At 71.2% G+C, this 461,373-nt stretch carries 362 protein-coding genes and 7 pseudogenes (2 of these 369 running past the window's edge); 214 read left to right on the top strand and 155 right to left on the bottom strand.

Annotated features, from left to right (window positions below):
• Positions 1 to 643: the 3' portion of a glycoside hydrolase family 19 protein gene (locus tag Pen02_RS26320; protein WP_203868789.1), read on the top strand. 437 nt of this gene lie to the left of the window's left edge; 643 of the gene's 1,080 nt are visible here — the last part of the coding sequence; its start codon lies off the left edge, out of view; the stop codon is at positions 641 to 643.
• Between the two features lie 87 nt (positions 644 to 730).
• On the opposite strand, the gene Pen02_RS26325 is transcribed toward Pen02_RS26320, so the two are convergent.
• Positions 731 to 2,503: a glycoside hydrolase family 15 protein gene (locus Pen02_RS26325; RefSeq protein ID WP_203868790.1), complete on the bottom strand. Its 1,773-nt coding sequence runs from the start codon at positions 2,501 to 2,503 to the stop codon at positions 731 to 733.
• Positions 2,504 to 2,790: 287 nt separating this feature from the next.
• Between Pen02_RS26325 and Pen02_RS26330 the strand changes: the two genes are divergently transcribed.
• The 5 genes from Pen02_RS26330 (at position 2,791) to Pen02_RS26350 (ending at position 13,307) form a co-directional block, all read left to right on the top strand.
• A complete protein-coding gene (locus Pen02_RS26330; protein WP_239141323.1) occupies positions 2,791 to 6,243 on the top strand; it encodes a galactose-binding domain-containing protein in 3,453 nt (1,150 codons plus the stop codon).
• 326 nt (positions 6,244 to 6,569) lie between these two features.
• Positions 6,570 to 8,231: a sigma-70 family RNA polymerase sigma factor gene (locus Pen02_RS26335; protein ID WP_203868791.1), complete on the top strand. Its 1,662-nt coding sequence runs from the start codon at positions 6,570 to 6,572 to the stop codon at positions 8,229 to 8,231.
• Between the two features lie 457 nt (positions 8,232 to 8,688).
• Positions 8,689 to 10,818, top strand: a complete 2,130-nt coding sequence (locus Pen02_RS26340; protein ID WP_203868792.1) for a family 43 glycosylhydrolase — start codon at positions 8,689 to 8,691, stop codon at positions 10,816 to 10,818.
• A gap of 450 nt (positions 10,819 to 11,268) precedes the next feature.
• A complete protein-coding gene (locus Pen02_RS26345; RefSeq protein WP_203868793.1) occupies positions 11,269 to 12,249 on the top strand; it encodes a helix-hairpin-helix domain-containing protein in 981 nt (326 codons plus the stop codon).
• Positions 12,249 to 13,307, top strand: a complete 1,059-nt coding sequence (locus Pen02_RS26350) for an OmpA family protein (RefSeq protein WP_203868794.1) — start codon at positions 12,249 to 12,251, stop codon at positions 13,305 to 13,307. Before Pen02_RS26345 ends, Pen02_RS26350 begins: the two co-directional genes overlap by 1 nt.
• Before the next feature lie 251 nt (positions 13,308 to 13,558).
• On the opposite strand, the gene Pen02_RS26355 is transcribed toward Pen02_RS26350, so the two are convergent.
• Positions 13,559 to 13,936 (bottom strand): RidA family protein, encoded by a 378-nt coding sequence (locus Pen02_RS26355; protein ID WP_239141324.1) that lies wholly within the window; start codon positions 13,934 to 13,936, stop codon positions 13,559 to 13,561.
• Positions 13,937 to 14,171: 235 nt separating this feature from the next.
• Between Pen02_RS26355 and Pen02_RS42015 the strand changes: the two genes are divergently transcribed.
• The 20 genes from Pen02_RS42015 (at position 14,172) to Pen02_RS26455 (ending at position 36,728) form a co-directional block, all read left to right on the top strand.
• Positions 14,172 to 14,675, top strand: coding sequence for a mycothiol transferase (locus Pen02_RS42015; RefSeq protein ID WP_239141325.1), 504 nt, complete (start codon positions 14,172 to 14,174; stop codon positions 14,673 to 14,675).
• 214 nt (positions 14,676 to 14,889) lie between these two features.
• Positions 14,890 to 16,029, top strand: coding sequence for a sensor histidine kinase (locus tag Pen02_RS26365; protein WP_239141326.1), 1,140 nt, complete (start codon positions 14,890 to 14,892; stop codon positions 16,027 to 16,029).
• Entirely contained in the window at positions 16,026 to 16,688 is a 663-nt protein-coding gene (locus Pen02_RS26370) for a response regulator (protein ID WP_203868798.1), read from the top strand. Before Pen02_RS26365 ends, Pen02_RS26370 begins: the two co-directional genes overlap by 4 nt.
• A gap of 142 nt (positions 16,689 to 16,830) precedes the next feature.
• Complete coding sequence (locus tag Pen02_RS26375; protein ID WP_203868799.1) at positions 16,831 to 17,487, top strand: DUF2306 domain-containing protein; 657 nt, start codon at positions 16,831 to 16,833, stop codon at positions 17,485 to 17,487.
• 129 nt (positions 17,488 to 17,616) lie between these two features.
• Positions 17,617 to 18,021 carry a hypothetical protein gene (locus tag Pen02_RS26380; protein WP_203868800.1) on the top strand — a complete coding sequence of 135 codons (405 nt, stop codon included), beginning with the start codon at positions 17,617 to 17,619 and terminating at the stop codon, positions 18,019 to 18,021.
• Positions 18,022 to 18,375: 354 nt separating this feature from the next.
• On the top strand, positions 18,376 to 18,837 hold the full coding sequence (locus Pen02_RS26385) for a hypothetical protein (RefSeq protein WP_203868801.1): 462 nt from the start codon (positions 18,376 to 18,378) through the stop codon (positions 18,835 to 18,837).
• Positions 18,825 to 19,862 (top strand): phosphate ABC transporter permease subunit PstC, encoded by a 1,038-nt coding sequence (gene pstC / locus Pen02_RS26390; RefSeq protein ID WP_239141327.1) that lies wholly within the window; start codon positions 18,825 to 18,827, stop codon positions 19,860 to 19,862. The genes Pen02_RS26385 and pstC overlap by 13 nt, the downstream gene beginning before the upstream one ends.
• A 117-nt stretch (positions 19,863 to 19,979) precedes the next feature.
• The gene (gene pstA, locus Pen02_RS26395) at positions 19,980 to 21,380 is read left to right on the top strand and encodes a phosphate ABC transporter permease PstA (RefSeq protein WP_203868802.1); all 1,401 of its coding nucleotides are present in this window, start codon (positions 19,980 to 19,982) and stop codon (positions 21,378 to 21,380) included.
• Positions 21,373 to 23,037: a phosphate ABC transporter substrate-binding protein PstS gene (locus Pen02_RS26400; RefSeq protein ID WP_239141328.1), complete on the top strand. Its 1,665-nt coding sequence runs from the start codon at positions 21,373 to 21,375 to the stop codon at positions 23,035 to 23,037. The genes pstA and Pen02_RS26400 overlap by 8 nt, the downstream gene beginning before the upstream one ends.
• Positions 23,034 to 25,649, top strand: coding sequence for a hypothetical protein (locus Pen02_RS26405; RefSeq protein WP_203868803.1), 2,616 nt, complete (start codon positions 23,034 to 23,036; stop codon positions 25,647 to 25,649). Before Pen02_RS26400 ends, Pen02_RS26405 begins: the two co-directional genes overlap by 4 nt.
• A gap of 197 nt (positions 25,650 to 25,846) precedes the next feature.
• Positions 25,847 to 26,893 (top strand): substrate-binding domain-containing protein, encoded by a 1,047-nt coding sequence (locus Pen02_RS26410; protein WP_203868804.1) that lies wholly within the window; start codon positions 25,847 to 25,849, stop codon positions 26,891 to 26,893.
• Between the two features lie 305 nt (positions 26,894 to 27,198).
• Positions 27,199 to 28,311: a hypothetical protein gene (locus Pen02_RS26415; RefSeq protein WP_203868805.1), complete on the top strand. Its 1,113-nt coding sequence runs from the start codon at positions 27,199 to 27,201 to the stop codon at positions 28,309 to 28,311.
• Between the two features lie 651 nt (positions 28,312 to 28,962).
• Positions 28,963 to 29,706: an Ig-like domain-containing protein gene (locus Pen02_RS26420; protein ID WP_203868806.1), complete on the top strand. Its 744-nt coding sequence runs from the start codon at positions 28,963 to 28,965 to the stop codon at positions 29,704 to 29,706.
• A gap of 94 nt (positions 29,707 to 29,800) precedes the next feature.
• A complete protein-coding gene (locus tag Pen02_RS26425; RefSeq protein WP_203868807.1) occupies positions 29,801 to 30,694 on the top strand; it encodes a hypothetical protein in 894 nt (297 codons plus the stop codon).
• A 135-nt stretch (positions 30,695 to 30,829) separates the two neighbouring features.
• Complete coding sequence (locus tag Pen02_RS26430) at positions 30,830 to 31,696, top strand: hypothetical protein (protein WP_203868808.1); 867 nt, start codon at positions 30,830 to 30,832, stop codon at positions 31,694 to 31,696.
• Positions 31,693 to 32,679 (top strand): sortase, encoded by a 987-nt coding sequence (locus Pen02_RS26435; protein WP_203868809.1) that lies wholly within the window; start codon positions 31,693 to 31,695, stop codon positions 32,677 to 32,679. The genes Pen02_RS26430 and Pen02_RS26435 overlap by 4 nt, the downstream gene beginning before the upstream one ends.
• Before the next feature lie 13 nt (positions 32,680 to 32,692).
• Positions 32,693 to 33,523, top strand: a complete 831-nt coding sequence (locus Pen02_RS26440; RefSeq protein ID WP_443678486.1) for a phosphate ABC transporter ATP-binding protein — start codon at positions 32,693 to 32,695, stop codon at positions 33,521 to 33,523.
• A 300-nt stretch (positions 33,524 to 33,823) separates the two neighbouring features.
• A complete protein-coding gene (locus Pen02_RS26445; protein ID WP_203868810.1) occupies positions 33,824 to 35,047 on the top strand; it encodes an Ig-like domain-containing protein in 1,224 nt (407 codons plus the stop codon).
• 184 nt (positions 35,048 to 35,231) lie between these two features.
• Positions 35,232 to 36,308, top strand: a complete 1,077-nt coding sequence (locus Pen02_RS26450) for a WxL protein peptidoglycan domain-containing protein (RefSeq protein WP_203868811.1) — start codon at positions 35,232 to 35,234, stop codon at positions 36,306 to 36,308.
• A 99-nt stretch (positions 36,309 to 36,407) separates the two neighbouring features.
• Entirely contained in the window at positions 36,408 to 36,728 is a 321-nt protein-coding gene (locus Pen02_RS26455; protein WP_203868812.1) for an STAS domain-containing protein, read from the top strand.
• A 161-nt stretch (positions 36,729 to 36,889) separates the two neighbouring features.
• Here Pen02_RS26455 and Pen02_RS26460 read toward each other — a convergent pair whose 3' ends face one another.
• Positions 36,890 to 37,594 (bottom strand): VOC family protein, encoded by a 705-nt coding sequence (locus tag Pen02_RS26460; protein WP_203868813.1) that lies wholly within the window; start codon positions 37,592 to 37,594, stop codon positions 36,890 to 36,892.
• Positions 37,595 to 37,679: 85 nt separating this feature from the next.
• On the opposite strand from Pen02_RS26460, the gene Pen02_RS26465 reads away from it, so the two are divergent.
• Positions 37,680 to 38,768, top strand: a complete 1,089-nt coding sequence (locus Pen02_RS26465; RefSeq protein WP_203868814.1) for a hypothetical protein — start codon at positions 37,680 to 37,682, stop codon at positions 38,766 to 38,768.
• A gap of 103 nt (positions 38,769 to 38,871) precedes the next feature.
• Here Pen02_RS26465 and Pen02_RS26470 read toward each other — a convergent pair whose 3' ends face one another.
• The gene (locus Pen02_RS26470) at positions 38,872 to 39,585 is read right to left on the bottom strand and encodes an SgcJ/EcaC family oxidoreductase (RefSeq protein ID WP_203868815.1); all 714 of its coding nucleotides are present in this window, start codon (positions 39,583 to 39,585) and stop codon (positions 38,872 to 38,874) included.
• Positions 39,586 to 39,810: 225 nt separating this feature from the next.
• On the opposite strand from Pen02_RS26470, the gene Pen02_RS26475 reads away from it, so the two are divergent.
• On the top strand, positions 39,811 to 40,995 hold the full coding sequence (locus Pen02_RS26475) for a hypothetical protein (protein WP_239141329.1): 1,185 nt from the start codon (positions 39,811 to 39,813) through the stop codon (positions 40,993 to 40,995).
• A gap of 231 nt (positions 40,996 to 41,226) precedes the next feature.
• On the opposite strand, the gene Pen02_RS26480 is transcribed toward Pen02_RS26475, so the two are convergent.
• A complete protein-coding gene (locus Pen02_RS26480; RefSeq protein ID WP_203868816.1) occupies positions 41,227 to 43,458 on the bottom strand; it encodes a penicillin acylase family protein in 2,232 nt (743 codons plus the stop codon).
• Between the two features lie 842 nt (positions 43,459 to 44,300).
• Here Pen02_RS26480 and Pen02_RS26485 point away from each other — a divergent pair.
• Together Pen02_RS26485 and Pen02_RS26490 are read left to right on the top strand one after the other, a co-directional pair.
• Positions 44,301 to 44,951, top strand: coding sequence for a SigE family RNA polymerase sigma factor (locus Pen02_RS26485; protein ID WP_203868817.1), 651 nt, complete (start codon positions 44,301 to 44,303; stop codon positions 44,949 to 44,951).
• Positions 44,951 to 46,144: a TolB-like translocation protein gene (locus Pen02_RS26490; RefSeq protein WP_203868818.1), complete on the top strand. Its 1,194-nt coding sequence runs from the start codon at positions 44,951 to 44,953 to the stop codon at positions 46,142 to 46,144. The genes Pen02_RS26485 and Pen02_RS26490 overlap by 1 nt, the downstream gene beginning before the upstream one ends.
• A 174-nt stretch (positions 46,145 to 46,318) precedes the next feature.
• Here Pen02_RS26490 and Pen02_RS26495 read toward each other — a convergent pair whose 3' ends face one another.
• Together Pen02_RS26495 and Pen02_RS26500 are read right to left on the bottom strand one after the other, a co-directional pair.
• Positions 46,319 to 47,167, bottom strand: a complete 849-nt coding sequence (locus Pen02_RS26495; protein WP_203868819.1) for an alpha/beta fold hydrolase — start codon at positions 47,165 to 47,167, stop codon at positions 46,319 to 46,321.
• A gap of 199 nt (positions 47,168 to 47,366) precedes the next feature.
• Entirely contained in the window at positions 47,367 to 48,317 is a 951-nt protein-coding gene (locus tag Pen02_RS26500) for a LysR family transcriptional regulator (RefSeq protein ID WP_239141330.1), read from the bottom strand.
• Positions 48,318 to 48,445: 128 nt separating this feature from the next.
• On the opposite strand from Pen02_RS26500, the gene Pen02_RS26505 reads away from it, so the two are divergent.
• The 12 genes and pseudogenes from Pen02_RS26505 to Pen02_RS26540 all read left to right on the top strand — a co-directional run bounded on the left by Pen02_RS26505 (position 48,446) and on the right by Pen02_RS26540 (position 63,710).
• Complete coding sequence (locus Pen02_RS26505; protein ID WP_239141331.1) at positions 48,446 to 49,771, top strand: MFS transporter; 1,326 nt, start codon at positions 48,446 to 48,448, stop codon at positions 49,769 to 49,771.
• A 422-nt stretch (positions 49,772 to 50,193) separates the two neighbouring features.
• Positions 50,194 to 50,460, top strand: coding sequence for an acyl carrier protein (locus Pen02_RS26510; protein WP_203868820.1), 267 nt, complete (start codon positions 50,194 to 50,196; stop codon positions 50,458 to 50,460).
• A 96-nt stretch (positions 50,461 to 50,556) separates the two neighbouring features.
• The gene (locus Pen02_RS26515) at positions 50,557 to 51,750 is read left to right on the top strand and encodes an LLM class flavin-dependent oxidoreductase (RefSeq protein WP_203868821.1); all 1,194 of its coding nucleotides are present in this window, start codon (positions 50,557 to 50,559) and stop codon (positions 51,748 to 51,750) included.
• 58 nt (positions 51,751 to 51,808) lie between these two features.
• Positions 51,809 to 53,047 carry a cytochrome P450 gene (locus tag Pen02_RS26520; RefSeq protein WP_203868822.1) on the top strand — a complete coding sequence of 413 codons (1,239 nt, stop codon included), beginning with the start codon at positions 51,809 to 51,811 and terminating at the stop codon, positions 53,045 to 53,047.
• Positions 53,040 to 55,079 (top strand): amino acid adenylation domain-containing protein, encoded by a 2,040-nt coding sequence (locus tag Pen02_RS26525; protein ID WP_203868823.1) that lies wholly within the window; start codon positions 53,040 to 53,042, stop codon positions 55,077 to 55,079. Before Pen02_RS26520 ends, Pen02_RS26525 begins: the two co-directional genes overlap by 8 nt.
• Positions 55,054 to 55,281: an MbtH family protein gene (locus Pen02_RS26530; protein ID WP_275413611.1), complete on the top strand. Its 228-nt coding sequence runs from the start codon at positions 55,054 to 55,056 to the stop codon at positions 55,279 to 55,281. The genes Pen02_RS26525 and Pen02_RS26530 overlap by 26 nt, the downstream gene beginning before the upstream one ends.
• Before the next feature lie 5 nt (positions 55,282 to 55,286).
• Positions 55,287 to 56,552, top strand: a pseudogene (locus Pen02_RS43050) (condensation domain-containing protein); the annotation flags it as partial.
• 93 nt (positions 56,553 to 56,645) lie between these two features.
• A pseudogene (locus Pen02_RS43055) lies at positions 56,646 to 58,046 on the top strand (amino acid adenylation domain-containing protein); the annotation flags it as partial.
• 84 nt (positions 58,047 to 58,130) lie between these two features.
• Positions 58,131 to 59,696 (top strand): annotated as a pseudogene (locus tag Pen02_RS43230) (condensation domain-containing protein); the annotation flags it as partial.
• A gap of 84 nt (positions 59,697 to 59,780) precedes the next feature.
• Positions 59,781 to 61,247: pseudogene (locus Pen02_RS43235) on the top strand (amino acid adenylation domain-containing protein); the annotation flags it as partial.
• Positions 61,248 to 61,319: 72 nt separating this feature from the next.
• Positions 61,320 to 62,246 (top strand): annotated as a pseudogene (locus Pen02_RS43240) (thioesterase domain-containing protein); the annotation flags it as partial.
• A 12-nt stretch (positions 62,247 to 62,258) separates the two neighbouring features.
• A complete protein-coding gene (locus Pen02_RS26540; protein ID WP_203868826.1) occupies positions 62,259 to 63,710 on the top strand; it encodes an MFS transporter in 1,452 nt (483 codons plus the stop codon).
• Between the two features lie 51 nt (positions 63,711 to 63,761).
• On the opposite strand, the gene Pen02_RS26545 is transcribed toward Pen02_RS26540, so the two are convergent.
• Positions 63,762 to 64,520 (bottom strand): DeoR/GlpR family DNA-binding transcription regulator, encoded by a 759-nt coding sequence (locus Pen02_RS26545; protein ID WP_203868827.1) that lies wholly within the window; start codon positions 64,518 to 64,520, stop codon positions 63,762 to 63,764.
• A gap of 74 nt (positions 64,521 to 64,594) precedes the next feature.
• Between Pen02_RS26545 and Pen02_RS26550 the strand changes: the two genes are divergently transcribed.
• Positions 64,595 to 65,884, top strand: coding sequence for an MFS transporter (locus Pen02_RS26550; RefSeq protein WP_203868828.1), 1,290 nt, complete (start codon positions 64,595 to 64,597; stop codon positions 65,882 to 65,884).
• Positions 65,885 to 65,970: 86 nt separating this feature from the next.
• On the top strand, positions 65,971 to 66,888 hold the full coding sequence (locus tag Pen02_RS26555) for a hypothetical protein (protein ID WP_203868829.1): 918 nt from the start codon (positions 65,971 to 65,973) through the stop codon (positions 66,886 to 66,888).
• A gap of 88 nt (positions 66,889 to 66,976) precedes the next feature.
• Here Pen02_RS26555 and Pen02_RS26560 read toward each other — a convergent pair whose 3' ends face one another.
• Genes Pen02_RS26560 through Pen02_RS26570 form a run of 3 tightly spaced genes read right to left on the bottom strand, consistent with a single transcriptional unit; the run spans position 66,977 to position 68,309 of the window.
• The gene (locus Pen02_RS26560; RefSeq protein WP_203868830.1) at positions 66,977 to 67,339 is read right to left on the bottom strand and encodes a transcriptional regulator; all 363 of its coding nucleotides are present in this window, start codon (positions 67,337 to 67,339) and stop codon (positions 66,977 to 66,979) included.
• Positions 67,336 to 68,013, bottom strand: a complete 678-nt coding sequence (locus Pen02_RS26565; RefSeq protein WP_203868831.1) for a hypothetical protein — start codon at positions 68,011 to 68,013, stop codon at positions 67,336 to 67,338. Before Pen02_RS26565 ends, Pen02_RS26560 begins: the two co-directional genes overlap by 4 nt.
• A 32-nt stretch (positions 68,014 to 68,045) precedes the next feature.
• A complete protein-coding gene (locus Pen02_RS26570; RefSeq protein ID WP_203868832.1) occupies positions 68,046 to 68,309 on the bottom strand; it encodes a hypothetical protein in 264 nt (87 codons plus the stop codon).
• Between the two features lie 88 nt (positions 68,310 to 68,397).
• On the opposite strand from Pen02_RS26570, the gene Pen02_RS26575 reads away from it, so the two are divergent.
• Both Pen02_RS26575 and Pen02_RS26580 read left to right on the top strand, forming a co-directional pair.
• Positions 68,398 to 68,739, top strand: a complete 342-nt coding sequence (locus tag Pen02_RS26575) for a hypothetical protein (protein WP_203868833.1) — start codon at positions 68,398 to 68,400, stop codon at positions 68,737 to 68,739.
• A gap of 135 nt (positions 68,740 to 68,874) precedes the next feature.
• Positions 68,875 to 73,047: a hypothetical protein gene (locus tag Pen02_RS26580; protein WP_203868834.1), complete on the top strand. Its 4,173-nt coding sequence runs from the start codon at positions 68,875 to 68,877 to the stop codon at positions 73,045 to 73,047.
• A gap of 210 nt (positions 73,048 to 73,257) precedes the next feature.
• Here the strand turns inward: Pen02_RS26580 and Pen02_RS26585 are convergent, their stop codons facing one another.
• The 4 genes from Pen02_RS26585 to Pen02_RS26600 all read right to left on the bottom strand — a co-directional run bounded on the left by Pen02_RS26585 (position 73,258) and on the right by Pen02_RS26600 (position 76,208).
• Positions 73,258 to 73,683, bottom strand: coding sequence for a DUF1707 SHOCT-like domain-containing protein (locus tag Pen02_RS26585; RefSeq protein WP_203868835.1), 426 nt, complete (start codon positions 73,681 to 73,683; stop codon positions 73,258 to 73,260).
• A gap of 159 nt (positions 73,684 to 73,842) precedes the next feature.
• Positions 73,843 to 74,283, bottom strand: coding sequence for a VOC family protein (locus Pen02_RS26590; protein ID WP_203868836.1), 441 nt, complete (start codon positions 74,281 to 74,283; stop codon positions 73,843 to 73,845).
• A 270-nt stretch (positions 74,284 to 74,553) separates the two neighbouring features.
• Positions 74,554 to 75,450: a glycosyltransferase family 2 protein gene (locus Pen02_RS26595; RefSeq protein WP_203868837.1), complete on the bottom strand. Its 897-nt coding sequence runs from the start codon at positions 75,448 to 75,450 to the stop codon at positions 74,554 to 74,556.
• A gap of 149 nt (positions 75,451 to 75,599) precedes the next feature.
• Entirely contained in the window at positions 75,600 to 76,208 is a 609-nt protein-coding gene (locus Pen02_RS26600; RefSeq protein ID WP_203869126.1) for a class I SAM-dependent DNA methyltransferase, read from the bottom strand.
• A gap of 387 nt (positions 76,209 to 76,595) precedes the next feature.
• Here Pen02_RS26600 and Pen02_RS26605 point away from each other — a divergent pair, with 387 nt between their 5' ends.
• Positions 76,596 to 77,471: an alpha/beta fold hydrolase gene (locus tag Pen02_RS26605; protein ID WP_203868838.1), complete on the top strand. Its 876-nt coding sequence runs from the start codon at positions 76,596 to 76,598 to the stop codon at positions 77,469 to 77,471.
• Positions 77,472 to 77,532: 61 nt separating this feature from the next.
• Here Pen02_RS26605 and Pen02_RS26610 read toward each other — a convergent pair whose 3' ends face one another.
• Positions 77,533 to 78,528, bottom strand: coding sequence for an AraC family transcriptional regulator (locus Pen02_RS26610; RefSeq protein ID WP_203868839.1), 996 nt, complete (start codon positions 78,526 to 78,528; stop codon positions 77,533 to 77,535).
• Between the two features lie 429 nt (positions 78,529 to 78,957).
• Between Pen02_RS26610 and Pen02_RS26615 the strand changes: the two genes are divergently transcribed.
• Together Pen02_RS26615 and Pen02_RS26620 are read left to right on the top strand one after the other, a co-directional pair.
• Positions 78,958 to 79,422 carry a hypothetical protein gene (locus tag Pen02_RS26615; RefSeq protein WP_203868840.1) on the top strand — a complete coding sequence of 155 codons (465 nt, stop codon included), beginning with the start codon at positions 78,958 to 78,960 and terminating at the stop codon, positions 79,420 to 79,422.
• A gap of 181 nt (positions 79,423 to 79,603) precedes the next feature.
• Positions 79,604 to 80,656 carry a right-handed parallel beta-helix repeat-containing protein gene (locus tag Pen02_RS26620; protein WP_203868841.1) on the top strand — a complete coding sequence of 351 codons (1,053 nt, stop codon included), beginning with the start codon at positions 79,604 to 79,606 and terminating at the stop codon, positions 80,654 to 80,656.
• 75 nt (positions 80,657 to 80,731) lie between these two features.
• Here Pen02_RS26620 and Pen02_RS26625 read toward each other — a convergent pair whose 3' ends face one another.
• A complete protein-coding gene (locus tag Pen02_RS26625) occupies positions 80,732 to 82,144 on the bottom strand; it encodes a class II 3-deoxy-7-phosphoheptulonate synthase (protein WP_203868842.1) in 1,413 nt (470 codons plus the stop codon).
• A 359-nt stretch (positions 82,145 to 82,503) separates the two neighbouring features.
• Here Pen02_RS26625 and Pen02_RS26630 point away from each other — a divergent pair, with 359 nt between their 5' ends.
• Positions 82,504 to 84,018 carry an anthranilate synthase component I family protein gene (locus tag Pen02_RS26630; RefSeq protein ID WP_203868843.1) on the top strand — a complete coding sequence of 505 codons (1,515 nt, stop codon included), beginning with the start codon at positions 82,504 to 82,506 and terminating at the stop codon, positions 84,016 to 84,018.
• On the top strand, positions 84,015 to 84,590 hold the full coding sequence (locus tag Pen02_RS26635) for an anthranilate synthase component II (protein WP_203868844.1): 576 nt from the start codon (positions 84,015 to 84,017) through the stop codon (positions 84,588 to 84,590). The genes Pen02_RS26630 and Pen02_RS26635 overlap by 4 nt, the downstream gene beginning before the upstream one ends.
• Positions 84,591 to 84,665: 75 nt before the next feature.
• On the opposite strand, the gene Pen02_RS26640 is transcribed toward Pen02_RS26635, so the two are convergent.
• Positions 84,666 to 86,162 carry an aminotransferase-like domain-containing protein gene (locus tag Pen02_RS26640; protein ID WP_203868845.1) on the bottom strand — a complete coding sequence of 499 codons (1,497 nt, stop codon included), beginning with the start codon at positions 86,160 to 86,162 and terminating at the stop codon, positions 84,666 to 84,668.
• A 50-nt stretch (positions 86,163 to 86,212) separates the two neighbouring features.
• On the opposite strand from Pen02_RS26640, the gene trpD reads away from it, so the two are divergent.
• Entirely contained in the window at positions 86,213 to 87,265 is a 1,053-nt protein-coding gene (trpD, locus tag Pen02_RS26645) for an anthranilate phosphoribosyltransferase (protein WP_203868846.1), read from the top strand.
• A 127-nt stretch (positions 87,266 to 87,392) separates the two neighbouring features.
• Here the strand turns inward: trpD and trpC are convergent, their stop codons facing one another.
• The 9 genes from trpC to Pen02_RS26690 all read right to left on the bottom strand — a co-directional run bounded on the left by trpC (position 87,393) and on the right by Pen02_RS26690 (position 98,656).
• Positions 87,393 to 88,214 (bottom strand): indole-3-glycerol phosphate synthase TrpC, encoded by an 822-nt coding sequence (gene trpC, locus Pen02_RS26650; protein ID WP_203868847.1) that lies wholly within the window; start codon positions 88,212 to 88,214, stop codon positions 87,393 to 87,395.
• The gene (locus Pen02_RS26655; RefSeq protein WP_203868848.1) at positions 88,211 to 88,846 is read right to left on the bottom strand and encodes a DsbA family oxidoreductase; all 636 of its coding nucleotides are present in this window, start codon (positions 88,844 to 88,846) and stop codon (positions 88,211 to 88,213) included. Before Pen02_RS26655 ends, trpC begins: the two co-directional genes overlap by 4 nt.
• The gene (locus Pen02_RS26660; RefSeq protein ID WP_203868849.1) at positions 88,843 to 90,156 is read right to left on the bottom strand and encodes a flavin-dependent oxidoreductase; all 1,314 of its coding nucleotides are present in this window, start codon (positions 90,154 to 90,156) and stop codon (positions 88,843 to 88,845) included. The genes Pen02_RS26655 and Pen02_RS26660 overlap by 4 nt, the downstream gene beginning before the upstream one ends.
• Positions 90,144 to 91,352 carry a monodechloroaminopyrrolnitrin synthase PrnB family protein gene (locus Pen02_RS26665; RefSeq protein ID WP_203868850.1) on the bottom strand — a complete coding sequence of 403 codons (1,209 nt, stop codon included), beginning with the start codon at positions 91,350 to 91,352 and terminating at the stop codon, positions 90,144 to 90,146. The genes Pen02_RS26660 and Pen02_RS26665 overlap by 13 nt, the downstream gene beginning before the upstream one ends.
• Before the next feature lie 130 nt (positions 91,353 to 91,482).
• The gene (locus Pen02_RS26670; RefSeq protein ID WP_203868851.1) at positions 91,483 to 93,198 is read right to left on the bottom strand and encodes a beta-ketoacyl synthase N-terminal-like domain-containing protein; all 1,716 of its coding nucleotides are present in this window, start codon (positions 93,196 to 93,198) and stop codon (positions 91,483 to 91,485) included.
• Between the two features lie 110 nt (positions 93,199 to 93,308).
• Positions 93,309 to 94,226 (bottom strand): SDR family oxidoreductase, encoded by a 918-nt coding sequence (locus tag Pen02_RS26675; RefSeq protein ID WP_203868852.1) that lies wholly within the window; start codon positions 94,224 to 94,226, stop codon positions 93,309 to 93,311.
• A 90-nt stretch (positions 94,227 to 94,316) separates the two neighbouring features.
• On the bottom strand, positions 94,317 to 95,738 hold the full coding sequence (locus tag Pen02_RS26680; protein WP_203868853.1) for an MFS transporter: 1,422 nt from the start codon (positions 95,736 to 95,738) through the stop codon (positions 94,317 to 94,319).
• A 79-nt stretch (positions 95,739 to 95,817) separates the two neighbouring features.
• Complete coding sequence (locus Pen02_RS26685) at positions 95,818 to 97,296, bottom strand: 4-hydroxyphenylacetate 3-hydroxylase family protein (RefSeq protein WP_203868854.1); 1,479 nt, start codon at positions 97,294 to 97,296, stop codon at positions 95,818 to 95,820.
• 43 nt (positions 97,297 to 97,339) lie between these two features.
• Complete coding sequence (locus tag Pen02_RS26690; protein WP_203868855.1) at positions 97,340 to 98,656, bottom strand: FAD-dependent monooxygenase; 1,317 nt, start codon at positions 98,654 to 98,656, stop codon at positions 97,340 to 97,342.
• Between the two features lie 203 nt (positions 98,657 to 98,859).
• On the opposite strand from Pen02_RS26690, the gene Pen02_RS26695 reads away from it, so the two are divergent.
• From Pen02_RS26695 to Pen02_RS26705, 3 genes are all read left to right on the top strand, one after another.
• Positions 98,860 to 99,930 (top strand): AraC family transcriptional regulator, encoded by a 1,071-nt coding sequence (locus Pen02_RS26695; protein ID WP_203868856.1) that lies wholly within the window; start codon positions 98,860 to 98,862, stop codon positions 99,928 to 99,930.
• 108 nt (positions 99,931 to 100,038) lie between these two features.
• Entirely contained in the window at positions 100,039 to 101,343 is a 1,305-nt protein-coding gene (locus Pen02_RS26700; RefSeq protein ID WP_203868857.1) for a low temperature requirement protein A, read from the top strand.
• 173 nt (positions 101,344 to 101,516) lie between these two features.
• On the top strand, positions 101,517 to 102,023 hold the full coding sequence (locus Pen02_RS26705) for a monooxygenase family protein (protein WP_203868858.1): 507 nt from the start codon (positions 101,517 to 101,519) through the stop codon (positions 102,021 to 102,023).
• A 181-nt stretch (positions 102,024 to 102,204) separates the two neighbouring features.
• Here Pen02_RS26705 and Pen02_RS26710 read toward each other — a convergent pair whose 3' ends face one another.
• The 7 genes from Pen02_RS26710 to Pen02_RS26740 form a co-directional block, all read right to left on the bottom strand.
• On the bottom strand, positions 102,205 to 102,996 hold the full coding sequence (locus Pen02_RS26710) for an MBL fold metallo-hydrolase (RefSeq protein WP_239141332.1): 792 nt from the start codon (positions 102,994 to 102,996) through the stop codon (positions 102,205 to 102,207).
• On the bottom strand, positions 102,993 to 103,781 hold the full coding sequence (locus tag Pen02_RS26715) for an alpha/beta hydrolase (RefSeq protein ID WP_203868859.1): 789 nt from the start codon (positions 103,779 to 103,781) through the stop codon (positions 102,993 to 102,995). The genes Pen02_RS26710 and Pen02_RS26715 overlap by 4 nt, the downstream gene beginning before the upstream one ends.
• Complete coding sequence (locus Pen02_RS26720; protein ID WP_372445672.1) at positions 103,778 to 103,930, bottom strand: hypothetical protein; 153 nt, start codon at positions 103,928 to 103,930, stop codon at positions 103,778 to 103,780. Before Pen02_RS26720 ends, Pen02_RS26715 begins: the two co-directional genes overlap by 4 nt.
• A 199-nt stretch (positions 103,931 to 104,129) precedes the next feature.
• On the bottom strand, positions 104,130 to 105,113 hold the full coding sequence (locus tag Pen02_RS26725; RefSeq protein WP_203868860.1) for a helix-turn-helix domain-containing protein: 984 nt from the start codon (positions 105,111 to 105,113) through the stop codon (positions 104,130 to 104,132).
• Between the two features lie 197 nt (positions 105,114 to 105,310).
• On the bottom strand, positions 105,311 to 106,060 hold the full coding sequence (locus tag Pen02_RS26730) for an MBL fold metallo-hydrolase (RefSeq protein WP_203868861.1): 750 nt from the start codon (positions 106,058 to 106,060) through the stop codon (positions 105,311 to 105,313).
• Between the two features lie 4 nt (positions 106,061 to 106,064).
• On the bottom strand, positions 106,065 to 106,460 hold the full coding sequence (locus tag Pen02_RS26735; RefSeq protein WP_203868862.1) for a RidA family protein: 396 nt from the start codon (positions 106,458 to 106,460) through the stop codon (positions 106,065 to 106,067).
• A complete protein-coding gene (locus Pen02_RS26740) occupies positions 106,457 to 107,179 on the bottom strand; it encodes a GntR family transcriptional regulator (RefSeq protein WP_203868863.1) in 723 nt (240 codons plus the stop codon). The genes Pen02_RS26735 and Pen02_RS26740 overlap by 4 nt, the downstream gene beginning before the upstream one ends.
• Positions 107,180 to 107,408: 229 nt before the next feature.
• On the opposite strand from Pen02_RS26740, the gene Pen02_RS26745 reads away from it, so the two are divergent.
• The 10 genes from Pen02_RS26745 (at position 107,409) to Pen02_RS26790 (ending at position 118,385) form a co-directional block, all read left to right on the top strand.
• Positions 107,409 to 108,731 carry an ABC transporter substrate-binding protein gene (locus Pen02_RS26745; RefSeq protein WP_203868864.1) on the top strand — a complete coding sequence of 441 codons (1,323 nt, stop codon included), beginning with the start codon at positions 107,409 to 107,411 and terminating at the stop codon, positions 108,729 to 108,731.
• The gene (locus Pen02_RS26750; RefSeq protein ID WP_203868865.1) at positions 108,728 to 109,693 is read left to right on the top strand and encodes a carbohydrate ABC transporter permease; all 966 of its coding nucleotides are present in this window, start codon (positions 108,728 to 108,730) and stop codon (positions 109,691 to 109,693) included. The genes Pen02_RS26745 and Pen02_RS26750 overlap by 4 nt, the downstream gene beginning before the upstream one ends.
• Entirely contained in the window at positions 109,690 to 110,520 is an 831-nt protein-coding gene (locus Pen02_RS26755) for a carbohydrate ABC transporter permease (protein WP_203868866.1), read from the top strand. The genes Pen02_RS26750 and Pen02_RS26755 overlap by 4 nt, the downstream gene beginning before the upstream one ends.
• Entirely contained in the window at positions 110,517 to 111,299 is a 783-nt protein-coding gene (locus tag Pen02_RS26760; RefSeq protein WP_203868867.1) for an SIS domain-containing protein, read from the top strand. The genes Pen02_RS26755 and Pen02_RS26760 overlap by 4 nt, the downstream gene beginning before the upstream one ends.
• Positions 111,300 to 111,367: 68 nt before the next feature.
• Positions 111,368 to 112,309, top strand: coding sequence for a sugar phosphate isomerase/epimerase family protein (locus tag Pen02_RS26765; RefSeq protein WP_203868868.1), 942 nt, complete (start codon positions 111,368 to 111,370; stop codon positions 112,307 to 112,309).
• Positions 112,310 to 112,329: 20 nt separating this feature from the next.
• Positions 112,330 to 113,898 (top strand): xylulokinase, encoded by a 1,569-nt coding sequence (locus Pen02_RS26770; protein WP_203868869.1) that lies wholly within the window; start codon positions 112,330 to 112,332, stop codon positions 113,896 to 113,898.
• The gene (locus Pen02_RS26775) at positions 113,895 to 115,175 is read left to right on the top strand and encodes a M20 family metallopeptidase (RefSeq protein WP_203868870.1); all 1,281 of its coding nucleotides are present in this window, start codon (positions 113,895 to 113,897) and stop codon (positions 115,173 to 115,175) included. Before Pen02_RS26770 ends, Pen02_RS26775 begins: the two co-directional genes overlap by 4 nt.
• On the top strand, positions 115,172 to 116,050 hold the full coding sequence (locus Pen02_RS26780) for an IclR family transcriptional regulator (protein WP_203868871.1): 879 nt from the start codon (positions 115,172 to 115,174) through the stop codon (positions 116,048 to 116,050). Before Pen02_RS26775 ends, Pen02_RS26780 begins: the two co-directional genes overlap by 4 nt.
• The gene (locus tag Pen02_RS26785; RefSeq protein ID WP_203868872.1) at positions 116,047 to 117,351 is read left to right on the top strand and encodes a pyridoxal-phosphate dependent enzyme; all 1,305 of its coding nucleotides are present in this window, start codon (positions 116,047 to 116,049) and stop codon (positions 117,349 to 117,351) included. The genes Pen02_RS26780 and Pen02_RS26785 overlap by 4 nt, the downstream gene beginning before the upstream one ends.
• Positions 117,348 to 118,385: a Gfo/Idh/MocA family oxidoreductase gene (locus Pen02_RS26790; protein ID WP_203868873.1), complete on the top strand. Its 1,038-nt coding sequence runs from the start codon at positions 117,348 to 117,350 to the stop codon at positions 118,383 to 118,385. Before Pen02_RS26785 ends, Pen02_RS26790 begins: the two co-directional genes overlap by 4 nt.
• Before the next feature lie 44 nt (positions 118,386 to 118,429).
• On the opposite strand, the gene Pen02_RS26795 is transcribed toward Pen02_RS26790, so the two are convergent.
• Entirely contained in the window at positions 118,430 to 118,873 is a 444-nt protein-coding gene (locus Pen02_RS26795) for a hypothetical protein (protein ID WP_203868874.1), read from the bottom strand.
• A gap of 108 nt (positions 118,874 to 118,981) precedes the next feature.
• Complete coding sequence (locus tag Pen02_RS26800; RefSeq protein ID WP_239141334.1) at positions 118,982 to 119,701, bottom strand: SDR family oxidoreductase; 720 nt, start codon at positions 119,699 to 119,701, stop codon at positions 118,982 to 118,984.
• 100 nt (positions 119,702 to 119,801) lie between these two features.
• Between Pen02_RS26800 and Pen02_RS26805 the strand changes: the two genes are divergently transcribed.
• Positions 119,802 to 120,650: a helix-turn-helix transcriptional regulator gene (locus Pen02_RS26805; protein ID WP_203868876.1), complete on the top strand. Its 849-nt coding sequence runs from the start codon at positions 119,802 to 119,804 to the stop codon at positions 120,648 to 120,650.
• Between the two features lie 155 nt (positions 120,651 to 120,805).
• On the opposite strand, the gene Pen02_RS26810 is transcribed toward Pen02_RS26805, so the two are convergent.
• Positions 120,806 to 122,296 carry an MFS transporter gene (locus tag Pen02_RS26810; protein WP_203868877.1) on the bottom strand — a complete coding sequence of 497 codons (1,491 nt, stop codon included), beginning with the start codon at positions 122,294 to 122,296 and terminating at the stop codon, positions 120,806 to 120,808.
• Positions 122,297 to 122,854: 558 nt separating this feature from the next.
• On the opposite strand from Pen02_RS26810, the gene Pen02_RS26815 reads away from it, so the two are divergent.
• Positions 122,855 to 123,274, top strand: a complete 420-nt coding sequence (locus tag Pen02_RS26815; RefSeq protein WP_203868878.1) for a phage holin family protein — start codon at positions 122,855 to 122,857, stop codon at positions 123,272 to 123,274.
• Positions 123,275 to 123,414: 140 nt separating this feature from the next.
• Here the strand turns inward: Pen02_RS26815 and Pen02_RS26820 are convergent, their stop codons facing one another.
• From Pen02_RS26820 to ccsA, 5 genes are all read right to left on the bottom strand, one after another.
• Complete coding sequence (locus Pen02_RS26820; RefSeq protein WP_203868879.1) at positions 123,415 to 124,353, bottom strand: cytochrome c-type biogenesis protein CcmH; 939 nt, start codon at positions 124,351 to 124,353, stop codon at positions 123,415 to 123,417.
• A complete protein-coding gene (locus tag Pen02_RS26825) occupies positions 124,350 to 124,934 on the bottom strand; it encodes a TlpA family protein disulfide reductase (RefSeq protein WP_203868880.1) in 585 nt (194 codons plus the stop codon). The genes Pen02_RS26820 and Pen02_RS26825 overlap by 4 nt, the downstream gene beginning before the upstream one ends.
• Positions 124,931 to 126,946 carry a heme lyase CcmF/NrfE family subunit gene (locus tag Pen02_RS26830; RefSeq protein ID WP_203868881.1) on the bottom strand — a complete coding sequence of 672 codons (2,016 nt, stop codon included), beginning with the start codon at positions 126,944 to 126,946 and terminating at the stop codon, positions 124,931 to 124,933. Before Pen02_RS26830 ends, Pen02_RS26825 begins: the two co-directional genes overlap by 4 nt.
• Entirely contained in the window at positions 126,943 to 127,350 is a 408-nt protein-coding gene (locus tag Pen02_RS26835; RefSeq protein WP_203868882.1) for a cytochrome c maturation protein CcmE, read from the bottom strand. Before Pen02_RS26835 ends, Pen02_RS26830 begins: the two co-directional genes overlap by 4 nt.
• Before the next feature lie 223 nt (positions 127,351 to 127,573).
• Entirely contained in the window at positions 127,574 to 128,407 is an 834-nt protein-coding gene (ccsA, locus tag Pen02_RS26840) for a cytochrome c biogenesis protein CcsA (RefSeq protein WP_203868883.1), read from the bottom strand.
• 116 nt (positions 128,408 to 128,523) lie between these two features.
• Here ccsA and coxB point away from each other — a divergent pair, with 116 nt between their 5' ends.
• Genes coxB through qcrB form a run of 9 tightly spaced genes read left to right on the top strand, consistent with a single transcriptional unit; the run spans position 128,524 to position 137,432 of the window.
• Complete coding sequence (gene coxB, locus Pen02_RS26845; protein WP_203868884.1) at positions 128,524 to 129,546, top strand: cytochrome c oxidase subunit II; 1,023 nt, start codon at positions 128,524 to 128,526, stop codon at positions 129,544 to 129,546.
• 10 nt (positions 129,547 to 129,556) lie between these two features.
• On the top strand, positions 129,557 to 131,491 hold the full coding sequence (gene ctaD, locus Pen02_RS26850; protein ID WP_203868885.1) for a cytochrome c oxidase subunit I: 1,935 nt from the start codon (positions 129,557 to 129,559) through the stop codon (positions 131,489 to 131,491).
• The gene (locus tag Pen02_RS26855) at positions 131,488 to 132,135 is read left to right on the top strand and encodes a cytochrome c oxidase subunit 3 (RefSeq protein WP_203868886.1); all 648 of its coding nucleotides are present in this window, start codon (positions 131,488 to 131,490) and stop codon (positions 132,133 to 132,135) included. Before ctaD ends, Pen02_RS26855 begins: the two co-directional genes overlap by 4 nt.
• Positions 132,135 to 132,533 (top strand): hypothetical protein, encoded by a 399-nt coding sequence (locus Pen02_RS26860; protein WP_203868887.1) that lies wholly within the window; start codon positions 132,135 to 132,137, stop codon positions 132,531 to 132,533. The genes Pen02_RS26855 and Pen02_RS26860 overlap by 1 nt, the downstream gene beginning before the upstream one ends.
• Positions 132,521 to 133,492, top strand: a complete 972-nt coding sequence (locus tag Pen02_RS26865; protein WP_203868888.1) for a cytochrome c oxidase assembly protein — start codon at positions 132,521 to 132,523, stop codon at positions 133,490 to 133,492. Before Pen02_RS26860 ends, Pen02_RS26865 begins: the two co-directional genes overlap by 13 nt.
• Positions 133,489 to 133,878: a c-type cytochrome gene (locus Pen02_RS26870; protein ID WP_203868889.1), complete on the top strand. Its 390-nt coding sequence runs from the start codon at positions 133,489 to 133,491 to the stop codon at positions 133,876 to 133,878. The genes Pen02_RS26865 and Pen02_RS26870 overlap by 4 nt, the downstream gene beginning before the upstream one ends.
• Positions 133,879 to 133,918: 40 nt before the next feature.
• Entirely contained in the window at positions 133,919 to 134,833 is a 915-nt protein-coding gene (gene qcrC / locus Pen02_RS26875) for a cytochrome bc1 complex diheme cytochrome c subunit (RefSeq protein WP_203868890.1), read from the top strand.
• Entirely contained in the window at positions 134,830 to 135,696 is an 867-nt protein-coding gene (locus Pen02_RS26880; RefSeq protein WP_203868891.1) for a QcrA and Rieske domain-containing protein, read from the top strand. The genes qcrC and Pen02_RS26880 overlap by 4 nt, the downstream gene beginning before the upstream one ends.
• Positions 135,693 to 137,432: a cytochrome bc1 complex cytochrome b subunit gene (qcrB, locus tag Pen02_RS42630; protein WP_203868892.1), complete on the top strand. Its 1,740-nt coding sequence runs from the start codon at positions 135,693 to 135,695 to the stop codon at positions 137,430 to 137,432. The genes Pen02_RS26880 and qcrB overlap by 4 nt, the downstream gene beginning before the upstream one ends.
• A 127-nt stretch (positions 137,433 to 137,559) precedes the next feature.
• Here qcrB and Pen02_RS26890 read toward each other — a convergent pair whose 3' ends face one another.
• The gene (locus tag Pen02_RS26890; RefSeq protein WP_203868893.1) at positions 137,560 to 138,798 is read right to left on the bottom strand and encodes a WD40/YVTN/BNR-like repeat-containing protein; all 1,239 of its coding nucleotides are present in this window, start codon (positions 138,796 to 138,798) and stop codon (positions 137,560 to 137,562) included.
• A complete protein-coding gene (locus tag Pen02_RS26895; RefSeq protein WP_203868894.1) occupies positions 138,785 to 139,306 on the bottom strand; it encodes an RNA polymerase sigma factor in 522 nt (173 codons plus the stop codon). Before Pen02_RS26895 ends, Pen02_RS26890 begins: the two co-directional genes overlap by 14 nt.
• A gap of 233 nt (positions 139,307 to 139,539) precedes the next feature.
• Between Pen02_RS26895 and Pen02_RS26900 the strand changes: the two genes are divergently transcribed.
• Complete coding sequence (locus Pen02_RS26900; protein ID WP_203868895.1) at positions 139,540 to 141,477, top strand: multicopper oxidase family protein; 1,938 nt, start codon at positions 139,540 to 139,542, stop codon at positions 141,475 to 141,477.
• 239 nt (positions 141,478 to 141,716) lie between these two features.
• On the opposite strand, the gene Pen02_RS26905 is transcribed toward Pen02_RS26900, so the two are convergent.
• On the bottom strand, positions 141,717 to 142,667 hold the full coding sequence (locus Pen02_RS26905; protein WP_203868896.1) for an alpha/beta fold hydrolase: 951 nt from the start codon (positions 142,665 to 142,667) through the stop codon (positions 141,717 to 141,719).
• A 172-nt stretch (positions 142,668 to 142,839) separates the two neighbouring features.
• Here Pen02_RS26905 and Pen02_RS26910 point away from each other — a divergent pair, with 172 nt between their 5' ends.
• The 7 genes from Pen02_RS26910 (at position 142,840) to Pen02_RS26940 (ending at position 151,991) form a co-directional block, all read left to right on the top strand.
• On the top strand, positions 142,840 to 143,829 hold the full coding sequence (locus tag Pen02_RS26910) for a helix-turn-helix domain-containing protein (RefSeq protein ID WP_239141336.1): 990 nt from the start codon (positions 142,840 to 142,842) through the stop codon (positions 143,827 to 143,829).
• Between the two features lie 179 nt (positions 143,830 to 144,008).
• Positions 144,009 to 144,605, top strand: a complete 597-nt coding sequence (locus Pen02_RS26915; RefSeq protein ID WP_203868897.1) for a hypothetical protein — start codon at positions 144,009 to 144,011, stop codon at positions 144,603 to 144,605.
• Between the two features lie 484 nt (positions 144,606 to 145,089).
• Positions 145,090 to 147,117, top strand: coding sequence for a galactose oxidase early set domain-containing protein (locus tag Pen02_RS26920; protein WP_239141338.1), 2,028 nt, complete (start codon positions 145,090 to 145,092; stop codon positions 147,115 to 147,117).
• Positions 147,114 to 147,662, top strand: coding sequence for a hypothetical protein (locus tag Pen02_RS26925; RefSeq protein ID WP_203868899.1), 549 nt, complete (start codon positions 147,114 to 147,116; stop codon positions 147,660 to 147,662). The genes Pen02_RS26920 and Pen02_RS26925 overlap by 4 nt, the downstream gene beginning before the upstream one ends.
• Before the next feature lie 59 nt (positions 147,663 to 147,721).
• Positions 147,722 to 149,302, top strand: a complete 1,581-nt coding sequence (locus Pen02_RS26930) for a glycosyltransferase family 39 protein (protein WP_203868900.1) — start codon at positions 147,722 to 147,724, stop codon at positions 149,300 to 149,302.
• Entirely contained in the window at positions 149,299 to 150,831 is a 1,533-nt protein-coding gene (locus tag Pen02_RS26935; RefSeq protein ID WP_203868901.1) for a glycosyltransferase family 2 protein, read from the top strand. Before Pen02_RS26930 ends, Pen02_RS26935 begins: the two co-directional genes overlap by 4 nt.
• Positions 150,832 to 150,857: 26 nt before the next feature.
• Positions 150,858 to 151,991: a glycoside hydrolase family 113 gene (locus Pen02_RS26940; protein ID WP_203868902.1), complete on the top strand. Its 1,134-nt coding sequence runs from the start codon at positions 150,858 to 150,860 to the stop codon at positions 151,989 to 151,991.
• Between the two features lie 65 nt (positions 151,992 to 152,056).
• Here the strand turns inward: Pen02_RS26940 and Pen02_RS26945 are convergent, their stop codons facing one another.
• Positions 152,057 to 152,710 (bottom strand): TetR/AcrR family transcriptional regulator, encoded by a 654-nt coding sequence (locus Pen02_RS26945; protein ID WP_203868903.1) that lies wholly within the window; start codon positions 152,708 to 152,710, stop codon positions 152,057 to 152,059.
• An 85-nt stretch (positions 152,711 to 152,795) separates the two neighbouring features.
• Here Pen02_RS26945 and Pen02_RS26950 point away from each other — a divergent pair, with 85 nt between their 5' ends.
• From Pen02_RS26950 to Pen02_RS26965, 4 genes are all read left to right on the top strand, one after another.
• Complete coding sequence (locus tag Pen02_RS26950) at positions 152,796 to 153,932, top strand: epoxide hydrolase family protein (protein WP_203868904.1); 1,137 nt, start codon at positions 152,796 to 152,798, stop codon at positions 153,930 to 153,932.
• Between the two features lie 230 nt (positions 153,933 to 154,162).
• On the top strand, positions 154,163 to 155,323 hold the full coding sequence (locus Pen02_RS26955) for an alkaline phosphatase PhoX (protein WP_203868905.1): 1,161 nt from the start codon (positions 154,163 to 154,165) through the stop codon (positions 155,321 to 155,323).
• Between the two features lie 254 nt (positions 155,324 to 155,577).
• On the top strand, positions 155,578 to 157,218 hold the full coding sequence (locus Pen02_RS26960; protein ID WP_203868906.1) for a GMC family oxidoreductase: 1,641 nt from the start codon (positions 155,578 to 155,580) through the stop codon (positions 157,216 to 157,218).
• 232 nt (positions 157,219 to 157,450) lie between these two features.
• On the top strand, positions 157,451 to 157,891 hold the full coding sequence (locus Pen02_RS26965; protein WP_203868907.1) for a hypothetical protein: 441 nt from the start codon (positions 157,451 to 157,453) through the stop codon (positions 157,889 to 157,891).
• Between the two features lie 150 nt (positions 157,892 to 158,041).
• Here the strand turns inward: Pen02_RS26965 and Pen02_RS26970 are convergent, their stop codons facing one another.
• The gene (locus Pen02_RS26970) at positions 158,042 to 159,355 is read right to left on the bottom strand and encodes a hypothetical protein (protein ID WP_203868908.1); all 1,314 of its coding nucleotides are present in this window, start codon (positions 159,353 to 159,355) and stop codon (positions 158,042 to 158,044) included.
• Between the two features lie 549 nt (positions 159,356 to 159,904).
• Between Pen02_RS26970 and Pen02_RS26975 the strand changes: the two genes are divergently transcribed.
• Together Pen02_RS26975 and Pen02_RS26980 are read left to right on the top strand one after the other, a co-directional pair.
• Complete coding sequence (locus Pen02_RS26975) at positions 159,905 to 162,265, top strand: polysaccharide lyase family protein (protein WP_203868909.1); 2,361 nt, start codon at positions 159,905 to 159,907, stop codon at positions 162,263 to 162,265.
• Positions 162,266 to 162,335: 70 nt separating this feature from the next.
• On the top strand, positions 162,336 to 164,339 hold the full coding sequence (locus tag Pen02_RS26980; RefSeq protein ID WP_203868910.1) for a glucuronyl esterase domain-containing protein: 2,004 nt from the start codon (positions 162,336 to 162,338) through the stop codon (positions 164,337 to 164,339).
• Between the two features lie 86 nt (positions 164,340 to 164,425).
• Here the strand turns inward: Pen02_RS26980 and Pen02_RS26985 are convergent, their stop codons facing one another.
• Positions 164,426 to 165,766 carry a DUF8189 domain-containing protein gene (locus Pen02_RS26985; RefSeq protein WP_239141340.1) on the bottom strand — a complete coding sequence of 447 codons (1,341 nt, stop codon included), beginning with the start codon at positions 165,764 to 165,766 and terminating at the stop codon, positions 164,426 to 164,428.
• Positions 165,767 to 165,918: 152 nt separating this feature from the next.
• Between Pen02_RS26985 and Pen02_RS26990 the strand changes: the two genes are divergently transcribed.
• Positions 165,919 to 167,271 carry a PLL family lectin gene (locus tag Pen02_RS26990; RefSeq protein WP_203868912.1) on the top strand — a complete coding sequence of 451 codons (1,353 nt, stop codon included), beginning with the start codon at positions 165,919 to 165,921 and terminating at the stop codon, positions 167,269 to 167,271.
• A gap of 17 nt (positions 167,272 to 167,288) precedes the next feature.
• Positions 167,289 to 168,662 (top strand): DUF8189 domain-containing protein, encoded by a 1,374-nt coding sequence (locus tag Pen02_RS26995; RefSeq protein WP_203868913.1) that lies wholly within the window; start codon positions 167,289 to 167,291, stop codon positions 168,660 to 168,662.
• Here Pen02_RS26995 and Pen02_RS27000 read toward each other — a convergent pair.
• Positions 168,608 to 170,347, bottom strand: coding sequence for an AfsR/SARP family transcriptional regulator (locus Pen02_RS27000; protein WP_203868914.1), 1,740 nt, complete (start codon positions 170,345 to 170,347; stop codon positions 168,608 to 168,610). The genes Pen02_RS26995 and Pen02_RS27000 overlap by 55 nt on opposite strands.
• A gap of 118 nt (positions 170,348 to 170,465) precedes the next feature.
• Between Pen02_RS27000 and Pen02_RS27005 the strand changes: the two genes are divergently transcribed.
• Together Pen02_RS27005 and Pen02_RS27010 are read left to right on the top strand one after the other, a co-directional pair.
• Positions 170,466 to 173,678, top strand: a complete 3,213-nt coding sequence (locus tag Pen02_RS27005) for a tetratricopeptide repeat protein (protein WP_203868915.1) — start codon at positions 170,466 to 170,468, stop codon at positions 173,676 to 173,678.
• Between the two features lie 221 nt (positions 173,679 to 173,899).
• The gene (locus tag Pen02_RS27010; RefSeq protein ID WP_203868916.1) at positions 173,900 to 174,475 is read left to right on the top strand and encodes a dihydrofolate reductase family protein; all 576 of its coding nucleotides are present in this window, start codon (positions 173,900 to 173,902) and stop codon (positions 174,473 to 174,475) included.
• Here Pen02_RS27010 and Pen02_RS27015 read toward each other — a convergent pair.
• Both Pen02_RS27015 and Pen02_RS27020 read right to left on the bottom strand, forming a co-directional pair.
• Positions 174,457 to 175,167, bottom strand: coding sequence for a helix-turn-helix domain-containing protein (locus Pen02_RS27015; protein ID WP_203868917.1), 711 nt, complete (start codon positions 175,165 to 175,167; stop codon positions 174,457 to 174,459). The two genes, Pen02_RS27010 and Pen02_RS27015, sit on opposite strands and share 19 nt — an antisense overlap.
• 259 nt (positions 175,168 to 175,426) lie before the next feature.
• Positions 175,427 to 176,881 carry an alkaline phosphatase PhoX gene (locus Pen02_RS27020; protein WP_203868918.1) on the bottom strand — a complete coding sequence of 485 codons (1,455 nt, stop codon included), beginning with the start codon at positions 176,879 to 176,881 and terminating at the stop codon, positions 175,427 to 175,429.
• A 598-nt stretch (positions 176,882 to 177,479) separates the two neighbouring features.
• On the opposite strand from Pen02_RS27020, the gene Pen02_RS27025 reads away from it, so the two are divergent.
• The 15 genes from Pen02_RS27025 to Pen02_RS27090 all read left to right on the top strand — a co-directional run bounded on the left by Pen02_RS27025 (position 177,480) and on the right by Pen02_RS27090 (position 195,523).
• Entirely contained in the window at positions 177,480 to 178,676 is a 1,197-nt protein-coding gene (locus Pen02_RS27025) for a ParB/RepB/Spo0J family partition protein (protein WP_203868919.1), read from the top strand.
• Entirely contained in the window at positions 178,673 to 179,446 is a 774-nt protein-coding gene (gene gntA, locus Pen02_RS27030; protein ID WP_203868920.1) for a guanitoxin biosynthesis heme-dependent pre-guanitoxin N-hydroxylase GntA, read from the top strand. Before Pen02_RS27025 ends, gntA begins: the two co-directional genes overlap by 4 nt.
• 238 nt (positions 179,447 to 179,684) lie before the next feature.
• Complete coding sequence (locus Pen02_RS27035; RefSeq protein WP_203868921.1) at positions 179,685 to 180,647, top strand: TauD/TfdA family dioxygenase; 963 nt, start codon at positions 179,685 to 179,687, stop codon at positions 180,645 to 180,647.
• Between the two features lie 13 nt (positions 180,648 to 180,660).
• Positions 180,661 to 181,944, top strand: coding sequence for an ATP-grasp domain-containing protein (locus Pen02_RS27040; protein WP_203868922.1), 1,284 nt, complete (start codon positions 180,661 to 180,663; stop codon positions 181,942 to 181,944).
• Positions 181,945 to 182,742, top strand: coding sequence for a class I SAM-dependent methyltransferase (locus tag Pen02_RS27045; RefSeq protein ID WP_203868923.1), 798 nt, complete (start codon positions 181,945 to 181,947; stop codon positions 182,740 to 182,742).
• 2 nt (positions 182,743 to 182,744) lie between these two features.
• A complete protein-coding gene (locus tag Pen02_RS27050; protein ID WP_203868924.1) occupies positions 182,745 to 184,193 on the top strand; it encodes a pyridoxal phosphate-dependent aminotransferase in 1,449 nt (482 codons plus the stop codon).
• Positions 184,186 to 186,609, top strand: coding sequence for a hypothetical protein (locus Pen02_RS27055; protein ID WP_203868925.1), 2,424 nt, complete (start codon positions 184,186 to 184,188; stop codon positions 186,607 to 186,609). The genes Pen02_RS27050 and Pen02_RS27055 overlap by 8 nt, the downstream gene beginning before the upstream one ends.
• Positions 186,610 to 187,980 (top strand): hypothetical protein, encoded by a 1,371-nt coding sequence (locus Pen02_RS27060; protein ID WP_203868926.1) that lies wholly within the window; start codon positions 186,610 to 186,612, stop codon positions 187,978 to 187,980.
• Positions 187,977 to 188,960, top strand: a complete 984-nt coding sequence (sbnA, locus tag Pen02_RS27065; RefSeq protein WP_203868927.1) for a 2,3-diaminopropionate biosynthesis protein SbnA — start codon at positions 187,977 to 187,979, stop codon at positions 188,958 to 188,960. The genes Pen02_RS27060 and sbnA overlap by 4 nt, the downstream gene beginning before the upstream one ends.
• Positions 188,953 to 190,383 carry an MFS transporter gene (locus Pen02_RS27070; RefSeq protein ID WP_203868928.1) on the top strand — a complete coding sequence of 477 codons (1,431 nt, stop codon included), beginning with the start codon at positions 188,953 to 188,955 and terminating at the stop codon, positions 190,381 to 190,383. Before sbnA ends, Pen02_RS27070 begins: the two co-directional genes overlap by 8 nt.
• The gene (locus tag Pen02_RS27075) at positions 190,377 to 191,375 is read left to right on the top strand and encodes a phosphotransferase (protein ID WP_203868929.1); all 999 of its coding nucleotides are present in this window, start codon (positions 190,377 to 190,379) and stop codon (positions 191,373 to 191,375) included. The genes Pen02_RS27070 and Pen02_RS27075 overlap by 7 nt, the downstream gene beginning before the upstream one ends.
• Before the next feature lie 19 nt (positions 191,376 to 191,394).
• Complete coding sequence (locus Pen02_RS27080) at positions 191,395 to 192,465, top strand: scyllo-inosamine-4-phosphate amidinotransferase (RefSeq protein WP_203868930.1); 1,071 nt, start codon at positions 191,395 to 191,397, stop codon at positions 192,463 to 192,465.
• Positions 192,466 to 192,757: 292 nt separating this feature from the next.
• On the top strand, positions 192,758 to 192,886 hold the full coding sequence (locus Pen02_RS42635) for a hypothetical protein (protein WP_275413612.1): 129 nt from the start codon (positions 192,758 to 192,760) through the stop codon (positions 192,884 to 192,886).
• A 71-nt stretch (positions 192,887 to 192,957) separates the two neighbouring features.
• Entirely contained in the window at positions 192,958 to 194,091 is a 1,134-nt protein-coding gene (locus tag Pen02_RS27085) for a SagB/ThcOx family dehydrogenase (protein WP_203868931.1), read from the top strand.
• A 226-nt stretch (positions 194,092 to 194,317) separates the two neighbouring features.
• Complete coding sequence (locus Pen02_RS27090) at positions 194,318 to 195,523, top strand: DUF418 domain-containing protein (RefSeq protein WP_203868932.1); 1,206 nt, start codon at positions 194,318 to 194,320, stop codon at positions 195,521 to 195,523.
• Positions 195,524 to 195,741: 218 nt separating this feature from the next.
• Here the strand turns inward: Pen02_RS27090 and Pen02_RS27095 are convergent, their stop codons facing one another.
• The 5 genes from Pen02_RS27095 to Pen02_RS27115 form a co-directional block, all read right to left on the bottom strand.
• Positions 195,742 to 196,404 (bottom strand): Type 1 glutamine amidotransferase-like domain-containing protein, encoded by a 663-nt coding sequence (locus tag Pen02_RS27095; protein WP_203868933.1) that lies wholly within the window; start codon positions 196,402 to 196,404, stop codon positions 195,742 to 195,744.
• Between the two features lie 212 nt (positions 196,405 to 196,616).
• The gene (locus Pen02_RS27100; protein WP_203868934.1) at positions 196,617 to 196,970 is read right to left on the bottom strand and encodes a VOC family protein; all 354 of its coding nucleotides are present in this window, start codon (positions 196,968 to 196,970) and stop codon (positions 196,617 to 196,619) included.
• Positions 196,971 to 197,108: 138 nt separating this feature from the next.
• Complete coding sequence (locus tag Pen02_RS27105; RefSeq protein ID WP_203868935.1) at positions 197,109 to 198,218, bottom strand: enolase C-terminal domain-like protein; 1,110 nt, start codon at positions 198,216 to 198,218, stop codon at positions 197,109 to 197,111.
• Positions 198,205 to 201,213 (bottom strand): FAD-binding and (Fe-S)-binding domain-containing protein, encoded by a 3,009-nt coding sequence (locus tag Pen02_RS27110; RefSeq protein WP_203868936.1) that lies wholly within the window; start codon positions 201,211 to 201,213, stop codon positions 198,205 to 198,207. The genes Pen02_RS27105 and Pen02_RS27110 overlap by 14 nt, the downstream gene beginning before the upstream one ends.
• 209 nt (positions 201,214 to 201,422) lie before the next feature.
• On the bottom strand, positions 201,423 to 203,492 hold the full coding sequence (locus Pen02_RS27115) for an RNA polymerase sigma factor (RefSeq protein WP_203868937.1): 2,070 nt from the start codon (positions 203,490 to 203,492) through the stop codon (positions 201,423 to 201,425).
• A gap of 129 nt (positions 203,493 to 203,621) precedes the next feature.
• Here Pen02_RS27115 and Pen02_RS42640 point away from each other — a divergent pair, with 129 nt between their 5' ends.
• Both Pen02_RS42640 and Pen02_RS27125 read left to right on the top strand, forming a co-directional pair.
• Positions 203,622 to 206,132 (top strand): S8 family peptidase, encoded by a 2,511-nt coding sequence (locus Pen02_RS42640; RefSeq protein WP_203868938.1) that lies wholly within the window; start codon positions 203,622 to 203,624, stop codon positions 206,130 to 206,132.
• 244 nt (positions 206,133 to 206,376) lie between these two features.
• Positions 206,377 to 207,270 (top strand): SGNH/GDSL hydrolase family protein, encoded by an 894-nt coding sequence (locus tag Pen02_RS27125; RefSeq protein ID WP_203868939.1) that lies wholly within the window; start codon positions 206,377 to 206,379, stop codon positions 207,268 to 207,270.
• 138 nt (positions 207,271 to 207,408) lie between these two features.
• Here the strand turns inward: Pen02_RS27125 and Pen02_RS27130 are convergent, their stop codons facing one another.
• From Pen02_RS27130 to Pen02_RS27155, 6 genes are all read right to left on the bottom strand, one after another.
• The gene (locus tag Pen02_RS27130) at positions 207,409 to 209,349 is read right to left on the bottom strand and encodes a hypothetical protein (RefSeq protein ID WP_203868940.1); all 1,941 of its coding nucleotides are present in this window, start codon (positions 209,347 to 209,349) and stop codon (positions 207,409 to 207,411) included.
• Positions 209,346 to 213,218 (bottom strand): DUF5682 family protein, encoded by a 3,873-nt coding sequence (locus Pen02_RS42030; RefSeq protein ID WP_239141342.1) that lies wholly within the window; start codon positions 213,216 to 213,218, stop codon positions 209,346 to 209,348. Before Pen02_RS42030 ends, Pen02_RS27130 begins: the two co-directional genes overlap by 4 nt.
• Positions 213,219 to 213,313: 95 nt before the next feature.
• A complete protein-coding gene (locus tag Pen02_RS27140) occupies positions 213,314 to 214,504 on the bottom strand; it encodes an ATP-binding protein (protein ID WP_203868941.1) in 1,191 nt (396 codons plus the stop codon).
• 104 nt (positions 214,505 to 214,608) lie between these two features.
• Positions 214,609 to 219,648 (bottom strand): hypothetical protein, encoded by a 5,040-nt coding sequence (locus tag Pen02_RS27145; RefSeq protein ID WP_203868942.1) that lies wholly within the window; start codon positions 219,646 to 219,648, stop codon positions 214,609 to 214,611.
• On the bottom strand, positions 219,645 to 220,502 hold the full coding sequence (locus Pen02_RS27150) for a DUF4132 domain-containing protein (protein WP_203868943.1): 858 nt from the start codon (positions 220,500 to 220,502) through the stop codon (positions 219,645 to 219,647). Before Pen02_RS27150 ends, Pen02_RS27145 begins: the two co-directional genes overlap by 4 nt.
• A gap of 320 nt (positions 220,503 to 220,822) precedes the next feature.
• The gene (locus Pen02_RS27155; protein ID WP_203868944.1) at positions 220,823 to 221,809 is read right to left on the bottom strand and encodes a helix-turn-helix transcriptional regulator; all 987 of its coding nucleotides are present in this window, start codon (positions 221,807 to 221,809) and stop codon (positions 220,823 to 220,825) included.
• Positions 221,810 to 221,872: 63 nt separating this feature from the next.
• Between Pen02_RS27155 and Pen02_RS27160 the strand changes: the two genes are divergently transcribed.
• Positions 221,873 to 223,036, top strand: a complete 1,164-nt coding sequence (locus Pen02_RS27160) for an epoxide hydrolase family protein (RefSeq protein ID WP_203868945.1) — start codon at positions 221,873 to 221,875, stop codon at positions 223,034 to 223,036.
• A 183-nt stretch (positions 223,037 to 223,219) separates the two neighbouring features.
• Here the strand turns inward: Pen02_RS27160 and Pen02_RS27165 are convergent, their stop codons facing one another.
• The 3 genes from Pen02_RS27165 to Pen02_RS27175 all read right to left on the bottom strand — a co-directional run bounded on the left by Pen02_RS27165 (position 223,220) and on the right by Pen02_RS27175 (position 225,894).
• Positions 223,220 to 223,834 (bottom strand): lytic polysaccharide monooxygenase auxiliary activity family 9 protein, encoded by a 615-nt coding sequence (locus Pen02_RS27165; RefSeq protein WP_239141344.1) that lies wholly within the window; start codon positions 223,832 to 223,834, stop codon positions 223,220 to 223,222.
• A 303-nt stretch (positions 223,835 to 224,137) separates the two neighbouring features.
• Entirely contained in the window at positions 224,138 to 224,740 is a 603-nt protein-coding gene (locus Pen02_RS27170) for a response regulator transcription factor (protein ID WP_203868947.1), read from the bottom strand.
• Positions 224,737 to 225,894, bottom strand: a complete 1,158-nt coding sequence (locus Pen02_RS27175) for a sensor histidine kinase (RefSeq protein ID WP_203868948.1) — start codon at positions 225,892 to 225,894, stop codon at positions 224,737 to 224,739. Before Pen02_RS27175 ends, Pen02_RS27170 begins: the two co-directional genes overlap by 4 nt.
• Before the next feature lie 107 nt (positions 225,895 to 226,001).
• On the opposite strand from Pen02_RS27175, the gene Pen02_RS27180 reads away from it, so the two are divergent.
• A complete protein-coding gene (locus Pen02_RS27180; RefSeq protein ID WP_203868949.1) occupies positions 226,002 to 226,883 on the top strand; it encodes an ABC transporter ATP-binding protein in 882 nt (293 codons plus the stop codon).
• A gap of 43 nt (positions 226,884 to 226,926) precedes the next feature.
• Positions 226,927 to 227,646, top strand: coding sequence for an ABC transporter permease (locus tag Pen02_RS27185; RefSeq protein ID WP_203868950.1), 720 nt, complete (start codon positions 226,927 to 226,929; stop codon positions 227,644 to 227,646).
• Positions 227,647 to 227,744: 98 nt separating this feature from the next.
• On the opposite strand, the gene Pen02_RS27190 is transcribed toward Pen02_RS27185, so the two are convergent.
• The gene (locus Pen02_RS27190) at positions 227,745 to 228,266 is read right to left on the bottom strand and encodes a MarR family winged helix-turn-helix transcriptional regulator (RefSeq protein WP_203868951.1); all 522 of its coding nucleotides are present in this window, start codon (positions 228,264 to 228,266) and stop codon (positions 227,745 to 227,747) included.
• A gap of 93 nt (positions 228,267 to 228,359) precedes the next feature.
• Here Pen02_RS27190 and Pen02_RS27195 point away from each other — a divergent pair, with 93 nt between their 5' ends.
• Together Pen02_RS27195 and Pen02_RS43065 are read left to right on the top strand one after the other, a co-directional pair.
• Positions 228,360 to 228,779, top strand: a complete 420-nt coding sequence (locus Pen02_RS27195; RefSeq protein WP_203868952.1) for a Rid family hydrolase — start codon at positions 228,360 to 228,362, stop codon at positions 228,777 to 228,779.
• 134 nt (positions 228,780 to 228,913) lie between these two features.
• Positions 228,914 to 229,165, top strand: a complete 252-nt coding sequence (locus Pen02_RS43065; RefSeq protein ID WP_372445681.1) for an NAD(P)H-binding protein — start codon at positions 228,914 to 228,916, stop codon at positions 229,163 to 229,165.
• Positions 229,166 to 229,319: 154 nt separating this feature from the next.
• Here the strand turns inward: Pen02_RS43065 and Pen02_RS27205 are convergent, their stop codons facing one another.
• Positions 229,320 to 230,291 carry an aldo/keto reductase gene (locus Pen02_RS27205; RefSeq protein WP_203868953.1) on the bottom strand — a complete coding sequence of 324 codons (972 nt, stop codon included), beginning with the start codon at positions 230,289 to 230,291 and terminating at the stop codon, positions 229,320 to 229,322.
• A 161-nt stretch (positions 230,292 to 230,452) separates the two neighbouring features.
• Here Pen02_RS27205 and Pen02_RS27210 point away from each other — a divergent pair, with 161 nt between their 5' ends.
• Entirely contained in the window at positions 230,453 to 231,058 is a 606-nt protein-coding gene (locus Pen02_RS27210; protein WP_239141345.1) for a TetR/AcrR family transcriptional regulator, read from the top strand.
• A gap of 52 nt (positions 231,059 to 231,110) precedes the next feature.
• Positions 231,111 to 232,088, top strand: a complete 978-nt coding sequence (locus tag Pen02_RS27215) for a cellulose binding domain-containing protein (protein ID WP_239141347.1) — start codon at positions 231,111 to 231,113, stop codon at positions 232,086 to 232,088.
• A gap of 226 nt (positions 232,089 to 232,314) precedes the next feature.
• Here Pen02_RS27215 and Pen02_RS27220 read toward each other — a convergent pair whose 3' ends face one another.
• From Pen02_RS27220 to Pen02_RS27240, 5 genes are all read right to left on the bottom strand, one after another.
• Positions 232,315 to 232,665, bottom strand: a complete 351-nt coding sequence (locus tag Pen02_RS27220; RefSeq protein WP_203868954.1) for a VOC family protein — start codon at positions 232,663 to 232,665, stop codon at positions 232,315 to 232,317.
• A gap of 556 nt (positions 232,666 to 233,221) precedes the next feature.
• Complete coding sequence (locus Pen02_RS27225; protein WP_239141348.1) at positions 233,222 to 234,046, bottom strand: SAM-dependent methyltransferase; 825 nt, start codon at positions 234,044 to 234,046, stop codon at positions 233,222 to 233,224.
• 366 nt (positions 234,047 to 234,412) lie between these two features.
• The gene (locus Pen02_RS27230; protein WP_203868956.1) at positions 234,413 to 235,375 is read right to left on the bottom strand and encodes a hypothetical protein; all 963 of its coding nucleotides are present in this window, start codon (positions 235,373 to 235,375) and stop codon (positions 234,413 to 234,415) included.
• Positions 235,376 to 235,383: 8 nt separating this feature from the next.
• Positions 235,384 to 235,731 (bottom strand): PadR family transcriptional regulator, encoded by a 348-nt coding sequence (locus Pen02_RS27235; RefSeq protein ID WP_203868957.1) that lies wholly within the window; start codon positions 235,729 to 235,731, stop codon positions 235,384 to 235,386.
• Between the two features lie 273 nt (positions 235,732 to 236,004).
• On the bottom strand, positions 236,005 to 237,048 hold the full coding sequence (locus Pen02_RS27240; RefSeq protein ID WP_203868958.1) for a LacI family DNA-binding transcriptional regulator: 1,044 nt from the start codon (positions 237,046 to 237,048) through the stop codon (positions 236,005 to 236,007).
• A gap of 223 nt (positions 237,049 to 237,271) precedes the next feature.
• Between Pen02_RS27240 and Pen02_RS27245 the strand changes: the two genes are divergently transcribed.
• The 6 genes from Pen02_RS27245 (at position 237,272) to Pen02_RS27270 (ending at position 247,697) form a co-directional block, all read left to right on the top strand.
• Positions 237,272 to 238,186, top strand: coding sequence for a carbohydrate ABC transporter permease (locus tag Pen02_RS27245; RefSeq protein WP_203868959.1), 915 nt, complete (start codon positions 237,272 to 237,274; stop codon positions 238,184 to 238,186).
• Positions 238,183 to 239,004, top strand: a complete 822-nt coding sequence (locus Pen02_RS27250; RefSeq protein ID WP_203868960.1) for a carbohydrate ABC transporter permease — start codon at positions 238,183 to 238,185, stop codon at positions 239,002 to 239,004. The genes Pen02_RS27245 and Pen02_RS27250 overlap by 4 nt, the downstream gene beginning before the upstream one ends.
• Positions 239,001 to 241,697, top strand: coding sequence for an alpha-L-rhamnosidase (locus Pen02_RS27255; protein WP_203868961.1), 2,697 nt, complete (start codon positions 239,001 to 239,003; stop codon positions 241,695 to 241,697). Before Pen02_RS27250 ends, Pen02_RS27255 begins: the two co-directional genes overlap by 4 nt.
• 27 nt (positions 241,698 to 241,724) lie before the next feature.
• A complete protein-coding gene (locus Pen02_RS27260) occupies positions 241,725 to 242,990 on the top strand; it encodes an ABC transporter substrate-binding protein (protein ID WP_203868962.1) in 1,266 nt (421 codons plus the stop codon).
• 228 nt (positions 242,991 to 243,218) lie between these two features.
• Entirely contained in the window at positions 243,219 to 246,413 is a 3,195-nt protein-coding gene (locus Pen02_RS27265; protein ID WP_203868963.1) for an alpha-L-rhamnosidase, read from the top strand.
• A 63-nt stretch (positions 246,414 to 246,476) separates the two neighbouring features.
• Entirely contained in the window at positions 246,477 to 247,697 is a 1,221-nt protein-coding gene (locus tag Pen02_RS27270) for a glycoside hydrolase family 1 protein (RefSeq protein ID WP_239141350.1), read from the top strand.
• Between the two features lie 49 nt (positions 247,698 to 247,746).
• Here Pen02_RS27270 and Pen02_RS27275 read toward each other — a convergent pair whose 3' ends face one another.
• On the bottom strand, positions 247,747 to 248,634 hold the full coding sequence (locus Pen02_RS27275) for a helix-turn-helix transcriptional regulator (RefSeq protein ID WP_203868964.1): 888 nt from the start codon (positions 248,632 to 248,634) through the stop codon (positions 247,747 to 247,749).
• A 149-nt stretch (positions 248,635 to 248,783) separates the two neighbouring features.
• Between Pen02_RS27275 and Pen02_RS27280 the strand changes: the two genes are divergently transcribed.
• The gene (locus Pen02_RS27280; protein ID WP_203868965.1) at positions 248,784 to 249,248 is read left to right on the top strand and encodes a cyclophilin-like fold protein; all 465 of its coding nucleotides are present in this window, start codon (positions 248,784 to 248,786) and stop codon (positions 249,246 to 249,248) included.
• Positions 249,249 to 249,398: 150 nt separating this feature from the next.
• On the opposite strand, the gene Pen02_RS27285 is transcribed toward Pen02_RS27280, so the two are convergent.
• Complete coding sequence (locus tag Pen02_RS27285; protein WP_239141352.1) at positions 249,399 to 250,694, bottom strand: CE1 family esterase; 1,296 nt, start codon at positions 250,692 to 250,694, stop codon at positions 249,399 to 249,401.
• Positions 250,695 to 251,208: 514 nt separating this feature from the next.
• Between Pen02_RS27285 and Pen02_RS27290 the strand changes: the two genes are divergently transcribed.
• Positions 251,209 to 252,570 (top strand): extracellular catalytic domain type 1 short-chain-length polyhydroxyalkanoate depolymerase, encoded by a 1,362-nt coding sequence (locus tag Pen02_RS27290; RefSeq protein ID WP_239141354.1) that lies wholly within the window; start codon positions 251,209 to 251,211, stop codon positions 252,568 to 252,570.
• A gap of 50 nt (positions 252,571 to 252,620) precedes the next feature.
• Here the strand turns inward: Pen02_RS27290 and Pen02_RS27295 are convergent, their stop codons facing one another.
• From Pen02_RS27295 to Pen02_RS27320, 6 genes are all read right to left on the bottom strand, one after another.
• Complete coding sequence (locus Pen02_RS27295; protein ID WP_203868966.1) at positions 252,621 to 253,403, bottom strand: MaoC/PaaZ C-terminal domain-containing protein; 783 nt, start codon at positions 253,401 to 253,403, stop codon at positions 252,621 to 252,623.
• Positions 253,403 to 254,581: a thiolase family protein gene (locus tag Pen02_RS27300; RefSeq protein ID WP_203868967.1), complete on the bottom strand. Its 1,179-nt coding sequence runs from the start codon at positions 254,579 to 254,581 to the stop codon at positions 253,403 to 253,405. Before Pen02_RS27300 ends, Pen02_RS27295 begins: the two co-directional genes overlap by 1 nt.
• A 45-nt stretch (positions 254,582 to 254,626) precedes the next feature.
• Complete coding sequence (locus Pen02_RS27305; protein ID WP_203868968.1) at positions 254,627 to 255,454, bottom strand: SDR family NAD(P)-dependent oxidoreductase; 828 nt, start codon at positions 255,452 to 255,454, stop codon at positions 254,627 to 254,629.
• Between the two features lie 147 nt (positions 255,455 to 255,601).
• Positions 255,602 to 257,239, bottom strand: a complete 1,638-nt coding sequence (locus Pen02_RS27310) for a long-chain-fatty-acid--CoA ligase (protein ID WP_203868969.1) — start codon at positions 257,237 to 257,239, stop codon at positions 255,602 to 255,604.
• Between the two features lie 3 nt (positions 257,240 to 257,242).
• A complete protein-coding gene (locus Pen02_RS27315; RefSeq protein ID WP_203868970.1) occupies positions 257,243 to 257,653 on the bottom strand; it encodes an acyl-CoA thioesterase in 411 nt (136 codons plus the stop codon).
• 116 nt (positions 257,654 to 257,769) lie between these two features.
• On the bottom strand, positions 257,770 to 258,684 hold the full coding sequence (locus tag Pen02_RS27320) for a PaaX family transcriptional regulator (protein ID WP_203868971.1): 915 nt from the start codon (positions 258,682 to 258,684) through the stop codon (positions 257,770 to 257,772).
• A gap of 293 nt (positions 258,685 to 258,977) precedes the next feature.
• Here Pen02_RS27320 and Pen02_RS27325 point away from each other — a divergent pair, with 293 nt between their 5' ends.
• The 5 genes from Pen02_RS27325 (at position 258,978) to Pen02_RS27345 (ending at position 263,536) form a co-directional block, all read left to right on the top strand.
• Entirely contained in the window at positions 258,978 to 260,168 is a 1,191-nt protein-coding gene (locus Pen02_RS27325) for an ABC transporter substrate-binding protein (RefSeq protein ID WP_203868972.1), read from the top strand.
• A gap of 86 nt (positions 260,169 to 260,254) precedes the next feature.
• Complete coding sequence (locus Pen02_RS27330; protein WP_239141356.1) at positions 260,255 to 261,031, top strand: ABC transporter ATP-binding protein; 777 nt, start codon at positions 260,255 to 260,257, stop codon at positions 261,029 to 261,031.
• Entirely contained in the window at positions 261,028 to 261,684 is a 657-nt protein-coding gene (locus Pen02_RS27335) for an ABC transporter ATP-binding protein (RefSeq protein ID WP_203868973.1), read from the top strand. The genes Pen02_RS27330 and Pen02_RS27335 overlap by 4 nt, the downstream gene beginning before the upstream one ends.
• Positions 261,681 to 262,541 carry a branched-chain amino acid ABC transporter permease gene (locus Pen02_RS27340; protein ID WP_203868974.1) on the top strand — a complete coding sequence of 287 codons (861 nt, stop codon included), beginning with the start codon at positions 261,681 to 261,683 and terminating at the stop codon, positions 262,539 to 262,541. Before Pen02_RS27335 ends, Pen02_RS27340 begins: the two co-directional genes overlap by 4 nt.
• Positions 262,541 to 263,536, top strand: coding sequence for a branched-chain amino acid ABC transporter permease (locus tag Pen02_RS27345; RefSeq protein WP_203868975.1), 996 nt, complete (start codon positions 262,541 to 262,543; stop codon positions 263,534 to 263,536). The genes Pen02_RS27340 and Pen02_RS27345 overlap by 1 nt, the downstream gene beginning before the upstream one ends.
• Positions 263,537 to 263,582: 46 nt before the next feature.
• Here the strand turns inward: Pen02_RS27345 and Pen02_RS27350 are convergent, their stop codons facing one another.
• The gene (locus tag Pen02_RS27350; RefSeq protein WP_203868976.1) at positions 263,583 to 265,232 is read right to left on the bottom strand and encodes a glycoside hydrolase family 27 protein; all 1,650 of its coding nucleotides are present in this window, start codon (positions 265,230 to 265,232) and stop codon (positions 263,583 to 263,585) included.
• Between the two features lie 715 nt (positions 265,233 to 265,947).
• Between Pen02_RS27350 and Pen02_RS27355 the strand changes: the two genes are divergently transcribed.
• Positions 265,948 to 267,489, top strand: coding sequence for an alpha/beta hydrolase-fold protein (locus tag Pen02_RS27355; RefSeq protein ID WP_203868977.1), 1,542 nt, complete (start codon positions 265,948 to 265,950; stop codon positions 267,487 to 267,489).
• Between the two features lie 194 nt (positions 267,490 to 267,683).
• Here the strand turns inward: Pen02_RS27355 and Pen02_RS27360 are convergent, their stop codons facing one another.
• Positions 267,684 to 268,460, bottom strand: a complete 777-nt coding sequence (locus Pen02_RS27360) for an IclR family transcriptional regulator (RefSeq protein ID WP_203868978.1) — start codon at positions 268,458 to 268,460, stop codon at positions 267,684 to 267,686.
• Positions 268,461 to 268,600: 140 nt separating this feature from the next.
• Between Pen02_RS27360 and Pen02_RS27365 the strand changes: the two genes are divergently transcribed.
• The 6 genes from Pen02_RS27365 to Pen02_RS27390 all read left to right on the top strand — a co-directional run bounded on the left by Pen02_RS27365 (position 268,601) and on the right by Pen02_RS27390 (position 275,619).
• Entirely contained in the window at positions 268,601 to 269,848 is a 1,248-nt protein-coding gene (locus tag Pen02_RS27365) for an ABC transporter substrate-binding protein (RefSeq protein WP_203868979.1), read from the top strand.
• A gap of 66 nt (positions 269,849 to 269,914) precedes the next feature.
• Positions 269,915 to 270,853 carry a carbohydrate ABC transporter permease gene (locus tag Pen02_RS27370; RefSeq protein WP_203868980.1) on the top strand — a complete coding sequence of 313 codons (939 nt, stop codon included), beginning with the start codon at positions 269,915 to 269,917 and terminating at the stop codon, positions 270,851 to 270,853.
• The gene (locus Pen02_RS27375) at positions 270,853 to 271,683 is read left to right on the top strand and encodes a carbohydrate ABC transporter permease (protein ID WP_203868981.1); all 831 of its coding nucleotides are present in this window, start codon (positions 270,853 to 270,855) and stop codon (positions 271,681 to 271,683) included. The genes Pen02_RS27370 and Pen02_RS27375 overlap by 1 nt, the downstream gene beginning before the upstream one ends.
• An 8-nt stretch (positions 271,684 to 271,691) precedes the next feature.
• Entirely contained in the window at positions 271,692 to 272,873 is a 1,182-nt protein-coding gene (locus tag Pen02_RS27380; RefSeq protein ID WP_203868982.1) for a mandelate racemase/muconate lactonizing enzyme family protein, read from the top strand.
• Entirely contained in the window at positions 272,870 to 274,066 is a 1,197-nt protein-coding gene (locus Pen02_RS27385; RefSeq protein WP_203868983.1) for a fumarylacetoacetate hydrolase family protein, read from the top strand. The genes Pen02_RS27380 and Pen02_RS27385 overlap by 4 nt, the downstream gene beginning before the upstream one ends.
• Positions 274,063 to 275,619, top strand: a complete 1,557-nt coding sequence (locus Pen02_RS27390) for an aldehyde dehydrogenase (NADP(+)) (RefSeq protein ID WP_203868984.1) — start codon at positions 274,063 to 274,065, stop codon at positions 275,617 to 275,619. Before Pen02_RS27385 ends, Pen02_RS27390 begins: the two co-directional genes overlap by 4 nt.
• 84 nt (positions 275,620 to 275,703) lie before the next feature.
• Here the strand turns inward: Pen02_RS27390 and Pen02_RS27395 are convergent, their stop codons facing one another.
• The gene (locus Pen02_RS27395) at positions 275,704 to 276,669 is read right to left on the bottom strand and encodes a glycoside hydrolase family 68 protein (RefSeq protein ID WP_203868985.1); all 966 of its coding nucleotides are present in this window, start codon (positions 276,667 to 276,669) and stop codon (positions 275,704 to 275,706) included.
• A gap of 67 nt (positions 276,670 to 276,736) precedes the next feature.
• Positions 276,737 to 277,759, bottom strand: coding sequence for a LacI family DNA-binding transcriptional regulator (locus Pen02_RS27400; RefSeq protein WP_203868986.1), 1,023 nt, complete (start codon positions 277,757 to 277,759; stop codon positions 276,737 to 276,739).
• A 385-nt stretch (positions 277,760 to 278,144) separates the two neighbouring features.
• Between Pen02_RS27400 and Pen02_RS27405 the strand changes: the two genes are divergently transcribed.
• From Pen02_RS27405 to Pen02_RS27420, 4 genes are all read left to right on the top strand, one after another.
• The gene (locus Pen02_RS27405; protein WP_239141397.1) at positions 278,145 to 279,467 is read left to right on the top strand and encodes an ABC transporter substrate-binding protein; all 1,323 of its coding nucleotides are present in this window, start codon (positions 278,145 to 278,147) and stop codon (positions 279,465 to 279,467) included.
• On the top strand, positions 279,464 to 280,372 hold the full coding sequence (locus Pen02_RS27410) for a carbohydrate ABC transporter permease (protein ID WP_203868988.1): 909 nt from the start codon (positions 279,464 to 279,466) through the stop codon (positions 280,370 to 280,372). Before Pen02_RS27405 ends, Pen02_RS27410 begins: the two co-directional genes overlap by 4 nt.
• A complete protein-coding gene (locus Pen02_RS27415; RefSeq protein ID WP_203868989.1) occupies positions 280,369 to 281,193 on the top strand; it encodes a carbohydrate ABC transporter permease in 825 nt (274 codons plus the stop codon). Before Pen02_RS27410 ends, Pen02_RS27415 begins: the two co-directional genes overlap by 4 nt.
• Positions 281,194 to 281,642: 449 nt before the next feature.
• The gene (locus tag Pen02_RS27420; protein ID WP_203868990.1) at positions 281,643 to 283,025 is read left to right on the top strand and encodes an RICIN domain-containing protein; all 1,383 of its coding nucleotides are present in this window, start codon (positions 281,643 to 281,645) and stop codon (positions 283,023 to 283,025) included.
• An 83-nt stretch (positions 283,026 to 283,108) separates the two neighbouring features.
• On the opposite strand, the gene Pen02_RS27425 is transcribed toward Pen02_RS27420, so the two are convergent.
• The gene (locus tag Pen02_RS27425) at positions 283,109 to 283,855 is read right to left on the bottom strand and encodes a FadR/GntR family transcriptional regulator (protein ID WP_239141358.1); all 747 of its coding nucleotides are present in this window, start codon (positions 283,853 to 283,855) and stop codon (positions 283,109 to 283,111) included.
• Between the two features lie 180 nt (positions 283,856 to 284,035).
• Here Pen02_RS27425 and Pen02_RS27430 point away from each other — a divergent pair, with 180 nt between their 5' ends.
• The 12 genes from Pen02_RS27430 to Pen02_RS27485 all read left to right on the top strand — a co-directional run bounded on the left by Pen02_RS27430 (position 284,036) and on the right by Pen02_RS27485 (position 304,791).
• Positions 284,036 to 285,301, top strand: a complete 1,266-nt coding sequence (locus tag Pen02_RS27430; RefSeq protein WP_203868992.1) for an ABC transporter substrate-binding protein — start codon at positions 284,036 to 284,038, stop codon at positions 285,299 to 285,301.
• 118 nt (positions 285,302 to 285,419) lie between these two features.
• Positions 285,420 to 286,280: a carbohydrate ABC transporter permease gene (locus tag Pen02_RS27435; RefSeq protein ID WP_239141360.1), complete on the top strand. Its 861-nt coding sequence runs from the start codon at positions 285,420 to 285,422 to the stop codon at positions 286,278 to 286,280.
• The gene (locus tag Pen02_RS27440; RefSeq protein ID WP_203868994.1) at positions 286,280 to 287,107 is read left to right on the top strand and encodes a carbohydrate ABC transporter permease; all 828 of its coding nucleotides are present in this window, start codon (positions 286,280 to 286,282) and stop codon (positions 287,105 to 287,107) included. The genes Pen02_RS27435 and Pen02_RS27440 overlap by 1 nt, the downstream gene beginning before the upstream one ends.
• 1 nt (position 287,108) lies before the next feature.
• Complete coding sequence (locus Pen02_RS27445) at positions 287,109 to 288,332, top strand: mandelate racemase/muconate lactonizing enzyme family protein (protein WP_203868995.1); 1,224 nt, start codon at positions 287,109 to 287,111, stop codon at positions 288,330 to 288,332.
• A 415-nt stretch (positions 288,333 to 288,747) separates the two neighbouring features.
• Entirely contained in the window at positions 288,748 to 291,138 is a 2,391-nt protein-coding gene (locus tag Pen02_RS27450; RefSeq protein ID WP_203868996.1) for an RICIN domain-containing protein, read from the top strand.
• Between the two features lie 429 nt (positions 291,139 to 291,567).
• Complete coding sequence (locus Pen02_RS27455; RefSeq protein ID WP_203868997.1) at positions 291,568 to 293,052, top strand: endo-1,4-beta-xylanase; 1,485 nt, start codon at positions 291,568 to 291,570, stop codon at positions 293,050 to 293,052.
• Between the two features lie 222 nt (positions 293,053 to 293,274).
• Positions 293,275 to 294,663, top strand: a complete 1,389-nt coding sequence (locus Pen02_RS27460) for a glycoside hydrolase family 43 protein (RefSeq protein ID WP_239141362.1) — start codon at positions 293,275 to 293,277, stop codon at positions 294,661 to 294,663.
• Between the two features lie 82 nt (positions 294,664 to 294,745).
• Positions 294,746 to 297,064, top strand: coding sequence for a beta-L-arabinofuranosidase domain-containing protein (locus tag Pen02_RS27465; protein ID WP_203868998.1), 2,319 nt, complete (start codon positions 294,746 to 294,748; stop codon positions 297,062 to 297,064).
• Positions 297,065 to 297,181: 117 nt separating this feature from the next.
• Positions 297,182 to 298,105, top strand: coding sequence for an ABC transporter ATP-binding protein (locus Pen02_RS27470; RefSeq protein ID WP_372445682.1), 924 nt, complete (start codon positions 297,182 to 297,184; stop codon positions 298,103 to 298,105).
• Positions 298,102 to 298,806, top strand: a complete 705-nt coding sequence (locus Pen02_RS27475; protein ID WP_203868999.1) for an ABC transporter ATP-binding protein — start codon at positions 298,102 to 298,104, stop codon at positions 298,804 to 298,806. The genes Pen02_RS27470 and Pen02_RS27475 overlap by 4 nt, the downstream gene beginning before the upstream one ends.
• 16 nt (positions 298,807 to 298,822) lie before the next feature.
• A complete protein-coding gene (locus Pen02_RS27480) occupies positions 298,823 to 302,017 on the top strand; it encodes an FtsX-like permease family protein (RefSeq protein WP_203869000.1) in 3,195 nt (1,064 codons plus the stop codon).
• Positions 302,014 to 304,791 carry an ABC transporter permease gene (locus Pen02_RS27485; protein ID WP_203869001.1) on the top strand — a complete coding sequence of 926 codons (2,778 nt, stop codon included), beginning with the start codon at positions 302,014 to 302,016 and terminating at the stop codon, positions 304,789 to 304,791. Before Pen02_RS27480 ends, Pen02_RS27485 begins: the two co-directional genes overlap by 4 nt.
• A gap of 305 nt (positions 304,792 to 305,096) precedes the next feature.
• On the opposite strand, the gene Pen02_RS27490 is transcribed toward Pen02_RS27485, so the two are convergent.
• The 8 genes from Pen02_RS27490 to Pen02_RS27525 form a co-directional block, all read right to left on the bottom strand.
• Entirely contained in the window at positions 305,097 to 305,978 is an 882-nt protein-coding gene (locus Pen02_RS27490; RefSeq protein WP_203869002.1) for a carbohydrate ABC transporter permease, read from the bottom strand.
• Complete coding sequence (locus Pen02_RS27495; RefSeq protein ID WP_203869003.1) at positions 305,978 to 306,919, bottom strand: carbohydrate ABC transporter permease; 942 nt, start codon at positions 306,917 to 306,919, stop codon at positions 305,978 to 305,980. Before Pen02_RS27495 ends, Pen02_RS27490 begins: the two co-directional genes overlap by 1 nt.
• A 77-nt stretch (positions 306,920 to 306,996) precedes the next feature.
• Positions 306,997 to 308,343: an ABC transporter substrate-binding protein gene (locus Pen02_RS27500; RefSeq protein ID WP_203869004.1), complete on the bottom strand. Its 1,347-nt coding sequence runs from the start codon at positions 308,341 to 308,343 to the stop codon at positions 306,997 to 306,999.
• A gap of 93 nt (positions 308,344 to 308,436) precedes the next feature.
• Positions 308,437 to 310,617: an alpha/beta hydrolase gene (locus Pen02_RS27505; protein ID WP_239141364.1), complete on the bottom strand. Its 2,181-nt coding sequence runs from the start codon at positions 310,615 to 310,617 to the stop codon at positions 308,437 to 308,439.
• A 129-nt stretch (positions 310,618 to 310,746) separates the two neighbouring features.
• The gene (locus Pen02_RS27510; protein ID WP_239141365.1) at positions 310,747 to 311,769 is read right to left on the bottom strand and encodes a LacI family DNA-binding transcriptional regulator; all 1,023 of its coding nucleotides are present in this window, start codon (positions 311,767 to 311,769) and stop codon (positions 310,747 to 310,749) included.
• A 493-nt stretch (positions 311,770 to 312,262) separates the two neighbouring features.
• Positions 312,263 to 313,063 carry a carbohydrate ABC transporter permease gene (locus Pen02_RS27515; protein ID WP_203869005.1) on the bottom strand — a complete coding sequence of 267 codons (801 nt, stop codon included), beginning with the start codon at positions 313,061 to 313,063 and terminating at the stop codon, positions 312,263 to 312,265.
• 71 nt (positions 313,064 to 313,134) lie between these two features.
• Positions 313,135 to 314,097 (bottom strand): carbohydrate ABC transporter permease, encoded by a 963-nt coding sequence (locus Pen02_RS27520; protein WP_239141367.1) that lies wholly within the window; start codon positions 314,095 to 314,097, stop codon positions 313,135 to 313,137.
• A 64-nt stretch (positions 314,098 to 314,161) separates the two neighbouring features.
• The gene (locus Pen02_RS27525; protein WP_203869006.1) at positions 314,162 to 315,424 is read right to left on the bottom strand and encodes an ABC transporter substrate-binding protein; all 1,263 of its coding nucleotides are present in this window, start codon (positions 315,422 to 315,424) and stop codon (positions 314,162 to 314,164) included.
• A gap of 564 nt (positions 315,425 to 315,988) precedes the next feature.
• Between Pen02_RS27525 and Pen02_RS27530 the strand changes: the two genes are divergently transcribed.
• The 4 genes from Pen02_RS27530 to Pen02_RS27545 all read left to right on the top strand — a co-directional run bounded on the left by Pen02_RS27530 (position 315,989) and on the right by Pen02_RS27545 (position 321,974).
• Complete coding sequence (locus Pen02_RS27530; protein ID WP_203869007.1) at positions 315,989 to 316,948, top strand: RNA polymerase subunit sigma-70; 960 nt, start codon at positions 315,989 to 315,991, stop codon at positions 316,946 to 316,948.
• 77 nt (positions 316,949 to 317,025) lie between these two features.
• Positions 317,026 to 317,481 (top strand): DUF6632 domain-containing protein, encoded by a 456-nt coding sequence (locus Pen02_RS27535; RefSeq protein WP_203869008.1) that lies wholly within the window; start codon positions 317,026 to 317,028, stop codon positions 317,479 to 317,481.
• A gap of 394 nt (positions 317,482 to 317,875) precedes the next feature.
• Positions 317,876 to 320,752, top strand: coding sequence for an ATP-binding protein (locus Pen02_RS27540; protein WP_203869009.1), 2,877 nt, complete (start codon positions 317,876 to 317,878; stop codon positions 320,750 to 320,752).
• A 403-nt stretch (positions 320,753 to 321,155) separates the two neighbouring features.
• The gene (locus Pen02_RS27545; protein ID WP_203869010.1) at positions 321,156 to 321,974 is read left to right on the top strand and encodes an AfsR/SARP family transcriptional regulator; all 819 of its coding nucleotides are present in this window, start codon (positions 321,156 to 321,158) and stop codon (positions 321,972 to 321,974) included.
• 16 nt (positions 321,975 to 321,990) lie between these two features.
• On the opposite strand, the gene Pen02_RS27550 is transcribed toward Pen02_RS27545, so the two are convergent.
• The 9 genes from Pen02_RS27550 to Pen02_RS27590 form a co-directional block, all read right to left on the bottom strand.
• Positions 321,991 to 322,815, bottom strand: coding sequence for an NADase-type glycan-binding domain-containing protein (locus Pen02_RS27550; protein WP_203869011.1), 825 nt, complete (start codon positions 322,813 to 322,815; stop codon positions 321,991 to 321,993).
• A 286-nt stretch (positions 322,816 to 323,101) separates the two neighbouring features.
• Positions 323,102 to 323,680 (bottom strand): phage tail protein, encoded by a 579-nt coding sequence (locus tag Pen02_RS27555; RefSeq protein WP_203869012.1) that lies wholly within the window; start codon positions 323,678 to 323,680, stop codon positions 323,102 to 323,104.
• A 31-nt stretch (positions 323,681 to 323,711) separates the two neighbouring features.
• Complete coding sequence (locus Pen02_RS27560; protein WP_203869013.1) at positions 323,712 to 325,661, bottom strand: putative baseplate assembly protein; 1,950 nt, start codon at positions 325,659 to 325,661, stop codon at positions 323,712 to 323,714.
• On the bottom strand, positions 325,661 to 326,083 hold the full coding sequence (locus tag Pen02_RS27565; RefSeq protein ID WP_203869014.1) for a GPW/gp25 family protein: 423 nt from the start codon (positions 326,081 to 326,083) through the stop codon (positions 325,661 to 325,663). The genes Pen02_RS27560 and Pen02_RS27565 overlap by 1 nt, the downstream gene beginning before the upstream one ends.
• A 5-nt stretch (positions 326,084 to 326,088) precedes the next feature.
• A complete protein-coding gene (locus Pen02_RS27570; RefSeq protein ID WP_203869015.1) occupies positions 326,089 to 326,433 on the bottom strand; it encodes a PAAR domain-containing protein in 345 nt (114 codons plus the stop codon).
• A gap of 85 nt (positions 326,434 to 326,518) precedes the next feature.
• On the bottom strand, positions 326,519 to 328,336 hold the full coding sequence (locus tag Pen02_RS27575; protein WP_203869016.1) for a VgrG-related protein: 1,818 nt from the start codon (positions 328,334 to 328,336) through the stop codon (positions 326,519 to 326,521).
• Positions 328,337 to 328,341: 5 nt separating this feature from the next.
• On the bottom strand, positions 328,342 to 329,109 hold the full coding sequence (locus Pen02_RS27580) for a CIS tube protein (RefSeq protein WP_203869017.1): 768 nt from the start codon (positions 329,107 to 329,109) through the stop codon (positions 328,342 to 328,344).
• Positions 329,110 to 329,150: 41 nt separating this feature from the next.
• On the bottom strand, positions 329,151 to 329,579 hold the full coding sequence (locus tag Pen02_RS27585) for a phage tail protein (protein WP_203869018.1): 429 nt from the start codon (positions 329,577 to 329,579) through the stop codon (positions 329,151 to 329,153).
• A complete protein-coding gene (locus tag Pen02_RS27590) occupies positions 329,576 to 329,785 on the bottom strand; it encodes a hypothetical protein (protein WP_203869019.1) in 210 nt (69 codons plus the stop codon). Before Pen02_RS27590 ends, Pen02_RS27585 begins: the two co-directional genes overlap by 4 nt.
• A 409-nt stretch (positions 329,786 to 330,194) precedes the next feature.
• Here Pen02_RS27590 and Pen02_RS27595 point away from each other — a divergent pair, with 409 nt between their 5' ends.
• Complete coding sequence (locus tag Pen02_RS27595; RefSeq protein ID WP_203869020.1) at positions 330,195 to 331,916, top strand: hypothetical protein; 1,722 nt, start codon at positions 330,195 to 330,197, stop codon at positions 331,914 to 331,916.
• A gap of 575 nt (positions 331,917 to 332,491) precedes the next feature.
• Here the strand turns inward: Pen02_RS27595 and Pen02_RS27600 are convergent.
• The 4 genes from Pen02_RS27600 to Pen02_RS27615 all read right to left on the bottom strand — a co-directional run bounded on the left by Pen02_RS27600 (position 332,492) and on the right by Pen02_RS27615 (position 335,281).
• Positions 332,492 to 332,650, bottom strand: coding sequence for a DUF6760 family protein (locus Pen02_RS27600; RefSeq protein WP_203869021.1), 159 nt, complete (start codon positions 332,648 to 332,650; stop codon positions 332,492 to 332,494).
• Positions 332,647 to 333,117, bottom strand: a complete 471-nt coding sequence (locus Pen02_RS27605) for a zinc-ribbon domain-containing protein (protein ID WP_203869022.1) — start codon at positions 333,115 to 333,117, stop codon at positions 332,647 to 332,649. The genes Pen02_RS27600 and Pen02_RS27605 overlap by 4 nt, the downstream gene beginning before the upstream one ends.
• A 110-nt stretch (positions 333,118 to 333,227) precedes the next feature.
• Complete coding sequence (locus Pen02_RS27610; RefSeq protein WP_203869023.1) at positions 333,228 to 333,671, bottom strand: phage tail protein; 444 nt, start codon at positions 333,669 to 333,671, stop codon at positions 333,228 to 333,230.
• Positions 333,672 to 333,733: 62 nt separating this feature from the next.
• Positions 333,734 to 335,281, bottom strand: coding sequence for a phage tail sheath family protein (locus tag Pen02_RS27615; protein ID WP_203869024.1), 1,548 nt, complete (start codon positions 335,279 to 335,281; stop codon positions 333,734 to 333,736).
• 238 nt (positions 335,282 to 335,519) lie between these two features.
• Here Pen02_RS27615 and Pen02_RS27620 point away from each other — a divergent pair, with 238 nt between their 5' ends.
• Positions 335,520 to 336,464, top strand: coding sequence for an alpha/beta hydrolase (locus Pen02_RS27620; RefSeq protein ID WP_203869025.1), 945 nt, complete (start codon positions 335,520 to 335,522; stop codon positions 336,462 to 336,464).
• 135 nt (positions 336,465 to 336,599) lie between these two features.
• Here the strand turns inward: Pen02_RS27620 and Pen02_RS27625 are convergent, their stop codons facing one another.
• The 5 genes from Pen02_RS27625 to Pen02_RS27645 form a co-directional block, all read right to left on the bottom strand.
• A complete protein-coding gene (locus Pen02_RS27625; protein WP_203869026.1) occupies positions 336,600 to 338,450 on the bottom strand; it encodes an eCIS core domain-containing protein in 1,851 nt (616 codons plus the stop codon).
• Positions 338,422 to 340,617 carry an ATP-binding protein gene (locus tag Pen02_RS27630; RefSeq protein ID WP_239141369.1) on the bottom strand — a complete coding sequence of 732 codons (2,196 nt, stop codon included), beginning with the start codon at positions 340,615 to 340,617 and terminating at the stop codon, positions 338,422 to 338,424. Before Pen02_RS27630 ends, Pen02_RS27625 begins: the two co-directional genes overlap by 29 nt.
• Positions 340,614 to 341,306, bottom strand: a complete 693-nt coding sequence (locus tag Pen02_RS27635) for a Pvc16 family protein (RefSeq protein WP_203869027.1) — start codon at positions 341,304 to 341,306, stop codon at positions 340,614 to 340,616. Before Pen02_RS27635 ends, Pen02_RS27630 begins: the two co-directional genes overlap by 4 nt.
• Positions 341,307 to 341,326: 20 nt before the next feature.
• Positions 341,327 to 344,359 carry a DUF11 domain-containing protein gene (locus Pen02_RS27640; RefSeq protein ID WP_203869028.1) on the bottom strand — a complete coding sequence of 1,011 codons (3,033 nt, stop codon included), beginning with the start codon at positions 344,357 to 344,359 and terminating at the stop codon, positions 341,327 to 341,329.
• Positions 344,360 to 344,548: 189 nt separating this feature from the next.
• Complete coding sequence (locus Pen02_RS27645) at positions 344,549 to 345,172, bottom strand: helix-turn-helix transcriptional regulator (RefSeq protein ID WP_203869029.1); 624 nt, start codon at positions 345,170 to 345,172, stop codon at positions 344,549 to 344,551.
• 238 nt (positions 345,173 to 345,410) lie between these two features.
• Here Pen02_RS27645 and Pen02_RS27650 point away from each other — a divergent pair, with 238 nt between their 5' ends.
• Positions 345,411 to 346,703 carry a COG1470 family protein gene (locus tag Pen02_RS27650; RefSeq protein WP_203869030.1) on the top strand — a complete coding sequence of 431 codons (1,293 nt, stop codon included), beginning with the start codon at positions 345,411 to 345,413 and terminating at the stop codon, positions 346,701 to 346,703.
• A gap of 306 nt (positions 346,704 to 347,009) precedes the next feature.
• Complete coding sequence (locus Pen02_RS27655; RefSeq protein ID WP_203869031.1) at positions 347,010 to 348,416, top strand: amidase; 1,407 nt, start codon at positions 347,010 to 347,012, stop codon at positions 348,414 to 348,416.
• Between the two features lie 79 nt (positions 348,417 to 348,495).
• On the opposite strand, the gene Pen02_RS27660 is transcribed toward Pen02_RS27655, so the two are convergent.
• Positions 348,496 to 349,326: a tautomerase family protein gene (locus Pen02_RS27660; protein ID WP_203869032.1), complete on the bottom strand. Its 831-nt coding sequence runs from the start codon at positions 349,324 to 349,326 to the stop codon at positions 348,496 to 348,498.
• 128 nt (positions 349,327 to 349,454) lie between these two features.
• On the opposite strand from Pen02_RS27660, the pseudogene Pen02_RS27665 reads away from it, so the two are divergent.
• A pseudogene (locus Pen02_RS27665) lies at positions 349,455 to 349,670 on the top strand (ABC transporter ATP-binding protein); the annotation flags it as partial.
• A gap of 169 nt (positions 349,671 to 349,839) precedes the next feature.
• Here the strand turns inward: Pen02_RS27665 and Pen02_RS27670 are convergent.
• Entirely contained in the window at positions 349,840 to 350,505 is a 666-nt protein-coding gene (locus Pen02_RS27670) for a hypothetical protein (protein ID WP_203869033.1), read from the bottom strand.
• 144 nt (positions 350,506 to 350,649) lie between these two features.
• Positions 350,650 to 352,158: a carboxylesterase/lipase family protein gene (locus tag Pen02_RS27675; RefSeq protein WP_203869034.1), complete on the bottom strand. Its 1,509-nt coding sequence runs from the start codon at positions 352,156 to 352,158 to the stop codon at positions 350,650 to 350,652.
• 588 nt (positions 352,159 to 352,746) lie between these two features.
• Here Pen02_RS27675 and Pen02_RS27680 point away from each other — a divergent pair.
• A complete protein-coding gene (locus tag Pen02_RS27680; RefSeq protein ID WP_275413613.1) occupies positions 352,747 to 353,502 on the top strand; it encodes an alpha/beta fold hydrolase in 756 nt (251 codons plus the stop codon).
• Between the two features lie 82 nt (positions 353,503 to 353,584).
• On the opposite strand, the gene Pen02_RS27685 is transcribed toward Pen02_RS27680, so the two are convergent.
• From Pen02_RS27685 to Pen02_RS27695, 3 genes are all read right to left on the bottom strand, one after another.
• Entirely contained in the window at positions 353,585 to 354,301 is a 717-nt protein-coding gene (locus Pen02_RS27685; protein ID WP_203869036.1) for a DUF305 domain-containing protein, read from the bottom strand.
• A 132-nt stretch (positions 354,302 to 354,433) separates the two neighbouring features.
• Positions 354,434 to 355,693: a copper amine oxidase gene (locus Pen02_RS27690; RefSeq protein ID WP_239141371.1), complete on the bottom strand. Its 1,260-nt coding sequence runs from the start codon at positions 355,691 to 355,693 to the stop codon at positions 354,434 to 354,436.
• Positions 355,694 to 355,711: 18 nt separating this feature from the next.
• Positions 355,712 to 356,419, bottom strand: coding sequence for a hypothetical protein (locus tag Pen02_RS27695; protein ID WP_203869037.1), 708 nt, complete (start codon positions 356,417 to 356,419; stop codon positions 355,712 to 355,714).
• Between the two features lie 418 nt (positions 356,420 to 356,837).
• Here Pen02_RS27695 and Pen02_RS27700 point away from each other — a divergent pair, with 418 nt between their 5' ends.
• Together Pen02_RS27700 and Pen02_RS27705 are read left to right on the top strand one after the other, a co-directional pair.
• Entirely contained in the window at positions 356,838 to 358,328 is a 1,491-nt protein-coding gene (locus Pen02_RS27700; RefSeq protein WP_203869038.1) for an APC family permease, read from the top strand.
• A 9-nt stretch (positions 358,329 to 358,337) separates the two neighbouring features.
• Entirely contained in the window at positions 358,338 to 359,105 is a 768-nt protein-coding gene (locus Pen02_RS27705; RefSeq protein WP_203869039.1) for an IclR family transcriptional regulator, read from the top strand.
• A gap of 262 nt (positions 359,106 to 359,367) precedes the next feature.
• Here the strand turns inward: Pen02_RS27705 and Pen02_RS27710 are convergent, their stop codons facing one another.
• The 5 genes from Pen02_RS27710 to Pen02_RS27730 form a co-directional block, all read right to left on the bottom strand.
• Positions 359,368 to 359,883, bottom strand: a complete 516-nt coding sequence (locus Pen02_RS27710; protein ID WP_203869040.1) for a flavin reductase family protein — start codon at positions 359,881 to 359,883, stop codon at positions 359,368 to 359,370.
• 18 nt (positions 359,884 to 359,901) lie between these two features.
• Positions 359,902 to 360,486: a mycothiol-dependent nitroreductase Rv2466c family protein gene (locus Pen02_RS27715; protein ID WP_203869041.1), complete on the bottom strand. Its 585-nt coding sequence runs from the start codon at positions 360,484 to 360,486 to the stop codon at positions 359,902 to 359,904.
• 11 nt (positions 360,487 to 360,497) lie between these two features.
• Entirely contained in the window at positions 360,498 to 361,625 is a 1,128-nt protein-coding gene (locus tag Pen02_RS27720) for an LLM class flavin-dependent oxidoreductase (RefSeq protein ID WP_203869042.1), read from the bottom strand.
• Positions 361,626 to 361,705: 80 nt separating this feature from the next.
• Positions 361,706 to 362,392 carry a hypothetical protein gene (locus Pen02_RS27725; protein WP_203869043.1) on the bottom strand — a complete coding sequence of 229 codons (687 nt, stop codon included), beginning with the start codon at positions 362,390 to 362,392 and terminating at the stop codon, positions 361,706 to 361,708.
• Positions 362,393 to 362,395: 3 nt separating this feature from the next.
• On the bottom strand, positions 362,396 to 363,667 hold the full coding sequence (locus Pen02_RS27730) for an aminotransferase class V-fold PLP-dependent enzyme (protein WP_203869044.1): 1,272 nt from the start codon (positions 363,665 to 363,667) through the stop codon (positions 362,396 to 362,398).
• Positions 363,668 to 363,788: 121 nt separating this feature from the next.
• On the opposite strand from Pen02_RS27730, the gene Pen02_RS27735 reads away from it, so the two are divergent.
• The 6 genes from Pen02_RS27735 to Pen02_RS27760 all read left to right on the top strand — a co-directional run bounded on the left by Pen02_RS27735 (position 363,789) and on the right by Pen02_RS27760 (position 371,060).
• The gene (locus Pen02_RS27735; protein WP_203869045.1) at positions 363,789 to 364,139 is read left to right on the top strand and encodes an ArsR/SmtB family transcription factor; all 351 of its coding nucleotides are present in this window, start codon (positions 363,789 to 363,791) and stop codon (positions 364,137 to 364,139) included.
• Between the two features lie 160 nt (positions 364,140 to 364,299).
• Complete coding sequence (locus Pen02_RS27740; RefSeq protein WP_203869046.1) at positions 364,300 to 364,677, top strand: hypothetical protein; 378 nt, start codon at positions 364,300 to 364,302, stop codon at positions 364,675 to 364,677.
• Positions 364,678 to 364,778: 101 nt separating this feature from the next.
• Positions 364,779 to 366,815 (top strand): molybdopterin-containing oxidoreductase family protein, encoded by a 2,037-nt coding sequence (locus tag Pen02_RS27745; protein ID WP_203869047.1) that lies wholly within the window; start codon positions 364,779 to 364,781, stop codon positions 366,813 to 366,815.
• A gap of 254 nt (positions 366,816 to 367,069) precedes the next feature.
• A complete protein-coding gene (locus Pen02_RS27750) occupies positions 367,070 to 368,836 on the top strand; it encodes a sensor histidine kinase (protein ID WP_203869048.1) in 1,767 nt (588 codons plus the stop codon).
• Positions 368,837 to 369,520 (top strand): response regulator transcription factor, encoded by a 684-nt coding sequence (locus Pen02_RS27755; protein WP_203869049.1) that lies wholly within the window; start codon positions 368,837 to 368,839, stop codon positions 369,518 to 369,520.
• Between the two features lie 220 nt (positions 369,521 to 369,740).
• Positions 369,741 to 371,060, top strand: coding sequence for a calcium-binding protein (locus Pen02_RS27760; RefSeq protein WP_203869050.1), 1,320 nt, complete (start codon positions 369,741 to 369,743; stop codon positions 371,058 to 371,060).
• Positions 371,061 to 371,285: 225 nt separating this feature from the next.
• Here Pen02_RS27760 and Pen02_RS27765 read toward each other — a convergent pair whose 3' ends face one another.
• From Pen02_RS27765 to Pen02_RS27785, 5 genes are all read right to left on the bottom strand, one after another.
• Entirely contained in the window at positions 371,286 to 372,344 is a 1,059-nt protein-coding gene (locus Pen02_RS27765) for an inorganic phosphate transporter (protein ID WP_203869051.1), read from the bottom strand.
• Positions 372,345 to 372,636: 292 nt separating this feature from the next.
• On the bottom strand, positions 372,637 to 372,984 hold the full coding sequence (locus Pen02_RS27770) for an ArsR/SmtB family transcription factor (RefSeq protein ID WP_203869052.1): 348 nt from the start codon (positions 372,982 to 372,984) through the stop codon (positions 372,637 to 372,639).
• Between the two features lie 55 nt (positions 372,985 to 373,039).
• A complete protein-coding gene (locus Pen02_RS27775; protein ID WP_203869053.1) occupies positions 373,040 to 374,401 on the bottom strand; it encodes an FAD-dependent oxidoreductase in 1,362 nt (453 codons plus the stop codon).
• A gap of 233 nt (positions 374,402 to 374,634) precedes the next feature.
• Positions 374,635 to 374,988, bottom strand: a complete 354-nt coding sequence (locus Pen02_RS27780) for an ArsR/SmtB family transcription factor (RefSeq protein WP_239141373.1) — start codon at positions 374,986 to 374,988, stop codon at positions 374,635 to 374,637.
• Positions 374,985 to 377,351, bottom strand: a complete 2,367-nt coding sequence (locus Pen02_RS27785; protein WP_203869054.1) for a molybdopterin-containing oxidoreductase family protein — start codon at positions 377,349 to 377,351, stop codon at positions 374,985 to 374,987. The genes Pen02_RS27780 and Pen02_RS27785 overlap by 4 nt, the downstream gene beginning before the upstream one ends.
• 769 nt (positions 377,352 to 378,120) lie before the next feature.
• Here Pen02_RS27785 and Pen02_RS27790 point away from each other — a divergent pair.
• The 5 genes from Pen02_RS27790 (at position 378,121) to Pen02_RS27810 (ending at position 383,359) form a co-directional block, all read left to right on the top strand.
• Positions 378,121 to 379,179, top strand: a complete 1,059-nt coding sequence (locus Pen02_RS27790) for an arsenic metallochaperone ArsD family protein (RefSeq protein WP_203869055.1) — start codon at positions 378,121 to 378,123, stop codon at positions 379,177 to 379,179.
• Positions 379,180 to 379,284: 105 nt separating this feature from the next.
• Positions 379,285 to 380,076: an ArsI/CadI family heavy metal resistance metalloenzyme gene (locus Pen02_RS27795; protein ID WP_203869056.1), complete on the top strand. Its 792-nt coding sequence runs from the start codon at positions 379,285 to 379,287 to the stop codon at positions 380,074 to 380,076.
• A 28-nt stretch (positions 380,077 to 380,104) separates the two neighbouring features.
• Positions 380,105 to 380,989, top strand: coding sequence for an arsenite methyltransferase (gene arsM / locus Pen02_RS27800; RefSeq protein ID WP_203869057.1), 885 nt, complete (start codon positions 380,105 to 380,107; stop codon positions 380,987 to 380,989).
• A gap of 27 nt (positions 380,990 to 381,016) precedes the next feature.
• A complete protein-coding gene (locus Pen02_RS27805) occupies positions 381,017 to 382,135 on the top strand; it encodes a GTP-binding protein (RefSeq protein WP_203869058.1) in 1,119 nt (372 codons plus the stop codon).
• 63 nt (positions 382,136 to 382,198) lie between these two features.
• Positions 382,199 to 383,359: a methyltransferase domain-containing protein gene (locus Pen02_RS27810; protein WP_203869059.1), complete on the top strand. Its 1,161-nt coding sequence runs from the start codon at positions 382,199 to 382,201 to the stop codon at positions 383,357 to 383,359.
• A 186-nt stretch (positions 383,360 to 383,545) separates the two neighbouring features.
• On the opposite strand, the gene Pen02_RS27815 is transcribed toward Pen02_RS27810, so the two are convergent.
• Complete coding sequence (locus tag Pen02_RS27815; RefSeq protein ID WP_203869060.1) at positions 383,546 to 384,004, bottom strand: hypothetical protein; 459 nt, start codon at positions 384,002 to 384,004, stop codon at positions 383,546 to 383,548.
• A 150-nt stretch (positions 384,005 to 384,154) separates the two neighbouring features.
• Here Pen02_RS27815 and Pen02_RS27820 point away from each other — a divergent pair, with 150 nt between their 5' ends.
• Positions 384,155 to 385,216 carry a winged helix-turn-helix domain-containing protein gene (locus tag Pen02_RS27820; protein ID WP_203869061.1) on the top strand — a complete coding sequence of 354 codons (1,062 nt, stop codon included), beginning with the start codon at positions 384,155 to 384,157 and terminating at the stop codon, positions 385,214 to 385,216.
• 70 nt (positions 385,217 to 385,286) lie between these two features.
• On the opposite strand, the gene phnD (Pen02_RS27825) is transcribed toward Pen02_RS27820, so the two are convergent.
• From phnD (Pen02_RS27825) to Pen02_RS27875, 11 genes and pseudogenes are all read right to left on the bottom strand, one after another.
• Complete coding sequence (gene phnD, locus Pen02_RS27825) at positions 385,287 to 386,225, bottom strand: phosphate/phosphite/phosphonate ABC transporter substrate-binding protein (RefSeq protein WP_203869062.1); 939 nt, start codon at positions 386,223 to 386,225, stop codon at positions 385,287 to 385,289.
• Positions 386,226 to 386,317: 92 nt separating this feature from the next.
• Positions 386,318 to 387,190: a phosphonate ABC transporter ATP-binding protein gene (gene phnC / locus Pen02_RS27830; RefSeq protein ID WP_203869063.1), complete on the bottom strand. Its 873-nt coding sequence runs from the start codon at positions 387,188 to 387,190 to the stop codon at positions 386,318 to 386,320.
• Entirely contained in the window at positions 387,187 to 388,911 is a 1,725-nt protein-coding gene (gene phnE, locus Pen02_RS27835; RefSeq protein WP_203869064.1) for a phosphonate ABC transporter, permease protein PhnE, read from the bottom strand. Before phnE ends, phnC begins: the two co-directional genes overlap by 4 nt.
• Positions 388,912 to 388,924: 13 nt before the next feature.
• Entirely contained in the window at positions 388,925 to 389,875 is a 951-nt protein-coding gene (gene phnD / locus Pen02_RS27840; RefSeq protein ID WP_203869065.1) for a phosphate/phosphite/phosphonate ABC transporter substrate-binding protein, read from the bottom strand.
• A gap of 186 nt (positions 389,876 to 390,061) precedes the next feature.
• The gene (locus tag Pen02_RS27845; RefSeq protein ID WP_203869066.1) at positions 390,062 to 391,045 is read right to left on the bottom strand and encodes a hypothetical protein; all 984 of its coding nucleotides are present in this window, start codon (positions 391,043 to 391,045) and stop codon (positions 390,062 to 390,064) included.
• 463 nt (positions 391,046 to 391,508) lie between these two features.
• Positions 391,509 to 391,913 carry a hypothetical protein gene (locus tag Pen02_RS27850; protein ID WP_203869067.1) on the bottom strand — a complete coding sequence of 135 codons (405 nt, stop codon included), beginning with the start codon at positions 391,911 to 391,913 and terminating at the stop codon, positions 391,509 to 391,511.
• Entirely contained in the window at positions 391,883 to 392,374 is a 492-nt protein-coding gene (locus Pen02_RS27855) for an MFS transporter (RefSeq protein WP_203869068.1), read from the bottom strand. The genes Pen02_RS27850 and Pen02_RS27855 overlap by 31 nt, the downstream gene beginning before the upstream one ends.
• A gap of 302 nt (positions 392,375 to 392,676) precedes the next feature.
• Positions 392,677 to 393,888 (bottom strand): annotated as a pseudogene (locus Pen02_RS27860) (FAD-dependent oxidoreductase); the annotation flags it as partial.
• Positions 393,889 to 393,971: 83 nt separating this feature from the next.
• A complete protein-coding gene (locus tag Pen02_RS27865; RefSeq protein WP_239141375.1) occupies positions 393,972 to 394,460 on the bottom strand; it encodes a GNAT family N-acetyltransferase in 489 nt (162 codons plus the stop codon).
• Between the two features lie 31 nt (positions 394,461 to 394,491).
• Positions 394,492 to 395,793: a M28 family metallopeptidase gene (locus tag Pen02_RS27870; protein ID WP_203869069.1), complete on the bottom strand. Its 1,302-nt coding sequence runs from the start codon at positions 395,791 to 395,793 to the stop codon at positions 394,492 to 394,494.
• On the bottom strand, positions 395,790 to 396,035 hold the full coding sequence (locus Pen02_RS27875) for a hypothetical protein (protein ID WP_203869070.1): 246 nt from the start codon (positions 396,033 to 396,035) through the stop codon (positions 395,790 to 395,792). The genes Pen02_RS27870 and Pen02_RS27875 overlap by 4 nt, the downstream gene beginning before the upstream one ends.
• Positions 396,036 to 396,183: 148 nt before the next feature.
• Between Pen02_RS27875 and Pen02_RS27880 the strand changes: the two genes are divergently transcribed.
• From Pen02_RS27880 to Pen02_RS27895, 4 genes are all read left to right on the top strand, one after another.
• Positions 396,184 to 396,495, top strand: coding sequence for an ArsR/SmtB family transcription factor (locus Pen02_RS27880; protein WP_372445683.1), 312 nt, complete (start codon positions 396,184 to 396,186; stop codon positions 396,493 to 396,495).
• Between the two features lie 192 nt (positions 396,496 to 396,687).
• Complete coding sequence (locus Pen02_RS27885; protein WP_203869072.1) at positions 396,688 to 397,377, top strand: metalloregulator ArsR/SmtB family transcription factor; 690 nt, start codon at positions 396,688 to 396,690, stop codon at positions 397,375 to 397,377.
• The gene (locus tag Pen02_RS27890) at positions 397,370 to 398,128 is read left to right on the top strand and encodes an aquaporin (RefSeq protein ID WP_203869073.1); all 759 of its coding nucleotides are present in this window, start codon (positions 397,370 to 397,372) and stop codon (positions 398,126 to 398,128) included. The genes Pen02_RS27885 and Pen02_RS27890 overlap by 8 nt, the downstream gene beginning before the upstream one ends.
• A gap of 18 nt (positions 398,129 to 398,146) precedes the next feature.
• A complete protein-coding gene (locus Pen02_RS27895; RefSeq protein ID WP_203869074.1) occupies positions 398,147 to 398,587 on the top strand; it encodes an arsenate reductase ArsC in 441 nt (146 codons plus the stop codon).
• A gap of 209 nt (positions 398,588 to 398,796) precedes the next feature.
• Here the strand turns inward: Pen02_RS27895 and Pen02_RS42645 are convergent, their stop codons facing one another.
• Genes Pen02_RS42645 through Pen02_RS27905 form a run of 3 tightly spaced genes read right to left on the bottom strand, consistent with a single transcriptional unit; the run spans position 398,797 to position 401,329 of the window.
• Positions 398,797 to 398,919, bottom strand: coding sequence for a hypothetical protein (locus Pen02_RS42645; protein WP_275413614.1), 123 nt, complete (start codon positions 398,917 to 398,919; stop codon positions 398,797 to 398,799).
• A 5-nt stretch (positions 398,920 to 398,924) separates the two neighbouring features.
• Positions 398,925 to 401,165, bottom strand: a complete 2,241-nt coding sequence (locus Pen02_RS27900) for a peptidase domain-containing ABC transporter (RefSeq protein ID WP_203869075.1) — start codon at positions 401,163 to 401,165, stop codon at positions 398,925 to 398,927.
• Positions 401,162 to 401,329: a hypothetical protein gene (locus Pen02_RS27905; RefSeq protein ID WP_203869076.1), complete on the bottom strand. Its 168-nt coding sequence runs from the start codon at positions 401,327 to 401,329 to the stop codon at positions 401,162 to 401,164. Before Pen02_RS27905 ends, Pen02_RS27900 begins: the two co-directional genes overlap by 4 nt.
• Before the next feature lie 278 nt (positions 401,330 to 401,607).
• Between Pen02_RS27905 and Pen02_RS27910 the strand changes: the two genes are divergently transcribed.
• The 3 genes from Pen02_RS27910 (at position 401,608) to Pen02_RS27920 (ending at position 404,897) form a co-directional block, all read left to right on the top strand.
• Positions 401,608 to 402,393 carry an AfsR/SARP family transcriptional regulator gene (locus Pen02_RS27910; RefSeq protein ID WP_203869077.1) on the top strand — a complete coding sequence of 262 codons (786 nt, stop codon included), beginning with the start codon at positions 401,608 to 401,610 and terminating at the stop codon, positions 402,391 to 402,393.
• Complete coding sequence (locus Pen02_RS27915; RefSeq protein ID WP_203869078.1) at positions 402,390 to 402,776, top strand: ArsR/SmtB family transcription factor; 387 nt, start codon at positions 402,390 to 402,392, stop codon at positions 402,774 to 402,776. The genes Pen02_RS27910 and Pen02_RS27915 overlap by 4 nt, the downstream gene beginning before the upstream one ends.
• 75 nt (positions 402,777 to 402,851) lie before the next feature.
• Entirely contained in the window at positions 402,852 to 404,897 is a 2,046-nt protein-coding gene (locus Pen02_RS27920) for a molybdopterin-containing oxidoreductase family protein (protein WP_203869079.1), read from the top strand.
• A gap of 310 nt (positions 404,898 to 405,207) precedes the next feature.
• Here the strand turns inward: Pen02_RS27920 and Pen02_RS27925 are convergent, their stop codons facing one another.
• Positions 405,208 to 405,648, bottom strand: coding sequence for a nuclear transport factor 2 family protein (locus Pen02_RS27925; protein ID WP_203869080.1), 441 nt, complete (start codon positions 405,646 to 405,648; stop codon positions 405,208 to 405,210).
• Between the two features lie 48 nt (positions 405,649 to 405,696).
• A complete protein-coding gene (locus Pen02_RS27930; RefSeq protein WP_203869081.1) occupies positions 405,697 to 406,077 on the bottom strand; it encodes a DoxX family protein in 381 nt (126 codons plus the stop codon).
• Positions 406,078 to 406,227: 150 nt separating this feature from the next.
• On the opposite strand from Pen02_RS27930, the gene sigJ reads away from it, so the two are divergent.
• On the top strand, positions 406,228 to 407,172 hold the full coding sequence (gene sigJ, locus Pen02_RS27935; protein ID WP_239141377.1) for an RNA polymerase sigma factor SigJ: 945 nt from the start codon (positions 406,228 to 406,230) through the stop codon (positions 407,170 to 407,172).
• Positions 407,173 to 407,175: 3 nt separating this feature from the next.
• Here the strand turns inward: sigJ and Pen02_RS27940 are convergent, their stop codons facing one another.
• Positions 407,176 to 408,228 carry a hypothetical protein gene (locus Pen02_RS27940; RefSeq protein WP_203869082.1) on the bottom strand — a complete coding sequence of 351 codons (1,053 nt, stop codon included), beginning with the start codon at positions 408,226 to 408,228 and terminating at the stop codon, positions 407,176 to 407,178.
• Positions 408,225 to 408,716: a SigE family RNA polymerase sigma factor gene (locus Pen02_RS27945; RefSeq protein ID WP_203869083.1), complete on the bottom strand. Its 492-nt coding sequence runs from the start codon at positions 408,714 to 408,716 to the stop codon at positions 408,225 to 408,227. Before Pen02_RS27945 ends, Pen02_RS27940 begins: the two co-directional genes overlap by 4 nt.
• A gap of 706 nt (positions 408,717 to 409,422) precedes the next feature.
• Between Pen02_RS27945 and Pen02_RS27950 the strand changes: the two genes are divergently transcribed.
• The gene (locus Pen02_RS27950; protein WP_203869084.1) at positions 409,423 to 410,853 is read left to right on the top strand and encodes an extracellular solute-binding protein; all 1,431 of its coding nucleotides are present in this window, start codon (positions 409,423 to 409,425) and stop codon (positions 410,851 to 410,853) included.
• A gap of 131 nt (positions 410,854 to 410,984) precedes the next feature.
• Entirely contained in the window at positions 410,985 to 412,871 is a 1,887-nt protein-coding gene (locus Pen02_RS27955; protein WP_239141379.1) for an ABC transporter permease, read from the top strand.
• Positions 412,872 to 412,978: 107 nt separating this feature from the next.
• Here the strand turns inward: Pen02_RS27955 and Pen02_RS27960 are convergent, their stop codons facing one another.
• Positions 412,979 to 413,119, bottom strand: coding sequence for a hypothetical protein (locus Pen02_RS27960; RefSeq protein WP_203869086.1), 141 nt, complete (start codon positions 413,117 to 413,119; stop codon positions 412,979 to 412,981).
• Between the two features lie 268 nt (positions 413,120 to 413,387).
• Between Pen02_RS27960 and Pen02_RS27965 the strand changes: the two genes are divergently transcribed.
• The 4 genes from Pen02_RS27965 (at position 413,388) to Pen02_RS27980 (ending at position 418,494) form a co-directional block, all read left to right on the top strand.
• A complete protein-coding gene (locus tag Pen02_RS27965) occupies positions 413,388 to 415,763 on the top strand; it encodes a non-reducing end alpha-L-arabinofuranosidase family hydrolase (protein WP_239141411.1) in 2,376 nt (791 codons plus the stop codon).
• A gap of 139 nt (positions 415,764 to 415,902) precedes the next feature.
• Positions 415,903 to 417,267 carry a poly(ethylene terephthalate) hydrolase family protein gene (locus Pen02_RS27970; RefSeq protein WP_239141381.1) on the top strand — a complete coding sequence of 455 codons (1,365 nt, stop codon included), beginning with the start codon at positions 415,903 to 415,905 and terminating at the stop codon, positions 417,265 to 417,267.
• Between the two features lie 169 nt (positions 417,268 to 417,436).
• Positions 417,437 to 417,586: a hypothetical protein gene (locus tag Pen02_RS27975; protein ID WP_203869089.1), complete on the top strand. Its 150-nt coding sequence runs from the start codon at positions 417,437 to 417,439 to the stop codon at positions 417,584 to 417,586.
• Between the two features lie 221 nt (positions 417,587 to 417,807).
• Positions 417,808 to 418,494 carry a hypothetical protein gene (locus tag Pen02_RS27980; RefSeq protein WP_203869090.1) on the top strand — a complete coding sequence of 229 codons (687 nt, stop codon included), beginning with the start codon at positions 417,808 to 417,810 and terminating at the stop codon, positions 418,492 to 418,494.
• Between the two features lie 109 nt (positions 418,495 to 418,603).
• Here Pen02_RS27980 and Pen02_RS27985 read toward each other — a convergent pair whose 3' ends face one another.
• A complete protein-coding gene (locus Pen02_RS27985) occupies positions 418,604 to 420,097 on the bottom strand; it encodes a family 43 glycosylhydrolase (protein WP_239141383.1) in 1,494 nt (497 codons plus the stop codon).
• Positions 420,098 to 420,352: 255 nt separating this feature from the next.
• Entirely contained in the window at positions 420,353 to 421,327 is a 975-nt protein-coding gene (locus tag Pen02_RS27990) for a glycoside hydrolase family 6 protein (RefSeq protein WP_203869091.1), read from the bottom strand.
• 578 nt (positions 421,328 to 421,905) lie between these two features.
• Here Pen02_RS27990 and Pen02_RS27995 point away from each other — a divergent pair.
• Positions 421,906 to 422,919, top strand: coding sequence for a LacI family DNA-binding transcriptional regulator (locus tag Pen02_RS27995; protein WP_203869092.1), 1,014 nt, complete (start codon positions 421,906 to 421,908; stop codon positions 422,917 to 422,919).
• Positions 422,920 to 422,928: 9 nt separating this feature from the next.
• On the opposite strand, the gene Pen02_RS28000 is transcribed toward Pen02_RS27995, so the two are convergent.
• Positions 422,929 to 424,674, bottom strand: a complete 1,746-nt coding sequence (locus Pen02_RS28000; protein WP_203869093.1) for a carboxylesterase/lipase family protein — start codon at positions 424,672 to 424,674, stop codon at positions 422,929 to 422,931.
• A 342-nt stretch (positions 424,675 to 425,016) separates the two neighbouring features.
• On the opposite strand from Pen02_RS28000, the gene Pen02_RS28005 reads away from it, so the two are divergent.
• The 19 genes from Pen02_RS28005 to Pen02_RS28095 all read left to right on the top strand — a co-directional run bounded on the left by Pen02_RS28005 (position 425,017) and on the right by Pen02_RS28095 (position 449,106).
• Entirely contained in the window at positions 425,017 to 426,678 is a 1,662-nt protein-coding gene (locus tag Pen02_RS28005; RefSeq protein ID WP_203869094.1) for a tannase/feruloyl esterase family alpha/beta hydrolase, read from the top strand.
• A gap of 107 nt (positions 426,679 to 426,785) precedes the next feature.
• The gene (locus tag Pen02_RS28010) at positions 426,786 to 427,532 is read left to right on the top strand and encodes an ABC transporter ATP-binding protein (protein ID WP_203869148.1); all 747 of its coding nucleotides are present in this window, start codon (positions 426,786 to 426,788) and stop codon (positions 427,530 to 427,532) included.
• Entirely contained in the window at positions 427,525 to 428,217 is a 693-nt protein-coding gene (locus Pen02_RS28015) for an ABC transporter ATP-binding protein (protein WP_203869095.1), read from the top strand. Before Pen02_RS28010 ends, Pen02_RS28015 begins: the two co-directional genes overlap by 8 nt.
• A 49-nt stretch (positions 428,218 to 428,266) precedes the next feature.
• Positions 428,267 to 429,511 carry an ABC transporter substrate-binding protein gene (locus Pen02_RS28020; protein ID WP_203869096.1) on the top strand — a complete coding sequence of 415 codons (1,245 nt, stop codon included), beginning with the start codon at positions 428,267 to 428,269 and terminating at the stop codon, positions 429,509 to 429,511.
• A 69-nt stretch (positions 429,512 to 429,580) separates the two neighbouring features.
• Positions 429,581 to 430,453 carry a branched-chain amino acid ABC transporter permease gene (locus Pen02_RS28025; protein ID WP_203869097.1) on the top strand — a complete coding sequence of 291 codons (873 nt, stop codon included), beginning with the start codon at positions 429,581 to 429,583 and terminating at the stop codon, positions 430,451 to 430,453.
• Positions 430,450 to 431,502: a branched-chain amino acid ABC transporter permease gene (locus tag Pen02_RS28030; protein ID WP_203869098.1), complete on the top strand. Its 1,053-nt coding sequence runs from the start codon at positions 430,450 to 430,452 to the stop codon at positions 431,500 to 431,502. The genes Pen02_RS28025 and Pen02_RS28030 overlap by 4 nt, the downstream gene beginning before the upstream one ends.
• A gap of 151 nt (positions 431,503 to 431,653) precedes the next feature.
• Positions 431,654 to 432,283 carry a TetR/AcrR family transcriptional regulator gene (locus Pen02_RS28035; protein ID WP_203869099.1) on the top strand — a complete coding sequence of 210 codons (630 nt, stop codon included), beginning with the start codon at positions 431,654 to 431,656 and terminating at the stop codon, positions 432,281 to 432,283.
• 36 nt (positions 432,284 to 432,319) lie between these two features.
• Entirely contained in the window at positions 432,320 to 433,057 is a 738-nt protein-coding gene (locus Pen02_RS28040) for an SDR family oxidoreductase (protein WP_203869100.1), read from the top strand.
• A gap of 258 nt (positions 433,058 to 433,315) precedes the next feature.
• Positions 433,316 to 434,587: a serine hydrolase domain-containing protein gene (locus tag Pen02_RS28045; protein ID WP_239141385.1), complete on the top strand. Its 1,272-nt coding sequence runs from the start codon at positions 433,316 to 433,318 to the stop codon at positions 434,585 to 434,587.
• Positions 434,588 to 434,740: 153 nt separating this feature from the next.
• Positions 434,741 to 436,552 carry an MBL fold metallo-hydrolase gene (locus Pen02_RS28050; protein ID WP_203869101.1) on the top strand — a complete coding sequence of 604 codons (1,812 nt, stop codon included), beginning with the start codon at positions 434,741 to 434,743 and terminating at the stop codon, positions 436,550 to 436,552.
• Positions 436,549 to 438,369 carry an alpha-amylase family protein gene (locus tag Pen02_RS28055; RefSeq protein WP_203869102.1) on the top strand — a complete coding sequence of 607 codons (1,821 nt, stop codon included), beginning with the start codon at positions 436,549 to 436,551 and terminating at the stop codon, positions 438,367 to 438,369. The genes Pen02_RS28050 and Pen02_RS28055 overlap by 4 nt, the downstream gene beginning before the upstream one ends.
• Positions 438,353 to 439,504 (top strand): LacI family DNA-binding transcriptional regulator, encoded by a 1,152-nt coding sequence (locus Pen02_RS28060; RefSeq protein WP_203869103.1) that lies wholly within the window; start codon positions 438,353 to 438,355, stop codon positions 439,502 to 439,504. The genes Pen02_RS28055 and Pen02_RS28060 overlap by 17 nt, the downstream gene beginning before the upstream one ends.
• A 196-nt stretch (positions 439,505 to 439,700) precedes the next feature.
• Positions 439,701 to 441,062: an ABC transporter substrate-binding protein gene (locus tag Pen02_RS28065; protein WP_203869104.1), complete on the top strand. Its 1,362-nt coding sequence runs from the start codon at positions 439,701 to 439,703 to the stop codon at positions 441,060 to 441,062.
• A 5-nt stretch (positions 441,063 to 441,067) separates the two neighbouring features.
• Complete coding sequence (locus Pen02_RS28070) at positions 441,068 to 442,015, top strand: carbohydrate ABC transporter permease (RefSeq protein ID WP_203869105.1); 948 nt, start codon at positions 441,068 to 441,070, stop codon at positions 442,013 to 442,015.
• 1 nt (position 442,016) lies between these two features.
• Positions 442,017 to 442,931 carry a carbohydrate ABC transporter permease gene (locus tag Pen02_RS28075; protein ID WP_203869106.1) on the top strand — a complete coding sequence of 305 codons (915 nt, stop codon included), beginning with the start codon at positions 442,017 to 442,019 and terminating at the stop codon, positions 442,929 to 442,931.
• Positions 442,932 to 442,937: 6 nt separating this feature from the next.
• Entirely contained in the window at positions 442,938 to 443,909 is a 972-nt protein-coding gene (locus Pen02_RS28080) for an ROK family protein (protein WP_203869107.1), read from the top strand.
• The gene (locus Pen02_RS28085) at positions 443,906 to 444,565 is read left to right on the top strand and encodes a D-sedoheptulose-7-phosphate isomerase (protein WP_203869108.1); all 660 of its coding nucleotides are present in this window, start codon (positions 443,906 to 443,908) and stop codon (positions 444,563 to 444,565) included. Before Pen02_RS28080 ends, Pen02_RS28085 begins: the two co-directional genes overlap by 4 nt.
• Positions 444,566 to 444,574: 9 nt before the next feature.
• Positions 444,575 to 447,187, top strand: coding sequence for an alpha-mannosidase (locus Pen02_RS28090; protein ID WP_203869109.1), 2,613 nt, complete (start codon positions 444,575 to 444,577; stop codon positions 447,185 to 447,187).
• The gene (locus tag Pen02_RS28095) at positions 447,187 to 449,106 is read left to right on the top strand and encodes a YyaL domain-containing protein (protein ID WP_203869110.1); all 1,920 of its coding nucleotides are present in this window, start codon (positions 447,187 to 447,189) and stop codon (positions 449,104 to 449,106) included. The genes Pen02_RS28090 and Pen02_RS28095 overlap by 1 nt, the downstream gene beginning before the upstream one ends.
• A 340-nt stretch (positions 449,107 to 449,446) precedes the next feature.
• On the opposite strand, the gene Pen02_RS28100 is transcribed toward Pen02_RS28095, so the two are convergent.
• On the bottom strand, positions 449,447 to 451,006 hold the full coding sequence (locus Pen02_RS28100) for an FAD-binding oxidoreductase (RefSeq protein WP_203869111.1): 1,560 nt from the start codon (positions 451,004 to 451,006) through the stop codon (positions 449,447 to 449,449).
• A 539-nt stretch (positions 451,007 to 451,545) separates the two neighbouring features.
• On the opposite strand from Pen02_RS28100, the gene Pen02_RS28105 reads away from it, so the two are divergent.
• On the top strand, positions 451,546 to 452,511 hold the full coding sequence (locus Pen02_RS28105; RefSeq protein WP_239141387.1) for an alpha/beta fold hydrolase: 966 nt from the start codon (positions 451,546 to 451,548) through the stop codon (positions 452,509 to 452,511).
• Between the two features lie 374 nt (positions 452,512 to 452,885).
• On the opposite strand, the gene Pen02_RS28110 is transcribed toward Pen02_RS28105, so the two are convergent.
• From Pen02_RS28110 to Pen02_RS28125, 4 genes are all read right to left on the bottom strand, one after another.
• Complete coding sequence (locus Pen02_RS28110; protein WP_203869112.1) at positions 452,886 to 455,321, bottom strand: family 20 glycosylhydrolase; 2,436 nt, start codon at positions 455,319 to 455,321, stop codon at positions 452,886 to 452,888.
• Positions 455,322 to 455,340: 19 nt separating this feature from the next.
• Complete coding sequence (locus Pen02_RS28115) at positions 455,341 to 455,601, bottom strand: transposase (RefSeq protein ID WP_275413615.1); 261 nt, start codon at positions 455,599 to 455,601, stop codon at positions 455,341 to 455,343.
• 84 nt (positions 455,602 to 455,685) lie between these two features.
• A complete protein-coding gene (locus Pen02_RS28120) occupies positions 455,686 to 457,281 on the bottom strand; it encodes a PLL family lectin (protein WP_203869113.1) in 1,596 nt (531 codons plus the stop codon).
• A 138-nt stretch (positions 457,282 to 457,419) separates the two neighbouring features.
• A complete protein-coding gene (locus tag Pen02_RS28125; RefSeq protein ID WP_239141389.1) occupies positions 457,420 to 459,366 on the bottom strand; it encodes a DUF8189 domain-containing protein in 1,947 nt (648 codons plus the stop codon).
• A 143-nt stretch (positions 459,367 to 459,509) separates the two neighbouring features.
• Between Pen02_RS28125 and Pen02_RS28130 the strand changes: the two genes are divergently transcribed.
• Positions 459,510 to 461,373 carry the 5' portion of an AfsR/SARP family transcriptional regulator gene (locus Pen02_RS28130; protein WP_275413616.1) on the top strand. The gene runs 1,004 nt beyond the window's last position, so the window shows 1,864 of its 2,868 coding nt (coding positions 1-1,864); it begins with the start codon at positions 459,510 to 459,512; its stop codon lies beyond the right edge, outside the window.

Raw genomic sequence — 461,373 nt, forward strand, 5'->3', positions numbered from 1 at the left:
GACCAACCCGCCCACCAATCCCGGCAGCTTCGTGGTGAGCGAGGCCCAGTTCAACCAGATGTTCCCGGGCCGCAACTCGTTCTACACGTACTCCGGGCTCGTCGCCGCGCTCAGCGCGTACCCGGCGTTCAGCAAGACCGGCAGCGCCACCGTGCAGCGGCAGGAGGCGGCGGCCTTCCTGGCGAACGTCTACCACGAGACCGGCGGGCTCGTGCACATCGTGGAGCAGAACACCGCCAACTACCCGCACTACTGCGACCCCGGCCAGTCCTTCGGCTGTCCCGCCGGACAGGCCGCGTACTACGGGCGCGGGCCGATCCAGCTCAGTTGGAACTTCAACTACAACGCCGCCGGGAACGCCCTCGGGCTGCCCCTGCTGACCAACCCGTGGCTGGTGCAGAACGACGCCGCGGTGGCCTGGAAGACCGCCATCTGGTACTGGATGACCCAGAACGGCCCGGGCACCATGACCGCGCACAACGCCATGGTCACCGGTGCCGGGTTCGGCCAGACCATCCGCAGCATCAACGGCTCGATCGAGTGCAACGGCGGCAACCCCGCGCAGGTGCAGAGCCGCGTCACCAGGTACCAGCAGTTCGTCGGCATCCTCGGCGTGTCGGCCGGAGCCAACCTCTACTGCTGACCGGCGTCCGGGCCTCGGCACCCACGGCGGAGGGTGCCGGGGCCCGGCAGGTGGACGGACCCGACGGGGGATCCTGTCGGGCGGTACTCAGCCGAAGTCGGGTCTGGTGAGCCGCCAGGCGGCGCCGATCAGCCCGACGTGGGAGAGTGCCAGCGGAGTGTTGCCGAGATGGGCGCCGGTACGAGGGTCGATCTGCTCGGCGAACAGCCCGAGGTCGTTCGCGCGCGCGGCGGTGCGTTCGAACAGTGCCGCGGCCCGCTCGGTCTCGCCGGCCATGGCCAGGCACTCGACGAGCCAGAACGTGCACGCCACGAAGCCGGCCGTCTCGTCCGGCCAGCGTCGGACCAGGCCGTCGGTCGACAGCTCCGTCGCGATGGCCTCGATGGTGGCCCGCATCCGTGGATCGGTGGCCGGCATCATCCCGGTGGCCGGCAGCACCAGCACGGACGCGTCCAGTTCCGCCGACCCGATCGCCCCGGTGTAGGCACCGACGCGGTCGTTCCAACCGTCCCGCAGCACCGTTTCCCGGACCTCGTCGCGAGCGGCGGCCCACCGCTGCGGGTCGGCCCGGGCACCGAGCCTCGGCGCGAGCTTCACCGCACTGTCCAGCGCGCCCCAGCACAGTGCCTTCGACGCGAGGTAGTGCCGGCCGGGGCCGCGTTCCTCCCACATCCCGGCGTCCGGTTCCCGCCAGTGGGTGGCCTGCTCGGCCAGGCCGACGAGCAGCGCCTTCGACTCCTCCGACAGGTCACCGAGTTCGTCGCGGAGCAGGTGCGCGCCGATCAGTACGCCGGGCACGTCGTGCTGCCGCTGCCCCCAGGCGTCGTTGCCAACCCGGACCGGCCGGCTGTCGGCGTACCCGCGCAGGTGGTCGAGGGAGTACTCGGAGAGGTCGCGTTCCCCGGTCACCCCGTACATGATGGGCACCGGCTCGTCGCCGGAACGTCCGGCGGAGCGGGCCGCCCAGCCGAAGAGCTGTCCCGTCTCCTCCGGACACGTGGTCACCCAGAGCGCCCGCATGGTCAGGATGAAGTCCCGCAGCCAGGCGTACCGGTAGTCGTAGTTGTCGGTACCGCCGAGCCGCTCCGGCAGCGACGTGGTGGCGGCGGCGACCACCGCACCGCTGGGCCGGTAGGTCAGCCCCTGCACGACCAGCGCGCTGCGTCGGACGAGTTCGGGGTAGCGGCCGTGGTACGGGTGCAGGTCCCGGATCGTCCGCCACGCCTCGACGGTCTCGGCCAGTGCCGGTACCGGGTCCAGCCGCCGGGGCGGCGGGCCGTAGGCCGGTGCGGAGGCGAGGTCGAAGCCGAGCACCTGACCGGCGCCGACGTCGAACTCGGCGTACGCCCGTCCGTGCGTGCAGGTCAGCGGAACCGGGCTGTGCAGGGCCAGGATCAGCGGGCCGGCCTCGGCCATGATCTCGCCGTCGCGGCAGTGCAGGTACGGGACGATCAGCCCGTACTCCGGTCGGGGGAGGTATTCGCAGCGCATCCGTACCGTGCCGGCGAGTCCCTCGACGACCCGGGCCAGCACCATCTGCGAGTTCTGTCCCAGCTCGTGCCCGCGTGCCCCGGGCTCGGCCAGCAACCCGTCGGTGACCGCGACCTCGCCGTCCCCGGTCCGGTGGACGGTCCGCAGCACCAGCGAGTCGTCGACGTACTCCCGCTCGGTCCGCCGGACCGACCCGGCCACCGGGCCGAGCAGCCAGTGTCCGGCCTCGGCGTCCAGCAGGCGGCCGAAGACCGACGGCGCGTCGAACCGGTCCGGGCACCACCAGTCGACCGAGCCGTTCCGGCTGACCAGCGCCGCCGAGGCGGAGTCGGACAGCAGGCCGTAGTCGGCGATCGGGGAGGCGGACACCCGGCGCGATTACCCCGGTCCGCCCGGGCTAGTACTGCCGGCCCGGAAAGCCTCTGGATCTTGCACTTTTGTCCAGTGTTCCGAAAGTTAGAGCGACCGCGACGAAACATCTAGACATCCAAACGTAACGATCGTAGGGTTTGCCTCGCCAGGCAACGGCGTGCCGGGCCAGCTACCTGACGTAACGGCGTCGTGTCGTCGTCCCGTCGGTCACCACGGCGCGCCGTCGAGCGGTCCGTCGTGCCCGTGGCGGCGCGGCGTCGTCCCGCTCACCCCTGGGAGGAAACGTGTTCCGACCATCCCGACGAGCGCGTACGCCGATACTGGGCGTGGTCGTCACCGCGCTCGCCGTCTCGGCCGTCTGCCTGCCGGCCGGCGGCGCCACCGCCGCACCGCCGCCGCAGGAGCCCGGCGTCACCCTGCGGGTGTTCGACCTACAGGTGCCGCTGAACAACCTCTGCACCCTCAAGGCCGCGCAGACGCCCAACGTCGACAAGCTGATGCCGGTGGTCAACTGGACCAGCGCGGCCGACTTCGGCTTCGAGAACTACTTCCACGCCCAGGTCCTCGGCAACATCAACATAGCCCAGGCCGGCAGCTACACCTTCCGGCTGCTCAGCGACGACGGCTCCCGGCTGCTGATCGACGACGCGGTCGTGGTCGACCACGACGGACTGCACGGACCGGACCCGAAGGACGGTACGGTCACGCTCACCACCGGCTACCACTCGCTGCGGATCGAGCACTTCGAGCGCGACGGCGGCCAGCAGTTGACGCTCCAGTGGCGTACCCCCGGCTCGACGTCGTTCGTGACCGTGCCCAACTCGGTGCTCAGCACCGACGCCGGGGTCGTCCGGGTCACCGCACCCGGCCGCAAGGAGTGCGAGGCCAGCGGTGACGGGCCCGGTGACGGGCTGCCGCTGACCGCCGTACATCCCGACTACACGCTGACGAACCTGCGGCCCAGCGGCTTCGAGCCGCAGGTCACCGGCTTCGACTGGCTGCCGGACGGGCGCCTCGCGGTGCTCACCTGGGGCGGTACGCTGACCACCGCCGGCGAGGTCTGGCTGCTGGGCAACGTCACCGGCAGCACCAGCCCGGCCCAGGTCACCCGGACCCGGATCGCCACCGGCCTCCAGGAACCGATGGGCATCAAGTACGTCGACGGCAAGCTGTACGTGTCGGAGAAGCACCGGCTGACGGAACTGAACGACACCAACGGCGACTGGGTCACCGACAACTACCGCACCGTCGCCACCTGGCCGTTCGGCCAGAACTTCCACGAGTTCGGCTTCGGGCTGCTCTACGCCGACGGGTTCTTCTACCTCAACCTCTCGGTGTCGATCAACTACGGCGGCAACACCACCAACCCGCAGCCGGCCGGCAACCGGGGCACCACCATCCGGGTCAACCGGACCACCGGCGCGGTGTCGTACGTCGCGGGCGGGCTGCGTACCCCGCACGGCATCGGCTGGGGGCCGGAGGGCGGCCTCTTCGTCACCGACAACCAGGGCGGCTACCAGCCGGCGTCCAAGCTGCTGCACATCAAGCAGGACCGGTTCTTCCACCACTACCTCAACCCGCCCGGGCCGTTCGACAACAACCCGGTGACCCAGCCTGTGCTCTGGTTCCCGCAGAACGAGATCGGCAACTCGCCGAGCACCCCGGTGATGATCACCCAGGGCACCTTCGCCGGGCAGATGGCGATCGGCGACGTGACGTACGGCGGGCTACAGCGGGCGTACCTGGAGAAGGTCAACGGGGAGTACCAGGGCGCGCTGTTCCGGATGACGCAGGGCCTCGAGGCCGGTGTCTCGGAGGTCACTGTCGGTCCGGACGGCGCCCTCTACACCGGTGGGCTGCACGGCGGCGGCAACTGGGGCCAGGAGGGCAAGCTCAGCCACGGTCTACAGAAGATCGCCACGAACGGCAGCACCAACTTCGACATGCTGGCGATGCGGGCCCGGTCGGACGGGTTCGAGATCGAGTACACCAAGCCGCTCTCGGCGGCCACCGCGACCGCACTGGCCTCGAAGTACCGCGTCAAGCAGTGGCGGTACGTCCCGACCGCCGCGTACGGCGGGCCGAAGGTGGACGAGGAGACGTTGTCGGTCGCCTCGGCCACGCTCTCCGCCGACGGTAGGAAGGTCACCCTGGTCGTCAACGGGCTCAAGGCCGGCCGGGTCGTGCACGTCCGCTCGCCGCGCCCGTTCAGCGCGACCGACGGCCAGACACTGTGGAGCACCGAGGTCTGGTACACCCTCAACGCCATCCCCGGCCAGGTGCCGCCGGTCAACCTCGCCCTTGGCAAGCCGGCCACGGCCGACAGCTCCTGCTCGGCGACCGAGAACCCGGCGAAGGCCGTCAACGGCACCACCACCTCGGGCAACCTCGACAAGTGGTGCTCGTCGGGCACCAACCGCTGGTTGCAGGTCGACCTCGGCTCGGCGCAGAGCGTGAACCGGGTCGTCGTCGCGCACGCCGGCGCCGGTGGGGAGAACACCGCCTGGAACACCCGGGACTTCACCGTCCAGGTCAGCACCAACGGCACCGCGTGGAGTACGGTCGCGACCGTCACCGGCAACACCGCCAACACCACCACGCACCAGTTCACGGCGACCCAGGCCCGGTACGTCCGGCTCGCCGTCACCGCGCCGGGCGGCGACAACGCGGCCCGGATCTACGAGTTCGAGGTCTACGGCGGCACCGCACCGCCGTCGACCAACCTCGCCCTGGGCCGACCGGCGACGGCGGACAGCTCCTGCTCCGCCAGCGAGGGACCGGCGCAGGCGGTCAACGGCAGCGTGACCGGCGGCAACAGCGACAAGTGGTGCTCGCTCGGCGGCAGCAAGTGGTTGCAGGTCGACCTCGGCACCACCCAGAGCGTGCAGCGGTTCGTGGTCCGGCACGCGGGCGCCGGTGGGGAGAACACCGCCTGGAACACCCGCGACTTCACCATCCAGGCCAGCACCAACGGCACCGCCTGGAGCACGGCCGCGACCGTCACCGGCAACACCGCGAACGTCACCACCCACGACATCGCGGCCACCCAGGCCAGATACCTGCGGCTGAACGTGACCGCGCCGACCAGCACCACCGACAACGCGGCCCGGATCTACGAGTTCGAGGCGTACGGCTCCGCCGGCAACCCCGGCCGGATCACCCTCTTCGACGGCACCAACATGAACAACTTCCAGCAGGCCAACGGGGCCAACCCGACCTGGCCGCTGGGCAACGGCGGGGTGGAGGTGCTCGGCGGCGACATCCGGAGCCGGCAGAGCTTCGGCGACTTCCGGCTGCACATCGAGTTCTGGCTGCCGAACCTGCCGTCGGACGTCACCGGGCAGGCCCGGGCCAACAGCGGCATCTACCTCCAGGACCGGTACGAGTTGCAGGTGCTCGACTCGTACGGGGACACCACTCCGGCCACCAACGAGTGCGGCGCGATCTACGAGAAACTGGCGCCGAGGGTGAACGCGGCGACCGCACCGCAGACCTGGCAGACGTACCACGTGACGTTCCGGGCAGCCCGGTTCAACGCCTCCGGGGTCAAGACGGAGAACGCCCGCGTCACCGTCGTCTGGAACGGCGTCACCGTGCACGACAACGCCGAGATCAACGGGCCGACCGGCGGCGGGGCGGCCGAGGGGCCGTCGGTGGGCCCGATCCGGCTCCAGGACCACGGCGACCCCGGACCCAACCTCTACTACCGCAACATCTGGGTCGAGCCGATCGGCTGACCGGTTCCCGGTGCACCGTCCGTCGTCCCGTGACGGGCGGTGCACCGTCCACCTGAGAGGTGGACACCGCGGCAGGCGTTGGATGCGCCGTCCGTCCGACCGCCACGGGCGGTGCACCGCCGTGCCGTCGCCGGGAATCCACGGCCGCTTATTGACTCGGCCGCCGCTGTCCAGCACAGTCAACCACCACACCACGGGCGGCTCGGCCCAGGCAAGCTCGGCGTGCACCGGATCCGCCCCCGGTCACGCCGCTCGCCGGGTCGTCCCGTGGCCGGTGATGCCGGCCCGGTCCACCACCGTCCGGGCACCTGCGACAGCGATGGGACATGCGAACTACCCGTTTGAACGAGACGGCTCTGGTCGTCGCCGCACAGGCCGGTGACCGGCCGGCGCTCGACGAGCTGACCAGGGCGTACCTGCCGCTCGTCTACACCGTCGTGCGCCGGGCGCTGGACGGCCATCCGGACGTCGACGACGTCGTGCAGGAGACCATGCTCCGGGCCCTGCGGGAGCTGGCGACGCTGCGTACCCCGGAGAGCTTCCGGCCCTGGCTGGTGGCGATCGCGTTGCGCCAGATCAGCACGCAACTGCACCGACAGCAGGTTGCCGCCGACCGCGCCGTACCCCTCGACGAGGTGGCCGCGGAGCCGGACGCCGACGCCGACTTCGAGGATCTGACGGCGTTGCGGCTGGACCTGTCCGACCAACGTCGGCAGGTGGTGCGGGCCGGTCGTTGGCTCGACCCGCAGGACCGGACGCTGCTCTCGCTGTGGTGGTTGGAGACGGCCGGCCGGCTGACCCGGGCGGAGCTGGCGGCGTCGCTGGGCGTCGGGACGGCGCACGCCGGGGTACGCGTCCAGCGGATGCGCGACCAGCTCGAAGCCAGCCGGGCGATCGTGGCCGCGCTGGACGCCGAGCCCGGCTGCGACCGCCTCGCGGCCGTGCTGACGGACTGGGACGGCCGACCGAATCCGCTCTGGCGCAAGCGCGTCACGCGGCACGTCCGGTCCTGCCCGGTCTGCCGCCGGCACGCCGACGGGCTGGTCGCGCCGGAGCGACTACTCGTCGGCGTCGCGCTGATCCCCGTTCCGACGGCGTTGGTGGCGGCACTGACCGGCAAGACCACGGTGGGCGGAACCCTCCTCGGTGCCGTGTCGACGTCGGCGGTCTCCGGTGCGGGCGGGCTCGGCGGTTCGGCGACCGTGGCCGGTTCGGCGACCGTGGGCGGTTCGGCGGCCGTCGGCGCGGGCGTCAAGGCCGGGTTGATCAGTCAGCTCGGCCAGCTCGTCGGCGCGCATCCCATCGTGACGGTGGTCGCCGCCGGTACGGTCGTCGCCGGTGCGACGGTCACCACGGCGACCTTGCCGGCGCCGGAACCACGGCCACCCGTCCGGATCGTCGCGCCGACGACGGCACGTACGCCAATTCTCCCGCCGACGTCGGCGCCGGTGGTCGTCGTACCGCCGACGTCGGCGCCCCTGGCGAGCAGGCCGGCGACGAGGCGCCCGACCCCGGCCAGGGCCACGCCGTCGGGCAGCGGTGACCGTCCGATCACGTCCGGGGCGGTGTCGATGGAGTCGGTCAACCAGGTGGGGCTGTTCGTCACGACGGCCGACGGCCTGGGCACGCTGGCCCGGGTCGGCGCGGGCAGCGACGGGGCCGTCCGGGCACGGGCGACGTTCGAGGCGGTACCGGGGCTGGCAGACGCCGAGTGTGTCTCCTTCCGGGCCGAGGACGGCCGTTACCTGCGCCATTCGTCCTGGCGGGTACGGCTGAGCGAGGATGTGGAGACCCCGCTGTTCCGTGGCGACGCGACGTTCTGCGTACGGCCGGGTGCGGCGGCGGATTCGGTGTCCCTGGAGTCGTCCAACTACCCCGGCTGGTTCCTGCGCCACCGCAACCTCGAGCTGTGGGTGGACCAGGCGACCGACGACCCGGGGTTCCGGGCTGACGCGTCCTTCCGTACCCGGCCTCCGCTGGGCGGATAGCACCCGCCCGGTCCGCCGCTGGCCCCGTCCGGGTCTCGTCCCGGCCGTCCACCCAGCAGCGCCCCGGCGTCGGGCCGGCGGTCGGACGGTTACCGCCCGGCTGGCCCGGTTCCCGGCTCAGCCAGTGTGCCGACCGTCCGGCGCCGGTGCTGATAACAAAAGACGAGGTGACGCTTCCGGCCGCCGGTTCGTGGTCTCTGTCGGGAGAAAGTGTTATCCGCCGCGACTATTCGGAGTCGGAATAAGGGCGGGCCCGGTTACGGTCGCCCGCGTGGTCGAGCCGGACACATACATTGACGAACCCCCTTGAGGATGCCGAAACACTCTGGCAATATTCCGTACATCCGCCTGAACGGCGCCACTCCGTGTCCAAACTGATCGGTGGGACGCCGGTGTCGGTTGATGTGAGCGCTCACACTCATGATTCCCGCATTTCCGAGACCAGAGGAGCTACGCCATGAATGTCGTGGCGCACACGCCACCACCCGTACCGGTTCCGCCGCCGACCCGGCCCGCCCCGGTCCGCGCCCGGCGGCGCCGACGGCGGTTCGCTCTCGTCACCGCCGTGGTGACCGCACTCGCCGCCGCCAGCGCCGCCGTCGGGCTCGATCCGGTACCGGCGTCGGCGGCGTCGGTGGACACCTCCGCCTGGTACGTGTTGGTCAACCGGAACAGTGGCAAAGCGTTGGACGTGTACAACCTGGCGACGAACGACGGCGCTCGGATCACCCAGTGGACGCGCGGTGACGGCGCGTGGCAGCAGTGGCAGTTCGTCGATTCCGGTGGCGGGTACTACCGGTTGCGGTCGCGGCATTCGGGAAAGGTGTTGGACGTCTACAACCGGTCGACGGCCGACGGTGCGGCGGTCGTGCAGTGGAGTGACGGCAACGGGACGAACCAGCAGTTCCGGTTGGCGGACTCGTCCGACGGCCATGTGCGGCTGATCAATCGGAACAGTGGCAAGGCGGTCGAGGTGCAGAACGCGTCGACCGCGGACGGGGCCAACGTGGTGCAGTATTCGGACTGGGGCGGGAACAACCAGCAGTGGCAGCTCGTCCGGGTCGACGGCGGTGGCAACCCGCCCACCAACCCGCCCGGCGGCACCTTCACCAACCCGGTGGTGTGGCAGGACTTCGCCGACGTCGACATCATCCGGGTCGGCGAGGTCTACTACATGTCCGCGTCGACCATGCACTACTCGCCGGGCGCACCGATCCTGCGCTCGTACGACCTGGTCAACTGGGAGTTCGCCGGGCACTCGGTACCCCGGCTGGAGTTCGGGTCGAAGTACGACCTCTCCGGCGGCCGGGCGTACGTCGACGGGATCTGGGCGTCCACCCTCAACTACCGGCCGAGCAACCGGACCTACTACTGGGCCGGATGCGTCGACTTCGCCCAGACCCACATCTACACCGCGTCCGCCGTCGACGGCACCTGGAGCCGGCACACCACCATCCCCAACTGCTACTACGACGCCGGCCTGCTGGTCGACGACAACGACACCATGTACGTCGCGTACGGCAACGGCGCCATCAGCGTCGCCCAACTCTCCGCCGACGGCCGCAGCCAGGTACGCAACCAGCAGGTGTTCACCACCCCGTCGAGTATCGGCACCCTGGAGGGGGCCCGCTTCTACAAGCGCAACGGCAGCTACTACATCTGGCTCACCCGCCCGGCCAACGGCCAGTACGTCCTCAAGGCGAGCAACCCGTTCGGCCCGTACGAGATCCGTCAGGTCCTGCTCGACCTGCCCGGGCCGATCGCCGGCGGTGGCGTGCCGCACCAGGGCGGTCTGGTCCAGACCCAGAACGGCCAGTGGTACTACATGGCGTTCACCGACGCGTACCCGGGCGGCCGGATGCCGACGCTGGCCCCGATCAGTTGGACCAGCGACGGCTGGCCGGTACTCCAGACGGTCAACGGCGTCTGGGGCAGCACGTACCCCAATCCGCTGCCGCTGCGGTCGGTCAGGCCGCTCACCGGCGCGGACACCTTCACCGGCACCACCCTCGGGCCGCAGTGGGAGTGGAACCACAACCCCGACAACACGAGATGGTCGGTCGGCAACGGCCTGCGGTTGCAGACCGCGACCGTCACCGGCGACCTCTACGCGGCCCGCAACACCGTCACCCACCGCATCCAGGGACCGACCTCGACGGCGACGATCGAGCTCGACTACTCCACCATGCGCGACGGTGACCGCAGCGGCCTGGCCATGCTGCGCCAGTCCTCGGCCTGGATCGGTGTCCGGCGCGACAACGGGACGACCCGGGTGGTCATGACCAACAACCTGACCATGGACAGCAACTGGAACACCACCGGCACCGGCACCGAGGCCGCCGGCGCCGCCGTCTCCGGTGGCCGGATCTGGCTGCGGGCCAGTGCGGACATCCGGCCGGGCAGCGGTCGGCAGGCCCGCTTCTCCTACAGTACGGACGGCGTCAGCTTCACCACCCTCGGCCCGGCCTTCACGCTGAACAACGCCTGGCAGTTCTTCATGGGATACCGGTTCGGGATATTCAACTACGCCACCCAAACGCTCGGCGGCGCGGTGACGGTACGCCGGTTCGACCTGTCCACACCCTGACAAAGATCGGCAGTTCACCTGCGGACGGCGGATCGGCGCCCGGGCGAGTACCGGTGAAACGTCCGCCGTCCGAAGGGCGGGCCGCACGCCGACGTCAATTCCGTTGCATCGGCGGATATGTATGACACATATGACGAGTCTCTTCGGGAGACAATCCTCCTGTCGACCGAGCGACCGAGCGAGCGCTTCGGCGGACGACGTCGGACTCACTGTCACGCCTGACGGCAGGGCGCGGCATCCGCTCCACGCCCTGCGGTGGCGGAGGCGGACGTCGCGCCCACTGGTCGCATATAGACATTGCCCGATACCGGGGCGTGCGTGCGCCCGAATCAACCTCACGCTGATCTGTCGATTTCCCAACGTGATCAAGGCATCACAAATTGCGATTTCAGTCTCGGCGCGCGGGCTGCGTGAGAACTTCGCCGACGCATCGCAACATAATCAGAAATCGTGATCTTATCGGGATGTCCCGGCGTTGTCCCGGCGTCATCTGTCTACATAGGATCTCCGGCGGTCCGCGTCTTCGGACTTCGGCAGAGCATCCGTTCACGTTCACTTTGGGAGCCTCGCGTGGCCTGGTTTGTCAGCCAGTCTCTTCTCGTTATCCTGGCGGCTTTTCTGCTGGGAATGGTCGTCGGTTGGCTGGTCTGGGGCAAGCGGAGATCGCCACTGCCGCAGGCTGGCGAGGCCTCGGTCGTCCGGCCGGCCGACGCCGAGGGATTCAAGGTCGCGGTGACATCGACGGCGCACGCCGAACCCCGTCCCGCGAACCCCGCGACGATGGTGCGCGGCGAACGGGTCGCGGGCGGCCAGGACACCCTTACGGCGGCGAAGGACGCCGCCACCCGAACGACCGAGAGCCCGTCGACGACCACGCCCGCCACGACGACGGTCGAGCCGGCCGCGCCGGCGGTCGCGTCCGTGGCAACAACGGTTGAGCCCGCCACGGCGACCGTCGTGTCTACGGCAACGACGGCCGAGCCTGCCACGGCGACGGGCGTGTCACCGGCAACGACGGCCAAGCCCGCCATTACGACGGCCGAGGCGTCGAAGGTCGAGCCTGCCACCACCACGGCCGAGACGGCGAAGGTCGAGTCGGCGGCGACGGCCGAGCCCGTGGCGACGACGGTCGAGTCGGCGACACCGGCGGTCGGGTCCGCTGACACGCCGGGCGACGAGCTGGAACGCATCGAAGGGATCGGCCCGAAGATGGCGACCGCACTACGCGCCGCCGGTATCCACACCTTCCGGCAGCTCGCCGACGCGGACGACGACACGCGGCGGGCAGCCATCGAGGCGGCCGGCCTCACCTTCGCCCCCAGCCTGGTCACCTGGGGACGGCAGGCCCGACTGCTCGCCAACGGCGACGAGGCCGGCTTCGCCAAACTCACCGAGCTGCTGACCGCCGGCCGGGACACGGGGCGGTCCTGATGACGAGGAAGCTTCTGACGAACGACGGATCCCGTCGGTTCCACCCGCTGGTCGGGTTGATCGTGGCCGTACTCGGTCTGGCCGTCCTGTTGGCGGTACAGCAACTGCCGAACCGGCACCGGATGGAGGACGATCTGACCCGACGTTCGACGGTGGCGCTGCACTCGGCCGGGCTGTCCGACGTACGGGTCACCTTCACCGGACGCGACGGTCGACTGACGGCGGACTCCTCCGCCGAGGCCGAACGCGCCCTCGACATCGTCCAGGCCGTCCGGGGGGTACGGGTCGCCGAGGCCGAGGTGCCGGCCGCGTCCGTACCGCCCTCCGTGTTGGTCGCCCGCGACTCCGGTACGACCTCGGTCAGTGGCACCGTGCCCAGCGAGAGTGCCCGTAGTGCACTGGTCGGGGCGGCGGCCGGCCTCGGTACCGGAAGCGTGCAGGACCGCCTGACGGTCGACGGCGCGGTGACCGACACGGCACTGACCGGCGTCACGGACGTGCTGCGGGCCCTCGGTCGGACCTCCGACGGTACGACGGTGAAACTCGACGGCGGCGCGCTGACCGTGGTCGGCCGGGTCTCCTCCGAGGTGCACCGGAACGCGGTGCTGGCGGCGGCCCGGAACACCGGCGCTCCGGTGACCGAGCAGGTCGAGGTTCCGGACGTCGCGCGACAGTTGGCGGACCTGCCTCGGCTCACCTTCACCTCCGGCGGCGACGCACTCACCGCCACCTCCCGGGCGAGCCTCGCCACGGTGGCGCAGATCCTCCAGGCCAATCCGAGCACCCGGCTTCGCATCGAGGGTCATACCGACACCACCGGTACGGCCGAGTCGAACCTCGTCCTCAGCCGGGACCGGGCCGCCGCGGTGCGGCACTTCCTCACCGGTCAGGGCGTAGCCCCCGACCGGCTGACCGCACAGGGATTCGGGGAGACGCGTCCAAAGGTGACCGAGACCACCACCGACGACCGGGCCGAGAATCGACGAGTGGAACTCGTCGCCAGCACCGTTGCGTCGCCACCGGGCTCGCAGCCGACGAGCGGCGGGCCGGCCGGGTGACCCGGACGAGCGGCGGGTGACCCGGACGAGCGGACGGCGCCCCGGCCGCCGCCGCCCGCGCGACCTCCGATCCCGTCCTGTCGGGTCGTCAGCGTCGCAGGGCGGCGGGCGAGTCCGGTACGGCCCGACCGCAGGCGTACGTCGCCGGCCTGGCCGGGGTGACCGGGGCGCTGACCGGTGACCCGGACCTTGTCACGGCGCTGCGGATCGTCGCACCGTGCAGTCCGGGTCACCGGTCGGTCGTGAGCCGCTCAGCCGACGTAGGCGATCGCCTCGACCTCGACCCGCACGTCGGGGTGGCCGAAGGCGACCACCACGGTGGTACGGGCCGGCGGAGCCTCCGGGAAGCGGCGGCGGTAGATCTCGTTGAACGGCGCGAACAGCGTCGCGTTGGACAGGAACGCGCCGATCTTGACGATCTGGTCGGGGCGGGCGCCCGCCGAGGCCAGTGCCGCCTCCACGTTGTCCAGGGTGCTCTCCACCTCGCGGGCGAAGTCGCCGATGAAGATCTTGTTGTCGGCGTCGGTGGCGACCTGGCCGGAGACGAAGACGAAACCGCCCGCCCGGGTGGCGTGGGACAGCGGTACGGCGGGCACGGGGAACCCCTCGGGGTGGAACCTCTCAATCATCCGCACATGGAAGCACATTCCACGCGAGCTGCTCATACGTGGTGACCCGCTGCCCTGGGCGGGCCCCGCCCGGCGGCTGGTTCGGCCTCCGGGACGGTCCCCGCTGGCACGTGACCAGCGCCGCCCCGAGGGCGACCGGAGCGGGGACACGCCTCGGTCGTTTCGGCGCGCGTCGGACCGGCTGGCGTGGTTGAGTGAATCTGCCGGGGCCCGCCACGCGAAGGGATCGGAAGACGTGAACGGTGCGCAGCTACTCGTCGACGGGTTCGGCCGGGTACGCGAGGAACTGCACGCGACGGTCGAAGGGCTCAGCGCCGAGCAGCTCGGCTACCGCCCCACGCCGGACGCCAACTCGATCGGCTGGTTGGTCTGGCACCTGACCCGGATCCAGGACGACCACGTCGCCGACGTCGCCGGCACCGAGCAGGTCTGGACGGCGGCCGGCTGGGCCGACGAGTTCGCGCTCCCATTCGACGCCTCGGCGACCGGCTGGCAGCACACCAGCGCGGACGTCGGCGCGGTTCGGCCCCGGGCGCAACTGTTGCACGGCTACCACGACGCGGTGCACGACCGCACCGTCGAGTTCCTGTCCGGCGTCGCCGACGGCGACTTCGACGCGATCGTCGACACCTCCTGGGATCCGCCGGTGAGCCTGGGCGCCCGCCTGGTCAGCGTGCTCGCCGACGACCTGCAGCACATCGGCCAGGCGGCGTACGTACGCGGCATACTGCCCCGCTGACCCCCGTCCCGCCGCACCACCCGGCCCGCGCCGTCACGTGAGCGGGGCGGACCGATTCGGAATGCCCAGGAGCCCCGGCCCGGATCGCCAGGCCGGGGCTCGGGTCCCGCCCGGAGACGATCAGGCAGCCGTAACCCAGCACGTGTCCCGGGGGACGAATCGGTCGTACTTTGGGCCGATCTGGAAGTGGCACCGCCGTTCGTACGATGGGCTCGTGCATCCTCGTCTGCGCGCCGTGCTGGTCGAGCCGCCTGCCCCGCACGCCCCGGCCCTGGTGTGGCGGGACTGGGTGCTGCTCGCCGTCCTCGCACCGGCGATCGTGCTGGAGGGGATCCTCCGGCCCGACCTGCCGTGGCGGGTCGGCTGCGTCGTCGTCGCGCTCGCGCTGTTGCCGACCCTGCTGTGGCGGCGGACCCAGCCGCTCGCGGTGGTGGTGGGGGTGTTCGGCTTCACTGCGGTCGCCCCGTTCGTGCTGCCCGGCGACCCCTGCCGGATGTACACGACGAGTTTTCTGCCCCTGCTCTGCTACGCGCTGTTCCGCTGGGGCTCCGGCCGCGACGTGGTGGTCGGCGCGGTGTTCGTGGCGGCCAAGGTGGGCGTCGCCGGCCTGGCCGGTTCGATCGGCGGCGGCGAGGTGGTCGCCGGCTTCGCGGTGATGTTCGCCGTCGCCACGCTCGGCGTCGCGGTCCGGTTCCGCGCCTCCGCCCGGCTGCGCGAACTCGACCGGGTCAAGCTGCTGGAGCGCGAACGGCTCGCCCGCGACCTGCACGACACCGTGGCACACCACGTCTCGGCGATGGCGATCCGCGCCCAGGCCGGCATCGCCGCCTCGGCCAGCCAGCCGGGAGCCGCCGTCGAGGCGCTCCGGGTGATCGAGGCCGAGGCGTCCCGCGCGCTCGCCGAGATGCGCGCGATGGTCCGCGTCCTGCGCCGCGACCAGCCCGCCGACCTGGCGCCGAACCCGCAGGTCGCCGACATCGGGCAACTCGCCGGCCGGTTCCGCGCCGGCCCGGCCGTCGACGTGGAGATCCGCGGCGACCTCGACGACATTCCGCCGACGGTCGGCTCCGCGCTCTACCGCCTGGCGCAGGAGTCGGTCACCAACGCCCGCCGGCACGCCCGGCACGCCACCCGGATCGAGGTCAGCGTCGCGGCCGACGACACCTTCGTGCGCCTGCGGGTCAGCGACGACGGCGAGGCCGGTGCCGCCCGCCCCGGCGCCGCGCCCGGGTTCGGCCTGCTCGGCATGATGGAGCGCGCCGGCCTGCTCGGCGGCACCTGCGAGGCCGGCCCGAACCCCGACCGTGGCTGGACCGTGACGGCCGTGTTGCCGCGTGCCGGGGCCGGCGCGTGACGGTGCGCGTGCTGGTCGCGGACGACCAGGAGATCGTCCGTACCGGCCTCACCATGATCCTGAACGCGCAGCCCGGCATCGAGGTCGTCGGCGAGGCCGGCGATGGTCGCCGGGCCGTCGACCTCGCCCGGCGGCTCCGCCCCGACGTGTGCCTCTTCGACATCCGCATGCCCGGCATGGACGGCATCGAGGCCACCCGGGCGCTCGCCGGGCCGGCGGTCGCGGAGCCGCTCGCGGTGGTCGTCATCACGACCTTCGACCTCGACGAGTACGTCTACGCCGCACTGCGCGCCGGCGCCCGTGGCTTCCTGCTCAAGGAGGCCGGCCCCGACCTGCTCGCCCAGGCTGTGCACGCCGCTGCCAACGGGGACGCGCTGATCGCGCCGAGCGTCACCACCCGACTGCTGAAGGCGTTCGCCGACGCGGGTCCCACCGCCCCGCCGAGGCAGCCGGTGGAGGCGCTCACCGACCGGGAGGAGCAGGTGCTGGTGGCGGTCGCGCGGGGGCGTACCAACCGGGAGATCGCCGACGAGCTGTACATCACGCTGAGCACGGTCAAGTCGCACATCACCAGCCTGATGACCAAGCTCGGGCTGCGTAACCGGGTCGAGATCGCCATGTGGGCGTACGAGACCAACCGCAACCGCACGCGCGGCTGACGACACCCCGGCAGGGTCGGTGAGCGGTGGCTGCCGACCGGCGACCGCCGAAAGTACGACGACGGCGTACGACCATGGACCGGCCCGATCGCGGCCCATGTGCCGATGAGTCGGGGCGGGTGCCCCGGCCACCATCATTGGCATGACGAGGCGAGAATGGCGGCTGCCGGCCGCGTTGATCCTGCTGGGCCTGGTACCGGTGATCGCCGGAGTGGCCCGGGTGACCGAGCTGGGCTCCGGTCCGGAGGTTACTCCGGCGAACGCCCGTTTCGTCGCCGACCCGCTGCCGGTGCTGCTGCACATCGTCGGCGCGGTGACCTACACGCTGCTCGGCGCCTTCCAGTTCGTACCCAGCCTGCGGCGGTTCCGGTGGCACCGGATCGCCGGCCGGGTACTCGTCCCCTGTGGACTGACGGTTGCCCTCACCGGCGTGTGGATGGCGTTCGCGTACGACCTGCCGGCGCACGACAACGACGTACTCGCCGGTTTTCGGCTCGTCTTCGGATCGGCGATGGCCGCCTCGATCGTGCTCGGCCTCGCCGCCGCGCTGCGCCGTGACTTCACCCGGCACCGGCCGTGGATGGTGCGTGGCTACGCGATCGGTCTCGGCGCCGGCACGCAGGCGTTCACCCACGCGCCGTACTTCGCGGCGACCGGCGAGCAGCCCGACGGGAACGTCCGGGCCGCACTGGTACTCGCCGGTTGGCTGATCAACCTGGCCGTCGCCGAGTGGTACCTGCGCCGCCCGGCCCGCACCGCGCGTTCCCGGTCGACGCGTCGGCCGGCCGCCGCCCGATGACGGCTCTGCTCGGCGGGAGCCGCGACGGGAGCGGCCACCGACCGGCTGCCCGCTCTTAACCTGCCCCATGTCCGGCGTGCGTGTCGGCGTGCGCCGCCCGCCACGGTGCCTCCGTAGCGTGCACACCCTGTGACGATCGATAACGGCGAGTTCGACCAGGCAGGACCCCGGCACCGGGTGCCGGGGCGCAGCCGCTGGCGGGTGGTGCCGACCGTACTGGTGGGGCTGGCCGTGCTCGGGCTGCCGGCGTACGCGGTCGCGGCGCCGAGCCCCGGACCGGGCGGTGCGGGGCTGGACGTCACGGTCGAGGTGGCGCCCTCCGGCAGTCCGAGTCCCACGGTCGGCCCGACTCCGACGGAGAGCCCGGGACCGACGGCGAGTCCGACGCCGACGCGTACCCCGGCGGGTGGGTCCGGCGGGAACCTGCCGCGTACCGGTTGGTCGCTGGTGTCGTTCTTCCTGGGCGGCGCGCTTCTGCTGGCGGCCGGGATCGGTCTGCGGATCCTGGCGCGTCGACGGCCGGCGTCGCCATGAGCCGGAATTCCCGTGTTCGCGCCGATCGAGGACCGGAACGGTGCCCTGGGCAGATCATCGGAATAAGGGGTGGCAAGTCGGCTACCGGCGTTATCTAGTGAATGCAGAATACGTCCGGTTTCGGGACTCCGGGTGAACTGATGTTTACCCCGTGCACGTCTGGCGTGAGCATTCGGCTTCGCGGTGCGTCATTGGTCGTGCAGAACATGATCGCGGTTGCCCGATCGGGACCATACAAATGGGCGTGTGAAGCCCTCACGGGAGGATCCGGTGCACCAGCCGAGCTTTGTCTTCCTGGCCATGTCCGCGGGGTCGGGTGCCCGGGCGGACGAAGCCGCTGAGGAGGTCATCTGGATGCTCATCTCGCCGAACAACCGGAAGCTCGGTCGGGGCGAGGTGGGCTACCGGACGTACGTGGAATGTCGGGCGGCCGTCAAGCGGTTGCGCGAGCAGCACCACCGGACCAGTGCGCTGGCCCTGACCGACGAGTTCACCGGCCAGTGGGCGTGGCGGCTGGATCTCGACGGCGAGACGGTGGCCATTTCCAGCCGGTCCTACCTGCGGGCCCGCGAGTGCAACTACAACCTCGAACGGTTCCTCGCCGCCGTCCCGCTGGCCGAGATCGTCGAGGGCACCCGCCTGGTACGCAAGGGGCGGCGGGTGGCGTCGCAGGGTGACCGGGCGGCCGGGCGTGCCGCGCCGCGGGTCCTGCCGCCCCGGTTGGGCGACGGTCCGGTCGACCTGCGGCGGCCACCGGCGACCGAGGTCGGCCGCCGGGCCGGCGCCGAGCTGCGGGCACAGCGATGGCCCCGGTAGACACGCCCCGGACCACGATCCCGGGCGCCGCGACCGGGCCGGCGGACGCGCCCCGCCGGGTGCGGGAGCGGCGGGGCGGTGCCGACCTGCTGTTCCGGGCCCTGGCCCGAGGCGGCGGTGTCGTGGTGCTGTGCGTGATGCTGCTGGTCGGCGGCTTCCTGCTGTACCGGGCCCAGGACGCGCTCGGTGTCGCCGGGTGGTCGTTCCTGACCACCCAGGAGTGGGACCCGGACGCGGGCGCCGGACGGTTCGGGATCGCCGCCGTGCTGACCGGCACCGTGCTGATCGCCATGGTGGCGATCGTGGTCGCGGTACCGCTGGCGACCGGAGCGGCGCTCTACATCTCCGAGTACGCGCCGAGGCGGATCAGGCAGACGCTGATCAGCCTGGTCGACCTGATGGCCGCCGTACCGAGTGTGGTGTACGGGCTGTGGGGATTCTTCCTGCTTCAGGACAACGTGCTCGGGTTGAGCAATTGGATCACCACCTATTTCGGGTGGATTCCGATTTTCGACGTGAAGGACTCCGATCCGCGCGATCCGCTCTCGACGATGACGGTCTACACCTCGTCGACATTTGTCGCCGGTCTGGTCGTGGGCATGATGATCACGCCTATCGTCTGCTCGATCATGCGGGAGGTCTTCTCCCAGGCGCCGCCCGGGGAACGGGAGGGCGCGTACGCGCTCGGCGCGACGAAGTGGGGCATGATCCGGGCCGTCGTCCTGCCGTTCGGCCGGGGCGGCATGATCGGCGGCACGATGCTGGGGCTGGGCCGGGCGCTCGGCGAGACGATCGCCATCGTCATGATCATTTCTCCGGTCTTCAAGATCCAGCCGCACATCCTGGAGAACGGGGCCAGCTCGGTCGCGGCGTTGATCGCGCTGCGCTACGGCGACTCCACCGAGGCCGGCATCTCGGCGCTCTTCGCCGCCGGGCTGGCCCTCTTCGTCATGACCCTGATCGTGAACTTCCTCGCCTCGATGATCATCGCTCGCAGCCGCTCCGGCGCGGCGAGCGAGGTCTGACGGGCACCGACGATGAACAGCACGACACGCAGCACGACAGCCAGCACGAGCAGCACGACCGGCACGACGACCGGCACAGGCAGCACGACCAGCACGACGAACAAGGGGCGCCCGACGATGAGCCCGAAGCACCCGGTGGACGTCCCGACCGGGACACCGACCGACGCACCGGCCGATTCGGCGGTCCGGGTCGCGCGGGCGCGGTCGGGAGGTGGCGGCAGCACCATCCTGCCGGTACGCCGGGAGCAGCCGGACGCGGTCGAGGTGCGCCGGGTCACCGCCACGGTACGGCGCACCGACGTCTTCGCAGCGGTCGGCGCGACGGTCGCCGCGCTGAGCGTGACCACGCTGCTCTACACCCAACTCGCCCCGTTCGACGGCGTACTCGGCTTCGTCGTGCTCGGCTACCTGGCGTTCCTCGGCTTCTACGGCCTGCTGGTGTCGCTGGACGAGGACGGCCCCGCCGTACGCGACCGGCTGGTCGGTGCCGTCGTGCACAGCCTCGGCTTCCTGGTCCTCGCCGTACTGGCGCTGGTGGTCCTCTACACCTTCGCCGAGGGCTGGCGACCGTTGACGCACCTGAACTTCCTCACCGAGGACATGTCGGTCACCGGTCCGCTCGAACCGCTGACCCAGGGCGGCGCCCTGCACGCCATCGTCGGCACCCTCCAGCAGATCGGCCTGGCGCTGCTGTTCACCGTGCCGCTCGCGATGATCTGCGCGGTCTTCCTCAGCGAGATCCCGGGCCGGCTGAGCCGGCTGGTCCGGACGATCGCGGAGGCGATGACCGCGCTGCCGTCCATCGTGGCCGGCCTGTTCGTCTACGCGACAGTGATCCTCGCGCTCGGCTACCGCCACTCCAGCTTTGCCACGTCGCTGGCGATCAGCGTGATGATGCTGCCGATCATCATCCGCGCCGCCGACGTGGTGATCCGGCTGGTACCCGGAAGCCTGCGCGAGGCCGCGCTGGCGCTGGGCGCCTCGCAGTGGCGGACGGTCTGGCACGTGGTACTGCCGACCGCGCGGTCCGGGCTGACCACCGCAGTGATCCTGGGCACCGCGCGGGGCATCGGCGAGACCTCCCCGGTACTGCTGACCGCAGGCGGCGCGACAAGCGTCAACCTGAACCCGTTCGACGGCTGGAACAACTCGCTGCCGCTGGTCACCTACGCGCTCACCCGGTCGCCCGAGGAGAGCTTCATCGTCCGGGGCTTCGGCACCGCCGCGACCCTGATGGTGCTGGTACTGCTGCTTTTCGTGCTGGCCCGGCTGGTCGGCGGACGCGGCCCGGGACAGTTGAGCCGGCGGCAACTGCGACGCCGGGCCCGCGAGTCGGCCCGGGACGTGACCCGGTACGCCCGACGCGCCGGACCGCCTCCCGCCGTCCGCGCCGTCGGACCCGCGCCCGCCGTCCGCTCCGCCGGACCTCCGCCCGCGCCGCGCCCCGGGACGGCCGGCGCCGACCGGCACGGTGTGCCCGCCGTGTCCCCACCCGAAAAGGAGAACCGTGATGGCTGAGACCGCAACCCGGATGCGTCGGGGGGTGGCCCGGCTGCTCGCGCTCGCCCTGGTCGCGGCGTCGGTGCTGCTCGGCACGCCGGCCACCGCCGCGCCCCGGCTCGTCTCGATCACCGGCTCCGGTTCGACCTGGAGCCAGAACGCGCTCGACCAGTGGCGGGCCGACGTCCGGCAGAACAACATCACCGTGCACTACAGCGGCGTCGGCTCGACGGCGGGTCGCAACGCCTTCGCGCAGGGCACCGTCGACTTCGCGGTCTCCGAGATCGAGTTCGGTGCGGAGGCGAACGAGGCCATCCCGCGCCGCAGGTTCGCGTACATGCCGATCGTGGCCGGTGGCACCTCGTTCATGTACAACCTGAAGATCGGCGGTCGGCGGGTGACGAACCTGCGGCTCTCCGGGGACGTGATCGCCAAGATCTTCACCGGTTCGATCCGGATGTGGAACGACGCCGCGATCCGGGCCGACAATCCCGGGCTCAACCTGCCGGCCCGGCGGATCGTGCCGGTGGTCCGCTCCGACGGCTCCGGCACCACCGCCCAGTTCGTCAAGTGGATGAACAACCAGTACCCGTCGATCTGGCGCCCCTGGTGCCGGTCCAAGGGTCGGACCGAGGCGCAGTGCAACGTGCTGTCGTTCTACCCGCCCGGGTTCACCGCGCAGGCCGGGTCGAGCCAGATCGCCGGGTACGTCGCGGGCAGCAACGCCGAGGGCGCCATCACCTACGTCGAGTACTCGTACGCCAAGGAGAACGGGTTTCCGGTGGTGAAGGTGCTCAACAAGGCCGGGTACTACGTGGAGCCGACCGCCAACAGTGTCGCGGTGGCGCTGACCAGGGCGCAGATCGAGACCGGCAACCCGAACGCGCAGAACTACCTGACCCAGAAGCTGGAAGGCGTCTACAACGACCGGGACAAGCGCACCTATCCGCTCTCCTCCTACTCGTACATGGTCATCCCGTTGGCGCACGAGAACGGCGTGACCGAGGGCAAGGCGTACACGCTGGGCCGGTTCGCCTACTACTTCCTCTGTCAGGGCCAGCAGAAGGTCGACCTGCTCGGCTACTCGCCGCTGCCGATCAACCTGGTGGAGGCGGGTTTCAACCAGGTGAAGCGGATTCCCGGCGTGGTGCAGGAGGCGCGGCCGATCCGGAGCTGCAACAACCCGACGTTCTCCACCGACGGCACCAACACCCTCGCCCGGACCGCCGTCAACCCGCCGGAGTGCGACAAGAAAGGGAACGGTCAACAGTGCACGGCCGGTACCGGTGGCGCCGCCGGCACCCCGACCGAGAACAGCAACAACAACTCCGGCGGCAGCGGCACCGGCAACGGCAGCGCCGGTACTCCCGGCGGAACCGGCAACCCGGGCGGCACCGGTACCAGCCCCAGCGTCGCACCGACCGCCAGCCAGTCGGCCGGACCGGGGCTGGTCGACCCGGCCACCGGAGAGGTGATCGGCAACGGCAACGGCGGCGGGGGTGAGCAGTTCGTCGCGGGCGTACCCGTCTCGCTCGCCGGCGAGGGCGGCTGGCGACTGCGGCACACCATGATGGTGCTGGCCGGGATCGTGCTGCTCGCCCTGGTGGTCGGCCCACCGTTGATCTTCCGGCGGTCCGGGGTCACCCGCACCGGCACCGAAGGACCGAAGCGATGAGGCTCCGGACGCGTGCCGCCGGGCCGGCACCGGTCCCGTCGCCAGGTCGCCCGTCACCGTTGCGGCGTTGGGTGGCGGCGGTGGCGGCGGTGCTGGTCGCGCCGACGGCGCTGCTGGCCGTCGGCGGCGCGGACCTGCGGCAACCGGCGCAGGCAGCCGTACCGGGGGACCGGCTCACCGAGTCGGCCCTGACGCAGCACGGCCGGCGCGGCCAGTACGAGGACTTCTCCGGGCTGCGGGTCACCGTCTCGCAGACCCGCAACCTCGTCACCCAGGGCATCGAGGTCAGCTGGACCGGCGGCCGGGCGACCGCCCCGGAGAGCGCGTACGGCACCAGTTACCTCCAGGTCATGCAGTGCTGGGGGCCCGATCCCGACGCCCCGGACTTCCGGGAGACCTGCCAGTTCGGCGGCCTGACCGCCAAGGGCGAGGTCAGCGAGGAACTCGAACTCCAGGTGGGCGTCTCGGCCTCCAGCCGCTCGGTCGACTTCAACCTCGACGCCAACGGGAATCCGGCCGGACGCGACCCGGCCGAACGGCTGCCGGCCGACGCGCAGGTCATCCCGTTCCGCTCCTCGGACGGCGAACGCACCCGGATGAAGGACTTCCCGCCGGCCGGGGCGCCCGACGACGGTGTCCCGGACGTGGAGGACTTCTTCCGGCGGGACGAGACCAACGAGGTGGTGGCCGCCCGGACCAGCTCGGACGGGGCCGGCCGGATCATCTTCGAGGTGCAGCGCGGATCGGACGCCAAGGGACTCAACTGCGGCGAGGTGCTCGCCGACGCCCCCGCCGGCCGGCGCTGCTGGCTGGTGGTCGTACCCCGGGGCGATCGGGACTTCCACGGCGACGTCTACCAGAGCACGCGACGGGCCAGCGGTTCCCCGCTGCTGCCCAGCTACTTCGCCAACCGGATCGTCTTCCCGCTGGACTTCGAGCCGGTCCGCCCGCCGTGCCCGTTGGGCGGGGAGGTCTTCGACACCGTCGGCTCCGAGATGGTGGCACCGGCCGCGGTGAGCTGGCAGGCCAGCCTGTGCGCGGGTGGCCGGGCCGCCTTCTCGCACACCGTCACCACCGAGTCGACGGCGGGCGCGGCCGTACTCTCGCCCGGCGCCCAGGGCCGGGGCGTCGCGTACGTCGACGAACCGGTGCTGCGCGCGGAGACCGATCCGATGGTGCTGCACGCCCCGATCACGGTGAACGCGGCGGTGATCGCCTTCCAGGTGGAGGCCCGGACGTCGAAGTCGGAGGTGCCGGGCTCGACCCCGGACGCGCAGCGGCTCAACGGCCAGCCGCTGCCGGAGCTGAAACTGACGCCTCGACTGGTGGCCAAGCTGCTGACCCAGTCGTACCAGCAGGACGTGCCCGACCCCAGCGACAACCCGGACATCGCGAAGAATCCACGGTCGATCCGGGTCGACGACGAGTTCGTCAGGCTGAACCCGGTATTCGACAGCTTCTTCCCGACCTCGCGGCACTATCCGATCCAGTTGCCGGACGGCGAGTCGGTGCTGGCCCGCCGGGTGTGGCAGTGGGTACTGGCGGACGAGGCGGCCCGACGGTGGCTGTCCGGGGTACCCGACGAGAAGGGGATGCGGGTGAACCCCGCGTACGTGCCGCTGGTGTTCGGCGACGGCCAGGGCCTGCCACGGTTCCCGAAGGAGGATCCGAGCTGCCGCACGGGGGAGCCCACGAACGGGGTACCGAAGTTCGAGTACTGCATGCCGGGCTTCGCGCCTTGGGCGGAGAGCCTGGAGGTCGCCGCGCGGCAGACGCTGCGCAGTGACGCCCGGCAGCGGATCGTCTGGGACGAGACCGCCGGTGGCATCGACCCGGAGAATCCCCAGGCACGACTGGGCGACTACAAGGCGGCCCCACCGCCGTTGCCCGGTCGCAAGTTCGGCCTCGGGATCACCGACGCGGCATCGGCGGCCCGGTACGGGCTGGCCACCGCGAGCCTGTGCGACGCCGCCGGCCAGGGGTGCGTCACGGCGAACGGCGCCGGTCTGCTGGCCGGGGTCGGCGCGATGGAACCCAGTCCCGTCGACGGGGTTCTGCAAGCCAACCCGACCCGGTCCGTGCCCGGTGCCTATCCGCTCACCATGCTGACCTACGCCGCCGCCAACCTCGACCGGGCCGAGCCGGCCCGCCGCGAGTACGCCCGGCTGTTGCGCTTCATCGCCACCGACGGGCAGACGATCGGGTCCAAGCCCGGACAGCTACCACCCGGGTACGCGCCCCTGCCGCAGTCGCTGCGGAACCAGACCCTCGCGGTGGCCACCGAACTCGCGAAGGTCGTCCCCTCGTCGCCCACGCCGACCGGTTCCGCCCCGGGGTCCTCGTCGGACCCGCCGCCCTCGACGTCGCCGTCGCCGTCCACCCCGGCGGGCGGGGCGACGCCGAGCCCGGCCGGCACCCCGTCGGCCACCCCGACGCCGCCGGCCGCCGTGGTTCCGGTCGCCGCCACGACGCCGACCCCGGGCGAGCCGGTCGGCTGGCTGCGGTTCCTGCTGCTCGGCGTGCTCGGGGCCGGGATGGCGAGCGGCATCGCGGGTCCGGTCATGCTGACGCTCGGGTACCGCCGCTCCACTTCGGACGGAACCGGGACGTGAAGATCGGCGATTCCGAACTGCGGTCGTTGAATATATATCGCCGACGATTCATTCGGCCTACATGTTGGCGAAATTTTGCGCACTGAACGTTCCCACGATCCAGGTATCGCGTCCCCGGCCCGGCGATCGATGCTCCAGTCGGCTCAGAAAGAGCAACGAGCCAAACCTCTTTCTGGAGGAAAGGGAGAACCATGCAGGTGAGGATAATTGTCGCGACGGTGGGCGCGGCCCTCGTCGCGGCCGTCGGTGCCGTGGCGGTGGCCGGCCCGGCCGCCGCCGACCCGAGTCCGGTGACCGACTACCGGACGCTGGCGGGGGTCGGTTCGGACACCACCCAGGACGTGCTCAACGGGCTGGGCGAGGCGATCACCGTCGGCGGCCAGAAGGCGATCGCGTCCTGGGACGCGCGGGGCACCGCGACCGTCAAGACCAAGGCGACGGGCTGCGAGCTGGCCCGGCCGAACGGCTCGTCGGCGGGTCGCACGGCGCTGCGGGACTCGGAGCTGCCCGGCAGCCCCACCGCCGGCTGCGTCGACTTCGCCCGGTCGTCGAGCGGTACCACGAACGTCCCGTCCGGCACCGGAACCTGGGTACCGTTCGCCGTGGACGCGGTCAGCTTCGCGATCAACCGGAACAGCGACCTGCCGATCAACATGTCGGTGGCGCTGCTGCAGAACATCTACAAGTGCGTGATCAGCCACATCGGCGGCATCCCGATCCAGCCGCTGCTGCTACAGGCCGGCTCCGGCACCCGGCAGTTCTGGAACGGGCAGATGTCCATCACCGACCAGGAGATCGCCCTCGGCGACTACCCGTGCCTGGTGCCGGCGTCGCCGACGGTGCCGGACGGTAGCGGACTTCCGGAGGTGCAGGAGCACGACGCCCGGGTACTCGAGGGGCACACCGACTACCTCATGCCGTACTCGATCGCCCAGCACATCGCCCAGGGCAACAGCCTGGCCGGGGTCGAGGACCGGCGTGGCCCGTCGGAACTCGGCCGGATCAACACCGTGTCGCCGTACGCGGCCGGGACGGCTCCGCCGAACGAGGTACTGAACGTCAACTTCCCGCTGCGCCGGACGGTGTACAACATCGTTCCGACCGCCGACCTGAACAACAGCGTGATCGACCAGGTGTTCACCGGCGCCGACTCGCTGATCTGTCAGCGGGCCGCCCTCATCCAGCAGTACGGCTTCGGCGTCGCCGCCGACTGTGGTTCCGTCGCGCTGCGCGGCAACCTCTGACAACCGGCAACCAACCCGCACCGAACCGCTCGTGCTCGTGGCCGACGTCCGTCGGTCACGAGCACGACCGTATTCGGGCGTACTCCCGGACACCCCGTTCCGCTGCTCCTCGTGCCAGTGGCCGCAAGGGTGCGCCGGCGCTGTCCGCCGAAGCGATTCATCTGGCCTTCATGCGGGCGAAGGATTGGGCACGGAACGTTTTCTGAATACCGGTGTCGATGTCTGCGGGAATCAGGGAATGCTGATTGCAGCCCATTCATACAGGGGAATGGGTCGACCTCCTGTCTGGCGTGAAAGGGAGAACGATGCAGGTTAAGTCCCTCGGGAAGGCGGTGGGGACGGCGCTCGCGGCCGTACTCGCCGTCACGGCGGTGGCCACCCCGGCCTCGGCCGACCCGTTCACCGGGTTCCCCCCGTACCCGACCGACCCTGCCGCCTACCGGATCCTGGCCGGCACCGGCTCGGACACCACCCAGGACGTGCTGAACGGTCTCGGCGCGGCGATCGGCGGCGGCACCGTGCTGGCCTCCTGGGACGCGCGCGGCACCTCGCCCATCAAGACCAAGGCCACCAACTGCGTGTTCCAGCGGCCGAACGGCTCCACGGAGGGCAACCGCTCGCTGTGGGCCTCGAAGGTGCAGGCCCCGGCGGCCAGCACCATCGAGGAGTGCGTCGACTTCGCCCGCTCGTCCAGCGGTACGACCCTGGTCGCCGGGGGCAACGGGACCTGGATCCCGTTCGCCCTGGACGCGGTGACGTACGCGATCAACGAGAACAGCGACCTGCCGACCAACATGTCGCTGTCGCTGCTGCAGAACATCTACAAGTGCGTCACCAGGACCGTCGGCTCCTTCCCGGTCCAGCCGCTGCTGATCCAGCCCGGCTCGGGTACCCGGCAGTTCTGGAACCAGCAGATGGGCATCACCGACGCGGAGATTGCCGCCGGTGACTACCCCTGCCTGGTGCCGGCGTCGGCGACCGTGCCGGACGGTACCGGCGTCGCGCCGGTGCAGGAGCACGACGGTCGGGAACTGACCGGACACAACTCCTACGTCATGCCGTTCTCGATCGCCCAGCACATCGCCCAGGGCAACAGCATGGCGGGGGTCGAGGACCGGCGCGGTCCGGCACTGCTCGGCAGCATCAACACCGTCTCGCCGTACGCCGCCGGCAGCAACCCGCCGAACGAGGTGCTCAACCCCGCCTTCCCGCTGAACCGGCGCGTCTACAACATCGTCGCGTCCAGTGAGCTGACCGAGGAGTGGATCGACCGGGTCTTCACCGCCGGTGGGTCCTTCGGTTCGCTGCTCTGCGCGCAGAGCGGGGTCATCACCAGCTACGGGTTCGCGACCATCGGCGACTGCGGGTCGACCGCACTGACCGGCAACCTGAACACCACCGGCTGGCCGCCGGCCTGACCTCCGGGTGGCCGGCGGTCTCGGTGTAGACGGTTGCCAGCCGGGGCAGCGGGAAACGGCCGGCGCTCACGCCCCATCGATTCCAACCCGCACTCGTGGCCGGCGTTCCGCGCCGGTCGCGAGTGCGACCTCGGGCGCTCCGCTGCTCCGCCGAACACCCGTCGACGGAACGGCCGTTTCGGCGGTCCGCCGGGCACCGGTCGACGGGACGGACGGATCGCGGTGACTGTCCGGTCTCGACGGTCGGTCGAATGGCCGATCGCGAATTCCGCCCCTCGTCGGAAAGCGCTTCGGGTTCATCTGGCCTTCATGTTGGCGAAGCATTGGGCACGAAACGTTTCCGGAGCGCGGGTGTCGACGTACCCGATGGGCAGGGAATGCTGGTCGCGGTCCATTCGGCGAAGGTCGGACGGACCGGTCTTGGCACTTCGCTCCATCGACCCGGCGTAATTGGTCCGGCGCAATTGTCCGGATCGCGGGTCGACGCAGAGAACCTCAGTGGAGTCCGGCCGGTGGAAACCACACCGGATTCAGCGTTTTTCCGACGTTTGCGCACCATCACGGCGGCGCTTCCGGCCGCCGGACCGAGGCCCCGGGTAACGACCCGGGAACGGCGAACCCGCGAAACCGCACCGAGAGAGGAAGTGCTTCGTGAGCAAGGCCAAGTCTCTGTTCGTCCGGACGGCGGCGGTGCTGTCGACCGTCACGGTCGCGACGCTGGCGCTGCTGACCGCCCCCGCGCAGGCGGAGAGCCCGATCCTGGGCACCGTCGCGCTGGCGCCCGGCGGCGGCGGCGTCAACGACAACCCGTTCGTGACCGGGGCCACCACCTCGGCGGCCTGCCCGAGCGGCTTCGGCGAGAACGCCGCGCTGAAGGTCGGCCCCGTCGGCGGCCCGTACAGCCCGCTGGCCCGGATCGGCGGCCTGGCGAACTACGACCAGGCGCCGTTCACCCTCGCGGCGAACCGTTCGCTCGCCACCGCCCTCGGGGCGGCCCCGGCGGACGGCACCTACGAGGTGGCGATCTCCTGCTCCGGTACGACCGGGGCGGCCGCCAAGGACTTCTCGACCCTGATCACCGTCACCGGCGACACCTGGGCGGTGAAGAACGCGGCGGCCACCACCACCCGGCTGAACGCCAAGCCGGTGCTGTTCGCCTTCGAGGGCCAGCGGGTGACGCTGACCGCGACGGTGCGGCGCAACGCCGCCGGCAGCGTCGAGTTCTTCGCCGATTCCAGCAGCGTCGGCACCGCGCCCGTGGTCGACGGCAGCGCCGTACTCGCCACCACCACCCTGCCGAGCGGCCTGCTCCGGCTCACGGCCACCTTCACCCCCGAGGACCCGCGGCTGTTCGCGCCCTCCACGTCGCAGATCTGCTACCTCGTGATCGGTTGAGTCAGCGCGTCCGAGACGCGTGCCACCCGGGTGGCCGGAGGTCCTCTGTGGACGTCCGGCCACACGCCCGTGTTGTCGACAGGAAAGGAACACTGTGCAGACGCCACCCCGCCGGCTCGGCCGGACCGGCGCGACGCTCCTCGCGGTCGCGCTGACCTTCGGTGCCGGCATGACCGCCGCGGCGATGGTCGCCCTCACCCCGCCGGCCCAGGCGGCACCCTCGCTCGGCACCCTCACCATCTCGCCGACCAGCGGCAGCGTGACCGAGGGTACGCGGGACGCGCCCGCCTTCACCGCTGGCACCTCGGCGGCCTGCCCGGCCGGCTCGGGCGCCCAGGCACAGCTCAGGATCAGCCCGGCCGGTCAGCCGGGCCGGCCGGCGGGCGGCAACCTCGCCCGGATCGCCAGCGACACCAACTACGACCGCGCGCCGTTCACCCTCCGCACCGACCGGTCGATCGCCAGGGCGCTGGACCCGACTCCCGACGACGGCAACCATCCGGCGCCGGCGGACGGCGACTACCGGATCACCGTCGAGTGCATGACCGAGCTGGCCGAGGTGCACGAACACTGGTTCCAGGCGCTGGTCACGATCAGCGGACCGACCTGGCAGGTCAAGCAGGCCCCGAGCGGCTCGCCCACCCCGACCGGTTCGGCCGACCCGACCCCGACCGCCAGCCCGACGGCGACGCCGACCGCGAGCCCGACGGCCAGTCCCACGCCGACGCCGACGGAGCCGGCCAGCCCGACGCCGACTCCCACGGAGACGGCCAGCCCCACACCCACCCCGACGGAGACGGCCAGCCCCACGCCGACCCCGACCGAGTCGGAGAGCCCGAGTCCGAGCCCCAGCCAGACCGAGGGAGGCGGTGGCGGCAACCTCGCGCTGACCGGTACCTCACTGCCGACCCTGCTGACCGGCGGTCTCGTCCTCGTCGTCGTCGGCGTGGCCGCGATGCTGCTGGCCCGGCGCCGCGACCACCCGTAAGCCATGGCAGGAGCGCGGACCGGCACGGAAAGGCCGGCAGCCGGAGGTCGACGTGACCGGTCGGGAGCCGCGCCCGTCGGGCGACAACCCAAACCGGAGCGGCCGTCGGTCCGCCGGGGCGCGAGGAAGGAAACCATGTCCGTACTGGGACCAGTGCAGTACCGAGGACCGGCGCTGCTGCTCTCGGCGTTGCTGCTCGCCGCAGCCGGGTCGGCGGTACCGGCGTCGGGCGCCCCCGCCCTGCCGACCGGCCGCGACGCGGCCCTCGGCACACTCACCGTCACCCCGAGCAGCGGGACCGTCGACGGCAATCCGATGCTCGCCTCGGCGACCACGTCGGCACCGTGCCCGGCCCGGTACGGCTCCGCCGCGCTGCTGCGGGTCGGGCCGGTCGGCGGCCCGTACAGCAACATCGCCCGACCGGGCGGGGCCGGCGGCTACGACACGGCGCCGGTCACCATGAACCCGAACCGGTCGATGGCGATGTCCCAGGGCCGGCCGCCCGTCGACGGCGAGTACGCGATCGTCGTCGAGTGCGTCAGCGACACCCTGGGCACCCATCCGGACCGCTTCGAGTTCCGGATCGTCGTGACCGGCGGCACCTGGCGGGTCGACACCCGCGCCGCCGGCCGGCCCGCACCGTCGGGCACCGCCGCCCGGGGCACGACCGACCCGACCGACGGCTCCGACGGTGGCGCGACGGGCCCGGCCAGCGACTCCGACGGCGCGACGGGCCCGGCCAGCGACTCCGACGGCGCGACGGGCACGGCGGGCGGTTCCGACGGCGACACGACCGGCACGGCACCGCCCGCGCCGGCCGACGCGCCCGGGGAGCGGGCCGCCGCGACCAGCCCGCCATCGGCTCCGGCCCCGGCCGACCTGGCCGGTAGACCGGAGCAGACCGGCTCGCCGCTGCCCTGGCTGCTCGGTGGCGCCGCCCTGCTGGCGTGCGTGGCGGTCGTGGTCCCACTGGTCCGCAGGCGGGGGAGGAGACAGCCGTGACCGCCACCGTCCAACCGCCGACCGTGTCACCGACCGATCTCGGTCCGCCACCACCGGCCGGCCCACCCCGCTCGGCATCCGCGTCCGGCGGTTCGCCGTCCCGACCCGCTCCGACCCGGCCGCCCCGATCGGTCGAGATCCCGGCCGTACGCGTCACCGGCACCGTGCTGACCCTGCTCGGGGTGCTGCTGCTGGCCTTCGTCGTACACCTGACGCTGATCTCCCAGCTCCGCTACGAGCGGGCCCAGCAGACGGCGTACGCCGACTTCCGCAAGGAACTGGCCGAGGGGATCGCACCGGTCGGCCAGACCGACCTCGACGGCGAACTGCTGCGTCCGGGCGCCTCGGTGGCGGTACTCCGGATCCCCGCGCTCGGCACCCGGCAGGTGGTCTTCGAGGGGACCGGCGCAGGCGTGTTGCAGAACGGTCCTGGGCACCGCCGCGACACGGTACTGCCCGGCCAGCCCGGCACGAGCGTGCTGCTGGGCCGGCATGCGGGGTACGGCGGTCCGTTCGCCGGGCTGGCACTGCTGAACCCCGGCGACGAGATCGTGGTGGTGACCGGGCAGGGCGAGCACCGGTACCGGATCACCGGCCTGCGCCGCCCCGGCGATCCGCTGCCGTCCCGGCTGGCCGAGGGGGCGGGCCGGCTCACCCTGGTCACCGCCGACGGCCGGCCGTACCTGCCAAACGACGTCCTGTACGCCGACGCCGACCTCGTCTCGCCGGCCCAACCCGCGCCGCAGCGGCGGTTCGGGGCGCAGTCGCTGACCCCGGCCGAGCAGGCGATGGCCGGCGACCCGGACGCCTGGGTGCCGCTGGTGCTGTGGGGCCAGGCGCTGCTGATCGCCGCCTACGCGGTGAGCTGGGCCTGGGCCCGCTGGGGCGGTTGGCAGGCGTGGGTGTCCGGCATGCCGCTGCTCGCCGTCCTCGGCCTCACCGTGGCGGACCAGGCCGTCCGACTCCTGCCCAACCTCTACTGACGACGGAGCCGAGATGAGCCTCGACAGCACCTCCCTGATGCCCACCGCCCCGCCCGGCCCGTACGGCGGCCTGGCAGCCCTGGAAGCCAGCGCGATATCCGCGTGGTTCGGCCAGCACAAGGTGCTCGACCGGGTGTCGCTGACCATGGCGGCCGGCGAGGTCACCGCCCTGATCGGGCCGTCGGGCTGCGGGAAGTCCACCTTCCTGCGGATCCTCAACCGGATGCACGAACTGATCCCCGGGGCGTCGCTGGCCGGCGAGGTGATGCTCGACGGCCAGGACCTGTACGCGCCGGTCCGCCGGATCACCGACGCCCGCCGGCAGGTCGGGATGGTCTTCCAGAAGCCCAACCCGTTCCCGACGATGTCCATCTACGACAACGTCGTCGCCGGACTGCGGCTCACCGGTACCCGGATCAACCGTGCCGACCGGGACGCCCTGGTCGAGGAGTGCCTGACCAAGGCCGGCCTCTGGAAGGAGGTACGGGATCGGCTCCGCTCGCCGGGCGGTGCGCTCTCCGGCGGGCAGCAACAGCGGCTCTGCATCGCCCGCTCGCTGGCGGTACGGCCCCGGGTGCTGCTGATGGACGAGCCCTGCTCCGCGCTCGACCCGACCTCGACCCGGCGGATCGAGGAGACCATCGCCGAACTGGTGGCCGAGGTGACGATCGTGATCGTCACGCACAACATGCAGCAGGCAGCGCGGGTTTCCGACCAGTGCGCGTTCTTCCTCGCCGAACACGGTACGCCCGGCGCCATCGTCGAGCACGGGCCGACCGAGGTGATGTTCGACAGCCCGCAGGACTCTCGTACCTACGACTATGTGCACGGACGGTTCGGATAGGCCGATCCGCCGACCGGTCGATGGCGTTCACCGGGTCGGCGACGGCAACGAAAAGGTGAACCGGCTGCTCGCGCCGGCTCTGACATCTGCCATTCATGCGGTGGATCAACTCGATTCTTTCCGCTGTCGATCCCGTGTCAGTTCGGCCGTAACCCGCAATTTTCCTGCTGCATGTCCGGCCTTGGCGTTGGCCTGCACGACGGGTCACGGCCCGTGTGCAGCCTGATCGAGGTCGCGGCAGGTGACTGCTCCCGACGGGGGAGAGCCGCCGCACCGCATTCCTCGCGAAGGAAGTGATTCATGAAGGCAACGAAGACCCTGCTCGGTCGGGCGGCCGCCCTGGCCGGCGCGGTCGCGCTGACCACGGTCGGCCTGGTCGGCGTCGCGGCGCCGGCCCAGGCCGCCGCAGCGGGCACCATTACCCTCAACCCCACCAGCGGCAGCGTCACCGACAACCCGATGCTGTCCCAGGCCACCACCTCGGCGGCCTGCCCCACCGGCTTCGGCGACCAGGCCGCCCTGCGGGTCGGCCCGGTCGGCGGTCAGGTGGCCAACCTCAACCGGATCGCCAGCGACACCGGCTACGACACGGCTCCGTTCACCCTGGCGGCCAACCGGTCGATGGCGACGGCGCTGGCCGGCACTCCGGCCAACGGCGACTACGTCGTCGTGATCGAGTGCCTCAGCGAACTCAACGGGGTCCACCCGGACCGCTTCGAGACCGTGATCACGGTCAACGGAGGTAACTGGCGGGCCAAGGGCGCGGTCGACCCGGTCGTCCCGACCACCACCGTGCTGGGCGCCAGCCCGGCCGGACCGGTCGAGGCCGGCACCGCCGTGACCCTCACCGCCACCGTGGACCCGGCCGCTGCGGCCGGTACGGTCTCCTTCCGCAACGGCAGCACGGCGGTCGGCACCGCGCCGGTGTCGGGTGGTACGGCCGCGATCACCATCTCCACCCTTCCGGTGGGGAGCAACTCGCTCACCGCCCAGTTCACCCCGGCTGACCCGGCGGCCTTCGGGCCGTCGACGTCGACCGAGGTGAACGTCCAGGTGACCGCACCGGGTGCCGTCAACAAGGGGCAGGAGATCACGGCCGAGATCGTCGGCGGTGGCCTCTCGCTGGAGGTGGCGGGTACCGCTGTCGCCCTCTCCGGCGGTGTGGTCGGCGGTACGGCCACCGGCACGCTGAACACGGCGACGGTGACCGACCTGCGCGGCACCAGCGCCGGGTGGAACCTCACCGGGCAGGTGGAGGACTTCGTCGGCCCGGCCGGCGCCACCATCGACGGCAACCAGCTCGGCTGGACGCCGAACGCCGGCAAGGTCAGCGGCAGCGGCACCGCCACCGCGGGCGCCGCCGCGGCGCCGGGTACCGGCCTGGGGGAGACCAGGACCCTCTGCCGGGCCGACGAGGGCAGCAGCGCCGGCACCTTCGAGTGCGGCGCCGGTCTGGGCCTCGGCATCCCGGACACCACCACGCCGGGCAGCTACGCCGGCACCCTCACCCTGACGCTGGTCTGACCGGCCGACGGTCGAGGCGACGGCGGGGGTACCACGGGCATCCGGTCCGTGGCGCCCCCGCCGTACCACCGTTTGAAGAACCAACCACGACGCAGTGCTGCCGGACAAGCCGTGACCGAGCACAGCGCGGACCTCGGCCCGCTCGGCCGCCCAGGTCGTCGCGCTGAGGAGCGAGGAGCCAACAATGACCGTCATCCGATTCCGCCGCGTCTTCGCCGCCTCGGTCGTCGCCGTCGCCCTGCTGGCCGCGCCGGCCGGCCCGGCCGCTGCCGCCCCCGGCGACGAGTTCCGGTGGACCGTGGAGCCGGCCGACGCGACCGGCGCCGCTCCACCCGGCCAGTTCGGTTACGACCTCGCCCCCGGGCAGCAGCGCGACGACCGGGTGGCGGTGACCAACCGGTCGGTCCGGCCGCTCACCGTGACCGTGTACGCCACCGACGCGTCCACCTCGGGCGACGGCGCGTTCGCGCTGCCGCCGGCCAGCCAGCCCGCGCGCGAGGCCGGTGCCTGGATCGGCCTGGAGCGCCAGGTCCGGACCCTGCGCCCCGGGGAGCGGGCCGTCCTGCCGTTCCGGGTGACCGTCCCCCGTGACGCGACGCCGGGCGATCACGCGGCCGGGATCGTCGCCTCGGTCGCCGAGCAGCGTACCGACGCCGAGGGGCAGCGGGTCAACGTGGAGCGTCGGGTCGGCGCGCGGATCTACCTGCGGGTGAACGGGCCGCTCGCGCCGATGGTCGACGTCGAGTCGGTGCAGGTCGGGTACGCGAACTCGGCGGTGCCGTTCGCCCGTGGCCCGGCGACGGTCACCTACCGGCTGCGCAACCCCGGCAATGTCCGGGTCGGCGGCACCGCCAAACTGCGCACCACCGGCCTGTTCGGCGTACCGCTCGCCAGCGGTCAGGACGTCACCCTGCCGGAGTTGCTGCCCGGTGCCCGGGTGACGCTGGTCCGCCGGATCGACGGGGTACCGTCGGCCGGCATGGTCACCGCCACGGTACGGGTCGAGGCCACCAGCAGCGAGGGACCGCTGCCCGTCGTGACCCGTACCGGAACGGTCTGGACCTTTCCCTGGACGATGCTCTATCTCCTCGTGGTGATCGGCGCGGTGCTGGCCCTGCTCTGGTGGCGTCGACGTCGGCGGCGTGCGGCCGGAGTCGACGCCACGCCGGCCGACGATCCGGTCGAGCCGGCCGAGGTCGCCGACCCGGACACCGGCCGGGCGGACGACGGAGAGGCCGTCCCGCTGGCCGCCCCGCGCTGATATCGATATGGGCGCCAATCGCCGCGCTCTCCTCGACACCTGTTCTGCACCTTCGTAGGGTGGGCCGCACACAGGAGGCGGTGCAGGAGGGCTGGTCCGATGCCCAACACCCTGGTGGACGTGTCGACGGTCGTGGACGGCACGCTCGTGGTGCAGCCGCACGGGCAGGTCGGCATCGACTGTGCCGCCGAGTTGCGGCACATTCTCGTACGCGTGGTGCGTAAGGTCCGGCCGTGGCGGGTGATGGTGGACCTGTCCGACGTGTCCACCGTCGATCCGATCGGTGTCGGGACGCTCGCCGCCGCGTGCCACGTCGGCGACGACGACAACGTCGTGGTCTCGTTCCGGACCAACTCCGCGACGTTGGCCCGCCGGCTCACCGCCGCAGGGGTGCCGCCGCAGCGACTGCGGAGCTGTTAGCCGGCGCGGGCCGGCTGTCGCCCGGCCCCTGGCCCTGCGACCCGACGTGACCGTCGGCGCTGCGGCCAGCCTCCCTGCACGGAGAACTCGTTGCCGTATCGTCGGCGCTGCGGTCAGCTTTCCTGCACAGAGAACTCGTTGCCCTACCGTCGGCGCTGCGGTCAGCTTTCCTGCACGGAGAACTCGTTGCCGTCCGGATCGGCCAGCTCGACGGTGCCGTCCGCGCCGGGTTCGAGCCGGGTGGCTCCGAGGGCGACCAGCCGATCGACCTCCGCCTGCCGGTCGCCAGCGACGGGGACGAGGTGGAAGCGCTGCCGGTTCCGCGCCTTCTTCGGGGCCACGGGCGGTCCGCCCCAGGCGACCTTCGTGCCGCCGGCCGGCGACTGGACGGCGGTCTCCTGGTCCTGGTCCCACACCAGCGGCCAGCCCAGCGTTTCGCTCCAGAACAGGCCGACCGCCCGGGTACCGTCGCAGGCGAGTTCGCCGAGCAGGCCGCATCCGGCGAGGAAGTTGTTGCCCGGCTCGGTCACGCAGAACTCGTTGCCCTCGGGGTCGGCCAGAACGATGTGTCCCTCCTCGGGGCGTTGCCCGACGTCGAGGTGGCTGGCGCCGAGTTCCAGCGCCGTCGCCACCCGGTGCTGCTGGTCGGCGGGGCTGTCGCTGGTCAGGTGCAGGTGCACGCGGTTGGGCCCCTCCTTCTCCGTGTCGCTCGCGACGAATTCGAGGCCGAGCTGGGTGTCGTCGCCGGGCAGGAACAGGGCTCCGGCATGCTCGACGACCTGCCGGCCGAGCATGCCGGCCCAGAACGTCGCCAGCCGGGTCGGGGCGTGCGCGTCGAAGGTCACCGCCACCAGTCGCGAGAGCATCGTCGCAGAGTAGACACGGGCCGCCGGGACGACAAGCCAGTTTGCGAGCCGATATCTGTCGTACTCGTACGGCATGGTGTCGGGCATGATCGAGCGGCTTGACGAGGTCGACTGGTCCGGGCTCACGCACGCGTACGGGGCAGCCGACGACGTGCCGGAGTTGATCCGTGGGCTGTTGTCGCCGGATGCCGGCCAACGCGAGGAGATCCGGCACGAGCTGTATTCGTGCATCGCCCACCAGGGCACCCGTTATCCGGCCAGCGCGCGGGCCGTGCCGTTCCTGCTCGCGCTCGTCGCCGACCCGGCCACGCCGGACCGTGGTGACCTCGTCGACTTCCTGGAGTTCGTCGCCACCGGGACGGGGCAGCGGTACTGGAAACGGTATCCGATCGCCGAGGAGCGGGCGGCGGGGTCGTCACCCGCGCTGGACGCCTACGACGCGGTCGCCGACGCTGTCCCGTTGTTCGTGACGCTGCTCGGCGACACCGACGCGGAGGTCGCCGGCCCGGCGGCGCAGGCGCTCGCGGTCTTCCCGGAGCACGCGGACCGCACCGCGCCGGCGCTCGCCGCCGTCGCGGCCGACGACGACTCACCCGTCGCGCTGGTCACCACGGCACTGCTGGCCCTCGGCGCGATCGTGCCGATCGGCACGCCCGAGCACGACGCACTGCTGCGTCGGCGAGCGCGCGACGACGACGAGAACGTCCGGTGGGCCGCCTCGCTGACCGTATGCCGGCTGCGTCGACCGGGCCTGCTGCCGGCAGCCACCGCCGAGCTACGCCGCTGGGCCGTCCGACTGGCCGCGCGGGACGACCACAGTGCGCCCTGGTACGGGCTCCGTGAAGAGCTCGCACTCGACGAACTGGCCGCCCTCGACCCCGACGGACACCACGCGCGGCTCCAGCCGATCCTGGACCGGATGCTCGGCGAGACCCCGTCGTCCAACTGGCACAACCACCTGCTGTCCATCCTCGACCGGGCCGGCCTGCTGGTCAGGGCGGATCCTGACCGCGCACCGGTACCGGTGGAGGCCCTGCACCCTGCCCAGCGCCAGCTCGTCGAGCGGCTCTGCGAGCGGCCCGACATTTTCGCCGCCGATCGCGTCCTGATGCCGCTGGCCTGGGCCGGACTGCCGGACACGCTGGCCGGACTGCGGCAGTACGCGGGCCGGTAACCTCACCCTGCCAGGCGCCGGCAGGGTGTCCGGGACCTTGCCGCCGGGGTCACGCCGGCCCGGCAGGGCGGTCGGCTACCGCGCCGGATCCGTTCCCGCGTACTCATCTGGCCTCGGGCATCTTCGAGGAGTGGTGGTTGACGATCAGGCACTTCTTGTCGATCACCTGGTAGACGAAGGTGTAGCGGGCCATCACCGTCGCGGGCTGCTGGCCGTCGCCGAAGGTGAACGTGTAGAGGCCGGTGTCGAGCGCCGAGGTCTTGTCCAGGATGACGACCTTCCGGTCCGTGACGCTCGCCTGCGGCTTGCGCTTGAGGAAGTCGACGAAGTAGCCACGGATCTCGGCACGGCCCTTGAACACCTTGTCCTTGAGTGTCGACAGCAGGACGGCGTCCGTCGTGTAGCGCTCCGCGACCTTGTCGGCGTCGTTGGCCAGCGCGTCGTTCCAACCCGTGAAGACCGCCTCGATCTCGGCCACCGTCGGGGGTTCGCTGCAGTTCGGCGGTGCCGGTACGGGCCGAGGGGGTGGCGCGGTCTCGATCGGTGTGGCGGTCGGCGGCGGGGTCGACGGGGTACCCGATGGGGTCCAGGTCGGCGGGCAGGTGGGAGTCGGCGTACCCGTCGGGGACGGCCAGGTGGGCGACGGCGGAGTCGGAACCGTGCTGTACGTCCGCAGTGGTGCGCTCCAGGTGACCGTCTCGCACGGCAGCGGATCCCCGGTGCGGGCGGGAAGGCCGGTGGCCAGGCTCACACCGCCCCAGGCGACCAGCGTGGCGCTGACCGCACCGGCGACGACGGATCGGATTGTCGCTCGCATCGTGCTCCCTCCCAGGGTTCCCGTTGGCGCTATCAACCTAGCGTCGAACGTGAATGCGAGGGGATCTTGCGACTGGGTGCGGGTCGACTCGGCAACGGGCGCAGCTGTCCGGTGAGACATTTACAGTCGTCACTACATGGCCTAGTGTTAACGCTCACATATCCGACTCCTCCTCGTGCGGTCACCGACCACCACCAGACCCGTCCCGACACCCAGGAGAGCACCATGACCAGTACCACCAAGGGCTTACCCGGCCGATGGGCCGGCAGGTGCCGGCGGGCGGCCGTCATGACCGTGGCCGTCACGCTGATCGCAGGCGCCGCCGTCGGTCTCGGCTCCTCGCCGGCCTCCGCCGCCTGCGGTGACGGCTCCTTCAACGCCGACGCGACGCTCAGCGGAAGCACCTGGACCTCCCGCAACGGGAGCCGCACCGTCTACACCGGCAGCGACATGCGCGCCGCCGTACAGGCCGCGCTCGACAGCCTCACGGCCGGGCGGACCTCGAAGCAGTCGGTCGTGGTACGCGGCTCGGGCACGGTCAGCGCCGGGTCCCGGATCTCCGTACCCAGTCAGACGATCCTCGACGTCTGCGGCACCATCACGGTGAGCGGCAGCGGCTCCGGGGACCAGGCCCCGATCTACTCCCGTGGCACCAGCAACATCGAGGTGCGCTACCTGACCCTGCGCGGCGCACCCCTCTACGGCATCTTCATGCGCAACGTCAACAACCTCGTCCTCGGCCAGATCAACATGCAACTGACCGGCGGCCTCGGGGTACGCATCGACAACCACGGTGGAGACCGGGCCGTGAAGGTGCGCAACATCCGCATCGACAACGTGTACGTCTCCGGCGCGACCAGCCAGGGCGTGGAGACGTACGGCGTCGACGGGATCACCGTCGGGACGGTGACCGCCCGCAACGTCGGCAACTCCGGACTCCTGCTCAACGACACCATCAACGCCACGGTCGGCACCGTCGACGCCGAGAACACCGGCACCGGTACCGGCTATGCCGCCTTCCGGATGGCCAACCGCAACGGCCGGGTCGGCAGCAGCTACCCGGCGAACATCCGGGTGGGCACCGTCCGGGCCCGGGGCGGCGGTCGGGGGATCTTCTGCGTCTCCGAGAGTGGTGGCGCCGTCATCGACCGGGTCGACATCGCGAACACCGGCAACAACTCGGTACTGATCGAGAACTGCTACAACGTTACCCTTGCCGGCGCCTCCGGCACGATCAGCGGCGGGGGAGAGATGCGGATCGCCGCTCGGACCGAGTTCCCGCCCTCGTCCGGTATCCGCTTCCAGAACCTGACGGTCAGCAACACCAACATCAGATGGAGCCCGTGCACCGGCAGCAACAACACGGTCAGCAACGTCACCCGCTCCAACTCCACACTCACCTGGTGCTGACCGCCAGCCCGGTGGCCACCCGGACGCGGGCGGCCACCGGGGCCACGGCGACCGGACGGCCGAGGCGTGCCGCCGACGTGTCTGCCGGGGCACCGACGGCGGCAACCCGGAGACCTGGGGCCGCGTCCGGGCGGACGCGTCGGCGTGGTCCTGACGTACCGGACGTCAGTCGCGCGACCTCGCGGTAAACAGTCTTGTCCTTCTGCCCGGTCTCAGTCGTCCTGCCCGGTCTCAGTCGCCCGGCCGGTAGCGCCGTTCGATGTGTCCCCTGAGGTCCTCGGGGTAGAAGTAGACGGGCCGAAGGTTGCCGCTCGCGTACCGCTCGGCCTGGTCGTTGAAGTGCGGCGAGTCGGGGTGTCCGCTCGCGCCCCCGGCGGTCACCGCCCAGGCGCGCAGCTTCGGCCCGAACTCCACCACCGCCACGAAGCTGTTGCCGCTGGTGCCGTAGTAGCGCCTGGTCCCGGGCCAACGCCTCGCGCCGAAGGAGGCGAGGGAGCCGAACGTCGCGGAGGTGAAGGGTACCGGGACGCTCGGCTTGGCGTCGTCGAAAGTCTGGACGATCGCGCCGTCGTTGCGTTGGAAGCGGTTGATCTCGCCCCAGGGTACCTGCCAGGTGCCGAAGTCCTGGACGAGGCGCCTCGTCGCCTCGGTGAGCGCCGTGAGCCGCTGCGAATCGGTGACCCGCTCTGCCAGGAAGTCCCACATGGACATCCCGGACTCCCGTGCCGCCTGGGCCACTGCCGCCCAGAGCGCCTCGCCCCAGAACACGGCCAGGGAGGTCGGGATCGAATCCGTAGCCCAGCAATGGTCCCAGCCGCGCAGCCGGTCGACCGGCCCGCCGAGCTCCGCCTTCGACCGGTCGCCTTCTGGCAGTGCGTCCCAGGCCGCGACGAGCTGTGGCACGAGCCGGGCGAAGACGTTGAGGTGCGGGTCGAAGGCGGCTGCGATCAGCGCCTCCGGGGTGAACGGGCGCTGCGCGGTGAGTACCGCCGTCGCCTGTGGCCCGCGCGGGTTCTCGCCGGCCTGGTCGAAGTAGCGCGGGTAGTCGGCGGCGTCGGGGCTGTCGGCGCCGGCCGCGGTCCAGGGCCAGTTGTTCGTGTTGAACGCCCAGCCGGTCGTCGGGTTCACCGCCTGTGGCAGGCTGGCGAGGCTGTGCAGCCCACGCCAGTCGGTCGCCGGGTCGCTGCCGTCGATGGGCCGGCGGTAGTCGAAGCGGTCGTCGCGGATCGGCATGAACTGCGGCACGAGGAAGGCGATCGCGCCCTTCGAGTCGGCGAAGAGGGTGTTGTTCGAGCTGTTGGCCCGAAGGTCCGCCACCTCGATGTAGTCCGCGTAGTCCCGCGTCTTGGTACGCAGGAAGCTCTGCCGCAGCGCCTCGACGGGCCGGTTCATCAGCGCGAACGCGATCCACTTCCCGTCCGCCTCGCGCACGATCGGACCGTGGTGCGTGGCGAGGGTACGGAAGCTGCGTTTCGCCTGCCCACCGTCTGGCGTGCGGTACGAGAGCGTGACCGTCCTGGTCGTCACCGGGCGCAGCGCGTTGCCGTAGCGGTAGGAGTGTCTGCCGTCCGCTCCGGTCACGATCGTTTCGGCGAACTCGTCGACGTTGTCGACGCCGCTCGACGTGTGCATCCAGCCGGTGTCGGCGTTGAAGCCCTGGTAGACGAAGAACTGGCCCCAGGTGGCCGCGCCGTACACGTTCAGCCCTTCACCGCTGGTCACGTGCTGCTCGGAGCGGAAGAAGAAGCTGGTGTGCGGGTTGATCAGCAGCAGTGCGTGCCCGTCCCGGGTGTGGCTCGGCGCGATCGCCATCCCGTTGGAGCCGCTGGGCTCGCGGAACAGCAGCCCGCGTTCGTCGTCGGTCATCGGCAGCGTGCGGCTGGTGTAGAAGGCTTCGAGCTGGGTGAGGGGTACCCGCTCGATGTCGCCGCCGATGCTGCCCTCGGAGAAGCTCAGCGGCATCCACGGCTCGAACCGCGTTATCACTCGCGGTCGCACCTCGGGGTGGGTAGCGAGGAAGTAGTTCAACCCGTCCGCCCAGGCCCGCATCAGCTTGCGCAACCAGGCCGGACTCTTCGCGTACTCCCTCTTCAGCACCTCGGGATCGACGAACAGCCGCTGGCGCAGGTCCTGCCAGATCGCACTCTCGCCCTCGGCCTCGGCGAGCCGGCCGAGGCTTACCAGGTAGTTGCGTTCGATCCGGTTGAAGTCGTCCTCGGCCTGGGCGTACATCATCCCGAACACCGCGTCCGCGTCGGTCCTGCCCCACACGTGCGGGATTCCCCAGTCGTCCCGGGTGATCGTCACCCGGGACGACTGTCGCCGCCAGCGGACGAGGTCGGATCCGGTCCGCGCGGCAGCGGCGGACACGCCGTACGGCATGCCCACCGCGACGGCCGCGGCTCCGGCGGCCAGCCCGACCGCACCGCCCAGAACCCGACGCCGTTGCAGCCCTCGGCTCATAGCTGGTTCACCTTTCTCGCGGATCGAGGAATCGGGTGCGTGCCTTTCCGGAGGACCTCGTCGGCCCCGGAGCTGTGATTACTGCGGCCGGCAATGGCCCGGCCAGGCGACCGGACGGTCGGGTTCGGCTACCGCTCCGGTCGATGCGGCCGGAAGGCGGACCCGACACGACGGTGCGGCAGGGTGTGGCTCCGCCATTCGCAGGTCGCTGTCCGGGATGCCGCACGGCGGCCGACCGGCAGCGTGCGGTCGCGGGAGGCCGCGCACGCCAGGAGAGCAGGGCTGCGACGCGCGAAACGAAGTGAGGTGGTCTGCGGTCGCGCGCTCTTGATCTGCCTCCTGCGAACTCGTGGTGCGAGGAATTCGAGGGTAGGCAACCTGACTACACCTGGGATACACGGCGAGGTTCGCACGGGCGGATCAGCCAAACCTCGGCCGGCAGGCCCGGATCGGCGCGCTACCGACCCACTCACCGTGACGCGAGCCGTCGATCAGGCGAGCGCCTTGCTGAACCCCGACTCCGAGCCGTAGACGGTGAATCCCGACCGCTCGGCCAGGAAAGCGCTTCCCAGGCGTTGCCGCCCGGATGCGAACCCTGGCACTCGTGCGAGGCGACCCCGCTGGGCCCGCCCGTGGACATGGATCGGGTCAGGGCCGACACGATGAAGCACACGAGCTGGGTCGTGGCGCGCGCGGTGTTGCCTCTGCTCTGAGCTGGTCGGATCGTCGGTGCTGCCGGACGACGGTGGTCGTCCGGCGTAGCGCACGTAATGATCCCGTCGGATGAGCAGCAGCCGCCGATGACCCGGCGTTGTACTGGTTATGACCGATGGGAACCCCGGATGAACTCTGAGCAGCAGCAGGAGTTCACCGATTTCGTCGAGGCCCGTTCCGCCTCGCTGTTCCGTACCGCACTGGCGCTGACCGGGCACCGGCAGCAGGCCGAGGACCTGTTGCAGACGGTGCTGGCCCGCGCGGCGCGGCACTGGGGGCGGATCCGGACCGGCCAGCCGGAGGCGTACGTCCGTACCGCCCTGTACCGGGAGCGGACGAGTTGGTGGCGTAGCCTTCGGCGCCGGCCCGAGACGAGCCTCGACCCGGTGCCGGAACGCAGTAGCGGTACCGACGAGATGGCGCTGGTGGACCTGAACCTGGCCCTACGGCAGGCGCTCGGCCAACTCGCCCCGAAGCACCGTGCCGTCCTGGTACTGCGTTACCTGGAGGACCTTCCGGACAGCGAGATCGCCGAGATTCTCCGCTGCACCGAGTCGACGGTACGCAGCCAGGCCGCCCGGGCCCTGGCCCGGCTCCGCGACCTCTGTCCCGGGCTCGACCTCGTCGCCGGGCCAACCCGGCCGACCGAGGAGCGCCGGCCCGGCGGCGCGGGTACGCACCGGGTCGGTGCCGTCGTGCGCGGCAACGGCGTACGGCGGGTCGGCGACGCGGCACCGGCCAGGAGTGGTCACCGGATCGGCAGAGAGGCGGCACAGTGATGAGTACCCAGATCAGCGATGTCCTGCGGGTCGCGCTCGACGAGGGCGCCGAGGCCGTCCCGCCGACGGGCCTGGCCGCAGCGGCGCTGCACCGGGCCCGGCGGCAGCGGCTCGCCCGACGCGCCGCGAGCGGTTTCCTCGCCGTGGTCGCCGTGCTGGTCGGCGGCACCGTCCACCTCGGCAGTTCCGGCACCGGCGATCTCGCCGACGACGTCGCCGCGCTCCGGCCGCCGGGCGGGATGCGACCGATGGTGGTCACCGCGTACAGCGGCATCCGGGATCCGAAGGTCGCCGACGGCAGTCCCGCCTTCAACTACTCGCTGCTGCTCGACCGGAAGACCGGGAACTACGACCGGATGCCGTACCGGTCGGTGATCCCGGCACCGGACGGCACCCGGGCGCTGGTCCGCACCGGCGACAACAGCGAGATGCAGCCGAGCCGGTTCGGCATCCTGGAGATCGGCAGCGGCGAGGTCCGCTGGATCCCCGGCTTCGGCACCGGTTCCGCCGGCTTCCCCGGCGCGAGCAACGGCGGACACTGGTCTCCGGACGGCCGCACACTGCTCTTCGACTACTCGCCCCGCACCGGGGCGGAGCCCGGGTTCGTGCTGGTCGACGCCGAGACCCTGCACCCCACCAAGGTCACCGTGCCGGGCCTGCCCGGGCTGGACAGCCAGGGAATCGGACCGGTCTGGGCTCCCGACGGCCGGCAGGTGGTGGTGAACCTCTCCCACTCCGAACGGGAGGACCAGCCGGACGTGGTGACCGGGCTCCGCTTCTACGACCTCGCCGGCCGGCGCGTCCGCGACCTGCCGGTCACCGCCACCCTGCGGTCCGGGTCCGCCTACGCACCGGACGGCAGCCGGATGGCCCTGTCCGCAGCCGGCCAGGGTACGCCGCTCCGGCTGCTGCTGACCGAGGTGACCAGTGGGAAGGTCCTGCGGACGATCGAACTGGACCGCCCGGCGACGCTGCTCGGCTGGCACGACGACGAGCACCTGGTGCTGCGGTTCTCGCCGGGACCGGGCGATGCGGGTCGGCCAGCCGGTCACGACGAACTGGCCGTCGTCGACCTGACCGGCCGGGTGACGGAACGGCTGACGTTCCCGGCGGAGACGGCACTCGGCGTCGCCGAGGTCCACCTCGGCTCCTCGGCCGACCTGCCCGGCGGGGCCGCCCGGATCACCTTCTGACCGACCACCGGCCCGGCGGATCGTCCGCCGGGCCCCGACCCCTCCGGGTGCCGGCGCGTCACGCGTCGGCACCCGGACCCTTGGGGTACCGACAACGCCCCGGACCGCCACCAACAGGGCGAACGTGCGTGCGAGGCGGGGTCAGCCGACCGGGAGACATCCGTCCGGCTGGAGTCACGCGGTGCTGATGAGCCGACCGACCCGTTCGGGCTCGTCCACCTGTACGTAGTGCCGGGCATCGGGCAGTAGGTGCAGGTCCGCATTCGGGAACAGCGCGGTGAAGCGCCGGGCCACCCGGGCGTTGAGATACCGGTCCCGCGCGCCGAACACCACCCGCACGGGTGGGTTGAAGCGGCGCATGTCCGCGATCCGGCGGCGCCGCCGCAGCAGCGTGCCGAGCAGGTCCTGGTTGAGCCGGAAGAACGCGGGCTGCGCCGGTGGGAAGTCCCGTAACAGTTGCGGGACCACCTCGCCGCGTACCGTGGGGTCGCTGATGAACTCGCCGACCTGCCAGGCGTAGAGACGCCCCTGCACGGCAGGGCGACGGCGGGCCAGGGTACGGGCGACGGCGCCGATCCCCGGGGTGGAGAAGATCGCGATCACCGGTGGACGCCGGATGCCGGGCAGCCAGTGGTAGTACGTGTTGAGCAGCACCAGCGCCGCGACCCGCTCGGGATTGCGCATCGCCCAGTCGATGGCGGGCGGCCCGGACGCGTCGTGCGCCACGAGCACCGCCCGGGTCTGGCCCAGGTGGTCCGACACCGCGTCCAGTACCGCGGCCACGTCGCGGGTCTGGTTGTCGGCCGTGTACGGGTAGCCTGCCGGCTTGTCGGAGCGACCCCAGCCGAGGAAGTCGAACCGCACCACCGGCCGCACCGGGTCCAGATGCGGCAGCAGCCGGTCGTACAGGTGGAGGTTGTCGGGAAAGCCGTGCATCAACACGATGGGCACCCCGGTGCCCGGCCTCACCTCGGCGTGCAGCCGATGCCCGCCGCGCACCACCGGCAGCGGGTTCGCGGTCACCAGGCGACCGTAACAGCGGCGACTCGCCTGCTCAGGGCGGTCGCCGCAGGTCCGCCGATCGTGTCCGGGCCGGCCGCCCGGCACACCACGAACGGGTGACCCTGAACGTGCGACGGTGCCCGAGGTGGGACCTGCACCGGCCGGCGGTCGAACACGAGGGCGATGCCGCTGGCCGGTCGGACCGTGCGCGACATCGGGATCATGACGTCGGGGCCGGCGGCTGTGCCCAGTTCGGCAGCCACACCTGCTCGCCCGGCGTCTCCACCCGACTGGAGCCGAGGTGGTCGCGCAGGCTGCCGAGCGCGGGGTGCGGGTTGTCGTCGCGCCAGATCAGTGAGATCGGGTATACCGGCGCCGGGTCCCGTACCGGTATGCGCCGCAGGTCGTAGCTGTCCGGCCACAGGTACCGCGAGTGTTCGCCGACCAACGTCGCCAGTTCTGCGGAGTCGGCGATCTCGGCCATCAGCACCTCGTTCCCGAAGACCGGCCCGACCAGGTCGATGGTGAGACCGAACGCGGCGGCGAGTTCGTCGTAGTAGGCGGCCCATTCCGTACCGGTGGCCATGCCGGGCATCCAGATCCGGTGTTCGGCGAGTTGTGTGGGCGTGACGGTGCGGGCGTCGGCGAGCGCGTGACGTGGCCCGACGAGGATCTCGTGGTGTTCGTCGATCACCCGGGCGGTCCTGATCGCGTCCGGCAGTTGGCGCGCGGGGACGGTGACGGCGTGGAAGGTGGCGTCGACCGACCCCGCCTCGACGGCGGCGGTCGCGGCGTGCGCGTCGGCATCGAGGGTGACGACGTCCAGCTCGATCCGCGGATGCGCACGGTGGAAGTCCTGTAGCAGTACCGCCGAGGCGATTCGTCGACTGTGGACGTCGACGCGGAGCGCGCGCCGCCCGGGGCGTACGGAGGCGTCGGCCCGCGCCTCGACCCGGAGCAGTTCCCGGGCGTGGGGCAGGAACGCCTGACCGTCGATCGTGAGTCGGGCACCGCGAGCGGTGCGGGTGAACAGCCGTACCTCCAGGTCTTTCTCCAGGCCGGCGATGCGCTTGGACACGGCCTGCTGGGTGATCGACAGCGCGGAGGCGGCGTCCTGGAACTGGCCGGCGTCGGCGGCGGCGACGAAGGTACGGACGGCGTCGAGATCCACGGACCGGATCCTACGCACACAACGATTGGTTGTGGCTCGCGGTCGTTTTAGTTGTTTGATCCGTCCTCTCACCTCCTGCTTTGATCGCGGCGGTCAACGGCAGGTTGTCCGAACGGGAGGTGTGGGACGTGGCGGCGAGACGCTCCCTGGGGCGGCGGTTCGGCTGGTTGTGGGCGGCGTACGCGGTCAGTGCCTACGGCTCCGGGCTGGGGTTCGGTGCCCTGCCGCTGATCGCCGTGCTGGTGCTGGACGCCAGCCCCACCCAGGTCTCCGCGCTGTCCGCCGTGGGGCCGGCGGTCGGCGCACTGATCGCCGTGCCGCTCGGACCGTGGGTGGAGTTACACCGCAAGCGGCCCGTGATGATCGTGACGGACCTGGCCCGGTTCGCGGTCCTGCTGACGATCCCCGTCGCGTACGCCCTCGGCCGGCTCACCTTCGTCCAGTTGCTCGTCATCTCGGCGGTGCTCGCCGCCGCCAAGATCACCTTCGCCGCGGCCGGCGGCGCCTACCTCAGGGCCCTCGTCCGGCCGGACGACCTGCTCGTGGCCAACACGCGGTTCGAGTCGACGACGTGGAGTTCGATCGCGGTCGGGCCGCCGCTGGGCGGGGCGGCGGTCGGCCTGTTCGGACCGGTCGCCACCGTCCTGGCCGACGCACTCAGCTACCTGCTCTCCGCGCTGGGCATCACGGCGATTCGCGGCCGGGAGGAACACCCGCAGCGCACCGCCAGGCGCCGGCTCCGGGCCGGCGACCTGTTCGACGGCTGGCGGCACCTGCTGACCCATCCCGGCCTGCGGCCGCTCTACCTCAACCAGTTGCTAGTCAACGGACTGATCATGGCCACCGAGCCGCTGCTGGCCGTACTGCTGCTCGGCGAACTCGGCTTCGCACCCTGGCAGTACGGCCTCGCCTTCGCCGCCCCCTGCGTCGGCGGACTCCTCGGCTCACGCCTGGCCCCCCGTGTCGTGGCCCGGTACGGCCAGCGCCGCGTCCTCGGTACCGTCGGCACACTCCGCGCGATCTGGCTGATCGGCCTCGCCTCCGTCCAGCCCGGCGTCACCGGTCTCGTTACGGTGATCGCGGTCGAACTCGCGATCGTCGTCAGCATGAGCCTCTACAACCCGGTGCTCGCCACGTATCGGCTCGAACACACCCCCGAGGACCGCATCGCCCGTACGCTGTCGGCCTGGTCGATCAGTAGCAGCGCGGTCATCGCCATCTTCACCGCGCTGGGCGGACTACTCGCCGCAGCCACCAGTCCACGCACGGCCCTCACGGTCGCGGGACTGCTCATCCTGACCAGCCCACTGCTGCTACCCCGTTGCCCGGACCACCACCGAGACGGTCGGGCGGGTCCTGCGCGAGCGGGGCGTGCCGCGACGCCCGTGGCCGGGCCGGTTGGGCGCGCGGCGATCCTGCCCATCGCTGAAAGCGATGTGAAAGGCGTCAGGTGATTAGCTCGGCGCGATGTCGCGGCGTTGGCTGCCTGCGGAAACGCCTGATCGGTCTGCGGGTTCCGGGCGCCATTGTCGCATGTGGACCGAGGATGCCAGACATAGGCGCGTGCCGACGGCACGGAACCCGACACTGGCGGATCAAAACGCCGTCGTGTAATACTGGCCAACGAACGGGGGTTCAGCATTCCGCACCGCGCCAGGCGACGATCATTCGGCCGTTGGTTCCGGTGCTGGTCGCAACCGGGCGGATGCCACGGGTCCTGGTTCTGGATCATTAGTTACGGTGTGTCCGGCAATGTTGCCCGCAATGCAAGATTCGTTTAGGACAGTCCAGCACGGAGCGGCGCGCCGACGGAAACGTACGAAAGACCGACCACGGGGGTGTTTCGGATGAGCGATCCGACGAATGACAGTGCCAAATGACGGGGGAAGCCGCGCGTGACGCGCTGCGTCAGCAGATTTTCGCACTGCTGTCCGATGTGACCGGTGGCGCTCTGGGCAGTGACCACATCGATGCCGATGCGGATTTCGCCGAGACCGGCATGAGTTCCATCGAGTATCTCGAGCTCGTCGAGCGGATCGAGACCGAGTTCGACGTGGTCATCGACCTGTCGGCGGGCGACGGGTCACTGACCAGCGTCGACAGGTTCCTGGACGTCCTGCTCGACCAAGGCGTGTCGGTGTAGTCGACGGCAGTTGTCATCCAGTCCGGTCGCGTACGGCGGTCCGGAAATGGCGGAGTGCCCTGGCGGCGGTGATCGCCGTACCCATGACTGCTGCCGGTGACGGTACTGCACGGAGTCGTCTGTCCGCAGAGCCGTCGACCTAGAGTCGTTAGGTGTCGAATCATGTATTCAACCGAGTTCGGCTGCTTCCTGCCGCCACTCCACGATCCGACCGTCAGTCCCTACGCGGCACTGCAACACGACATCGAACTCTGCGGCCTGGTCGACGACCTCGGGTTCGACGAGATCTGGCTGGGCGAGCACCATTCCAGCGGCTGGAGTACGCTGAGTGCTCCCGATCTGCTCATCGCGGCGCTGGCGCGCGAAACGCGTCGGATTCGGTTCGCGACCGGTGTGATTCCGCTTCCTTACCACCATCCGGTGCACATTGCGGAGCGGATTCTTCTGCTGGACCATCTCACGGCGGGTCGGGTGATTCTGGGCTGCGGTACGGGCACCTACGTCCACGACATGGAGATGATCGGGGTGGATGCCGGTTCTCTCCGCGCCCACTTCCGTGCGGCGCTGGAGGTCGTGCAGGCGCTGCTCGACGGGCAGGTCGTCGACGTCACGACACCGTGGTTCACCGCGAAGAGGGCGGTACTGCAACTCCGGCCGGTGAGGCGCCCGATCGAGACCGTTGTCGCGTCCTCGCTCGGCGAGGAGGCGATCGACCTTCTGACGGCCACCGGGACGACTCCGACCGTCCACGTCGTGCCGCCCTGGGGCGCCGTTCGGCCGGGGCTGGACGCGGATCCACTCTCCTCGCTGGTCCAGCGCGTCGCGACGTACCGGAACAAGGCGGGTGGTACCGCGGCGAGGATTCGGTGCAACGTCTTCGTCCACCTCGCGGACTCGGCGGCCAGGGGTGTCGACGAACTGTTGCCGGGCTGGAGCGCGCAGCGCCGCGACCTTTACCGCAACATCCTGGGCATGCCGATCCCGGACTCCCCGGCCGCGCACCGCAGGACGCTGGAGAGCCTCGTCGACTCGGGCGCGTTCGTCGTCGGGGACACCGCCGCATGTGCCCGGCAGATCCGGGAGCTCGTCGGTTCCCTGGGTGGCCCGGTCACGTTGGTGTTCCTCGTCCCGGGCTGGCTGACGCACCGGGCAACGCTCGACCAGGTGACCGCGATCGCCAACGAGGTCATCCCGACCGTCCTCGGAGGATTCGAGGGTACGGCCGAATCCATCAGGCTCACCTCGGCGGAGGCGGGTCGGCAGATGAAGCGTAGGGCCGCGCTCCGATAGGCGCGAGCTCCAGGAAATTTCCGGTCGCCGGCGTACCGCCGGCAGAGGGAGTGCATCCATGAGCACCGCCGAGACGGTTACCAGGCTGGACTTCAGCTCCGACGAGTTCCTCGCCGATCCCTGGCCCATCTACAAGGAGCTGCGGAAGTCGGATCCGGTGCACTGGTCGAGGGCGTTCAAAGCCTTCCTGATCACGAAGAACGAGGATGTCGTCGCCGCGCTGGCCGACCGGCGCGTCGTCAGCGGGTTTCCCATGCGCAGCAGTCGCCGGCTGTTCGGCCCGACGTTGTTGGACGCCGACGGGCCGAGCCATCGCGAGCTGCGGGCGATGTTCATGCCGCTGTTCAAGGGTGCCGCGGTACGGCGGCTGCGCACCGAGGTACTCGTTCCGGCGGTGGACCAGGTGCTCGACTCGATCTCGGCGGAGCTGGGGTCCGCCGGCCAGGTGGAGATCGACTTCATGGAGCGGGTCGCGGTCGGGGTTCCGTACGCGATGGTCACGCGGCTGTTCGGCCTGCCACCCGAGGACGCGGCCTGGCTGCGGCCCAGGGTCCTTCCGCTCGCCGGGGCGATCGAGTTCCCGCCGACCTCGTTGGACACGGCCCTGGCGGCCAAGGCCGAGCTGATCGACTACCTGGTGGTGGCGCTCGCCGATCGCCGGCCGAGCGACCGGCTGACCCTGCTCGACCTCCTCTTTCCGCCGGACCGGCCGGTCGACCGGTCCCTGCTGGGCACGGCGACGCTGTTCCTGCTGGCCGGTACCGAGACGAGCGTGGCCACCATCGGCAAGATCATGTATGCCGTCCTCGCCCACGGTGTGGAACTCGCGGCGCTGGCGGACGACGAGTTCCGCCAACAGGTGATCCGGGAGACCCTGCGGTGGGAGCCGCCGAGCCACACCATCCTCAGGTACGCCGCCAGTGACATCACCATTCGTGGCGTCGACATCCCGCGCCGGTCCGCGCTTCTGCTGTCGCTGGGCAGTGCCAGCCGCGACGAGGATGTCTTCGTCGACCCGGACAGCTGGCGTCCGGGCCGTCCGGAACAGCGCATGTTGGCCTTCTCGGCCGGCCCGCACACCTGCCTCGGGATCCAGCTCGCCCTGGCGGAGTTCGACACGCTGTTCGAGCGGATGTCGCTCCGGTTCGGCGGGGTGCGGCGCAGCGGCGCGCTGGACGGCATCCGGCCCGGCTTCTGGCGGCTGCGCGAACGAGGTCACGTCTTCCGCCGGCCGGACCGCCTTCCCGTGGTGTTGGAGCGCCGGGGCGATGCGGAGGGAATCGGGAGCGATGTCTGACGCGCCCGCCGCGCCCTACGACCTGACGGCCGAGCTGACGGTTGGCGCCGCCGATGCCGACGACGTGCCGGCGCTGGTGCTGGCGGCGTTCGCGGTGACCATGTGCCGGTGGACGGCGGCCAGCGAGGTCGCGATCGCGGTCACCGGCAGCAGTCAGCGCGCCGCTGCGACGCGGGTGATCCGGCTCCGGGTCGACGACCAGGCGGACATCGGCGACTTCGTGAGATCGGCCGCGACGGCGCGGGACGCCGGAGCCGGCGGTGACCCGGTGGACCTCGTCATCGCGTCCGACCATCCGGAGCTGCGGTCCGGAGAGCTCCGCTTCGTCACCGAGGTGCCGGATGCCGCGTACGGGTTCCTCGCCGATGTCGCCACCGCGCTGCACGAGCTGACGTCCCTGGACGGCGCCCTGCACCGGGTGCGCTGCATCGGGCCGGAACGCCGCGAACTACTCGACTCCCTCACCGGCGCCGACGTGCCCGTGGTCGACATCGAGACCCTGTTCCTGGAGCAGGTGCGTCGCCGTCCGGGCCGGATCGCGGTACGGGACGCGACCGCCGAGTTGACCTACGAGCAGCTCGCACACGCGTCCGACCAGCATGCCGAGGCGCTGCGGAGCGCCGGTGTCCGGCCCGGCGACACCGTCCTCGTCGCGACCCGGCGCTCGGTCGGCGAGGTGGTGGCGCTGGTCGCGATCGTGCGGATGGGCGCCGCCTACGCGGGCTTCGACGACGACGCACCGCAGGCCCGGGCAGAACGGATCATCAGCCGGCTGGCCCCGGCCGCCGTGGTGGCCGACGCGGCCACGGCCGGTCATCCTGCGCTGCGCCGCCTCACCCACGTCGGCGCCTGGACCCCCGGACGGCATCCCGACCCCGGCACCGGGCCGCCCACCAGGCGACTCGGGTCGGACGATCCACGGCGTGCGGCGTACGTCGCGTTCACCTCCGGGTCTACCGGAGAGCCGAAGGGCGTCGTCGTCCCGCACCGGGCGGTCGCCCGACTCGCGCTCACGCCCGAGCTGCGGATCCGCCCAGACGACCGGGTACTGCGGATGGCGCCGCTGGCCTTCGACGCATCGACGTTCGAGGTCTGGGTGACCCTGGTCGCCGGCGCGACGCTGGAGGTGTTCCCGGCGAAGCTTCCGTCGGTCGGCATGCTCGGCGCGTTCCTCGCCGAGCGTGCCGTCTCGGTCGCCTGGCTGCCGGCCAGCGTGTTCCGGCTGGTCGCCACATCCCGGCCGGCGGCGCTCGCCGGACTCCGCTGGATCGTCAGCGGTGGCGAGGTCGTCCCGCACGACTCCGTGGCGCGCATGCTCGACCTGCACCCGGGGATGGTGATCACGAACGGGTACGGGCCCACCGAGAACACCACCTTCACCACCACCCACACCGTGCGAAACAGCGGGGAGGTCGACGGGCCCCTTCCGATCGGCCGGCCGATCGCCGGTACCCGAATCTGCGTGCTGGACCGGTACGGCCGCCTCGTCCCGCCCGGCGCGGTCGGCGAGCTGTACGTGACCGGACTCGGGCTGGCCGACGGGTACCTCGGTGACGAGGCGGGCACGGCGAGCCGGTTCGGCCACTTCTGTCCCGACGTCGACGAGCGCCTGTACCGGACGGGTGACCTGGTCCGCGTCGACCCCCGGGGCCGCCTGCTGTTCCTCGGCCGGGCGGACAGCCAGGTCAAGATCAACGGGCACCGCATCGAAACCGAGGAGATCAGCGGCGCCCTCGCCGGTCATCCCGACGTCCGCGACGCCGTGATCGTCATCGCGCCGCGCGAGCGCAGGGACACCCAACTCGTCGCGGCCGTCGCCCTGCGACCCGGGGCCGAGGCCGACCCGCGATCCCTCCGGGCGTACCTGGCGCGGCTGCTGCCGAGCTACGCGATACCCGCCCGGTGGGTCGTGGTGGACGAGATCCCCCTGACCCGCAACGGAAAGGTCGACGCGGAATCCCTGATCAGGTCCGCCTCGCCGCTGGCACCCGCTGGAGGGAGTCGTGATGTCGTCGCCGCTCGACGACCCTGACCTCGACTATCTGACGCTCGTGAACGCCGAACAGCAGCACAGCCTGTGGCCCGCGTCGGTCGCCGTGCCGGCGGGGTGGACGGTCGTCCACGGCCCGGCCGCCCGGGACGCGTGTCTCGGCTACGTGCGGGAGAACTGGACCGACATCCGCCCGGTGAGTGCCCGGACCATCCACCACGACCACCGGGTCCGAGGGAGCTGAGCACGATGCGATTGTCGTTCGGGCAGGAGCGGTTGTGGCTGGTGCAGGAACTCGACCGGAGCAGCAACGCGTACAACATCCCGATCGCGCTGCGGTTCGACGACGGTGTCGACGCCGGGGCACTCGACCGGGCACTGGACGCGCTCCTGGACCGCCACCCCGTGCTCCGCTGGGCGTTCGCCGTGGACGCGTCGGGCACGCCGGCCGCCGTACCGGTGCCGGACTTCCACGTCCCGGTGTCGTGGCGGACCGCGGACACCGGCGGAAAGGACTGGCAGGCGTACGCGGACGAGCTGGCCGCCGAACCGTTCGACCTCGCGGCGGCACCGCCGGTACGCGCACTGGCGGTCGAGTGCCCCGACGGATCGGCAGTGCTGTGCCTGGTGATCCACCACATCGTGATCGACGGCCGCTCCATCCTGGTCCTGATCGAAGACCTCCGCACCCTGTACCGGTCGGCGACACCGGTCCCGCTCGACGCGACGTACCAGGACTTCATCGCCGCGCAACGTGCCGACGCCGACGAGGAGGCCGCTGCGGCACACCTTGAGTACTGGCGCCGGGAGCTCGACGGATTCGAACCGCTGCGGCTGCCGACGGACCTTCCGAGAACGGCCGATCCGGGCTTCGCCGGCGACGACCTCGACTTCACGCTACCCGCCGCGCTCACCGCGACGCTGCGTACCTTCGCCCTGCGGCACCGTTGCGCGCTCTCCAGTGCGGTGGCGGCGCTGTTCCAGGCGCTGCTGTCGATCCACTCCGGACAGCAGGACGTCACGATCGGGTCCGCGCTGTCCGGGCGGGACGGTGGCCGGTTCGCCAACGTCGTCGGCTTCTTCGTGAACACCGTGGTGCTGCGTACCTCGATCGGCCGTTCGATGTCGCCGCGCGAGCTGCTCCGGGCGGTACATCGCAAGGTGGGGGCGGCGCACGCGCACCAGCAGGCACCGTTCGAGCAGGTGGTCGCGGCGGTCCAGCCGGAGCGGGAGGCCGGCCGCAACGCGATCTTCGATGTCGTCGTCGTGCACCACGGGGAGACGGCCGCGCCGGACGCGGGCGGTATCTCGCGGGTGCGGTGGACGCTCCCGGCCACCCGGTTCGACCTGGAGCTGGGCACGAGCGTGCAGCAGGGGAGCCTGCACGGCACGCTGACGTACCGCACGAGCCTGTTCCACCGCAGCACCGCCGAACGGCTCGTCGCCCAGTTCGTCCGGCTCGTCGAAGAGGCGCTCGCGCATCCCGACGAGCCGATCTCGCGGATCGACCTGGTCTGCGCGGACGAGGTGGCGCTCCGCGAGGCGCGGTGGCGCGCGGTCGCCCGGCCGGTCGCCGCGACGCCCCTCGGCAGGCTCTTCGAGGCACAGGCCGCCCGCACGCCGGACGAGACCGCCGTCGTCGCACCGGGCATCCGGCTGACCTACGCGCAACTCGACGCCCGCGCGAACCGACTCGCACACCGGCTGATCGAGGCGGGCGCCGGCGCCGAGGACGTCGTCGGGATACTGGCAGAGCGTGGACCGGACGTCCTCACGGCGATCCTGGCGATCGTCAAGGCGGGTGCGGCGTACCTGCCGCTGTCGGTCGACGATCCGGTCGCCCGGCAGCGGTCCCTGCTGCGCGACGCGCACGCCCGGCTGCTGCTGTCCGACCGTACGCAGGAGCTCGACGGCCACGCCGTCATCGGCTTCGACGCGGCCGGGTTTCCGGCACACTCCCCGGACCTAGCCGTCTGCCCCGACCAGTTGGCGTACGTGATGTACACCTCGGGTTCGACCGGCGAGCCGAAGGGCGTCTCGATCACCCACCGGCAGGTGGCGGAGCTGGCCCTGGATCGCGGCTGGACCGAGGCCACCGCCTGCGTACTGCACCACTCGCCGCACACCTTCGACGCGTCGACGTTCGAGATCTGGGTGCCGCTGCTCTCCGGAGGCCGGGTCGTGCTCGCGCCACCCGGGCGGCTCGAGGCCGCCGTCCTCGAACGCCTCGTGCGCGAGGAGTCCGTCACGTGCGCGTGGTTGACCGCAGGACTGTTCCGGGTCTTCGCCGAGGAGCGGCCCCGTGCCTTCACCGGGCTGCGCGAGGTCTGGACCGGCGGCGACGTCGTCCCACCCGGCGCGGTCGCCACCGTACTCGCACACTGCCAGGGGCTCGTCGTCGTGAACGGGTACGGCCCGACCGAGACGACGACGTTCGCGACGACGTACCGGATTCGTGACCTGGACGGCGCCGTCGGCAGCGTCCCGATCGGGACACCGCTCGACAACACGCGCTGTCACGTGCTCGATCGCGAGCTGCGACCGGTCCCGGACGGCGTGGTCGGCGAGCTGTTCATCGCGGGCACCGGCGTCGGGCGCGGCTACCTGCACCGTCCCGACCTCACCGCCACCCGCTTCGTCGCCGACCCGTTCGGCCCGCCGGGCAGCCGGATGTACCGCACTGGTGACCTCGCGAGGTGGCGTGCCGACGGCGTGCTGGAGTTCTTCGGCCGCGCGGACGACCAGGTGAAGATCCGGGGATACCGGGTGGAGACCGGCGAGATCGAACACGCGCTCGCCGGGCTTCCCGGCGTCGGCCAGGCCGCCGTGCTGGCGTACGGCAGGGGCGACAAGGCGCTCGTCGCCTACCTGGTGCCCACCCCGCCCGCCCGTCTCGACGAGCGGGAACTGCGCAGGGCACTCGCCGAGATCCTGCCCGGCTACCTGGTGCCGTCCGCGTTCGTCGTCCTGGACGCGCTGCCGGTGACGGCGAACGGCAAGGTCGACCGTCGCGCGCTTCCGGCGCCGGTACCGCGGGCCGCCCGCACCACCGGCCGCGCCCCGACGTCGGTCCGGGAAGAGGTGCTGTGCGCGGTCTTCGCCGAACTGCTCGAAGCGGCGGCCGTCGGCGTCGACGACGACTTCTTCGCGCTGGGCGGGCACTCACTGCTCGCCGCCAGGGTGGTCAGCCGGGTGCGGACCCTCTTCGACGTCGACCTCACCGTACGGGACGTCTTCGAGAACCCGACCGCGTCGAGGCTGGCCGCAGTACTCGACCATGCCGCACTGGCCCGTCCCGCACTGACCGCGCGGCCCCGGCCGGCGCGGGTGCCGTTGTCGTCGGCGCAGCGCCGCCTGTGGTTCGTCGACCAGGCCCACGGCGGGCCCAACGCCACCTACAACATCCCGGTCGTGCTGCGACTCCGTGGCCGGCTGGACGCCGAGGCGCTGCGGGCGGCGCTGCGCGACGTCGTCGGCCGGCACGAGTCCCTGCGCACCGTGTTCCCGGCGGAGGACGGCACACCGCACCAGGTCGTGCTCCCCGAGCCCGAGGCGGACGGGAACCTCCGCTGGCACGTCACCGACGTGGCGGAGGCCGGCCTGCAGCGGGCGGTCGACACGGCGTCGCGGACCCCTTTCGACCTGCGCGTCGACCTGCCGGTCCGCGGCTGGCTGTTCCGGGTCGCACCGGACGACCACGCACTGCTCGTCCTCGTCCACCACATCGCGGGTGACGGCCTGTCGATGGGCCCGCTGCACCGCGACCTGGCGACGGCGTACCGGGCCAGGTCGGCGGGTGCGGCTCCGGACTGGCGCCCGCTGCCGGTGCAGTACGCCGACTACAGCCTGTGGGAGGGTGACGTGCTCGGCGACGAGGACGACCCGGGCAGCCTCGCCGCGACGCAGGCGCGGTACTGGCGGACGGCGCTCGACTCGCTGCCGGTCGAGCTTCCGCTGCCCGTCGACCGTCCGCGTCCCCCGGCGGTCACCGGGGACGGTGGCCGGGTCGCCGTCGAGATCGACCCCGGCCTGCACGAGACACTGCGCGAACTCGCCGTGAGCCGGCAGGCGAGCCTGGTCATGGTGCTCCAGGCAGGTCTCGCGGTACTGCTGTCCAAGCTCGGCTGCGGCAACGACATTCCGCTCGGCGGGGTGGTGGCGGGGCGATCGGACGAGGCACTGGCCGACCTGGTCGGCTTCTTCGTCAACACCCAGGTGTTGCGCTACGACCTCGGCGGCGACCCGACGTTCGGCGACGTGGTCACGCGGGTACGCCGGACCGACCTCGCGGCCTACCAGCACCAGGACCTGGCCTTCGAACGTGTCGTCGAGATCGTTTCGCCGCCGCGTGTGCTGGCCCGGCACCCGCTCTTCCAGGTGATGCTCACGTTCCAGCCGGGCGCGGACGGCACTTTCGCGGTGCACGGCATCGAGGCCGAGCCGATGCGGGCGAACATGGGCACCGCAAAGTTCGACCTGCACTTCGACTTCACCGAGAGGACCGCCCCGGACGGCAGCGCGCTCGGCGTGGACGGCATGCTCGAATACCACCGCAGCCTGTTCGACCGGTCGACCGCCGAGCGGCTGTCCCGGGCCTTGACCGGGCTGCTGGGCGCGCTCGCCGGCAACCCGGACGTGCCGCTTCGGCAGGTCAACACGGTGGCCGAGTACGACGCACCGTCGCTGGGGGAGTGGAACGACACCGCTGTCGACGTGCCACCCGCGACGCTTGCGGAGTTGATCGAACGGCAGGTGGCCCGGACGCCGTACGCGGATGCGGTGCTCTTCGAGGGCGAGCGGCTCTCGTACGCGGAACTCGACGCCCGAGCCACCCGGCTCGCCGCCCTGCTGCTCGACCACGGGGCGGGGCCCGAGCGGTTCGTCGGGGTCGCACTGCCGCGCTCGGCCGATCTCGTGGTGGCGTTGGTGGCGGTGCTCAAGTCCGGTGCGGCGTACCTGCCCGTCGACGCCGACCAGCCCGCCGACCGCATCGCGCTGATGCTGGCCGAAGCCGCCCCCGTCGTCGTACTCGCCGACCGGGACACCGAGGCGGCGCTGCCCGCGGGTGCGGCCCGGGTGCTGCTCGACGACGAGGCGGTCGTCGCCGGCCTCGCCGGGCGGTCGCCGTCCAGCGGAGACCTTCGGCGGGCCCCGCTGCTGCCTCGACACCCGGCCTACCTCATCTACACGTCCGGGTCGACCGGGCGGCCCAAGGGCGTGGTCGTGCCGCACGACGCGATCGTGAACCGGCTCGCCTGGATGCAGGCGACGTTCGGCCTGGCCGCCGACGACCGCGTACTACAGAAGACGCCGTTCGGCTTCGACGTGTCGGTGTGGGAGTTCTTCTGGCCGCTGCTGACGGGCGCCACGCTCGTCGTCGCACGTCCCGGCGGGCACCGCGACCCGGACTACCTCGCCGAGGTGATCCAGGCCGAGGAGGTGACCGTCGTCCACTTCGTACCGTCGATGTTGCAGGTCTTCCTGTCGAGCCCGGGGGCGGCGAAGTGCACCGGGCTCCGGCGGGTCGTGTGCAGCGGTGAGGCATTGCCCGTACCGCTGGTGGAGAGGTTCTTCGACACGCTGCCGGTGCCACTGCACAACCTCTACGGGCCGACCGAGGCGGCGGTCGACGTGACCTGCTGGGACTGCGTGCCGACCGTGGACACCACGTCGGTCCCGATCGGCGCTCCGGTGTGGAACACCCGGCTGTACGTGCTCGACCCGCTGCTGCGTCCGGTCCCGGTCGGGGTGCGGGGCGAACTGTTCATCGCAGGCGTGCAACTGGCCCGGGGGTACGTCGGACGGCCGGACCTGACCGCGGAACGGTTCGTGGCCGATCCGTTCGGCCCGGCCGGTGCCCGGATGTACCGCACCGGGGACATCGCCCGCTGGACGTCCGGCGGTGTCCTGGAGTTCCTCGGCCGCGCCGACGACCAGGTGAAGATCCGGGGGGTACGGATCGAGCCCGGCGAGATCGTCACGGTGCTCGGCGACCAGGAGACCGTCGAACAGGCCGCGGTGGTGGCGCGGGAGGACCGGCTGGTCGCCTACGTCGTACCGAACGAGCCGCCTGCGGACGCCGCTACGCTCACGACCGAACTACGTGCGGCGCTGCGGGCCCGGCTTCCGGAGTACATGGTGCCGAACGACGTCGTGTTCCTGGATTCGATGCCGGTCACCCGCAACGGCAAGCTGGACCGCGCGGCGCTGCCCGCCCCGGCCCGCGCGCCGTTGCCGTCCGGGCGCGGGCCGGCGAACCGGGTGGAGGCGGTTCTCTGCGGCCTGTTCGCCGAGGCGGTCGGACTCGACCGGGTCGGGGTGGACGACGACTTCTTCGCCGTCGGCGGGCACTCGCTGTCCGCCGCACGCCTGGTCGGCGCGATCAGGTCCGCGCTCGGCGCGGCGCTCTCCGTCGGCCACCTCTTCCAGGCGCCGACCGTCGCGCGGCTCGGCGAGCTGATCGACACCGACGCCGTACCGGCCACCGAGGACGTGCTGCTGCCGATCCAGCCGTACGGCGACCGGCCGCCGGTCTTCTTCGTCCATCCCGGCATCGGACTGGGCTGGTGCTACGCGGGATTCGCCCGACACCTGCCGGGGGTGCCGATCTACGGGTTGCAGGCGAGGGCGGTCTCGGACCCGACCCGGCTCGCGCCGGCGCTGCGGGACATGGCGCGGGACTACCTGGAGCGGATCCGGGACGTACGCCCCGAGGGCCCGTACCTGCTCGCCGGTTGGTCGTTCGGCGGGAACGTGGCGCACACCATGGCGGCGATGCTGGCCGAGGCGGGTGAGCGGGTCGAGCTGCTCGCCCTGATCGACAGCTACCCGTACGCCGGCAGGTCGCCGGGCTCGCCCGCCGGCACACCCGCACCGGACCTCGCAACCGTACGCCGCCTGCACGTCGACGGCACCGCGCTGTCCGAGGTGGACGACGCCCGGGTCGCCGAGCTGGCCACCGTGCTCGCGCACCACACGGAACTCGCCGAGCAGCACGAGCCGCCCCGGTTCGACGGGGACGTGCTGTTCTTCAGCGCGACCGGGCACCCCGACACCGCCGAGCTGAGACCCGCCGCCTGGCGACCCTTCGTCACGGGATCGCTGCACACGCACGTCGTCGCCGCGCCGCACCACGAGATGATGCGGCCGGAGCCGCTGGCCCGGATCGCCGAGGCGCTGCGCGACGAGCTGCGCCGCGTCGAGGCATAGCAGAGGGAACGCATGCTGCACACGCAGGAGGTCGAGGCGCCGGCATCCGCCCACCGGACGATCGTCTCCGCCTGCGCCCTGATGTTCCTGATCTCACTCGACGTCACCATCGTCAACGTCGCCCTACCGGTCATCCAGCGCGGACTGGACGTGCCGACCGCGTCACTCGGCTGGACGGCCGTGGCGTACACGATTCCGTTCGCCACGTTGATGCTCTCCGGCGGCGCGCTCTCTGACCGGTTCGGCCCGGCGCGGGTCTACCTCGGCGGCGTCGTCGTCTTCGGAGTCGGCTCGCTGATCGACGCGGCCGCCCCGAACTTCGCACTCCTGCTGGTCGGGCGCGTCGTCCAGGGTGTCGGCGCCGCCCTGTGCATGCCGTCGGCGATGGCGGTGCTGCGCTCCAGCGTCCCGGCGAGACAACTGGGGCAGGCGATCGCCCTGTGGACCTTCTCCGCATCGGTGGCCATCTCGGCGGGGCCGATCGTGAGCGGTGCCCTCGTGGAGTTCCTGAGCTGGCGCAGCGTCTTCATGATCAATATTCCGGTCGTCGCGCTGGCCGCCTGGCTGATCCTGCCGGAGGTACAGCGCGGCGAGCGGCGGCCACCCGTCCCGAAGCGGGCGATGGACGTTCTCGGGCAGTCCCTCTACGTCGTGTCGTCCGGCCTGCTGATCGGCGGCCTGATCTTCCTGCGCGACGGGGTCGACGCCGCCCGATGGCACCTTCCGGTGACCCTGCTGGCACTGTCCGCGGGCGGACTCGTCGCCTTCTTCCTGTTCGAACGACGGGCGGCCGATCCGGTGCTGCCGACGTCCCTGCTGCGGCACCGGGTGTTCCAGTCCGCCGCGATCGCCGGAGTGGCGATCAGCGTGGTGAACTTCGGCCTGGTCTACTGCCTCGGCCTGTACTACGGCGGCGCCCACCGATTCACCCCCCTCCAGGCGGGGGCGCTGTTCCTGCCGATGATGGTCGCCTGCGGCGTCTCGTCCGCCATCGTGGAGCGGACCCGGCGGGCACTGGGCGACCGGGCGACGGTCACCGCCGGCCTCGCCGTGCAGCTCGCCGGCACCCTCCTCATCTGCGTCCGGCCCGACCACGTCGGCTGGGTCTCCGCCAACGCGGCGTTCCTCGGGTTCGGGGTCGGGCTCTGCGTCCCGCCGATCACCGCCGGGCTGCTCGGCGCGGTGGACGCGAAGATCTCCGGCGTGGCCGGCGGGGCACTCAGCTCGGTACGCCAGTTCGGTAGCGCACTCGGGGTCGCCGTACTGGGGCTCATGGTGCAGGGAACCAGCGGCTCGATCCGGGTGGACCTCCGCCTGATCGGCGCGGTCTGCACGGTCGTACTGCTCGTCGCGCTCGTCGCGTACCTGTCGAACTCCAAGCTGACCGGGCGGGCCGGCGAGGCGGAGCGGGCCACGGTCGGGTCCGGGCGGACCGGAGGGCGTCCGCGAGCGGGCGCCGGGTGACGGCGAGGGCGGGGTTGACGAACAGGTCGAGGAGCACGTGTCCGCGATCGGTCACACCCTCCGTACGACGACGCCGGCCGCGCCCAGCGCGTCGGTCTCGTCGTCCGGGGCGTCGTCGCCGGTCACCACGCCGTGCAGCGCGGATGCCGGTGCGACGAAGGCGAGGGCGGTGCGGGAGAACTTGGCCGCCTCGGTGACGGCGATGACGCGCCGGGCCGAGGCGATCGCGGCACGCTTGATCGCGGCGTCGGCCAGGTCGTACGCGGTCAGGCCGTCCGAGGCGGTCAGGCCGCAACAGCCGATGATCGCGGTGTCGAAGCGCAGTGCGGCGAGCGACGCCTCCGCCAGGGGGCCGGTGAGTGCCAGCTCGCCGGGGCGTGGTTCCCCGCCGGGCAGCAGAAGTTTCAGTTGGGGCGCACCGACCAGCGCGTTGGCCGCGTGCAGGGACAGCGGCATGACGGTCAGGCGGCGGTGGGTCAGGGCGCGGGCCACTTCGAGACAGGTGGTGCCGCTGTCGACGACGACCGCCTCGCCGTCGGCGATCATGTCGGCCACCGCCGCGGCGATGCGCTGCTTGATCTCCAGGCCGTCGTGCTCACGGAGCGCGAACGGCGGCTCCTCGCCGCGCAGCAGCAAGCTTCTGGCCCCGCCACGGTAACGCTCCAGGAGGCCCTGTTCGGCCAGGATCTCCAGGTCCCGCCGGACGGTCATCTCCGAGGTGCCGGTCAGTTCCGCCAGCTCCGTCACGCTGCGCTGCCCGGTCTGCCGTACGGCATCGGTGATCTGTCGGTGTCGGTCCGCGCTCGCCATGCCGTCGATTGAACACCAGCAACGTTCGAAGGACAACTATTCAAACAAGAAACACGTTTGATACGTTCGGAGCCATGACGAGATCCTTGCAGAGCGCTCGACTGGCCACCTTCGCCTACTTCGCCCTCAATGGTTTCGTCCTGGGTGTCTGGATCGTCCATATCCCTGCCATCGAACACCGGGTCGGGATCAGCCATGCCGTACTCGGCTGGCTCCTGCTGCTGCTCGGCGCCGGTGCCTTCGTGGGCATGCAACTGGTCGGGCCGCTCACCGACCGGTTCGGTGCCCGCCGGGTCGTACCGCTGAGCGCGGCACTGTGCTCCGCGGCGCTCGTCCTGCCGGCGCTCGCCGGGAACGCGTGGACGCTGGGCGTGGCCCTACTGGTGTTCGGCGTCGGCAACGGCAGCCTGGACGTCAGCATGAACGCCCACGCCGTACAGGTCGAAGCCGGGTACCGGCGCCCGATCATGTCCGCGTTCCACGCCGTGTTCTCCATCGGCGGGGTCCTCGCCGCGCTGGTCGGCGCGCGGACCCTCGGCTGGGGCTGGAGCACCACAGCCACCCTCGGCGTCGTCAGCCTGCTCGCCCTCGCCGTGGCCACGGTCGCGGCACCCGCACTCCTGTCCGGGCGCGCAGCCGCCAGCACACCGGACCGCGTCACCGGCAGGGCCGGCACCTGGCGGACCACGCCGCTGCGGATCTGGGCACTCGCCGCCCTCGCCCTCATGCTGATGCTCAGCGAAGGCGTCGCCAACGACTGGAGCGTGCTGGCGATGCGCGACGTACTCGACGCACCCGCCGCCACCGCAGCCCTGGCCTACGGCACCTTCGCCACCGCCATGACGATCGGGCGGCTCCTCACCGATCGCGTCGCCGCACGCTTCGGCCCCGTCGCCATCGTCCGCTACGGATCGGCACTGGCCGCACTCGCCCTCGTAGCGGTCGCGGTCGCACCGTCGATCCCGCTGGCCATCGCCGGATGGACACTGTTCGGTATCGGACTGTCGGGCACCATTCCGCAACTCTTCAGCGCGGCCGGCCACGCCGATCCCACCGCCGCCGGAGCCAACGTCTCCCGCGTCGCCGGCCTCGGTTACCTCGGCGTGCTCGCCGGGCCCGCCGTCATCGGACCCCTCACCCACTTCATGCCGCTGAACCACACGTTCTTCCTGCCCGCGGCCTTCTGCGTGGTCGCCGCCCTCAGCGCCCACATCCTCCGACCCGCCACCGCAGAGCTACGACCGCCAAGTGACGAACGTCCGGCGGCCAGCGTCCGCACCGGTCCCGTCGAAAGCGCCCGCACGGGATCGGCCGGGCGGGTGGGTGACCGGCCTCGGCGGATCGACCACAATATGGTCGAGTGACAACGGGCCCAGTCCGACGGCGGCCCAACGGGGGAGGCGTCTTGCGCGGCGGATGGGACCGGCTCGGTCGAATGGCCGAGTCGGGGATGAGGGGCGCGAAGGCTCTCGGAGACAAAGCCCGGGAACTGCGCGAGGAGCTCGCGGAGGCGCAGCGCGACGACCCCGAGCGGGTCCTGGTCGAGCCGCTGCTGCCCGGCCAGAACCTCCGGTACGTCGGTCTCTCGACCTTCCGGCTGCCCGAGCTGCACAAGGCGGGCAGCCAGTTCGTCGACGGCATGACCAAGGAGCTTGCCGAGACGTTCGACCCCCGGGTGCTGTTCGGTCTGCTCAACATCGTCAACCCGGTGCTCTGGGTCGAGGCGGTGATCTGGCCGGTTCGGCGGGCGGCCGAGTTCGTGATGCTCCCGATCGGACTCGCCACGACGGCGACCCAGCAGGCGGTGCAGGGTACGGGCGACGCCGGCACGCCGGAGCGGCCCGAGTCCGAGGCGGACGAGGAGCGGCAGGTGCCGTTGACGCTGACCGCCGAGCAGGAGGCGTTCCGGGCGATGTTCCGGCTCAGTCGTCACCGACCGCTCGCCGAGCAGTTGGCCGAAATCGCCTACAAATGGCGGTACGTCTTCAGCGGCGAACTCGCCAGCTCGGCCGGAAGCCTGCTGCTGTTCCTCGTCCGCCACGCCCAGGAGGAGCGTGGAGTGGGTGCCGGCGCGTTCGCGGTCACCGACACCCACCTGCACCTGCTGCTGGACATGGGGCAGCGTCCCGTCGACGGAGGGCCCGACACGCGCAGGCCGCGTCTGTCGTGGAGCCTGGACCGGCGGCACATCGTCCGGATCGACGCACACCACGGCGCGACCCGGCTGGTGGTCTTCCCGTTCACCATCACCTTCGACGACGGCTCCTGGATCCGGCTGGGCAACTTCGCGGGCCGGAAGGACCAGTGGCGCTTCTACGCCGCCTTCAACGATATCCCCGGTAACCGCCCCCGACCCGGGCCGGCGTAGCCCGGCAACCCGTCACGGCCCGGCCGGGACCGGCCTGCGGCGGGGGAGACCGCCGTCGACGGAACGATCGGCGTGTGCTCGGCGCCCGTCATCCGTCTTCCGGGAGATCTGTGGTCTCGACGCGGGCGATGAGCTGCTTGAGTCGCCTGATCTCGTCCGAGAGTGCGGTGCCGCCGGCGGCGGTGAGGGTGATCCAGGTCCGGCCGCGCTTGCCGGCGTACCCCTTCTCGACGTCGATCAGCCCGGCCGCCTCCAGCACGCTCAGGTGCTTGGAGAGGTTTCCGGCGGTCAGGTCCAGTTGGCTGCGCAGGTAGCCGAACTCCGCCCGGCGGGCCTCGTGGGCGATGGTGAGGATGCCCAGTCGTACCCGCTGGTGCACCACCTCGTCCAGCCCGGTGACCGGGTGGTCGGTCGCCACCTGGGGGTCCGGTGCCCCCGTCTCGGCGGTCACCGGCGCCGCCGGCCGGCCAGCGCGAAGCCGATCGCGCCCAGCAGCAGTACGGTGCCGTTGACGATCTGCTGCGGCAGGAACGCCGTGTCGTCCCGGCCCTGCCAGTGCCAGCCGAAGTCGATCGGTACCAGCGCCACCGTCAGGTATCCGAGGGTGAACACCAGCAGCCCGACGTTGCGTTCGAGCCGGGCCAGCACCAGCAGCGCCACCCCGATCGTGCCCCACGGTGCGATCAGCCGGTCCAGCACGAGAACCCACTCCGGGAACTGTTGCGGGTGGGTCGGGAAGTACATCCGGGCCGCGATCCAGGCGGCGGTGAACAGGACGGTGAGCCCGACCCCGGTGAGCGCGTACGGCAGCACCCGGGCGCCCACACCTCGGGCGCGGGCGACGCGCAGGTAGCAGACGGCGATCGCCGCGTACGCCAGCAGCAGCGCCGGGGGCCAGTAGTACAGCACGCCCTGACGCGAGAACTGGCAACCGGTGCCGTCGCCCACGCAGCGGAGGACGAGGAAGTAGTAATCGAACGGGATCCCCACGAACGTCACCGCGGCCAGCACCAGCAGTGCGAACCAGGTCACCCGCTGGTCGACCCGTACGCGGTGGGCGAGGGTGCGTACGTCGGACAGTAACCGGCGGGGGTCCGCGCCGGCAGGTACCGGATCAGTGGTCATGCCAATAGGTTTCCATCACAAACCAGTTTCCGCTAGTACCAGTTTCCTGGTTGATCGAACAATCCACCCCAAAGTGGTACCAGTCCGCCCGACACCTCGTCGGCGAGCATCGTCGGCATCGGCATCGGCATCGGCATCTGGTAGCGGCTCGGACGGTGCGACCCGTTGGCGCAGCCGCCGGCTCCGTGCCGGCGCGGCCGGCGCACCAGATTCCTCGCCGATCCGTCGAACACCTGCCGGTCGACCGATTTTCCCGCACGGACGGCCAATGAGTCGATCTCTCTTTCCTCATACAATTTGATCGCCCTTGGGGAAACCCCGCCCTTTCGACGGAGGAGGCACGTAATGCCTCGTCGTAGTTCCTTGTGGATTTGGGCCGGTCGCGTGATCTTCGCCGCGATGATTCTGATGTTGGTGGGCTACCTCGCGCGGGTCGGATTGGACAGGGCCGACAAGGTCGGGAGTGCGGCGGGTATGGTGCTGGCTCTCACCGCCCTGTTCGCGCCCCACCTGTTGCCGATCCGGGATAGCCCGGTCACCGGTCCCGACCGGGCCGAGCACACCGGTCCGGCCGTCGCGTCAGCCGGAGGCAATGCCAACACCGGATTGCGCTCCGGTGGCAACGGCCGGCCCGCGCGGGTGAGTGACACCGGGTCGGCAACCGCTCGGGGACCGGGATCGAGAGCAAACACCGGCATCGTGCGCGGAGTGGACCCGCAACGGTGACCGGATCGACCGGGATCGAGTTGACGAGGTCTCTGCGGCGACCATTGTCGGACTGCCGTGACTTTCCCAGCTGAGGGGCCGGCCCCGGGCCGACGTACCGGCCTGGGGTGGTTCAGGCGACCGGGTCGTGACGATGTGGCCTCGGCCGGGCACACCGGGACCGCGACAGCTCGCGGGTCGGGAGCGATCGCCGTCAGCGGGATAGCCGTCATCTCCGAGCAGGCATCGCAGAGCACCGCCGCCGGCCAGGTGGTGGCTCCGTCGGAGTACTCCTGGTCGGTGGCGGTCTACCGCCCGGGTGGCGACGAGCGGCCCCGGGGCGCGGGAGTGGTGACGGACGCATGGCACGTGCTGACCTGCCGTCAGATCGTCCCGCAGCCCGGCCGTGGTGGCCGGGTGCGTCTGCGGGTCGCCTTTCCGACGTCCGAACCGATGACCATGGAGTGGCGCGAGGTCGCAGCGGTGATATACGGCGACGGACCGGAGGACATTTTCAACACCGCGTTACTGCGGCTCGCCGAACCCGTCCCCGACGGCGTGAAACCCGCGACGCTGCGCCGACCGCCGGGTGCCGCGCTGCGGGGAAGGCGATGGTGGACTTTCGGCTTCCCGGACGCCGAGTACGTCGGCGGAGACGCCCACGGCACGATCGGCGCGGCGCTGGGCTGGGGTCTGGTACGTCTGCACAGCGATTCGATGTCCCCGCTCGACCCCGGCTTCAGCGGTGCCGGTCTGTGGCTGCCCGACTACGGCGCCGTGGCTGGAATCGTGACACCCGGTGCGGTCGATCAACCGGGTGGGCGCGCGGCAACCCTCCACCAGATTGCCGTACATCTGCCCCGACCCCTCGTCCACGCGCGTACGACGTGGTCACTTTCTGTGATCGCTCCTCAGCGAACTTCACGACAGCGGCACAGGGAGAGGTACTGGGTGATGGACTCGACCGTCCGGGAACACTGGCTTCCCCGGGCTCGTGGCGTCTCGGCCGGCGGCGAACGCGGCCACCGGTTCCGGGGCCGTCGAGCCGCGCTCACGACCATCACCAACTGGCTCGACCGTCCGGTACCCGACCGGCGAGTGCTGATCGTCACCGGCGCACCGGGCGCGGGCAAGTCGGCCGTACTCGGACGGGTCGTCGTCACCGCCGACCCCGGAATCGGCCCCACACTTCCGGCTGACGCGGAGGTACGGGCCACCCAGGGCTCGGTCGACTGCGCGGTACACGCCAAGGGCAAGACTGCCCTGGACGTGGCGTCCGAGATAGCGCGCGCCCAGTCGTTGGCGCTGCCGGATCGGCTGGAGGATCTGGCTCCGACCCTGCACAAGGCCCTGGACAGCCAGCCGAACCCTCGACTCAACCTGGTGGTCGACGCCCTGGACGAGGCCGCCACCCCGGACGAGGCCCGGTTGATCGCCATCGGCCTGATCCAGCCGCTGGTCGAAACCTGCGCCGACGTCGGCGTCCAGGTCGTGGTGGGAACTCGGCGGCGGGACGACAACGGTGACCTCATCTCGTCCTTCGCCGACGGCGCGGAGGTCGTCGACCTTGACGACGTCGCGTTCTTCGATCCTCGTGACCTCGTCGACTACGCCCTGGCGACCCTGCAGTTGTCGGGGGAGGAACGGCCCGGCAGCCCGTACTCCGAAGACGCCGTCGCCCGGCCGGTAGCGGCTCGGATCGGCGCGCTGGCCCAGGGCAATTTCCTGATAGCCGGTCTGATAGCCCGCGCGCACGGGATGTTCGACGCCGAGGCGCTCGCTCCGGCCGAGGTGATGTTCACGCCCACGGTCGACGACGCGCTGAGCCGCTATCTCGACCGGTTGGAACCGGTCGGCGGCATCTCGGCGAAGAGCGTCCTGACCGTACTGGCATACGTGGAGGCCCCGGGCCTGACGGTCGAGCTGTGGGAACTCGGCCTGCGCGCCCTGGAGACCGTGGTCACCGCCAGCCAGCTCGCGGAGTTCGCCCGCTCGTCCGCCGCGAACTTCCTGCTGGAGACGCGCACCCCCGGCGACGGACTCGTATACCGGCTCTTTCACCAGGCGCTCAACGACGCACTGCTGCGACGGCGCCGGAATGTCAACCGCGACACCGACGACGAACAACGCATCGTGCGGTCCTGGCTCGGCCACGGCCGGCAGCTGGGATGGGCCGACGCGCCCGCCTACCTCCTCCGCTCGCTACCACTGCATCTGGCCCGCTCCGGTCGTATCGACGACCTCCTCACCGACGACGAGTATCTGCTCCATGCCGACCTGCGCCGACTTGCCGCAGTCGCGGACGCGGCGACGACACCGGACGGCAGGAGGCGAGCGCGGTTGGTGGAGTTGACCCTGCACGCCGCTCGCGCGGTCCCGGCCGAGCGAGCCGCCATGTTCAGCGTCACGGATGCGCTCGAACGGCTCGACGCACCGCTGGCGGTGGGCATCACGCCGCCGTACCGGGCGTCGTGGGCCGCCAGCCTCGCGGATGACGGTGACGTCACCAACGAAGGACACACCGATTCCGTCTGGGGCGTATGCCCGCTCTATCTCGACGGACGGACCCTGCTGGCCTCGGCGAGCGCCGACTACACCATCCGACTGTGGGACCTACAGGACGACCGGGCGGCAACGACACTCAGGGCCCACACCAGTGGCGTGGCGAAGGTGTGCACCACGGTGGTCGGCGGCCGGACCCATCTGGTGTCGGCGGCCGACGATCACACCGTACGCATGTGGAACCCGTCGACAGGCACCGTCACGAAGGTGTTCGAGGGCCACGAGAATCTGGTCCTGGCCGTCTGCGACGTACCGGTCGGCGATCGGCACCTCGTCGCCTCCGGCAGCGCCGACGGCACCGTGCGGCTCTGGGATCCGGAAACCGGCGAGCCGGTTCATGTTCTCGGTGGCCACCGTGGTCAAGTCCGGACCGTCCGCGCCGTACCGGTCGGCGACCGCAACCTGCTGGCCTCAGCCGGCCGTGATCGGGTGATCCGGCTCTGGGATCCCGACCTGGGCGTCGCGCTACGCACCCTCGAGGGGCACGACGGGTCGATCCGTGCCATGAGGACCATCGTGGTGGCAGGGCGAACCCTGTTGGCATCGGGATCAGCCGACCGGAGCGTTCGGCTGTGGGATCCCCTGACCGGTGAACTCGTCCGTACCCTGCGTGGGCAACGGGGTGGCATCTGGGCGGTCTGCCCCGTGCGGGTCGGCGAGAACCAGCTTCTCGCCTCTGCGGCCGACGACCGCTCGGTGTGGCTCTGGGACCCGACGACCGGTCAACCCCTGCGCGCCCTGGCCGGAGTCGAAAGCTGGGTGTGGGATCTGACAGTCGTTGACGTCGCCGGCGTGCAACTGCTGGCCAGCGGCGACAGCCGTGGAACCGTCGCGCTCTGGGATCCGGCAACGGGAGCCAGAACCAGAACCTTTGCCGGTCGCAGCGTCACGAGCCGGGGCATGACCACGCTCGATATCGGCGGATCGCCGGCCCTGGTCACTGCGGACAGCGATCACCGAGTCCGGATGCGACACCTGCGGACCGGTGCGACGGTACGCGTCCTGGCAGGTCACGGCGGAACGGTGCGATCTGTCTGCGCCGTACCGCTGCCCGATCGGACGCTGTTGGCGTCCGGCGGCGACGATCGCACCGTCCGGTTGTGGGAGTCCCACGCCGGCGAACCGGTGCGGATCCTGAACGGTCATGACGGCCCGGTGCACTCGGTGTGCGCCGTACCGCTGTCCGATCGGACGCTGTTGGCGTCCGCCGGGGACGATCGCACCGTTCGGTTGTGGGAGCCCCGCACCGGCGAACCGGTGTGGGTCCTGCGGGGTCATGACGGCCCGGTGCGATCCGTGTGCGCCGTACTGCTGCCCGACCACACGCTGCTGGCCTCCGCCGGGGACGATCGTACGGTCCGGCTCTGGGATCCCCGCACCGGCCACGCGGTGCGGGTATGGGAGGGCCACCACAGCCTGGTGCTGGGAATCTGCACGGTGCTGGTGGCCGACCGAACCCTGCTGGCGTCCGCCAGCGCGGACAACACCGTCCGGCTGTGGGATCCCGACTCCGGTTCCGACAGCCCGGTGCAGGTCTTCGACGGTCACGACAACTGGGTGTTCTGCGTTTCGGAGATCCGCACCGCGGCGGGCGTGCGGATCGCTTCGGGCGGGAGCGATCGCTGCATCAGGATCTGGGATCCGGTCACTGGTCGGCAGGAGATGGAGATCCCGGTACACCGGAAGGTGTGGGTGCTGCTGTCCACGCCGGGAAGGCTCGTGACGACGGTCAGTTCCGCCGTCCTCGCCCTGGAAATCAAAGCCTGACCCGGCGAGGTGTGGGCCCGGCGGCACGACGAGATCACGATCGCCGTCGTACCGGACGGCGGCGACCGCTGCCGTCGCTGCGCGAACTCACCAGCCCTCCCGGATCGCGGCACACCGCTGACCGGTGCCGTCGCTGCGCCAACTCACCAGTCCTGCCCGGATCGCGGCACGCGGCTGAGCCGTCGGGTCTGCCCGACCGGGATGCCCCGGTCAGCGGGTTCGCAGGTGTTCGGCGTAGACCAGCGCCACGGAGAGGGCGACCGGCACGGCCAGGGTCCACCAGATGCCGTACGCGAAGCCGAGGACGACCGTCACCGGCAGCCCCAGCAGCAGCGCGAGGCAGATCGCCACGGCGATGAGCGGCATGTCTTCGTTGTCGTCCGACGGCGGGCCCGGCGGTTCGGGAAGGTCGGGATGGGGTGCGGGCAGGTCGACGAAGACCTGCCGCAGTTCGGCCTGGGAGCGCGCTGTCCGGCACGCCGCCCACCGCTGCTCGTACTCGGCGTGGTCGAGCCGATCGGCGGCGAGATGTTCCTCGAGGGCCTCGCGGGCGGCCTCCCGCTCCGGCGTGCCGATCCGCAGGTCGGGGAGAGCGGCTCCGTCCTGATGCATGTCGAGGTCCTCGGCGCTGGTCACCGGCTGAGGGTAGGGCAGAGTCCCGACCAGTTTCGAAGTATTTCCACGACCGCCGAGCCGACCGGTCCAATCGGGAGCAGGGCCCCCGGCAACCCGGATCTGCCGCCGCCGGCCGGATCTCGGGGCGCGATCGGGTGGTGTGCGATCCCTCGGCGGCGGTCAGCCGAGCTGTTGGGCCAGTCCGACGATGATGCCCTCGGGACCGCGGACATAGCAGAGCCGATAGCTGTTCTCGTACTGCGCCAGCTCGCCGACGAGTTCGGCGCCGTGCGCGCGCAGGCGGGCCACGACGTCCTCGATGTCGTCGACAGCGAACATGACACGACGAATGCCCAACGTGTTCGCTGGCGCGTCCCTCGGCTCGGCGCGGATCGCCTTCGGCGTGTGGAACATCGCCAGCTCGATTCGGCCGTGGCCGTCGGGGGTGCGCAGCATCGCGACCTCCTGCCGGACGTCGTCGATCCCGATGACACGCTCCACCCAATCCCCCTCGATCGGCCCCTTGCCCTCCAGTTCCATACCGAGTTCGACGAAGAACGAGATGACAGCGTCGAGGTCGTCGACGACGATGAGGACGTTGTCCATCCGCTGGATCGGCATGCCGGATCTCCTTGGCGTTGTACGGCCACGGTGGCCGCATCCGCTCCTGAGACGGAGCAGCCGGACCGTTCTCGACATCCTTTGCGACATCTTCTTCGGGGAACCTTCCGACGCGGCATGCCCGTCGCCGGCAAGGCATATCGTTTCAGGTGAAAGCACCGCAAATCAGATATTCCCCCGCCATCCTACAGAAGTAACACCCCAGCTCAGCCGGGGCAGCCCGACACCGACCGGGACCGGGCGACTTCGGAGCAGGTGATCCCGGAGGTCTCAGCCCGGCCCGGGCGACGGCTCCGCCGCCATCGGGTTCTTCCGGGGCGGGGCGGCGGTGTAGGCCGGGTGGGCCCGGTGCAGCGCCCGGAACGGCGGGTAGCAGAGCATGATCAGTCGGGTGGTCAGCCAGGCCCGCCAGTAGCGGGCACCACCGACCCGCCCCGAGTGGCTGGCGTAGCAGCCGTCGGTCATCCTCAGGTACGCCCAGAAGTCGGCCGGGCGGCTCCGGAAGCGGCGCGCGGAGGTCCCTGCCCACAGCCTGCTGGCGAAGAGCACCCGGTGGCCGGCCCGGTGCAGGTGGATGCCGAGGTCGAGGTCCTCGTGGTAGCGGCGGTCGTCGCAGAGGTCGGCGCGGACGGCGTGCCAGGCCCGGGCCCGGACCGCCATGTTCGCGCCGAAGACCCAGTCGAGCCGCTGCCGGTTCGGAAGCGTCCACGCCCGGCGCAACACCAGGTCCACCGTGTTGAGGGCCGCCGGAAGGCGGATGTCGTAGTAGGTCACCGGACCGGTCACCGCCGCCACGGTGTCGTCCGCGAAGAGCCGGCGGACCTCTTCGACCCAGTACGGCGGCAGCCGGGTATCCGCGTCGATCCGGCCGATGACGTCACCGGTGGCCGCCATGAAACCGCGATCGCGGGCGGCCAGCACACCCAGCCGGGGTTCGGTCAGCAGCACGATCCGATCGGCGTACCCGGCCAGTCGGTCCCGGGTGGCGTCCGTGGACGCGTTGTCCACCACGATGACCTCGTCGGCCGGTGTCGTCTGCCGAAGGATTGTGTCGAGGCACGGCCCGATGGCCTCCTCCTCGTTGTGCACCGGCACGACGATCGAGACCCTCGGTGCCCGGGCCGGTCCCGCTCCGGCGCTGTCGGATGGTCGAGCCGCACCGGTCACGTTCCGCTCCCGCCCTCGGGGGTCGATGGATCGTCGCGCCGGAAGCGTGCCACGCGGGGCCCGTACCGGTGCCATCGCCGCAACGGTCCGCGAGGCTCGGCGCGACGGTCGGCGTCCTCCCGGTGTGCACGGAGACCCGCCGACTCGGCTCAGCTTTCGGTCGCGGTTGCCGCGACGGCGGCGTGTGGCCGCGCAGCGCCTTCGGCGGGCCGTTGCAGGCGCTCGACTTCGGTGAAGCCGGCTCGTGCCAGTCGCTCGGAGAACTCGTCGACCGGCCAGCGGTAGGCGGTGACGACCTTGTGGTCGAAGGCGGCGACCTCGTCACCCACGAAGAGCGCAAGCACCAACGTTCCGGCCGGGGCCATTGCCCGCCGGAACTCGGCGAGTACGCCGTCGAGAGCCTGCGGCGGCAGATGGATCAACGAACCCCAGGCCAGGATGCCGGCGACGGAGTGGTTGGCAACGCCGAGGTTCTCCATCGAGCCGAGCTGGTGGCTGCCGTTCGGATGGGTTGCCCGCGCGTGGGCGATGAACTCGGGGACCAGGTCGATTCCGGTCGCGTCGACGCCGAACGAGCGGAGGTAGTCGGTCAGGTGCCCGGGCCCGCAGCCCAGGTCGAGCACGGTACCGGGTTGACCCGTCAGGTGTCGCCGGATGAAGGCGAGGTCGTCGGCGTGTACCTGCTCGCGTGTGCCGAACAGCTCGATGTAGAGGTCCGCGACGGACGCGTACGCCTGCCGAACCTGGTCCGTGTCCACCGCGCGACTATACGGGTCGTCGGGCTGGCGGAGCCGCCGCCGTTCGTACACCGGATCGAACGTCACCTCAGCGCGTTCCGACAACCCGAACCGTGGACGGACGCGCCCGGTGGCACCGACGGCGGGCCGTGACGCGGGCGGGGAGCGGCGACCCGTGCGACCATGGCGGCGATGGGATCCTCACCCGACGAACTCGTCGCGGGAGCCACGCGACGACGACAGGTACGCCGAAGACGCGGTGTGGTCGGCGCTCGTGCCGCTCGGCCATGCACAACTCACCGCTCCGGCGAGGCTCTGCGACGGCCGGTCGGCATCGCGCGCATCGCGCCCTGAGCCGTCACCGCCGATGACCTCGCCACCCGACGTAGGAGGAGGACGGAGGACGCGATGCAGGCAATCCAGAAGGTCCGCCATCGACAGGTCGACGTCGACGGTCTGGAGGTGTTCTACCGCGAGGCCGGGCATCCCGATCAGCCGACAGTACTGCTGCTGCACGGGTTCCCGAGTTCGTCGCACACCTTCCGCGAGGTCATGCCGACATTGGCGGACGTAGGCTACGTGATCGCGCCCGATCTTCCCGGCTTCGGCATGTCCTCGTCACCGACCGTCGACAAGTACGAGTACACCTTCGAGAACCTTTCGTGGACGGTCGAGAACCTCCTCGACCGGCTCGGGATCGAGCGCTTCTTCGTCTACCTGCACGACTTCGGCGCGCCGGTGGGATACCACCTGGCCACCCGCGCCCCGGACCGTGTCCGCGGCCTGATCGTGCAGAGCGGCAACGCGCACGAGGACGGCCTCGGCGAGCAGTGGAGCAGCGCGAAGGCGTACTGGGCCGACCCGACCGAGGACAGCCGGGCCGAGCTGCCCGACTGGTTGAACTTCGCCGGCACCCGTGACCAGTACCTCGCCGGGCTGCCCGAACGCCTGCGCGTGCTGCAACCACCCGAGTCGTGGCATCTCGACTGGGCGCGCATGAGTCGGCCCGGCAACATCGACGCGCAGTTCGCGCTGTTCACCGACTACGCCAACCACGTCGCCCGGTTCGGGAAGATCGCCGAGTACCACCGGGCACACCAGCCGCCCGCGCTCGTGCTGTGGGGACGCCGCGACCCGTACTTCGACGTCGACGAGGTTCTCGCCTACCACCGCGCCCTGGAGCGTATGGACGCGCACATCTACGACGGCGGGCACTTCCTGTTGGAGACGCACGGGGCCGAATGTGCCGAGCTGATGCGGGCGTTCGTGCTCGACAACGCGTGACCCCCGCACCATCACCTGCTGACGCCGACACCGACTCCGGCATCCGAGGAGTCAGGAGCTGTTACGGCGACTGCAACGTCGTCGGTCCAGGCTGGAACTGCTTCCGGCGGTAGACCGTCGGTGAGACGCCGTGGACGGAGCGGAAGGTGCGGCTGAAGGCCGCCGGATGGGCGAAACCCCACCGACGTCCGATCTCGTGGATCGGCGTGGTGCGCAGTACGGGGTCGACGAGATCGCGCCGTGCCCGCTCCAGGCGCTGCTCGCGGATCCAGGCCGCAACGGTGACGTCCTCCGTCTCGAACAGGCGGTGCAGGTAGCTCACCGAGATGTGGTGCGCAGCGGCGACCGCGCTGACGGTCAATTGCGGATCATGGAGATGCTGTTGGACGAACGCCCGGATCCGCAGCGTCAGACTCCGCCGATGGGTACCCGGAGGAAGCTCGTGCTCGGCGTCGAGCGCGTGGGCGAACAGCGCCGAGATCAGGTCGACCAACACCGTTCCCAGTCGGGGGCCGTCGGCCGGACGGTAACCGTCGGCGTTCGCGCTGAGCCGGGTGAGGAATCCCGCGAGTAGGGCGCCGAATCCGTCCCTGCCTGGCAGCCGCCGCGCCAGGAGCTTCTCCACCTTGCTCTCCGGCAGGGGCAGCAGGGCTTTGGGGATCTCCATCCCGATCCCGGCCAGCCGGTGGCCACCGACGAGGCCACAGTCGAAGGGCCGGGACATGTCGACGACGTACAGGTCGTGTCGGCGATGTACGCCGTGTTCGCCGTTCTGGTGGATGTCGAAGGTCCCGTTCAGGACGAGCGAGAGGTGGTACAGCTCGGGAGCGGATCGGCGGACCAGTCCCGGTGTCCGGCGGCAGCGGATCGGCTGCAGCGCCGTGGGCCACACCTGCGCGGCACCGAGTTGCAGGATCCGCGCCTTCGCCCGGTAGTCGGCGGCGTGGTCGCTCGTCATCACCATGGGTGCCGTCAGGTCGGCCAGGCGCTCGCACCAGACGCCGAACCGGTCCGCGACCGGCAGATCCTCGGTCCGGAACGCGGCGGCCTCGATCATCCCGTCTCCCGTCGCAGTGTGTGCCCTGGTCGATCCGTCCACAACCATCCTGGCGAGCCGCTTCAAGTAATTTCGTGACGCCGGCCATGGCCGACACCCGATTCGTCGGGCGCGGCGAGGTGGGCGGTCCGCTACGGCGCGGCGACCCTGCGTCGAAGGTACCCAATGTGGATGGTGGCGGCGAACGTGACCGACGGGTGGACGCATTGCCAAGAGGTTGTGTAGCGCTCGCCAACGACGGTCCCGCGAACCGATGACACGCTGGTGATCGCCGGTCGAATTCCGTCGATGCGGCAGTGATGGGTGCCGGTTTGGCATCCGGGTGAGGCAATAGGAGGGCAAGTGGGAGCGGCAATTCATGGTCAGGCGATCCGCGAGGCAGGGCGGCGTACGCGGACTCGATCGGCAGGCGGCAGGATCGGTGCGGCGATGGTGTCCGTGGCCGTCGCGCTCGGGCTGTTCGTCGCCTCGCCGCAAGCGGCCCAGGCCGAATCGGCGTGCAATCCGTCGTCCAAGACCTTCAACATCCCGAATGCCCTCGACGTGGAGGTGACCGTCCTGCTGTGCGTGCGGACGGCCAGTGGCGGGATGGTCTACGCCACCGGACTCGTCGAGTGGAACCGGGGCAACATCGGCAACATCTCCGACAACACGTTCGAGAACTTCATCCTCAACCTGCGGCTGGAGCGGGACGACGCGGACATCAGGGAGACCGCGTGCAACGTCCGTACCGCCATCAACAACTACCGCGACGGCCAACTGGGGTGCACGACGGCGCAGGCCGCGAAGGGCAAGACGACGACCTGGACGGCGGACGGCAACGTCGTTGCCAACATCGACAACGACGGTAACGGCAACTCGACCTGGAGCCTGGGGGGCAGCCCCCGGATCTGACCCCGGCGGCTGCACCACACCACGGGGCCAGGGCTCGGCCGGCAGGTCATACATACATGCATGCATACATGTCGGCCGAGATCGGGTGCGATCGCCTTGTCGGGCGGGTGCATCGGTGGTCATCGTGGTCTCGCCGACCCGTCGGGGTCGGCGATCGAAAGTGGTTCCAAAGGAGTTGGACATGCGCAGAATCTCCCTCGCGGCCGCCGGCATGGTGTGCGTCGCACTCGCGGGCGTACCGTCGGCGCTGCCCGCGACAGCCGCGCCCGTCGACCACGTCACCGTGTACGTGGACCCGGCGGCTGCCACCGGCGCCGGAGCGGCGGAGCGGCGTACCGGCCGGACAGCCGGCACCGCCGTGGCCTCGATCGAGGAGGCGCAGGACGTCCTGCGTACCCGGAACGTGAAGAACGCGAAGGTGCTCGTGCCCGGTGGCACCTACCAGGCGGCGTCGACCATCCAGGTGACCTGGTCGCCACCGGGTGGCCGGCTCACCCTCGGCACGATCGGCGCGGCGGCGGTGACCGTCGACTGCAGCACCTTCGACGACGGCAACGCCAACACCGAGTACGGGATGACGGTCACCGCCGACAACGTCACCGTCTCCAACTACGTCTTCCAGAACTGCCGCAACGGCGGGATCCGGGCCGCGGGTAGCTCGGGGAACCGGCTGATCGGGCTGGACGTCACCGGCAACACGTTCCGGCGGCTCGGCGGCAAGTTCCAGAGCGGACCCGGCAACGGGTACGGCGGGGTGCACGCCACGTACACCACCGGGCTCAACGTCGAGAACAACCTCTTCCAGAACCTGGAGAACAGCGAGAGTCCCGCCGCGATGCACGGGGTCTACGTCGCCAACTACGCGCAGGACACCGTGATCTACAACAACCGGTTCGAGCTGATCTCGGGCGACCCGGTGCGTACCCGGAACCGGTCGGACAACACCACCGTCGACCTCAACAAGTTCTGGCGGACCGGCTCCTACGCGATCTTCAGCGACTGGCGGTTCGACAGCGAGGGATGCAGCACCAACGGCCTGTTCGACCGGAACCAGGTCGGCACCACCTCGTACAACAGCGACAGGTGGAACGAGGACGCGCAGGGCAGCATCAACCCGGTCCGGGTCCGCCTCTGGGGGCACGACGCGGCGACCAACGCCAACCTCTACGGCTGCTCCAGCGACCCGATCGTCTTCGGCGGGAACAACGTCTACGTGACCAGCAAGCCCTGGTAGGACGACGCTGCTCCGGGCCGTGCGAGACCTGCGCGGCCCGGACGGGCGTCTACCGGGCGGCGACCCGGGGACCGGTCAGGCGGTGCCGGCCGGGTCGGACCGTCGGGCGGTGCCCCGGGGCCCACGGAACAGTTCGGCGGCCCGGAACGCGAGGTCGAGCGACTGCCCCCGGTTGAGCCTCGGGTCGCACGCCGACTCGTAGCGCCGGCCCAGGTCGTCCAGGGCCACCGCCGAGCCGCCACCGAGGCACTCCGCCACGTCGTCGCCGGTCAGTTCCACGTGCACACCGCCGGGATGGGTGCCCAGGCCGTGGTGCACCTCGAAGAACCCGGCGACCTCGTCCAGGATGTCGTCGAACTGCCGGGTCTTGTGCCCGCTCGGCGCCGTGATGGTGTTGCCGTGCATCGGGTCGCTCACCCACACCACCTCGGCCCCGGCGGCGGTGACCGCCTGCACCAGGCCGGGCAGCCGGTCCCGGATCCGTTTCGCACCCATCCGGACCACCAGGGTCAGCCGGCCGGGGACACGGTCCGGATCGAGCCGCTCGACGTACCCGAGGACCTCGTCGGCGCCGACCGAGGGGCCGAGCTTGACGGCCACCGGGTTGCGGACTCCGGCCAGGTACGCCACGTGCGCCCCGTCCAGCGCCCGGGTGCGTTCGCCGACCCACAGCAGGTGGCCGCTGCCGGCGTACCGCCCGCCGGTGCGCGGGTCGGTGCGGGTCAGCGCCGACTCGTAGTCCAGCAGCAGCCCCTCGTGACTGGTGAACAGTTCGACGGTGCGCAGGTCGGACAGGTCGACGTGGCAGACGTCCAGGAAACGCAGCGCCCGGTCGATCTCGTCGGCCAGCCGCTCGTACCGCTGACCGACCGGCGAGCGGGCGACGAAGTCCTGGTTCCAGGCGTGCACCTGCCGCAGGTCGGCGTACCCTCCGGCAACGAACGCCCGGATCAGCGCCAGCGTCGCCGCCGACGCCTGGTACGCCTGGTGCAGCCGCCCCGGGTCCGGTCGGCGTGCCTCCGGGGTGAACTCGACGCCGTTGACCGCGTCGCCCCGGTACACCGGCAGGGTCAGCCCGTCCCGGGTCTCCGTCGGCGCCGACCGGGGCTTGGCGAACTGTCCGGCCATCCGGCCGACCTTCACCACCGGCATCGACGCCGCGTAGCTGAAGACCACCGCCATCTGCAGCAGCGTCTCCAGTTTGCGGCGGACCGCCGCCGCCGAGGTGCCGGCGAAGGTCTCCGCACAGTCCCCGCCCTGGAGCAGGAACGCCCGCCCCCGGGCGACCTGCCCGAGCCGGTCGGTCAGCGTGTCGCATTCCTCGGGTGTCACCAGCGGAGGCAGCCCGGCCAACTGCCGGACCACCGCCCGCAACGCGGACGGGTCCGGCCAGTCGGGCTGCTGCGCCGCCGGTCGGTCCCGCCATTCGTCGCCGGCCCGCTCGTCGGGCGCACCGACGGCGGGTGGGGCAAGGAGGGCCTTGGTCATGGCAACCTTCCGTCTCTGCGAGCCGAGCCGCAGCGTCGGCGTGACTGTCTGGCGCCGGCGCACGCGACGTCGGTGGGCGTACCGCCGGGCGAAGATCGCGGCGTCGGTGTGCCTGTCCGGGAACCGGCCCGGGGGTCGGCATCGCTTCCGCCGCCGGCAGCGTAGGCGGCTCTCGGCGGGCTCCGTCAACCGCCGACCGAACCGGACGGTCGTCCGGGGTACCCGTGCTGAGCTGCTGGAACTTCGCTCCGGGCCGGGCAAGTGGACCGACCCGGCGGCGGTCAAGTGGTCTGCTGGATCGCCGGACCGGCCTGCTTTCCTGACACCGGTGTGCGAAACGACCCGACGCAGGGGGCCAGATGCTGACCGATGAGTCCTTCCACCCGTACGTCGTACCGCCGGACCCGGTGGACGAGGCGCCGACCATACCGGTCCGGGTGGTCAGCCGGGCTCTGCGCGGCCACGAACCGGTCCGGCTCTACGCCGAACTGGTCGACCGGTTCGGCCCGGACGAGGTGTTCCTGGTGGAGAGCCTGGCCGGCCCGGAGCGGGAGCGGCGCGGCGCGACCGTCGGCTGGGGCCGGCTCGCCGCCGTCCGGCTGTACGCCGACCGGGTGGAGCTGGACGGCGTACCCGCACTCCGCCCACGACTTGCCCGGCTCGCGGCCGACGCCGGTCTACGTCCCGCCGCCGGGCTGTGGTGGTTCGACCGGCCGGAGTCGGTGTGGGAACTGCTGCGCGGAGTACAGCGCCTCTTCGACGTCCGGACCGACCTGCCCGGAACCGGGTACGCGTTCGGCTTCCTGCTCACCGTCGGCTACGAGGCGGCCTGGCACATGGAGCGGTTGCCGGACCGCCGGGTCGGCGACGACTCCGGACCGGACCTCGAACTGGTGCTGTTCCAGCACGCGGCGGTCTTCGACGCCGGGGGAGGAGCCCGGCACCAGCATGCCGAGAGCGACCTCTTCCCGCCCGCCGAGCGGCTGCCCGACGGCACGGCCCCGGGGACCGGGGTGGACGCCGTGCCGGCGGCACCGGATCCGCTGGAGGTGACCGACAACGTCGACCGTGCCACCTTCCTGAACTGGGTGCGGCGGTGCCTGCGGCACATCGGGGTGGGTGACGTCTACCAGATCCAGGTGGGCCACCGGATCGACGTGCGGAGCGCGCTGACCCCGCTGGACGTGTACCGCCGACTCCGCTGGCGCAACCCCTCCCCGCACATGTACCTGGTCCCGCACGGCGGCCGTACGTTGATCGGGGCCAGCCCGGAGCTGCTGTTCCGGATCGAGGGAGAGACGGTGCTGATGCGGCCGATCGCCGGCACCACCCGGCGGGACGGCAGCCCGGCCGACGAGGAGCGGGTGCGGGCCCTGCGCGACAGCACCAAGGAGCAGGCCGAGCACATCATGCTGGTGGACCTCTGCCGCAACGACGTCAGCCGGGTCGCCAGCCCGCACAGCCTCGCCGTCGACCGGCTGATGACCGTGGAGACGTTCTCCCACGTCTTCCACCTTGTCTCCACCGTCTCGGCCCGGCTGGCTCCGGAGGCCGACGTCTGGAGCACCCTGCGGGCGACCTTCCCCGCCGGCACCATGACCGGCGCCCCGAAGGTCCGGGCGATGGAACTCATCGCCGAGACCGAGCACGACGAGCGCGGCATGTACGCCGGCGCGGTCGGCCTGGTCGACGCCCGGGGCTGGAGCGAACTCGCGCTCTGCATCCGGACGGTGATCTTCGACGGTGTCCGGTACTCCGCACAGAGTTCCGCCGGGGTGGTGGCGCTCTCCGAACCGGACGGGGAGTGGGCGGAGACGCTGGCGAAACTTGGTTCTGCCTACTGGGCCCTGACCGACCGGGAGCTTGTGCCGTGAACGTCCTGCTGGTCGACGCGTACGACAGCTTCGTGCACATCATCCGCCAGTACCTGCGCGACCTCGGGGTGGCGGTGGAGACCGTCCGGTCCGGTACGGTGCCGGCGCCGGACCTGCTGGCCCGGGCACCCGACGCGGTGGTGCTCGGCCCCGGGCCGGGCCATCCGGCCGAGTCCGGGCACATCGAGCTGGTCCGGCTCTTCGCCGGTCGGGCGCCGATCCTCGGCGTCTGCCTCGGCCACCAGGCGGTCGCCCTCGCCTTCGGCGGGCAGATCCGGATCGCCGACCGGCTCATGCACGGCCGCACCAGCCCGGTCCGGCACGACGGCCGGGGCGTCTTCCGGGGGCTGGCGCCGGAACTGGTGGCGACCCGGTACCACTCGCTGGTGGTCGAGGAGCCGGTGCCGGACCCGCTGGAGGTGACCGCGCACTCGGCCGACGACGGCTACGTGATGGGCCTGCGCCACCGGCACCTGCCGATCGAGGGAGTGCAGTTCCATCCGGAGAGCATCACCACGGCCGGTGGAATGCGGCTGCTGGCCAACTTCCTCGACGCGCCGGTACCGGTCTGAGCCGACCGGCGGTGGGCCGACCCTCGCCGCCCGGCGACAGCGGAGTGCCGGCCCGGCGGGACGGGGCGGCGTGGTTCACGCGGTACGTCGCAGCGGCGCTGCCCCGGGCTGCTCCCGCAGCGCCTCCTCGATGGCGCGCATGGCCTCGAAGAGACCGGACCGGGGCAGCCCGGCGTAGCCGACGACCAGCGCCGGGGCCTCCGGCGGTCGCCGGAAGGCGAAGTGCCGGGCGCCGAGGACGGAGACTCCCCGCCACCGGGCGGCGGTGACCAGACTGGCCTCGTCGACATGCCCGGGCAGCCGCAGGTACACGTTCGGGCCGGCGGTGCCGAGCAGCCGTGCCTGCGGGAGGTGCCGGTGCACCGCCTGGCGCAGCGCGGTGCGCCGGGCCCGCCACCGGTCGCGGGTCCGTCGGGTGTGCCGGTCGAACAGGCCGCTGCCGAGGAACTCGGCGAACGCCAACTGGGTCAGGTTGTCGGCGGCGAAATCCCACTCGGCCCCGACCTGGCGTACCGCCGGAAGCAGCCCGGGAGGTACGCACATCCAGCCCAGTCGCAGACTCGGTCCGAGTACGCCGCTGGCGGTGCCGGCGTAGGCCACCCGCAGCGGGTCGGCCCGTTGCAGGGCCAGGGGACGCCGTCCCGTCTCCAGCCACAGGTCGCCGTCGCGGTCGAGTTCGATCACCCAACCGTCGGTCTCCTGTGCCCACCGCAGCAGTCGGGCGCGTCGCTCCTCGCTCATCGTCACGCCGGTCGGGAAGTGGTGCCCGGGGTTGACCAGTACCGCCCGGACGTCGCTGCCGGCCAGTGCCCGGGCATCGGCGCCGTACCGGTCCACCGGCAGGGCGTACGTCCGCAGTCCGGCCCCGGCGAGGATCCGGCGGTGCCACGGGTCGCAGGGATCCTCCACCGCGACGGTGCCGTGGCCGAGCCGGCGCAGCGCGGTGGCCAGCAGCCGCAACGCCGCAGGATAGCCGGCGGTGACGACCGTACCCGCCGGCTCGACCCGGGCACCTGCCGTCCGCCCCAGGTAGCTGGCGAGTTCGGCGCGCAGCCCCGGCGCGCCGACCAGCAGCGGCCGGTCCAGGTCGGTCCGGCCGACGGCCCGGACGGCGCGCTGGTAGGCGGTCAGCCAGTCGCGGTGCGGAAAGTCGACCCCGATACCCGCGCACGGGCGGAGGTCCAGTCGGACGCCGCCGTCGAGCGGCGGATCGGTCGGGATGTCGGGGGGCGGGGAGACCGTCGGGGCCTGCGGCAGGTGCCGGGCCACCCGGGTGCCGGAGCCGCGTACCGCGTCCAGGTAGCCCTCCGCGATCAGCCGGTCGTACGCCTCCACCACCACGCTGCGCGAGACGCCGAGGTCGGTGGCGAGCTGGCGGCTCGACGGCAGCCGGGCGCCCGGGTGCAGGACACCCTCGACGACGTCCCGGCGGATCGCGTCGTGGATCTGCACGGTCAGCGGTCCGCCGCGCAGCCGGTCGACCCGGATGGAGAGCCACCAGGCCATCGGGTCACCCGCCGCCGGACCGGGGGCGAAGTGGACCGTTCCGGTGCGGCCCGGGTGGTCTGGCACCCCGGGTCCGCACCGTCGACAGTGGGCTACGGGACCTGAGGAGGAGCCGGATGGACACTGTGGACCGGAACTGGCCGGAACTGTTGACCACGCTGCTGCGCCGGGAGGATCTGGGCGCCGACGACACCGCCTGGGTGATGGACCAGGTGATGCGGGGCCGCGCGACGGACGCCTGCCTGGCCGGTTTCCTCGTCGCGCTGCGGGCCAAGGGCGTCACCGTACCCGAACTGACCGGCCTGCTGCGGGCGATGCGGGAGCACGCGCTGACCGTCGAGGTACCCGGCGACGCCGTCGACATCGTCGGCACCGGTGGGGACGGGGCGCACACCGTCAACATCTCGACGATGGCGGCGATCGTGGCGGCTGCCGCCGGGGTACGGGTGGTCAAGCACGGCAACCGCTCGGTCTCGTCCCGGTCCGGCTCGGCGGACCTGCTGGAACGTCTCGGCCTGCCGCTGCGGCTGACCCCGGCGCAGATCGCCGAGCTGGTCCAGGAGGTGGGCATCGCGTTCTGCTTCGCGCCGGTCTTCCATCCCGCGATGCGGCACGCCGCGCCGGTACGGCGGGAGCTGGGTACGCCGACCGTGTTCAACCTGCTCGGACCGCTGGCGAACCCCGCCGCGCCCAGCGGGTACGCGATCGGTGTGGCCGACCCCGAGGCGGCACCGCTGGTCGCCGGGGTGCTCGCCGAGCGGGGCGTGCCGGCCCTGGTGTTCCGGGGCGACGACGGGCTCGACGAGCTGACCGTCACCACCACCTCCCGGGTCTGGTCCGTGCACGCCGGACAGGTCCGGCAGGAGGTCTTCGACCCGCGCGACCTCGGCCTGCCGTACTCCCCGCTGGCGGCGTTGCGCACCGACGGGCCGGAGCACAGTGCCGAGGTGGCCCGCGAGGTGCTGGCCGGCGTGCGGGGCCCGGTACGGGACGCCGTCCTGCTCTCCGCCGCCGCCGGCATCGCGGTACGGCACCGGCCGGAGTTGCCGGTCACCGAGCGGCTGGCCGACGGGCTGGGCCGGGCGGCGGAGGCGATCGACTCCGGCCGGGGCGAGGCGCTGCTCCAGCGCTGGGTCGAGATCGCGGGCAAGCTCACCGCCGAGGAGTGAGCGGGCCGGCTCTCCCCGCCGCCGTGGCGGGACCGGGCCGGGGCGGACCGGCTCGGGGCCGGCGGCGTGCCGACCGGGGTGGCCCGGCCGGCACCGCGCCCGGCGAGTTTCCGGTGCAGCGGCGTCATCAGCGAGCCTCCGTCGCTGCGGCGGCGGCCAGTGCGGCCACCGCCGCCGCCGGGTCCGGGCTGGTCACCACGGCCTCGCCGACCAGCACCGCGTCCGCCCCGGCCGCCCGGTACGCCGCCGCGTCGGCCGGCCCGCGTATCCCCGACTCGGCGACCCGGACGACGTCCGGCGGTATCCCGGCCGCCAGGGCGGCGAACGCCGCCATGTCGATGCGCAGGGTCCGCAGGTCCCGGGCGTTGACGCCGACCAGCCGGGCGCCGGCCTCCACCGCCCGAGTCACCTCGGCCTGGTCGTGCGCCTCGACCAGCGCCGTCATGCCGAGCGAGTGCACCTGGCCGAGCAACGAGCGCAGGGTCGGCGCGTCCAGCGCGGCGACGATCAGCAGTACCAGGTCGGCGCCCAGCGCCCGGGCCTCCCACACCTGGTAGGGGTCGACCACGAAGTCCTTGCGCAGCACCGGAACCTCCACCGCCGTCCGGACCGCCGTCAGGTCGGCCGGGGAGCCGGCGAACCAGTTCGGCTCGGTCAGCACGCTGATCGCGGCGGCGCCACCGGCGACGTACCGGCCGGCGAGCGCCCCCGGATCCGGGATCGGGGCCAGCGGGCCCTTCGCCGGGCTGCGCCGCTTCACCTCCGCGATCACCCGCAACCCGTCGCCGCGCAGCGCGGGTAGCGCGTCCCGGGGTGGTGGCGCGGCGGCGGCCCGCGCCTCGACCTGGGAGAACGGTACGGTCGTCATCCGCAGGGCCAGCTCCCGCCGGACGTCGGCGACGATCCTGGCCAGCACGCTCTCCCCGCCGGGACGGGTGGTCACGGTCATCCCCGGTTCCCTTCCGACACCTGCCGCAGGGCCGTCAGCAGGCGGTCCCGGTCGTGTACGTCGGTCAGCCGCACCGTCCCGTCGAGGACGAAGTACGGCACCCGGGAGGTCTCCTCGCGGCCCCGGCGTACCAGTTCGCGGACCTCGGCCACCCCCTCGTCCCCATCGAGGAACCGGGACACCCGGGCCGGGTCCAGCCCGGCCCGCTCCGCCCGCTCGACCAGCACCTTCGGCGCGGAGATGTCGACGGCGTCGGTGAAGTAGCCGGCGAAGAGCAGCTCTTCCAACTCGCCCTGCACCGCACCGTCCGCCTCCCGCCCGGCCAGCCAGAGCAGGCGGTGCGCGGCCAGGGTGTTGACCGCGTACCCGGCGTCGTTGGCGAAGCGCATGCCGAGCCGCTCGCCGTGCCGGGTCACCTCGTCGCTCATCCGGCGCGCCACGTCGGCGCCGTACTTGCCGGCCAGCCAGTGCAGCATTGGCATCGGTTCGGCCGGCAGCTCCCCGTCGATCTGGTACGGGTGGCGGACGACCCGCACCCGTGGATCGGCGAGGTCGGTCAGAGCCGCCTCGAACTGCCGCTTGGCGATGTAGCACCAGGGGCAGGACACGTCCAGGTAGACGTCCACTCTCACCGGGGCACCTCCTCGCTCGGTGCCGGCACCCCGTACGAGGGCCGGCCGTTCACCGTCTGCACGTCGAAACCGGCGGTCCGGGCGTACCGCTGGGAGATCTCCGCCAGCTCCTCGGCCGGGACGACGTCGTGGATGTGCCGGAAGCCGTCCGGCGCCCGCTCTGCCGCCAGGTTGATCACAACCTCCGGGCCCATCTGCCGGTTATTGCGCTGCAATTCGGTGGTGACCGGCCGGCGGTCCCGCTCGTACGCCGCCAGCGCGGCGTCCAGCTCGTCCCCGACCCCGCCGGCCGGGGCCCGCCGGGCCAGCCCCGCCAGGTGGTACGCCAACACCCGTGCGTCCACGATGGACTGGGTGGCGCCGTTGGAGCCCATCGGGTACATCGCGTGCGCCGCGTCGCCGAGCAGGGTCACCGCGCCGAACGTCCAGCGGGGCAACGGTTCCCGGTCCACCATCGGGTACACCAGCGCCTCGTCGCCGCCGCGCACCAGCCCGGGCACGTCCAGCCAGTCGAACCGCAGGTCCGCGAAGTCCGGCAGGAACGTCTCCGGGTCCACCGGGCGGTTCCAGTCCGCCCGGTCCAGCCGCTCGTCGGTCCGGGCCGGCCGGGCCACCGCCCAGTTCACCAGGACCCGGCCGTCCGGACGCGGCGGGGTCATCGGGTACGCGACCACCCGGCGACCCAGGTCACCAGCGATGATCATCGTCCGTCCGTCGAGGAACGGTGGCGACCAGGTGGCGCCCCGCCAGACCAGCAGCCCGTTCCACGGCGGTGGCCCCTCCTCCGGATAGAGCGCGGCGCGGACCGCCGAGTGGATGCCGTCCGCCCCCACCACCAGGTCCGCGTCGCACCGGCTGCCGCCACCGGCCGCCGGATGCTCCAGCAGCACCTCGACCCGCCGGTCGGGGCGGGTCTGCGCGTCCCGGACCCGGGCGTCGGTCACCACCGCCGCCGGGCCGAGTCGTTCCCGCACCGCGTCGAGCAGCACCTGCTGGAGGCGGCCCCGGTGGATCGAGAACTGCGGCCAGCGGTAGCCGGCGCCCAACCCGCGCGGCTCGTTCCAGACCAGCGAGCCGAACCGGTCGTAGTACGACAACTCGCCGGTCGGTACGCAGAGGTCGGCCAGCCGGTCGGCCAGGCCCAGTTCGGCCAGTTCCCGTACGGCGTTGGGCAGGATGTTCAGCCCGACGCCGAGCGGCTCGATCCGGGGCGCCGCCTCCAGCACCCGGATCCGCTCGAAGCCCACCGTCCGCAGGCTCAGCGCCAGGGTCAGCCCGCCGATCCCGGCGCCGGCGATCAGGATATCCACGGCGTCCGCCCGTGCGTGCCGCGCTGGCGGGGCACCGTGGGGAACTCGCTGCCGTCCCCGCCGGTCCGGGGCCGGTTACCGGAGTGCGCGCCGGACCGCGACGGTGCCCGGTTCGGCGCGACCAGGCTGGCGTTGTGCCGGGTCAGGTCGATGATCTGGCGCAACAGGTCGACGCTGGCACCGCCGCTGCCGACCGGGTACAGCCGCACGTCGACCTCGTACGCCTGCCGGGCGATGCCGAGGTGCCGGCCACGGAACACGATCACCGTACGCAGTACCCGGGCCAACGCCTCCGCCGAGCGGCGCAGTGCCGGGCTCTCCTGCCCCGGCCTGGCCCCGGCCGACCCGCCGTACGCCTCGACCAGCCGGCTCACCAGTGAGCGTCGCCCGGTCCAGCGGTCGTAGTAGTCACGCCACCGGGGCAGGCTGTACGGGACCGAGTGCCGGATGAACTCCGTGTAGTCGCGGTCGCCCCGGTCGGAGGCCCAGACGACCTGGTCGGCCAACCAGAGCGGGACCTGTGCTGCGGCCGGCCCGAGCAGCACCCGGCCGTCGACGGTGATCTCCTCGAAGTACGGTCGCAGGTCGCGGGCGAAGAAGAGCGGGCTGACGTGCCGGACCACGAGGTCGATCGACTCCACCATCGCGCCGAGCCGGTCGTTGAGCCGGTCCGCGAGGTCCGCGAAGCGTGGCTCGGTCGGTTCGGTGTCGGAGAGGACGTCGCAGAGGTCCAGCGCGCCGCGCAGGTCGGGGAAGACGATCCGGACCGACTCCTGGAGGAAGTTCTCCTGGGGGTCGCCGAGGTACATCCGCTGCCGGTGCCCCGGTGGGTTCCACACCGTGTAGTGGTGCACGGTGTCCCGGGGCACCATGTCGGTGCGGCGGCCCAGTTCGTGCAGTACCGGTACCACGTCCGGCACCACGGTCGCCGGCTCGACCCCGTGCCGCTTCAGCGAGCCGAGGAACATGCCGAGGTCGCGCATGGCGGCGACACACTCGTCCATGGAGTACGTCGCCACCTCGTCGGTGCCGGGCACCAGGGCCCGTAGGGCGGCGGTGATCGCCGGTACGTCGGCATGCCGGTTCATGGCACGCAGGTGCTGGCAGGCCGCGTCGGCGGTCAACGGGTCGAGGGTGCGCACGTTCTCGATGCGCGCCAGGCTGGACAGGTCGGACAACAGGCTCGCAGACATCATCTCTTCCTCGTCGTTGTCGACGTACGGACGCAGGGCGGACGGACGCACGCCGTCGTTGGCGTGCGCCGTGGGTGCGTTCAGGGAAGTGCTGCCCTGTCGGGAAGGGGCGCGGTGGGAGGTCGGGCGGTGGTCAGGAAACGGGCACCGGGGTCGGAGGTGCGGCCACGTCGAGCCAGTGGGAACTCGTCCGCCAGGGGCGCAGCGGCAGGGACACCAGCCGGGCGGCGGGATCGACGCTCGGCCGGGCCGGCGGCGGGGCGCCGACGCCGGTCGGCCGCTCGCCGCGCAGGTGGTCGCGGAGCCGCCCGCCCAACTCGGCATGGCTGGTGCCGGAGACGGCGAGCTGGTGGGGATGGCGGACCCGCCGGTCGTTGGTGCTGTGGCAGATGTCCCGCAGTGCGGCCGTCCGGCCCGCGCCGCCCGGCTCGAGGAACACCGCGTACGCCTCGGCCAGTGCGCGCAGCCCGACCGGGTCGCGTGCGCTGAGCACCAGGGTGTGGGTCTGGCCCGGGACGGGCGCCGGGGTAGGCGGCCGGGGTGATGCCGAGGCCAGCACCAGGTGGGTGTTCGTGCCGGAGATGCTCTGCCCGTTGACCGCCGCGAGATGCCGGCCGTCCCGCCCGGGCAGCGGCCGGGAGGTGTCGGGCACCAGCAGCGGAACCCGGGCCCAGTCGACGTCGGGATGCGGGACGCGGTGGTGCAGGCTCGGCGGCACCGTGGCGTGTTCGAGGCAGAGCACGGTCTTGACGAGCCCGGCCAGCCCGGCCGCCGCCTCCGTGTGCCCGATGTTCGTCTTGATCGAGCCGACCAGGCAGGGGCGGCCGGCGGGACGGTCGGTGCCGAGTACCTCGGTGAGGGCGGCCAGCTCGACCTGGTCGATCCGGGTACCGGTACCGTGCGCCTCGACGTAGTCCACCTCGGAGGGTGCGATCCCGGCGGCCCGGTACGCGGCCCGCATCGCGGCGACCTGCCCGGTGACCGACGGCGCGGTGAGGCTGGGCTTGGCCCGACCGTCGTTGCTCACCCCGCTGCCCAGCAGCACCGCCCGGACCCGGTCACCGTCGGCCAGCGCCGCCGACAGCGGCTTGAGCACCGCCACCACGATCCCGTCGCTGCGGACGAAGCCGTCCGCGCCGGCGTCGCCGAACTTGCACCGCCCGTCGGCCGCCAGCACGCCGGCCTGGCCGAAGAGCACCGCCGGGGTGGGGCTGAGCACCAGGTTGACCCCGGCGACCAGGGCCAGGTCGGCGTCGCCCGCGCGCAGGCCCTGGGCGGCGAGGTGCACGGCGACCCCGGCGGAGGACTGGGCGCTGTCCACGGTCACGCTCGCGCCGCGCAGGTCGAAGGCGTACGACAGCCGCCCGGCCGTCATCGCGCGCTGCTGGCTGCCGGTCAGGGTCGGTAGGCCCAGTCCGGCCAGCCGGCCGGCCTGTAGGTCCCAGTAGTCGGTGTGGCTCTGTCCTACGTAGACGGCGGTGCGGCTGCCGGCGAGCCGGTCCGGCAGTTGACCGGCGTCCTCCAGCGCCTCCCAGGCGGTCATCAGCAGCAACCGCTGCTGTGGGTCGAGATGCGCCGCCTCGTCCGCCGGTACGCCGAAGAACTCGGCGTCGAACTCGGCGACCTGGTCGACGAAGCCACCCCAGCGGCTGTCCGTACGCCCCGGCGGCGCGGGCCGGGGTGCGTAGTACGCGTCGATGTCGAACCGGTCGGCGGGAACCTCGCGTACCGCGTCGATCGCCTCGGTCAGAAGTCGCCACAGCCGATCGGGCCCGTGTGCACCGGGAAGCCGACAGCCCAGGCCGATCACGGCGACGGGCTCTCCGGCGGGTGCCTCTGCTGAGCGCACGTGCTTTCCCCCCATGGTTGTCGTTCCAGTCGAACCGTCCGCCCGTCGCGGGTGCGCTGGCGGGCGGCGGCACCACCGCCCGCCAGCGACCGCCGGGGGAGCGGAAAGCCTCAGCCGGGTTCGCCGGCAGGCACCGTCGACCACCGGTGCCACGGTTGGGCCTCGACCCAGCGGGCGATCGGCGTCGGTGCCGCCCCGAAGGTCCCGGACAGGACCGTCGGGTCGAGGTCGAACAGGTTCCGCCCGGCGTCGGTGCCGGCGAATCGGTAGATGCCGGAGACCCCGGCCGCCGCCTCGGCACCGAGTGCCTGGCCCAGGCCCTGTTCGAAGAGTTCGACGTCGAGCCGGACGTACCGGACCTCCCGGCCCAGCGTCCGGGCGAAGATCGAGGCCAGTTCCGGGCCGGTGACCACCTCGGGCCCGCCGACGTCGACGGTCGAGCCGGCCAGCTCCGGGCGGTCCAGGGCGGCCACCATCGCCGCGCCCAGGTCGTCGTGGGTCAGCCAGGCCACCGGGCGGTCCTCCGGCAGCGGGTACGCCAGCACGCCCTGGTCCATCAACGCTCCGCCGACACCCGGGTTGAACAGGTTCTCCAGGTAGACCGGCGGGCGCAGCACCACCAGCGGTACCCCGCTGTCCCGGAGGATCTCCTCGGCGGCCCGGCGGGTCTCGAAGGCCGCGTACCCGGTGGTGACCGCCGGCAGCGAGGTGTTGGTGTTGTAGACGAGTCGTCGTACGCCGGCCGTCCGGGCCGCCTCGGCGATGGTCCGGGCGAACTCGGTCACCCGCTTCGGGTCGTAGACCAGCGGCAGTGTCACCGCGACGTGCGTGACCCCGTCGAAGGCCCGGCGTACCGCGTCCGGGTCGCCGAGGTCCCCGGTGACCAGCGGTACGGGCGGCTCGGCCACCGCCCGGCGGGCGAACCCCCGGACGGGCCTGCCCCGGTCGGCCAGGGCCCGGGCGACCGCCCCGCCCTGCCCGCCGGTCGCCCCCAGCACCAGGTACTGGTTACGTTCTGCGTCGGTCATCTGCTTTCTTTCCCTCTCTCGCTGGATGCTCCCGGCATGCCACCGGGTGGTCTCGGCGGCGGGCGGCCCGCCAGGTGCGGTCGGTACGGGTCACCGGGCCGACGCCACCGGCTGCTCGGCGGCCGGGGCGGGTGCCCGGCGCAGCCGTACCGCGGCTATCGCGGCCAGCAGGGCGACCACCGCGCCGACCAGGAACGCCGTCCGGATGCCGGCGGTGAGCGCCACCGGGTCCGCCGTGCCGCCGTCGGCCGGAGCACCGCCCCGGGCGGCCACCACACCGGCCATCACCGCCAGGCCGAGTACCGCACCGAACTGCTGACTCGTGTTGATCAGGCCGGAGGCCAGCCCCGCCTCCTCCGGGCCGGCCTCGGCGGTGGCCGCCACGTTGGTGGTGATGGAGACCAGTGGCAGCCCGACCGCGAGTACCAGGCTCGGCCCCAGTACGCCGGTGACGAACCCGCCGTCGACGTCCAGTGCGGCGGACAGCCAGGTCATCCCCGCCGTGACCAGGGCGAACCCGGCGACCATGACGGTGCGCAGGCCGAACCGGGCGATGACCCGGTCGGCCGCACCGGCGACCACGATGACCAGCAGGGAGAGCGGGAGCAGTCCGAGGCCGCCGCCCAGCGGTGAGTGCCCGACCACGTCCTGCAGATAGATGCTGACGAAGAAGAACATCGGGAAGAGCGTCAACTGGCCGAGCGCGGCGAGCAGGTTGGCGGTGCGCAGGGTACGCCGACGGAGCACGCCGAGCGGCACCAGCGGACCGCTGGCCCGGCGTTCCACGAGCGCGAACCCGACCAGCGCCAGCACCGCCAGCCCACCGGCGACCAGCACGCGTGGCGCCAGCCAGCCGACCTCCCCGGCGCTGACCAGCCCGTACGCCAGCAGCCCGAGGCCGGTGGTGACGGTGACCGCCCCGGCCACGTCGAACCCGCCGCCGGGGCGGGTCCGCCGGACGTCCGGCACGAAGCGCAGGCTGACCACGACGAGCAGCACACCGGCGACGACGTTGAGCACGAAGGTGCTGCGCCAGCCGAACCAGTCGGTCAACACCCCGCCCAGCACGGTGCCGACCGCCCCGCCGGCCCCGGCCATCGCGGCGAAGACGCCGAGCGCCCGGTGCCGTTCCGGGCCGTCCGGGAAGATGCCCAGGACCAGGGCGAGCGCCGCGGCGGCGGCCAGCGCGGCGGCCACGCCCTGCACCGCGCGTCCGGCGACCAGCCACCCGGTCGAGCCGGCCACCGCGCCGAGCGCCGAGCCGGCGATCAGCACCACGAGTCCGGCGAGGAAGATCCGGCGTCGACCGAGGTGGTCGGCGGCCCGGCCGCCGAGCAACAGCAGACCGCCGAAGGCGATCAGGTAGGCGTTGGCCACCCAGGACAGCCCGGCGGGGGATATACCCAGGTCCGTGCCGATCGACGGGACCGCGACGTTGATGATCGCGGTGTCCAGGATCAGCAGGAACTGTGTGCAGGCGAGGACCGCGAGGGCTCTCCATCGATCGGGCATGCCAGTCATCTCCATCGGTTCGGTCGGGCCGGTCGGCGCTCCGGCGGTGCGGCGTGTCCGGCCGCACCGCCGGACCCGGTCACCAGCTGTCGTACGGCGACTGGTCCAGCTCGTAGCCGTCGAGGCAGTGCTGGGCGAGCCGCTCGCAGAGGTCGGGTCGGCCGTCGCGCACGATCGCCGGCAGGTAGACGTGCGGCGCACCGTGATAGAACCGCTCGTACTGCTCGTGCCGGGAGGCGAACTCGGAACCCAGCGCGTCCCAGGCGAGCTTGAGCAGTTTGATCCGGGCCTCCGCCGGGTGGCCGGGCGAGCGGACGTACTTGGCGAGGACCGGGCCGAGGTCCGGGTGGCGCAGGTCGTAGCCGGAGGCCGGTAGCTGGATCAGCCCGCCGCCGGCGAGCAGCTTCACCTCGGCCAGTGCCTTCGGGTAGATGTCGCCGGCCATCGCCCGGTGTGCGGAGGCGATCTCCGGGTTGATCATCACGCCGCCGACTCCGCCGTCGACCTGCTCGTACTCCGTCTCGGCGGCGATCAGCATGGACCGGGCGACGTTCACCCAGCCCAGCAGCCGGCCGAGCTGCGTCTGCACCGGCGGGAGCTGGTAGGTGTTGTTCGACTTGGCGATCAGGATCGCCAGCCCGGCGAGGAACTCCAGCTTCGTCCAGAACCGCGTCGCCGCCTGGTGGACGAAGTTGTTGTACGCCGGCGTGGCCCACCACTGGCGCAGGCTGGCCTCCACGTCCCGGTAGACCAGCACCCGCTCCCAGGGCACGAAGACGTCGTGGCAGACCAGCAGCGCGTCGTTCTCGTCGAACCGGGACGACAGCGGATTGTCGAAGACGCTGCGCGCCCCCGCCTCGTACGACGTCCGGGAGACGAATCTGACCCCGGGAGTGTCCAGCGGTACGGAGAAGCTCAGCGCGTACTCGACGTCCTGCGGCGCCAGCGGCTCGATGGTGCCGACGATGACCTCGTCGCCGAAGATCGCGGCGGTACCGATCATCTTCGCGCCGCGTACCACGATGCCGCCGTCCTGTTCCTTGACCACCCGCAGGTAGAGGTCGTTCTCCTCCTGTTCCGAGGCGGTCCGGGTACGGTCGATCTGCGGGTTGGTGATGGTGAACGCCTGGTAGAGGTCGCCGGTCGACATCCGCCGGTGGTACGCGGCGAGGTTGTCCCGGCCGTCGAAGGCCGTGCCGGCGAAGACCTGGGGCAGCGCCGTGAAGCCGGCGATCCCGGCCGCCATGTAGTCCGGCGACCGGCCGAGGAAGCCGTAGCTCGCCTCCGACCAGAGCTTGAAGGCCCGGCGCCGGGCCACCAGGTCGTCGTGGTCGCGCGGGATCTGGAAGGCGCGGTGGATCCGGGTCCCGTCCTCGGTCTGCACGGTCAGCGTGTCGAGGTGCGCCGGGTCGTGGGTCAGGTCGTAGAGGTGCGCGATGGACCGGGCGGTGTTGCGGAACGCGCGGTGCCGGGTGACGTTCTTGACCGGCTCGCCGTCGAGCCAGACCTCCCGTCCGTCACGCAGCGCGTCCAGATACTGCTCACCGGTGCGAGTCATGCCTCTCCTCAGGGATGGATGGGTGTCTCGGCGGAAATCAAGATCAGGAGGTGGCGGCGGCGTGCCGCCACGGCTGCGGACCCGCGCCGTCGTCCGGTCCGGGCACGGCGTACGGCGAGGCGGCGTTGGCGGCTCCGGTGTCCGAGCCGGCCAGCGTCGCGTAGCGCCGGGATATCTCGGCCAGCTCGGCCGGGGACGCGACCTCGGACCGGTCCTGCACGGACGGCTCCGGCGTCGCACCGTCGGCGAGCGCCACCACCACCTCGGGGCCGAGCGCGCGGTTGGCCTGCTGGAGGAGGGTCGTGCGTCGGCGCCGCTCCGCCTCGTACGCCAGGAACGCCTCGCCCGGACCGGCGTGGGTGGCGAGGGCGTGAGCCAGCGCCCGGGCGTCCAGCACGGACTGGGTGGTGCCGTTCGACCCCATCGGACACATCGGATGCGCCGCGTCGCCGACCAGGGTGACCGGGCCGAAACTCCAGCGCGGCAGGGGATCCCGGTCGTTCATCGGCTGCTCGAACGGTGCCGGCGTCGCCGCGACCAGCGCTGCGACGTCGAGGTCGGCGAAGCGCCAACCGTCCAGCACCGCGAGCAGTTTGCCGGAATCCACCGATCGGTCCCAGGTCGACCGGTCCGCCCGCTCGTCCGGCCCGAGGGCGCGGGCCATCGCCCAGTTCGTCTCCACCAGACCGTCGTCGCCCGGCTCCGGGCTGATCGGATAGGCGACCACCTTCCAGGTCCGGTCGCCGCCGATCACCATCGAGCGGCCGTCGGCGAAGGCGGGTATCCGGGCGATGCCCCGCCAGACGACCTGCCGTTGCCAGACCGGCGGGCCCTCGGCCGGGAAGAGGGTCCGCCGCACCGCCGAATGGATGCCGTCGGCGCCCACCAGGGCGTCACCGTCGGTGGTGGACGCCGCGCCGTCCCGGGAGGCCAGCGCGAGCCGGAGCCGCCCGGTGGGAAGTTCGACGAAGTCGGTCACCCGGGCGTCGGTGCGCACCGCGGCGCGACCCAGCCGGGCCAGTACGGCGGCGAGCAGGACCATCTGCGCCCGCCCCCGGTGTACGGCGAGCTGCGGCCAGCGATGCCCGGCGGCCCGGCCGCGCGGCTCCCGCCAGATCACCTCGCCGTGCCGGGTGTAGTAGACGAGTTCGTGGATCGGTACGGCGACCCGGGCCAGCTCGGCGGCGACCCCGAGCGCGGCGAGTTCGCGTACCCCGTTGGGCAGGAGATTCACCCCGGCGCCGAGCGGTCGTATCTCGGGAGCGGTTTCCAGGACGGTGACCTCACCCAGCCCGGCCGCGTGCAGACTCAACGCCGTACTCAGTCCTCCGATGCCCGCACCAGCGATCATCGTTCGCATTCAGGTTTTCCCCCGTGTTCGCCGGATCGACCTGTCCGTCGTCCGTCCGCGTGCTGCGGCCACCCCGCCCGTGTCACGCGTCCCCCGCGCCCCGCCCGCCGCGTTGCCGGCTGTAGGCGCTCGGTTACCGCTCTCCAGCCAGAATGCCGGGGAGGTCCTGTACGATCAATGAAGAGAAAGCCAATCTTGGTTAAGGATTGTCCATGACCGAGGACGACGACCTGCTCAGCGAGCTTCTCAAGCCACTGCGGCTGGTCAGCCTCTTCTACAGCCGGTGGGACGTTCGTGGCCCGTGGCACGTCCAGGGCGACGACGACGAGTGCGCCGTGCTGCACTACATGCTGCGCAACCAGTGCTACGTGACGCTCGACGGGCGCATGCCGATCCTGCTCCGCCCCGGCGACCTCGCCGTCTTCCCGTACGGCACCGCGCACACCCTCGGCGACGGTTCGGCCGAGCCGGCCCAGCCCCTCGGGACGCTGCTCCGCAACCGGCAGCTCGGCACCTCGACGACCGTACGCATCGGCGAGCAGGGGGAGCGGACCGAGCTGCTCTGCGCCAGCCTGCACTTCGATCCCACCGCCGAGCCTCCGCTCTACCGGTCACTTCCCTCGGTCATCGTGCTGAGCCGGGACATGCTGGCCCGGGAGCCGCTGCTGATGCGTACCCTCGAATGCCTGTTGCCGGAGACGGAACGTCGCGGCCCCGGCAGCCAGTTGGTCACCCTCCGGGCGTTCGAGATGGTCTTCGTGCTCGCCCTCCGGGTCGCGCTGCAACACTCCAGCCAGGACTCCCGGGCGCTGCGCGCGCTCGACCACCCCGGCATCAGCCGTACCCTGATGGCGATCTACACCGAATACCAGCAGCCGTGGACGCTCGACACGCTGGCCCGGCACGCCGGGATGTCCCGGTCCAACCTCGCCAAGACGTTCCGGGAACTGGTCGGCGAGGGGCCGGCCAAGCATCTCACCCGCCGCCGGCTCCAGAAGGCCACCGAGATGCTGACCGAGACCAACACGCCGTTGGCGGCGATTCCGCAACTCATCGGCTACCAGAGCACCGTCGGTTTCCACCTCGCCTTCCGCAAGGTGCTGGGCGAGACGCCCGGCAGCTACCGGCAGCGACGGGTCGGCCCGGAAACGCTCCACCGGGGCCGGTCCCGCCGACGCCCGGCGGCGACCCGGGGCGGGCACGACGAGCCGGCGGTACCGGTGCTCGCGCACCTTCCGACCGCGACGCAGGGAGGCAGGAAGCGGTCCGGGCGTACGACCTGACCGGTGGCGCGACCGGCGCTGTCGGGTTGGTGGTTCGAGGGCGCGGCGAACCTCGTCGGCGTTGGGGTAGCGCCGAAAGATACCGGCATTTCCTGCCAAAATCGACACGTGGGCGATACGCGCAGACCGAAACTGCCATGGCGACTCCGGCCGGTGGCCGAGGGCATGCGGGTCACCCGGTTGGAGATCTTCTTCGATCTGGTCTTCGTGTACGCCCTCTTCAACGTGTCTCGGTCGACCTATGCCGACCTCAGTCCTGACGGGCTGCTGCGTGGCTTGCTCGTGCTGTCCCTGCTGTGGTGGTGCTGGACCTCGTACGCCTGGGTGGGCAACAGCGTCCGGGCCGGCGAGGGTGCGATGCCGGCCGTGCTGGTCGGGGTCATGGCGGCTGTCTTCGTGGTGGCGTTGGCACTGCCCGAAGCCTTCGCCGACATACCGGGTGGACTGCCCGGGCCCCTGGTGTTCGCCGGTTGCTACCTGGTCATCCGGGCGATGAGCCTGGTCGTCTTCTGGCACGTCAACCGGCACCAGTCCGGGCTGCACCGCCGGACGGTGCACCTCGCCCTGCCGATCCTCGCCGCGACCGCACTCCTGGTCGTCGCCGCCGTCCTACCGCGCCAACTCGCCGGTGTCGTGAACCCGTTCGCGGTGCAGGTCGTGCTCTGGGTACTCGCCGTCGCCGTCGAGTACGTCGCCGGCGTCGTGCTGGCGCGGAGAGGCTGGCGGATCATCTCGGCGGCGCACTGGACCGAGCGGTACGAACTGGTCGTGATCATCGCCATCGGCGAACTGATCATCTCGGTTGGTACCGGTACCAGCCCGCTCAGCCGGCCGATCACCCTGCCCGTCGCCGGAGCCGCGATCCTTGCGATCGTGGTGACCGCCACCCTCTGGTGGGCCTACTTCGACATCATCGCCCTCGCCGCCCAGCAGGTGCTGAACGACGCGCGTGCCGCCGCCCGCCTCGCGCTCGCCCGGGACGCCTACGTGTACCTCCACCTACCGATGATCATCGGCCTGCTGACGCTCGCCCTCGGCGCGGAGGAGGTGCTCCAGCAGGTCGCCGACCGACGCGTCCCACTGGGCGAACCGTTACGGTCCCCTGGCGCCTACCTGCTGTTCGGCGGGGTGTTCCTGTTCCTGCTCGCCCACCTCGCGTTCCAACTACGTATCCTCGGCACGCTCACCTGGATCCGGCTCGGCACCGTCGTGGCGCTCGCCGCGCTGACCCCGGTCGCCGCCGCCGTGCCGGCCCTGGCGGCGCTGGCCATCCTCACCGCCGTCTGCGTGGGCCTCGTCTCGACCGAACTCGTCGTACTGGCCGGCTCACGCCGGGCCGTCCGCGAGGCGGTGCTGGAGGAACATCTGGCCCACGAGGAGCGCGAGACAACCTGGCGGAGACGACACCGCTGACGACGACAGCGGCAGTTGGCGCCGGTTGGGACCGGAAGTCGCCGTTCACTGTTCGTCCAGTGCTGGTCAAGTGCGTACCCGTAGGTTGAGGCCGCTGGGCGCGGACCCCGAACATGGAGGGCACACCTGCCACCATCCAGCCCACGCGTGGTTCGAGCCAGGAGGAGCGTTGGATGCCAACTCGAGTGAACCGGCAAACCGTCGACCTGTCCGCCTATCCGGATCTCATCGTCCTGTACCTCGGCATGCGGGTGAACCGGCTGTACGGGATCCGGACCTTCTTCAGCTTCGGCCGGAAGATCAGTGAGTCGGTCGCGGGCAAGCCGGACGGGCTGCTGCTGCACGAGCCCGTGTACTACTCGTTCTTCCCGATGAACATGGGCATGCGCCAGTACTGGCGCGATCTGCCCTCGCTGCTCGACTTCGCCCGGTCGGAGCCGCACCGGCAGTGGTGGCTGGACTTCCTGCGCGACTCCGGTGGCACCGGCTTCTGGCACGAGACGTACTCGGTCAGGGGTGGCATGGAGGCGGTCTACGACGACGTGCCCAAGCCGCTCGGGTTCGGGCGGTTCGCCGGCATCCAGCGAGCCCGGGGACCGATGTTCGGCTCTGCGGCCCGGCTCGGACGCTCCGACGACGGCAACCCGGTGCTCAGCGAAACGGATCTCTACGAGTCCTAGGACCGCTTCGCCCATCGGCGCGACATCGGCGTGTCCGCCGACGTGACAGAGGAGGGCGCCGGCCGAGCCGCCGCGCGGTGGTGTCCAGAGTGGTCCCTTCGCGCTCTCCCTGTCGGGCAGGGCAGGCCGCGACCGAGCTGCCGGTGGTGGCGGCGAGGACACCGCCACCACCGGATCCCGGTCAGACCGCGAGCGGCGTCGGCGTGCCCGGGGTGAGCCAGTGCAGGCTCTCGCGGACCGCGGTCGGCGCCGTGGCGAAGGCGGCCTCGACCGCTCGCCGCCCCTCGCTGAAGTGACTCCAGCCCTCGTAGTGCACCGGCAGCACCGTACGGGCCCCGACCAGCCCGCACAGTTCGACGGCGTCGGCCGCGGTCATCGTGTAGCGGAGTGGACCGGTGAGGCCGAACCGCACCGCTCCGAGGTGCAGCACCGTGGTACCGACGGTGAACCGCTCGGCGACCTGACGGACCCCGTCGTAGAGCACCGTGTCACCGGTGATCCACAGCGGCCCGTACCGCTGGTCGGCCCAGCGCAGCACGAACCCGGTCACCTCGCCCACCACCGGCCGGCTCAGCGGCGGCCCGTGCCGGCACGGGGTCGCGGTGACCTCGATGGTCGGCCGGTCCGGCGCCGTGAGCTCGGTGCGCTGCCAGGGTGCCAGCCCGGTGGTGGTACCGCCGAGACGCCGGCTGCCGGCCACGGTGGTGACGACCCGGCCCGCCACCGGTAGCAGCACCCGGCCGACGTCGTCGAGATTGTCGGCGTGGTGGTCGTGGGTCAGCAACACCGTGTCGATCTCGCCGAGCGACTCCGCCGGTAACGCCGGGCCGGTCAACTTGCGCGACGCGGTGCCCCAGCCGAACCGGTACCTCCGGCCGGGGGCGTCGAACGTCGGATCGGTGATGATCCGCCAGCCGCCCACCTCGATCAGCACTGTCGGACCGCCGATGTGGGTGATCCGCAGCTCTGTCACCGCGCGTGCCGCAGCGCCCAGTCGAGCACCTCGTCCGCGATCCGCTCCCAGCCCTTCTGGGCGGGCAGCAGGTGAGCGTAGCCCTCGTACTCGCGGCGTTCGGTGATGGTGGCGGACTTGTAGTGCTTGGCGTTCGACTCCTGTACGGCCGGCGGCATGATGTGGTCCTCGGAGCCGGAGACGAACAGCAGCGGCGCCCGGTCGTCGTTGTGGTAGTCGACCCAGGTGTCCTGGTGACCGGGCTGGAAGTTGGCCAGCACGCTGCCCCAGAGGATGCCGCCGTTGGCGGGGATGTGGTAGCGCTCGTACAGCGCGCGGGCCTCCTCGTCGGTGAACGTGTTGGTGAAGGCGTACTTCCACTCCTCGAACGTGAGGCCGATCGCCCGGTGCCGGTTGGCGGGGCTCTTGAGCACCGGGAACGTGGACTTCACCTGCGACAGCGGCACCACCCGTACGCCCTCCGTGGGTGCCGAGTTCATCGCCACGCCCACGGCGCCGTACCCGTGGTCGAGCAGGATCTGGGTGAACGCGCCGCCGGCCGAGTGACCGATGATGATCGGCGGTTCCGGCAGCGACCGGACCACCTCTTCCAGGTGAGCAATGATCTTGGGTACGGTCACCTCGACGATCGGGGTGGGGTCGGCGTTGAGCGCCTCCACCTCGACCTCGAAGCCGGGATACCCGGGCGCCACGACCTGGTGGCCCCGGCTCTCGTAGTGGGTGATCCAGTTCTCCCAGCTCCGGGGCGTCACCCAGAAGCCGTGGACGAGGACGATCGGTCTCATGGCTGGTACTCCTCGAGGAAGGCGAGCAGGTCGTCGCCGAGCTGCTGCTTGTGGGTGTCGGTGATGCCGTGCGGGGCACCCGGGTACACCTTCAACCGGGCACCCTTGATCCGTGCGACGGAGGCGTTGCCGCCCACCTCGAACGGCACTACCTGTGTCCGCCGAACTCAGGGCAATCTCGCATCCCGGCAACGGCGGAAGTGTGCTGGAGACGCAGAGTTCTGACGCCTGCGCGCAGCACTCCAGGACCGCTTGACGCGGCGGGAACGGTGTCGGGTCGGCAGCCCACCGGCTCGGGCACCGACCCACCCGGAGCGACACGACGAACCGCCGGCCGGATCGCCGTGGTCAGCGCGACGGCGGTGACGGGAGGTTGTCGTGCCTGGCCGTGGTCTGCTTCGTGGCGATCTGTCGCGGCGTGACGCCGAACACCTCCCGGAACTTGCTGGAGAAGAAGCTCGGGTTGGAAAAGCCCCAGGCGCGGGCGGTCGCCGCGATCGAGGCGTAGCGCGGGCGGGCGGCGGTCAGGTCGGCCCGGGCGCCGTGCAGGCGTTGCTCGATGATCGACCGCTCCAGGCTCTGCCCCATCGTCTCGTAGAGCTTGTAGAGCGCACGCAGGGAGATGGCGTTGGCCGCCGCGATGCGGGCCGGGGTCAGGTCGGGATCCCGCAGGTTGTTGCGGACGTACGCCTGGACGCGCGCCTGCATCGAGGAGTGCATCGCGTCGCGCAGCCGTCGGTCGTCACCGGCGGCGGAAACCACCAGCGCCCGCATCAGCTCGGCGGAGGCGGCGCCGAGTTCGGGTGCCGCACCGCTGTCGACCAACTGGTCCGCCTGGGCCGTGACACGGGCGACGTGGTCGCGTACGAGTTCGTAGAGCGGGCTGCCCCGCAGCTCACGGGCGGCCCGGTGGATCGCGTCCCGAGGCACCCCCAGGTTCTCCACGTCGACGTGCAGGGCGTAGGAGGCGCCACCGCCGCTCCAGCCGTAGACGTAGGGCAGGGACAGGTCGACCAGCATGAGGTCGCGCGGCCCGAACACGCGCCCCTCGCGCGCCCACGCCAGGTGGTTGTCGGTACGCATCGGCAGCGCCAGGACGATGGAGGACTCGTTCATCGCCCTGGCCATCCGGGGGGTTCGCCGCAGCGTGGTGCCGGACGCCTCGATGTTGAAGACCTTCGCCCTACCGAAGTCGAAGACGGTCATTTTCGCGTGGATCGAGGCCGGATCCTCGAACGACGCCATGCTCGAGGAACAGTTGGCGCTGACCGTGACCTGGAATGCCTCGGCGCGCTCCCCGGCGGGAAGCGACCGCGTGTCGAGAACGAGCATGGCTCCCCTATTCGTCCCTGAGCAGGTAGGCCGACGTCACGCAACACACCCGCGCCGTTGCGGTCGACAGTTGACTGCCGAAGCCTCGCCGGCCTCGGACCGCAGGACGTACGACGCCGGGCCCGACGACGAGGCGACCTCAGTATGCGTCCCGGCCGCGTCTTCACCAACGGGCGCGAGGAGCGGCAGCCGGCTCGTCAGGTGTGCAGGACGTTCGGCGGCGGGATGAGCTGGCGGAAGGAGTCGGCCGCTCTGCCGATGTCCACGTGCGCCCCGTGCAGCACCGGCTCCCCGTGCCCGGGCAGCAGTACGTCGACCTCGCGCTCGGCGAGGCCGATGACCGTCTCGGCGTACCGGTCGAGTCGGCAGTCGTGGATCGCCTGGAGGCTCACCCGCCCGTCGGCGAAGAGGCAGTCGCCGCTGAACAGGACGGTCCGGCCGGCGGTGCGGACCAGCACGACGAGGTGGCCGTCGCAGTGGCCGGGCGCGTCGACGACCTCGATCTCCAGGTTGCCCGCCCGGACGACGTCGCCGCCGCTCACCACCTGGTCGACGGTGGTGGGGGCGAGCCGGTAGTCGGCCGGGTACACCCCGGCGGCGCGGGCCACGGCCAGCGAGGTGCGCGACTCGTCGGCGGTGCGCAGGGCCGCCGCGGTCTCGGCGCTGGCCAGCACGGACAGCCCGGCCGCCCGGGCCGCGCCGGCACCACCGGCGTGGTCGGCGTGGTAGTGCGTCACGATGGCGCCGCGCAGCGCGGCCGGGTCGCAGACCTCGCCGACGGCGGCGAGCCACGACCGCGCGCCCAGGCCGGTGCCGGTGTCGACGAGTACTCCGCCGGTGCCGTCCCAGACCAGGTAGCAGTGGCAGTCGTGCGGGTCGGTGCGGGCGGCCGGGTGGGTTCCGCTGCCGACCAGCCAGACGGAGGCCAGCAGGGGTACGGCGCCCACGCGTTCAGCCCGCCGTCGTCGGGTCGGGGCGTACGGCCACCACGTCGACCTCGACCAGGATTCCGGCGAGGGTGCTGCCGACGGTGGTGCGTACCGGGTAGGGCGGCCGGAAGCGCCGTGCGTACACCTCGTTGTAGCCGGCGAAGTCGCGGTCGAGGTGTTGCAGGTGCACGGTGGCCTTCACGACGTCACCGAGGCCCAGCCCGACGGTACGCAGCGCGCCCTCGACGTTGTCGAGCACCTGCTCGGTCTGCGCGGTGATGCCCTCCGGGACGACACCGCTGGCCGGGTCCTTCGGCCCGAAACCGGCAGTCCAGACCAACCTGCCCGCGTCGACGACGTGGCTGTACGGCCCGGCCGGTTCGGGCAGGTCGGGGCTGGTGTGCGCGGTCCAGGTCACCGGTCGGTCTCCCTCGGTTCGGCGGGGCGGTGCAGGTCGGACTTGACCTCGTAGCGGTCGTGGCGGTAGCGGGATCGGGACCGCTGTGCCGGACGGCGGTTGCCGTCGTAGAAGACGTCGACGATCTCCAGCGCCGGGGCGTGCTCCGGCAGGCCGAGCAGTTGGGCGTCGCGGGACGGCGCGGGCACGGCGCGTACCCGGCGGCGGGCCGCCGCGACCACGACGCCCGCCTGCGCCAGCACCTCGTGCAGCGATCCCTCCAGGTCGGCGCCGTCGAGGATGCGCTGGAACCGGGCCGGCAGGTGGGCGTCCTCCAGGCACATCGGCTCGTCGTCGGCGAACCGCAGTCGCTCCAGCCGGATGACCGGGGTGTCGGCCTCGACGCCGAGGTCGAGGGCGACCTCGGGGGAGGCGGCGACCTCCTCGATCGCGACGAGTCGACTGCTCGGGCGGAGCCCTCGGGAGCGCATGTCCTCGGTGAACGAGGTCAGGTTGGGGCCCATCGCCACGGTGGGTCGGCGGACGAACGTGCCGGAGCCGGGGATGCGTTCCAGCCGGCCGTCGCCGGCCAACGCGTCGAGTGCCTGCCGGACCGTCATCCGGCTGACCTCGAACCGCGCGGCGAGGTCCTTCTCCGAGGGCAGCCGGGAGCCCACCGGCAGGCTGCGGCACTGCTCGCGGAGCGCGTTCGTGATCGCGACGTGTTTCGGCGTTGACATGTAGTGAGCATCCCGTATCTCCGGCTGGCGGCCGTACCCGGCCAGGTACCGGTCCAGAACCCGGGGCTCCTCTCGCTCTTGACTGGTCTAGACCGCCTCTGTATGGTCCGGAACATTATTCCAACGCCCCTCGGTTCGTCTAGTCCGCAGCGTCATCGTCAGTCGCACGAAGAGTCGTGACTCCGGAAGCACGCGGAACGCCCGGCGGCCGTGAGAGGAGTACCACCTCATGAGGTACGGAAAGGTCAAGCGGCTGACCGCCGCGGCCGTCGCTGCGGTGGCCGGCCTGTCGGTCGCCGCCTGCGGCGGGTCGAGCGGGCCGGCCGGCGACGACAAGACACTGATCCTGTGGCACATGGAACAGCCACCGAACCGGGTCGCGGAGTTCCAGAAGCTGATCGACGGCTACAACTCGACGAACCCGGAATACAAAGTCCAGGCGCAGGTCCAGGACTGGAACCAGATCTACACGAAGATCTCCGGTGCGGTGCAGTCCAAGACGCAGCCGGACATACTTTTCACCATCCCGGACTTCACCACCTACGTCCGCCCGCTCGGCGCGGTCCGGCCGGTCACCGCACTGGTCGAGGAACTCGACAAGGCGCACACCTTCGGCGAGGCGGCCAAGGCGCCGTACCGCGACGACGACCAGTACTGGGCCGTCCCGCTGTACGGCATGGTGCAGATGCTCTGGTACCGCAAGGACCTGATGGCCAAGGCCGGCATCGCCGAGCCGCCGAAGACCACCGCCGAACTGCTGGCCGCCGCGCAGAGGCTGACCAGCGGCAACCAGAAGGGGATCGCGCTGCCGGCCGGCAAGAACCTCGCCACCGACCAGGTGCTCTACAGCCTGATGCTGACCGGCGGGGCCGGGAACTTCTTCACCCCGTCCGGCGAGGTCAACTTCGACACCCCGGAGACCGTCCGGGCCATCACTCTCTACCGGGACCTGCTCAAGCAGTCGCCGAGCGACAGCGGCAACTACTCCTGGGGTGAGCCGCAGGCGGCGTTCAACAGCGGCGCGGCGGCGATGGCGATCGAGAAGGGGCAGTATCTGGCCCCGTTCGAGCAGGAGTCCGGGCGTCCGGCGAGCGACCTGGGCTGCGCCCCCATCCCGGTCGCGGAGACCGGCGGCAAGCCGGGCAGCATCTACTACTCCAACGCCGCGATGGTGATGTCCGGCGACGACGCCAAGGCCGCCGGTGCGGAGGCGTTCCTGAAGTACGTCCTCCAGCCGGAGAACTACGGCACCCTGCTCAACGCCGAGCCGGGCCTGTTCCTGCCGCTGACCGCCGACGGCGCCACGGCCGAGTCATGGACCAGCAACCAGGTCGTGCAGAAGTACCGGGGCTGCGTCGACGCCATGCTCGAACAGTCGAAGACGGGCGGCCTGTTCGGTTTCCTCGACGGGCAGTACGTCGACTCCATCGGCAAGATCTCCGGCCAGAACGTGCTGGCCCAGGTCGTGCAGCGGGTCTACAGCGGCGACGAGTCACCGGAGGCGGCGGTCAAGTGGGGTGACGAGCAGATGCGTACGGCGGTCGCCAAGTGACCAGCCGCAGCGCGGCGGCGCCGGGTACCGGGGAGGTCGTCCCCGGTACCCGGCCCACCGGGCGCCCGGCGACGGCGAGTGGCCGTCGCCGGCCCTGGCGCACCCACCTCCTCGGGTACGGCCTCGTCGCGCCGCTCGTGCTGGTGATGCTCGGCGTGATCGGCTACCCGCTGCTGAACACCGTGCTGCTCAGCCTCCAGAACCAGGGCGTCGTCGGCAGCGCCTCGACCTTCGTCGGCCTCGACAACTACACCCGGGCGTTCGGCGACGGCGCGTTCTGGGCCTCGATCGGGCGGTCCGCCATCTGGCTGCTCGGCAACCTGGTGGTGCAGACGATCATCGCCTTCGGTACCGCGCTGCTGATCGGCCGCAACGGCCGCTGGGCCCGGGCGTCCCGGACCTGGGTGCTCATCCCCTGGGTGATCCCCACCGTCGCGGTCGCGGTCATCTGGCAGTGGCTGAGCAACAGCAACTACGGCATCGTGCCGAAACTCGGCGCGGCCGTCGGCGTCGACGGGCTGGGCAGCCCGTTCGGCGACAGCGCCCTGGCGATGCCGGCGCTGATCCTGATGAACAGTTGGCACTGGTTCCCGCTCGGCGCGGTCGTCATCTTCGGCGCGCTGCGGACGATCCCCGGCGAGATCTACGAGGCCGCCCGGGTCGACGGCGCCGACAGTTGGCGGATCTTCTGGCGGATCACCTTCCCGCTGCTCCAGCCGGTGCTCTTCGCGCTCGGCCTGGTCGGGTCGCTCTGGTCGTTCAACATCGTCGACTCGATCTACCTGGTCACCAAGGGTGGGCCGGCCGACGCGACGACGACCGCCCCGGTCTTCATCTACGGCAAGGCGTTCAACCAGTTCCAGGCCAGCGACGCCGCCACCGTCAGCGTGATCACGATCATCCTGCTGGCCGCCGTCGCCTTCTTCTACATCCGCGTCGCCAAGCCGAAGGAGGACGCGTGACGTTCCGGCTGCCCTGGGCGCGACTGCCGCGCCTCGCCACCTGGGCCGTACTCACCGCCATCGTGCTCGGCCCGCTCTACTGGATCACGATCTCGGCGTTCAAGGACCGCGAGGAGATCCTGCGTACGACGCCGACGCTGGTTCCGACACATCCGACGCTGGAGAACTTCCGGCAGCTCTTCACCGCCACGGACTACCCGAGCTACCTGGCCAACAGCTTCGTCGTCGCGTTGTGCACGGCGTTCTTCACCGTGCTGGTGTCGTTCGCGGCGGCGTACGGGCTCTACCGGTTGCGGGTGCCGGGCGGCGACAAGCTGGCCGGGGTCATCCTGGTGGCGTACATGATTCCCGGCACCCTGCTGCTGGTGCCGCTCTACCAGGCGTTCGCGGCGGTGGAACTGATCGACACCAGGAACGCGCTGGTGATCGTGAACGTCGCCTTCACCGCACCGTTCTGCACCTGGCTGCTGCGCGGCTTCTTCCTGGCGATCCCCCGGGACATCGACGAGGCGGCGGCCGTCGACGGCGCCGGCCCGATCCGGATGATGCTGCGGATCGTCCTGCCGCTGCTCGCGCCGGGGATCTCCACGGTCGCCGTCTACGCCTTCGTCTTCTCCTGGACCGAGTTCGTCTTCGCCTCGCAGCTCGTCGTCAGCGACCAGCTCAAGACCCTGCCGATCGGACTGAGCGCGATCATGGGTCAGTACACCGTGAACTGGGGGTTGTTGATGGCCGGCACGGTCTGCACAGTCATTCCCGCCATCGTCCCGTTCCTCTTCGCCGGCCGGTACTTCGTCGGCGGCCTGACGGCGGGAGCGGTCAAGTGAACGTACCCGAATCGGCGCCCGCCGTACCCACGGCCTGGTCGCCGCTTGACGTGACCGCCACCCGGTACGCCACGCGCGTCCAGGACCTCCTCGGCCGGGCCCTGACCGAGGAACTGCCGGCGGTACGCCGGGCCGCCGAACTGGTCGCCCGGTCGTTCGCCGCCGACGGCATCTTCTACGTCTTCGGCAGCGGCCACTCGCACATCTTCGGCGAGGAGGCGTTCTACCGGGCCGGCGGTGCGGTCCGGGTCTGCCCGATCCTCAAACCGGCGCACATGCTGCACGAGGGCGCGGTACGCAGCACCGTGCTGGAACGGGAACACGGCCACGCCGAGTCGGTGCTGGCCGACTACCGGCTCGACGGCGACCGCGACGTCCTGCTGGTCGCGTCCAACTCGGGCGCGAACCCGCTGCCGGTCGAGGTCGCCCAGGCGGCGAAGGCGCGTGGGCTGCCGCTGATCGCCATCACCTCCCGCAGCTACGCGTCGTCGATCGAGCGGCCCGGCCCACGGCTGCACGACATCGCCGACGTGGTCGTCGACAACCACTGCCCGCCCGGGGACGCGCTGGTGGAGCTGGGCCCCGGTCTGCCGTCGGCCGGGCCGTCGTCCAGCGTGGTCGGCCTCGCCCTGCTCGACGCGATCATCGTCGAGGCGCTCGGCATCCAGATCCGGCGCGGCGAGACGCCGGAGGTGTTCATGAGCGCCAACATGCCCGGCGCCGCCGAACACAACGGCGAGTCGGCACGACGGATGTCCGACCTCGTCCCGCACCTGTAGCCCGTCCCGCCGCTGTAGCTCGTCCCGCACCTGTAGCTCGTCGTACACCTGTCGAATGGAGACCCACGGTGAAGATCAGTTTCGAGGTCTGGCCGAACATGCCCTGGGGCCGGCTGGAAGCCGCCGGCCCGGCCTGGAACTCCTGGGGGGACAAGCCGGCGACCTGGTGCGTCGAGCAGACGGCGAAGTACGGCTACGACGGCGTCGACTTCATCTTCGCGAAACTGCTGGAGGTGCCGAAGGCCGAGTACGACCAGCAGCTCCTGGACGTCCGGGCCACGGCGGAGCGGGTCGGCATCGACATCGGCTACCTCGGCCACCACACCACCTTCGTCAGTCCGAGGGAGTTCGACCGGGAGCGCGGCATCGAGTCGTTCAAGAAGGCCCTCGACGCGGCGGCCGTACTCGGCGCGAAGTCGGTCTGCACGCTGATCGGCGACGGCTACTACGACCCGCCGCTGAACGTACTGCTCAGTCGCAAGGACGCCTGGCGGCAGTGCCGGGAGGCGATCACCGAGGTGGCCGCGCACGCCTCCGGGCTCGGGCTCAACGTCAGCATCGAGCTGTTGCAGGGCACCATCCTCAACCGCGTCGAGCTGATCGAGCGGATGTTCGACGAGGTCGGCGCGAGCAACCTGCGGATGACGATGGACACCGGTGCGTTCTACGTCGCGGTGAAGCCGTTCATGAACGTCAAGCAGGCGATCAAGCGGCTCGGGCCGTACATCGACATCGTGCAGATCAAGGACGAGGTGGGGCTGCCGACGATCGTGCACTGCAACCACATCTGGTTCGGCGGCGGACTAGTCGACTTCCGGGAGACGTACGAGGCGCTCGCCGAGATCAATTTCGACGGGTACGTCAGCGTCGAGTGGGAGGGCTGGCAGGTCGGCGGCAACATCGGCGTCGGCGAGCCGGCGGGGGTGGGACTCGCCGACTTCGACCGGGTCGCCGAGGAGTCCCTCGAATACCTGACGGAGTTCGGCTTCGTCCCCCGGCGCAGCCGTTGACGGCCACCGGACCGCAGCCGTTGACGGCCACCGAACCGCAGTCGTTGGCGGCCACCGGACTGCCGCCGTCGCGCGTCGCCGTACCCGGGGACACCCTGCTGGTCGGGATTGACCTGGGTACCACCGGGGTGAAGGTCGTGGTGGTCGACGCCGCGACCGGCGCCACGGTGGCCCGCTCCTACCGGGACTACCCGTCGGACACCAGCCGGCCCGGCCGGCACGAACAGGACCCGGCCGACTGGTGGCGGGCGACGACCGGCGCGGTGCGGGAGGCGCTCACCGGCCTCGACCCCGGCGCGGTGGCCGGGGTCGGGCTGAGCGGGCACATGCACGCCGTGGCGCTCTACGACGACCGGAACCGCCCGGTACGCCCGGCGATGACCTGGGCGGACCGGCGGGCCGTCACCGAGGTACGGGAACTGCGCGGACGGGGTGACCTGTTCGGTGGGCTGACCGGCAACCCGGTGGTGGAGGCGTTCAGCGCAGCCAAACTCGCCTGGCTGGTCCGGCACGAACCCGAGGCGGTACGCCGGGCCGCGCGGCTGGTCCAGCCCAAGGACGTGCTGCGGCACCGGCTCACCGGCGACTGGGGTACCGATCCCACCGACGCCGCCGGCACCCTGCTCTACGACGTCGGCCGACAGCGGTGGGAGCCCAGGCTCTGGGCCGCCTGCGGTGCCGACGAACGGCTCGCGCCCCCGGTGCAGGGCTCGGCGGAGATCGTCGGCGTGGTCCGCCCCGAGGCGGCCGAGGCGACCGGGCTGCGCGCCGGTACCCCGGTGGTGGCCGGCGGCGGCGACGTCTCCTGCGCCGCACTCGGCGCCGGGGCGGTCGCCGACGGCCGGGTGTACGTCAACGTCGGCACCGCCGCGCAGATCGTCACCCCGGTATCCGAACCGCGTGCCGCCGTCGACCGGTTCGTCTTCGCCCGGGCCGGCGAGGCCGGCTTCCTCGGCATGGTCTCCTCGTACGCGGCCGGTCTGGCGATCCGCTGGGCCGAGCGGAACCTGCTCGCCGGCGGCGCCCCGGACACGCCGGACGGGACTGCCGACCGGCTGGCCCGCGACTCCGTACCCGGGGCGGGCGGCCTGACGTTCCTGCCGTACCTGCTCGGCGCGAGTGCCCCGATCCACGACCCGGCGGTCCGGGCCGCGCTGCTCGGCGCCGCACCGGAACACGGACCCGCCGACATCGCCCGCGCGGCGCTCGAAGGCGTCGCGTACGCCTGCGCGGCGGCCGTCGACCAACTCCTCGACGGTGCCGGTGCCGCGACCGAGATCCGGGTCGGCGGCGGGGTGACCCGCTCGGCTGTCTGGTGCGAGACCTTCGCCGCCGTCTCCGACGCGCCCGTGCGACGGCTGCGCCAGGACGCGTCGCCCCGGGGCGCCGTCGCGCTGGCCGGGATCGGCGCCGGGATCTGGCCGGACGTCGCCGCCGCCTGCGCCGTCCTCGACGACAGCGAGCCGTTGACCGCCCGGGACGAGCACCGGGCCGGCTACCGACAGGCCCGCCGCCGGCACGTCGCCGCCACGGCGGCCATCGCCGAACTGCACCGCGATCCCGCCCGCTCCGCCGCAGGTGCGCGATGAACCGCTCCCGACCCGGACAGCACGCCGCAGGCGCCCCGAACCCACGCACGGGCGACGACGGATCGCGGGGCGAGGTGCCGACCGGTGCGACTGTCGGGCGGATCGACTCCGACGCGGTGCTGGCGGAGGCCGCCCGGCTGATCGCGATCGAGGGACACCAGGACCATCCCGGGCAGGAGCGCGCGGTCGCCGACCACGTCGCCGACCGGCTGCGCGGCTGCGGCGCCGAGGTCGAGATCCAGCCGGTGGCGGACGGCCGGGCCAACGTGATCGCCCGGCTGCGCGGCTCGCGGCCCGGACCGACGCTGATGCTCAACGCGCACCTGGACACCGTGCCGCCGTACGCCATGCCGGACGCGTTGCTGCCCAGGGTCGCCGACGGACGACTCTGGGGCCGGGGCGCCGTCGACATGAAGGGCGCCCTCGCGGCGATGATCGCCGTCGTCGAGCTCCTCGCCGCACCCGACGTCACCTTCGACGGCGAACTGCTGCTGACCGGGGTCGCCGGGGAGGAGAACGGCAGCCCCGGTATGCGGGCGCTGGTCGAGGCCGGGATCGGCGCCGACTTCGCCGTCGTGGGGGAGCCGACGATGCTGCGCGTCGGCCGGGCGCACAAGGGCGCGATGTGGGCGCAGGCGACGTTCCGGGGTGTCGCGACGCACGGCAGCGTGCCGCAGGACGGGGTCAACGCCGTCTACCACGCGGCCCGGTTCGTCAACGCGGTCGAGCAGGACCTCGTACCCGCGCTCGACCGGCGCCGCCATCCGCTGCTCGGGCCGGCGACCGTCAACGTCGGGGTGGTGGCCGGCGGTGACCGTCCACCGATGGTCCCGGCATCCTGCACCGTCCAGCTCGACCGACGGTGGCTGCCGTCGGAACGGCACGACGAGGTACTGGCCGAACTGCGGGCGGTCGTGGCGAAGCTGAACCGGGCCGACCCGCAGGTCGACGCGACGGTCGAGGAGATGGCCGGTACGGCGACGTTCGTGCACGCCCCGCTCGACTGCCCGCCCGACGACCCGTACCTGCGGATGCTCTGCTCCGTCGCCGCGGACCCGGAGCCCGTCGGGTTGCAGTTCTGGACGGACGCCGCGCTGCTCGCCGCCACCGGCACCCCGGCGGCGGTGTGCGGACCGGGCGACATCGCCCAGGCGCACTCCCTCGCGGAGTGGGTGCTCGTCGACCAGTTGCGGGACGCGGCCGAGGTCTATCGTGCTATGGCGGAGCGGATGCTGTCGGTGCGCCTGCGGGGTACCGGGACCGAGGTGGGGGCGTGAAGGTGGCCAACAACGAACGGGGACCGGACGGCCTGCGGGCGGTCGAGCGGACCGTCGGGGTGCTCCGGGCGCTCGCCGGAAGTCCGGCGGGCGCGTCGCTTACCGAACTCGTCACGGCGACCGAGATCCCGGCGACCACCCTGCACCGGATGCTCGGCGTGCTGCGCGGCACCGCGCTGGTCCGCGAGACGGCCGACGGCCGGTACGCGCTGGCGGCCGGCACGATGACGCTCGCCCGCTCCTACCTCGACGGCCTCGACCTGCGCCAGGAAGCGCTCACCGTCATGCGGCCGCTGTCGGCGCAGACGGGCGAGACCTGCCACCTCGGCGTACTCGCCTTGGCGCACGTCGTCTACATCGAGAAGATCGACAGTCCGTCCCGGGTACGGATGTACAGCCGTGTCGGCCAGACCAACCCGGCGCTGACCACCGCCATCGGTCGGGCCATCCTCGCGCACGCGCCGGCACACGTCGTCGACGAGGTGATCGAGGCGTACGGGCGGCTCTCCGACGAACCCGTCGACCGTGGCGACGTCGACGCGCTCCTCGCCCGGGTCCGGACCGACGGCTACGCCCGCGATCTCCAGGAGAGCGAACTCGGCATCTGCTGCGTCGCGGCCCCGGTGTTCGACCACACCGGCCACGTCGTCGCCGGACTGAGCATCTCGGCACCGGCCACCCGGTTCGACGCCGAGGCGGCCGACCGGCTCGGCCCGCAGGTCCGCGCCGCCGCCACGGAGCTGTCCGGCGCGCTCGGCTGGAGCGGTGCGTCCGGTCGGGACGACACCGACCCGCAGTCCGATCCCGGCGGCCGGGCGCCGGCACCGCGCTCCGTACCGAAGGCGGGGCGGTCCACGGCGACGGTGCCGCGATGAGGGACTTCACCGTCCACTGCGTACGCTGCCGGCGGAGCACGGACTTTCCCGCTTACCGCTGCCCGAACTGCGGGTCGCCGCTCGTGCTCGACCTGGTTCCGGCCTCCGCCGACGACTGCCGGCACACCTCGGGGCGTGGCCTGTGGCGGTACGCCGGGATGCTGCCCCGGACCCGGCACGCCGTCACCCTCGGCGAGGGTGCGACCCCGCTGCTGCCGCTGCGGCTCGACGGCCGCGACGCGCACGTCAAGCTGGAGTCGCTCAACCCGTCGCTGTCCTTCAAGGACCGGGCGATGGCGCTGGCCGTCTCCGCCGCACTCGACCGGGGACTCGACGGGCTCGTCCTGGCGTCGACCGGCAACGCCGCCGTCTCGGCCGCCACCTACGCGGCAGCGGCGGGTCTGCGCTGCCGGATCTTCTGCGCCACCGGCTCCAACGCGGGTACGAAGCTGGACACCGCCCGTGCCCACGGTGCGCGGGTGGAGTTGGTCGACGGCCACTACAGCGACGCGTACGCCGCCGCGACGCGCGCCGAGGGGGAGGGCTGGCTCAACGTCACCACCACCTACCGGAACCCGCTGCTGACCGAGGCGTACCGCCCGATCGCGGCCGAACTCGTCGCAGAGCTCGGCGCCGTACCCGACGTCGTGGTCGTACCGGTCGGGGCAGGGCCGCTGCTGCGCGGCATCTGGCTCGGCTTCACCGACCTGCGCGACGCGGGCCTGACGACCACCGTGCCCCGGATGGTCGGCGTGCAGGCCGACGCCTGTGCGCCGCTCGTCCGCGCCTGGGGCGCGGCGGACTGGGAGTCGTCGCTGCGTGAACCCGTCGTGGTCGCCCCGACCGCCGCGACGGCGATCGCCGACGCACTGCGCGGCTACGAGGTGGAGGGCCTGCTGACCCTGGCCGCCGCCCGGGACAGCGGCGGCGCGCTCGTCGCCGTCGACGAGCCGGCCATCGCCGAGGCCGGTCGGGAACTGGCCCGCCGAGGGCTGTTCGTGGAGCCTGCGGCTGCCGCCGCCGTGGCGGCCCTGGCCACCTCCGCCGTCCCGGCCCGGTCGAGGGCCGTCGCCGTGCTCACCGGTCACGGCGCCAAGGAACCGTCCGTCCTCGCCGGCCTCATCGGCGGCGATCCGGCCGAACCGTCGGTCTTCAGCGTGCTCAGCGGCGGCGACCCGGCCGGACGGTCGACCCTCGGCGCGCTCGCCCGCGAAGACCGGGCCGGACCGTCGGCCCTCAGCGCGCACAGCGGCGACTACCCGGCCGAACCGTCCGCTCTCAGCGCCGGGAGGAATGTATGACCGTGCCGACCGTGGTCGTCGCCGGAGTGGGCCGGTTCGGCGCCCTGCACGCCCGCGTCTGGGCCGAGGCAGGCGCCCGGCTCGTCGGCCTGGTGGACCCGGACACGGCCAGGCTCACCGAGATGGCGCAGGCCCACCGCGTCGACGAGACGGACAACGCCCTCGCCCCGCTGCTCGACCGGGTCCGCCCGGATGTCGTGGTGATCGCTTCCGACGAGGCGTCACACGTCGGACTGGCCGTCACCGCGCTGGAGTCGGGCTGCCATGTCTTCGTCGAGAAGCCGCTGGCCCTGTCGAGCACCGACGCGTGGCGGATCGCCGACACCGCCGCCGCGCACCGGCGGCAGGTGGTGGCGGGCCACATCTCCCGGTTCACCGCTCCGATGGCCCGGATGCGGGCCGGCATCGAAGGCGGTGCGGTCGGCACACTCTGTGCGCTGCGGCTGCGCCGGGACTTCAGCCGTGCCTGGTACCTCAGCTTCGGTGACCGGGTACATCCGGTCTGGGAGTCCTGCATCCACGACATCGATCTGGCGATCTCGTTCGTCCGCACCCCGGTACGCCGGGTCGTGGCGATGTGCAGCGGCGCCGCCGGGGCAGCGGCACCCAGCGTGGTCAGCGCACTCCTCGAATTCGACAACGGGGTGACCGCCACCGTGGAGTCCGCCTGGCTCGTACCCGCGACGGCGCCCGGCACCCTGGACGACGGTCCGTTGACCCTGGACGGCGCCATCGTGGGGGAGGTCGAGGTGCTGGGCCTGGCCGGGATGTTCAAGCAGCGGCTGGTCAGCGACGCGTTGGTGGAGTGGACCGGGGCCGGGGTCCAGGTCCCGGACATGTCGCTGTGGCCGGAGGAGGACGGAGTGGTCGGCGGGGCGTTGCGCCGCGAGGTGGGGTACGCCCTCGCGGTTTTCGCCGGCCGGCGCGACCCCGACCTGATGCCGGTCGAGGAGGCGTGCTGGGGCGTCGCGGCGGCCGAGGCCGTCGTCGAGTCGCTGCGGACCGGGCTACCGGTGGAGCCCGCACGGCGCTGACGGTAGGGCAGGGGTCGGGACGAACTGCCGCCCCTGCTCCTGCGTCAGTCCGCCGAGGTCGGTGACGTCCCAGGGGATGATCCCGGATCGGCCGGTCGTACCCATCGTCGGAGGGCGTCGACGGTGTTCTCCGGTGACGTGTTGAAGCAGAACTTGATCCCGGCGTCCGTCTCGTTGAGTACGTTCACCAGACGTTCGAACAGCAGGGTGTGCTCGGGCGCCATCCGTACGCCCGCCCCGATCATCACGGCCCGGAACGACCCGGTGGCGGTGATCTTCCGCACCTGCGCCTCAGCCTCGTCCGGCGCCGCCGACACCTGACACGAGACGACGTCGAATCCGGCCGTACGCAGCGCAGCCTCGCCCGCCTCGATCCGCGCGGCCAGGGTCGCCTCGTCAAGGCCGGGATGCCGGCTGTAGTCGACGGCGCTCGGATGCAACCCGATCGACAGGACGGTGCTCGCCGGGCCCGAATCACGTTCTGCCACAGCGCTCTCCCCTCTGGCCGTGGACTGGCGGCAGCGCCATCCCGACCGCAATGTCGCGCCCCATCCTGCCTCCATTCGACAGCGACGCCGGGACGGGCCGGGCAGAGGTCACCACGGAACGGGCCCGATGCGGTCGAAGAACTGACCGGTTGGCCCGTCGGGGCCGATGCGGGCCAGTCGTACGATCGCATCCGTTCCCTCCGTCACCGTCTGGAAACCCGAGTGGTCGGTCATGTCGGTGGCGGTGTAGCCGGGATCGACCGCATTGATCTTGATCTCGACCAGTGCTCGGGCGTATTGGGTGGTCATCATGTTCAACGCCGCCTTCGACGCCGGATAGCCGAGCGCCGGGGGCACCAATCCGCTCAGGTTCGGGTCGGTGATCGTGGCGACCGATCCCATCCCGCTGGACACCATCACGATCCGTGGATGTTCGGCGGCGCGGAGCAGCGGTAGGAAGGCGTGGGTCACCCGGACCGGGCCGAACACGTTCACCTCGAACACCTCCCGCAGGTCGGAGGGCCGGGTGTCGGCCGGTTCGCGGTGCGGTCCGCCGGTGCCGGCGTTGTTCACCAGCACGTCCAGCCGCCCCGCACGCGCCTTCACCGCACTGGCGGCTGCGGCGGCCGACTCGTCGGAGGTCACGTCGAGCGGTACGAACTCCACGTCCCAGCCGTCCCCGGCCAGTTCCGCCACCGCCGCCATGCCGCGCGTCGCGTCCCGCGCGGCGAGGAACACCTGCCAACCCAGCTCGGCGAGCCGACGTGCGGTCTCGCGTCCCAACCCCTTGTTCGCCCCGGTGACCAGGGCCGTCGTCGTCGCTGCCACGCCTGTAGCGTCCCGGCCGCGCCCGCCGCCGACCAGGGAGGTCCACGCATGGGACCGGCGGTACCACCCCGGGGCTCCGGTCCTGCGGCACCATCGAGTCATGGACAGAGCCGAACTGGCCACGGTGCTGCGCACCGCACGCGCACGCGTGAAACCCGTCGATGTCGGCCTGCCACCCGGACCGCGCAGACAGGTGCCGGGGCTGCGCCGCGAAGAGGTCGCCCAACTGGCGGGCCTCAGCATCGACTACGTGGTCCGGCTCGAACAGGGCCGTGGCCCCAAACCCTCCAGCCAGGTGCTCGGCGCCCTGACCAGGGCACTGCGACTCGGCGACAGCGACCGTGACCTGGTGTTCCGACTCGCCGGATCCGAGCCGCCACAGGCCGGACGCGTCCCGATGCTGGTCCGGCCGAGTGTGCTGCGGCTCCTCGATCGGATGTCGGACCTGCCCGCCCTGGTGTTGTCGGCCAAGTCCGACGTCCTCGCCTGGAATCCCCTTGCCGCCGCGCTCCTGGGCGACTTCTCGGAATGGCCACCGGCGCGACGCAATCTCGTCTGGCAGCGATTCCTCGGCACCGGCGAGGGCCGGGTGGTACTGACACCGGAAGAGGACGCGGCGACGGCCGCCCACTGCGTCGGATGCCTGCGCACCGCCCAGGCCCGCTACCCTGACGACCCGGCCCTCGGCCGCCTCGTCGCCGAACTGCGTTCCGGCAGCGACCGCTTCGAACAACTGTGGCGAGCCGGGCGCTCAGGACTGTTACGCGCGACCACCAAGACCATCCAGCACCCCGAACTCGGCCCGCTCACGCTCGACTGCGACACCCTCCTCGTACCGGAGGCCGACCAGATGCTCGTCGCCTACTCGGCCGCGCCCGGCACGCCCGACGCCTCCGCGATCGACCTGCTCCGGGTCACCGGCACCGAACGCTTCCACGCGATCGACTGAGACGCGTCCGGCCGTTCCAGGTCACCGGCACCGGACGCTTCCACGCGATCGACTGAGACGCGTCCGGCCGCGCTGGATCACCGGCATCAGACGCTTCCAACGGTCGACTGGGACGGAACCGCACAGTTGTGGAGGTTCGACGTATCCGCCGCGCGTCAGTGTGACCGACGGTCCGAGGCGGCGGCCGTGGCGACGTCGACGGGGTAGCTGTTTCTGGCCAGCAGCAGGAGCAGCCCGTTGGCCAGCAGCGGGACGAGCATGACGAGGAAGGCGTCGCGCAGCCCACCGGCCCGGCCGGCCGTGCCGTCCTCGGCGAGGACGTCGGCGAGCAGGCCGAAGGCCGCCGGAGCGACCGCCTCGGCGACGAGGCGCAGCAGCGTACGCAGGCTCTCCGCCCGTCCCCACATCCGGGCCGGCACGATGTCGAGCCGGGCCGCGTCCAGCGGTGGGTTGGCGGCGGCGAGCGCTGCGGTGCCGAGGGCGATGACCGGCAGCGCGGGCCCGATCGAGGAGATGAGGAAACCGGGCAGTAGCAGGAGCGCGGCGGTGGTGTAGCCGGCGGCGGCGACCAGGACGCGGGCGTTGGTACGGCCCCGGTGCAGGATCCGGTCGGTGAACCGGCCACCGGCCACCGCGCCGGCGAGCGCGGCCGTGCCGACGATCAGGGCGAGCGCCCCCAGCATGGCCTGCGAGACGTGGAAGTGCTGGGTGACGAAGACGACCGCGAAGGTACGCAGCCCGGCGAAGAAGAAGTAGCCGCTCGCCGAGGCGATGATCAGCAGTCGGTTGGTGGGGATGCGGAGCAGGTAGACCATGGTGCGCCACAGCGGCATTCCGTCCGCGTCCTCGAACAGAATTCGCTCGGGCGCCGGTGCGACACCCCGGGCCGTGATCACCTCCTGCACCTCGCCGCCTCCCGTGCCGTGCGCGTGCCCGTCATCGCCTCGGTCGTCGCCGTCCCCCGCCCGTCGCCGGTCGCCGCACAGCCAGCCCGCACCGCCCCGATCCGGTTCGGGTAGCTGCCGTAACAGCGTCACGGCCAGCGCCAGGCTGGCGGCGGCCAGCAGGAAGAAGGAGTACCGCCAGGAGAGCGCGGCGGCGATCTCACCACCGGCGAGTAGCCCCACCCCGGCGCCGACGATCTCGCCGGTGAGGATCCAGCCCAGCACCGCCGCCCGGTCGGCGGGCGGGATGAAGTCGCCGGTCAACGAGACCACCACCGGACCGGCGGCGGTGACGGCGGCACCGAGCAGCAGTCGGGAGCCGAGCAGCCAGCCGTAGTCGGGGGCGAAGCCGCCGGCGACCATGGCGACGGCCCAGACGGCGACCGAGACCGCGAGCAGGCGTACCCGGTGGACCCGGTCGGCGAGGATCCCCATGGGTATCGCCGCGAGGGCTCCGACGCCGGAGGAGGCGGAGGCCAGCAGACCGAGCTGGGCGTGGCTGATCCCCAGGTCGGCCTCGAGTTGCGCGGCGGCGGCGCCGATCGTGCCGGTGTCGGCCGTGTTGAGCGCGAGGACCGCGCCGAGCAGCAGGACGACGCGCAGGCGTCCCCGGCCGCCGAGGACCCGACGGCTCCGGGCGCCTAACCACGTGGCGGGCGACGAACGGCTCCCGCCCCGGTCAGCGGAGTGCCGGCGCACCATCGCCCCGGACCGGCGCGACCGGCGTCACCGTGGTCTCCGGCGCAATCGCGGCTGCGGCGTCGGCAGGTGGGTGCCGAGGTGGTAGGCGGTGCCCCGGCCGTGCCGCCGCGAAGGCCGGGGACAGGGGGTCGCGCCGCTGTCGCCGCTGGACGTCGTGCTTCTGGTCCGTGGCCGGCGGCGGGCGCGATCGGCCACCGGTCCACCGCGCTCCGGTACCGCCGCATCGCCCGCGCTGTTCACGGCCGCCGCCCACCGCCCCCGACTCGGATCGAACTGTCCAGGCACACCCGCCCGCTCGTGCCTGGGCCGGCCCCGACTACCCGGCTCGCCCGACCTGACACCTCAGCGTGGCTCTCTGGGTGGGGGTGGCGCTCCGGGCGGGGATGGGCTGCCGGGTGGGGTGCCTCTCCGGGCGGGGGCGGCTTGCCGGGTGGGGGTGGCTTCCCGGGCGGGGGGTGGCTTCCCGGGCGGGGATGGCTTTCCTCGTGGGACTGCTGCGGCTGGGGCCGGCATGAACGCCGATGGGCGGGGTAGCCAGCGACCCGGGAGGTGGTGCGGGTGTCCTCGATCAACTCGGGCGACGGCGACGCGGGGCGGGGTACGGCCGGGCCGGCACCCGGGGACCGGCTCGCCCGGGATCTCGCGGACCTCACCCGTCAGGAGGTGACGCGGCTGCGGGGTGAACTGTTCGGATCGGCCCGCCGGGCGGGGCTGGGAGCGGCGCTGTTGGCGGTGGCCGGACTCGTGACCCTCCTCGGGCTCGGTGCCGTGTCGGCGATGGTGCGTCGGACGCTGGAGGCGAGGATGTCGCCCGGCCGGGCTGCTGCGGTACTGGCCGCCGGGTACCTCGGTTCCGCCGTGCTGCTGGCCGGTGCCGGACTGCTCCGACTGCACGCGGCAGCCGGCTGGTCGAGCCGGCTGACCGGTGACCTGCGCCGGACCGTCGCGGCGGTCCGTGCCGGCGGCCGCTCTTCCTGACCAAAGTGTTCCGCGTCTGAGCCGGTCTTCCCGACCGGAGTGCTCCGCGTCGGCGACTCGTTGCGACAAGGCGCTGGCCCGTTGTGGCAAGGCGGTGGCACGTTGTGAGACGGCGGTGGCCGGTCCGCCGGTGTCGCCGTTCAGCCGGATCCGACCAGGTGCCGGATCTCGGCGGCGGCAGGATGACCGGGCGCCCGGTCGAGGAACCGGCGCAGGGTGCGCGTGGAGGCCGTCGGGTCGTTGCCGCGCTGCGCGAGGCCGAGCATCAGTAGGGCGTCCGGTGTGTCGGGCCGGCTGGCGAGGACCGCCTCGGCGAGCCGGGTCGCCTCGGCCGCCTGCCCGATGCGGATCAGGGTGAAGGCCAGGCGGAGGCGGATCTCGTCGGCCGGCTGCTGGTGCAGCGCCGTCCGGTAGATCTCCGCGGCGACCTCGTACCGATTCTGTTCCTCCATGGTGCGGGCCAACGCGAGCAGGTCGGGCACCGGATCGGCGGAAGCGGCCGGGTCCGGTGGCCGGGCCGGGCGCGAGGTGTCGGCCAGGCGCGGGGCGGCCACGGCGACGCCGCCGACCAGCACCAGCACGGTGACCGCGCCGGCGGTCCAGACCCGCCCGGCGCTGACCGCCGGCCGGGACGGTCCGGCCGGGCGAACAACCGCATCGGCGGCCCGGGGTCGGGACCCGGCTGCGGCCGGACGGCGGTGCCGGCGGTACGCGTGCACGGCCGGGAACGCCCCGGCCCCGAGTGCGAGCACGGGGACCAGCCAGAGCGCGAGCCCCCAGCCGCGGGCGGGCGGCGCGGACAGCACCTCCGCCCCGTAGCGCCGGACCAGGTAGGTCCGGATCTCGTCCGGGCTGCGGCCCTGCCCGAGTTGGGCGGTGATCACGTCGCGCATGGCGGCGGCGATCGGTGACCGGGAGTCGGCCACCGACTCGCCCTGGCAGGCGGGGCAGCGCAGTTCGGCGGCGAGCCGCCGTGCCGGGTCGTCGTCGACGGGCCGGACGGAGCGGTACGTCCCCACCACCGCGCCCAGCAGCAGGACCAGCAGCAGGAGCGTACCGGCGATCCGGCGGCCCCTCACGGTATGCCCAGCAGCGGCGTCAGGTGCCGGTCGAGCCACTTCGCGGTCACCGGGCCGGTCGCCCGGTCCGCGATCCGGCCCTCCCGGTCCACCAGGAACGTCTCTGGTACTCCGAACGCCCCCCAGTTCACGGCGGTGGCGCCGGCCGGATCGGGCAGCACGGTCAGCTCTTCCGCCCCCGTCTCGGCGAGCAGCGCCCGCACCGCCGTCGTGCTGTCGCGGACGGCCACCGCGATCACCTGGAGATCCCGCGACGTCCAGCGGCGGCGCGTCTCGGCGAGCAGCGGCAGCTCGTCCCGGCACGGCCCGCACCAGGACGCGAACAGGTTGACCACTACGACCCGTCCGCGCAGTCCGGCGAGGTCGACCGGCGTACCGCTAAGACTATGACCGGTCAGCGGCGGTGGTGGTGCCCCCGGCGCGCTCACCGGCGACCCGTCCGTACCGGATTCGGGGTCGGCGACCCGGACCGCCATCGTCGCCCCGAGCGCGCCGATCCCGAGCAGCGCCAACAGCGGTACCCACCGGCGGCGGAGGGCCAGCCTCCCGGGCAGCCGCCGGCGGTGCGACGTTCCGGTCATCCGACCGCTCCCGGGGCGGCCGGTACGGCTGGCCGTGCGGATTCCCCTGATACCCCTCCCGACCGGACGCGTGCACGTCGTCGCGTCGTCGGCAGGGCGAGCAGCCCGCCCAGGGCGGTGAGGGCTCCGCCGGCCCAGACCAGCGACACCATCGGGTTCACCGCGAGCCGGACGGTGGCGGTACGGCCGTCGGCCGAGACGGCGAGCAGGGTGGTGTAGGTGTCCCGGAGCAGGCCGGTACGGATCGCGGGGCTGCTCACCGTCAGGTCGTGCCGGGGATCGTAGGTCAGCTCGGGTACGGCGGTGGCCGTCGGCCGGTCCGTCGTGCCGAGGGCGAGGCGGGCCCGGACGGTCATGCCGGTGTCGCCGCCCGCCCGGTCGATCGCGGTCAGCCGGGCGGTAGCCCCGGATACCGCCAGCGACTCCCCGACGGCCAGTTCCCGTTGCACGGAGCCGGTGTAGCCGGCGGAGGCGGCGGCGCCGACGGCGACCAGCGCGATCCCGGCGTGCGCGAGCGGCCCGCCCAGCCGGCCGGACCGTGCGGCGGCCCGCCACCCGCCGTCGCCGGAGAGCCGGCGGCGCAGGTCCACGGCCGTGGCGGTGAGGGCGAAGCCGGCGCAGCCGAAGGCGGCCAGGACCGTCGGCCCGGGCCGGCTGAGCAGGCCGGGCACGGCCATGCCGGCGAGTGCGACACCGGCCGGTACGGCGGCTCTGCGGGCCAGCTCACCCGGCGCCGATCCGGCCGGGGACAGCAGCGGGGCCAGGCCGACCAGCACGAGTACGCCGATCGCGAGCGGTACGACGGTGCGGTTGAAGTAGGCCGGGCCGACCGCGGCGGTACTGCCGGAGAGCGCCTCGGCGAGCAGCGGGGCGAGCGTGCCGGCGAGTACCACGGCGGCGATCGTGGTGAGCATGATCCGGTTGCCGAGCAGGGCCGCGTCGGTCGGGCCGAACGTTCGGGCAGCCGACCGGGACAGCGGTGCTGTGCCGTCCGACGGTCCCGGGTCGGCCGGTACCCGCAGGCGCCAGCCGATCAACAGCACCGTGCCGACGGCCGTCAGCAGCAGGAAGCCGAGCAGTATCGGTCCGAGCGGCGACTCGGTGAAGGCGTGCACGCTGGCCACCACGCCGGAGCGGGTGAGGAACGTGCCGAGCAGGACCAGCAGGAAGCTGGCGCAGGCCAGGCCGACCGGCCAGCCGGTACGTTCGGCGGCGTGCGGGCGCCGGATCGAGTGCAGGAACGCGGTGGCGGTCAGCCACGGCAGCAGGGACGCGTTCTCGACCGGGTCCCAGGCCCAGTAGCCGCCCCAGCCGAGGACCGCGTACGACCACCAGGCGCCGAGCAGGATGCCGGTGGTGAGCAGGGTCCAGGCCAGCAGCGCCCAGCGCCGGGCGGGGATCGTCCAGCGCCGACCGGCGGGTCCGGCCAGCAGCCCGGCCAGCGCGTACCCGAACGGGACGACCAGACCGACGTAGCCGGCGTACAGCAGGGGTGGGTGCAGCCCCATCGCCGGATGTTCCCGGAGCAGGGGGTTGGGTCCCGGGCCGTCAGCCGGCACCGGCGAGACCGGGTGGAACGGGTTGGCGGCGAAGTACGACAGGGCGAAGAAGAAGACCACGACGACGCCGACCGTCGTCATCGCCCACGGCTGTAGTCGGCGGTCTCCGGCGGGCACGGTACGGGCGAGCAGGGCGGCGTAGCCGGTGAGGATCAGCAGCCAGAGCAGCAGCGAGCCGTCCAGCGCCGACCACAGGCCGGTGACGGTGTAGTAGAGCGGCACGTGGCGGCCGCCGTTCTCGGCGACGAACCGGAGGCTGAAGTCGTGGCGCAGCAGTGCCCATTCCAGCGCGCCGCACGCCACGACGGCGGCCGTCAGCGCGGTGACGGTGGCCAGCCGGGCGGACCGGACGGGTGCGGCCGGGGACAGCGCGTGGCGTAGCCACAGCAGCGTCGCGGCCACCGAGGCGGCGAGGCCGACGCCGAGCGCCCCGGTGCCGACCTGACCGGTCACCGGGCCGTCCCCGGCGACCCGTCGTACGCCGGTCGGTAGTCGTTGCCGTGCCTGACCACCACCTGGTCGGAGTCGAACACGCCGTCGGGACCCAGCACGCCCTCCACCACGGCGTCCTGGCCGGCCCGGAAGGTGTCCGGGGGCGCTCCGCGCTGCCGAACGGTGACCTCGTGCCCCTCGGCGGCGAGCCGGAAGACGGTCTGTCGACCGTCGTGGCGGACCGAGCCCGGCACCACCATCCCGGTCAACCTGGTCCGGGTGGCCGGGGCGGCCGGATCGGCGTCAAGCTCGGCCGGCGTGCGGTAGTAGCTGAGGGTGTCCCGCAGGCCAGCCTGGACGAGCAGCCCGGTGCCGGCGAGCAGCACGGCGGCCAGGGTGACACCGGCGCGGGTCGGCCGGATCACCGGGGACTCCGTGGCGGTGGCGGGCGCCGTGCCGCCGCACCGCTGGACCCCGGCGACCGTGGTACGGGGCGGCCCGACGATCCGCCGGTGCCCCGGCCCGCCGGAGCGGCAACGGTACCGAGGGCCGCCGGGGGCGGTACGGGGCGGACGGCGCTCCACCGGACGGCCCAGGCGGTGGTGGCGGCGGTGAGCCCGACGCCGGTCAGCACCGCAGCCCAGCCGTTCACCGGCTCTCCACCGATGCCCGCGCCATCGAACGCAGCGGTGCGGTAGGCGGGGTGTCGCGTTCGAGCGCGGCGAGCCGGCGCAGGAAGATCCACGCGGCGGCGGTGGTGAACGCGGCCACGCTGAGCAGCAGCGCCGCCGCCATCAGCGGGTCGATCGGCGGCCGGTGCGGAGCGAGGATCGTCGCCGGCTGGTGCAGGGACCGCCACCAGACGACCGAGAAGTGCACAAGCGGTACCAGCGCGAACCCGGCGATGCCGACGATCGCGGCCGGGCCGCCGACAGGGCGTGCCGGCGGGGTGGTACGGCCCTCGCCGAGGGTGCGTCGGACGGCCAGGTAGCCGGTGTAGACGAGCAGCAGCAGGGTGGTGCTGACCAGTCTCGGGTCCCACGCCCACCAGGTACCCCAGACCGCCCGTCCCCAGAGGGCGCCGAGCGCGATGGTCAGTGCGGTCAGCCCGACCCCGAGTTCCGCGGCGACCCGGGCGCGACGGTCCCAGCGGGGGTCCCGGGTGGCGAGGAAGCCGAGGCTGGTGGCGAGGACGGCGGCGAACGCGAGGTAGGCGGTCCAGGCGGCCGGGACGTGCAGGTACATCAGTCGCTGGGCGTCGCCCTGTAGCGCGTCGGGCGGCGCGATCAGCAGGCCGGCGGTCGCGGCGGCGGTGGTCAGCCCGGCGGTCAGCCAGCCCAGGGTCCGCCGATCCGCCGCCGCGTGCCTGTTCGACGAGGTACCCGGGTGGCCGTGCCGAGCGTCGGCGTCCGGAGTCCGGGCGGTGTCGGGCCGAGATCGGCGGGTCGCCGTTCCGGTTGATCGCGGTCGAGGAAATGCCACCCTGCCGATGATGCAGGAGTGAAGAGTGGTTTGGGAGTTAAACGGCAAAAGGACTACCTGTCTCGTTTGTCCGGTTAACCTGGGTCGACGGCCCGAGGAGCGGAGGTGGTGGCCCGGTGGCCGGCAGGGGACCGCAGATCCGCCGTCGGCGGAGCGTACCGATTCCACGGGCCGTCGGCTGCGGGTTGCTGCTCCTGCTCTGCGGCTGCGCCGGCGGTGCACCCTCCACCCTGGACCCCGGCGGGGTGGGCGCCCGACGGGTGGCGGACTTCTGGTGGCTGCTGTTCTGGATCTCGGTGGCGGTCTTCGTGGAGGTCATGGCGCTACTGGTCTGGGCGCTGGTGTTCCGCCGCCACCCGCGCCGCCGGCTCGACCGGTCCGACCCGGTCCGCTTCGTGGTCGTCGCCGGTGCCGGCCTGCCCTTCGTCGTCCTGCTCGCCGTGTACGGCCTCGGTCTGCGCGACCTGGCCGCACTGGCGCAGCCCGAGACGCCGCCTGCGGTGACCGTCGAGGTGACCGGGCACAAGTGGTGGTGGGAGGTGCGCTACGCCGGGGTGGACGGCGCGACCGCCAACGAGATCCGGATCCCCGTCGGCGAGCCGGTGCGGGTGCGGCTGCGCACCGCCGACGTCCTGCACAGCTTCTGGGTGCCGCAGTTGATGCCCAAGACCGACCTGATCGCCGGCAAGATCCGCGAGACGTGGCTGCACGCGGAGCGACCGGGGGAGTACCGCGGCCAGTGCGCCGAGTACTGCGGCCTCCAGCACGCCCACATGGCGTTCCTGGTGGTGGCGCGGCCCCGGGCCGAGTTCGACGCCTGGCTGGCCCGGCTCGCCGAGCCGGCGCCGGCGCCGGACAGCGACGCCGAGCGCCGAGGCCGGCAGGCGTTCCTCCAGTCCGCCTGCGTCGCCTGCCACACCGTCCGGGGCACCTCCGCCACCGGCACGGTCGGGCCGGACCTCTCCATGCTCGGTGCCAGGTGGAGCCTCGGCGCCGGCGCGGTGCCGAACGACGGCGGGCACCTGGGCGGCTGGATCGCCAACTCGCAGACGGTCAAGCCGGGCAACGCCATGCCGCCGCAGCCGGTCGACGCGGCGGCCCTGCCCGACCTGATCGCGTACCTGGAATCGCTGCGGTAGGCGCGGGTCGATGTCGTCCAGCACCGCCGCCGAGCGCGGCACCGGTCCCGACCCGGCGGCGATGGCGGCCCTGGACAGCCACTGGGCGGCGGCGCCGACCCTGCGCAACTGGTTCGCCACCGTGGACCACAAGCGGATCGGGCGGCGGTACCTGGTCACCGCCGCGCTGTTCTTCGGCTTCGCCGGGGCCAGCGCGCTGGCGATGCGTACCCAACTGGCCGGTCCGGAGGCCGGGGTCCTGTCGGCGCGTGAGTACAACCAGCTCTTCACCATGCACGGCACGGCGATGATCTTCCTGTTCTCGACGCCGATGCTGTTCGGGTTCGGCAACTTCCTCGTTCCGCTGATGATCGGCACCCGGGACATGGCGTTTCCCCGGCTGAACGCGTTCGGCTACTGGGTGTTCCTCTTCGCCGGACTGTTCATGTGGGCCAGCGTGCCGGCCGGTGCCGCGCCCAACGGCGGCTGGTTCGCGTACGTGCCGCTGACCGACGAGCGGCACACTCCCGGCCTGCACCTCGACGTCTACACCCTGGGGCTGCTCTTCCTCGGCATCTCGACCACGGCCGGCGCGATCAACTTCATCGTCACCGCGCTCAAGCTGCGCGCCCCGGGCATGTCGCTCAACCGGGTGCCGATCTTCGTCTGGGCCATCGTCGCCACCGCGTTCATGGTGCTCTTCGCGCTGCCGGTGCTGAATCTCGACAACGCCCTGCTCTTCCTCGACCGGCGGTTCGACACGCGGTTCTTCGAACCGGAGCGGGGCGGCAACGTCCTGCTCTGGCAGCACCTGTTCTGGATCTTCGGCCATCCGGACGTCTACATCATCGTGATGCCCGCGCTCGGCATCGTCTCGGCGGTACTGCCGGTCTTCTGCCGGCGCGGCATCGTCGGGTACCCGCTGGTGGTGTTCTCGATCGTGGCGATCGCGATCATCTCGTTCGGGGTCTGGGTGCACCACATGTTCGCCACCGGCCTCCCACAACTGTCGTACGGGTTCTTCAGCGCGGCGAGCACCGTCATCACCATCCCGTCCGGCCTGCAGATCTTCGCCTGGCTCGCCACGATGCTGTTCGGCCGGATCGTGCTGAGCGTGCCGTTCCTCTTCGTCGTCGGATTCCTCGTCACCTTCGTCATCGGCGGCTTCACCGGTGTGATGTTCGCGCTGACCGCCTTCGACCAGCAGACCACCGACACCTACTTCGTGGTGGCCCACTTCCACTACGTCCTCTTCGGTGGCGCGGTCTTCCCGATCCTGGCCGGGATCTACTACTGGCTGCCGAAGATCACCGGGCGGATGTTCGACGCCCGGCTCGGCCGGTGGGCGTTCTGGCTGGTCTTCCTGGGCATGAACCTGACCTTCTTCCCGATGCACGTCTCGGGGCTGCTCGGCATGCCGCGCCGGGTCTACACGTACTCCGGAGGACTCGGCTGGGACGCGTTGAACGTGCTCGCCACCGTCGGCGCGTACGTGCTGGCCGTCGGGCTGCTGCTGGTGGCGATCGGGGTGGTGCACGCGCTGCGGCGCGGCGACCCGGCGCCGGACGACCCGTGGGGCGGCGACAGCCTGGAGTGGGCCACCAGTTCACCGCCGAAGCCCTACAACTTCGCGGTCATTCCCCGGGTGCGCAGCCTGCACCCGGTCTGGGACCCGGCGACCGCCGAGTCCACCGGTCCGGGGGCCGACGAGGACCGGATCCTGGCCGAGGGACGCAGGACGTTGTTCACGAGTGAGTTCGACGGCCGCCCCGAGCGGGCGGTGGAGATGCCCGAGGAGACGCTGAAGCCACTGGTGGCCGCCGTCGGGCTGCTGGTGCTCTTCCTCGGCCTGCTCTTCGCCTGGTACTGGATCGCCGCCGGGAGTGGTGCGCTCGTCGCCGGTACCCTCGCCACCTGGCTCTGGCCCCCGCACCGGGCGCCGGAGGAGGCGGGGATGACGACATGAGCGGGCGCCCGGACCGGCTCGGCACGACCGCCGGAGACCTTCGTACGGCGACCGGCCCCGTCGGGCTGGTCACCGAGGAACCGGTCGGCCGGTCGACCGCGTGGTGGGGGATGACACTGTTCATCACCACCGAGGGCACCCTCTTCGCCGCCCTCTTCGGCAGCTACTTCTACCTGCGGTTCCAGCACGGCGCCCCGTGGCCGCCGGACGGGATCGCCGAGCCGGAACTCCTGCTGCCGTTGATCATGACGGCGGTGCTGGTGCCCAGCAGCCTGCCGGTGCTCTGGGCCGAGGCGGGCATCCGGCGCGGGCGACGCTGGCAATTGCGGGCCGGACTGCTCGGCACCCTCGTCATGGGCGGGACCTTCCTCGGCCTCCAGGGCATCGAGTACAGCGAGATCCTCCGGGAGTACACCTTCACCACGAACGTCTACGGGTCGCTGTTCTACGCCATCACCACCTTCCACGGCGCGCACGTCACCGTCGGCCTACTGATGGTCTGCTGGCTGCTCGCCGCATCCCTGCACGGCAGTTTCGGTACCCGTCGACACGAGCGGGTCCGCGTCGTCGGCTACTACTGGCACTTCGTCGACGCGGTCTGGGTGGCGATCCTGTTCACCGTCTACCTCTCGCCGAGGCTGTGATGAGCGAGCGACTGTCGCCCCGGGCCGCGTTGGTCGGCGGGCTGCTGCTCTGGTTCGCCGTACTCGGCGGGGTCTCCGCCTGGGCCGTCCACGCGCTGGCCGCCTGGAGCATCGACGAACTCGCCTGCGAGGCCGGGCACGACAACCTCGCGGGCTTCCCGCTGACCGGCGCCATCGCCCTCGCGGTGCTGCTCCCGGCGGCCGGCGCCGCCGCCGCGCTCGCCGCCTCGGTGCTCGCCTGGCGGCGCGTCCGGCCGAACCACGGCGACGGCGACGAGCGGTCGACGGGGCGGGCGCACCTGCTCGCCTTCGTCGGGCTCTGGCTGAACACGCTGGCCCTGGCCATGATCGCGCTCGGCGGCGTGGCCGCCCTGGTGCTACCGCCATGTCAACGGTGAGCGGCTGGTCCGCCGCCGCCGGACCGCTGGCGCACGGCGGTCCGGCGGAGCAGGCCTGGACCAATCTGGGCCTGGTCACCGTGCTCGCGCTGCTCTGCGCGGCGTACGGACGCGGCGTGCACGAACTGTGGAGCCGGCGCGGCCCCGGCGCAGTCGTCGCCCGCTGGCGGGTCGCGGCGTTCGTCCTCGGCGTCGCCGCGATAGTGGTCGCCTCGACCGGACCGGTGCACGAGCGGGCGGAGCTGTCGTTCGCGGGTCACATGACCCAGCACATGATCCTGGTGGTGGTGGCCGGTCCGGCGCTGGCCGCCGCAGCGGTCGGCCTGCCGATGGCCCTGGCGGCGCCGAAGCGGCTGCGTCGGCTCTGGGCCCGGTGGCGGGCCTCGGCGGTCGGTTCCCGAATCCGCCGGCCGGCCGGTCTCGCCGTGCTGGCCGGCAGCCTGCACGCGGTCGTGCTCTGGGCGTGGCACCTGCCCACGCCCTACCGGCTGGCCGCCGAGAACGGCCTCGTGCACGTGATCGAGCACGCCTCGTTCGTCGGCGCGGCGGCGTTGCTCTGGTCCCTGCTGCTCGGCGCCGACCGGCAGCGGGTGTCCGGGCCGGTCGCGGTATTCCTGCTGGTCGCCACGATGCTCGCCGCCTCCGCGCTCGGCGCCGCCCTGACCCTCGCACCCGATCCGGTCTACCCGGCCGGAGTCCTCGCCCCGTACGGCGGCGACCCGCGTACCGACCAGCAGCTTGCCGGGTTGCTGATGTGGATTCCGATGGACGTCGTCGTGCTGGCGGCGGCCTCGGTCGTGTTCCTGCGCTGGTTGTCCGGACTCGACCGGACACTGCCGCGCGGAGTCGGGCTGCCGCCCGACGACCGACCCGCCGGTCCGGAAGCCGGCGGACCCGGCCGGGTCGACGTGCTCGACGGTCCACCGGTTCGCCCGGGGGCCGGGAAGGAGGTTCGATGACCGTGGAACTCCGCGTACTGCCGCCGCTGCTGGTGTCGCTGGCCGTCACGGTCGTGCTCGCCGCCTGTACCCGGGTGCCACCGCCGCCGCCTCCGGAGAGCCGCGAGGGCTTTCCGGAGCGCGGGGCGCGGCTGATCCAGCAGTACGGCTGCGGCGGCTGCCACACCGTACCGAGGGTGCCACGGGCGGAGGGCCTCGTCGGCCCGCCGCTGACCCGGTTCGGTGCCCGGTCGTACATCGCCGGGGAACTGCCGAACAACGCGGAGAACCTGCGCCGCTGGATCCAGGATCCGCAGTCGGTGGAGCCGGGCACCGCCATGCCCGACCTCGGGGTCAGCGAGACGGATGCCCGGGACATCGCCGCGTACCTGTTCACTCTCGAGTGAACCGGACCGACGGTTGTCCCGGCGAGCGGAGGGAGTGGTGATGACCGGGACGGACACCTTGCCGGCCCGGCGGATCGCGGTGGTCCTCGCCGTGCTCGGCCTCGCCACCGGTCCGGTACCGCTGCCGGCGCACGCCGCCGGCCCGGCACCGCTGTCCGCGCGGGTCGGCGGAGCACCTGACCGCCCTCAGACGCGTGCCGCCCCGGCACCGCCCCCACCGACCGTCCCGACGCCCACGGCGGGCGCCTCGGTGCCGCCGACCGATCCGGGGGGTGGCTCCGCCGCGCCGGCGATTCCGCCGACGACCGGCCCGGTCTCGCCGCTGGGTGCCGACCTCTACCTGCGCAGTTGCGCGAGCTGCCACGGCCCGGCCGGTCAGGGGAGCCAGCGGGCGCCGTCCCTGGTCGGGGTCGGCCCGGCGTCGGTGGACTTCCAGCTCGGCACCGGGCGGATGCCGATCGACCAGGAGGCCGCCCAGCCACCGCACCGCCGTCCGGCCTTCTCCGCGGCGGAGATCCGGGCCATCGTCGCGCACGTGAGCAGCTTCGGCGGCGGAGGGCCGCAGATCCCGGCCGTGGGTCCCGGCGATCTGCGCGACGGCCGGGAGCTGTTCCTCGCCAACTGCGCGGCGTGCCACTCCGCCGCCGGGGTCGGGGCGACGCTGACCAACGGGTTCGTCGCCCCGTCGCTGGACCAGTCCACACCGGTCCAGGTGGCCGAGGCGGTCCGGGTCGGGCCGGGGTTGATGCCCGCCTTTCCGGAGAGCGTGCTCAGCCCGCCGCAGGTCGACGCCGTGACCAGCTACGTCCAGGAGCTGCGCGGGAACCGGCTCGACCGGGGCGGGGCGTCGCTGGGGCGGCTGGGCCCGACCACGGAAGGGTTGGTGGCGTGGGGAATCGGCCTCGTGCTGCTGGTCGCGGTCGCCCGGTGGCTCGGAAGCAGGGCCGGGGAATGACCGGCGGCGACGGGCCGGGACGGCGGGAGCGGGCGGCGTCGGGCCTCGTCGTCGGCGCGTTCGGCGTCAGCGCGCTCGGCGGCGCCGGCTTCGCCACCGTGTACGCCACCGGCGGGCAGACCCAACTGGAAGGGCTCGCCCTGGCGGTCGCCTTCGCCGGGCTCGCGGTCGGACTCGCCGTCTGGTCCCGTCACCTGCTGCCGAACGGCGGGTACGTCGAGGAGCACGAGCCGTTCGATTCGCCCCCCGCCGACCTGCGGCTCGCCGCCGAGGCGCTGGCCGGACCGGAGAGCCCGGTACGTCGACGGGGGCTGCTGGCGATGCTCGCCGTGGCGCTCGGCACGCTGGGCGGGGCGGCGCTGTTCCCGCTGCGCTCACTGCTGCCGTTCGACCGGGAGCGGCCGGTGCACGCGCTGCGGACCACCCCCTGGGCAGCCGGCGTACGGCTGGTCCGCGCCGACGGCGTCCCGGTGCGGCCCACCGACGTGCCCGACGGCACGGTGCTGACCGTCTTCCCCGAGGGTCACCGGGGCCGGGGTGACGTACCGGCCTTCGCCGTCCGGCTGGATCCGGCCCGGTTCGTCGTGCCGCCGCCCGGCGGGAACGTCGCCGGAGTCGTCGTCTACTCGCTGCTCTGCACCCACGCCGGCTGCCCGGTCGCCCTCTACCTGAAGGAGACCGGCCGGGTGCTCTGCCCCTGCCACCAGTCGAACTTCGACCTGCTCGCCGGCGCCCGGCCGATCGCCGGCCCGGCGGCCCGACCACTGCCCGGGCTGCCGATCAGCCTCGACGCCGACGGCTTCCTCACCGCGATCGGCGACTTCACCGCCCCGCCCGGGCCCGGCTTCTGGAGCCTCAAGTGATCACCCGCTGGCTGCTCCGCCGGCTGGGCCGCAGTCTCGACGACCGGTTGCGGACCGCGCCGGTGCTGCGCAGGGCGTTCGCCAAGGTCTTTCCCGACCACTGGTCTTTCATGCTCGGGGAACTCGCCCTCTACTCGTTCGTCGTACTCGTGCTGACCGGGATCTTCCTGACCCTGTTCTTCGAGCCGAGCACCGCCGACACCGTCTACTCCGGTTCGTACGCGCCGCTGGACGGTTCCCGCACCTCCGCCGCGTACGCCTCGACGGTGCGGCTCAGCTTCGACGTCCGGGCCGGACTGCTGATGCGGCAGACCCACCACTGGGCAGCGCTGCTCTTCGTCGCCGCGATCGTGCTGCACCTGCTGCGGATCTTCTTCACCGGCGCCTTCCGCAAACCCCGGGAGATCAACTGGCTGATCGGCGTCACCATGCTCGCCCTCGCCCTGTTCAACGGCTTCACCGGGTACTCCGTCCCCGACGACCTGCTCTCCGGCACCGGCCTGCGGATCCTGTACTCGGTGACCCAGTCGATCCCCGTGCTGGGGGAGTGGCTGGTCTTCGTCGCCGCCGGGGGCGAGTTCCCGACCGAGGAGATGGTGCCCCGGATGTTCGTCAGCCACGTACTGCTCGTCCCGGCGGCGCTGGCCGCGCTGATCGCGGCGCACCTGGGCATCCTGGTCCGGCAGAAGCACAGCCAGTTCCCCGGCCCGGGGCGTACCGAGAACAACGTCGTCGGCTCCCTGTTCTGGCCCAGCTACACCATGCGTACGCTGGCGCTGTTCGCCTGGGTTCTGGCGGTGACGTTCGCCCTCGGCGGGCTGGCGCAGATCAACCCCGTCTGGATCTACGGTCCGTTCGACCCGGCCCAGGCGACCTCACCCGCCCAACCCGACTGGTACGTCGCCTGGGGCGACGGGGCGCTCCGGCTCTTCCCCGCCGTCGAGTTCCGGATCTTCGGTCATCTCGTGGCGTCCCCGTTCCTTCCCGGGGTCGTCTTCGGCGGGCTGACCTTCGCCGGCCTCTACCTCTGGCCGTTCCTGGACCGGCGGCACCGGCGCGGCCAGCTCTCCCACCAACTGCTCGATCCGCCCCGCGAGCATCCGGCCCGGCTCGGATTCGGGGTGGCCGTGCTGACCCTGTTCGCCGTCCTGCTCGCCGCGGCGGCCGACGACATCGTCGCGAAGATCTTCCGGATTCCGGTGTTGGACGTGCTCTCCATCCTCCGGGTGCTGGCGCTGGCCCTACCGATCCCGGCCGGCGTCCTCGCGTACCTGGTGGCGCGGGTGTTGCAGGCCAGTGGTGGCCGGGGTGTCGGCGACCTGACCCGACAGGACGTCCGGTCCGTGCGGCGCGCGGTCCGGGCCCGCGTCGGGGCGGGGGTCGGCGCGGTGACAGCCGGCTCCGGAACCCCGCCGCCGCAGGACTGGGCGGCGCCGGCCGACGCCGACCGGATCGAGCTGTGGCGGGACCGGGCCGGGCGGTGGCGGTGGCGGTGCCGGGGCGCCGGGGTCCTGCTCACCGCGAACCAGCTCTACCTGTCCCGGGACGAGGCGGAGCGGGCGGCGCGGACGGCGTACGGCGACCTACCGCTGCGGGAGGTGGAGCCGCCCGGAGGTGCGGTGGGCGTGCCGGCCGCGATGGTGGAGCGGGCCGGGCGGGTCGCCGGCCGCACCGGCGGGTACCTCACGCTGGCGGCGGTCGCGTACTGGCGAAGTCGCCGTTCCCGACGCCGCTGAACCGGTGACCTCCTCGGGGGCCTTCGTCGCCCCGGACACCCGCCCTGGCCGGATGCGCCCTCGGCGGTCGAGGGTCCGTTCCGTTGATCTCGCGGCAGGCGAGGACACCGACGCCGGGGGACCAGGTTCAGTCGGGCAGCGCGAACCGGGTCCACGCGGAACCGTCTCTCGTGATCGAGACGTGGTCCGGCCCGAGTACCGACATGTCGTCCCGGCCGTACAGCCAGGCATGCCCGGGGGCGACCCCGACCGGTCCGGCCCCGCCGGGGCCGCGCTCGGTGCTGAAGTGCCGGCCCCCGTCCCGGCTCACCAGCAGGTACGGGGTGAGGTTCGGTGTCACGTCGCCGGACTCGGCGACCAGCAGCGACCCGTCCGAGGCGATCGTGAACGGCCTGCTCGTCGGGGATGCGGGCAGGTCGGTGCCGACGTCCGTCCAGGTCGCTCCGCCGTCCGTGGTGTGCAGCAGTTGGGCGGGACCGCTCCGCTCCATCGGCTCGGCGCCGGGCAGCGGTGGAGGCTCGATCAGGAGGTACGCCTGCCGGTCGTCGACTCCGGCGACGGCGATCACGTTCGCCCCCCTGGCCGGCCGCCAGGTGTTCCAGGTGGCGCCCCGGTCGGTGCTCCGGGCGACGACCATGACGTCGATGTCACCCGGCCAGTAGGTGGCCCAGATCGTTCCGTCCTCGCCCGGATAGATGCTGAACGGCGGATAGGGCGACGGTGGTGCTCCGGTGAGCCGGTAAACGGTGCCGGTCGGCGGATCCACCGCGAGTGGCTGGTCGAGGGCACCGCAGCCCCCTTGGCAGAAGACGGTACGGGCGCTCGGTGGAAACGCGGCCACGGCCACGATCGCCTGTGCGGCGTCCTGCCAGGTCCGGCCGTGGTCGGTGGACAGCCGGAACCTGCCGGCGTCGCGGACCAGGTAGGAGCGCTCGCCGAGGACGGAGAACCGCAGGTCGTGGTTGCTCGGGGTGGCTCCGGGCGGGCAGTCCGCCGCCCGGTAGCTGGCCTGGTCCCAGCCGCTCCAGTTCCGTCCGCCATCCGTGGTGTGTGCGAAGCGCAGCGTGCAGCCGTCGTCGATGTTCTCGACTCCGACGCCGGAGTCCGGGCCGGTCAGGAAGAGCTGGGTGGCGCGGTCCCGGGCCGGTGGCGGCGGGCTGGGTTCGCCCCACCCGACGGCACGTTGGCCGGCGACCACGGGCAGGGCCGCCATGCCGGCGAAGACCACCACGAGGGCCAGCGCCAGTCCGCCGGTACGGCGTCGTCGACGAGCCTGGGCCGCCGACCGTACCTCGGCCAGGGGCGCCGGCCGGACGGCCTCCGCGACGGTGTCGACGTCGAATCCGGCGAATTCACGAATGGGCACTGATCCTCCCCGTACTCGTGCTGTCGTCGACGCCGGAGTCGTCGAGCAGCAACGCCAACGCCTGCCGCCCTCGGGCGAGCCGGGACTTGACCGTGCCGACCGAGACCCCGAGCGTCGCCGCCACCTCGTCCACCGGCAGGTCGACCAGATAGTGCAGGGCCAACGCGTGCCGCTGTCCCTGCGGCAACTGCCGCAGCGCGGCGAGCAGGGCGAGATGTTCCGGCGAGCGGTCGGCGACCACCGGCGGCGGACCGATCCGGTGCAGCAGTCCGGCCAGCAGGCGGTGCCGGCGATGCCGGGTACGGGCGATGTTCACCGCCACCCGCCGCAACCACGCCTCCGGGTTGTCCAGCCGGGCGAACCGTCGGGGCGTGGTCAGCGCCCTCGTGAAAGCCTCCTGGACCGCCTCCTGCGCCTCTTGCAGGTCGCCGGTCACGGCGTAGAGCTGGACGATCAGCCGCCGTGAACAGCCGGCGTACAACTCGGAGATCCAATCACCGTCGGACACCTTCACCTCCCTGCCCCACTGATTCCACTAACGGGCGGCGGGAAAGGTTCCCCGGAACGTCAGGCCCGGGCCGGGAAGGTGACCGTGGACCTCGGCGACGCCGCCGCGAGTCGGTGGGAGCAGATTCCACCCTCCGTGATGATTCTTCCGTGAATCCGCCATAAATCGCTGATCACAGCGGAAAGGTGAGTTCCGTTCGACCAGCGTGACCGCGTCGAGGGATGGGAAGCAGGATGGTTTCACGCAGGAACCTGATCGCCGCGAGCGCCGCCGGGGGAGCCGGCCTGCTGCTGCCCCGGCGGGCCGACGCCGATGCGTCCGGTCCGTCGATCTCGCCGGCCGCGATCCCGAAGTACGTCACGGAACTGCGGATCCCGGCGTCGATGCCGGGACTGGCGGCCGGCCCGCAGCGCCCGTTCGACGAGTACGTGATCAGCGTCCGGCAGTTCCGCCAGCAGGTACTCCCGCCCGGGCTGCCCGCCACCACGGTCTGGGGCTACGGCGCCCCCGACCACCCGGCGACGTTCGGCTACCCGGCCTGCACGGTCGAGGCCCGGGTCGACCGTCCCGTCCGGGTCACCTGGGTCAACGAACTCCTCGACGGGCAGGGCAGGTTCCTTCCCCATCTGCTGCCGGTCGACCCCACCGTGAGCTGGGCAAACCCGGGCGGTGGCGACGTCGGGCGGGACAGTCGCCCGCACTTCGACACCGCGCCCGACTGGTACGCCGGACCGGTTCCGATCGTCACCCACCTGCACGGCGCGCACACCCAGGACGACAGCGACGGCTATCCCGAGGCGTGGTACCTGCCGAACGCCCGGGACATCCCGGACGGCTTCGCCCGGTACGGCTCCGCGTACGCGTCGTTCGCCAGGTCCTTCCAGGAGCGGCAGGCGGTGGTTTGGCAGCCGGGCAGCGCCGTCTTCCAGTACCCGAACGACCAGCGGGCGACGACGCTGTGGTATCACGACCACACCATGGGGATGACCCGGCTCAACGTGTACGCCGGACCGGCCGGGTTCTACCTGTTGCGGGGTGGGCCGGCCGATCTGCCGCCCGGGGTGCTGCCCGGCCCTGCCCCGGACTCCGACGACCCGGCCGGCACCGGTCCGTACGAGATCCCGCTCCTCATCCAGGACCGCTCATTCACACCGGACGGTGAACTGCGGTACCCGGCGCAGGCGGAGGGGTTCGGCCACGCCGGGATGCCGGGGCCGGCGTCAGACGGGTCCTCGTTCGACCATCTGGTCTTCGGCGACACCATGGTGGTCAACGGCCGCACCTGGCCGCTGCTCACCGTCGAGCCGCGCCGGTACCGGCTGCGGCTGCTCAACGGCTGCAACTCGCGTTTCCTGCTGCTCCGGATCGCGTCGAGCCCGACCGCCCGGCCGGCCTCGTCGGTGCTGCCGTTCTGGCAGGTCGGCAGCGACGGTGGATTCCTGCCCCGACCGGTGCCGCAGGAGCGGTTGCTGCTCGGCAGCGCCGAGCGGATCGACGTGGTCGTCGACTTCACAGGTGTTCCCGAGGGCACCGCGCTCTATCTGGTCAACGAGGGGCCGGACCGCGGCTACACCGGTGGCGAGCCGGGAGTCGACTTCGAGGTGGCCGATCCGCAGACCACCGGGCAGGTGCTGAAGTTCCTCGTCGGCAGGCGTACCGGGGCGGACCACAGCGTCCCGCCGGAGCAGCTTCGGCTGCCCGAGGTCACGCCGCTCGGTCCGGCGTCCCGGACCCGTCAACTGTCGCTGAACATCCGCCGGGCCGACCTGGCCGGCCGGGCGGCGGTGGTCCAGTTGCTCGGCACGGTGGCCCCGGACGGCTCCGGGCTACCGCACGAGTTCCACAGCCCGATCACCGAGAACCCGATGCTCGGCGCGACGGAGATCTGGGAGTTCCACAACTTCACCCCGGACGCCCACCTGGTGCACATCCACCAGGTCCAGTTCCAGGTTGTCGGGCGGGGCCGGGACGGCGGACGCCCACCGGAGGATCCGGAGCGCGGCTTCAAGGACACCGTGGTCGTGCTGCCCGGGCACGTCACCCGGGTGAAGGCCCGGTTCGACACCGCCGGCCGGTTCACCTGGCACTGTCACATCCTGGAACACGAGGACAACGAGATGATGCTGCCGTACCACGTCGGCCCGATGCCCGCCGAGCCGCTCGGCCATTGAGACCACGGCGTGCCCCCGGTCGTGCGGCCGTCGGCCGGGCAGGCCGGAGGCGGCGGTGACCGCCGCCCGGCAGCGCCCGAACGGTACCCGACGCCCGGTCCTTGGGCGGCTTCGCGCGATAGGAATGCTCAACCGGCCGGCGGGTGCCCTGCCGGACCCGCCGCTCGCCGGCCGGGACGGTCGACGCCATCGACGCCATCGCCGTCGAGTACGGCCTGCGCAACGCCTCGTCGCCGTGGTCAGCCCGTCTTCCCGGCGTGTCGCCCGGCGAAGGCCAGCAGGGAGGCGGCGGTCCGCGCCGGGTCCTCGATCATCGGGGAGTGCCCGACGCCGGACATCAACTCGACGGTCGCGCCCGGCACGGCGCGGTACTCGGCGGCGGACGAGGACCGCCACCTTCGGTCCTGTACGCCGAAGAGCACCAGCAGTGGCTTGCCGAGCGCGGTCAGCCGGTCGGGTAGCGGGCGCTGCTCCAGGTAGTCGTCGGCGGCCCGGGAGGTGGTGGTGAAGGCGTGGTAGGTCGTGCCGCGCGCGTCGTCCACGAGCTGTTGCGGGATCGGATGGTCGGGGCGGCCGAAGCCGGTGCTCAGCGCCTGCCGGAGCAGGCCGTCGGTGCGGAGTCGCCACAGCAGGTGCCCGACGACGGGGGTCGGCATGAGCTGGCCGACAGGCCCCTCGGAGATCAGTGCGTCCAGCCGGGGGCCGGTGTTGACCAGGGCGAGCGCGGTGACCAGCTCGGGTCGTTGCTCGGCGGCGGCGGTGGCGACGGAGCCGCCGGTGGAGTGGCCGACCACGACGGCGTGCCGGACGCCGAGCCGGTCCAGGACCGCGCCGACCCGCCGCCCCTGGTCCGGGATTCCGTAGCCCTCGCCGGCCGGTTTCGCCGACCGGCCGTGCCCGAGCAGGTCGATCCGGATCACGCGGTAGGACTCCGCCAGCGTCGGCACCAGCGGATCCCACCACCGGGTCGAGCCGGCGAGCCCGTGGACCAGTACGAGTGCCGGGGCCTCCGGCGGCCCGTCCTGCTGCACGTGGACGTCCCCGCCGTCGAGTGCCAGGACCGAGCTTCCGGTGGCCCCGGCAGCCTGCCGGGCCACCGCCACCGCGTTCGCCAGGAGCAGCCCGACGACGGTCGCCAGGACGGCCAGCACGATCATGCGGCGCCGCAGGCGACCTCCCGCCCGGGTCACCTCGGACCACCGGTCGGCACGTCGCGGACGGGGCTGGTCGGCCTGACGGGTCCGACCGCACGGATGCGGGTGTCGAGCCACGGAAGAGTCGTCATCCGCCCACTGTCGCCGTCCGGACCGGCGGCCGGATTGGACGAATGTTCCCGTGTCGCGGCTCGCCTACCATGGGGCGATGCGGTCCACGGTGCCCGGACGGGCCGACCCGGCGGTGTGGGACGCCACGCGTCCGAGGTCGCCGAGCCGGATGCCCGGGGTCACAATGGCGGGGTTCCGGGCCCGTGATCCCGGTACGGCCGCCGTCGGTCACCGGCTGGTCCCGTACCCGGCCGTGACGCTGGCGTTGGAGTTCGGTGCCGGTACGCCCGTCGTGGCCGACGCCGCCGGGCAGCAGCGGCGGGGGAGTCTCGTCGCCGGGCTCGGCTTCGGGGTCGGCGGCGCGGTGTGGGTACGCGGGGAGGACGTCGAGTGCGTGCAGGTGCGGCTCTCCCCGGTGGTCGCGCACGCGGTACTCGGCGTGGCGCCGGGAGAGCTGGACGGCGTCGTGCTGGCCCTGGACGAGTTGTGGGGCCGGGAAGCGTCGCGGATCCGTGCGCGACTGGCCGAGGTCTCGTCCTGGGAGCAGCGGTTCGCGCTGACGGAGACCCTGCTCGCCCGCCGACGCGCGGCGGGTTCGTCCGTGGCGCCGGAGGTGGCCTGGGCCTGGCACCGGATCCTCGTCGGCCGTGGCCTGGTCCGGGTCGACGGACTCGCGGCCGAGGTCGGCTGGAGCCGTAAGCGGCTCTGGTCCCGCTTCCGGGCACAGATCGGCCTGTCGCCCAAGCGTGCCGCGCGGCTGGTCCGATTCGACCGTGCCGCCCACCGTCTGGTTGCGGGTGTGGGCGCGGCCCGGGTCGCCGCGGAGGGCGGCTACGCCGACCAGTCCCACCTGCACCGGGACGTCGTGGCGTTTGCCGGGGTGACCCCGGCGACCGTGGTCGGCGAACCGTGGCTGGCCGTCGACGACGTCGCCTGGCCCGGTGCTCAGCTCCGCTCGCCCGACGAGTTCCGGTGCAGGTGTCCGAACCCGGTGTGGCCGAGCGGCGGCGTCGGCGCCCGGTCGACGGCACTGCCCGCAGTGGCGACCGGGCGGCGGAGGTGTGACCTGTGCGGGCGTGGCGTGTGAGGTCGGGACGACAGTACTCCGCCGGCCGTGCCGACCTGCGACACGACGGTGGCCGGTCGCTCCGGGGTCCGACCGGCCACCCGGTCGGAATCGGTGCTGGCGAATCAGAACACGATGTCGCGGGCCGGGCTTCGCCGTCCTGATAGGACATTGGCGGGAGCGGACCCTAAGCTGCCGTCATGACGATGGGCCCCGATGTCATCGACCTGGATGTGCCCGGCGATGGGCCACGCGCCGGGGAGGGATCGGCCGGGGCCTGGGGTGGGCGGAGGGCGGCCCTGCATCTGGTCGCCGTGTTCGTGTTCGGAGTGGCGCTCGGTGGTGTGGGCGGCGACGAACTGTGGAAGTCGCGCCAGGAGCGGGCCGGCGCGACGCTGGTGGCCATGCCGGGTGCGTACAACGGCGGGGTGGGTTCCGTCGGCGACGGGACGGTGCGGCTGGACGCGCAGTTGGTGCTGGTCAACGCCGGTTCGGCGCCGATCACGGTGTGGGTGGACGGGGCACGGGGGTCCGGCGTCGTGATCGGCGGCACCGACCGGTCCTGGTTGGTGCGTCCGGGTGGGATGGGCTGGGTCGACGTCGAGGTCACGCTCGAATGCGCGACCGCGTTCGCGCCGGAGCCGCTGGACGTCAGCTTCTCGGTGGAGACCGCCGACCGTCGCCGTCGGCAGGTGAGTTATCCGATCGCGCTGTTGGGCAGCCCGTGGCAGCAGATGGTGCAGCCGGTATGTGAGCATTTGTCCCCCGCACGCGTCCGAGGAGGGCCGGGGGACTGAGCGCTCGCGTCGTCGGTACGGTGCCCGACCGGCTGCCGTCGCGGACGTTGCCCGCCCGACACCGGCCACACCAGGGCTCTCACCGCCGGACAGTCGTTCGACGCGGTCTCCGGAGCCGTCCCAGCCGGGGCCGGTGGAGGTGTCGACGGTCGAGCGCCGGGTGTCGACGTTGCCGGTCATGGTGTTGAGGATGCCGGGTAGTGCCTCGTCCCCGGTCCGCAGCCTGCTGCCCGGCAAGGCGATCGGGCTGCCGGTCCCGTCCCGCCTCCGCTCTGCTCGGTGCCGGTCCTCCGCTTGCCGAACCGTGGATCGCGCCATCCGGAGAGTGCCGGAAGCCCAGATTGGCCGGGACGACGATGGCCGGTACGCTGCGGGGCGGCCCAGGTGTAGACGAGGATCGACAGGAGACGCCGTGCCTCCCGCAGAAGCCGTTCCGATGTTCAGTCCGGAGCTCCGCCGCGGACTTGGCCGGCTACTCGCCCTTGTGCTCCTGCTGACCGTCGGTCTGGTCGCCACACCGGCCGAGGCGGCGACCAACCTGGTGCGGAATCCGGGGCTGGAGACGTTGGGCCCCAACGGGTTCCCGACCTGCTGGGAGCGGTCCGGGCTCGGCGACCACTCGTACACGTTCGGCCTGACGGCCGACGCGCGTAGCGGTCGGCGGGCCATGCGGATCGCCATCACCGAGCTGACCTCGGGCGACCGCAAGGCGATGATGGCGGAGAACGCGCAGTGCGCTCCCCGTGTCACCGTCGGTAACCAGTACGACCTCTCGGTCTGGTACAAGTCGACCACCGCCGCCAACGCGATCACGCTGTTCCGGCACGACACCCGGGACGGCTGGCAGTACTGGCTGGACTCGGCGACCCTCGCGGCGACCAGCACCTGGCAGCGCAAGGTGGTGCGGACGCCCCCGATCCCGGCGAACACCGACCAGATCACCTGGGGTGTCAGCCTCTACAGCACCGGCACGCTGATCACCGACGACTACTCGATGGTCGACGCGAACGCGCCGATGCCCACCCCCAGCGGCTGCACCGACGCCGCCGGATGCACCAGGGGCAAGTGGCAGGTGATGCCGTACGAGTCGACGGTGCGGGGCATCCACGCGGTGATGCTGCACAACGGCAAGGTGCTGCTCGTCGCGGGCTCCGGCAACGACCCCAGCGCCTTCGAGGCCGGCACGTTCAAGACCGCCGTGTACGACCCGGCGACCGGCGCCTTCACCGACGTCGCCACACCGGTCGACCTGTTCTGCGCCGGGCACGTGCAGTTACGCGACGGCCGGGTGCTGGTGATGGGCGGCAACAAGGACTATCCGACCGCCGACGGCACCGTGGGTTACAAGGGGCTCAAGGACTCCTACATCTTCGACCCGGCCACCAACAGGTACAGCCGGACGAACGACATGCTCGCCGGCCACTGGTACCCGTCGGCGACGATGCTCGGCAACGGCGACATCCTCTCCCTCGGCGGCCTCGGCGAGGACTCCACCGGCACCACCACCACCGACTACTTCAGCTCCGCCCAGCAGCGCTGGCTGCCGATGAACGAGGTGAAGCAGACCTGGGCCTGGTGGGGCCTGTACCCGGCGATGGTGCTGATGCAGGACGGCCGGCTCTTCTACACCGGCAGCCACACCTTCGGCGTCGCCCTGCCGGGCAGCGGGGCGTCGATCTACGACGTGGGCAAGGGCACCATCACCGACGTGCCCGGCCTCCAGCGCAAGGACGAGCGCGACCAGTCGATGAGCGTGCTGCTCCCGCCGGCCCAGGCGCAGCGGGTGCTGACGGTGGGCGGCGGCAACGGCGACGCGGGCGCGACCGCGCACCGGCTGACCGACGTCATCGACCTCAAGGCCGCCAGCCCACGGTACGTGCCGGGTCCGCCGCTCCCGCAGGGCACGCTGACCGGTGGCGTGCCGCAGAGCGGCGACCAGGGCAAGATGTACGTCTCCCTGGTACTGCTGCCGGACGGCACGGTCTTCGAGACCGGCGGCGCGCTGCACAACCGGGCCGACCCGGTCTTCGAGGCGTCGATCTTCGACCCGCAGACCAACCAGTTCCGTCAGGACATGGCGACCGACCCGGTGCCGCGCACATACCATTCGTCGGCGTTCCTGCTGCCCGACGGGCGGGTCATGGCGGTCGGTGACAACCCCGGCAACGGTTCGTTCGACAACCGCATCTCGGTCTACTCGCCGCCCTACCTCTTCAAGGGGGCCCGGCCGGCGATCCAGACCCTGGCCCGGACCAACTGGGCGTACGGCAGCACCCAGCGGATCACCGTCGACTCGGCGGTGACCCGGGCGTCGCTGATCCGGCCGGCTGCCGTGACGCACTCGTCCGACCCCAACCAGCGGTTCGTCGAGCTGCCGATGACGGTCAGCGGCAACACCATCGACCTGAACGTGACGACCAACCCCAACCTGGCGCCGCCCGGCTGGTACATGCTGTTCGTGCACAACGCCAACGGCGTACCGTCGATCGCCAAGTGGGTCAAGCTCGGATGAGTCGCTGGTTCCGTGCCGTCGCCGGCTGGGTCAGGGCCAGCGGTCGCCGTGGACAGCTCGCCGTCGCGGCAGGGCTGGTGCTGCTCGTGCTCGTGGTCGGCGTCGTCGGTGTGCTGGTGGCCGGCGGCGGTGATTCCGACATCCTCTGGGGCGGTGGCACCTCGGCGACGCCGGCCGACGAGCCGGCGGAGGAGAGCGGCGGTGAGTCGGAGCCGGGGCAGCGCCCCGACGCTCCGGACCCGACCGGCCCGGTGGGGGCACCACCGCCGTACGTGCAGCCGTTCGCCCAGCAGCCGGGTGCCAAGCCGCGCGGCGCCGGGCCGTCGCCGACCGCCGGGGTCGAGATCGCCGAGGGTACGGACGGCTGTGACCACGCGTACGGCGACCGCGACGTCTGCGTACCGTGGAAGTTTCCGGACGGTGTGACCGACAGGTGCGGTTGGCTGCGAGAGCGCGGATTCGAGCCGCTTAAGATCACTGGTGGGCGCGACCGGCACGGTCTGGATCGCAACGACGACGGGACCGCGTGTGGCGCCGGGGATTGACACGACTGCGCGCCCGACAAGGGGATCTGGATGTTCCGGCACTGCTATGTCCTGCTCCGATGAATAGGGCCGCTCGCTCGCAGCTTCCGGTGGCGACGCCCAACGGTGAGGTACACATCCCGCTGCCGCGCCGGGTGGGTCAGGTGGAGACACCGGAGCCCGCGTCGGACGCGACCATCCTGCTGCCGAGGTCGCCGACCGAGGAGGAGGCCGAGCGCCTTCAGCGGCGGGCGGCCTGGCAGCGCCGGATCGCCTGGGGCGCACCGGCCCTGCTGACCCTGGTGCTGTGCGCGATCGGCCTGGGCGGGCCCGGGCTGTGGGCCGACGAGCTGGCCACCTGGGGCATCACCACGGTGTCGTGGTCGGAGCTGTGGCGGCAGCTCGACGGGACCGACGCGACCATCGGGCCGTACTACGTGCTGATCCGGATCTGGACGGTCGTCTTCGGGGACTCCGACGTGTCGTTGCGGCTGCCGTCGGTGCTCGCGATGGCCGGTGCCGCCGCGGTCGTCGGTCGGATCGGCACCCGGCTCGGCTCGCACCAGATCGGCCTGCTCGCCGGGCTCACCTTCGCGATCCTGCCGATAACCACCCGCTTCGGGCAGGAGGCCCGGCCGTACGCGCTGGCCACCCTCGCGGCGGCGGTGGCCACGCTGCTGCTGCTCCGGATGCTGGAGCGGTTCACCCTCGGCATCGCGCTCATGTACGGCGCCGCCGTCGCCGCGCTCGGCCTGATGCACCTGGTCGCGCTGCTGCTGCTCGCCGCGCACGGCCTCGCCGTGCTGCTCACGAAGCCGAAGCTGCTGTGGCGGTGGACGCCGAGTGCGTTCGCCGGGCTGATCCCGCTGCTGCCGATCATCCTGATCGGCCGCCGCCAGCAGGGCACCCAGATCGGCTGGATCCCCTTCACCGACCTGCACCAGATCGAGGCATACGGCCTGGAGTTCTTCGGCGGCTCGTTGATCGGCGGCGCGGTGATCGCTCTCGGCGTGGCCGCGATCTCCCGCGAGCGGGGCGCCGTGGTGGCGATCACCCTCGGCGTCGTACCGGTCGGGCTGCTGATGGCGCTCGGTGCGGTCACGCACATCTGGCAGCAGCGGTACGTGCTCTACACGATCGTCGGCTGGACCGTGCTGGTCGGCCTGCTGCTCGCCAGGCGCGGGCTGCTCGCGGCGATCTCGGCGATGGTCGCACTCGCCGTACTCGCCCTGCCCGGGCACGTCGAGGTGCGCAAGTCCTCGTTCCGGTACCAGGACACGAAGGCGGTGGTGGCCCTGATCGAGCGCGACTTCCGCCCCGGCGACGGCATCGTCTACGGGCTCAAGGACCGGGGTCCCGGCGTACTCAACCGGGACGTCGTCGCGCACTACCTGCCGGCGGAGCGCCGCCCGACCGACCTGCTGATGGACCGCCCGATGCGTACCGACGGGTGGATGGTGTCCAGCGAGCACCAGGACGTGGCGGCCCGGCTCGGCGAGACGCAGCGGATCTGGGTGCTGCGGCTGGGCGAGTACGGCGACCCGCTGGACGACCTCGACGGAGCGAAGAAGGACGTCCTGAAGGAACGTTATGATGTCACGCAAAGTTGGTGGACAACCGGCTACACCGTCGCGTTGCTGACCCGGAAGGACCCCGTGTGACGACGCACGTCGCGCCCTCGCGCCGCGACGAGCCGGGTGAGCGGACCCAGATCATCCCGCAACAGCGCTCCGGCGAGACGCACGTTATGCCGGCCGTACGCATCCCGATCACCACCCGTGCCACCACGATGGCGCAGCGTCATGCGAGCTGGCTGCCCCGGATGTGGCCGCTCGTCGCGTGGTTCGTCGTCGTGCTCGCGGTCACGCTCTTCCTGAGCGTCAAGTCGACCGGGCCGCTCGGTGCCGTGGTGACCGTGCTGTGGACGTATCCGGTGATCGGGACGATCCTCGGGCTGGCCGGCGCGGTCGTGACCCGGCGCCGGCTGCGCCGCGACCGGCTCACCGCCGCCGACGACCAGATCATCCGGTGCCGGGACCGGCTCGTGGTGGTGGTGCCGACCATCGGCCGGCACGACACCTACCCGGCGCTCGACCGCGTGGTGCACTCGTACATCACGTACCTGCCGGAGTGCTTCCCGAAGCTGCGGGTCGACGTCGTAATCGAGGAGGGCTGCGAGGCGGCGGAGAAGATCTACAAGCTGGGCGAGATCAGCCGGTACATCCGGGTCGTCACCGTGCCCCGGAGCTACCACACCGTCAACGGCACCAAGTTCAAGTCCCGGGCCAACAACTACGTCCACGAGCTGCGCATCGCCCAGCACGAGGACCGGGACGACGTCTGGGTGCTGCACATGGACGACGACACCGGCGTGGGGCTGGACACGGCGATCGCGCTGGCCCGGCTCATCGAGCAGCAGCGCGGCCTCGGCGACGAGGCGTGCCACCTGGCCCAGGGCATCCTCACCTACCCGCGCGAGCACGCCCGCAACCGGCTCACCTGGCTGGCCGACGCGAGCCGGCCGATCGCGGACGTCACCATCTACTCGGCGTTCACCGGCGGCGGCCACCCGCTGGCCGGGGTGCACGGCGAGCTGCTGCTCGTCCGCGCCTCGGTGGAGGCCGAGATCGGCTGGGACTTCGGACCCGAGGCGATCGTCGAGGACGCCCAGTTCGCGCTGGTCTTCAGCCGGCGGTACCCCGGGCGGAGTGCCTGGTTCGCGGGCCGCTGCTACGGCGCCTCGCCGGCCACCGTCCGCGACTTCTTCCGGCAGCGGGAACGGTGGGCGTGGGGCCTGATCGGGCTGGCCCTCGACGACCGGATCCCGCTGCGCGACCGGCTCTACATCGGGTACTCGACGTTCACCTGGGTGATCAGCCCGCTACAGCACCTCGGCACCATCCTGCTGGTGGGCTGGGTGCTCGGGTCGTACGACACGGTGCCGATCACCCTCCTGGTGCTGCCGATCTGGGCCCTCAACATGGCGTACGCGATCTGGCTCTACACGGAGGGGCTGCGGATCAACGTGAGCGTCTCCCGCCGGGCGAAGTACCGGTGGTGGGAGGGGATAGCGGTGATCCTGCTCGTACCGATCTTCTCGCTGATGGAGGGGGTCGGGGCGATCCGTGGGCTGATCCGGCACCTGCGCGGCGGCCAGCAGCAGTTCGTAGTGATCGCAAAGCCGATATGAGGACCGCCGGCATCCGGGGAAGGGCCGTGGCGTGCGGTGCCACGGTGCTGGCGGTGCTGCTGGCGGCCGGCTGCTCGTCCAGCGAGGGCGACCCGCTGGACCGCCTCTCCAAGGCACCGCCGGGGAGCACCGCCGGCCCCAGCGCGTCGGCCGAGCCGCAGGTGACCAGGGTGAGCCAGCCGTGGCAGCCCGGTATGCGCCAGCACGGCATCGCGATCTACTGGGAGAACAACGAGGACGACACCGACCAGATCGTGCGCGCCAAGGCGCAGAAGGTGCTCGACCACGTGGTCGCGCTCGGCGCCAACTCGATCTCCGTCTCGTTCTCGTTCGTGATGGACTCGGCGTACGCCAGCGCGGTGCGGATGGACCATCCGATCACCCCGTCGCCCGCCCGGCTGGAGGTCGTGCTGGACGAGGCCAACAAACGCGGTCTGCGTACCGCCGTCCGGCCGATGCTCAACGAGCGCAACCTGACCACGGACGACCCGGACATGTGGCGGGGTTCGATCCGCCCGGAGAGCCGCACGAAGTGGTTCGCGTCGTACCGGGACATGCTTGTCGAGTACGCGAAGGTGGCCGAGGCGGCGAAGGTCGCCACGTTCGTCGTCGGCACCGAGCTGAACTCGCTGGAGAGCAGCACCACCGGCTGGCGTACGGTCGCGACCGGCGTGAAGGCGGTCTACAAGGGGGAACTCGACTACAGCGCCAACCACGACCGGCTCCGGAAGACCGGGCCGGCGTCGGGAATCACCCTCTCCGTCGACGCGTACCCGCCGCTGAAGGTGCCGGACAGCGCCCCGGTGAGCCGGCTCGTGGACGGCTGGAACGAGTGGCTCGACAAGAACCGTGGCGAGGGGTCGATCCGCAACCTGACGCTGGCCGAGGTGGCGATCGGTGCGCGCTCCGGGGCGTACGAGGAGCCGTGGTCACCGCGCGCCAAGGGCTCGATCAAGCCGGAGATCCAGCAGCGCTGGTTCGACGCGGCCTGCCAGGTGATGCGCGAGCGGGACCTCGCCGGCATCTACTTCTGGATGATCAACTTCGACGCCGACCCGAAGGCAAAGCCGTCGAGCAAGTCCCCGATGGACTTCCTGGGCCGGCCGGGCGAGCAGAACATCGCACGCTGCTTCACCAAGGACGCCAAGCGGGCCGGCTGACGGGGCGGCGAGTCCGCTACCTGTATTCGGTCGCGTATCCCCGCCCGAATCCACCGCTGTGGCGCTCATCCCTCCCGGCGTCGCCACCGCCAGTCGAACTCCCCGGCCGAGGGTGCCGGGCCGGGCAGCGGGTCCGCGTCCGGCGCCGTCGACAGGCCGGCCAGCAGCACCGCGAGTTGGCGGCGGCGTAGTTGCCCGGTCCGCTCCGGATCGGGTACCCGCACCGCGGCGCATGCCTCCAGTAACAGCCCCAGGTCTTCCACGACCGCGTCGGGGCGCAGCCGTCCGCTGGCGTGGGCCCGTGCGACCAGCGCGGTCGCCAGTTCGGCGGCGCGTACCGCGTCCCGGCGCATCTCCTCGGTCGGGGTGAAGGTGCCGGCCAGGTGGACGGTGAGCGAGTGCACGTCGGCGTCGACCACCCGGGCCAGGAACCCGGTGAAGGCGGTCCAGTCGTCCCGTTCGGCGAGGGCCGCTTCGGCCTCGGCGACGTACCGGCGCAGCCCGTCGTGGCAGAGCTGGCGCAGCAGGTCCTCCTTGCTCGCGTACCGGCGGTAGAGGGCGCTGATGCCGACGCCGGCGCGTTCGGCGACGGCCGCGATCGGCGCCTTGGGGTCGTCGAGGAAGACCGCGCGGGCGGCTTCGAGGATCGCCTCGTCGTTGCGGGCGGCCTGGGCGCGGCGGCCGGCCAGCGGCGCTGAGGGTGCGGGGGGATTCGGCATGACCTCAGTCTAACAGTGGAACGGATCGTTCCGGTCTGCTACGCTGATTGCAGAACGAAACATTCCGTTCCGAAGGAGTTCCGAGATGACCGGCACCGCGATCCGCCCGTTCCGCGTCGAGATCCCGCAGACCGCCCTCGACGACCTCGCCGCCCGGCTGGCCCGGACGAACTGGCCGGCCGAGCTGCCCGGCGCCGGCGACGCGTACGGGATGAGCACCGACCGGGTGCGGGCTCTCGTCGAGAGGTGGCGGGACGGGTTCGACTGGCGGGCCGTCGAGGCCCGGCTCAACGCCCACCCGCAGTTCGTCACCGAGATCGACGGCGAGCAGATCCACTTCCTGCACGTCCGGTCGTCCCGCCCCGACGCCACCGCGCTGGTGCTCACCCACGGCTGGCCCGGCTCGGTACTGGAATTCCTCGACGTGATCGCCCCGCTCACCGAGCCGACCGATCCGGACGCGCCGGCCTTCCACGTGGTCGTCCCGTCGCTGCCCGGCTTCGGCTTCTCCGGCCCGACCCGCAGCACCGGCTGGAACCGGTTCCGCACCGCCCGCGCCTGGACCGAGCTGATGAACCGACTCGGGTACGACAGCTACGGCGCGGTCGGCAACGACGCCGGCTCGATGGTCGCACCGGAGTTGGGCCGGATCGAGCCGACACACGTGCTCGGCGTGCACGTCACCCAACTCTTCTCGTTCCCGTCCGGCGACCCGGCCGAGTTCGCCGGGCTCTCCGAGGCGGACCAGGCGGCGCTCAAGCACCTCCAGTGGTTCTACGAGAACAAGTTCTCCTTCAACCAGGTGCACAGCCAGCAGCCGCAGACCCTCGCATTCGCGCTGACCGACTCACCGGTCGGGCTGCTGGCCTGGAACGCCCAACTGTTCGACGAAAGCCTCGACGACGACTTCGTCCTGGCCAACGTGGCGATCTACTGGTTCACCGGCACCGCCGCCTCGGCGATCCGGTTCTACTGGGAGGACGCCCACGCCGGGCCGGCGCCGGAGGCCCCGACCACCGCACCGACCGCGCTCGCCATGTTCCCCGGCGACTTCCAGTCCATCCGCCGCTTCGCCGAGCGGGACCACTCCAACATCGTCCGCTGGACCGCGTACGACACCGACGTCGAGGGGCGGGGCGACGTCGGCGGTCACTACGCCGCCCACCAGGCCACCGACGTACTGGTCGCCGACATCCAGCAGTTCTTCGCCAGCCTCCGCTGACCAGCACGTACGCCGGTGCCCGCCCTGCCTCCCGCCGGGGCGGGCACCGGCGTGGCACCGGCCGGGCCGCACCTGCCTGTTGCCCACGGGTCACCGGCGTCGTCCGCCGGCCGAATCGCCGTAACGCCGGCTGGTCGGTGTATCGATGGCGGCCGTTCACTCGGGCAGCGGGTTCTCGAAAGCACGGATAGCTAGATTTCCGGGACTCTGCCTTACAAAGGGGGTCCACGTTGGATCGACGGAACATGCTCCGGGCCACGGTGCTCGGAGCGAGCGCGGTGGCGCTGCCGTTCACCGCCTGGTCGGCGGCGTACGCGGCGCCGGCGCAGCCGGCTACCGGGCCGTACGGCCCGCTGCAAGCCGCCAACAGCCACGGCATCCAGCTTCCGGCCGGCTTCACCAGCCAGATCGTGGCCCGATCCGGCCAGGCCGTGTCCGGTACCTCGTACGTCTGGCACCAGGCTCCCGACGGCGGTGCGGTGTTCGCCAACGGCAGCGGCTGGATCTACGTCTCGAACTCCGAGGTCAGCTCCGGCTCCGGTGGCGGCGCGTCCAGGATCCTGTTCGACTCCAGCGGCGCAGTCGTCGGGGCGTCCCGGATCCTGTCCGGCACCAACAACAACTGCGCGGGCGGCAAGACACCGTGGAACACCTGGCTGTCCTGTGAAGAGGTCAGCCTCGGACGGGTCTGGGAGACCTATCCGCTCGGCGGCACCGCCGTGGTCCGCCCGGCGATGGGCCGGTTCAAGCACGAAGCCGCCGCGGCCGACCCGGACCGTCGGGTCGTCTACCTGACCGAGGACGAGACCAACGGCAAGTTCTATCGGTTCATCCCGAACACCTGGGGCGACCTGTCCGCCGGCACACTACAGGTGCTGGTCGCCGGCAGTGCCACCTCGGGCTCGTTCAGTTGGGCCGCCGTGCCCGATCCGGACGGTTCGCCGACCGCGACCCGGTCGCAGGTGTCCGGGGCCAAGTCGTTCAACGGCGGCGAGGGCTGCCACTACTCGAACGACACCGTGTGGTTCACCACCAAGGGGGACAACCGGGTCTGGCAGCTCAACCTCGCCAACAACACCTACGAACTCGCGTACGACGACAACCTCGTCACTTCCGGTTCGGCACCGCTGACCGGCGTCGACAACATCACCGGCTCGTCGTTCGGTGACCTCTACGTTGCCGAGGACGGCGGCAACATGGAGATCTGCATGATCACGCCGGACGACAAGATCTCGGTGTTCCTGCGGATCACCGGCCAGAGCTCGTCGGAGATCTGCGGCCCGGCGTTCACCCCGGCGGGGAACCGGCTGTACTTCTCGTCGCAGCGCGGCACCTCGGGTTCGTCTTCCGGCGGCATCACGTACTGCGTCACCGGACCGTTCCGTACCTGAGTCCGCCGTCACCCGATCCCGGCATCCGCTCCCGGCCCCGCCGGCCGGGAGCGGACCGGGACGAACGGCGTTCTCGCCGCCACCGTACCGATGGGGCCGTCCTGGACCGGGTCGCTGGAACGGCAGACCGGGGCGGGCCCGGATGAGACCTGGTCGGTGAATCCCTTCGCCATAGTGTTACTCGACGAGATGTTCCGCCACCGCAGTCGCTGGCGGCCATCTGAGACGTGACCCTCCAGCTCGAAGGGACGCTGATGTCCAGGACGGATCAGAACACCTGGCAAGATCCGGAGGAGATCGCTCGCCGGGTACGGGACGGAAGTCTCACTCGACGGACCCTGCTCACGTTGTTCGGTGTGTCGGCGGTGTCGGTCGGACTCGGCTCGACCCCGAGGGCCGCGAGTGCGGCCTCGCGCCGCTACGACTACGTCATCGTCGGAGCGGGCTCGGCAGGGTGCACGCTGGCCGCACGGTTGCTGGCCGACTCGCGGGCGAGTGTGCTGCTGATCGAGGCGGGTGGCACGAACGACCTGCCGGAGGTCCGGGACTTCACGAAGGCGGGCACGCTGACGGCGCCGGGTTCGAGGCTCGTCTGGCCGTACCAGTCGGTGCCGCAGCGGGAGCTGTTGGACCAGCCGCAGTCGTTCGTGTGCGGGAAGCTCGAAGGCGGCACCAGCTCGGTGAACGGGATGGTGTGGGTTCGGGGCAATCCGGCCGACTACGACAACTGGGCCGCCCAGGGCGCTGTCGGCTGGGACTACGCGAGCGTGCGGCCCTCGCTGGACGCGCTGACCGGACCGATCAGGCCGTCGGACGAGCTGACCCGGCGCAACCTGCTCTCCCAGGCCACGGTGGACGCGGCCGTCGACTCCGGCTACCGGTTCAACCCCGACTACAACGGCGCCACCCAGTTCGGTGTCGGCTACACCCAGCTCAACGTGGTGGACACGATTCGCCAGGATGCGTTCACCTCGTTCCTGGTCCCGTACCTCACCGACCCGCGTCTGACGATCATGACGGATGCGGAGGTCGCGCGGCTGACGTTCGACCGCCGGAAAGCGATCGACGGTGTCGTCGTCGATGCCGGTGGTCGCCAGTTCACCGTCCGGGCCGACCGGGAGGTCATCGTCAGCACGGGCACGGTCAACACCCCTCGGCTGCTTCAGTTGTCCGGCATCGGCGCGGCGTGCGATCTGGAACGACTCGGCATTCCGGTGGTCGCCGACCTGCCCGGCGTCGGCGCCAACCTGCACGACCACCTGATCTCCGTGACGTTGAAGACGCTCCGCGCACCCGAGCCCGCGTCGCACCTCACCGCGATGGACGTCAGCGTCTTTACCGGCAGGGGGCGAGTGCCAGGGGCGCCCGCGTACCAGTTCCAGGTCTACTACACGCGCGACGGGTATCCGCCCTATCCCGGAAACTCGACGTCGGTCGGCGTGATCAACCTGCACCCGACCAGCCGAGGGTACGTCAAGCTGCGGTCGGCCGATCCCGCCGTACCGCCGATCATCCAGCCGAACTTCCTACGGACCAGGGAAGATCTCGACACGCAGGTCGAGGGCTACGAGCTGGCCCTCGAACTGATCAACTCCCGAGGACTGCGCGACTGGGTGACCGACGACGGCGCCATCCCCGGCCCGGACGTCAACACCAGGAAAGAGCTGATCCAGGCGGTGCGTACCTATTCCCAGGCCGACTTCCACCCGGTCGGCACCTGCCGGATGGGCACCGACGCGTACGCCGTCGTGGACCCCCGACTGCGCGTGCGTGGCGTCACCGGCCTGCGGCTGGCGAGCGCCGCGATCATGCCCAGCATCACGTCGGGCAACACCAACGCCCCGTCGATGATGATCGGTGACCGGTGCGGCCGGCTCATCCTGGGCCGCGCCTGACGCCGCGATCCACAACCGACCACACCGACCCGTACCTGGCGCTCGACACGTGTCTCTTCGCCACGGTCGGCCAATCCGGCGACCGTGGTGAAACAGCGTGGTCGAGCATCGGTGCGGTCCGGTGTGGCGCGGGGCGCGAAACCCGACCATTGACCACAGTAGATCGACTGTCACAATCAATAGGAAAGCGCTTTCCGAGCCCGCTCCGCCCTGACCGACGAGAGGGGACCATGTGAGACGTAAACTGTTGTCGATCGTGACCGCAGCGCTGATCGGCGTCCTGGCCACGGTTTCCGGTGCCGTAAGTCCGGCATCGGCCGGCACCGGAGCGGCCGGCGCCTACGACTGGGTCAACCAGCTTCCGTGGCCCGCCGTACCCCCGCCCGGCTACGTCGCTCCCGACGGATTCACCACGGTCACGCCCACCAACTGCTACTTCAGCTATGTGGGGACCAGAGACTACCTCACGGGCGGATACACCGAGTGTATGCGGCAGGTCGGCGTACACCGGGCGGCGGCACTCTGCGCCGACGGCACGATCGAGTACAGCCTGGCCGAGGAGATGGACTACTGGCTGCAGTCCCGTGTCGAGTGCGGCAGGCCCTGGCCATGGCCTCCCGTGTACGAGCGGGCCGTCGCGGCGTGGGGTGAGTACATCCTCGCGGATTGGTGACGTCCTCCATCAGATCCTTCAGGCCCGTACCGGAACCGGCGAGTGGTGCGAGCGTCCAGACCGGACACTCGCACCACCGTCGCCGCAGTTCAGGGGTACGCGGCGGTCACCCGTGGGTGGCGGCCCGGCTCCGTCCGGAGGTCCGGGCGACTACCGGGGCCACGCGCAGTGGATGTGCGTGCCATGGTCCGCGTCGTCGCCCGGCCCCAGCACCTCCGTCGCCCCGTACGCCCGGCAGGCGTCCTTGAACGCCTGGTTGAACGGATTGCTGGCGTTCACCCGGGCGCCGTTGACGGTGTCGACATCGAACGCCTTCCCGACGTAGTGCCGGGACGTCCCACCGTGCCTGCTTCCGGCGATCGCGGTCACCCGGAAGTTGAAGCCGTTCTGCAGGTGCAGGCTGAGGATGCCGCGCAACATGTCGAGGTCGAGGTTCACGCTGGTCCGGCCCACGTGGCTGAAGTCGCTGGTCTGGGCGGGCAGCCCGGCCGCGGTGTCCACGATGTTCTGCCGGGCCGTCGAGGCCGGGTCGTTCTGCCCGCCGACGTGGGAGGTGAGCAGGTCGATGGCGGGGATGTCCCGGATCGCCGCTGCCGGGTTGTACGCCGGCAGGCCGGTGCTGAACACTCCCGACCCGATCGAGACGGACAGGTACGAGGTGCCCAGGCCGTAGCACGGGGTCAGGTACCGCTGCGGGGCGGGAAGTGCGAAGCAGCCGCCCCACGGCGTCCCGTTCAGGGTCTGCAACGCCAGGTCGAACCCGATCTCCAACTGGCGACCGCCGTCGTAGATCCGACCGTCGATCAGCACCGCTCCGATGCTGTACCCGTAGTAGTAGGAGGAGAAGTAGAAGGGTGCGGCGGCGGCGATGACGGCACCGTTGTACCGGGCGCCGCTCGTCCGCTCGATCAGGTACGCCTGGCCGGCGCCCGCGAGGTAGAAGTTGCACACGATCTCGGCCAGATAGTCGACCCGGGCCAGGGCGGTACCGTTCCGGGTCACCTGACCGCTGATGTACGGCACGCAGGTCGGCGGATTGTTCGGGTCCGGGTCCTCGACCATCCGGGGCGCCGGCCCGGCCTTCGGCTTGCCCAACGTGATCCCGGTGCCCGGCGGCACGGACGCCGTCCGGCGGCCGGCGGAGGACCGCAGACCGGCGTCCGGTGTCAGCCCGGACACGCCGGGCGCGGCCTGGGCCGCGCGGCTGGGCAGACTCGGCGCGGGGTCCTTCGACACGTCGGCCTGGGCCGGCACCGCCTGTCCCAGCAGCCCGACCAGGGTGAGCGCCGAGGCCAGCATCCCGGCCATCCACCGCCGACGGCGTGATCCCACCGATCCCCGCCCGGCACGGTCGATCCCGTACCCCGGACCGGCGGGCGCGGCCGGCCCGGTCGGCGCCGGGACGACCGCCGGCATGCCCTGCGGTATCGGCAGTTCGTCGCGTTCTCTGCCTGTTCCTGTCATGTTCCCCTCCATCGGCGAGGCAGCAGTGCGGCCACGCTTTCAATCCGGACTGAACGGCGACTGGACGGTGGCTGGAGACGGCTCCCGGGTGGTCGGCCCTCTTGACAAGCCGCTCCTGCTGCCGCAAGACTCTTGATCCTGAATCGATTCAAGCAAGCGCTTTCCTCGGCGGTACCTGCCCACCGCCGGCACCTCCACCTGCCGCTGTTTTTCCCAGCCTGACACGGCCGTTCGAATCCCTCCGGCGGACATTGGTCGCCCCGGCGGCCGTAGCTGAATCGTTTGCACGACGGGAGCGGCCACATGGCCAACAACCAGGCCCGGTTCACCTGCCGGACGCCGTCGGTCGTCCCCGGCCGCAATACCCGCCGGTCGCCGCCGCCGGTCGTGGCAAGCGCTCCATCCGGAGCCACGGCCACCCGCAGGTGACCGTGCACCGTCACCGACGCACCGTACTTCTCCGCACCCGACACGAGGATCTCGTTCAGCGCCGACGGCGGTCGGTCCCGCACCACCGCCAGCCGGCATCGAGACAGGAGGACCAGTCACATGGCCGCAGAAGTGTCCCGACGAACCGCCCTCGGACTGGTGGGTGCCGCTGCGACAGCACCCGTACTGCTGGGCCAGGGCTCCGCCGCCGCAGCGCCCAAGCCGCGTGGCGTACAGGTCACGATCAACGGCGTGCCGGCGGCTCCCGGCAGTTACCCGTTCCCCGGTGACGTCGACGACCTGGTGCTCGACAACGGGCTGATCCGGTTCACGTTCGGTCGGGACGACGCGGCCGGCGGGATCCTCACCGGCTGGAGCGACGTCTCCATCACCGCGACCTCGATCGTGGTGGAGGGCGTGGAACTGGCGCACAACCTCAACGGCACGGCGCCGTTCGACCCGGACCGCGCGCACTCGTTCTACGTCGACGCGGGCGGCGGGAGCAGTCGGCTGGTCTGCACCGAGGTACGGGTGCTGCGCGTCGGCGCCGAGCTCGTCGAGGTGGCGTTCGTGGACGACACCAGCCCCCGGCTGCGCCACGAGCACCACCTGGTCATGCGGCGCGGCAAGCGGGGCCTCTACGGGTACGACATCGTCACCGCAGTGGTCGCGCAGTCCATCAACGAGATCCGGATGAACGCGCGCTGGGACCGGTCCATCCTCGACCACGCGTTCAACTGGGAACGAGGCAAGGGCCAGCAGCCGACGTACGCATACCTGGCCACCCAGGGCGGCGAGACCCGGCCGATCGACGGCGTCAACAACCCGAACCTGCCGTCGCCGGAGAGCAACTCCGGCAACCTGCCGCCGGGCAGCCGCTACACGAAGTACGACTGGAGCCTGTACCACCACGAGAACCCGATGTTCGGCCACTACGGACACGGGTTCGGGGCCTGGTTCACCCCGCTCGGTGGGGTCACCGACCAGACGCTCTGCGCGTTCTACGGCGTCGGCCCCAACCACCAGGACCTGGCCATCCACCAGGACGCCATCATCTGCAACTACTTCGGCGCCAACCACTACGGGCTGCCGGCGTATCCGCTGTTCGCCGGCTACCAGCGGCTGTACGGGCCGTGGTACACGTTCGTCAACACCGGTGACCCCGACGACCCGGACGCGATGATCACCGAGGCGGCCGAGATCGCCAGGGCGGAGATCAAGGAGAACCGGCGCGGCTCGGACTGGATCGCCGACCCGTTCTATCCACCGCCCGCCCGGCGCAGCACGGTCACCGGCCGGCTGCGCATCGCCGACGGCCGGCCTGCCGGCGGGTACTGGGTGCTGCTGTCCACCCAGGACGCGATCGACGTCTACACCATCCACGAGCCGACCTACTTCGTGAAGACGGCCGAGGACGGCACCTTCAGCCTGCCCGGAATCCCGCCGGCCTGGCAGCCGGGCACCCGCACGCCCGGCACGTACAACCTCTACGTCTTCGCCGCCACGGGATCGGTGACCGACCAGCTCAAGCTGACCGGGATCACCGTCGGCGGAGCGAAGCAGGACCTCGGCGACATCGAGTGGACGCCGACCGACCACAGCACGTTCCTCTGGCAGATCGGCTCCGCCGACCGGATGGGCGGCGAGTTCGCGCTCGCCACCGACCCGGAGACCTTCACCAACCCGCGCAACTTCGTCAAGCCGGGCCTGATACCGGGCAACCTGACGTACACGGTCGGGCAGAGCTGGGAACCGCAGGACTGGTACTACGCCCAGACGAACGCGGGCACCTGGACGATCACCTTCGACCTGGACCGCGCGTACGCCGGCACCGCGTACCTCACGGTCTCCACGTCGATGCAGCGCAGTGGCCGACCCACCGTGGCCGTCAACGGTTCCACGGCGGACATCACCGGCTCGTTGCCGAACAACAACGACTCGACGATCGCCCGCCAGGCCGACCGCAGCGGGTACCCCCGGCTCGCCACGCTGTCGTTCCCGGCGTCGATGCTGGTGGTCGGCACCAACACGATCACGTTCACCCGGGGCGCCGGCACCGCCGAGGGTACCGGGTTGGGGTGGGACACCCTGCTGCTGGAGGTGGCCGAGCCGTCGGCGCCCGGCCCGGCGGGGCTGAAAGGCCGGGTGACCGGGGTGGAGCGCGTCCACGGCGGCCGGCCGGGCGCGACGGTCTGGACAGTCGAGGTGACCAACACCGGTCGCGGCGCCGCCAACGACGTGCGGCTGGACGGCTTCGCGCCGACCGGGCCGGGGCGGGTCGGCCGGTCCGGCCACGTCGTCACGAGCCGGGACCCGGAGCGGTTCCCGGTGCCCGTCGCGGCCAGCATCCCGCCCGGCGGGACCGCGACGTTCGAGGTACGGGTCGACTTCACCCGGGCCCCGAACCTGCATCGAAGCAGGTTCGAAGTGCGGGTCAGCGCGAACGGCGGACGGGCCCGGGCCGTGTTCACCGGGCGCTGACGGTCGCGCCGGGTGCCAGATCTTGTCGCTGTCGCTTGACAGTCAAGTGCCGATTCAGCAGGAGAAACCAATGGAGAAACCGGAACTACAGGACCCGGAACGCGCCTCAGACGCGGGTGCCGGTGGTGGGCGGGGCACGTCGAGGCGAACTCTGCTCCGTGTCGTAGGTGTCTCACCGCTGGGCCTGGCGGTCGCCGCCGCACCTGGCTCGGCCCTCGCCGCGCCGAGCCCCGCCGCCCGGACCGGGGCCGTGGTCGACGAGTGCGTGCAGAAGTTCGGGGCGTTTCCGACGCTGCCGATCAGCACCGTCCAGGATCGCGACCAGATGCTCTGCCAGCTCGGTATCAAGTTGCCGAACCTGGGCTCGTGGCTCGACGACCCGAACCGCCCGCCGAACCTGGCCGGAGACCCCGCCGCCCGGCTCTGGTTCGACGCCTTCGGCCACCCGGTGCGCAGGGGAGCGCTGGGTGGACTCTGGGCCAGCTACGACGACGCGACCAGTTCCGGCGCGATCGGGTACGGCACCGGGGACAATCCGGAGGTCGACGGTTGGGGGTACACCCCGATCGAGCTGTTGGAGACGAAGAACGGGCGGCCGGTGCGGACGCCCGAGGACTGGTGGGACAAGCGCCGCCCGGAGATCTTCGAGGCGGTCCAGGAAGAGTTGTACGGCAGGATTCCGGACCGCAGACTGTGGCCGAAGATCACCTGGGAGCTCGGAGAGGTCTCGTTCGGCACGGCGGACGGTGTCGACTACGCCCAGCGTACGGTGACCGGGATCATCGACACGTCCAGGTACCCGGAGGTGCGCAACGCGCCGCGGATCTTCGGCACGCTGCGGATCCCCCGGCAGGCGTACGACGCCCGGACCGAGGTCCCGGTGGTGGTGGTGTTCGGCGGAACGACGAGATGGTCGCTGCTGGGGCCCCAGGGGTGGGGGATCTTCGGCTTCGCCAACGCCCAGTTGCAGCCCGACAGCGGCGGGGCCAACATGTCCAGCTACATCATCGGCCTGATCAACAAGGGCAACTGGCGGAAGCCCGGCGACTGGGGTGCACTGGCCGCCTGGAGCTGGGGGATCAGCCGACTGATCGACTTCTTCGACGCGCCGGGGGAGTACGTCGGCGTCGATGCCAACCGGATCGGGGTGCAGGGCCACTCGCGGTACGGCAAGGCCACGATCGTCGCCGCCGCCTACGATCCCCGGATCAAGGCGGCCTACGCGAGTTCGTCCGGATCGCTCGGGGCGAGAATGAACCGCCGGCACTGGGGACAGGATCTCGAGAACGACGGCGACTACGCCAACAACACCGGCGAGAGCCTGGAGTACCACTGGATGGCGGGCAACTACTTCAAGTGGATGGGTCCGCTGGTCAACGACCCGGAGAACCCCGGGGTCGGCCTGGCGAGGAACGGTACCTACAAGCCGCGCCGGCTCGAACTGATGAGCGTGGACGGGCACTCGATGGTGGCGCTGGCCGCACCGCGCGTCGTGTACATCACCGGTGGCAACAACAACGACTCGTGGGCCGACCCGCGCGGCATGTACCTGGCCGGCGCCCATGCCACGGAGGTCTACAACCTGGTCGGTGTCGACGGTCTGGTCGTGCCGCCCGGCACGGAGTTCACCTCGGGACCCGGCGAGCCGATCGGTGGGACGCCGCCGTTCGACGAGGCGTTCATCGACGGGTACGTCGGCTACCGGCGGCAGAACGCCGGTCATGTCGACTCGCCGGGGTGGCCCGCGTTCGTCGAGATGTGCCGGAAGGTCTTCGACCGCGCGCCGTTCCCCGATGCGACCGACGTCAGGGCGGGCAGGAAGGTGAGCAGCCGGAAGTGGAAGGTCGAGGGCCTGACCGGTCGGGCCCGGGTCAGTGTCGTCAACGGGGAGTACCAGACCCGAGGGGGCTGGAGCAGTAAGCCGGGCGTGGTCGAGAACGGGCAGCAGATCCGGGTTCGGCACACCAGTTCCCGCCTGGACGGAGCGCCGGTGGTCACCACCCTGAAGATCGGTGACGACACCTACACCTTCACCAGCATCACCGCCGACGACCGAGGGCACGGTCGCTCCTGACCCAACCGTGCGGTGTCATCCCGGCCGTTGCGCAGGTAGGCGGGGAGGGCCTGGTTCCGCCCTCCCCGCCGGTCACCGGACCGCTCTCAGCTGATGCCGCCGCCGAGGTCCTGCCACGTCCACTCGCCGCCCGTCCAGTAGTTCTGCCACAGCGCGCCGTCCGCGCCTCGGGCGAAGACCCGCAACACCGACCCGTGCAGCACCGCGCCCGGCGCGCTGGTGATCGCGCCGCCGAGGTCCTGCCAGGTCCACTCGCCGCCGCTGTAGTAGTCCTGCCAGAGCGAGCCGTCGTTGGCCCGGGCGAAGACCCGCAGCACCGCACCGTCCAGTACCGCCGAGGGCGCGCTGGTGATCCCGCCGCCCAGGTCCTGCCACGTCCACTTGTTGTTGGCCCAGTAGTTCTGCCAGAGCGAGCCGTCGTTGGCCCGGGCGAAGACCCGCAGTACCGAGCCGTGCAGCACCGCCGACGGCGCGCTGGTGATTCCGCCGCCCAGGTCCTGCCACGTCCACTTGCCGCCGACAAGGTAGTTCTGCCACAGCGCGCCGTCGTTGCCCCGGGCGAACACCCGCAGCGTCTCGCCGTGTACGACCGCGCCCGGCGCGCTGGTGATGCCGCCGCCGAGGTCCTGCGTCTTCCAGTCGGTGCCGTTCCAGTAGTACTGCCAGAGCGAGTTGTCCTTGCCCCGGGCGAAGACCCGCAGCAGGCCGTCGTAGTTCACCGCGGTCGGTGCGCCGACGATCTCGCCGCCGATCTTCTGCCAGGTCCACGTGCCGTTGGCCCAGTAGTTCTGCCACAGCGCCCCGTCGTTGCCCCGGGCGAACGCGCGCAACACGTTGCCGTACACGATGGCGCTGACCCCGCGTTGCAGCGACGCCGGCTGGGCCTCCGCGCAGTTGTTGCTGGTCCGGACCACCGGCTGCGAGGTGTCGTCGCTGGTGATGCCGGACGGTACGCCGTTGAACCAGGACTCCACCTTCTGCCCGTCCCGGCGCTGTTCGTGGTGCATGTGCGGGGCGCTGGACCGGCCGGTGCTGCCGACCCGGCCGAGTAGCTGGCCCTGCACCACCCGCTGGCCGGTGCTGACGACCGGCGGCGCGATCATGTGCAGGTACATGGTCTGCCAACCGCTGCCGTGGTTGAGCTTGACGTAGTTGCCCGCGCCGTCGTCCCAGCCGGCGAACTCGACCGTGCCGCCGTAGGACGCGAGGATGTCCGAGCCCTCGGTCTGGCCGCCGACCCGGAACATGTCGATGTCGTAGTCGTCGTGGCCCGGATAGGTCTGCAGCCGCCACTGCTGTCCGCAATGGAACGGAAGCTGGAACAACGGACGCGGTCCCGCCGCCTGCGCGGGCTGCACGGTCACCGCCACGCCACCCAGGGCGCAGGTGAGCGCGGCGAGCACGGCCAGCAGTGGCCTCTTCCCCATGACTTTCCCTTCGAGTCGGGCGGTCGTGCTGACCGCCGCCCGCAACATTCCGGGTCGCACCGGAGTTCCGCTGCACCCGGGCTGCAGCGGAACTACAGCGACGCCGCGCAGCCTCTCGGCGGAGCATCGACCGAGCTGGGGAAGGAACACTGATGGGACGAATTCGGGCGGGGTGGCTCGCCCTGCTCACCGTCGCGGCGGCGACCGCCACGGTGCTGGTGGCGCCCGCCGCGAACGCGGCCGTGGTGCCCAACTGCACGGCCGGGCCACCGACCGCGGCCGACACCGCGTTCGCGGCGCGGATGAACGGGGTGCTGACCGAGAAACTGGAGGGCGCCTTCAACGGGACCCGGGCCGCGTGCACCCGCGTCATCGTCAACGTCGTCCGGCAGCGGAACCTGCCCCAGCGCGCCGCCGAGATCGCGCTCGCCACGGCGATCGTCGAGAGCGGGATCACCAACCTCGACTACGGCGACCGGGACAGCCTCGGCCTCTACCAGCAGCGGCCGAGCCAGGGCTGGGGTACGCCGGCGGAACTGCTGAACCCGGTGTACGCCACCAACGCGTTCCTCGACGCGATGCTGCGCAAGTATCCGAACAACTCCTGGATGACCGGGGCGATCGGCCCGATCTGCCAGGAGATCCAGATATCCGGGTTCCCGGCGCGGTACGGCGAGGAGGCACCCGACGCGGTACGCATCGCCGCAGCCATCTGGGGTGCTCCGGAGGCCGGAGTCAGCGGTGTCGTGTACGACAACCTGCTCCGCGTCTTCGCCCGGGGCACGGACGGCGCGCTGTGGCAGTACTACTGGACCGGCACCGAGTGGAAGACGCAGGACCTCGGTGGCGGCTTCCTCGGCGCACCGGCCGCCGTGGTGCACGGCAACGTGCTCCGTGTCTTCGTCCGGGGCAACGACGGGGCGCTCTGGCAGAACTACCTGGTCGACGGCCGCTGGACCTGGCAGCGGATCGGTGGCGGCATCACCAGCGCGCCCAGTGCGGTGCTGCACGGTGCGGTGCTGCGGGTCTTCGCCCGGGCCAACGACGGCGCGCTCTGGCAGGCGTACTGGGCGAACGGCGAGTGGAGCTGGCAGGACCTGGGCGGCGGCATCAGCAGCCCGCCCAGTGCGGTGGTGCACGGTGCGGTGCTGCGGGTCTTCGCCCGGGGCAACGACGGCGCGCTCTGGCAGAACTACTGGACCGGCGGCGAGTGGACGTGGCAGGACCTCGGCGGCGGCCTCACCAGCGCGCCGTCGGCGGTGCTGCACGGCTCGGTGCTGCGGGTCTTCGCCCGGGCCAACGACGGGGCGCTGTGGCAGAACTACTGGGCCAACAACAAGTGGACGTGGCAGGACCTGGGCGGCGGAATCACCAGTGCCCCGTCCGCGATGATGCACGGCGATATCCTCCGCGCGTTCGCTCGCGGCAACGACGGGGCGCTGTGGCAGAACTACTGGGCCAACGGGACGTGGACCTGGCAGCGGATCGGCGGAGCGATCACCTGATGAACGGAGACGGGACCATGAGGCGAAGATCATTCCTGGGTACGGCCGGACTTCTGACAGCGGTCACGACGGCGGTGGCCACCCTGCCGGTGCTGACCGGACCTGCGGCCGCAGCCGATCCGAAGCCCGCGCCGACGGCCGACCCGAGCACCGGAGCGGCCCCACAGGGCGGTGCCCGGTTCTCGGTGCTGGCCGTCGAGCCGGGGCCGGCGATCACCCGCAGCGAGATACTGGCCCGGGCGCGTACCTGGGACGCCGTGTCGTACAGCCAGGAGAGATACCACAACGGCTACCGCACCGACTGCTCCGGTTACGTTTCGATGGCATGGAACCTGCCGGAGAGCCTGAACACCGGCAACCTCGACGAGGTGTCCAACCGGCTGTCGTCGTACAACGACCTGCGGCCCGGCGACATCCTGATGTACCACATCGACAACCCGTGGGAGGGGCACGTCGTCATCTTCGCCGGCTGGGTCGGCGCGGTCGGCGGCGACTTCCACATCCACGAGCAGACCCCGCCGCACACCAAGCACCGGACCTGGTCGGCCGCCGGTTACAGCCGCAGCCTATACAAGCCGTACCGCTACAAGAACGTGATCGACGACGTCGTCAACTCCGGCGTCGGCGCGGTCGTCCACGACAACCTGCTGCGGACGTTCGCGCGTGGCGCCGACGGTGCCCTCTGGCAGTACTACTGGGACGGCACCGGGTGGAAGACCCAGGATCTCGGCCGGGCCATCACCAGCGGGCCGTCCGCGCTGGTCGACGGCGGGACCCTGCGGGTCTTCGCCCGGGGCAGCGACGGCGCGCTCTGGCAGAACTACCTGGTCGACGGCCGCTGGACCTGGCAGCGGATCGGCGGCGCGATCGTCGGCCAGCCGGCTGCCGTGGCGTACGGCGGCGTGCTGCGGGTGTTCGCCCGTGGCGCCGACGGCGCGCTGTGGCAGTACTACTGGAGCGGCGGCGAGTGGAGGACCCAGGATCTCGGCGGCGGCATCACCAGCGGACCCACCGCCGTCGTCCAGGGTGACGTGCTGCGCGTCTTCGCCCGTGGCGAGGACGGCGCGCTGTGGCAGAACTACTGGGCCAACGGCAAGTGGACGTGGCAGGACCTCGGCGGCGGGATCACCAGCGCGCCGTCCGCGGTGCTGCACGGCCAGGTCCTCCGGGTGTTCGCCCGGGGTAACGACGGCGCGCTCTGGCAGAACTACTACAGCAACGGCGCCTGGGCCTGGCAGGATCTCGGCGGCACCATCACCAGCGCACCCTCCGGAGTGATGCACGGCAGCGTGCTGCGGGTCTTCGCCCGGGGCAAGGACACCTCGCTCTGGCAGAACTACTGGGCCAACGGCGAGTGGACCTGGCAGGACCTGGGCGGCGCGATCACCTGATCGGCGGGACGCCCGGTGCGGTCTCCGGCCGCCCGTTCCAGTGCGACCAGCCGGACCAGCCCGTGCAGCCGATAGCTGACGCCGCCGGGGGTTCGTCCCCCGGCGGCGTCCAGCAACCTCGCGTCGAGCAGCCGGTCGGCCAGCCGTTCCGCAACCGCCACCGGCAGACCCATCAGCCCGGCGAGCACCCCCGGGGTGAACTCGTGACGGCCCGCCGCCGCCAGCCGGGTCATCGCCTGGCGCTCGGCGTCGCCGAGGCCGGTGAAACTCGAGGCCAGCGCGGTACGCACGTCCAGCCCGCCGGCCGCCAGCCAGTCGAGGCGGCCGTTGCCGTTCCGGAGCCGGGCCGCGCAGGCCGCCAGCGGCCAGTTACGACGAGCCGCCAGCCAGCCGCCCGCCGCCCGCAGCGCGAGCGGCAGCCCGCCACAGTGCAGCGCGATCTCCGCAGCCGCCTCCGGCTCGGCTCTCACCCGGGCGTGACCGGCCACCCGGGCCAGCACCGCCACCGCCGCCGTGGACGGCAGCACGTCGAGGTCGACGCGGGCGTGACAGTCCAGGCCGGTGAGCATCCGCCGGCCGGTCACCAGGACGGCACCCCGGAAGCGTGGCGGCAGCGCGGCGCGTACCTGCTCCTCGTCGGCGACGTTGTCGAGCACCAGCAGCGCCCGCCGGTCGGCGAGCATCTCGCGCAACCCGGGAACCGGCAGCGAGCTGGGGTGCAGCGGATCCCGGTCGGGCAGTTGGACGAAGTGCATGCCGTCCGGGTAGCCGGCGACGACCGCCCGGGCGACCGCCACGGCCAACGCGGTCTTGCCGACACCCGCCATGCCGGAGATCGCGGCGACCACCGGCTCGTCCGGCACCGCGCCCAGGACCCGGCGCAGCCGTCGGATCTCCGTGTCCCGCCCGGCCAACGGACGGAACGCGGGCGACAGGGCGAGGGTCGGCGCCGGTGTCTCGTCGGCCGCCAGTACCTCCCGGTGCAGCCGCTGCAATGCCGGGCCGGGTTCGATGCCCAGTTCGGTGCGTAACGCCTCCCGCCCCTTCCGGAAGACGGCCAGCGCGTCCGCCCGCCGCCCCACCCGCCACAGCGTACGGATGAGGTGCTCGCGGAGCTGCTCCCGCAGCGGGTGCGCGTCGACGAGTTGGAACAGCTCGCCGACCAGCTCGTGCAGCCGGCCCAGGCGCAGGTCGGCGGCGATCCGCTCCTCCAGCGCGGAAAGCCGCAACTCGTCGAGCTGGATGGCGTACGCCCGCAGATAGGGACTGTGCAGCCCGTCCAGCGCCGGCCCGCGCCACTGCTCCAGCGCCCGGCGCAGCCGGTCGGCGGCAGCCTCGTCGTTCCCGTCCACGGCCGCGGCCCGGCCCTGCGCCAACAGCGCCTCGAAGCGGTGCACGTCGCAGTGCTCGGCCGCCAGCGCCAGCCGGTAGCCGGGCGCCTGCGTGACGATCCTGTCCGGGTGCCCGATCTTCCGGCGCAGCGCCGACACGTACGTCTGCACCAGCGCCTCCGCGGTCGACGGCGGCTCCTCGCCCCACACCGCGTCCACGAGTCGCGCGGTGCTCACCACCCGGTCCACGTTGAGCGCGCAGGCCGCCAGCAACGCCCGTTGCTTGGCTGCGGTCAGGGACACCGGCCGGCCGGCCAGCGTCACCTCGACCGGACCCAGTACCCGTACCTCCATGTCCGCTCCCCAGCGTCTCCCCGTCGTCGGGACAGCTTGCGGTGATCACCTGGCTCCACGCTGGAGGGCCGCTACCCGCAGCGGACCCGTACCAGGAGATTCACTAAGGTCCACATCCGTGGACTTCGCCGCGTTGCTGAAGGCATACCGGGAAAAGGCCGGACTGACCCAGAGCGAACTCGCCGACCGTACCGGCCTGAGTGCCGCCGCGATCCGCGATCTGGAGCAGCGGCGCAGCCGTGGGCCGCGCACCGGGTCGGTCCGCGCGCTGGCCGTCGCGCTCGGCCTGAACCCGGCCGAGACCAGGACCTTCCGTGCCGCCGTCGGCCCGGCCCGGCCGGAGACCCGGGTGGCCGAGCCGGACGCGACGGTTCGGGTGGGCGTACTCGGACCGCTGGTGGTGTACCGGGGTACGACCGAGATGGCGCTCGGCACGGGACGGCATCGGGTGGTACTCGCCCGGCTGGCGCTCACCCCGCGCGTCGCCGTACACCGCGACGAGCTGATCGACCTGCTCTGGGGCGACCGGGTGCCTCCGTCGGCGGTCAACCTGGTGCAGACCCACGTGAGCCGGCTACGTCGGCTGCTCTCGCCGGGCGCCGTCGTGCTGACCGCCGGCGGCTACCGGCTGGAGTTGGGCGCCGACGAGGTGGACCAGGCCACCTTCCGGGCGCTGACCGGCTCCGCGCGGACCGCCGACCGGCCCGACGCCGCGCTCGACCTGCTCGACCAGGCGCTGGGCCTGTGGCGCGGCGAGCCGTGCGCGGACGTCGAGGAGGTACGGGGGCATCCGGCGGCAGCGGCGTTGCAGGAGGAACGCGCGACGGCCACGATGCGGCACGCCGACCTGGCCGACGCGCTGTCCCGCAACGACCTGGCGCCGCCGAGGCTGATCGCGGTGGCCACCGTGCGCCCGCTGGACGAGCCGCTGCACGCCCGGCTTATCACCGCGCTGGGCGCGACCGGCAGGCGGGCGGCGGCGCTCTCGGCCTACCACGACATCCGGCGGCGGCTCCGCGAGGAGCTCGGCGTCGACCCGGGGACCGAGCTGGCCGAGGCGTACCGGGCGGTGCTCCGACAGGAACCGGCCGAGGACGCGGCGGTGGACAGTACGCCCCGGCCGTGGCAGGCGCCCGCGCCGCCCGGGGACTTCACCGGCCGGACCGAGGAGGTCGGCACGCTGCTCGGCCTGCTGTCCCGGCAGCCGACGCCGGTCTGCCTGGTCTCCGGGGTGGCCGGGGTCGGCAAGACCACGCTCGCGCTGCGGGCGGCGCAACTGGTCCGCTCCGCGTACCCGGACGGCCAGCTCTACATCGACCTGGCCGGCGCCGGCGCACGGCCGCTTTCCCCGGCCGAGGCGCTGGCACGGTTCCTGCGCGCGCTCGCCGTGGAGGACCGCCGCATTCCCAAGCACCACGAGGAACGCGCGGCGCTCTTCCGCAGCATCACCGCCGAGCGACGGGTGCTGGTGATCCTGGACAACGCGCGGGACGCGGCCCAGGTCCGCCCGCTGCTGCCCGGTCCCGGGGGCAGCGTCGCGCTGATCACCAGCCGGTGGCGGCTGCCCGACCTGGCCGGGGTGGCCGTGGTCGACCTGGCGCCGTTCTCGCCGGACGAGGCGGTCGGGCTGCTCGCCGCCACCGCCGGCGCCGCTCGGGTGGCCGTCGAGCCGGAGGCGGTGGCCGAGCTGGCCACGGCCTGCGCCGGGCTGCCGATCGCGCTCCGGGTGGCCGGTGCGCGCCTCGCCAACCGTCCGGGCTGGACGGTGCGGGACCTGGTCGACCGGCTGGACGACCAGCGTGACCGGTTGGCCGAGCTCCAGGTCGGCGACGTCGGGGTCGCGGCCAGCTTCGCGCTGAGCTACCTGGAGCTTCCGGTACGCACGGCTCGCGCGTTCCGGCTGCTCGCGCTGCTGCCCGGCACCGACTTCGTGGCCCCGATCGCCGCCGCCACCCTCGACCTCACCGTGGCGAACACGGTGCGGGAACTCGAGGACCTGATCGACGGCAACCTGCTGCAACCGGCCGGCGACGGCCGCTACCGCTACCACGACCTGCTCCGGATCTTCGCCCTCGGGCGGCTGGATGCCGAGGAGCCCGCCGACCGGCGTGCCGAGGCGCTGCGGAACATGCTCGACGGCTATCTCGCCCGGGTGGCCGCAGCGGCAGAGCTGATCTATCCGAGCATGGTCCGGCTGCCGGTGCCGAACGTGGACACCGGCGCCTTCCGGGACGCCGCCGAGGCAACCGTGTGGCTGGACGCCGAGCTGCCCGCACTGGTCGCGGCGGTGGAGGAGGCAGCCGAACGGGACGACCACCGTGCGTACGCGTGGCAGCTCGCCGACCAGCTACGCGGCTACTTCTTCGTCCGCCGGCACTCCGCCGCGTGGCTGGCCACCGGACGGGCCGGACTCACCGCCGCCGAGACGGCCGGCGAGGGGCGGGGCCGGGCGGCGATGCACCAGACCATCGGACAGGCGCTGTGGTCGCTCGGGCAGGCCGTCGAGGCGCTGGCCGAGTACGAGCAGGCCCTGGCCCTCGCCGAGCGGCATGGGTGGCCGGAAGGGGAGGCGTACCTGCTGCACAACATCGGCCTGGTGCAGAAGTTGCTGGGCCGGCTCCCGGAGGCCCGGTCCTGGTACCGGCGGGCGCTCACCGTCAGCCGGGCGTGCGGCTGCATCCACGTGGAGGCGGTCACCCTCAACGACCTCGGCGCGATGCTCGTGGACGAGGGCCGGGCCGAGGACGCCGCTGCGCACTTCGCCGCGGCCCTGCGGCTCAACGAGGGCCGGGCGGCCGGGCGGCAGTCGGCGGCGGGCAACCGGTCCAACCTGGGCATGGCGCTACGGATGCTCGGGCGGATGGCGGAGGCCCGCGAGCACCTGGAGGAGGCGTTGGCCTACTTCGTCGAGACCCGGTCGCCCACCGGTCAACTGTGCGTGCTGGACGAGCTGAGCCAGATGTACGCGGCGCTGGGCGAGCACGACGCCGCGGTGGACACGGCCCGCCGTGCGCTGGCGCTCACCAGGACGACCGGGGACCAGCGGGCCCAGGCGGAGCTGCTGTTCACGCTCGGGGACGCCCTGCTCAGTGCCCACTCCCTCGCCGAGGCGGAGCGCTGCTTCGGCGAGGCGTACGCGCTGGGCGAGCGGCTGGGCTATCCGTTGCTGCGGATCCGGGCCGGTCTCGGGTTGGCCCGCGCCGAGCTGGCCGCCGGACGCGGGGTCGAGGCCCTGCTGCGGGCGCGGGCCATGCGCGCCGAGGCGGTGACCGCCGACTTCACGAACCTGGCCGAGGAGGCCGACCAGATCCTCGGCAGTGCCGTCCGCTGACGAAGTGACAGGGTGTGGTTCTGCCGTGCCTTCTGCCCCGATGGCGGGATGGAGGCCGGCGACCGCGCCGACCCCGCAGGCGGCGGCGAGCCGGAGGTCGGCCGCCGATGGCGGTTGTTCGGGTACGTTCTGGAGCTGTTGTCGTTTCCGTCCATGACGGCCGCCCCCGCCGCGATCTAGCGTGGACCCGGCAACTCGCCCGAGCATGAGGAGACAGCACGATGCGTAAGTTGGTATACACCGGTTTCATGTCGCTCGACGGCGTCGTGGACTCGCCCGGCGGGCCGGCGGAGGGGCACCGCAGCGGCGGTTGGGTGGTCAAGGACCTCGAGTTCGTCCCGGAAGCCTGGTCGCTGAAGGGCGAGGAACTCGCCGACACGACGGCGCTGATGTTCGGCCGTTCCAGCTACGAGGCGTTCGCACCGGTCTGGCCCGGCTCGGAGGACCACGCCAGCTACAAGGACCTGCCCAAGTACGTGGTGTCGACCACGCTGTCCGACGACGCCCTCGTCGACGGGTGGGGGCCGACGACGATTCTGCGTTCGACCGAAGACGTCGCCGCGCTCAAGGAGGGCGAGGGCGGCGCAATCTTCATCCACGGGAGCGCGGAGCTGGCTCGGCGGCTGTCGGACGCGGGCCTGATCGACCAGTACAACCTGCTCGTCTTCCCGGTGCTGCTCGGTGCCGGGAAGAGCCTGTTCGGCCGGGCCGACCGGGACAAGCACATGCTGAGGCTGCGGGAGTCGGAGAGCTACTCGAACGGGATCCTGAAGCTGGTCTACGACGTCGCGCGCTGATCCAGGTCGAGGGCGATCGGGCCGCCGACGCCGTCGCGCAGTTGCCTGACGGTGCGTCCGACGTAGCAGCGCAGTGCCCGGGCCAGGTGCGGCTCGTCGAAGTAGTCGAGCTTGGCGACGACGTCGGCGGCCGGGGCGCCGGCAGCCAGCAGCTCCGCCGCCGTACGGGCCCGTTCGATCTGCCGGACCGCGCCCCGGGTCAGTCCGGTCGCGGCGCGGAACCGGCGTTCGACGGTGCGTCCCGAGACGGCCGGGCGGTGCCCCCGCAGCAGGTCGGCGACGAGCAGGTCGCGGACCACGGCCCCGGCCCGGACGAGACGGTCGACCAGGGCCTCGGCGTCGTCGGGGCCGGGCGTCTCCCAGCGCGCGCCGTCGAGCCGGAACGTCCCGCGGGTGGTGTCGGGCAGCCCGATGCCGCCGTCGACCAGGGCCGGCGCGGGTATGGCCCGCAACGAGGTGCCCAGGGCGAACTCGATGCCCGTGAAGGTCGCGCCCTCCGGCACCGGCGCCGTGCTGGTCCGGGTCTCGGGACCGGTGATCCCCGCGTACGTCCGGCCAGCCTGCTCCCAGAACACCAGGCCCCAACGCACCCCCGCGACGGACGTCATCGAGGTGACCTGTTCGCTGGTGCAGGTCCAGACGCTGTCGACCCAGGGCGAGTCGGACCGACGCGTCTCGAACCGCAGTTCCACGGGCGAAGGATACGCCGTTTCGCGTCCTGGACGCCTGCCTGACCGCGCGGGTTGTGCGGGGCCGAGTTCCGTCGCGACAGCGCCAGGACAACACGTGCGCCGGCCACCACTCCGGTGATGGCCGGCGCACGCTTTCGTAGCCGCCGAACTCGTTCGGACGGCCGGGCTCCAGGTCCCCCCGGTGGAGCGCTCCGGCTACGGAAGCCGGCCGCGTGCGGAGGGCGGCCCGTCGAGGAGCCCGGCCGCCAGGAGCGAGCTGCTAGCCCAGGTACTTCTCCCACGGGCCGGTGATGGCCAGGGTGAGGCCGGGGTCCTGCATGTTGACGAACAGCACCTTGCCGTCGGCGGTGAAGGTCGGCCCGCAGAACTCCGAGTCGTTGAGCTGGTTGCGGGCGATCGCGTACGTCGGGCCGCCCGGGACCGCGCTGAGCACGTGCGAGGCGCCCGAGCCGTCCTCGGCGAGCACGAGGCTTCCCCACGGGGTGACGGTCACGTTGTCCGGGCCGTCGAAGGTGATGTCGGTGTACTTGACCGGCGTCCCCTCCTCGGAGGCGGTCTGGTGCGGGAAGTACGTCACCAGCTCGATGGTCTGGGCCTTGTAGTTGTAGAACCAGACCATGCCGTCGTGCGGAGCCGCGTCCGCCGGCAGGTCACCCTCCTCCCAGGCGTAGGAGTTGACCACGTACACGCCCTCGTCGGTGCCCCACACGCCCTCGAACTTGCGTCCGCGGGTGACCTGGCCGTCGGCGAACTGCTCGCGTACGGGCTCGTTCCGCGCGTCGCGGTCGGGCACCTCGATCCACCGCACCGGGAACGGCCGGCCGAGCTGGGCGGAGGTCAGGTAGGCGACGTCCGGCAGCACCGAGCCGTCGTCCATGATGATCTGCATCGCGGCGAGGACGCCGGCGTTCGGTGCGAGGCGGGTGAGCACACCGGGACCCAGTTTGACTCCGCGCGGCGCCGACCAGCGGTAGAAGAGGCCGTTGGGCCCGTCGGCGTCCTCGGAGAGGTAGATCGCGGTGCGGTCCTTGTCGACCGCCAGGGCCTCGTGGGAGTAGCGGCCCAGGCACTTGACCGGCCTCGGGTCCGCGCTCCCGTCGGCCCAGACTTCGAAGACGTAGCCGTGGTCCTTCTGGAAGACGCCGGACCGGCCGTCCTCCTCCCACTCGTCTCCGGCCCGGTCCTCGGTCTCCTCGCAGGTGAGCCAGGTCCCCCAGGGGGTCGGCCCGCCGGCGCAGTTGGAGATGGTGCCGGAGAGGGCGACGAACTCACCGAGGTTCCGGCCCGCACGGTCAGTCTTGATCACGGTGCAACCACCGGCGTCGACGGCGCCTGGGTCGTAGACCGTGCCCTTGACGTGCGGTACGCCGAACTCGGCGCCCGGGTCGATCTCGTGGTTCTGGATCAGGTGGTACCGGCCGTGGCCGGCGTCGTAGACGGCCATGCCGTCGTGGTCGGCCGGGGTGACACCCTGGCCGCGGTCGAGCCGGGTGACGCCGGTCCGGGTGACGACGGTGTAACTGAAGCCCTCGGGCAGGGCCAGGATGCCGTCGGGGTCGTCGACGAGTGGCGGGAAGGGCACGTGGCCGGACTTGACCGGCGGGTGAGGGCGGCCCGGGCTGGCCTGAGCCAGGGACGGCAGGCCCCCGGCGACGGCAAGGCCCACACCGGCGGCGGCACCGCCGGCGAGAAAGGTACGACGAGAGGAAGGCACGTGGGATCAGCTCCTGGTCAGGACTGGGACGACTGACACCCAACTCCTGTGGGCGAACACCGACACGTCAGCCATGGGATGGGTTGGTGACATCGGAGTAAAGAATCAGGGTCGCGCACGTCCCGCCAGGCGCCTCGTACCTCCTCGTCCCGTTCGGCACCCGGTGCGTTCCCACGGACAGCCGTTCCAAGATCAGCCTGCTACGTGACCAGCGGCTGAGGGGTTTGCGGTATCCGCCGTACTCACGGATCACCCGGAAGCCGAGCCGCTCGTACAGCAACCGCGTGCGACTCGGATGAAGCCGATCTGAAGCCGCCGTTCGGTTGACTGTCAGCAGTCGTCGGCGGGGGAGGACGACGAGTCGTCGCGGCGGCGGGGTTCGGCCGGTCCGGACCGCGCCGAGGTGCCGGCGCGTGGCACCGGGTGACCGGTCCGAGGTGCGTCGTGGGTTCGATCCGGCCGTGCTCGCCGGGCACCGGCCGGGGTCGGCCGCTGGTCCACCCGGCGTGTGCCCGCCCCCGCCTGGTGAGGCCCGGCGCGACCGACCGGCAGCAACTCCGCCGGTACGGGCGTCGGTCCACGAAGGGAGGGCGCCGGTATGACCGAGTCCATGGGTACGCGCGCGATCACCACGTTGCCGCCGTGCCACCACCCCGGGCGCCCGGTGCTCGTACCGGTCGCCGCGCCGCGCGGAGCGGAGCGGGAACTTCCCCGTACCGCGACGGTGAACCGCCCGGCCGCCTGGGCTCGTCCGCCTGGTCCGGGCGGCGCGCTCTCGACGCACCAACCGTCCGTCGATCACCGGCCGACGGTGCTGGTGGAGGTGGCCAGGCTCGGCATCGCCGACTCGCCCCGGCTGGCGGGGGAGGATCCGGACCACGTGCGGCTGCTCGCCGGCATCGAGGCGTCGTTGCCGCCGATCCTGGTGCATCGGCCGACGATGCGGGTGATCGACGGGGTGCACCGGCTGCGGGCCGCCCAGTTCCGCGGTGACGAGCGGATCGCGGCCGTCTTCTTCGAGGGTGACGCGGCGGCGGCGTTCGTCCGGGCGGTCGAGGAGAACACCGCGCACGGCCTGCCACTGTCGCTGTCCGACCGGGAGGCGGCTGCCACGCGAATCGTAGGGTCCCATCCGCACTGGTCGGACCGGGCCATCGCGACGGCCACCGGGCTGGCCGCCAGAACGGTCGCCGGGATCCGGAGCCGTGCAACTGCGGCGGATCCGCAGTTGCACGTCCGACTGGGCCGGGACGGTCGGGTGCGGCCGGTCGACATCGGCACCGGCAGGCGGCGTGCGGCCGAGTTCATCAGAGCCAACCCGGACGCATCACTGCGCCAGGTCGCGAAGGTGGTCGGCGTCTCGCCGGGCACCGTACGCGACGTCCGGGAACGGCTCCGCAAGGGACTCGATCCGGTCCCGGCCGGCGCCCGGAACCCGAGCGGGTCGGCGCGGGCAGTCGGCCCGCCCCGTCGGTTGCCGGACCGGGTCGCGCCGGAGTCGCAGCGGGAGCGGTTGCGCAACCTCGCCCGGGACCCGGCGCTGCGGCACACCACCGTGGGCCGGGAGGTGATCCGTTGGCTCGACGTGCACCTGATCGGCACCGAGGACTGGGCGGACCTGCTGGACGCGGTGCCGCCGCACTGCGCGTACCTCATCGCGGAGATGGCGCTGGACTGCGCGGCTGCGTGGCGCGAGCTGGCCGGCGGGCTCGAACGTCGGATCCAGGCCACGGGCGAACTTGATCCGGGCGGTGCCGACGGCGTACCGGAGGCTGCGACGAGGGTGGGCAGGTGAAGCCGCTGTCCGGGGAAACATCGTTGCCCGGCTCGGCAGCGGACGCCGGACCGGTGCCGGACGGTGTGCGGCGCCTGGTCGAGGCGCAGCTTCGAGCCCTCGTGCTGGACGGTCCGTTTCCCTGCCTGGGCGCGCGGTCGGCGTTCCGGGTGGGCAGCTATCTGTTCAACGTCCACCACGAGCTGGGCGCGGCGGGAAGCACCCGGAGCCTCGCTGCCGACCTCCGCCACTTCCGAGAGGTGCGGCGCCGGATGGGCGACCTCTACACGTACGTGGGGAGCTTCCTGGAGCCCCGCGTGGTCGGCGACGAGCGGGACTGGGACCGACTGGTGTGGGGCGTGCTCCAGGACCTGCACGACCTGGACGACGAGCCGTGGGATGTCCGGTACTCGACCGATCCCGGTCGCGCCGACTTCGCGTTCTCGTTCGCCGGGCTCGGGCATCTGGTGGTGACGCTCTATCCCGGCGCGTCCCGGTACGCCCGCCGCTTCGCGTGGCCGACGCTGATATTCAATCCGCCGGAGCAGGACCGGGCGAAGTTTCCCTCCGACGAGGAGTTCCTGCGGTTCCAGGACAAGATCCGCGAGCGTGATGCCCGGTTGCAGGGATCCGTCAACCCGTCCCTGCCGGACACGCTGGACGATCCGCAGGCGCCGGGATTCTCCGGTGCGCCGGTCGACCCGGACTGGAACTGTCCATTGCAGATCCGCGACGGGGGCGTCCCGGCGCGGCGAGAGACAGCGCCGGGTCCGATTCCGTCCGACCGCTGATCGCTCGACGGAGAATGTGCCCCGCCGCACGGCGGGCGCCCGGACCGGTGTGGGACCGCAATTTCCTACCATTCTGATGGGTTGTGCCGTGCCTGCTCGTGAACCAGCGACAATCCGCACCCGGACAGTTCGGGCCGGAAATTGTGCGGCCGTTCGTGTGCGACCACGTCACCGACCTTGACCGACGCCGATCCGGCTGAGTTACATAACAGCGTCGACGTGAAACGGGGGAGTTACATTGACGACGTTGCCAACGGCTGCGGGCCACGTGGTGAGTCTGCGCCCCGCCGAGTCCGCCCCGATGTGGCGGGCCGGCGACGAGGTCCTGCGGGCGACCGATCTCGCCCGGTCCGACCCGGACGAGTTGACGGCCGCCGCCACGGCCGTGGCCGCCGCGATCCCGTCGGCGCTGGTCCGGGCGGTACACAGCTATCGGAGCCGGGCCGAGCACGGTGACGTACTGCTGATCCGGGGGACGTTGCCGGAGACGGACTTCGGTGCCAACCCGTCGGCGTCGGCGGCGCCGCTGGCGGGCCACGGCGTCCAGCACGCCGCCCTCCAGCTCCTCGGGATCATGATGCTGCTCGGCGAGCCGTTCAATTTCCGGACGCTCTACGAGGGAAAGCTCGTGCAGCACGTCGTACCGGCGCCGAACATGGAGTTCACCCAGACCAGCGAGAGCAGCAGCGGAATGCTCGACTGGCACGTGGAGGACGGCTTCAGTCCCGACCGCTGCGACTATTTCGGCCTGCTGTGCCTGCGCGGATCCGAGGCGGCGGTGACCCGTTACGCCGCCGCACGCGACGTCGTACTCGACGAGCGGACCCGAAGGATTCTCGGCGAGCCGCGCTTCGAGATGGCGCCCGATTCGGCGCACGTTCTCGACGATGATTCCCCCTGCCGTACGCCGGTGCTTTCCGGTGCGCCCCATGCCCCGGAGATCTGTTACGACGACCACTACCTCACCCCGCTGGACGGGGAGGCAGCGGAGGCACTGCGCGAACTGCGTACGCAACTCGACGCCGTGCACCAGGGACACGTACTGCGTACCGGCGATCTCCTGGTCGTCGACAACCGCCGGGTCGTGCATTCCCGTACCCCGTTCACCGCCCGGCACGACGGCACCGACCGGTGGCTGCTGCGCACGATGGTCTGCGCCTCGCTGCCCCGGTTCCGGGCCCGTGGCCGGCGCATCATCTAGAAGGAATCCGCTGGTGTCGAAGGTTGTGCTTCTCGTCGGCGCGGTCGAGCACCGCGAACTGGCCCTGCGTACCGGGCTGGAGCGGGGCCACCGGATCGTCCTGGTGGAGGAGGCCACCTCGCCGTTGCTGCCCTGGGCGCACCTCGCGGTACCGGTGCCGGACATCCTGGACGCCCGAGGCGTGCGGGCCGGGATCGACCGGGCGGTCCGGCTGGCCCGCCCCGACGGGATCCTCACGCTCTACGACGAGCTGTTCCCGCTCGTCGCGGAGGTGGCTGCCGACCTCGGGCTGCCGTTCGTCGATCCGGGCGCGGCGCTGCGCAACGCCAACAAGATCGAACAGCGCACGGCGCTGGAGAAGGCGGGTGTGCCCATCCCCGAGTGGGCGACCTGCACGGACCTGGCATCGGCGCGGGAGGCTGCGGCACGCGTCGGCTATCCGGCCATTCTCAAGGCGGCCGACCAGACCGGGTCCGGCAAGATCCGGATCCCCGGCCCGGGTGAGCTGGCGGCGGGCCACGCCCGGCTCGCCGGCGCCCGGTCGGCCGACGCGCCGCCGCTGTTGGTCGAGGAACTGGTGCACGGCCAGGAGTACAGCGTCGAGGCGTTCGTGTGGCACGGCCGGCCGACCCCGATCTGCGTCACCCACAAGACCACCACCGGGGGCGAATATCCCGTCGAGCTCGGACACGCGCTGCCGTACCGGGGTCGGGACGTCGACGCGGTGGTGACGGCGGCGCTCGACGCGGTCCGCGCGGTCGGTGTCGACCACACCCTCGTGCACGTCGAGGTCTTCCGCACCCTGACCGGTCCCCGGGTGGTCGAGGTGAACGCGCGCTCCGGCGGCGACTACATCATGGACCTGGTCGCCCGGTGCGGCGGCGCCAACCCGTACGACATCGTCTACGACCTGAGCCTGGGCCGGGCGCCGAGCTGGCATCCGACCTGGCGCGGGGCGGCGGCGATCCGGTTCCTCGTGGCCGACCGCGCGGGCCGGTTCGCCGGCATCACGGGGGTCGACGCCGCCCTCGCCCTCCCGGGGTTCCACCAGGTCGGCGTCGACCGGCAATCCGGTACGCCCGTCCGGCGTCCCCGGGGCGGCGAGGACCGGCTCGGCTGGGTCGTCGCCGACGGGGCGGACTGGCGGCAGGCGCGGGACCGGGCCGAGCGCATCGCCGCCGGCCTGACGCCACGGATCATCCATCAACTGGGGCCACGGATCAGCACCGAGCTGGCGGCGCAGGCCGAGCCGACCGACGGCACCGGCGTCGACGACGACTGGGAAGCGGGGATCTGAGTGCACGGATACACCTCGTCGACGTACGGCAACCGCATCGCGGACATCTACGACCAGCCGGGGCAGACGCCGGTGGACGCCGATCGGGCCGCGGCGTTCCTGCACGACCTCGCGGCCCGGGCGGCGGCGACCGGGGGCGGCGAGCCACCCCGGGTACTGGAATGGGGCGTCGGCACCGGTCGGGTGGCGATTCCACTGGCCGCGCTCGGCTGCGACGTCGCCGGGGTGGACACCTCGGAGGCCATGCTGGCCCGCTGCCGTGCCGCCATGCTGACGCGCCGCCGAACCACCGAGGCGGGCGGTCGGCTGCGGCTGTCGATCGGCGACATGACCGGGATACGGGTCGACGGGGCGCCGTTCCACGTCGTCTACGCGGCCTTCAACACGCTGCTGCACCTGCTGACCCAGGAGGAGCAGGTGGCCGCGTTCGCCAACTCGGCGGCGCAGCTCGGCCCCGGTGGCGCGGTCGTGGTGCAGGTGAACGTGCCGGACGTCGGGCGCCTCCGGGACGGCCAGCAGGTACGGGTCTTCGAGGTGGAGACGGCGTACGTGGACCTGAACATCACCCTGCACGACCCGGTCCGGCAACAGCTCCGAACCCAGCAGATGATCATCAAGGAGGGCGGAGCGGAACTACGCCCGCTGATGCAGCGGTACGTCTGGCCGAGCGAACTGGACCTGATGGCCCGGCTCGCCGGGCTACGGCTCACGGCCCGGTACGCCGACTGGACCGGCACCCCGTTCACCGCCGAGAGCACCGAACACGTCTCGGTCTACCGTCCGGCCGAGGAGCGCTAGCCATGCCGACCCTGGAGATCCCGTTCGCGCCGTGGCGGTTCATGCTGGCCGTCGACGCCGTGAACTACGCCCTCGGCGAGCAGGTCGACTACCGGACGCGCCACGCGGCTGACCCGGTCGTCAACCTCTCCTCCGGGGTCAACCTCACCGAGCCGCCGTGGGAACTGGTCGACTTCGCGCTCGGCGCGGCCCGCGATCCGCTGTTCTGGCACGACTACGACGGGCCCGACGGCCATCTCGTGGGCCGGGCCGCCGTGGCGGCGTACGAGGCAACCTGGGCCGGGGTGCCGGTCGGGGTGGAGAACGTGCTGGTCACCGCAGGCGCCAGCGCGGCGCTCGCGCTCGTCGCCCGAGGACTGCATCCCGGTACCGGTGCCGGGGCGCACGCCGTGCTGCCGGCGCCGACGTTCCCGCTCGCCGGCGCGGCCCTCGCCGACGCGGGTTTCCGGATCGGCGAGGTGACCTCCGAGGAGCCGGACCGGTGGCTGCCGACGGTCGACGAGCTGATCGCCGCCGCCACCGGCGACACCCGGGTGGTGTACGTCAACACGTTCAACAACCCGACCGGCGAGCGGTACGACGAGGCCGAACTGCGCAAGCTGGTCGGCTGGGCGCGTGAGCACCGGGTGACGGTGCTGCACGACACCGTCTCGTCCGACGTGGCCTCGGTCGGCGGGCTGCCGCACCTGCTGTCGATCGCCGCCGAGGAGGACTACCCCGGCGGCGTCGTCACCGTCGGCAGCCTCTCCAAGTCGCGGGCCGTACCCGGCTTCCGGATCGGCTGGCTGGTCGCCGACGCCGACCTGATCGCCCGGCTGGCCGGCTTCAACGAGCTGATCGCGCCCTCGTCGCCAGGGCTGGCCGCGCCGGCTCTGCTGATGGACCGGATGCTGGCGGCGGTACCGCATCACGGGCGTGGGTCCGCGACGGTCGACGACGGTGATCGCGGTCCGGCGGTCCTGACCGACGGCAAGCTGTCCACTTCGGACGAGCTCTGGCACCGCGTCGAGGAGCTGCTGCGGCCGTACCACGCCGGGCTGCCCGGGCTCCGGGGATTCCTCGACCGGGCCGGGGCACTGCTGGGTACGCCAGCAACCGCGAACGGCCTCGCCGGATGGCGGGACTCGCTGCGGCAGACCCTGGCCGGGAACGTGGCCTCGCTGGCCGGCTGGGGGGAGACGATCGTGGCGGGGCCGCCGTGGCGGGGAGACTTCAACACCTTCGTACGGCTTCCGGCGCTGGACGGATGCGACGCCCTGGCCACGACCCACCGGCTGTTCCGCGAGTACGGCGTGCAGACCCTGCCCGCTCCGGCCTTCGGGCACTCGGCCTCCTGGTGGCGCCGGCACGGATACTTCCTCCGGCTCTCGTTCGCGCTTCCGCCCGCCCGGTGGCAGGAAGGGCTCGCCCGGCTCTCCGCCGCCTGCGAGAGGCTGTCCGCCGATGGCTAGCCGCACGCCGTGGCAGCTCTTTCCGGTCGGGCTGCTGCGCTCGGCGGGGTTGCCGTTCGAGTGGCTCGACGACCTCGGACGGCCGGAGCTGGACTCCCGGGCGGACGCGGCGGCGGCCAGCGCGGCGGAACTGGGCCGGGTGCGTACCGAGGTGATCGCCGGGTTGAAGCGGGCGCAGGCGGAGTGCGGACCCGAGCAGCGGCCGGCCCTGAACCGCACCCTCAAGGCCGTGATCCACTATCGACCCGCCCCCGCCGTCCCACCGGTCGCCGCCCCGGTCACGCAGCGGTGGCAGACTGCCGTGGCGGCACACCACGCGGCCGAGGCCGCCCTGACCGCGTCGCTCGCCACCGCCCTGGCCACCGAACGTGAGCTGCTGCGCAAACGCGCGTACGACGAGGCGTTCCTCGAGGGCGTGCTGATGTCCAGCCCGCACGCCCACGACGAGCTGGTCCGGTCGGTGGAACGCGGCCGGATGAGCACGCGGATCGAAACCACCGCCTACCGCTACCTCCAGCGCTTCTGCGCCAAGGCGGAGACGACCGGACACGTCGGACCGCTCAGCCTGGTCCGGGTCGGCGACGCGTACCCGACTCCGGCCGGCTCGGGCGTCCGTGCCGTGTACCGCGATCCCGTACTGGGCGAACTCGCCTACTGGTGCCTGGGCGACGGTCGCCGGGGGCGACGCCGTACCTCGATCAGCTTCTGGGCGGCGGAGGCGCTGGCGGAGGCGGTGCTGAGTGATTCCGTACTCGGGATTCGGCTGCGCCGGCCGCGCCGGGTAATCGGCGTCGGGTACGCCGGGCTGAGCCCCGCCGAGCGCGCGGTGCTGGACCGGGCCGACGGCAGCCGGACGCTGGCCGGCATCGCGGCCGAGCCCGGCCTGGGCGAGACCGTCGAGATCGCCACCGCACTCGCCGGACGCGGTCTCCTACGACTCGACCGGCATTTCCGCGACCACACCGCCGATCCCGGAGCCGACCTGCGCGGACTGCTCGCCGGCACGGACGCGCCCGCAACCGCCGAGGTGGCAGCCCTGCTCGACGACATCACCCGGTTCGCCGACCTCCGGTATCCGCGTCGCCCCGCCGCGCTGTCGGCGCTCGCCGACCGGTTCACCACGCTGACCGGCCGGGCCGCCTGGCGCGGCGGCGGACGCATCTCGGCCGACCGCGCGATCCTCTACGAGGACGCCCTCGACAACGTCCGCGGACTGCGCATCGGCGGCGCCGGGGCGGGGCGGCTGGCCGACCGGCTCGGCACCGTGCTGGACCTGCTCGCCTCGTTGGCGATCGACGAGCGCGTCGCGGGGCAGCGGGAGCTGGACCAACTGCTGCGCGGGCGGGGCTGCGCCGACCTGCCCGCCACGGAGGTACGGCGGTGGTCCCCGTCCCTTCCGGCCGGCGCGACCGAGCTGCTGGCCCGACTCGTCGACCCGGCGGTGGCGACGGTCCGGCTGACCCGTGCCGACCTGGCGGCCGGCGGCCTCATCCGCCCGGACCTCGACCGTTGGCCCCTCTTCGGTGCCGCCGACCTCATGCTCGTCGGCGAGCCTGGGGCCGGCCCGCAGACGGTCGGCGGCCGGGGACCGGACGACGGCGGTGAGCCGCTCGTCGTGCTCAGCGAACTGCACCACATCTGGCCGCTGTTGGCCCGACCGGTGCGCGGCCTCTACCCCGACGAGCAGCTCGGCGTACCGCAGCTCGGGCGGCTGCTCGCCGAACAGCTCGCCCCCGCCCAGCCGACGGTGCAGGAGATCCGGCGTGCGCAGAAGGGGACCGACAACTCGCCGGCCGGACACCGGCTGCTCTGCCTCGACACCACGTCGCCAGAGCCGGGCGCGGTGTCAGTGGACGACCTGCGGGTACGGCGCTGGGCGAACGGGTTCATCGGACTCCACGACCCGCACACCCGTCGGGACCTGTGGCTGCTGCCCGAGTACGACGACACCGACGTACCGGTCGGCGGGCTGGTGCACTGCACGACGCCCGCCCTCGAACTTCCCCGGATCAGCGTCGGCGAACACACCCCGCGCATCGTGGTGGACGGGGTGGTGCTGCAACGCCGCCGCTGGGATCCGCGACCCACCGACGTGCCGACGTTCGGCGGGCCGGAGCCGACCGCCCGGGACTGGCGCCGGCTGCACGACTGGCGGCGCCGGCTCGGCCTGCCCCGGCACGCCTTCTACCTGGCCGACGCCGAGGCCAAGCCGATGTTCCTGGACTTCGGGTCGGTGCTGTCGGTGCGCAGCTTCGTCCGCACTGTCGGTACGGCGACCGCCATCACCCTGACCGAGATGCTCCCCGAGCCGCCGCGACTGTGGCTGGGTACGCCGGACGGCACCCTGACCTCCGAGCTGCGCACGCTGTGGTGGCGGGGCCGGGCACCCGTACCGGCCCGTCCCGAAGGAGGCTGAATGCGGCTGCACGCCGAGTTCGTCGCCCACCTCGACCGACACCGCGACCGGGCGGCGGTCGCACTCCGTACCCTGGCCGGTGGGCTCGCCGACAACCAGGTGATGCAGTGGTCGCCGAAGCTGCGGGCCCCGCTCGGCGCGGTGCCGCTGCTGCTCGACGCCCCGGACCACCGCGTCCTCACCGAGGTGGGACGGGTCGTCGGCGACCTGCTGCCCCGGCTGCCCCGGATGCTCTTCGGCGATCTCGACGGGGCGATGGACGCCTTCGGCGTACCGGCCGACATGCGGCCGTTCATCCGGGCCGAGGTGCCCCGGGAGATACCCGTGGCGCGGACCGACTACCTGCTCGGCGACGAGGGCTGGCGGCTCCTCGAGGTCAACAACGGCGCCTCGGTCGGTGGCCTGCTGGTGGGCGACTACGACCGGCACGTACGCGCCGAACCCTTCCTCGCCGAGTTCCTCGACGCGCACCGGGCCGGTAACGTCGCGCCGGTCGACGTACTGGTCGCCGAGGTGCTGGCGCACTGCGCCGACCTGCCGGTCGAGGAGCGGCCCCGGGTCGCGATCGTCGACTGGGCCGGGTACCTCGACGACTTCCCCCTCGAATACCCGCAACTCGCCGCCCGGTACCGGGCCGGCGGCCTGGACCCGGTGGTGTGCGCCCAGACCGAGCTGCGGTACGCGCACGGGCGGCTGTGGCACGGAGGGCTTCCGGTACACGCGGTCCACCGGGACTTCGTCATCGAGGACCTGACCGAGGACGCCGAGTCGGCCCACCCGGTCCTCGCTGCGGCCGAGAACGGCGACGTCGTGCTGGTGTCCGGATTCCGCCACGAGTGGCTGGCGCACAAGGGCTCGTTCGCCATGCTGCACGAGGCCGCCGGTCGCGGTCTGCTCACGGCGGCGGAACGGGACGTGGTCGACCGGTACGTCCCGCAGACCTGGATGCTGACCGGAGGCGGTCCGGAGCCCTGGCGGTTCGCCGGGCTGGGCGGCGCCGACCCGCTGCCCCTCGCCCCGGAGCGGCTCATCGTCAAACCGTGCGTCGGCAGCCTCGGCGCGGGCGTGGTGATCGGGGCGCTGCGGGCGGCCGAGGAGTTCCGGAACGCGGTCCGGGAGGCGGCCACGGCGACGCCGTCCGTACTGCAACGGCTGGTCGCACCGGTGCCGGTGCCGTTCCCGTGGCTGCGGCCGGCCGGAGCCGGCGAGGACGTCGACATCGACGTCGCCCAGATCCAACCCGGCCTGTTCACCGTGGCCGGTCGCCCGTCCGGGTGGTGGTGCCGGCTGCTGCCCGATTCGACGCCGGCCGTCGCGAACGCCCTGCACGGGGCGGCGCGCGGCAGTACCTGGTGCGAGGCGCCACGATGATCTACCAGGCCGCTCACGCGATCGTCACCGACGACGTCTTCCTGGCGCTGCCCCGCTTCGCCGACCGGGCGGACGTCGAGCTGTACCTGAAGATCGAGGCGCTGAATCCGGCGGGCTCGATCAAGCTCAAACCGGCGGTATGCATGATCGAGGACGCCGAACGCGACGGGCTGCTCGTCCCGGGGTCCCGGATCATCGAGTCCTCCTCCGGCAACCTCGGAACTGCACTCGCCATGGTCTGCGCGGCGAAGGGCTACCGGCTCACCATCGTGACGGACCTCAACGCCAACCGGGCCGCCGTGGACACGATGCGCTGCCTCGGCGCCACGGTCACCGTGATCGCCACCCCGGACGCCGGCGGCGGGTTCCTCAGTGGTCGGATCGCGCACATCCACCGGGCGCTCGCCGCCGATCCGGGCCTGGTCTGGCTCAACCAGTACGCGAACCCGGCCAACCCACGGGCACACCGTACCCACACCGCGAGCAGCATCCACAAGGAGTTCGGCACCGTCGACGTGCTGTTCGTCGGCGCCGGCACCACCGGAACCCTGGTCGGCTGCGTGGACTACTTCCGCGAGCACTGTCCGCAGACCCGGATCGTCGCGGTGGACGCCGAGGGCTCCGTCACCTTCGGCGCGCCGCCGGGCGTACGGCACCTTCCGGGTCTGGGCACCAGCGTCCGGCCCGCCATCCTGGGGGACGGTCGCGGCGACTTCGACACCTGCCAGGTCAGCGAGGTGGACAGCATCGCCACCTGTCGGGAGGTCGCCCGACGGTACGGCCTGCTGGTCGGTGCCTCCACCGGCAGCGTCCTCGCCGCCGTCCGCAGCCTGATCCCCACCATCGTGCCGGGCTCCCGGATCGTCGCGATCAGCCCGGATCTCGGCGACCGGTACCTGGAAACGGTCTACGACGACTGCTGGACCGCCTCCCGGTACCCGTCGTCCGGGTTGCCGCCGACCGGAGGCATCGTTGCCTGAGCGTCAGGTGGTGTCGACGACGGTGGCCGGGGACAGGCTGGGCGGTGCCTACTGGCGGTACTGGGCTGCCACCACCTCGACCAACCTCGCCGACGGTATCCGGGCCGGCGCGTTTCCGCTGCTCGCGGCGGCGCTCTCCGGAGAGCCCGTCGGGGTGGCCGCCGTGTTCGCCGCGCAGCACGGCGCGTGGCTGGTCTTCGGGCTCTACGCCGGGGTGCTCACCGACCGCCATCCGCCGGCCCGGATCCTGCTGGTCGCCGACGTGTGCCGGGTGGCCGTGCTGGTGCTGCTGCTCGGCTGCGTCGCCGTCGAGGTGGCCACCATCGGGCTGCTGGTCGCCGTCGCCTTCGTGATCGGCACGGCCGAGACCTTCCGGGACACGGCGGCACCGAGCCTGCTGCCTCGGCTGGTCGGCGACCGGCTGCTCGAACGGGCGGCCGGCCGCCTGCTCAGCAGCGAGGTTCTCGGCAACGAGTTCCTGGGACCGCTGCTGGGCGCGGCGCTGTTCGCGGTCGCGACGGCGCTGCCCCTGGCCACGGACGGCCTGGTGCTCGCCCTCGCCGTGGCACTGGTGTTCTCCCTGCCCCGCACCATCCGATCGGCAGCACCGCAACCCCCCAGGACGGTGCCGGCCGCGCCGCAACCCGCTCCGACGGCACCGGCCGTGCCGGAACCCGCTCCGACAGTGCCGGCGGCACCGACACCCGCTCCGATGGTGCGGGCGGTGCCGGAACCCGCCCCGACGGTGCCGGCCGCGCCGGAGCCGGGGATGCCGAATCCGGTGGTGGCCGGGTCGCGGCTGCGTGCCGAGCTCGGGGTGGGGATCCGGTGGCTGGCCCGGCACCGGCAGCTCCGTACCGTCACCGCCTCCGGCACTCTGCTCGCGTTCGCCGACGCGGCGTGGTGGGCGGTCCTGGTCGTCTTCGCGACCGACGTCCTGCACCTTCCGCCGGCCGGCTACGGCCTGCTGCTCGCCGCCGGGGCGGCCGGCGGAGCCGGCGGGGGACTGGCCGCCGAGCGACTCGCCCGGTACGCCGGGCCGGTGCCGTTGCTGACCGGGGCGGTACTCGTCGCCGGCCTGCCCGCGCTGGCGCTGGCCGTCGCGCCACCGCTGCCGATCGTGCTACCGGTGCTGGCGCTCAGCAGCGCCGGCTTCGCGGTGTGGAACGTGATCGCGTTCTCCAACCGGCAGCGTCGCACCCCGGCCCACCTGTTCGGTCGGGTCACCTCGGTGCACCGGGTGGCCCTGTGCGGCGGCTCGACGCTCGGCGCGCTGGCCGGAGGCTGGGTCACCAGCGCGATCTCCCTGACCGCGATGTTCGCCCTCGCCGGTGCCGTCACGGTCGTCGCCGCCGCAGTGCAGGCGAGCGCCTGGGGCGCCGACGGTGCCGGCTCCCCGTCGAGAACCGGGCCGCCATGCTGATCGACAACGATCCGGACCCGCTGCGGCGTATCCACCGGCCCGAGTTCCTGCCCGGCCTCGTGTCGTGGGCGGCGGCCCGCTGCGACCTCGGCCCGGTGTACCGGTACCGCGTCTGCACGGTCGGCTACGACGACTGCAATCTCCTGGTGGAAACCGGCACCGGACGGTACGTGTTCAAGGTCTTCACGATCCACCGGCCGGAGCCCCTGACCACCCGGTACGTCGAGGTGATCCGTACCGTGCTCGCGGCCGGGGTGCGGCACCCCCGCCTGCACCCCAGCACCGGCGAGGCACTGCTGTGCCACCCACCGTCCGGTAACCGCCTGATCGTGATGGACCACCTGGCCGGCGGCACGTTCCTCGACCGCGACGGACATCCCAACGCCGACCAGCTCACCGACCTGATGGCGCAGGTGGGCCGGATCCATCGGATCGAGCGGGACTTCGCGCCGGTGCCGGACTGGTGGGCGGTGCACGAGATCGACACGCTCGCCCGCGAGATGCTGCCGCTGCTGCCGGCCGACGACCGGGTCGAGGTGGAGCGGGCGGTGGCGTCGTTCGGCGAGGTCGACCGGGCGGTCCTGCCGCACGTGCTGGTGCACGGCGACCTCACCAAGGCCAACGTGCTGCCCACCTCGCCGCACCAGGTGGCGATCCTCGACTTCGCGGTCGCCAACCGCTGTCCACGGGTGCATGAGCTGGCGATGGTCGTGGTCAACCTCATGCACGGCGATCCCCGGTCGCTCGGGGAGCGGGTCGACGCCCTGCTCGGGATGTACCCCGCCGCGCCGCTCACCCCCGCCGAACACCACGCGCTGCCCCGGTACGTGCACGCGACCGCCGCGATGGAGCTGCTCGGTGCGGCCCGGGAGTGGGTGCTCAAGGGCAACCGCAGCGACGAGACCCGCTACCTCATCGGACTCGGGCGGGCCGGCCTGCGCGCCGCCCGCCGGTACCTGGAGGACGGCGCTTCCGTCCGGAGGCGTCGGTGACCCGTCGGAAGGATCAGAGATGTCCCGTACCACCGCCGTGAACTCGTGGGACGAGTTCACCCAGCTCCGTGAGATCGTCGTGGGCGACGCCACACATGCCCGGGTACCCCGGATGACCGACCCCTCCGCGTGGCTCGCCTGCTATCCGACCCTCACCCCGACCGAACTCGGGGCCGTGCACCAGGGCGAGTTCCCCCGCCAGGTGGTCGAGGAGTCGAACGAGGACCTGGCCGAACTGGTGGAGACGCTCCGCGAGTTGGGGGTGAAGACGCACCGCCCGCCCGCCGTCGACCACCGCCGGGAGTTCACCAGCCCGGACTGGTCCGCCGACGGCTACATCTCCTACTGCCCGCGAGACCTCACGCTCATCGTGGGATCCACGATCATCGAGGTACCCAGCCCGATGCGCTCCCGCTACTTCGAGGTCTTCAACCTCCGACCATTGTTCCAGGACTACCTGCGGGAGGGAGCCGGCTGGATCGCCGGGCCCCGCCCGCAGCTCCGCGACGACCTGTTCGAGTGGGACGACCTCGGCCGTCCGCTGCTCGGTGAGGCGGAACCGGTGTTCGACGCCGCGAACGTGCTCCGGCTCGGCCGGGACCTGTTCTACCAGGTCTCCCGCAGCGGCAACGAGCTGGGCATGCGGTGGCTCGCCTCGACGCTGCGCCTGATCGATCCCGAGCTGCGGCTGCATCCGCTGCGCGGGGTATACGGCTACACGCACATCGACAGCACCATCGCCCTGCTGCGTCCCGGTCTGGTCCTGCTGAACCCGGAACGGATCACGCCGGACGCCGTTCCGGAGCCGTTCGACACGTGGGACATCCTGTGGTGCCCGGAGATCGCCACCGCACCGACCGCGTTGCCGCACACCCTCAGTGAGCGGTGGATCAGCATGAACCTCCTGATGGTCAACCCCGAGACCGCGATCGTCGACGCGGACCAGCCGGCGCTGCTCCGGGCTCTGGAGAGCAAGGGGATCACGGTGATCCCACGGCGGCTGCGGCACGCGCGGGTGCTCGGCGGCGGGTTCCACTGCGTCACCCTCGACATCGTCCGCGACGGCGGAAAGGAGGACTACCTGACCTGAGTCCGCTCTCCCGCCCAACCGACCTTTCGCGCGCCTTCTTCGCGCCTTCTCAAGCGCACACTTCCGCGCGCTTTCTCCGTGCCTTCTCGGGCGCACACTCCCGTGTTTTTCCCAGGCGCGCGCGATGTTGACCGCCGCCCAAGATCCGGGCTGTTTGCCGTGCGGCGCTGCGGCCTGCCGCCGATCGTTCACGGCGCAATTTGCCGGACCTTGACGGTCATTCGCCCGGCGATTGTACTAACGAGCAATTCCAGGGCGACGAGTCCCTGGACGGCAGATGGAGGTGTCTGATTTGAAGAGGAAGCTCCAGGCCACGGTGACGGCGGTGGCGAAGTCCCGGGTGGACGTCGCGTACTCGCCGGCCGCGAGCGTCGCCTACGCCCCGTCGGTCAGCGTCGCGTACGCCCCGTCGGCGAAGTAGGACGCGTAACGGTGCGCCGGTGTGTGCCCTGCACGGGCACGCACCGGCGCGACGGGAAAGGTCGGCACGCGATGGAGTTCGTCACCAAGTCAACCCTCACGATTTCCTGGTACGACGGCAGGGCGACCGCGTTGGACGCGATGACCGGTCAGGTCTGCGAGGTCAGCCGGGACACCCTCCTGATCCTCGACCGGTGCGCCGGTGGGGCGACGGTGCGGCAGCTCACCGAGGACCTGCGGGCCGACGGTTACGACGTCGACCCCGCCGAGGTGCACGCCACGCTGACCGAACTCCAAGCCGCCGGTCTGGTGCGCAGCGCCGCAGCCGGCGACGAAGACCCGGACGCGCACGGTGCGTGGCGGCGCTGGGGACCGGAGGCGATGCTGTTCCACTTCGGTACCAAGGACGTTCCGTTCGTCGCCTCTGTGGAGGAGGCCGAGCGGGTCTACGCCGATGTCTCCGCCCACGCGCAGCCGCCGCTGTTCAAGCGCTATCCGAAAGCGCCGACCGTCGTGCTGCCCCGGCCCCGCCCCGTTGACTCGCGACGATTCGTCGACGTCCTGTTGGGTCGCCGGACGGTGCGCGAATTCGACGAGCGGGCGGTCGAGGTCGAGCAACTCTCCGCCGTACTGTTCTATTCCTTCGCCCCGCAGTCCTTCGTCGACATCGACGGGCTCGGCGCGCTGCCCCTGCGGCCGTACGCCAACGGGGGAGCCCGGTCGGAACTCGAGGTCTACGTGAACGTCCGAGGCGTCGCCGGACTGGACGACGGCCTGTACCACTACGAGCCGGTCGCGCACTGCCTCGAATTCCTCGGCGAGCGGCTGGACCAGGCCCAGCTCACGCACCTGTCGCACCAGCAGGTGATGTGCGCGCACGCACCGGTGACACTCTTCGTCACCGCAGTGGTGGGTCGGCTGGCGCACAAGTACCACAACGCCCGGGCGCTGCGGGTGATGTACCTCGACGCCGGGCACCTCGGCCAGACCTTCGCGCTCGTCGCGACGGCCCACGGCCTCGGGCCGTACCAGACCGCAGCCTTCCGGGACAGCGACGTCGAGCGGGCGCTCGGCGTCGACGGGACCGACGAGACCGTTCTCTACCTGCTCGGATTCGGCGTGCCCGCAGCCGCTCCGGAGAACCCGCTCCGGCCGGCGGGACTCGGCGCGGCGGCTCTCACCCGCCTCTACGACGACCAGCCCTGAACCGACCGGACCCGGCCGGGGACCGGCGACGGTGGTGGTGCCGCGCTGCCGACGGGGCAGCGGGTCGGGGCGTGGCAGACGGCGTACTGCTTCCTTGTGACGGCCCTGGGGTAGGGCCTGCCCCACCGGTCATTGTCCCGTTCACTGGCTGTCGTCCGGACAGACCGCTTCATAGGGTCGCAGGAAAGTCGTCGAACACGATTCCTGTCCGGTCGGAGGTAGTTCCGTGAATTCTTCCATCCAAGACCCGCCTGTCGGGAATCGGGCGTCGTCCGGGACGCTTCCCCGGATCGTCGACGTCGACGCGTTGCGCGCGGTGGCGCTGCTCCTCATCCTGGTCGTCAACATCGCGTTCTTCGCCTCCGGCTATTCCTTCCAACTGGTTCCGGATCCCGCGCACGACTCGTGGGGCGACAGGGCGGTCGTGTGGCTGGTCGAGCTGCTTCTCGTGATGAAGGCGTACCTGCTCTTCTCCTTTCTGTTCGGTTACAGCTTCACGCTCCAGCTCGATTCCGCCGCGCGGCGCGGCGTCGACCCCGCCCCACGGTTCCGGCGACGGCTGGCCGGGCTCTTCGTGCTCGGCATCCTGCACGCGGTGCTGCTGTTCCAGGGCGACATCCTGACCACGTACGCACTGCTCGGTCTGGTCCTGCTCGCTCTGCGGAAAGTCGGCGTCGGGACCGCGCTGCGCGCCGCCGTACTGCTGACCGCCGGGATCGGCTTCGTCCTCGCGCTCGCCGCCACGGGCGGCGCCGAACTGGTCACCGATCCGGCGTCGGCACTCGCGGCGGGGCAGCGGTCCACCGAGGCACTACAGGGCGGGATCGGCTCGGTGATCACCGAGCACGTACGCCAGCTACCGGCGATGTTCGGCGCGCTCCTCGTGCAGGGGCCGCTCGCCCTCTCGGCCTTCCTCTTCGGTTACGCGGCCGGGCGGCGCCGGCTACTCACCGACGTCGTCGGGAACCGCCAGTTCCTGCGCCGGGTGCAGAAGCTGGGCTATCCGATCGGGCTGGCCGGTGCGGTGGTCTTCGCGTCGGGCGGGGGCACCGCCAACCTGACCGGGCTGACGGCGGGCGTACTCACCGCGCCGCTGCTCGCGGCCGCGTACGCCGCCACGTTGCTCCAGTTCTTCCAGACCGACCGGGGGCGGCGGGTCGTCGCCGTACTCGCGCCGGCCGGCCGGATGTCCCTGTCGAACTACCTGGGTCAGTCGCTGCTCTGCGTGCTGGTCTTCACCGGCGTCGGGCTGGGCCTCGCCGGTGCCGTCGCACCCCCGGTCGTCATACTCGTCGCGGTCGCGATCTACGGTGTGCAGCTCGCCGTCAGCGCGGCGTGGCTGACCCGGTTCCGGTACGGGCCGATGGAGTGGCTGTTGCGGGCCTGGACCGAGCAGCGGTGGCCACGGCTGCGGGCCACGGACCCGGCCTGACGGACGCCGCCCGAGGTCCCTCGTCACCGGGGCGGAGCATCCTGTACGGCCGGCAGGACCGGCGCCTGTGGCTGGCAGGACCGGCGAGGTTTAGTGGTCACCGCGATGATGGAAGCGACCGGTACGCCTGCTGGTCGTGAAGCGGTCAGCGCAGGCGCTCTCGGAACTGCTGCGAAGAGTCACGTCCAAGGATGCGACAGTTACGGAAAGCCGGGCGGCTATGACCCGAGTTTCGTCCACTTCCCTTCGGAGATCACCTCGACGGAGCCGTCGACCACCTTGATGGCCGTCTGTTCGTCGATGGCGTAGGCCGGGACGCCGATGTCGGCGGCCCACCGCTCCGCGTGAGTCAGGGTGTTCGTCGGGAAGGCGTCCAGGTGCGGGAAGATCGAGAAGTCGACGACTCCCAGGGTGCGGTCGTCAGGGGCGGACTGCCACTCGACGAAGTACTCCCCGATCCGGGGCGTCATCACCATGCTTCCGGCACTCACCCCGACCCAGACCATGTCGGGCAGCGAAGGCAGCAGATCGGCCAGCCCGGACTCCCGCAGCCAGTGGTACAGGTACGTCGCGTCGCCGCCGTCGACCAGGAGCACGTCGGCCTCCCGGACCCAGGGGACCCATCGCTCCGCGCCGATGCTGGGCAGTGCGGTCAGTTCGAGGACACCGAGCGACGCCCAGCCCAGGCCGGACAGGTGCTGCCACAGGGGCTCGGCCGCTACGAGGCCCCGTACCGAGGCCGGACCGCACATCGGGTGGCCCCACTGCGCCGTCGGGACAAGGAGGGCGTTGCACTCGGCGATCGGCTTGCCGAGAAGCTGCACGAGCGCCGAGTGGATGCTCGGGTTCGTGACGCCGCCTGAGGTGAGCAAGAGCTTCAAGGTGCTTCCATATCCGTGCGCGGAGGGTGGACGTGTCGAGGCCAGGGACCGTGCCGGGACTCATCGTATTCCGGCAACCTCTTCGAAAGTTCCGCAGGTCGCCGGGGTGATCACCCGCTGATCCTCCGCCCGACCCTACCCTGCACCACACGCGCGCACGTTCGGGTGCGTGACCGTCGCTGAACCGCCGATCCGAGCGCTGCGCCGCTGGTTCAGGCTCGGTGGTACGCGATATTGATCACGTTGCCGTCCGGTGCGCGGACGAAGAACCGGCGCACACCCCACGGCTCCGTCGTCAGCGGGTGCACGATCTCGTAGCCGAGCCTCTGCGCCTCTTGGTACGCGCCCTCCACGTCATCCACCTGGACGGAAATGACCGGGTCTTCGGGTGCGGTCGCGTCGCGCGTCACGAGCTGGACATTTGCCCCACTGTCGGGGGCGGTGTAGCGGGCTACCCATCCCATGTTGAACTCCTCGGTCACCAGTCCGAGATAGTCGGTGTAGAAGCTCTTCGCCGCCTCGACGTCAGGCACTCGAAGGTCGGCGATAACGCGTACGACGCGCACGTGGTCCTCCTGCTCGTGAACTGGGCGCTCTCGGCGGCGGGGTCTCCGGCTGCGGGACAGACCCGTGCACGGGCCGGAACCGATGCCGTCTTTCGGCTACAGTGCCGCAATCCGACCGGTGATAGTTCAACCGGGTCGTCAGGCTACGCGGTACTGGGCCGCGTCGGCGTCGCGGAACACGAGGCCGTTACCGGGCAGGGACAGATCCGGCCGTAGTGTCCCGCCCTCCGGCGTCAGGGCGCCCTCGAAGAGCATCGACTCGATGCGCGCGTGGTCGTGGAACCATTCCAGGTGCCGCAGGTTGGCGGTGGCGACGGCCGCGTCGAGGTGCAGGTGTGGAGCGCAGTGCCCGGAGACTTGCAGGTTGTGGGCGGCTGCGACGGCGGCGACCCGCTGCCACTCGGTGATGCCACCGCAGCGGCTCACGTCGACCTGTAGGCAGTCCACGGCTCCGGTCGCGCACATCCGCCGGAAGTAGTCGAGGTCGTACCCGTACTCGCCCGCGGTGACGTCCGCCGCGATGGCGTCGCGGACCCGTCGTAGGCCGTCGAGGTCGTCGGAGGAGACCGGCTCCTCGAACCACCGCAGGTCCAGGTCCGTCGCCGCGTGCGCGACCCGGATGGCCTGTTTGTGGGTGTAGCCGCCGTTGGCGTCGACGTAGAGTTCGGCGTCGGCGCCGACAACCTGCCGGGTGTGCCGGATCCGGGCCAGGTCACGGTCGACGGCGGTTCCCCACGACTCCGCAATCTTGATCTTCACCCGGGGAATCCGGAGCTGGTGCACCCAGTGCTCCAGTTGTCGGGTCAACCGCGAGTCGTCGTAGCTGGTGAAGCCGCCGCTGCCGTAGATGGGGGCCTCGTCGCGTACGGTGCCGATCAGCCGGGCGAGGCGCACCTGGAGGAGTCGGGCTTTCAGATCCCACAGCGCCGTGTCGACGGCGGAGATGGCGGTGGCGGCGATTCCGGGGCGCCCGGCGTTGCGTACCGCCCGCTGCATGGCGTGGTACGCGCCCGGGACGTCGAGGGCGCACCGGCCCGTCACCACGGCGGCGAGCATCTCCCCGACCAGTGTCCCGGCCGAGGACGGCGCGTAGGTCCAGCCGGTGCCGACGGCCGCGCCGGCCCGGGCCCGTACCAGCACCATCGTGGTGGCGTTCCAGGTGATGGTGCCATCGGCCTCGGCCCCCTCGGTGGGCATCCGGTAGGCCGCCCACGAGACGTCGTCGACGGGTACGTCAACTCCGGGCATGCCGTCCTTCGGGGCGCCAGGTCACGGACCGCTCCGGATAGTCGCCGATCGGCGTACCCCGGACAGCGCCGTTGAGCACTTCGGCCAGGTGGACCGCTCGGCGGCCGGTGTCGCCGTCATCGATCTGGGTACGGCAGGAGAAGCCGTCGGCGAGGACGAGCGTGGCCGGGTCGGCGTCGCGGACGGCCGGCAGCAGTACCCGTTCGGCGCAGCCGAGCGAGACCTCGCGGTGTTCCGGTGTCATCCCGAAGTTGCCGGCCAGCCCGCAGCATCCGGAGTCGAGGACCTCGGCGTCGATGCCGACCCGGCCCATCAGGTCGGTGTCTGCGTCGAAGCCGAGCACGGCGTGCTGGTGGCAGTGGGTCTGCACGATCGCCCGGGGCCGACGGCCGTCCGGCGCCGGCAGGTGCGGGGTGAACTCCGGGGCCCGCTCGGTGAGCAGTTCCGCGAGCGTCTTGGTCTGGCCGGCCAGGCGTTCGACGTCGAGACTGTGGCCGAGCAGGTCGTGCGCGTCGGACCGGAAGACCGCGGTGCAGCTCGGTTCCAGGCCCAGCACCGGCACGCCGTCGCGCAGATACGGTGCGAGCACGTCCAGGGTACGGCGCAGCACCCTGCGGGCGACGCCGAGCTGACCGGTGGAGATCCAGGTCAGCCCGCAGCAGACCTGCTGACGAGGCAGCACCACCCGGAAGCCCGCCGCCTCCAGTACGCCGATCGCCGCCGCACCGATGCCGGGGGACAGGTACGTGGTGAAGGTGTCCGGCCACAGCAGGACCGGGCCGCGCTCACCGGAACCGCCCGGGGTACGGCGGTGGAACCAGCGTTTGAAGCTGGCCCTGCTCAGGCGTGGGAGATCCCGCCGGGGATCCAGGTTGCCGAGTCGCTTGACCAGGGTGCCGATGCCGGGGGTGTGGGCGACGGCGTTGACCGTGCCCGGGGCGAGCGTGGCGAGCCGGGCCCAGACCGGCAGCCAGCCGAGGCTGTAGTGGTCGCGGGGGCGGATCCGGCCGGCGTAGTGGTGGGCGAGGAACTCGGCCTTGTAGGTGGCCATGTCGACGTTGACCGGGCAGTCGCGTTTGCAGCCCTTGCAGGCGAGGCAGAGGTCGAGCGCGTCGGCGACCGACGGGTCGTGCCATCCGGCGGTGACGGTCTCACCGCGTACCATCTCGAACAGCAGCCGGGCCCGGCCCCGGGTGGAGTGCTGCTCGTCGCCGGTGACCATGTAGCTGGGGCACATCACCCCGTCACCACCGGGCCGGCGGCACTTGCCGACGCCGACACACCGGTTGGCCGCCCGGGCGAAGCTGTTCTTGTCGGCCGGATACTGGAAGTGCGTGGCCGGTTCGGCCGGGGCGTACCCGGGGCCGAGCCGGAGCTGCTCGTCGAGTGGGTCGGCGTGCACGATCTTGCCGGGGTTCATCCGGTTGTCCGGGTCGAAGATCCGTTTGAACTCCTCGAACACGGACACCATCTCCGGGCCGTACATCCTGGCCAACAGCTCGCCGCGCGACTGGCCGTCGCCGTGCTCGCCGGAGAGGGAGCCGCCGTGCGACACGCACAGGTCCGCCGCCCGTTCGACGAACGCCCGGTACGCGGCGACGCCGTCGACGGTGATCAGGTCGAACGGCAGGCTGGTGTGCAGACAGCCGTCGCCGAAGTGCCCGTAGAGGCTCGCGTCGCCGTAGCCGAACTCGTCGAGCAGGGCGATGAAGCCGGCCAGGTAGTCGCCGAGCTGCTCCGGTGGCACGGCGGAGTCCTCCCAACCCGGCCAGGTGTCGGCCTCGCCGGGCACCCGGGCGGTCGCCGCCAGCGCGGCCTCGCGTACCGCCCAGATCTGTTCCTCGTGGGCCACGTCGGCGAAGACCTTGGCCACCGGCGGGTGCCCGGCCCGGGCCAGCGCGCCGAGCAGGTCGTCGACCCTGCCGGTGGCCTCGTCCGCAGTGGCACCGCCGAACTGCACCAGCAGCCACGCGCCGCTGCGGGGCAACAGGTGCAGCGCCTGCGGATGCATGTGCTTGCGGGTCTCGAAGGTGATGAGCTTGTCGTCGATGCCTTCCAGCACGAACGGCTGGAACCGGTTGACCTCCGGCACGGCCCGGGCGGCGGCGACGATGTCCGGGTAGCCGAGCAGCACCATCGCCTTGTGGGCCGGCTCGGGCAGCAGCGCAAGTTCGGCGCGGAGCACGGTGACACAGGTCGACTCGCTGCCCACGAGCGCTTGGGCGAGATGGAAGCCGTTCTCGGGCAGCAACGCCGGGAGGTTGTATCCGGAGATCCGCCGGGGCAGTCGGGGGAACCGGCGGATCTGCTCGGCGCACCGGTCGCGCAGGTCGCGGACGCGTCGGTAGAGGTCCGCCGGCCGGCCGCCGCCAGCCACGATCCGCTGGTACTCGTCCTCCGAGGTGGCGCCGACCCACATCCGGGTGCCGTCGTAGGTGAGGATCTCCAGCCGTCGGACGTTGCCGGCCGTGGTGCCGCTCCACTGCGCCGTCGAGCCGCACGAGTCGTTCCCGATCATCCCGCCGATCGTGCAGTGTGAGTGGGTCGCGGGCTTGGGCCCGAAGATCAGGTTGTCGTGGCGTCTGGTCTGCGCGTTGAGGGTGTCCAGCACGATGCCCGGCTGCACCACCACGGTACGGGCGTCGGGGTCGAACGACTCGATCTGGTTGACGTACTTGGAAAAGTCCATCACCACCGCGACGTTGCAGGACTGGCCGGCCAGGCTCGTACCGCCGCCCCGGGAGAGGACGGGCACACCGTACTCCTGGCAGGTCGCGACGGTCGCCGCCACGTCGTCGGGGTCACGGGGTACGACGACTCCGATCGGCACCTGCCGGTAGTTCGATCCGTCGGTGGCGTAGAGGGCCCGGCTGCCCGGATCGAAGCGCACTTCGCCGGCGACCCGCTCCGACAGCGACATGGCCAGGTCACCGGCCTGCCCGTCGCGGCCGGTCGCCGTCCGCACCGTCGGGTCGGGTAGCCTGACGGCACCCATCAGCCCCGCCACCGTCGCCGACGGTCGAGCAGGCGGCAGACCGGCACATCCGACGCGGACCTCTTCACCGTGCGGGCATACCCACCAGACCAACGGCAAACCTCGACGGCGGCAACCTGTCTCCACCGCCAGAACCGCACGTCAGCACCGTTACCGCAGAACGGCTACCAGCGGTGACGCCACCACCTGCCGGGGACGGCCGACATTCGCTAGCCCGGCCGTACGCACGGGTTGGTGAGCCGGTACGTGGGGGTCTGCGCGGTACGGCCGTCGCTGGCCGTCGCCCGTACCGTCCAGGTCAGCGTCGACGCGCGCAACTGTCCCACGGTCACCCGGGCGGCGGACCCGTCCACCGTCATGGCCCGGCTGGACGCGGCGGCCCCGGCGGGCGTCCAGCGCAGCTCTGCGGCCCTGATCGCGGCACTGGCGGTGGCCTGCACGACCAGGCTGTACGTGTCCTGACCACACCGGACGTGCGCGCTCGCCGTAACCGTGAACGCGATGGCCAACTGCGGCCCGGCGGTCGGCCGTGGCGCGGTTGGTCGTGGCGCGGTCGGCCGGGGTGCCGTCGGCCGGGACGCGGCCGGTTTCGGCGCGGCCGGCATTTCGGGCGGTGCAACCGACCCGGCCGAATCGGCAGCCGGGCCGGCGCTGCCAGCCACGACGCCCGGCGTGCCGGGGGCGACGGACGGGCCGTCGGTGCCGACCGGGTCGGCCGTCGACGCCGGTCGGGCTGCCGGACCGGCGGCGGGGGTGGCGGGCGGCGGCAGCGACGGCCCGCCGGCCGGTGGACCGGACCTCTCGACCGGTACGCCGGAGGTCGCCGCCGCCTCCTCGGCGGTTGGTCGGTCAGGCCCGAACGCCCAGATTCCCACGGCGAGGACCACCAGCAGGCCGGCGGTCGCGGCCAACCGCCGTCGGCGCCGGCCACGGCTCGCCACACCGGAGGTCGCACGCACGGGATGCGGCGCGGCTGTCGACGCCGCCGCGCCGAGCGCCGGCCGCGCAGTCGATCGGTCGGCCGATCCTGGGCTCGACCCATCGCCGGACCTCGCGCCCGCCCCCTGCGGCCCTGCGCTCGCCCCTTCCCTGGACGCCTTGCCAGGCGCATCCAGGGATTCCTGGCCCGACTCGTTTCCGGATTCCTGGCTCGGCCCGTCTCCGGATTCCTTGCCCGGTTCGTCTCCGGACTCCTTGCCCGGCTTGTCTTCGGATTTCTGGCTCGGCTCGTGGCCAGAGCCTGGGGCCGGTTCGAGGGCTACCGCGACATCCGCCGGGCTGGTCGACCCGGCCGGCGGCGCGGCGGTAGACGGACCGGGTCCGGCCCCGCCGCCGGTCGCGCCGTCGCCGGTCGCGTGGCCGGTGCCGTCCGGCCGGCCGGCCGGGACATCGATCGCGTCCGCCGGATCGTCGACCGCGTCGGCCGTACCACCGTCGGCGTCCGCCGGATCGTCGACCGCGTCTGCCGTACCGCCGTCGGCGTCCACCACGGCGTCGGTCGCGCCGGCCTCGGCCAGTCTCGACCACACCGGCTCGGCGACGACGAGGAACGCAGGCGCCGTGTACGCGGAGAGCAGTGCCGCCGGGTTGAGCTGTTCGCGTCGGAGCAGGCCACAACTGGCGCAGCCGTCGATGTGCCGGGAGACCCGCTTGCGCAGGGTCGGGGTGAGCCGGCCCTGCCAGCCGTCCAGCACGTCGGCCAGCTCCGGGCAGTCCTGCGCGCCGCTGCGGGCGACGAGCAGCGCGCCGAGTGCCCGTTCGAGCTGTGACCGGGCCCGGGACAGCCGCGCGTGCGCGTGATTGGTGGGCACTCCGAGCGCCGCGCCGATGTCGACGGCGGACAGGTCGTGCCGGATCGCCAGGTGGACCACCTCGCGGTCGCCGGGGTTGAGGGCGGCGGTCGCGAGGTGCACGAGGTCGCGTACCTGGTCGGCGTTGACGCCGGTACCCGGGTCGGCGGTGTCGGCCACCGGCTCGTCGGCCTCGTCCAGCGGCGAGGAACGGGACCGTTCCCGAAGTTGCCGGAGGCATTCGGCGCGCACGATCGCGTAGAGCCAGGGGCGCAACCGGTCGGGATCGCGGAGCTGGTCGATGCGCTGGCCGGCGAGGAGGAACGCGTCGTGCAGCGCGTCCGCCGCCGCCTCCTGATCACGCAGCATCGCTCGGGCGTACGTGTAGAGCCGGTCGGCGTACCGCCGGTACAGCCCTTCCAGACCGGCCCGGTCGCCTCGACGCATCGCCTCGACCAGCGTTCGGTCGTCCGGTGCCGCCGTATCCATCAGTGCTCCCATGCTCGTCGACCGGTCCAGTAGAACGAAGAAAAACTTTTCTGGAGTGTTTCTGTTGGCATGCCGACCCGCTCGCGCTCCTACCGGTGTCACCGCACCGACCAGATCGAGGAGACGCGCATGACTGTGACACGTTCCGCCCGCCATCCGGGCACCGGTCCACACCGCCTGCTGGCCGCCGCCGTGGTGGCGGTGCTCGCCGGTGGGCTCCTCGCCAACACCACAGTGGACACCGCCGCCGCCGCGACGGTACCCGGCGCCCCGGCCGGCACGACCAGCGAGGAACCGTTGGCCTTCCGGGTCGACCAGCGGCTGTCCGCACCGAGGCTGCCGCTCGACCCGGTCGGTCGGCTCGGCACCGGCCGGGAGATCGGGGTGGTGGCCGGACCGGACGGCGCGCCGGCCGGCCTGGTGTTGGACGAGGTGATGGTGCGGACGGCCGACCAGACGGCGCTGGACGCCTTCCTGGCCCGGTGGGACGGGCAGGTGCTCGACTCGTTCGCGCCGGACGCGCAGGGTCAGGACCATCTGGTACGGGTCGACGCCGGCCTCGCCGATCCGGCGGGACTGGTCGGCGACCTGCTCGCCGCCGAGCCGGGCCAGTCCGGGACGTACCGGGTCGGCGACGAGCGGGCACTGCGGCTTCTCGCGCTGGCTGCGGCCGAGTGGCGGGCCGGGACCGAGCTGGTGCTCGACTGGCTGGTGGAGCCGTCCGGCATCGCCGACGGGGAGGTGTTCGAGGCCCCCGACATCGCGAAGAACGTCTTCGACTGGTCGTACATGCGTGCCGGCGGGGCGATGGACATCGGGGTCGCGCCGGCCTGGCAGCTGCTCCAGTCCAAGGGCAAGCTGACCAAGCAGGTGAAGTACCTGGTGCTCGACGGCGGGTTCAGGTCCAACGCCGACTTCCCGACCAAGGTGACGCTGCACGGGGCGGAGTGGGGCGAGCCCAACGTCAACGAGTGCACCGGCGGCACGGCCTGCCCGTGGCACGCCACCGACGTGACGCTCGCCGGGATGGGGCGGGTCGACAACGACTACGGCACCGCCGGACCGGCCGGGCCGGTGGTCGAGGAACTCGTCGCCGTCCGCAACGGTATCGACTACTGGACGGTCCTGCGCCGGTTGGAGAAGGCCGCCGAGGCGACCCATCCGGACGTGGTCAACCTCAGCTTCAGCCGCCAGGTGAACATCGGTAAGGCGTGGGCCAGCCACTTCACGGACCGGCGGATGAAGCGGGTCCGGGACACCGGGGCGCTGATCGTCGCCTCCGCCGGCAACGACAGCCTGAACATCGACGCCGCCACGCTGCACGTACCGTGCGAGAGCGCCCAGGTGATGTGTGTGGGCGGCATGAACCCGGACGCGACGGTGTCGGGCGGATCGAACTTCGGCACCGCCGATCTCGACACCTCGGTCGAGATCTACGGCCCGATGTGCGTCCGGACCCTCGCCGACTCCGGCAACCCGGCGAACAACGCGACGAAGAACACCTGCGGCACCAGCGTGGCCGCGCCGTTCGTGGCCGGTGTCGCCGCACTGGTGCGGGCCGCCGACCCGACCCTGACCGCCGCCGAGGTCCGCGACATCCTCAACAGCACCGCCCACGTCGGCGGGCTCGGTGCCAAGGTGACCGGCAGCCAGCGCCGGGTCGACGCCCTGTCCGCCGTCGCCAAGGCGCTGGGGGTCAAGGTCGAGAAGCCCACGGTGAGCATCACCACGCCGAAGACCAAGCAGCAGTTCGGCGTGCACCAGTCGGTGGACCTGTGGGGTACGGCGACCGACTTCCTCGGCAAGGAAATCCCGCTCAGCTGGACCAGCAACCTCGACGGCAAGCTGGGCGACGGCTCGATGACGTTCGTGCCGTCGCTCTCCGCCGGCACCCACGTCATCACGGCCAGTGCCACCGACAGCCTGGGCCGCACCGGGTCGGCGGCGGTCACCGTCACGGTGCTGGACAGCCCGACCAAGGCGGCGATCGTCTCGCCACCGGCCGGGCTGACGCTCGCCGCCGGTCAGCCGGTCAGCCTGGTCGGCACCACCGTCGACCCCGACACCTTCAACCCGGTGCCCGACGCGGAGACGTCCTGGACCGTCCGCCGGGGCGACACGGTGGTACTCCAGAAGACCGGCCACCAGGCCAGCCTGCCGGCCAACCTGGTGACCCCGGGGACGTACACCGTGACGTTCACGGCGGGCGGGCCCAGTGCGCAGCGCGTCTTCATGGTCACGGCGGTACCGGCCGGGCAGTCCCGACCGACCGCCACGATCGCCCAGCCGGCGTCGGCGCTGAAGCTGACCAGCGCCGGCGAACCGGAGTCGATCGCGTTCGCCGGTACCGGCACCGACGCCGAGGACGGGGCGATCGCCGGGACCCGCTACCGGTGGACCGCGTACGGCAACGGCGGGGTGAAGAAGGTGCTCTGCCAGGGCAGCGCGGTGCCGACCGGTGGGCCGCTCGACAACGACGTGGTGTTGCCGAAGAGTTGCGCGAACTTCACCGCCGAACTCGTGCTGCTGGAGAGCGGAAGCACCACCACCACCTGGTCGGTGTGGCTGGAGGTCTTCGACTCGACCGGGCTGGTCGGCGTCGACTCCGTACCGGTGGAGATCCTGGCGGTCGTGGGCTGACCGCAGCTTCGTCCACCACCGTACGTCCCGACGGCACCCGGAAGCTGTCCGGGTACCCCGCCTGGGCGACCTGACCGACCGTACGGCCCGTGGTTCCACGCCGGTGATCCGGTGCGGGACCACGGGCCCGGCGTACCGGTCGTACCCGTATTCCCGACAGTGAGGTTCATCCATATTGACGTGTGGCGCCGGTGACGACAGGATCTCGACACCACCATCGACGTGATCCCCTTTGGGAGGCGCCATGAACCGTCCCCGCCTGTGGTTCCTGCGGGCAGTCGCCCGGGGGGCCGCACTCGCCGTGGCCACCGTCGGCGTGCTGCTCACCGTCGGCACACCTGCCAGCGCAGCCGTACCCGCCGGCCGCTACGTCGCGTTGGGCGACTCGTACACCGCCGGTCCGCTCATTCCCACTCAGGTCGACCTGAACTGCCTACGGTCCAACCGCAACTACCCGTCGTTGGTGGCCGCCTCCGCCGGCTCGTCGCCCCTTGTCGACGTGAGCTGCTCCGGCGCCACCACCGACGACATCCTGCACAGTGGCAGCGGTCAGTTGGGCATCACGGTGCCACCGCAGCTCAGCGCGGTCACCTCGGACACGGCGCTGGTGACGGTGCAGATCGGCGGCAACGACATCGGCTTCTCCGGCATCATCACCACCTGCGCGGAGGCGAGCCTCAGCAGTCCGCTCGGATCGCCGTGCAAGAACCGCTACACCGCTGGCGGCACCGACCAGTTGCAGGCCCGGATCGCCGCTACCGCGCCGAAGGTGACCGCCGTGCTACAGGCGGTCCGGCAGGCCGCGCCGGGCGCCCGGGTGGTGGTGCTCGGGTATCCCGCGATCGTGCCGGACACCGGAAACGGCTGCTGGCCCGTGGTCCCGATCGCCTATCAGGACGTGCCGTACCTGCGCGGCATCGCCAAGTCGCTCAACGCGATGCTGGCCAACACCGCGACCGCGAACGGCGCCACCTACGCCGACGTCTACACCCCGTCGATCGGCCGCGACACCTGCAAGAGCAGCGGTACCCGGTGGGTCGAAGGACTCGTGCCACAGAACTCGGCGGCTCCCTTCCATCCGAACGCCCGTGGCGAGCAGGGCATGGCCACCGCCCTGATCGCCACCCTGAACGGCTGACCGGTCCCGCAACCGGTTACCGGACCGGCGCCCGCCCGGGTTCGAGCGGGCGCCGGGGCGCGGCCGGTCCGGTCACGTTCGCCCCCGCCTGTTGACGACCAACCGCAGGGCTCGGCCGGCTCCGGAAGTCGGAACAGTTCACCCGACGGGTGGGACGGTCCAGGAGGAGCGGATCAGCTCCCGCTCGGTGGCGGCGAGGTGCGCGGTCGCGGCGAGCCAGGCCCAGGCGTACCGGTCCGGGTCGGGATCGGCGAGTCGGCCGAACACGTCCCGGCCACGCCGGCCGGACTCGTGGGCAAGCGCGGCGGCCACCGTGGCGGCGGTGGTGAAGCCGGCCCGGCGCAGCGGACCGGCCAACTCGGCGCCCTCGCTGCGGGCCGCCTCGCCGACGGCGCGCCGACCGCCGGAGACGGCCAGCTCCACCAGCCGGCGGACCCGCCACAGCGGGGACTCCGCAACCGCGTCGACGCCGGCGTCGAGTACCGGTTGGGCCATCGCCGCCGGGTCGCGCGGCGGAAGGTGGCCGCCCTGGAGTTGGTCGTAGCCGAGGTCGGCCCGACCGTGCCAGTCCGGCGGCAGCCGCAACGTCGTGACGGCACCGGGCACCGGGCCGACCGCGAGCGGGTGCAGCGTGCTGGGCCGGGCCGGGTCCAGCCGGCCGACCACCCGGATCCGCAGGCCCGGCCAGGAGGCGAGTCGTCGCAGGTTGGCCACGTGGGCGAGCACCGGGTGCGGGTCGACCGGCACCAACCGGATCACCGGCCCGTCCGGCACCGGCGTGCGGTCCGGCCCGTCCTCGGTGCCGGGGGCCAGTTCGCGGGCCAGCACCTGGTCACCGACGGCACCGACCACCATCAGGTCACAGCCGACCAGCGCCGTTCCGGCCCGGGCCGGATCCTCCGGGTCGTCGGCGGCGAGTTGGGCGGTCACCACCTCGGCGAGCGGGCGGGCGAACAGCTCCGCCAGCGGTCCGACGGACCAGTCGGTCTTGCCGAGCGGGGTGGCCCGGACTCCCTTGCCGGCACCGAGCCGGCCGTCGGGGGAGACGGTGGTGCCGGTGATCCGCAGACCGCCGCGGGCCAGCACCGCGTGGTTGACCGCGACCGCGCCCATCTCGGTGACCGCCCGGGCGCAGTCCCGCGCCCGGTCCGGGCCGCCCGGTTTCACGTCGTTGAAGGAGAGCTGGCGCCCGTCGGCCGCGATCAGGTGGGTGACCACCCCGGCGTATCCGGTGGTGCTGATCACCGGCTCCCGGCAGACGCCGTACACCTCCAGTGTGCCGTCCGGCTGGTAGGCCCGGCGGAGGATGCCGACCAGTGCCGGATCGGGGTCGCCGGCGGCGAGCCGACCGGTCACGTACAACAGGTCGTGCAGCACCTCGACCAGCTCGGCCAGCCGGTGACCGGCCTGTCGTTCCCGGTGGGCGCGCAGGCCACGTACCGCTTGCAGCGTGGCGCTCTCGGCTCGGGGCAGTCCGGCCAGCCGGGCACTGTGCGCGGCGCGCAGCAGTTCGGCCTGGGGAACCGCGCCGACGGCCGGCGCGCCGGCCGCGAGCACTGCTGCGGCGGCCCGCCACAGCGCGGCGGCGGCAGCCCGTTGCGCCTTCGTCGGCGCCGTGCTGCTCCGGCCGACGGACGCCCCGTCCGCGCCAGCCGACTTTCCGGTACGCCCGGACCTGCCCCTACGCCCGGCCGCCGCGCCCGTGTCGTCTGATGTGGACGAGGCGGCGGTGCGGGCCGCCGGATCGGGGTGCGCGGTCGGGTCGGCGACCGGACAGGCGGCCAGGACGGCGGTCCGGTGCAGGCAGCGGGGCGCCAGCAGGCAGCTACACCGCGCCTGCTCCGGGTCGGTGACCGCGCCGGTCGGTCCGGGCGTCAGCGTGACCAGGGCCTCGGGACCACAGTGGACCGACACGCCGCCGTCGACCCGGTCGGCCGGTACCCCGGCCAGCCGTTCGATGGTGGCGTCCAGCCGCCTGTGCAGCCGCGATGGCAGGGCCGCCACCGCCATGGCGGCGACCCTCGGCAGCACCGGCGGCAGCCGGTCGGTGTCCGCGATGGTGGGCGTGCGTTGCGTCAACGTGATCCTCCGCGTACGCGGTCGCCCACCCAGCGGGCGAGTTCGAGCGGGCTGAGAGCGGCGACCGGCATCCCGGCCGCGACGAGTTGCCGGGCGACCGGTACCGAATAGCAGGGCACTCCGCTGTCGTTCAACGCGGCACAGCCGAGCAGGTGTACGCCGGAACCGGCCAGCGAGCGCACCTCGCCGAGCAGCCCGGCCAGCGGGTACCCCTCCTCGAAGTCGCTGACCACCGCGACGATGGTGCGGCTCGGCACGGTCACCAGGGCGCGGGCGGCGGCCAGCCCGGCGGCGATGTGCGTACCGCCGCCGACGCGTACCTCCAGCAGCAGCGACAGCGGGTCGTCGACCCGGTCGGTCAGGTCGGCCACCATGGTGGAGAAGGCGAGGAAGTGGGTGGAGAGTGTGGGCACCCCGGCCAGTACGGCGGCGGTCAACGCCGACCACACCACGGACGCCTCCATCGAGCCGGACACGTCGACCACCAGCACCAGCCGCCAGTCGGCCTCCTTGCGGACCCGGGTGTTGAAGACCGGGCGTTCCGGCACCACCACCGTCCGGCCGTCGCCGAGCCGCTGGGTGTGCGCCAGGTTCGCCCGCAGCGTCCGGGCGAGGTTGATCCGGCCGCCCGGACGGCGGGACGGGCGCGGGTTGGTCAACCCGGTCAACGCCGGACGCATCTGGGTGGCCAACTGCTTGGTCAGCTCCTCGACGAGTCGCCGGACCAGCGGCCGTAGCTTCGCCAAATGCCCCTCGGGCAGGCCACCGGCCAGCGACAGCACCGAGGTCAGTAGCTCCATCGAGGGGCGTACCGCAGCCGGGTCGAGTTCGGTGAGCACGTCGGTACGCCCGTTCTCGGCCGCCCGGGCGATCACCTCCTCACGTACCGAGGTGCCGAACAGCGCCTCGAGTTCGTCGGCCCACTCGCGGGCGGTCGGGAAGGAGGCTTCCTGGCCACCGCCGGCCGCCTGACCGAGGTCGATGACGCCCTCGCCCTGGCCCGCCCCGTACAGCTCGTCGAGGGCGCGGGCGTAGCGGCGGGCGTCGGTCGGCAGCCGGTCGGACTGACGGCCGAGCAGCAGCCGCCACCGATGGGTGGGGGTGAGCTGGGCGGCCGACGTGTCGTCCGAGCGGGGTTCGACATCGGTGCTGGCCGGAGCGTCGGTGCTGGCCGGAGCATCGGCGGAGTCGGTCGGGGTTCCCGGGATCGGGATGTTGCGGGCGACCAGCGCGGCCCAGCCAACCCCGTCGGCGGCGGCCCAGCGGGCCAGCAGTTCGGGCGAGGCGGGCAGGGTCAGGTCGAGCCGGTCGGCCAGTCGATCGGAGACGGTGTGCAGCAGTCGGTCCCGGGCCGCCGGGGTGAGCACGTCGAACCCGCCGCGCAGCGCCGGCAGCCGGTCCAGGAACTCGGTGTCGGAAAGCCGCTCGATCCGTTCCAGCAGCGGGTCCAGCGCGGTCGGGGCGGACTGCAACAGCGGGTGCGCTGCGGTGAGCAGCCCGCCGAGCAGCCCGCGCAGGTGGCGTCGGGTGTCCGGTCCGATCGCCGCGTCGACCCAACCGGCCACCCGGGTGCCCAGGGTCTCCAGGTCGGTCAGGTCGAGCAGCACCCGGGCGGCCAGGGCGGCGCCCTGGATCAGCGACGAACCGGTCCGGGCCAGGTGGTCGAGCGCCTCGTCCAGGCGCAGACCGATCCGATCCTCGCCGGCCCGGACCGCCAGGTCGACCAGGGCGGCGGCATCGGCCGGCACGTCGCTGCCGGCCAGGCCGGGCAGCCCGCGTACGGCGGCGTCCAGCAGCACCACGGTCAGCTCGGCCGCCCGGGCCCGACCGGCGGAGGTGGTGCCGGGCAGGTGTTCCCGACGCAGCGCCTCCAGCAGGTCCAGCGCGGCCAGCAACTCGGGCAGGGTACCGGTGTCCGGCAGCACGGTGGCGGCCAGTTCGAGCCGGTCGGTGACCATCTCGGGCAGGTCGCACCGGGCGGCGTCGCGCAGCCCGGTGAGCAGTTGCGCGGCGGTGGGGCCACCCTCGGCGGCCTCCCGGCGGAACCGTTCCCGCAGCGTACCGGCCGCGGCCAGCGCCGCCGTCACCCCGCGTACGCCGACCAGGTCCAGTCGGGCCGCCACGGACGGCGTCCAGGCGAGCTGCCAGCGAGTGGTCAGGGCGGCACCGTCGCCGGTGCCGGAGACCGCGATCGGCTCGCCGTAGCCGACGCCGCAGAGCTGGAGGCGTTGCAGCAGGATCTCCCGCCGCCCGTCCAGCTCGGTGCGCAGCGGGTCCAGCCGGAACTCGCGGGACTTCGGGTTGTCCGGGTCGGGCAGCCGCAGCGCGGCGAGTTCCGCCTCGACCGCCGGGCCGAGCCCGGACCGGGGCGTACCGGGGGCGATGCGGCCCCGCTCGGCACCGACCAGCACGGTCTCCAGCGCGGTGGCCAGCGCGCGACCTCGGCCGAGCAGTTCACCCTGGCCGAGCACGGTGGTCACCGCTTCGAGTACCTCGCCACGGCCGGGGGCGGGCAGGTTCCGCAGCCGGGCCAGGTCGTCGGCCAGCCGTACCGTCTCGGCGGCCTCGCCGGTGCCGGCGGGGTGGCCGGCCGAGCGGAGTTCCCGGCACAGGTCGGTGACCGCCCGGGCAGCGGCGGCCCGGATCCGTTCCGGGTCGCCGGCCGCGCTGAAGACGGACTGCTGCCAGCGTGGGTCGCGGATCCCGGCCGGATAGCCGGAGCGGGAGTCGAGCAGGTCGAACGCGTACGGCACCAGCGAGGTGATCGCCGTACCCTCGGCGCTGCCGTCGGTGCTGACCGGCCGGGGCTGGGTCGTCACGGACCGGACCGGCCCGGACGGGGTGGCGCCGCTCCGGGTGGACGCGGCGGTCACCTCGGCGGTCCCCGCCGGATCGCCGCCGACCGCGCCGGGCCTCGGGTTCCCGCCGTCGTCCACGATGTACTCCGCAGTGGTGCCGCCGACCGTGCCGGCGCCCCGCGTCGGGTGGCCGTCGGCACCGCCGTCGGTCGACGCGGCAGCGAGCAGCGCCGGGGCATGGAAGGCGCCGACGACGGCGGCGACCCGTCGACCGGTCGAACCGGCCTCGGCCAGCACCCGACGCATGTGCCGCTCGCGCGCCAGGTCGCGGGCCGGCACGCCGTCGCCGCTGGCACTGTCGGTACGCATCGCCCAGCCGACGCCGAGCGCCGCCCGGCGGACCGCCTCGGGCGGGCAGCCCGGGGCACGCACCTCGACCACCCGGTCCCACAGGTCGTCGCCGTCCCGGCCGGTGCTGCTGGCGCCCAGCGCGGCGGCGTAGCCGGACCGGCGCGGGCCGGACACCTGCGCACCGGCGCCCGGGACGGGAGCGCCGCCGGTGGCCGGCTCGGACCCGGCGGTCGGCTCGAACCCGGCCGTCGGATCGGTGTCGGCGTCGATGGTCGGGTCGACGGCGGGATCGGTGTCGGTGTCGGTGCCTTCCGCAGTCCAGCCGGGGTCGGTCAGCGGCAGGTCGCAGCAGACCACCTCGACGCCGCGCTGTCGGGCCCAGCGGATCGCGGCCAGTTCCGGCGAGAAGTCGGCGAACGGGTAGAAGCCCATCGCCCCGTCCGTGCCGTGGCTGCCGACCAGGGCCAGCGGGGCCCGGGCGGCGGGATCGGACAGGTACGGCAGCCAGCGCTGGAAGTCGGCCGGCAGTTCGATGCAGACCACCTCCGCCCCGGCGGCGTCCAGCAGGGCCGGGACCATCGCCGCGAGGGCCGGGCTGTGGTGCCGCACCCCGATCAGGTACGGCCGGACCGAGCCGGCGAGCGTGTCGACCACGGCTCGCGGATCGCCCGGCATCGGTGCGACTGCCGGCGGTGTGACTGCCGTCGGTGCGACTGCCATCGGTTGGACTGTCGTCGGTTGGACTGCCATCGGTTGGACTGTCGTCGGTGCGGCGGTCGGGGCAGCCGCACCGGTCGACGTGTGGGAAAGGGTCGTCACCGCAGGCTCTCCCGCAGGTCCCAGAGCCGGCGCCACATCGCCGAGCCGTCCTCGGCGCGCCGGCGTACCGGGCCGTCCCAGTAGCCGAGCAGCCGGGCGTGGTCGTTCTCGTCGTCCTTGCGGACCACGCCGAGCAGGTGCCCCGGGACCAGGTCGAGCGCGTCCCCGCCGGGCAGGTACGCGGCGGCCAGTCCGAGCGACACCGCCACCTGCACGGCTTCGGCGGTCGACATCACCGTGCCGGGCCGCTCCACGTCCCAGTTCTCGCCCGAGCGGCCGGAACGCAGGTCGCGGAACACGGTGACCAGCGCGTCCAGCACCGCGTCGTCCACCGTGTACGCCGCGCCGGCGCGCTGCACGGCGGCGGTGGCCTGCCGGCGGACCAGGTCGGTCTCGGTCTCCGCGTCGGAGATCGGGTGGATCGTCTCGAAGTTGAACCGGCGCTTGAGTGCCGAGGACATCTCCGACACGCCCCGGTCCCGCAGGTTCGCGGTGGCGATCACGGTGAACCCGGGCATCGCGCGGATCAGGCCGTCCCCGGTGCCGACCAGCTCCGGTACGTTCATCCGCCGGTCGGACAGGATGGACACCAGCGCGTCCTGGACCTCGGGCAGGCAGCGGGTCACCTCCTCGATCCGGACCACCCGACCGGTACGCATAGCGGTCAGCACCGGCGAGTCGACCAGCGCCTGCGGGGTCGGGCCCTGGGCGAGCAGCAGGGCGTAGTTCCAGCCGTACCGGAAGGCGTCCTCGGTGGTGCCGGCGGTGCCCTGCACGGTCAGCGCGCTGGTACCGCAGACTGCGGCGGCCAGCAGCTCGGACAGCATCGACTTGGCGGTACCGGGCTCGCCGACCAGCAGCAGCCCCCGCTCACCGGCGAGGGTGATCACACACCGCTCGACCAGGCTCCGCTCACCGACGAACTTCGCCGGGATGGTCATGCTGGCCGGCAGCTCGGTGCCGTCCGGACCGGTACGCCGGTCGGCGGGCAGCTTCAACGCCTCGCCGTCGCTGCCCTGGACGAAGGTGACCACGGCGCGCGGGGTCAGCGCCCAGCCCGGTGGCCGGGCCCCGTCGTCGTACGCGGCCAGGAAGGCCAGTTCGTCGGCGTACCGCTGTTCGGCGGAAAGAACCTGGGCGGCGGTCTCCGGCACCGCGCTGGGGCGGACGTGTTCCGTCACGGTCACGGGGTTTCCTCGATCTCTCTACGGTTCGGATGGGACGTGTGCACAGGGACGGTGCCGCGACGGCCGGGTCGGTCGCCGCGGATGCACCGCCTGCGGGGTTGACGTCAGCGGCGGGTGCGGCCGGTGGGCAGGTTGTCGAGGCGGGGCCGCTCGCCGTCACGGATGCGTTGCCAGGCCCGCCGGTAGAGTTCGGCGGCCGGTTCGAGCGGCACGGTCACGCCGAGCGCGGCCGTACCGTCGGGTGCGAGGTCGAACAGGGCGACCTTCCAGCCCTCGATCGGCACCTGCCCGCCGCCGCGCTCCAGCCATCGACCGGGCAGGAACAGCGACCGGCCGGCCCGGGACCGGGTGGCCGAGATGACCAGGTCGGTGCCGGCCAGCTCGGCGCGAGCCGCCTTCAGCCGAGCCGGCTTCCAACCGGTCCACTTCGCCGTGTTGCGGTCGGTCGGGTCCGGCATGGCCAGCAGCATCAGGTACACCGCCGCCGCGTCGACGCCGAGGCCGTGTTCCGTGGCCACCTCGGCGACCAGGTCGGGCACCGAGCGGGTCGGATCCTGCGGCCACCACGTCCCGGCCTCCGCCCGCGCGCCGCCGTCCGGCTCGCCCGGGTCGCCGAGCAGCGCCGCGAACCGTGGGTCGCGGACCAGCCGCAGCGCCACCTCCGTCGGGTACGGCTTGGCCGCGTCGCCGCGCAGTGCGGGCAGGTACGGGTCCGTCCCGTCGGCGTCGAGCAGGTCCGGCCGCAGCGCCGGGGACGGCTGGTCGTCGTAGGTGGCCAGCACGATGGCGCCGTACCGTTCCCAGCCCGGGCCGGTCTCCGACGGGGTGCCCGCCACCTGCCGGAACTTGGACAGCCCGACGTACCGGTCGAGGTCGAGCAGCAGCTCCCGGTTGGCCAGCCGGGCCCGGATCGTGGCCAGCACGGCCGGCAGCGCGGCCCGGCACGGGTCGCCGGCCGGCGTGTGGTGGGCCAGCCAGGCGGCCAGGGAGACCGTGGAGCGCAGCACCTCACCGGTGAAGCCCACCGCCCGGTCGTCGACCTGCTGGGCCCGGTCGCCGTCGATCCGGAAGACCAGGTCGGTGCTCAGCTCGGCCGAGCGGGCCGGGTCGAGCAGCGCCGGCAACGCCTTCGCGGGTCCCCAACCGGACCGGACCGCCCGGACCGCCTCTGCGAGTAGCTGTTCGGGCACCATCACCCGGCGTCCGAGGGCGGTGTTCCAGACCGCTGCGGCGGCGGCCACCTCCGGACCGTCGGTCCACAACCGGGCCGGGTCGTCCGGCAGCAGCGCCGAGACGACGGCACGCCGCAGCTCCGGCCCGGCCTCGTTCAGCATGCCGAAGGCCAGCTTGACCTCGCCGACCTGCTTGATCCCGAGGGCCTTGCGCAGCTCGACCGGTACGGTGTTCGCCGAGTCCGCGTACGGCAGGCCGGCCAGCACCAGCTTCGCGGCGGTCGGGGTGACACCGGTCAGTTCGGCGAACGACTCGGCCGCCTCCGGCCGCCAGGGTAGCGGCCCGCGCGCGGTCCACTCGGTCAGGAAGGCGTCCAGCCAGCCGGCCGGCCGGTCGTCACCGACCGACGCCGAGGACTGCACCGTGTACGGCTCGGGCACCGCGAAGACACCGGTCGGATCGTGGTACAGCGCGCCGAGGGTGTAGCCGGTGGGCGTGCCGCCGGAGGTGAGGACGGCGATGAACGCCCCGTCGGACACCGGCAGGAGGCCCGGCCTGGGGAACCGGGCCGTCCCGTCGGGCACGGTCAAATCCTCGTCCAGCAGGTGCAGCGCGAACCGGCGCCACCGGGACGGTTCGGCCGCGCTCAGGTCGAGCCGACCGAGCTCGGTCAGCAGGGCACGCAGCGGCTCCCGGTGTTCGTCCGGGGTGACCGCCGCGACGGCCCGGTAGGCGACTGCCGCGACGCCGTCGAGCAGGCGCGACCAGTCCAGGGCGTCCGGCAGCGACGGTCCGTCGATGTGCAGCCGTACGGCGGGTCCGCGTCCGATGGTGGCGGCCCGCTGGGTGGCCAGCGCCTGGAACTGGGTGAAGACCTGGGGCGAGCTGCTCGCCCCGTAGACCGGGCCACGAAGTCCGTCCAGCGCCGTCGCGAGCTGCTCGTCGGTGGGTCCGGTCGCGGTGACCACCGGCGGCGCTGCCTTCGGGGCGGACAACGAGGTGTTGAGCCGCTCGGTCACCGCTTCCAGGTCGGTGCACACCCGGGCGGCGAGTCGCAGCATTCCGGCCACCCCGGCCAGCATCGCGTCGTGGCCGACCGCCGGCAACGTCGAGCGGACCAGCTCGACCAGCGCGTCCTTGTCGTCCTCGTCAGCGGTGGCGGCGCTGGTGGCTGGTCCGGAGCCGCCGACCGGTGCGCCGACCCCGGATGCCGGGACGGCGGTGCGAGGGCCGGTGCCGGTGTGCGGGAGTCTGGTCGGCCCGGTGCGGGTCGTGGCTTGGGCTGCGGCTCGCGCGGCCGCTTCGGCCAGGGCGGCGCGGCGTTCGTCGAGGGCGACCTTGAGCAGCGCGGCGGCGGTGTCCCGGTCCATCCGGCGCAGGGCGGCGGAGCCGGCCGGGTCCCGAGGCAGCATGTTGCCGAGGAACGAGTGTGCCGGCAGCGGAACCGTGCTGGAGGTGTAGGCCCGGCTCAACGGCGGTCCGGCGGCGGCCGTCACCACCCCGTCCGGGTCGACCAGGACGAAACCCTTGAGGACGGCCCGCGGTCGGTCGTCGCCGGGCAGCACCAGCGCCGCGATCGGCTCCTGGCCCGCAGCCACGGTGACGGTACGACCGGCCAGGTCCTCGCCGCGTACCGAGCCGTCCGGCAGGGTGACGACCCGCCAGCCGAGCAGACCGTCCACCGGGACGGCGGCCGGGGTGGCCCGGTCGGACAGGGCCGGTCGCAGCCAGCTACCCGACTTCCGGAGTTGGCTGCCGTCGACCGGAAGATCGGCCAGGAACCGGGGCAGGCTGCGCCGGCCGTGGGTGTTGCCGGCCGGGTCGTACTCACGCCAGCCGTAGCCGCCGTCGTCCACGCCATGGTCCTGGACCCAGTACGAGGTGCCGTCGGTGATGACCGGCCGCTGCGCCGGGACAACGGTGTCGCCGACGTGCAGCACCCCGTTGCCGGTGGTCCGTCCGCCACCGGGCAGCGGCAGGGTGATCTCGTTCGCGCGCCGCTGGCCGTCCTGGATGGGCTGTGGCTCGTCCGGCGAGGAGTGCCAGTAGCCGCGCGGGTCGTAGCCGAGCGCCTTGGAGCGCCAGTAGACCAGGAGTTGGCCGTCGACGTAGTGGAAGTCGGGCTTACCCCACATGTCGCCGGCCGGGATGCGCAGGTCGTGGCGGAGCACGATGCCCTCCGCACCGAGCACGCGTACGGTGGTCGGCCCGGCCAGGATCACGTACGGCCAGGCTTCCTGCCAGGTCCGCTCGACCCGGTGGTCGCCGCCGGTCACCTCCTGCCACGCCAGCTCCCACTCCGGCCAGCCCAACTCGTCGATGATCCCGCCACGCAGGCTCCGGGCGACGTGCTCGGCGAGGTCGACCCGGACGGCCTGCCCGGGGTCGTCGTCCGCACCGGGTTCACCGGACCGGGGGAGGTCGTCGGAGACCAGCCGCACCGCCTCGACCGGGAGCCTGCCCAGCCAGTCCACCGACTCCACCAGGTACGGCAGGCCGGTGCTGAACCGGTGGCGGATCCGGGCCCGCAACCAGTCGGTGAGCATCGGTTGGATGCCGGGCGTCTGGGCCACCCGGCGCAGGGCGTCCGACTGGCCGTCGAGCTTGTCGAGGCCCCGGCGCAGAGCTCCGACGAAGCGGTCGTCGCCGACCATGGCCAGCAGGTCCCGTTCTCCGTCGGTCTTGACCCAGTGCGCCAGGTCCACGGAGTCGTCCTTCGGCGGCGCCACCGGCACGGCGAGGGCGAGCAGCAGGTCGCACAGGTCCAGGTCGCCGTCTGCGACGAGGGTCTCGCCGCTGTCGGTCAGTTCGGCGCGGAGCCGGTCGGCCATCCGCTCGACGAGCGGGTACAGCTCCGGCATTCGGCGGCGGTAGTGCCCGGAGTTGACCCGGCTCACGAAGCGGCGCAGCCAGCCGACGGAGCCGTCCTGCGGTCGGGCCGTGTCCGGCACGTCCGGGTCGGTGAGTCCGGCGAGTGCACCGGTGTCGGACAACAGGGCCAGCCAGCCGACCAGGTTGTCCCGGTCGGCGGGCATCAGGTCGAGCAGGCTGCCCCGGATCGCGGGGTCGCCGCCGGCCAGCGCCTGCACCGCCGGCAGGTGTGCCTTCCACCAGCCGGCCGGCGCCTCGGCGGCCACCGGGAGCCGGAGTACCTCGGTCAGGTAGGCCGCCTCACGACCGGCGCCGGCACCGGCCTTACCGGTGGCCCGGACCAGCCGCTTCACCGCGTTGGCCGACTGCGCGGACGGAACCACGCCGGCGGCCGAGGCCCGCAACGCCAGCCGGCAGAACCGGTCCAGCGCCTCGTCGGCCGGCAACTGGGCGGAGAGTTCCTTCGCGTACCCGGCCAACCCGGTCGCGGAGACCACCTTGGCCGACGCGAACTCCAGGTAGACCTCGTCCAGCCGGTCCAGGTCGACCGGTAGGCCGTGCTGCGCCTCCGCCTTGCGCGCCTTGTTCAGCAACTGCGTCGCGTAGGTGTCCTGCCCGGCGGCGAGGAACACCCGCGCCGCCTGCTCGAAGAAGGTCGGCAGGAGGTGCGGCAGCGTACGGGCGAACCGGTCGGCGATGGCCTGGTGCCCGTCCAGGGCGGCCTTCGGCCGCGACCGGGCCTGTTTGGCCAGCTTCTGCAACTCCGGCACCACCGCCAACGCGTGCCGGCCGTCCGTCGGGTGGTGTACCAGCACCCACTCCGGAAACGCCAGCGATCGGCGCGGGCCCAGCCCGACGACGGCGGGATCGGCAGCCGTTTCCAGGCCCAGGAACCCGACGGCGAGGTCCTCGCCCTCCCCGAGTACGGCGTCGACCACGCGGACCACCAGCCGGTCGCCGAGGGCCGGATGCCGGTAGGTGCGGGCGGTGAGCGGTACCGCCCGGTCGCCGGCCTCGGCGGTGTCGGTCGGCAGTACCGCACCGGCGGCCAGCAGGCTCTCGGCCGTCTGCTCGCCGGACATGGTCGTCATCCCGGTCACGCCTCTTTCTCCGTCTTCGTCGCGGCGCCGGACAGGACCGTCGCCATCCGCATTCCTTCCGACCACGCCACCGGCCCGACCTCGGCCAACCGCAGCGTCGGTCCGTCCACCACCGACCAGGAGAGGGTGCCCAGGGTCGCCTCGGAATCCCAGTAGTCCTCGTCGAACCACATGCCGGCCTCGACCGTGCGGCCGGCCTCCCAGACCCGGCAGGTGACCTGCGAGCCGGAGACCCGGAAGCCGAGCGTGGCGGCCCGGGCGGCCAGCCGGTTGGGAACCGTGGTACCACGGAAGTCGGCGATCGTGGTGTCGCGGTCCTTCAGACCGGTCGGCTTGCTCCAGGTGGCCCGGTGCAGTTGCTCGATCCGCTGGGTGATGTCCAGTTCGTCGGCGAACTCGCGCAGCTCGGTCAGGTCGGCCAAGCGCACCGGGTGGGGGAGGGTGGCACTGGCCGGCGAGAGCCGGACGGTCTCTCCGTCGAGGTTGACCATGCGCAGGTCACCGGTGTCGGTGACGTCCCGCAGGAAGCCCGGCTCGGCCGGGTCGTCGCCGAGCACCACGAGGTCGCGCAGTGCGTCCTGCCAGCTCGGGTCCGGCCAGATCCGGGCCAGCAGCCCGGTCGGCACCGGCAGCGAGGACACCACCCAGGCGTCGATCCGGGCCAGGCATTCGGCGGTGTGCCGGTCCAGCCACTGGGCGAGCTGGCGTAGCCGGTCCACCTCGGGGTCGTCGCGCAACACCTTCGGCAGGGTCTTCAGTGGGCGGCCGGTGGCCCGTAGACCGGTGGACCGAGCCGTCACCTTTCCGTCCACGAGGGAGATCTCGTACGAGTCTCCCACCGCTAGCCAGCCCATCAGGAATACCCTCCGTAGTGGAGAATCAGCCAAATTTCAGGAGATATCGCCCGCGATCGACGATGTAGGGGACGCTAACAGTAGTGACCGACAGGGCAGGGGGCGGTCGGCGGGCGGAGGTCGGCGTACCGGGGTCGAGTGTGGCCCGGAAGAAGGTCCGGATCTGCGGGAGTCGGCAGGTCCGGCCGGTTCGGGAGCACCGCGGACGGTCGAGCGGGGGCCGGGCGAGAGGCTGGAAAGTGGCCTAGGTCACATCGCGACGACGTCGGAGTCCCAACAGACGACACAGTGCCGAAGGGCCGTCGCGGGGTGTGCGTCGGTCATGTGGTTTTCTGCCTCGCCGGAGTCGTTTCTTGTGGCGCGTGTTGGTAGCGCTCGGCAAGTTTGCGCAGGTGTTCGGCGAGTTCGGGGGCGTCCTGCGCGTCGAAGTGGAAATCGGCGTCGAGCATGCCGAGGTACGTGGCGAGCAGGTGGGGTGTGTCGGAGCCGACGGCGACGACGCAGGTGTGTTCGTCGACCGGTTCGACCTGTATGCCCGGTGGCAGTCGCGCCGTGATCTGTTCGGCGGGCGCGTGCACCGTGACCCGGGCGTGGTATCGCCAGGTGGCGGTGCTGAGGCCGCGGGCGACGTAGCCGGTGAGGTCGCCGCCCGGCGGGTTCCGGGGAGCGAACCGGGGACCGGTGGGCGTGCGTGGTGTCAGGCGGTCGACGCGGAACGTGCGCCAGTCGGACCGGTCGAGGTCCCAGGCGACGAGATACCACCGTCGACCGGTGTGGACCAGCCGGTGCGGTTCGGTCACGCGGATACCGGCCGTGCCGTCGTGGCTGCGGTAGTCGAAGCGCAGACGCTGGTGGTCGCGGCAGGCGGCGGCGACGGCAGACAGGACGTCCACCGCGACGGTGGGGCCCGATCCGGGCATCGGCACGGTGACGGCCGCCAGGGTGTTGACCCGGTGCCGCAGCCGGGTGGGGAGGACCTGTTCGAGCTTGGCGAGCGCGCGTACGGATGTCTCCTCGATGCCGGCGACGGTGCCGCCGGCGGCGGTGCGCAGACCGACGGCGACGGCGACGGCTTCGTCGTCGTCGAGCAGCAGGGGCGGGAGGTTGGCGCCGGCGCCGAGGCGGTAGCCGCCGGCCGCGCCGGGGGTGGCGTGCACGGGATAGCCGAGGCTGCGCAGCCGTTCGACGTCGTTGCGGATGGTGCGGGTGGTGACGCCGAGCCGGTCGGCCAGGTGCGGCCCGGTCCAGTCCCGCTGCGTCTGTAGGAGTGACAGCAGGCGCAGCAGACGTGCTGAGGTGTCGATCACGTTCTGAAGTCTGTCACCTAACGCGGAACGATCCCTTCCGCAATTGGTCCTACGGTTCCGGGCATGACACCGTTCCGCATCGATATCCCGCAGACTGCGCTGGACGACCTGCGCTACCGGCTCGACAACGCCCGCTGGCCCGGCGAGCTGCCCGGCATCGGATGGAGCCGCGGGGTGCCGCTGGACTACCTCAAGGACCTGGCCGAGTACTGGGCCAACGGCTACGACTGGCGCGCCCGGGAGGCTCGGCTCAACCAGATCCCGCAGTTCACCACCGAGATCGACGGGCAGCAGATCCACTTTCTGCACGTACGCTCGCCCGAGCCGGACGCGCTGCCGCTGCTGGTCACGCACGGTTGGCCCAGCTCGTTCGTCGAGTTCGAGAAGGTGATCGGGCCGCTGACCGATCCCCGCCGCCACGGCGGCGACCCCGCCGACGCGTTCCACCTCGTGGTGCCGTCACTGCCCGGGTACGGGTTCTCCACGCCGCTGAATGAAGTCGGCTGGGGCAACCTGTTCCGGGTGGCCAGCGCGTTCGCCGAACTGATGGGCCGGCTCGGCTACGACCGGTTCGCCGCGCACGGCGGGGACGTCGGCGCCGGCGTGACCGGGATGATGCCGATGGTGGCGCCCGGGAAGGTCGTCGGTACGCACGTCAACGGACCGGGCCCGTTCCCCTTCGGCCCTCCGGTCGACGTAGCCGGGTTGTCCGAGGTGGACCGGATGCGGGCGGAGCGGTTCAACGAGTTCCAACGCGACGGCATGGGCTACCTGCACCTGCAGGCGACCCGACCACAGACCCTCGGGTACTCCCTCGCCGACTCCCCGGTCGGGCAGTTGGCCTGGATCGTCGAGAAGTTCCAGGCGTGGACCGATCCGGCGGCTAAGCTGCCCGAAGACGCGGTCGACCGCGACCAGTTGCTCACCAACGTCAGCGTCTACTGGTTTACCGGCAGCGGTGCCTCCTCGGCGAACTTCACCTACGAGGGCATGCAGGCGTTCCGCGCGTACGCCGGGCAGGCCGGGGCAACCGGCTCGGGCGCGTCCGCCGGTCCACCGATGGGTGTGGCCGTGTTCGCTGCGGACAACAGCATCCGCAGTCTGGTCGACCCTGTCGGCGCCATCCGACACTGGTCCGAGTTCGACCGGGGCGGCCACTTCCCGGCCATGGAGACTCCCGACCTGCTCACCGACGACCTGCGGACCTTCCTGCGCCCACTGCGCTAGCCGACCAAGAGGGCCCGGCGGCCGGCCTGTCCAGGCTGGCTGCCGGACCCTCAACTGGCGGCTGCGGTCTCGGCTTGACCCGCGTCGCCGAACAGTTCGCTGCCGACGAGGGTTCCGTGATCCCTTACTCCGGCCCAGGAACATCGTCCTGAGCCGGAGTAAGGCGGTGGCTGGTCCTGCGGATCAGACGATGTTGATGTCGCTGCACCACATGTAGGTCTGGTCCATGTGCGACGCCTTCCACACCACGAAGAGCACGTGGTTTCCGGTGCGTCCGGAGGTCGAGACGTTGAACGAGATGTTCTGGGTCGGCGCGTAGCGCCCGGTCGTCGTGATCAGGTCGATGTTTCCCCATCCGACGCGCTGGGTGCTCGGGTTGAACCCCTGCCTGGTGAGGTAGACCCGGAAGTAGTCGGCGCCGTGGCTGGCCTGGTCGTAGAAGCGGAGTGTGAAGCTGCGGCTGACGGTGGTCGCCTTCCACGCGCCCGGCTGGTTCAGGGAGTCGTTCCTGGAGAGGGCGTTGCTGCACAGTTGCCCGTCGGGCGTACGGGCCTGGAACTGCCCGGCGAGGCCGTCCCGCAACTGGCTCATCCAGTTCCACATGGTGTCGGGGTTGGCCTGGAACGCCCGGTAGCACATCGGGTCCTGCGTCTGCATCGCTGGGTCCATGTGCTTGCTACCCCAGGTCTGCCAGCACTGGTAGGCGCGGGTTGCCGGGTTGATGACGGTGCCGTGGGCCTGGGCGGCGCCGGCCCAGGGCAGCATGCCGACCACCATGGTGAGTGCCAGGGCAAGCACCCGAAGGAGCGGGCGGCCGACCGACCGGGATTGCCGGCCGGATTGATGGGGCTGGTGTGAACGCACTGTGCATCCTCCGTTCTGAGGCACCCTGGGACGAGGGTGGGAGCGCTTCCAGTGAGTATCACACCCATCGAGCAACATATCAACGAACATCTATCAATATGGCGTTGATCGGATTAGTTGGAGTCGTGGGGTCCGGTTCGCGAGCCACGTCGCGTCAATTTTCAGAACCAGCACGTTGCCGGGGACGTGATCGGCGACCGTCGGGACCCGTACCGGCCGGAAGACCCCGACCGCCGCTCACAGCCAGTCGTGTTCGCGGGCGTAGCGCGCCGCTTCGTGGCGGGTCCGGGTCTGGGTCTTGCGCATCGCGTTCGAGAGGTAGTTGCGTACGGTGCCCGGCGCCAGGTGGAGGCGGGCGGCGATGTCGGCGACCGAGTAGCCCTCGCCGGTGACCCGCAGTACGTCGGCCTCGCGGTCGGTGAGGGGGCAGTCCTCGGTGACGGCGAGCGCGGACACGTCCGGGTCGATCCAGCGTTTGCCGCTGCGCAGGGTGGCGATGACGGACGTGATGTGAGCCGGTTCGGCGGATTTGCTGACGAAGCCCTGGACGCCGAGTTTCAGCGCCTTGCGCAGCACGCCGGGTCGGGCGTGCCGGGTCAGCATGAGGACCACCTGCTCCGGTCGCGTACGCCGGATCTCCGCGACGGCGTCGAGTCCGTCCACACCCGGCATTTCCAGGTCGATGACCAGTACGTCGGGCCGGTGCCGCAGGGTGGCTGCGACGGCCGTCCGACCGTCCTGCGCCTCCGCCAGTACGGTGATGTCGCCCTCCATCGGCAGCAGTGCGGCCAGGGCTGTACGGAGCAGCACCTCGTCGTCGGCGAGCACGATGGTCGTCATCGGGCATCCTTACCCGGGGCCGTCGCGCCCGCGTGGGCACGAGCGGGCGGGAAGACCGCAGCGGTCAGGAAGCGCTCGTCCTGCTGGTCCACGGTCAGCTCGCCTCCGTCGCCCGCCACCCGTTGGCGCAGCGTCGACAGCCCTCTGAGCTCGGGAAGCGTGTCGGCGGTCACCCCGTCGTTGACGATGGTGATGGCCGACTCGGAGAGCGTGATCTGCACCTGGCTGGCCTGCGCGTGCCGCAGGATGTTGGTGGTCGTCTCACGCAGCACCTGGCCGAGCAGTTCGCTGGCGGGGGCGTCGACCTCTGCCTCCCGGGTCACCCGTACGCGGATGCCGGCGGCCTCGAACAGGTTCTTCGCGTTCTCGATCTCTGCGGAGAGGTTGAGCCGCCGCTGCGCGTACGCGAGTTCCTTGGTCTGCGCGATGGTGTCGCTGACCAGGGCGTACGTCTCGCGCAGCTCCTTCTCCGCCCGTCCTGCGTCGCGGAGCAGAAGTCTCTGCGCCAGCGCGATCTTCAGCTTCACCACGTGCAGGGTGTGACCCTGGATGTCGTGCAGGTCGCTGGCGAACCGGACGCGTTCCCGGACGACGGCCAGCTCCGCCTCGCGCTCCCGGGTCTGTTCGAGTTCCCGGATGAGGTCGTAGAACCGCTCGCCCACCATCGTCATCACCGTCACCAGGACGGTGAGGGCGGTCGGGATGAGGACGTAGCTGACCACGACCTCGCGGACGTCGTCCCGTTCCACCAGCAGCCGCGCCGCGCCGACGACGGCGACGTAGCAGAACAGTCCGGCCACCGCCAGAGCCCGCCGACGCCGCCGCACCTCACGCAGGGCGAGGGAACCCACGGCGCAGAATCCCCAGTACGCGTTGGGGCTGCCCGTCACCAGCACTCCCAGCGGCCACACCGCTCCCGCGACGATCGCGCAGGGCAGCGCGACCCGGGCGAGGTCGTTGGCCGTCCACCGCTCGAAGGCCACCAGGCCCGCGGCGACACCCGGCGCCAGGACGACGACATGCCACCAGGTACGCGTGTCGACGTAGAGCAGGACCACCCCGGCGATCGCGATCGGTGGCAGCGACGTCGCCAGGTTGAGCCGGCGCAGCCGTCCCTGCGTCGTCTCGGTGAAGCGCGGCGATCTTGCGGTCACCATTCCAGTATCCGGCGCCGGCCGGCCACGACCAGTGACACCACGTCACATGCGGTCGTGACACGGCGCCACTGACGGGTCGACGGCGCCCGCGCTGTCATGGACGCATGTCCAGCACACCAGTCATCGAAGTCGAACACCTGAACCTCACCTATGGCGACTTCCACGCCGTGCGGGATCTCTCCTTCGAGGTGCGCCGGGGCGAGCTCTACGCGCTGCTCGGCACGAACGGGGCCGGGAAGACCTCGACCCTGGAGACCATCGAGGGACACCGGACGCCGACCTCCGGCACCGTACGCGTCTTCGGGCACAGCCCGGGCGACCGGCGCGCGGTACGTCCCCGGATGGGCGTGATGCTCCAGGAGAGCGGATTCTCCCCGGACCTCACCGTCCGCGAGTCCGTCGGTCTGGTCGGTCGACTCACCCGGCGTACCGACGACGTCGACCGGGTGCTCGACCTCGTCGACCTCACCGGCCGGGCCGGCCGGAGAGTCTCGCAGCTCTCCGGCGGGGAGAAACGGCGACTGGACTTCGCCACCGCCGTCTACGGCACCCCGGAGCTGATCTTCCTGGACGAGCCGACCACCGGCCTGGACATCCAGTCCCGCGACGCTCTCTGGGCGACGGTGGACCGGCTGCGCGAGAACGGGTCCACCATCGTGCTCACCACGCACTACCTGGAGGAGGCGCAGCAGCGTGCCGACCGCATCGGGCTCATGCACCAGGGCGCCTTCCACCGCGAGGGTACCGTCTCCGAACTGACCCGCACCCTGCCGGCGGTCATCCGCTTCTCCCTTCCGGCGTCGGCACCGGCGCTGCCGTTGCAGGCCGTCGTCGACGGCGACGGCACGGTCGTGATCGAGACCTTCGGACTTCAGCAGGACCTGCACGTCCTGCTCGGATGGGCGCACGACCACGCCGTGGCGTTGCCGGACCTGCAGGCCGGGCCGACCCGGCTCGACGACGTCTTCCGCGCCATCAAGAGCTGACCCGCCCCGCCAGCCGACCCGTTCCCCGAGAGGAGTACCGCCCGTGTTTCCCATCGCCGCAAGCGAGCTGATCCAGATCTTCCGCAACCGGCTGGTGCTGGTCACCAGCTTCGTCATCCCGGTGGCGGTCAGCGCGTTCTTCGTCCGCCAGCACGAGACCTTCGCCGCCATCGGAAGCCTCGGCTACATCGCGGCCATCGTGATGTTCACCGTGGCCGCGTTCGGGCTGTACGCCACGGTCGTCACCACGCTGGCCTCCCGCCGGCAGAACCTCTTCCTCAAGCGGCTGCGCTCCACCGCCGCCGGAGACGCCGGCATCATCGCCGGCCTGCTGCTGCCCGCCACCGTCCTCGCCGTGGTGCAGGTCGCCGCGATCCTGACCGCGCTCGCCGCGGTCGCCGGAGAGCCGGCCAACGTCGTACTGCTGGTGGTGGCGGTCCTCACCACCCTGGCCATGATGGTCGGCCTGGGGCTGGCCACGGCCGGTGTGACGAACTCTCCCGAGCACGCCCAGGTGACCACCCTGCCCGTCACCCTCGGCGTGATCGCCGTCGCCTCCTGGGTCGGCATCACCGGTACCGAGGACCTCACCCTGCTCAAGCGACTGCTGCCGGGCGGCGCGGCCACCGAGCTGACCGTGAACGCCTGGAACGGCGGAGTTGCGGTGACCGACTCCCTCCTCCTGCTCGCGCCGACGCTGGGCTGGGTCGTCGTCGCGGTCGCCCTCGCCACCCGACTCTTCCGCTGGGATCCGCGCCACTGACCACGGACCCGACCGGGTCGGCCCGGACGCCACCGGCGGCATCCGGGAGTTCGCCGAACGCCACCCGATGTCATGACAGGCTCGGTGCGGCCGGGCGCCTACTGAGGACCGGTCATCCCTTGGGACAGGTCGCTCGGCCGCACCCGCAACTTGGCGGCGATACGCGTCAACGCGCGCTGGTCGGCGGCGCTGAGCGGATCAAGGACGAACTGCCGCACCGAGCGCACGTGTGTGGGCGCGGCAGCGACGACGACGCCGTAGCCGGTGTCCGTGAGAGCGGCGATCGTGTAGCGACCGTCCACCGGGTCGGGGAAGCGCTCCACCCACCCACGCTGTTCGAACCGCTTGACGACGTTGGACAGGCGGGACAGCGAGCCGTTGGCCAGGTAGGCCAGTTCGCTCATCCGCAGGCGGCGCTCCGGGGCCTCCGACATGTGGCTGAGCGTCAGGTATTCGAAGAGGGTCAGGCCGGCCGCCTGTTGCAGTGGCGCCTCCAGTCGGCCGGGCAGCAGCAGGACCAGCGAGACCAGCCCGGTCCAGGCGTCCTTCTCGTCCGGCGTCAGCCAGGGCGTCTGGTCAGAGGCGTCCCCACCGGGTTCCGGGGTCGCGGTGATGGCCATGGTGCCACCATACCGAGGCGCGAAGGCTTCATGCGTGAAGTCATGCGTGCTACTGTTGACTTCAAGCGTGAAGCGGAATCAGAGGAGACGGGCATGAGCGCACCGGAGTTCTTCGTCACCCCGGGCTACGGCGTGACACAGTTGGCCAACATGCACTACCACCAGGCCGTCCGGCTCGGCGACCGGATCGAGATCTCGGGCCAGGGCGGATGGGACGACGACTGGAACTTCCCCGAGGATCTTGAGGAGGAAATCGTCCAAGCCTTCGACAACGTCGGCCGTACCCTGGCCACGGCCGGAGCGACCTGGCGCGACGTCGTCGCCGTTGACTCCTACCACATTCCCGACTCCCCAGACTTCATCGGCGAGGTCCACAACCGCGTCATGGTGGAACAGTTCCGCAAGCACATGGGCGACCGCGCGCCCATCTGGACCGAAATCGGTGTCGCGGCCCTCGGCGCGCCGAAGATGCGTGTCGAGATCCGTGTCACCGCGACCGTCGACCGCGGCTGACCGGCGTACGTGGTCATCGGGCATCCCCGTCTCGGGGCGCTGGTGCAACCCGGCCGGCATCCCGAGACGGGCTCTGCCGACCAGGTGGTGGCCCGGCGTGGAACGCGACCGGCATCGCGGGCGCCCACGGAGGCATCCGGGGCGGAACCGCCGTTCGTAGCGATCTCGACTGGCTTGTTCTCCGGCCGTCACTGCTGGTCGACGATTCCGCAGTCGGCACCGTGTCACTCGGACCAGCCGAATTCCACGGCCGGATAGCCCGCGCCGATGTCGCCGAAACTCTCGCCGAGTTGCTGCACGAGCCCCGCATCGGCCGGCAGATCCTCGAGCTCGACAACGGTTCCACGCCGATCCGGGATGCTGTCAGCTCCAACGTTCGTCGGTGAGGGAACAGATCCGGCACGGCCAGGTGTGACGGATCGGGCGGTCCCTGCGTTGCTGGACCGATCCGGCGGCGAGAACCCGCTCTGGCGAGTACGCCGCCGGACCGGTCGAGCACTCCGGCCACCACTGCCGAACGGCAGGCTCTCGCCGCTTCGGTCAGCGGTCGATGGCGGCCATGTTGTCCTCGTCGAAGCGGTCGCCGGAGGCCGGAGGCAGGCTGTTCAGCCGGGCGATCTGGTCGGGAGTGAGCGTGAGGCCGGCTGAGGCGGTGTTCTCCGCCAACCGGGCGATCCGCGTGGTGCCCGGGATGGGGGCGATGTCCTCGCCCTGGGCGAGCAGCCAGGCCAGGGCGACCTGCGCGGGTGTCGCCTCGACCTCGGCGGCGACGGCACGGACCTCGTCGACGATGCGGAGGTTGCGGGCGAGGTTGTCGCCGGTGAAGCGCGGGTTGGTGCGACGCCAGTCGTCGGCGTCGAGGCCGTCGAGGGAGCGGATGTTCCCGGTGAGGAAGCCGTGCCCGAGCGGGGAGTACGGCACGAAGCCGATCCCCAGTTCGCGCGTGGCGGGCAGGATCTCGGCCTCGGGGTCGCGGGTCCACAGCGAGTACTCGGTCTGGACCGCAGCCACCGGGTGTACGGCGTGCGCCCGCCGGATCGTCGCGGAGGCCGCCTCCGACAGACCGATGTGCCGGACCTTGCCCTCGGCCACCAACCCGGCCAGCGCCCCCACGGTCTCCTCGATGGGCGTGTCAGGGTCCACCCGATGCTGGTAGTAGAGATCGACGTAGTCGGTCCCCAGACGCTTCAGCGACCCCTCCACGGCGAGTCGGATGTTGGCCGGGGTGCTGTCCGGACCGGAGCGGCCGGTGTGGGAGATGAGGCCGAACTTGGTGGCCAGCACGACCTCGTCCCGGCGCCCTCGCACGGCACGACCCACCAGTTCCTCGTTGGTGAAGGGGCCGTACACCTCGGCGGTGTCGATGTGGGTGACCCCGAGATCCAGTGCACGCCGGATCGTGCGGATCGACTCGTCGTCGGATCGGCCGGCGCCGGTGTAGAACGCCGACATTCCCATGGCGCCGAAGCCGATGCGAGAGACCTCGAGGCCGCCGAGCGATGTGATCTTCATGTGCGAACTTCCCTCACTGGCTAGTTCTGTTCTGGCCGGTACAGAACCCTAACACTTCTGAACTGGTCGGTACTCAATGGCTCTCGTCACAGCTCAGCAGAGGGTCATTTGCGCAGGCCACCGGCGCGTACGGGTTCTGTACCGAGGAGTACGCTGGCGCCATGGGTGGGTTCCGGAAGGCCGCCGTCGGCCGCCCTCGGGGGTTCGACATCGACGAGGCGCTGGAGCGCGCCATGCAGGTGTTCTGGGCGCGAGGCTACGAAGGCGCAAGCCTCACCGACCTGACCGGTGCCATGGGAATCAACAAGACGAGCATGTACGCGGCCTTCGGCAACAAGGAGCAGCTTTTCCGCAAGGCCCTCCAGCGCTACGGGCAGGGGCCAGCCTCCTACGCGACGCACGCCCTGGCGGAGCCGACCGCGCGAGCGGTGGCCGAGGCGTTCCTCCGAGGATCGGTCCGGACCACGACCCGTTCCGACGCCCCCTCGGGATGCCTGACCGTGCAGGGCGCGCTGGCGTCCGGCGACGACGGTCGACCCGCACGCGAGGTGCTCGTCGACTGGCGCAACGACGCCGGCGCCCGACTCGAGGAGCGCTTCCGGCGCGCCGTCGACGAGGGCGACCTCCCGCGTGACGCCAGCCCGGCGCGACTCGCCCGCTACATCATGACGGTGGGGTTCGGCATCGCCGTGCAGGCAGCCAGTGGCCGGGGCCCCGACGAACTCCAGGAGATCGCCGACACGGCCATGCTCGGTTGGCCACGGTAGCGGCGCATCGCCTGCCGGCAGGGCCGCCGGCAAGTTGACTCCGGCCACCGGCGTGCGTACCAGCTTCCTCGAACGCGACCGGATGGTCGAACGGTCTCGGGCCAACGACTCCGGGCCGTTCGACGGCGGAGCGGGCATCGGGTTCACCACCCCTGGGTGTACCGCCGGTTTTGGCGTACGCGACGCGGACACCGACGCCGGTTACGTTCTCACCGCCGAACACTGCGGAGCCATCGGCTCGCCCTGGCACGTCGGCTGGAACACGAACACCGGCACCGGCACGCTGGTCGGCTACGCGGTCGACAGCAACGACGACCACGACACAATGATCATTTCGACGTCGGTACCCGATGACCACCTCTACGTCGGCGGTCAGCACGACGAGGTCCGCGCCCAGGTCGTCGGCTGGACCGAGGTCTTCCCCGGCCAGTTGCTGTGCCAGTCCGGGTACACCTCTGCCGGTGAGATCGGCGGTCCTGTCTGCAACCTGCGGGTCGATTTCCACTACGACGACATCGAGGACCTCGTCGAGGCCACCCAACTCGACGGCGACGAGGCCGCCCGGGGCGGCGACAGTGGCGGCCCGGTCTACGCCGTCAATCCCGACGGCACCGTGCTCGCCGCCGGCACCACCACCCGGTCGGCCGGACCGGGCTTCGGGTTCCAGGACTTCGCGACCGCACGCGACGACTACGGCAACCTCGTGCCGGCGACGGCGATCGCCAGCACGTGCCGGGTCTCCTTCGTCGTCAGCGACTCGTGGGGCACCGGCTACGCCGCCATCGTCACCGTCTACAACGACGGCCCGGCCATCAACGGCTGGTCGCTGGGCTGGGCGTTCCCCGGCGGGCAACTCGTCCAGGGTCACTGGAACGGCGTCTTCCAGCAGGCCGGCCCGGCGGTGACCGTCACCAACGAAAACGACAACGCCAGCATCCCGACCGGCGGCGCCGTCAACTTCGGCTTCACCGCGAACGGTTCCCCCGGCACGCCGGCACCGTTCACCCTCAACGGCACCATCTGCAACTGACCCCTGTCCCTCGGCACACCGGGCCTCGCCGCATCGCCGGCGGGGCCCGGTGCATGTCGGGTCAGGACCCGGCCAGTTCATGCGGATGGTGTCTCTCGTCGGCCCGGAGAACCGGCGTTCCCAGCGCGCGCTGGAGAAAGTCGCGAAGGCGTACTCGTCGCAGCAGCGGAGCGGCGCCGCCGGCCAGCCGGGTGCGCGCCGGTTGGCCGGTGCGTCGCGTACGGGCTCAGGCGTCTTGGACGAAGCCGAGCACGTTGCCCTCGGCGTCGACGACTGCGGCGACACGGCGTCCGTTGCCGACCTCGTGGATCTCCTGTTGCGTCGTGCCACCGGCGTCGAGCACCATCTTGACGCTCGCTTCGATGTCGTCGACATGCCAGAAGGCCGTGGCACCGGTCATGTTCTGAGCGTCGTGACCGTTCGGGACGAGGCCGATGTGCTGCCCGTCGAGGTCGTAGCCGACGTAGTAGGGGCTGTCGGCCACGGGCCCGCGCCCAGCGAGGCGGGTGAACAGTTCCTTGGCCTCCGCCAGATTCCGGACCGGGTAAAGGATCGTGCGTACGCCAGTGGTTGCCATGGTTTGCTCCTTCGATGTCACGGTCTCGTGGTGCTGTCGCCACAGGTCACGCTACGTGCTTGTCGCCGCTCCGGCTTCTTCGTTCCTGACCGAACGTCGAGACACGCGCTGCCTCCGTACCAGGCGCTCGTCGGCTCATCTCGATGTCGACCGACACCGGAAGAGTTCGCAGAGCGTGACGACTCAGGCTCCTTGTGGCACGCCGCTTTTGGCTGTGCCACCTGCGGCATGTGTGACAGCAGTTTCGACCTCGCCGAGCGGAGTTCGAGGCCGAAACGGCCCCGGTCAGCCCATCGACCCGGTCGTCCCCCGAACCGACCGCTCGACCTGACCCGGCGACGACTCCTGACAACCAACGTTGGTGGTCAAAGCACCAGGGCGCCGCGCCACGGGCAGCGGCAGGATCCGGGCATCTGATCGGGGCCGGGTGGAACCGACGCTACCGGTGGACGTAGCCGGGTTCCTCATGCCTGTTGCGACGACAGTCGGCCTTTGGGCTGGTCGGACAGTGGCACTGGCTGCGTGGACATGGTCAAGCCGCCGAACATCTGAGCACCTAGCGTTTGCGGACGATCCCGCACCACTGGTCGACCTCGGCCGGAAGACTGCCGTCGTCCTGTGGTTCCGGACGCCATCGTGAGCACGAGACCCAGCCCGGCTCCACGACCTCAAGGCCGGTGAAGAACCGGGCGATCCGCTCCGGGGTCCGCAGCTTCAGTTTCGGCTGTGCATCGATGTTCCACACCCGGACCGCCTCGGCGGTGGCCGCACCGTTGACCGCCGTGGTGGTGTTGGCCACGGCCACGTAGCTTCCGGACGGCACGGCGGCAAGCAGCCGGTCGATGATCTGCTGCAACTCGTCGTCGTCGCTGATGAAGTGCATGACGCCGAGCAGCATGATCGCCACCGGCTCGCCGAAGTTCAGCGTGTCGGCCGCCCTCCGCAGGATGGCGTCCGGGTCGTGCAGGTCGGCGTCGATGTAGTCGGTGGCACCCTGCGGGGAACTGGTAAGCAGGGCACGCGCGTGTACCAGCACCAGCGGATCGTTGTCGACGTAGACGATCCGCGCCTCGGGTGCCACCCGCTGCGCGACCTCGTGAGTGTTGTCCTGACTAGGCAGTCCGGTGCCGATGTCGAGAAACTGGCGGATCCCCGCCTCGGTGACCAGGTGGCGGACGGCCCGCCCCAGAAAGAGCCGGTCGGCGCGTGCCAGCTCGATCACGACAGGAAAGATGCCCTTGACCCGGTCCCCGACCTCTCGATCCACGGCGAAGTTGTCCTTGCCGCCAAGCCAGTAGTTCCAGATCCGGGCCGTGTGCGGCACGTCGGTGTTGAGCCTGGAGGTCACCGGCTCCCGGTCGGCCGCGGGCGGTTCGGACACATGCGCTCCATCGGGCTGGCCAGGCGCGGGCGAGGACAAATGCATGTGCAGCATAGTGGGGCAACGCCTCCTCGGCCGACCCAGCCCGACTCGGCTCAGTCGTGAAGGGGCGCGATGATCCCGCGTCTTCTGAGGGTTCTGGGCGGACCTGGTGGGGCGCGGCTGGATTGATTCGTGGCGAGCCCGCCGCAGCCCCGGTCGAGGCGCTGTGGAAGACCGCCTACCAGCGGTTCCGTCGATGGGCGGCGGTTGGCACCTGGCGTTGCGGCCGCCCCTGAAATCGCTGGAGAAGGCGACCACGGCGGAAGGTTGATCCCGCTCTGCCGTGGTCGCCGCTCGTCTCACCCGAAGCGCGCGCGCTGGTGTTCAGCGCATCAGGGGTTCGTCGGGTGGTAGCGACCGCACTTCGGGCTTGTGGCGGCGGGCGAGGTGATCGATGCCAGTCATGGTGGCGGCGATCAGCGTGATGAGGATTGCCAGTGGTAGCGGCTGACCGTCGAAGTGCCGCATCGCCGTGTTGGAGAGTAGCGGGTCGGGGATGAGCCATCCGGCGACGAAGCCGGTGAGTCCGACGCCGACGATGACGGCGGGCCGGTGGCGGCGTACTGCGAAGGCGGCTCCGACAGCGGCGGTGGCGGCGGTGAGGATCCCGATGACCGTCGGCACGGCGTCGAGAACGTACACGCCGTGGCGTCCCCATTCTCCGGTGCCTTTCCAGGCGAGGATCCCGAGCGGGACGAGGGCCCACCAGAACAGGCGTGGCCGGGGCGCGGTCCACCGCTCGCGGTCGGCGATCGCGAGCAGGGCGAAGATCAGGACCGGTGCGGCGTACGCGAACAGTTGTTGGCCGGGGTTGATTCCCATGCCGGCACCGCTGAACACGTCGATGACGGACCAACCGACGGTGACCGTCAGGAATATTGCTTGCAGGGTGAAAGCGGTCCGGGTCGCGCCGCACAGCCAGGCGATCAGCGGTGCGAGGGGCAGCAGGCCGAGAACGACTATCTGCGGCCAACTGGAGATGACGGCCGGCATGTCGGTGGCGAGGACGGCGCCGGTGAACAGGTCCAGGGTGTCACCGGCGGGCTGGGTGCCGGCGGCGACGAGCAGGGCACTGAGTGCGGTGGTGAGGGCCGCGGTGGTGACGGGCGTCGTGAGTCGCAGCCGGATCGCCAGGGCGATGATGTTCAGTGTCTCGTGCCGGCTCGGGTGTCGGCGGCCGTGGTCGAGGTCCAGCAGCAGTCCGAGCAGTTCCTCGCCGCGGGCGTCGCGGTGCGTGGCTGGCAGTAGGCGCAGCAGCCGTCGATATCGTCGTTCCAGGGGGCTCATGTCCGGGCTCATCCGCTGGTCCCGAGGCGCGGGGCGTTGTGGCCGGCCCGCTTGTTGAGGCGTTCCTCGGCGAGCCGGATCGCGCTGGCCATCCGCCGGCTCTCGGCGCGGATGGCGTCTGCGCCCGTGTCGGTAAGTCTGTAGAAACGGCGTAGCCGGCCGTTCTCCACTTCGTCGTGGTCGGGGGCGATGAGCCCTTGGGTGACGAGGCGGTCGAGGGCTCCGTAGAGGGTGCCAGCGCGTAACCGGATCCTGCCGTCGGTCATCTGGGCGACCTCTGTCACCAGGGCGTAGCCGTGGCGGGGTTGGTCGGCGAGGGCGGAGAGGATCAGGAACGTCTGCTCGCTGATTTCCATGCGCTATATGTATCGCACCACGATATATATAGCAACGATGTGGCGTGTTGGAGTGGCGGGACCGTCAGGCGGTCCCAAGAAGTGGATAACGTTACCTACGGTCGCTCGCATCGGAGGTCTCGCTTCCGCCGTCGCCGGGTCGTCAGCGAGGCAAGCCCCAGGACGGTGTTTGCGGCGACAACCGGTCGACGGGGCGATTCCGCAGCACCGGTGGCTCCGACCACGTTCCCACGGCAACCCGTCGCGCCTCGGCCGCCGGGTCAGGTGACGCTGTCACGACGTGGGTGGCGGGGCGGTCGTGCGGCGGGTGACGAGGGTGGGGGAGAGCTTGACCTGTGCGGCGGGCCGTTGCCGGTCGGCGATGCGGTCGAGCAGTAGCCGGGCGGCGTTGGCACCGATCTGGTGACCGGCCTGGTCGACGCTGGTCAGGGAGATCGGGCGGAAGGCGGCGAAGGTGGTGTTGTCGTAGCCGGCGACGGAGATGTCTTCGGGCACGCGCAGACCGGCTTCGGCGATGGCGTCGAGAGCGCCCATGGCGACGATGTCCGCGCCGGCGAAGATGGCTGTCGGCCGGACCGGCCGGGCGAGCAGTTGCTGGGTGCCGAGGTAGCCACCTTCCTGGCTGTAGCTGGTGGAGGCGATGTCGATCTCGTCGGCGAGCCCCTGTGCGCGCATCGCCTGTTGGTAGCCGGCGGCGCGGATGGCGTTGGGCATCTCGGCGAGGCAGTCCCGGTCGGTCTCGTGGTGCTCGATGTGCGCGATCCGGGTGTGACCGAGTTCGACGAGGTGGTCCACGACCAGCGCGGCGCCGGCGAAGTCGTCGTCGGCGACGCTGTCGTAGGCCCGCGACCGGCCGTGCCGACCGACGACGACGGTGGGCACGGTGGCGGCGACGTGGTCGAGGTGGGCGCGGGTCGAGATGGGCGCGATGAGGATCAGGCCGTCCATGCTGCGGTCGATCATGGCGTGGGTGACCTTCGCCTCGGCGTCCCGGCCGTTGCAGCCGGGTCCGAGTAGGACCTGGTAGTCGGTGTCGGCGAGGTGGTCGGTGAGGCCGTCGAGGATCTCGGCGAAGAACGGGTTGCGGATGTTGGGCAGCATCACCCCGATGGTGTAGGTCTGGCCCCGCATGCCCCGCGCGCCGGCATTGGGGCGGTAGCCGAGTTCGGCGATCGCCTGCCGCACCCGGTCGCGCATCTTCGGGCTCACGCCGTACGCGTTGCGAAGCACCTTGGAGACCGCGGTCGTGGAGACCTGTGCGTGTTGGGCGACGTCGACGATGGTGATCCGCCGGGACGGCGCCACTGGGGTATCCATGCGGGTTCCTCCGGGCGGCCAGGGGTGGGGAACGTTGTCCCGGGAGTTTAATCGGTTCATCTCGCGGCCGACAGGGCGGTCTCTTGACGTCCAACCGATGAACTTCTAGGGTCAGGCGCAACATCTTGGAAAACGTTGCCCACTCACTCTCCGTGTTGTCGCGCTGTCGAGATCCTTGGCGGTGCGACCCGGATGAAACGTTCCAAGGAAGTAGATCCGATACATGACGACTTCCCCCGACAGACATGGACGGGAACGCCGCCCGGGCTCGGGCAGCACGCCCCCGTGGTGGTTCGCGGCTCCGGCGATGCTGCTGTTCGCCTTCGTGGTGCTGGTACCGAGCGCACGCGGCGTGTACTACGCCTTCACCGACTGGGACGGCCTGAGCCCGGACTTCTCCTGGGTCGGGTTCGGCAACTTCACCGACATGGCCGTCGATCCGAACGCCCGGCAGGCGATCTGGCACACCCTGGTCCTCGCGGTGGCGATCACCATCATCCAGAACGGGGTCGGTCTGCTGCTCGCGCTGGGCGTCAACACGATGATCAAGTCGCGGAACGTGCTGCGGGTGTTCCTGTTCGCCCCGGCGGTGATCACCCCGATCGTGACCGCGTACCTGTGGCGCAACCTGCTGGGACCGGACGGTGCGGTGAACAGCCTGCTCGGCACGGTCGGCCTGGGGTCGTGGCGGCAGGACTGGCTGGGTGACCCGCAACTGGCACTCTGGGCGATCGTCGGGGTGATCGTCTGGCAGTTCGCCGGCTACTCGATGGTGATCTTCCTAGCCGGGCTGCAGTCGGTGCCGAAGGAGATCTACGAGGCTGCCGCGATCGACGGCACCGGGCCGGTACGCCGGTTCTGGTGGGTGGTCCGCCCACTGCTCGCACCGGCGTTCACGATCAACCTGATGCTCTCCATCATCGGCGGGATCAAGCTGTTCGACCAGGTGTACGCGCTGACCGGAGGCGGCCCCGGGCACGCCACCGACACGATCTCGACGCTGATCTACAAGGAGGCGTTCACCCTCGGCGAGTTCGGCTACAGCATCGCCCTCGCGGTCGTGTTGACGGTCATCGTCGCGGTCGCCTCGACCAGCCAGTACTTCGTGCTGTCCCGCAACGAGAGGGCGGCGTCGTGAACCGATACCGCTGGCGCACCTTCGCGCTGGAGATGGTGATGATCGCCGTCGCGCTGGTCGTCGCCTTCCCGATATACGTCCTGGTCAACCTGGCGATCCGGCCCACCTCCGACACGGGTTCGCCGATCCGGCCGACCAGCAGCCCGACGCTTACCAACCTGACCCAGGCGTGGCAGGAGGGCGGGCTCGGCGGCGCGTTGGCCAACAGCGTACTGGTGACCACCGCCAGCGTGCTGATCGTCCTCGCGGTCTCGTCGCTGGCCGCGTACCCGCTGGCCCGGGCGACCGCCAGGTGGTCACGCGGGATGTTCCTGCTGATCATGCTCGGGCTGATCCTGCCGTTCCAGCTCGCCGCGCTGCCGCTCTACCAGACGATGCGGGACCTCGGCCTGCTCGGCAGCGTCTGGGCGCTGGTCCTGTTCTACGCCGGACTCCAGGTGCCGTTCACCACCTTCCTCTACGTCGGCTTCATGCGGGCGCTGCCGCGTGACTTCGAGGACGCCGCGATGATCGACGGCTGCCGGCCGCTGGAGGTCTTCCGGTACGTCGTCTTCCCGATGCTCAAGCCGATCACGGTGACCGCCCTGGTGCTCAACGCGATCGCGGTGTGGAACGACTTCTTCACCCCGCTGCTGTACCTGTCCGGCAGCGACCAGCAGACCGTACCCGTGGCGCTGGCCGGCTTCGTCGGGCAGTTCGTTTCGGACTGGAACCTCATCTTCGCCGCGCTCGTGATCAGCATCGTGCCGATCCTGGCCGTCTACTTCGCGTTGCAGCGCAGCATCATCAACGGCTTCGCCGGAGGACTCAAGGGATGACACCGTACGACCTGACGACGGAGCAGCGACGCGAGCCGCTCGGCCTGGGGGAGCCACGCCCACGGCTGTCCTGGAAGCTGGCGTCGACCCGGCGGGGCGCGGCGCAGACCGCGTACCGGATCACCGCCGCCGAACGCGCGGCCGACCTGGACGACCCGGAACGCCTGGTCTGGGACAGCGGGCGGCGCGACTGCGTGGACAGCATCGGCGTGCAGTGGGACGGCCCGGTACTGCGGTCGGCGACCCGGTACCACTGGCGGGTCGAGGTCTGGGACGAGTCCGGCGCCCCGGCCGGGGCGGCCCGGACCTGGTTCGAGACGGGCCTGCTGCACCGCGACGAGTGGACCGCCGGGTGGGTGGGGCGGGACCCGCTGGCGCTGCCGTACGCCGACCCGCCCGGCGACGACGTGCAGACCGAGTCCTCCCTGGTGGCGCCGCCGCTGTATCTGCGCCACGAGTTCCACCTGCCCCGGCCGCCGGTGCGCGCCCGGCTCTACGCGACCGCCCGCGGCGTCTACCAGCCACGGCTCAACGGCGTACGCGTCGGCGACCTGGAACTCGCGCCCGGTTGGACGGAGTACCACCACCGGCAGCAGTACCAGACCTACGACGTCACCGGTCAGGTGGGCGAGGGCGCCAACGTGCTGGCCGCGATCGTGGCGGACGGCTGGTGGTGCGGGTTCGTCGGCTTCGACGCCCGCCGTCCGGCCCGGCACTACGGCGAGCAGCCGGCCTTCCTGGCCCAGTTGGTCGTCGACTTCGCCGACGGCTCCCGGCAGGTGGTCGCCACCGGTTCCGGCTGGACCGAGCGTCCGGGTGCGATCCGCGTCGCGGACCTGCTGATGGGCGAGCAGGTCGACGCCCGCCAGCACGTCCCGGGCTGGGATACCGTCGGCCGGCCCGAGGGGTTCGTGCCGGCGGGGGTGCTCGACACCGTGCCCGGTCCGCTGGTCGCCGAGCCGGACGAGCCGATCCGGGTCACCCGGGAGCTGCCCGCCGTCGACGTGCGGCGGACCGGACCGGGCCGCTTCGTTGTCGACTTCGGTCAGAACCTGGTCGGCCGTGTCCGCCTCACCCTGCGCGACACGGTGCCGGGCCGGCGGATCGTGCTGCGCCACGCCGAGGTCCTCGACGGCGGCGAACCGTACCTGGACAACCTGCGCCGGGCCCGGGCCACCGACGTCTACGTCACGGCCGGCGAGCCGGTGGAGGTGTTCGAGCCGCAGTTCACCTTCCACGGCTTCCGCTACCTGGAGGTCGACAACCACCCGGGCGAACTGCGGGCCGCCGACGTGACCGCCCGGGTACTGCACAACGACATGCCGTTCACCGGCCGGTTCGAGTGCTCCGACCCGCTGGTCGACCAGTTGCAGTCGAACATCACCTGGGGCCAGCGGGGCAACTTCCTGGCGGTACCGACCGACTGCCCGCAGCGGGACGAGCGGCTGGGCTGGCTCGCCGACGCGCAGATCTTCGCGCCCACCGCCAGCCGTAACGCCGACGTGTCCGCGTTCTTCGCCCGCTGGCTGCGCGACGTGGTCGACGGGCAGGACGCCGACGGCGCGTTCCGCGACGTCGCGCCGGTCGTCTCCGTCACCCGAGAGGCCGCGCCCGCCTGGGGCGACGCGGGCGTGATCATCCCCTGGCACCTGTGGCGCACGTACGGCGACCGCCGCGCTCTCGAACGCAGCTTCGGCGCGATGCTCGGCTGGGTCCGCTACGTGCACCGGCACAACCCGGACCTGCGGTGGCGGCACCGCACCGGCAACTCCTACGGCGACTGGCTCCAGGTCGACGCGACCACACCTCGGGACCTGCTGGCGACCGCCTACTTCGCGCACAGCGCCCACCTCGTCGCGCAGGCGGCGCAGGTACTGGGCCGGCACGACGAGGCGACCGAGATGCGGGCCCTGCACAGCGGAATCCGAGCGGCGTTCGTCGACGCGTACGTCCACGACGACGGCTCGGTCGAGGGCGGCACCCAGACCGGTTACCTGCTCGCACTGGCGTTCGGGCTACTGCCGCAGCGGCTGGTACCGGCGGCGGTGGAGCACCTGGCCGCCGACGTCGAGAAGCGGAACTACCGGCTCAGTACCGGATTCGTCGGCGTAGCGCTGCTCTGCCCGGTACTCGCCGAACACGGCCGGGCCGATCTCGCCTACGCCCTGCTGCACCAGGACGAGTACCCGTCCTGGGGGTACTCGATCCGGCACGGCGCGACCACGATCTGGGAGCGCTGGGACGGCTGGACCGACCATGCCGGGTTCCAGTCGCCGGCGATGAACTCGTTCAACCACTACAGCCTCGGCAGCGTCGGCGACTGGCTCTTCGGCCGGGTCGCCGGCATCGACCAGACCGCGTCGTCGGTGGCGTACCGCGAACTGCTGCTCCGGCCACTGCCCGGCGGCCGGCTGACCTGGGCCCGCGCCGAACAGGAGACCGTACGAGGACGGGTCGCCTGCGGCTGGTCGATCGAAGACGGCCGGATCACCGTGACCGCCACGGTGCCGCCCGGCAGCACCGCACTGCTGGAGATCCCGACCTCCGACCCGGACAGCGTCCGTGAAGACGGCGCACCGGTGGCCGGTCGGCCGGGAGTGCTCAGGGTCGAGCCGGCAGCCGTTGGGGTCGCCCTGCGGCTGGCGTCCGGCCGCTACACCGTCAGCGCCACCGCACCCGGCGCGACCACCTAACCGCTCCTTCCCCCCATGGGAGTCACCATGAAGATACGCACCCTTGCGGCCGTGGCAGCCGCCGTCACCGTGGCGAGCCTGCTCGCCGCGTGCAGCAGCGGCACCAACGCCGGCTCCGGCGGCGGCGACGGCAAGACCCTCACCCTCGCCTCGGTCGACCAGGGCTCGATCGAGGACGTCGTCAAGGCATTCGAGGCCGCCAACCCGGGCGTGAAGGTCAACTTCACCACCAGTGGGGCCGACCAGTACCAGCAGCAGATCCGTACCCAACTCGCCTCCGGTACCGCGCCGGACGTGATGACGGTCTGGCCGGGCAACGGCAACCCCGGCGCCACGTACGTGCTGGCCAAGCCCGGCTACCTGCTGGATCTGTCCGACCAGCCGTGGGCGGCCAAGCTGCCGGACGCGGTCCGCCGCGTCGCCCAGTACGAGGGCAGGACCTACAACGCGCTCTTCGGCCTCAACGGCATCGGCGCCCTCTACAACGAACAGGCCATGCAGAAGGTCGGCCTACAGCCGCCGGGCACCTGGACCGACCTGCTGGCGTTCTGCAAGGCGGCCACCGCCAAGGGCACCCCCGCGTTCGCCCTAGGCATCCAGGACAACTGGGTCACCCAACTGGTGCTGTACGCGCTGGTCGCCACCACCGTCCACGCCGCCGACCGGGACTTCGACACCAAGATGCAGGCCGGCCAGGCCAGCTTCGCCAACTCGCCCTGGACGACAGCGATGGCGAAATACCAGGAGATGAACGCCAGCGGCTGCTTCCAGCGCAACCCGCTCGGCACCAGCTACGAGGCCAGCCAGGAACTCGCCGCCACCGGCAAGACCCTCGGCATCATCCAGGGCAACTGGGTCGTCGCCCTACTCAAGGGCAAGAACCCGGCCAGCACCTACGTCCTCAAGCCGCTGCCCGCCACCGACGACCCCGCGTCGTTCTTCATGCCCGCCGCAGCCGGCGCCGGCTACGGCGTCAACGCCAAGGCGAAGAACAAGGACCTCGCGCTGAAGTTCGTCAACTTCGTCATGTCGCCGGAGGGCATGAAGGTGTTCAACGGCAAGCAGGGCAGCCTGCCGTCGCTGCCCGACAGCGGCTCCGCCGTCGATCCGGGCATCGCGGAACTGAACACCTTCATCCAGGGCAACCGGACGGTGCCGTTCATGGACCAGCTCTGGCCCAACGCCAAGGTGCAGCAGACCATGCTCTCCGGCCTACAGGAGATCTTCAGCAACCAGTCCACCGCGGACAAGGTCCTCGCGGCGATGGACGCCGACTACAGGTCCGGCAGCTAGCCCCGACGTCCTCCGGACCGCACCGGCTCCGTCGGCGGCGCCACCGCCGACGGGGTCACCTCCACGGCACCGACCGGGCAGCCCGCACTCCACCCGTACCGGTCTGGTGCGGCCCGCCGCACAGCACCACCAGGACGACCGATCAGACGTACGACGGCACTCGCCGGCGCCTGAGGTGGCCGGCGACAAGGGAGGGCACCAGTGTCAACAGCCAGGAATCGTCGGCGCGTGCTGGCGGGCGTAGGGGTCTGCGTGACCCTGCTCGCGTCGCAGGCGCTCCACCCGGCCCCGGCCGCCGGGCACAGCAGCGACCAACCCCAGGTCCAAGCCGTCAACCTACAGGTCGACGGCCGCCACGACGAACCGCTCGGCATCGACAACCCCGCGCCGACCCTCGGCTGGCAGATCGCCGAGACCCGGGCCGCCACGAGCCACCCGTGCCACCGACGACACTCCCGGGCGGCATGCCCCGGCGACCGGCAGACCGCCTACCAGATCCGGGTTGCGGGCAGCGAGCGTGACCTCCGGCGCGGCCGACTGCTCTGGGACTCCGGCAAGGTGGCCTCCGACCGGCAGACAAGCGTCGCCTACGCTGGCCGGCCGCTCGCCTCCCGGCAGCAGGTGGTGTGGCAGGTCCGGGTCTGGGACGCCGACCGACGGGCCTCCGACTGGAGCCGGACGTCCGGCTGGGAGATGGGTCTGCTCGCGCCGGCCGACTGGGGTTCGGCGCGCTGGATCGAGTACCCCGGCCGCACCGAGAACCAGCCGATGCCGATCCTCGCCCGCCAGTTCACCGTCGACCACCGCCGCACGGTCACCGCTGCCCGCCTCTACCTGTCCGGCGTCGGCCTGCACAAGCCCACCCTCAACGGCCGCACCCTCACCGACGAGGTCCTCGCGCCCGGCAACTCCAACTACCAGCTCTCCAGCGAGTACCGTGGCTACGACGTCACCGAGCAGCTACGCAGGGGCGGCAACACCCTCGGCGTACAGCTCGGCAACGGACCCGCGTACGTGCGCCGCAGTGTCACCAACCCGGCGGTCGGGCGCACCGCGCCGTACTCGTGGTGGCAGAGCCAGCTCAAGGGCAGCGGCATTCTGGTCGCCGACGCCGAGGCCGGCACCACCACCGTCAAACTCGACAACGTCGCCAACTACCACGTCGGCGGGACGATCAACGTCGACACCGGCGAGGGCGGCGACCGCCTCGAATCCCGGGTCATCACCGCGATCGGCACCGCCGGTCCGGACGGCACCGGCGTCACCCTCACCCCGCCGCTGACCAAATCACACCTGGCCGGTGTGCTGGTGACCGGATCGGGCAACAACATCGCGGCCAGCGACGCGAGCGCGGGTGCGGCCGTCACCCCGCGCCTGATCGCCCGGCTGGAAATCTCCTACACCAACGGCAGCAGCGACGTCATCGTCTCCGACCGGCGCTGGCGGGCCGCCCTCGGACCGCTGGTCACCGACGCCTGGTACTCCGGCGCCGACTACGACGCCCGCCGCGAGCAGCCCGGCTGGGACCAGCCCGGCTCCGACCTGTCGGCTACCGGGAAACGGCGCGACGGCACCGCCACCGGCTGGATCGACGCGGGTATCGCCCCGCCGCCGAACCTGGCCACCAGGCTCGTCGCCCGCGCCGCCGAACCGATCAAGGTCGTCGAGACGTTCACCCCGGTCGCGATGACCAATCCCGCCCCCGGCACCTGGGTCTTCGACTTCGGGCAGAACATCGTCGGCTGGCCCGAGCTGCGCCTGCGGGGCGTGCCGGCCGGCACCACCGTGCGGATGTCACCGGCCGAGTCACTCGCCCCGGACGGCACGGTCGACCAGGCGTCACTGCGCGGCGGCGGTGGAAGCCGGGGCGTCGACCTGTTCAACACGTACACCAGCGCCGGGCTGCCGGGCGGCGAGACCTGGCATCCGGACTTCAACTACTTCGGCATGCAGTGGGTCCAGGTCACCGGCCTGCCCGAGGGGTACGTACCGACGAAGGACACGATCAGGGGACTGCGGCTGCAGGCGGCCACCCCGGTCGCCGGTGCGGTGGTCACCTCGAACGCCCGGATCAACCGGATCAACACGATGGCCCGCTACTCGTTCGCCGGCAACGTCATGTCGGTCTTCACCGACTGCCCCGGCCGGGAGAAGCTCTCCTATCCGGCGGACTACACCATGCCGATGGGGGCGATCCACCGCAACCATCAGCTCGCCGCGTACCTGCGCACGACCATGCACCACCTGGTCGAGGGACAGTCCCGGGCGGACACCCCGATGTTCGGCAACGTGGCCCTCAAGACCCCGGTCTACGACTGGGGCTACAGCGGGCGCTTCGGAGACGAGATCAACTGGGGCAACGCGATAATCCTCGTCCCGGCGATGCTCTACGAGCTCTACGGCGACACCCAGACCATGACCCGCTACTACGACCACATGACCACGTTCGCCGACTACATCCAGCGGCAGAAGGTCGGCACCGGTGCCGACGCGCACATCGTCGACGCCGCCCTCGCCGACTGGGTCTCGGCCGAGCAGACCTCCGGCCGGATCACCGGTACCTGGGGGTACTACGTGATGATCAGCAAGCTCGCCATGATGGCGAAGCTGACCGGACACACCGCCGACGCCGAGAAGTACGCGGCGCTGGCCGGGGAGATCAAGGCAGCGTTCAACGCCCACTTCTACAACAGCACGCTGCGCCGCTACACCTCGGCCGGCAACGCCGGCACCACCGGCGCCACCCAGTCGGCGCAGGCCCTCGCCCTCGATGCCGGGCTGGTCCCGGACAGCGAGCGCGGCGCCGTCCTGGACGCGCTGGTCGAACTGGTCTACGCCTTCCATCCCAGCGGAGACGGGCCGCACTTCAGCGGCGGCACGATCGGCATGGCGCCGACCGTGCGGGCGCTGGCCGCGGCCGGGCGCGACGACGTGCTGTGGGACCTGCTCCAGGAGGACGATCAGCCCAGCTACGGCTACTTCATGGAGTCCACCACCGCCAACCCGGGCGGCATGACGACGATGGGGGAGCGGTGGAACCGCGGCGACTCGAAGAACCACATGATCCTCGCCCAGATCGAGGAGTGGTTCCACAGCGGAATCGTCGGCATCCGGGAGGCCGCCGGCTCGACCGCGTACCGGAAGCTGGTCTTCCAGCCGAAGGTCGTCGGTGACCTGACCTACGCCAAGGGGAGCTACCACACCCCGGCCGGCGAGGCCCGCGCCGAGTGGCGCAAGGACGCGCGCTTCCTGCGGCTCACGGTCACCGTGCCCACCAACACCAGCGCCGAGGTCTGGGTACCGACCCAGGGCGGCCGGATCGCCGGCACGCCGGACCGGGCCGCCTTCGTCCGCGTCGACGGCGCGTACGCCGTCTACCGGGTCGCCTCGGGCACCTACACCTTCACCACCGTCAACGCATAACAGCGCGCGGTCTGGCCCGCCGTTTGGCGGGCCAGACCACGCCGTTTCCCGGATCGGAGCATCGTGGGCGTCGAATTTCCCGCCGACTTCCTGTGGGGTACCGCCACCTCCGCACACCAGGTCGAGGGCGGCAACGTCAACAGCGACTGGTGGGACTTCGAACACGCCCCGGGCACCGCCGCCCGGGAGTCCTCCGGCGACGCCGTCGACCACTACCACCGGTACGCCGACGACTTCGCCCTGCTGGCCTCCCTCGGCCACAACACCCACCGCCTCTCCGTCGAGTGGGCCCGCGTCGAACCGGCCCCCGGCGAGTTCAGCCGCGCCGCCGTCGGCCACTACCGGCGGGTGCTGACCGCGCTCGCCGACACCGGCATGACCGCGTTCGTGACCCTGCACCACTTCACGCTGCCGCGCTGGTTCGCCGCCGCCGGTGGGTGGCTCGCCCCCGACGCCGTCGAGCGCTTCACCCACTACTGCCGGTACGTCGCCACCGAACTCGGCGACCTGATGCCGTACGTCTGCACCATCAACGAGCCGCAGATGGTGGCCCTACACGGCTACCTGGAGGGCTACCACCCGCCCGGGATCACCAACCCCGTCCTCTGGAAACGGGTCGGGCGTACCCTGCTGGCCGCGCACCACGCCGCCGTCCGCGCGGTCCGCGACGGCTCACCGCACTCCCGGGTCGGCCTCGCCGTGAACCTTCCCCTGCTGGCGCCGGTCCGGGACGACGAGACCTGCCACGCCTTCTGCCGCCTGATGCGGCACGAGATCGTCGACCTGTACCTGGACGGCCTCACCGGCCCCGACCGAGGCGACTGGCTCGGCGTGCAGTACTACCGCAAGCAGTGGGTCGACGCCGCCGCACCCACCCTCTTCGCCGACCCACCAGAGGGCTTCAGCCGGACCCAGATGGGCTGGGCCAGCTACCCGGACGGGCTGCGCCAGATGCTGCACCGCGCCGCCCGAACCGGTCTTCCCCTCTACGTCACCGAGAACGGCATCGCCACCGAGGACGACGCCGAGCGGGTCGACTACCTGCACACCCACCTCGCCGCGCTCGCCCAGGCCCGCGCCGAGGGCGTCGACGTACGCGGCTACCTGCACTGGTCCGCCTTCGACAACTTCGAGTGGAGCGAAGGATTCCGGCCGAAGTTCGGTCTCGTCACCGTCGACCGCGAGAACGGCTTCGCCCGGATTCCCAAGCCCAGCGCTCACGCCTTCGCCGAGATCGCGGCCACCGGCCGCCTCCGGCGGGAGTGTGTCACCCGCGAGCGGTGACGGGCGGGGACGCACGACGTACCTGCTGGACGTACAGCGGTCGGACGGGTTACGGGATGGGTACTCCTTTCGCGGTGCCGTCGTCGTGTTGCACGGCGGCCCAGGAGGCGAGCAGTTGTAGGGCGTCTTCGGTCGGGGAGCCGGGTTCGGCCGTGTAGAGGGTCATGGTGAGGTCGGGTTCGGCGCGTAGATCCATGCTCTCGTAGGCGAGTTCGAGGTTGCCGACGATGTGGTGGTGGAAGCGTTTGACGCCGGTACCGTGGCTGCGGACGTTGTGGGCGCCCCAGCGGCGGCGGAAATCGTCGCTGCGAGTGCACAGCTCCCCGACGAGGTCGTGCAGGCCCTTGTCATGCGGGTCTTTGCCGGCTGCGGTGCGTAGATTCGCCACACACATATCCGCGGCCAGGTCGAAGTCGGGGTAGAAGCGACGGGCTGCGCTGTCGAGGAAGGTGAACCGGGCGAAGTTCGGCGGGCCGGTCGGGGCGGTGTAGTGGTCGGAGTACATGGCGCGGCCGAGGTGGTTGGCGGCGAGCAGGTCCAGCCGGTTGTTGCCGATGATGGCCGGGGCGGTGGTGATGGCCTCGAGCGACCGTTGCAGGCTGGGCCGGACCGGCCACTGCCTCGATCGGCGGCGCGGACGGAGGACGGCGTTGCTGCCGTCGGCCTCGTGGGCGAGGCGCAACAGGTGGGCGCGTTCGGCGTCGTCGAGTTGCAGGGCGCGGGCGATCGCGTCGAGGACCCCGGCCGAGACACCGGCGAGGGTGCCGCGTTCGAGCTTCGCGTAGTACTCCACGCTCATCCCGGCCAGAGCGGCGACCTCACTGCGCCGTAGCCCGGGAACGCGGCGCTGCCCGGACACGGGAAGGCCGGCCCGCCCGGGTGTGATCCTGGCGCGGCGTGAGGTGAGGAACTCGCGTACCTCGGTTCGGTTGTCCACGTCACCGACGGTACGACGCGCGCCGGGGACCTGCGATGTACTGCGAGTACACCCATCGCCAGTGACTTCTCCACGCCGGGCCCGCCGGGTGTGCTGGATGGATGACCGCATACGCCGCTCCATCGATCCGCCGCCGAGCAACAGCCCTCGTGGCATCCGCACTTGTCGTCGTCCTGGCCGGATGCACGGTCACCGCCGGCCCCGGCGGGACGAGGTTCGGTTCGCCGCTGGCCACGCTGAACGCCTCGGCGGGCGTGCCGGTGGTGCTGCGGCTTGACGACCGGGGCGCCACCGCGACGCTTGTCGACACGCCACAGGCACGGCAGCTGACCGCGATGTTGCCGGTGACGGTGCGGCTGCAGGACGTGTGGGCGCAGGCGAAGTCGGGCCGGCTGCCGCACGGGCTCACGGTCGAGGGCGGCCCCACGGTCCATCGTCCCGTACCCGGAGAGATCTACTTCTGGCCGCAGACAGAGGTGATCGCCATCTACTACGCCGACCGTGACCAGCCGGTGCCCGGCCCCGGCCTGGTCCGCCTCGGCGTGGTCGATACCGGCCTGGAGATCCTGGCCGAGGCGGGTAGGCGGTTCACCGTCCGGATCGACGTGGCCTGAATTGCCGAGCAGGCACCGCTGAACCCGATCGCCTCCTCGAACTCGGTCGTGCGGCCGGCGGGAGGGTGGCCGGGCTCTGCCGCCGCGAGGAGGTCGCGGGTCTGGGGGTGGAGCTGGTCCGAGCTCCACCCCCAGAATCTCTGCGTACGGTCAGGCGAGAGCGCAGGCCGCACCGTTGAGCGTGTACGAGGTCGGCTTGGCGGTGTTGCCGGTGTGGGTGGCTTGGAAGCCGATGTTGACCGATGCGTTGGGTGCGATGGTGGCGTTGTAGGAGGCGTTCCTGGCGGTGACCTGTCCGGAGGCGGGGGAGTAGCTGGCGTTCCAGCCTGAGGTGATGGTCTGGCCGCTCGGCAGGGCGAAGACGAGGGACCAGCCGTTGACCGTGGTGGTGCCGGTGTTGGTGATGGTGATGCTCTCGGTCAGGCCCGTGTTCCAAGCGTTCACGGTGCTGGTGACCCGGCACGCGCCACCGGTGGGCGGTGGTGTGGTGGTGGGTCCTGGCGTCGGGGTCGTCGGTCCTGGTGTCGGGGTGGTCGGGCCCGGTGTCGGCGTGCTCTGGAACTGTGTGAAGAACGTCCATGTCTCCTGGGGGAGCCATGGCGTGTTCGATCCGGCGTCCAGTGGTGTGGGGGTGTGGCCGCCGTCGAACGCGTACCAGGCGACCGGGTATCCGGCCGAGCATCCCGAGTAGTGGAACTCGGTGTGTCGGCCGCTGCCCTGCGCCGGCTCGGGCGGGCTTGCCGCGGTGCAGCCGTTGTTCCGGACGAACCTGTCGCGCATGGATCGTCCGCCGGAGATGCTGAGCACGTTGTCGGTGAGGCCGTGTGCCTGGAGGTACGCGATGGGTTGGGTGCCGCCGTTGCATCCGCTGATCACGCCACCGGCGTAGATCGCCACGGCGCGGAAGACGGTCGCCCGGGCACAGGCGAGCGCGTAGCTCATGCCACCGCCGTAGCTGAAGCCCAGGGAGAACAACTGCGCCGTGTCGACGCAGAGGGCGTTCCCGATGGTACGGATCATGTCGTCGGTGAAGGTCACGTCCTCGCCGCCGGAGTTGGCCCAGCCGTTGTTGAGGCCCTCCGGTGCGACGAAGATCGTGCTGTTGTTCGCCAACGGCAGGAGCCCGTAGTAGCTCTGGCTCACCACCGAGTTGGCGTTGCCCCCCAACCAGTGGAATCCGAAGACCAGTCGGTAGAGGCGGCTGTTGTCGTAGTTGTCGGGGATTCTCAGCACGAAGCTTCGGGTCTTTCCACCGCTCTGTATCGAATGTGTGCCGCTCGTCAGCGTCGGTGCCCGGCCGCAGCCGGCGGTGGCCGCCAGGACGCCTGCTCCGACACGCGGCGTGCCGGCGTCGGCCTCCTCGGGTGTGGCCGCACCGGACGGTAGTGCGGTCGCCACCAACATCGCGATGCCGGTGGCGGCCGCGACGGCCGACAACGTCAGCATCGTCGGGCGATGCCGGCGACCTGCTCTCCCAATCAACTTTCCTCCTCCGGGTTGCGCGATCGTGGCAGCGCGTTGCTCGGGGGATCGATCGCGGCCGGTGTCGGCCACGCATCGGTGGCGGTGTCCGCCGGGCGGGCGTCACCGATGCGTCCGACCGCTTCGTCGGCCGCGAGCCGCCGGACGGATGATCCTGCGGTGTCCCGGGTGGGACAAGGCGCTGTCCGTACCAACCGTGCTGTCGGCCGCCCCCGGTTCCGTCGACATCGGTCAGTGTCAATATAAGAGTACCTGTGACGGCCGTCAATGGAAGTGCCCGACGTCTGTGATCGGGTCCCCGGTCGACGGTGCGGCTCGGGACTTGGGTGCCCGGATGCCACCGATCGTCGTCGTCGACCTGCGGAACGTCGAGGGGCTCGGAAGCCGTCGGTCCGCCGGTGAAGGGCCCGGGGCGGTGCTGGGAGCTGCTTCTAGACACTATATTGACGACCGTCAGGCAAGTTGCTAGCTTGCTGCAATGATGACTATCGATGGATTGGGTAGGCGCCGACTCCGGGTGGCAGTCGTCGCGTTGGCTTCGACCGTGCTCGCGGCGACCGTTGGGATCGTGCTCGCCCCGCCGGCCACGGCGGCCTCCCTGGTCGAGGTGACCAGCTTCGGTGACAACCCGGGCGGCATGCGGATGCACGTCTACGTACCGGACTCCCGGCCCGGCAACCCGGCGATCGTGGTGGCCATGCACGGCTGCGGCGGGTCGGGTCCCGGCTTCTACTCCGGCAGCGAGTTCGCCTCGCAGGCCGATCGGTACGGCTTCATCGTGATCTATCCGACCGCCACCCAGCAGGCGGGCTTCGGCAACTGTTTCGACGTCTGGTCGGCGGCGTCCAAGCGCCGGGGCGGCGGGAGCGATCCCGTGTCGATCATGTCCATGGTGACGTACGTCCAACGGGAGTACGGCGGTGACCCGAACCGGGTCTACGCAACGGGCAGTTCGTCCGGCGGCATGATGACCAACGCCATGCTCGCCCTCTATCCGGACGTCTTCAAAGCGGGCGCGGCGTTCATGGGAGTGCCGTTCAACTGCTTCGCCAACGCGGCCGACTTCCCGCCGCAGAACAGCCAGTGCGTCAACGGGCGGATGGACCGGACGCCGCAGCAGTGGGGCGACGCCGTCCGACAGGCATATCCCGGCTACAGCGGCGCCCGTCCGCGCATCCAGCTCTGGCACGGCACCAACGACACGCTCGTGCCGTACCAGTTGCTTCAGGAGGCGGTCGACCAGTGGACCAACGTGCACGGCCTCAGCCTGACGCCCACCTCCACGGACACGCCTCAGGCGAACTGGAACCGGCGGCGCTGGACCAGCGGCGGCACCACGCCGCTCGAGGCGATCAGCGTCAACGGCGCCGGCCACAGCCTGCCGATGAGCGGCATGGCCCAGGCGGCGGTGCAGTTCTTCGGTCTCACCGGCGGCTCACCGACCCCGAACCCGACCACGGGTACGCCCACCAACCCGCCCACCAACCCGCCGACCGTGCCGCCGACCACCACCCCGCCGCCGTCCACGGGTGCCTGCCGGGTCGGCTACTCGGCCAACACCTGGACCGGCGGCTTCACCGCCAACGTGACGGTGACCAACACTTCGACCAGCGCCGTCAACGGCTGGACCGTGCAGTGGAGCTGGCCGGGCAACCAGCAGGTGACGAACGCCTGGAACGCCACGGTCAGCCAGTCCGGCGCGCAGGTGACGGCCCGCAACGTCTCCTACAACGCCGCGATCGCGGCCGGGGCGAGCGTCACCTTCGGCTTCCAGGGCACCTACAGCGGAGCGAACCAGGCGCCGACCCAGTTCACGCTGAACGGCACGGTGTGCGGTTGATGACCGCACGAGTGGAGTTGGCGGAAACGTCCGCTGTCACATGACGGAGTTCAGGCGATGACGACCAGGCCGGCGCCGAGCACCACCGCGCCGGCCTCGTCCACGCTCTCGAACCGGTATCCGGGACCGTCCACCCAGACCCGCGTGGTGAGGGCGTCCCCCGGCGCGACCGGCCGGGTGAAGCGGCAGCTCAGCCGTACCGGCTCCGCCCGGTCGGCGAGCACGGTGTGTCCGGCGACGGCGAGACTGGCCAGACCGTGCACGATGACGCCGGGCAGCCCGGCATTGCGGGCGAACTCGTCGTCGAGGTGGATCGGGTTGCGGTCGCCGGAGGCGTCGGCGTAGCGACGTGGCAGGTCGAGCGGCAGGGGTACGGTCGCGGTGCGCAGCGGCGGGCCGCCGGGCGCGTCGGTCGGCAGGGCGGGGGAGGGGGTACCCAGCCGCAGGTCGGTCGGCACGCCCCGGTAGAACTCGGTGACGTACTGCTCGTTGCGCAGCGCTCCGTCTGCGTCGTACGTCCGCACCCCGATCGTGGCGACCGTGCCGCTGCGCTTGCCGTGCAGCCCGAGCACGGCGGCCCGGACGGTGATCGTCTCGCCGACCGGCAGACTGCGGTGGAAGAAGATGTCCTGCTGGCCGTGCACGACCCGGGCGCGCAGCTCGGCCGGCGCGGCGGTGCCGGCGACGGCGAAGACCAGGTCCATCGCGGGGACGACGGCGTAGACCGGGGAAGGCCCGCCGACGGCGTCGGCGTACGCCGCGATACTGGCCGGGGTGACGTCGAACGGGCGCGGCTCGCTCCAGCGGCCGACGACGGATGCGTCGAACGACATCAGTCGGTCACCTCCACGAGTACGGCGCCAGCGGTGTCGCCGGCCGCACAACCGGTGAACAGGCCACGTCCACCGCCCCGCGCGTGCAGCGCGGCGACGAGCTCGGCGAGCGCACGCAGGCCGGTCGGCCCCTGCGGGTGCCCGTAGACCAGGCTGCACCCGTACGGGTTCATCCGGTCCAGCGCGAAGCCGGTCTGTCTGGCGAAGTAGAGATCGTTGACGGCGAACGGGTTGTGGGTGGTCACCACGTCGACGTCGGTGATGTCGAGGCCGGCTGCGGTGAGCGCGGCGCGGGCGGCCGGCAGTGGGGCTCGGGGCATCCGGGCCCGGTCGGTGCGGGCGAACCCGACCGCGAGCAGTCGGGCGACGCCGCTGCCACCGTTGAGTTCGCGGGCCCGGTCGACCGTGCTGAGCACCGCTCCGGCGGTGCCGTCCCCGGGATGGGTCTGCGACCCGTACGTCACCACGCCGTCCGGTCGGACGGGGGAGAGCGCGGCGAGCCCGTCCGCCGTCGTGTCGTGTACGCCGTGGTCGTCGTCGACCACCACGTTGCCGCGCCGGCCCGGCACATGCACCTCCACCAGGTGCCCGGAGCGCCGGGCGGCGGATGCCTGGTACTGCTCGTGGCGCAGCAGCGTGACGGCGTCGATCTCGGCGCGGGAGTAGCCCTCCTCGGCGGCGACGTGTTCGGCGGTGTCGAGCATGGACTGGCCGGTGTTCGGGTCGTTGCGCATCGGGTCGAGTACCCAGTGCTCGGTCCGCGGCGCCGCCCCGGGGCTGCGCTGGGCCGACCAGACCAGCAGCGGGCCGTTGCTGGTGCGATCGGCGGCCAGCGCGAGCACCGTACGGTGGGCGCCGAGCTCGACCTGGACGGCGGCGGCCTGCACCACCGCCACCGAGGTGGCGCACGCCTGGGCGATGGTCGGACCGGTGACGGTGTCGAGCCCGAGCCGTGGGGCGATGGTGGTGACGCCGTAGAAGGAGGTCGGCTGCGGCACGGTGGTGCCGAAGGCGACCTGGCTGATCTCGGCGGCCGGCAGCCCGGTCCTGGCCAGCGCCCGGGCGGTCACGTCGACCGCGAGGTCCACGCTGGACATCTCGGCGAGCGGCCCCTGCCAGCGGCAGAACGGCGAGGACCAGACCAGGTCGACCGGCATGGCCACGTCGGAGAAGCGCATCACCGCCCCCCGGCGGAGTCGACGGGCTGCCCGGTGGGTCGCATCTCAGCTCATCCCCTCGGCCTGCCCACCGGCGACGGTGAGCACCTGTCCGTGGACGAAGTTCGACCACGGCGAACAGAGCAGGAAGATGCCGCCGGCCGCCTCGGCCGGGGTGGCGGGCCGGCCCAGCGGGATGCTCGCCGCCGCCCGTTCCCGGACGGCGCCAGGGATGCCCAGCCGGATGCGGTGCTCGCCGTGCTCGAAGGTGCCGGCCTCGGTGGCGTCGGCGGTCAGCCGGGTCTGCACGAATCCGAACGCCACCGCGTTGACGTTGATCCGCAACGGGCCCCACTCCTTGGCGAGGGTCCGGGTGAGGCCGGTCAGGGCTGCCTTGGCGGCGGCGTAGTTGGCCTGGCCGACGTTGCCCATCGTGCCGGCGATCGAGGTCACGTTGACCACCTTGCGGAAGATCTCGCGGCCCTCGGCGGCGTCGCGCTTGGCGGCCTCGCGCAGTACCGGCGCGGCGGCGCGCAGCAGCCGGAACGGCGCCGTGAGGTGGATGTCGAGCATGGCGGTGAGCTGCTCGTCGGTCATCTTGTGGAAAATGCCGTCCCAGGTGTAGCCGGCGTTGTTGACCACGATGTCGAGCCGCCCGTACTCGTCGACCGCGCGGGCGACGACCTCAGCCGGCGCGCTCGGCACGGTCAGGTCGGCGGCGACCGCGACGCCGCGACCGCCGAGCGCCCCGACGGTGCCGGCGAGGGCGTCGCCGTCCAGGTCGGCGCAGACCACCCGGGCGCCGTGCTCGGCGAGCAGTTCGGCGGTCGCCCGACCGATCCCGCGCGCCGCTCCGGTGACCACCGCGACCCGGCCCGCCAACAGTTCGCTCATGCCGGCACTCCGCTTCGCTGCGTGCCGTCATGAGGCACATTGGCCCTGAGCTGGCTGATTCGCTCGCTCCGCTCGCTCATGCCGGCACTCCGCTTCGCTCCGTGCCGTCATGAGGCACCGTCGCACTGGGCTGGCTGATTCGCTCGCTCATGCTTGTCCTTCGGTCGTCGGAACGAACTCCGCCGCCAGGACGTCCTGCCAGGTTCGGCGGGCCGTCAACTTGTCGAACTTGCCGGTCGCCGTCGTCGGCAGCGCGTCGACGAACCGGATGATGTCGGGCAGCCACCAGCTCGCCACCCGGGGGCGCAGGTACGCGACGAGCGCGTCGGCGGAAACCTCGGCGCACGCGACGACGAGCGCGGCGGGTCGTTCGCCCCAGGTCGGATGCGGTACGGCGATGACCATGGCCTGGGCCACCGCCGGGTGGTCCATCAGGTGGTTCTCCAGCTCGATCGAGCTGATCCATTCGCCGCCCGACTTGACCAGGTCCTTGGCCCGGTCGAGCAGGTGCAGGTAGCCGTCGCCGTCGACGTTGCCGATGTCGCCGGTGCGCAGCCAGCCGTCCCGGAACCGGGCGGTGTTGGCGTCGTCGTCCGGCTGGTGGTAGGACTCGGTGACCCACGGCCCACGTACCTCGATCTCACCGGCGGACCGCCCGTCGTGCGGCAGCACCACGCCGTTCGGGTCGACCACCCGCAGCTCCACCCCGGCGGTCGGCACCCCCTGGGTGGCGTGCAGCGCCTGCCGGGACTGTTCCGGCCGGTCCTCCAGATGCCGGCGCACCATGGTCAGGTTGCCGGACGGTGACATCTCGGTCATGCCCCAGCCCTGCCGCATCGCGACGCCGCGCCGCCGGTAGCGATCGATCAGCTCCAGCGGGACCGCCGAACCTCCACAGAGGATCCGGTCCAGGCTGGCCAGCTCGTCCGCGCCCGGCGCGAGCTGGTCGACGGCGAGCCAGAAGGTGGGCACTCCGGCGGCGACCGTGACCCGCTCGTCCCGGACGAGGCGTACCACGGTGGCCGGGCTGGTGTCGGCGCCGGCGAGGACCAGGCCGGCCCCGGCCAGCGCCGCCGAGTACGGCATGCCCCAGGACAGCGCGTGGAAGAGCGGGGTGAGCGGGAGTACGACGTCGCGCTCCCGGATGGCGAACGAGTCGACGAACAGGCCGCTCATCGCGTGCAGGGTCAGGGACCGGTGCGAGTACACCACGCCCTTCGGGCGTCCGGTGGTGCCACCGGTGTAGCAGAGGCAGGCCGGGCTCCACTCGTCCACCTCTGCCGGTTCGTCCTCCGGCGCGCTGGCCAGGAGTTGCTCGTAGTCGATCGCGTCGGCGAAGTCCGGGTGCGGCGCGCCGCCGTCGGGCAGCACGACGTAGTGCCGGACGCCGGGCAGCCGATCCCGGATCGGCGCGAGTTGTGCGGTCAGGGAGGCCGCCACGAAGATCGTCTGGTCCTGGGCGTGCGCGGCGATCGCCGCCACCTGGTCCAGATGCAGCCGGGTGTTCAGCGGTTGCAGCACCGCTCCGGCCAGCGGCACGCCGTAGCACAGTTCCAGGTGGGGCAGCCCGTTACAGGCGTACGTACCGACCCGGTCACCCGGGCGGACACCGAGCGCCGTCAGTGCGTTCGCCAGCCGGTGCGCCCGGCTGGCCAGCTCGGGCCAGCCGCACTCCGTCCGACCTGCGGCGGTGTAGCCGACGAGCCGGGCGTGCGGGCCCATCGCGGCGGCCCGGCGCAGCACCATCCCGACCGACAGCGGCATCGAGCCCATCGTGCTCCGCACGCCTCAGCTCTCCGCCGCCCCGGAGCCGGTCAGCAGCGCGCGTAGCCGGTCGGGCCACGGACTGCTGCGGCCCGTGCCGGAATCGATCCAGACCACGGTCAGCGTCCCCCGGGCCAGCGTCGTACCGTCCCGGGCCACGGTGAAGGCGTAACGCAGCGAGGCGCGCCCGACGTGCTCCACCGCCAGGGTGGTCTCGGCGACCTCGCCGAAGTGCAGCGCGCCCAGGTAGTCGACGGTGAGGTTCACCCGGGGCATCCAGCGGGCGTCCGCCGCCGTCACGCCGAGCTGGTCCTGCAACTCCTTCTCGGCGCTCTCCACGAACCGCAGGACCACGCCGTAGTGCCACCGGTCCGCCGGGTCGGTGTCCGACCATTCGAGACGACGGCGCACGACGAGTGATGCTGGTTCGGCCATTCCGGTCTCCCCGTTGGGTCCCTGTGGCTGGTGTCGCCCGACGCAAAACCTCCGGCCCGCATCTGGCGGACCTGGACCGAGTCTGACTACCTACGTGCCTAGCGTCAAGGCTAGTGTCATACGTTGCCCGTCCGACTGGTGTGCGTGCGTACCAGTGCGGCGAGGTCGGGGTCGAATCCGGAGACCACCTGGACCACGCGCTGTTCGGCCAGACCGGTCAGCCCGTCGTAGAGCTCGACGAAGAGTGCCCTGGCCGCCGCTCGGGGCCAGTGCGCCGGCAGCAGCTCGGTCGGCAACTCCGGGTCGAGGCTCGGCATGGTGCGCCATTCGTCCATCAGCGCGGTCCGCACCACGAGCGCCTCGGCGGTGCCGATCCGACCGCCGTGCCACCGTCGCCGGACCGGCTCGTACGCGGCGAGGATCCGCTCGTACTCGGCCCGGAGGGCGGCCAGGTCCCAGGCCTTGATCGGGTGGCCGCCGGTCGGCCCGCCGTCGGCCAACTCGGCGGTGAAGACGGTGGCCCGGTCGATGTCGAGTTCGGACAGGATGCTGGCCACCTCGACCACCCGTTCGTGCGGCGAGACCCAGAGCCCGTCGTAGAGCGGGGCGAAGCCGTGCCAGCCCAGTCGGGTACGCAGGACGTGCCGCCGGGACCGGTCGTCCTCGGGTACCGAGAACGCGGCCACGGTCCACCGGCCGGTCCACGGTGTCCGTTCGGCCCCGAACGACAGGATGTGACCGCGACCCTCGGCGAGCACCTGCGCGGCCCGCTCGCTGAGCGCGTACGAGGTGCGCCGGCCGGACTTGGACTGCTCCAGCAGCCCACGCCGGGCCAGCCGGCTCAGCGCGGCACGGGCGCTGACCTCGGTGATGTCGAACTCGCCGAGCAGTGCGACCAGGGCGCCCGACAGGAGTGGGGCGCGCTGGCCGTACCAGTAGTCGCCGAGCAACGTCAGCAGCAGGTGTTGCGGGCTGCCGCCGGCCTGCACACGCGGCAGGTCGGCCGGGGGCGACGTGGGCTGGATCGACATGCCGCAGACTCTACAGATTTCGTGTCGCCCGCCAGCCGGCCAGTAGGCTCCGGTCGGAGCCGCGCGTCCGGTCGACCGGGGCGCCCCCACTGCGGCAACGCCTCCGCCGTCCGTGTTGCGCGCCGAGGGCTCGCGGACGCCCTTCCGGCGCTGTGGATCAACGGGTGAGCCGACCGGCGAACTCGGGAGCGGTGCCGTCTCGACACCCGAACGTTAGGCATCAATATTGACCGACGTGCAATAAGTGTCTAGCGTCTGCGTGGCAGAGCTTTCCCTCGCGGTGGGAGGCAACCATGCGACGTACCGCCGTATCCGCCGTCGCGCTCGTCGTGGCGGTCGCCACGGCCGGCTGTGCCGAGCAAGCGTCCACCGGGGACGGCGCCGGCCCGATCCGGGTCGGCCAGATCGTCTCCCTGACCGGCAACTACGCACCGCTCGGCACGGAGAACGAGAAGTCCGTGGCGCTCGCGGTCGAGCAGGTCAACGCGGCCGGCGGAGTGCTCGGCCGCCCGGTGGAGCTGATCGTCCGCGACGACAAGAGCCAACCCGACCAGTCGGTGCTGGCCTTCAACGACCTCAAGAGCCGCGACGTGGCCGCCGTGATCGGCTCGCCCTTCTCCAACTCCGCCCTGGCCACCATCCCGCTGGTCGACCGGGAGAAGATCCCGTACATCTCGCTCACCCCGGCCGACGAGCAGGTCGACCCGGTGCATCCGTACGTCTTCGTCGTGCCGGCCACCTCGGCGACGTACGCGGACCGGATCCTGCAGTACCTCAAGGCGCAGAACGTCACCAGGATCGCCGTCGCGTACGACGGCCGCAGTTCGTACGCGAAGGCCGGCTTCGAGGGCACCCGGGCGAAAGCCCCCGGCCACGGCATCACCCTCACCGCCAGCCCGGAGTTCCAGACCACCACCACCGAGTTCTCGGCGATCTTCAACCAGGTGCGCTCCTCGGGGGCGCAGGCGCTCGTCGTCTGGGCCACCGGCGCTCCCGGCGTGGCGTTGGCCAAGCAGTACGCCACCGCCGGGCTCGACCTGCCGGTGGTCTTCACCGGGGCGCAGGCCAGCAAGCTCTGGCTGGACCCGGTCGGCCCGGCCGCCGAGGGCGCGGTGGTGGCCAGCTCGATCGGCGTCGTCGGCGACACCCTTCCCGACGGTGCGCAGAAGAAGGCGATCGACGAGTTGGCCGGTGCGTTCCGGGCCAAGCACGGCTACCCACCACCCCAGTTCGCCCAGGACGGCTACAGCGGGGTACGGCTGCTCGTGGCCGCGATCGAGAAGGCCGGCGGCACCGACCCGGAGAAGATCCGGGACGCGCTGGAAGGGCTGACGGCGATTACCCCGAACGGCACCTACACCTACAGCGCCACCGACCACGCCGGCCTCAAGGCCGACTACATCTCCGTCAACGTGGTGCGGGGTGGCGCGTTCGTTCCCACCGACTGGGCGCGGGAGCAACTCGCTGCGGTGGCGGGCAGGTGACCGAGCCGCTGAACCCTTTCCCACCTGAACCGCGCGGCGCTCACCCACCGCGTCCGACCTCGCGATCCGACGAACCCCAAGGGGAGGTGGGAATAGGTCCACTGTTGCGGGTCGCCGGTGTCTCGCACACCTTCGGTGGGGTGTACGCGCTGCGCGACGTCGACGTCGACGTCGCGCCGGGTGAACTGCGGGCCGTCATCGGGCCGAACGGCGCCGGCAAGTCCACCCTGTTCAACCTGGTCGGCGGCCAGTTGGCGGTGCGTACCGGAACGGTCGTGCTGGCCGGCGCCCGCGTCGACCGGCTCCCGGCGCACCGCCGGGCCCGGCTCGGGATCGGCGTCGTCTTCCAGGGCGCCCGGATCTTCGGCGGCATGACGGCGCTGGAGAACGCGATGGTCGGCGCGCACGCCGTAACCGGAGGAGGATTCACCGCCGCCGTGTTCCGGCTGCCGACCCACCGCCGGGAGGAACGCGAGATCCGCCGGACCGCGCGGGAGGCGCTCGCCCGGGTCGGCCTCGCCGACTGGGCCGACCGGCCGGCGGAGTCGCTGCCGCTGGGGCAACAGCGCGCACTCCAGGTGGCCCGCGCACTCTGCGGCCGGCCCCGTCTGCTCCTGCTCGACGAGCCCGCGGCCGGCCTGCGCGCCGCCGAACGGGACGCACTGGCCCGACTCTTCGAGGAGCTGAAGGCGGGCGGCCTGACGATGGTGGTCATCGAGCACGATGTCGCCTTCGTGACCCGGCTGGCCGACCGGGTCACCGTGCTCGACCTCGGTCGCGTGATCGCCGAGGGCACTCCCGCCGCGATCCGGGCCGACCCGGCGGTCGTCGCCGCGTACCTCGGGTCGGAGGTTTCCGCGTGATCGACGTCGTCGACCTCACCGTCCGGTACGGCGTTGCGGTGGCGTTGCACGCGGTCAACCTCACGGTGGCGGACGGCGAGATGGTGGCGTTGATCGGCCCGAACGGCGCGGGGAAGTCCACACTTGTCGACACGCTCTCCGGGATCCGGCGGCCGGCCGGCGGAACGGTGCGGATCACCGGCCGGCTGGCCCACGTGCCGGAGGGACGCCAGGTCTTTCCCGACCTGACCGTCGACGACAACCTCCGGCTCGGCGGCTGGCGCATCCGCAACCGCGACACCGGCCCGATCTACCAGATCCTTCCCGGCCTGGCTCCGCTGCGTCGCCGCCGCGCCGGTCAGCTCTCCGGCGGGGAACAGCAGATGGTGGCCGTCGGCCGGGCGTTGATGGCCCGGCCGGACGTGCTCGCGGTCGACGAACTGTCCCTCGGCCTCGCCCCGCTCGTCGTCGCCGACCTGGTCCGGCACCTGCGGGAGCTGAACGCCGAACACGGTCTCGCCGTACTCCTCATCGAGCAGAACGCCCGCCTCGCCCTCGACCTGTGCAGCCGTGGATACGTGCTGGAGGCCGGCCAGATCGTCGCCAGCGGAAGCGCGGCGGAACTGGCCGCCAGCCCACGGGTCGCCGACGCCTACCTGGGAGCGTCCGGGTGAGCGACTTCCTCCAATACCTGATCACCGGTATCGGCGGCGGATGCGCGTTCGCGCTCGTCGGCAGCGGTCTCGTCGTCGTCCACCGGGTCACCCGGGTGGTCAACTTCGCCCAGGGCTCGTTTGCCGTGATCGCCGCGATGACCGCGTCGACCCTGCTGGCCAGCGGGTTCCCGCACGGCCTGGCCGAGGCGTCCGCCGTGGCGGTCGGTGCCGGTGCCGGGCTGCTGGTCGGGCTGGTCGCGATCGGCCGGCCGGGTACGCCACCCGGCGCGTCGCTGATCATCACGCTCGGGATGGCCGTCTTCGCGTACGCGGTCGAGGTCCTGATCTGGGGCGACCAGCCTCGGTCGTTCGCCGGGGTACCGGGCGCGGTCGAGTTCGGAGGCGCCCGCTTCCAGGCGCACTACCTGCTCATCATCGGCGCGACGGCGGTCGTCTTCGCCGGCACGGGCCTGTTGTTCGCGCGTACCGACGTGGGCCGGGCGCTGTCGGCCTGCGCCTCCAACCCGTACGCCGCGAAGGTCGTCGGTATCGACGTCGTCCGGATGGGGCTGCTGGCCTTCGGCATCGGCGGTGCGCTCGGCGGGCTCGCCGGGGTGCTCGTCACGCCGATCCAGCTCGTCACCTTCGACTACGACGTGACCCTGATCGTCGGTGGCTTCGCCGCCGCCGTCTTCGGTGGGCTGACGCGACCGATGCACACCCTCGTCGGCGGACTGCTGCTCGGCGTGGCCCAGTCCCTCGTCGCCGGTTACGGCAACGCCGCGTACCAGATGGAGGTGGCGCTGATGCTGCTGCTCGTCGTGATGATGAGGCAGGCCGCGCGCACGCCGGCGGCCCAGCAGGAGCCGGTCTGATGTTGCGGCGCGTGCCGGCGGTGGCGGTGGCGGTGACCACGCTCGCCCTGCCGCCGCTGCTGTCCGGGAGCCACCTGACGGTCTACATCCTGCTCGGCCTCGCCGTGCTGGTCACCGTCGGGCTGTCGCTGCTGATGGGGTACGCCGGCCAGATCTCGCTCGGGCAGGCGTCCTTCTACGCGATCGGCGGCTACACGGCCGGCCTGCTCTGCGTGCACGGCCTGCCGACGGTGCTCGGGCTGCTCGCCGCGCCGCTGGTCTCCGCCGTGTTCGCCGTCGTGGTGGGGGTACCGCTGTTGCGGTTGCGCGGCCATCATCTCGCCTTCGCCACCCTCGCCATGCAACTGATCCTGCTGTCCCTGGTCGCCCGGGCGGACTGGGCGGGCGGCGCCATCGGCCTGCAGGGCATCCCACGGCTGTCGGTCGGCGGCTACGAGTTCGCCGACGACCTCTCCTACGCCTACCTGGTCTGGGCCGCCGTCGCGGTGACCCTGGTGGTGGCCCGCAACATCGTCGGATCCCGGCCCGGCCGTGGCCTGCGGGCGCTGGCCGGCAGCGAGACCGCCGCGGCGGCCAGCGGTGTGCCGGTGGGACGCTATCGGCTCACCGTCTTCGCGCTGTCCGCCGCCTTCGCCGGCCTGGCCGGCGGTATCTACGCGTTCTACCTCGGCTATCTCGCGCCGGGCTCGTTCCCGGTGCTGCTGTCGATCGAGTACGTGGTGATGGCCGTCGTCGGCGGGCTCGGCACCCTGTGGGGCGCCCTGGTCGGCGCGACCGCGATCATCCTGCTGGTCCAGGTGCTCAACACGCTCGGCACGCAGCCCGGGATGCCCGACTACGCGCCGAGCGTGTTGTCCTACGCCGTCTACGCGGTCCTGCTCGTGCTGGTCGTGATCTTCCTGCCGCACGGCATCGTGCCGGCGGTCCGCGACCGGCTGATCCGCCGGACATCGGTGGCACCCGAGGGCGCGGTGGTCGGACGACCGGTGCCGTGACCTCCGAACCCGTCGGGCACGGCCGATCCTGCCCGGCTGATCGACCTCATGCCCGGCTCCAGCGTTGGTTGGCGGCGGCGTGACAGGTCCAGACGAGCACGGTGGTGCCGTTCGTCGTACCGGCGTTGTTCACGTCGAGGCAGAGCGAGGGGAACCGGGCGTTGCTGATGGTGCCGTTCCCGTTGAAGGTCCACTGCTGGTGGGTGCCGCCGTTGCAGTCCCAGATCTGGACTCGCGTACCGGCGGTGGCGTTGGTGGGGATGTCCAGGCACTTGCCCAGCACCTGTAGCGACTGGCCGGACTGGCTGAATCGCTGGTTGGCGTCGGTGTGGCAGTCCCAGATCAACGTCCCGGTGCCGTTGGCGGTGCCGCTGTTGTCCACGTCCAGGCACCGGCCGCTGGACTCGCTGCGCAGTCGGAAGGCGGACGAGGGCGGGGGTGTGGTGGTGCCACCGCCGCTGACCCGGAAGACGGCGGTGCCGTGCGCCGGCACGCTGGCCGAGATCGTGCCGGTGGTGGTGGAGGTGCTGTCGGTCCAGGCGTCGCGGAGGGTGAACGAGCTGCCCGACTTGCCGACGGCGGCGGCACTGGTGGAGATGGTGGTGGTCGAACCGCCCTGGTTGAACAGGGCGACGGCGACGTCGCCGTTGGCGAGGCGTTTGGCGAGGACCCGGCGGGTGCCGTCGAAGGAGACCTGGCTGGCCTGGAGGCCGAGGGTGTCCTGGTTGATGGCGACGAGCTGCGGGTTCTTCAGGATGGTCTGGGTGGCGGTGGACATGTCGCGCAGGTCGTTGCCGGCGATGAGCGGAGCGGCCATGATCGCCCAGAGGGCGAAGTGGCTGCGCATCTCCGTGTCGGTCATGCCGCCGTTGCCGACCTCCATCATGTCGGGGTCGTTGAACGAGCCCGGGCCGGCGTACCCGGCGAGTGGGACGTTGACGTCGACGATGTTCTGGATGCCCATCGGATAGCCGTTGGTCTGGCCGGTGTTCCAGGCGTTGGTGATGTCCTCGGTGCTGCGCCACATGTTGGCCACGTCGCCCCAGTTGCGCATCGGCCCGGTCTTCTCGTGGATGCTGTTGGGGTTGATGCTGTACACGATCGGTCGGCCCGTCGAGGCCAGCGCGTCGCGCATCAGGGCGAACCGGGCCACCTGGTCGTTGATCGTTCCGGTGGGCGAGCACCAGTCGTACTTGAGGAAGTCGACACCCCAGGCGGCGAACTGCCGGGCATCCTGGTACTCGTGCCCCTGGGCGCCGGTAGCGCCGGGGTACGCACCGAAGTACTGGGCGCAGGTCCGGTCCAGCGGTGCCTGGTAGATGCCGAAGAGCAGGCCGCGCGAGTGCAGGTAGTCGCCCAACGCCTTCATGCCGCTCGGGAACCGGGTCGAGTTGGCCTGGAGATTGCCCTGGGCGTCCCGGGTCGAGTTCATCCAGCAGTCGTCGACGACGACGTAGCGGTAGCCCAGGTCCCGCATGCCGGAGCTGACCATGGCATCGGCCATCTGGCGGATCAACGTCTCGTTGATGTTGCAGCCGAAGGTGTTCCAGCTGTTCCAACCCATCGGCGGGGTCCTGGCAACCCCGTTGTTCAGGGCCTGTGCCGGTCGTGGCGAGCCGACGGGCCCGACAAGGGCCAGTCCCACCGCCAGCAGAGCCGCGGTCGGCACTGCCAACCATCTTGTACGTGCGCGCATCGAGCCTCCAGCGTTCTGCGGGGACGGGCCTGGCGTGGCCGCAATCTATGGGCTAACATCGATGTTAGCGGTAACATACGCGCCGTGGGATGGAAGTGCAAGACGAGGTTCTCGGCGAATTGAATGACGCGTCGACTCCAGGGTCGACGGGATCGAGGATGCTCGGCGACCATGCGTCACCGGTCCTCATAACAAGAAGTCGCTGTGAGGTTCTTCTCCCCGAAAGTTGCGTCAGCGATCTCCAGAAGCTGTTATCTGTACTGCTCGTCGAAGGTCTCTGGCCGAAAGGGACTCGACGTTGGGCGGGCTTCGCGTACCTGTGCCCGCCCGTCCCTTGAGGGCCGCGAAACAATCTGGCAATGTCTCATGCGCCGATGTGAACGCTGCTTCCCTGTCTTCTGGTGGAGTCAGGATCTGTGCGGGCAGCGATGTTAGCGGTCACAGAACGTATCGAGTGCCGGCGGTGAGGGGCGGTGGGCGCGTACTCGGCTACTCGGCGCCACGCATCGATCTGTTGCTTATGGTGCAACGCTACTGATTACATGTGCAATAGAATCTTGACAGCGTTGCATATGCCCCTACGATCGTTGCAAGCAGGCCAACGATCTTGTGGGCTCGACTGGTGCCTATCACTTGCTCAGTGGAGGAACAGCAGATGCGTGCCGCACATCCCCACCACCCCTTGCCGACGTCGGGTAGACGTCCGAGCAGGTCATTGCCAGCTCTTCTGACCGTCGCCGCCGTGCTGTCGGCCAGCGTGCCCGGGACTCCGGCGGCGGCCGCGCCGGCCGGTCCCGCCGTACGCCCCGGCCCGGAGGTGGTCCGGACCGACCAGGCCCCGACGGGATACTCGGTGACGTTCAGGTACCGGGCGCCGGCGGAGGTCGGAGCCGTCCACATCTACGGCGACTGGTTCTACTCCCGCCCCGAGAACGTCACCTGCCAGGACTGCGGCGACGGTCGCCCACCCTCGGAGTGGCAGCCGGGTGACATCCCGGCCACCCCGTGGCGCATCCTGCCGCTGTCGAAGGGCGCCGACGGAGTCTGGGCGATCACCCTGCCGCTACCCTCCGGCACCTTCCGGTACGCCTTCACCCACGACTGCGCCAGCCCGCTGGCGACCGGCTGCACCCTGCACGACGACCCGGCGAACCCGTGGGAGATGCAGCCGCAGTACCCGGGTGCCCCCGGCGCGGTGCGCAGCCGGGTCTACGTGCCGAACAGCAGGAAGTTCCCCACCTACGACAACGCGTACCAGGCACCGGTCGGCGCGGCCAGGGCCGGCACGCTGGAGTCGCGGCGGTACGCCTCGCCGCTGTCGACCAACCCGGCCGGGGTGCACGACATCGTGGTCTACCTGCCGCGTGGCTACGATCCCGACCGGGCCACCCCGTACCCGACGCTCTACCTGAGCCACGGTTCGGGCGACAACTCGATCGCCTGGACGATGCAGGGGGTGGCGCAGCACATCCTGGAGAACGCGGTCCGGGACCGCGCGGCGCAGTCGATGGTCATCGTCTCCACCGACTTCAACGGCCTGCCCGGCGGCAACCAGGGCTACGCCGACGAGCTGCGGAACAACGTCATCCCGTTCGTGGAACGGAACTACCACGTCTCGCCCCGGCCGCAGGACCGCGCGTTCGGCGGATTCTCGGCAGGTGGAAGCCGGGCTTTCACCATCCTGTACGACAACACCGACCTTTTCGCCTACCACGCGGCGTGGAGCTGGGGAGGACCGGCGGCGACGCAGGCGCAGGTCGACCGGATGAAGGCGGTGCCCGGCGGGATCCACATCGGCACCGGACTACAGGACCGCCTCGGCAACATCGCGCAGAACTCGCTGCTGCGGGTCGCCGCCCTGCGGGCGGCCGGGGTCGAGGTCGCGGAGCACAACGTCGACGGCGTGCACACCTGGGACGTCTGGCGCCAGATGCTGGACGACTACCTGCGCCAGGTGGCGTTCCGCGCCACCACGACCGGGCTCTCGGTGCAGACCGTACCGGTGGGCAGCTCGTCCGGGGTCAGGCTCACCGCGACCGCGACGGTGGGAAGCGTGACCACCGGTGGTGCCCGGCCGGCCGGTGAGGTCGACTTCTACGTCGGTGACCTGCACCTCGGATCGGCGCCGGTCCGCAACGGTGTCGCCCGGCTGCACAAGACCGTCCGTGGCGGACCCGACGGTCCGGTGGTCGCCCGCTACGCAGGCGACGGGCTGTTCAACGGGTCGCGGAGCCTTCCGGTGGCGATGGTCGGTTGACCTGGTCCGCCCTGTCCGGAGCGGACAGGTCTGCGGAGCCCTCCCCGGAGCGGGAGGTACCGCCGCAGACCTGTCCGCCGCTTCCGACTGCTGCCGGCGGCGTCCACCCGGGCCTGGAGTGTGGTCAGCCCGCGCGGGCCTGGACCTGTCGCTGCGGGTCGGTGCGGCCACGCGGGGGACCGCGCGGGTCCGACTCAGCCGGCCGGCGGTTCCGCCGGGGTCCCGGGGGTGTGTCCGAGTTCCTTCGAGATCAGGGTCGCGGTCTCGAGCAGCAGCGGGAGGTTGTCCTTCAGTTGCTCCAGCGTCGCGATGATCTCGATCGCGGTGAGCGAGAGCGCGGCGATGACCCGCCCGCGCGAGTCCCTGATCGGCGCCGCGACACACATGACGTACGCGTCGTGTTCGCCGTTGTCGGTGGCCCAGCCGCGCTCGGCGACGTCGACGAGTTCGGCTTCGAGACGGTCGCGGTCGGCGAACGTGGTGCCGGTGTACTGCTCGAAGACGACGTGCGACAGGATGCGGTCGCGTTCCTCGCGGGGGAGGTACGCCAGGATCACCTTGCCGACGGCGCTGGCGTAGATCGAGACCGCTCGCCCGACCCGGGATGGCAACTGCACGGCGTCGAACGCCGGACTGTCCACCTTGTCGATGTAGATGATCTCGTTTCCGGTCAGTTGTGCCAGGTGGACGGTGTGGCCGGTCTGCCGTTGGAGTCGGCGGAGGTGCGTGGTCGCGAACTGACGCACGTCCATCGACTCGAGCGCGAGTTCCGAGAGTTCGATGAGACCGCTGCCGAACACGTACGTCCCGGCGCCGGTCTTGCGGACGAATCGCGCGGCCTCGAGCGTCTGGAGGATTCGCAGGGCGGTCGACTTGTGGACTCCGAGTACCTCCGAGGCTTCTGTGAGTGTCAGCGGGTGCTCCGCCGACCGACGGATGAGGTCGATCGCGCGCTGGATCGACTGCGCCATGCCACACCTCCGGGATTGCAGTATGTGCAATGTAGCCTACGGCTTGCGCAATCGCCACTTGACAGCGTTGCATATGTCCCTACGATCGTTGCAGCTAGCGCCCAGAGGGCCCTGGGCTGCGACGTGTACAAGGAGTGATGATGAAGAAACACCGCGTGCGCCGCAGCATCGTGGCGACGAGCAGCATTATTGGAGTGGCCGCCCTTCTCCTGGGCGGCTGTACCGCCGACGGCGGCGCGGACGGTGGCGTCGCAAAGATCACCTTCGCCGCTTCGACCTTCGGTGACCCGGGGCGCGGGCCGCTGCTGACCCAGTGGCTCGAGGAGTTCAACAAGAGCCAGAGCGAGGTGCAGGTAACTGCTGCGGCGGTGCCGTACCCGACCTTCGGCCAGACCGTCCTCACCCAGATGGGCAGCGGGCAGGGTCCCGACCTGATCCGCTTCGACATGCCCGAGTTCGAGGCCGCCTCGGACGCCGGTCTCGTGGCGCCGCTCGACGACCTGGTCGACGTCGGCAAGTACACCCTGCTCAAGCAGCCGGACCAGTTCCTCGTGCACGACGGCGTACGCCACGGGATCATCTTCGAGGCGTCCAACTACGCGATGTTCTACAACGCGGACCTGATTCCGAAGCCGCCGACGACCTACGAGGAGTTCACCGCCACCGCGAAGTCGCTGACCAAGGGCGACGTCTTCGGCCTGGCATTCCGGCAGACCGAGGCCGAAGAGGCCGGCGTGTGGCAGGACATCTTCAACTACGTCTACGGCTTCGGCGGCAAGTGGTCGGACGGCAAGAACCTGACCATCAACTCGCCCGACAACCTCAAGGGGCTACAGGCGTACAAGGACCTGTACGACGCGAAGGTGATCCCGAGGGGTGCGGACGCGGCGACCTTCCGGCGGATGTTCGCCGAGGGCAAGGTCGGGATGGAACTCAACAACGGCGGCTACGTCACGGCGACCCGTGGCCAGAACCCCAACCTGAAGTTCAGCGTCGCCCCGATCCCGTTCCCGGTCCGCAGCCAGGGTGCCATCCTCGCGCCGATCGTCGTCAACGAGGCGAGCGAGGAGAAGGAGGCGGCGGCCACCTTCATCCGTTGGGCTCTCGAACCGGCGAACCAGGTCAAGTTGCAGGAGATCCTCGGCGCGAGCAGTGTCGCGACCGTCACCGAGCGCAGCGCCGCGTCGCTCACGAAGACCCCTTTCCTGCCGGTCTTCGACGGACTGACCGAGTCGAGCCTTCCCCAGATCGTGCTGGGCTTCGAGGCCAAGACGCCGGACATCCGCAAGGTCGTCGTGCAGAACGTGATCGCCGCCCTCCAAGGCCAGGTCGATCTCAAGACCGCACTGGATCGCGCCCAGCAGCAGGCGACCGAGCTGGTCAAGTGACCAGCGACGCCGCCGGCGCGGAGGTTTCCGCGCCGGCGGCGTCCTATGTGAAAAGGACCGAACCCGATGACCCTGCTGGAGCAGACGAAAGTGCCCCGATCCGCGACCCGGCGGCGCCGTAGCCCGCTGGGAAGCAGATGGACGCCCTATCTCTTCCTGGCACCCGCCGCCCTCTTCGTCCTCGTCTTCCAGGCGATACCGCTCGCCCAGGAGATCTTCCTGAGCTTCACACGGACGACGCTGCTGAACCCCACGCGTGGCCGTTGGGTGGGGCTCGACAACTTCGTCCGCATCTTCGGCGACGAGGACTTCCACCGGACGCTCGTCACCACCTTCGTCTACGTGATCGTCTGCGTCGTGGGCGCGGTCGGCTCCGGCCTCGCCGTCGCCCTCCTCCTCAACCGGGGCTTCCGGGGCCGGGGGATCGCCCGCGCCCTGATCACCGTGCCCTGGGCCGCGCCCGGCATCGCGGTCGCGCTCATCGCGACCTGGATGCTCAACGCGCAGTACGGGATCGTGAACCGGTTTCTGAACGCGGTCGGGCTCGGCGTCCCGGGCGGCGCGATTCTCGACAGCCCGAAGTACGCCCTTCCGGCGGTGCTCGCGACGACCATCTGGCAGTTGTTCCCGTTCACCTCGGTGGTACTGCTCTCCGCGCTGCAGTCCGTCCCGCACGACCTGACCGAGGCCGCGACGATGGACGGGGCGGGGAGGTGGGCCACCTTCCGGGTCGTCACCTGGCAGGTCATCAAGCCGGTCGTCGGGCTGCTCGCCCTGCTGATGACCATCTGGTCGCTGCGGCGCTTCGAGCTGATCTGGCTGATGACGAAGGGCGGCCCGGTCGGCAGGACCGAGACGCTCGTCATCGACCTCTACGCGCAGGCCTTCGAATCGAAGGAACTCGGCTCGGCGGCCGCGATCGGCATGGTCGGCGTCGTCATCTCGCTCATCGTCATCACGGGCAGCCGGCTCGTCGCCCGCGCGGTCGCGAAGGAGAACCCCTGATGAGGCGGCTCCGCATCGGTCTCACTCTGCGTATCGTCGCGGTCCTCGTGGTGCTGGGTGTCGCGGCCTTCCCGCTGTACTGGATGCTCGTCACGGCGCTGTCCAGCAACGCGGACCTCTTCGCCGAGCGGCCCCGACTGCTGCCGGACTTCTCCCAGCTCGGGGTCTTCGTCGAGGGGCTGGGAGACGGCAAGGTGGCGGGCTGGCTGCTCAACAGCCTGCTGATCGCCGCCGGTACCACGGTGCTGTCGATCGGGCTCGGCATTCCGCTCGGGTACGCGCTGTCGCGGTTCTCGTTCCGGGGCAAGGCGCTGCTCACCCTCGTGCTGCTGTTCACCCAGATGCTTCCCGAGGCGCTCATGGTGGTGCCGCTCTTCTCGCTGTTCCGCCGCTTCAACCTGCTCGACTCGCTCGGCGGCCTCATCCTGGCCAACGTCGCCTTCGTGCTGCCGATCGTCGCGCTCATCCTCAAGGGCGCCATCGACGGGATCCCGCGCGAACTGGAGGAGGCGGCGCGGGTCGACGGGGCACGACCGTTGGCGGTGCTGACCCGGGTCAACGTGCCGTTGATCGCCCCGTCGATCGCGGCCACCGCGGTCATCTCGTTCTTCCACGCCTGGAACGAGTACGTCTTCGCGGTGACGTTCATCTTCACCCCGGAGAAGCAGCCGGCGTCCGTGGGCATCGCCAACTTCATCGGTGAGCTGGGGACACCGATCCAGACGGTGATGGCGGTCGCCTTCATGTTCACCCTGCCCGCCGTCGCCTTCTACCTGTTCGCGCAGAAGTACGTGGTGGCCGGCATGACCGCCGGCGCCGTGAAGGGCTGATCCATACGATGAAGATCACCTCGGTCGACGCGCTCGTCGTCGACTTCTACCGCACCAACCTCGTACTCGTCCGGGTCACCACCGACGAGGGCATAACCGGGCTCGGCGAGGCGACGCTGGAAGGCAAGGAACGCGCCGTCCAGGGAGCGGTCGCCGAACTCGCCGAAGCCGTCACCGGGCTCGACCCGACCCGAATCTCGGGCACCCTCTACGAGCTGGCCCGGGACTGGTACTGGCGGGGCGGCCCGGTCATCATGACCGCGCTGAGCGCGCTGGAGATGGCGCTCTGGGACATCTCGGCCCGGGAACTCGGTGTCCCGGTCTCCCGCCTGCTCGGCGGCGCCACCCGGGACCGGGTACGCGCCTACGCGAACGGCTGGTTCTCCGGCGCCGTCACGCCCGAGGACTACGGAGCCGCCGCACGCAGCACGGTCGAGAGCGGCTTCCGGGGCCTGAAGTGGGACCCGTTCGAGAACTACGACCTGACGATCACCTCCCGGCAGCTCGACCGCGCGCTCGCCCAGATCGACGCCGTTCGCTCCGCCGTCGGGCGGGACGTCGAGTTGTTCATCGAGGGCCACGGCCGGTTCGACGTACGGCACGCTGTCAAGATCGCCAAAGAGATCGCGCAGTTCGACCCGGTGTGGTTCGAGGAGCCGTGCCCGCCGGACAACCTCGACGCCCTGGTCGACATCCGTCGCGCCTCGCCGGTGCCGATCGCCGCCGGCGAGCGGTGGTTCGGCCGGCAGGGCTTCGCACCGGCGCTCGCCCGGCAGGCGGTCGACTTCGTCCAGCCCGACGTGACGCACGCCGGGGGGATCGCGGAACTGGCCTTCATCTCGACGCTGGCCGCGACCAGCTACGTCGGCTTCGCGCCGCACAATCCCAGCGGCCCGTTGAGCACCGCGGCGACGCTGCAACTCGGCGCGACCCTGCCCAACTTCCGGTACCTGGAGATCATGGCCACGGACGTGCCCTGGCGTCCCGAGATCACCAACGAACGGCTCGTGCTGACACCGGAGGGTGACGTCCTGGTTCCGACGGGTCCCGGGCTCGGCATCGAGCTCGACCTCGAGGCGATCGCCCGGCACCCCTTCACGCCACACCCCATGCGCCTGTTCCAGGACGCCGTCTACGACATCCGCCCCGGGAACGAGCGCTCCTTCTTCAACCTGGGAGACGCGCTGTGACGCTGCCACCGTCCGGGCCCGACTGGTTCGGGACCGCTGCCGACGCGCTGCCGGACGATGCCGAGGAGAGCGTACTTATCGGCCGGATCTGGGATCCGCTCCTCGGTGGCCCCTCGCCGGTGGTGGTACGCGGCGGCGAGGTCTTCGACGTGAGTACGGACTTCCCGACCGTGCGGGACATCTGCGAGTTGCCCGAGCCCGCCGCCGTGGTGGCCGGGCTGGCCGGCCGATGGGTGGGCACCCTGGCGGAGGTGCTGGCCAACACCGGTGTCGCGAGTCGGGATCCCGGCCGACCGTGGCTGCTCGCTCCGGTGGACCTACAGGCGGTGAAGGCGGCCGGGGTGACGTTCGCGGTCTCGATGATCGAGCGGGTGATCGAGGAGCGGGCCCGGGGTGACCTGGGGCTCGCGGCGGACATCCGGCAGCGCACGCTCGCCGGTGTCGGGGGTGACCTGCAGGATCTGTCGCCGGGCTCGGCGGAGGCGGCGCGGCTGAAGAGCCTGTTGGTCGCCGAGGGAATCTGGAGTCAGTACCTGGAGGTGGGGATCGGGCCGGATGCGGAGATCTTCACCAAGGGGCAGGTTCTCTCCGCCGTCGGGACCGCTGTCGCGGTCGGGGTGCTGGCGGCGTCGACGTGGAACAACCCGGAGCCCGAGGTGGCGTTGGTGGTGCAGTCGAGCGGGCGGGCGGTGGGTGCCACGCTCGGCAACGACGTGAACCTGCGGGATGTCGAGGGACGGTCGGCGCTGTTGCTGCCGAAGGCCAAGGACAACAACGCGTCGTGCGCGCTGGGGCCGTTGGTCCGGCTCTTCGACGACCGGTTCGACCTGGACCGGGTACGTCGGCTGGAGGTGTTGTTGGAGATCGAGGGTGAGGACGGTTTCCGGCTGGAGTCGGTGTCGGACATGACGTTGATGTCGCGGGATCCGGAGTCGTTGGTGGCGCAGTTGGTCGGTCCGCACCATCAGTACCCGGACGGTGCGGTGTTGATGCTCGGCACGATGTTCGCGCCGATCCAGGACCGGGACCGTCCGACGGAGGGGTTCACCCACAAGGTCGGCGACGTTGTCAGGATCAGTTCGCCGCCGTTGGGCACCCTGGTCAACCGGGTGCAGCACGCGGAGGAGTGCGAACCCTGGGACTTCGGCGTCCGGGACCTGATGGGCAACCTGGCCAGGAGGGGACTGCTGTGAACGTCGTCAGCACCGTCGACCCGAGGGACGGTCGGCGCCGCGAGACCGACCTCAGGGAGACCAGCCGACAGGAGCTGGCGGCGCACATCAGCCGCGCCTCCGAAGCGGCGGAGTGGCTCGCCGGGATCGGACGGGTCGGTCGCGCCGCCTTGCTCGACGAGATCGCCGCCTCGATCGAGTCCCGCCGCGCGGACCTCGTCGCCACCGCCGAGGGCGAGACCGGCCTGGGCCACGCGCGACTCGACTTCGAACTCACCCGGGCGGTCGTCCAGTTCCGGATGTTCGGCGACGTGCTGCGGGACGGCGGGTACGTCGAAGCCGCGATCGACCATGCCGCCGAGACACCGCTCGGACCGGCTCCGGACGTACGGCGGATGCTCGTGCCGTTGGGGCCGGTCGCCGTGTTCGGGGCGAGCAACTTCCCGTTCGCCTTCTCGGTCGCCGGTGGCGACACCGCTTCGGCGCTCGCTGCCGGCTGTCCGGTCGTCGTGAAGGCGCACCCGTCCCATCCGTTGACGTCGCAGGCGTCCGGGGACGCGATCGCGGCGGCCGTCCGTCGACAGGGCGGCCCCGAGGGGGTGGTCGCGATCGTGCACGGCCAGGACGCGGGCCTGGCGCTGGTACGTCATCCGGCCGTCCGCGCCGCCGCGCTGACCGGCTCCCTCGCCGCGGCCCGGGCCATCCAGGCGGCCATCGACGAGCGCCCACAGCCCATCCCGTTCTACGGCGAACTCAGCAGTGTGAACCCGATCGTCGTCCTGCCGGCGGCGGCCACCGAGCGGGCCGGACAGATCGCCGACGGACTCTTCGCCTCCTTCACCGGATCGGGGGGTCAGCTCTGCACCAAGCCGGGCCTGGCGTTCGTCCCGTCCGGACCGGCCGGCGACGAGCTGCTCGGGTCGCTCCGGGACCAGGTCGCCTCGGCCGGCGGGGCAGTTCTGCTCAACGAGCGGATCCGGGACGCCTTCGTCGAGGGGGAAGCCAGGCTGGAGCGGGCGGGGGCGCAGGTGTCGGCGCGACCCGACATCGGATCGGCGACCGGCTTCACCGTGGCTCCGGTACTCCTGGAGATCGACATCTCCCGGTTCTCCGCCGAGATCGCCGACGAGTGCTTCGGCCCGTTGATGGTCGCGGTCCGCTACGACGAGGTCGCCGACCTCGACGCCGTCCTCGCGGCCGTTCCGCCGTCGCTCACCGGGTCGATCCACGCCGGCACGGACGACGACCGGGCAGCGGTTCGACGGGTGGCGGACCGGTTCGCCGCGACCACCGGTCGGATCGTCTTCGACGGTTATCCGACCGGGGTCCGGGTCTCCTGGGCCCAGCACCACGGCGGCCCCTGGCCGTCGACCAACTCCCTGCACACGTCGGTCGGCGCGACGTCGATCCGTCGGTTCCTGCGCCCGCTTGCCTGGCAGGGCGTCCCGGACTGGCTGCTGCCGGAGGAACTCGGGGACGGCTTCCGCGAGATCCCCAGACGGGTCGACGGAAGGCTCGAGCCGGGCGAGCCCGCCGCCGGGCACGATCCCGGTGGTGACGCTGCCCCGGGCTGACGGAACGAGGTGTCCCGCCGCGTGTTCCGGTGGACACCTCGTCGGCGAGTCCGGCGGCGCGTCACCGGTCGGAAGCGCCCCCGTTCATGGTCGTGCCGTCCGGCCGAGGACGACCGGTACACCGTCTTCGGGCGCGCGGGCGACCAGGCCGGTCGCCGGGTCGTAGCGCACCGGGATCGGATCGGTGAGTTCGCCGACGAACACGTCGTCGACCTGGTCGAGGAAACCGATGAGTGCCCAGCCGCCGTCGTCGTCCGGCACGAGGCGCGGCGCGTACAGGTGCGGATGCGGGAACGGGCGCGCGGCGGCGACGTTCCACCGTCCGTCGACGGACAGCCCCGGCACCGCCCAGACGCGGTGCGGGACGGCGCCGGTGTTGGTGCAGAAGAGCAGCAGCGGTTGCCCGTCCACCACCGCGACCTGTGGCACCTCGAGGTGGCCGAATCCGGCCGGAGCGGACAGCGGCGGTCGGACGGTCCAGTGGAGCAGGTCGGGTGAGGTGGCATGGCCGACGACACCGCGACCGGCCGCCGGCCCCGTGTTCGCGCGGGCGGTGATCAGCATGTGCCAGCCGTCGCCGTCCGGGTCCGGAAACACCCACGGGTCGCGCCAGGCCTGCTCGTACCAGGCGGTCGGGTCGAGCAGTTCGTACCAGGTCGGGTCGGCCTCGACCAGCGGGCCGTCGCCGTACCGGTGCCAGTTGACCAGGTCGACGGAGACCGCCACGCCGATGCGCTGGACCAGACCCTGTTCGGCCCGGCTGACCCCGGTGTAGAACAGGTACCACCGTCCGTCCGGGCCGCGTAGCGTGCAGCCGGTCCAGGTGGCCAGGTCGTCCCAGGCCGGTGCGTCGGCGGCGACGAGCGCGTCGGGCAGCGGACGCCAGGAGCGCAGGTCGGTGGAGACGGCATGGCCGATCACGGCGCGGTGGTGCCGCTGCCCCGGATCGCGCAGGGCGCGGGGGGCGCGCAGGAAGAACACGTGCCAGTCGCCGTCGTCGTCGCGGACGTACCAGCTGTCCCACACCCAGTGGTCGGGCAGTCGAAGCATGCTCGGAAGGTACTCGATAAATCGGTTTAGCGCGACGTGCTGGACCGACGGCGGCGGCTGGCGGCCGTCAGGCCGGCGGGGCGACGGAGCTTCGGCGCCGCAGCGACATCGGCACCAGGCGCCGCCCGGCGGTGTTGCCGTCGAGGAGCAGTTCCACGGCGCGGCGACCCATCGGCTCGTGTGGGATGGCGACGGTGGACAGCGCCGGGCGTAGCCAGGCGGCGATCGGATCGTCGTCGAACGAGATCACCGAGACGTCGCCGGGCACGCCGAGCCCGGCGTCCGCGAGCGCCTGGTAGACGCCGAACGCCAGCCGGTCGTTCATGCAGATGACGGCGGTCGGTCGCGGCGACCTGTGCAGCAGGGACCTCATCGCGGAGAACCCGTACTCCGGCAGCCAGTCGCGGCAGAACACCTCGTGGCCCAGGCTCGTGCCGGCCTCGGACAGGGCGCGCTGGATGCCGCGCATCCGTGCGTCTGCGGCGAGGGAGACCTCGGGATCGTGCTCCTTGAGGCGGTTGCGGCCGACGACCGCGATGCGGTCCCGATGGCCGTGGTCGAGCAAGGTCCTGGCGGCGGTGTGCCCGGCCTGCTCGTCGTCGGGCAGCACGCAGGGCAGGCCGTCCGGGCTGGTGGCGTTGAGCAGGACCACGGGATTGGCCAGGAGTGCCGGTGGCACGGTCAGCCGGCGGGTGGCCATGGCGGCGTAGATGACACCGTCGACCTGGCGGTCGATCATGGCGTCGATGGCGTGCTGCTCGAACGACGTGTCGCCCTGCGTCTCGGCGATGAGCAGTACGTGGTTGCGTTCCCGGGCGGCGTCCAGGGCGCCCCGGATCAGGCCACCGGCGAAGCGCGTGGTGGCGACGACGTCGGAGACGAACGCGATGGTGGCGGTCTTGCGGGTACGCAGGCTCCGGGCGGCGATGTTGGGCCGGTAGCCGAGTTCCTCGGCGGCGGCGAAGACCCGCTGGTGTGCCTCGGCGGAGAGTCGGGTGCCCTCCCGTCCGTTCAGCACCAGCGATACGGCGGTCTTCGACAGACCGGCCCGGCGCGCCACATCCGCCAGCGTGACCCTGTTGTTTCCCATCGATCCTCCGAATCAGGCAGCCGTCCCGCCCCATCATGCTGTGGCGCCCGCCCCGGCGGACAGCCGCGCCACCCCGGCCAACCTGGTCGGCTGCCGAGGCGGGACGGGCGCCGGGTCGGTGCCGGATGGTTCTTGACACCGGTGACCTTGGCGACCATGCTCTTGCTAAATCAGTTTAGCGGCTTGTTTTGTTGATATTGGCGACGCCGGGCCGGGACACCAGCGGTTCCGGCGCCGCAGAAGGATCGCGCACGGAGTCGTTCCGCCGTCCTGCGGAGTCGACACGGGAGCCGCCGCGCCGTGCGCGGGCACCGGCGGGTGCGGTACGAGCAGGGAGCCATAGATGTCCGGATATACAGCAAGACGGTTTTCGCGGCGTGGCATGATGCTGGTCGTGCCACTGACGGCTGCGGCGGTGGTGGCGACGGCGTGCAGCGCGCCCGGTGCGGACCAGCCGTCGTCGGGAGCCACAAGTGGTTCGGTCAGTACCCAACTCGGCAGCGAGCAGATCACCCTGGAGATGTACGCCGAGACCGGCTTCCCGCTGGCGAAGGCGCTCACGGAGGAGTTCACCAAGCAGTACCCGAACGTGCGGTTCAACGTCCGGGAGGACCAGTTCACCGTCATCGTGGAGAACGCGCCCCGGGTACTCGCCTCGGACAGCGCGCCGGACATCATCCGGCTGCCCACCATGGTCGACCTGGTCAAGGACGGGCTGCTGAAGAACCTCGACCCCTACTTCACGGCGTACGGGTGGGAGAAGTTCCCGGCGTCGCAGCTTGTGCAGTTGCGGGTGGCCGAGGGCGGTCGGCCGCGCGGCAGCGGCTCGCTGTACGGGATGGGTCTCGGCTACAGCGTCACCGGCGTCTTCTACAACAAGCAACTGGCCCAGAAGGTCGGCATGACCCAGCCGCCGGCCACGGTCGCCGAGTTCGAGGAACTGTTGGCGAAGGCGAAGGCCGCCCAGGTGCAGCCGATCATGCAGTTCAACAAGAACACGGCGGGGATCAACTTCCCGCACCAGGCGTTGCAGAACCAGTTCGGCGACCCGGCCCAGATCGCCGACTGGATCTTCCAGAAGCCGGGTGCCACGTTCGACACCCCGGCCGCGCTCAAGGCCACCCAGACGATCCAGCGGTGGGCCCAGGCCGGTTACTTCCCGAAGGACGCGAACGCGATCGACTACACCGCGATGAACGGCCAGTTCCAGCAGGGCGGCGGCCTGTTCATGTTCAACGGCGACTGGGAGTCGGCCAACCTGGACAAGGCCATGGCGGGCAACGTCGGCTTCTTCCTCTTCCCGGGTGAGGCGCCCGGCGCCAAGCACGTGGCGATGTCCGCCCCGAACACGTTCGGCGTCGGCGCCAAGGCCAAGCACCCGGACGCGGCGGCGTTCTTCCTCAACTGGGTGCACACCAACGACAAGGCCCGGGAGATCTGTGTGAAGGTGGGTGGCTCCAGCCCGGGCGGCCCGCCGGACCTGACCCTGCCGCCGGTCACCGAGGGCACGGTGCTGGCCGAGACGCTCAGGGCCGCCGCGCAACTGGGCGCGGAGAACGGCGCGGTCGACTTCACCGCCAACGCCACCGGTGCCATCTTCGCCTCTGCGATCACCCCGGAGATGCAGAAGCTCGTCGCCGGACAGCAGAACCCCGAGGGGTACGTGAAGGCGGTCCAGGCGGAGTACGAGAAGGAACTGTCCCGGTGATCCCACCCGCGGTGCGGGCCCGCCGAACCCGGTGGGCCCGCACGGCCCGGTGGAGCGGCTGGCTCTACGTGCTGCCAGCCCTGCTCTTCTACGCCGTGTTCGTGCTGCGCCCGCTCGCGCTGACCTTCCAGTACTCGCTCTACCACTGGAACGGCATCGGCGTGGCCCGCTGGGCCGGGTTGCAGAACTACGTCACGGTCTTCACCGACAGCGACCTGCTGAGGATCATCGGGAACGCGTTCGTCCTGATCGTCTTCTTCAGCTTCATTCCGGTGGGTCTCGGCCTGCTCGTCGCGACCGTGGTCCGACGGATCGCCGGCGGTCCGTTCGGCACCGTGGTGCGTACCGTGCTCTTCCTCCCGCAGGTCATCCCGCTCGTCGCGGCGGGCATCGCCTGGAGCTGGCTGCTCTCCTCCACGGGACTGGTCAACCAGGTGCTCCGGGGGGTCGGACTCGGCGGCCTGGCGCGGGCCTGGCTCGGCGAGTTCGACACCGCCCTTCCCGCCGTCGGCGTGATCGGCGCCTGGGTACTGCTCGGTCTCTGCACGATCCTGCTGGTCACCGGGATGAGCAAGATCGATCCCGCGCTGTACGAGGCGGCCCGCATCGACGGTGCCGGCCCGGTCCGGGAGTTCCTCGCCGTGACCCTGCCCGGCCTGCGCCAGGAGATCGGCGTGTGTCTCACGGTCACCGTCATCGCCGCGCTGGCCAGCTTCGACATCGTCTACATCTCCACCGGCGGCGGCCCCGGTCTACAGACCACCGTGCCCGGCCTGGAGATCTACCGCCTCGCGTTCGCCCAGCGCCAGGTCGGCCTCGCCTCCGCCCTCGGCGTGGTGCTGATGGCGCTGGTACTGCTCTGCGTCCTGCCGATCCAGCGACTCACCCGGGAGGACAGGGGATGAAGCTGAGCCGCCGCGAACAGCTCACCGGCCGGCTGTTCCTCGTCGCCCTCGTCCTGGTGACGCTGCTGCCGTTCGTCAGCATGCTCTCCGCCGCGCTCCAGCCCCGCGGCTCCGTCCCCGCCGGCCTGGCCTGGCCGTCGGATCCGCAGTGGGGCAACTTCGTCGACGCGTTCACCGTCGCCAACATGTCCGCGCTGCTCCGGTCCAGCCTGCTCATCGTCGCCGGCGTCGTACCCGTCTCGGTCCTCGTCGCCACCATGGCCGGCTTCGGGCTCGGCCACCTGCGGGTACCCGGTGGCCGGTTCGTCTTCCTGCTCTTCCTGCTCGGCCTCACCCTTCCGTTCGAGGCCGTGATCACGCCCATCTACTACCAGGTACGCGATCTCGGCCTGCTGAACACCCGGTGGGCGATCATCCTGCCGCTGATCGGCCTGTACATGCCGTTCGCCGTCTTCTGGATGCGCGCCCACTTCGTCAACGTGCCCCAGGAGATCGCCGATGCCGCCCGCGTCGACGGCAGCACCACCTGGCAGCTCTTCTGGCGGGTCCAGGTGCCGCTCGCCCGGCCGGCGATCGCGTCGCTGACGATTCTGCTGTTCCTCTGGACCTGGAACCAGTTCCTGCTCGCCATCGTGCTCGTCGACGATCCCGGCAAACGTACGATGGCCGGCGCGCTCGGTGCCTTCCAGGGCCAGTGGGGCACCGACCAGGTACTGCTCTGTGCCGGTTCGCTGCTCATCCTCACGCCGGTCCTGGTGGTGTTCCTCGTCTTCCAGCGCCACTTCATCAAGGCCCTGCTCCAGGGCTCCGTGAAGGGATAGCGCGCGGGCGCGGTCGGCCCGGACGACGCGCCGAGTCGCGGCGGCCGACCGGCACGGCGATCGGCCGCCGCTGTTGCCCCGACCCGGGCTCCGGGTCGGGGCCGGACGCTCGTTGGGGCTCCGCGCTGGGATTGGGCTCTACTATCTCAGCCGCCGCCGGCCGCCGGTACGACCAGCCATTGACATGAGTCGTTTGACGTATGACGATGTGAGCGCTAACTTTTCATCGCGGGTCAGCAGGCTGCCGGGAGCCCTGACGCGCCCGGCGCGACACGCGCGGCCTCGCCACGACCGTTCGGCCACGGCACCGCCGGCGCTCCGTCGCGGTGGGCACGTCGACGCCCGGACCAATCCACCGTGCCCTCGCCACCACCACCGGAGCGCGGCACACATCCCCGGGCGCACGCGTCCGTTCTGCCCGTGTGCGACCCCGATCGAAGGAGCGGATCATGAAGGCCACCGGTGAGGCTCGTCCCGCCTCAGCTCGGAGACGTCGCTGGCGGTCGGGGCTGGCCGTCGCGACGGCGTCGGTCGTCGCGGCCGGCACGCTCGTCGCGGTGAACGCCGCGCCCGCCTCGGCGGCCACTGTGGACACCGCCGCCTGGTACGTCCTGGTGAACCGGAACAGCGGCAAGGCGTTGGACCTGTACGCCTCGGCGACCAACGACGGCGCGCGGATCAGCCAGTGGACGCGGAACAACGGCGCGAACCAGCAGTGGCAGTTCGTGGACTCGGGGGGCGGCTACTACCGGCTGAAGTCCCGGCACTCCGGCAAGGTCCTCGACGTGCACAACTGGTCGACCGCCGACGGCGGTGCGATCGTGCAGTGGTCTGACCTCAACGCGACGAACCAGCAGTTCCGGCTGGCCGACTCCGACGGAGGGTACGTCCGGCTGGTCAGCCGGCACAGCGGAAAGGTCGTCGAGGTGCAGGGCGCCTCCTCGGCGGACGGCGGAAACATCGTGCAGTACGCCGACTGGAACGGCGCGAACCAGCAGTGGCAGCTCGCCCGCGTCGACGGCGGCAATCCGCCGACGGGGGGCAGCGGCTGCGGCAGGGCCCCGACGCTGTCGAGCGGCACGCACACGATCCAGAGCAACGGGAAGAGCCGTTCCTTCATCCTGCGGATGCCGGCCAACTACAACAACGGCAACCCGTACCGGTTGATTTTCGCTTTCCACTGGCGGGGCGGCACCATGCAGGAGATCTCCTCGGGCGGCACCAGTGGGGCGGCCTGGTCCTACTACGGCCAGCAGGAGCAGTCGAACAACTCGGCGATCCTGGTCGCGCCACAGGGGCTGGGCAACGGCTGGGGCAATTCCGGCGGCGAGGACGTGACCTTCGTCGACGACATGCTCCGACGGATCGAGAGCGACCTCTGCGTCAACCCGAGGCAGCGTTTCGCGCTCGGCTTCAGCTGGGGCGGCGGCATGAGCTACGCCCTCGCCTGCGCCCGGGCGAGCGTGTTCCGGGCCGTCGCGGTCATCGCCGGGGCACAGATCAGCGGGTGTAGCGGCGGTACCCAGCCGATCGCGTACTTCGGGCTGCACGGCATCTCGGACAACGTCCTGAACATCTCCCAGGGGCGGTCGCTGCGGGACACCTTCGTCCGGAACAACGGCTGCGCCGCCCAGAACCCACCGGAGCCGGCGGCGGGCAGTCGGACGCACGTCACCACCGCGTACTCGGGCTGCCGGTCCGGCTACCCGGTGCAGTGGGCGGCGTTCGACAACGGTCACATGCCCGGCCCGGTGGAGGGGAGCTACGCCGAGAGCGGCATCACCACCTGGACCAAGGGGGAGATCTGGCGGTTCTTCGCGCAGTTCTCGTGACAGGTGTCGGAGACCGGACGGGTGGGTTCGCGGCGAGCAGGGGTGCCGGCACCGCTGTGGCCGCGAGCCCGCCGGGCCGGCGATCAGCGTTGGAGTCGGCTGGGGCTGCCCGGTCCGCTGCGGCGGACGAGCCACGCCTCGGTGATGTGGGTGAACATCGCCTCGGCGGCGCCGTCCGGGTCGTGGGCGGCGATGCGCTCGTAGATGCGTCGGTGTCCACGGTTGGACGCCTCGCACAGGGAACGTTCGGTCCGGCCCATGTACCGGGCGGTGTTGACCACCTGGCTCTCCAGCGCGCGTACGACACCACGGGCGATGCGGTTGCCGGACGCCTGCATGATCGTGTCGTGGAAGGCGCGATCGTGCTCGTGGTAGGTGACGTGGTCGGCCACGACCTCGTCCATCCGCTGCACCAGAGCGTGCAACCGCTCGATGGTCTCCTGGTCGGCCAGCCGGGCGGCGACGTTCGCCATGTCGGACTCCAGCACCCGCCGGGTGACCACGAGGTCGTCGAGGATGGCGAGGCTGTCGTCCTCGGCGATGGTGGCCGCGAGCACGAGTTCGTCGAGCATGTCCCACGACGACGGCGGGGTGACCATGGTGCCGGCGCCCTGGCGGACCTGCACCAGCCCCTTCTCCTGAAGGATCTTGACCGCTTCCCGGACGACGGTCCGGCTCACCGAGAAGGTTTCGCAGAGCACCGGCTCGGGCGGCAGTGAGGTCCCGGACGGGTGCGTCCCCCGGACGATGCGCTCCACCAGCTCGGCGGTGACCGCCCGGGCGAGGTTGGCCGGTCGTCGTGTCCAGGCCGGGGACACTGGAGCATTCAAGGCGGCCTCCTGCGACGGCGTCGTTATCCCCTTCGGGTGGCCCACCGCGCCGGTAGCCCGGTGTCCGTGATCAGTGTACGACCGACCGTTGACGCTAGACATCATACGAGTTACGTTTCCGCGTAACGATGACACCTCACGGTCGGGCCACCGGCCACCCCACGTTCGAAGGTGACAGCGATGAAACAGCGAGCAATGTGGTCGGCGGTCCTCGTTGCGGGACTGGCGCTGGCGGGCTGCGGAAGTGCCACCGGGTCGGACTCGTCGCCGAGCGGGTCGGAGGGCAAGCTGGTGGTGTGGGACTGGAAGTCCGGCGAGGCTTCCGCCGCACCCTACCTGGAGAAGGCGAAGGCGGACTTCGCGAAGAAGCATCCGGACGTGACGGTCGAGTTCGTCGCGCAGCCCTTCGACCAGTACTACACGCTGCTCGGTGCGGCGATCCAGTCCGGCAAGGGCCCGGACGTCATGCTGTTCAACGGCGGCGGTCAGATCCGCGACCGGGTCGACGCGTTGGTGCCGCTGGACGAGTACGTGGCCGAGGACAGGCAGCGGTTGGCCGGCTGGGACGCGTTCACCAAGGAAGGCAAGGTCTACGCGAGCCCGGTGACCCTGCAGGGCCACCCCATCTACTACAACAAGGCGATCTACGAGAAGGCCGGGCTCGATCCGGCCGGCCCGGCCACGACGTGGAGCAAACTCCTCGCCGACTGCGCCGCGATCGCCAAGGTCGGCGCGAAGTGCTTCGCCCTCGGCAACAAGGAGGGTGCCGGCATCCAGTTCTGGCTCTCGGGCCTGGCATCGGGCGTGCTCACCGCCACGGAGTACGACGACTGGATCGCCGGCAGGCGGGACTGGACCTCGCCCAACGTCAAGCGGATCTTCCAGCTCTGGAAGGAGGCCGGCGACGCGGGCCTGAACAACGAGGGCGCGAACTCGACCGCGATGTTCAACGACTCCTTCGCGCTCTTCCAGTCCGGTAAGGCCGCCCACGTCATCGGGCTGATGTCGGACGTGGGGCACTGGAAGGACTTCGGCGAGTTCCTCACGCCGGACAAGCTCGGCGTGATGGACGCCCCGGTCGTCACCGCCGGCACCACCCCGAGCCTCCCGTACGACGGCGGGATCGGTTACGGGGTCGCCAGGTGGACGAAGGACCCGAAGGTGGCGGCCGACCTGGTGCGGGCGCTGACCTCGACCGACGCGTTGAAGGCCTTCTACGCCGACGCCGGCGCGATCGCCGCCGACACCACGGTCGACGTGTCGCAGGGCGGCCCGGCCGTCGCCGCGATCGTCTCCGAGATCAAGGGCGGGAAACCCGCCCTGCACGTGGCGCTCTCCTCGAAGACCCTGGACCTGATGGGTCGGCTCTCCCAACAGTTGCTCGGCGGCTCGATCACCGTCGACGAGGTGGTGAAGCAGTTGGCCGCTTCCGACCGAGCGGGCTGAGCCCGTGCCGATCGGAGAGGTACAGCCGTCGGTCCGTCCGGCCCGGGTCGGACGGACCGACGGGGCGGCCGGGGCCGCCACCCGCCGTGGCGTGGCCCGTTCCCGGCGCGGCCGTGGCATGCGGTCCGAGCGCCTCGCCCCCTACGTCCTGCTGGCGCCGGCCGTCCTGATCATCGTGCTGCTGCGGCTCTACCCGTTGCTGCTCGGCGTCAACTTCTCCTTCACCGGCGACGGCGAGCGGAACGGGGTGGCGGTCGGTCTCGACAACTACCTGGAACTCCTCCGGGACCCGCTGTTCCGCACGGCGCTGGGCAACGTGGGACTGCTGGTACTGCTGCTTCCGGTGGCGGTGGCGATCCCCGGGCTGCTGGCGACGTTCATCTACCTCCGGGTGCCCGGCCACCGGCTCTACCGCAGCGTCTACTTCTTCCCGGCGGTGCTCTCCCCGGTCATCGTCGGCGCGATCTTCAACCTCCTGCTCGCCTTCGACGGCCCGGTCAACGCCGTCCTCGGATCGGTCGGCGTCGGTGCCGTGGACTGGCTCGGGGACCCGGACGTCGCGATGTTCGTCGTGGTCGGCGTGCACGTCTGGGCGACCTTCGGGATGGGCCTGGTGGTGTTCCTCGCCGGTTTCGCCACCCTGGACTCCGCGCTCCTGGACGCGGCCCGGGTGGACGGGGCGTCGCTGCCCCAGGTCATCTGGCACGTGATCGTCCCGGGCCTGTCGCGCACCATCCAGTTCGTCTTCGTGACCACGATGATCGGAATGCTGACCTCGATGTTCGGTCTGCTCTACGTCATGACCAGCGGTGGTCCGGAGGGGTCGACGTACCTGCCGGAGTACTACATCTGGATCCAGCAGGGACAGATGAACCGGCCGGCCCTCGCGTCGGCCGCCTCGACGGTGCTCTTCGTGATCATGCTCGTCGTGGGGCTGCTCCAGATCAAGCTGCTCAAGCGGGCGGCGAGGGAGGTCTGATGTCCCGCATCCGTCCGGGCCGGTGGCTGGTCGCCATCCCGATGGCGCTGCTCGCGCTGGCGACGGTCTACCCCCTGCTGTTCACCGCCAACGTCGCGATGAAGACCCGGCGCGACTACATCCTCGACCGGTTCTCCCTGACCGACGCGCTGCGCTGGGAGAACATCAGCACCGCGTGGACCAGCGTCGGCATGGGCCGGTACTTCGTTAACTCCCTGCTCGTGGTGACCGTCTCGGTGGGTCTGCTGCTGCTGTTCGGGTCGATGGCCGGCTTCGCCCTGAGCCAACTGCGGTTCCGTGGTTCGACGGCGATCTTCCTGGGCTGCCTCGCGGGCCTGTTCGTCCCGTTCCAGGTGATCATGGTGCCGCTCGCGCGGATCATGGCGGACACCGGCCTCGTCGACACGTACCCCGGGCTGGTCCTCGTCTACGTGGCCCAGTTCCTGCCCTTCACCGTCTTCCTCATGACGAGCTACTACAGAACCATCCCGCCGGAGATCGTCGACGCGGCCAGGATCGACGGCAACAGCGTGTACGGCGTGTACCGCCGGATCATGCTGCCCCTGGGCATCCCTGCGCTGCTCTCGGTCGGCATCCTCAACGCCCTGTTCTGCTGGAACGACGTCCTCATGTCGCTGGTGATGATGCCCTCGGCCGAGCACCGGACGCTCATGGTCGGCGTCACCTCGTTGCGCGGGCAGTACTCCGACGACATCCCCACCTTCGCCTCCGGAGTGCTGATCGCCGCGATACCGGTGCTGGTGGTCTACCTGTTCCTCCAGCGCCAGATCGCCGACGGCGTCGCCGCCGGTGCCACGAAGGGCTGACATGCGGATCACCGGATATCGGACAGTCAGCACGGTCCAGGAATGGGGGCGGCCGGTCGGCGACGCCAACGGAGTCTTCTCCGACGGGGTGGTCCCGGTGTCGATCGTCATCGTCGAGACCGACGAGGGCATCTCGGGGGTCGGCCTCGGGCCGCACGTGGAGATCGAGAGGATCTTCGCCGCCATCGACGGCGAGGACCCCCGCGCCGTGACGACACTCTACGACCGCATGCTGCGGCACACCTTCAAGGCGGGCCATGCGGGCCCGGTGTTCGGCACCATCGGCGCGCTCGACACCGCCCTCTGGGACATCAAGGCACAGGCGGCCGGCGAGCCACTGTGGCGGCTGCTGGGCGGACGCGACCGACGGGTACCCGCGTACGCGTCCGGTCTGGACATCGGGTTGACCGACGACGAACTCGTCTCGGCGTACGAGGTCTACGCCCGCCACGGCCTGCGGGCCGCCAAGCTCAAGGGCGGGCTCGACATCGACCGCGACCGGCACCGCCTCTGCCTGGTCAGGGACGTGTTGACCGAGGCCGGGCACGGACGGCGGCCAGGGCTGATGCTCGACGTGAACGAGGTCTGGACCCGCAAACAGGCGGTCCGGCACGTCTGCGAACTCGAGCGCACCCTCGACCTCATCTGGATCGAGGAGCCCGTCCGGCGCTGGGACGCCGAGGGCCTTGCCGCCGTCGGCCGGGGAATCCGGGCGTCGGTGGCCACCGGGGAGAACCTCACCGGGCTCGAACAGTACCGTCCGCTGATCTCCGGCGGGGCGGTCGACATCGTGCAGATGGCCGCCGTCTGGGGAGTCACCCACTTCCTGCGGGCGTCCGCCCTGGCGCACGCCCATGACCTGCCGGTCAGCCCGATCGGCAACAGTCCGGTCGGGCTGCTGCACGCCGCCACCTCGGTGCCGAACCACCTGACCAGCGAGTTGCAGGAGCTGGTCCCGCCGGTCGGCATCTCCGTCGACCTGTACGTCGAGGACGGTGCCTACGTGCTCGGTGACTCGCCCGGCCTGGGCGTCCGGGTCGACGAAGAGCGGATCCGGGCGACCACCCGCCGTCCGGAGGCGCAGGTGTCCGAGGGTCCCCACGTCCGGCCGGAGCGGGCCGGACGGCGACTACTGGCCGGAGTCGACGGCGTCGTCTCCGCGCGGCGGCTGCCGAACGCGCCGCTGCACTCCCACAACGACGTTTGGCCCAGCACCCCGCACTGACCGCAGGGACGCCACCGGTTATCGGGGCGCGGTCTGCATCGCGTCGTTCACCGTCGAGAACGAGAGCATCGCCACCGCCGCGTCGATCTGGCGTCCGCTCGCCCCGGCACAGGATCGGCTCGCCCGGGATGGTCCGGACCATCTCCGGCGCATCCTCCGCTGACCCGGAGGGCTTTCGTTCCTGCGATGGCGATCGATGTCTTGCGGAGACGTAATTCGTATGATGAACTCTCCACAGTCGAGTTCACCGGTGCCGGGCTCAGCGGCGCCACGGATCGATGCCGGCGTGGTCCCCGGCCGCGCCTGCTGCCGGCGGCGACTCGTGCTCAGCGCCGACGACCGCGCAGCGTCCACCAGGCACCGCTGGACCATCGGCCACACCACACCACCCCCATCCCCGGTAAGGAGACCTCCCGTGTCCGTACCCTCAGAGCCCGCTGCCCGGCGGTGGGCGCTGGCCGGAGCCGCGGCGGCGGCCGTGACCACCGTGGCCGCCGCCGTTGTCACCGTTACGGCCGCTCCCGCACTCGCGGCCACCACCACCCTCTACGCCGCCCCCGCCGGCAGCGGCACCGCGTGCACCGCCGCCGCCCCGTGTTCCCTGACCGGTGCGCAGAGCGCGGTCCGATCCCGTACCGGCGGGATGTCCGGCGACATCGTCGTCCAACTCGCCGACGGGGTGTACCGGCTCACCTCGCCGCTGCGGTTGACGGCCGCCGATTCGGGAACGAACGGCTACCGGGTGAGCTGGCAGGCGGCGCCGTCCGCCCGGCCGGTGATCACTGGTGCGCGGGCGGTCACCGGCTGGTCCCTCGCCGACGCCGGGCGGAACATCTGGCGGGCCAACGTCGGCGCCGGCCTCGACAGCCGGCAGCTCTACGTCGGCGGCGCCATCGCCACCCGGGCCCGTACCCAGGTCAACCGGGCCGACTTCACCGCTGACAGCACCGGCATGAGGTTCACCAACAGCGCCCTGGGTTACCTGAACAATCTGGCGAACGAGAACCGGATCCAGATGGAGAGCGTGAACTCGTTCACCGACCGGTACGTCTCGGTGCAGAGCATCAACGGAAACCTGATCACGATGCAACAGCCCGGCTGGAGCAACAACAACTTCGGGTACGACACCTTCACCAGCCCGCACCGGGCGGGTCCGCTCTACCTCAGCAACGCCTACGAGTTCCTGGACGCGCCCGGAGAGTGGTATCTCGATCCGGCGACCGGCGCGCTCTCCTACATCCCGCTCAGCGGCCAGAACATGAGCAACGTCAGTGTCGAGCTGCCGACGCTCCAGTCCCTGGTCAGCCTCGGCGGAAGCTACGACGCGCCCGCGCACCACATGACGTTCAGCGGGATCACCTTCACCGGCACGAGCTGGCTCGGACCCAGCAGCAACCAGGGCTACGCGGACCAGCAGACCGGCGCCTACATCGCCGGCAACTGGAGCTGGCCCAGCTTCAGCTCCTGCCACAACGGTTGTCCGCAGTTCGAGGCCGCCCGACCGAACTGGCTCCAGTCGCCCGCCGCGGTGCAGATCTCCGCCGCCAACAACATCACCTTCACCGACTCGCAGTTCGTCAACCTGGGGCAGACGGCGATCGGCATCGGCAACGACGTCAGCGCCCACGGCAGCGGGGTCGGGCTCGGTGCCAGCAACATCACCATCACCAGGTCCGAGATCGCCCGCAACTCGGCCGGCGGCATCGTCGTCGGCGGCGTACGTGCGGACGCGCACCATCCCGGCGACCAGCGCATGGTCAACCGGGACATCACGATCAGCAACAACCGGCTGCACGACCTCGGTGTGGAGCACCGGGGCATCGTGTCGGTGCTGACCACCTACGTCACCAACGCCACCGTCTCGTACAACGAGGTGTACAACCTGCCGTACACCGGCATGTCGATGGGGTACGGGTGGGGCGCCAACGACGCCGGCGGAAGCAACCACTACGCCGACCGGGGCCTGTACAACTACCAGCCGCGCTACTCGACCCCGACCACGGCGTCGAACAACCGGCTCGTCGGCAACTACGTGCACGACGTGATGCAGCAGATGAACGACGGTGGGTGCATCTACACGCTGTCGGCGAACCAGGGCGGGTTGGTCAGCGACAACTACTGCCTGCGGACCAACGGCTACTTCGGGATCTACTTCGACGAGGGCTCACGGTACTGGACCGCCCGGAACAACGTCTTCTCGAACACCGGTACCTGGGCCACCGCCAACTACTGGTTCGCCGAGAACATGGGCAACTTCACCGTCACCAACAACTGGTCGACCAACGGCAGCACCAACGTCACCAACGGCGACCGGGGCAACGTCGTCTCCGGCAACGTCACGGTGACGGGCGGGAACTGGCCGTCCGGCGCCCAGGCCGTGATGGCGGCCGCCGGGCCGCAGACCGGCGGTGGGCAGCAGAACGTGCAGCTCGTCGGTGGTCAGTCCGGCCGCTGCCTCGAGATCGGCGGGTCGAGTACCACCAACGGCACCCAGGCGCAGCTCTGGGACTGCACCGGCGGGACGAACCAGCGGTGGACGTACACCACAGGCCGGCAACTGACCGTGTACGGCAACAAGTGCCTGGACGCCTCCGGTCAGGGGACGGCCAACGGCACCCTGGCGATCATCTGGGACTGCAACGGTCAGGCCAACCAGCAGTGGATCGTCAACGCGAACGGCACCATCACCGGGGTGCAGTCCGGCCTCTGCCTCGACGCGAGTGGCCAGGGCACCGCGAACGGCACGAAGGTGCACCTCTGGGCCTGCCACGGCGGCACGAACCAGCAGTGGAACCCGCGTAACTGACCGTACGGCAGGAGGTGGGGCCGGGCCCGGCGGCGCGGTCCCACTCCTCCCGACCACCCGGGGCGACGGCCGCCGCGGGCGACGGATCCAGGCCGGATACCGCCCACCCGGCAAGCCGGCTGCTACGCCTCCGGCTTTCGTTTCAAGAATCGGTTGGAACGTTTCGCGCTTCAGTCCTCCTCGTCGCCGTGCGAAAAGTGTTATCGACCGCGCCTATCGAAGGTCCACGGTCGAGTTGACGTTTGTGGCGGTCCGGTTCAACGTATCCACTTCCATCTACCTCTTGAAGGCTGCGAAACATTGTGGCAATCTCCCATACATCGATGTGAGCGCTCGCCGGAGACCTCTCCGTGCAGCCGCCCATCTGGGCATCTACTTACGTGAGCGCTAACACTGCGCCTGATAACGGCAATGGTTAGGGAGGGATCGATGGACGACTTCGGATGCTCGACCAGACCTCCTGGGCAACGGTGGCGGACGAGGGTGGTCTCGTCGCTGCTGATGACCGGAGTGCTCGTGGCCGCTATGGCGATGCAGTTCGCGGCGCCCGCCAACGCCGGCACCACCCTGGGCACCTCGGCGGCGGAGAAGGGTCGCTACTTCGGCGCGGCCATTGCGGCCGGCAGGATGGGTGACAACACGTACCTGACGATCCTGAACCGCGAGTTCAACAGCGTCACCGCGGAAAACGAGATGAAGTGGGACGCGACCGAGCCGCAGCAGGGCCGGTTCACCTACACGAACGCGGATCGGATCGTCAACCACGCCCGGTCGCGCGGAATGACGGTGCGGGGTCACACCCTGCTGTGGCACGCCCAGCAGCCGAGCTGGGCCCAGGGCATGTCCGGCAGCGCGCTGCGCAACGCGGCGATCAACCACGTCACGCAGGTCGCCAGCTACTACCGAGGCAAGATCCACTCGTGGGACGTGGTGAACGAGGCGTTCGCCGACGGTGGCGGCGGCGGGCGGCGGGACTCCAACCTGCAACGTACCGGCAACGACTGGATCGAGGCCGCGTTCCGGGCTGCGGACGCCGCCGACCCGGCCGCCCGGCTCTGCTACAACGACTACAACACCGACGGGATCAACGCGAAGTCCACCGGGATCTACAACATGGTGCGCGACTTCAGGGCCCGTGGCGTACCGATCGACTGCGTCGGCTTCCAGTCCCACCTGAGCAACTCGGTGCCCGGCGACTACCAGGCCAACCTGCAACGCTTCGCCGACCTCGGCGTCGACGTACAGATCACCGAGCTGGACATCTCCGGCGCCAACCAGGCCGCCGTGTACGGCACCGTCACCCGGGCCTGTCTGGCGGTTGCCCGCTGCACCGGCATCACGGTGTGGGGCATCCGCGACACCGACTCCTGGCGCACCGGGCAGAATCCGCTGCTCTTCGACGGCAACGGCAACAAGAAGCCCGCCTACGACGCGGTGCTCGGCGCCCTCAACGGGGGCAGCACCCCCAACCCCGGACAGGTCGACCCGAACGCGTGGTACGTGCTGGTCAACCGGAACAGCGGTAAGGCGCTGGACGTGTACAACCGGGCCACCAACGACGGGGCGCGGATCACCCAGTGGGCGCGCGGCGACGGCGCGTGGCAACAGTGGCAGTTCGTCGATTCCGGCGGCGGCTACTACCGGCTCAGGTCGCGGCACTCCGGCAAGGTGCTGGACGTGCAGAACGCCTCCACCGCCGACGGCGCCGCGATCGTGCAGTGGACCGACCACAACGGAGCGAACCAGCAGTTCCGGCTTGCCGACTCGGCCGGCGGCTACGTCCGGCTGGTCAACCGCAACAGCAACAAGGTCCTGGAGGTCCAGGGCGCGGCCACCAACGACGGCGCCAACATCGTGCAGTACGCCGACTGGGGCGGCAACAACCAGCAGTGGCAGCTGGCCCGCGTCGGCTGACCCGGTACCGACCCCGCCGGCCAGCCGGTCGGCGCGGGGCGACCGGCGGAGCGCAGGTTTCAGGCACGCATCCGGCAGCGGCATTCACGCCGACATGTTCGCTGCCCGCGTGACCTGGGAGGGCCGGCGCGGAGAGGGCAAGCTCCGCGCCGGCCCGGCCGGCGACCACCACCACGACGAGGAATCCGGCCGCGACCGGGCCGGTGCCCTGAGGAGGAAACCATGAGATCCGCAATGTTCGACCGAGCCGCGGCCCGGCGGGGCCTCGCCTGGATGTCCGCGCTGCTCTGTCTCGTGGTGTTGATGCCCGCCGGAGCGGCCCGGGCGGACAACCCCATCGTGCAGACCATCTACACGGCCGACCCGGCCCCACTGGTGCACAACGGCCGGGTGTACCTCTACACCGGTCACGACGAGGACGGCTCGACCTACTTCACCATGCGGGAGTGGCGGGTCTGGTCCTCGGCGGACATGGTGAACTGGACCGACCACGGCTCGCCGATGAGTCTGGCCACCTTCAGTTGGGCCAGCGCCGACGCCTGGGCCGGGCACACCATCTACCGCAACGGCAGGTTCTACTGGTACGTGCCGGTCAAGAACCGGGCGACCGGCAGGATGGCCATCGGGGTCGGGGTGTCGGAGAGCCCCACCGGGCCGTTCCGGGACGCGCTCGGCCGCCCGCTTGTGGAGAACGGCGAGATCGACCCGGCCGCCTTCATCGACGACAACGGGCAGGCGTACCTCTACTGGGGCAACCCGAACCTGTGGTACGTGCGGTTGAACGCCGACATGATCTCGTTCTCCGGCGGTCCGACCCAGATCCCGTTGACCACTGCGGGGTTCGGCGCCCGGAGCGGGAACACGAGCCGGCCGACCCTGTACGAGGAGGGTCCCTGGGTCTTCAAGCGCAACGGCGTCTACTACAACGTGTTCGCGGCGGAATGCTGCTCGGAGTTCATCGGCTACTCGACGGCGTCCGGGCCGACCGGACCGTGGACCTACCGAGGGACGATCATGCCCCGGCAGGGCGGCAGCTTCACCAACCACGCCGGCATCGTCGACTTCAACGGCGGGTCGTACTTCTTCTACCACAACGGCGCTCTGCCCGGCGGCGGCGGCTTCACCCGGTCCGTGGCGGTGGAGAAGTTCAGCTACAACGCCGACGGCTCGTTCCCGACGATCAACATGACCTCGGCCGGAGCCCCGCAGGTCGGCACCCTGAACCCGTACGTCCGCCAGGAGGGCGAGACGATCGCCTGGGGGAGCGGGGTGGAGACCGAGCCGTCCAGTGCCGGCGGGATGAACGTCGGCTGGATCGAGAACGGCGACTCGATCAAGGTCAAGGGCGTGGCCTTCGGCGCCGGTGCGGCCTCGTTCAGCGCCCGGGTGGCCTCGGCGACCAGCGGTGGTCGCGTCGAGGTCCGGCTCGGCAGCGCGACCGGAACCCTGGTGGGCACCTGCACCGTCTCGGGTACCGGCGGTTGGCAGACCTGGGCGACCGTCACCTGCCCGGTCAACGGCGTCAGCGGCACCCAGGACCTGTACCTGCGGTTCGGCGGCGGCAGCGGTTATCTGCTGAACCTCGACTGGTGGCAGTTCACCGCACGCTAGTCACCCAGCCCTCGACCCGGTGCCGACCGGCCGGTTCACGCAACGCCCGCGCAGCACCCCGACAACGGAATGGAGTTCCAGGATGTCATCCTTCGTCAGCCGGCGGCGGCTGCTACAGGGCGCCGGTGCCGTGGTGGCCGTCTCCGCCGCCGGTGCCGTTCTCGGACGCCAACCCGCCCAGGCGGCGATAGCACCGGCCAGGCCCGACATCGGAGTCTCCGCGTACGCCTTCGATCTCGGCCAGGTACGGCTCTCCGCGAGCCGGTGGCTGGACAACCAGAACCGTACGGTGACCTACCTGCGGTTCGTCGACGTGAACCGGCTGCTGTACAACTTCCGGGCCAACCACCGGCTGTCCACCAACGGGGCCGCCGCCAACGGTGGCTGGGACGCGCCGACGTTTCCGTTCCGCACGCACGTCCAGGGGCACTTCCTGACCGCCTGGGCGCAGGTCCACGCGGTGACCGGTGACACCGTCTGCCGGGACAAGGCGAACAGCATGGTGGCGGAGCTGGCGAAGTGCCAGGCCAACAACGGCGCCGCCGGCTTCAACACCGGCTACCTCTCCGGCTTTCCGGAGTCGGAGTTCACCGCGCTTGAGGCGCGGACCCTCAGCAACGGCAACGTGCCCTACTACGCCATCCACAAGACCCTGACCGGCCTGCTCGACGTCTGGCGCTACCTCGGCAGCACGCAGGCCCGCGACGTGCTGTTGCGCCTGGCGGGCTGGGTCGACTGGCGGACCGCTCGACTCAGCGGCCAGCAGATGCAGGCCATGCTCGGCACGGAGTTCGGCGGCATGACCGCCGTGCTGACCGACCTGTACCAGTACACCGGGGACGCGCGGTGGCTCACCGCCGCCCAGCGGTTCGACCACGCCGCGGTGCTGGATCCGCTGGCGGCCAACCAGGACCGGCTCAACGGGCTGCACGCCAACACGCAGGTGCCGAAGTGGATCGGCGCGGTACGGGAGTACAAGGCCACCGGCTCGACCCGCTACCGGGACATCGCCAGCAACGCCTGGAACATCTGCGTCAACGCGCACACGTACGTCATCGGCGGCAACAGCCAGGCCGAGCACTTCCGGCCAGCCAACGCCATCGCCGGCTACCTCAACCGGGACACCTGCGAGAGCTGCAACACCTTCAACATGCTCCGGCTCACCCGGGAGCTGATCATGCTGGACCCGAACCGGGTGGCGCTGGCCGACTACTACGAGCAGGCCTGGCTCAACCACATGATCGGCCAGCAGAATCCCGCCGACGGGCACGGGCACGTCACGTACTTCACCCCGCTCAACCCGGGCGGCCGGCGCGGCGTGGGGCCGGCCTGGGGCGGCGGAACCTGGAGCACCGACTACAACAGCTTCTGGTGCTGCCAGGGCACCGGGCTGGAGATGCACACCCAGCTGATGGACTCGATCTATTTCCACAGCGGCAGCACGCTGATCGTCAACATGTTCCTGCCCTCGGTGCTCGACTGGGCACAACGCGGCATCACGGTCACCCAGACCACCTCGTACCCGGTCGGCGACACCACGACCTTGCAGGTCACCGGCAACGTCAGCGGTAGCTGGTCGATGCGTGTCCGGGTGCCGAGCTGGACCAGCGGGGCCACCGTCAGCGTCAACGGGGTGGTGCAGAACGTCGGCGCCACCCCCGGCAGCTACGCCACCCTGACCCGCTCGTGGACCTCCGGCGACACCGTCACCGTCCGCCTGCCGATGCGGGTCGTGACGAGAGCGGCGAACGACAACGCGAACGTCGCCGCGGTCACCTACGGCCCGGTGGTGCTCTCCGGGAACTACGGCAACAGCTCACTGAGCGCCCTGCCCGCGCTGAACCCCTCGTCGATCACCCGTACCGGCAGCGGCTCACTCGCGTTCACCGCCACCTCCGGCGGCAGCACCGTCAACCTCGGTCCCTTCTACGACGCGCACGGGCACAACTACACGGTCTACTGGAACGTCGGGGGTGGCCAGAGCGGCGGTACGGTCCGGCTGGCCAACGCGGCGAGCGGTCTCGTCCTCGGCATCGAGAACATGTCGACGGCCGACGGCGGTCGCGCCCTCCAGTGGCACGACTCGGGTACCGCGGACCACAACTGGGAGATGGTCGCCGACGGCAACGCGGTCCGGTTCCGCAACGCCAACAGTGGCAAGGTGCTCGGGGTGCAGGACATGTCCACCGCCGACAACGCCACCGTCCTGCAGTGGTCCGACAATGGCACCGCCGACCACCGCTGGACGCTGCTCGACCAGGGCGACGGTACGTACAAGATCCGTAACGTGCACAGCGGGAAGCTGCTCGGCATCCAGAACAACTCCACCGCCGTCGGCGCCTTCGCCGTGCAGGACTCGGAGAACGGCACCGCCGACAACCGCTGGCGCATCGTGCGCTGACGATCGGAGAGTCGACGATCCGGCCGACGGCCGGCACCGGACCGGGTGCCGGCCGTTGACGGTCCAGATCACGCTTACTAAAGTCTGCGCGACGCGGGCCGAAGGAGAGGTACCACCATCACACCGCTGACTCTCCCGCCGCCACGGCGAGCACCGGAGTTCGGCCGGGACGCGTTGATCGTCTGCGAGAGCCTGGTCCGGATCTACCAGACCGGGTCGATCGAGGTGCAGGCGCTACAGGGGTTGGACCTGGTCGTGGAGAGTGGCGAGATGCTCGCCGTCGTCGGGGCGTCCGGGTCGGGCAAGTCGACGCTGCTCGGCATCCTCGCCGGAATCGACGCCCCCACCGCCGGGCGGGCCCGCGTCGACCGGTGGGACCTGCTGGCGATGTCCCGGGCCGACCGCGTCCGGTACCGTCGGCACACCGTCGGGTTCGTCCGGCAGCAGAGCACGAGCAATCTCGTGCCGTACCTGACCGCGCGGCAGATGGTCGACCTGCCGATGACCGCGGCCCGCACCCCGGCCCGTACCCGCCGGACCCGTGTCGCCGAACTGCTGGACGCCCTGGGCGTCGCCGACTGCGCCGACCGGCGGCCCGGGCAGATGTCGGGCGGGCAGCAGATGCGGGTGGCGGTCGCGGTGGCCCTCGCCAACGAGCCCCGGGTGCTGCTGGCCGACGAGCCGACCGGCGAGCTGGACACCGCCACCTCGGCGGAGCTCTTCGGTGCGCTGCGGGACGTAAACCGGCAGCTCGGCGTCACCGTCGTCGTGGTCACCCACGACCCGGAGGTCAGCGGCAAGGTCGAGCGCACGGTGGCGATCCGGGACGGGCGTACCAGCAGCGAGGTACTGCGCCGGGCGGGAACCGGTGCCGACGGCGACACGGCGGTGGTCGCCGAGGAGTACGCCGTGATGGACCGCGCCGGGCGGGTCCAGGTGCCCCGCGAGTACCGCGAGGCGCTGGCGCTGACCAGACGGGTCCGGCTGGCACTGGAAGCCGACCACGTCACGATCCGGCCGGACCTCGGAGACCGCGGGTGAGCACCGTCCCACTGCTCTCGGTACGCGGCGTCGAGCGACGCTTCGGCGTCGGGCCGACGGCGGTGCACGCACTGCGGGACGTGTCGTTCGACGTCCAGGGCGGCACGATGGTCGCCCTGGTCGGCCGCTCCGGCTCCGGCAAGACCACCCTGCTCAACGTCGTCGGCGGTCTGGACCGGCCGGACGCCGGCACCGTCGTCGTCGACGGCACCGACGTCACGGCCCTCGACGAGGACGGGCTCTCCCGGCTCCGACGGGCGACGGTCGGCTACGTGTTCCAGACGTTCGGGCTGATCCCGGTGTTGTCGGCGGCGGAGAACGTCGGCGCGCCGCTGCGGCTGGCCCGTACCCCGGCAGCGGAGCGCGAACGCCGGGTCGAGCTGCTGTTGGAGCTGGTGGGGCTGGCCGACCATGCCCAGCAGCGTCCCGCCGAACTCTCCGGCGGCCAGCAGCAGCGGGTGGCGATCGCCCGCGCCCTGGCCGCCTCCCCCCGGCTGTTGATCGCCGACGAGCCGACCGGGCAGCTCGACGCCGAGACGGGGCTGTCGGTGATGTCGTTGCTGCGCGGAGTGGTGGAGTCCGAGGGCGTCACGGTGCTGGTCGCCACGCACGACCCGGTGATGATGGCGCTGGCGGAGCGGGTGATCCGGATCCAGGACGGCCGGCTCGACGCCGAGCCTGCCGGGTCGGCGCCCGGATGACCGGCCGGAGCGGCGGGTGCTGAGACTGCTCGGTCGTCGCGCACGCGCGCAGTGGCCGCTGCTCGGGGCGCTGCTGGCGGTCGTCGCGCTCGGTGCGACCCTGCTCGGCACCTGCGCCCTGCTGGTGACCAGCACCGCCGACCGGGCGTACGAGGTCGCCGCCGCCCGGGCCGCCCCCGACGACGTCAGGGTCACCGCCTACACCGTCACGGTGCCCAGCGCCCACGCCAGGTCGGTGGCGGCCGACACCCGCGAACTGCTGACCTCGACCCTCGCCCCGTTTCCGACGACGACGGCCACCCGGGCGTCGTCCGCGCTGCGTACGCTGCCCGAGGAGCTGGCCGGCCGGACCGGGATGCCGACCGAGACGTACCTGTCGGCAATGGACGACCTGCCGACCCGTGCCGCACTGGTCGACGGGCGCTGGCCACGGGCGGCGGCCGGGGGCGGGGACGCGCCGCTGGAGGCCGTCCTGCTCGAACCCACCGCGCGGCTGCTCCGGCTCACCCTCGGCAGCCGGGTCCGGCTCGGCGCGGAGCTGCACAGCGATCCGGCTCCGGCGGTCGAGGTGACCGTCGTCGGCGTCGTACGCCCGCTGCCCGGCACCGGCTGGGACCGCGACCCGCTCGGCGGCGCCGGCTACGACCTCGCCTTCAGCGACGGGCGCCAGCCGCAGCTGGTGCACGCCTACGGTCCGGTCGTCGTCGACCTCGCCGACCTGCTCTCCGGCCGGCACACCGTCGACCGGATGGAACTCACCGCCCAGCCCGACCTCTCCGCCGCCGGCCGTGCCGACCTGGAGGCGGTCGCCGGGAGCGTCCAGGGTGCCGACCGCCGGCTGGCCGGGATCCTCGGTGACCGGGTGCGGATCGAGAACCTGGACTCGCCGCTGCCGCAGACCCTGCGCACCGCCCGCGACCAGCAGCGGGTCACCGCCGCCACGGTGCTCGCCGTCGCGTTGCTCGGCGGTGTCCTCACCGCGACCGCCCTGGCGCTGGCCAGCCGGCTCACCGCCGGGGTACGGGCCGACGAGACCGGTCTGCTGGCGGCGCTGGGCTTCAGCCGTAACCGGCTCGCCGCCGGGGCGGCCGTCGAGGCCGGTACGCTCGCGCTGCTCGCCGCCGCGCTCGCGGTACCCGCCTCGTCCCTGCTGCATGCCGGCCTGACCCGGATACCGCCGCTGTCGGCCGCCGGGCTGGCCGGCCCACCGGCGGTGACCACCACCCAGGTGCTCGTCGTGATCGGCGCGGTGCTGGTGCTCGCCGTGGTGCTGGTACTCCTCGCGGCACGACCCGTCGCCCCGGCCACCGACCGACGCGACCCGCGCGCCCTGCTCGCCCGGTCCGGCGCCGACGTGCTGCTCGTGGCGTTCGCCGGGGTCGGCCTCTGGCAGTTGCACGCCCAGGCCAGCGGTGCCGACGCCCGGGTCGACGTCGTCCGGGTGCTCGCGCCCACGCTGCTGCTGGTCGCCGGGGTCGCGCTGGTGCTGCGCATGGTGCCGCTGGCGCTGCACGGCGCCGAGCGGCTCGTCCGCCGCGCCCGGGGACTGGCGCTGCCGCTGGCCGTCTTCGAGGCCGCCCGCCGCCCCCGGGCGGTCGCCGCGGGCCTGCTGGTCGGGCTGGCCTGTAGTGCCGCCACCTTCGGGATCGCCTTCGGCGCCACCTGGGAACGTTCGCAGCACGACCAGGCCGGCCTGTCGGTCGGCACCGACCTGGCGATCGTGCTGACCACCCCGCCGGTCGCCGGGCAGGGCGTGACGGTCGGTGCGGCGACCGGCGGGACGGTGAGCCCGGCCGCCGGGCGCGGCATCGCCATCGGCCAGTGGCTCGGCACCGCCGGTGACGCGCCCCGGCTGGTGGCGCTGGACACCAGCCGGGCAGAGGCGCTGTTGCGGGGGCGGCTGGACGGCGACCGGAGCTGGGCGGAGGTGGGCGGCGCGTTGGCGCCGTCGTCCCGGGTCGTCGGGGTCGCCGTTCCGGCCCGAAGTGCGCTCACCCTCTCCGGTACGGCGACCGGCGAAACTCCGCTGGTGGTGACGCCGAGGGTACTGGTGCAGGACGCCACGGGGCTGAGGACGACCTGCACCGCCCCGCCCGTGCCACTGGACGGAGCGGTGCACCGGCTGCCGGAGTGCGTACCGGCCGAGGGGTTGGAGATCGTCGCGGTCTCGCTGCCGATCGCGGCCGACCCGGCGGCCGGACCGCCCGGTCCCGGTCGCAGCGAGGTCGCCGTGACGCTGGACGCGCCGGGGGCGGTGCTGCCCGCCGGTGCGCCGCCGTGGACGGCCACCTCCGCTCCGCCGGCACCCGGGCAGCTCACCGGCTCGGCGGTCGCGCTGGCCGGCACCGCCTCCGGTGCCCGGCTGAACATGACGACGACCGTGCAGCTCGCCGGTCCCGAGGCCGCCGCCCGCAACCTCGTCGCGACCGCGTTCCCCGTCCCCGAGGCGGTGCCGGTGGCGGTCTCGGCCCGCCTCCTCGACGAACTCGGGACGCGGCGCGGCGCCAACCTCAGCATCTCGGTCGGCGCCACCGCCGTTCCCGTCGTCGTGGCCGAGGTGGTGCCGGAGGTTCCGTCCGCACCCGGCTCGGTCGCCGTCCTGGCCGACCTGGACGCCATCTCCCGCGCGCTGGTGGTCGCCGGCAACCTGGAGTACCCCGTCGACGGCTGGTGGGTCGGCCGTCCCGCCCGGTCGGACGCCGTCGCACGGGTCGCCGCCCTGCACGTCGGCACGACCACCACCCGGGCCGGCGAGGCCGAGCGGCTGCGCGGCGGGCCGCTGCGCGCCGGCCTGCCGGCCGCGCTCCGGCTGCTCGTTCCGGCCGCCGTACTGCTGCTGGTCGCCGGCACCGTCCTGCACGTCCTGGTGGACCTGCGGGCCCGTGCCGTCGAGGTGGCCCGGCTGCGCGGGTTGGGGATGACCCGGCGGGAGGTCCGGCAGGTGCTCTTCGGCCAGTACGCCGGCCTGCTGCTGTCGCTGGTCCTCGCGGGTACGGCCGTCGGCGCGCTCGCCACCGGCGTCGTCGCGCCGCCGCTGATCCGGTCGGACCTCGGCGCCGCGCCGGTCCCGCCCGTCGTACCGCACTGGCCGTGGGCGGCCGAGGCGGCGCTCTGTGCCCTGCTGGTGGCCGGTTGCCTGCTGGCGGTGGCGGTCGTGGTCACCGTCCGGACCCGCCGCGCCGACGCCGGGTACCTGCGGGTGAGCGGATGATCCGGCTGCCGTGGCCGGCGGTGCACTGGCCGACCGTCCGCGCCCGCCCCCGGGCCGATGCCGGTCCGCTGCTGCTGACCGCCGTCGTCGTCGCCGTCGTGGTGCTCTTCGCCGGTGCCGTACCGCCGCTGATGCGGGCCACCGCCGACCAGGCCGTGCGGGACGCGGTACGCCAGGCGGCCGAGGACGCCACGGTCCGGGTACACGCCCGCTGGGAGCCGGACGACGGGCCGTACGGCGGTCGGGTGCGTGACCCGTATCTCGCCGAGACCGTCAGCGACCTGCGGGGGATGGCCGGGGACGAACTCGATCCGGACCTGCGGGCGGTGCTGCGCCCACCCATCGCCACCGTCACCAGCAGCACACTCAAGATCACCGACGGCGGCATCCAGCGCACCTTCCAGCTCGGCTACCTCGGCAACGATCCGGCGGCCGGTGGGGGACCGGGGGTGACCTGGCTCGCGGGTGGCGCCCCCCGTCCAGCCGTACCGGAGGCGGAGAGCCGGATTGAGGTGCCGTACGGCGCTCCGCCCTGGCCGGTGCAGGTCGGGCTCGCCAAGCCGGTGGCGGACACGCTCAATCTCGGTCCGGGGGACCGCATCCCCCTGGTGGACCAGCGCAGGCGAACGAAACACGTCGTGGTCAGTGGCGTCTTCGCGCCGACGGACCGCGACGATCCGGCCTGGCGGCTCGCGCCCTGGCTGCTGGAGCCCGTCGCCGGTGTGGACGGGGTGGGCAGTACCCGGTTCGCCGGGCTGCTCTCCGCGGACTCCCTGCCGGACGCCCGGCTCGCCTTCGCCGACGAGGAGTTGGACCGGACCGTCTGGTTCGCGCTCGACCCCGAGGTGCTCACCCGGGACTCCGCGGAGTCCGTCGCCGCGAACGTGGTCGCCCTGAAAGCGGCCTCGGCCTCATCCGGCGTCCGGGACAGCTCCCTGCGCTGGGAGACCCGGCTCGACGCCGTGCTCCGGGACGTGCGGACCCGGATCGCTGCCGCGAACGCGCAGGCGTCCGTGCTGCTCGTCGGGGTGCTGACCGTCGCGATCCTGGTGCTGCTGCTCGCCGCCGACCTGTTGGTCCGGCGCCGGGCAATGGCGTTGACGGCCGCCCGGCAGCGCGGCGCCACCCTGCCGGACCTCGCCACGGAACTGCTGGTCGAGTCCGTGGCGCTGGCGCTGCTGGCCGGCGCGGCCGGGCTCGGGCTGGTGGTCGCGGTCGCATCCGGCATCTCCTGGCGCTGGGCGGCGCCGGTGATCCTCGCCGCGGCCGTCGCCACTCCGGTGCTCGGCACGCTCACCGCCGCCCGGGCCACCCGGGACCGCCGGGTTCCGGCCAACCGGACCGCACGTCGGTGGGTCCGCCGCACCGGGCAGCTACGCCGGGCCACCCTGGAGGTCGCGGTCCTGGCCGGGGCGGTGGCCGCCTTCACCACGCTGCACCAGCGCGGAATCCTGCCGCCCGCGTCCACCGCGCCGACCGGTCCGGGACCGGGCGAGGACGGCGGCGCGACCCTGCCGGCGAGCGCCCCCGCCCTCGGCGCGCTCGTCGGCGCGCTGCTCCTGCTGCGGCTGCTGCCGCTCGGCACCGGCCTGGTGCTGCGGCGATCGCTGCGCTCCCGCCGCCCGCTCGCGGTCTTCGGCGCGGCCCGGGCGGCCGTGACGTCGGCGCGGGTGCTGCCAGTGCTCGTCCTGGTGACCTCCGTCGCGCTGGCCTCGTTCGCGTTCACGCTGCGGGCCACCGCCGTGCAGGGCCTCGCCGAGGGCGCCTGGCGTACGGTCGGCGCCGACGCCCGGCTCGACGTCAACCTCGCCGACGCCGCTGCCACCACCGCCCTCGCCGAACGCGTCGCCGCCGCACCGGGGGTGCGGCAGGTGGTCACCGCCCAGGTGACCGACAACGCGCGGCTCGTCGCCGATTCGACGCTGGTCACCCCCCGCCTGGTGATCGTGGACGCGAGGGCGTTCGCGCGGCTGCTGGCCGCCACGCCACTGCCGGACGGGCCGCAGTTCGACCGGCTCGCGGTGACCGGCGGTGCCGGCGGCGCGGTCCCGGCACTGGTGCGCTCCGCCGACGGCGGGCTCCGGCCCGGTACCCGGTTGGAGCTGCGCCGGGCGGACGGCCCGGCCGTCCAGCTCGCGGTGGTCGGTACGGCGCCTCCGGTCGGCGACGCGGACGACGTGGTCGTGGTCGACGCCGCCGCCGTCGCCGCCGCCGGGGTGCCGGTCGTGCCGAACACGGTCTGGGTGACGGGTCCCGGCGCGGGGCGGGCCGTCGCCGACCGCACGCTCGGGGCCGACGTCCTGGACCGCGAGGAGGTACTGGCGCAGCGCCGCACCGCGCCGCTCTCCCTGGGGCTGCTGCGGCTCTGGTGGGCCTCGATCACGATGCTGCTGGCCATGGGTCTGCTCGGCCTGGCGCTCGGCGCGGCGGCGAGCGCGGCGCAGCGCTGGCAGACGCTGACCCGGCTGCGCACGCTCGGCCTGCGTCCGGTGGACGCCCGCCGGGTGGCTGTCGGCGAACTGCTGCCGCCGGTGCTCGTCGCCGCGGTGGGCGGTCCGCTGCTCGGCGTGCTGCTCGCGGCCCTGACCCTCGGCCCGCTCGCGTTGCGGCTGCTCACCGGGCAGGCCGTCGACCCCACTGCGGTGCTGCCGTGGTGGCAGCTCGGAGTGCTTGCCGTCGCCCCGCTGGCGGCGGTCGTCGTCGTGGTACGGGTCGAGCTCGCGGCACGGCGGCACCGGCGGCTGGGCGAGGTGCTCCGGGCGGGGGAGGGATAGCCGCCCGAGCCGCCCTGGGTAGGCGAGTCCGGCCCCCGGGCGGTCCCTCGGCAGATTCCGGCCCGGGACGACCGCCGCCGTGCCGGACGGCCAGGGGGCTGCCGGGATCAGCGCCCACCCTGGCCGTACGGTCGACGACGGCCGTGCGTCGGCTACCGGGGCGGTCGGTTCCGTCGGGGCGCCGGTCAGGCTATCGGGGTCACGGCGGTGGCGGGTACGACCGGCACCTCCCGCCATCGGAGTTGCTGCCGCACCCGCAACTGCCTGGCCGCCCACCTCGGACGCGGATCGACGGCGGCGCCGTCCTACCGGAGGCCGCCGACGGACAACCCGCCCCGCCAGTACCGCTGGAGGCCGAAGAACGCGACGATGAGCGGGATCACCGACACCAGCGCGCCCAGGATGATGAGGCTCCAGAGTGACGTGCTGCCCGAGTTGTTCGCGGAGGCGACTCCCTGCCAGAGGCCGAGTCCGACCGTGACCGGAAAGAGGCGGTTGTCGGAGAGCATGGCCAGCGGCAGGAAGTAGTTGTTCCACGACGCCACCGCCGACAGCAGCAACACGGTCACCACCGCAGGCCGCATCAGCGGCAGGGCGACCTGGAGGAACGTACGCACCTCTCCGGCGCCGTCGACCCGGGCGGCGTCCAGGATCTCGTCCGGGACCGCGTCGCGCGCGTAGACGTGCATCAGGTAGACCCCGAACGGATTGAGCAGGGAGGGGAGGATGACCGCCCAGATCGTGTTCGTCAGGCCGAGCCGGGAGAACATGATGAAGGTCGGGATGACCAGGGCGGTGGCGGGCACCATCAACGCGCCGAGTACGACCGCGAAGCTGAAGCGCCTGGCGGCGAAGCGGTACTTGGCGAATCCGTAGCCGGCCATCACGGCCAGGACGGTGGCACCGACCCCACCGGCGAGGGCGTACAGCGTGGAGTTGAGAATCCACCTGGCGTAGATGCCGCCGTCGTAGGTGAAGAGTTGCTGGAGGTTGCCCAGGTAGTCGACCTGGTCTCCGAACCAGAGGGTGTTGCCGCCGCCGAACAGGCCCGGGGCGTCCTTGGAGCTGTTGACGACGACCCACCAGAACGGGACGAGGAAGTAGACCACCAGGAAACCGAGGAGGATCTGTAGCGGAAGGTGGCGCTGCGGCCGGCGGTGGGCGTGGGCGTGGGTACGGTCGGCCATCAGAGGAAGCTCCTCCGCTTGCGGGTGAAGAACAGGAAGGCGTACACGCAGACGAAGACGACTCCGCCGAGCGCGAAGGAGATCGCCGACCCGTAGTTGAAGTTGGCGAGTGAGAACGCCTGCTGGTAGGCGTACATGTTGGGGGTGAAGTCCGCACCGATCGTCCCGGCGGCGAGGTAGCGCAGGATCTGCGGTTCGTTGAAGAACTGCAGGGTGCCGATGAGTGAGAAGACCAGGATCAGGATCAGCGCCGGGGTGATCAGCGGGATCTTGATCCGGACCGCGACCTGCCACCGTCCGGCGCCGTCCATCCGGGCGGCCTCGTAGAGCGTCGGATCGATGCCCTGTAGCGCCGCGTACAGGATGATCATGTAATAGCCGGCCCACTGCCAGGTGACGATGTTGAGCAGGCCGTAGAAGATCAGGTTGCTGCCGAGGAAGTCGGGCGCGGTCGCGCCGAACAGGCCGAAGACGTCGGTGAGCGGCCCGAAGCTCCTGCTGTAGAGGAAGCCCCACATCACCGCCCCGATCACGGTCGGGATCGCGTAGGGGAGGAAGATCATGAGGCGGGAGAAGCGGGTGAACAGGGATGTCACCGCGTCCAGGATGAGGGCCATCGCGAGCGCGACGACGATCTGCAGCGGAATGGCGACGAGCGCGAAGCGGATGACGAACCACGATCCGGACAGGAAGCTCGGGTCGGTGAACGCCTTCGTGTAGTTGTCGAGGAAGACGAAGCTGGTGCCGCCGACCAGCTTCTTCTGGAAGAGACTGAGGTAGAGCGCGTACCCCAGGGGTGCGACGAGGAACGCGAGGAAGACGATCCCGAACGGCCCGACGAAGAGCCACCCCATCCGGTGCTCGCGGCGGTTCCTCTTGCTGCGGATCTGGTGCGTCTTCTTCTCGGCGCGCGGTGCGGGCGCCTCGGTAAGCAGGGTCATCTTGGGCTCCGGGACGTGGGCACTGGGAAGTGGGGGGCGGGCCGGCCGGGGGAGGACGGCGCGGCCCACCCGGCCGGTCACTGAACGGTGAATCCTTGTTCCTTGGCGTACTTCGCCACGTCCTCCTGGAGCCGGTCGGCAGCCTGCGAGCCGGTGATCGAACCCGCGCTGATCTCACTGACCTGCTTCGTCATCGCATCGAAGTAGTACTGGCCGAAGGGGCTGTAGACCATGCCCTTGTAGGCGTTCGCCGCAGGGACGTAGACCTCCTTGTTCGCCTGCTGGCCGTTGAAGAACGCCACCTTCAGGTCCACGAACGCGGGGTCGTTGAGCGCCGTGAGGTTCAGCGGGAAGATGATCTGGTTGGTCCAGCCGTCGGTGAGTGACTCCTTGTCGGCGTAGAGGCCGTACGCGGCCTTCGCCGCCAGCTCCTGCTTCTTCGACTGGCTCGTCACCGAGAAGGCCGAACCGCCCCAGTTCACCTGCACCGGGTTGTTCGGGTCCCACTGCGGCAGCGGGGCCACCGCGAACTTGCCGGTGTCCTGGCCCTTGCCGACGCCGGCTCCGGTGAGATAGCCGGGTGCCCAGGCCGCCGAGACGTACGTCGCGTACTGCCCGTTGATCACCCCGGAGATGTACTCCGGGGTGAACTGGTCCTGCTTCCCGACCAGGCCCTTCCGAACGAGGCCGCCCCAGTAGTCGAGCACGTCCTTGGATGCCTGGTCGTTCAGCTTCACCCCGATCGAGGTCGGGCTGGCCGAGTCGTAGGCGAAGGGGGAGGCGCCCTTCTGGATCTGTAGTGCCATCGTCAGCGCCGGCACGTTCGCGCCGAAGTCGCCGAACAGCGGGCCGCCGGCGTCCTTCACCTTCTGCGCCGCCTGTTCGTACTCGGCCCACGTCTTCGGCGGCGTGATGCCGTACTTGTCGAAGATGTCCTTCCGGTAGATCATCGCGAGCGGTCCGCCGTCGACGGGGACGCCGTAGACCGCGTCACCGACCGACACGTCCTTCCACGCCCCCTCGCCGTAGTTCGCCTTGACGGCGTCGAAGCCGTACTTCTTGATGTCCACGATCGCCTTCTGGATCTGGAAGGTCGGGATCCGGTCCATCTCGATCATGATCACGTCGGGCGCGCCGGTACCGGCCGAGATGGCCGTCTGGAACTTGTCGTACTCGTCGCCGCCCTGTCCGACGTTGGTCCAGCAGACCTGGACCTCGTTGCTCTGCTTGTTGAAGTTGTCGACGACGAGTTGCATGTTGGGGTACCAGCCCCACATCGTGACGGCCGGCAGGTCCTTCTTGGTGATCGTGTTGGTGCAGTTGCTCGCGTCACTTCCGCCCCCGCCGTCGTCCGAGGAGCAGGCGACGAGGCCGCTCGCGGCGGCGAGCATGGCGGCGGTGGCGAGTATTCGCTTCGTCTTCATTGACGTGACTTCCCTTCGGGGTCGCAACTCCGGCGGCGCGTCACCGGGGTAGCACGGCTGCTACCCCGGTGACGTCGCCGTCGGCGGGCCTTCCTAGCGCTTGAAGAGGCGCGGCGCCAGGTCGATGAGGTTCTTCTGCCACACGTCCCAGCCGTGTGGCCCGGGGGTGACCCCGTCGAACTCGTAACGGATACCGAGGTTGTCCAACGTGGTCAGGGAGGCCATGAAGGACGGGTACACGAAGTCGGTCCGGTCCCCGACGTAGAGGCGCAGCAGCTTCGTACCGGCGTTGATCGCCGCGGCGTCGACCCCGGTACCGCTGCCGAAGCCGGCCGAGAACGCCGCGACGTACCCGAACTCGCCCGGATACGCCTTGAGCACTCCGAAGGCGTGGCCACCACCCATCGACAGTCCCGCAACGGCCTGCTGCGCCGGGTCGGTCGAGATGTTGTAGCCGGCGCGGGCCGCCGGAACGATGTTCCCGAGCAGCTCCTGGTTGAAGTTGGAAACGTTGCCGTTGCCCATCACGACCACCATGGGAACCAGGTCGCCGTCGAGGAACTGGTGGTCGAGGATCTGTTTGGCACGGCCCATCTCCAGCCAGTCCGTGTAACTCTGCCCACTACCGTGCTGGAGGTAGAGGACGGGGTACGGCCGCTCGCGGTCCGGGTCGTACCCGGGCGGGGTCCACACCAGAGCGGTCCGGTCCTGGTTGGCCACGCTGCTCCGGTAGGTAAGGCTCGTCACCTCTCCGCCTCTGCCGGCCGGTACGTCCGAGAGCAGGCGAGCCTCCCGGCCCGGAACGAGGAAGGTGCTCCACGCCGGCTCGGAGGTCACCCTCGTCGGACTCGACGGGTCCTTGACCGCGACCCGGTCCACGATGAACCGGTAGTAGTAGAACCACGGGTCCAACGGCCCCACGGTCGCCCGCCACCGGTCGCCGTCCCGGGCGAGCGGAACCCGTAGCCAACTCCCGCCGGGCGCGATGTTCGCCCACACCGTGACGTGCTGGGCGTCCGTGAAGTCCGTCGTGGTCTCGAAGGTGACGAAGCCGTCCCGGGTCACCCAGGGAGTCGGAGTGGTGCCTGCCGGCGGCGGGGCGAATTCTCCCTTCAACGGCTGGTGACCAGCGCTGGGGCCGTGATCCGAGACCTTGCGGAACAGTCGCGGCACGAAGTCGACGAGATTGTCCTGCCAGCTCGTCCAGTTGGCGCCGCCGTCCGGGTCGACCCCGTCGAACTCGAACCGGACCCCGGCCCGGCCCAGCACCTTCGTGAGTCGATGGGTGGCGTTGTACGCGGGGTCGGTGACGTTCCCGGTGTACAGACGCAGCAACCTGAGGTTGCGGCCGAGCGCTCTGGCGCTCTCCCCGCCGACGCCCTCGGTCAGCAGGCCCGAGAACGAGCCGACGTAGCCGAACTGCGCCGGTTCGGTGAGAGCGGCTCGTAGCGCCTGCGTCGCACCCTCGGAGACGCCGGCGATCGCCTGGTGCGTCGGGCCACCCAGCACCCGGTAGGTGTCGGTGACCGCCTTCCGAAGGCTGCGCAGATCGTCGTCGTTCGATCCGGCGCCGTCGCCGAGCACGACGACCATCGGCTCCATGGCGCCTGCGGCCGACAGGTTGTCGAAGATCTGCCCGGCCCGACCGAGGTCGAGCCAGTCGGTGGCGACTCCGTCGGCGCCCGACCGCAGGAAGAGCACCGGGTAGCGTCTGGCGCCCTTGGCCGAATACCCCGGTGGTGTCCACACCAGGGCGGTTCGCGCTGCCTGCCCGGTCCGGTAGGGCAGGGTCGAGACCTTACCGCCCGTTCCCTGCGGTGCGTCCGCCAGCCAACGCGCCGACTCGCCGGGGACGAGGAAGGTGCTCCAGAGCGGCTTGGACGCGACGCTGGTGCCGTTCGTCGGATCCTTGAGAGTCTTGGTGTCGTCGCCCGTGATCTGGTAGTGGTACAGGCCCGGCTCCAGCGGGCCGAGAACTCCCGACCACACGTCACCACGACGGGTCAGACCGAACTCCGCCCAGGCGGCGGAGGGGCCGAAGTTCCCCTCGACGACGACCTGCGACACCTGGCCCACGTGTTCCTGGAGGTAGGCCGCCGGAACGGTGAAGGACGCGTAGCGGTCCTCCGAGACGTCCAGCCACGGCGTGTCCGCCGCCGCTGGTTGCTGCGGTGCGAGGACCGCCACCGCGAATGCCATGAGGCCGGCGGCGAAGGCCGCCGGGAGTCGGCGTACGCCCGTACGGCGAAAACGCCCGTGGTACGGTGTTGTCACGCTCCACTCCTCTCGTGCGCCGGCAGCGGATGCGACCCGAGTTCGCCGGCTCAACTCATCGGTGGACACCGCCGCGGTTCTGCGACTGCCTCTCCCTTCCGGTTCGCCACTCCTGGTCCTGCTGACGCGTCACCGTCCTGGTCTGCTCCGCGGTGCGGCGGTGGTACCGCGGACCACGAGGGTGGTCGGCAGAACTATCTGGCGAGGCCCGTCCCAGTCACCGGTCACCAGTGACTTGAGCATTCGCGCGGCCTCGTATCCGAGCTGGTGGATGGACTGGTCCACCGTGGTGAGACCGGACTCGGCCAACGCCGACTCCGGGATGTTGTCGAATCCGACGACCGACAGGTCATCGGGTACGGCCAGCCCCAGCTTCCTCGCGACCTCCAGGACCTTCAGGGCCATCCCGTCGCTCGCCGCGAAGATCGCCGTCGGTGGGTCGTCCCGTTCCAGCAGGTCGCGCGCCAACGGAGCTGCGGACTCGGGGTTGAAGTCACCCCTGCCGACCAATGTCGGGTCGACAGCTATGCCCGCTCCGGCCAGTGCCGTCCGGTAGCCCTCCTCGCGGAACCACGCGGCGGCGAGGCTGGAGCGGCCCGCGATGAACCCGATGCGCCGATGGCCCAGGTGCAGCAGGTGCTCGACTGCGGTGACGGCGCCCGTGAGGTTGTCCGCCGTGACCGACGGCGTCGTCGAATCCCGTGCCGGATCGATGGCCACGACCGGAGTCCGACTCTGTACGTCCTCCCACGGCGTGACCACGATGCATCCGTCGGTGAGCGTGCCCGACAGACGGTTCAGATGCCGCTGCTCCCAACCCTGCGAGTACGTCCCGTAGAGGTCGCTGTTGGCATAGATGATCAAGTCGAAGCCGGAGCGGCTGAGCGCCTGCATCACGCCCTTGAGCACCTCTGCCGTATAGGACTGGAAGCTGTGGGTCACCAGGCCCAGGACGTTGGTGCGGCTGCGCCGCAGACTGGTGGCCACCAGGCTCGACTCGTAGCCGAGCCGTTCGATCGCCGCTCGCACCTGGGCCGTGGTGTTGGCGCTGACGCCGTAGTGCCCGTTGACCACCCGCGACACGGTGGCGGTCGAGACGCCCGCCGCACGGGCGACATCACTCATGGTGATCGGCGCCCTGTCCCCGGCCATGTCGACCCCTCTGGATTGCAATCGTTATCGGTTACGTTTCCAAGGTGTTGCCAAGGTAATCGACGGCGATGATGAAGACAAGAGATCATCGACCGCCCGACGCTCGTGACCTCAGGGCCGGGAGGGACGTAACCGCAGGCCGTACCCGGGGAGGCGGCCGACCGCCGGTTGGGATCTTGCGGCTCGGCGGGTGCCCTGGGGGACCGGCCACCGGGCATCGTCGGCGGTGCGCCGCGACCCGGCATCGTCTCCGGCGCTCGGCCCGTACGCGGCGCCGCGCCGATACTGACGGTGGCCGTCGCCGGGCGGCGCTGGGTCTCGGCGGCGGGTACCTGGGGCGGCTCGCGTCTGAGGTCCGGCGGGTACCTGGGGCGGCGCGTGTCTGAGGTCCGGCAGCAGTTCGGCGACGGCGGCGGCCCGGCGCCACACGCGGGCAGCGGCTCGTCGACGCCGCCGGGACAGACCGCCTGCCGCGAGGCGGGAGTGGCGCTCGTCAGCCCTTGAACGCACCCTCCATGATCCCTTGTACGAGCCGCCGTCCGACGAAGACGAAGAGCACCAGCAGCGGCAGCGTGGCCAGGAACGAGCCCGACATGGCCAGGCCCAGATCGATGTCCCGGCTGTTCTGCAACGCCTTGATCGCGATCTGCACGGTGTACCGCTCGGGCGACTTCAGCACGATGAACGGCCACAGGAAGTCGTTCCAGGCGTTGACGAATCCGAACAGTCCCAGGACGAAAGCCGCCGGACGGACCAGCGGAAATGCGATTCGCCAGAAGATCTGCCAGGTCGTGGCGCCGTCCACCCGGGCAGCGTGCAACAGGTCGTCGTCGATGGTGGCGCTCATGTGTTGTCGCATCCAGAAGATGCCGAAGGCGCTTACCAGCCCGGGAAGAATCAGGGCTTGCAGGGTGTCCACCCAGCCGAGCTTCGACATGACGAGGTACTGCGGGATGATAGCCAGCTGGGCCGGTACGGTCATGGTCAGCACGACGACGAGAAACAGCGTGTTGCGGCCCCGGAAGTGCAGCTTGGCGAAGGCGAAACCGGCCAGCGCGCACAACACCGCCTGGCCCACGCCGATCGCGGTGGAGACGACGAGGCTGTTGCCGAGCGCCTGCACGAACGGCACGGTGTCGAAGACCAGGTTCGCCAGGTACAGGAAGTTGTCGCCGGGCAGTACGTGCGGTGGAAGACTCGTCGCGGTGGCCGAGTCCGTCGTGGACACCACGAACATCCAGTAGAGCGGGAACACGCTCAGGAACACCATGACCCCGAGCGCTGCGTACGCCACGAGCGGGACCCGGTTGACCCGGCGCCGGCGGCGCGGTGTCGGCCTGGCGGTCGAGAATGCTGATGCGGGGTTCATCGACGCTCCGAGCGGATCCTGGTGACCAACAGGTAGTTGATCGTGGCGACAATCACGACCATGACGAACAGCACGACGGCGATCGCGGCGCCGTAGCCGAAGTGGAACCGGCCGAATCCCTGCTCGTAGAGGAAGAGGGTGAGGGTCTGGCACTGCCGCGCCGCGCCGCAGGTGAGTCCACCCACCGGGTTGACCAGTAGCGGCTCGGTGAAGATCTGCAAGCCGCCGATCGTCGACGTCACCACGGTGAAGACGATGATCGGTCGTAGGGCCGGGACGGTGATGTGCCGGAACTGTTGCCAGCCGTTGGCACCGTCCACGGCGGCGGCCTCGAACAGCGCCCGGGGAACCGCCTGGAGCGAGGCGAGATACAGCAGGGTGTTGTACCCGGTCCAGCGCCAGGCCACCATCGTGGCGATCATGAAGTGGCTGCCCCAGACGGACGCCGTGAAATCGACGTGCGAGAAGCCGAGCAGTTCGAGGAACCAGTTGAGCATGCCGTAGTCGCGGTCGAAGAGTTGGGCGAAGACGATGGTCGTCGCCGCCACCGAGGTGACGTAGGGAACGAGCACCGACATCCGGAACAACGTGGCCGCCCGCAGCCGTACGTGGTTGAGCAGGTGCGCCACGCCGAGCGCGATCAGCAACTGCGGAACCGTCGACAGCAGCCAGATGCTGAACGTGTTCCTCATCGCGCCCCAGAACCGGGGATCGTGGACGAGTTGGGCGAAGTTGGCCAGCCCGACGAAGTGCCGCTCGCCGATCGGGTCCCAGTCGAACAGCGCGACGTAGAACGTGAACAGCAGGGGGAAGAGGCCGAAGACGAAGAAGAGCAGGAAGAACGGCGCCACGTAGGCGTAGGGCGCGAGCCGCTCGCGCCAGCCCTGCTGTGTGTGCCGGTACCGGCCCGGCCGCGAGGTGGCCTCTGCGGCCGGGGCCGGGCTGAGTGTGATGGTCACGACGGTCACCTTCCCGACGCGCGGCGCCCGGCTCGACGCCGACCGCCGTGCACCAGTCGTCCGATCAGCCGCGAAGGGCGTTCCTGACGTTGGTCAGCGCGGTGTCCCACGCGTTGGCCGGGTCGACCTTGCCCTGCTCGACGCTGGTGAGGGTGTTGAGCAGTTCGGATCCGATGGTGGCGTCGTCGGGACCGATGTAGAACGGTTTGATGTTCACCACGGACTGGGTGTAGATCCTGCCGATCGGTGCGTCGGAGAAGAACGGATCGGTCCTACCGACGAGCTGCGGGTCGGTGTACACGGACGGGGTCGTGGGCAGGGACCCCTGGGACAGGAAGTGGGCGAGCTGCCCGGCCGGTGACTGCATCTCGGTGATGTAGGCCCACGCCGCCCTGGGGTTCTTCGCGCGCTTCGGGATGGCGAGATAGCTGCCTCCCCAGTTGCCCGAGCCGCCGGGAATGGTGGCGATATCCCACTTGCCGGCGGTGCCGGGGGCGTTGGTACGGATCGAGTTGAGCATCCACGACGGCGCGGACACCACCGCGAAGTCACCCTTGCTCATGCCTGCGGTCCACCCGGTCGAGAACGAACTCTGCTTGGCGGAGATGCCTGTCCCGAACACCTTCAGCGTCAGGTCGAATGCCGCCTTGACCTGGGGGTTCCGGTCGTACGACAACTTGTGGTCCGCGTCGTGGTAGCGTTCCGTGCCCTGGTTGACCGCCTGGAAGAAGATGCTCGTCGGGGTGTTGTCCAGGAACGGCTTGCCGGTCGCCCGGACGTACTGCTTTCCGACCTCCGCGAACGCGTCCCAGGTCGGCCACAGCTTGGATACCTGGTCCCGGTCGGTGGGCAGCCCGGCTGCCTGGAACAGGTCTTTACGGTACGCGACCGCCATGCCGCCGACATCTGTCGGTATCCCTATCACTTTTCCGTCTGCGGTCGTCGACTGCTTGAGTACCCAGTCGAGGTAGTCGCCTTTCATCTTGTCGGCGCCGAGCGTGGAAAGGTCCACGAAATTCTCCGGTGACCGCATGAATTTCGGCAGGTCGTCGCCCTGGATCAGCACCAGGTCGGGCACCTTGCCGCCGGCCAGTGCCGCAGTGAGCGCCTGGGCCGTCTCGGTCGTGCTGCCGACCTCGGTGAGTTTGACGGGTACGTCCGGGTGCGCCTTCCGGTAGACCTCGACATCGGCCTTCTGGTTGATCCCGGTGAACGACCAGAACTCGAATCCGGACGATCCGGAGTCCCCGCCCGATCCGGCTGAGCAGGCGGATGCGAGGAGCATGGCCGTGGCGACGACGGCTGCGGTGTTGATGAGGCGCTTCACGCGGTCCTCCATACGGTGTGCGGTCCGTCGCCCGGAAAAGGTCCGTCGGTGAGTCGACGTGAATCGGGCGACGGCGGCTACGGCAGGTGGCGGAGGCGGAAAGTTTGCCCCGCTGTGCCTCGGAGCGTGCCATGGCCCCGTCGGCATGGCGCGGCGGAAATGGAATCGGGATCTCGATCGACGTCGATGTCTTTCGTGTGACGTATGAGATTAGCCATCACCCCACAGGTCGTCAATGATCTGTCTTCGACGAGGTCGGGTTCGGGTTCGTGGACGGCCTGTTGGCGCCGTGATAACACTTTTTCGACAGGTCTTCTTTGCTGATCGGGCGAAAGGCTGCGGTGACGAGCGCGGAGGCGTGTCCCGCTGGCGGGCACTCCGGGACCACCCACCGGCGCTTCCGACCCCGCCAAGGCCCGGCTCTCTGGTGTTGGTCGGCCCCGGTGCGCGGGCGCGGGTGCCGGAAGGTGTGGGCGAGGGCACAGTGGGGTGGCGACGAGTTCCCGGTGGTTCTGGGCTCTCAATCTGTGGTCGGGTCTGCGCGATTGGGTCAGGGAGTTGCCGATGTCGGAAGTGGTGGCCGTACCGAACGGCGAGGACTTCGTGCGCCAGGCGGAGCCGCTACGGCGGGAACTGCTGGTGCACTGCTACCGGATGCTCGGTTCGATCGATGACGCCGAGGACGTGGTCCAGGAGACGTTCGTCCTGGGCTGGCGGGCGTACGGCAGGTTCGAGGGGCGCTCGTCGTTGCGGACCTGGCTGTACCAGATCGCGACCAACGCGTGCCTGCGGGCCCTGGAGCGAGGCGGTCGGCGCGCGCTGCCGTCCGGCCTGGGCGCGCCGAGTCGGGTGCCGCACCCGTTGGAGGTCGGCGGACCGGACGTGACCTGGCTTCAGCCGTTGCCCACCGACCCGGCCGACGTCGTGACGGCGCGGGAGCACGTCCGGCTGGCGTTCGTCGCGGCCTTGCAGCACCTGCCGGCACGCCAGCGCGCGGTGCTGCTCCTGCGCGACGTGCTGAGGCTGCGGGCGGCCGAGGTGGCCGCCATGCTCGGCACCAGTGTCGTGGCCGTGAACAGCGCGCTACGGCGCGCCCGGGCGCACCTCGAACAGGTCGGTCCCGACGCGGATGCTCTCTACGAGCCCGGCGATCCGGGGGTGCGGGCGCTGCTCGACCGGTACGTGACGGCGTTCCAGGACGCCAACCTCGGTGCGCTGGAGCAGGTCCTGCGGGACGACGTCGCGCTGGAGATGCCGCCGTACGCGACGTGGTTCGTCGGCCGGGTGGCCGTGGTGGGCCTGCTTCGAGCCCGGGTCCTCGACCGGCCCGGCCGGGTGCGGCTGGTACCGACCATCGCGAACGGCCAGCCCGCCTTCGGCGCCTACCTGGCAGGCGATGACGACGGGTACCGCGCGCACGCGCTGCATGTCCTGGCCGTCACACCGACCGGGATCAGCAGCATCCATGTGTTCATGAGCCCACACCTGTTTCGCGCCTTCTCGCTGCCGCCGGTCCGACGGTAGGCGCCGCGACGACTTTCGAAGCCCGCCCGTATCTCCATTTGTGATTGCTCGCTCCCGCAACCACATGGAGGAAGTGGATGGACACCCAACCGAGCCGCGCCGCGAACGTACCCGCGCTCACCGTCTTTCTGCGCGTCTACGGCGTGTTGACGCTGCTGATCTTCGCGCCGTTGTTCGTGGGGTTCGTCGTGCGGTCACCCCTGCTGGCCGAGAATGGCGGCGTGCTGAACTGGCTCATCTGGAACGATGTCACCGCCGGTCACGACCACGCACACGTGCCGCCGATGCTCTTCCTCATCTACGTCGTGTGGGGAGTGTTCCTGCTGCGGGCGGCCCGACGGCAGGCGGCGTACCTCTCGTTCTTCGACTTCACCATATGGGCCAACCTCGCGCACGGCGTGCTCATGGCCATCCAGGCTTTTGCGGACATCGACCGGTACTGGAGCAAGTTCCTCACCGACATCCCCTTCGTACTGATCTTGGCGCTCGGGATCTACCTGTGGCGGCCGGATCGACGCTCGGGAGCGCGGTGACGCAACCTCTCGTCGGCGTGGCCGTGCGCCACCCGCCTGCGGGGGTCGTCGCGCTGGCGGTAGCTCGCGGACGACCTGGTGACACGCACGCTCCCCGGCAGCTCTGGTCGTATGACCAAGGCGCATCGGCCTCCAACCGGTTGCGGTGGCGCCCGGTCGAGCCGCTGTGCTGATGGCGAGCAACCCGGTGGGCGAACTCGATCGGTTTCATGACGTGTCGCTCGTCGATCGGTGCTCGGCGCCGCTCCGGATTCTTTGGCGCGGAACGAATCCGAAATAATTGTCTGTTACATCATCGGACATCAATAGCGGTTGATGGATGTGCCGGGAGCCGTCGGCTAACATGTGCCCGTGGTGGTCGCCTCCTCTTCCATTCCGGACGTGTGTCGTCGTCATGTTCCCAGTTGAGCTGCCCACCGTCTGGGCCGGCCGGGAGAAGGAACTGGCGGCACTGCACACGGCCGTCGAGGCCACCCGACAGGGCCGAGGATCGGTGCTCTGGGTGGAGGGCGAGGCCGGCATCGGCAAGTCCTCCCTGGTGGCCGCCGGGCTCACCAGCGGCGGGTTTCGGCCCCGCGAGCTGTTGTGGGGCACCGCGGACCAGTTGTCCCACCGCTTTCCGCTGCGGGTGATGCTGGACTGCCTCCAGGTGCGACCGCGCTCACCGGACCCCCGTCGGGCGCGGATCGCCGAGTTCCTCCAGGACCGCCGACCGGGGCTGTTCGCCGCGGACGACATCGAATCCGCCGCCACCGAGATGCTCGTGTCACTGGTCGACGAACTCTCCACCGACACGCCTACCGTGCTGGTTCTCGACGATCTGCAATGGGCGGACGAAGCGTCGTTGATGCTGTGGCACCGGCTCGCCCTCGCCGCCGAGGAGCTTCCACTCCTGCTGGTCAGCGCGACCCGTCCGGTACCGGCCCGTCAGGACGTGCAGACGCTGCGGGCGGCGACGCTGCGCCGTGGCGGCACCCTGCTTCCGCTCGGTGCGCTCGATGCGGACGACGTCCGTACCCTGGTCACCGGAATGCTCGGGGTGCCGCCGGGGCCCGCGCTCAACCGCCTGCTCGGGCGGGCCATGGGCAACCCGCTGTACCTGCGTGAACTGCTCGACGCCCTGGCCCGGGAGCAGACGGCCGGCACCGCGCTGGCCGAGGGCGAAATCTCCGACGACGCGTTCGAGCGGGTCCCGGCCTCGTTCACGGCCGCGCTGAGCGACCGGCTCAGCGTGGTCTCGGTGGCGACCGCCCAGATGCTGCGCACCGCTTCGCTGCTCGGCGGCGAGTTCGCGGTCACCGACCTCGCCGCGCTGCTGCGTCGCACGGCCTCCGACCTGGCCGAGGGCTTGCAGGACGCGGTCGCGGCCGGCATCGTCGTCGGAGTCGGCGACCATCTCGCCTTCCGGCACCCGTTGATCCGGCAGGCCCTCTACGACAGCGTGCCGGCCGCGCTGCGGGCGGCGCTGCACTGCGAGGCGGCGAAGGCGCTGGTGTCCGCCGGTGCCGAGCCGCTGCGGGTGGCCCAGCAACTGCTGGCGGCCGGCCGCCCGGGTGACGAGTGGACCCGTACCTGGGTGGTCGAGGCGGCACCGGCACTCGCCGCCCGGGCCCCGGACATCGCGACGGAACTCCTGCAACGGGAACTGGAGGCGAGCCAACTCGACCGGACCGACCGGGCCGCCCTGACCGTCGAACTCGCCCGGGTACTGCTCGGTGTCGGACGCCATCCGGAGGCCGCCGACCGGGCCAGGCAGGCGCTCGCCGTGGCGACCCGGCCCGAGCACCGGGTCGAGATGTCCTCGATACTGGCCCGCACACTGTTCCACCAGGGCCGCAACGAGGAGGCCGTGGACGTCGTCCGAAGCGCGCTCGGGCGCCCGGACGTACCGGCGGTGTGGCGGGCCCGCCTGTTGGCCTCGCTTTCGATGTTCGAGCGGGCCAGCACCGGCGACCTGGACACCGCCGACGGCACCGCGCGTCAGGCGCTGCGGGTGGGAGAGGACGCCGGGGACGCCTTCGCCACCGCGTACGCGTTGACCGACCTGTGGCTGACGCACTCGATCCGGCGGGACCACGACGCCGCTCTCGGCTACGTCGACCGGGCGCTGATGGTGTTGGGCGACGCACCGGAACACACCGACCTGCGGACCTTCGCCTTCGACGGCCGGATCTTCAGCCTGCAGAATCTCGATCGGTGGCCGGAGGCGGAGGCGACCCTGCGTCGGGCCCGCGACCTCGGTCAGCAGGCTGCCGGATCCGGCCAGGGCGTCTCGGCGCTCACCGCCGCCGTGTTGCTGTACTGGCTGGGTCGGTGGGACGACGCCCTGGCCGAACTCGACACCGTCGACCGCGACACCACGGGTATCACGTACTCCGGGCTCCGCGAGCGGGGACCGGCGTTGCTCTGGCACGGCGTCGCCGCGTTCATCGCCGGACACCGGGGTGAGAACGGCGCCGCTGCCGAACACCTCCGGGCGGGTCTCGCGCTTCCCGTCCGGACCGTCGCCGACCGGGAGAACCGCGACTTCCTGCTCGCCGCCCGCGCGCTCGCGGCCGAGCAGGAGGGGGAGCCCGCACGGGCGCTGTCGCTGCTGTCGGCGCTGCTGGAGCGCGCACCCGGCGAGATGACCCTGCTCCACCAGTGGATGCCCGAGCTGGTGCGACTCGCGGTGACGGTGGACGACCGGTCGGCGGCGCGGGCGGCGTTGCAGGCATGCCAGGCGGAGGCTGCGGCGGAGTCCCGGCCGGGTCGGGCCGCCGCAGCGCTGCGCCGGTGTCGGGGCCTGCTCGACGAGGATCCGGAACCGCTGCGCGAGGCGGTCGCGTACTACCGGTCGGTCGGTTCACCAGTGGAGTTGACCGGGACGCTGGAGGACCTGGCCACCGTGCTCGCCGGAGGCGGCCAGCAGGCCGAGGCGAGGACGCTGCTGGGCGAGGCGGTCGATCGGTACGACGCCCTCGGTGCGCTCTGGGACATCCGTCGGGCCGAGGGACGGCTCCGGCGCGTCGGCGTCCGTCGGGGTGTCCGTGGCCGACGGCCGGCGCGTGCGCAGATCGGCTGGGAGGCGCTCACCCCGACCGAGACCCGGGTGGCCGCCCTGGTCGCCGAAGGACGGTCCACACCGGACATCGCCCGGGAGATGTACCTCTCCCGGCGCACCGTACAGACCCACATCTCGCACGTCCTGGGCAAGCTCGGCGTACGGAGCCGGGTGGAGATCGCCCGTGAGGCGTTACGCCGGGAGACCGTCGCCGACGCGGGAGCCTGACGCCGGACACCATCGGCCCGGCGGGAGCCACGGCGCACGGCTCCGCCGGGGACATCCGTCATCTGACGTGGAGTTGGTGGCGCTGGACCGGCGGTCCGACCGATGTCCTCGGGCTCGGGCACACGTGCCGGCACGTCCGTCGGTCAGGTTGCCGACACGGGCCCGCGACCGGCCCGAGGCAGCCGCTCGATGCCGTCAGACGCGCCGCCGGTCACCGTCAACGACAGCGGGACGTGACGGGCAGCGGTCGGGGTCGGTGGTTCCCGCTGTCGCCGGCGCCGGACCGGTCCACGTCGACCAACCCGGATCGGTCCACGTCAACTTACCGATGTCCGCAAGGGCCCGCTGAGCCAGGCTGTGTCTACGCGAGAGCGACCGACGCCAGGACGGAGGAGTTCCGAACATGGGATTTTCGAGTCACCAGAAGATCCGGAGCCGGGCGGCCGAGCAGCCGGGGCCGGAGGTCGGGCCGCTGTCCGCGTACGCCGGTCCGGCGCTCGTGGTGCGCTGCCTCGGCGGGTTCCAGTTGACGATCCCCGGACGGCAGTTGGACTGGACCACGGTACGGCCCAGGGTCCGGGCCTTGCTGCGCTTCCTGGCCGCCCACGGGGGCAGGCCGGTGCACCGCGAGATCATCCTGGCGGCGCTCTGGCCGGAACTACCGATCGGGTCCGGCATTCGTAATCTGCACGTCGGCATCTCCACACTTCGGGCGTTCCTCGAACCCGGCGTGCGGCGCGGTGAGTCCACGCTCGTACGGCGGGACGGCGAGTCCTACCGGCTGGCGTTGCCGCGCGCCGCGCTCTGCGACGTGCGTTCGTTCGAGGAGGCGGTCGCGGCCTGGCGCCGGACCGTCGGTACGGGGCAGCGGTCCGTCGAGGCGGCTGCCCTGCGGGAGGCCCTCGCCCAGTACGCGGGCGACCTGCTGCCGGAGGACGGGCCGGCCGAGTGGGTGGTGGCCGAACGCGACCGCTACCGCACGTTGGCGGCCGAGTCGGCGGCGACGCTCGCCACGCTCGAACTGGAGGCGGGGCACCTCGCCGCAGCGGTCGCGGCGGCGCGGCGCGGGCTGGAGATCGACGGCTTCCGCGACGACGCCTGGCGGGTACTGGCCGAGGCGCATCAGCGTTCCGGTGATGCGGCGGCGGCCGCGCGGACCCGCAGCGCGTACGGCCGGGTGTTGCGGACGCTCGGGGTGTCCGGACCGGCCTGGGCCGCGTGAGACCGGTCCAGCGTCGTCAGGAGGGACGGCGGAAGATCTCCACCTCGGCGATCGCGGTACGGCGGTCGGCGGCGCCACCGTAGCTCTGCCGGACGGTCAACCGGATCCGCAGCACGTCGGGGAAGACCCGGCGGAAGGTCTGCGGACCGGCCTGGTCGGCAAGTCGCAACGTGCTGCTTTCCGAGCCGCCCTGACCGGTCCAGACGGTCAGTTCCAGTTCCGCCGGGCGGGCCTGTCGCAGGAACACGTCACGCTGGGCCGACACACCGGGATGGACGATCAGGTCGAGCAGCCGGAACGGCGTGCCGAAGGTCAGTTCCACGTACTCGCCGCGCCCCGCGCCGTTTTCCGCCGGTGCCCAGTAACTGTTGCTGAGTCCGTCCACGACCAACCCTGCGGAGTGGTTCCGTGCCTGGCTCGACGCGCGTACCGACACCGGACTCACCGGCTCCGGATCGGCGAGCCGGTCACGTACGGCGTCGTCGGCCCGGGCGCCGAGCCGGACCACGCCGTAGCCGAGGCCGGCGAGCAGGGCGACGACGAGCAGCAGGATGCCGATCCGGTGGACCAGACCCCAGCCGCCCGAGCGGGGCCGGACCAGCCACCGTGCCCCACGGACCAGGGCCCGGCAGAGTCGACGCCACCAGGAGACCGGGGCCGCCGGTCCGGGCCGGACTGTGCCGAGGGCCGCGCCGCACCGTCGGCAGAACCTCCGGTCCCGTGGGTTGCCGGTCGCGCAGGCCGGGCAGACGACGTCGCCGGAACCCTCGTCCGGAGCCGGCGGACGTTGCCGTACGACGGGTCGGCGGACCTGCGGTCGAGCGGGCTGGACAGCCTCCACGGCCGCCCCCGCGACACCGTCCGCCGCTGTTCCGCCCTCTGCCGCTGTTCCGCCCTCTGCCGCAGATCCGGCCTCCGCCGCAGTCCCGGCCTCCGCCGCAGTCCTGACCTCCGGCGCGGTTCCGACCTCCGGCGCGGGCGGAGGCACCGTCGTGGCCGAGGGCCGGACGGCAGGGGTCGGAGTCGACGGCCGGACCGGAGGCGGCGCATCCTCGGCCTGCTCCCACTCCAGGAAGGATCCGCAGACCGCGCAGAAGGCGCCACCGGGTTCGGCCGGCGCGCACCGCTCACACCGCTCCATCGTCGTCGCTCCCAGGTACCCCGTCGTTATCGACGACGACCCGTACCGTGCACGGCACATGCGCGGGTCGATTGGCCTCCACCAGGGCCCGCAGCCGGGCCAACGGAACCAGGTCGGGGTCGGGCACCCGTACCGTCACCGTCAGGGCGGGCGCCGCCGTGCCCGGAAGCGGCCCGCCCGGCGTCGACGACCAGACCGTACCGCCGTTCTCGGTCACCTCCGGGCGTACCCCGAACACCGTCCGTATCTGCTCGGCCAGACCCTGAGCCGTGCCGCGTACCCGGTGCAGCGCCACCGCGCTGGCGACCGCCTCCCGACGCTGCCGCAGCGTCCACCCCGGCGCCGTCTCGGCCGCCACCCAGCCGGCAAGCCAGTCGACGAAGTCGGCCGGGGCCAGCCGGGGGTCCAGATAGGCGGCGAGGTTGTCCAGCGTCGAGTGCACCGGCGCCAGCACCTCGTCGAAGGCGGCGAGCAGCCGTCCGGCCAGCTCGTCGGCGCCGTAGATCGTCGGCAGCCGGCTGCCGAACGGATGTGGTGTGCCGAGGCCCGGCACCGCGCCACGCATCGGACGCTCCTCTCTCCGGCCGGGGCCGGTCTCAGCGTTCCTCCACCCGGACCTGGTGCTCGTAGGAGAAGACCAACGCGTGCGGGTCGATCACCACCCGGGGCGTCGCCGCTCCGCGCCGGCCGGTGACCGGGTCGGCGGGGAAGAGCAGCACCTCCTCCACCAACGCGACGCCGGGCAACTGCTGGAGCACTCCGAAGAGTTCGCCGGACTGCACCGGCCGACCGAACGGCCAGCCCGACCCGTCCGGCCCGCCCCGCAGCGGGTGGAGATAGCCGTAGAGCGCGTCGAGCGCGGCGGTCCGGAGCCGCTCGACGGCCGCCCCGGGCCGGGCGGTCACCCGGGCCGCCACGGTGACGCCCTGGTAGAACGGGGGCTCCACGGCCAGGCGTACCCCGATGGGCCGGCGGGCGTCCAGATGCTCGGCGACGGTCGCCAGCATGTCGTCGGGCGGGATCAGTTGCTCGAAGCGCAGTCGGTCACCCGCGTCCGCGACCGCCTCGGGTACGACGAGGACGCGTACCCCGCCGGCGTCGGCGCCGTCCCCGGCGGGCAGGCAGCGGATCCGGGCCGCGGCCGGTACCGCCTGTCCGGCGATCAGCTCGTAGTCGCGCGCGGTCACCGCCCGGTCCTGGGCCCGCAACTGCACCGGACCCCGCTGGCGGGCACTCTGTACCGACTCGCCGTCCACCCCGCCGGCGGCGGCCTCCCGGTTCTCCACCCGGCTCACGTACGGCACCGAGCTGCGCAGCATCGAGATCGCGCCCCGGGCCACGTTCCCGCGTCGCCCGCCGCCGGTGCGGTACCGGCGAACCCGCAACCGGGCACCGTTGGGCGGGACCGCGCCGTACCGGCGGAGCGTTCCGTCGGGTTCGCGGACGGCGGGGCCGAACGCCACCTCGCCGGTGGTCCGGTCCACCGTCACGCACCGCTCGTCCGGACCCGTGCCGCCGAACGCGTCCACCTCGACCCACTCCTGCCAGCCGGTACCGTCGGAGACCTCGACCACGAACGGCTCGTCGTCGGGGATCACCGGCGGCCGGAGCACCCGGAAGCGTTGCCCCGGCACCCCCTCGGATTCGCCGAGGAACTCGCCGACCACCGTTTCGGCGTGCAGCGCCGCGACCGTGCCGCCGATGGTGAAGGCCGACGCGGCCCGGATCGTCGGCGACGCCGAGTAGAACGGCTGGCCGGGCTCGGCGGCCACCAGCCGGCACCGCAGCCAGCCGGCCCGCTGTCCGCCGACGGTGGAGGTGGTGTGGCCGGCCGGCACGTGCAGCACCACGTCGCCGGGCCGGTTGAGTCCACCGGTGGAGTCGCTGTCGACCTCGCACTCCACCCAGTCGGCGCCGTCCCACGCCTCCCAGCGCAGTGGCGGCTGCCGGGGGTCGACCCCGATGCCCTGGACCCGGCTCTCCAGGCGCAGCACCACCGCGCAGGACGGGACCGCCGAGTCCAGGCCGAGCAGCAGGGCGTCGCCGACCGTGGGCGTGGCGGCGAAACAGGACACGTCCCGGCCGTCCCACACCTGGTCGGTACGGTCGACCGCCGGACCGTCGGCGGGATGGACGCGCAGTCCGACCAGCTCGCACGGCACGATCGCCAGGTCGGTGCCGGTGGCGAAGACGATGGCCTCCTCCGTCTCGGTACGCACCGTGCCGGCCTCGGTGCCGGCCCGCAGCAGCACCGCCTCGGCCTGCGGAGCGGCGAGCCAGAACGTGAGATCGGCCCGGGCGGCGGTCGGCGGGAATAGCCGGACGCCGATCAGGTCGAGGAAGGCGAGGTAGTTCTTCTCCGGCACCCGGTTCAACCGGTACAGCAGTTCGTCCGTCATCTGCGCGAACGCCTCGATCAGCGTGACACCCGGGTCGGAGACGTTGTGGTCCGTCCACTCCGGACAGCGTTGCTGGACGAAGCGCTTGGCGTCGTCGACGAGATGCTGGAAGCGGCGGTCGTCGAGGTTCGGCGCGGGCAGGGCCATCAGTTCGTCGCCTCCGTCTCGGGTCCGTCGTGCGACGGGATCACGTAGAACGGGAAGACCAGGTTGCGTGGATCGTTGGTGCCCCGGACCAGGTACCGGATGTCGATGTAGAGGGTGCCGACGTGCACCTCGTCGAAGCCCACGAGTACGTCGGTGACCTCGATCCGCGGCTCCCAGCGGTCCAGCGCGGCCCGCACCTCGAAGGCGATCTGCCCGGCGGTGTTCTCGTCCGCCGGTGCGAAGACGTAGTCGTGCACCCCGCAGCCGAACTCGGGACGCATCGGCCGCTCACCGGGGGCGGTACCGAGGATCAGCCGGATCGCCTCGACGATCTCCCGCTCCCGGTTCACCAGGGCGATACCGCCGCCGGCGTCCAGCCGGAGCGGGAACGCCCAACCGGCGCCGATGAACTGCTCCGCCACCTCGCTCAGCCCCCGATGATCACGTTGACGGCGCCGGTCAGGATCGTCGCCGAGCAGGTGGTCCGGTCGCCCATCCGGGCGGCCGGGAAGCCGCCGATCAGCACCTGTCCCCGTACCGGCGGCGGGCCGGGCATTACGACGTTGCCCGGGCCGAGCGCCAGGTGCGGCGGCGGGATCGGGCAGGTGCAGAGCGTGCCGACCACCGCGGCCGGCAGGCCACCGATCAGCACGCTGGACACGCCGAGCGTGGGTCCGCCGGTCGGTACCGGGGCGCCGGCGCCGGGCGGTCCGACGGTACCGGTGGGTGCGCCGTGGCCGACCCTGTCCCCGATCCGGGCTGCTGGTGGCATCGCCACTCTCCTTCCTCGTGTCGCCTGGCTGCGGCGTCCATCCGGCGTGCGGTGCCGTCCGGGGTACGTCCGGCGGCCCTCGTGCTCAGTTGATCCGTACGACCCGGCCGGCAACGGAGACGCTGGCCCCGGTCAGCTTCAGCTCGCCGGCTCCGGCGTCCACCGACACGCCTCGGCCCTTGACCGAGACCGGCCCGCCCGACTCGACCGACACCCCCTGCGTTCCCTGGACGGTGACCTCGGTCTTGGCCTCGATCACCACGCTGCCGTCGCTGCGGACCACCACCGAGGTACCGGCCCGGTCCAGATGCAGCAGCAGGTTGTCGGTGCCGCTGCGGGTGCGTAACCGCACCCCCTGCGGGGCGGCGACGGTGGGCCCGTCGAGCAGTTCCACCCAGTTGCCGGTGCTCCGGCGGCCGGCCGCCCTGCCCTGTCGGGAGGCGAACGAGAGCCGGTTCACCGCTCCGCTCGTCGGGTCGACCAGCGGCATGTCGTGCGGCGACGGCTGGTCGAGGCCGTTGTACAACCCGCCGACCACGTACGGCCGGTCGAGCAGCCCCTGCTCGAATCCGACCAGTACCTCGTCGCCGACCTCGGGGCAGTAGACCCCGCCGCCGCCGAAGCCGCCGAGCTGCACCGTCCGGACCCAGTCGGTCTCGTACTTGTCGTCCAGCCACGGGAACCGGAGCCTGACCCAGCCCCGGTCCCGGCGTTCCGGATGGTTACGGTCCAGCGCGGCGTTGACGTCGGTGACCACGCCGATGGCCAGTCCCGGCATCCGGGCCGACCGGGCCGGGGCCCGATCGCCGGCGGTCAGCCCGGCCAGCGACCGGTCCCGGCCGCTGCTGACCGTCAGCCAGGTCTGGTAGAACCGCGCCGGGCCGAACACGTGCCGGCTGGTGGTCACCGTGTACTTGCCGGCGAACGGCTCGCCCACCCCGGTCAGCGCGAACGGCACGCCGGCGCGCAGCCGAGGGTTGCCCCGGACGGCCACCTCGATTTCGGCGACGCCGGCCGCCACCTGGGCGGCCACGGCGCGGGACACCGTACCGACCTCGGCCAGGGTCTCGTACGGCACGTCGGCGACCAGCATCTCGGCGGTGCCGAACCGGGCCGCCACCTCCCCGGCGGTCACCGGAATGCCCACCTCGTCGCTGTCCTGCACCGGGGCACGCCCGATCACCGGCTCGCGGGTACGGCGATCCCAGCCGCGTACCTCCACGTCGGTGAACTGGCCGACCGAGGTGACGGCGGCGCGCATGGTGAGCACGTTCCCGTCCACCTCCGCCACGAAGTCGCTGCGTTCGGCGGTCGTCTGCGGGCCCGGGGCGGAGGCGGCGCGGACCGGTCGACGGAACTCGAACCGGCCGTCCACCACCGCCACCTCGGCGTCGTTGTCGGCCGCCAGCATGGTGAGGAACTCCCAGTCGCTGACGTTCGGTTGCGACACCATCTCGTAGACCACGGTGGTGGGATCTATCCGGCCGATCGGCAGGCCGGCAGACCGGGCGAGGTCCCCGGCGACGTCGGAGGCCTTCTGGTTGAGATACCTGGCGACCCGTCGGCCGCGCATCAGCCGGTGCGACAGGTCCATGGCCCGGATGGTGGTGTAGGTGCCGGTACCGTCGAACTCCGTCTCGACGGTGACCACCTCTCCGGTGAACAGCGCCGTCTCGCCTTTGCCGTCCCCGGCCCGCACCGCCACGGTCACCTTCCGGCCTATCTCGATCCTGGCCTTCTCCAGCAGCAGCGATCCGGGGTCGCGGTAGCGCAGGGTCGCCACCGCCGGCATGCCGGCACCGTCGTCGACGGAGCCGTACACCAACTCGTCCGGCCACGGATCGGGGAGCTCGTTCATCGGCAGGCCGACCTTGAGCAGGTTGGTGAGGTTCCCCTCGGACACGCGATCTACCTACCTTCGCCAGCGGGGGCGACCGTCCCGGCCGGCGGGCCGGAGTCGCGGGACAGCACGGGCGGGAACTCGTCGGCGGCGGGCAGCAACAGCTCGGTGCCGGGGCGGAGCCGACTCGGGTCGTCGAGATCGTTCGCCTCGGCGATCACCCGCCACACCGTCGGGTCGCCGTACTCGCGGTGGGCCAGCAGGGGCAGCGAGTCGCCGTCCACGACCCGGTGCACCCGTCGGGCGGAGCGACCGCCGGAGGTGGGGTTCTGGCCGGGCTTGCTGCCGCTGATCTCGGTCAGGTTCAGCTCGCAGGTCGCCCGCAACGGCGTACCGGAGCTGTTGAACAGGGTGTACGTCGCGGTGACCTGGCTGGCGTACGAGTAGAACGAGACGGTCTGGAACTGGCCCCAGGTGAACTTCACCCACGGCGGCGACGGCGCCTTGGCCGCGATGCTGCCCGTGGTCGGCGTGCAGCAGGACAACAGGGTCTCGACCCGTTGCTGCACGGTGCGGCCGTGCGTGTCGGTCACGTCGAGGAAGACCGTCAGGGCGAGCGTGCGCGGCTCGGAGCCGCTGAACTCCGGGACCCCGACCTGCTCCGCGCCCCGGACCACGTGCGGGATCCAGGCCGCCGACTTGGTCAGGGTCAACTGGTTCGGGTTGAACATGAACGCGATCGGGCCGCCGAGCGGGCCGCCGGGACGGTTGCCGCCGCCCGGTGGTGGGTGGTAGCGCTGGAGGAACGCGGAGACCTTGCCGGTCGGTCTCGTCATGGCGCCACCGCCGCGCCGGTCCGGCACCCTGGTCGCGGCACCTAGCCCACCTCCAGGAAACCGTTGTACGCGAGTTCGATGCTCTCGGTCGCCGCCTGGGAGAGATCGGGCCCGAAGGACGGTCCGGTCCAGCGGACGAGTACGACGTCGGCCAGGCCCCACTGCACCAGCAGCGCCCGGTCGGGCCGCAGCGCCGCGATCTGGGCGGTGCCCCGGGTGACTCCCTGCGGGAGGGTGGAGAGCATTCGGGCCACCTTGGCCGTGTCCGGAATCAGCGGCCGGGTGAGGGTGACGTTGGTGTAGCGCACCCGGGACGGCAGTTGCCAGACGAAGCCGTTGTTGCCGCCCTCCTGGTGCTGCTCCACCTCGACCTCACAGCCGAGCCCGTCGCACGAGTTCCAGTCGCCGAGGTCGATCCCGTCGATGCGGAGTCTGAAGTGGACGCTGGTGCCCGGATCGGTACCGGTCATCGTGCACCGTCCAGCCATCGACCGGTACGCTCGCGACCCAGCCGGAGTTCGGCCCGCAGCAGCCGGGAGATCGGCTCGACGAGGCGGTGCGCGAGTTCGTCCAGAGCCCGGCGGTCGAGATGGTGGAACCGTTCGGCACTGTCCCGCTCGTCGCGCCCCGGCCCCGAGGAGGCGCGCGGACGACCGCCCGTCGAGTCGGGCCCCACCGTCCCACCGCCGCCCCCGCCGGTTGCCGTACGACCGGCGGTTGGGTGGTTGGCCGGCGCCGATCGCCTCTGGACGGTCGGTCCGGACCGGGGGTTCGGTGCCGTCGGTGCCGTGCTGCCGACGGTGGCAGTGCGGGAGGTTCGCTGCACCGGCAGCGCGGCGGGCGCCGTTGGGGAGGAGGCGGCACCCCGAGGACCCGTTCCGCCCCTGGCGCCGGCGGTGTCGGCCAGGGCCGGCCGGACCCCGGCAGCCGGAACCGGAACGGGCGGCGGAGACACCGACACGGCGACGGCGGAGGCCGGCCGCGCCGGTCCGGCGACGTGCCGGGGGAGTGGTCGCGCCGGCGTCGGACGAGGGGCCGGGGCGGTCCGGGTCCCGACATCGGAGGAATTTGCTGTCGGCCCCACCATGGCGGGCACCTTCCTGCTGGTCGGCGGAGTTCGGCCGGTCGTGGTGGCGGTGCTGGCCGAGGGGTCCGAGCCGCTGCCGGAGGGTCTGGTCCAGCGGATCGGCACGGCGGGTCCGGCCGGGCTGCGGGTGCTGGCGGGCATCGTGGTTCCGGAGTCCACCCGGGATGTCGCCGGGATCGTGGCGGTCTGGCGCAGGATCGGCAGCCCAGGCCGTCCGCCGAGCAGCGGGACGAGGTCCGACCGTCCGCCGGCAGGTTCGCCCCCGTCACCGTCCCGGGGCGGCTCCGCGCGCCCCGACCGCGTCATGCCCGGACCGGCGCCACCCGGTGGCGAAGCGGTGCTCGGCGGTCGCGGAGCGGTGCCCGCCCGCGCCGGGGCGGTGCTCAGCGGCGGCGGCGCGGTGCCCGGCCGCGCCGGGATGGTGCTCAGCGGCGGCGGCGCGGTGCCCGGCCGCGCCGGGATGGTGCTCGGCGCCGGCGGCGCAGTGGCCGGCCGCGCCGGGATGGTGCTCAGCGGCGGCGGCGCAATGGTCGGCGGCGCCGGGACGGTGCTCGGCGGCGCAGACTGCGGCCGGGGGGCCGGTAGCCGGGTGTGGGGTTGCCCGGCGGGCGTCTCGGGGCGCGGCTGGCCGAGCGGCATCCGGGGCTGCGGCTCGACGGACCGTTGCACCGACCGGGCCGCTCGGCCCGGAGCGTCGGACCCTGCCGTGGCCGCGTCGTCCCTCGGCGCCGGACGCGTCCCTGGCAGCGAGGGCAGCGCCGACGGCTCGGACAGCTCGGACGCGGCGGCGGAGCGGGTGGGCAGCTCGGTCGGCGGTCGGGGCGGGTCGGTCGGGGCGGCCTCGGAGGCGGCCGGCGGTCGGGGGCGGATCACGAGCCGGGGCCGGGCCTCCGGGCCGAGCGGGGCACCGAGGCCGACGGGCGGTCCGGCCGGCGGGCCTGCCCGGTGGGCCGGCGGACCGCCCGGGCCCGCCGGGACGCCTCGGGACGGTTCGCCGCCAGGGCCGGGAAGTCCCGCTCCGGCGGCGGGGTCGGCGGCGGTCGGGCCGGGGCGCGGCGTCGCACCGCCGGGACCGGGTGGGCCGGGACGGGCCGGTGGGACCAGGCCGGTTGCGGGGATGGTGGGACCACCCGGGGCCGCAGCGACGCCGGGCCGGTCGACCGGCGCGATCCCGCTCCGTCCCGACGTGCCGGGCGCGTTGGCGGCCGACGGGCTGCGGCCGTGTTGCACAGCGGACCGCTGTAGCGGTACCCCGGCGCTGCCGCTCGTACCGGACGTTCCCGTACCGGGCTCCGGACGCGTCGACCGGGGCACGGAGCGATTCGAGGCCGGCCGGAGCGCCGTCGGTACCGTGGCCGGAGCGGCCGGGTCGGGGGCCGGCAACACGATGGGTTCGCCGAGACCGAGTCGGGGCGCCGAGCCGGTCCGGTGGGTCCGGGACACCGGCGTGGCCGGTGCGTCGGGCGCCGCGTCATGCCCGGTCGGCCGGAGCGGAGCCGCGACGACCGGCGGCGGGGTGGCCGTGGCGGACCCGAGTGGGGGCGGCGCGGCGGGCGGGAACCGATCCGTGGCGGAGGAGTCCGGCGCGACGGGCGACGTGCTGCGCCGCGACGTGACCCGGGACGGTGCCGACGAGGTGTTGCCGGCACCGCCGGAGTTCGCGCGGGAGCCGCCCGGGCCCGCCCCGGTCCGGGCGGCGGCCGGCGGCCGGGAGAGATGACCGGTGGAGTCGGGCAGGGCGACGGACAGTGGCCGAGGTGCGGCGGCGACCCGGGCGACCGTCAACGGCGTACCGGTCCGACGAGCGGGGGAGGGGCGTACCGGCGTCGCCCCGGCAGGTGGCGTCGTGGCCGCACCGGTCGGGAGCGGACCTCCGGGTTCGGCTGTCGGACGGCTGTCGGAGCCGGGCGGTGCACCGAGGGGCGGGGAGGTCGGTGCTTCCGGGTCGGGCCGGTGGCGCATCGGCAGGCCGGGCCGGGCCATCGCAGCCGGTGCCGGTGGCAGCGGACGGAGCAGGTCGTACGCCAACCCGCTGGGCGCGTCCGGGCTGACCAGGTGCGCCAGTGGGCTCCGGAAGGCGGGGTTCTGCCAGGTGGCCAGCCGGCCCCGGAACCCGACCGGGTCGCTGAGTGACACCTCGGCACCGGTGACCAGATCGGCCATCGGTGGCACACTCCGCCAGCCCGGATCGGCGGTGTCCCGGCCCGCTCCGGTGGCCGGCTCCGGGGACGGGTCCACGGTGGACGGATCCGGTCCACGCCACCGCCGGAGCAGGTCGCGTACGCCCATCGCCGGTCACCGCCCTTCGTTGACGCGGTTGTTGATGGCGGCGATCTCTGTGACGTAGCGCCGTCGTTCGTCGTGACGCAGGTCGAGGATCTCGTCCCGGGACCAGTGGAAGTGGTAGGCGACGTACGCGACCTCCTCGTAGAGCCGGTCGGCCGCGTACGTCACGATTCCCCCGGGCGACCACCGGCGAGGTCCACCTCGAAGCCCGATGCGCAGTGCGGGCAGGTGACCGCCGCGCGACTGTGCCCCTCCGCGTTGATCCGCCGGTAGAAGTCCTGTAGGAAGGCCAGATCCGAGGCGAACAGCCGTTCCACCTGCTCGGCCCGTACGTCGGTGACCGTGCCCAGCCGGGTGATGACCATGCTGAGCAGCACGACCGACAGGTACGCGGGATTGTCCTTGACCCTCAGGTCGACCAGCGGGGCGAGTTCGTCCCGGGCGGTGGCCAGCCGCATGCTGCCGTCCCGGTGCACGGTGCCCGCCTCGTCGACGTAGCCCCGGGGAAGCTCGAAGGAGAACTCGGTCTGGAGCCTCGGCGGCCCGGCCGGGGCGCTGGGAACGGCTGCCGGGACGGAGTCCGTCCCGTCCGGCGGCTCGTCCAGGGCGGTGTGCGAAACGGTACGTCGCCTCATCGACCTCGCGGCGTGCGGACCCGGCCGTCCGGGCCCGGGAGGAACGCCGCTGCCTCCCTTCACAGAATCGGTACGGGTGCATCGGGACGTCAGGAACCCGCCGTCGCACCTCAGGAGCTGGTGATCCCCTCGAAGACGATCGTGATCTTCTCGGTGGCCGGGGACGTGTCGCCGGCCCGCAGGCTGGGGCCCTCCCACCGGCTCACCCAGGCGTTTGTCAGGTCCCACCGCCGCTGCTCCGCGTTCTCCGCGTCGACGATGATGACGCTGATGTTCTGCCGGGCCGTGTTGATCGCGCCCTTCTCGTACGTGTCCTTGATCCATTCGGTGAACGCGCTGCTCTTGTCCAGGCCGCGGGTGATGGTCACCTCGCCGCCCTTCCGCGCCCCGGGAATCTTGCGGATGATGTACTCCCCGGTCGGGGTGACCTGGGTGACCTCGATCGCGTCGAGTTCCACGGTGAGGCCGCTGACCTCCTGGACCGACTCGACCCGGGCCTTGCCCAGCTCCACCTGGAACCGGTGGGTGACGAAGGTGTCGCCCGTCTCGGCCATCGCTGGTTACCGTCCTCTCCCTGTCGCCACGCTGCTGTCCACTGTGGAAAACCTGTCCGGGGTCATTCCGAGACGAGGCTGCTGCTGTCGGAGTACTGGGACAGCCGGAAGACGACGAACTCGGCCGGTTTCACCGGGGAGACCCCGACCTCGCAGACCACCCGGCCACGGTCGACGGACTCCGGCGGGTTGGTCTCCCGGTCGCACTTGACGTAGAAGGCCTCGGCGGCCGTGCTGCCGAACAGCGCCCCGCCGCGCCACTCCTCGAGAAGGAACGCGGCGATGTTGCGCCGGACAGTGCCCCAGAGCCGCTCGTCGTTCGGCTCGAAGACCGCCCACTGGGTGCCGAGCAGGATCGACTCCTCGATGTAGTTGAACAGCCGGCGGACGTTGATGTAGCGCCAGGAGGGGTCGGAGGAGAGGGTCCGGGCGCCCCACACCCGGATCCCCCGGCCCGGGAACGCGCGGATGCAGTTCACCCCGACCGGGTTGAGCAGGTCCTGCTCGCCCTTGGTCACCGCGTTCTGCACCTCGATCACGCCCCGGAGCACGTCGTTCGCGGGTGCCTTGTGCACCCCGCGCTCCGCGTCGGTACGCGACCACAGCCCGGCGACGTGTCCGCTCGGCGGCAGGAACCGGTGCTGGCCGCTGGCCGGGTCGAACACCTTGACCCACGGGTAGTAGAGGGCGGCGAACCGGGAGTCGTACCCCGCCTCGTCCTGCCGCCAGGTCAGCACCTGGCGGGCGGTCAGCTCCGGCGGCGGGTCGAGGATCGCCATCCGGTCGCCCATCTGCTCGCAGTGCGAGATGACCGCCAACTGGACCGCCTTGACGTCGTCGAGGCCGATCCGCCCCTGCTGGTACGCGCTCATCAGGTCGGGCACCGCGACCATGGTGATCTCGTCGATCGCCTCCAGGCCGCCGAAGCCGGTCCGGGCGTCCGCGTCGCCGACGTAGTCGTCGGCGGAGACCCGGGCGGGCAGGCCGGCCCCGTCGGCCGGCGCCGGTGGTACGGCCACCGACTGCTTCGCGGGCCGGGCCAGCGCGTTCGCCGGCGCCGCCTCCTCGACCGCGATCAGCCTCGACCGCTCCCGTACCTGGTTGACCACGTACGCCTTGGTGTTCCGCTTCGCCGAGACCTCGAACGACTCCCGCTCCGCGCCGTCCTGCCGGACCACCAGTCTGAACCGGTCCTCCGGCACCGACTCACCCTCGACGTCGACCACCTCCACGGTCAGCTCACCGGCGTCGCCGGGGCCGGCCAGCGCGGTGACCGTGAAGGTGCCGAGCGGCACCGGCGGACCGGTGACCGCCGTGCCCGCCGTGCTCCCGCCGGTGGACGTCTCCGGGGCGCCGACCCGGACCACGTAGCAGGCGCCGCCGCCGTTGGCGAAGTAGGCGTACACCGCGTGGGCCAGGTAGGCGTCCTCGACCATCTCCCCGAACGTCTGGACGAACTGGCTCCAGTTCGTCACCAGGGTCGCGGTGTTGAACGGCCCCCTGGCGGCGAAGCCCACGAAGGCGGCGACGGCGGTACCCACCCCCTCGATCGGGCGCGAGCCGCTCGGCACCTCCTCCACGTACACCCCGGGTGACAGGTACGACGGCATGGCAGCTCCCTCGGGCACGACGGCGATCCGTGGGGAAAGTCTCGGTCGACGCGGGACCGGGAACCACGACCCGACGGGCGGGCGTCGGGGAAGCCGTTGCGACCCGATCGGGCAGTTCCGGGCGGGCACCGTCAAATGGCGGATGTCTGCCCGGACGGGTGTCGGGAGACTCCGCGTACCCGAGGGTCACCTCGGCCGTTCCCGCCGCGCTCGCGGCCCGGATTCCCGGAGTGCTCGGATGATCGTGCTGGAGCCCGCCGCCCGGCGGTTCGTCGAGGCGACCGCGAGCCCGCCGTACCTGCACCAGTTGGGCCCGGAGCGGGGTCGGCGGCTCCTTGCCGAACTCCAGTCCGGCAACCTCGCCAGGCCCGACGCGGACCTGGAGGACCGGACGGTACCTGCGGATCCGGCCCGGGCGGTGCCGATCCGGATCGTCCGGCCGGCGGGCGCCATCGGCCGGTTGCCGGTGATCCTCTACCTGCACGGCGCCGGCTGGGTCTTCGGCGACTGCCACACCCACGACCGGCTGATCCGGGAGCTGGCCGTCGGTACCGGCGCGGCGGTGGTCTTCCCGCACTACAGCCTCTCGCCCGAGGCGCGTTATCCGCTGGCGGTGCAGGAGTGCTACGCGGTGCTGTGCTGGCTCGCCGGTTCCGGGGCGGCCGACCTCGACGGTCAACTGGTGGCGGTGGTCGGCGACTCGGTGGGTGCCAACCTGGCCACTGCGGTGACGCTGCTGGCGAAGCGGCACGCCGGCCCGAGACCGGTCGGGCAGGTGCTCTTCTACCCGGTCACCGACGCCGGGTTCGAGACCCCGTCGTACCGGGCCTTTGCCGAGGGCTTCCACCTGCGCCGCGACGCGATGCGCTGGTACTGGGACCAGTACGCGCCGGACGAGGCGGTCCGGGCCGAGGTGACCGCCTCGCCACTGCGGGCGGATCTCGGGCAGCTCGCCGGGCTGCCGCCGGCACTGGTGATCACGGCCGAGGCCGACGTGCTGCGCGACGAGGGCGAGGCGTACGCCCACCGGTTGCGAGCGGCCGGGGTTCCGGTCTCGGCGACCCGGTACCAGGGCATCGTCCACGACTTCGTGATGCTCGACGCGCTGCGCGGCACCGAGGCGGCGGAGGCGGCCATCACCCAGGCCGTCATCTTCCTCAAGCGGGCGCTGCGGGTGGCCTGATCCGCGTCCTGCCGGGGCGGCGCCTGATCCGGGCTCCGCCGGCCGGGACGCGAGCCCGCCCCGGCCGCTGCCCCGTCTGGGGGGGAGGGCAGCGACCGGGGCGGGCCGTTTCGGCCGACCGGGCGTGCCGTCGGCTCAGATCGGGCGGAGCACCTTGGCGGCGGGGGCGACGTTCGGGTCGTCGGCGAGGCGTACGGCGGGGACCTCGAGCAACTCGTTGATGCCCGGGAAGTGGTTGGGCAGATTCACTCCGCCCACGGAGACCGCACCCGGCTGGGCGTTGTTGTGCGTGGTTGCGTGCGACGCGCCGGCCTGCACCAGGTATTTGCCGGGGGCCGTACCGTGGGCGACCGACTGCGCCCGGTCCCGGCGGATCACCTGCTCACCGTAGGTGTTCTGCATGACCGCACGCCGGTGCATGTTCGTCCCGACGCTGCGCGCCGGACGTCCGCCGGTCCCCTTGATCCGCATGCCCGTGCTGTGCGCCTCCGTGAGGAACTCGGCGAGGTCGACGGCGTGCTGCGCCCGGTAGCGGTCGCAGAAGTTGGTCAGCTCCGGGCTCATCACGCCGCTGGCCAGGTACGCGTCGATCAGCCGCTGGTGCGCGTCCTCCCGGACCGATTCGAGGTAGAGGGTCCGTACCCCGTTCTGGTGCAGCCGCGCCATGTGGTTGGCGGCCCAGGCGAAGAACGGCTCCTGGTGGTGCGGCCCGCCGATGACCAGACCGTCGTTGGCCAGCAGGAGCATGTCGGTGGCATCGGCCGCCGGCATCGGGACCCCGCGCAGCATCGCGGCCGTCACGTCCGCCACGGCGCTCGCGTTGTCGTCGCCGGACTCCTGCTGGTACTGCGTGGCCCGGGCCACCGCGTCGTTGGCGAGTTGCTGGTCCCGGGCGTCCTGGGCCTGCCAGTAGGCGAGGGACACCGGATCCCGGCGGCCCAGCTCCTCCATCATCTCGGCGTTGCTGCGGGTGTGGCCGCCGACGGTCGCAGGAATCCTCTCCTGCGTCGCCACCTGCCGCAGAGCGTTGCCGAGCTGGTATGCGGGCACTGGCGGGCTCGTCTCGTTCACCGAGACGAAATCCGTGTCGAGACTGATCCGGTCCTTGACCGGCGCCTGCCCGGTGGCCGCCTGGTAGGCGGCGCTCAGTTGGTTCCAGTCGTCCTGGTTCCGCACCTTGGCGGTGGGTTTGTGGGTGGACGCCGACCGGCGGGGGCCGCGGACCCGGACCGACGGGCCGGGCGGCTCCCGGTGCAGCTCGTCCTGGGTCACCCGCTGGACCGCCGGGGTGTCCGACGACGCACCGGCCGGCTCGGTCGCGGTGTGGGCCTCCCGCCGCGCGGGCGGCGCACCGAGGACACCGTGCGGGTGCGCCGCCGCAGGTGGGGCGCCCAGGGCACGCTGCGCGTTGGCCTCCGCAGCCCGTTCGAAGCTGTCACCCGGGTCGGAGACCCGGTGGCCGAGGCCGTCGTCGGTCCCGCTGACCGGGCCGGAGCGCTGCTGGATGACGTGGGTGAGCTCGTGCAGCAGAGTACGCCGGTCGGCCCCGCCCTGACCGAGCACCACGTGCTGTCCCGAGGTGTACGCCCGGGCGCCGACCTCGTCCGCCGAGCGCTGGGCGAGGCTGCCGGTGTGCAGCCGTACGTCGGAGAAGTCGGCGCCGAGCCGGGCCTCCGCGTCCTGCCGTACCGGCTCGGCGAGTGGGGTGCCGGCCGAGCGGAGCACCTCGTGCACCGCCGACCGCTGCACCGGCTCCGGCCCTGGCGCGGGTTCGCTGCCGTGTTCGTCGTGGGTGTGCCCGTGCTCCGGGCCGGATTCGGCGTGTAGCCGCTGTATCGCCCAGGTCACCGCGGCGTTGCCGGCCTGCTGTTGCAGGGCCAGTATCGCGGCCGTCGAACCCGTCGGCGCGGCGCCGCCGGCCCCGGCCCGGGTCTGCCGGCCGCGCCGGGTCGGGGCGTCACGGTCCGGTGGATCGTGTGCGCGCATGGCTGTCCTCCCGTGGTCGGTCCACCCGCGCGGGCTCCCCGCGCGGTCGGTGCTCGCCGAACTCGCTCTCCAGCAGCAGCCGGCCGAGCTTGCGGTACTCCCGCTGCACCGCGCCGATCAGGTCCGCCATCCGTACCGGTCGACCCGCCTCCGCCGCCAGGTACGCCGCGGTGACCACGCAGGCCCGGATGCTGCCGCCGGACAGCTCGAAGTTGCGGGCACAGAAGTCCAGGTCCAGGTCGTCGTCGCGGGGCAGTTCGGTGCCGAGACAGCGGTCCCAGAGCGCGCGCCGCTGCGCCACGTCCGGCAGCGCGAAGTCGACGATCAGGTCGAGCCGCCGGGTGAACGCCTCGTCCAGGTTGGCCCGCAGGTTCGTGGTCAGCACCGCGACGCCGTCGAAGGACTCCATCCGTTGCAGCAGGTAGGCGCTCTCCAGGTTGGCGTAACGGTCGTGGGCGTCCTTGACCTCGGAGCGCTTGCCGAATATCGCGTCCGCCTCGTCGAACAGGAGCAGGCCGTTGACCCCGGCCGCCTCGGTGAAGATCCGCTCCAGGTTCTTCTCCGTCTGGCCGACGTACTTGTCCACCACGGTGGAGAGGTCCACGACGTACAGGTCCAGGCCGAGGTCGGCGGCGACCACCTCCGCGGACATGGTCTTGCCGGTGCCGGAGTCGCCGGCGAACAGCGCCAGCACGCCCCGCCCCCGCCCGCCGCCGGGGCGCATCCGCCACCGGCCCAGCACCCGGTCCCGGTACCGCACCCGGAGCGCCAGCTCGCGGAGTTGGTCGTGCACCGGACCGGGGAGCACCAGGTCGGTCCAGCCGACGCCGGGTTCGATCCGCCGGGCCAGCCGGGCGAGGCCGCCGGCGTTCTGCCCGCGTACCCCGGCGTGCAGGTGGTCGGCGCCGACCTGGTCGGCGCCGGCGAGGAGTGCGAGCTGGTCGGCGGCCTGCGCGGCCCGTCGTATCTGGTCGGAGCCGAGCAGGTACGGCGCCAACTCGCGCGCCGGGTCCACGCCGTCGGCCCATCCGGCGGGGCGGTCCGCGTCCCGGGTGCCGCCGGCGGCCCGCCACAGCCTGGCCCGGCCCTGCTCGTCCAGTGGCGGGGCGGTGACCAGCAGCGGTGCCCGGCGCGTCCAGTGTGGATCCCACTCGTCCGATCCGGTGAGCAGCACCGGCACCGGCTGGTCGGCGAGTCGGCGCAGCAGCCGGGCCTGCTCCGGCCGGCCGACCGGGTCGAGTGCCTGGACCGGGCCGGCGACCAGGCCGGCAGCGCGCAGCCGGGCCTCCCGTACCGCCGCCGCCAGCAACTCGGCGGGAGCGGGGTCGGCGGCCAGCGCGTCGAGGTCGAGCCGCAGCACCGCCCGGCCGGCCCGGACCAGCGCCGCGACGGCCAGATCGTCGGCGGCGCCGCCGGGACGCTCCCGCAGGTAGCCGAGGCTCACCCCGGAGCGCAGCGCGTCGCCGAGCCGCTCGGCGATCCGGGTCCGCTCCGACCCGTCGGACACCTCGCCGGGCGGTTCGGCGGCGAGGTGGTCCTCCGTCGCCCAGGCCGCCCCGACCAGCCGGGGGTCCGGCGTGTCGGTGCCGAGCAGGTGCGCGGCCACCCGGTCGGGCACCCGCAAGGAGCGGGAAAGGTACGGCTGGTCCGGCTGCTCGACCATCAGCAGCCCGCCGGCGACCAGCGGCGCCGATCCGGTGAACCGGGACCGGCCGATGGCGTCGCCCGGCGTCGCCCCGCACAGTTCCAGGGCCAGCCCCACGGTCGCCCGGCGCCGGCTCACGTCGTCGTTGAGGTAGCCGTAGAGCCGCTCGTACCGGGACTCGACGTCGGGAAGCAGCGCGACGAGCAGCACCTCCACGTCCAGTGCGGTGAGTCCGAAGACGTGGGCCAGTTGCCGGAGCCGGGGCTCGGTACCGGCCTCGGCCGCCCGGTCCGCCCGCTCCTCCGCCGCCGCCCGCGCCCGCTGCTCGGCCGGATCCACCGGCTCCGGTACGGGGGACGGGGCCACCAGCCGGTCGGCGTCGTCCGCGGCGAGGTACAGGCCCCGGAACGGGTCGTCCGGCCGGGGATCGTCCCGGCGCCGTTCGGCGACCAGTCGAGCCACCCGGATTCCCACCAGCCCGAGCCGCTCCCACAGGTACCCGATGCCGTCCGCGCCGCTCACCGGTCGTCCCGGTGGCCGTCCGGCTCGGCGCGCGAACCGACCTCGACCCGCTCCGCCCCGTCCCGGCCGTCGTCCCGGCGGCGGGGCGCGGCGGCGCGGGTGCGGAGACTCGCCAGGCGCCCGGCAGTGTCGCTGACCAGGACCATCCGTTCCCGCACCGGCGGCGCCGCCACGATCCGGCGGGTCGACACCGGCGCGACGACCACCAGGTCCAACGAGGGCTTGAGTTCTCCACCGAGCGCGGTCCACACGTCGGCCAGCGCCCGGCCCTCGCCGGGTGGTGCGGCGACCGCCATCGGCACCGCCAGGCGCAGCGCCGCCAGCGAGCCGGTCAGCCGGGCGGCCGGCAGTTCGTCGTACCTGACCAGACCGGCCAGCAGCGCGGCCAGCAGCCGGTGTTCGTCGGTGGGTCGGTTGGTCCACGCAGTGACCAGGTAGGACAGCGCGAAGAAGTGCGGCGCGTCGTGCCAGGCCACCGTGCGGTCGGTGGCGTCGCGCTCGGCGACCCGACCCTGGAAGTGCCGTGACCGGTCCTCCCGGATGTCGTAGAGGAACAGGTTCACCGTCGGTGCGTTGCGCCGGGTCGCCCACTGCCGGGTGGGCGGGTCGAACGACACGTCCACCCCGGTGTCCGCCAGCATCTCGTCCACGACCAGACCGCGCAGTCCCTCGTCGATCTCGTGTATCACGCGTCCGTCCCCATCTCTCGTCACCAACGCCGGTGCAGCAGTCCGGGTGGTTGCTGGGCCGGCAACACCACCAGGAACGGTGTGTGCGCCGGACGGAACCCGGTGCCGGTGGCCACCGCCTGCCGGCCGCCCAGCCGGTCCTTCGGCAGCACCGGCAACTGGGCGGTGAAGCTGCCGTCGGCCGCCGGTCGTACCGGCGGGGCGGCGGCGGTGATCCCGAGGTCCCAGGAGAGTTGCACCGGCCGACCGGGCGGGAAGTCCACGCCCCGGATCGAGGCGACGAACCCGGGTGGCCCGATCGGCGGTACCGCCACGATCCGTGGCGCGAGCACCCGCAGCGGCCCGCGCGCGGTGTCGTTGTCCGGGTCGGCGTTGCCGCCGGTGGTGCTGACGGTGCCCCGGACGGTGCTGCGCAGTGCCGCGCCGGGGGAGAGCGTGCCGGCCACGGTGGCGGCGGCGCCCGGGGCGAGGTCCGGCACGGGGCAGCCGTCGGCCGGACAGTTGGCCAGGGGCCCGCCGACCGGTACGCCGGCGGGCAGGCCGGGCCGGACCCGTAGACCGGTCGCGGTCGTCCCACCGGCGTTGCGCACCGTGTACCTGACGGTGACGGTGCCGCCGACGTACCCCGGCTGCGGGTCGAGGGAGAGGGTCAGCGCCGGGTCGGCCGGACTGCCCGGCGGCGCGGGGACCACCCGTACCGTGGTCGCCACCCGGTTGTCCGACGGGTCCGTGTCGATCGGGTCGGCCTCGACCGTCCAGGTCAGTGCGAAGTCGCCCGGGGCGGTGCCCACCAGGTCGACCCCGATCTCGACGGTGCGTCCCACACCGATGCGGCCCAACGCGCAGTTCAGGGTGGCGGGTACGCACTCGCCGACCGGGGTGTCGAGGCCGGTCACGGTCAGCCCCGGTGGCACGTCGAGGCTGCCCCGGACGTCGTCGGCGGCGGTCGGCCCCTGGTCGGTGACGGCGAGCCGCAGCCTGGTCCGGCCGCCCACCGTGGTGGCGGGTGCGGGCGCCGACACGGCGGTGGCGACGTCGAAGCGGCGTTGCCAACTCGGTTCCTTCTGCCGTCCCGGCAGGTGCCCGGTCAGCGGCCGGACTCTGCCGTCGCCGAGGTCGTAGCTCCACAGCGCCTCGGGCGAGTTGTTGTCCTCGGCTCGTCGCGCCGAGAAGGCGAGCTGTTCGCCGTCCGGCGACCAGGCGACGTCCCGTGGCTGGTGCGGAGCGTCTTCGCGGTCCGGCACCGCAACGGCGCAGGACCCGCCGCCGGGCAGCAGCAGCCGGCACCGGTTGTCGGCCAGGTCGACCAGGACCAGGCCGTCGGCCTCCCGGTTGAAGACCAGCCGGGTACCGTCCGGGGAGAAGCCGGCGCTGTCGTCGACGACCGGGCAGCCGGTGCCGCAGATCTCCGCGGTCAGGTCCGTCTGGTCGAGTCCGTCCGTGGCGTTGGCGGTCCAGATGTGCGTCGACACGTCGCCCCGGTAGGTGCCCCGGGTGAAGGCGAGCCGGCTGCCGTCGGGCGACCAGGCCGGCTGGGTGTCGTCGAGTCCGGCCAGGGCGTCCGGGACCGGCAGTTCCAGCAGCAGCCGCCCGGTGTCGGCGTCGACCACCTCGATCCGGGACGGCGTGCGCGGCGCCTCGGCCCCGTCCCCGGGCGAGTTGCGGACCAGGGCGAGCCGGGTGCCGTCCGGCGACCAGGCCGGGTCCGTCTCCCGGTCACCGCGCCCCCGCCCGACGATCGGCAGCAGCCGTGGCCGGCCGCCGTCGGCGTCCACGAGCCAGATCCGTTCGGTCCGGACGCCGTCGACCGTCTCGAACCGGCTGACCGCGATCCTCTCCCCGTCGGGCGAGTACGCCTGCCGCTCGAACCACGGATCGCCGTCGACCGGCTCCCAGAGCAGTCGGGAGTCGGTGGCCGCCCCGGGATCCTCGCGCAGCACCGGTACCCGCAGGTCGCGCGGATCCACCCCGTCCGGACGGATGTCCTGGAGGGTGGCGGTGGTCCGGTCCGGGGCGCTGGTCCGGGCGACCAGCAGCGATTCGGTGTCGGCACCCGGGGCGGCGTACCAGGTGGGATGGCTGACGTCCCGGTCCTCGGCGAGCCGTGGCACCACGACGCACTCGCACGGATCGTCCCGGACCAGCACCGAGTAGAGCCGGTCGACGGTCCCGGTCGTCTCGCCGTCCGGCAGGGTACGGCTCACGAACGCCACGGTCGCCCCGTCGGCCGTCCACGCCGGCTGCCGGGCCTGCCAGCCGGGCAGCAGCATCCGGACCCGGCCGGTACCGTCCGGCGCGACCAGCCACACCTCGGGATCCGAGCTGGCCGGCCCGACCGTGTAGGCGAGGCGTGCGTGTGTCGGGTTCGGGTCCCAGGCCGGCTCGGCGGCCCCGGTCGGTTCGGCGGTGACCCGGGTGACCGACCCGCCGCCGACGGGCACCCGGTAGATCTGGGGGAGGGTGTCGGTGCCGCGTCGCCCCGCGAAGGCCAGCGTGCCACCGTCCGGCGACCAGGTCGGCCAGGTGTTGTCGCCGGTCCCGTCGGTCACCCGTCGGGTGTTGCCGCCGTCGACGTCGACGACGTAGATGTCCTGCCCGCCGTCGGCCCGGCCGGCGGCCGAGCTGTACGCGATCCGGGTGCCGTCCGGGGAGAGCACCGGCCGGCAGTCGTCGGCCGAGTTCCGGGTGACCCGACGCACCGGGCCGGCGCCCCGGCGCAGGTACACCTCGGTGGTGCGTTCGTCGCGTCGACTCACCCAGGTCGTCGCCGACCCGCGGGCCGAGATCTCGTCGTCGAAGTGGTCGGGTCCGGACTCGAAGAACGGGGCCGCGGTGGCCGCCGATCCCTCGCCCCGGACGATCCCGAGGCTGCGGTGCCCGGTGCCGGCGTACGCGATCCGCTGGCCCACCTCGGGGTTCGGCGCCGGGCCGGGCGCTGCCGTCGGGACTGGTGCGGGCGCGGCCCGGCCCTGGCCGACGAACCCGGCGGTGGGCGGCAGCGCGCCGACGAACAGTAGGGCCAGTACGGCGGGGATTCCGATTGAACGTCGCAAGTGGACCTCAACGGGCGTGCGGTGGATGGAGGTGACCGGCGGCCAGCCACCATCGTCCGGCGGTCTCCGGTCGGCCGGTGCGGACCGGAAGGCACCGTCGGGGGCAACGGTGCCGGCCCGTTCAGGCAGCCTGCCCGCGACGGGGCAGGTTCAACGTCGACGTGAAGGCCGACGGCGAGGCCCCGGTGGTCAGATCAACCCGTTGCGCAGGGCGTACGCGACGGCGTGCGCCCGGTTGCGCAGTTGCAGCCGGCTCGTGATGCCGTGCAGTACGTTCTTCACGGTCCGCTCGGAATAGGAGAGTTTGCTGGCGATCTCCCGGGTGTCGAACCCGTCCGCGACCAGCCGCAGCACGTCCACCTCCCGCGTGCTCAACCCGAGCAGGGTGAGACCGCGCGGTTCGAGTATCTGCCGCTGGAGTCGGCCCACCTGGGCCATCAGCCGACCGAGCAGGTCGGCGGGTAGCGCGCCCTCGCCACGGGCGACGGCCAGGACGATGTGGCTGAGCCGTTCCGCGCTCGCCTCGGCGCGCCGGACCACTCCCACCACGCCGTGTTCCACCGCGAGAGACAGCCCGGCATCGTCGATCCTGGCCGGTACCAGCACCAGTTTGGCCCGGCCGGCCCGGTGCAGTCGGCGTAGCAGCCGGGCCGCCGACTCGTCGAGGGCGTCGACGACCACCAGCGCGACACTCTCGGATGTCTCCTGGCCCGGCTCGACCACCCACAGGTCCGGCCGGGAACGGAGCTGACTCTCCACGCCCAACCGCGAGATCGGGTCCTCGGCGTGGACGCTTACCGTGACACGGTGCACAACAACCTCCCAGCACGGGTCGACGCCTCTGTCCGGGGCGTCCGGTCCGAACGGTGCCGCCGCGCCGCTGCGTACGGCGATACGGCGATACGGCGATACGGCGATACGGCGATACGGCAGAGGGTGCCGGACCGGACTTCGCGGGCACCTAACGCGGACCTAACGGGCAGCGGTTCTGCCCGCGCCGGTACCCCGGCGGCCGGTCCCGGCCGGTCCCGCCCCGCCTACGGTCGGGGACATGAGCATCTCGTTGGGCCTGGTGGAGACTCCGGCGGTGGTCGTGCCGGGCGAAAGCGTCGACATCCCGGTGACGGTCCGGAACTCGGGTGACGTCGTCGAGGGGTACGACCTCGACGTGGTCGGCATGCCGAGCACCTGGGCGACGTTCGACCCACCGAGGGTCTCCCTCTATCCCGGCGCGAGCCAGACCGTCACGCTCACCGTCCGGCCGCCCCGGTCCTCCGAGGTCCGCGCGGGTGAGCTGCCGTACGGCGTCCGGGTGGTGCCGTCCGAGGCGCCGCAGACCGCCACGGTCGAGGAAGCCGTGCTGACCATCGCGCCGTTCTCCGAGGTGACCGGGGAACTACGGCCGCAGGTGCGCCGGGCGCGGCTCGGCGCCCGCTACCGCCTCGTCGGACTCAACGGCGGCAACGTCGAGGAGACGCTGAGCGTCACCGCCGTCGACGGTGCCGAACAGCTACGCTTCGCGCCCCGGCCGAGGACGACGACCCTGGCGGCGGGCGAACGGTACGCGGCCGTGCTCGGCGTACGGGCCCGGCGGCTGCTCTGGCGGGGCACGCCGAGACATCTGCCGTTCCGGGCCGTGCTGGGCGATGCGACGGGCCGGGCCGTCACCCTGGACGGCACCCTGGTGCAGCAGCCTGTCCTCTCCGCCTGGCTGCTCAAACTGCTGGCGTTGCTGCTGGCGTTGCTGCTGCTTCTGCTCGCACTCTGGTTCGGGCTGCTGCGTCCGGCGGTGACGTCGGCGGCCCGGGAGGCCGTCGACGAGGGCGTGGCGCAGGTCGCGACCGAGGCTGAGGAGGCGGCGAGCGAGGCTGCCGGCGCGGCGGCGCGAGACGCCATCGAACAGGAACGCGCCGTGGCTCCCGCCGCACCGACGCCGCCGCCGGCGACCGGTGGTGGTGGCGACGGCGCCAGCCGGGGCGGGCAGTTCGCCACCGCGCTGGTACTGCGGACCAACCCCGGGGGTTCGGCGTCGCGCAGCTACACCGTGCCTCGCGGCCGGGTGCTCCTGATCACCGATTTCCTGGTCGACAACCCGCAGGGAGACACCGGGACGCTGACCGTCACCGCCGACGACGTCCGGGTGGTCACCTACGGGCTGGAGAACTTCCGTAACCAGGACTACCACTCGGTCACCCCGATCAGGGTGCCGGCCGGAGCCCGGGTGACCCTCACCGTCGTCTGCCGGCGACCGGGCACCCCAGTCGGCGCTCCCGCGCCGAGCACCTGCCAGGAGGGACTCTACCTCAACGGCACCCTCGCACGGTCCGCCGGGACGGGCTCCTGACGAGGCGTACCGGCCGCTGCGCTGGTCGGGAGGCCTGGCACCAGGGCGCGGCATCCATGCGCCTACCGGACATGTGGTCGAGCAGGTGCTCGACGAGTTGCGCGGCCGGGTCGGTGGCGACGTCCGGCGCGATTGTCGGGCGAATGCTCCTCGTCCGAGCGGGTGAGGGCTTCCGCACCGACGCTTCCGAGCAGGCGAGAGCTTCCGCACCGCCGCTCAGGAAATCGGCAGCGACGCGGTGTCCCGCGACGAGCCCTGGGTATACCGCCGCGTCGCGGAGACAGAGTGGGGTGGGAGGAGCCTGTCATGAGCACTGATCTCCACCACTGCGACGCGACCGAACTCGCCGACCTGATCCGTACGAAGAGAGTCTCCTCGGTGGAGGTGGTTCAGGCGCACCTGGACCGCATCGCGGCCGTCGATTCGAGGATCAACGCGGTCGTCACGCTCGCCGACGGCGCGCTCGACGCCGCGCGGGCGGCGGACGAGGCGGTCGCGGCGGGCGCGGAGGTGGGCCTCCTGCACGGCGTGCCGTTCACGGTCAAGGACTCGTTCGACACCGCCGGGGTGCTCACCCAGCGCGGTTCACCGATCTTCGCGGGGCGTATCCCGGACACGGACGCCACCAGCGTGGCACGCATGAAGCACGCCGGGGCGATCCTGCTGGCGAAGACAAACCTTCCCGAATTCGCGTACTGGATCGAGTCGGACAACCTTCTGACCGGCCGGACGAACAACCCCTGGGACCTCGACCGCAGTTCCGGCGGTTCGAGCGGCGGGGAGTCCGCGGCGATCGCGGCTGGGATGTCGCCGCTCGGAATCGCGAGCGACCTGTCCATCTCGGTACGCGGACCGGCGGCCGACACCGGTATCGCGGCTCTCAAGCCGACGCGCGGACGCATCCCGATGACGGGTGTCTGGCCGCGCGAGCCGCGTCGTGACTGGCACGTCGGTCCCATGGCCCGGACCGTCCGCGACCTCGCACTGGCGTACTCGTTGCTGGCCGGTCCTGACGGCGCCGACGGCCTCGCCACCGTCCCGCGCGACTTCGACGCCGGCCTGGGCAGCTCGCCGGACCGGCCCGTCCGTGTCGGCTGGCTCGTCGACTCGGGACTCGGTCCGATCGACGCGGAGGTTGCCGCGACGGTGCAGGCGGCCGCCAACGCGCTCCAGGGAGCGGGGCTGCGGGTCGACGCCGTGAGCATCCCGGCTCTCGAACGCGACAACCCACTCGAACTCTTCACCCGGCAACACGTGATGGAGATGAAACCCGCGATGCAGAAGGTCACCGCGGGGCACGAGGACCAGATGTTCACGTACTCGAAGACCATGGTCGGCACACCCGACACGTCCGTGCAGGACTACGTCCAGGCCGAGCAGGGCATCGAACGGCTCCGGGACGGCTTCGTCGAGTACTTCCAGCAGTACGACGCGCTGCTGCTCCCGGTGACGACGATCCCCGCGCACGCGCACGGGCTGAAGCAGATCACCCTCGACGGCCAGACGATGGACGCCTTCCACGTCATGTCGACAACCGTCCCGTTCAACCTGACCGGACTACCGGCCCTGTCCCTGCGGTTCGGCACGACCAGCGACGGCATGCCGATCGGTGTCCAGCTCGCGGCCAACTGGCACGCGGAGTCGACGATCCTCTACCTTGCCTCGCTGCTGGAATCGCTGAGCCCGGTCCGCAACCAGCACCCCGCCCTCTGACGTCCCGGCGGGCGCCTCCGCGTCGATGGCCGCCCCTCTTCCTGCTGTGACGTAGCGTCTTGCCGTGCGGGAACCTCGATCAACCGGGTGACCCGCCGGTCGTGGCGGCGGTGTCGGCGTAAAGCTGAGCGGTGGTGATGCGGCCGGCCGCGACCCCGAAGAGCCAGAGGTTCTGGAAGACGACCGTCCTGCCGGTCGCCTTCAGTACGGCCGTATTGGTGAGTCGGGCGATGACGTGGTCGTCGGCGGCGAGGACGTCGTCGACGGCGGTGTCGAACGACTTCCAGACGGCGCCACCGCCCGGGATCTTCGCGAAGAAGTCGTCGAAGGCTGCGGGGCCGGTGAACTCGCCGCCGTAGGGCAGCGTCGTGGGCAGGGTGAGGACGACGTCGTCGCGCAGCATCGGGAGGATGGGGCCACGATCGCGGTTCCGGAAGAGCTGTGTGACGGCGTACACCATTTCGGCGCGGGTGTACGTGTCACGCGTGCCCGGAGCCTTTGCTGTCGCTTCGAGCGATTCGGCGGCCGCGACGTCGGTGCCGATCACGCCGCCAGCGAAGGAGAAGTTTTCCGGGGGAACCACGGTCATGATGACGAACACGTCGGCGGGACGGACGCCCGCACGCTCTTCGAGCAGACGGACCAGCGTCTGGTAGAACCCGCGCTTGGCCCGCTCACCACGGTCCAGATCGTCGTCGATCGTGAACACGATCCAGTCATCGGAGCGTGGGCCGCCGCGGAAACCGCGGTTGAAGACCATCTCGCCCGGGTCGTGCTGGTGGATGAGCTGGAAGTTGTCATCGGGTTTCATGTTCAGCTCGGCGACCAGCGCGTCGTGCACGGACTGCGAGACGGCGGCGAGATACTGATCCGACTTGCCGCGGGCCAGCGAGATGTTGACGAAGGGCATCCGCGCTCCTCTCCGTGCCGGCGGTCTGGGCGGCGTCCCTTCAATCATGTCGAGCCGAGGCGCATTCCAGGTGGCAGTCCGGAAAGTAGATGAGTTGTCGAGTACTGGCTGGTATCCAGACAGATCGGCTCCTCACCCACCGGCTGGCCAACGTCCGCCACGCCGATCGCATCTACGTCCTACACCACGGCCGCCTCGTCGAGGCCGGTACCCACGACCACCTCATGACCGCGCGCGGCCGGTACGCCGAACTGTTCACTCTCCAAGCCGCCGGCTACGACACCACCGCGCCCGTCACGCCGTTGCCCCGACAGAGCACAACCGCCGGAGAGAGCACCCGATGACGACGTCGAATCCCACCACACCCGTTCCGCCCACTCTGGTGATCATCCGGGGAAACTCCGGCAGCGGAAAGTCCACGGCCGCCCGCGAGGCCCGGCGCCGCTTCGGACGCGGGGCTGCGGCGATTCGTTGAGCGCGTCCTGCCGGAGTTGCATCGTCGCGAACCTGGGACTACGTGGCCCAGAGGTCCAGGAGGAACCCGGCCGTCGTGAGGGCGAAGGCGATCGAGTAGAAAGCGGCCTTCCGTAGTCGGGTCAACAGGAAGGTCAGCAGCCGGGTCGCCGGAAGGGCGAGCAGGGTGATCAGGGCTGCCAGGACGAGCGCGACGATGACGAGCGAGCCGAGGAGCACCACGACGACCGGGCCGAGCAGGATTCCCCCGAGCACGATCCGTGGTCGTTCGGCGGGAGTGGCGGTCGGGCTGGTGGCCGCCAGGACGGTGACCACCAGCGAGAGAGCGATGAACAGCGGCCATCCCCATGGCTGGTCGGTCGCCCAGATGGTTGGCATCAGGACCGTTGCGTAGGTGCGGTACACCTCCCAGGGCAGGCCCAGCAGGCTGGCGACGAGGCCCAGGATGAGTAGGGCGAACCACCACTTGGCGGCGGTGACCACGGTCCGCTCCCACCAGGAACGCCACGGGATGCCGACAAGCCGGTCGCCGAAGGATCGGAACCGTTCGGGGCCGACGAGTTCGATGACGACCGTCAGGCCACCGATGTACTGCATCGCCTTGCCGATGCGACCCCAGACGACGATCGGCAGGCCGAACATGGACAGGCCCTGGATTGACTGGCCGGACCACCATTTGGACCACAGGTCCCAGAGATGCTCCACCGCGCGATGATAGTCACCACGCTGGCCGATGCCTTCGTCGTACCGGTCGGCGAGTGTCGGCCCGCCGCCACGCTGTCGGCGCGTACGACACCGACAGCGCGGGGGCGGGCCACAGGACCGTATCCGTACGGCCGCTGAGGCGGGTCAGATCCCATCCCAGAAGGTCAACCGGTGCGCGGCGGTCCGGTCGAATGGGCCTATCCTGTCGAGGTCCAGGCCCTGGACGTACGGGTGGTGCCGCCATGCCGGTAGTCCGTGGCCGTTCGGGTTACCCGTGGCGGCGAACCGTGCCCAGTAGCCGATCATCAGGTCGCCGAGTCGACGCTGCTGGTTGGTGAGCGGGGCGGACTCCCACGACGGGTCGAAGAGGAACGGCAGCTCCGAGCCGTGCGAAGCCAAGGGTTCCACCTGGTCGTCGGGGTACGGGAACAGTTGCGGCGCGGTCCGGTCGAGGAATTCGTAGGAGTAGACCGGTACGTGCCGGGCCAGCAGTTGATCGGTGTCCCGCGCCTGCCTCGCCCAGTCGAGGTCGCTCATCACGGCGGCAGCGGTCTGGATGGGTACGTCGCCGGGCGGGTAGGCGGCCAGGACGGCTGGTGCCCGTTCCCCGAAAATCTGGGTGAGGCCATCGACGTACTGCGCGGCGGTGAGGTTCGGGAACACCATCGATGCGAACATGGTGCCCTCGTCCCGGGTGATGCCGGACAGGATCGGCACCCGGTGGAAGCGTCCTTCGGCGAAGACATTTGCCGGGTTTTCCGGTAGCACGGTGTTGCCGTATCCGGGGAGCGGAAGTGCGGGCTGGGCGAGGAGTTCCAGAACCGACTTACCCCTGAGGCAGGAGACATCAGGGCATGACACCCGGTCGGCGATCATCTGCCCGTACCCCTCGTGAGCCGAGGCAGGGACCCAGAATGGTACGCCCAGGACCGGCGGCAGGTCGCCCTGGCTCCAACACGGGGCACTCTGCGTGATCGCGCGGTGGAACAGGCCGGCCGAGGCCGGGGAGGCGAGCTGGGCGCATACCGAGTGCGCGCCCGCTGACTCGCCAGCGAGCGTGACGTTGTTCGGATCACCGCCGAACGCGGACACGTTGCGCCGTACCCACCGCAGCGCCGCCTGCTGGTCCTCCACGCCGAACGCGCCGCCGTTCGACAGCTCAGGATGACCGAAGAAGCCGAAGATCCCGAGCCGGTAGTTGAGGGTAACCACGACGACGTCGCCGCGCGTGGCGAGGCGGATGGCGTCGTAGTCGCTGCCGGCACCCTTCGTCAGGCTGCCGCCGTGCAGCCAGACCAGCACCGGCTTGCGGCGGTGGGACGAGGCGCCACGCGGAGCGGTCACGTTGAGGTAGAGACAATCCTCGCTGTCGCTGGCCGGCAGGCCCCAGCCGTCAGCCGTCTGGGCGCACCGGTTGCCGGGCCGTGTCGCATCGCGGACGCCCGCCCACGGTTCGACGGGTTGCGGCGAGCGCCAGCGCAGCTCGCCGACAGGTGCGGCGGCGTAGGGAATGCCCTGGAAGAGCCGATGATCATGACGTACCGTGCCGGCTATCCAGCCCGCGTCGGTGTGCACATTGCCGGGCCCGGCGGCCGCGGGCGCGGGCAGCGCCAGGAGCGCGGCGACGGTCACGATCGTCGTCAGGATTCGCATGCGCTCAAGGTGTCATCCGACCAGCCACGGCCGGAACGAGGTTTCCTACCCAGCGAGGTGTACCTACCTCCACCCCCTGACGTCGTTGTCACGGCCAAGACGTGAGAAACGCACCACCACCGAGACGAGAGCTCGCATCAATGATCACCACCCCGGGTCTCCCGGCTGACCGAGTAGCGGCAGCCTGCCGATCCCAGGCCGGCGGCTGACCCGGTTCGCCGACCTGGTCGCTCCACGGCCTACACCGGGCGCACGCGGTCGAGGGCGTGGCGAGGGGATTCTGCGGTTCGACGGGGGTGTTCGAAAGTGTGTTGGTAGGGCTGTCCCCCTGCGCATCCGGGGGATGGTCGGATGTTCTTGTGTCGGGACCGCCGGCAGGCTTGACGCATGTCGATCTCCACCTCTCGTCGTGGTTTTGTCAGACTGGCCGGGGCTGCGCTCGCCGGTACGGCCGCTGTCGGCGTCGCCGGTGCCGCGCGTGCCGCCGACGCGACCGCCATCGGGCATCGGCGCATCTCCAGGGTCCGGATCCGGACCGCTGCCGGCACTTTCGGCGCTGTCGCTGCGGGACCACGGCACGGCAGGCCGGTGTTGCTGCTCCACGGGTTCCCGGAGTTCGGCATCGAATGGGAACGCCAGCTGATAGGACTCGCCGCAGCCGGCTACCGGGCGGTCGCGCCCGACCAACGTGGCTACTCCCCGGGCGTCCGGCCGGTCGGCGTCGGCAGGTACCGGCTCGATCACGCGGTCACGGATGTCGCCGCGATTGCCGACTCCCTCGGATGGCGACGGTTCGACCTGGTCGGACACGACTGGGGGGCAGCAGTCGGTTGGATCGCGGCAGCGCGGTACGCCCACCGGGTGCGTAGTTTCACCGCAGTCTCCGTACCGCATCTCGGCGCGTTCGCGGAGGCGTTGCGTGGAGACCCGGTACAGCGGGAGGCGTCGAAGTACATGGACCGATTCCGTCAGCCATCCCCGATCCCGGAGGACATGATCCTCGCGTCTGGCCCACCGCCGCTGCCCGGCGTTCCACCGGAGAAGTGTGCCGAGTACTTCCGGAGGCTCTCCGAACCGGGCGCCCTCACGGCGGCACTGAACTGGTACCGGGCCAACGACTTCGAGGGCTACCCGGAACCGGTGACAGTGCCCACCCTGTTCGTCGCAAGCACGCTCGATCCGTTCGTCGCCCCGTCCGGCGTGCACGCGACACACCGTTGGGTCACCGGACCGTACCGACTGGTCAACCTCGACGGCATCGGTCACCACATCCCGGAAGAGGTCCCCGAGACCATGACCACCCTGCTCCTGACCCACCTGGCCGGCGCCGGTTCGGCCCGTTGACGCCTTCCGACCCAGATCAACTTGCCCCCGGCCGCAGCTCTGGCTCCGACTCTGCCGTTTCTGACGGCCCCGGCTGCCAGCCTCAGGCGTCGATCAACCGGCGCATGGCCTCGTTCTCCGCACCCTGCTCGTTGACGACGTGTTTGGCCAGGTTGCGCACGTACGCGTTCCGCCCGGCGGAGACCGCACCCTTCGCCATCGCGATCGCGCCGAGATGGTGCTCGATCATCCGGGTCAGGTAGAGCCGGTCGGCGGCCGGTCCCTGTGCCGAGGCCAGTTCGGCGAGCTGTGCCTCGGTGAGCATGCCGTGTCCCTCGCGGGTGTGCACCCTGGCCGCCGCCGGATCGGCCGGGTCGACCCGAGGCTGGTCCCAGCTTTCCAACCAGGCGTTCATCTCGTCGATCTCACGCTGCTGGTCGCGGGCGATGAATTCGGCGATAGCGACCACCCTCGGCGACACCCCGGACTTGGTCAGCAGGTTCCGGCTCATCCGCACGGCCTGCGCGTGGTGCGGGATCATCATCCGGGCGAAGAGCAGATCCACCCCGTTGGGCGGGTTCGCCGACGACCCGCTTCCGGCGCCCCCCGGAGTACCGTCGGCCGCCGGCGCGTCGGACGGAGCCAGCGCCGGGCCGGACGCCGGCGCAGACGGGCCGGACGGGGACACCGACGGATCGGGCGGCGCCACCGCCGCCGGAGCCGGCGCGACCCGCTCCGGATCCGCGCCCCGACCACAACCGCCGCCCATCATGACCAGACCAGCCAGGGCGAGGGCCAGCATCCCGGTTGCCTTGCGCATGCTTCCTCCACAGTCTGCTCGGTTCGGAGATCGTCCCGATGGGTTGGCGGCCACCTCGGCGGAGCGGCCGGTGGTCCCGCCCACGCGGATCAGCGCGAGCGGGGCCACCGGGTCACTCGGTTCCGGGTACGGTCAGGGCCGGCCGTTGACGTCCAGACGGGACGCCGGCCCGATCGGGTTCGTCGCGGTGTAGTCGCGTGGCAGCAGGTCGAAGCCCTGCCAGTGCACCGGCATCGGGCTCTGGTCCTCGTCACGCGGCACATGGTGGTAGCCGACCCGGACCCACATCACCGGGTCGGTCAGCGACTCGCCGTTCGAGTAGTCGAGGATGCCCCGACCAGCACACTCAGGGTCGAGGTTGAACGTGGCGAACTTCTCGCACGGCTTGTACTGGGTGAACGTGACGTCCGGTTGGGTCTCCGGGTGCGCCTCGTACGCGTCGCTGGCACCCAGCTCCAACTCGTACGACCGGTTGTGGCCGTCGGAGTTCTTGCTGGTCGGGCTGACCACCCGCCACCAGCGGCGCAACGCGGTGTTGAGCGGGGCCTCGGTGGTGACGGCGGTCTTGGTGGTGCGGTAGATCGCCGCGCGGGTGCCGTTCTCACCGGTCGGTGCGGTGTCGTACTGCTCGACCTTCTCCTGGCCCCGTCCGCCGATGTTGAAATCGACCTTCCAGAAGGCGCTGTGGTAGTGGTTGGTGGCGAAGTCGGTCTGCCCCGCCCCGAGCGGCCAGCCGTCGTCGACCGTCGTGTAGTCGCGGGGCGCCAGGTCGCCGGTCGCACCGAGCCGGACCGCGATCGCACCGTCGTCCTGCAACCGGTACTCGGTGATGTACTCGTACCAGCCGACCTTGGCGATGGTCCGCAGGACCACGTCCTGGCCCTGCTGGGCGATCGGCTGCTCGGGCGTCTCGCCCTCCAACCGGTACGCCAGCCCGGTGTCCTCGACCTTCACGCACATCACCTTGGTCTCGGACTGGCCGTCGTCGGTCCAGACGCCTCGGCGGGAGCCGCCCTTGCAGTCCACCGCGGACATCTGCTGCAGGTAACGCCCGCCGAACCCGTACGAGGTGATGTCGTTCCACTCGTTCGCGCCCGAGTCGTACGGGACGTTGAGCTGGGCGATGGTGACCTGGTTGAGCACAGTGATCGGGTTGGCGTCCCGCTTGCCCTGGTAGGCCACCCGTTCCAGCACCAGACCGGTACGGTCGTCCATCCGCCAGCAGAGCTGCCACAGCGAACCGTTCGGCAGCTTCTGCTTGACCATCGCGTCGGCGTCGCAGTACGTCCAGCGTTCGTCGGCTCGTGCCGCCGGTGCCGCCGCGGCGGGTGCGCCGAGCAGGGTGACCGTGGTCACGGCGCCGAGCAGCGCCGTCAGCTTCCTGTTTCGCATCTGGGAACAGCCCTCCACTTACTTCAGGCGGGCGACGACGCGCCCGGAGAGGTCGACGACGATGTCGGAGATGTCGATGAACACGCCACCGGGCACCTGGGGCACGAGTTGCAGGCAGCGGTGCTTGCCGCACTGCTGCGCACCCTGGTCCGCCGGTGCGGCGACGTAGCTGGGCGTACTGAGCAGGACCTGCGTGACGTCGGTGATGTCGGCGCCGGTGGCCTTGCGGTACCGGGACTTGAAGTCGGCGCTCAGGTCGCTGGCCAGGAAGAGACGGAAGGCCTCGGTGCTTTCCCGAGCGCTCGCCGGGGGTTGGATTCCCGGTGCGGCGAAACTGTTCTCCAGCTTGCCGGTCTTCAGGTTGACCACCTGCTTGACCAGAGTGTTGTCGGTGTAGTTGTAGAAGTAGAAGGCGGCCCGTCGGGCACCGTCGGAGCGCTCGTCGACCAGTTCGGTGGAGAGGTATTCCGGACCTGCCGCACCGGTCACACCGGTGCCGGCGGCCAGCGCGCCTGCGGCGACCTGGCGGGCGGCGGCGCGTTCGTCCGGGGTGATGGGATCGCGACCGGTGCCCTTCGCCGGTGCCGGTCCGGGGGTGGGGTCGTCGATGGTGACCGGGCCGCTCTCCGTCTCGACCTGGGTCTGTCCGCTGGTCGGCCCGGTGGTTGCCGGTGGGGGAGTCGGTGCGGTCGCGGCGGCGCTGAGGGAGACTGCGGCGGTGGCCACCACCGCGGTCGTGACGGCGATGCCCAGGCCCCATCTGAGCCGTTGTGCTCGGTCTCGCCAGGGCGATCCGGGCTTCGCCGGATTCGCGGGTTCAACACGCTGCATAGACACTCCTGCGGGAAGCGTGGTTTCGATCTGCTGCGCCGGGGTCGGGCTCCGCGTCGAGCCGGCCTCCGTGACCAGGCGATCGCCGACCTGGTACGTCGTTCACCCTGCGGGGATCGAGCCGGGTACGGGTTGCGCGTCCATCAATTTCCGGCAATATGCCGCGACCTGGTGAACGCGAACGGGGCCGAGGCCTTTCTCATTCGATTCGCTCAGGCCGGTACAGCCCGGTAACAACGAAGAAACGAGTCGTACCTACTTTCAAGATCTCTGTAGGGGCGGCCGAGCCCACCGGCTTGTGAACGGGGATACGGTGAGCGCTCTCGACGACGCCATTGCCGGCGCGCTGGCCCGGCCGGCCCGCCCGCTCGGCCCGCCGCCGTCGGGCACCGGGCTGGACCGGCGTCGCCTGTCGGCGCTGCCGGTGGCCGCCCAGGCCGTGGCGAACGTCGCCCCCTCACCGGGCATGATGGCGGCCAGCGGGATGGTCGCCTGGCTCGGTGTGGCGGCTGTCCCGGTGTATCTGCTGGCCACGCTCGCCATGGTGCTGGTCGGGTCCTGTGTCGCCCAGTTCGCCCGACGGATGGCGGCGGCCGGTTCGCTCTACACCTTCGTCGCCAAGGGACTGACGCCCCGTACGGCGTTCCTCACCGGCTGCGCGCTGCTGCTGGCGTACCTGTCGCTGGTCGGTATGTGCCTGCTGGGAGCCTCCCGGCGGCTGGCGATGCTGCTTGCCGACGCGGGCCTGGTCTCCGTCGCCGAGCGGGAGCGGACGGTGTTGCTGCTGACGGTGCTGCTCGGCACGATCCTGACCACCTGCGTGGTACGCGGCATCCAGATCTCGGCGATGGTGACGCTCGCCCTGGAGGCCGCCTCGGTCTGCGTGGTACTCACGGCGCTCGCGGTCACCGCCTACTCGGGGGTGGGCATCGACGACACCCTGGCCGCCCCGGACCTGACCGCCAGCGCGGTCACCGGGGCGCTGATGATCGCGATCACCGGGTTGGTCGGTTTCGAGAGCGGTTGTGCGTTGAGCGTCGAGACCCGGCGGCCGTACGCGGTTGTTCCCCGGGTGATGTTCTGGACCCCGGCCGTCTGCGGTGCGCTCATGTTGGCCGCCGCCGGCCTGCACATCTACGGATTCAGCCGGCACCACGGCGGGTCCGCCGTGGACGGTTCGGCGCTGGCCGGGCCGGCGGTCGCGGAGGTCACGCCGCTGCTGCCGGTCCTGCTGCAACTGGGGCTGGTCTCGTCGCTGTTCGCCTGCGCGATGGCGTCGGCGAACGCGGGGGTCCGGGTGCTCTTCTCGATGGGCCGCGAGCAGGTCACGCCGCCGGTCTTCGGGCGTACCCACCCGCGCTACCGGACGCCGTACGTCGCGGCCGTGACGGTGATCCCGGCCGCCGTGCTCACGCCGGCCGCGCTCTGGCTGGCCGGTCTGCCGATCCGGTCCATCTCGACCGCCCTGTCCGTCCTCGCCACCCAGGGTTTCCTGCTCACGTACGTCCTGGTCTGCCTGGCCATGCCGGTGTTCCTACGCCGGATCGGTGAGCACACCCGATGGGCGAGCGTCGCCGGACTACTCGGTGCGGTGCTGCTCGCAGCCGTCTTCACCGGGTTCTGGATGGAGACCGTACGGGACGGCAGAGCCGTGCTGGTCGCCGTCTTCGCCGGTCTGCTCGCGCTCGGCCTGCTCTGGTTCGGTCGGGTACGCCGGCGGGTGCCGGACGTCGCCATCGGTTTCTTCGACGAGGCCACCGTCGAGGACATCCTGCCCGGCGCCTCGCCGGTCCGCCGGGGCTAGGCCGGCCCGATGACCAAGCCGCCGCGCCATCCACCGGCCGAGTTGGCGGGACGCCAACCGGCCGCCGTGGTCTCCGCGCTGACTGTGCTGGAGGAGGTTGCGCGGGCGGGCCCCGGAGTGACCGCGAAGGAGATCTCCACCGCGCTGGGCCTGCCACCCGCCACCACCTACCGGTTGGTGAACCTGTTGGTCGCGGAGGAGTACCTGGTCCGGCTCGCCGACCTGCGCGGGTTCGCGCTCGGCCGGAAGGTGGTCGAGTTGGCCGGCGCAGCCGCCCGGGAGGCGCTGCCGCCGGGGGTGCCGGAGGCGGTGACCGCCCTGCGTACCCGCGTACGCCTCGCCGTGCACCTGGTCCGCTACCGCGACGGGCGGCTGCGGCTGGTCGACCCGGATCCGGACCATCCGCCCTCGGCGGAGGCGCTGCTGGCCCGGCACCTGCACGCCTCGGCCGTGGGCAAGCTGCTGCTCGCCGAGCGGCGGGACCTGTTGCCGGTGTCGCTGGCCCGGTTCACCCCGGCCACCATCACCCGCCCGGACCTGCTCGACCTGGAATTGGCCGGGGTACGCAGCGAGCAGGCGGCCCGTCAGCTCGGCGAGTTGCGCCGGGACCGGGGTTGTCTGGCGTTCCCGGTCCGTGGCCGGGCCGGTGGCCTGCTCGCCGGTCTGGCCGTGAGCACCAGCCCGGACCGGGTCGGCCGGTTGGACCGGGCGGTCCTGCGACTGGTCGGCCGGTGTGTCGACGAGTTGGCCGACCTGCTGGCGCCCGACCCGACCTGATTCGGTCCATCCCAGTCGCGGTGGCGGGGATCGGGAATGCCGGGATGTGCTCGTCGAGGTGCCAGGGCGTGACGATCAGATCCCACGCGTCATCGGTGCTGTGTTCAGCCACGAGGTGTCTCTCTCGTCCCGGTGGGCGAGCAGGTAAGTCGGTACGCAAGGTCGGACCACAAGTCGGTATTCCCAGCCGTGCGCCGCTCGGTGATCCTTGATTCGGAACGGGCTGAGCGCCAGGTCTGGCAGCCGACCTCGCGCTATCGCCTCACGCGCGGTGTCTGGATCCAGGAGTGCTGCTCAACGACCAGTACTCGCGTCGGTAGAACACGAGTGGTGCGGCGCTGCGGAGATGGTGGAAGCAATGGACGAGGCCGATGATCAATTGGTGGTCGCCGGCGTTGTGGCTGGTGTGGAGGTCGCAGTCGAGGTAGGCGAGGGCGCCGTCGATGACAGGGGAGCCGGCTTCGGAGGTGTGCCAGCGGAGGTTGGCGAACTTGTCCGGGCCGGCGGTGGCCAGTGCGCGGCTGACGTCATCCTGGTCGGCGGCGAGGACGTTGACGCAGAAGGTGTGTCCGGCGCTGATGAGAGGCCAGCTGCTGGAGGTGTTGTTGACGCCGAACCCGATGAGGGGTGGGCGTAGTGAGATGGAGAAGAAGGAACCGACGACCAGGCCGACGGGGCGGTTGTCGCGGGTGGCGGTGACGGCGACGACGCCGGTGGGGATGTGCCCGAGCAGCAGGCGGAAGTCGTCCGTGGTCGCCGGTCCTTCATCATGTGGCACGGGTGGCACCTCCTCGGATCAGCTCGGACGGCCGCGCTTGATCTCGTAGAAGTACGGGGCCTTGGCGAGTCGGCTGATGGCGTCGTAAAGGTCGCCGGCTTCGTCGGCCGGAGGGATCGTTTCGAAGACCGGGCCGTGGATTCCCCGGGGTGTGTCGGGGAGCGCGATGACAGGGCTGCCGACGTCGGGTCCGGCGGAGGCGATTGCCGCGTGGGTGTCGGCGGTGATCTGCTCGTCCCACTTCGGGTCGTGGTAGGCGTCGAAGAGGTCGTCGACGCCGGTGGACTTGGCGGCCTGTCGGACGAGGTCTTCGGTGAACGCCTCACCGTTGTCGTGGGCGGCGGTGCCGACGGCGGTGTAGAAGCGGGCGGCGTCGGCGGGACGGCCGGCGGCGCGGAGTGCCTCGCCGAGGCGCAGGGCGGCGTGGGAGGTGCCGAGCATGGCGGCCCAGTCGGGGTTCATCTCCGCGCCGTAGAGGACCTTGAGGCTGAACGGCCGCCAGTCGATGTCGAAGGTCCGCTGCTCGGCGGCGGCGGACAGCCAGCGGCCGGTACGCCAGGACCAGTAGCAGGCGGGGTCGGACCAGAACTTGACCAGGGTCACGAGTGCTCCTTCTAGATGGCGGCTGGTTGGGCGGGGGTGGTGTCGGTGGCGAGTGCGGCCTTGACCGCGGGGGCGACGTGTTCGCCGAACAGGCGCATCGATCGGTTGCTGGCCTCGAAGTCGAGGCCGCCGAACTGGAACCAGCCTTGGAACATGTCGACGCCGGCCTCGGCCTTGTCGAGCAGTTGCGTCACGCACTGGTCGGGGGTGCCGAAGATGATCCGTCGGTTGTCGACGGCTTCCTGGAACGGCAGGCTGGTGATCTTGTTGAACCAGGCTTTGTGGTCCTCGTAGCCCTTGTCGACGGTGGTGCTCTGGCTGATCATGACGGAGGCTTCGTGGCCGGCACCGAGCCAGGCCGCCAGGTGGGGTTGGGCGAGTTCGCGGGCTTCGGATTCGGTTTCGGCGACGAAGATGTGCTGCATGGTGCCGTAGCTGCCGGTCGGGGTGCCGGGGTGCGCGGTCTGCCATTCGTCGCGGTAGATCGCGGCGGTGCGGGCGGTGTCGTCGGCGTCGAGGAACGCGGTGCAGAGGTTGACGCCGAGGCGGGCGGCTTTGCGGATCGACTTCTCGCTGATGCCGGCCATCCAGATCGGCGGGTGCGGCGTCTGGGTGGGTTCGGGTACGAGAGCGACGCCTTCGCCGTGCCACGGGCCGGTGGAGTAGGACTCCACGCCGCCTTCGGTGAGGAGCTGCTTGATGAGCGGGAACGCGGCGTCGAACAGGGTTTCGCTGTCGGCGCGTTGGACACCGAATCCGGCCTGTTCGTGGCCGGCGAGGCCGCGGCCGAGGCCGATCTCGAGGCGTCCGTTGGTGAGCAGGTCGAGCATGCGGATCTCTTCGGCTGCCCGGACGGGGTGGTAGAGCGGCAGGTTGAGGGTCATGGCGCCGAGTCGGACGCGGCTGGTGGTCTGCGACAGGGCGGCGATCAGGAGGTGGGGGGAGGGGACGATCTGGAAGCCGGCGTTGGAGTGGTGTTCGGTGAAGAAGTAGGCGTCGATGCCGACCTCGTCGGCGATGCGGGCCTGTTCGATGGAGTGCTGGTAGGCGGCGGCGTGGGGGAACTTGTTCTCGACGGGCCGCCAGGCGGACGCCCCGTCGGAGGTGGACGAGGTGATGTCGTAGACGCTGAATCGCACGAGCTGCTCCAGGGCAGGGCTGTTACCGGTGACGCGTGCGCGTCACCGGTGGTGGCCGATGGATGGGTGCCGGGGGGCGGTTAGCGGGGTGAGATGGTGACCGTCTGCGGTGCGCGGGTCTGGTTGACCTTCGGCACGAGGCGGGCCAGGGGATGTTGCGGGTCGATGGGCCGGTAGTCGCAGCTGGTGTCGGCGCTGGAGAGCAGTTCCAGCTCGCCGAACGCGAATTCGATGGGCCGGCCGTGTCCGTCGGGCGGGTAGACCCAGCTCTTCTCGGGGACCTCGCACTGGCAGCCGCGTACCGGAGCCTGCGGGCCGCCCTGGCGGACGTGTCGCCAGCCGGCGGCGAGTGCCCGCTCGGCGAGGTCGGCGTAGACGGCGCGGCTGTCGGGGCTGTCCTCGCGCAGGTCGATGCCGAGGTGGTCGACGAACGGCAGCGGGCGGGTCACCGCGCCGGGGATGAGGTCTTCCTCGGCGATGGGGCCGCTGGTGAAGATCACCGCGACGCCGTTGGGGAAGCCGTACTTGCGGAAGTTCGGCGCCTCGCGTTGGGCGGTCACGCCCTGGGCGAGGATCTTGTCGTGAGGCAGGGTGCCGATGTCGGCGACCTTCACCTGGACGTGGACCGACTCGGCGATGCCCATCGCCGCGGCGAACGGGAAGTCGGGGGTGAACAGCTCACTGACGAGGGTCGCCTCGTCGTCGCTGATCAGCCCCTGTTCGGTGAAGAACCGTAGGGTGGCGGAGGCGGAGGACTGGTCGGGCATCGGTCACGCTCCCTGGGCGGCGATGTCGGCGACAGCGGCGATGAGCCGGTCGACCTCGTCGGCGGTGTTGTACAGGTAGAGGCTGGCGCGCACGTTGCCGGCGCGGCTGTCCTCCTCGTGCAGTTCGTTGAAGAAGTAGTTGAGGGCGCAGTGTTGTCCGGCGCGCACGGCGACGCCGTAGCGGTCGTTGAGGAGTTGTCCGACCTCGGTGAAGTCGCGGCCGGCGATGTTGAACGAGACGACGGCGACCCGGTCGGCGGGGTTCGGCGGCCCGTACAGTTCCACGCCGTCGATCGCGGACAGGCCGTCGCAGAGTTGGTGCATGAGCTGCTCCTCGTGGGCGGCGAGGTTGTCCAGGCCCAGGTCGGTCAGGTAGTCGATCGCTGCGGCCAGGCCGAGCGCTTCGGCGATCGGCGGGGTGCCCGCCTGCCACTTGTCCGGCAGGGAGGTGAAGGAGCAGTCCGACAGGACGCAGCCGTCCAGGGTCGGGGCGGCGCAGGCGGTGGTGTCGATGGTGCCGCCGCCGAGGACGCCGGGGATGAGGGAGACGGCGTACTGGCGGCGGATGTAGAGCACGCCGATGCCGGTCGGGCCGAGCATCTTGTGGCCGGAGAACGCGAGGAAGTCGCAGTTGAGCTTGCTGACGTCCAGCGGCAGGTGCGGGGCGGACTGGGCGGCGTCGATCAGGAACAGGATGTCGCGTTCGCGGCAGATCGCGCCGATCTCCTCCACCGGCAGCCGGTTGCCGAGGATGTTGGTGACGTGTGCCAGCGTGACGAGTTTCGTGCGGTCGCTGAGCAGTCCGCGGAAGGTGTCGAGGTCGAAGCCGCCGTCACGGTCGGCGTTGTACCACCGCACGTTGACGCCCTGCTTGTTCGCGATCCGCATCCACGGGGCCATGTTCGAGGTGTGCTCGAGGTTCGACAGCACGATCTCGTCGCCCGGCTCGAAGTCCAGGGTGGCGGCGACCAGGTTGATCGCGGTGGTGGTGTTGCTGGTGAGCACGATCTCCTCGGTCGAGGCGTTGAGGAACCGGGCGATCGTGGTCAGCGCGTCGTCGAAGCGTTGCGAGGCGCGCATCGACAGGTCGTAGGAGCCGCGGTGCACGTTGGCGCGGTAACTGGTGTAGTACTCGGTCATCGCGTCGATAACCGGTCGCGGCGTCAGGGACGAGGCGACGCTGTCGAAGTAGGCCAGCGAGTCCCCCAGCGTCGGGAAGTCCCGGCGGACCGCGGTGACGTCGAAGGTCGAGGCGAGCTTCTGCGGAGTGCCCATACCGCCATCCTGGCACTCGCGACCCCCGCTTTCAATAGCAATGCCCGATGCCATCACCAGATATCGCTATCATCAACAAACACTGTTGTTAGCTGTCTGTGGGATCTGGTTGAATGGTCTCATGACGCAGTCGCTGCAGGTGGCACCCCTAGAGTCCCCGTCGGAGACGGCAGAGCAGTGGGCTCCGGTGTTCAAGGCCCTCGGCGACCCGGTCCGACTCGAGATCACCCTCCTCCTCGCCGCGCGTCCCCGCACCGTCAAGGAGCTCCAGAACGCTCTCGGGCACAACCAGGCCCTGGTCAGCCATCACCTGCGGATGCTGCGCGACCAGGGCGTCGTCACCTGCAACCCGCGCGGTCGCAGCAACGTCTACGAGATCCAGATCGACCCCCTGGCGTGCCTCGCGCAGTGCCTGACCTCGATGGTCAACCCCACCGATCCGGACTGCGTCTGCCCGCCGTCGGCCTCCTGACCGCCGGAAATCCGACACCCCGCATCGGCCGCCATCGCTATGCGAGTCTTGCTCGCGTGGCGGCGTCACCGCTAGCCTGACGCTTGTTCCTATCATCAGCCGATCCTGATGATGTAGGGGTCTGTCATTGGGTGGCTGCTCACACGGGGGGAGTACGACCATGTCGGCCGACCGGATCACCCTGCCGCAAGCGCCCACCTCGTCGACCTGCGGAGGCGCCCCGCAAGACGAAAGCAAGGGCCTCATCGTCTACGTACGCGACGAGACCGAGAGTCGCGAGGTCCTCGAGGTGTTCGACCGACTCGACAACCCGCCGGACTGCTGCCGGTTGCGCACTCGCCAACTCGCCAAGGACATTCCGGCCGACCACCCGCAGCTCGTCACCGATGTCGCCGCCCACACCGGCGGCTGGCCGCTGCCGCTGACCGTGGTCGACGGCAACGCGGTCGTCGCCCGTCGCCTGCCGACATTCGACGAACTCGTCCGCTTCACCTCCGGCAAGACGCTCGGACACGCCCCGGGCCTGCTCCCCGACTAGCACGTCGCACCGCCGAACCGGGCCCAGCCCGGCCGGCGACCACAGCAGACGGACACACCGGCACCGCACCGGTGCCGGGTGCATCCCGGGGAGGCAACGCGGTGTCGACCACGGTCCGGGGCGCCTGCCCACACGACTGCCCCGACCGATGTAGCTGGGAAGTCACCGTCAACAGCACCGGTGAGGCGGTGGCGCTGCGCGGATCCACCGCCCACCCGCTCACCGCCGGAAGACTGTGCGGAAAACTGTCCGGGTACCTCGACGACCGGGTCTACCACCCCGACAGGCTGACCCGGGCCCTGCGGCGTACCGGCCGCAAAGGCGAAGGGCGCTTCACCGAGATCGGCCTCGACGAAGCCCTGGACGAGATCGCCGACCGATTCCGCGACATCACCGACGCCTACGGACCCGCCGCCATCGTCCCGTTCAGCTACGAAGGCACCCAGGGGCTGCTCCAGTCCAAGTCGATGAGCGAACGGTTCTTCGCCCGGCTCGGCGCCACCGAAGTCCTGCACACCATCTGCGGCGCCACCGCCGGCGCCGGCGTGTCAGCGGTCAACGGCACGACCAACGGCGTCCTACCCGAAGACGCCCGCCACGCCGAGCTGGTGCTGGTGTGGGGAGCCAACCCAATCGTCACCAACCAGCACCTCTGGCCCGCCATCCTCGCCGCCCGCGCCGCCGGAGGGCGCATCGTCGTCATCGACCCGGTCCGCACCCGCACCGCGGCTGCCGCCGACTGGCACCTACAACCACGCCCCGGAACCGACGCCTTCCTGGCCCTGGCCATGGCACACGTCATCGTCCGCAGCGGCCACACCGACCAGGCCTGGCTCACCACCCACGCCACCGGCCTCGACGAGCTCACCGCACACCTCGACCGGTTCGCCCCGGACCGCGTCGCACCGATCGTGGGTATCCCCGCCGACGAGATCGTCCGCCTGGCGCACGCCTACGCCACGGCGAAACCGGCGCTCATCCGCCTCATGATCGGCATGGAGCATCACCCCGGCGGCGCCGCCGCCTACACCGCGATCGCGGCCCTCCCGATACTCACCGGCGCCTGGGCACACCACGGCGGCGGGCTGTCGTTCCACACCGCCGCCCATTTCATGGCCGCGCTCAACATGGCCGGGCTCAAGATGCCACACCTGGCCACCTCGCCCCGCCGGCTCATCAACATGGTGCAGCTCGGCCAGGCACTCACCGACCCGGACCAGGACCCGCCCGTCCACGCACTGCTCCTGCACGGCAGCAACCCCGCCGTCACCGTCCCCGCGGCAGGTCTCGTCCGCACCGGCCTCGCCCGGGAGGACCTGTTCGCCGTCGTGCACGACCACATGCTCACCGACACCGCCCGCTTCGCCGACATCGTCCTCCCGGCCACCACCCAACTCGAACACCTCGACCTCATGTGGTCGTGGGGACACACCGACCTGATGCTCAACATCCCCGCGCTCACCCCGCCCGGCGACGCCATCAGCGTCACCGACCTGTTCCGGTCCCTCGCCGCCCGCTTGGCCTTCACCGACCGATGCTTCGCCGACACCGACGCCGACCTCGTCACGACCGCCCTCGACAGCGACCACGCCTGGCTGGCCGGAGTCAGCGAGCACGACCTGCGCACCAACGGCTGGCAGCGGCTCGCCCTGCCGGTGCCGTACCTGCCATTCGCCGACGGATTCCCGACTCCCGACGGCAGGGCGCGACTGGCCTCCGTCGCCACGGTCGCCGCCACTCTGCACGACGATCTCGCGACGGCCCGACCCCCGGCGCGGCCACTACAACTGCTCACCACCAAGGGGCTGCGGTCGATGAACTCGACCTACGCGGACACCCCTCGCGCCGCCCGAGGCGACGGGCCATGGCTCGACATCCACCCCGACGACGCCGCCCAGCGCGGCATCGGTGACAGCGCGGTCGTACGCGTGCACAACGATCAGGGCGAGATCGAACTCCTCGCCCGAATCAGCCGGCGGGTACGACCCGGTGTCGTCGCGACCGAGTTCGGGCAATGGGCGACGGACGGCGCCGGAAAGTCGGCCGGGCCGGTCAACGCGTTGACCGACGACACGCTCACCGATGCCGGAGGCGCGGCCTTCCACCACACCTTCGTCGAGGTCGACCTCTCGGATTGACCGGAGGCAGGCTGCTTCCCGCGACGCCGATCCTGCCCGCGGAGATCAGTCCCGTCAGCAGCCTTCGCGGGCCGCGACGGCACCCCTACCGCCGGGCCGGTGGCAACGGCCGCCTGCGGGCCGAGCGGCGGGCGGCGTCAGTTGCGGTTGTACGCGGAGCTGCCCAAGCCGGAGCAGACTGGTCGGAAACCTGGGTGGCTGTCGCGCCAGCAGGCGAGACGATCAATCTGCTGCGACAGGGAGGTGGTCGGCCAGTGCGCTCCGACGGGCCACGCCGGTGGCCGGCGGCGGCGCTCGCTGCCGGTACGGTGATGCTGTTCGCGCTCGCGGCGACGGTCCTCTCCCGGCAGACGGCCACCGGTCGGTGGTTTATCGACTGGCCGCTGCGGCTGTGGGGAGTGGCGGCCGTGGGGCCGGGGGTGGTGGTGTGGCTGCGGGCCGCCAGCCCGCGCCTGGGCCAACTGATGGTGGCCGCCGCCGGGACGTACTACCTGAACTATCTGCGGGGCAGTGAGCAGCCTGTGGTCTTCGCCGTCGGCTTCTGCCTGGCGTACCTGTGGGTCGGCCTCGTGGCCCACCTGGTGTTGACCTGGCCGGTCGGCCGGATCACCGACCGGGCTCAGCGGGTGATGGTGCCGCTCTGCTACGCGGCCCCGGTGGGTAGCCAGGTGGTGCGCTATCTGGTCGATCGTCCCCGGCCGCCGTGGGGCTTCGGCATCCCACAGCCGAACACGCTGGCGGCCCAGGCCGGCAGTGCCTTGTTCGCTCTGCTGGCCCTGATCACGGTCGTCATCCTCGTCCGGCGCTGGGCCGTCGCGAGCCGGCTGCGTCGGCGTCCGGGCGCCCCGGTGTGGGGTGCGGTGGTGCTGGCCTGCCTGCTCGGGGTCGGTGTCAGCCTGGCCAGCATGCTGTCGCCCACGCTGTGGCTGGAGATTCCGTTGCTGGTCGTCGCCCTCTGCGCCGGGCTGTTTCTGGTACCGGCGGTGTACGGGCTCCAGCGGCAGCGGGCTGGCTGGGCTCGGCGCGGACTGGCCGACGTCGCCCTGGGGCTGTGGGTGCACGGCGACCCGACCACCGTCGATCCGCCCCGGCTACAGCAGGCGCTCGCCGATGCCGTCGGCGATCCGACGCTGCGGTTGATCTACCACCTGGCCGACGAGAGCTACGTCGACATCGCCGGCCGGGTTGTCGCGCCGCCGCAGCCGTCGGCCGGGCGTGCGTTGAGCAGTGTCTTCCGACGCGGCCGGCTCTTCGCGCTGATCGAACACGACGAGGCGCTCGGCGACGAGGGTGGTGTCGCCGAGGCCACCATCGCCGCCGCAGGTCTGGCCATCGAGAATGCCCACCTCTACGCGACCCTGCAGGCGCACATCGAGCAGATCCGCAACTCCCGGCTTCGGCTGGCCACTGCCGCCTTCGAGGAGCGTCGTCGGATTCAGCGTGACCTGCACGACGGTGCGCAGCAGCGGCTGTTCGCCGTACTCGTGCTGTTGGACATGGCCCGGCACCAGCTCGGCGGCGACGGCGAGTCGATCGACCTGCCCCGACGTACGCTGCAACGTGCCCACGAGGGTTTGCAGGACGCGATCCAGGCGCTCCGGGAGCTGACCGAGAACATCTATCCGGTGGCGCTCGCCGAGCATGGCCTGGCACATGCCGTCGAGAGCATGGCCGATCTGTCCGCGGTGCCGCTGACGGTCGACATCGATCGGCGCCGGTGGCGACCCGAGGTCGAGAACGCCGCCTACTTCGTCATCGCGGAGGGGCTGACCAACGTGGCGAGGCACGCCGGTGCGACCCGGGCCGGGGTGACCGTGAGCGCCGCCGCCGGGTACCTCACGGTAGAGGTGGTGGACGACGGCCGGGGCAACGCGCGGCCACTGGCCGGGCACGGCCTGAGCGGTCTGCAGGACCGGGTCGCGGTGGTGGGCGGCACGCTGTCCGTCGGGCCCGCTACCGGTACCGACTCCGGGCCGGTCCGGGGTACCCGGCTCGTCGCGCGACTTCCCTTGGAGGAGTGAATGAGAGTCGTGATAGTCGAGGACCAGGGTCTGCTGCTCGACGCCCTGGCTGACGGGCTCACAGCCCGGGATGTCGAGGTGGTGGGCCGGGCGCGGGACCGGGACGAGGCGCTAGGGGTGATCGACGCGAGCGCTCCGGACGTTGCGCTGCTCGACATCCGGCTCCCGCCGACGTACACCGACGAGGGGCTGGGCATCGCCGAGCAGGTACGCGCCCGATATCCGGACATCGGGCTGCTGGTCCTCTCCTCGTACGCCGAGGTGGCGTATGCCGAGCGTCTGCTCAGCCTGGAGGAGGAGTCGCGTGCGGTCGGCTATCTGCTCAAGGAGCGGGTGGGCGAGCTGGCCGAGCTCGTCGGGGCGTTGCGCCGGGTCGCGTCGGGTGAGGTGCTGATCGACTCGTACATCATCGATCGGCTGATGAAACGTCGCCGGACCCGGGATCCGCTGGCGACGCTCACCCCGCACGAGCGGCGTATCCTCGCCCTCGTCGCCGAGGGGCGCTCCAATCTCGGCATTGCGCAGGTCCTCGGCTGCCAGATCAGCACCGTGGAGAAGCACCTCACGGTCGTCACCGAGAAACTGGGCCTGCCCGCGTCGGGAGACCGGCACCGACGGCAGCTCAACGTCCGGGTACTGGCGGTGCTCGCCTTCCTGCGGGGGACTCCACCCGTACAGACCTGACCTGCCCGACCGCGCCGCGCGTCGGCGCCGGATCGACGCCCGACCCGGCGGCGGCACCATCGGGTTTTCCCGCCGCCTGTGACCGGGATTGCCGGGCGTCGAGCCTACGGATCGCCCCGATGTGCCGCACTTCTGTCCGCCGGACGATGGCCCTGTCGACGAGCCTCGCGGTGGGGCGCCGCCTCGTGACCGCAGGCCGGGTCCAAGAAGGGCAGAGAAGATGGACAACAAGAGTTCAGGCCGGTCACGTCCAGCAGGGCGGTCGCCGGGGCGGCGACTGGCGCGGCTTCTGGTCGGCGTCGCGGTCGCCTCGACGACCGCCGGGGTGCTGACCGTGGTGGCCACGAGCCCCGCGCACGCGGCGGTCTGCTTCGGCGCCGGATCGACCATCACGGGTACGCCCGGCGACGACGTACTGGCCGGGGGCAGCGGTGACGACGTCATCGACGGAGGCGGCGGCAACGACCTGATCATCGGCAACGGCGGCAACGACCGGCTGTGCGGGGGTGACGGCGCCGATGTGATCGAGGGGTACCACGGCGACGACTCGCTCTCCGGCGGACCCGGCGCGGACACCCTGGACGGTGGCCGGGGTGGCTGTTGCGACCCGGTGCTGGACACCGGCACGGACACGCTGTTCGGCGACGATGGTGACGACGTGCTCTGGGCTGCCGACTTCGGCCGACTGGTCGGCCACGGCGGTACCGGCAACGACCGACTGCACGGCCTGAACGCCGCCGACCAGCTCGCCGGCGGCGGCGGCAACGACATCGTCACCGGCGGCAGTGGGGCCGACACCCTGGACGGCGGCAGCGGAGGCTGCTGCGACCCGATCCAGGACACCGGCGACGACGAGTTGCGCGGCGGTCCCGGCAACGACACCCTCTGGGCGGCCGACCTGGGCCGACTGACCGGCTTCGGCGAGGACGGCGACGACCTGGTCTTCGGATTGGGTGGGGCCGACCGGCTGGAGGGCGGCGCCGGCAACGACGAGATCCGGGGCGGCGATGGCAACGACACTCTCGACGGCGGAGTCGGCGGCGACCGACTCTACGCCGCAGGCGGCAACGACACCGTCAACGGCGGTCATGACAACGACACCATCCTCGGTGACGGCGGCGACGACCGGATCGACGGCTCGTACGGCAACGACTGGGTCGACGCCGGTCAAGGCAACAACGATGTCAGCGGTGGGTACGAGAACGACATCCTGATAGCCGGCGACGGCGTGGACCGATTCGACGGCGGCTACGGCGACGACACCGTGTGGGCCCAGGGCGGCGACGACTACGCCGTCGGCGGGTACGACCACGACGTGCTGCACGGAGGGTTCGGCAACGACCGGCTGATCGGCGGCCCACACAACGACCGGCTCTACGGCGACGAGGGCGACGACAACGTGGACGTGTTCGACGGTACGGCCGGTAACGACGTGGCCGAGGGCGGTGCCAACGGTGACGTGTGCCGGATCGACGTCAGCCCGGCGCCGACGAACCAGCGAGACACGGCGGTGCTCTGCGAGAGCCTCCGGACGAGCTGAGCGATGTCTGGTGTGGTAGCGGACAACGATTGCCGCTACCACACCACGTCGGGCGGCTCACCGGGTCCGCGCCGGTGCTGCCGCTCGCGATGTCGCGTTGACCGGTGGACCGAGCCCTGGTCGGGCACTCTTCTCCGCCCCCAGGCGCAGACTCGGCTCCGTGCTTGTGCAGCTACGCCGACAGGCTCGTACGGATGGCCGCACGAGCCTGGGCGAACTGGCCCGTCAGCCGGCGATGCCGAAGACGATCGCGGCCACGAGCCCGGCGCAGATCGGTGTGGCCGTCCACGCGATCGCGAAGTCCCGGAGGGTCTTGCCGGAGATGCGGCTCAACTGCCCGCCGGCAGAGCCGACGATGGCTCCGGTGGACACCTGTGTGGTGGACATCGGCAGGGCCAGGACCGCGCCGGCTCCGACCAGGCATGCGGTGGTCGCGTTGGCGGTGAACCCCTCGGTGTGGCTCATCCGGACGACCTTCTCACCGAGGGTCCGGGCTACCCGGACACCGAACAGGGAGCCTCCGGCCATCGCGGCGGCCACCATCAGACTCACCGACGTGGCGGAGAACCCGGCGGGTAGCAGCGCGAACCCGCCGATGGCGGCGATCTTCGGTGTGTCGTTGAGGCCGCGGGCGCAGCCCGTGGCGCCGCTGGAGACCCAGTGCAGGACGGTGATGACCCTGGCCCGCCGCGCGGTGTCGGACGCCGTGGCCGTAGTCGATTCAGTCCGCCGCTCCATGCTCGGCGCCCCGGCCTCGTCGCCTGGCCTCGTGCCCACGGGGACGAGTTCGGGGTTCCTGCTGCGGCGTAGCCGTCCGGCGAACTGCACGCCGATGGCGAGCGCGGCCGAGATGGTGTACGCCACGACGATGCTCAGCAGCAGCGGCAGCACGAATCTCTGCAGGACGCCGGACCATTGCACACTCGACGGTGCCAGTACGAGCCCGGCACCGACCAGTGAGCCGACGATCGCGTGCGTCGTGGATACCGGAAGCTTGGCGATGCTCGCGAATGTCACCCAACTAGTGGTGCCGAGCAGCACCGCGAGGGCGAACGCGGCCGTCGGAGTTCCGTCGACAATTCCCTTCGAAAACAGCTTCCCCATGCTGCGCCCGATTTCGATGGAAAGCAGGGCGCCGATCAGCGTGGTCGCGGTTCCCCAAAGAATGGCGGTTCGGTAGGCGGTGACGCCGGCTCCGGCCAGGGTCGCCACGCCTTTGGAGACATCGTTTGCGCCGTTGGCGGCAGCGAGGAAGATTAGTACGACAAGGATGGCAAACGTCATTCCCGCCCCCGATGCTCGTCGTCGGACCTCCCTCAAGTCTCTAATGCAATTTACTGTCCGTCAATGCTGTATTCACCTGTTGTTTGCCATGGTGTCCGGCGCGAGGAATGGACCTGCCTGTATAGAAAAAATTGAAGACTGATGGCGCGAGATGTCGACCTCGTGCGCTTAGGGAATTGTCGGTGTCGTCCGTTTTTCGTCGCTGACGGAGATGCTGCGCCGCGCGCCGGGGCATGGCTACCTGACTCCGGTGAGGTCGCGGAGGGCCGGACGGGCCGTGCCGACGCGTCCGTCAGGCCGGTGAGAAGACTCGGCTCAGCCGGGTCAGGGTCTGCGGATAGACCCAGTAGTAGACCCAGGTGCCGCGCCGTTGGGAACCCACCAGGCCGGCCTCGCGGAGGACCTTCAGGTGGTGGGAGATGGTGGGTCCGGTGACGTCGAACTGGTCGGTCAGCTCGCAGACGCACACCTCCCCGCCGGCGCGTGAGGCGATCAGCGAGAACAGCCGTAGCCGCACCGGATCGCTGAGTGCCTTGAACACCTGCGCGTAGTCGGCGGCGTCGTCGGCGTCGATCGGCTCGGAGAGCAGGGGTACCCAGCGGGAGATCGTGATCGGCGGAGTCGGACTCTGCTTGGCCACGCTCCATCGTTGCCTGTGGCTGTCGGTAACCGCAAGGCGATGAGCCGGGGCACCTTCAGGCCCGTGTCACCCGCGCCGACGTCGGCGTCTCGGCCGCGTCCGGTGTCTGCGGCGGCCCGGCGCACGGGGAGGCTTGCGCGGCTCTTGCCGGCTGGGCCGGCGCGCAGATGCTCGCGAGACCGGGGGCCGTCGGGCTGCGGGACAGGTCCCGGGCGGCGGCCCAGTCGCCGGCGAGGGCCGCGACGACGGAGCGGACCTGTTCGTAGCCGGTGGCCAGGAGGAAGGTGGGGGCGCGGCCGTAGCTCTTCACGCCGGCGATGTAGTAGCCGACCTCGTCGTGCGCGAGTTGGTCGACGCCGTGTGCTGGGACGCTGCCGCAGAAGTGCTCGTTCGGATCGATCAGCGGTGCGATCGCGCGGGGACAGCCGAGCGTGCTGTCGAGAGTGAGCCGCAGTTCGGCGGCGAGGTGATGATCTGGTCGGAAGCCGGTCGCGTTGACGACGAGGTCGCCGACGAGGTGTCGCTCGACACCGTCCGGGTTTCGGCCGGTCACCTCGATACCGGTGGGGGAGGTTTCCAGGCGGTGGGTGAAGAAGTCGGTGACGAGTTGGACGGCGTCCGCCTCGACAAGGTCCCGCAGGCGGGCTCCGATCGCGCCCCGGGCGGGGAGCTCGTCCGTGGTGTCGCCGTATGCCCTGGTCGGTGACGGGCCCCGGATCGCCCAGGTGACGGCGGTGGCCGGCGAGGAGGTGCGTAGTTCGCCGAGGGCGAGCAGGGTGGTGGTGGCCGAGTGGCCGGCTCCCACGACGATCGTGTGGCGCCCGGCGAACCGGTCCCGGTCGACGCCCAGCACGTCGGGCAGGCCGGTGACGAGGTGCCTGACGCCGGGTCGTTCGCCGTAGGCGGGTAGCCCGTCGGCGCCGAGGTGGTTGGGTGTGCGCCAGGTGCCGGAGGCGTCGACGACCGCCCGGGCCGCTATCTCCGAAGTGGTGCCGCTGCGATTGACGATCCGTACCCGAAACGGTGCGCTCTCCCGGCCGGGGGTTCGTATCCGGTCGTAGCCGACACGGCTGATCGCCTCGACCCGGCTGTCGAGGCGAAGCGATGCGGCGATGTCGGGCAGCGCGGCCAGCGGGGCGAGGTAGTCGGTGAGGAGTTGTCGACCGGTGGGTAGCGTGTCGCCGTCGGGTTCCTGCCAACCGGTCGGTGCCAGGAGACGGCGGGCGGCAGTGTCGATGTTGTACCGCCAGGGCGTGAAGAGGCGGACGTGTTTCCACTCCCGTACTGACGCGGCTGGACCGGGGCCGGCTTCCAGGAGGACGAACGTGACGCCCCGTTCGGTGAGGTGTGCCGCTGCCGCCAGTCCGACCGGGCCGGCGCCGATGACGACGACAGGCAGTTTCTCCAGGTCCATCATGTCGTCTCCACGGGCGTCGTCGAAGGTGCCGGGCCACTGGTGTCGCCCGGCAGGTTGCCCCCCGCTGTTGCCGCCTGGCCGGTGTCGGCGGTCCGAACCGCCGCGACCGCACCTCAGGTAGGACTCATAATGCACCATCTCTGCCTGGTTTGATGGATTCGTCGCTGGTTCGCGCCCAATTGGGGAACTGGCGGTTGCGCCCCTGCCCGTGAGTCGGCCTGTGCCGTTCGGGGCTACCTGGCGCGGCGGGCCGAAACGGCGGCGAGGCACTGGGCGAGTTGGTCCACCGCGGTGGGCATGAGCCAGTAGTACACCCAGGTGCCGCGACGCTGGCAGTTGACGAGCCCCGCCTCACGCAGCACCTTCAGGTGGTAGGAGATCGTGGGTCCGCTCAGGTCGGAGGCGTTGACAAGGTCGCATACGCAGACCTGGCCGCGGGTTGCCATGGTGGTGAGCATCCGCAGGCGGACCGGATCCCCGAGCGCTTTGCACATCGAGGCGATGCGCACCGCGTCCGTGTCGTCTGTGGCGTCCCACCGCGCTGCTGCGTTCGGCCCGGCCTCGGCGGGACTGGTCAGTCTGCTCATGCGGGCGCCTTCCGTAGCCGGCAGGCGAAGCACTTGTAGGCCTGCTGGCCGGAGAGGTTGTCGTGGTAGCGGTCGTCGAGGAGGTGGTTGACGGCCTGATAGCGGGGATCGCCGAATTGGTAGCCGACGAGTTGGGCGGGGCCGAACGTGTTCGGGACGAAGATGGTGTCGGCACGGATGCCGGGGTCGAGCAGGGCGGTGCCGGTGACCGCGCCGCGCGGGCTCTCGACGATGACGTCGTCGTAGGCGGCGATGCCGTGGGCGCGTGCGGTGTCCGGATGGATCTGGATGAGACGTACGCCGTTGAGCCGCTTCCCGGTCGGTGTCCAGTGGGTGACGGTGGCGAAGTGGGCCACGCTGGGCCGGCCGGTCATGCCCATCAGTGGATAGCGGCGGTGGATCGCCTTGGAGCCGGGCACGGCCAGCCGGACCGGGTGGGTGAGAGCCTGTGGCTTGAGCGGGTTGGTGATGAACCCTGGCTCGTAGGCGATGGTCGGGTGGCCGCCGGTCACCTCGGGATGGGTGTAGAAGAACGGCAGCGCGGTGTGCCCGCTTGGCGCGAGTAGCCGTTCCTGCGCCGGGGTGACGATCTCGATCTTGCCGCTGGGGGTGAGGAACCGTTTGCCGCGGTTGGCCGGATCCAGGGATTCGGCGGCCCGGTACCAGGACGGGTGATCGTGGTAGAGGGTGCTCACGCCGGGGTGGTCCAGGTCGGGGCAGGGCCAGCGCAACGGCTCGGACCGCGACCGGAGCCGCTCGCGGGTCATGCCACCCATCCCGGGGGTGTGCGCGACGAACTCGGCCCACAGGTGCCGGTAGTCACGCCATCGGCTGGGGAAGGCGTCCGTCCAGTAACTGCGGGAGTGGCGGCGGTCGTTGCGGGCCAGCGCCTGGGCGAGGTCGACCCAGATCTCGATGTCGCTGCGGGACTGGCCGACCCGTGGCACGGCGGCGTCCTGCCAGCGGATCGCGCGGTCGTCGCGCCGCATGTACACGCCCTCGAACTCCAGCCCGCTGCACACGGGCAGGATGACGTCGGCGTAGTACGCCGCCTCCTCCATGAACAGGCCGGTGTAGACGTAGAAGTCGAGCTGCCGGTACGCCTCGCGGACCTTGCTCGTGTTGGCGGAGCTGACCAGCGGGTTGCCTTCGGTGATGACCGCCCGAAGGCGGTAGGGGCGACCGGACAGGATCGACTCGGCGAACGCATCGGGGCCAACCGGCAGGGCCGGTCCCCGCTGCGGTACCGGGCCCGGCAGGGGTGGCAGGCAGAGTCCTCCGGGCCAGGTGTTGTGCATGAAGTTGCAGCCGCCGCCGGGAACGCCGACGTTGCCGGTGATCGTGGCGAGCATGGCGATCGCCCGGTAGGTGTCGAACGCGCCGAGCTGGTGGGAGATGCCGGCGTTGCAGAAGATCGCGGCGGGTCGGGCGGCAGCGTACTCCTCCGCGATCTGTTCGATGACCGCCGCCGGCACGCCCGTGATCTCGGCAGCCCACGACGGCCGGTAGCCACGGCCGTGCAGGTGGCGGACCAGTTCGTCGAATCCGACCGTCCACCGGCCGACGAACTCGTGGTCGTAGCGGCCGGTGGCCACGATGTGGCCGAGCATGCCGAGGATCAGCGCGAGGTCGGTGTGCGGCTTCGGCGCGACCCACGTGTCGGCGAGCGCAGCGGTCGGCGTGCGACGCGGGTCGACCACGACCAGTCGGGCGCCGGTGCGTTCCCGGCTGCGCAGCAGGTGGGCGAAGGTGACCGGATGCGTCTCGGCCTGGTTGGTGCCGAGCATCAGCAGGTAGCGGGTGGAGCCGAGGTCCTCCTGTCCGGTCGCCGGGTCGACGCCGTAGCCGTTGGTGAAGTTCGGCAGCCCGAACGTCATCGCCAGGGCGTCGCCGCCGGCGTCGTTGCAGACCGGGCCGACGTCGGTGTCGTTGGGGCTGCCCAGCATCGCGAACAGCCGAGCGACCAGCGAGCCGACGCCGCGGGGCAGCCGGCCGCTCGTGCGGTTGGCGATGGCTCTGGCCTCACCGTCGTCGCGCAGCCGCAGCAGCCGCTTGGCGATCAGGTCGAGGGCCTCGTCCCAGGAGACCGGTGCGAAGACCGACGTCGAACTGCCTTTGGTACCCGACACCCGGCGCAGGGGAGTGGTCAGCCGATGCCTGTTGTAGACGAGTTCGGTCATGGCCGGCCCTTTGACGCACAGGTTGCCGGCCTGGACCGGGTCGTCCGGCTCGCCGCGGACCTCGATGATCCGGCCGACTTTCAGGCCGATCCGCAGCCGGCAGTTGCTGTTGCAGAACTGGCAGGCCGAGGCGACCACCCGGTCCGGATCGAGGGCTGCGGAGCCGCTGCTGAAGTCGGGCATGGGTGAGCAGTCGTCCGGTGTCGCGCTGCCGTCGGCTCCTGGTGAGGGTCTCGGACTGGCAGCGGCGGGCGTCGTCCCGACGACGAGGGTGCCTGCCGTGCCGACCGCCGCGGTCTGGATCAGCCCGCGGCGGGAGACGTGCCCGGCGGGCAGGTCGGAGGACTCCGATTCCGGATCACCGGATCGCGACATGAGGCAGCTCCCGTTGTCGTTGGGCTCCACGGGCCGATGGCGGCTCCGGATCGCGGTGGAATCCGCTAATAGTCGGCTTTCGTTGCCGCAATCCGCTGCGTGATGCGACAGGACAGGGCACGGGCAGGCTCTTGGGCTGCTCCTCGATGGCGTCAGCGCGACGAGGAGCAGTTCTGGACCAGTGCGAGGCGAAAGGGTGATCGAGGCGGTTGGCCCGGCCTTGGTCGCCAAGTCTTCCCAATGTCAATCACCGGGGTCAATGGGGTGAGTGGCATGCGGCGGTGTGCTTGTTTGTTCACATCGTGAAACATCTTCATTGATCTTCTGCAACAAAACTTGATCCTGTCGGCTGTGGGGGAAGTGCCAGGTGGAGCGGGCCGCGCCGTCGTCGACTGGGCGTGTCGATCTTAGGTGTGGGCGGGCGGCCCCTCCTTGACAGCGGTGGGGGCTGGTTAGACGATGGCGAAAGTCGACGGACATCTAATCAGCTCTGCGGCCACCCCTTCGGCTGCGCCATTTTCCGACGGCATTCGGATACCCCGATCTCGCACGGCCATCATCGCCAGGAGGTATCGGCATGGCCTTCCACGCCCCGACGGTCCAAGACGATCTTCGTCTGTTCACCGAGGCCGGTCTACTCGCTGCACAAGAGGCCGAGCAGGTTCTCGAGGTAATCAGCGACGCTTTCCCATTCGCCGAGGCGATGGACAACGCCGAGTCCATTCACGTACACGTGAACGCCGACGACGTGGCGAGCCTGCCGGTGGGAGCGCGGCTGACGGACGCATGCCAGGAGACCTCGAACTCCGCCCAGGAGCGGAAGTTCTCCTTCCCGAGCGGCCTCAACGTCATCTTCGCCTCCGAGCCGACCGCCCAGGACGAGTTCATCCCCGGCGCAGCCCCGCAGGCGAAGCCCTACGTCGACCACCTGGGTGTGGACCTGCGCGAGGAGAACACGGCGACGCAGCGGATCTTCGACGCGATCCCGGACGCCGCGACCCGGGCCGGGTGGCGGCACGTGTACCAGGCCGGACCGGTGCGCTGCTGCCACACGATGATGGGCCCCAAGCACTGGGTCTACCCGCCGGAAGGGGCCGAGGGATCCCGCCGGCCGATCGAGTTCGCGTTCGGGGACCTGCACTCGTCTGACGAGTACCTCGGCTGCGACTACCGACCGATCGACCCGGCGCACCCGCTGGCCGCCAGGGCGGGCGAGCTGGTTCCGGACTGTGCACCGTCGGCGGCGCCGGCCGTGACCGCCGTCGCGGGCCGCCCGGCGGTGTCGACCCCGGCGAAGATCTACGTCTTCGAGGAGTGCTCCTGCAACACCACGCCCTCACAGCCGCTCCTCGACGCGTTGCAGGAACGGTACTCCTCAGCCGACGTCAAGGCGTTCGACATGGCCAAGCCGACCGGGATCGTCCCCCTGCCGCCGGCGTTGTTCCTGGCCTTGGAGGCCGAGGGTTCGCGGTGCCTGCCCGCGCTGGTGGTCGACGGGAAGGTGCGGACCCAGGGCTGGCTGCCCACGCCGGCCGCCGCCGTGGCCCTCGTCGACGACCCCGACCAGGCATCTGCACCACTGCGGCGCCCGGCGAACGCCGCCGACGCCTGCTGCACCACCGACGCCTGCTGCTGACCACGCTCGCCCACCGATCCCACTGCGGCGGCCTTCCGTAGCCGTCACGTTCGCCGTCCGTACCCGGTTCGGCGCCGCACGGCACCACTGATGACAGGAGCAGCCATGAAGATCGACGTATTCGTCAGCAGCGACGACGACCAGGTCGCCGCCCAGCGGATCCTGGACGCCGTACCGAACGTGCCCGACACCGTGACACTCGTCGCCACGAACCTCTACGGCTCGACCCTCGACGGGGTTCCGGCGGTCGTCCTGCAGGTGATGCGGATCAAGCGGTCCGGCACCATGCCGCTGACCGTCGTCGACGACAAGCCCGTGCTCTCCGGCGAGTTGCCGACCGTCGAGCAGCTCACCGACTACATCACCAACGGCGTCGAGGCCGCCGCCGGCCTCGTCGACCGCGCCGACTCGGCGGTCGAGTTCGCCACCGCCAGCCGGATGCACATCAGCATGTTCGTCAACAGCCTCGCGGAGAGCGTCAAGTTCTACGAGGTGTTCTTCGGCCAGCCCCCGACGAAGCACCTCGACGACTACGCCAAGTTCGAGGTCGCCGAGCCGCCCCTGGTGATCTCGTTCAACCCGGACCGCAAACCCACCTCCGGCGGCGCCGTCAACCACCTCGGCGTGCAGGTCAAGAGCACCGACATCGTCATGGCGATGAAGGAGCGGTTCGCCGCCGCCGGATTCCTCACCGACGAGGAGGTCGCCACCCCCTGCTGCTACGCCGTGCAGACCAAGGTGTGGGTCGGCGACCCCGACGGCAACCGGTGGGAGGTCTACGTCGTCACCGAGGCCGACGCCGACGAGGGCTGCGGACCGGACTGCGCCTGCTACGCCGAGATCGCCCCGAACAGGGTGAGCAGCGACGTGTCGTCGAAGATGCCGGTCTCGGCGTGAACCGGGCCACAGAAGCGGGGAACTGCCGATGACCAGCACCACGCCGCACAGCGCGGACGCGATCCAGGAGACGATCCGGCAACGGTACGGCGGCCGTGCCGCCGCACAGGTGAACCTTGGCGTCACCGCCGCCGCCTCCTGCTGCGGCACCGACTCCAGTTGCTGCGGAGACACCCCGACCGTCGGCGTCAACGAGTTCTCCGCCGACATCTACGCCCTCGACGAGATGGACGAGGTGCCACTACGCGCGGCGCTGGCCCGGCTCGGCTGCGCGAACCCGACCGCCGTCGCGGCGCTGCGCCCCGGCGACGTCGTACTCGACCTCGGCTCCGGCGGCGGCCTCGACGCGATCCTCGCCGCCCGGCGGGTCGGCGCGGCCGGCCAGGTCTACGGCATCGACATGACCGACGAGATGCTCGGACTCGCCTGGCAGAACGCCGCCGACGCCGGAATCGGCAACGTGTCGTTCCTCAAGGGCGACATCGCGAACCTGCCACTGCCGGACGCCAGCGTCGACGTGGTCATCTCCAACTGCGTGATCAACCTCGCGGTCGACAAGCGGCAGGTCGTCGCCGAGACGTGGCGGGTGCTGCGACCTGGCGGCCGGCTCGCCGTCGCCGATGTCGTGATCCAGGGCGGACTGCCGGCCGGATCCGCGTTCGCCGAGGCGCTGCGCGCCGACCTGTACGCCTGGGGCAGCTGCGTCGGCGGCGCACTCAGCGACGACGAGTACCTGGCGCTGCTGCGCGAGCAGGGCTTCACCGACGCGCGGATCGACATCCTGCGGCAACACGACGCCACCGAACTGTTCCCGAGCGGACTGCCGGAGTACGCCGCCCTGGAACCCGCGCACGTCGTCGAGGCGATCCTGGCCCGCTTCGCCAGCGCGATCGTCCGCGCCGAAAGGTCCTGACCACGCCCGCAACCGGGGGAGAAGTCGATGAGTACCAGATTCGTTGTGCTGAGCGGGTTCCTCGGCGCGGGCAAGACGACGACGATGACCGCAGCGGCGGACCAACTGCGTACCGCAGGTCAACGCGTCGCCGTGGTCACCAACGACCAGGGCGTCGACCTGGTCGACACCGCTTTCGCCGCCAAGGGGTCCGGCAACGTCGGCGAGGTCACCGGCGGCTGCTTCTGCTGCCGGTTCGAGGACCTGCTCACCGTCATGTCACAGCTGATCCGCCGTACCAGCCCGGACGTCATCATCGCCGAGTCCGTCGGTAGCTGCACCGACCTCACCGCCACCGTCGTGCGTCCCCTGACCGCGCTGTACGGCGACGAGTTCGTCACCGCCCCGATGACGACCGTCGTCGACCCGATCCGGTACCTGCGCCTGCTGCCCGACCTCGACCGGGGCGAGCACGGCACCGACATCGCCTACCTGTACCGCAAGCAGCTCGAGGACGCCGCCGTGATCGCGGTCAACAAGACCGACCTACTGGCACCCGACGAGATCCACACCGTCGTCGAGTCGCTCACCCACCGGTTCCCGCACGCCGAGGTCGTCACCTACTCGGCCGCCACCGGGCAGCTCACCCCGCTGCTCGACACCTGGACCCGCCAGCACACCGCCGACGACGCCGACCTCGACATCGACTACCAGCGGTACGGGACGGCCGAGGCCCGGCTCGCCTGGCTCGACCGGACCCTCGATCTGCAGGCCGCGCACCGCCCGTTCGATCCGACCGCGTGGATCCGGACGTTCCTGGCGGCGATGGCCCGTGGTAGCCGCGAGGAAGGTCACCTCGTCGGTCACGTCAAACTGATGTTCCAGGACGCGACCTCCGGCGCAATGACGAAAGCGAGCCTCATCGACAGCGGCCAACCCTGTGCCGTCGACCTCGCCGGTACCCCGACCAGCAGCGGCGGGCGGGCGGTCCTCAACGCCCGCGTCGCCTGCGAACCGGAACAGCTCGAACGGCTCGCCGACACGGCGGCGCAGGAGGCGGACCAGGACCAGGGCGTACGGTCCCGGCCGGCCAGCCAACGCTCGTTCAAGCCGGGTCAGCCACGCCCGACGCACCGCATGCTCGTCGGCAACGCCACCGGCCAGTAGCACCCTCCTGGCCCTCCACCGTCGTATCGGCCGTCACGGGCCGGGAAAAGGTCGGGTAGCACCGTGAGCATCGATCGTGCCGTCCAGCAGAGATACAGCGCCGCCTCCGAGGTGGCCGAACCGGGCCTGTGCTGCCCGGTCGACTACGACCCCCAATATCTCAAGGTCATCCCCGCCGACGTGCTGGAGAAGGACTACGGGTGCGGGGATCCGGTCAGCTACCTACAACCCGGAGAGCGAGCCCTGGACCTCGGCAGCGGCGCCGGCAAGGTCTGTTTCATCGCCGCGCAGATCGTCGGCCCCTCCGGTACGGTCATCGGCGTCGACCTCAACGACGACATGCTGGCCGTGGCCAGGCGCGCGCAACCCGAGGTGACCCGGCGCCTCGGCTACGGCAACGTCTCCTTCGCCAAGGCTCGGATCGAGGACCTCGCGCTCGACCTCGAGTTCCTCGACCGTCACCTGGACCGGCACCCGGTCCGCTGCCACGACGACCTCGTACGTCTCGACGAGCTGGCCGACCGGCTGCGCCGCGACTCGCCGCTCATTCCCGACGGCAGCGTAGACGTCGTCATCTCCAACTGCGTCCTCAACCTGGTGGCGCCGCAACGTAAGCAGGACATGTTCGCCGAGATCGCCCGCGTGCTGCGGCCGGGCGGCCGGGCGGTGATCAGCGACATCGTCAGCGATATCGACGTGCCGACCGCCATGCAGGCCGACCCGCACCTCTGGTCGGGCTGCTACAGCGGCGCCCTGCAGGAGGAGCGGTTCCTCGACGGATTCACCCGCGCCGGCCTGACCGGCCTGACCATCCTCAAGCGCGAGGCCCGTCCCTGGGAAACCGTCGGCGACGTCGAGTTCCGCAGCGTCACCGTCGCCGCCTACAAACCACCGACCCGCGAGGACACGCCGACGCGGCACGCGGTCGTGTACCGGGGACCCTTCGCCGCAGTCACCATCGACACCGGCCTGCAGATGATCCGGGGCCGGGTCGTACCGATCAGTCCAGACGATCTCCGGGCAATCCTCGCCGGCCCGTACGTGGAACACACCTACATCCTCGAGGCCGAACTCGCCGACCCCGAGCCGCAGCAGCCGTCCAGCACACTACCGTTCGGCCTGTCCGCACTGTCGGTGCGGGCCAGTACGCCTGGGCGGATCCGTTACCGGCCGTCGACCGAATCGGCGGCCTGCGTCCAACCAAGCGGAACGTGCGGCTGCTGACGCATGCCGGCAGCACCGAGGTGCACGTGTGGTCCTTGGTGGACGCAGAACCCCAGCTGAAGGTGATCTTCGAAAGGACGACCTTCATCCGGGGTCCCGCGTCTCTGCCGCGCCACACCGATGCGGTGCGGCGCCGCACTTCCAACGGTCAGCTACCCAGTGTCACCCGCCCCTACCCGGGACGGTTCAGTGGGCGACCTGACCGTAGGTGTATCCGTCGCTGGTGAACTCCACGAAGAACGTCGTGTTGTCCCGCACGTCGGTGGCGATGACCCGCCAGGTGCCGAGAGAACCTGGCACGTTGATGTCGAACGTCTTCCAGCCGTTGCACCAGCCGCCACCGGAGGAGGGCCGGAAACAGACGCGCGCCGACATGACGGAGCCACTGATGTGGGTCACCTTCAGGTTGATATCGGCGCATCGCGTCGAACTGCGGTAATAGGGGCGCGCGCCCCACCAGTCGTACGTGTCATCAACATCCGGTATGTACAAGGTGTCGCCGTCGTCGCCCACCCCGGCGTCCCAGTTGTACGCTCCTCCGTAGCAGCTGGTCGCGGCGCTCGCGGCGGTGGCGGGAACGAAGATGAGCGTGGCTGCACCGAGGACGACGAGCACGATCGCGGTCTTTGCGATCCTTCCCAACATGACGATTCCTCCCTCGAAAGGCGTTGCTTGTTACGCCAGAGAGTCGGTCCGCCGACCGGGGGAGGCTACGTGTTTCGGGCACCGTCGAATATTCGGGCTACGCGTGTACCTTTGTCGTACCTACGGCTTGGCGATTTCGGGGGGATGGCCATGCTCAGGATCTATTTCACCAGTGACGACATCGCCCGCACCCGTGTCGCGTCGGGGCCAGATCCGCTGTGGGAGTTGGTGCTGGCGCTACAGATGCTCCGGCCCCAGCGCGGCGATCTGTTGTTCACGAGCTGGCGGCAGGAGGCCACCGCGGCGCTGCGCCGCGCCGCCCTGGGCCCACCCCTGCGGCTCCTGCTCACGCTCACGCCGAACGTCGGCTACTTTCCCGACTTCCTCAACCCGGTCGAGGCGGCCCACGGGCTCGCGTACGGCCTGGAGGCGATCCGTCGTACGCCGAAGCACCTGCTGACCAGGGACGTACGCCGGCTGGCCCGCTCCCGGCCGCTGCCACCTCCCGTCCACGAGGTGGCGGCCGGGAGCCCGCAGATGCTCGTGGAGCTGACCGACACGATGCGCGCGTGCCACGAGATGATGGTGGAGCCGTACCGACGTCAGGTGGAGACGGCGGTCGACCGGGACCGTACGGTCCGCGTCAACGCCTTCCTCCGCGGGGGCGTCGAGGGCCTGCTGCAGAGCCTCTGGCCGTTCGCCCTGTGGTCTGCTGGCGAGCTACGGGTGCCGACCCACCGCCACCAGGAGATCCACCTGGGCGGCCGAGGGCTGCTGCTGATTCCGTCGTACTTCTGCGTCAGCGGACCGCTGACCTTGCTCGACCCCGCGCTGCCGCCGGTGCTCAGCTATCCCGTCGAGCGTCACCCGGACGTCCTGCCGAGGCGGCAGCCCTTCAGACCTGAGGCTCTCAGCGCGCTCGTCGGCAACACCCGCGCCGCCGTCCTGGAGGCCATCGGCGCGAACCCCCGGACCACCGAGGAACTCGCCCGCCGGGTCGGCATCTCGCCCGGCTCCGCGAGCGAGCACGCTGGCGTCCTTCGCCGCGCCGGGCTGGTTCTCAGCCACCGCGACCGCCATCGGATGCAGCATCACCTCACCCCGTTGGGCCGTGCCCTGTTCGAGCACGGCACCGGCGGACCGTCCGCGACGTCGAAACATCCTCCTCCGGCAGCCACGCCGCCCGATCAGCGGAGCCGTGCCAGCCCGTGATCGGGTCCGTCGAGCTTGGCCGACAACCGCCGGCCGACGCAGCACGGTCGAGGATCGACGTGGCGTCGGTTCAACTGCCGATCGGTCCGCACGCCTCGATCCGGGTGGCCTTACAGGCGTCCCAGATGACCTGGTAGTAGGAGTGCTCGACCGGGAGATAGCCGTAGTCACGGTTGGAACTGACCAGGCAGGCGTCGCCCTTGCACCAGCCGCGCCCCTCCAGGTACTCGGAATTGATCTTCAAGGTGGCGGCGCGGATCTTGGTTCGTAGGTCGTCGGGCAGCGCGGACCGGGTGACCACGGGGGAGTGCGGTGCCCGGACCTGCCAGATCGACTTGAGTTCCCCCTCGGCGACGTCACCGGTCCGGATCGCGTTCTCCAGTTGAGCGTCCGCGACCAGCCCGATCTCGCAGTCGCCTCGCTTGACCGCACGCGGGATGGTGTTGCCGGCGGGGACGACGAGCCGCTTGAAGTCCTTGTCGGGGGCCAGGTTGGCCTTGGAGAACTCGAACAGCGGCAGCAGGGTGGAGGTCGAGGCGGGGTCGGGGAAGCAGACGGTCCTGCCCCGGAAGTCGTCCAGTGACGACAGCGTGCCCGACGCCTTGGTCACTCCGAGGACCACGTAGCCGGGCTGGTCGCCCTTGCGGTGCTGGAGCAGTCCGGTCGGCTCGATCTTCGCCCCGTTCTGCACGGCGAGGGCGTAGGAGAACGCGCCGAGTTGCGCCATGTCGACGGTCCCGGCGATGAGGGCCTCGATGACTCCCGCGTAGTCGGCGGCCTGGAACGTCTCCACCTTGACGCCGACCTCCTCGGACAGGGCCTTGATGAACAGCCCGTAGTGGTCCTGGAAGGTGCTCGCCTCACCGGCGGGTACGGCCGCGAACACGATCTTGTCGGGCCAGCCGGTCTGCGATTGACCCGACTCGTCATCGCCGCCGCCGCAGCCGCTGGTGGCGGTTACCAGCAGGACCGCCATCGCGGCCGTCACGATCCGACAAATTCGTGTCATCACTGCTCCTCACACAAGGCATGGTCAATCGGTCTGCGATCGCGCCGAGATCGCGGTGACGCGGCGCCTGGATAGGTCGGTCGTGCGGTGACCTATTGGATGAGCTGTTGCGGGGTCGGGGACAGTGCGGCGAGGCCGTGGTCGTCCGGCTCGTCGGGCTGTGGGGTCTCGGGTGCGACGGGCACACCGTCGCGTTGGTAGACCTGCATCAGCTGCGGTCTGGTCAGGTCCCCGGTCGGCCGGTCCAGTACGGTGCGGCCCGCGCGCAGGCCGATGACCCGGTGCGCCCAGCCGAGCGCCATGTCGACCTGGTGGAGGCTGCAGATGACGGTGAGGTGTTCCTCGACGCAGATGCGGCGCAGGACGTCCATCACCTGGCCGGACGACTCCGGGTCGAGGGAGGCGACGGGTTCGTCGGCAAGTAGCAGCTGCGGTTGCTGCATGAGACTTCGCGCGATCGCGACCCGCTGCTGTTCGCCGCCGGAGAGGGTGTCGGCGCGTTGGAACGCCTTGTGGCCGAGGCCGACGCGGTCGAGGTGGTCGAGCGCGGTCTGGCGCAGGGTCTTGGAGTAGGTCGACACGCCGAGGCGGGGACCACGCAGCCGGCCGAGCGCGCCCGACAGGACGTTCTCCATGCAGCTGAGCCGGCCGACGAGGTTGAACTGCTGGAAGATGAAGCCGACCTGGCAGCGCAGGTGCCGGATCGCGCGGGCGCGGGCGTGCACGACGTCGACGCCGAGTACCTCGACCGCGCCGTCGCTGGGCGTGTGCAGTCCGTTGAGCAACCTGAGCAGGGTCGACTTACCCGACCCGGACAGTCCGATGACGGCGAGGAACTGGCCACGAGGCAGGTCGAAGGACACGTCGTCGAGTGCGGTGTGGTCGCCGAATCGTTTGGTGAGGTGCGCGACCCGGACGACAGGCACCGCCGTGCCGTCCGGTTGCGCGGCTGTCGGCCGGGTCACAGGATCCTCTTCCTGATCATGTCGGAGAAGCGTTCGACGACGAAGACGGTGACGAAGATGACGATGAGTACCGCGGCGGTGGTGTGGAACTGCAGCGTGTGCACGGACTGGTAGGTGATGAAGCCGATCCCGCCGGCACCGACGATCCCGACGATCGTCGACGAGCGGATGGTGCTGTCGAGGGTGAACAGCGTGGTGGCCACGAACGACGGCGCGACCTGCGGTACGACGCCGGTGGTCGCTTGTTGGACGCGGGTCGCGCCGACCGACCGGAGTGCGGCCCGGGGCCCTGGGTCGAGGTGCTCGATCGCGTCGGCCATCAGTTTCGCGGTAAGCCCGATCGACCCGAGGCCGAGCGCGATCACGCCGGCGAACGGTCCGAGACCGAACGCGGAGACGAAGATCAGCGCGAGAACCAGTGGTGGCAGCCCTCGGGACAGGACGATGACCAGCCGGGCCGCGTGGTAGACGACCGGGTGCGGGGCGACGGGGCGGGCGGCGAGGAACGCGATCGGCAGGCTCAGCGCGGTCGCCAGCGCGGTGGCGCAGACGGCGATGGTGAGTGTCTCGACGATTGCCGGTCCCAGGTCGTCGCGGACGGAGGCGAAGTCCGGCGGCAGGAATGTCCCGATGCTGGCGACGAGTTCGGGGATGGCCCGGAGCAGAGCGCCTGGGCTGATGCCGAGACCGGCGAAGCTGACCAGGGCCAGCCCGGCGGCCGACAGGACGGCGATCTGCCGGGTCAGCCGGGCCCGGGTCCACGGGGGACTGAGCCGGGGACGCCCGGTCGCTGGCGGTCGGTCGCGGGCTGGCCGGCGGGAGCGACGTCGTTCCCGGGCGGAGTGCTCGTGGGCGAGGATGCTGGCCCGGATCGCGGCGGAGATCCGTTCGACGATCACGACCAGGGCGATGATGATCAGTGCGAGGCCGAGGCCGCGCTGGTACTGGAGGGTGCGCAGGGTGTTGTAGAGCTCGAAGCCGATCCCGCCGGCGCCGACGAAGCCGAGCACGGCGGAGGCGGCGACGTTCATGTCCAGCCGGTACAGGGTGGTGGACACGAACGACGGCAGCACCTGGGGGACGACGCCGGTCATGATCGCCTGGAGGCGGGTCGCACCGACGGTCGCCACGGCGTGGTGGACGTCGTCGTCGACCTCCTCGATGGCGTCGGCGAACAGTTTGCCGATCATGCCGGTGGAGTAGATGGCGACGGCGAGTACGCCGGGCAGCACGCCGACACCGAGGACCCGGACGAAGATCAGGGCATATACGAGATCGGGGATCGACCGGGCGCCGAGGATGATCGCCCGGGCGACGGCCCGTACGGCGGGGGACGGGGCCGTGTTGGCGGCGGCGAGGAACGACAGCGGCAGGGACAGCAGCAGCGCGAGGGCGGTCCCGGCGACCGCCATCATCAGCGTGTCGAGGATCGGGCCGACGACGCGGGACGGCTGCGGCATCTCGACCGGCAGCATTCGGCCGAGCAGGTTGCCCAGGTCCGCCCAGCCGTCGATCAGACGCTGCGGGTCGACACCCACCTGACGGGTGCTGACCACGATCGCGAGTACGGCTCCGGCAGCAGCGGCGAGGCCCACGATCCGGTTGCGGGTCCACGGCGGTCGTAGCGCACGTTTGTCGGTCGCCGCGCCTGCCGGTGTCGGCTCGGCTTGGGCGGTGGTGGCGAGGTCGGGGCGTTCGGCGCTGTTCGTCGGTGTGGTCATCGAACAGGTTCGCCTAGCTGCCGATCGGGCCGCAGGCATCGATCCGGGTGGCCTCGCACGCGTCCCAGATGACCTGGTAATAGGTGCCGTCGATCGGGATGAAGCCATAGTCGCCGCTGGCGCTGATCAGACAGGCGTCCCCGGTGCAGAAGCCCTGCTGCTCGAGGTATTCGGCGTTGATCCGGTTGGTCGCTTCTCGGACCTTGTTCCGCAGGTCCTGCGGAAGTTCGGTCCGGGTCGCCAGCGGGGATCCCGGGGCCCGGACCTCCCAGACGACCTTGAGGTCGTTCTGCTTGACGTCACCCTGGCGGATCGCGGACTCGAGTTGGGCCTGTGAGGCGAGGCCGACCTGACAGTCGCCGCGCTTGACGGTGCGGGGGATGGTGGCGCCGGCCGGCACGGTCAGCCGTTTGAAGTCCTTGTCGACGGTCATGCCCGCCTTGTGGAACTCGAACAGCGGAATGAGGGTGGTGGTGGAGGCCGGGTCGGGGAAGCAGACGGTCTTGCCGCGGAAGTCGGCGAAACCCTTGATGGCGCTCGAGGTCGGCACCATGCCGTAGATGACGTAGCCGGCCTGGTCACCCTTGGCATGGATACGGACACCAGACGGTTCGATCTTCGCCCCGTTCTGCACCGCGAGGGCGTACGAGAACGCGCCGAGCTGTGCGACGTCAACGGTTCCGGCGATCATCCCCTCGATGACGCCGGCGTAGTCCGCGGCCTGGAACGTCTCGATCTTGATGCCGACGTCCCGGGACAGCGCCTTGACGAAGGGCCCGTAGTCGTCGTCGAAGGTGCGGGCCTCACCGCTCGGCGTCGCCGCGAAGACGATCTTGTCGGGCCAGTCGTTCGCGTTCGTGCCGTTGGCCGGCTCCTCGGAGTCTCCGCCGCAGCCGGCAGTGGCGAGCGCTATCGCGGTCATGACGGCCAGCAGTCGCAGTTTCCTGGTGCGCGGTGTCGTCACTGTGGAACCCCCTGTGTCGTGGCGACGCCGGGCCGTGGCCGGGCAGCGCGCTGCTCTGGTCGATCAATGCGATGGTGCGCCGGGCCACGGCGACGGCCGATCCGATCCTGGACCGCAGGTGCCGACCCGATCGGACCCAGCGATCGGGTGGTGCCTCCCCGGCGCGGCGGGCGCCTGGTCCGCGATCTACTGGAAGACGCCGGGCGCTGGCGCGATGGTTTCCTCGGTCGTGATCCGGACGGCTTCGGCCCTCGTCGGCGCCCGCTGGGTGACGACCGGATAGCCGTCGACCACCGTCAACGGCAGCGGGCAGGACTCCTTGAGTCGCCACAGGGCCACGACGACGTCCGGGAACTCGTCCGGACGGTCGTTGGACAGCACGCGGATCTGAAGCCGGTCCTGCGGTGGCTCGTCGAGTTCGTCGAAGACCGCCCGGGCCGCCCGCGCCTCGTCGTCGGACTTGACGTAGACGACGATGCCCTTCATGTCGTCGCCGAGACTGGCGCGGCGACTCTCCTCCCACGGCAGCGCCATCGTCGCCATCGGATGGGCGGGGTCGATGGGCCGGTGATCGCAGCCCAGGTACTGCTCGTCGATGAGCAGTTGGCCGTAGGCGAACTCGGTCGGTCGCAGCCAGTCGTCGGCCCCACCCGGCCCGTACACCCAGTACTTCTCGGCCACCTGCGTGTGCGCCCCGTAGACAGGTCGTCCGGGTCCGCCCTGCCGGACGCTGCGCCACTGGGCGTGTGCGGCGATCGTGGGTATCTCGTCGAAGCTGCGCCGGGTCCGGGTGTCCTCAGTGCGCATGTCGACCCCGAAGTGGTCGACGAAGGGCCTCGGTAGGGTGGCCGCGCCCTTGATCAGGTCGTCCTGGGCGATGGGGAACGACGAGAAGATGACGTTCAGATCACCAGGCAGTCGGTACTTGACGTAGCCGGGGGCCTTCCACCGTTCCAACTGTCCCCGGGTGCGCAGTTCCTGATGCGGCAGGTCGGACAGGTCGTCGAGCTTGACGTGGATGTGGACGGACTCGGCGCTGGACACGGCACCGGTGAACTCGAAGTCGTCGCCGACGAGCATCAGCAACTGCTCGGGTTCACGGCGGGAGAGGAGTTGACGGCGTACGAGGTACTCCAACTCCGGTTCGAGAACCGCCTGGTCGAAAGGCATGGCCCGACCTCCCCGTCTCCATCGCCCACAACACACTGACGATCACCACCTTCATCAAAAGTTACTGATGTTAATGGCGTCTGCGATGCTATCGGTGGGCGTGAGGCCGGGCAAGGGGCCGTCAATCGACGGTCTGCTCCGTCGGCTGCCGCGCGGTGCGGATGTGAAGGTCCGACCTGGCGGAAGCCGATTCACCGCCCGGTTTTGTTCTGACATATCGGTCGGTCGACGGCATGAATCTCGGCAGTCGTTCCGCGACACCGACGCGCCTGGGCCGACAGTCACGCATCCGACATGATTGCGCCTACCTCATGCGATGCTGGGCCTCCCCAGGGTCGTGATCGGTGGCCAAGGTGGCGACATGGCACCCCCTGGGCCATCGCTCACACACCGCTATAGCTACCTCGAGCTCGAACGGCGCGAAAGCCCGATTCGGCATTGACTACCTGAAATCAATGTGCAGTCAGGCGGGCGTCGGGTTCAACGAAAGCTCGGTCGACGAGGACGTGCTCGTGGTCGACGGCACCGTCGAGTTCGACGACGCGCTGTGCGTGTGCAGGTCAAATGCACCGGCAAGTTCCGCATCCGAGGCGCCTCGACCGTCAGTTGGCCGGCGGAGACCCGGTGATGGCGCAAATGGCCCCGCTCGCAGGTTCCGGTGTATTTCGTCCTGCTGGTCGTCGACCCCGAACCCGATGACGGCACCGACTGCCACCGCGGTGACGCCACCGGTGATGGGCAGCAGCGATGCCGCCGCGGTCCGCACTGCGAAGACGACGGCGACGACGACGGGCGTGCGGAGGTGCCGTTGCAGCCCGGTGACGACGATCCGGCCGGCTACCGACAGGACACCGAGCAGCCCGGCCATCGTGGCGGCGACGCCGGCGGATGGCCCCAGGAGACGAGGGCGGCGACAAGGTGCACGGTCAGGGCGCTGATCGCGGCCGTGTGCGCGGTGAACCCGGCGGCGAGGAGCCAGAAGCCGCGGTCGGCGAGGACCGCCCGAACGACCGGCCGGAACCGGTCGACTGCCTGCGGACTGCCGTCCGGGCCGACGGTCGGCGGCGCGGGCCGGCGGACGAGGGCAGCGTGCATCGGCACGGTCGCCGCCTGCACGGCGGCCAGCACCAGCAGAGCGGCCCGCCACCCGTGCTGACCGACGAGCCAGCCGGTCAGCGGCATGAAGGTCGTGCTGGCGAACCCCGCGACGACGGTGATGGCGAGCAGGGTGACCGCGAGAGCGGCGATCATGCCTGTGCCCTGCCGTCGGCGGCGCTGGTCCCCGCCGGCCACTGCGGCGGCGGGGACCAGCGGACGAGTGCCGCTCAACCGCAACAGCCGCCCCCGGAACCACCGACGGCGACCAGATTCAGCCCACTATGCGCACTGCCCGCAGCCTGGACGTCGTCGGTGTCATCGAACCGGTCCCCGGCCAGGGCGGCCAACTGCACCGCGACGTCCGGGTCGATGCCGAGTTCTTCGGCGGCGGCTCGGGTGGCGGCGGCGACGCTGCCGGCGGCCGGCAGATGCCGCAGCGCCGCCGACACCAGGCGTGCCGGGACGTCGGGGGCGAGACCGTAGCGGGCCGCCGTGTCGTCGAGCATCGCCTGCGCCCCGGCGCTCGATGAGCAGACCCCGGTCTCGGGCAGGTACAGCTGGACGTCCCGGGCCGCGGCCCAGTCCCCGGCCAGCGCGGCGGCGACGGACCGCACCTGCTCGTAGCCGGTGGCCATCAGGAACGTCGGCGCGCGGCCGTAGGACTTCATCCCGACCGCGTAGTAGCCCGGCTCGGGCTGCGTGAGCTCGTCGACGCCGTGTGGACGCACCGAACCGCACGAGTGGTGGTTGGGGTCGATCAGCGGAGCGAGCGCCCGGGTGCAGCCGAGGGCCGGATCGAGGTCGAGGCGCAGTTCGTCGCCGATGGTGTGGTCCGGCCGGAAGCCGGTGGCCGAGACGATCCGGTCGCCGGACAGGGTACGACCGTCGACCGCCACCAGCCGCGGACGGCCGTCGACGATCTCGACCTGCCGGACGGCGAAGCCGGTGACGAGGTCGACGCGGCCGGTGTCGACAAGGAGTCTGATGCCGGTGCCCAGCGCTCCGCGCCCGGGAAGCGCGTCGGCGTCGCCGCCGCCGACGGCCCGGTCGATGGAGCGGCCCCGGGTGGCCCAGGTGATCCGGGTGCCCGGTTCCCGCTCGGCGAGTTCGGCGAGCGACAGCAGGGTGTTGGCGGCGGAGTGACCCGCGCCGACGACGATGGTGTGCTGGCCGGCGTGGTCGGCGCGGTCGACGCCGAGGACGTCCGGCATCGCCGGGCTGACCAGAGCGGCGGCCTGCTGCTCGCCGTGCGCCGGTAGGCCGTTGGCGCCGAGTACGTTCGGGGTGGCCCAGGTGCCGGAGGCGTCGATCACGGCCGAGGCGAGTATCTCCGTACCGGTGTGCAACCGGACCACGAACGGCTGGTCCTGCCGGCCGGCGGTGGTGACCCGGTCGACGCCGACGCGTCCCAGCGCGGTGACCCGGGCGTCGTAGCGGACGTGCGGGGACAGGTCGGGTAGCCCGGCCAGCGGTACCAGGTACTTCTCGACGAGTTCGCCGCCGGTGGGCAGTACCTCGGGGTCGGGTTCGGTCCAGCCGGTGGCCCGGAGCAGCCGGGCGGCGGCGTGGTCGATGTTGTACCGCCAAGGCGAGAACAGCCGGACATGCGCCCACCCGGCGACGGCGGCGCCGGGGCCGGCACCGGCTTCCACGACCGTGAACGCCAGGCCACGTTCGTGCAGATGGGCGGCGGCTGCCAGGCCGACCGGACCGGCTCCGATCACGACCACAGGCAGGTCTGTCAGACGATCGTTCACCACAAGCTCCCTATCTTCAAAATTCTCGAAACAGAAGGCCGTGTACGACCCCCGGGGTGCCGGGGGTGGTTTCAGCGGATGATGGGGCTTCGCCGTTCGATCAGGACGACGTCGCGCCAGGTGTGATGGTGGCGGCCGACCCGCTCGCGGGTCCCGATGACCCGGAATCCGGCACGCCGGTGCAGCGCCAGGCTGGCCACGTTCTCGGGGAAGACACCGGACTGGATCGTCCAGATGCCCGCCGCCTCGGTCGACCGGATCAGCGCGTCGAGCAGTGCCGTCGCCGCGCCGTGACCCCGCGCGGCGGAATCGACGTAGACGGAGTGTTCGACGACGCCGGCGTAGACGGGCCGGGCCGACACCGGTGAGACGGCGACCCAGCCCAGTACCCGGTCGGTGGGGTCGACGGCGACAAGGCGGTGCGCGGAGAGCTTGCCGGCGTCGAACGCCGCCCAGGTCGGGGCGATCGTTTCGAAACTGGCGTGACCGCCGTCGAGGCCGGCCTGGTAGATGGCCAGCACGGCGTCGGCGTCCCCGGGCCGCATCTGACGGATCCGCATCAGCGGCCCGCCTGCACTCGCGGGCCTGGGTCTACCCATCTGCACGTCGGTTCCACTCTCGTCCACCTGCATCGTCAATCGGCGATCGAACGGTAGTCGGGGTGCCGGCGGCGATCCACACGGCCGCGACGACCAGCCTGGTGATTGCGGCCAGGGTGGCCGGCTCCACCCGCTGCGGTGTGTCGCCCGGGCTGTGGTACCCGGCCATCCCCGCGCCGATTCCGACGGCCGCGAACCCGGCGCCTGCGTAACGGCGGTTGTCGGAGGCGACCGGGCCCGCCGCCAGCGGCACACCGGTGTGCCGCCCGGCCTGGTCCAGCGCGGCGAGCAGACGGTGCGCGGGACCGCCTGCTTCCACTGCGGCGGCCTCGTGCAGCCGACCGGCCCCGTCCACGTTGATCACGACCGGGTTCGCGCCGGTCTGGACGAGTCGGGCCGCGTGGTGGGCGGAGCCGAGCGCGCCCATCTCCTCGCCGTCGAGCAACGCCACCGACAGGCCCACACGGCGGGGCAGGGACGCGGCGAGGACGCGGGCCGCCTCCACGACCACCGCGACCCCGCTGGCGTTGTCGGCCGCGCCCGGCTGCCGCAGCCCAGGATGGTCGCCGACGCCGTCGAAGTGCGCGGTCAGCAGCATCTCGGCGTGCCCAGCCGTCGCGTGACGCAGCCGGGCGTGCAGGTTGGCGCCCGAGACGTCCACGCGGCGGATCGGAGTGTTCGCCGACATCCAGCCGTCGCCGGTCCGCGCGGCGTCGCTGACCCGGCCGTGGGCGGCGGGGGACAGCGTGAGGATCGGCAGCGGCCCGGCGTTCGGACCGGCCAGCATGGTGAACTGCCACCCGTCCGCGTCGACGTTGCGGGCCACGAGCAGGCCGGCAGCCCGGTCCGCGTGGCCGTAGGCGTCGAACAGGCTCATCCCGGCGGGCACCAGGAGCCAGCGTCCGGTCGGGTCGCCCGCGCCCGCGAATGCCAAAGGCGCGCGCCGAGGCGTCCCGAGGTCGGTCGAGGCGAGGTGCAGCGACACCTCGCTGCCGAACGACAGACTCGCCGCCGAGGCCCCGGTGCCGAACCGTGCGGTCGGCGCGGCGTGGATGTCCGGCACCGCCCGGACCGGGAACGGGTCCGTGTGCACCGCCGTGCCGCTGTCCGCGAGCCGGGCGGCGAGCCAACCGCGGGCGGCGTCGTTGCCCGGCGTGCCGACGCGCCGTCCGGCGAACGCGTCGCCGGCCAGCATGGTGACGCTCGATGTCAGCCGGTCGGCTGACACGCCCGCCAGCGCCTGGTCGAGCGCGCCGGCGGTGACGGGGCCAAGTGCCCGGCGGTGGGTGCTCATCCGCAGCAGCCGGACGAGGTCGCGGCGGCGTCGGCCCCGGCCTCCGGCCGTGGGGAGGTGGTGGCGCTGTCGGCCTCCGCTGCGGGCGCGCCGCAGCAGGTGCCGCCGGCGCGCTCGGTGGGATCGGGCAGTCGGATGTTCGTGGCCCGGGCGGGGTTGCCGCAGCAGCTGGCGGAGCCGACAACGGTCAGGGCGGCGTGCGGATCCCCGGCGAACCCGCCGTGGCTGCCGTTGGTGGTCATGGCAACGGTCCTTCCATCACTATCTAGATATCTGTCAAATCAGAGATTTGCACACTGCTTAGATGTCTGTCAACCTAGACGCATGTCTAAGCAGACGGTGGGGCTCAGCCTGATCGACATCGACGCGGGAGCGTCCTGCTGTGTGCCGATGAGCGAGCAATCGATACCGGCCGAGACCGCCGCAGTGCTCGCGCCGGCGTTCAAGGCGCTCGGTGATCCCGTACGGCTGCAGCTGATGTCGATGATCGCCTCGGCGCCCGGCGGCGAGATCTGCGTCTGCGACCTCACCCCGGCGTTCGACCTGTCCGGGCCGACGATCTCCCATCACCTCAAGACCCTGCGCGAGGCCGGTCTCGTCGACGCCGAGCGCCGACGTACCTGGGTGTACTACCGGGCCCGGCCGGGAGTCATGCGCCAGCTCGCGACCCTGCTCAACATTCAGCCCACGACCGACGTGTAAGGCCCGCAGCGATCCGCATGGCCGACGGTCGCCCGAACTGCGGCCTCCTGGCCTTCCTGCGGGGGTGCCATAACCGCCGGGACTCGCCGGCGTTGGGTGGCGGTCCGGCTCGGTGCGGTCCCTGATGGGCGCTGGGCTGGCGAGGGCGAGTGCACTTGACGGGCATGCGATGCTTCAATCATCATTGACTCAATGAAACTTGAACAATCCGCGTTGCGTCGGCGGGCCCGCATCCACGCCGCGCTCGGCGACCCGGCGCGGTTGGCGATCGTCGACGCCCTCACCGTCGGGGACGCCTCACCCGGTGAACTCGCGCGTGCCCTGGACCTGCCCAGCAACCTCCTCGCCCACCACCTCAAGACGCTGCAGGGTGCGGGACTCGTTACCCGAACCCGGTCTGAGGGAGACGGCCGCCGCACCTACCTGCGCCTGGAAGCCGATGTGCTTGCGACCCTGGTCTCGCCGCAGTTGCCGGACGCGGGCCGGATCCTGTTCGTCTGTACGCACAACTCGGCCCGATCACAGCTCGCCGCCGCCCTGTGGGCCCGGCGCGCCCGCATTCCCGCCGCGTCCGCCGGCACCATACCGGCGCCCCGGGTCCATCCCCGGGCGATCAGAGTGGCCCGCCGTCACGGCCTGACCATCCCGCCGACCGCAACAGCGCACATCGACGACGTCATCACCAAAGGGGATCTTGTCGTGGCGGTCTGCGACAGAGCGCACGAGGAACTCGCCGACACGCCCGGCCCCCGACTGCACTGGTCCGTACCTGACCCGTCCACCGCCGACAGCGACTCCGCCTTCGAGGCCGCGTACACCGACCTGGCCGACCGCATCGACCGGCTCGCTCCCGCGCTACGGCAGGAAACCCGCGATGCCTGACCGCCGGTCCGACCTGGCCTGGCGGCCCGTCCTCGCCGAGTACACCGGCACGATGCTGCTGGTCGCCGCCGTGGTCGGCTCCGGCGTGATGGCCGCCACCCTCTCGCCCGACGACGTCGGTCTGCAACTGCTGGAGAACTCGGTCGCGACCACCTTCGCGCTCGGAGCCCTGATCCTGATCTTCGGGCCCGTCTCCGGCGCCCACCTCAACCCCGTCGTCTCCATCGCGGACTGGTTCCTCGGCCGACGAACCCGCACCGGCCTGACCGCCCGTGCTCTGGCCGGCTACGTCGTCGCGCAGACCGCCGGGGCGATCACCGGGTCGATCCTGGCCAACCTGATGTTCGCGCTGCCCGCCGTGGAGATGTCCCGCACCGACCGGGCGGCCGGGCACCTCTGGCTGGGGGAGACCGTCGCGACCGCCGGCCTGGTCCTGCTCATCTTCGCCCTGGTCCGCTCCGGTCGACCCGGCATCGCGCCCGCCGCCGTCGGCGCCTACATCGGCGCCGCCTACTGGTTCACCTCCTCGACCTCCTTCGCCAACCCTGCGGTCACGATCGGCCGCGCGTTCACCGACACCTTCGCGGGAATCACCCCCGCGTCCGTGCCCGGGTTCGTCCTCGCCCAACTCGGCGGCCTCCTCGTCGGCGTCGCCCTGATCCACGCCCTGTACCCCGCCCCGCATCCCGCCGCGCTGATCACGGTCAGGACGCCGACGACCGGCACCGACAGGCGGACCAGCGTGTCCTGACACCGGATGGAGAGGAACATGACCAGACCCAGCGTGTTGTTCGTCTGCGTACACAACGCCGGCCGTTCCCAGATGGCCGCCGGCTGGCTGCGCCACCTCGCAGGCGAGGCCGTCGAGGTCCGTTCCGCAGGCAGTGAGCCGGCCGAGCAGGTCAACCCGGTCGCCGTCGCCGCGATGCGGGAGGTCGGGATCGACATCACCACCAACACCCCACGACTACTCGATTACGCGACCGCGGAATCCTCCGACGTCCTCGTCACCATGGGCTGCGGCGATGTCTGCCCCGTCTTTCCCGGCAAGCGGTACCTCGACTGGCAGCTCGACGATCCTGCGGGCCGGGACATCGAGTCGGTGCGCAGGATCCGCGACGAGATCCGGAGGCGTGTCGAGCAGCTCCTGGCGGAGCTGCCGTTCCAGCCTCGGTCAGGCGAGGGGACGCCGACGCAGGCCGCCGGATAGTCGACCATCTCTTCCAGTACCGGCGAACGCCCACGGCGCGGGGCGGGCCTGCGTCGCCGGCGGACAGGACCTCGGGGTGCCTTCCGGGTGTGCCTGCCGGCACGGGTGACGGCAGGGCGGGCTGAGGAGGGATGGTGCCCAGTTGCGGGGATGACTCGGTGGGTGATCCGGTAGGCGGCCCGGGTGGGGCCGCCTACCGGGGGGCTGCCTCAGACGTCGCAGGCGCCGACGCACGCGCACGGCGGCTCGATGAGGCCGCCGGCGACGGTCTCGAGCTCGTCGTCGCTGACCTCGAGGACCTCCACGTCAATCTCGACGTTGGTCTTCTCCATGGTTGTCACCTCCTTCCCGCTGCTCGTGGGCGGATCTCCGCCGTCGCGCCGCCGGCGTCTGGGGACGACGGGGCGGCGGTGACGGCGGATGGTGGCTCTCCCAGTTGCGCGGCGACCAGATCGGCGTAGCGGCCGGCGCGGTCGAGTAGTTCGCTGTGGGTGCCGTGCTCGCTGACCTGGCCCTGGTGCAGGACGACAATGAGATCGGCGTCGCGGACCGTACTGAGCCGGTGCGCGATGATGATCTGGGTACAGTCCAGGACGGCGAGGTTGCGGTGGATGGCGGCCTCGGTGACGGCGTCGAGGTGACTGGTGGCCTCGTCGAGCAGCAGCAGCCGGGGCCGGTGTACCAGCGCGCGGGCGATGGCCATTCGCTGGCGTTGCCCGCCGGACAGACCGCCGCCGCGTTCGGTGAGGCGGGTGCGATAGCCCAGCGGCATCGCGATGATCTCGTCGTGCAGGCAGGCCAGCGAGGCGGCGTGCTCGATCTCGGCCTGACCGACGGCGGCGTCGTGGAAGGCGATGTTCTCGCTGATGGTGCCGGCGAACAGGGCCGGCTCCTGCAGGACCGTGCCGACCTGCCGGCGCAGCGCGCGCAGGTCGAGTGCGGTCAGGTCGGTGCCGTCGACGGTGACGCGGCCGGCAGTCGGCTGGTGCAGACCGAGGAACAGCAGCGCCAGTGTGGATTTTCCGGTGCCGGACGGGCCGACGATCGCGGTGCGGGTGCCGGGCGTGATGGCCAGGTTGATGTCGTGCAGGACCGGTGGGCTGTTGGTGTCGTAGCGGAAGGCGACGTCGTGCAGTTCGATACGGCCGGCGGCATTGGGGATGGTGGCGGTGGAGGTGTTGTTGGCCGGTTCCGGTGGTGTGTCGAAGACGTCGGCGAGCCGTTGCAGTTGCGCGCCCGCGTGTTGCAGGCGTTGCCCGTTCGCGGCCAGGACCGCGAGCGGGACGACGACCGCGGCGGCCAGCCAGGTGAGGGCGATCGCGGTACCGGCGGAGAGCTGTCCCGAGGCGAGGCGGGTGGCGCCGAGCCAGAGGACCAGCAGCGGTGTCAGGGTCCGCAGTGCGGTGGAGGCGGTGTCGAGGACCGCGGTGAGGTGGTTGCGGGAGATGACCGCCCGGATCCAGGTCAGGAACAGCACCGACCAGCGGGCCTGGGCGCGGTCCTCAGCCGCTGCGGCCTTGATGGTGGTCATGCCCTCGACCGTTTCGGTCATCCGGCCGTACGCCTGGGCCTGGGCGGACAGTTCGGTGGACATCCGGTCCCGGGCCAGCGGCAGGGTGATGGCCAGCAGCGCGACCTGGGCGGCGATGACGACCGTGACCACGATGGTGACCGGCAGGTCGATGGTGGCCATGACGGCCAGGTAGATCCCGATCACGGCGAGGTCGAGCGCGGCCGTCAGCGTCTGGGCGGTGAGGACGTCGCGCAGGATGCCGATGCTGGAGGCCCGCAACATGATGTCGGCGGCGCTGCGACGCTGGAAGTAGGCCAGCGGCAGGGCCAGCAGATGGGCGCTGAAGCTGACCATCGCATGGGTGTCGAGGCGCCCCTGCAAATAGATGATCAACGCGGACCGCAGGTAGCTGCTGACGAGATGGGCGGCGAAGACGACGGCCACGCCGATGCCGAGCAGGGTGAGTACCGACGTGGTCGGCGTCGGGGCGAGCCGGTCGACGACGATTCCCGCCAGCAGTGGCAACGCCAGGCCCAGCAGTTGCAGCACCGCGCTGACCGCGACGAGTTGTACGGCGGCGAGTCGGCTGCCGGGCAGCCGGAACAGCGCTTGTAGGTAGCGTCGCCAGAACGGTGCGGTCGACGGCGGCCGGCTGATGAAGTCGGGGCCGGGACGTGCGGCGAGCAGGACCTGGCCGCTGCCGGCATCGAACTCGTCCATGCTGATCCGGCGACGGCCGCGGGCGGGGTCGGCCAGGTGTACTCGGCCCCGGTGCACGCGGTCGACGACGACGAAGTGGTCGCTGCCCCAGTGCGCCACCACAGGTAGCGGCAGCTTGGCGAGCAGACCCGGCGCGGCGCGGTAGGCCTTGACGGTCAGGCCCACGCTACGGGCGGCGCGGGCGAGGGCGGCGGCGGTCGCGCCGTCACGTCCGGCGGGGCACAGCTGTGCGGCCTCCCGCAGGGACAGGTGGTGACCGTGGCCGGTGGCGATCATGGCCAGGCAGGCGGGGGCGCACTCGGTGTCGCTGCCCTGCAGCACCAGCGGTACCCGGACCCGGGTCACGGCAGCCGTCCGGTGATCGCGGTGAGCAGGACGGTGGCCACGGCGGCGAGCACGACCAGCATGGTCCACAGCAGGCCGAGGAACCGGGGTCGTACGGTGCGTGGAAACAGGTCCGCCTGCGGGTCGTCGAGCACGCGCTGACCGTGGTCACCGAACATCGGCATACCGCCATCACCGTCGCCGAACCAACCTGGCCGGAGACAGAAACGTCCTTTGTGGTTCTGTGGCGTCGCCAACCCGCTCATGCCTGCCTTCCGCCGCACCGGCGATCAGTCGGTGGCAGCACTGTCACCTATCGGTCACGACCGAACCGTGACGTGGGCGTGACGTCGCCATAACGAACCGCAGGCTTTGTCCGGGAAAGACCGGAAATAGATGTGAAAAAATATCAGGCTATCCTGTTGTATCGACAGGGGTGACAAACGCACAGCGGAGGTCGCGGATGACGGTCACGGCACCGCACGATCACTTCCTACCGTCGGGCGAGGGCAGCACACTGACACTGCGGCTGCTGGGCCGCTTCGACGTGACCGGAGTGTCCGCCACCGCGCTGGGCGCGGCCGGGCAGCGGCTGCTGGCGCTCGTCGCCGTCAACGGGGGAGTCCTGGCACGTTGGCAGGCGGCCCAGGCGCTGTACCCGACGGCGACCGACGCGAACGCCGCGTCGAACCTGCGCGCCCTGCTCTGGCGGCTGCAACGACACTGCCCCGCGCTGCTGCGGACCTCCGCCACCGACCTGAGACTCGCACCCCAGGTACGGGTCGACTACCTGATCGCCGTCACCACCGCCCGCCGCCTGCTGACCCCACCCGCCACCACCACCGCACAACCCATCCTCGACGTCGCCGCACAACTGCGCGAAGACCTGCTGCCGGGCTGGCCGGAGCCGTGGCTGGTCCACGAACGCGAACGCTTCCACCAGCTACGCCTGCACGCACTCGAAGCACTGTGCACCCAGCTCAGCTTCGCCGGCCGGCACGGCGACGCGGTCGACGCGGGACTGGAAGCCGTACGGGCCGATCCGCTGCGCGAGTCCGCCCGCCGGGTCCTCATCGACGCCTACCTGGACGAGGGCAACGTCAGCGAGGCGCTACGCCAGTACCAGGCGTTCGCCGCCGTCCTGCACGCCGAACTCGGTTTGCAGCCCACCCCGGCACTGCAACGACGGCTACGGCCCCGCACGCCGATCGGCCCCACCGACGCCACCGTGACGGAGTCCGGATCATGACGGCACCCGTCGTTCCGCAGGTCGAGGCCATGCCGGTCTGCGGACCGGCCGACTGCGGGCCGCCGGGCCAGAGCGCCCGCACCCGCTGGTTCCAGATGCTGGCCGACCCCACCCGCATGGCCATACTGACGCTGCTGCTCACCGGTCCGCACCACGTCGGACAGATCGTCGCCGCGACCGGGCTGCCGCAGAGCCGGATCTCCAACCACCTGGCCTGCCTGCGCACCTGCCGCCTGGTCGTAGCCGAACGGCAGGGGCGACGCGTGCTCTACCGCATCGTCGATCCCCGACTCCGCCTGCTGCTCGACCTCGCCGACGCCCTCGCCGCCGCCAGCACCGACCTGGCCGACTGCGGCGCCGTCGACCCCGACACCTGGACCTGATCACGACACACGCCACCACCAGACGGCGATGCGACCGCCGCCCAGCCAGCAGGACAACAGAACGGGGGACCTGTCTTGGCGACCAGAAGGGTACGTGGAGCCTGCCCGCACGACTGCCCCGACCGGTGCAGCTGGATCGTCACCGTCGACGACACCGGCACCGCCGTGGCCCTCAACGGCAACCCCGATCATCCACTCACCGCCGGCCGGCTGTGCACCAAGGTCAACGGCTACCTCCACGACCGCGTCTACAGCCCACACCGCATCACCCGTCCACTGCGCCGAACCGGCCCCAAAGGATCCGGAGAGTTCGCCCCGATCGGCCTGGACGAAGCCCTCGACGAGATCGCCACCCGGCTGACCGGCATCGCCGCCGCCGACGGACCCGCGGCGATCATCCCGTTCAGCTACGAAGGCACCCAGGGCCTGCTCCAGTCCAAGTCGATGAGCGAACGGTTCTTCGCCCGCCTCGGCGCCGCCGAAGTCGGCCACACCATCTGCGGCCCGACCGGCGGAGCCGGACTGTCGGCGGTCAACGGCTTCACCGTCGGCGTGCTGCCCGAAGACGCCGTCCACGCCAACCTGATCATCGTCTGGGGGGCGAACCCACTGGTGACCAACCAGCACCTGTGGGCGGCGATGCTCTCCGCCCGCTCCCGCGGGGCGCGCATCGTGGTCATCGACCCGGTCGCCACCCGCACCGCCCACGCCGCCGACCGACATCTGATGCCCCGGCCCGGCACCGACGCCGCCCTCGCCCTCGGCATCGCCCACCTCCTCATCACCGACGACCTCGTCGACCACGAGTTCATCGCCGCGCACACCACCGGGTTCGACGAACTCGCCACCGCTGCGGCGGACTTCACCCCCGACCGCACCGCCGACATCACCGGCATCGCCGAGTCCGACATCCGCACCCTCGCCGCCGACTATGCCGCGGCCCGGCCGGCGCTGATCCGCCTCATGGTCGGCATGGAACACCACACCAACGGCGCCGCCCTCTACGCCGCCATCGCCGCCCTACCCGCGCTGACCGGTATGTGGCGCCACCACGGCGGCGGGATCGCCTACCACACCTCGCCACTGTTCAACCGGTCCCTCAACCTCGACGGTCTGCGGATGGCACACCTGGCACCCGGACCGCGCCGACGCATCAACATGGTGCAGCTCGGTCAGGCCCTCACCGACCCGCACAGCGACCCGCCCGCACGGGCCCTGATCGTGCACGGCAGCAACCCGGCGGTCATCGTGCCCCGCCAGCCCCTCGTCCGCCAGGGTTTGGCCCGCGACGACCTGTTCACCGTCGTGCACGAGCACGTCCTCACCGACACCGCCCGCTACGCCGACATCGTCCTGCCCGCCACCACCCAACTCGAACACCTCGACCTGATGAAGTCCTGGGGCCACACCGACCTCATGCTCAACCTGCCCGCCATCGCCCCGCCCGGCGACGCGATCAGCGTCACCGACCTGTTCCGCGACCTCGCCACCCGCATGGGCTTCACCGAACCCTGCTTCACCGACACCGACGACGACCTGCTCGCCACCGCCCTGAACTCCGCCCACCCGTACCTGCACGGCATCACCCTCGACCACCTGCGCGAAAACGGCTGGCAACGCCTCAACCTCCGCACCCCACACACCCCGTACGCGGCCGGGTTTCCCACCCCCGACAACCGGGCCCGCCTGCACACCGCCGCCCGCGCCGCCGCGACCGCGCTTCCACCCCCGGCAGACCCCCGCTGGCCGCTGCAACTACTCAGCGTCAAAGGCCTACGGTCGATGAACTCCACCTACGCCGACACCACACAGTGCGCCCGCGACGGCGGCCCCTGGCTCGACCTGCACCCCGACGACGCGGCCGCCCGCGCGATCAACGACGGCGACCCGATCGAGGTCCACAACCAGCACGCCACCATCACCCTGCACGCCCGCGTCAGCACGCGGGTCCGGCCGGGAGTGGTGGCGATCATGTTCGGCACCTGGAGCGGCACCCGTGCGGGCGACCGGGGTGCAGCGGCGAACCTGCTCACCCCGGACACCCTCACCGACGGCGGCGGGTCCGCGTTTCACGACACCTATGTCGACGTAAGACGGTGCGAGCTGTCGATGCAGGTGTGAGTGGACGTACGGCGAGGGGCGGTCGTAGCGAGCACGACCACTCGCGTCCGTCCGGGACACCGCGAGGATCACCAGCCTCCGTCCCCCCATCGCGAGTTCCCCTCAGGGAACGCCGACCGGTTCCCGCCGTATCGAGCCAGGGCGCGTTGATGCCCGGTCTGGTCAACGCGGCGGTGAGCGCGTTACCTAGGGCGTTGTCCTGTCGCCAATGATCGACAGGACAACGCCCTAGGTATCGGGTGCGAGGAGAGGCCCCTGTTGACGCTCCTCATGCAGGAGGGAGCCCCTGTTGACAATCGACGCACACCACTCAGCGCTCGGGTGCCTTGCCGTGCAGTGGGCTCGTGTCGACGTACCTGAGCTCGTAGCTGCGCTCGGTGAACTTCCAGCCGTCCGGCGTACGCCGGAAGCGGTCGTGGTAGATCGCGAAGTTGAGGTGCGAGCTACCGTCGCGGAAACGGCCGATCTCGTTGACGTACGCGCGGCCGATTGCGGTGTCGCCGTCGACCTGGACGATCCCGGGATGCGTGTTCTGCACGAAGAACTCCCAGTTGCCCTGCAACCGCTCGATCCCGGCCCGGAGCGCCGCGCGCCCGACGAGCTCGACGCCCGCGTCCGGGATCCGCCACACTCCGTCCTCCGCGAACAGGTCTGCCCACCGGTCGAAGTCGCGCATCATGCCCGCGTCGGTGAACTCGCCGCGCAGCGAGTCGATCTCGAAGCGGTCGGCGATCGCCTGAAGGTCGGTCATCGGCTGTCTCCTTTCGGGTACGTGCTCTGCCGCTGGTCCTCGTCCGGCTCAGCCAGTGAAGGACTCGGGGCCGAACCGGCCCCACACCACGACGAGGGCGAGGACGAACAGGACCCCACCTACGACGATGCCTTGCGTCTCGCGACGGCGTACGTGCGTGACGATCGCGCCGCCCATCAGCACCACGAGCCCCACGGCCGCCAGCGGTACCAGGACCGGAGCCACGTCGAGCGCTGCGGGCAGGATCAGGCCCACCGCGGCGAGGATCTCGAGTACGCCGATCGCCTTGATCGCGCCCTCGCTGTAGTCGTCGACCCATGTCAGGCCGGCGGCGGCAAGCTTCTGCCTGGACTGGGCCAGCTTCGTCATCCCACTACCCAGGAAGACAGTGGCCAGCACTGCCGCGATGATCCACAAGGCGATGTCCATGTTCGTGGGCTTTCCGTTCGCTCGATCGTGCTCGTCTGTGAGGTATGACGGCGCAGGGTGCTGAAGTGTGAGGCCGGGGCGGACCGCGTGGCCTCACAGTTGCGCTCGTTGTTCCGTCGGACCATGGGAGGCAGAAGGGAGTCGGCGACGATGAACGGCCCACCGAACCCGAGCGGCCCACCGAACCCGAGCGGCCAGCCCGACCTGGGCGCGGTCATGAGCGAGCGGCGCCAGCTGATCAACCTTGCGTACCGCCTGCTCGGCTCGCTGGCCGACGCCGAGGACGTCGTGCAGGAGACGTACGCCCGCTGGTATGCCCTGTCCCCGGACCAGCGCGAGGCGATCGAGGCGCCCGCCGCCTGGCTCACGACGGTGGCCAGCCGAGTCTGCCTCGACCATCTCCGCTCGGCGCGGGTACGGCGGGAGCGCTACGTCGGCGAGTGGCTGCCCGAGCCGCTGCCCGACCGTTCGGAGTGGCTCGGCGCCGGTTCCGGCGCCGCCCCGGTCGACCCGGTCGACCGGGTCACCCTCGACGAGTCGGTGAACATGGCGTTCCTCGTCGTGCTCGACTCGATGACGCCCGCCGAGCGCGTGGTGTTCATCCTCCACGACGTCTTCCGCTACTCGTTTCCGGAGGTGGGCGAGATCGTCGGCCGTACCCCGGCCGCCTGTCGACAGCTCGCCACCTCGGCCCGCCGCCGCACGCGCGCGGCGCACGTGCCTGCGGCCTCTTCCGTGCGGCGGGCCGAGATCGTGCGAGACTTCAAGCGGGCGTGGGAGGCCAAGGACATCGAGGCGCTCGTGGCCCTGCTCGACCCGGACGTCACCGCGACCGGCGACGGTGGCGGCCTCGCCAGCGCCGAACCGCACCCCGTCGAGGGCGGCGAGCGCGTGGCGCGCTTCCTGGTCGGCCTCGCGGCGCGCGCGACGGGCGTGACCCTGTTGGAGCGCACGGTCAACGGCCAGCCCGGCCTGGTCGCCGAACAAGGGGGCACCATCGTGATGGTGATGTCGTTCGATCTCGCGGGAGATCGGATCAAACACCTGTGGGCGGTACGCAACCCCGAGAAGCTCCGTCCCTGGACGACGGGCTGAGCGCTACTCGCCGTCGGCTTGGGGCACGACCGGGCCCCAGCCGTCCTGACTGGTGCAACTGCCGATCGTGGCCTCCCCGACCAGCCGCTCAAGATCCGCGAAGCTGGTCGGGCCGGTGACCTGGATATTGATTCCGCAGTCGCCGGCCGTGACTACCAGGATGGCGTGTGGAGCCCCGTCACGGCTGAGCGGAAGCTTCCGGTACCACGCCTGGTAACCAGCGATGGTGTGCGTCGGGGGCGTCCCCTCGGTCCAGCGAGTGAGCCAGCCGGGCGACGCGGACTCCGCGCGCACCGAGATGCCGTTGTTCTCCGGAGATTTCTTCACGGGCGGAGACAGCAGGATGCTCTCGGTCTTCCTGTCGTTGAAGACCTCGACGGACGTCAGGACCAGCCCGTCCGGCACCCAGCCCAGTTGCAGTGGACCATTCGGCGGGGCGGGCCGGACGAACCGGATCGCCTGCGCGGTGGCGAGCAGGTCCGCCTTGCCGGACACGCTGCTGAAGGTCACCCCGAATCCGTCCCGCGTCTCCCAGGTCAGGAGGTGCTCCGTGGTGGGCTTCGAGTACATCCAGCGTGGCGCCGGCCGGGCCAGGTACCACCCGTCCCGGTCACCCACGCGGACCCGCACCGATCCCTTGATCGGGTCGCGGCCGAAAGTCCCGGGGTTGGCGACGTCCAGGTTGTACTTCATTCCGTCGTCCCGGACGGCCGTCAGGTACTGGCTGCTGGTGCCGAGGAGGTACGCCGAGACCGTCAGTCCGTTGCCCGGGGCGAGACCCACGGTCAGGTCCGATCCCCGGCGCGGGCCGGCCGGGGTGGCTGATGCCGACGGTGCCGCCGGTGCGATCGGTGGCGCGGACTCGTAACTTACGGCGAACGGCACGACCAGGGCCGACCCCAGGACTGCGGCGGCGGTACCGGCCGCTGCGGTCATCCGGCGCCGCCTGCGGATCCGGGCCGCTCCGGCACGGGCCTCCTCGATCAGTCCGCGCTCGTCCGGCGCCCGGCCGGCCTGGTCCTCCAGCGTCCGGCGCAGATCATCAACGGTGTTCACAGCTGTGCCTCCTGGTAGTTCCGGATCGTTTCGGTGGTGATCTCCACGCGCAAAGTGGCCAGGGCGCGGCTGGCGTACGCGCGGACCGTCGACGCCCGGCAGCGCATCACGTCGGCGATCTCGTTGTCGGTCAGCCCCTCGTAGTAGCGGAGCACCAGCACCACTCGCTGCTGGCGAGGTAGCTCGGCCAGCAGGTTCCACAGGTCGTCCCCGGGGTTGGCCCGTTGCTCGACGGCCCGTTCGTGGGCGCCGGTGAGCGGCACGGTCGCCACCCGCCGCCGGCGACGCCAGGACAGGTACTCGTTGGTGAGCATGCGGCGCACGTACGCGTACGGCTCGTCCACCCGCTCGATGCGTCTCCACTTGACCAGGGCCCGGGTCAGTACCTCCTGGACGAGGTCCCGGGCCAGTTCCGGATCGTGGCTGAGCAGAGTGGCGTACCGCAGCAGGGCGGGTGACCGCGCCGTCGCGAACTCCTCGAAATGCATCCGGCCTCCTGTGCGAAACGGTCTCTGTCTCCTTGACGCGGGCACGACCGGATCCGCTGCCTCGACCACTTCGGAGGGCGGTCCCGGACCGGCTGGCACCGCCACGTCACCCCGGTCATCGCCACGTACCTGTTCATCACCGAACTGCGTCCGGACCCAAAAGCGGCTGCGCCGGCCAGACCTTCTACAGAGCCATCCTGGTGGCTCCAAGGCTGGTGGCCGCGTCGCCGCCGGCAGCCGACCCTCACCGGCGCGGTACGGAGGGCGCGAGAACCCGGCCGACAGCGGCGGAAGAACGACGGAAGTCACGTTCGTGCGATCCAGTCGTCGCGATGAGTAGTGACGTCGGTGAATTGTGGTGACCCAAGGCATCGTGTCGCATCTCGGCCGCAGGATGCTCGACCACAATGAATAACATCGATACCCAGATGTTGCTTCGCTTCCCTAGGCGTCACTTTCCGGGCTGGGTAAGGTGAGCGCACCGCCGGGCAGGCAGACGTGCCGTGGCCGGCGGCGCGCGTGTCTCGGAGCGGGTCGGGGGAGGGCCTGCCGTGCACCGGGCGACTTCCCGATGAATGCGCGGCAGCGACGGGCTGCGACCCACCCGCTCGGGTGATCTGTCTTCGTGTGCGGTCCGCCGGTGTCAACAGGGGGCGGGGCTCCTTCGGCGTGCGGCGGTGGGGGAAGAGAAGGGAGACGAGTGGCCATGGAGGACAACCCGTTGTGGTCCCGGCGCGGCTTTCTGGGGATGGGGGTGGGGGTGCTCGGCGCGGCCGGTCTGGCCGCGTGCGGGGGCGGCTCGGAGTCGCCCCCGAGGGCGCAGGCGGAGGTTCCGAAGGAGTTGCTCGACGCCGCCGCGTCGTTGAAGGGCTCTTCGATGGGGATGCTGTCGCAGAAGCTGTATTCGACAGCGGCGAACGAGATGCTCGACAGCTCGGTCAGGAAATTCGCCGACACCACGGGGACCAAGATCGAGAACAGCCTGGTCCAGGCCGACGCCGGTGACGTGGTAGCCAAAATCGACGCCGAGGTCAAGGGTGGCGTGGCGCGTGACCTGGCGTTCATGACCGACTCGCGGTTCGTCGCGCAGTTCCAGGCGCTGGGTGACCTGGAGGAGGTGACGGACGTCGTCGAGGCGCTGACGGCCAAGTACGGCGAGCCCTGCGCGGAGGCCAAGCACTTCTGCGTCTTCGACGGCAAGTGGTTCGCGATCCCGTACCACTTCATCGGGATCGGATCGTTCCTGCGCAAGGACTGGATGCAGGAGAAGGGCATCGCACCCAAGGACGTCTACTCCTGGGAGGAGCTGCGGGACCTGTGCCTGGCGATCTCGGATCCGACCAAGCGCCGGTTTGGCTGGGGCATGACCGTCAATCGGTCCGGTGACGGCAACGGCATGATCGAGGCATTGATCAACTCGTACGGCGGTGCGATCGCCTCCAACGACGGCCGGAAGGTCACGTTCGACTCGCCCGAGACGGTGCAGGCGGTCACCTTCCTGGGCGACCTCTACACCAACCCCAAGTACAAGCCGATGCTGCCGCCCGGGGTGGCCAGCTGGACCGACACCAGCAACAACGAGAACTGGCTTGCCGGAGTCACCGGCTACACCCGCAACAGCTTCAGCGTCTACGCGGACTCCAAGACCAAGAAGAACCCGGTCTACGGCAACACGCACGTGTTCTCCGACTGCATCGGGCCGGCGACCGACAAGTCGCTGCTGTTCGGCCAGTCCCAGGCCTTCGTCGTCTTCAAGGGCGCCAAGAACGCCCCGCTTGCCAAGCTCCTGGCGCAGTACCTGGTCAGCGCGCCGGCGCTGGTCGGGGTGGCCAAGGAGGCGCCCGGCCTGGCGATGCCCGCCTGGGAGAAGGTCTGGGATGCTGACCCGTTCTTCACCGGCGGTGACCCGGCGTTCTCCATGCTGCGCAACATGTCCCAGCAGCCGCTGCCGCTGTCCACAAAGAACGGTCTGGCCTTTCCGCAGAAGGCCAGCGCCGGCCAGCAGGCCGTCATCGCGGCCTACGTCCTCACCGACATGATGCAGCAGGTCATCCAGGGGACGGCGCCCGCGCAGGCCGTGACGGCCGCGCACGCCAAGATGGTGCGAATCTTCACCCAGCAGGGGCTGCCGCAGTGAGGTCGGTTCGTCGAGCGCCGGCCCCGACGACGAGGACATCCTCGCGGTCGGGGCCCGGCTCCCTCACTACGACCCAGCGGCGGCTGGGGCGTGACTGGCGGCTGGCACTGCTGTTCCTGGCGCCCACGGCCGTGCTGGTCGGAGTGCTCGTACTCGTGCCGATCGCCCGGTCGATCATCACCAGCACCACGGAACGGCACGGCCCGGACAGCGTCTTCGTCGGCCTGGGCAACTATCTCGCTCTCGTCGGTGACGAGCAGTTCCACACAGGAGTCGCGAACTCGTTCGTCTTCACCGCGTACGCCGAGGTGTTCAAGGTGGTGCTGGGGCTGGCCGCAGCTCTGCTGCTGCACCATCGGCGTCGTGGCCGGGCCCTGCTGACGGGGCTGCTGCTGGTGCCGTGGGTGGTGCCGACGGTGGTGACGGCGTTCAGTTGGCGCTCCCTGCTCGACCCGATCTTCGGCAGTGTCAACACACTGCTCACCGCCTCCGGGATCGGGCCGCTGCTGGCCTCCGCGCAGTTGGTCGACAGCTGGCCCGCGGGCTGGCTGTCCGACGACTCGCTGGCCATGCCATCCGTGATCCTGGTCAACGTGTGGAAGGGCGTGCCGTTCTTCACTGTCTGCTTCCTCGCCGGCTTGAAGGCGATCCCGGCGGAGGAGTACGAGGCGGCGACCATCGACGGCGCCTCGGCGTGGCAGCGGTTCGTCCACGTGACGCTGCCCGGACTGCGTCACGTGATCACGGTAACGGTGACCCTGTCGTCGATCTGGACGTTCAACAACTTCGACCTCATCTGGTTGCTGACGCAGGGCGGTCCGGGCGACGTCACGGCACCGTACGTGCTGGTCGCCTATTCGAAGGCGATCCTGCAACTGCAGTACGGGGCGGGGGCGGCGGTCACGCTCGTCATGCTGCCGATCATCGGCGGGCTGGTGTTCGTACTGGTCCGACTGCTGCGCCAGGACACCGGTGCCAGGAAGCCACCCCGGCGTCTGCGGACGGCGCGGTGGGCCGGGACGGTGCGGAAGGCGCTGCCGTGGGTCGTCAGCGCGGCGGTCGCCGGCCTGTTGCTCTGGGCTTCGCCGCAGATCTTCTGGAAGGCGGCGGTGGTCCTCGGGGTGATCCTGCTGATCGCGGCCGCGGTCGGCCGGGTGACCTCGACGCTCCAGCTCCGGGGCGGTCGCCGTGCGTCGTCGCTCGTGTCGGGCCTGGGCTCCGGTGTCGCGCTGGCCAGCCTGCTCGCCTTCGTGCTCGGCCCGATGTACTGGATCGCCGTCACGGCCTTCAAGTCCGAGGGCCAGGTCGTCATGCGCGAGAACGACCTGTGGCCGACGCCGTGGACCCTGGACCAGTTCGGTGCCCTCTTCACCAACCAGCCATTCGGCCGCTGGTACCTCAACACGGTACTGGTGTCTGCGGCGTCCACCGTGGTAGCGCTGCTCTGCGCCGTCCTGGCCGGTTACGCGCTGGCCCGGCTGCGGTTCCGCGGAGCGCAGGGTTTCACCGTCACGGTGCTGATCACCTACGTGATGCCGGGTGCGCTGCTGTTCATCCCGCTGTACCAGCTACTCATCGGGGCGCGGCTCACCGACTCGCTGTGGTCCCTGGTGGTGACGTACCCGACCTTCACGCTTCCGTTCGCCACCTGGCTGCTGGCGGGATACTTCTCGTCGATCCCGGTCGAGCTGGAGGAGGCCGCGCTGGTCGACGGCTGCACCCGGCTCCAGGCGTTCGGCCGGGTGGTGCTGCCTCTCGCCAAGCCGGGACTGCTGGCGGTGGCGCTGTTCACCCTGACCAATGCCTGGAACGAGTTCCTCTTCGCCTTCGTGTTCATCACCAAGGACGAGTACAAGACGCTTCCGGTGGGGATGCAGTCGATGATCAGCGGGGACGTCGTGCCGCAGGGGCAGCTCGCCGCAGCGTCGCTGCTCGTCAGCATCCCCGTGGTGGTCATGTACGCCTTCGGGCAGCGCTTCCTGACCGAGGGGCTCACTGCCGGCGCGGTGAAGGGCTGATCGCGAACGACCTGCATCCTGGTGACCGTCCGGTTGCTGTCGCCGGACGGCAGCCAGGCGGTGATGCCGCGTTCCTCGTTGCGGTGTGGCGAAGGCGAGCAGCCGCGTCACGCCGCCGCCGCGAGCATCCTGCGCTCGGCGACGTCATCGGGCCGTCCGGCCAGCATCTCCGCCGCCCGCACGATGGCGGCTTCGGCACCGGCGCGTTCCGCGTTCCGTAGCGAGATCCGCACCTGTCGGAGATCCACTCACTGACGCTACCCGGCAGGTAGGTGGGGCTGCCACCCCGAAACTATCGCCGATCGGCCGAAACTTTCGCTTGAAAATCTTGCAGCTTTCTGTAAGCCTGATAGGCATCGATGAATGTGAGCGCTAACACCGCTGCCGCCACCCAGAAGTCATTCCCACCAACCTTGGAGGATCAGCGTGATCTCCTGGAGCCGTCCCGCACGGCATCGTCTTCGAACGCTAACCGTCTCCGGAGCCTCCGCGATCGTCGCGGCCCTCGTCGTGTCGCTGCTACCCAACCTCGCGCAGGCCGCCGAGACGACCCTCGGCGCCGCCGCAGTCCAGTCCGGTCGATACTTCGGTGCCGCCGTCGCGGGCGGAAGGCTCGGTGACAGTGCGTACACGACGATCCTGAACCGCGAGTTCAACAGCGTCACCGCCGAGAACGAGATGAAGATCGACGCGACCGAGCCGCAGCAGAACAACTTCACCTTCACCAACGCCGACCGGATCGTCAACCACGCCCTCAGCCGGGGCTGGCAGGTGCGCGGGCACACCCTGGCCTGGCACTCCCAGCAGCCCGGCTGGATGCAGGGCATGGAGGGCAGCGCGCTGCGCTCGGCGATGCTGAACCACGTCACCCGGGTGGCCAGCTACTACCGGGGCAAGGTCGTGGCGTGGGACGTCGTCAACGAGGCGTTCGACGACGGCAACAGCGGCGCGCGCCGCAACTCCAACCTCCAGCGCACGGGTAACGACTGGATCGAGGCGGCGTTCCGGGCGGCGGACGCGGCGGACCCGGACGCGAAGCTGTGTTACAACGACTACAACACCGACAACTGGACCTGGGCCAAGACTCAGGCGGTGTACCGGATGGTGCAGGACTTCAAGCAGCGCGGCGTGCCGATCGACTGCGTCGGGTTCCAGTCGCATTTCAATGCCAACTCACCATATGTGAGCAACTACCGCACCACGCTGTCGAGTTTTGCCGCGCTCGGGGTCGACGTGCAGATCACCGAGCTGGACATCGAGGGCTCCGGCACCACGCAGGCGAACACCTACCGCAGCGTGGTCAACGACTGCCTCGCCGTCGCCCGCTGCACCGGCATCACGGTCTGGGGCGTACGCGACTGCGACTCGTGGCGCTCCAGCGGCACCCCGCTGCTCTTCGACTGCAACGGCAACAAGAAGGCCGCGTACACCTCCACTCTGGAGGCACTGAACAGCGCCGGCCCCGCGCCCACTCCCACCACGCCGGGGCCCACCCCCACGGCTTCGCCCACCGTTTCGCCGACTGGTGCGCCCGGCTCTGCCAGTGAGATCGTGGGGGTGCAGTCGGGTCGGTGTGTCGACGTGCCGAACGCGTCGCGTACGAATGGCACGCGGGTGCAGCTCTATGACTGCAACAGGCAGTCGCAGCAGTCCTGGACGTATACCTCGGGTAGGCAGCTACGGGTGTATGGGGACATGTGTCTGGACGCGGCGGGTTCGGGTAACGGTGCGGCGGTGCAGATCTATGCCTGCCACAGTCAGACGAACCAGCAGTGGAACGTCAATTCCAACGGGACGATCAGTGGTGTGCAGTCCGGCCGGTGCCTGGACGTCTGGAGCACGGCCAACGGGGCGCAGGTCCAGTTGTACGACTGCCACGGACAGACCAACCAGCAATTCCGGCTCGTCCCCCTCGGCGGTTCCTCCCAACCCACGCCCACGCCGACGACCAGTACGACGCCGACGCCAACGCCGACCGGTGGCAGCTGCTCCCTGCCGTCGTCGTACCGGTGGTCGTCCACGGGCGCGCTGGCGCAGCCTCGGTCGGGGTGGGTGTCGCTGAAGGACTTCACCCACGCGCCGTACAACGGCCAGCAGTTGGTCTACGGGACGACGCACGACACGGGCACGACGTGGGGGTCGATGAACTTCGGCCTCTTCTCGGACTGGAACCAGATGGGTTCGGCCAGCCAGAACCAGATGCCGTTCGCTGCCGTCGCGCCGTCGTTGTTCTACTTCGCGCCGCGCAACGTCTGGGTGTTGGCCTATCAGTGGGGTGGGCCGGCTTTCTCGTACCGGACGTCGACCGACCCGACCAACGTGAACAGTTGGTCGGCGCATCAGACACTCTTCTCCGGCAGCATCTCCAACTCCAGCACCGGACCGATCGACCAGGCGCTCATCGGTGACGACCAGAACATGTACCTGTTCTTCGCCGGGGACAACGGTCGGATCTATCGGGCCAGCATGCCCATCGGCAACTTCCCCGGCAGTTTCGGGTCGAGCTACACGACGATCATGACGGACTCGACCAACAACCTGTTCGAAGGAGTCCAGGTCTACAAGCTCCAGGGCGAGAGTCGGTACCTCATGCTCGTCGAGGCGATCGGCTCCCAGGGCCGTTACTTCCGCTCGTTCACCGCCACCAGCCTCGGTGGATCGTGGACTCCGCAGGCCACGAGCGAGAGCAGTCCCTTCGCGGGCCGGGCCAACAGCGGCGCCACCTGGACCAATGACATCAGTCACGGCGAACTGATCCGCAGCAACGCCGACCAGACCATGACGGTCGACCCCTGCAACCTGCAACTGCTCTACCAGGGACGGTCTCCGAGCTCCGGCGGTGACTACGGTCTCCTGCCCTACCGGCCGGGTCTGCTCACCCTGCAACGCTGACGACCGTACGTCGCCGGAGCGGGCGAGGCGGGGTACCAAACCTGCCTCGCCCCCTCACCCACCCCACCACCAGGAGGTACCGCCAGTGCGACGACACACACCCCACCCCCCGCCACCGGAGGATAGCCATGCTGACCGAGTGCCCCCCGGCGTTCGGGGACGGCTGCTCACGCTCGTCACGGCCGGGATCGCCGCAGCCGGGATCGCCGCCGCCGTCGGGTTGTTCACCGTGACGGCGGCGACCGGGCCTGCTTCGGCCGCCGACAATCCGTACCAGCGGGGGCCGGACCCCAGCCGGACCAGCGTCGCGACCGAGACCGGCCCCTTCGCCAACGCGTCGGTCAGCGTCCCGACCGGGTACGGCTTCAACGGCGGCAGGATCTACTACCCGACCGACAGCAGCCAGGGCACCTTCGGGGCCATCGCGATCTCGCCGGGTTACACCGCGCTGTTCTCCGCCGAACTGGCCTGGATGGGGCCATGGCTGGCATCGCACGGTTTCGTCGTGATCGGCATCGAGACCAACAGCCGAAACGACTTCGACACGGCCCGAGGCACCCAGTTGCTCGCCGCGCTGGACTATCTGACGCAGCAGAGCCCGGTACGGGACCGGGTCGACCCGAACCGGTTGGCGGTCGCCGGTCACTCCATGGGCGGCGGTGGCGCACTGAGCGCGGCCGTCCGGCGCTCGTCGTTGAAGGCAGCGGTCGGCATCGCGCCGTACTCGCCGTCGTCGAACCTGGCCAACGACCGGGTGCCCACGATGGTCTTCTCCGGGCAGGCGGACACGGTGGTCACTCCGTCCTACGCCATCGGCCTGTACAACAGCCTTCCAACCACGACGGAGAGCGTCTACCTGGAGGTGGCCGGCGCGGATCATGGGTTCATGGTCGGACGGTCGAACCCGGTGATGATCCGAACCATGCTGCCGTTCGTCAAGATGTTCATCGACAACGACACCCGGTACAGCCAGTTCCTCTGCCCGCTGCTGGACTCCAGCGGCGTGGTCACCTACCGCAGCACGTGCCCATTGCTGCCCACGACGCCCACCACGCCGCCGGTGAATCCGACGACTCCGCCGGTGAATCCCACGGTTTCGCCGACTGGTGCGCCCGGCTCTGCCAGTGAGATCGTGGGGGTGCAGTCGGGTCGGTGTGTCGACGTGCCGAACGCGTCGCGTACGAATGGCACGCGGGTGCAGCTCTATGACTGCAACAGGCAGTCGCAGCAGTCCTGGACGTATACCTCGGGTAGGCAGCTACGGGTGTATGGGGACATGTGTCTGGACGCGGCGGGTTCGGGTAACGGTGCGGCGGTGCAGATCTATGCCTGCCACAGTCAGACGAACCAGCAGTGGAACGTCAATTCCAACGGCACGATCAGTGGTGTCCAGTCCGGCCGGTGCCTGGATGTCTGGAGCACGGCCAACGGGGCGCAGGTCCAGTTGTACGACTGCCACGGACAGACCAACCAGCGGTTCAACGTCATGCCACTCGCACGATGACCGTGGACGGCTCGATGAACCTCCTGTTCGAGGGCGTGCGGGTCGACAAGCCGCAGGGCGAGATCCGACGCATTGGAATCAAGCCCAACTGAAAACGGGCGGGCTCGGCATTACGTCGAGCCCGCCCGTTGGGTACGTACGGGCCTTCCCTGGCCAGCAGCTTGATCAGTTGACCCGCTGGTGGGATCGGCGGCAAGCAGAACCCGGTCCCCGGCGGCGAGTCGGCACCGAACTGGCACTGGAACAGCAGCAGGTGCTGGCCGCCTGGCGGACCGTGCAGGAGATGCTGGCCAGGTACGCGGGGCCGATCCCCGGGTAGCCGATCCGCACCCGGCCGGCAGCGGTGGGGTACCGCCCGCCGGTCGGGTCGGTCGCCGGCCGAGAGCTTCCCCGGTGCCGTCCTGCCGTGAAACTGTGTCGGGACACGGATGTGGGCGTTCCGCTTCCAGGCGGACGGCTCACGTCTGTCGTGCCGTGGAACGATGGACAGCAGCCTGGGACGGTTGTGGTGGCGGCCGCCCAGCAGCGTGGAGGAGAGCGATGAGCAACCGTACGAAGCTGCGCCCACAGTCACGCGGAGCCGCCCAGGCCGCCACGGGGCCCGGCCGGCGCCGACTGTCGACCCTGGCCCTGGCGTTCGCCCTCGGAGCCCTGCTCGCCGGTCCGATCGGCGCCGTCGTAGCCTCCGACGACTCGTCCACGAACGACCAGGTGGCGCAGTTGCGCGCCGAGGAGGCCCGCCGGGACGCCGCCCAGATCGTCGACCTCACCACCCAGGCCAGGCAGGTGCAGGAAAGTCTCGTACCCGTTCTCGACGGGCTGGCGGCGGCGGTGCCGGTCAATGCGGCGGCCGGACCGCTCGCGGCCCCGGCCGACGTGACCGGTTGGCAGGCGACCACGGCCAAGGCCGTGGAAGGCTTCGCCGACCCGCCCTCGGCCGGTACCGGGGTCAACATCGCCCGCTCGGGTCTGGCCGCCGCCGTACGGGCGCTCGACCTCGCCGTCGACACGTACGCCGCCGCGCTCGCCGTGCCGCCGGCCAACCGTGCACAGGTGCTCGAACTGGCCGGGCGCCAGCGGGACGTCGCGGTCGCCGCCTGGTCCACCGCCGCCACCCAGCTCGACGTGCTCAACGTCGACGCGGGAAACGGTCACGCGCACGTCTTCCTCCCCGCCGTGCCGGGACAGGGCGCGTTGACCGCCGACGGCGCAGCCGAGGGCAAGTGACCTCCGCACAGCCGCCGGGCGCACCGTCGCGCGACCGCGCAGCCGCCGGAGTTCCTGAGCCGGCGTCGCCCCGCAACCGCGCCGACGTGGACCCTCTTCGGTCCGGCGCCTACTGGTTGGTGACAGCGACGTTGTCGAAGGCGGCGGCCGCGTTGTAGACGCGGACGCCGGACCTGCCGGACGGGTAGGTGGCGTCGGTGACCGAGATCCTGGGAGAGGTCAGGTCACCGACGTACACCTTGATCGAGGAGCCGACGGCCACCACGCGCAGGTGGTAGCGCTGGCCGGCGACGACCGGTAGCGGCGCCGAGCCGAGCGGCGTCCAGTTGTTGTTGGCGCGGCCGAGCACCACCCGGCCGGCCGGGGTGATCCCGGCGTAATAGCCGCGGTAGGCGTCGGTTCCGGTTCCCGCGTCGGAGGCCCGGAACACCAGCCCGGCGTCGCCGGTGCCTGACGTGACCGTCACGTCGAGGTCGTAGGTCGCGTTCACGTGGTTGTCGTCGAGCAGTGACTTGCCGCCGTAGGAGGCGGTCGTCCGGTACTGGCCGGTGCCGACCGACCAGGCTCCGCCGTACGTCTTCCAGCCGAGCGCGTTGCCGTCGGCGAAGTTGTCCTTCACCAGCATCTTCACCCGCTGGATCGTGCCGTCGCCGTTGAACACCATCCGGTCGTACGCGATCTGCCGCGCGTTGCCGTCGGTCTCCGACAGTGGCCGGCGGTGGTAGAAGATGTACCAGGTGTCGGTGCCCGGGACGTTCAGCACCGAGTTGTGCCCGGCGCCCCGCGCCACCGCCGGATCCTGCGCCAGGACCCTGTCGAGGCGGGTGAAGGGACCGGTGGGCGAGTCGGCCATCGCGTACGCCACGGAGTAGTTGGGGCCGGTCCAGCCGCCCTCCGACCACATCAGGTAGTACCTGCCGTTGCGCTTGAACATCTGCGAGCCCTCGACGTACCCGCTCGGAGTGATCTCCTTGAACGTTGTGCCGTCGCCGAAGGTGCCCAGGCTCGTCATGTCGGCGTTCAGCTTGGCGACGTTGGCGTGCCCCCAGCCGCCGTAGTAGATGTACGCCTGCCCGTCGTCGTCGATGAAGACGTCCTGGTCGATCGGCTGGGCGCCGTTGACGAACCGCGCGATCAACGGCCGTCCGATCGCGTCGGTGTAGGGTCCCTCCGGCCGGTCGGCCACGGCCACCCCGATACCGCCGAGCGCGCTGTCGCTCTGGATGTCGTTGGCCGCGAAGTACAGGTAGTACCTGCCGTTGCGGGCGATCGGGGCGGGCGCCCAGACGGCGTACCGCGCCCAGCTCACGTTCGCGGCGGTGAGCACGTTCGGGTGCCTGGTCCAGGTGACCAGGTCGGTCGAGGAGAAGGCGTCGAGATAGGTCTGGTCCGCGTACGCGCGGGAGGCGGTCGGGAAGACGTAGAAGCGGTTGTCGTAGATCGCGACGTCGGGATCGGCGTACCATCCGGCAACGATCGGGTTGCCCGCCTCGGCGGTGCTGTATTCCGGCAGCGCGGCCGACGCCGGAGCGGCTGCCGCGGTGACGGCGAGCACCCCCGCGACGGCGACGATCCTACTGAGGGCGCCTCCGAGCATCGACATTTAACAATGTTTCCTGATGTTGCCTTCCGGCGTCAAGGGTCGGGTCGTGGTGCCGCGAGGCCGGATCGGGTCCGGAGCGTACCGGCCCCGTAGCGTCCACACACGACAGTGCCCCTCCCGCAGGAGTCGGCGAGTCGCCGCCGTCGATCCCTCCTGCGGAAGGAGCACGTCACCTTGTCCGCACGTCGGTGCACCGGCTCGCCCGGCGGTCGTCGCGGCGGCCCGGCCACCACGAAACAGAACGCTCCACCCGGCTCAGTACCCGTAGACCAGCTTGTAGGCCACCTCGGGGAGGAACTGCCCGGCGCTGGAGCCGCCGCCGACGCCGCAGTTGCCGTCGGACTCGCCCGGGGTCTTGAGCCACAGCAGCATCTCGGCACCGCCGCCGAGCTGGGTCGGTGTGCCGATCCTGCGGCCGGCCGGGTTGCACCACTGACCGTTGGAGCCGTTGCGGTTACGGCTGGTGTCGATCACGAAGGGCTTGCTGTACCCGAACTCGTTGCGCAGTGTCGAGGCGACCTGGTTGCCGTAGTTGGTGTTCTCGCCGGTGGTGAAGTAGTTGGACACGTTGAGCGCGAAGCCGCGGGCGTTGCCGACGCCGGCCGTGTTGAGGCGTCGGGCCATCGTCCGGGCGTCGACCCAGCCGGGGTTGCCGGCGTCGAGGTAGGCCCAGGTGTGCTGGGCCCTGGACCGGAACTGGTTGACGGCGCGGGACAGCATGCCGACGCGGTCGTTGATCTGCTGCTGGGTCATGCAGTTGAAGTCGCCCAGCGAGTCCGGTTCGAGGACCACCACGGCGGGCCGGTTGCCGATGGCGCTGGCGAAGGCCGCGATCCACGCGTCGTACGCGGCGACGCTGCCGGCGCCGCCACCGGAGTGTCCGCCGCAGGCGTCTCGGCCGGGAAGGTTGTAGGCCACGAGCAGGGGAAGCTTGTCGACGGCGTCCGCCGCCGCGACGTAGTTGCCGACGGCGGAGGTGATGTTGCCGCTCCAGTTGCCGAACCAGGAGGCCATCGGCTTCTGGGCGATCTCGGTCCTGATCGCGTTGGCGCGTCCGTCGCCGGGGTTGGCGGCGACCCAGGACGCCGGACTGGAGTACGGGTTGACGTAGAAGCCGCTGGTCTGGCTGACCGGGTCGGCGTGCGCGGCCGAGGAGTTGAACAGGATCGTCGGAACCGCCACTGCCAGCGTGGCGGCGAGCGCGAGCAGCGGACGGGCGGGTCGTTTCATCGCGAGTCTCCTAGCGGTGGGGAAGTGCGTCGACATGAGCTGGTGTTGAAAGCCTGGACCTGCGGTTTCTTCAGCCTCGGGCGCCCGGCGCCGACGGTGCGGTCGCGGGTCGGCGCACCGTCGCCTCGACGGCTCCCTGCCGGATCGCCCTCGGGCGACCGGTGACGTCCCGCGTCGAGGCGCCCGTGAACTCCCACGGGCCCGAGTGTTCAAGATTTTGGAAGCGCTTCCAGTCAGCTCTATCTATACATGTCGATTTAATGTTGAGCATGTGACGAGTAAAAGTCAAGGTCCTCCTCAGGCCCGGGAGCTGGCGCATCGATCTCCGCCCGGACGATCCTGGAACCGCTTCCAGCCTGTCGGCGCGGGTCTGCCGGCGGCGGTGCTCCGCCAATCGGCGCCCGGTACCCGGCGTGACCGTGTCGACCTTGGTCGTCGGAGGCCGATACCATCTACCGGCGGCGTCGGCACCGCCGGTAGCCGGGACGGCGCCGACCGGGTTCCGCCGGCTGCCCGTCGCCCGGTCACCTCCGGCGTCGAGCTGTCTTCGGCGTCGGGCAGGAAGGACGCGGCTCACGATGGGAACAGGCACGACCCGGCGCCAGCCCACGCTCGACGAGGTGGCCGCGCGCGCCGGTGTGTCACGCTCCGCCGCGTCCCGGGTCCTCAACAAGGCGCCGCACGTCAGTCGCGCCACCCGCGACGCCGTCGAAAGGGCCATCAAGGAACTGGGGTACCTGCCCAACCGCACCGCCCGGGCCCTGGCCACCCGGCAGACCGGGATCGTCGCCCTGGCCATCTCGCACGACGATCCCGAACTGTTCGCCGACCCGTTCTTCGGCCAGGTCATCGTCGGTGTCTCCTCGGCGCTCGAGGAGACCGACCTGCACCTGTTGCTGTGTCTGGCCAGCTCCGGTCGGGGCCGGTCCCGGCTGACCAACCTGCTGAACACGCGGGGGGTCGACGGCATCATGCTGATGGCGCTGCACGGGGACGACCCGCTGACCCACATCGTGCGCCGAGCCGGCCTGCCGGCCGTGTACGGCGGCAAGCCGTTACATTTCAAGCCCCAGTGGTACGTCGACTCCGACAACCTCGGCGGGGCACGGCTCGCCACCGAACACCTTCTCGGCCTCGGGCGCACCCGGATCGTCACCATCACCGGCGAGCTGGGCACCGAGGCCGGTGCGGCCCGCTGCCGCGGCTACCGCGAAGCGATGATCATGGCGGGCCTGACTCCGTACGGCGTGGCGGAGGGTGACTTCACCGAGGCCAGTGGTGCCGCCGCGATGAGATCCCTGCTCGACGAGCACCCTGATCTCGATGCCGTCTTCGCCGCCAGCGACAACATGGCGGCCGGCGCTCTGCGGGTGCTGAGCGAGGCCGGTCGGTCCGTACCGGCGGACGTGGCGGTGGTGGGCTTCGACGATCTCGCAATAGCCGAACGGACCGATCCGCCGCTGACCACGGTCCACCAGTCGATCCAGTCCCTGGGCAAGGAGATGACCCGGGTACTCCTGGAACTGATCGCCGGACGGGAGACCGCGTCCCTGATCCTTCCCACGAGACTGGTCCTGCGCGGCTCCGCCTGACCAGAACCCTCACCGGTCGGTGGTCGACCCGAGGTGGACGTTCCGGTCGTCCGCGTCGAGTATCAGGCTCGTCGGCCACCGGTCCCAGGTCCGACCCAGTCCACGGTGCTGCGGCGATCCCTCGTGGACGAAGTTGCGGATGCTGGCGATCATCAGATCCGACAACCTCAGCCGTCCGGGCCGGTTCTGCCGGCTGAAGGCGTACGAGAAGACGTTGCGGTCGAAGGTGCGGAACACGAAGGGCAGATCGATCGCGTGGACGGCGCCGTACACCTCGTCGAACGGGGCGGGCTGCTGATTCCAGTCGAACCGGTAGTGGTAGAGCGATCGGTTCCCGCTGCTCGCCAACGCATCCAGCGAATTCCGGTTGATGCCCGTGAACACCGATTCGGTCAGTGCGGCGGCGGCGTCGTTCCAGCCGCCGGGCCGGTCGACCGGGAGGTATTCGTCGTTGAGCAGATCGGAGGTGGTCAGGGTGCCGGGACGCTCGGGATCGAACAGGTACTGCATGGTGAACCGGTCGTAGTCGGTCGGCTTGTGCGCCCCGATCGCACTGCCGAAGAGTTTTCCTTCCTCGAGCGTGTTCCCGGCGAGTACGGGCACGTCGCGACCGACCCCGGACGCGAGTACGCCGTACGGGTCCGACGGGATCACCGTGCCGTCGGCGATGACCGCCGGGGTCGCGTCGAGCTGGTGCTTGACGAGCACCCGTACCAGGTCGTCGGCGGGGAGGGAGCGGAGCAGCGCGATGTCGCTCAGATCCGGCGCGGGGTGCTCGCTTCGCACGGCCCGCAGGACGCGACCGGCGTACGCCCGTGCGTCGGCCACACTTCGGGTGCTCAGGCCGCCGCTGAGCGGGATCGCCTTGTCGACCATTCCGCGTGCCAGTGGGGAGACGAGCAGGGACCAGACGTTCACCGCGCCCGCCGACTGGCCCATGACGCTGATGTTGTCGGAGTCGCCGCCGAACTTCTCGGCGTTCCGGTCGACGAACCGGAGCGCCTCGACAAGGTCGAGGGTGCCGAAGTTGCCGGACGCCGACAGCGGGTCGCCGCCCCCCAGCCCTTCGGCGTCCAGCCAGCCGAAGACTCCCACCCGGTAGTTGGCGGTCACCACCACGGCCTGGGCGCGGTTGGCCAGTTCCCGCCCGTCGTACATCGGATCCGCCGAATAGCCGACGACATTGCTTCCGCCGTGGACGAAGAAGACGACGGGCAGGTCCCGCCTCGACGTGGCCGGTCGGAAGACGTTCAGCGTCAGGCAGTCCTCTGCGCCGACGGGTTGCCGCAGGCCGTCGCGTACCGCCAGGTCGTAGAACGGCCCGTTCGGTGACGGGCTGAAGAAGCGCCCCGGCTGCGCGCATCCCGACCCGTAGCGCTGGGCGGGCCGGACACCCGTCCAGGGCCGGTGTGGTTTCGGTGGACGCCAGCGGAGATCGCCCACCGGCGGCTCGGCGTACGGGATCCCCAGCCACGAGTACGTCCCGTTCGACCGGCCCTCGTCCCGCCCGACGATCGGTCCGAGCGTCGTCCGGACCAGGGTCCGGTCCTTTCCCGACCGCAGGATGTCAGCCCTCGACGACATGGTGTCGGCCGCCGGCCGTACGGGATCGGCGGAGGCGTCGCCAGGCGGCGCGCTGGCCAGGAGCGCGGCCGTGAGGACGACGCCGAGGATCGGACGCCGCAGCGACGACGCGCTGCGACGACGCGCGGCCGGCTCGTGGACGGTGGCGGCTCCGGACGGCATTGCAGGCATCGGCCCGGCCTCCTCGATGTCGAGCGGAGCGCGGCGTCCAGCCTGGCACGCGGTGTCGCTGCCTCACGCCCTCGCTGCCACTGCGTGCCGCCACTGTGGCATGCGGTGCCGTGGCGGTGCAAGAGCCAGCCGCTCGGCCGGTCGCTCTGTCCTTCCTCGACGGAGCGCTCCTCCGACCGAGCGCTCCTTCGACCGAACGCTCCTTCGGCCGAACGCTCCTTCGACCGAACGCCCCTTCGGCCGAGCCCCTTGCGGGTGCCTGTGACGCATGGCACAGTGAGCGGCACTCAGTGCCGTCTGTGAGCGGACTGGCGGCACAGCGTGCGATCCAGGAGGTCCGCAATGCGTAGAGTGCTGCGAGTTCGTGAAAGATCGAGGCGAGTCCTCGCCGGGCTGACGCTCGGCACCGCGCTGGTGAGCGCGACGGCGGTCCTCGGGCCCGGGCCCGCCACCGCCACGGTGGGCACGGTCCCGAACTGCGCCGGGCTGGCGGCGGAGAGGTTTCCGGCGTCGGCGATCAGCCTGCCGACCAGCGGCGGCCGGGTCGAGTCGGCATCACCGGCGAACCAGGTCGTCGGTGCCGAGACCATCGAGTACTGCAACGTCCGCGCGGCGCTCTCTCCGGTCGACCCCTCCGCGCCGGAGATCAAACTGCAGGTCGGCATGCCTGTCGACTGGAACCGCGACACGATGATGTTCGGCGGCGGCGGATACAACGGAACGATCCCGAACATCGCCCAGAACGTGCCGTTCGGCCGTCCCGACCGACCGACGCCGCTGGCCCGGGGATACGTGACGTACGCCAGCGACTCCGGCCACCAGGCAGGCCCCGCCGGGTCCCTGGACGGGTCCTTCGGCGCCAACGACGAGGCACTTCGGAACTTCGCCGCCGGCGATGCGCTGAAGAAGACCCACGACGTGGCGATGTACCTCGTCCGGCGTGGCTACGGTACGAGGCCGGGCCGGACGTACTTCGCGGGCGGCTCGACGGGCGGCCGCGAGGCTCTCGTCGTCGCGCAACGGTGGCCGGACGCCTTCGACGGGGTCATCTCCGCCTACCCCGCCTGGAACAACACGGCCGAGGTCCTCTACCTGGGACACCTCGCCCGGATGATGGCCCGACCCGGCGCGTTTCCGGGGACCGACAAGCAGGGCCTGCTCTACGACAGCGTGATGGCGGCCTGCGACGGGCGGGACGGTCTCCAGGACAGGATCGTCTCGAACCTCGACGGCTGCGACTTCGACCCCCGCGTGCTGCGCTGCCCCCGAGGTGTCGACACCGGGCCGACCTGCCTCTCCGATCCGCAGATCACGTCGGTGGTCGCCGCGTCCACGCCGTTCGGCTGGCCGTACCGGCTCGCCAGTGGCGAGCGGTACTACCCTGGCTTCCCCTTCCTGTCCGGCGCCGACATGAGGACGCCGATCCTCGGCTTCGGCACCTCCGCGCCCGCCAACCCCATGCCGGTGACGAGCGGGTACGGCGCCCAGTACTGGGACCAGTGGGTGAAGTACTTCCTGACCAGGGACCCGGGCCACAACTCCCTGGACGTCGACCCCCGGCGACCGGGGAAGTGGCTGCCCCGGATCAGCCACCTCTCCAGCATCCAGGATCGCAACGACGCGGATCTGCGTCCCTTCGCGCGGTCCGGCGGACGACTGCTGCTGTTGCACGGCGCTGCGGACGAACTGGTCTCGCACCGCTCGACCAACGACTACTACCAGCGGGTGCGCGACACGGTGGGTCCCGGGAGGACGGTGGAGTTCCTGCGGTACTACCTGGTGCCGGGCGCGAACCACGCCAACTTCGGTGCCCCCGCGTTCGCCGCCACCTGGGACTCGCTCTCCGCCCTCGAAGACTGGGTCGAGGAGGGACGGCCGCCGGTGGAGCCGTCGGTGCTGGACAGCAGGAACGGCAGAACCCGCCCGCTCTGCGAGTACCCGCGCTGGCCGAAGTACCGCTCCGGTGATCCCGACAGCGCCCAGAGCTTCGAGTGTGCGCGTTGACGTCGGCCGACCAGGAGGAGAGACATGCCAGCGACGCTGCTCGCCCTGCGGAGCGCGGCGGCGCCGACGACGGGCCGGACGGCGGCGCCGTGACGGCGGGCGGTCGGGTGGCGGTGCGGACGCGGGCCCTGACCAAGGTGTTCCGGGGCTTCCGCGCGGTCGACTCGGTGGACCTTGAGGTCCGGGAGGGCACCGTGCACGCGCTGGTGGGTCCCAACGGCGCGGGGAAGACCACGTTGTTCAACCTGCTGACCGGTTTCGTCACCCCGACCTCCGGGACGATCACCGTGTTCGACGAGGACGTCACCGGTCAGCAGCCCGAGCAGGTCGCGCGGCGCGGCGTGGCCAGGTCGTTCCAGATCACCAGCCTCTTCGAGACCCTGACCAGCCGCGAGCACGTGGAACTCGCGCTCCAGGGGCTGACCAGCCAGGGGTTCCGGTTCTGGCGGTCGGAGAAGCTGCTCGGCAGGCACCGCGCCCGGGTGGACGAACTGCTCGGCCAGGTGGGGCTGACGCCGCTGGCGGAGAAGCCGGTCGGACTGCTCGCCTACGGGCAGAAGCGTGCGCTGGAGATGGCACTGGTGCTGGCGCTGGACCCCCGCGTGATGCTCCTCGACGAGCCGACGGCCGGGATGGGGATCGAGGACGTCGACCGCACCATCGAGCTGGTCCGGCGCATCGCGGCCGGCCGTACCGTGGTGTTCGTCGACCACAACATGCACGTGGTCGGCAGCCTGGCCGACCGGGTGACGGTGCTACAGCAGGGCAGGGTCCTGGCCGAGGGCGCCTACGACGAGGTCCGCAACGACGAACGGGTGATCACCGCCTACCTGGGCGAGGCCGACCATGCTTGAAGTCACCGGCCTGCGGGCCTGGTACGGCGAGGCGCAGGCGCTGCACGGGGTGGACGTACGCGTGGCGGAGGGCGAGGTCGTCACCCTGGTCGGACGCAACGGCGCCGGCAAGACCACCCTGGTGCGGTGCCTGATCGGTCTGCACCGGCAGGCCGGCGGCACCGTCTCCTTCCTCGGCCGCGACGTCAGCCGGTTGCCGGCGCACCAGCGGGCGCGGGCCGGCATGGGATGGGTCCAGGACGACCGGGGCATCTACGCCAGCCTCACCGTCGAGGAGAACCTGCTCCTTCCGCCGAAGGTCTCCGACCGGGCCTGGACGCTGGAGCGGATCTACGAGGCGTTCCCGGTACTCGCCGAGCGCCGCAAGGCGTCGGGCAGCACGCTGTCGGGTGGGGAGCAGCAGATGCTCGCCATCGCCAGGGCGCTCGGGACCGGTGCCCGGCTGCTGCTGATGGACGAGCCCTCCGAGGGCCTGGCCCCGGTGGTGGTGGCCCGGATCGGCGCGATCATCCGCGAGATCAAGGCCACCGGCGTCGGCGTGCTGCTCATCGAGCAGAACGTCAAGTTCGCCGCCACCGTGGCCGACCGGCACTACCTGCTCAGCCAGGGCCGCATCGTCGAGACCCTCGACAACGCCGACCTGCGGCGGCGCGAGGGCGAACTCCTCAAACACCTCGGCATCTGACCGCTCGATCAGACGACGCGACACACCGACGGACATCAGGAGAGCCACCATGAGAAGCAAGCGAATTGGGGCCGGTGCCTCGGCCATGACGGCCGTACTGCTCCTCGGCGCCTGTGGCGGCGGCGGACCCGGGGGATCGGACGGCGACTTCACGGAGGGCAAGCTGGTGCTGGCGGTGCTCAACGACCAGTCCGGCATCTACAAGGACGCGTCCGGACCCAACTCCGTGAAAGCGGTCCGGATGGCCGTGGCCGACTACCAGAAGAAGTACGGCGACAGGGCCGTCGTCGACGAGATCGAGGTGACGTCGACCGACCACCAGAACAAGCCGGACATCGCCAACAGCAAGGCTTCGGAGCTGTACGAGCGCGGGGGAGCGGACGTCATCCTCGACGTGCCGACCTCGTCCGCCGCCCTGGCCGTCGCCAACCAGGCGAAGAAGCACAAGCGGGTGTTCCTCGACGTGAGCGCGGCGACCACCGAACTGACCGGCGGCCAGTGCAACAAGTACACCTTCCAGTGGGCGTACAACACCTACATGCTCGCCAACGGCACGGGTACGACGGTCACCGAGAACGGCGGCAAGAACTGGCAGATCATCTATCCCGACTACGAGTTCGGCCAGAACATGACCAGGTCCTTCACGGAGGCGATCAAGAAGGCCGGTGGCACGGTGCAGGGCACCATCCCGACGCCGTTCCCGAACGACAACTTCGCGACCTTCCTCACCAAGGCCGGCAGCACCAACCCCGACGTGATCGGAACGATGCAGGCGGGCGGCGACCTGATCAACGTGGTCAAGCAGTTCAACGAGTCGGGCCTGAAGGAGAAGGGCATCGACCTGGCCGTCGGACTGATGCTCATCACCGACATCCACTCGTTGGGCGTGGACCAGTTCGCCGGCACGATGTTCACCGACGCCTGGTACTGGAACATGGACGCCGAGTCGCGCGCCTGGGCGGACCGGTTCCGGGACGAGACCGGCACCCGCCCGACCTTCGAACACGCCGGCAACTATTCCGCCGCGCTGCAATACCTGGAGGCGGTCCAGGAGGCCGGCACCGACGACGCCGACGCGGTCGTCGGCAAGCTCGAGGGCAAGAAGATCAACGACGTGTTCCTGCGCAACGGCGAGATCCGCGCCAAGGACCACCTCGTCGTCCACGACGCGTACCTCGCCCGGGTCAAGAAGCCGTCGGAGGTGAAGGAGGACTGGGACTACGAGGAGATCGTGACCACGATTCCCGCGGCGAAGGCGTTCCCTCCCGCCGAAGCGTCCAACTGCTCCCTGTGAGCGGGTGATCCGGCTTCGTGAGCCCTGGGCGTCTCCGGGCGCCCAGGGTCGGCACCGGGAAGGAAACTCATGAACGCAGTGCTGCAGTACGCCGTACAGGGCCTGGCGGCCGGCAGCTTCTACGCGCTGGCCGCCCTGGGGCTCGCGATCATCTTCGGGGTCCTGGGCGTGGTGAACTTCGCCCACGGCGCGTTCTACATGCTCGGCGCGGTCACCGCCGCCGTCCTGCTCGACACCCTGGCGCTTCCGCTGTGGTGGTCGCTGCTGGTGGTGCCGGTGCTGATGTTCGGCTTCGGCGTCGTGGTGGAGCGGCTGCTGGTGCAGTGGCTGCTCCGGCTCGACCCGCTCTACAACTTCCTGCTCACCTTCGGCCTCACCCTGGTCCTCGTCGAGTTGGTCAAGCAGCGGTACGGCGTCTCCGGGCTGCCGTACAAGCTTCCGGGTGCGCTCTCCGGACGCGTCGACCTGGCCGGTGTCGTGCTGCCGCGCTACCAGCTGTTCGTCTTCCTCTTCTCCGTGGCGATCTGCGTGCTCGTCTGGGTGGTGATGACGCGGACCAGGGTCGGCATGATCGTCCGGGCGTCGACCGAGAAGCCCGAACTCGCCCGCGCCCTGGGCATCAACGTGGGCCGCTGGGTGACTCCGGTCTTCGGCTTCGGCGTCGCGCTCGCCGGCCTGGCCGGGGTGCTCGCCGCACCGTTCCGGGCGATCACGGCCGACATGGGCAACAACTTCGCGATCATCCTGTTCGCGGTGGTGGTCATCGGGGGGCTCGGCTCGATCGTCGGCGCCGTGGTCGCGGGTTTCCTGGTCGGCCTGGTGGAGGCGTTCGGGCAGGCGTACGCCCCGACGTTCGCGCAGATCCTGATCTTCGTACTGATGGCCCTGATCATCCTGGTCCGTCCCGCCGGGTTGTTCGGACGCAAGGAGGCGACAGCATGACCCGGTCGGTGGTTGACGAGGCACCGGTCACCGAGGCGCCCGCCCCGGTCGCCGGAAGCGACCCGAGGCTGCGCTGGGTGCTGCTCTCCGCCGGCCTGGTGGCGGCGCTGGCGCTGCCCTGGTTCGTCTATCCGCCGGTGGCGATGGACATCGTGGCGATGGCGCTGTTCGCGATCGCCCTGGACATCCTGCTCGGCTACACGGGCCTGCTCTCCTTCGGACACGCGGCGTTCTGGGGCAGCTCGGCGTACGTGACGGGGCTGATCGCGACGCACTACGGCGTACCGTTTCCGCTGGCCGTCGTCGGCGGCGCGGTGTTCGCGATGATCCTCGCCCTTCCGGTCGGATATCCGTCGGTACGCCGGTCCGGAATCTACTTCGCGATGGTGACCCTCGCCTTCGCGCAGATGGTCTACTTCATCGGTTACCAGTGGAGCGACCTGACGGGCGGCGAGAACGGGCTCCAGGGCGTGCCCCGGACGTTCTTCGGCATCGAGCTGGTGGAGACCGAGTCGTTCTATTTCTACTACGCGGCACTGCCGATCCTGCTGTTCGGCATGTGGGCGGCCTGGCGGATCGTGCACTCGCCGTTCGGGCGCGTCCTCGTGTCGATCCGGGACAACACCCAGCGGGCCCGGGCACTCGGCTACGAGGTGGACAAATACAAGATCATCGCCTTCGTGCTCTCGGCCGGACTGACCGGCCTGGCCGGCGGCGTGTTCGCCATCAACCACGGTTTCGTCGCGCTGACCGAACTGCACTGGAGCACCTCGGGCGAGGTCGTGCTGATGACGGTACTGGGCGGAATCGGCACGCTCTGGGGCGGTATCCTGGGCGCCTTCCTGGCCGTGATGCTCGCCGACTACCTCGCCTCGTCCGGCTTCGACGGCATCGACCTGGTCACCGGCTCGGTCTTCGTCCTCGTGGTGCTGCTGTTCCGCCGGGGGATCTGGGGTACCGTTCGTCACCAATGGCTGGCCTGGCAGCAGCGCCGTACGTCGTCGCGGCGCACGTCGGCCGGTGCCGACCCGGCGGAGCGCGGGCCGTGAGCCGCTGCGGGGGCAGCGCGGGGTCACCGAGTTCGACAAACCTTACGATTTGCGGGAACCGAGCTTCGCGCCACATCACACCAGGAGAGGGCACCTGTCGGTGACTTCGCGGAAAATACTCGAGACCAAGTACCGGATCTCGGAAACGGCGATGGCCTTGTTCCTGAAGGAGGGGTACGCGAACGTCACCGTCGAGGCCGTCGCGGAGGCATCGAGCGTGTCCCGCCGTACCGTCTTCCGACACTTCGAGAGCAAGGACGAACTCGCGTTCCCGGATCACACCGAACGGCTGAGACTGGTCGAGCGGTGCCTCGTCGAATCCGCACCCGACACGGATCCGGTGGACGCGGTCATCGCGGCCACCGAGGAGTCACTGCGCGACTTCCTCAGTCGGCCCGAACTCGTCCTCCGGCGCTACAAACTGACCCGCGTCGTGCCCGAGTTACGCAAGCGCGAGGTCATCGAACACGAGCGGTACGTCGCGCTCACCCGTGCCTTTCTGCGGGACAACCTGCCACCCGACGCGCCGCCCTTCCAGGCGACCGCCCTCGCGGCCCTCATCGACGCGATCCACCGCTCCGCGCTCGGCAACTGGGTACGCGGCGGCGGCACGACCGACGCCGTCGCCGAGCTGGAGGCCGGCATGGAATGGGTTCGCCGCCTGATGGTCCACCAGTCGACCTTCGCCACCTCTCCACTGCTCCTCGCGTTGCTCCCTGACACGCCGCAGACCCGCCGAGTCCTGACCTCGCTGCGAGACGCGGCGGAGGAGTTGCGCTAGCCATGGCGGGTACGAACACGACGCAAGGAGCAGGAGTTGCCGAACCTGACGTTCGACTTCGCGGGAAGAACCGCGATCGTGACCGGAGCGGCCCGTGGGCTCGGCCTCGAGTTCGCCCGCCTCTTCCGCCGGTCCGGGGCGGAGGTGTTCCTGGTTGACGCCGACGCCGACGAGGTCGGGCTGGCGGCGGACGAGTTGGGCGCGACCGGCGTCGCCTGCGACGTCACCAGCACCGAGGCCGTCGAGGCCCTGGTGGACCGGGTGGTCACCGCGACCGGTCGGCTGGACGTCGTCGTCAACAACGCCGGCATACTCCGGGACCGTCGACTGTGGAAGCTGTCGGACCAGGACTGGGCCGAGGTGCTCGACGTGCACCTGGGCGGGACCTTCCGGCTGACCCGCGCCGCGGTACCGGTGTTCCGACAGCAGCGGTACGGCCGGGTCATCAACGTGACGTCGTACACCGGGCTGCGCGGCAACATCGGGCAGGCGAACTACGGCGCCGCCAAGGCCGGCATCATCGGCTTCACCAAGACCGCGGCCAAGGAGCTCGCGGCGTTCGGGATCACCGTCAACGCCATCTCGCCGAACGCCGAGACGCGGATGATCGGCTCGATTCCCGAGGAGAAGCGTCTGGAACTCGCCGCTGCCATCCCACTCGGCCGGTTCGCGGCGCCCAGCGAGATAGCCGCGGCCACCGCCTTCCTCGCCTCCGAGGAGGCCGGCTACGTCACCGGAGTCGTCCTGCCCGTGGACGGAGGAATCTCGATCTGACCGGGCCGGAGCAGGGGACGGCCACCGGTGGCCCCGACCGTTACCACCGGCGCCGCCGGAGCCCTCCCGGCACGTCGGGTCCACCGGATCGGTGCAGCTCGCGGTGCTGCTCGGAGCCGCTGAAGCAGGAATGAAACAGCCGCGTGTTCCGCTGTCGCGGCGGGTCGTCCGGAGAAGCGGGTCGGCTCGTGGCGACCAGGACGGGGGAGTGCTGTGGTAGCGAGGCGAGCGTTGTTCACGGGTACGGTCGCGGCGGGTGTGTCCGCGGCGGCCGGCGCGCTGTCGGCCAACGGTTCGGCCGGGCCGGCGTCGGCCGGCACCGGCGGCCGGGGAGGTGGATCGTGGCGGGCCGGGCTCGTCCGCCTGCACGACGCCATGGCGGCGCGCGTCGCGCGGGGCGGACTCGCCGGGATCGTCTACCTCGTCGCCCAGCGGGACCGGGTGCACGTGGACACGATCGGCACGTTGTCGCTGGACGGGGGCGAGCCGATGCGGCGCGGTACGCCGTTCCGCATCGCGTCGATGACGAAGCCGGTCGTCGCGGCCGCCGCGATGATGCTGGTGGAGGAGGGCCGGCTCGGACTCCACGAGCCGGTCGACCGGCTCCTTCCCGAGTTGGCCGGGCGGCGCGTGCTCGTCCGGGTCGACGGGCCGCTCGACCAGACCGTCGCGGCGGCACGCCCGATCACGGTCGAGGACCTACTGACGTTCCGGCTCGGCCACGGCATAATCTTCGAGCCGAGCTTCCAGCCGCCGTACCCGGTGATCACCGCCGCGAACGACCTGCGACTCGTGCTGGCGGAGCCGGATCCCCGCACACCGCACGGCCCGGACGAGTGGACCAGGCTCTTCGGCACCCTGCCACTGATGTACCAGCCGGGCGAGCGGTGGCGCTACAACACCGGTTCGCTCCTGCTCGGTGTGCTGATCGCCCGCGCCTCGGGGCTGCCGTTGCCGGACTTCCTGCGCCAGCGGGTGTTCCGGCCGTTGGGGATGAGCCAGACCGGGTTCGCGCTGTCGGCCGCCGACGCCCGTCGAATGCCCGGCCTCTACGCGGCGGATCCGCAGACCGGTCAGCTGCGGCCGCAGCCCGTCTCGACCCCGCAGGAGTGGACCCGGCCGCCCGCCTTCCCGTCCGGCGCCGCCGGACTGGTCTCGACCGTCGACGACTATCTGGCCTTCAGCCGATTCCTGCTCGACCGGGGAGTCCGGCACGGTCGACGGCTGCTGTCGGCGGAGTCGGTCCGGCTACTGACGACCAACCACCTGACGCCGCAGCAGTTGGCCGACGCCGGGCCGTACCCGCTCGGCGGACGGGGCTGGGGGTACGGCATGGGCGTCAGCGTCGTCCCGGACGACATCTCGGAGCCGGGCCGGTACGGCTGGGAGGGCGGCTACGGCACCTCCTGGTTCACCGACCCGCACCGGGGCCTGATCGCGATCGCCCTGACCCAGACCGTGGACTTCCTGTTCGACGGCGGGTCCGACGAGTTCCAGCGCCTGGCGGCCGAAGCCTGCGTACCGTACTGAGCTGTTCTTCGACCTCGGCGACACCGGCCGGACATCCTGGGGATCGTTCCCCTTCCTGCGGAAGCACGGGCAGCGGATCTTGCCGCCGCCTGCCGCGCTCGGACAGGGGGTGCACGTCTTCCGCTGTCAACACCGCTGTGCAATCGTTGCCACATGCGTTTGACCGACCGCGTGTACCGCCACCAGGACACCTGCAACGTCTACCTGATCGTCGAGGGGTCCTCGGCGATCGCGATCGACTTCGGGTCCGGAACGGTGCTGGATCACCTGGCCGACTACGGCGTCGAGCGGATCACCGACGTGCTCATGACCCATCACCACCGCGACCAGGCTCAGGGCCTGGCCCGAGCGGTGAGTGCCGGGGCCCGGGTGTGGGTGCCGTCGTCGGAGCGGGACCTGTTCGCCGCCGTCGGCGAGCACTGGCGGACGCGGAACCTCGACAACGACTACGACCTGCGACAGGACCGGTTCTCGCTGCTGGAGGACGTCCCGGTGCACGGCGTCGTACCGGACTACCGCAGCCGTCGGTTCGGCGGGATCGACATCCTGACCGTCCCCCTGCCGGGGCACACCTTGGGCTCGGTCGGCTACCTGGCGGAACTGGACGGCAGGCGGATGGCCTTCACCGGCGACCTGCTGCACGGACCCGGCACCGTCTGGTCGCTCTCGGCGTTGCAGTGGAGCTACAGCGGGCTGGAGGGCGCGGCGGCCTCGGTGCTGTCGCTGGACCTGCTGGCCGAGCGCACGCCCGATCTCGTCCTGCCCGCGCACGGCCGGCCGATCACCGAGCCTGCTCCGGCGCTCGCCGAGACGCGCCGCAACCTGCAGGCGCTGGTCGACTTCCGTCGCGACACCCCGTGGGACCTGGACGGTTGGCTGCGCCGGCCGTACGAGGAGCTCTCGCCGCACCTGCTGCGCAACCGCACGTCCTTCGCGACGAGCTACGCGTTGTTGTCCGAATCGGGCGCGGCCCTGTTGATCGACTACGGCTTCGACATGGTCACCGGGCTACCCGGCGCCAGTGACCGGTCGTCTCGGCGACCCTGGTTGGCCTCCCTGGACGCGCTGAGACGCACGTACGGCGTCGAGCGGGTCGAGGTCGTCGTGCCGACCCACTACCACGACGACCATGTGGCGGGCTTCGACCTGCTGCACCAGGTGGAGGGGACCCGGGTCTGGGCGGCGGAGTCGATTGCCCCCATTCTGCGCGACCCGCGTCGGTACGACCTGCCCTGCCTCTGGTACGACCCACTGCCGGTGCACCGGGCGGTGCCGACCGGCGTGCCGGTGCGCTGGCACGAGTACGAGTTGACCATGTACCCGCTGCCCGGCCACACGTTGTACGCGGTGGCGATCGGGTTCCAGGTCGACGGCCGGACAGTCGTGGCCACCGGGGACCAGCAGGACGGCGGGTGGATCGAGGGACAGCGTACCGAGGTGCTCAACTTCCAGTACCGCAACCGGTTCCGGTTCGACGACTTCATCGACTCGGCGCTGCTGTACCGGCAGCTCTCCCCGGACCTGCTGATCAGCGGGCACTGGGCGCCCCGCCGGGTGGATGCCGCCTACCTCGACATGCTGCTGGCCCGGGGCGAGGAGTTGGCCCGGCTGCACCGGGCACTGTTGCCGCTCGACGAGGTCGACTTCGGCGCGGAGGGGTTCGGGGCCCGGATCCTGCCGTACCGTTCCCTGACCACCGCCGGGGAGCCGCTGACGCTGGAGGTGGAGGTCCGCAACCCGTTCCGGCATCGGTGCGGGCTACGCGTCGACCTGGTGGTGCCCGACGGCTGGCGGGCCACGCCCCGGCACCGCGAGGTCGAGGTCGACGGGCTCGGCGAGGGCTGCGTACGGTTCGAGGTGCTGCCCGCGCCCGGCGCACGGCGGCGGGCCCGGCTGGCGGCGAACCTGTCCGTCGGCGACCGTGACTTCGGCCAGCAGGCCGAGGCCCTGGTGGACGTGCGATGACGGCCGGGGTCAGCGCCATCGAGGTCGCCGGGCACCTGGAGATCCGCACGCCGCACTACACCGCCCGGGTCGACCGACGACGGTTGCTCGCCGACGTCGCCGGGTCCGACGGCGGCGCGTGGGGGCAGCTTCGGCTGCTGTGCTCCGTGCACGCGCTCGACGGGCCGGACGAGACGGTCCGGGTCGAGGAGGTGACGCACGAGGTCGGTGCCGACCTGGTCCGGCTCACCGTCCGCTGCCTCAGCACCCGGTGGGACACCCGCGTCCAGGTGGTCGAGTTCCGGCCCGGCCAGATCAGCCTCCGGGCGACGGTGCGTGGTGCCGGCCGGATCACCACCGTCCAACTGCTCGGCGGCATGCGCCTGCCGCAGGGCGTGCTGCCCAGCGGCGCCGCGCACCGTACGGTCTTCTCTCCCAATCCCGACCATCCGTGGCGGATCGCCAGGCCAGCCGTTGAACCGGCGGTGATCAGCGTGAACGGCGAGGGCGGGGAGCCCGGGGTGGGCCGCTGGCTGTTCACCCCCGCGCCGACCTGCTTCGGGCTGTCCCGGGAGCCGGTCCCGCATGATCATGGGTTGCCGTCCGGCCCCTGGCTGATGCTCGGCCTGGCCGCGCGGCGGCGGACCTTCGTGGAGTTCGGGTACGACCCGGCCCCCGACGGGTTCACCCTGCGCTGCGAGTACCAGGGGCACACGGTCGTCGACGACGAGTTCGACACCCCCACCGTGTTGCTGCTGTTCGGTGCCGACGACCCGTACGACGGGCTGCGCCGGTACCGGGACGAGTTGGCCGCCCGTGGCCTGGTGGCGCCGGTCACGCCCCGGCCGCTGGCCGCGCACTGGCGTCAGCCGATCTTCTGCGGTTGGGGCGCACAGTGCGCCCTGGCCGCCGGCGGCGCGGCGACCGCGCCCGAACTGTCCCGGCAGGCGCTCTACGACGGGTTCCTGGCTACCCTGGCCGGCAACGGGCTGGTGCCGGGCACGGTCGTGGTGGACGACAAGTGGCAGGAGCGGTACGCGACCTGCCGACCCGACCCGGAGAAGTGGCCGGACCTGGCCGGCTTCGTCGCGCAGCGGCACGCCGCCGGGCAGCGGGTGCTGCTGTGGTGGAAGGCATGGGACCCGGAGGGTGCTCCCGACGAGGCGTGCGTGCGTGACCCCGAGGGCAGGCCGGTGACGCTAGACCCGGAGAGCCGGCTCGGCCGTCGGCTCATCGAGGAGGCCGTCGGCCACATGCTCGACCCGGCCGGACTGGACGCCGACGGGTTGAAGATCGACTTCACCGGTCGGACGCCCTCGGGCACCGGGCTGCGGCACGCCGGCCCGTCCTGGGGCTTCGACCTGCTGCACGAACTGCTCGGCGTCGTCCATCGGACCGCGAAGCGGGTCAAGCCGGGCTCGCTGATCGTCACGCACACCCCGGATCCCGGCTTCCTGGACGTGACGGACATGCTCCGGCTCAACGACGTCCTGCACCTGGACCATCCGCTCGGGCGCACGCCGCCGCCCGGCATCGCCGGCTCGGCCGTGGTGGCGCAGATGACCTACCGGGCCCGGGTGGTCCGGTCGGCCTGCCCGGAACTTCCGGTGGACACCGACGGCTGGTGCCTGCCCGACCAGCGGGCGCTGGTCGCGTACGCCGAGGTCGCGCCGGCGCTGGGCGTGCCGGCGCTGTACTACGCGGACCGCCTGGATTTCGACCCCGATCCGATCTCCCCGGCCGCGTGGTCGGCGCTCGAAAGGACGTGGGCGGCCTATCGCCGTACGCAGGGCCTCACCCCTCCGCCTAGAATCGGGCCTCATGGCGAGGACACCTGAGCGGGACGGCGGGGCATCGGCCCGCCGTGCAGCCGCTCGACCACGCCGACGTCCCACGATCCAGGACCTGGCCCAGGCCGCCGGGATCTCGCCGTCCACCGCGTCCCGGGCGCTCAGCGGCAACGGCTACGTCGCCGCCGAGGTCCGCGCCCGGGTGATCGCGGCCGCCGAGCAGATCGGGTACGTGCCCGACGGCAACGCCCGTTCGCTGCGTAGCCGCACCAGCCGTGCGGTCGGGGTGTTGATCTCCGACATCCGCAACCCGTTCTACGCCAACCTCGCCGCAGGCATCGAGGAGCAGCTCCGGTCGGCCGGGTACCACGTCATCGTGGTCAACAACGACGGGCAGCCGGAGGCCGAGGTGGAGGGGGCGCGCACCTTCATGGCGGTACGCGTCTCCGCCGCGATCATCACGCCGGTCTCCAACCGCGCCGTGCGGATGCTGATGAACGACGGGGTCGCGGTGGTCCAGGCGGACCGGATGGTGGACGGGGCGACCTCGGACGGCGTCCTGGTCGACAACGTCCAGGGGGCGCAGGAGATCACCGGGCACCTGGTCGGCCTCGGTCACACCGCCATCGCACTGCTCATCGACGAAACCGACTGGACCACCGGCGCCGGCCGCCTCGCGGGATACCGGGCCGCGCTGCGGTCCGCCGGACTGCCGATGGACCCGGCTCTGGTGGTGCCGACCAGGTTCCAGCCCGAGGCGGCCCGGAGCGCGGTCAACGCGTTGCTCGACCGCCGGCCCGACGTCACCGCGCTGTTCGCGGCCAACAACATGCTGGCCGAGGGCGCGTTCCAGGCGCTGCGGCTACGCGGCCTGCGGGTGCCCGAGGACCTGTCGCTGGTCGCCTTCGACGACGTGCCGTGGATGTCGATGGTCTCCCCCGGGATCACCACCGTCGACCAGCACACCGACCAGCTCGGCCGGACCTGCGCCCAGTTGGTGGTCGACCGGCTGGAGGGGCCGGCCACCGAGGCGGCCACGGTCCGGTACATCGAGCCGTCGGTCGTCGTCCGGGGCTCGACCGGCCCGCCGCGAACGCTGCTCCCGGCATCTGCGGAAGGTCCCGCGTCCACCGTGTCGCGACGCACGGTCACCCCTGGGCCACGGCGCCGACCCACCCGGTAACACCCACGTAACGAGCCTTGACAGACCTTGGGGTCACTCATATGTTGCACATCACTGTGGTAACGATGCCACATCCGATGTCCCCGGTACAAGCCCGTTGAGGTTGCATCGCCGCCGCCGATGAGGCGGACCGGCAGGTCACGGCGGGGTTGATGGGCTCCTGCCCCGGACATTCGCTGTTCGTGAGGAGTGACTAATGACGATCACCCGACGGGGCCTAATCACCGGCTCGCTGGGCACCCTCGCTGTGGGGGCGCTGAGCGCCTGCGGTGGCGTGGGAGACAGTGGGAACGATGCCAGCAAGGGTGGCGCCGGCAAGGGCGACACCGGTGCCCTGTCGACCCAGGGCTTCGGCAAGCCCGACGACGTCGGGCAGGCCCGGATCGACGCGTTCAAGAGCGCCTACCCGAACGTCCAGGTGAACCTCAACGAGGGCGACTTCGACCCCCAGCAGTTCCTCTCGGCGGTGGCCAGCGGAAACCCGCCCGACCTGGTGTATCTCGACCGTGGCCTGGTCGGCAGCTACGCGTCCCGGGGCGCCATCCAACCGCTGGACGACCTCCTCGGCGGAGCCGGGATCAAGACCGGCGACTACCGCGAGGCGGCGATAAAGGAGGTGACGCTCGACGGCAAGGTCTACGGCGTCCCGGAGTTCTACAACACCCGCAACATCCTGGTGAACGGCAAGGCGATCGAGGAGGCCGGCCTGACGCTGGCCGACGTGAGTACCACCGACTGGAACCGGCTGCACACGGTGACCAGGCAGTTGTACCGGGCCGCCGGCGGACGGACCACCCGGATCGGGTTCGATCCGAAGCTCCCCGAGTTCCTCCCACTCTGGGCCAAGGCCAACGGCGCCGACCTGGTCAACCCGGACGGCTCGCCGAACCTGGAGGACCCGAAGATCATCGAGGCGCTGACGTACGCGCTGAGCCTGATCGACGAGCAGGGCGGCTGGTCGAAGTTCAAGGCGTTCCGCGACACCTGGGACCTCTTCGGCGCCGGGAACCAGTTCGTGAAGAACCAGGCTGCGGCGTTCCCGTGGGAGGGCTGGTACGTCAACGTCCTGGTCCAGTCCTCGCCCAAGATCGACCTGCGGTCGACGCCGTTCACCGACCGGCAGGGCAAGCCGATCACCTTCCAGAACGGCAGCGCGTGGTGCCTGCCGAAGGACGCCAAGAACCCGGCCGCCGCCGTCAACTGGATGAAGGTCATGACCAGTACCGACACCTGGCTGAAGGCCGGTGCCGCCCGGCAGGCCACTGTGGAGCAGAACAAGTCCATCTTCACCGGCCTCTGGACCGCCAACACCGCCGCCGACGAGCAGGTCAAGGCCAAGTACGTCAAGCCCGGGCCGACCGGGTTCGACAAGGCGGTGGAGAACTACTACGCCGCCAGTGACTACGCGTTCGGCGTCAACGCCTCCAAAGCCGGCAGCGAGATTAAGGTGGCCTGGCAGGAGGCGGTGAACCGGGCCCTGTCCGGCCAGCAGAAGCCCGACGCGGCGCTGCGGCAGGCACAGTCGGAGGCGAGCAAGGCCTTCAGCGCGGCGAAGTGACCACCATGTCGACCACCAGCGCGCCCGTCCGCCGGGCCACGCCGGGTCGCTCCCGCCGCAACTGGCGGGAGACCCGGGCCGCATACGCCTTCATCGGGCTGTGGATCGTCGGTTCCCTGGTGTTCACCCTCGGCCCGATGATCGCCAGCCTGGTGCTGTCGTTCACCGACTACGACGCGATCGCCGAGCCGCGCAACGTCGGGTTCGACAACTACCGGGAGATGATCGCGGACCCGAAGGTCGCCAAGGCACTCGGCAACACGCTCGTCTACGCGGTCCTGTACGTGCCGACGGCGATGGTGGTGGCCCTCGCCCTCGCCCTGCTGCTCAACCGGCTCGGGCGTGGCTCGGGCTTCTTCCGGACGGTCTTCTACCTACCGGTGATGACCCCGACCGTCGCCGTGGGGGCGCTGTTCCTGCTGCTGCTCAACGGCAACCAGGGGCTGCTCAACCGCACGCTGGGGCTGGTCGGGATCACCGGGCCCAACTGGACCACGGACACCGACTGGGTGAAACCGGGCCTGGCCGTCACCATGCTCTGGGGCGTGGGCGGGATGGTGGTCATCTACCTCGCGGCGTTGCGGCAGGTGCCGAAGGACCTGTACGAGGCCGCGGACCTCGACGGCGCAGGAGCGTGGACCAAGTTCCGCCGGGTGACCATCCCGATGATCAGCGGCTCGCTCTTCTTCACCCTGATCGTGCAGACGATCGCCGCGCTGCAGATGTTCGACCAGGCGTACACGATGTTCTTCGGCGCCCAGGAGAACAGCACCTACTCCAACGAGGCCGCGTTGTTCTACGTGATCTACCTCTTCCAGCAGGCCTTCCAGTTCCTGCACATGGGGTACGCCTCCGCGCTGGCCTGGCTGCTCTTCCTGATCATCATCGTCATCACCGCGGTGCAGGTACGCGTCTCCCGGCGATTCGTCTACTACGAGGGAGAGCGGGGCTGACATGAGCGTCTCACCCACCCAACCCGTCATCGGTGGGGCCCAGGTCCCCACCGATGACGGCCGATCGGGCCCCACCCGCCGCGATCGGGCCCGGCCGTGGAAGCGGGCGCCGTACCTGATCGCCGTCGCCCTGGCCGGCGTGGTCTTCACCTACCCGTTCGTCTGGCTGGTCAGCGCCTCGCTCAAGCCGCGTACCGAGGTGTTCGACAACGCTCTGGTGCCGAAGACCTGGCAGTGGTCGAACTTCGCCGACGTCTGGGACTACGCGCCGATGCTGAGCTGGATCGGCAACAGCGCCATCGTGGGAATCGCCGCAGCCGTCTCGGTCACCATCAGCAGCGCGCTGGTGGCGTTCGGCTTCGCCTACTTCCGCTTCCCTGGGCGCAATCTGCTCTTCGGGCTGGTGTTGGCGACCATGATGCTGCCGCAGGCGGTCACCATGATCCCGGTCTACCTGATCTGGAACGAGATCGGCCTGACCGGAACCCAGGTGCCGCTGTGGGCGCAGAACATCTTCGGCTCGGCGTTCTACATCTTCCTGCTGCGCCAGTTCTTCCTCGGCCTGCCCCGCGAGCTGTTCGAGGCGGCCCGGATCGACGGGTCCGGGTTCGGTGGCCTGTTCTGGCGCATCGCCCTGCCGTTGTGCCGGCCGGCGCTGGCCATCGTCTTCGTCTTCGAGATCCAGGCGAGCTGGAACGACCTGCTCAAGCCGCTGATCTATCTCCAGGACACCGCGCTGTTCACGGTGCCCCGTGGACTGAAGTCGATCATCGACACGTTCGGCAACGGCGGCGAACAACACTGGGAGATCATCATGGCGGCCAGCCTGATCGCCACCATCCCCATGATCATCATCTTCGCGATCGCCCAGAAGCACATCATCGAGGGCATCGCCACCCAAGGTCGGAAGGGCTGAACCGAGGTGTCCCGCCACGATCACGTACTCGCCCTCGACATCGGCGGAACCAAGCTCGCCGCCGGGGTGATGGACCGCGCCGGCCAGCTGCGCTCCTTCGTCCAGATCCCGACCCGGGTCGAGGATGGCCCGGACAAGGTGATCGGACGGCTGACCGAGCTGGGCCACCAGGCATTGGCCGGGGCCGGCCGGGACCCCAGCGGGATCGCCGCGGTCGGCATCGGCTGCGGCGGCCCGCTCGACCCGGTGACCGGGCGGGTGCAGGGCCCTCCCGGACTGCCGTACTGGGACGACGTGCCCATCGTCGACCTGGTGTCGGCGGCGTACGACCGGCCGGCCTTCCTGGAGAACGACGGCACAGCCGCCGTGCTGGGCGAGTACCGGTTCGGACCGTGGCGGGACGTGGCCCACATGCTCTACCTGACGATCTCCACCGGCGTCGGCGGCGGGCTGGTCCTGGATGGCCAGGTGTACCGGGGCGCGGCCGGCAACGGTGGCGAGTTCGGGCACGTGGTGATCGACTGGAACGGCCGGCTGTGCGGCTGCGGGCAGCGCGGCTGCGTCGAGGCGTACGCCTCGGGCAGCTCGATCGCGCGCCGGGCGGTCGAGGCGCTGGCCGGTGACGAGCCGTCGTCGATGCGGGGCCTGCCGTCGGTGACCGCCGAGACCGTCTCGACCCACGCGAGACACGGCGACCCGCTCGCCCGCCTCGTCTGGGACGAGACCACGGCCGCGCTGGGCCGCGCCGTCGCCGTGATGATCAACGTGGTGGAGCCCCAACTGGTGGTCCTCGGCGGCGGGGTGACCCGGGCCGGCGACACCCTCCTGCTACCGGTCCGACACGGCGCGCTCTCCCAGGCCATGCGTCCCGCCGGGGCCGCCGCCCGGGTCGAACTCTCCGCACACGGCGACGCGGTCGGCGTGGTCGGTGCGGCGGCCTCGGCATTCCTTCACCTCGACAACGGAGCATCCACGTGAGCAGCAACGGTCAGTATCCGCTCGTCCGGGACCTCGACGACCACCTCGCCGTGGTCGAGTCCGTTCGCGCGCTCGTCGCCGATGTCGAGTCCCTCGCCGCAGAGGTCTGCGCCCGCCTCGGCGACGGCGGCATCCTCTACTCCTTCGGCAACGGCGGCTCGGCCGCCGACGCCCAGCACCTGGTCGGCGAACTCGTCGGCCGGTACCGCCGGGAGCGCAACCCGCTGCCCGCGGTGGCGCTGTCCACCGATCCGACCGTGACGACGTGCATCGGCAACGACTACTCCTTCGACGACGTCTTCGCCCGGCAGCTCGCCGCGCTCGCCCGCCCCCGGGACGTGGTGGTCGGCTTCACCACCAGCGGCCGCTCGCCGAACGTCGTCGCCGGCCTGCGGATCGCCCAGGCGGCGGGCGCGCTGACCGTCCTCTTCACCGGGCGACCCGACCTGGACGAAAAGGCCGACGGCACCGGGCGGCCCGCCCCTGACCCGCTGCCCGCCGCCTGGTACGCCGATCGCGTCATCGCGGTGGGCTCCGCCCGCACCGACCGTGTCCAGGAGGCCCATGTGCTCCTGCTGCACCTGCTCAGCGAGCACATCGACCGGTGGGCGGCCACCCGCCACGAGCCGCTCGACGCCGCGCCCCGGAAGGGATGACCAGCACAGATGCCGAACGCGACACCAGCACCGCAGGGCCGTCGGGCCGCCGTGGTCCCGGCCCAGCCCCGGGCGAGGGCGGGCCGCGCCACCCGCGGCCCGCTGCACATGATCGGCAACGCGCACATCGACGCGGTGTGGCTCTGGCCGTGGCAGGAGGGCTACCAGGAGGCCAGGGCCACCTTCCGGGCCGCCCTCCAGCGCATCGACGAGTACCCGGACTTCGTCTTCACCTGCGACTCCGTCGGCTATCTGGCCTGGGTCGAGGAGCACGACCCGGAACTGTTCGAGGCCCTCAGGGCGCAGGTCCACGCCGGCCGGTTCGAGCTCGTCGGCGGCTGGTGGGTCGAGCCGGACTGCAACATCCCCGGCGGTGAGGGCTTCGTCCGGCACGCGCTGTACTCCCAGCGGTTCCTGGCCGACCGGTTCGGGACGATCGCGTCGGTCGGCTGCAACGTCGACCCCTTCGGACAGAACGCCACCATCCCACAGCTACTGGCCAAGTCCGGGATGGACAGCTACGTATTCATGCGCCCGCAGCCGCACGAGGCCGAGCTGCCCGGGCCGACCTTCTGGTGGTACGCCGCCGACGGCTCCCGAGTGCTGACGTACCGGATCCCGCACGAGTACTGCAGCCCGGAGGGCCACCTGGGCGTGCACGTCGGCAAGGCGTTGGCCCAGCTGCCGCACACCACCGAGCCGCTGATGTGCTTCTACGGCGTCGGCAACCACGGCGGCGGCCCGACCCGGGCGAACATCGACAGCGTGCGCGAGCTGGACAGCGCCGACCAGTACCCCCGGATGCGCTTCTCGACCGTGCGGGCGTTCTTCGACGCGGCGGCCGGTGGGGACCTGCCGGCGTACGCCGGTGAGATCCAGCCGCACGGCGTGGGCTGCTACTCCGCGCACTCCGGCATCAAGCAACTGATCCGGCAGACCGAACACGCCCTACAGGCGGCCGAGAAATGGGCGGCCGTCGCCAGCGCGGTGGCCGGCATGCCCGCAGTGACCGGCGAGCTGGAGCACGCCTGGCGCCAGGTGCTGCTGAACCACTTCCACGACACCGCCGCCGGCACCGCACTGCCCAGCGCGTACGACGACGCGCGCGACCAGCTCGGCGAGGCCCGCGCCATCGCGGCCCGGTTGCAGAACCAGGCGATCCAACGGATCAGCCGGCAGATCGACATCCCCGCCGAGGAGCGGATGGCACCGCTGGCGGTGTTCAACCCGCACCCCTGGCCGGTCCGGACCACCGTCGAGGTCGAGTTCGGCGGCGCGCTCGGCGACGGCACGATCGTGGCCGTCGACGACACCGAGCGGCGTACGCCGGTCCAGGTCGCCCGTTCGACGACGCTGACCGGCGGTCGGCGTCGGCTGGTCGTACCGGTGGAGCTGCCCCCGCTCGGCTACCGGCTCTACCGGCTCCGTCCCGACCACACCCCGCCGGCGGCCCCGCCGGGCGACGACGCGACGGTGCTGGAGAACGAGCACCTGCGGGCGGTCCTCGACCCGGACACCGGGTGGCTGTCCAGTCTGGTCGACAAGGCGACCGGCACGGACCTGATCGCCGGCGACGCCGCCCGGGCCGGTCACGCGGTGGTGCTGGACGACCCCACCGACACCTGGGGGCACGGGGTGGTCTCCTACCGGGACGTGATCGCGACCTTCACGCCGACGTCGGTCCGGTGGCTGGAGCGCGGCCCGGTGCGGCAGGTGCTGCGCGTCCGCAGCAGCTACCTCGGGTCGACGTTGACCGAGGATCTCGTGCTGGCCGCCGGGGCGCGGACGCTGGAGGTGCGGGTCACCATCGACTGGCACGAGCGGCTGCGGATGCTCAAGCTCCGGTTCCCCACCGGCCTGACCGGCGTCACCGCGACCCACTCGATCCCGTACGGCCACCTGGAACGTCTCGCCGACGGGCACGAGGCGTGCAGCCACACCTGGGTGGACGTGTCGGGCACCGTCGCCGGGCACCCGGCCGGACTCTCGGTGCTCAACGACGCCAAGTTCGGCGTGGACGTGGCCGACGGCGAGATCGGCCTCACCGCGCTGCGCAGTCCTCCATACGCCTGGCACACCCCGCTGCCGCTGCCCGCCGACGCCGACGACTACGAGGTGATGGATCAGGGGGTGCAGCGGTTCACCTACCGACTGCTGCCGCACACCGACGGGTGGCGGGCGGCCGGCACGGTACGCGCCGCCGCCGAACTCGACCAGCCGGCGGTCGCCCTGCTGGAGTCGTACCACGACGGGCCGCTGCCCGAGCAGCGCTCGTTCGCCACCGTCTCCAACGCCGACAACGTGGTGGTCACGGTGGTCAAGCAGGCCGAGGACGGCACGGGCGACTACGTGGTACGCGGGTACGAGACGGCCGGCAACCCCGCCCGGGCCACCATCGACCTGCCGTTCCTCGGTCGTACCGTGACCGCCGAGTTCGGCGCACACGAGATCAGGACGCTGCTCGTCCCGCGTTCCCCCGATCGTCCCGTCGTCGAGGGTGACCTGCTGGAACGGCCGCTCGCCCCGCCCGCCGGGGACCCCGCGCCGCCGGACGGACCCCCGGCGGCGCGGGACCGGCCGGCGGTGGACGACACGCCGGTGCCGGCGGACGAGCCGACCTGATGGCGGCGAGCTGGTGGGACGAGGCGCGGCTGACCGTCAGTGGACTCGACCCGACGCTGTTCGAGGTGGAGCTGTGTCGCGGGGCGGCCGGGACCGAGGCGGGCGGTGTCCGCGTCACGGTCGGCATCACCCACCGGGGCGTCGTGCCCGTGGAGGCCCGGCTGCGGGTGTCGGCCACCCTGGCCGACGCCGACGACCCGTACTGGCTCATTCCCGGGCTGTTCTACGGCGAGAACCGGCCGGCGGGCAACGAGCGGCTCTACCCCCGCTTCGCCCGCGCCGCCGACGAGCCCGCCGATCCGGGACGCTTCGTCTCGCCCGCCTGGAGCTTCCGGGCCGACCGGGCCGCCACCCCGGTGGTCTTCGCCTGGGGAGCGTCCGCTGGACTCGCCCTGGCCGTCGATGAGCGCAGCACGCTCGGCCTGACCGGACTCGGCTTCAGCCACGACGGCGACACCGCGCGCCTGCACGCGGACTTCCCCGCCGTCGAGGCACCGGTCAGCTATGTCGGTGGTCCGCAACCCGCAGTGGCGCTGGCGGAGACCCATCGCTGGCAGCCAGGCGAGCGGCACGAGGTCGAGTTGTGCCTGTACCAGCTGCCCGCCGACCGGCACAGCTACCCGCCGGTGCTGCGCGAGCGGCACGCCCGGTACGCCGCCGAACCGCCGCGCCCCTGGGTCGACGTGGCGCAGGCGGCGGAACTGGCCGCGTACGGGCTGCACCGCTGGCACTTCCGACCCGAGCCGGCGGTGCTGCTGGAGACGGCGGCGTTCGACCGCGAGTTCAACGACAACGTCCGGGGCCAGGGTGATCGGGAGGCGATGCACGTCGCCTGGATCAGCGGAATCCCGTACGCGTACGCGCTGCTGGCCCACGGCCGCCGGCGCGGCGACGGCGAGTACGTCGCGGCGGGCACCGCCGTCATCGACCACGTCTGCGCCAACCTCGCCCCGGCGGGGACCTTCTGGGGGCAGTGGACCGCCGCGCACGGCTGGGGGCAGAGCTGGACGCCGGTCGACGGCGGCCTGCACGCCCGTACCCTCGGCGAGGCGACCCTCTTCCTGCACCGGGCCGACCGCGCCGAGCGGGCCGCCGGCGTCGAACACCCCGACTGGCTGGCCGCGACGCGCAGCAACCTCGACGTCGCGGTACGCGGCCAGCGGGCGGACGGCAACTTCGGTGGGCTGCTGCACGCCGAGGACGGGCGAGTGCTGAGCTGGCTGGGCAGCGCCGGGCTGACCTGGGTCGCCGCGCTTGCCGAGGCGCACGATCTCGACCCGGGCTACCTGCCCGCCGCCCGGCGCGGCGGCGAATACTACGCCCGCTTCGTACGGGAGGAGTTCCTGCACGGCGCGCCCGAGGACGTCGACCTGGCACCGACGTCGGAGGACGGCTACGCCGCCATCATGGCGTACCTGGCCCTGTGGCGGGCCACCGGGGAGGAGCACTGGTTGGCGCTCGCCCGACACGCCGCGGACTGGATGCTGACCTTTCGGTACAGCTACAACGTGCACTTCGCCGAGCACACCCTGCTCGGGGCGTACGGCTTCCGCAGCCGGGGAGCGGACCAGGCGTCTCCCAGCAACCAGCACCTGCACGCGTACGGGCTGATCTGCCTGCCCGAGATGGTCGAACTTGCCGCCGCCACCGGTGACCGCTACTACCTGGACCGTACCCGCGAGAACCTGGCGTGTTTCCGCCAGTTCATCGCCCGCGCCGACGGCGACTTCAATGCCTATCGGGGGATGGCCAGCGAACGGTATTACCAGACCGCCTGCTTCCAGGCCAAGGGCATGCTGCTCACGCTGTCGCACGCGTGGAGCGTCGGCGTGCTGCTGCTCGGCTGCGAGGCCGCCCTGAGCATCCCGCAGGCCGACTGGGATCCGCCCAGCCGACGCCGTCGGGGACCAGGGCGGTGACCACCGCGCGTGGACGCGCCGAACAGCGGTAGGCCAGGGAGGGGAGGCCGCCGCCATCGCCCGACGCGATGAAGCAGCACGAGAGTGAGGACGAGAGCAGCGTCCACCGCGAGCTACGGCTCGCACTCACCTACGACCCCGGGCAAAACAAAATCAGCGTCGAGGCCAAGCCCGACGCTGATTATTGTGGGGTAACTGTACGTGTCCGAGGGGTGAGTTGAACTCTGACTACATCATCAGAATCGTCGCCGACCTGCGCTTATCCTGATTGTCGCAGGTCGGCGGCTTGCAGAGCGGCCAAGACCGCGATGGCATCTCCGATCCAGGACGCTCGGCCCTGTCAGGGTGCGGTGATCGACTGGGAGTGACGGAAGAAGTTGTTCGGGTCCCAGCGGGCCTTGACCAGTTGCAGCCTCGGGTAGTTCTCCTTGTAGTAGAGCCGGTACCAGGGAACTCCGGAGCGGTTGATCGCCGGGTCCGTGATGTCCGGGTCGGGAGCGCTGACGTAGCAGCCGTCGGTCTGGTCGTTGGGGACAGGGTAGCCACCGGTGCTGGCGAACAGCGCCCCGTAGGCATCGCGCAGGAACCCGACGTGCACGCTGTCCTCTGCCGGGTTCAGCCAGAAACCTTGCAGCGCCGCGAGGAAGGCCGCATCGCGGTGGGCGGTCGCGGTGGCGCCGGGCGGTACGGTATTGATCTTCCCGCCGCCATAGCCCGCAAGCTGCAACACCACGTTGGGGTTGGCATAGTCGGTCCGAGTCAGCTGTCCGTAGAGCGCCGCGAGCTGTGCGTCCGTGAAGCTCTTGCGCATGAACGCGGTCTTGATGCCGCTGCGCAGGGTCGGGTTGCCGGTCAGGGTCGGGTTGGCAGTGCCGATCACCTTGACAGAGTCCAGCCATGACATCTTCTGCGACTGGAACGGGCCGGTCACGCCGGTGTCGCGGATCATCGCGGCAACGTAGTCGGCCAGCAACTGGCTGGCGTTCGACAGCCCGGCGTCGATCTCGGTGAAGACCGTGATGTTTCCACCCGCACGGTGCGGAATCAGCATCTGGCTGCACGCCGCCGTATACGGGGAGTCGGCTGCGGCGTTCTGCTCGTGCCAGACGCCGTAGTTGCGCACCAACGTGGTGAACTTCGCCTGGTCGAGTGAACTCCACGGCACTGTTACGACGTTGAGCAGAACGTCCTTTGGCGGAGCCGGCAATGCTGTCGTGGGGGAGTCGCCAGTGGCGTCAGGAGAACGAAACCAGAACCTCGTGATGACGCCGAAGTTGCCCCCGCCGCCGCCTGTGCACGCCCACCACAGATCGTGGTTGGGGTCCGCCGGGCTGCGTGAGGCGACCACGCGGCGTGCGACCTTGTACTTGTCGACGACGACCATCTCGACGGCCTCGATGTGGTCGGAGACGAGACCGAACCTGCGCGACAGCATGCCGTAACCGCCGCCGGTGGCGTGGCCGCCGATGCCGACGTCAAGACAGATTCCGGCCGGAAGGGTGACGTTCCATCCCTTGTAAAGGGCGTTCTTCACATTTCCGAGAAGGGCGCCACCTTCGACCACGAACGCCTTGCGCGTGCTGTCGAAGTAGACCTTGTCCATCATGGACATGTCGATAATGATCTTTGTGTCCATGTTGTAGACGAAGTCAGCGAAGCAGTGCCCACCGCCTCGAATGGATACGCGCTTGCCGGCGTTGACGGCCTCTTGGACGACCGCGACGACTTGGTCCGTCGACCCGACGAGGCGTACAGACTCGGGCCTGGCGACCCACCGCTGGTTGTTGCCCACCACGAGTTCGGCGTAGCGAGGATCACTCTGGGTCACGCTCGCCGGCCCGAAGGTCGGGCCATAGGCGCCTCCGCCGTTCTCGCTGGCCGCAGCCAATGGGGCGGCCATGGCCGGGCCACCTGCGGCGAGTCCTACGGCGGCGGAACCCGCCGCAGCCACCGTGCCGGTCAGTATCGTTCTTCTGCTAATCACGGCCATACGCGTGTCCTCCGATGAGTTCCGGTGTTTCTCGTAGGCGTTTCGGCCGTCGGGCGGTTTAGCGCGCGGAATGTCTTTGCGCTTCGCAACGTGACCCGGCGGCGCCTGGCCCCTACTGAAGCCAGATCGTGTCTAGAACGTGACCCGTGCCAAACGGACGCACAACGCACCCAGGCACTACGGCTCGCAGTCGCCTGACAGACGCGGATTTCCAGTGGCGTGGTCAGACGAGCTCAAACGAAAAGGTGCGCCCTCCTAGGTTCTTGCTCCGCGTTCCGCAGCTACTGAACCAGACTCGACCGAGCGTATTCAAATTCCCTACATCCGACATACATGGCGAGGCTCGTAGGCTGACTCGATGGATGCTTCGTCGAGACCAGCTATCGCAGCACCGCGTCGAGGGCGAGCAGCGGACTCGGCGAATCTTCCGACATCGGTTCGTCGGCCACGTGACGTTCCGTTACGACGACCCGTCGTCGGCCGAGTGCGCGCATCCGCTTCTACAGACGACAGGACGTTTGCTCGACGGACCATCTGGACACCTGTCCGTCATGTTCGATGGCTTCCTGGACGAGCGGATCGACGTCGGGGACGTGGAACTCCGAGTTCGGCATGCCGGACGAGGCCGTCCGGTTCTTCTCATCCACAGACATCCGCGTACCGGATCGACCTGGCATCGGGTCGCACCGCAGCTGGTTGAACGGGGATTCACCGTCGTCTGTCCGGACATGCGCGGCTACGGGCAGTCGGGGAAGGCGCGCATCCTCCCCGACCACTCGCAGCAGTCCAAGCGAACCGTGGCCGCAGACCTCGGCCGGCTGATGAACGCTCTGGGCCACCCCAGGTTCGCCGCCGTCGGGCACGACCGCGGCTCCTACGTGGCGCTGCGCCTGGCACTGGACCATCCCCACGCAGTCAGCCGCCTGGTCGTACTCGACGGCGTGCCGATCAGTGAGGCCCTCGCCCGGTGCGACGCCGCGTTCGCCCGGGCCTGGTACCACTGGTTCTTCTTCGCCCAGCCCGACACGCCGGAGCGGGTGATCAACGCCGATCCCGACGCCTGGTACGCGAGCAAGGCGCGACCGGAAAGCATGGGAGCCGAAAACTATCAGGAGTTCCGGCAGGCCATCCACAACGCAGCCACGGTGCGCGCGATGCTGGAGGACTACCGCGCCGGCCTCGGAGTCGACCGGGAGCATGAGGAAGCCGATCGGCGCGCCGGTCGCACCGTAGGCTGTCCGACGCTCTTCCTCTGGTCGACGCGGGACGACATGGAGAACCTGTACGGTGACCCGCTCGCGATCTGGGCGGCGTGGGCCGACGATCTCCGTGGCCATCCGATCGAGTCCGGACACCACGTCGCCGAGGAGAATCCCGACGACCTGACCACGGCGCTGCATGACTTTCTTGCCTGACAGTCTCGCTCCGCCCATCGTCCTCTGATGCCGCCATACGCTCGCGGCTCGGACGACACGACAGGAAGTCACCACTAGTAACCGGGATCTCGGCTCGACTCAGGCAGCGATAATCACTGAGCCTCTTCCAACCTCACCGCGAAAATGACGAACGCCGCCGGCGACGCTCGCTTGCCGCCCAACCCATCTCAAGATCGAAGATTCGTGGTGCTGGGACAGCCACCCAAGTGTGGGGCCTTAAGGAGGCCGCTGTCGGACTTGTCGATGGTCTCGTGCCCCGCCGCGCGGCGGTTTCCGCAGCCTGGGCCGGGCGTGTGGGAACCGCCGTGCCAACGAGCGTCGACTGGAGTTCGGCCGCCGTCGCACGCCTCCGGTCAGTACACCTCCAGTCCCCAGAGCGAGTAGCCCCACTGGGTGCCCCGGACGGTGGCGTGCACCCGGACGTACCGTCCGCTGGCGGCCAGTCGGAGGTCGTCGACCCCGCCGTCGCCGCCCGTCACCGTGCTTACGGTGGCCCACCTCTGCCCGTCGGTCGAGGTCTGGATCTGGTACGTCCGCGCGTAGGCCGTCTGCCAGCGCAGCAGCACCCGGTTGACCGGACGTACGGCCCCGAGGTCCACCCGGATCCACTGTGGATCCGCGAACGCGCTGGACCACGCCGAGAGCGAGTCCCCGTCCACGGCGTTACGGGCCGCCAGGTCCGAGGTCTCCTGGCTGGAGGCGGTGACCGGACGGTTGCGGGCCAGGTCACCGGTGACGGCGGCACCGGGCCAGCCGGGCGCCCGACCGACCGCGTCGAAGATCGGTATGGACGCGCCGTACGTCGGCGCCGGCTTCGGGGTGCCCCAGGTCCGTTGCGCCAGCCCTCGGAGTGGATCCCGGAGCACCGTCGCGACCGTCTCCGGTCGTTCCCGCTCGGGTACGTCGCACCAGACGTGCAGGGTGGAGCCCAGGTTGCGGGTCGAGTCGGTGATGACGGTGCCGCCCTCGAAGGTGTCCACCGTCCACGACCCGTTCAGATAGGCGTTGTCCGGCCGCGCTCCCGTGCCGATGACGTAGTAGGTCGGTGTCCAGCTCGCGTTGAGCACGGTGTGTCCCCGGTCGAGCAACTGCTGCGGAGTCAGGCCCAGGTCGTCCCAGTACTCCACCACGATGTCGCTGTCCGGCATGATGGTGCCGTCGCCGGCCCTGATGCCGTCGTTCCACATCCGCATGGTCTTGCCGGCGGCCCGGACGATGTCGTTGGCCCAGTTCACGAAGCCGTAGTAGGTGTCCTTGGCGGTCGCGTTGGCGCCGTAGTTCGCCCGGGCGTAGCTCAGTAGTTGCGGATAGTCGGCGTAGTTCGTCACGTACTCGTCCGCGCCGACGTGCCAGTAGGGTGCGGGGAACAACTCCATCGCCTCTGTGATCAGGTCCCGCATGAGGGCGTACGACTCGGGCTTCGACAGGTCGATGAAGGAGTTGTGCACCGCGCCGGTCCGACTGCGCAGCTTCAGATCGGGGTGGGCGGCGAGCACCGCGTCCAGGTGACCGGGCATGTCGATCTCGGGCACGATCGTCACCTTGTACCGGGCGGCCAGCGTCACCAGATCGCGGATCTGCTGCTTGGTGTAGTGCTGGGCCGAGACGACCTCCGGGTGCAGGGTGCTCTCCAGCCGGAACCCGAGGTTGTCGGACAGGTGCAGGTGCAGGTAGTTCAGTTTCGCGTACGCCAGGTCTTTGATGTGCCAGCGCAGCCAGTCGACCGTGAAGTACTTCCGGCCGACGTCGATCATCACGCCGCGCTCCCGGTACGCGGGCCAGTCCCGGGCCGTGCCGTACGACACCGTCGGACCGGTTCGGAACAGTTGCAGCAGCGTACGGGTGCCGTAGAACGCCCCGGTCTCGCCGTTGGCGCTGATCGTGGCTACGCAGTCCACGGTCAGTCGATAGCCCTCGGTGCCCAGCGAGGCGTCGGCGGCGCCGAGCTTCAGCACCACGTCCCCGCAGGCGGGAACCACACCGACCGGAACCACCGCCGGGGTACGCCCGAGCACCTCGGCCAGATCCTCGGCGAAGGTGGCCGCCTCGTCCAGCAGGGCGGGTTCGGCGACCAGCCGGGAGGCCGCCCCGAACGCGTACTGGCCGGTGCCGGGAGTCCACTCCCGCAGTGCCGGTATGGTCGTCGGCGGCGTGCCGATCCCCGCTCCGTACGCCTCCACCTCGGCGAACTGAAGGACGTGGTCACCGTTCTGGTCGGGCCGCAACCTGCTGCCGCTGATCCGGAGGTAGCGGGCGGAACTGGCCGGGAACGTGAACGACTGGGCGGCAGCGGTCGGCCGGGCGTAGTCGACCCGGGTCGCCACGGTCGACCAGGCGAGGCCGTCGGTCGAGACGGCGATGGTGAAGTCGATCGGGAAGCCGAGGCCGACGTTCGTGCCGTCCGACCGGGCGAAGAGGTCGACCCGGTCCAGCGGGTACGCGGTACCGAGATCGAGCCGCACCCACTCGGTGTGGTTCACCGTAACGTTCGACCAACTGCTCCAACCGGCCGGCCCGCGTACGCCGTCGGTGGCGGCGCCGATCGTCCAGCCGCTGCCCTGGTAGTTGGACGAGGCGGCGACCGCCGCGCCGAGCGCGACGTTGCGCGGCGTCGCGGCGGCGGACCCGGCCCGGTCCGGCGCGGCCTCGGCCGGGGCGGGTGCCGGGCTGGTGACCGGGGCCAGCATCGCCCCGGCGAGCAGTGCCGTCAGGGCCAGAGTTCGGGCTGAGCCGGCCCGTAACGGTTGCCGGAACCTGTTCCGGACAGCGTGGTGTGCGGCGTGTGCCATGGGTTTGTCACCTTCCTCGTTACCAGTCCCCGTGCGACGGGACGCCGGTCCTGACCCTGTCCGCGATGGCGTGGTGCTGCGGCGGCGGCCAGGTATCCGGATCGTCCAGGCGGAACTCGGGTCCGTGTTCGGGTGGGCGCCCGGTCGCTGCGGCCGGTCGGGGTGACTTCGGTAGTCGTAGTACCCGGTCGGAGCGGATGCGGCCCAGCAGCACGACCGGCAGGTCGGCCATGACGTAGGCGAGTCGGTGCACCCCCTGACCGGCGTCGAAACCGGTCAGGGGGCAGTCACCGCGTCTTCCGGAGGATTTCGACCGGGAGAGCCCGGAGTGGGCGGGCCTGGTCGACTGCCTGTCCGGTGGTGGCTATCGGAGGTTGAGCCAGCTGCCCCAGGTGCCGTTCGGGCTGGCCTGCCACGCTGAGTACAGCGCCCCGTCGCCGCCGATGACGAACGCCTGGAGCCGACCGTCGGCGTTGGGCGCGACGGCCAGGTCCATTGACAGCTGGTTTCCGCCGAGGCCGGCCCAGGCGGACCAGCTTCCGTTCGCCGCGACCTGCCATTTGTGGTACAGCTTGCCGTCGCCACCGATCGCCAGGACCTCCATGCGGCGGTCGGCGTTCACACCGACGGCCGGGGCGTGCAGGTCCGTGCCGCCCAGGTTCGCCCACGCGGACCAGGTGCCGTTGACGGCGGTCTGCCAGATGGAATAGAGAGCCCCGTCGCCACCGACGACGAATGCCTGGAGGCGGCCGTCGGCGTTCCGCTCGACTGCCAGGTCTGTGGTGAGGTCGGAACCGCCGCGGGCGGCCCAGTCCGACCAGTCGCCGTTCGGTGTGGTCTGCCATTTGTGGTAGAGCTTCTTGTCGCCACCGATGGCGAGTACCTCCATGCGGCCGTCGGCGGCCGGGGCGACGACCGGGGAGTGGAGTTCGGTGCCGCCCAGGTTCTTCCAGGGCGACCAGGCGCCGTTCACCGTGAGCTGCCAGGTGGAGTAGAGGGCGCCGTCGCCACCGACGATGAAGACCTGAAGCCGGCCGTCGGCGTTGCGGCCGACCACCAGGTCACTGGTGAGGCTGGTGCCGCCCCGCGCCGCCCAGTCCGACCAGTCGCCGTTCGGCGTGGTCTGCCACTTGTGGTAGAGCCGCCTGTCACCGCCGACGGCGAACATCTCCAGGCGTCCGTCGGGCGCGGCGGCGACCACCGGCGCCCGCAGGTCCGTGCCCCCCAGGCTGCGCCAGTCGCCGAAGGAGCCGTTCGGCGTGGTCTGCCATCTGCTGTGGATGGCGCCGTCACCGCGGACGGCGAAGGTCTGGAGGCGGCCGTCGGCGTTGTTGCCGACGGCCAACCGGCCTGGCAACTGCTGGTCGTCGGAATCGCGATCCCAGGCTGCGGTGGCCAGTCGGGCGCCGTTTCCGGCTTCCTCCCCGTAGCGCGCCGGAAACGCCGAAACCTGTACGGCCTGACACACCTCTCCCACGGGGGCGGTCAGCCACCCCTCGTTCGGGTACTTCGACAACATCCCGTTCAGGAAGGCGTTCGTGGAGTAGATCGGGTCCTGCACCTGGCTGGGAGTGCCCCAACCCTGGCTCGGCCGCTGTTGGTAGAGCCCGAGGCTGTCCCGGTCCCCGTAGTCCAGGTTCCGGATCCCGGTCTCCACGATGGTGGTGGTGATGGCGATCGTCGCCGCCCGCAGCGGCAGGTTGCGTGACTTGACCACCCCCACGATGACCCGGACACACGCCGCCCGTACGGCGTCGAACGTGGTTTGCAAGCCGTTGTTCAGCGTGGGTCTGAGCCGGGCGGCGAACGCGGCGTCAGCGGCGGTCGGGGCGGCGACGGTGCAGTTCGGCACGATGGCGGCGAAGGCGGGGGGCGCGGCGGCGGTGATCAGTCCTCCGGCGAGGATCGATCCGACGATCAGACCGCCGAACAGACGGCGGCGACCGGTACTTCTGCGCACAAGCAACTCCTTCTGGTGCGGTGCCCGGCGATGCGGCCACCGGTGAGATGTGGGAAGTTCCGCCGGCACCGGGTCGCCCGGTCCCGATGGCCGGACGAACCGGTGCCGGCGTGGGCCACGATCGGATCGCGTGGTGCGCTATCCGAGGTCGAGCCAGTTGCCCCAGGAGCCGTTCACGGTGGTCTGCCAGATGGAGTAGAGGTCTCCGTCGCCGCCGATCACAAATGCCTGCAACCGACCGTCGGCGTTTGTCCCGACCGTCAGATCGGTGGACAGTCCTGTGCCGCCACGACCGGTCCAGGCCGACCAGACGCCGTTCGGCGTGGTCTGCCACTTGTGGTACAGCCGGCCGTCGCCGCCGATCGCGAGCAGCTCCATCCGCCCGTCCAGCGACGACCCCGCCACCGGCGAGTGCAGATCGGCGCCGCCGAGGTTGCCCCACGCGGACCATGAGCCGTTCACGGTGAGTTGCCAGATCGAGTACACCGCGCCGTCGCCACCGACCACGAAGACCTGCAACCGACCGTCGGCGTTACGCCCGATCGAAATCTCGCTGGACAGATTGGTGCCGCCGCGAGACGCCCAGGCCGACCACGTGCCATTCGGTGTCGTCTGCCACTTGTGGTAGAGCTGACCGTCGCCGCCGATAGAGAACATCTCCAGCCGTCCGTCCGCGGACGAACCGACCACCACGGCCTTCAATTCGGTGCCGCCGAGGTTGCCCCAGGCGGACCATGAGCCGTTCAGGGTGAGTTGCCAGATCGAGTACACCGCGCCGTCGCCACCGACCACGAAGACCTGCAACCGACCGTCGGCGTTACGGCCGATCGAAATCTCGCTGGACAGATCGGTACCACCACGGTCGGTCCAGCCGGTCCAGTCGCCGTTCGGTGTCGTCTGCCACTTGTGGTAAAGCCGACCGTTGCCGCCGATGGAGAACATCTCCAGCCGTCCGTCCGCGGACGAACCGACCACCGGTGCCCTCAGTTCGGTGCCACCCAGATCCCGCCAGGGGGAGAAGGTGCCGTTCGGCGTGAGCTGCCAGGTGCTGCGTACCGAGCCGGCGCCGGTTGTCGCGAAGGCTTGCAGCCGACCGTCCGCGTTGTTGCCCACCGCCAACCGGTCCGCGCGGATGTCGATCGAGTTTCCACAGTTGTTACTGACCCGATTGACCGAGTACTCCGCGTTGTCGTGCGTGATTCCCGACGGAACGCCGTCAAACCATGACTCGACCTTCACCCGGTCCCGCTGCTGCTCGAAGTGCAGGTGAGGGCCTGAGGATCTGCCGGTGCTGCCGACCTTGCCCAACTGGTGGCCGATGGACACGCGTTGCCCGACACGCACCATCGGCGGTTCGATCATGTGTAGGTAGAGGGTCTGCCATCCGTCGCCGTGATCGATCCGTACGTAGTATCCGCCGCCGGTTCCCATCGGGCCGGTGGGATTCGACGGAGTCCGGCCACCCAGGGTGCCGTCTATGCCCGCGGCGGCGACCCGGCCGCCGAACGAGGCCAGGATCGGGCGGCCCCAGGCGGTACCGCTCTGCGGGGTCATGTCGATGTCGTAGTCGTCGTGTCCGACGTACGTCGCGAGGCGCCAGGTCTCCGCGCAGGTAACCGGCAGCTGGAACATCGGCCGAGGCCCGGCCGCATCGGCCGGTGTGGGGGACCACGTCGATCCCACGAGCCCGACGACCGCGACAGTGAGCACACCGAGCGCGCCCCTGACGAGTCGGCGGGCCAGTTCTGGTACTGACAAGGACTTCTCCTTCTGAAACAGACACGGCCGCTCAGCCGCGCGAATACACCCCCGAAGGGCGCGACGACACCGGTGGATCTCCTGGCCAGCCGACATACCTGGCGTCGAGTCACCCGGTCGTGGCCGGCACCAACCGCCCGGCATGCGGAAGTCTCTAGACACCACCTTGTCGGCGGCTACTCGTGCACTATCCAGACGCCTGCCTCCGATGCCCGGAGCCCGTCGGGGCCATCCCAGGCTTCCGCGCGCCGGATCGCCCGGCGTCCGGATCGGAGCCTCCGCCGACCACGGGACGGTACGGAGTCGCGCCCGCGTCGCCGCCGTCACGAGCCCGCTACGGTGGCAGGTAACCCCTGTTGGCCGGGTGTTCATCGGCAAAAGTCCCGCCCGACCCGGAGATCGTCGGGATAGGCTCGCCTGACTTGCGGGGGAGGCAGGCGATGCGGTTCAGCATTCTCGGACCGGTTCAGATGATCGTGCCCAGTGGTAACGGGGTGTCGCTCGCTGCGCCTCGGCATCGCGCCTTTCTGGCGTACCTTTTGCTGCACGCTGACCGGGTCGTGACGCCGAGACAGATGGTGGAGGCGTTGTGGGGCGGTGCCGAGCCACACTCGGCGAGGACCCAGATTCATGTGGTGGTGTCCCAGTTACGTCGCGCGCTCCGGGAGCACGGAGTTGAGGACCTGATCGACACCCAGCCGGGCGGCTACCGCCTCGTACTGGGAGAGAACGAGTTGGACGCCAAGATCTTCGACCGCGAGATGGCGGCGGCACGCAACGACGCGGATCGCAGGGAGTGGGCGGGGTCCGCCAGCCGGTTACGTACCGCGCTCGGCATGTGGCGTGGTCAGGCGCTCGCCGAGATCACCGCTCCGTACGCCGAGTCGACCCGGTACCGACTCCACGAGGAGCGGTTGAACGCGTACGAGCTGCTGGCCGAGTCCGAACTCGAACTGGGACGGCACGACATGCTGATCTCGGGCCTGCGCCGGCTGGTCGAGGAGCATCCGTCGCGGGAACGCCTGGTCTGTCACCTGATGCTGGCGCAGTACCGCGCCGGCAGGCGTACCGAGGCACTGGAGACCGCCCGGCGGGCGCGGACCCTGCTGGTCGAGGAGCACGGTCTCGATCCAGGCGCCCGGCTCACGCTGCTGGAGAAGGCGATCCTCAACGCCGACGCGAGTCTGGACCTCAGGCGGGAGGCCGTCCGCGCCGCCCCGGCCCACGACACCGGCCAGGCTGTCCAGCCACCGGCCGCGACCCACATGGCGATCGTGACACCGGCCCAGCTACCGCTGGACCAGCGCGACTTCATCGGCCGTGACCTGGAACTCGCTCGGCTCTCCGCGCTGGCCGCGGCCGGGAACGGACTCTCGCTGGTGCTGGTCACCGGGATGGCCGGGGTCGGCAAGACCGCCCTGGTGGTGCACTGGGCACACCGCCATCGCGACCGGTTCCGCGACGGGCAGCTCTATGTGGACCTGCGCGGGTTCGATCCGGCCCGGGCGCCGGCCACTCCGCTCGACGTGCTGGGGCGCTTCCTACGGGCGCTCGGGGTCCCGCCGGGCGCGATCCCGGACGAGGTCGACGAGGCGGCGGCGCTGTTCCGGTCCCGACTGTCGGACCGACGCGTGCTGATCGTGCTGGACAACGCCCACGACGCCGAGCAGGTACGACCGCTGTTGGCGGGGTCGCCGGACTGCGCCGTCCTGATAACGAGCCGTACGCAACTCCGTCCACTGCTCGCCCGTGAAGGCGTACGCCTGCTGGAGCTCGACCCGCTCGCGCCGGACGAGGCGCACGACCTGCTCCGGGCGATCCTCGGCGAGCGGATCGACGACGGGACTGCGCTCGCAGTCCGCGATCTGGCCCGGCACTGCTCCTACCTTCCGCTGGCGCTGCGCCTGGCTGCGGCGCAGCTCGCCTGCCAGCGGCATCTGACCGTCGCCGGTTACACGGGACAGATGGCCGCCTGTGACCCGCTGTCGGTCCTCGACTCCCGGGGCGCTGATGACGAGGGGGTCAGTCTCGCCTTCAGTCTGTCGTATCGAGCGTTGGGCGGGAGCGCACGGCGACTGTTCCGCCTGCTGAGCCTCGTACCCGGCCCGGACTTCGCGCCACCGGTGGCCGCCGCGCTCCTGGGGGAAGCGCCGGCCGGCGTCCGGCGCCCGCTCGACGAACTCCAGTCCGCCCATCTGATCACGGGACACCGCCCCGGCCGGTTCCTGATGCATGACCTGCTGCGCAACTACGCCACCACCTGCCTGACCGAGGAGACCACGGCCGAGCGGACGGCGGCGGCCCGCCGGCTGGTCGACTTCTACGCCCAGACCG

It is taken from the genome of Plantactinospora endophytica (assembly GCF_016862915.1).
In the GTDB taxonomy this organism is placed as follows: domain Bacteria; phylum Actinomycetota; class Actinomycetes; order Mycobacteriales; family Micromonosporaceae; genus Plantactinospora; species Plantactinospora endophytica.

Bases quoted from the DNA above. Each gene is read 5' to 3' on its own strand.
- Pen02_RS26625 (WP_203868842.1), bottom strand. From the start codon at position 82,144: ATGACCAAGGCCCTCCTTGCCCCACCCGCCGTCGGTGCGCCCGACGAG.
- Pen02_RS27295 (WP_203868966.1), bottom strand. From the start codon at position 253,403: ATGTCGTTCGACGCATCCGTCGTCGGCCGCTGGAGCGAGCCGCGCCCG.
- Pen02_RS26950 (WP_203868904.1), top strand. From the start codon at position 152,796: ATGACCGGCACCGCGATCCGCCCGTTCCGCGTCGAGATCCCGCAGACC.
- Pen02_RS26880 (WP_203868891.1), top strand. From the start codon at position 134,830: ATGACCGGCGGCGACGGGCCGGGACGGCGGGAGCGGGCGGCGTCGGGC.
- Pen02_RS26525 (WP_203868823.1), top strand. From the start codon at position 53,040: ATGTCTGACGCGCCCGCCGCGCCCTACGACCTGACGGCCGAGCTGACG.
- Pen02_RS27240 (WP_203868958.1), bottom strand. From the start codon at position 237,048: ATGGATACCCCAGTGGCGCCGTCCCGGCGGATCACCATCGTCGACGTC.
- Pen02_RS26805 (WP_203868876.1), top strand. From the start codon at position 119,802: ATGGACAGAGCCGAACTGGCCACGGTGCTGCGCACCGCACGCGCACGC.
- Pen02_RS27055 (WP_203868925.1), top strand. From the start codon at position 184,186: ATGGCTAGCCGCACGCCGTGGCAGCTCTTTCCGGTCGGGCTGCTGCGC.
- trpD (WP_203868846.1), top strand. From the start codon at position 86,213: ATGGACACTGTGGACCGGAACTGGCCGGAACTGTTGACCACGCTGCTG.
- Pen02_RS26405 (WP_203868803.1), top strand. From the start codon at position 23,034: ATGAGGCTCCGGACGCGTGCCGCCGGGCCGGCACCGGTCCCGTCGCCA.
- phnD (WP_203869062.1), bottom strand. From the start codon at position 386,225: ATGACACGAATTTGTCGGATCGTGACGGCCGCGATGGCGGTCCTGCTG.
- Pen02_RS26445 (WP_203868810.1), top strand. From the start codon at position 33,824: ATGAAGGCAACGAAGACCCTGCTCGGTCGGGCGGCCGCCCTGGCCGGC.
- Pen02_RS27075 (WP_203868929.1), top strand. From the start codon at position 190,377: ATGCTGATCGACAACGATCCGGACCCGCTGCGGCGTATCCACCGGCCC.
- Pen02_RS28055 (WP_203869102.1), top strand. From the start codon at position 436,549: ATGACGGCCGGGGTCAGCGCCATCGAGGTCGCCGGGCACCTGGAGATC.
- Pen02_RS27325 (WP_203868972.1), top strand. From the start codon at position 258,978: ATGCGACGTACCGCCGTATCCGCCGTCGCGCTCGTCGTGGCGGTCGCC.
- Pen02_RS27875 (WP_203869070.1), bottom strand. From the start codon at position 396,035: ATGACCACCAACGGCAGCCACGGCGGGTTCGCCGGGGATCCGCACGCC.
- trpC (WP_203868847.1), bottom strand. From the start codon at position 88,214: ATGACCGTGACCACCCGTCCCGGCGGGGAGAGCGTGCTGGCCAGGATC.
- Pen02_RS28090 (WP_203869109.1), top strand. From the start codon at position 444,575: ATGCCGAACGCGACACCAGCACCGCAGGGCCGTCGGGCCGCCGTGGTC.
- Pen02_RS26490 (WP_203868818.1), top strand. From the start codon at position 44,951: ATGAGTACCCAGATCAGCGATGTCCTGCGGGTCGCGCTCGACGAGGGC.
- Pen02_RS26630 (WP_203868843.1), top strand. From the start codon at position 82,504: ATGCTGACCGATGAGTCCTTCCACCCGTACGTCGTACCGCCGGACCCG.
- Pen02_RS27395 (WP_203868985.1), bottom strand. From the start codon at position 276,669: ATGCTTCGACTGCCCGACCACTGGGTGTGGGACAGCTGGTACGTCCGC.
- Pen02_RS27540 (WP_203869009.1), top strand. From the start codon at position 317,876: ATGTTCCCAGTTGAGCTGCCCACCGTCTGGGCCGGCCGGGAGAAGGAA.
- Pen02_RS27555 (WP_203869012.1), bottom strand. From the start codon at position 323,680: ATGCGTGGCGCGGTGCCGGGCCTCGGCACACCACATCCGTTCGGCAGC.
- pstA (WP_203868802.1), top strand. From the start codon at position 19,980: ATGAGCCCGAAGCACCCGGTGGACGTCCCGACCGGGACACCGACCGAC.
- Pen02_RS27930 (WP_203869081.1), bottom strand. From the start codon at position 406,077: ATGGACATCGCCTTGTGGATCATCGCGGCAGTGCTGGCCACTGTCTTC.
- Pen02_RS26685 (WP_203868854.1), bottom strand. From the start codon at position 97,296: ATGACTCGCACCGGTGAGCAGTATCTGGACGCGCTGCGTGACGGACGG.
- Pen02_RS27235 (WP_203868957.1), bottom strand. From the start codon at position 235,731: ATGGAAATCAGCGAGCAGACGTTCCTGATCCTCTCCGCCCTCGCCGAC.
- Pen02_RS27050 (WP_203868924.1), top strand. From the start codon at position 182,745: ATGCCGACCCTGGAGATCCCGTTCGCGCCGTGGCGGTTCATGCTGGCC.
- Pen02_RS26970 (WP_203868908.1), bottom strand. From the start codon at position 159,355: ATGACAGGAACAGGCAGAGAACGCGACGAACTGCCGATACCGCAGGGC.
- Pen02_RS27795 (WP_203869056.1), top strand. From the start codon at position 379,285: ATGAAGATCGACGTATTCGTCAGCAGCGACGACGACCAGGTCGCCGCC.
- Pen02_RS27195 (WP_203868952.1), top strand. From the start codon at position 228,360: ATGAGCGCACCGGAGTTCTTCGTCACCCCGGGCTACGGCGTGACACAG.
- Pen02_RS26400 (WP_239141328.1), top strand. From the start codon at position 21,373: ATGGCTGAGACCGCAACCCGGATGCGTCGGGGGGTGGCCCGGCTGCTC.
- Pen02_RS27915 (WP_203869078.1), top strand. From the start codon at position 402,390: ATGACGGCACCCGTCGTTCCGCAGGTCGAGGCCATGCCGGTCTGCGGA.
- qcrC (WP_203868890.1), top strand. From the start codon at position 133,919: ATGACCGGGACGGACACCTTGCCGGCCCGGCGGATCGCGGTGGTCCTC.
- Pen02_RS27890 (WP_203869073.1), top strand. From the start codon at position 397,370: ATGCCTGACCGCCGGTCCGACCTGGCCTGGCGGCCCGTCCTCGCCGAG.
- Pen02_RS26475 (WP_239141329.1), top strand. From the start codon at position 39,811: ATGACCAGTACCACCAAGGGCTTACCCGGCCGATGGGCCGGCAGGTGC.
- Pen02_RS27245 (WP_203868959.1), top strand. From the start codon at position 237,272: ATGACGACTTCCCCCGACAGACATGGACGGGAACGCCGCCCGGGCTCG.
- Pen02_RS27985 (WP_239141383.1), bottom strand. From the start codon at position 420,097: ATGTCGATGCTCGGAGGCGCCCTCAGTAGGATCGTCGCCGTCGCGGGG.
- Pen02_RS26980 (WP_203868910.1), top strand. From the start codon at position 162,336: ATGGAGAAACCGGAACTACAGGACCCGGAACGCGCCTCAGACGCGGGT.
- Pen02_RS26900 (WP_203868895.1), top strand. From the start codon at position 139,540: ATGGTTTCACGCAGGAACCTGATCGCCGCGAGCGCCGCCGGGGGAGCC.
- Pen02_RS26695 (WP_203868856.1), top strand. From the start codon at position 98,860: ATGACCGAGGACGACGACCTGCTCAGCGAGCTTCTCAAGCCACTGCGG.
- Pen02_RS27910 (WP_203869077.1), top strand. From the start codon at position 401,608: ATGACGGTCACGGCACCGCACGATCACTTCCTACCGTCGGGCGAGGGC.
- Pen02_RS27530 (WP_203869007.1), top strand. From the start codon at position 315,989: ATGTCGGAAGTGGTGGCCGTACCGAACGGCGAGGACTTCGTGCGCCAG.
- Pen02_RS26985 (WP_239141340.1), bottom strand. From the start codon at position 165,766: ATGGGGAAGAGGCCACTGCTGGCCGTGCTCGCCGCGCTCACCTGCGCC.
- Pen02_RS27895 (WP_203869074.1), top strand. From the start codon at position 398,147: ATGACCAGACCCAGCGTGTTGTTCGTCTGCGTACACAACGCCGGCCGT.
- Pen02_RS27455 (WP_203868997.1), top strand. From the start codon at position 291,568: ATGGACGACTTCGGATGCTCGACCAGACCTCCTGGGCAACGGTGGCGG.
- Pen02_RS27610 (WP_203869023.1), bottom strand. From the start codon at position 333,671: ATGGCCGAGACGGGCGACACCTTCGTCACCCACCGGTTCCAGGTGGAG.
- Pen02_RS27305 (WP_203868968.1), bottom strand. From the start codon at position 255,454: ATGAGCGAACTGTTGGCGGGCCGGGTCGCGGTGGTCACCGGAGCGGCG.
- Pen02_RS27345 (WP_203868975.1), top strand. From the start codon at position 262,541: ATGTTGCGGCGCGTGCCGGCGGTGGCGGTGGCGGTGACCACGCTCGCC.
- Pen02_RS27655 (WP_203869031.1), top strand. From the start codon at position 347,010: ATGAGCACTGATCTCCACCACTGCGACGCGACCGAACTCGCCGACCTG.
- Pen02_RS26455 (WP_203868812.1), top strand. From the start codon at position 36,408: ATGCCCAACACCCTGGTGGACGTGTCGACGGTCGTGGACGGCACGCTC.
- Pen02_RS27365 (WP_203868979.1), top strand. From the start codon at position 268,601: ATGAAGAAACACCGCGTGCGCCGCAGCATCGTGGCGACGAGCAGCATT.
- Pen02_RS27400 (WP_203868986.1), bottom strand. From the start codon at position 277,759: ATGGGAAACAACAGGGTCACGCTGGCGGATGTGGCGCGCCGGGCCGGT.
- Pen02_RS27415 (WP_203868989.1), top strand. From the start codon at position 280,369: ATGAAGCTGAGCCGCCGCGAACAGCTCACCGGCCGGCTGTTCCTCGTC.
- Pen02_RS26790 (WP_203868873.1), top strand. From the start codon at position 117,348: ATGACCGTGCCGACCGTGGTCGTCGCCGGAGTGGGCCGGTTCGGCGCC.
- Pen02_RS26810 (WP_203868877.1), bottom strand. From the start codon at position 122,296: ATGGTGCGCCGGCACTCCGCTGACCGGGGCGGGAGCCGTTCGTCGCCC.
- Pen02_RS27595 (WP_203869020.1), top strand. From the start codon at position 330,195: ATGGCGGGCACCTTCCTGCTGGTCGGCGGAGTTCGGCCGGTCGTGGTG.
- Pen02_RS28050 (WP_203869101.1), top strand. From the start codon at position 434,741: ATGCGTTTGACCGACCGCGTGTACCGCCACCAGGACACCTGCAACGTC.
- Pen02_RS26690 (WP_203868855.1), bottom strand. From the start codon at position 98,656: ATGCGAACGATGATCGCTGGTGCGGGCATCGGAGGACTGAGTACGGCG.
- Pen02_RS42645 (WP_275413614.1), bottom strand. From the start codon at position 398,919: ATGGAGAAGACCAACGTCGAGATTGACGTGGAGGTCCTCGAGGTCAGC.
- Pen02_RS27870 (WP_203869069.1), bottom strand. From the start codon at position 395,793: ATGAGCACCCACCGCCGGGCACTTGGCCCCGTCACCGCCGGCGCGCTC.
- Pen02_RS26610 (WP_203868839.1), bottom strand. From the start codon at position 78,528: ATGATCGAGGCCGCCGCGTTCCGGACCGAGGATCTGCCGGTCGCGGAC.
- Pen02_RS27925 (WP_203869080.1), bottom strand. From the start codon at position 405,648: ATGACCGACCTTCAGGCGATCGCCGACCGCTTCGAGATCGACTCGCTG.
- Pen02_RS27290 (WP_239141354.1), top strand. From the start codon at position 251,209: ATGATGACTATCGATGGATTGGGTAGGCGCCGACTCCGGGTGGCAGTC.
- Pen02_RS27420 (WP_203868990.1), top strand. From the start codon at position 281,643: ATGAAGGCCACCGGTGAGGCTCGTCCCGCCTCAGCTCGGAGACGTCGC.
- Pen02_RS26825 (WP_203868880.1), bottom strand. From the start codon at position 124,934: ATGACCGGAACGTCGCACCGCCGGCGGCTGCCCGGGAGGCTGGCCCTC.
- Pen02_RS27755 (WP_203869049.1), top strand. From the start codon at position 368,837: ATGAGAGTCGTGATAGTCGAGGACCAGGGTCTGCTGCTCGACGCCCTG.
- Pen02_RS27570 (WP_203869015.1), bottom strand. From the start codon at position 326,433: ATGCCACCAGCAGCCCGGATCGGGGACAGGGTCGGCCACGGCGCACCC.
- Pen02_RS26550 (WP_203868828.1), top strand. From the start codon at position 64,595: ATGACGAGATCCTTGCAGAGCGCTCGACTGGCCACCTTCGCCTACTTC.
- Pen02_RS27315 (WP_203868970.1), bottom strand. From the start codon at position 257,653: ATGGCCGAACCAGCATCACTCGTCGTGCGCCGTCGTCTCGAATGGTCG.
- Pen02_RS27445 (WP_203868995.1), top strand. From the start codon at position 287,109: ATGCGGATCACCGGATATCGGACAGTCAGCACGGTCCAGGAATGGGGG.
- Pen02_RS27815 (WP_203869060.1), bottom strand. From the start codon at position 384,004: ATGTTGGGAAGGATCGCAAAGACCGCGATCGTGCTCGTCGTCCTCGGT.
- Pen02_RS27905 (WP_203869076.1), bottom strand. From the start codon at position 401,329: ATGCCGATGTTCGGTGACCACGGTCAGCGCGTGCTCGACGACCCGCAG.
- Pen02_RS26705 (WP_203868858.1), top strand. From the start codon at position 101,517: ATGCCAACTCGAGTGAACCGGCAAACCGTCGACCTGTCCGCCTATCCG.
- Pen02_RS27460 (WP_239141362.1), top strand. From the start codon at position 293,275: ATGAGATCCGCAATGTTCGACCGAGCCGCGGCCCGGCGGGGCCTCGCC.
- Pen02_RS27105 (WP_203868935.1), bottom strand. From the start codon at position 198,218: ATGCCCGGAGTTGACGTACCCGTCGACGACGTCTCGTGGGCGGCCTAC.
- Pen02_RS28095 (WP_203869110.1), top strand. From the start codon at position 447,187: ATGGCGGCGAGCTGGTGGGACGAGGCGCGGCTGACCGTCAGTGGACTC.
- Pen02_RS27430 (WP_203868992.1), top strand. From the start codon at position 284,036: ATGAAACAGCGAGCAATGTGGTCGGCGGTCCTCGTTGCGGGACTGGCG.
- Pen02_RS26740 (WP_203868863.1), bottom strand. From the start codon at position 107,179: ATGTCAACGCCGAAACACGTCGCGATCACGAACGCGCTCCGCGAGCAG.
- Pen02_RS27765 (WP_203869051.1), bottom strand. From the start codon at position 372,344: ATGACGTTTGCCATCCTTGTCGTACTAATCTTCCTCGCTGCCGCCAAC.
- Pen02_RS26450 (WP_203868811.1), top strand. From the start codon at position 35,232: ATGACCGTCATCCGATTCCGCCGCGTCTTCGCCGCCTCGGTCGTCGCC.
- Pen02_RS27775 (WP_203869053.1), bottom strand. From the start codon at position 374,401: ATGATGGACCTGGAGAAACTGCCTGTCGTCGTCATCGGCGCCGGCCCG.
- Pen02_RS27465 (WP_203868998.1), top strand. From the start codon at position 294,746: ATGTCATCCTTCGTCAGCCGGCGGCGGCTGCTACAGGGCGCCGGTGCC.
- Pen02_RS27380 (WP_203868982.1), top strand. From the start codon at position 271,692: ATGAAGATCACCTCGGTCGACGCGCTCGTCGTCGACTTCTACCGCACC.
- Pen02_RS27845 (WP_203869066.1), bottom strand. From the start codon at position 391,045: ATGCCTTTCGACCAGGCGGTTCTCGAACCGGAGTTGGAGTACCTCGTA.
- Pen02_RS26615 (WP_203868840.1), top strand. From the start codon at position 78,958: ATGGTGTCCGTGGCCGTCGCGCTCGGGCTGTTCGTCGCCTCGCCGCAA.
- Pen02_RS27535 (WP_203869008.1), top strand. From the start codon at position 317,026: ATGGACACCCAACCGAGCCGCGCCGCGAACGTACCCGCGCTCACCGTC.
- Pen02_RS27300 (WP_203868967.1), bottom strand. From the start codon at position 254,581: ATGCGCTTCTCCGACGTGGCCATGCCGGTCGACCTGGTCTGGTCCTCG.
- Pen02_RS27285 (WP_239141352.1), bottom strand. From the start codon at position 250,694: ATGCTGACGTTGTCGGCCGTCGCGGCCGCCACCGGCATCGCGATGTTG.
- Pen02_RS27805 (WP_203869058.1), top strand. From the start codon at position 381,017: ATGAGTACCAGATTCGTTGTGCTGAGCGGGTTCCTCGGCGCGGGCAAG.
- Pen02_RS26355 (WP_239141324.1), bottom strand. From the start codon at position 13,936: ATGATTGAGAGGTTCCACCCCGAGGGGTTCCCCGTGCCCGCCGTACCG.
- Pen02_RS26855 (WP_203868886.1), top strand. From the start codon at position 131,488: ATGAGCGGGCGCCCGGACCGGCTCGGCACGACCGCCGGAGACCTTCGT.
- Pen02_RS27740 (WP_203869046.1), top strand. From the start codon at position 364,300: ATGTCGGCCGACCGGATCACCCTGCCGCAAGCGCCCACCTCGTCGACC.
- Pen02_RS26665 (WP_203868850.1), bottom strand. From the start codon at position 91,352: ATGATGTCTGCGAGCCTGTTGTCCGACCTGTCCAGCCTGGCGCGCATC.
- Pen02_RS42030 (WP_239141342.1), bottom strand. From the start codon at position 213,218: ATGGCAGTCGCACCGACGGCAGTCACACCGCCGGCAGTCGCACCGATG.
- Pen02_RS26925 (WP_203868899.1), top strand. From the start codon at position 147,114: ATGAGTCGCTGGTTCCGTGCCGTCGCCGGCTGGGTCAGGGCCAGCGGT.
- Pen02_RS27995 (WP_203869092.1), top strand. From the start codon at position 421,906: ATGGGAACAGGCACGACCCGGCGCCAGCCCACGCTCGACGAGGTGGCC.
- Pen02_RS26995 (WP_203868913.1), top strand. From the start codon at position 167,289: ATGAGGCGAAGATCATTCCTGGGTACGGCCGGACTTCTGACAGCGGTC.
- Pen02_RS26430 (WP_203868808.1), top strand. From the start codon at position 30,830: ATGTCCGTACTGGGACCAGTGCAGTACCGAGGACCGGCGCTGCTGCTC.
- Pen02_RS27820 (WP_203869061.1), top strand. From the start codon at position 384,155: ATGCTCAGGATCTATTTCACCAGTGACGACATCGCCCGCACCCGTGTC.
- Pen02_RS28005 (WP_203869094.1), top strand. From the start codon at position 425,017: ATGCGTAGAGTGCTGCGAGTTCGTGAAAGATCGAGGCGAGTCCTCGCC.
- Pen02_RS28070 (WP_203869105.1), top strand. From the start codon at position 441,068: ATGTCGACCACCAGCGCGCCCGTCCGCCGGGCCACGCCGGGTCGCTCC.
- Pen02_RS27705 (WP_203869039.1), top strand. From the start codon at position 358,338: ATGACCAAGCCGCCGCGCCATCCACCGGCCGAGTTGGCGGGACGCCAA.
- Pen02_RS27560 (WP_203869013.1), bottom strand. From the start codon at position 325,661: ATGGCCCTGCCCGCGCCGAACCTCGACGACCGCCGCTTCCAGCATCTC.
- Pen02_RS26745 (WP_203868864.1), top strand. From the start codon at position 107,409: ATGAGGTACGGAAAGGTCAAGCGGCTGACCGCCGCGGCCGTCGCTGCG.
- Pen02_RS27785 (WP_203869054.1), bottom strand. From the start codon at position 377,351: ATGCCCGACTTCAGCAGCGGCTCCGCAGCCCTCGATCCGGACCGGGTG.
- Pen02_RS27230 (WP_203868956.1), bottom strand. From the start codon at position 235,375: ATGAGCCCCCTGGAACGACGATATCGACGGCTGCTGCGCCTACTGCCA.
- Pen02_RS26990 (WP_203868912.1), top strand. From the start codon at position 165,919: ATGGGACGAATTCGGGCGGGGTGGCTCGCCCTGCTCACCGTCGCGGCG.
- Pen02_RS26540 (WP_203868826.1), top strand. From the start codon at position 62,259: ATGCTGCACACGCAGGAGGTCGAGGCGCCGGCATCCGCCCACCGGACG.
- Pen02_RS27110 (WP_203868936.1), bottom strand. From the start codon at position 201,213: ATGGGTGCCGTCAGGCTACCCGACCCGACGGTGCGGACGGCGACCGGC.
- Pen02_RS26785 (WP_203868872.1), top strand. From the start codon at position 116,047: ATGAGGGACTTCACCGTCCACTGCGTACGCTGCCGGCGGAGCACGGAC.
- Pen02_RS27625 (WP_203869026.1), bottom strand. From the start codon at position 338,450: ATGCGCGCACACGATCCACCGGACCGTGACGCCCCGACCCGGCGCGGC.
- Pen02_RS26375 (WP_203868799.1), top strand. From the start codon at position 16,831: ATGACGAGGCGAGAATGGCGGCTGCCGGCCGCGTTGATCCTGCTGGGC.
- Pen02_RS26555 (WP_203868829.1), top strand. From the start codon at position 65,971: ATGAGGGGCGCGAAGGCTCTCGGAGACAAAGCCCGGGAACTGCGCGAG.
- Pen02_RS26725 (WP_203868860.1), bottom strand. From the start codon at position 105,113: ATGCTCGTTCTCGACACGCGGTCGCTTCCCGCCGGGGAGCGCGCCGAG.
- Pen02_RS27725 (WP_203869043.1), bottom strand. From the start codon at position 362,392: ATGCCCGACCAGTCCTCCGCCTCCGCCACCCTACGGTTCTTCACCGAA.
- Pen02_RS27010 (WP_203868916.1), top strand. From the start codon at position 173,900: ATGCGTAAGTTGGTATACACCGGTTTCATGTCGCTCGACGGCGTCGTG.
- Pen02_RS26350 (WP_203868794.1), top strand. From the start codon at position 12,249: ATGACGAGGAAGCTTCTGACGAACGACGGATCCCGTCGGTTCCACCCG.
- Pen02_RS28100 (WP_203869111.1), bottom strand. From the start codon at position 451,006: ATGGCCGCCCCATTGGCTGCGGCCAGCGAGAACGGCGGAGGCGCCTAT.
- Pen02_RS27150 (WP_203868943.1), bottom strand. From the start codon at position 220,502: ATGGGCTGGCTAGCGGTGGGAGACTCGTACGAGATCTCCCTCGTGGAC.
- Pen02_RS27025 (WP_203868919.1), top strand. From the start codon at position 177,480: ATGACCGAGTCCATGGGTACGCGCGCGATCACCACGTTGCCGCCGTGC.
- Pen02_RS27510 (WP_239141365.1), bottom strand. From the start codon at position 311,769: ATGGCCGGGGACAGGGCGCCGATCACCATGAGTGATGTCGCCCGTGCG.
- Pen02_RS28015 (WP_203869095.1), top strand. From the start codon at position 427,525: ATGCTTGAAGTCACCGGCCTGCGGGCCTGGTACGGCGAGGCGCAGGCG.
- Pen02_RS27660 (WP_203869032.1), bottom strand. From the start codon at position 349,326: ATGCCCTTCGTCAACATCTCGCTGGCCCGCGGCAAGTCGGATCAGTAT.
- Pen02_RS28035 (WP_203869099.1), top strand. From the start codon at position 431,654: ATGGCCTTGTTCCTGAAGGAGGGGTACGCGAACGTCACCGTCGAGGCC.
- Pen02_RS28030 (WP_203869098.1), top strand. From the start codon at position 430,450: ATGACCCGGTCGGTGGTTGACGAGGCACCGGTCACCGAGGCGCCCGCC.
- Pen02_RS27170 (WP_203868947.1), bottom strand. From the start codon at position 224,740: ATGACGACCATCGTGCTCGCCGACGACGAGGTGCTGCTCCGTACAGCC.
- Pen02_RS27260 (WP_203868962.1), top strand. From the start codon at position 241,725: ATGAAGATACGCACCCTTGCGGCCGTGGCAGCCGCCGTCACCGTGGCG.
- Pen02_RS26775 (WP_203868870.1), top strand. From the start codon at position 113,895: ATGAACCGCTCCCGACCCGGACAGCACGCCGCAGGCGCCCCGAACCCA.
- Pen02_RS27370 (WP_203868980.1), top strand. From the start codon at position 269,915: ATGACCCTGCTGGAGCAGACGAAAGTGCCCCGATCCGCGACCCGGCGG.
- Pen02_RS26335 (WP_203868791.1), top strand. From the start codon at position 6,570: ATGCGAACTACCCGTTTGAACGAGACGGCTCTGGTCGTCGCCGCACAG.
- Pen02_RS27615 (WP_203869024.1), bottom strand. From the start codon at position 335,281: ATGCCGTCGTACCTGTCACCCGGGGTGTACGTGGAGGAGGTGCCGAGC.
- Pen02_RS27580 (WP_203869017.1), bottom strand. From the start codon at position 329,109: ATGACGAGACCGACCGGCAAGGTCTCCGCGTTCCTCCAGCGCTACCAC.
- Pen02_RS27125 (WP_203868939.1), top strand. From the start codon at position 206,377: ATGAACCGTCCCCGCCTGTGGTTCCTGCGGGCAGTCGCCCGGGGGGCC.
- Pen02_RS26865 (WP_203868888.1), top strand. From the start codon at position 132,521: ATGTCAACGGTGAGCGGCTGGTCCGCCGCCGCCGGACCGCTGGCGCAC.
- Pen02_RS28110 (WP_203869112.1), bottom strand. From the start codon at position 455,321: ATGGCACACGCCGCACACCACGCTGTCCGGAACAGGTTCCGGCAACCG.
- Pen02_RS27190 (WP_203868951.1), bottom strand. From the start codon at position 228,266: ATGGCCATCACCGCGACCCCGGAACCCGGTGGGGACGCCTCTGACCAG.
- Pen02_RS26470 (WP_203868815.1), bottom strand. From the start codon at position 39,585: ATGCGAGCGACAATCCGATCCGTCGTCGCCGGTGCGGTCAGCGCCACG.
- Pen02_RS27180 (WP_203868949.1), top strand. From the start codon at position 226,002: ATGTCCAGCACACCAGTCATCGAAGTCGAACACCTGAACCTCACCTAT.
- Pen02_RS27650 (WP_203869030.1), top strand. From the start codon at position 345,411: ATGAGCATCTCGTTGGGCCTGGTGGAGACTCCGGCGGTGGTCGTGCCG.
- Pen02_RS27950 (WP_203869084.1), top strand. From the start codon at position 409,423: ATGGAGGACAACCCGTTGTGGTCCCGGCGCGGCTTTCTGGGGATGGGG.
- Pen02_RS27080 (WP_203868930.1), top strand. From the start codon at position 191,395: ATGTCCCGTACCACCGCCGTGAACTCGTGGGACGAGTTCACCCAGCTC.
- Pen02_RS27060 (WP_203868926.1), top strand. From the start codon at position 186,610: ATGCGGCTGCACGCCGAGTTCGTCGCCCACCTCGACCGACACCGCGAC.
- Pen02_RS27880 (WP_372445683.1), top strand. From the start codon at position 396,184: ATGAGCGAGCAATCGATACCGGCCGAGACCGCCGCAGTGCTCGCGCCG.
- Pen02_RS26590 (WP_203868836.1), bottom strand. From the start codon at position 74,283: ATGCCGATCCAGCGGATGGACAACGTCCTCATCGTCGTCGACGACCTC.
- Pen02_RS26520 (WP_203868822.1), top strand. From the start codon at position 51,809: ATGAGCACCGCCGAGACGGTTACCAGGCTGGACTTCAGCTCCGACGAG.
- Pen02_RS26565 (WP_203868831.1), bottom strand. From the start codon at position 68,013: ATGACCACTGATCCGGTACCTGCCGGCGCGGACCCCCGCCGGTTACTG.
- Pen02_RS27490 (WP_203869002.1), bottom strand. From the start codon at position 305,978: ATGGCCGACCGTACCCACGCCCACGCCCACCGCCGGCCGCAGCGCCAC.
- Pen02_RS26715 (WP_203868859.1), bottom strand. From the start codon at position 103,781: ATGAGACCGATCGTCCTCGTCCACGGCTTCTGGGTGACGCCCCGGAGC.
- Pen02_RS27375 (WP_203868981.1), top strand. From the start codon at position 270,853: ATGAGGCGGCTCCGCATCGGTCTCACTCTGCGTATCGTCGCGGTCCTC.
- Pen02_RS27850 (WP_203869067.1), bottom strand. From the start codon at position 391,913: ATGGCCGGGCTGCTCGGTGTCCTGTCGGTAGCCGGCCGGATCGTCGTC.
- Pen02_RS26465 (WP_203868814.1), top strand. From the start codon at position 37,680: ATGATCGAGCGGCTTGACGAGGTCGACTGGTCCGGGCTCACGCACGCG.
- Pen02_RS26385 (WP_203868801.1), top strand. From the start codon at position 18,376: ATGCTCATCTCGCCGAACAACCGGAAGCTCGGTCGGGGCGAGGTGGGC.
- Pen02_RS27440 (WP_203868994.1), top strand. From the start codon at position 286,280: ATGTCCCGCATCCGTCCGGGCCGGTGGCTGGTCGCCATCCCGATGGCG.
- Pen02_RS27885 (WP_203869072.1), top strand. From the start codon at position 396,688: ATGAAACTTGAACAATCCGCGTTGCGTCGGCGGGCCCGCATCCACGCC.
- Pen02_RS26510 (WP_203868820.1), top strand. From the start codon at position 50,194: ATGACGGGGGAAGCCGCGCGTGACGCGCTGCGTCAGCAGATTTTCGCA.
- Pen02_RS26915 (WP_203868897.1), top strand. From the start codon at position 144,009: ATGACGATGGGCCCCGATGTCATCGACCTGGATGTGCCCGGCGATGGG.
- Pen02_RS26530 (WP_275413611.1), top strand. From the start codon at position 55,054: ATGTCGTCGCCGCTCGACGACCCTGACCTCGACTATCTGACGCTCGTG.
- Pen02_RS26460 (WP_203868813.1), bottom strand. From the start codon at position 37,594: ATGCTCTCGCGACTGGTGGCGGTGACCTTCGACGCGCACGCCCCGACC.
- Pen02_RS27865 (WP_239141375.1), bottom strand. From the start codon at position 394,460: ATGCGGATCCGTCAGATGCGGCCCGGGGACGCCGACGCCGTGCTGGCC.
- Pen02_RS26415 (WP_203868805.1), top strand. From the start codon at position 27,199: ATGCAGGTTAAGTCCCTCGGGAAGGCGGTGGGGACGGCGCTCGCGGCC.
- Pen02_RS26440 (WP_443678486.1), top strand. From the start codon at position 32,693: ATGAGCCTCGACAGCACCTCCCTGATGCCCACCGCCCCGCCCGGCCCG.
- sigJ (WP_239141377.1), top strand. From the start codon at position 406,228: ATGAACGGCCCACCGAACCCGAGCGGCCCACCGAACCCGAGCGGCCAG.
- Pen02_RS27790 (WP_203869055.1), top strand. From the start codon at position 378,121: ATGGCCTTCCACGCCCCGACGGTCCAAGACGATCTTCGTCTGTTCACC.
- Pen02_RS27730 (WP_203869044.1), bottom strand. From the start codon at position 363,667: ATGGGCACTCCGCAGAAGCTCGCCTCGACCTTCGACGTCACCGCGGTC.
- Pen02_RS27735 (WP_203869045.1), top strand. From the start codon at position 363,789: ATGACGCAGTCGCTGCAGGTGGCACCCCTAGAGTCCCCGTCGGAGACG.
- Pen02_RS27760 (WP_203869050.1), top strand. From the start codon at position 369,741: ATGGACAACAAGAGTTCAGGCCGGTCACGTCCAGCAGGGCGGTCGCCG.
- Pen02_RS27500 (WP_203869004.1), bottom strand. From the start codon at position 308,343: ATGAAGACGAAGCGAATACTCGCCACCGCCGCCATGCTCGCCGCCGCG.
- Pen02_RS26620 (WP_203868841.1), top strand. From the start codon at position 79,604: ATGCGCAGAATCTCCCTCGCGGCCGCCGGCATGGTGTGCGTCGCACTC.
- Pen02_RS27980 (WP_203869090.1), top strand. From the start codon at position 417,808: ATGAGCAACCGTACGAAGCTGCGCCCACAGTCACGCGGAGCCGCCCAG.
- Pen02_RS27350 (WP_203868976.1), bottom strand. From the start codon at position 265,232: ATGCGCGCACGTACAAGATGGTTGGCAGTGCCGACCGCGGCTCTGCTG.
- Pen02_RS27405 (WP_239141397.1), top strand. From the start codon at position 278,145: ATGCTGGTCGTGCCACTGACGGCTGCGGCGGTGGTGGCGACGGCGTGC.
- Pen02_RS27605 (WP_203869022.1), bottom strand. From the start codon at position 333,117: ATGAGGCGACGTACCGTTTCGCACACCGCCCTGGACGAGCCGCCGGAC.
- Pen02_RS26960 (WP_203868906.1), top strand. From the start codon at position 155,578: ATGTCCAGGACGGATCAGAACACCTGGCAAGATCCGGAGGAGATCGCT.
- Pen02_RS27495 (WP_203869003.1), bottom strand. From the start codon at position 306,919: ATGACCCTGCTTACCGAGGCGCCCGCACCGCGCGCCGAGAAGAAGACG.
- Pen02_RS27205 (WP_203868953.1), bottom strand. From the start codon at position 230,291: ATGAAGATCACATCGCTCGGCGGCCTCGAGGTCTCTCGCATCGGCTTC.
- Pen02_RS26485 (WP_203868817.1), top strand. From the start codon at position 44,301: ATGAACTCTGAGCAGCAGCAGGAGTTCACCGATTTCGTCGAGGCCCGT.
- Pen02_RS26680 (WP_203868853.1), bottom strand. From the start codon at position 95,738: ATGCCCGATCGATGGAGAGCCCTCGCGGTCCTCGCCTGCACACAGTTC.
- Pen02_RS26870 (WP_203868889.1), top strand. From the start codon at position 133,489: ATGACCGTGGAACTCCGCGTACTGCCGCCGCTGCTGGTGTCGCTGGCC.
- Pen02_RS27000 (WP_203868914.1), bottom strand. From the start codon at position 170,347: ATGGAGGTACGGGTACTGGGTCCGGTCGAGGTGACGCTGGCCGGCCGG.
- sbnA (WP_203868927.1), top strand. From the start codon at position 187,977: ATGATCTACCAGGCCGCTCACGCGATCGTCACCGACGACGTCTTCCTG.
- Pen02_RS27585 (WP_203869018.1), bottom strand. From the start codon at position 329,579: ATGACCGGTACCGATCCGGGCACCAGCGTCCACTTCAGACTCCGCATC.
- Pen02_RS27085 (WP_203868931.1), top strand. From the start codon at position 192,958: ATGGAGTTCGTCACCAAGTCAACCCTCACGATTTCCTGGTACGACGGC.
- Pen02_RS28075 (WP_203869106.1), top strand. From the start codon at position 442,017: ATGAGCGTCTCACCCACCCAACCCGTCATCGGTGGGGCCCAGGTCCCC.
- Pen02_RS28065 (WP_203869104.1), top strand. From the start codon at position 439,701: ATGACGATCACCCGACGGGGCCTAATCACCGGCTCGCTGGGCACCCTC.
- Pen02_RS27620 (WP_203869025.1), top strand. From the start codon at position 335,520: ATGATCGTGCTGGAGCCCGCCGCCCGGCGGTTCGTCGAGGCGACCGCG.
- ctaD (WP_203868885.1), top strand. From the start codon at position 129,557: ATGTCGTCCAGCACCGCCGCCGAGCGCGGCACCGGTCCCGACCCGGCG.
- Pen02_RS27990 (WP_203869091.1), bottom strand. From the start codon at position 421,327: ATGAAACGACCCGCCCGTCCGCTGCTCGCGCTCGCCGCCACGCTGGCA.
- Pen02_RS27945 (WP_203869083.1), bottom strand. From the start codon at position 408,716: ATGCATTTCGAGGAGTTCGCGACGGCGCGGTCACCCGCCCTGCTGCGG.
- Pen02_RS27115 (WP_203868937.1), bottom strand. From the start codon at position 203,492: ATGGATACGGCGGCACCGGACGACCGAACGCTGGTCGAGGCGATGCGT.
- Pen02_RS42640 (WP_203868938.1), top strand. From the start codon at position 203,622: ATGACTGTGACACGTTCCGCCCGCCATCCGGGCACCGGTCCACACCGC.
- Pen02_RS28060 (WP_203869103.1), top strand. From the start codon at position 438,353: ATGGCGAGGACACCTGAGCGGGACGGCGGGGCATCGGCCCGCCGTGCA.
- Pen02_RS26340 (WP_203868792.1), top strand. From the start codon at position 8,689: ATGAATGTCGTGGCGCACACGCCACCACCCGTACCGGTTCCGCCGCCG.
- Pen02_RS27435 (WP_239141360.1), top strand. From the start codon at position 285,420: ATGCGGTCCGAGCGCCTCGCCCCCTACGTCCTGCTGGCGCCGGCCGTC.
- Pen02_RS26930 (WP_203868900.1), top strand. From the start codon at position 147,722: ATGAATAGGGCCGCTCGCTCGCAGCTTCCGGTGGCGACGCCCAACGGT.
- Pen02_RS28000 (WP_203869093.1), bottom strand. From the start codon at position 424,674: ATGCCTGCAATGCCGTCCGGAGCCGCCACCGTCCACGAGCCGGCCGCG.
- Pen02_RS28020 (WP_203869096.1), top strand. From the start codon at position 428,267: ATGAGAAGCAAGCGAATTGGGGCCGGTGCCTCGGCCATGACGGCCGTA.
- Pen02_RS27320 (WP_203868971.1), bottom strand. From the start codon at position 258,684: ATGTCGATCCAGCCCACGTCGCCCCCGGCCGACCTGCCGCGTGTGCAG.
- Pen02_RS28025 (WP_203869097.1), top strand. From the start codon at position 429,581: ATGAACGCAGTGCTGCAGTACGCCGTACAGGGCCTGGCGGCCGGCAGC.
- Pen02_RS27485 (WP_203869001.1), top strand. From the start codon at position 302,014: ATGATCCGGCTGCCGTGGCCGGCGGTGCACTGGCCGACCGTCCGCGCC.
- Pen02_RS26860 (WP_203868887.1), top strand. From the start codon at position 132,135: ATGAGCGAGCGACTGTCGCCCCGGGCCGCGTTGGTCGGCGGGCTGCTG.
- Pen02_RS27210 (WP_239141345.1), top strand. From the start codon at position 230,453: ATGGGTGGGTTCCGGAAGGCCGCCGTCGGCCGCCCTCGGGGGTTCGAC.
- arsM (WP_203869057.1), top strand. From the start codon at position 380,105: ATGACCAGCACCACGCCGCACAGCGCGGACGCGATCCAGGAGACGATC.
- phnE (WP_203869064.1), bottom strand. From the start codon at position 388,911: ATGACCACACCGACGAACAGCGCCGAACGCCCCGACCTCGCCACCACC.
- Pen02_RS27780 (WP_239141373.1), bottom strand. From the start codon at position 374,988: ATGAGCAGACTGACCAGTCCCGCCGAGGCCGGGCCGAACGCAGCAGCG.
- Pen02_RS26975 (WP_203868909.1), top strand. From the start codon at position 159,905: ATGGCCGCAGAAGTGTCCCGACGAACCGCCCTCGGACTGGTGGGTGCC.
- Pen02_RS27255 (WP_203868961.1), top strand. From the start codon at position 239,001: ATGACACCGTACGACCTGACGACGGAGCAGCGACGCGAGCCGCTCGGC.
- Pen02_RS26545 (WP_203868827.1), bottom strand. From the start codon at position 64,520: ATGGCGAGCGCGGACCGACACCGACAGATCACCGATGCCGTACGGCAG.
- Pen02_RS26675 (WP_203868852.1), bottom strand. From the start codon at position 94,226: ATGACCGACGCAGAACGTAACCAGTACCTGGTGCTGGGGGCGACCGGC.
- Pen02_RS26945 (WP_203868903.1), bottom strand. From the start codon at position 152,710: ATGCCGAATCCCCCCGCACCCTCAGCGCCGCTGGCCGGCCGCCGCGCC.
- Pen02_RS27220 (WP_203868954.1), bottom strand. From the start codon at position 232,665: ATGGCAACCACTGGCGTACGCACGATCCTTTACCCGGTCCGGAATCTG.
- Pen02_RS27160 (WP_203868945.1), top strand. From the start codon at position 221,873: ATGACACCGTTCCGCATCGATATCCCGCAGACTGCGCTGGACGACCTG.
- Pen02_RS27690 (WP_239141371.1), bottom strand. From the start codon at position 355,693: ATGCGAAACAGGAAGCTGACGGCGCTGCTCGGCGCCGTGACCACGGTC.
- Pen02_RS27545 (WP_203869010.1), top strand. From the start codon at position 321,156: ATGGGATTTTCGAGTCACCAGAAGATCCGGAGCCGGGCGGCCGAGCAG.
- Pen02_RS27685 (WP_203869036.1), bottom strand. From the start codon at position 354,301: ATGCGCAAGGCAACCGGGATGCTGGCCCTCGCCCTGGCTGGTCTGGTC.
- Pen02_RS27675 (WP_203869034.1), bottom strand. From the start codon at position 352,158: ATGCGAATCCTGACGACGATCGTGACCGTCGCCGCGCTCCTGGCGCTG.
- Pen02_RS27360 (WP_203868978.1), bottom strand. From the start codon at position 268,460: ATGGCGCAGTCGATCCAGCGCGCGATCGACCTCATCCGTCGGTCGGCG.
- pstC (WP_239141327.1), top strand. From the start codon at position 18,825: ATGGCCCCGGTAGACACGCCCCGGACCACGATCCCGGGCGCCGCGACC.
- Pen02_RS26480 (WP_203868816.1), bottom strand. From the start codon at position 43,458: ATGAGCCGAGGGCTGCAACGGCGTCGGGTTCTGGGCGGTGCGGTCGGG.
- Pen02_RS26910 (WP_239141336.1), top strand. From the start codon at position 142,840: ATGCGGTCCACGGTGCCCGGACGGGCCGACCCGGCGGTGTGGGACGCC.
- Pen02_RS26605 (WP_203868838.1), top strand. From the start codon at position 76,596: ATGCAGGCAATCCAGAAGGTCCGCCATCGACAGGTCGACGTCGACGGT.